This window comes from Hylemonella sp. P2_B10 (assembly GCF_056404875.1).
In genome coordinates, this window is sequence record NZ_JBFUDE010000004.1 from 166,851 (window position 1) to 614,590 (window position 447,740).

Annotated in this window: 413 protein-coding genes, 2 tRNA genes, 3 pseudogenes and 1 riboswitch (2 of these 419 cut by a window edge); of the genes and pseudogenes, 179 read left to right on the forward strand and 239 right to left on the reverse strand. The window is 65.9% G+C overall.

What is annotated here, in order from left to right; all coding sequences use genetic code 11:
* From AC1DX2_RS18570 to AC1DX2_RS18595, 6 genes are all read right to left on the reverse strand, one after another.
* Positions 1–1,216 carry the 5' portion of a TonB-dependent receptor gene (locus tag AC1DX2_RS18570; protein ID WP_477197880.1) on the reverse strand. 1,142 nt of this gene lie to the left of the window's left edge, so 1,216 of the gene's 2,358 nt are visible here — the first part of the coding sequence; the start codon lies at positions 1,214–1,216; its stop codon lies off the left edge, out of view.
* A gap of 83 nt (positions 1,217–1,299) precedes the next feature.
* A complete protein-coding gene (locus tag AC1DX2_RS18575) occupies positions 1,300–1,659 on the reverse strand; it encodes a hypothetical protein (protein WP_477197881.1) in 360 nt (119 codons plus the stop codon).
* A gap of 123 nt (positions 1,660–1,782) precedes the next feature.
* Positions 1,783–2,247 (reverse strand): hypothetical protein, encoded by a 465-nt coding sequence (locus tag AC1DX2_RS18580; RefSeq protein WP_477197882.1) that lies wholly within the window; start codon positions 2,245–2,247, stop codon positions 1,783–1,785.
* Between the two features lie 97 nt (positions 2,248–2,344).
* On the reverse strand, positions 2,345–4,300 hold the full coding sequence (locus AC1DX2_RS18585; RefSeq protein ID WP_477197883.1) for a PhoX family protein: 1,956 nt from the start codon (positions 4,298–4,300) through the stop codon (positions 2,345–2,347).
* 164 nt (positions 4,301–4,464) lie between these two features.
* Entirely contained in the window at positions 4,465–4,692 is a 228-nt protein-coding gene (locus AC1DX2_RS18590) for a type II toxin-antitoxin system antitoxin (RefSeq protein WP_477197884.1), read from the reverse strand.
* Positions 4,693–4,739: 47 nt separating this feature from the next.
* Positions 4,740–5,675, reverse strand: a complete 936-nt coding sequence (locus AC1DX2_RS18595) for an SPFH domain-containing protein (RefSeq protein ID WP_477197885.1) — start codon at positions 5,673–5,675, stop codon at positions 4,740–4,742.
* Positions 5,676–5,881: 206 nt separating this feature from the next.
* Here AC1DX2_RS18595 and AC1DX2_RS18600 point away from each other — a divergent pair, with 206 nt between their 5' ends.
* The 6 genes from AC1DX2_RS18600 (at position 5,882) to AC1DX2_RS18625 (ending at position 10,925) form a co-directional block, all read left to right on the forward strand.
* A complete protein-coding gene (locus tag AC1DX2_RS18600) occupies positions 5,882–6,289 on the forward strand; it encodes a surface-adhesin E family protein (protein WP_477197886.1) in 408 nt (135 codons plus the stop codon).
* Between the two features lie 5 nt (positions 6,290–6,294).
* Complete coding sequence (locus tag AC1DX2_RS18605; protein ID WP_477197887.1) at positions 6,295–6,918, forward strand: hemerythrin domain-containing protein; 624 nt, start codon at positions 6,295–6,297, stop codon at positions 6,916–6,918.
* Between the two features lie 68 nt (positions 6,919–6,986).
* Entirely contained in the window at positions 6,987–8,198 is a 1,212-nt protein-coding gene (locus AC1DX2_RS18610) for a GGDEF domain-containing protein (RefSeq protein WP_477197888.1), read from the forward strand.
* A riboswitch (yybP-ykoY riboswitch) is annotated at positions 8,178–8,346 on the forward strand. It overlaps the preceding gene by 21 nt.
* Positions 8,347–8,366: 20 nt before the next feature.
* Positions 8,367–8,948 (forward strand): TMEM165/GDT1 family protein, encoded by a 582-nt coding sequence (locus AC1DX2_RS18615; RefSeq protein ID WP_477197889.1) that lies wholly within the window; start codon positions 8,367–8,369, stop codon positions 8,946–8,948.
* 155 nt (positions 8,949–9,103) lie between these two features.
* The gene (locus AC1DX2_RS18620; protein WP_477197890.1) at positions 9,104–10,396 is read left to right on the forward strand and encodes an acyl-CoA dehydrogenase family protein; all 1,293 of its coding nucleotides are present in this window, start codon (positions 9,104–9,106) and stop codon (positions 10,394–10,396) included.
* A 139-nt stretch (positions 10,397–10,535) separates the two neighbouring features.
* Positions 10,536–10,925, forward strand: coding sequence for a hypothetical protein (locus AC1DX2_RS18625; protein ID WP_477197891.1), 390 nt, complete (start codon positions 10,536–10,538; stop codon positions 10,923–10,925).
* A 38-nt stretch (positions 10,926–10,963) separates the two neighbouring features.
* Here AC1DX2_RS18625 and AC1DX2_RS18630 read toward each other — a convergent pair whose 3' ends face one another.
* Both AC1DX2_RS18630 and AC1DX2_RS18635 read right to left on the reverse strand, forming a co-directional pair.
* Entirely contained in the window at positions 10,964–11,578 is a 615-nt protein-coding gene (locus tag AC1DX2_RS18630; RefSeq protein WP_477197892.1) for a hypothetical protein, read from the reverse strand.
* Between the two features lie 88 nt (positions 11,579–11,666).
* Positions 11,667–12,509, reverse strand: coding sequence for a class I SAM-dependent methyltransferase (locus AC1DX2_RS18635; RefSeq protein ID WP_477197893.1), 843 nt, complete (start codon positions 12,507–12,509; stop codon positions 11,667–11,669).
* Between the two features lie 199 nt (positions 12,510–12,708).
* On the opposite strand from AC1DX2_RS18635, the gene AC1DX2_RS18640 reads away from it, so the two are divergent.
* Positions 12,709–14,454 carry an Ig-like domain-containing protein gene (locus AC1DX2_RS18640; RefSeq protein WP_477197894.1) on the forward strand — a complete coding sequence of 582 codons (1,746 nt, stop codon included), beginning with the start codon at positions 12,709–12,711 and terminating at the stop codon, positions 14,452–14,454.
* A 28-nt stretch (positions 14,455–14,482) separates the two neighbouring features.
* Positions 14,483–15,382: a c-type cytochrome gene (locus AC1DX2_RS18645; protein WP_477197895.1), complete on the forward strand. Its 900-nt coding sequence runs from the start codon at positions 14,483–14,485 to the stop codon at positions 15,380–15,382.
* 3 nt (positions 15,383–15,385) lie between these two features.
* Here AC1DX2_RS18645 and yidD read toward each other — a convergent pair whose 3' ends face one another.
* The gene (gene yidD, locus AC1DX2_RS18650; RefSeq protein ID WP_477197896.1) at positions 15,386–15,871 is read right to left on the reverse strand and encodes a membrane protein insertion efficiency factor YidD; all 486 of its coding nucleotides are present in this window, start codon (positions 15,869–15,871) and stop codon (positions 15,386–15,388) included.
* Between the two features lie 128 nt (positions 15,872–15,999).
* Positions 16,000–17,709 (reverse strand): phospholipase D family protein, encoded by a 1,710-nt coding sequence (locus AC1DX2_RS18655; RefSeq protein ID WP_477197897.1) that lies wholly within the window; start codon positions 17,707–17,709, stop codon positions 16,000–16,002.
* Here AC1DX2_RS18655 and mdtD point away from each other — a divergent pair.
* A complete protein-coding gene (gene mdtD / locus AC1DX2_RS18660; protein WP_477197898.1) occupies positions 17,708–19,150 on the forward strand; it encodes a multidrug transporter subunit MdtD in 1,443 nt (480 codons plus the stop codon). The two genes, AC1DX2_RS18655 and mdtD, sit on opposite strands and share 2 nt — an antisense overlap.
* 87 nt (positions 19,151–19,237) lie before the next feature.
* Positions 19,238–19,717: a hypothetical protein gene (locus tag AC1DX2_RS18665; protein ID WP_477197899.1), complete on the forward strand. Its 480-nt coding sequence runs from the start codon at positions 19,238–19,240 to the stop codon at positions 19,715–19,717.
* Here the strand turns inward: AC1DX2_RS18665 and AC1DX2_RS18670 are convergent.
* Together AC1DX2_RS18670 and AC1DX2_RS18675 are read right to left on the reverse strand one after the other, a co-directional pair.
* Positions 19,714–20,652, reverse strand: coding sequence for a YihY/virulence factor BrkB family protein (locus AC1DX2_RS18670; RefSeq protein WP_477197900.1), 939 nt, complete (start codon positions 20,650–20,652; stop codon positions 19,714–19,716). The genes AC1DX2_RS18665 and AC1DX2_RS18670 overlap by 4 nt on opposite strands.
* 87 nt (positions 20,653–20,739) lie before the next feature.
* Complete coding sequence (locus AC1DX2_RS18675; RefSeq protein WP_477197901.1) at positions 20,740–21,456, reverse strand: TetR/AcrR family transcriptional regulator; 717 nt, start codon at positions 21,454–21,456, stop codon at positions 20,740–20,742.
* Between the two features lie 107 nt (positions 21,457–21,563).
* Between AC1DX2_RS18675 and AC1DX2_RS18680 the strand changes: the two genes are divergently transcribed.
* Complete coding sequence (locus tag AC1DX2_RS18680; protein ID WP_477197902.1) at positions 21,564–22,235, forward strand: hypothetical protein; 672 nt, start codon at positions 21,564–21,566, stop codon at positions 22,233–22,235.
* Here AC1DX2_RS18680 and AC1DX2_RS18685 read toward each other — a convergent pair.
* The gene (locus AC1DX2_RS18685; protein ID WP_477197903.1) at positions 22,127–22,639 is read right to left on the reverse strand and encodes a hypothetical protein; all 513 of its coding nucleotides are present in this window, start codon (positions 22,637–22,639) and stop codon (positions 22,127–22,129) included. The two genes, AC1DX2_RS18680 and AC1DX2_RS18685, sit on opposite strands and share 109 nt — an antisense overlap.
* A gap of 11 nt (positions 22,640–22,650) precedes the next feature.
* Entirely contained in the window at positions 22,651–24,699 is a 2,049-nt protein-coding gene (locus AC1DX2_RS18690) for a PepSY domain-containing protein (protein WP_477197904.1), read from the reverse strand.
* Positions 24,700–24,934: 235 nt separating this feature from the next.
* On the opposite strand from AC1DX2_RS18690, the gene AC1DX2_RS18695 reads away from it, so the two are divergent.
* Complete coding sequence (locus tag AC1DX2_RS18695) at positions 24,935–25,957, forward strand: hypothetical protein (RefSeq protein ID WP_477197905.1); 1,023 nt, start codon at positions 24,935–24,937, stop codon at positions 25,955–25,957.
* Here the strand turns inward: AC1DX2_RS18695 and AC1DX2_RS18700 are convergent.
* Together AC1DX2_RS18700 and AC1DX2_RS18705 are read right to left on the reverse strand one after the other, a co-directional pair.
* Positions 25,929–27,296: a sensor histidine kinase gene (locus tag AC1DX2_RS18700; protein ID WP_477197906.1), complete on the reverse strand. Its 1,368-nt coding sequence runs from the start codon at positions 27,294–27,296 to the stop codon at positions 25,929–25,931. The two genes, AC1DX2_RS18695 and AC1DX2_RS18700, sit on opposite strands and share 29 nt — an antisense overlap.
* Complete coding sequence (locus tag AC1DX2_RS18705; protein ID WP_477197907.1) at positions 27,293–27,955, reverse strand: response regulator transcription factor; 663 nt, start codon at positions 27,953–27,955, stop codon at positions 27,293–27,295. The genes AC1DX2_RS18700 and AC1DX2_RS18705 overlap by 4 nt, the downstream gene beginning before the upstream one ends.
* A gap of 180 nt (positions 27,956–28,135) precedes the next feature.
* On the opposite strand from AC1DX2_RS18705, the gene AC1DX2_RS18710 reads away from it, so the two are divergent.
* From AC1DX2_RS18710 to AC1DX2_RS18730, 5 genes are all read left to right on the forward strand, one after another.
* Complete coding sequence (locus AC1DX2_RS18710; RefSeq protein ID WP_477197908.1) at positions 28,136–28,945, forward strand: hypothetical protein; 810 nt, start codon at positions 28,136–28,138, stop codon at positions 28,943–28,945.
* A gap of 11 nt (positions 28,946–28,956) precedes the next feature.
* Positions 28,957–29,748, forward strand: a complete 792-nt coding sequence (locus tag AC1DX2_RS18715; protein ID WP_477197909.1) for a hypothetical protein — start codon at positions 28,957–28,959, stop codon at positions 29,746–29,748.
* 182 nt (positions 29,749–29,930) lie between these two features.
* Positions 29,931–32,159 (forward strand): TonB-dependent receptor, encoded by a 2,229-nt coding sequence (locus AC1DX2_RS18720; protein WP_477197910.1) that lies wholly within the window; start codon positions 29,931–29,933, stop codon positions 32,157–32,159.
* A gap of 24 nt (positions 32,160–32,183) precedes the next feature.
* Positions 32,184–33,209 carry an ABC transporter substrate-binding protein gene (locus AC1DX2_RS18725; RefSeq protein ID WP_477197911.1) on the forward strand — a complete coding sequence of 342 codons (1,026 nt, stop codon included), beginning with the start codon at positions 32,184–32,186 and terminating at the stop codon, positions 33,207–33,209.
* Positions 33,210–33,370: 161 nt separating this feature from the next.
* The gene (locus AC1DX2_RS18730; RefSeq protein ID WP_477197912.1) at positions 33,371–33,931 is read left to right on the forward strand and encodes a hypothetical protein; all 561 of its coding nucleotides are present in this window, start codon (positions 33,371–33,373) and stop codon (positions 33,929–33,931) included.
* Positions 33,932–33,952: 21 nt separating this feature from the next.
* Here the strand turns inward: AC1DX2_RS18730 and AC1DX2_RS18735 are convergent, their stop codons facing one another.
* The 5 genes from AC1DX2_RS18735 to AC1DX2_RS18755 all read right to left on the reverse strand — a co-directional run bounded on the left by AC1DX2_RS18735 (position 33,953) and on the right by AC1DX2_RS18755 (position 40,344).
* Positions 33,953–35,227, reverse strand: coding sequence for a ComEC/Rec2 family competence protein (locus tag AC1DX2_RS18735; protein ID WP_477197913.1), 1,275 nt, complete (start codon positions 35,225–35,227; stop codon positions 33,953–33,955).
* A 2-nt stretch (positions 35,228–35,229) separates the two neighbouring features.
* Positions 35,230–37,785 (reverse strand): TonB-dependent receptor, encoded by a 2,556-nt coding sequence (locus tag AC1DX2_RS18740; protein WP_477197914.1) that lies wholly within the window; start codon positions 37,783–37,785, stop codon positions 35,230–35,232.
* A 143-nt stretch (positions 37,786–37,928) separates the two neighbouring features.
* The gene (locus AC1DX2_RS18745) at positions 37,929–38,915 is read right to left on the reverse strand and encodes a FecR family protein (protein WP_477197915.1); all 987 of its coding nucleotides are present in this window, start codon (positions 38,913–38,915) and stop codon (positions 37,929–37,931) included.
* 3 nt (positions 38,916–38,918) lie between these two features.
* Positions 38,919–39,518, reverse strand: coding sequence for an RNA polymerase sigma factor (locus tag AC1DX2_RS18750; protein ID WP_477197916.1), 600 nt, complete (start codon positions 39,516–39,518; stop codon positions 38,919–38,921).
* A 133-nt stretch (positions 39,519–39,651) separates the two neighbouring features.
* Complete coding sequence (locus AC1DX2_RS18755) at positions 39,652–40,344, reverse strand: histidine phosphatase family protein (protein ID WP_477197917.1); 693 nt, start codon at positions 40,342–40,344, stop codon at positions 39,652–39,654.
* Between the two features lie 48 nt (positions 40,345–40,392).
* Here AC1DX2_RS18755 and AC1DX2_RS18760 point away from each other — a divergent pair, with 48 nt between their 5' ends.
* A complete protein-coding gene (locus AC1DX2_RS18760; RefSeq protein WP_477197918.1) occupies positions 40,393–41,541 on the forward strand; it encodes a diguanylate cyclase domain-containing protein in 1,149 nt (382 codons plus the stop codon).
* 167 nt (positions 41,542–41,708) lie between these two features.
* Here AC1DX2_RS18760 and AC1DX2_RS18765 read toward each other — a convergent pair whose 3' ends face one another.
* The gene (locus tag AC1DX2_RS18765; protein ID WP_477197919.1) at positions 41,709–42,248 is read right to left on the reverse strand and encodes a gluconokinase; all 540 of its coding nucleotides are present in this window, start codon (positions 42,246–42,248) and stop codon (positions 41,709–41,711) included.
* Between the two features lie 141 nt (positions 42,249–42,389).
* On the opposite strand from AC1DX2_RS18765, the gene AC1DX2_RS18770 reads away from it, so the two are divergent.
* Complete coding sequence (locus tag AC1DX2_RS18770; protein ID WP_477197920.1) at positions 42,390–42,644, forward strand: hypothetical protein; 255 nt, start codon at positions 42,390–42,392, stop codon at positions 42,642–42,644.
* 8 nt (positions 42,645–42,652) lie between these two features.
* Here AC1DX2_RS18770 and AC1DX2_RS18775 read toward each other — a convergent pair whose 3' ends face one another.
* Entirely contained in the window at positions 42,653–44,461 is a 1,809-nt protein-coding gene (locus tag AC1DX2_RS18775) for a methyl-accepting chemotaxis protein (RefSeq protein ID WP_477197921.1), read from the reverse strand.
* A 129-nt stretch (positions 44,462–44,590) separates the two neighbouring features.
* Positions 44,591–45,067 (reverse strand): bacterioferritin, encoded by a 477-nt coding sequence (gene bfr / locus AC1DX2_RS18780; RefSeq protein WP_477197922.1) that lies wholly within the window; start codon positions 45,065–45,067, stop codon positions 44,591–44,593.
* Positions 45,068–45,314: 247 nt separating this feature from the next.
* On the opposite strand from bfr, the gene AC1DX2_RS18785 reads away from it, so the two are divergent.
* Together AC1DX2_RS18785 and AC1DX2_RS18790 are read left to right on the forward strand one after the other, a co-directional pair.
* The gene (locus tag AC1DX2_RS18785) at positions 45,315–46,109 is read left to right on the forward strand and encodes a creatininase family protein (RefSeq protein WP_477197923.1); all 795 of its coding nucleotides are present in this window, start codon (positions 45,315–45,317) and stop codon (positions 46,107–46,109) included.
* Positions 46,110–46,259: 150 nt separating this feature from the next.
* Positions 46,260–47,576: a YVTN family beta-propeller repeat protein gene (locus AC1DX2_RS18790; RefSeq protein ID WP_477197924.1), complete on the forward strand. Its 1,317-nt coding sequence runs from the start codon at positions 46,260–46,262 to the stop codon at positions 47,574–47,576.
* A gap of 20 nt (positions 47,577–47,596) precedes the next feature.
* Here AC1DX2_RS18790 and AC1DX2_RS18795 read toward each other — a convergent pair whose 3' ends face one another.
* Positions 47,597–48,637 carry a Gfo/Idh/MocA family protein gene (locus tag AC1DX2_RS18795; RefSeq protein WP_477197925.1) on the reverse strand — a complete coding sequence of 347 codons (1,041 nt, stop codon included), beginning with the start codon at positions 48,635–48,637 and terminating at the stop codon, positions 47,597–47,599.
* 32 nt (positions 48,638–48,669) lie between these two features.
* A complete protein-coding gene (locus AC1DX2_RS18800; protein ID WP_477197926.1) occupies positions 48,670–49,479 on the reverse strand; it encodes a substrate-binding periplasmic protein in 810 nt (269 codons plus the stop codon).
* Positions 49,480–49,658: 179 nt separating this feature from the next.
* Between AC1DX2_RS18800 and AC1DX2_RS18805 the strand changes: the two genes are divergently transcribed.
* The 3 genes from AC1DX2_RS18805 to AC1DX2_RS18815 all read left to right on the forward strand — a co-directional run bounded on the left by AC1DX2_RS18805 (position 49,659) and on the right by AC1DX2_RS18815 (position 52,814).
* A complete protein-coding gene (locus AC1DX2_RS18805; protein WP_477197927.1) occupies positions 49,659–50,603 on the forward strand; it encodes a hypothetical protein in 945 nt (314 codons plus the stop codon).
* 14 nt (positions 50,604–50,617) lie between these two features.
* Entirely contained in the window at positions 50,618–52,474 is a 1,857-nt protein-coding gene (locus tag AC1DX2_RS18810) for an amidohydrolase (RefSeq protein WP_477197928.1), read from the forward strand.
* A 79-nt stretch (positions 52,475–52,553) separates the two neighbouring features.
* Positions 52,554–52,814 (forward strand): hypothetical protein, encoded by a 261-nt coding sequence (locus AC1DX2_RS18815; RefSeq protein WP_477197929.1) that lies wholly within the window; start codon positions 52,554–52,556, stop codon positions 52,812–52,814.
* 12 nt (positions 52,815–52,826) lie between these two features.
* Here AC1DX2_RS18815 and AC1DX2_RS18820 read toward each other — a convergent pair whose 3' ends face one another.
* Positions 52,827–53,540: a Crp/Fnr family transcriptional regulator gene (locus AC1DX2_RS18820; RefSeq protein WP_477198377.1), complete on the reverse strand. Its 714-nt coding sequence runs from the start codon at positions 53,538–53,540 to the stop codon at positions 52,827–52,829.
* Positions 53,541–53,901: 361 nt separating this feature from the next.
* Between AC1DX2_RS18820 and AC1DX2_RS18825 the strand changes: the two genes are divergently transcribed.
* On the forward strand, positions 53,902–54,615 hold the full coding sequence (locus tag AC1DX2_RS18825) for a Crp/Fnr family transcriptional regulator (protein ID WP_477197930.1): 714 nt from the start codon (positions 53,902–53,904) through the stop codon (positions 54,613–54,615).
* Positions 54,616–54,635: 20 nt separating this feature from the next.
* Complete coding sequence (locus tag AC1DX2_RS18830) at positions 54,636–55,202, forward strand: sterol desaturase family protein (protein ID WP_477197931.1); 567 nt, start codon at positions 54,636–54,638, stop codon at positions 55,200–55,202.
* A gap of 10 nt (positions 55,203–55,212) precedes the next feature.
* On the opposite strand, the gene AC1DX2_RS18835 is transcribed toward AC1DX2_RS18830, so the two are convergent.
* From AC1DX2_RS18835 to AC1DX2_RS18860, 6 genes are all read right to left on the reverse strand, one after another.
* Complete coding sequence (locus AC1DX2_RS18835; protein WP_477197932.1) at positions 55,213–55,782, reverse strand: diguanylate cyclase domain-containing protein; 570 nt, start codon at positions 55,780–55,782, stop codon at positions 55,213–55,215.
* Between the two features lie 386 nt (positions 55,783–56,168).
* Entirely contained in the window at positions 56,169–58,268 is a 2,100-nt protein-coding gene (locus AC1DX2_RS18840; protein ID WP_477197933.1) for a putative bifunctional diguanylate cyclase/phosphodiesterase, read from the reverse strand.
* Between the two features lie 52 nt (positions 58,269–58,320).
* Entirely contained in the window at positions 58,321–58,491 is a 171-nt protein-coding gene (locus AC1DX2_RS18845) for a hypothetical protein (RefSeq protein WP_477197934.1), read from the reverse strand.
* A 167-nt stretch (positions 58,492–58,658) separates the two neighbouring features.
* Positions 58,659–58,940, reverse strand: coding sequence for a hypothetical protein (locus AC1DX2_RS18850; protein ID WP_477197935.1), 282 nt, complete (start codon positions 58,938–58,940; stop codon positions 58,659–58,661).
* A gap of 7 nt (positions 58,941–58,947) precedes the next feature.
* A complete protein-coding gene (locus AC1DX2_RS18855) occupies positions 58,948–59,487 on the reverse strand; it encodes a hypothetical protein (protein WP_477197936.1) in 540 nt (179 codons plus the stop codon).
* A gap of 32 nt (positions 59,488–59,519) precedes the next feature.
* On the reverse strand, positions 59,520–59,960 hold the full coding sequence (locus AC1DX2_RS18860) for a hypothetical protein (protein ID WP_477197937.1): 441 nt from the start codon (positions 59,958–59,960) through the stop codon (positions 59,520–59,522).
* A 317-nt stretch (positions 59,961–60,277) separates the two neighbouring features.
* On the opposite strand from AC1DX2_RS18860, the gene AC1DX2_RS18865 reads away from it, so the two are divergent.
* Both AC1DX2_RS18865 and AC1DX2_RS18870 read left to right on the forward strand, forming a co-directional pair.
* Positions 60,278–60,583 (forward strand): hypothetical protein, encoded by a 306-nt coding sequence (locus tag AC1DX2_RS18865; protein WP_477197938.1) that lies wholly within the window; start codon positions 60,278–60,280, stop codon positions 60,581–60,583.
* A 9-nt stretch (positions 60,584–60,592) separates the two neighbouring features.
* Positions 60,593–60,793 carry a hypothetical protein gene (locus tag AC1DX2_RS18870; protein ID WP_477197939.1) on the forward strand — a complete coding sequence of 67 codons (201 nt, stop codon included), beginning with the start codon at positions 60,593–60,595 and terminating at the stop codon, positions 60,791–60,793.
* 70 nt (positions 60,794–60,863) lie between these two features.
* Here the strand turns inward: AC1DX2_RS18870 and AC1DX2_RS18875 are convergent, their stop codons facing one another.
* The 4 genes from AC1DX2_RS18875 to mutM all read right to left on the reverse strand — a co-directional run bounded on the left by AC1DX2_RS18875 (position 60,864) and on the right by mutM (position 65,451).
* Complete coding sequence (locus AC1DX2_RS18875) at positions 60,864–61,226, reverse strand: collagen-like protein (RefSeq protein ID WP_477197940.1); 363 nt, start codon at positions 61,224–61,226, stop codon at positions 60,864–60,866.
* Between the two features lie 272 nt (positions 61,227–61,498).
* The gene (gene mutY / locus AC1DX2_RS18880) at positions 61,499–62,524 is read right to left on the reverse strand and encodes an A/G-specific adenine glycosylase (RefSeq protein WP_477197941.1); all 1,026 of its coding nucleotides are present in this window, start codon (positions 62,522–62,524) and stop codon (positions 61,499–61,501) included.
* Positions 62,525–62,531: 7 nt separating this feature from the next.
* A complete protein-coding gene (locus tag AC1DX2_RS18885) occupies positions 62,532–64,514 on the reverse strand; it encodes a dynamin family protein (protein WP_477197942.1) in 1,983 nt (660 codons plus the stop codon).
* Positions 64,515–64,626: 112 nt separating this feature from the next.
* The gene (gene mutM / locus AC1DX2_RS18890) at positions 64,627–65,451 is read right to left on the reverse strand and encodes a bifunctional DNA-formamidopyrimidine glycosylase/DNA-(apurinic or apyrimidinic site) lyase (RefSeq protein ID WP_477197943.1); all 825 of its coding nucleotides are present in this window, start codon (positions 65,449–65,451) and stop codon (positions 64,627–64,629) included.
* A gap of 242 nt (positions 65,452–65,693) precedes the next feature.
* Here mutM and AC1DX2_RS18895 point away from each other — a divergent pair, with 242 nt between their 5' ends.
* On the forward strand, positions 65,694–67,577 hold the full coding sequence (locus AC1DX2_RS18895; RefSeq protein ID WP_477197944.1) for a methyl-accepting chemotaxis protein: 1,884 nt from the start codon (positions 65,694–65,696) through the stop codon (positions 67,575–67,577).
* Positions 67,562–68,041 carry a GNAT family N-acetyltransferase gene (locus tag AC1DX2_RS18900; RefSeq protein WP_477197945.1) on the forward strand — a complete coding sequence of 160 codons (480 nt, stop codon included), beginning with the start codon at positions 67,562–67,564 and terminating at the stop codon, positions 68,039–68,041. The genes AC1DX2_RS18895 and AC1DX2_RS18900 overlap by 16 nt, the downstream gene beginning before the upstream one ends.
* 30 nt (positions 68,042–68,071) lie before the next feature.
* Here the strand turns inward: AC1DX2_RS18900 and AC1DX2_RS18905 are convergent, their stop codons facing one another.
* The 3 genes from AC1DX2_RS18905 to AC1DX2_RS18915 all read right to left on the reverse strand — a co-directional run bounded on the left by AC1DX2_RS18905 (position 68,072) and on the right by AC1DX2_RS18915 (position 70,615).
* A complete protein-coding gene (locus AC1DX2_RS18905) occupies positions 68,072–68,608 on the reverse strand; it encodes a DUF4442 domain-containing protein (RefSeq protein ID WP_477197946.1) in 537 nt (178 codons plus the stop codon).
* A 14-nt stretch (positions 68,609–68,622) separates the two neighbouring features.
* On the reverse strand, positions 68,623–69,249 hold the full coding sequence (locus AC1DX2_RS18910; RefSeq protein ID WP_477197947.1) for a TetR/AcrR family transcriptional regulator: 627 nt from the start codon (positions 69,247–69,249) through the stop codon (positions 68,623–68,625).
* Positions 69,250–69,409: 160 nt separating this feature from the next.
* Complete coding sequence (locus tag AC1DX2_RS18915; protein WP_477197948.1) at positions 69,410–70,615, reverse strand: dioxygenase family protein; 1,206 nt, start codon at positions 70,613–70,615, stop codon at positions 69,410–69,412.
* Between the two features lie 269 nt (positions 70,616–70,884).
* On the opposite strand from AC1DX2_RS18915, the gene AC1DX2_RS18920 reads away from it, so the two are divergent.
* The 10 genes from AC1DX2_RS18920 (at position 70,885) to AC1DX2_RS18965 (ending at position 81,358) form a co-directional block, all read left to right on the forward strand.
* On the forward strand, positions 70,885–71,451 hold the full coding sequence (locus AC1DX2_RS18920) for a lipid-binding SYLF domain-containing protein (RefSeq protein WP_477197949.1): 567 nt from the start codon (positions 70,885–70,887) through the stop codon (positions 71,449–71,451).
* A 117-nt stretch (positions 71,452–71,568) separates the two neighbouring features.
* On the forward strand, positions 71,569–73,374 hold the full coding sequence (locus AC1DX2_RS18925) for a tetratricopeptide repeat protein (RefSeq protein ID WP_477197950.1): 1,806 nt from the start codon (positions 71,569–71,571) through the stop codon (positions 73,372–73,374).
* Positions 73,374–73,919: a lipoprotein insertase outer membrane protein LolB gene (locus tag AC1DX2_RS18930; RefSeq protein WP_477197951.1), complete on the forward strand. Its 546-nt coding sequence runs from the start codon at positions 73,374–73,376 to the stop codon at positions 73,917–73,919. Before AC1DX2_RS18925 ends, AC1DX2_RS18930 begins: the two co-directional genes overlap by 1 nt.
* A gap of 11 nt (positions 73,920–73,930) precedes the next feature.
* Positions 73,931–74,773 (forward strand): 4-(cytidine 5'-diphospho)-2-C-methyl-D-erythritol kinase, encoded by an 843-nt coding sequence (gene ispE / locus AC1DX2_RS18935; protein WP_477197952.1) that lies wholly within the window; start codon positions 73,931–73,933, stop codon positions 74,771–74,773.
* A gap of 40 nt (positions 74,774–74,813) precedes the next feature.
* Positions 74,814–74,890, forward strand: a tRNA-Gln gene (locus AC1DX2_RS18940).
* A 150-nt stretch (positions 74,891–75,040) separates the two neighbouring features.
* Complete coding sequence (locus tag AC1DX2_RS18945) at positions 75,041–76,018, forward strand: ribose-phosphate pyrophosphokinase (protein WP_477197953.1); 978 nt, start codon at positions 75,041–75,043, stop codon at positions 76,016–76,018.
* 118 nt (positions 76,019–76,136) lie between these two features.
* Entirely contained in the window at positions 76,137–76,814 is a 678-nt protein-coding gene (locus tag AC1DX2_RS18950) for a 50S ribosomal protein L25/general stress protein Ctc (protein WP_477197954.1), read from the forward strand.
* A gap of 79 nt (positions 76,815–76,893) precedes the next feature.
* Positions 76,894–77,562 carry an aminoacyl-tRNA hydrolase gene (pth, locus tag AC1DX2_RS18955; protein ID WP_477197955.1) on the forward strand — a complete coding sequence of 223 codons (669 nt, stop codon included), beginning with the start codon at positions 76,894–76,896 and terminating at the stop codon, positions 77,560–77,562.
* 2 nt (positions 77,563–77,564) lie between these two features.
* Entirely contained in the window at positions 77,565–78,293 is a 729-nt protein-coding gene (locus tag AC1DX2_RS18960) for a hypothetical protein (RefSeq protein ID WP_477197956.1), read from the forward strand.
* 161 nt (positions 78,294–78,454) lie between these two features.
* Positions 78,455–81,358 carry a M16 family metallopeptidase gene (locus AC1DX2_RS18965; protein WP_477197957.1) on the forward strand — a complete coding sequence of 968 codons (2,904 nt, stop codon included), beginning with the start codon at positions 78,455–78,457 and terminating at the stop codon, positions 81,356–81,358.
* 591 nt (positions 81,359–81,949) lie between these two features.
* Here AC1DX2_RS18965 and AC1DX2_RS18970 read toward each other — a convergent pair.
* A complete protein-coding gene (locus tag AC1DX2_RS18970; protein WP_477197958.1) occupies positions 81,950–82,234 on the reverse strand; it encodes a YfhL family 4Fe-4S dicluster ferredoxin in 285 nt (94 codons plus the stop codon).
* Positions 82,235–82,298: 64 nt separating this feature from the next.
* Here AC1DX2_RS18970 and AC1DX2_RS18975 point away from each other — a divergent pair, with 64 nt between their 5' ends.
* The 4 genes from AC1DX2_RS18975 to AC1DX2_RS18990 are packed head-to-tail and all read left to right on the forward strand — an operon-like array spanning position 82,299 to position 86,087.
* Positions 82,299–83,252 (forward strand): ABC transporter permease, encoded by a 954-nt coding sequence (locus AC1DX2_RS18975; RefSeq protein WP_477197959.1) that lies wholly within the window; start codon positions 82,299–82,301, stop codon positions 83,250–83,252.
* The gene (locus AC1DX2_RS18980) at positions 83,249–84,118 is read left to right on the forward strand and encodes an ABC transporter permease (RefSeq protein ID WP_477197960.1); all 870 of its coding nucleotides are present in this window, start codon (positions 83,249–83,251) and stop codon (positions 84,116–84,118) included. The genes AC1DX2_RS18975 and AC1DX2_RS18980 overlap by 4 nt, the downstream gene beginning before the upstream one ends.
* A 35-nt stretch (positions 84,119–84,153) precedes the next feature.
* The gene (locus AC1DX2_RS18985) at positions 84,154–85,224 is read left to right on the forward strand and encodes an ABC transporter ATP-binding protein (protein WP_477197961.1); all 1,071 of its coding nucleotides are present in this window, start codon (positions 84,154–84,156) and stop codon (positions 85,222–85,224) included.
* Positions 85,221–86,087: an ATP-binding cassette domain-containing protein gene (locus AC1DX2_RS18990; protein ID WP_477197962.1), complete on the forward strand. Its 867-nt coding sequence runs from the start codon at positions 85,221–85,223 to the stop codon at positions 86,085–86,087. Before AC1DX2_RS18985 ends, AC1DX2_RS18990 begins: the two co-directional genes overlap by 4 nt.
* A 49-nt stretch (positions 86,088–86,136) precedes the next feature.
* On the opposite strand, the gene AC1DX2_RS18995 is transcribed toward AC1DX2_RS18990, so the two are convergent.
* Positions 86,137–86,337 (reverse strand): heavy-metal-associated domain-containing protein, encoded by a 201-nt coding sequence (locus tag AC1DX2_RS18995; RefSeq protein ID WP_477197963.1) that lies wholly within the window; start codon positions 86,335–86,337, stop codon positions 86,137–86,139.
* Positions 86,338–86,515: 178 nt separating this feature from the next.
* On the opposite strand from AC1DX2_RS18995, the gene AC1DX2_RS19000 reads away from it, so the two are divergent.
* From AC1DX2_RS19000 to AC1DX2_RS19020, 5 genes are all read left to right on the forward strand, one after another.
* Positions 86,516–88,786, forward strand: coding sequence for a heavy metal translocating P-type ATPase (locus AC1DX2_RS19000; protein WP_477197964.1), 2,271 nt, complete (start codon positions 86,516–86,518; stop codon positions 88,784–88,786).
* Positions 88,783–89,187 (forward strand): Cu(I)-responsive transcriptional regulator, encoded by a 405-nt coding sequence (cueR, locus tag AC1DX2_RS19005; protein ID WP_477197965.1) that lies wholly within the window; start codon positions 88,783–88,785, stop codon positions 89,185–89,187. Before AC1DX2_RS19000 ends, cueR begins: the two co-directional genes overlap by 4 nt.
* A gap of 109 nt (positions 89,188–89,296) precedes the next feature.
* Positions 89,297–90,139, forward strand: a complete 843-nt coding sequence (locus AC1DX2_RS19010; protein ID WP_477197966.1) for an HDOD domain-containing protein — start codon at positions 89,297–89,299, stop codon at positions 90,137–90,139.
* Between the two features lie 125 nt (positions 90,140–90,264).
* Positions 90,265–91,758, forward strand: a complete 1,494-nt coding sequence (locus AC1DX2_RS19015) for an ABC transporter substrate-binding protein (RefSeq protein ID WP_477197967.1) — start codon at positions 90,265–90,267, stop codon at positions 91,756–91,758.
* 23 nt (positions 91,759–91,781) lie between these two features.
* Positions 91,782–93,218: an amidase gene (locus tag AC1DX2_RS19020; protein WP_477197968.1), complete on the forward strand. Its 1,437-nt coding sequence runs from the start codon at positions 91,782–91,784 to the stop codon at positions 93,216–93,218.
* A 35-nt stretch (positions 93,219–93,253) separates the two neighbouring features.
* On the opposite strand, the gene AC1DX2_RS19025 is transcribed toward AC1DX2_RS19020, so the two are convergent.
* From AC1DX2_RS19025 to AC1DX2_RS19050, 6 genes are all read right to left on the reverse strand, one after another.
* The gene (locus AC1DX2_RS19025) at positions 93,254–93,931 is read right to left on the reverse strand and encodes a histidine phosphatase family protein (protein WP_477197969.1); all 678 of its coding nucleotides are present in this window, start codon (positions 93,929–93,931) and stop codon (positions 93,254–93,256) included.
* A gap of 35 nt (positions 93,932–93,966) precedes the next feature.
* Complete coding sequence (locus AC1DX2_RS19030) at positions 93,967–94,413, reverse strand: universal stress protein (RefSeq protein ID WP_477197970.1); 447 nt, start codon at positions 94,411–94,413, stop codon at positions 93,967–93,969.
* Between the two features lie 78 nt (positions 94,414–94,491).
* On the reverse strand, positions 94,492–94,995 hold the full coding sequence (gene coaD / locus AC1DX2_RS19035; protein ID WP_477197971.1) for a pantetheine-phosphate adenylyltransferase: 504 nt from the start codon (positions 94,993–94,995) through the stop codon (positions 94,492–94,494).
* Positions 94,996–95,041: 46 nt separating this feature from the next.
* Positions 95,042–95,719 (reverse strand): 16S rRNA (guanine(966)-N(2))-methyltransferase RsmD, encoded by a 678-nt coding sequence (gene rsmD, locus AC1DX2_RS19040; protein ID WP_477197972.1) that lies wholly within the window; start codon positions 95,717–95,719, stop codon positions 95,042–95,044.
* Positions 95,719–97,047, reverse strand: coding sequence for a M16 family metallopeptidase (locus AC1DX2_RS19045; RefSeq protein ID WP_477197973.1), 1,329 nt, complete (start codon positions 97,045–97,047; stop codon positions 95,719–95,721). The genes rsmD and AC1DX2_RS19045 overlap by 1 nt, the downstream gene beginning before the upstream one ends.
* Positions 97,044–98,495 carry a M16 family metallopeptidase gene (locus AC1DX2_RS19050; RefSeq protein WP_477197974.1) on the reverse strand — a complete coding sequence of 484 codons (1,452 nt, stop codon included), beginning with the start codon at positions 98,493–98,495 and terminating at the stop codon, positions 97,044–97,046. Before AC1DX2_RS19050 ends, AC1DX2_RS19045 begins: the two co-directional genes overlap by 4 nt.
* Positions 98,496–98,526: 31 nt before the next feature.
* On the opposite strand from AC1DX2_RS19050, the gene ftsY reads away from it, so the two are divergent.
* The 6 genes from ftsY to AC1DX2_RS19080 are packed head-to-tail and all read left to right on the forward strand — an operon-like array spanning position 98,527 to position 104,096.
* Positions 98,527–99,582, forward strand: a complete 1,056-nt coding sequence (ftsY, locus tag AC1DX2_RS19055; protein ID WP_477197975.1) for a signal recognition particle-docking protein FtsY — start codon at positions 98,527–98,529, stop codon at positions 99,580–99,582.
* 33 nt (positions 99,583–99,615) lie between these two features.
* On the forward strand, positions 99,616–100,296 hold the full coding sequence (locus AC1DX2_RS19060; RefSeq protein ID WP_477197976.1) for an alpha/beta hydrolase: 681 nt from the start codon (positions 99,616–99,618) through the stop codon (positions 100,294–100,296).
* A 6-nt stretch (positions 100,297–100,302) separates the two neighbouring features.
* Positions 100,303–101,568, forward strand: a complete 1,266-nt coding sequence (locus AC1DX2_RS19065) for an Hsp70 family protein (protein WP_477197977.1) — start codon at positions 100,303–100,305, stop codon at positions 101,566–101,568.
* 22 nt (positions 101,569–101,590) lie between these two features.
* Positions 101,591–102,379 (forward strand): DUF3047 domain-containing protein, encoded by a 789-nt coding sequence (locus AC1DX2_RS19070; RefSeq protein ID WP_477197978.1) that lies wholly within the window; start codon positions 101,591–101,593, stop codon positions 102,377–102,379.
* Positions 102,376–103,464: an NAD(P)/FAD-dependent oxidoreductase gene (locus AC1DX2_RS19075; protein ID WP_477197979.1), complete on the forward strand. Its 1,089-nt coding sequence runs from the start codon at positions 102,376–102,378 to the stop codon at positions 103,462–103,464. The genes AC1DX2_RS19070 and AC1DX2_RS19075 overlap by 4 nt, the downstream gene beginning before the upstream one ends.
* Positions 103,437–104,096, forward strand: coding sequence for a DNA alkylation repair protein (locus AC1DX2_RS19080; RefSeq protein ID WP_477197980.1), 660 nt, complete (start codon positions 103,437–103,439; stop codon positions 104,094–104,096). The genes AC1DX2_RS19075 and AC1DX2_RS19080 overlap by 28 nt, the downstream gene beginning before the upstream one ends.
* Positions 104,097–104,144: 48 nt before the next feature.
* On the opposite strand, the gene secA is transcribed toward AC1DX2_RS19080, so the two are convergent.
* Positions 104,145–106,913 carry a preprotein translocase subunit SecA gene (secA, locus tag AC1DX2_RS19085; protein ID WP_477197981.1) on the reverse strand — a complete coding sequence of 923 codons (2,769 nt, stop codon included), beginning with the start codon at positions 106,911–106,913 and terminating at the stop codon, positions 104,145–104,147.
* Positions 106,914–107,316: 403 nt separating this feature from the next.
* Positions 107,317–108,270: pseudogene (locus AC1DX2_RS19090) on the reverse strand (M23 family metallopeptidase); the annotation flags it as partial.
* A 45-nt stretch (positions 108,271–108,315) separates the two neighbouring features.
* Between AC1DX2_RS19090 and AC1DX2_RS19095 the strand changes: the two are divergent.
* Positions 108,316–108,639, forward strand: coding sequence for a hypothetical protein (locus AC1DX2_RS19095; RefSeq protein ID WP_477197982.1), 324 nt, complete (start codon positions 108,316–108,318; stop codon positions 108,637–108,639).
* Positions 108,640–108,796: 157 nt separating this feature from the next.
* On the opposite strand, the gene AC1DX2_RS19100 is transcribed toward AC1DX2_RS19095, so the two are convergent.
* The 7 genes from AC1DX2_RS19100 to petA form a co-directional block, all read right to left on the reverse strand.
* On the reverse strand, positions 108,797–110,071 hold the full coding sequence (locus AC1DX2_RS19100; RefSeq protein ID WP_477197983.1) for an NF038122 family metalloprotease: 1,275 nt from the start codon (positions 110,069–110,071) through the stop codon (positions 108,797–108,799).
* Between the two features lie 282 nt (positions 110,072–110,353).
* Positions 110,354–110,429: transfer RNA gene (locus tag AC1DX2_RS19105), tRNA-Thr, on the reverse strand.
* Between the two features lie 12 nt (positions 110,430–110,441).
* Positions 110,442–110,981 (reverse strand): ClpXP protease specificity-enhancing factor, encoded by a 540-nt coding sequence (locus AC1DX2_RS19110; protein ID WP_477197984.1) that lies wholly within the window; start codon positions 110,979–110,981, stop codon positions 110,442–110,444.
* A gap of 87 nt (positions 110,982–111,068) precedes the next feature.
* The gene (locus AC1DX2_RS19115) at positions 111,069–111,680 is read right to left on the reverse strand and encodes a glutathione S-transferase N-terminal domain-containing protein (RefSeq protein WP_477197985.1); all 612 of its coding nucleotides are present in this window, start codon (positions 111,678–111,680) and stop codon (positions 111,069–111,071) included.
* Between the two features lie 109 nt (positions 111,681–111,789).
* Positions 111,790–112,548, reverse strand: a complete 759-nt coding sequence (locus AC1DX2_RS19120; RefSeq protein WP_477197986.1) for a cytochrome c1 — start codon at positions 112,546–112,548, stop codon at positions 111,790–111,792.
* 21 nt (positions 112,549–112,569) lie between these two features.
* Complete coding sequence (locus AC1DX2_RS19125) at positions 112,570–113,970, reverse strand: cytochrome b (RefSeq protein ID WP_477197987.1); 1,401 nt, start codon at positions 113,968–113,970, stop codon at positions 112,570–112,572.
* Positions 113,971–113,997: 27 nt separating this feature from the next.
* Positions 113,998–114,624 carry a ubiquinol-cytochrome c reductase iron-sulfur subunit gene (gene petA / locus AC1DX2_RS19130; protein WP_477197988.1) on the reverse strand — a complete coding sequence of 209 codons (627 nt, stop codon included), beginning with the start codon at positions 114,622–114,624 and terminating at the stop codon, positions 113,998–114,000.
* A gap of 192 nt (positions 114,625–114,816) precedes the next feature.
* Here petA and mscL point away from each other — a divergent pair, with 192 nt between their 5' ends.
* Positions 114,817–115,245 carry a large conductance mechanosensitive channel protein MscL gene (mscL, locus tag AC1DX2_RS19135; protein WP_477197989.1) on the forward strand — a complete coding sequence of 143 codons (429 nt, stop codon included), beginning with the start codon at positions 114,817–114,819 and terminating at the stop codon, positions 115,243–115,245.
* A 13-nt stretch (positions 115,246–115,258) separates the two neighbouring features.
* On the opposite strand, the gene pdxA is transcribed toward mscL, so the two are convergent.
* Genes pdxA through AC1DX2_RS19150 form a run of 3 tightly spaced genes read right to left on the reverse strand, consistent with a single transcriptional unit; the run spans position 115,259 to position 117,449 of the window.
* A complete protein-coding gene (gene pdxA / locus AC1DX2_RS19140) occupies positions 115,259–116,290 on the reverse strand; it encodes a 4-hydroxythreonine-4-phosphate dehydrogenase PdxA (protein ID WP_477197990.1) in 1,032 nt (343 codons plus the stop codon).
* A 4-nt stretch (positions 116,291–116,294) separates the two neighbouring features.
* Positions 116,295–117,065, reverse strand: a complete 771-nt coding sequence (locus tag AC1DX2_RS19145; RefSeq protein ID WP_477197991.1) for a Nif3-like dinuclear metal center hexameric protein — start codon at positions 117,063–117,065, stop codon at positions 116,295–116,297.
* 15 nt (positions 117,066–117,080) lie between these two features.
* A complete protein-coding gene (locus tag AC1DX2_RS19150; RefSeq protein ID WP_477197992.1) occupies positions 117,081–117,449 on the reverse strand; it encodes a hypothetical protein in 369 nt (122 codons plus the stop codon).
* A gap of 433 nt (positions 117,450–117,882) precedes the next feature.
* Here AC1DX2_RS19150 and AC1DX2_RS19155 point away from each other — a divergent pair, with 433 nt between their 5' ends.
* On the forward strand, positions 117,883–119,052 hold the full coding sequence (locus AC1DX2_RS19155; protein WP_477197993.1) for a trypsin-like peptidase domain-containing protein: 1,170 nt from the start codon (positions 117,883–117,885) through the stop codon (positions 119,050–119,052).
* Here AC1DX2_RS19155 and tatC read toward each other — a convergent pair.
* The 39 genes from tatC to AC1DX2_RS19350 all read right to left on the reverse strand — a co-directional run bounded on the left by tatC (position 119,049) and on the right by AC1DX2_RS19350 (position 155,422).
* On the reverse strand, positions 119,049–119,855 hold the full coding sequence (gene tatC / locus AC1DX2_RS19160; RefSeq protein WP_477197994.1) for a twin-arginine translocase subunit TatC: 807 nt from the start codon (positions 119,853–119,855) through the stop codon (positions 119,049–119,051). The genes AC1DX2_RS19155 and tatC overlap by 4 nt on opposite strands.
* A gap of 50 nt (positions 119,856–119,905) precedes the next feature.
* Positions 119,906–120,364: a Sec-independent protein translocase subunit TatA/TatB gene (locus AC1DX2_RS19165; protein WP_477197995.1), complete on the reverse strand. Its 459-nt coding sequence runs from the start codon at positions 120,362–120,364 to the stop codon at positions 119,906–119,908.
* A gap of 39 nt (positions 120,365–120,403) precedes the next feature.
* On the reverse strand, positions 120,404–120,655 hold the full coding sequence (gene tatA, locus AC1DX2_RS19170; RefSeq protein WP_477197996.1) for a Sec-independent protein translocase subunit TatA: 252 nt from the start codon (positions 120,653–120,655) through the stop codon (positions 120,404–120,406).
* Positions 120,656–120,749: 94 nt separating this feature from the next.
* On the reverse strand, positions 120,750–121,136 hold the full coding sequence (locus AC1DX2_RS19175; protein WP_477197997.1) for a histidine triad nucleotide-binding protein: 387 nt from the start codon (positions 121,134–121,136) through the stop codon (positions 120,750–120,752).
* Positions 121,133–121,528 (reverse strand): DUF4870 family protein, encoded by a 396-nt coding sequence (locus AC1DX2_RS19180; RefSeq protein ID WP_477197998.1) that lies wholly within the window; start codon positions 121,526–121,528, stop codon positions 121,133–121,135. Before AC1DX2_RS19180 ends, AC1DX2_RS19175 begins: the two co-directional genes overlap by 4 nt.
* Positions 121,525–121,908, reverse strand: coding sequence for a phosphoribosyl-ATP diphosphatase (locus AC1DX2_RS19185; protein WP_477197999.1), 384 nt, complete (start codon positions 121,906–121,908; stop codon positions 121,525–121,527). Before AC1DX2_RS19185 ends, AC1DX2_RS19180 begins: the two co-directional genes overlap by 4 nt.
* Positions 121,909–121,919: 11 nt before the next feature.
* Positions 121,920–122,327 (reverse strand): phosphoribosyl-AMP cyclohydrolase, encoded by a 408-nt coding sequence (hisI, locus tag AC1DX2_RS19190; RefSeq protein ID WP_477198000.1) that lies wholly within the window; start codon positions 122,325–122,327, stop codon positions 121,920–121,922.
* Positions 122,328–122,398: 71 nt separating this feature from the next.
* Positions 122,399–123,199: an imidazole glycerol phosphate synthase subunit HisF gene (gene hisF, locus AC1DX2_RS19195; protein WP_477198001.1), complete on the reverse strand. Its 801-nt coding sequence runs from the start codon at positions 123,197–123,199 to the stop codon at positions 122,399–122,401.
* Positions 123,189–123,932, reverse strand: coding sequence for a 1-(5-phosphoribosyl)-5-[(5-phosphoribosylamino)methylideneamino]imidazole-4-carboxamide isomerase (gene hisA, locus AC1DX2_RS19200; protein WP_477198002.1), 744 nt, complete (start codon positions 123,930–123,932; stop codon positions 123,189–123,191). Before hisA ends, hisF begins: the two co-directional genes overlap by 11 nt.
* A gap of 86 nt (positions 123,933–124,018) precedes the next feature.
* Complete coding sequence (hisH, locus tag AC1DX2_RS19205; protein ID WP_477198003.1) at positions 124,019–124,675, reverse strand: imidazole glycerol phosphate synthase subunit HisH; 657 nt, start codon at positions 124,673–124,675, stop codon at positions 124,019–124,021.
* Positions 124,676–124,742: 67 nt separating this feature from the next.
* A complete protein-coding gene (gene hisB, locus AC1DX2_RS19210; RefSeq protein WP_477198004.1) occupies positions 124,743–125,357 on the reverse strand; it encodes an imidazoleglycerol-phosphate dehydratase HisB in 615 nt (204 codons plus the stop codon).
* Positions 125,358–125,396: 39 nt separating this feature from the next.
* Positions 125,397–126,527 carry a histidinol-phosphate transaminase gene (gene hisC / locus AC1DX2_RS19215; RefSeq protein WP_477198005.1) on the reverse strand — a complete coding sequence of 377 codons (1,131 nt, stop codon included), beginning with the start codon at positions 126,525–126,527 and terminating at the stop codon, positions 125,397–125,399.
* Between the two features lie 23 nt (positions 126,528–126,550).
* Positions 126,551–127,876, reverse strand: coding sequence for a histidinol dehydrogenase (hisD, locus tag AC1DX2_RS19220; RefSeq protein ID WP_477198006.1), 1,326 nt, complete (start codon positions 127,874–127,876; stop codon positions 126,551–126,553).
* A gap of 10 nt (positions 127,877–127,886) precedes the next feature.
* Complete coding sequence (gene hisG / locus AC1DX2_RS19225) at positions 127,887–128,525, reverse strand: ATP phosphoribosyltransferase (RefSeq protein WP_477198007.1); 639 nt, start codon at positions 128,523–128,525, stop codon at positions 127,887–127,889.
* Positions 128,522–128,770, reverse strand: coding sequence for a BolA family protein (locus AC1DX2_RS19230; protein ID WP_477198008.1), 249 nt, complete (start codon positions 128,768–128,770; stop codon positions 128,522–128,524). Before AC1DX2_RS19230 ends, hisG begins: the two co-directional genes overlap by 4 nt.
* Before the next feature lie 18 nt (positions 128,771–128,788).
* Complete coding sequence (locus tag AC1DX2_RS19235; RefSeq protein WP_477198378.1) at positions 128,789–129,544, reverse strand: ABC transporter permease; 756 nt, start codon at positions 129,542–129,544, stop codon at positions 128,789–128,791.
* Positions 129,544–130,482: an ABC transporter ATP-binding protein gene (locus AC1DX2_RS19240; RefSeq protein WP_477198009.1), complete on the reverse strand. Its 939-nt coding sequence runs from the start codon at positions 130,480–130,482 to the stop codon at positions 129,544–129,546. The genes AC1DX2_RS19235 and AC1DX2_RS19240 overlap by 1 nt, the downstream gene beginning before the upstream one ends.
* A gap of 78 nt (positions 130,483–130,560) precedes the next feature.
* Positions 130,561–130,830, reverse strand: coding sequence for an STAS domain-containing protein (locus tag AC1DX2_RS19245; protein ID WP_477198010.1), 270 nt, complete (start codon positions 130,828–130,830; stop codon positions 130,561–130,563).
* Entirely contained in the window at positions 130,830–131,477 is a 648-nt protein-coding gene (locus tag AC1DX2_RS19250) for an MlaC/ttg2D family ABC transporter substrate-binding protein (RefSeq protein ID WP_477198011.1), read from the reverse strand. The genes AC1DX2_RS19245 and AC1DX2_RS19250 overlap by 1 nt, the downstream gene beginning before the upstream one ends.
* Positions 131,478–131,600: 123 nt before the next feature.
* Entirely contained in the window at positions 131,601–132,488 is an 888-nt protein-coding gene (locus tag AC1DX2_RS19255; RefSeq protein ID WP_477198012.1) for an MlaA family lipoprotein, read from the reverse strand.
* Complete coding sequence (mlaD, locus tag AC1DX2_RS19260) at positions 132,488–132,991, reverse strand: outer membrane lipid asymmetry maintenance protein MlaD (protein ID WP_477198013.1); 504 nt, start codon at positions 132,989–132,991, stop codon at positions 132,488–132,490. The genes AC1DX2_RS19255 and mlaD overlap by 1 nt, the downstream gene beginning before the upstream one ends.
* Positions 132,992–133,000: 9 nt before the next feature.
* Positions 133,001–133,783, reverse strand: a complete 783-nt coding sequence (gene mlaE, locus AC1DX2_RS19265; RefSeq protein ID WP_477198014.1) for a lipid asymmetry maintenance ABC transporter permease subunit MlaE — start codon at positions 133,781–133,783, stop codon at positions 133,001–133,003.
* Entirely contained in the window at positions 133,780–134,655 is an 876-nt protein-coding gene (locus AC1DX2_RS19270; protein ID WP_477198015.1) for an ABC transporter ATP-binding protein, read from the reverse strand. Before AC1DX2_RS19270 ends, mlaE begins: the two co-directional genes overlap by 4 nt.
* A 223-nt stretch (positions 134,656–134,878) precedes the next feature.
* Positions 134,879–136,357 carry a glutamate synthase subunit beta gene (locus tag AC1DX2_RS19275; protein ID WP_477198016.1) on the reverse strand — a complete coding sequence of 493 codons (1,479 nt, stop codon included), beginning with the start codon at positions 136,355–136,357 and terminating at the stop codon, positions 134,879–134,881.
* Between the two features lie 48 nt (positions 136,358–136,405).
* Positions 136,406–141,151, reverse strand: coding sequence for a glutamate synthase-related protein (locus AC1DX2_RS19280; protein WP_477198017.1), 4,746 nt, complete (start codon positions 141,149–141,151; stop codon positions 136,406–136,408).
* A gap of 193 nt (positions 141,152–141,344) precedes the next feature.
* Positions 141,345–142,040, reverse strand: a complete 696-nt coding sequence (locus AC1DX2_RS19285; RefSeq protein ID WP_477198018.1) for a transposase — start codon at positions 142,038–142,040, stop codon at positions 141,345–141,347.
* A 7-nt stretch (positions 142,041–142,047) separates the two neighbouring features.
* A complete protein-coding gene (locus AC1DX2_RS19290) occupies positions 142,048–142,806 on the reverse strand; it encodes a glycosyltransferase family 2 protein (protein WP_477198019.1) in 759 nt (252 codons plus the stop codon).
* On the reverse strand, positions 142,803–143,567 hold the full coding sequence (locus AC1DX2_RS19295) for a glycosyltransferase family 2 protein (RefSeq protein WP_477198020.1): 765 nt from the start codon (positions 143,565–143,567) through the stop codon (positions 142,803–142,805). The genes AC1DX2_RS19290 and AC1DX2_RS19295 overlap by 4 nt, the downstream gene beginning before the upstream one ends.
* A complete protein-coding gene (locus AC1DX2_RS19300) occupies positions 143,561–144,448 on the reverse strand; it encodes a class I SAM-dependent methyltransferase (RefSeq protein ID WP_477198021.1) in 888 nt (295 codons plus the stop codon). Before AC1DX2_RS19300 ends, AC1DX2_RS19295 begins: the two co-directional genes overlap by 7 nt.
* The gene (locus AC1DX2_RS19305) at positions 144,445–144,996 is read right to left on the reverse strand and encodes a DUF1415 domain-containing protein (protein WP_477198022.1); all 552 of its coding nucleotides are present in this window, start codon (positions 144,994–144,996) and stop codon (positions 144,445–144,447) included. Before AC1DX2_RS19305 ends, AC1DX2_RS19300 begins: the two co-directional genes overlap by 4 nt.
* A 148-nt stretch (positions 144,997–145,144) precedes the next feature.
* Complete coding sequence (locus AC1DX2_RS19310; RefSeq protein ID WP_477198023.1) at positions 145,145–146,308, reverse strand: deoxyguanosinetriphosphate triphosphohydrolase; 1,164 nt, start codon at positions 146,306–146,308, stop codon at positions 145,145–145,147.
* A gap of 4 nt (positions 146,309–146,312) precedes the next feature.
* Positions 146,313–147,422 carry a 3-dehydroquinate synthase gene (aroB, locus tag AC1DX2_RS19315; RefSeq protein WP_477198024.1) on the reverse strand — a complete coding sequence of 370 codons (1,110 nt, stop codon included), beginning with the start codon at positions 147,420–147,422 and terminating at the stop codon, positions 146,313–146,315.
* Between the two features lie 88 nt (positions 147,423–147,510).
* Positions 147,511–148,032, reverse strand: a complete 522-nt coding sequence (locus tag AC1DX2_RS19320; RefSeq protein ID WP_477198025.1) for a shikimate kinase — start codon at positions 148,030–148,032, stop codon at positions 147,511–147,513.
* Positions 148,033–148,035: 3 nt separating this feature from the next.
* Positions 148,036–150,303, reverse strand: coding sequence for an Ig-like domain-containing protein (locus tag AC1DX2_RS19325; protein WP_477198026.1), 2,268 nt, complete (start codon positions 150,301–150,303; stop codon positions 148,036–148,038).
* Positions 150,304–150,338: 35 nt separating this feature from the next.
* Positions 150,339–152,483 carry a type IV pilus secretin PilQ gene (locus tag AC1DX2_RS19330; RefSeq protein WP_477198027.1) on the reverse strand — a complete coding sequence of 715 codons (2,145 nt, stop codon included), beginning with the start codon at positions 152,481–152,483 and terminating at the stop codon, positions 150,339–150,341.
* The gene (locus AC1DX2_RS19335) at positions 152,480–153,025 is read right to left on the reverse strand and encodes a pilus assembly protein PilP (RefSeq protein ID WP_477198028.1); all 546 of its coding nucleotides are present in this window, start codon (positions 153,023–153,025) and stop codon (positions 152,480–152,482) included. Before AC1DX2_RS19335 ends, AC1DX2_RS19330 begins: the two co-directional genes overlap by 4 nt.
* Positions 153,022–153,693: a type IV pilus inner membrane component PilO gene (locus tag AC1DX2_RS19340; protein WP_477198029.1), complete on the reverse strand. Its 672-nt coding sequence runs from the start codon at positions 153,691–153,693 to the stop codon at positions 153,022–153,024. The genes AC1DX2_RS19335 and AC1DX2_RS19340 overlap by 4 nt, the downstream gene beginning before the upstream one ends.
* Positions 153,694–153,707: 14 nt before the next feature.
* Complete coding sequence (locus AC1DX2_RS19345) at positions 153,708–154,346, reverse strand: PilN domain-containing protein (protein WP_477198030.1); 639 nt, start codon at positions 154,344–154,346, stop codon at positions 153,708–153,710.
* Positions 154,343–155,422 (reverse strand): pilus assembly protein PilM, encoded by a 1,080-nt coding sequence (locus AC1DX2_RS19350; RefSeq protein ID WP_477198031.1) that lies wholly within the window; start codon positions 155,420–155,422, stop codon positions 154,343–154,345. The genes AC1DX2_RS19345 and AC1DX2_RS19350 overlap by 4 nt, the downstream gene beginning before the upstream one ends.
* 271 nt (positions 155,423–155,693) lie before the next feature.
* Here AC1DX2_RS19350 and AC1DX2_RS19355 point away from each other — a divergent pair, with 271 nt between their 5' ends.
* Positions 155,694–158,120 (forward strand): penicillin-binding protein 1A, encoded by a 2,427-nt coding sequence (locus AC1DX2_RS19355; RefSeq protein WP_477198032.1) that lies wholly within the window; start codon positions 155,694–155,696, stop codon positions 158,118–158,120.
* A 343-nt stretch (positions 158,121–158,463) separates the two neighbouring features.
* Here AC1DX2_RS19355 and cyaY read toward each other — a convergent pair whose 3' ends face one another.
* Positions 158,464–158,793: an iron donor protein CyaY gene (gene cyaY / locus AC1DX2_RS19360; protein ID WP_477198033.1), complete on the reverse strand. Its 330-nt coding sequence runs from the start codon at positions 158,791–158,793 to the stop codon at positions 158,464–158,466.
* A gap of 60 nt (positions 158,794–158,853) precedes the next feature.
* Between cyaY and lptM the strand changes: the two genes are divergently transcribed.
* Both lptM and lysA read left to right on the forward strand, forming a co-directional pair.
* Entirely contained in the window at positions 158,854–159,036 is a 183-nt protein-coding gene (gene lptM, locus AC1DX2_RS19365) for an LPS translocon maturation chaperone LptM (protein WP_477198034.1), read from the forward strand.
* Between the two features lie 31 nt (positions 159,037–159,067).
* A complete protein-coding gene (lysA, locus tag AC1DX2_RS19370) occupies positions 159,068–160,366 on the forward strand; it encodes a diaminopimelate decarboxylase (protein WP_477198035.1) in 1,299 nt (432 codons plus the stop codon).
* Positions 160,367–160,387: 21 nt separating this feature from the next.
* Here lysA and AC1DX2_RS19375 read toward each other — a convergent pair whose 3' ends face one another.
* The 5 genes from AC1DX2_RS19375 to AC1DX2_RS19395 all read right to left on the reverse strand — a co-directional run bounded on the left by AC1DX2_RS19375 (position 160,388) and on the right by AC1DX2_RS19395 (position 166,409).
* Complete coding sequence (locus AC1DX2_RS19375; protein ID WP_477198036.1) at positions 160,388–161,029, reverse strand: protein-methionine-sulfoxide reductase heme-binding subunit MsrQ; 642 nt, start codon at positions 161,027–161,029, stop codon at positions 160,388–160,390.
* A gap of 34 nt (positions 161,030–161,063) precedes the next feature.
* Positions 161,064–162,059 (reverse strand): protein-methionine-sulfoxide reductase catalytic subunit MsrP, encoded by a 996-nt coding sequence (gene msrP, locus AC1DX2_RS19380; protein WP_477198037.1) that lies wholly within the window; start codon positions 162,057–162,059, stop codon positions 161,064–161,066.
* A 75-nt stretch (positions 162,060–162,134) separates the two neighbouring features.
* Positions 162,135–163,451 carry a c-type cytochrome biogenesis protein CcsB gene (gene ccsB, locus AC1DX2_RS19385; RefSeq protein ID WP_477198038.1) on the reverse strand — a complete coding sequence of 439 codons (1,317 nt, stop codon included), beginning with the start codon at positions 163,449–163,451 and terminating at the stop codon, positions 162,135–162,137.
* On the reverse strand, positions 163,451–165,595 hold the full coding sequence (locus tag AC1DX2_RS19390) for a cytochrome c biogenesis protein ResB (RefSeq protein WP_477198039.1): 2,145 nt from the start codon (positions 165,593–165,595) through the stop codon (positions 163,451–163,453). Before AC1DX2_RS19390 ends, ccsB begins: the two co-directional genes overlap by 1 nt.
* A 136-nt stretch (positions 165,596–165,731) precedes the next feature.
* The gene (locus AC1DX2_RS19395; protein WP_477198040.1) at positions 165,732–166,409 is read right to left on the reverse strand and encodes a c-type cytochrome; all 678 of its coding nucleotides are present in this window, start codon (positions 166,407–166,409) and stop codon (positions 165,732–165,734) included.
* An 80-nt stretch (positions 166,410–166,489) separates the two neighbouring features.
* On the opposite strand from AC1DX2_RS19395, the gene yihA reads away from it, so the two are divergent.
* Both yihA and AC1DX2_RS19405 read left to right on the forward strand, forming a co-directional pair.
* Positions 166,490–167,233, forward strand: coding sequence for a ribosome biogenesis GTP-binding protein YihA/YsxC (gene yihA / locus AC1DX2_RS19400; RefSeq protein ID WP_477198041.1), 744 nt, complete (start codon positions 166,490–166,492; stop codon positions 167,231–167,233).
* Positions 167,234–167,238: 5 nt separating this feature from the next.
* Positions 167,239–168,159 (forward strand): alpha/beta fold hydrolase, encoded by a 921-nt coding sequence (locus tag AC1DX2_RS19405; RefSeq protein ID WP_477198042.1) that lies wholly within the window; start codon positions 167,239–167,241, stop codon positions 168,157–168,159.
* Between the two features lie 36 nt (positions 168,160–168,195).
* Here AC1DX2_RS19405 and AC1DX2_RS19410 read toward each other — a convergent pair whose 3' ends face one another.
* Entirely contained in the window at positions 168,196–169,062 is an 867-nt protein-coding gene (locus AC1DX2_RS19410; protein WP_477198043.1) for a lysophospholipid acyltransferase family protein, read from the reverse strand.
* A gap of 37 nt (positions 169,063–169,099) precedes the next feature.
* On the reverse strand, positions 169,100–169,924 hold the full coding sequence (locus AC1DX2_RS19415) for a lysophospholipid acyltransferase family protein (RefSeq protein WP_477198044.1): 825 nt from the start codon (positions 169,922–169,924) through the stop codon (positions 169,100–169,102).
* Between the two features lie 194 nt (positions 169,925–170,118).
* On the opposite strand from AC1DX2_RS19415, the gene metK reads away from it, so the two are divergent.
* The 4 genes from metK to AC1DX2_RS19435 all read left to right on the forward strand — a co-directional run bounded on the left by metK (position 170,119) and on the right by AC1DX2_RS19435 (position 174,954).
* Positions 170,119–171,300 (forward strand): methionine adenosyltransferase, encoded by a 1,182-nt coding sequence (gene metK / locus AC1DX2_RS19420; RefSeq protein WP_477198045.1) that lies wholly within the window; start codon positions 170,119–170,121, stop codon positions 171,298–171,300.
* 33 nt (positions 171,301–171,333) lie between these two features.
* Positions 171,334–172,575 carry a glycosyltransferase family 9 protein gene (locus tag AC1DX2_RS19425; RefSeq protein WP_477198046.1) on the forward strand — a complete coding sequence of 414 codons (1,242 nt, stop codon included), beginning with the start codon at positions 171,334–171,336 and terminating at the stop codon, positions 172,573–172,575.
* Between the two features lie 122 nt (positions 172,576–172,697).
* On the forward strand, positions 172,698–173,177 hold the full coding sequence (locus AC1DX2_RS19430; protein WP_477198047.1) for a GtrA family protein: 480 nt from the start codon (positions 172,698–172,700) through the stop codon (positions 173,175–173,177).
* Positions 173,178–173,184: 7 nt separating this feature from the next.
* Entirely contained in the window at positions 173,185–174,954 is a 1,770-nt protein-coding gene (locus AC1DX2_RS19435; protein WP_477198048.1) for an ArnT family glycosyltransferase, read from the forward strand.
* On the opposite strand, the gene AC1DX2_RS19440 is transcribed toward AC1DX2_RS19435, so the two are convergent.
* On the reverse strand, positions 174,917–175,645 hold the full coding sequence (locus AC1DX2_RS19440) for a hypothetical protein (protein WP_477198049.1): 729 nt from the start codon (positions 175,643–175,645) through the stop codon (positions 174,917–174,919). The genes AC1DX2_RS19435 and AC1DX2_RS19440 overlap by 38 nt on opposite strands.
* An 8-nt stretch (positions 175,646–175,653) precedes the next feature.
* Positions 175,654–176,895: an exo-alpha-sialidase gene (locus AC1DX2_RS19445; RefSeq protein ID WP_477198050.1), complete on the reverse strand. Its 1,242-nt coding sequence runs from the start codon at positions 176,893–176,895 to the stop codon at positions 175,654–175,656.
* Positions 176,896–177,110: 215 nt separating this feature from the next.
* Here AC1DX2_RS19445 and AC1DX2_RS19450 point away from each other — a divergent pair, with 215 nt between their 5' ends.
* Both AC1DX2_RS19450 and AC1DX2_RS19455 read left to right on the forward strand, forming a co-directional pair.
* A complete protein-coding gene (locus AC1DX2_RS19450) occupies positions 177,111–179,156 on the forward strand; it encodes a tetratricopeptide repeat-containing diguanylate cyclase (RefSeq protein ID WP_477198051.1) in 2,046 nt (681 codons plus the stop codon).
* Between the two features lie 31 nt (positions 179,157–179,187).
* Complete coding sequence (locus AC1DX2_RS19455; protein WP_477198052.1) at positions 179,188–180,069, forward strand: LysM peptidoglycan-binding domain-containing protein; 882 nt, start codon at positions 179,188–179,190, stop codon at positions 180,067–180,069.
* A 50-nt stretch (positions 180,070–180,119) separates the two neighbouring features.
* Here the strand turns inward: AC1DX2_RS19455 and AC1DX2_RS19460 are convergent, their stop codons facing one another.
* The 3 genes from AC1DX2_RS19460 to AC1DX2_RS19470 form a co-directional block, all read right to left on the reverse strand.
* The gene (locus AC1DX2_RS19460) at positions 180,120–180,884 is read right to left on the reverse strand and encodes a tetratricopeptide repeat protein (RefSeq protein WP_477198053.1); all 765 of its coding nucleotides are present in this window, start codon (positions 180,882–180,884) and stop codon (positions 180,120–180,122) included.
* 4 nt (positions 180,885–180,888) lie between these two features.
* Positions 180,889–181,902, reverse strand: a complete 1,014-nt coding sequence (locus tag AC1DX2_RS19465; protein WP_477198054.1) for a polysaccharide deacetylase family protein — start codon at positions 181,900–181,902, stop codon at positions 180,889–180,891.
* A gap of 71 nt (positions 181,903–181,973) precedes the next feature.
* Positions 181,974–183,884 (reverse strand): protein kinase domain-containing protein, encoded by a 1,911-nt coding sequence (locus AC1DX2_RS19470; RefSeq protein ID WP_477198055.1) that lies wholly within the window; start codon positions 183,882–183,884, stop codon positions 181,974–181,976.
* 161 nt (positions 183,885–184,045) lie between these two features.
* Here AC1DX2_RS19470 and AC1DX2_RS19475 point away from each other — a divergent pair, with 161 nt between their 5' ends.
* Genes AC1DX2_RS19475 through AC1DX2_RS19485 form a run of 3 tightly spaced genes read left to right on the forward strand, consistent with a single transcriptional unit; the run spans position 184,046 to position 187,541 of the window.
* Positions 184,046–184,393 carry an STAS domain-containing protein gene (locus AC1DX2_RS19475; RefSeq protein ID WP_477198056.1) on the forward strand — a complete coding sequence of 116 codons (348 nt, stop codon included), beginning with the start codon at positions 184,046–184,048 and terminating at the stop codon, positions 184,391–184,393.
* Entirely contained in the window at positions 184,390–185,346 is a 957-nt protein-coding gene (locus tag AC1DX2_RS19480) for an MBL fold metallo-hydrolase (RefSeq protein ID WP_477198057.1), read from the forward strand. Before AC1DX2_RS19475 ends, AC1DX2_RS19480 begins: the two co-directional genes overlap by 4 nt.
* A complete protein-coding gene (locus tag AC1DX2_RS19485; protein ID WP_477198058.1) occupies positions 185,343–187,541 on the forward strand; it encodes a CHASE2 domain-containing protein in 2,199 nt (732 codons plus the stop codon). The genes AC1DX2_RS19480 and AC1DX2_RS19485 overlap by 4 nt, the downstream gene beginning before the upstream one ends.
* Here the strand turns inward: AC1DX2_RS19485 and AC1DX2_RS19490 are convergent.
* Together AC1DX2_RS19490 and AC1DX2_RS19495 are read right to left on the reverse strand one after the other, a co-directional pair.
* Positions 187,538–188,926, reverse strand: a complete 1,389-nt coding sequence (locus tag AC1DX2_RS19490) for a GGDEF domain-containing protein (RefSeq protein WP_477198059.1) — start codon at positions 188,924–188,926, stop codon at positions 187,538–187,540. The two genes, AC1DX2_RS19485 and AC1DX2_RS19490, sit on opposite strands and share 4 nt — an antisense overlap.
* Positions 188,927–189,044: 118 nt before the next feature.
* Complete coding sequence (locus tag AC1DX2_RS19495; RefSeq protein ID WP_477198060.1) at positions 189,045–189,482, reverse strand: ATP-binding protein; 438 nt, start codon at positions 189,480–189,482, stop codon at positions 189,045–189,047.
* A gap of 42 nt (positions 189,483–189,524) precedes the next feature.
* Between AC1DX2_RS19495 and AC1DX2_RS19500 the strand changes: the two genes are divergently transcribed.
* Together AC1DX2_RS19500 and AC1DX2_RS19505 are read left to right on the forward strand one after the other, a co-directional pair.
* Positions 189,525–189,986: a FecR family protein gene (locus AC1DX2_RS19500; protein ID WP_477198061.1), complete on the forward strand. Its 462-nt coding sequence runs from the start codon at positions 189,525–189,527 to the stop codon at positions 189,984–189,986.
* Position 189,987: 1 nt separating this feature from the next.
* Positions 189,988–190,581 carry an OmpA family protein gene (locus AC1DX2_RS19505; RefSeq protein WP_477198062.1) on the forward strand — a complete coding sequence of 198 codons (594 nt, stop codon included), beginning with the start codon at positions 189,988–189,990 and terminating at the stop codon, positions 190,579–190,581.
* A 131-nt stretch (positions 190,582–190,712) separates the two neighbouring features.
* On the opposite strand, the gene AC1DX2_RS19510 is transcribed toward AC1DX2_RS19505, so the two are convergent.
* From AC1DX2_RS19510 to AC1DX2_RS19525, 4 genes are read right to left on the reverse strand one after another with little or no spacing between them, the layout of a single operon-like run.
* Positions 190,713–194,054 (reverse strand): error-prone DNA polymerase, encoded by a 3,342-nt coding sequence (locus tag AC1DX2_RS19510; RefSeq protein ID WP_477198063.1) that lies wholly within the window; start codon positions 194,052–194,054, stop codon positions 190,713–190,715.
* 57 nt (positions 194,055–194,111) lie between these two features.
* Positions 194,112–195,314 carry a sensor histidine kinase gene (locus AC1DX2_RS19515; RefSeq protein ID WP_477198064.1) on the reverse strand — a complete coding sequence of 401 codons (1,203 nt, stop codon included), beginning with the start codon at positions 195,312–195,314 and terminating at the stop codon, positions 194,112–194,114.
* 10 nt (positions 195,315–195,324) lie between these two features.
* Positions 195,325–196,197: an alpha/beta hydrolase family protein gene (locus AC1DX2_RS19520; RefSeq protein WP_477198065.1), complete on the reverse strand. Its 873-nt coding sequence runs from the start codon at positions 196,195–196,197 to the stop codon at positions 195,325–195,327.
* A gap of 56 nt (positions 196,198–196,253) precedes the next feature.
* Complete coding sequence (locus AC1DX2_RS19525) at positions 196,254–197,633, reverse strand: Y-family DNA polymerase (protein WP_477198066.1); 1,380 nt, start codon at positions 197,631–197,633, stop codon at positions 196,254–196,256.
* A 168-nt stretch (positions 197,634–197,801) separates the two neighbouring features.
* On the opposite strand from AC1DX2_RS19525, the gene AC1DX2_RS19530 reads away from it, so the two are divergent.
* Complete coding sequence (locus AC1DX2_RS19530) at positions 197,802–199,205, forward strand: MATE family efflux transporter (protein ID WP_477198067.1); 1,404 nt, start codon at positions 197,802–197,804, stop codon at positions 199,203–199,205.
* A 151-nt stretch (positions 199,206–199,356) separates the two neighbouring features.
* Here the strand turns inward: AC1DX2_RS19530 and imuA are convergent.
* Positions 199,357–199,923 (reverse strand): annotated as a pseudogene (gene imuA, locus AC1DX2_RS19535) (translesion DNA synthesis-associated protein ImuA); the annotation flags it as partial.
* Positions 199,924–200,038: 115 nt separating this feature from the next.
* Here imuA and AC1DX2_RS19540 point away from each other — a divergent pair.
* The 7 genes from AC1DX2_RS19540 to AC1DX2_RS19570 all read left to right on the forward strand — a co-directional run bounded on the left by AC1DX2_RS19540 (position 200,039) and on the right by AC1DX2_RS19570 (position 207,857).
* On the forward strand, positions 200,039–200,668 hold the full coding sequence (locus tag AC1DX2_RS19540; protein ID WP_477198068.1) for a dihydrofolate reductase family protein: 630 nt from the start codon (positions 200,039–200,041) through the stop codon (positions 200,666–200,668).
* Positions 200,669–200,691: 23 nt separating this feature from the next.
* Positions 200,692–201,129: a VOC family protein gene (locus AC1DX2_RS19545; protein WP_477198069.1), complete on the forward strand. Its 438-nt coding sequence runs from the start codon at positions 200,692–200,694 to the stop codon at positions 201,127–201,129.
* A complete protein-coding gene (locus AC1DX2_RS19550) occupies positions 201,129–201,482 on the forward strand; it encodes an ArsR/SmtB family transcription factor (protein WP_477198070.1) in 354 nt (117 codons plus the stop codon). Before AC1DX2_RS19545 ends, AC1DX2_RS19550 begins: the two co-directional genes overlap by 1 nt.
* A 4-nt stretch (positions 201,483–201,486) precedes the next feature.
* The gene (locus AC1DX2_RS19555) at positions 201,487–202,449 is read left to right on the forward strand and encodes an SRPBCC family protein (RefSeq protein ID WP_477198071.1); all 963 of its coding nucleotides are present in this window, start codon (positions 201,487–201,489) and stop codon (positions 202,447–202,449) included.
* A 90-nt stretch (positions 202,450–202,539) separates the two neighbouring features.
* Positions 202,540–203,439, forward strand: coding sequence for a class I SAM-dependent methyltransferase (locus tag AC1DX2_RS19560; RefSeq protein WP_477198072.1), 900 nt, complete (start codon positions 202,540–202,542; stop codon positions 203,437–203,439).
* Positions 203,440–203,511: 72 nt separating this feature from the next.
* Entirely contained in the window at positions 203,512–206,448 is a 2,937-nt protein-coding gene (locus tag AC1DX2_RS19565) for a DUF2339 domain-containing protein (RefSeq protein ID WP_477198073.1), read from the forward strand.
* Positions 206,445–207,857 (forward strand): DUF3999 family protein, encoded by a 1,413-nt coding sequence (locus tag AC1DX2_RS19570; RefSeq protein ID WP_477198074.1) that lies wholly within the window; start codon positions 206,445–206,447, stop codon positions 207,855–207,857. The genes AC1DX2_RS19565 and AC1DX2_RS19570 overlap by 4 nt, the downstream gene beginning before the upstream one ends.
* A gap of 320 nt (positions 207,858–208,177) precedes the next feature.
* On the opposite strand, the gene AC1DX2_RS19575 is transcribed toward AC1DX2_RS19570, so the two are convergent.
* From AC1DX2_RS19575 to AC1DX2_RS19590, 4 genes are read right to left on the reverse strand one after another with little or no spacing between them, the layout of a single operon-like run.
* Positions 208,178–208,582, reverse strand: coding sequence for a VOC family protein (locus AC1DX2_RS19575; RefSeq protein WP_477198075.1), 405 nt, complete (start codon positions 208,580–208,582; stop codon positions 208,178–208,180).
* Positions 208,583–208,601: 19 nt separating this feature from the next.
* Entirely contained in the window at positions 208,602–209,834 is a 1,233-nt protein-coding gene (locus AC1DX2_RS19580; protein ID WP_477198076.1) for a multidrug effflux MFS transporter, read from the reverse strand.
* The gene (locus tag AC1DX2_RS19585; RefSeq protein ID WP_477198077.1) at positions 209,831–210,136 is read right to left on the reverse strand and encodes a YciI family protein; all 306 of its coding nucleotides are present in this window, start codon (positions 210,134–210,136) and stop codon (positions 209,831–209,833) included. The genes AC1DX2_RS19580 and AC1DX2_RS19585 overlap by 4 nt, the downstream gene beginning before the upstream one ends.
* Positions 210,137–210,139: 3 nt before the next feature.
* Positions 210,140–211,111, reverse strand: coding sequence for an MBL fold metallo-hydrolase (locus tag AC1DX2_RS19590; protein WP_477198379.1), 972 nt, complete (start codon positions 211,109–211,111; stop codon positions 210,140–210,142).
* Between the two features lie 105 nt (positions 211,112–211,216).
* Here AC1DX2_RS19590 and AC1DX2_RS19595 point away from each other — a divergent pair, with 105 nt between their 5' ends.
* From AC1DX2_RS19595 to queC, 3 genes are all read left to right on the forward strand, one after another.
* A complete protein-coding gene (locus AC1DX2_RS19595; RefSeq protein WP_477198078.1) occupies positions 211,217–213,208 on the forward strand; it encodes a site-specific recombinase in 1,992 nt (663 codons plus the stop codon).
* Positions 213,209–213,438: 230 nt separating this feature from the next.
* Positions 213,439–213,930: a hypothetical protein gene (locus AC1DX2_RS19600; RefSeq protein WP_477198079.1), complete on the forward strand. Its 492-nt coding sequence runs from the start codon at positions 213,439–213,441 to the stop codon at positions 213,928–213,930.
* A 67-nt stretch (positions 213,931–213,997) separates the two neighbouring features.
* Complete coding sequence (queC, locus tag AC1DX2_RS19605) at positions 213,998–214,708, forward strand: 7-cyano-7-deazaguanine synthase QueC (RefSeq protein ID WP_477198080.1); 711 nt, start codon at positions 213,998–214,000, stop codon at positions 214,706–214,708.
* A gap of 30 nt (positions 214,709–214,738) precedes the next feature.
* Here the strand turns inward: queC and AC1DX2_RS19610 are convergent, their stop codons facing one another.
* Both AC1DX2_RS19610 and AC1DX2_RS19615 read right to left on the reverse strand, forming a co-directional pair.
* On the reverse strand, positions 214,739–215,635 hold the full coding sequence (locus tag AC1DX2_RS19610) for a 5'-nucleotidase (protein ID WP_477198081.1): 897 nt from the start codon (positions 215,633–215,635) through the stop codon (positions 214,739–214,741).
* Between the two features lie 5 nt (positions 215,636–215,640).
* The gene (locus AC1DX2_RS19615; RefSeq protein WP_477198082.1) at positions 215,641–216,867 is read right to left on the reverse strand and encodes a type II secretion system F family protein; all 1,227 of its coding nucleotides are present in this window, start codon (positions 216,865–216,867) and stop codon (positions 215,641–215,643) included.
* 103 nt (positions 216,868–216,970) lie between these two features.
* Between AC1DX2_RS19615 and AC1DX2_RS19620 the strand changes: the two genes are divergently transcribed.
* Positions 216,971–217,468 carry a hypothetical protein gene (locus AC1DX2_RS19620; RefSeq protein ID WP_477198083.1) on the forward strand — a complete coding sequence of 166 codons (498 nt, stop codon included), beginning with the start codon at positions 216,971–216,973 and terminating at the stop codon, positions 217,466–217,468.
* A 22-nt stretch (positions 217,469–217,490) separates the two neighbouring features.
* On the opposite strand, the gene AC1DX2_RS19625 is transcribed toward AC1DX2_RS19620, so the two are convergent.
* The 10 genes from AC1DX2_RS19625 to gspG all read right to left on the reverse strand — a co-directional run bounded on the left by AC1DX2_RS19625 (position 217,491) and on the right by gspG (position 226,878).
* Positions 217,491–218,879, reverse strand: coding sequence for a GspE/PulE family protein (locus AC1DX2_RS19625; protein ID WP_477198084.1), 1,389 nt, complete (start codon positions 218,877–218,879; stop codon positions 217,491–217,493).
* Between the two features lie 8 nt (positions 218,880–218,887).
* A complete protein-coding gene (gspD, locus tag AC1DX2_RS19630) occupies positions 218,888–221,158 on the reverse strand; it encodes a type II secretion system secretin GspD (RefSeq protein ID WP_477198085.1) in 2,271 nt (756 codons plus the stop codon).
* A 6-nt stretch (positions 221,159–221,164) separates the two neighbouring features.
* The gene (gene gspN, locus AC1DX2_RS19635) at positions 221,165–221,977 is read right to left on the reverse strand and encodes a type II secretion system protein N (protein ID WP_477198086.1); all 813 of its coding nucleotides are present in this window, start codon (positions 221,975–221,977) and stop codon (positions 221,165–221,167) included.
* Between the two features lie 19 nt (positions 221,978–221,996).
* A complete protein-coding gene (gene gspM / locus AC1DX2_RS19640; RefSeq protein WP_477198087.1) occupies positions 221,997–222,497 on the reverse strand; it encodes a type II secretion system protein GspM in 501 nt (166 codons plus the stop codon).
* Positions 222,494–223,735 (reverse strand): type II secretion system protein GspL, encoded by a 1,242-nt coding sequence (gene gspL, locus AC1DX2_RS19645; protein ID WP_477198088.1) that lies wholly within the window; start codon positions 223,733–223,735, stop codon positions 222,494–222,496. Before gspL ends, gspM begins: the two co-directional genes overlap by 4 nt.
* 91 nt (positions 223,736–223,826) lie before the next feature.
* Positions 223,827–224,891, reverse strand: a complete 1,065-nt coding sequence (gene gspK, locus AC1DX2_RS19650) for a type II secretion system minor pseudopilin GspK (RefSeq protein ID WP_477198089.1) — start codon at positions 224,889–224,891, stop codon at positions 223,827–223,829.
* Positions 224,888–225,574 carry a PulJ/GspJ family protein gene (locus AC1DX2_RS19655; RefSeq protein WP_477198090.1) on the reverse strand — a complete coding sequence of 229 codons (687 nt, stop codon included), beginning with the start codon at positions 225,572–225,574 and terminating at the stop codon, positions 224,888–224,890. Before AC1DX2_RS19655 ends, gspK begins: the two co-directional genes overlap by 4 nt.
* A complete protein-coding gene (gspI, locus tag AC1DX2_RS19660) occupies positions 225,574–225,954 on the reverse strand; it encodes a type II secretion system minor pseudopilin GspI (RefSeq protein WP_477198091.1) in 381 nt (126 codons plus the stop codon). Before gspI ends, AC1DX2_RS19655 begins: the two co-directional genes overlap by 1 nt.
* Positions 225,951–226,460: a prepilin-type N-terminal cleavage/methylation domain-containing protein gene (locus AC1DX2_RS19665; protein WP_477198092.1), complete on the reverse strand. Its 510-nt coding sequence runs from the start codon at positions 226,458–226,460 to the stop codon at positions 225,951–225,953. The genes gspI and AC1DX2_RS19665 overlap by 4 nt, the downstream gene beginning before the upstream one ends.
* Complete coding sequence (gene gspG / locus AC1DX2_RS19670; protein WP_477198093.1) at positions 226,435–226,878, reverse strand: type II secretion system major pseudopilin GspG; 444 nt, start codon at positions 226,876–226,878, stop codon at positions 226,435–226,437. The genes AC1DX2_RS19665 and gspG overlap by 26 nt, the downstream gene beginning before the upstream one ends.
* A gap of 57 nt (positions 226,879–226,935) precedes the next feature.
* On the opposite strand from gspG, the gene AC1DX2_RS19675 reads away from it, so the two are divergent.
* Entirely contained in the window at positions 226,936–227,379 is a 444-nt protein-coding gene (locus tag AC1DX2_RS19675; protein WP_477198094.1) for a type II secretion system protein N, read from the forward strand.
* Between the two features lie 22 nt (positions 227,380–227,401).
* Here AC1DX2_RS19675 and ilvA read toward each other — a convergent pair whose 3' ends face one another.
* Positions 227,402–228,967: a threonine ammonia-lyase, biosynthetic gene (gene ilvA / locus AC1DX2_RS19680; RefSeq protein WP_477198095.1), complete on the reverse strand. Its 1,566-nt coding sequence runs from the start codon at positions 228,965–228,967 to the stop codon at positions 227,402–227,404.
* A 125-nt stretch (positions 228,968–229,092) separates the two neighbouring features.
* On the opposite strand from ilvA, the gene AC1DX2_RS19685 reads away from it, so the two are divergent.
* Positions 229,093–229,545 (forward strand): OsmC family protein, encoded by a 453-nt coding sequence (locus AC1DX2_RS19685; RefSeq protein WP_477198096.1) that lies wholly within the window; start codon positions 229,093–229,095, stop codon positions 229,543–229,545.
* A 2-nt stretch (positions 229,546–229,547) separates the two neighbouring features.
* Here AC1DX2_RS19685 and coq7 read toward each other — a convergent pair whose 3' ends face one another.
* Positions 229,548–230,165: a 2-polyprenyl-3-methyl-6-methoxy-1,4-benzoquinone monooxygenase gene (gene coq7, locus AC1DX2_RS19690; RefSeq protein ID WP_477198097.1), complete on the reverse strand. Its 618-nt coding sequence runs from the start codon at positions 230,163–230,165 to the stop codon at positions 229,548–229,550.
* Between the two features lie 338 nt (positions 230,166–230,503).
* Here coq7 and AC1DX2_RS19695 point away from each other — a divergent pair, with 338 nt between their 5' ends.
* A complete protein-coding gene (locus AC1DX2_RS19695; RefSeq protein ID WP_477198098.1) occupies positions 230,504–231,823 on the forward strand; it encodes a porin in 1,320 nt (439 codons plus the stop codon).
* A 127-nt stretch (positions 231,824–231,950) separates the two neighbouring features.
* Positions 231,951–233,192 carry a M20 aminoacylase family protein gene (locus tag AC1DX2_RS19700; protein WP_477198099.1) on the forward strand — a complete coding sequence of 414 codons (1,242 nt, stop codon included), beginning with the start codon at positions 231,951–231,953 and terminating at the stop codon, positions 233,190–233,192.
* 6 nt (positions 233,193–233,198) lie between these two features.
* On the opposite strand, the gene AC1DX2_RS19705 is transcribed toward AC1DX2_RS19700, so the two are convergent.
* Both AC1DX2_RS19705 and AC1DX2_RS19710 read right to left on the reverse strand, forming a co-directional pair.
* Positions 233,199–236,213 carry an FAD-binding and (Fe-S)-binding domain-containing protein gene (locus AC1DX2_RS19705; RefSeq protein ID WP_477198100.1) on the reverse strand — a complete coding sequence of 1,005 codons (3,015 nt, stop codon included), beginning with the start codon at positions 236,211–236,213 and terminating at the stop codon, positions 233,199–233,201.
* Positions 236,210–236,902: a GntR family transcriptional regulator gene (locus AC1DX2_RS19710; protein ID WP_477198101.1), complete on the reverse strand. Its 693-nt coding sequence runs from the start codon at positions 236,900–236,902 to the stop codon at positions 236,210–236,212. The genes AC1DX2_RS19705 and AC1DX2_RS19710 overlap by 4 nt, the downstream gene beginning before the upstream one ends.
* 124 nt (positions 236,903–237,026) lie before the next feature.
* On the opposite strand from AC1DX2_RS19710, the gene AC1DX2_RS19715 reads away from it, so the two are divergent.
* From AC1DX2_RS19715 to udk, 4 genes are all read left to right on the forward strand, one after another.
* The gene (locus AC1DX2_RS19715) at positions 237,027–238,271 is read left to right on the forward strand and encodes a pyridoxal-phosphate-dependent aminotransferase family protein (protein WP_477198102.1); all 1,245 of its coding nucleotides are present in this window, start codon (positions 237,027–237,029) and stop codon (positions 238,269–238,271) included.
* Between the two features lie 28 nt (positions 238,272–238,299).
* Positions 238,300–239,268 carry a Bug family tripartite tricarboxylate transporter substrate binding protein gene (locus AC1DX2_RS19720; protein ID WP_477198380.1) on the forward strand — a complete coding sequence of 323 codons (969 nt, stop codon included), beginning with the start codon at positions 238,300–238,302 and terminating at the stop codon, positions 239,266–239,268.
* Positions 239,261–240,028, forward strand: coding sequence for a fumarylacetoacetate hydrolase family protein (locus AC1DX2_RS19725; protein ID WP_477198103.1), 768 nt, complete (start codon positions 239,261–239,263; stop codon positions 240,026–240,028). The genes AC1DX2_RS19720 and AC1DX2_RS19725 overlap by 8 nt, the downstream gene beginning before the upstream one ends.
* A 785-nt stretch (positions 240,029–240,813) precedes the next feature.
* Positions 240,814–241,455, forward strand: a complete 642-nt coding sequence (gene udk / locus AC1DX2_RS19730) for a uridine kinase (protein WP_477198104.1) — start codon at positions 240,814–240,816, stop codon at positions 241,453–241,455.
* A 38-nt stretch (positions 241,456–241,493) separates the two neighbouring features.
* On the opposite strand, the gene AC1DX2_RS19735 is transcribed toward udk, so the two are convergent.
* Positions 241,494–242,342: a MurR/RpiR family transcriptional regulator gene (locus AC1DX2_RS19735; RefSeq protein ID WP_477198105.1), complete on the reverse strand. Its 849-nt coding sequence runs from the start codon at positions 242,340–242,342 to the stop codon at positions 241,494–241,496.
* Between the two features lie 13 nt (positions 242,343–242,355).
* Positions 242,356–243,822, reverse strand: a complete 1,467-nt coding sequence (zwf, locus tag AC1DX2_RS19740) for a glucose-6-phosphate dehydrogenase (RefSeq protein ID WP_477198106.1) — start codon at positions 243,820–243,822, stop codon at positions 242,356–242,358.
* A 120-nt stretch (positions 243,823–243,942) separates the two neighbouring features.
* Here zwf and tal point away from each other — a divergent pair, with 120 nt between their 5' ends.
* The 4 genes from tal to AC1DX2_RS19760 are packed head-to-tail and all read left to right on the forward strand — an operon-like array spanning position 243,943 to position 248,469.
* A complete protein-coding gene (gene tal, locus AC1DX2_RS19745) occupies positions 243,943–244,890 on the forward strand; it encodes a transaldolase (protein WP_477198107.1) in 948 nt (315 codons plus the stop codon).
* Positions 244,891–244,950: 60 nt separating this feature from the next.
* Positions 244,951–246,519 carry a glucose-6-phosphate isomerase gene (gene pgi, locus AC1DX2_RS19750; RefSeq protein WP_477198108.1) on the forward strand — a complete coding sequence of 523 codons (1,569 nt, stop codon included), beginning with the start codon at positions 244,951–244,953 and terminating at the stop codon, positions 246,517–246,519.
* A 37-nt stretch (positions 246,520–246,556) separates the two neighbouring features.
* Positions 246,557–247,813, forward strand: a complete 1,257-nt coding sequence (locus AC1DX2_RS19755) for a winged helix-turn-helix domain-containing protein (RefSeq protein ID WP_477198109.1) — start codon at positions 246,557–246,559, stop codon at positions 247,811–247,813.
* Positions 247,810–248,469 (forward strand): HAD family hydrolase, encoded by a 660-nt coding sequence (locus tag AC1DX2_RS19760; RefSeq protein WP_477198110.1) that lies wholly within the window; start codon positions 247,810–247,812, stop codon positions 248,467–248,469. Before AC1DX2_RS19755 ends, AC1DX2_RS19760 begins: the two co-directional genes overlap by 4 nt.
* Here the strand turns inward: AC1DX2_RS19760 and AC1DX2_RS19765 are convergent.
* On the reverse strand, positions 248,466–250,040 hold the full coding sequence (locus AC1DX2_RS19765; RefSeq protein WP_477198111.1) for a tetratricopeptide repeat protein: 1,575 nt from the start codon (positions 250,038–250,040) through the stop codon (positions 248,466–248,468). The two genes, AC1DX2_RS19760 and AC1DX2_RS19765, sit on opposite strands and share 4 nt — an antisense overlap.
* Positions 250,041–250,088: 48 nt before the next feature.
* A complete protein-coding gene (locus tag AC1DX2_RS19770) occupies positions 250,089–251,213 on the reverse strand; it encodes a helix-turn-helix transcriptional regulator (protein ID WP_477198112.1) in 1,125 nt (374 codons plus the stop codon).
* A gap of 116 nt (positions 251,214–251,329) precedes the next feature.
* Between AC1DX2_RS19770 and AC1DX2_RS19775 the strand changes: the two genes are divergently transcribed.
* A complete protein-coding gene (locus tag AC1DX2_RS19775) occupies positions 251,330–251,557 on the forward strand; it encodes a hypothetical protein (protein ID WP_477198113.1) in 228 nt (75 codons plus the stop codon).
* Positions 251,558–251,581: 24 nt separating this feature from the next.
* Here the strand turns inward: AC1DX2_RS19775 and AC1DX2_RS19780 are convergent, their stop codons facing one another.
* The 4 genes from AC1DX2_RS19780 to AC1DX2_RS19795 all read right to left on the reverse strand — a co-directional run bounded on the left by AC1DX2_RS19780 (position 251,582) and on the right by AC1DX2_RS19795 (position 255,583).
* Positions 251,582–252,295 (reverse strand): DUF899 family protein, encoded by a 714-nt coding sequence (locus tag AC1DX2_RS19780; RefSeq protein ID WP_477198114.1) that lies wholly within the window; start codon positions 252,293–252,295, stop codon positions 251,582–251,584.
* 190 nt (positions 252,296–252,485) lie between these two features.
* Positions 252,486–254,147, reverse strand: a complete 1,662-nt coding sequence (gene groL, locus AC1DX2_RS19785) for a chaperonin GroEL (RefSeq protein ID WP_477198115.1) — start codon at positions 254,145–254,147, stop codon at positions 252,486–252,488.
* Positions 254,148–254,208: 61 nt separating this feature from the next.
* On the reverse strand, positions 254,209–254,499 hold the full coding sequence (gene groES, locus AC1DX2_RS19790) for a co-chaperone GroES (RefSeq protein ID WP_477198116.1): 291 nt from the start codon (positions 254,497–254,499) through the stop codon (positions 254,209–254,211).
* A 163-nt stretch (positions 254,500–254,662) separates the two neighbouring features.
* On the reverse strand, positions 254,663–255,583 hold the full coding sequence (locus AC1DX2_RS19795) for a LysR family transcriptional regulator (RefSeq protein WP_477198381.1): 921 nt from the start codon (positions 255,581–255,583) through the stop codon (positions 254,663–254,665).
* A 109-nt stretch (positions 255,584–255,692) separates the two neighbouring features.
* Here AC1DX2_RS19795 and AC1DX2_RS19800 point away from each other — a divergent pair, with 109 nt between their 5' ends.
* The gene (locus AC1DX2_RS19800) at positions 255,693–256,724 is read left to right on the forward strand and encodes a zinc-binding alcohol dehydrogenase family protein (RefSeq protein ID WP_477198382.1); all 1,032 of its coding nucleotides are present in this window, start codon (positions 255,693–255,695) and stop codon (positions 256,722–256,724) included.
* A gap of 63 nt (positions 256,725–256,787) precedes the next feature.
* Positions 256,788–257,750 (forward strand): peptidylprolyl isomerase, encoded by a 963-nt coding sequence (locus tag AC1DX2_RS19805; protein WP_477198117.1) that lies wholly within the window; start codon positions 256,788–256,790, stop codon positions 257,748–257,750.
* Positions 257,751–257,798: 48 nt separating this feature from the next.
* Here AC1DX2_RS19805 and AC1DX2_RS19810 read toward each other — a convergent pair whose 3' ends face one another.
* From AC1DX2_RS19810 to AC1DX2_RS19840, 7 genes are all read right to left on the reverse strand, one after another.
* Positions 257,799–258,302: a hypothetical protein gene (locus tag AC1DX2_RS19810; protein WP_477198118.1), complete on the reverse strand. Its 504-nt coding sequence runs from the start codon at positions 258,300–258,302 to the stop codon at positions 257,799–257,801.
* A gap of 132 nt (positions 258,303–258,434) precedes the next feature.
* Positions 258,435–260,810 carry an Ig-like domain-containing protein gene (locus AC1DX2_RS19815; protein WP_477198119.1) on the reverse strand — a complete coding sequence of 792 codons (2,376 nt, stop codon included), beginning with the start codon at positions 260,808–260,810 and terminating at the stop codon, positions 258,435–258,437.
* Between the two features lie 112 nt (positions 260,811–260,922).
* Complete coding sequence (locus tag AC1DX2_RS19820) at positions 260,923–261,672, reverse strand: hypothetical protein (RefSeq protein ID WP_477198120.1); 750 nt, start codon at positions 261,670–261,672, stop codon at positions 260,923–260,925.
* Positions 261,673–261,919: 247 nt separating this feature from the next.
* Positions 261,920–262,738, reverse strand: coding sequence for an HvfC/BufC family peptide modification chaperone (locus AC1DX2_RS19825; RefSeq protein WP_477198121.1), 819 nt, complete (start codon positions 262,736–262,738; stop codon positions 261,920–261,922).
* A gap of 61 nt (positions 262,739–262,799) precedes the next feature.
* Positions 262,800–263,642: an MNIO family bufferin maturase gene (gene bufB, locus AC1DX2_RS19830; RefSeq protein ID WP_477198122.1), complete on the reverse strand. Its 843-nt coding sequence runs from the start codon at positions 263,640–263,642 to the stop codon at positions 262,800–262,802.
* A gap of 107 nt (positions 263,643–263,749) precedes the next feature.
* The gene (gene bufA2 / locus AC1DX2_RS19835; protein ID WP_477198123.1) at positions 263,750–264,013 is read right to left on the reverse strand and encodes a BufA2 family periplasmic bufferin-type metallophore; all 264 of its coding nucleotides are present in this window, start codon (positions 264,011–264,013) and stop codon (positions 263,750–263,752) included.
* Between the two features lie 154 nt (positions 264,014–264,167).
* Complete coding sequence (locus AC1DX2_RS19840; protein WP_477198124.1) at positions 264,168–264,695, reverse strand: DoxX family protein; 528 nt, start codon at positions 264,693–264,695, stop codon at positions 264,168–264,170.
* A gap of 146 nt (positions 264,696–264,841) precedes the next feature.
* Here AC1DX2_RS19840 and AC1DX2_RS19845 point away from each other — a divergent pair, with 146 nt between their 5' ends.
* Positions 264,842–269,656 (forward strand): NAD-glutamate dehydrogenase, encoded by a 4,815-nt coding sequence (locus AC1DX2_RS19845; RefSeq protein WP_477198125.1) that lies wholly within the window; start codon positions 264,842–264,844, stop codon positions 269,654–269,656.
* Between the two features lie 319 nt (positions 269,657–269,975).
* Here the strand turns inward: AC1DX2_RS19845 and AC1DX2_RS19850 are convergent, their stop codons facing one another.
* Positions 269,976–270,716 carry a TetR/AcrR family transcriptional regulator gene (locus tag AC1DX2_RS19850; RefSeq protein ID WP_477198126.1) on the reverse strand — a complete coding sequence of 247 codons (741 nt, stop codon included), beginning with the start codon at positions 270,714–270,716 and terminating at the stop codon, positions 269,976–269,978.
* A 33-nt stretch (positions 270,717–270,749) separates the two neighbouring features.
* Between AC1DX2_RS19850 and AC1DX2_RS19855 the strand changes: the two genes are divergently transcribed.
* Both AC1DX2_RS19855 and AC1DX2_RS19860 read left to right on the forward strand, forming a co-directional pair.
* Positions 270,750–271,874, forward strand: coding sequence for a DUF2855 family protein (locus AC1DX2_RS19855; RefSeq protein WP_477198127.1), 1,125 nt, complete (start codon positions 270,750–270,752; stop codon positions 271,872–271,874).
* Between the two features lie 31 nt (positions 271,875–271,905).
* On the forward strand, positions 271,906–272,430 hold the full coding sequence (locus tag AC1DX2_RS19860; RefSeq protein ID WP_477198128.1) for a cupin domain-containing protein: 525 nt from the start codon (positions 271,906–271,908) through the stop codon (positions 272,428–272,430).
* Positions 272,431–272,469: 39 nt separating this feature from the next.
* Here AC1DX2_RS19860 and AC1DX2_RS19865 read toward each other — a convergent pair whose 3' ends face one another.
* From AC1DX2_RS19865 to AC1DX2_RS19875, 3 genes are all read right to left on the reverse strand, one after another.
* Positions 272,470–272,685, reverse strand: coding sequence for a hypothetical protein (locus AC1DX2_RS19865; protein ID WP_477198129.1), 216 nt, complete (start codon positions 272,683–272,685; stop codon positions 272,470–272,472).
* A 24-nt stretch (positions 272,686–272,709) separates the two neighbouring features.
* Positions 272,710–273,015 carry a flagellar basal body protein gene (locus AC1DX2_RS19870; protein ID WP_477198130.1) on the reverse strand — a complete coding sequence of 102 codons (306 nt, stop codon included), beginning with the start codon at positions 273,013–273,015 and terminating at the stop codon, positions 272,710–272,712.
* Positions 273,016–273,112: 97 nt separating this feature from the next.
* Positions 273,113–273,904, reverse strand: a complete 792-nt coding sequence (locus tag AC1DX2_RS19875) for a substrate-binding periplasmic protein (RefSeq protein ID WP_477198131.1) — start codon at positions 273,902–273,904, stop codon at positions 273,113–273,115.
* A 226-nt stretch (positions 273,905–274,130) separates the two neighbouring features.
* Between AC1DX2_RS19875 and AC1DX2_RS19880 the strand changes: the two genes are divergently transcribed.
* The 5 genes from AC1DX2_RS19880 (at position 274,131) to AC1DX2_RS19900 (ending at position 281,669) form a co-directional block, all read left to right on the forward strand.
* Positions 274,131–275,789: an alkaline phosphatase family protein gene (locus tag AC1DX2_RS19880; RefSeq protein WP_477198132.1), complete on the forward strand. Its 1,659-nt coding sequence runs from the start codon at positions 274,131–274,133 to the stop codon at positions 275,787–275,789.
* 160 nt (positions 275,790–275,949) lie between these two features.
* Entirely contained in the window at positions 275,950–277,191 is a 1,242-nt protein-coding gene (locus AC1DX2_RS19885) for an SPOR domain-containing protein (protein WP_477198133.1), read from the forward strand.
* Positions 277,192–277,219: 28 nt separating this feature from the next.
* Positions 277,220–278,731, forward strand: coding sequence for a M14 family metallopeptidase (locus AC1DX2_RS19890; protein ID WP_477198134.1), 1,512 nt, complete (start codon positions 277,220–277,222; stop codon positions 278,729–278,731).
* A gap of 190 nt (positions 278,732–278,921) precedes the next feature.
* A complete protein-coding gene (locus AC1DX2_RS19895) occupies positions 278,922–280,106 on the forward strand; it encodes a glycosyltransferase family 9 protein (protein WP_477198135.1) in 1,185 nt (394 codons plus the stop codon).
* A 93-nt stretch (positions 280,107–280,199) separates the two neighbouring features.
* The gene (locus AC1DX2_RS19900) at positions 280,200–281,669 is read left to right on the forward strand and encodes a right-handed parallel beta-helix repeat-containing protein (protein ID WP_477198136.1); all 1,470 of its coding nucleotides are present in this window, start codon (positions 280,200–280,202) and stop codon (positions 281,667–281,669) included.
* 24 nt (positions 281,670–281,693) lie between these two features.
* On the opposite strand, the gene AC1DX2_RS19905 is transcribed toward AC1DX2_RS19900, so the two are convergent.
* On the reverse strand, positions 281,694–282,596 hold the full coding sequence (locus tag AC1DX2_RS19905; protein WP_477198137.1) for an SDR family oxidoreductase: 903 nt from the start codon (positions 282,594–282,596) through the stop codon (positions 281,694–281,696).
* Positions 282,597–282,998: 402 nt separating this feature from the next.
* Here AC1DX2_RS19905 and AC1DX2_RS19910 point away from each other — a divergent pair, with 402 nt between their 5' ends.
* Positions 282,999–284,174 (forward strand): saccharopine dehydrogenase family protein, encoded by a 1,176-nt coding sequence (locus AC1DX2_RS19910; protein ID WP_477198138.1) that lies wholly within the window; start codon positions 282,999–283,001, stop codon positions 284,172–284,174.
* 13 nt (positions 284,175–284,187) lie between these two features.
* Here AC1DX2_RS19910 and AC1DX2_RS19915 read toward each other — a convergent pair whose 3' ends face one another.
* Positions 284,188–284,934: a substrate-binding periplasmic protein gene (locus AC1DX2_RS19915; protein WP_477198139.1), complete on the reverse strand. Its 747-nt coding sequence runs from the start codon at positions 284,932–284,934 to the stop codon at positions 284,188–284,190.
* 141 nt (positions 284,935–285,075) lie between these two features.
* Between AC1DX2_RS19915 and AC1DX2_RS19920 the strand changes: the two genes are divergently transcribed.
* The gene (locus tag AC1DX2_RS19920; RefSeq protein WP_477198140.1) at positions 285,076–286,845 is read left to right on the forward strand and encodes an MFS transporter; all 1,770 of its coding nucleotides are present in this window, start codon (positions 285,076–285,078) and stop codon (positions 286,843–286,845) included.
* Between the two features lie 37 nt (positions 286,846–286,882).
* Here AC1DX2_RS19920 and AC1DX2_RS19925 read toward each other — a convergent pair whose 3' ends face one another.
* On the reverse strand, positions 286,883–287,740 hold the full coding sequence (locus AC1DX2_RS19925; protein WP_477198141.1) for a hypothetical protein: 858 nt from the start codon (positions 287,738–287,740) through the stop codon (positions 286,883–286,885).
* Between the two features lie 167 nt (positions 287,741–287,907).
* Between AC1DX2_RS19925 and AC1DX2_RS19930 the strand changes: the two genes are divergently transcribed.
* Complete coding sequence (locus tag AC1DX2_RS19930; protein ID WP_477198142.1) at positions 287,908–288,837, forward strand: DUF3034 family protein; 930 nt, start codon at positions 287,908–287,910, stop codon at positions 288,835–288,837.
* An 87-nt stretch (positions 288,838–288,924) separates the two neighbouring features.
* On the opposite strand, the gene AC1DX2_RS19935 is transcribed toward AC1DX2_RS19930, so the two are convergent.
* The 7 genes from AC1DX2_RS19935 to AC1DX2_RS19965 form a co-directional block, all read right to left on the reverse strand.
* Entirely contained in the window at positions 288,925–290,166 is a 1,242-nt protein-coding gene (locus AC1DX2_RS19935) for a glycerate kinase type-2 family protein (protein ID WP_477198383.1), read from the reverse strand.
* A 50-nt stretch (positions 290,167–290,216) separates the two neighbouring features.
* Entirely contained in the window at positions 290,217–291,098 is an 882-nt protein-coding gene (locus AC1DX2_RS19940) for a 2-hydroxy-3-oxopropionate reductase (protein WP_477198143.1), read from the reverse strand.
* Between the two features lie 27 nt (positions 291,099–291,125).
* Positions 291,126–291,914, reverse strand: coding sequence for an HpcH/HpaI aldolase family protein (locus AC1DX2_RS19945; protein ID WP_477198144.1), 789 nt, complete (start codon positions 291,912–291,914; stop codon positions 291,126–291,128).
* 35 nt (positions 291,915–291,949) lie between these two features.
* On the reverse strand, positions 291,950–293,284 hold the full coding sequence (gudD, locus tag AC1DX2_RS19950; RefSeq protein ID WP_477198145.1) for a glucarate dehydratase: 1,335 nt from the start codon (positions 293,282–293,284) through the stop codon (positions 291,950–291,952).
* Between the two features lie 76 nt (positions 293,285–293,360).
* A complete protein-coding gene (locus AC1DX2_RS19955; protein ID WP_477198146.1) occupies positions 293,361–294,398 on the reverse strand; it encodes a LacI family DNA-binding transcriptional regulator in 1,038 nt (345 codons plus the stop codon).
* A gap of 58 nt (positions 294,399–294,456) precedes the next feature.
* The gene (locus AC1DX2_RS19960) at positions 294,457–296,202 is read right to left on the reverse strand and encodes a cytochrome c biogenesis protein DipZ (RefSeq protein WP_477198384.1); all 1,746 of its coding nucleotides are present in this window, start codon (positions 296,200–296,202) and stop codon (positions 294,457–294,459) included.
* An 11-nt stretch (positions 296,203–296,213) separates the two neighbouring features.
* A complete protein-coding gene (locus AC1DX2_RS19965) occupies positions 296,214–297,233 on the reverse strand; it encodes an alpha/beta fold hydrolase (RefSeq protein WP_477198147.1) in 1,020 nt (339 codons plus the stop codon).
* 123 nt (positions 297,234–297,356) lie between these two features.
* On the opposite strand from AC1DX2_RS19965, the gene AC1DX2_RS19970 reads away from it, so the two are divergent.
* Entirely contained in the window at positions 297,357–297,968 is a 612-nt protein-coding gene (locus tag AC1DX2_RS19970) for a TetR/AcrR family transcriptional regulator (protein ID WP_477198148.1), read from the forward strand.
* A 26-nt stretch (positions 297,969–297,994) separates the two neighbouring features.
* The gene (locus tag AC1DX2_RS19975; RefSeq protein WP_477198149.1) at positions 297,995–298,417 is read left to right on the forward strand and encodes an organic hydroperoxide resistance protein; all 423 of its coding nucleotides are present in this window, start codon (positions 297,995–297,997) and stop codon (positions 298,415–298,417) included.
* Between the two features lie 18 nt (positions 298,418–298,435).
* On the opposite strand, the gene AC1DX2_RS19980 is transcribed toward AC1DX2_RS19975, so the two are convergent.
* Entirely contained in the window at positions 298,436–299,377 is a 942-nt protein-coding gene (locus tag AC1DX2_RS19980) for a substrate binding domain-containing protein (RefSeq protein WP_477198150.1), read from the reverse strand.
* A 142-nt stretch (positions 299,378–299,519) separates the two neighbouring features.
* On the opposite strand from AC1DX2_RS19980, the gene AC1DX2_RS19985 reads away from it, so the two are divergent.
* The 3 genes from AC1DX2_RS19985 to AC1DX2_RS19995 are packed head-to-tail and all read left to right on the forward strand — an operon-like array spanning position 299,520 to position 300,898.
* Positions 299,520–300,260 carry an SDR family NAD(P)-dependent oxidoreductase gene (locus tag AC1DX2_RS19985; protein WP_477198151.1) on the forward strand — a complete coding sequence of 247 codons (741 nt, stop codon included), beginning with the start codon at positions 299,520–299,522 and terminating at the stop codon, positions 300,258–300,260.
* 14 nt (positions 300,261–300,274) lie between these two features.
* Complete coding sequence (locus AC1DX2_RS19990; protein ID WP_477198152.1) at positions 300,275–300,643, forward strand: nuclear transport factor 2 family protein; 369 nt, start codon at positions 300,275–300,277, stop codon at positions 300,641–300,643.
* A 33-nt stretch (positions 300,644–300,676) separates the two neighbouring features.
* The gene (locus tag AC1DX2_RS19995) at positions 300,677–300,898 is read left to right on the forward strand and encodes a tautomerase family protein (protein ID WP_477198153.1); all 222 of its coding nucleotides are present in this window, start codon (positions 300,677–300,679) and stop codon (positions 300,896–300,898) included.
* On the opposite strand, the gene AC1DX2_RS20000 is transcribed toward AC1DX2_RS19995, so the two are convergent.
* Genes AC1DX2_RS20000 through AC1DX2_RS20015 form a run of 4 tightly spaced genes read right to left on the reverse strand, consistent with a single transcriptional unit; the run spans position 300,852 to position 303,936 of the window.
* A complete protein-coding gene (locus AC1DX2_RS20000) occupies positions 300,852–301,406 on the reverse strand; it encodes a hypothetical protein (protein ID WP_477198154.1) in 555 nt (184 codons plus the stop codon). The two genes, AC1DX2_RS19995 and AC1DX2_RS20000, sit on opposite strands and share 47 nt — an antisense overlap.
* Complete coding sequence (locus tag AC1DX2_RS20005) at positions 301,403–301,882, reverse strand: acyl-CoA thioesterase (protein ID WP_477198155.1); 480 nt, start codon at positions 301,880–301,882, stop codon at positions 301,403–301,405. The genes AC1DX2_RS20000 and AC1DX2_RS20005 overlap by 4 nt, the downstream gene beginning before the upstream one ends.
* Positions 301,879–302,538, reverse strand: coding sequence for a DsbA family protein (locus AC1DX2_RS20010; RefSeq protein WP_477198156.1), 660 nt, complete (start codon positions 302,536–302,538; stop codon positions 301,879–301,881). Before AC1DX2_RS20010 ends, AC1DX2_RS20005 begins: the two co-directional genes overlap by 4 nt.
* 54 nt (positions 302,539–302,592) lie before the next feature.
* A complete protein-coding gene (locus AC1DX2_RS20015; RefSeq protein ID WP_477198157.1) occupies positions 302,593–303,936 on the reverse strand; it encodes an ABC transporter substrate-binding protein in 1,344 nt (447 codons plus the stop codon).
* A 287-nt stretch (positions 303,937–304,223) separates the two neighbouring features.
* On the opposite strand from AC1DX2_RS20015, the gene AC1DX2_RS20020 reads away from it, so the two are divergent.
* Positions 304,224–304,871 carry a TetR/AcrR family transcriptional regulator gene (locus tag AC1DX2_RS20020; RefSeq protein WP_477198158.1) on the forward strand — a complete coding sequence of 216 codons (648 nt, stop codon included), beginning with the start codon at positions 304,224–304,226 and terminating at the stop codon, positions 304,869–304,871.
* Positions 304,872–304,904: 33 nt separating this feature from the next.
* Here the strand turns inward: AC1DX2_RS20020 and AC1DX2_RS20025 are convergent, their stop codons facing one another.
* A complete protein-coding gene (locus AC1DX2_RS20025; RefSeq protein ID WP_477198159.1) occupies positions 304,905–306,029 on the reverse strand; it encodes a hypothetical protein in 1,125 nt (374 codons plus the stop codon).
* Positions 306,030–306,150: 121 nt separating this feature from the next.
* On the opposite strand from AC1DX2_RS20025, the gene pdxR reads away from it, so the two are divergent.
* On the forward strand, positions 306,151–307,668 hold the full coding sequence (gene pdxR, locus AC1DX2_RS20030) for a MocR-like pyridoxine biosynthesis transcription factor PdxR (RefSeq protein ID WP_477198160.1): 1,518 nt from the start codon (positions 306,151–306,153) through the stop codon (positions 307,666–307,668).
* 24 nt (positions 307,669–307,692) lie between these two features.
* Here pdxR and AC1DX2_RS20035 read toward each other — a convergent pair whose 3' ends face one another.
* Both AC1DX2_RS20035 and glmS read right to left on the reverse strand, forming a co-directional pair.
* Positions 307,693–308,664, reverse strand: coding sequence for an alpha/beta hydrolase family protein (locus AC1DX2_RS20035; protein ID WP_477198161.1), 972 nt, complete (start codon positions 308,662–308,664; stop codon positions 307,693–307,695).
* 48 nt (positions 308,665–308,712) lie between these two features.
* On the reverse strand, positions 308,713–310,581 hold the full coding sequence (gene glmS / locus AC1DX2_RS20040; protein ID WP_477198162.1) for a glutamine--fructose-6-phosphate transaminase (isomerizing): 1,869 nt from the start codon (positions 310,579–310,581) through the stop codon (positions 308,713–308,715).
* 141 nt (positions 310,582–310,722) lie between these two features.
* Between glmS and AC1DX2_RS20045 the strand changes: the two genes are divergently transcribed.
* Positions 310,723–311,232 carry an Lrp/AsnC family transcriptional regulator gene (locus AC1DX2_RS20045; RefSeq protein ID WP_477198163.1) on the forward strand — a complete coding sequence of 170 codons (510 nt, stop codon included), beginning with the start codon at positions 310,723–310,725 and terminating at the stop codon, positions 311,230–311,232.
* Here AC1DX2_RS20045 and AC1DX2_RS20050 read toward each other — a convergent pair.
* Positions 311,229–311,969 (reverse strand): sensor histidine kinase, encoded by a 741-nt coding sequence (locus AC1DX2_RS20050; RefSeq protein ID WP_477198164.1) that lies wholly within the window; start codon positions 311,967–311,969, stop codon positions 311,229–311,231. The genes AC1DX2_RS20045 and AC1DX2_RS20050 overlap by 4 nt on opposite strands.
* A gap of 16 nt (positions 311,970–311,985) precedes the next feature.
* Positions 311,986–313,425 carry a bifunctional UDP-N-acetylglucosamine diphosphorylase/glucosamine-1-phosphate N-acetyltransferase GlmU gene (glmU, locus tag AC1DX2_RS20055; protein WP_477198165.1) on the reverse strand — a complete coding sequence of 480 codons (1,440 nt, stop codon included), beginning with the start codon at positions 313,423–313,425 and terminating at the stop codon, positions 311,986–311,988.
* 128 nt (positions 313,426–313,553) lie between these two features.
* Here glmU and AC1DX2_RS20060 point away from each other — a divergent pair, with 128 nt between their 5' ends.
* On the forward strand, positions 313,554–314,195 hold the full coding sequence (locus AC1DX2_RS20060) for a response regulator (RefSeq protein WP_477198166.1): 642 nt from the start codon (positions 313,554–313,556) through the stop codon (positions 314,193–314,195).
* A gap of 41 nt (positions 314,196–314,236) precedes the next feature.
* On the opposite strand, the gene AC1DX2_RS20065 is transcribed toward AC1DX2_RS20060, so the two are convergent.
* On the reverse strand, positions 314,237–316,027 hold the full coding sequence (locus AC1DX2_RS20065; protein ID WP_477198167.1) for a hybrid sensor histidine kinase/response regulator: 1,791 nt from the start codon (positions 316,025–316,027) through the stop codon (positions 314,237–314,239).
* A gap of 37 nt (positions 316,028–316,064) precedes the next feature.
* Positions 316,065–317,024, reverse strand: a complete 960-nt coding sequence (locus AC1DX2_RS20070; RefSeq protein ID WP_477198168.1) for an MBL fold metallo-hydrolase — start codon at positions 317,022–317,024, stop codon at positions 316,065–316,067.
* Positions 317,025–317,173: 149 nt separating this feature from the next.
* Between AC1DX2_RS20070 and AC1DX2_RS20075 the strand changes: the two genes are divergently transcribed.
* Positions 317,174–318,550, forward strand: a complete 1,377-nt coding sequence (locus AC1DX2_RS20075) for an L-serine ammonia-lyase (protein WP_477198169.1) — start codon at positions 317,174–317,176, stop codon at positions 318,548–318,550.
* Between the two features lie 112 nt (positions 318,551–318,662).
* On the opposite strand, the gene AC1DX2_RS20080 is transcribed toward AC1DX2_RS20075, so the two are convergent.
* Both AC1DX2_RS20080 and AC1DX2_RS20085 read right to left on the reverse strand, forming a co-directional pair.
* Positions 318,663–319,058 (reverse strand): hypothetical protein, encoded by a 396-nt coding sequence (locus AC1DX2_RS20080; protein WP_477198170.1) that lies wholly within the window; start codon positions 319,056–319,058, stop codon positions 318,663–318,665.
* A gap of 218 nt (positions 319,059–319,276) precedes the next feature.
* Positions 319,277–319,873 (reverse strand): TetR/AcrR family transcriptional regulator, encoded by a 597-nt coding sequence (locus tag AC1DX2_RS20085; RefSeq protein WP_477198171.1) that lies wholly within the window; start codon positions 319,871–319,873, stop codon positions 319,277–319,279.
* Positions 319,874–319,960: 87 nt separating this feature from the next.
* Between AC1DX2_RS20085 and AC1DX2_RS20090 the strand changes: the two genes are divergently transcribed.
* Complete coding sequence (locus tag AC1DX2_RS20090) at positions 319,961–320,485, forward strand: TfoX/Sxy family protein (protein ID WP_477198172.1); 525 nt, start codon at positions 319,961–319,963, stop codon at positions 320,483–320,485.
* A 404-nt stretch (positions 320,486–320,889) separates the two neighbouring features.
* On the opposite strand, the gene AC1DX2_RS20095 is transcribed toward AC1DX2_RS20090, so the two are convergent.
* On the reverse strand, positions 320,890–321,489 hold the full coding sequence (locus AC1DX2_RS20095) for a 5-formyltetrahydrofolate cyclo-ligase (RefSeq protein ID WP_477198173.1): 600 nt from the start codon (positions 321,487–321,489) through the stop codon (positions 320,890–320,892).
* 9 nt (positions 321,490–321,498) lie between these two features.
* Here AC1DX2_RS20095 and AC1DX2_RS20100 point away from each other — a divergent pair, with 9 nt between their 5' ends.
* The 3 genes from AC1DX2_RS20100 to AC1DX2_RS20110 are packed head-to-tail and all read left to right on the forward strand — an operon-like array spanning position 321,499 to position 325,609.
* The gene (locus tag AC1DX2_RS20100; protein WP_477198174.1) at positions 321,499–323,586 is read left to right on the forward strand and encodes a lytic transglycosylase domain-containing protein; all 2,088 of its coding nucleotides are present in this window, start codon (positions 321,499–321,501) and stop codon (positions 323,584–323,586) included.
* Positions 323,587–323,645: 59 nt separating this feature from the next.
* Positions 323,646–324,335, forward strand: a complete 690-nt coding sequence (locus AC1DX2_RS20105) for a glutathione S-transferase family protein (RefSeq protein ID WP_477198175.1) — start codon at positions 323,646–323,648, stop codon at positions 324,333–324,335.
* Between the two features lie 20 nt (positions 324,336–324,355).
* Positions 324,356–325,609, forward strand: a complete 1,254-nt coding sequence (locus AC1DX2_RS20110; RefSeq protein WP_477198385.1) for a multifunctional CCA addition/repair protein — start codon at positions 324,356–324,358, stop codon at positions 325,607–325,609.
* A gap of 27 nt (positions 325,610–325,636) precedes the next feature.
* Here the strand turns inward: AC1DX2_RS20110 and glk (AC1DX2_RS20115) are convergent, their stop codons facing one another.
* On the reverse strand, positions 325,637–327,559 hold the full coding sequence (gene glk, locus AC1DX2_RS20115) for a glucokinase (RefSeq protein WP_477198176.1): 1,923 nt from the start codon (positions 327,557–327,559) through the stop codon (positions 325,637–325,639).
* 93 nt (positions 327,560–327,652) lie between these two features.
* A complete protein-coding gene (gene glk / locus AC1DX2_RS20120; RefSeq protein ID WP_477198177.1) occupies positions 327,653–328,621 on the reverse strand; it encodes a glucokinase in 969 nt (322 codons plus the stop codon).
* Between the two features lie 285 nt (positions 328,622–328,906).
* Here glk (AC1DX2_RS20120) and AC1DX2_RS20125 point away from each other — a divergent pair, with 285 nt between their 5' ends.
* The 5 genes from AC1DX2_RS20125 (at position 328,907) to AC1DX2_RS20145 (ending at position 333,973) form a co-directional block, all read left to right on the forward strand.
* Positions 328,907–330,247 (forward strand): MATE family efflux transporter, encoded by a 1,341-nt coding sequence (locus AC1DX2_RS20125; protein WP_477198178.1) that lies wholly within the window; start codon positions 328,907–328,909, stop codon positions 330,245–330,247.
* Positions 330,248–330,348: 101 nt separating this feature from the next.
* Positions 330,349–331,503, forward strand: a complete 1,155-nt coding sequence (locus tag AC1DX2_RS20130; protein ID WP_477198179.1) for a GGDEF domain-containing protein — start codon at positions 330,349–330,351, stop codon at positions 331,501–331,503.
* Between the two features lie 84 nt (positions 331,504–331,587).
* Entirely contained in the window at positions 331,588–332,226 is a 639-nt protein-coding gene (gene trhA, locus AC1DX2_RS20135; RefSeq protein WP_477198180.1) for a PAQR family membrane homeostasis protein TrhA, read from the forward strand.
* A gap of 52 nt (positions 332,227–332,278) precedes the next feature.
* A complete protein-coding gene (locus tag AC1DX2_RS20140) occupies positions 332,279–333,406 on the forward strand; it encodes a PQQ-dependent sugar dehydrogenase (RefSeq protein ID WP_477198181.1) in 1,128 nt (375 codons plus the stop codon).
* Between the two features lie 111 nt (positions 333,407–333,517).
* On the forward strand, positions 333,518–333,973 hold the full coding sequence (locus AC1DX2_RS20145; protein WP_477198182.1) for a hypothetical protein: 456 nt from the start codon (positions 333,518–333,520) through the stop codon (positions 333,971–333,973).
* Positions 333,974–334,078: 105 nt separating this feature from the next.
* Here AC1DX2_RS20145 and AC1DX2_RS20150 read toward each other — a convergent pair whose 3' ends face one another.
* From AC1DX2_RS20150 to AC1DX2_RS20160, 3 genes are all read right to left on the reverse strand, one after another.
* Positions 334,079–334,612: a GlcG/HbpS family heme-binding protein gene (locus AC1DX2_RS20150; protein WP_477198183.1), complete on the reverse strand. Its 534-nt coding sequence runs from the start codon at positions 334,610–334,612 to the stop codon at positions 334,079–334,081.
* 9 nt (positions 334,613–334,621) lie between these two features.
* Positions 334,622–335,185, reverse strand: coding sequence for a protein tyrosine phosphatase family protein (locus AC1DX2_RS20155; protein WP_477198184.1), 564 nt, complete (start codon positions 335,183–335,185; stop codon positions 334,622–334,624).
* 82 nt (positions 335,186–335,267) lie between these two features.
* Entirely contained in the window at positions 335,268–336,383 is a 1,116-nt protein-coding gene (locus AC1DX2_RS20160; protein ID WP_477198185.1) for a class I SAM-dependent methyltransferase, read from the reverse strand.
* A gap of 74 nt (positions 336,384–336,457) precedes the next feature.
* Between AC1DX2_RS20160 and AC1DX2_RS20165 the strand changes: the two genes are divergently transcribed.
* Positions 336,458–337,261: an SDR family oxidoreductase gene (locus AC1DX2_RS20165; protein ID WP_477198186.1), complete on the forward strand. Its 804-nt coding sequence runs from the start codon at positions 336,458–336,460 to the stop codon at positions 337,259–337,261.
* Positions 337,262–337,302: 41 nt separating this feature from the next.
* Positions 337,303–337,680 (forward strand): dihydroneopterin aldolase, encoded by a 378-nt coding sequence (locus AC1DX2_RS20170; RefSeq protein ID WP_477198187.1) that lies wholly within the window; start codon positions 337,303–337,305, stop codon positions 337,678–337,680.
* Between the two features lie 36 nt (positions 337,681–337,716).
* On the opposite strand, the gene AC1DX2_RS20175 is transcribed toward AC1DX2_RS20170, so the two are convergent.
* On the reverse strand, positions 337,717–338,307 hold the full coding sequence (locus AC1DX2_RS20175; RefSeq protein WP_477198188.1) for a 3'-5' exonuclease family protein: 591 nt from the start codon (positions 338,305–338,307) through the stop codon (positions 337,717–337,719).
* 188 nt (positions 338,308–338,495) lie between these two features.
* On the opposite strand from AC1DX2_RS20175, the gene ttcA reads away from it, so the two are divergent.
* The 3 genes and pseudogenes from ttcA to AC1DX2_RS20190 all read left to right on the forward strand — a co-directional run.
* Positions 338,496–339,425 (forward strand): tRNA 2-thiocytidine(32) synthetase TtcA, encoded by a 930-nt coding sequence (gene ttcA, locus AC1DX2_RS20180; RefSeq protein ID WP_477198189.1) that lies wholly within the window; start codon positions 338,496–338,498, stop codon positions 339,423–339,425.
* An 89-nt stretch (positions 339,426–339,514) separates the two neighbouring features.
* On the forward strand, positions 339,515–340,141 hold the full coding sequence (locus AC1DX2_RS20185) for a DUF4136 domain-containing protein (RefSeq protein WP_477198190.1): 627 nt from the start codon (positions 339,515–339,517) through the stop codon (positions 340,139–340,141).
* Between the two features lie 256 nt (positions 340,142–340,397).
* A pseudogene (locus AC1DX2_RS20190) lies at positions 340,398–341,543 on the forward strand (sterol desaturase family protein); the annotation flags it as partial.
* Positions 341,544–341,564: 21 nt separating this feature from the next.
* Here AC1DX2_RS20190 and AC1DX2_RS20195 read toward each other — a convergent pair.
* Positions 341,565–342,227: a dUTP diphosphatase gene (locus AC1DX2_RS20195; protein ID WP_477198191.1), complete on the reverse strand. Its 663-nt coding sequence runs from the start codon at positions 342,225–342,227 to the stop codon at positions 341,565–341,567.
* A 104-nt stretch (positions 342,228–342,331) separates the two neighbouring features.
* Here AC1DX2_RS20195 and AC1DX2_RS20200 point away from each other — a divergent pair, with 104 nt between their 5' ends.
* The 3 genes from AC1DX2_RS20200 (at position 342,332) to AC1DX2_RS20210 (ending at position 343,625) form a co-directional block, all read left to right on the forward strand.
* Positions 342,332–342,769: a DUF1810 domain-containing protein gene (locus AC1DX2_RS20200; RefSeq protein WP_477198192.1), complete on the forward strand. Its 438-nt coding sequence runs from the start codon at positions 342,332–342,334 to the stop codon at positions 342,767–342,769.
* Positions 342,770–342,841: 72 nt separating this feature from the next.
* Complete coding sequence (locus AC1DX2_RS20205; protein ID WP_477198193.1) at positions 342,842–343,303, forward strand: SRPBCC family protein; 462 nt, start codon at positions 342,842–342,844, stop codon at positions 343,301–343,303.
* Positions 343,290–343,625: an ArsR/SmtB family transcription factor gene (locus AC1DX2_RS20210; protein ID WP_477198194.1), complete on the forward strand. Its 336-nt coding sequence runs from the start codon at positions 343,290–343,292 to the stop codon at positions 343,623–343,625. The genes AC1DX2_RS20205 and AC1DX2_RS20210 overlap by 14 nt, the downstream gene beginning before the upstream one ends.
* Here the strand turns inward: AC1DX2_RS20210 and ruvB are convergent.
* Positions 343,622–344,680 carry a Holliday junction branch migration DNA helicase RuvB gene (ruvB, locus tag AC1DX2_RS20215; protein ID WP_477198195.1) on the reverse strand — a complete coding sequence of 353 codons (1,059 nt, stop codon included), beginning with the start codon at positions 344,678–344,680 and terminating at the stop codon, positions 343,622–343,624. The two genes, AC1DX2_RS20210 and ruvB, sit on opposite strands and share 4 nt — an antisense overlap.
* A 183-nt stretch (positions 344,681–344,863) precedes the next feature.
* Here ruvB and AC1DX2_RS20220 point away from each other — a divergent pair, with 183 nt between their 5' ends.
* Positions 344,864–346,018: a carbonic anhydrase gene (locus AC1DX2_RS20220; RefSeq protein ID WP_477198196.1), complete on the forward strand. Its 1,155-nt coding sequence runs from the start codon at positions 344,864–344,866 to the stop codon at positions 346,016–346,018.
* 103 nt (positions 346,019–346,121) lie between these two features.
* Here the strand turns inward: AC1DX2_RS20220 and AC1DX2_RS20225 are convergent, their stop codons facing one another.
* Together AC1DX2_RS20225 and ruvA are read right to left on the reverse strand one after the other, a co-directional pair.
* On the reverse strand, positions 346,122–346,946 hold the full coding sequence (locus AC1DX2_RS20225) for a Yip1 family protein (protein WP_477198197.1): 825 nt from the start codon (positions 346,944–346,946) through the stop codon (positions 346,122–346,124).
* Positions 346,947–347,049: 103 nt separating this feature from the next.
* Positions 347,050–347,622 (reverse strand): Holliday junction branch migration protein RuvA, encoded by a 573-nt coding sequence (ruvA, locus tag AC1DX2_RS20230; protein ID WP_477198198.1) that lies wholly within the window; start codon positions 347,620–347,622, stop codon positions 347,050–347,052.
* 71 nt (positions 347,623–347,693) lie between these two features.
* Here ruvA and AC1DX2_RS20235 point away from each other — a divergent pair, with 71 nt between their 5' ends.
* From AC1DX2_RS20235 to AC1DX2_RS20250, 4 genes are all read left to right on the forward strand, one after another.
* Positions 347,694–348,683 (forward strand): PhoH family protein, encoded by a 990-nt coding sequence (locus AC1DX2_RS20235; RefSeq protein ID WP_477198199.1) that lies wholly within the window; start codon positions 347,694–347,696, stop codon positions 348,681–348,683.
* A gap of 4 nt (positions 348,684–348,687) precedes the next feature.
* The gene (gene ybeY / locus AC1DX2_RS20240) at positions 348,688–349,137 is read left to right on the forward strand and encodes an rRNA maturation RNase YbeY (protein ID WP_477198200.1); all 450 of its coding nucleotides are present in this window, start codon (positions 348,688–348,690) and stop codon (positions 349,135–349,137) included.
* Positions 349,138–349,308: 171 nt separating this feature from the next.
* Entirely contained in the window at positions 349,309–350,328 is a 1,020-nt protein-coding gene (locus AC1DX2_RS20245) for a lactonase family protein (protein ID WP_477198201.1), read from the forward strand.
* A 15-nt stretch (positions 350,329–350,343) separates the two neighbouring features.
* Positions 350,344–351,627, forward strand: coding sequence for a glycosyltransferase (locus AC1DX2_RS20250; protein WP_477198202.1), 1,284 nt, complete (start codon positions 350,344–350,346; stop codon positions 351,625–351,627).
* A gap of 48 nt (positions 351,628–351,675) precedes the next feature.
* On the opposite strand, the gene dtd is transcribed toward AC1DX2_RS20250, so the two are convergent.
* The 3 genes from dtd to tyrS all read right to left on the reverse strand — a co-directional run bounded on the left by dtd (position 351,676) and on the right by tyrS (position 354,334).
* Positions 351,676–352,122 (reverse strand): D-aminoacyl-tRNA deacylase, encoded by a 447-nt coding sequence (dtd, locus tag AC1DX2_RS20255; protein ID WP_477198203.1) that lies wholly within the window; start codon positions 352,120–352,122, stop codon positions 351,676–351,678.
* Entirely contained in the window at positions 352,123–352,995 is an 873-nt protein-coding gene (locus AC1DX2_RS20260) for a cation diffusion facilitator family transporter (protein ID WP_477198386.1), read from the reverse strand.
* 94 nt (positions 352,996–353,089) lie between these two features.
* A complete protein-coding gene (tyrS, locus tag AC1DX2_RS20265; RefSeq protein WP_477198204.1) occupies positions 353,090–354,334 on the reverse strand; it encodes a tyrosine--tRNA ligase in 1,245 nt (414 codons plus the stop codon).
* A gap of 138 nt (positions 354,335–354,472) precedes the next feature.
* Between tyrS and AC1DX2_RS20270 the strand changes: the two genes are divergently transcribed.
* On the forward strand, positions 354,473–355,846 hold the full coding sequence (locus AC1DX2_RS20270; protein WP_477198205.1) for a peptidoglycan DD-metalloendopeptidase family protein: 1,374 nt from the start codon (positions 354,473–354,475) through the stop codon (positions 355,844–355,846).
* A gap of 22 nt (positions 355,847–355,868) precedes the next feature.
* Complete coding sequence (locus AC1DX2_RS20275) at positions 355,869–356,987, forward strand: anhydro-N-acetylmuramic acid kinase (RefSeq protein ID WP_477198206.1); 1,119 nt, start codon at positions 355,869–355,871, stop codon at positions 356,985–356,987.
* Here AC1DX2_RS20275 and erpA read toward each other — a convergent pair whose 3' ends face one another.
* The 5 genes from erpA to rplM all read right to left on the reverse strand — a co-directional run bounded on the left by erpA (position 356,988) and on the right by rplM (position 359,565).
* A complete protein-coding gene (erpA, locus tag AC1DX2_RS20280) occupies positions 356,988–357,353 on the reverse strand; it encodes an iron-sulfur cluster insertion protein ErpA (protein ID WP_477198207.1) in 366 nt (121 codons plus the stop codon).
* Positions 357,354–357,457: 104 nt separating this feature from the next.
* On the reverse strand, positions 357,458–357,853 hold the full coding sequence (locus AC1DX2_RS20285) for a bactofilin family protein (protein ID WP_477198208.1): 396 nt from the start codon (positions 357,851–357,853) through the stop codon (positions 357,458–357,460).
* Between the two features lie 31 nt (positions 357,854–357,884).
* Positions 357,885–358,613, reverse strand: a complete 729-nt coding sequence (locus AC1DX2_RS20290; protein WP_477198209.1) for a DUF6776 family protein — start codon at positions 358,611–358,613, stop codon at positions 357,885–357,887.
* Positions 358,614–358,731: 118 nt separating this feature from the next.
* A complete protein-coding gene (gene rpsI, locus AC1DX2_RS20295) occupies positions 358,732–359,124 on the reverse strand; it encodes a 30S ribosomal protein S9 (protein ID WP_477198210.1) in 393 nt (130 codons plus the stop codon).
* A gap of 9 nt (positions 359,125–359,133) precedes the next feature.
* A complete protein-coding gene (rplM, locus tag AC1DX2_RS20300) occupies positions 359,134–359,565 on the reverse strand; it encodes a 50S ribosomal protein L13 (protein WP_477198211.1) in 432 nt (143 codons plus the stop codon).
* A 229-nt stretch (positions 359,566–359,794) separates the two neighbouring features.
* Here rplM and AC1DX2_RS20305 point away from each other — a divergent pair, with 229 nt between their 5' ends.
* From AC1DX2_RS20305 to xdp1, 15 genes are all read left to right on the forward strand, one after another.
* The gene (locus AC1DX2_RS20305; protein ID WP_477198212.1) at positions 359,795–360,691 is read left to right on the forward strand and encodes a 23S rRNA (adenine(2030)-N(6))-methyltransferase RlmJ; all 897 of its coding nucleotides are present in this window, start codon (positions 359,795–359,797) and stop codon (positions 360,689–360,691) included.
* Between the two features lie 111 nt (positions 360,692–360,802).
* Complete coding sequence (gene paaA / locus AC1DX2_RS20310) at positions 360,803–361,828, forward strand: 1,2-phenylacetyl-CoA epoxidase subunit PaaA (RefSeq protein ID WP_477198213.1); 1,026 nt, start codon at positions 360,803–360,805, stop codon at positions 361,826–361,828.
* Complete coding sequence (gene paaB, locus AC1DX2_RS20315; RefSeq protein WP_477198214.1) at positions 361,825–362,124, forward strand: 1,2-phenylacetyl-CoA epoxidase subunit PaaB; 300 nt, start codon at positions 361,825–361,827, stop codon at positions 362,122–362,124. The genes paaA and paaB overlap by 4 nt, the downstream gene beginning before the upstream one ends.
* A complete protein-coding gene (gene paaC / locus AC1DX2_RS20320) occupies positions 362,124–362,924 on the forward strand; it encodes a 1,2-phenylacetyl-CoA epoxidase subunit PaaC (protein WP_477198215.1) in 801 nt (266 codons plus the stop codon). The genes paaB and paaC overlap by 1 nt, the downstream gene beginning before the upstream one ends.
* Positions 362,924–363,493 carry a 1,2-phenylacetyl-CoA epoxidase subunit PaaD gene (paaD, locus tag AC1DX2_RS20325; RefSeq protein WP_477198387.1) on the forward strand — a complete coding sequence of 190 codons (570 nt, stop codon included), beginning with the start codon at positions 362,924–362,926 and terminating at the stop codon, positions 363,491–363,493. The genes paaC and paaD overlap by 1 nt, the downstream gene beginning before the upstream one ends.
* 29 nt (positions 363,494–363,522) lie before the next feature.
* Positions 363,523–364,632 (forward strand): 2Fe-2S iron-sulfur cluster-binding protein, encoded by a 1,110-nt coding sequence (locus AC1DX2_RS20330; RefSeq protein WP_477198216.1) that lies wholly within the window; start codon positions 363,523–363,525, stop codon positions 364,630–364,632.
* Positions 364,633–364,764: 132 nt separating this feature from the next.
* Positions 364,765–365,784: a UDP-glucose 4-epimerase GalE gene (gene galE / locus AC1DX2_RS20335; RefSeq protein WP_477198217.1), complete on the forward strand. Its 1,020-nt coding sequence runs from the start codon at positions 364,765–364,767 to the stop codon at positions 365,782–365,784.
* 24 nt (positions 365,785–365,808) lie between these two features.
* Positions 365,809–366,912 carry a nucleotidyltransferase family protein gene (locus AC1DX2_RS20340; protein WP_477198218.1) on the forward strand — a complete coding sequence of 368 codons (1,104 nt, stop codon included), beginning with the start codon at positions 365,809–365,811 and terminating at the stop codon, positions 366,910–366,912.
* 30 nt (positions 366,913–366,942) lie between these two features.
* On the forward strand, positions 366,943–368,379 hold the full coding sequence (locus tag AC1DX2_RS20345; protein ID WP_477198219.1) for a mannose-1-phosphate guanylyltransferase/mannose-6-phosphate isomerase: 1,437 nt from the start codon (positions 366,943–366,945) through the stop codon (positions 368,377–368,379).
* Between the two features lie 110 nt (positions 368,380–368,489).
* On the forward strand, positions 368,490–369,803 hold the full coding sequence (locus AC1DX2_RS20350; RefSeq protein ID WP_477198220.1) for an N-acyl amino acid synthase FeeM domain-containing protein: 1,314 nt from the start codon (positions 368,490–368,492) through the stop codon (positions 369,801–369,803).
* Positions 369,804–369,842: 39 nt separating this feature from the next.
* Positions 369,843–371,630, forward strand: a complete 1,788-nt coding sequence (locus AC1DX2_RS20355; protein WP_477198221.1) for a cyclic nucleotide-binding and patatin-like phospholipase domain-containing protein — start codon at positions 369,843–369,845, stop codon at positions 371,628–371,630.
* The gene (locus tag AC1DX2_RS20360) at positions 371,603–375,439 is read left to right on the forward strand and encodes a non-ribosomal peptide synthetase (protein ID WP_477198222.1); all 3,837 of its coding nucleotides are present in this window, start codon (positions 371,603–371,605) and stop codon (positions 375,437–375,439) included. Before AC1DX2_RS20355 ends, AC1DX2_RS20360 begins: the two co-directional genes overlap by 28 nt.
* A gap of 20 nt (positions 375,440–375,459) precedes the next feature.
* Positions 375,460–376,146, forward strand: a complete 687-nt coding sequence (locus tag AC1DX2_RS20365; RefSeq protein ID WP_477198223.1) for a TVP38/TMEM64 family protein — start codon at positions 375,460–375,462, stop codon at positions 376,144–376,146.
* A gap of 32 nt (positions 376,147–376,178) precedes the next feature.
* Entirely contained in the window at positions 376,179–379,007 is a 2,829-nt protein-coding gene (gene prsT, locus AC1DX2_RS20370; protein WP_477198224.1) for an XrtA/PEP-CTERM system TPR-repeat protein PrsT, read from the forward strand.
* Between the two features lie 205 nt (positions 379,008–379,212).
* The gene (xdp1, locus tag AC1DX2_RS20375) at positions 379,213–380,073 is read left to right on the forward strand and encodes an exosortase-dependent surface protein XDP1 (RefSeq protein ID WP_477198225.1); all 861 of its coding nucleotides are present in this window, start codon (positions 379,213–379,215) and stop codon (positions 380,071–380,073) included.
* A gap of 69 nt (positions 380,074–380,142) precedes the next feature.
* Here the strand turns inward: xdp1 and AC1DX2_RS20380 are convergent, their stop codons facing one another.
* From AC1DX2_RS20380 to AC1DX2_RS20445, 14 genes are all read right to left on the reverse strand, one after another.
* A complete protein-coding gene (locus tag AC1DX2_RS20380; RefSeq protein ID WP_477198226.1) occupies positions 380,143–380,907 on the reverse strand; it encodes a S1C family serine protease in 765 nt (254 codons plus the stop codon).
* The gene (locus tag AC1DX2_RS20385) at positions 380,904–381,986 is read right to left on the reverse strand and encodes a nucleotidyltransferase family protein (RefSeq protein ID WP_477198227.1); all 1,083 of its coding nucleotides are present in this window, start codon (positions 381,984–381,986) and stop codon (positions 380,904–380,906) included. The genes AC1DX2_RS20380 and AC1DX2_RS20385 overlap by 4 nt, the downstream gene beginning before the upstream one ends.
* On the reverse strand, positions 381,911–382,756 hold the full coding sequence (locus tag AC1DX2_RS20390; RefSeq protein WP_477198228.1) for an HprK-related kinase A: 846 nt from the start codon (positions 382,754–382,756) through the stop codon (positions 381,911–381,913). Before AC1DX2_RS20390 ends, AC1DX2_RS20385 begins: the two co-directional genes overlap by 76 nt.
* 120 nt (positions 382,757–382,876) lie before the next feature.
* Positions 382,877–383,179, reverse strand: coding sequence for a hypothetical protein (locus AC1DX2_RS20395; RefSeq protein WP_477198229.1), 303 nt, complete (start codon positions 383,177–383,179; stop codon positions 382,877–382,879).
* Positions 383,176–383,856 (reverse strand): hypothetical protein, encoded by a 681-nt coding sequence (locus AC1DX2_RS20400; protein ID WP_477198230.1) that lies wholly within the window; start codon positions 383,854–383,856, stop codon positions 383,176–383,178. Before AC1DX2_RS20400 ends, AC1DX2_RS20395 begins: the two co-directional genes overlap by 4 nt.
* A 181-nt stretch (positions 383,857–384,037) precedes the next feature.
* Positions 384,038–386,815, reverse strand: coding sequence for an XrtA/PEP-CTERM system TPR-repeat protein PrsT (gene prsT, locus AC1DX2_RS20405; protein ID WP_477198231.1), 2,778 nt, complete (start codon positions 386,813–386,815; stop codon positions 384,038–384,040).
* A 37-nt stretch (positions 386,816–386,852) separates the two neighbouring features.
* Positions 386,853–388,214, reverse strand: a complete 1,362-nt coding sequence (prsR, locus tag AC1DX2_RS20410) for a PEP-CTERM-box response regulator transcription factor (RefSeq protein WP_477198232.1) — start codon at positions 388,212–388,214, stop codon at positions 386,853–386,855.
* Positions 388,211–390,328: an XrtA/PEP-CTERM system histidine kinase PrsK gene (gene prsK, locus AC1DX2_RS20415; protein ID WP_477198233.1), complete on the reverse strand. Its 2,118-nt coding sequence runs from the start codon at positions 390,326–390,328 to the stop codon at positions 388,211–388,213. The genes prsR and prsK overlap by 4 nt, the downstream gene beginning before the upstream one ends.
* Before the next feature lie 56 nt (positions 390,329–390,384).
* A complete protein-coding gene (locus tag AC1DX2_RS20420) occupies positions 390,385–391,671 on the reverse strand; it encodes a TIGR03013 family XrtA/PEP-CTERM system glycosyltransferase (RefSeq protein ID WP_477198234.1) in 1,287 nt (428 codons plus the stop codon).
* Between the two features lie 336 nt (positions 391,672–392,007).
* Positions 392,008–393,213, reverse strand: coding sequence for a pyridoxal-dependent decarboxylase, exosortase A system-associated (locus AC1DX2_RS20425; protein WP_477198235.1), 1,206 nt, complete (start codon positions 393,211–393,213; stop codon positions 392,008–392,010).
* Positions 393,214–393,238: 25 nt separating this feature from the next.
* Positions 393,239–394,876, reverse strand: coding sequence for an acyl-CoA ligase (AMP-forming), exosortase A system-associated (locus tag AC1DX2_RS20430; RefSeq protein ID WP_477198236.1), 1,638 nt, complete (start codon positions 394,874–394,876; stop codon positions 393,239–393,241).
* Positions 394,873–395,739 (reverse strand): hydrolase 1, exosortase A system-associated, encoded by an 867-nt coding sequence (locus AC1DX2_RS20435; RefSeq protein ID WP_477198237.1) that lies wholly within the window; start codon positions 395,737–395,739, stop codon positions 394,873–394,875. The genes AC1DX2_RS20430 and AC1DX2_RS20435 overlap by 4 nt, the downstream gene beginning before the upstream one ends.
* Complete coding sequence (locus AC1DX2_RS20440) at positions 395,736–396,560, reverse strand: hydrolase 2, exosortase A system-associated (protein ID WP_477198238.1); 825 nt, start codon at positions 396,558–396,560, stop codon at positions 395,736–395,738. Before AC1DX2_RS20440 ends, AC1DX2_RS20435 begins: the two co-directional genes overlap by 4 nt.
* Positions 396,561–396,564: 4 nt before the next feature.
* On the reverse strand, positions 396,565–396,819 hold the full coding sequence (locus tag AC1DX2_RS20445; protein WP_477198239.1) for an acyl carrier protein: 255 nt from the start codon (positions 396,817–396,819) through the stop codon (positions 396,565–396,567).
* 92 nt (positions 396,820–396,911) lie between these two features.
* On the opposite strand from AC1DX2_RS20445, the gene AC1DX2_RS20450 reads away from it, so the two are divergent.
* From AC1DX2_RS20450 to AC1DX2_RS20475, 6 genes are all read left to right on the forward strand, one after another.
* Positions 396,912–398,234 carry a UDP-glucose dehydrogenase family protein gene (locus AC1DX2_RS20450; RefSeq protein ID WP_477198240.1) on the forward strand — a complete coding sequence of 441 codons (1,323 nt, stop codon included), beginning with the start codon at positions 396,912–396,914 and terminating at the stop codon, positions 398,232–398,234.
* Positions 398,235–398,255: 21 nt separating this feature from the next.
* Positions 398,256–399,377: a GNAT family N-acetyltransferase gene (locus tag AC1DX2_RS20455; protein WP_477198241.1), complete on the forward strand. Its 1,122-nt coding sequence runs from the start codon at positions 398,256–398,258 to the stop codon at positions 399,375–399,377.
* A gap of 44 nt (positions 399,378–399,421) precedes the next feature.
* Positions 399,422–402,292, forward strand: coding sequence for an RIFT barrel domain-containing protein (locus AC1DX2_RS20460; protein ID WP_477198242.1), 2,871 nt, complete (start codon positions 399,422–399,424; stop codon positions 402,290–402,292).
* 153 nt (positions 402,293–402,445) lie between these two features.
* Entirely contained in the window at positions 402,446–405,142 is a 2,697-nt protein-coding gene (locus AC1DX2_RS20465) for an oligosaccharide flippase family protein (RefSeq protein WP_477198243.1), read from the forward strand.
* Between the two features lie 33 nt (positions 405,143–405,175).
* On the forward strand, positions 405,176–406,156 hold the full coding sequence (locus AC1DX2_RS20470) for a glycosyltransferase (RefSeq protein WP_477198244.1): 981 nt from the start codon (positions 405,176–405,178) through the stop codon (positions 406,154–406,156).
* Positions 406,157–406,284: 128 nt separating this feature from the next.
* Positions 406,285–407,622, forward strand: a complete 1,338-nt coding sequence (locus AC1DX2_RS20475) for a Coenzyme F420 hydrogenase/dehydrogenase, beta subunit C-terminal domain (RefSeq protein WP_477198245.1) — start codon at positions 406,285–406,287, stop codon at positions 407,620–407,622.
* A gap of 51 nt (positions 407,623–407,673) precedes the next feature.
* Here AC1DX2_RS20475 and AC1DX2_RS20480 read toward each other — a convergent pair whose 3' ends face one another.
* Genes AC1DX2_RS20480 through AC1DX2_RS20510 form a run of 7 tightly spaced genes read right to left on the reverse strand, consistent with a single transcriptional unit; the run spans position 407,674 to position 414,607 of the window.
* The gene (locus AC1DX2_RS20480; RefSeq protein WP_477198246.1) at positions 407,674–408,738 is read right to left on the reverse strand and encodes a GNAT family N-acetyltransferase; all 1,065 of its coding nucleotides are present in this window, start codon (positions 408,736–408,738) and stop codon (positions 407,674–407,676) included.
* On the reverse strand, positions 408,738–409,760 hold the full coding sequence (locus tag AC1DX2_RS20485) for a polysaccharide deacetylase family protein (RefSeq protein ID WP_477198247.1): 1,023 nt from the start codon (positions 409,758–409,760) through the stop codon (positions 408,738–408,740). Before AC1DX2_RS20485 ends, AC1DX2_RS20480 begins: the two co-directional genes overlap by 1 nt.
* Before the next feature lie 13 nt (positions 409,761–409,773).
* Positions 409,774–410,733, reverse strand: a complete 960-nt coding sequence (locus tag AC1DX2_RS20490; protein WP_477198248.1) for a polysaccharide deacetylase family protein — start codon at positions 410,731–410,733, stop codon at positions 409,774–409,776.
* Complete coding sequence (locus AC1DX2_RS20495) at positions 410,730–412,052, reverse strand: putative O-glycosylation ligase, exosortase A system-associated (protein ID WP_477198249.1); 1,323 nt, start codon at positions 412,050–412,052, stop codon at positions 410,730–410,732. The genes AC1DX2_RS20490 and AC1DX2_RS20495 overlap by 4 nt, the downstream gene beginning before the upstream one ends.
* 3 nt (positions 412,053–412,055) lie before the next feature.
* Positions 412,056–412,220: a hypothetical protein gene (locus AC1DX2_RS20500; RefSeq protein WP_477198250.1), complete on the reverse strand. Its 165-nt coding sequence runs from the start codon at positions 412,218–412,220 to the stop codon at positions 412,056–412,058.
* A 9-nt stretch (positions 412,221–412,229) separates the two neighbouring features.
* A complete protein-coding gene (locus AC1DX2_RS20505) occupies positions 412,230–413,417 on the reverse strand; it encodes a glycosyltransferase family 4 protein (RefSeq protein ID WP_477198388.1) in 1,188 nt (395 codons plus the stop codon).
* A gap of 8 nt (positions 413,418–413,425) precedes the next feature.
* Positions 413,426–414,607 (reverse strand): glycosyltransferase family 4 protein, encoded by a 1,182-nt coding sequence (locus AC1DX2_RS20510; RefSeq protein WP_477198251.1) that lies wholly within the window; start codon positions 414,605–414,607, stop codon positions 413,426–413,428.
* A gap of 36 nt (positions 414,608–414,643) precedes the next feature.
* On the opposite strand from AC1DX2_RS20510, the gene AC1DX2_RS20515 reads away from it, so the two are divergent.
* Entirely contained in the window at positions 414,644–415,405 is a 762-nt protein-coding gene (locus AC1DX2_RS20515) for a GDSL-type esterase/lipase family protein (protein ID WP_477198252.1), read from the forward strand.
* On the forward strand, positions 415,402–416,457 hold the full coding sequence (locus AC1DX2_RS20520) for an acyltransferase family protein (RefSeq protein WP_477198253.1): 1,056 nt from the start codon (positions 415,402–415,404) through the stop codon (positions 416,455–416,457). The genes AC1DX2_RS20515 and AC1DX2_RS20520 overlap by 4 nt, the downstream gene beginning before the upstream one ends.
* Before the next feature lie 7 nt (positions 416,458–416,464).
* Here the strand turns inward: AC1DX2_RS20520 and AC1DX2_RS20525 are convergent, their stop codons facing one another.
* Positions 416,465–418,090: a glycosyltransferase family 39 protein gene (locus AC1DX2_RS20525; RefSeq protein WP_477198254.1), complete on the reverse strand. Its 1,626-nt coding sequence runs from the start codon at positions 418,088–418,090 to the stop codon at positions 416,465–416,467.
* A gap of 179 nt (positions 418,091–418,269) precedes the next feature.
* Between AC1DX2_RS20525 and AC1DX2_RS20530 the strand changes: the two genes are divergently transcribed.
* The 4 genes from AC1DX2_RS20530 to AC1DX2_RS20545 all read left to right on the forward strand — a co-directional run bounded on the left by AC1DX2_RS20530 (position 418,270) and on the right by AC1DX2_RS20545 (position 422,840).
* Entirely contained in the window at positions 418,270–419,745 is a 1,476-nt protein-coding gene (locus tag AC1DX2_RS20530) for a UbiA family prenyltransferase (protein ID WP_477198255.1), read from the forward strand.
* 137 nt (positions 419,746–419,882) lie between these two features.
* Entirely contained in the window at positions 419,883–420,233 is a 351-nt protein-coding gene (locus AC1DX2_RS20535; RefSeq protein WP_477198256.1) for an EamA family transporter, read from the forward strand.
* 67 nt (positions 420,234–420,300) lie between these two features.
* The gene (locus AC1DX2_RS20540; RefSeq protein ID WP_477198257.1) at positions 420,301–421,542 is read left to right on the forward strand and encodes a VanZ family protein; all 1,242 of its coding nucleotides are present in this window, start codon (positions 420,301–420,303) and stop codon (positions 421,540–421,542) included.
* A 29-nt stretch (positions 421,543–421,571) separates the two neighbouring features.
* On the forward strand, positions 421,572–422,840 hold the full coding sequence (locus AC1DX2_RS20545) for a CehA/McbA family metallohydrolase (protein ID WP_477198258.1): 1,269 nt from the start codon (positions 421,572–421,574) through the stop codon (positions 422,838–422,840).
* Positions 422,841–422,904: 64 nt separating this feature from the next.
* On the opposite strand, the gene AC1DX2_RS20550 is transcribed toward AC1DX2_RS20545, so the two are convergent.
* The 12 genes from AC1DX2_RS20550 to AC1DX2_RS20605 form a co-directional block, all read right to left on the reverse strand.
* Positions 422,905–423,849 (reverse strand): hypothetical protein, encoded by a 945-nt coding sequence (locus AC1DX2_RS20550; RefSeq protein ID WP_477198259.1) that lies wholly within the window; start codon positions 423,847–423,849, stop codon positions 422,905–422,907.
* Entirely contained in the window at positions 423,846–424,991 is a 1,146-nt protein-coding gene (locus AC1DX2_RS20555) for a TIGR03088 family PEP-CTERM/XrtA system glycosyltransferase (protein WP_477198260.1), read from the reverse strand. The genes AC1DX2_RS20550 and AC1DX2_RS20555 overlap by 4 nt, the downstream gene beginning before the upstream one ends.
* Positions 424,988–426,934, reverse strand: a complete 1,947-nt coding sequence (locus AC1DX2_RS20560) for an XrtA/PEP-CTERM system amidotransferase (protein WP_477198261.1) — start codon at positions 426,932–426,934, stop codon at positions 424,988–424,990. Before AC1DX2_RS20560 ends, AC1DX2_RS20555 begins: the two co-directional genes overlap by 4 nt.
* Before the next feature lie 46 nt (positions 426,935–426,980).
* Positions 426,981–428,549 carry an exosortase A gene (gene xrtA, locus AC1DX2_RS20565; protein WP_477198262.1) on the reverse strand — a complete coding sequence of 523 codons (1,569 nt, stop codon included), beginning with the start codon at positions 428,547–428,549 and terminating at the stop codon, positions 426,981–426,983.
* Positions 428,550–428,566: 17 nt separating this feature from the next.
* A complete protein-coding gene (locus AC1DX2_RS20570) occupies positions 428,567–429,793 on the reverse strand; it encodes a TIGR03087 family PEP-CTERM/XrtA system glycosyltransferase (protein WP_477198263.1) in 1,227 nt (408 codons plus the stop codon).
* A gap of 7 nt (positions 429,794–429,800) precedes the next feature.
* Positions 429,801–430,838 carry a FemAB family XrtA/PEP-CTERM system-associated protein gene (locus AC1DX2_RS20575; RefSeq protein ID WP_477198264.1) on the reverse strand — a complete coding sequence of 346 codons (1,038 nt, stop codon included), beginning with the start codon at positions 430,836–430,838 and terminating at the stop codon, positions 429,801–429,803.
* An 11-nt stretch (positions 430,839–430,849) separates the two neighbouring features.
* Positions 430,850–431,713 carry an XrtA system polysaccharide deacetylase gene (locus AC1DX2_RS20580; protein ID WP_477198265.1) on the reverse strand — a complete coding sequence of 288 codons (864 nt, stop codon included), beginning with the start codon at positions 431,711–431,713 and terminating at the stop codon, positions 430,850–430,852.
* Between the two features lie 19 nt (positions 431,714–431,732).
* Positions 431,733–432,863, reverse strand: a complete 1,131-nt coding sequence (locus AC1DX2_RS20585) for an XrtA/PEP-CTERM system-associated ATPase (RefSeq protein ID WP_477198266.1) — start codon at positions 432,861–432,863, stop codon at positions 431,733–431,735.
* A gap of 5 nt (positions 432,864–432,868) precedes the next feature.
* Positions 432,869–434,491, reverse strand: coding sequence for a TIGR03016 family PEP-CTERM system-associated outer membrane protein (locus tag AC1DX2_RS20590; protein ID WP_477198267.1), 1,623 nt, complete (start codon positions 434,489–434,491; stop codon positions 432,869–432,871).
* A gap of 6 nt (positions 434,492–434,497) precedes the next feature.
* Positions 434,498–435,433 carry an XrtA-associated tyrosine autokinase gene (locus tag AC1DX2_RS20595; protein ID WP_477198268.1) on the reverse strand — a complete coding sequence of 312 codons (936 nt, stop codon included), beginning with the start codon at positions 435,431–435,433 and terminating at the stop codon, positions 434,498–434,500.
* 7 nt (positions 435,434–435,440) lie between these two features.
* Complete coding sequence (locus AC1DX2_RS20600) at positions 435,441–437,006, reverse strand: XrtA system polysaccharide chain length determinant (protein WP_477198269.1); 1,566 nt, start codon at positions 437,004–437,006, stop codon at positions 435,441–435,443.
* An 80-nt stretch (positions 437,007–437,086) separates the two neighbouring features.
* Complete coding sequence (locus tag AC1DX2_RS20605) at positions 437,087–437,686, reverse strand: XrtA/PEP-CTERM system exopolysaccharide export protein (RefSeq protein WP_477198389.1); 600 nt, start codon at positions 437,684–437,686, stop codon at positions 437,087–437,089.
* A gap of 222 nt (positions 437,687–437,908) precedes the next feature.
* On the opposite strand from AC1DX2_RS20605, the gene AC1DX2_RS20610 reads away from it, so the two are divergent.
* The 4 genes from AC1DX2_RS20610 to AC1DX2_RS20625 all read left to right on the forward strand — a co-directional run bounded on the left by AC1DX2_RS20610 (position 437,909) and on the right by AC1DX2_RS20625 (position 441,676).
* Positions 437,909–439,504: an FAD-binding oxidoreductase gene (locus AC1DX2_RS20610; protein ID WP_477198270.1), complete on the forward strand. Its 1,596-nt coding sequence runs from the start codon at positions 437,909–437,911 to the stop codon at positions 439,502–439,504.
* A 239-nt stretch (positions 439,505–439,743) separates the two neighbouring features.
* Positions 439,744–440,406 (forward strand): PEP-CTERM sorting domain-containing protein, encoded by a 663-nt coding sequence (locus AC1DX2_RS20615; protein ID WP_477198271.1) that lies wholly within the window; start codon positions 439,744–439,746, stop codon positions 440,404–440,406.
* Between the two features lie 136 nt (positions 440,407–440,542).
* Positions 440,543–441,049, forward strand: a complete 507-nt coding sequence (locus AC1DX2_RS20620) for a low molecular weight protein-tyrosine-phosphatase (protein ID WP_477198272.1) — start codon at positions 440,543–440,545, stop codon at positions 441,047–441,049.
* Positions 441,050–441,064: 15 nt separating this feature from the next.
* On the forward strand, positions 441,065–441,676 hold the full coding sequence (locus tag AC1DX2_RS20625) for a hypothetical protein (RefSeq protein WP_477198273.1): 612 nt from the start codon (positions 441,065–441,067) through the stop codon (positions 441,674–441,676).
* A 67-nt stretch (positions 441,677–441,743) separates the two neighbouring features.
* On the opposite strand, the gene AC1DX2_RS20630 is transcribed toward AC1DX2_RS20625, so the two are convergent.
* Positions 441,744–442,760, reverse strand: a complete 1,017-nt coding sequence (locus AC1DX2_RS20630; RefSeq protein ID WP_477198274.1) for an NAD-dependent epimerase — start codon at positions 442,758–442,760, stop codon at positions 441,744–441,746.
* Between the two features lie 122 nt (positions 442,761–442,882).
* On the opposite strand from AC1DX2_RS20630, the gene gmd reads away from it, so the two are divergent.
* Positions 442,883–443,968, forward strand: a complete 1,086-nt coding sequence (gene gmd, locus AC1DX2_RS20635; protein ID WP_477198275.1) for a GDP-mannose 4,6-dehydratase — start codon at positions 442,883–442,885, stop codon at positions 443,966–443,968.
* Between the two features lie 10 nt (positions 443,969–443,978).
* Entirely contained in the window at positions 443,979–444,965 is a 987-nt protein-coding gene (locus AC1DX2_RS20640; RefSeq protein ID WP_477198390.1) for a GDP-L-fucose synthase family protein, read from the forward strand.
* Positions 444,966–444,972: 7 nt separating this feature from the next.
* Here the strand turns inward: AC1DX2_RS20640 and metF are convergent, their stop codons facing one another.
* From metF to ahcY, 3 genes are all read right to left on the reverse strand, one after another.
* A complete protein-coding gene (metF, locus tag AC1DX2_RS20645; protein WP_477198276.1) occupies positions 444,973–445,815 on the reverse strand; it encodes a methylenetetrahydrofolate reductase [NAD(P)H] in 843 nt (280 codons plus the stop codon).
* Between the two features lie 21 nt (positions 445,816–445,836).
* Entirely contained in the window at positions 445,837–446,631 is a 795-nt protein-coding gene (locus AC1DX2_RS20650) for a TlyA family RNA methyltransferase (protein WP_477198277.1), read from the reverse strand.
* A gap of 82 nt (positions 446,632–446,713) precedes the next feature.
* A protein-coding gene (ahcY, locus tag AC1DX2_RS20655; RefSeq protein ID WP_477198278.1) for an adenosylhomocysteinase crosses the window boundary here: on the reverse strand, positions 446,714–447,740 show its 3' portion. It continues 407 nt past the right edge of the window; the window shows 1,027 of its 1,434 coding nt (coding positions 408–1,434); the start codon falls outside the window, past its right edge; it ends in the stop codon at positions 446,714–446,716.

Below are 447,740 nucleotides of genomic sequence, written 5' to 3' on the forward strand. Positions count from 1 at the left end.
CGGCGCCGCCGTTGCTGGCGGCGGGCAACGGGTTGGCAGCGGCATTCTGGCGCTTGCTGTCCTGCTGGTAGTCGTAGCGGCTGGCGGCCACTTCCCAATCCAATTCACCCTGGTTCGGGCCTTGGGTATGGCGCTTCAAGGACAGGCCTTGCATCTGGTGGCGCAGGGTTTCGCGCGTCATGGCGAAGTCGGCGCCAGTCAACGCCTGCGCGCCGCTGAAGGCCAGGCCGTTGACGCTGACGGCGCCGCTGTACACAGGGTTGCCCGCGCCATCGCGCAAATAGCTGACCGGGTTGCCCTCTGACGCGTTGTGCCAACTGCCCAACACGTAGCTGGCCCGCAGCGCGGGTGTCACGTCATAGGCCAGCTTCAGCTTGGCATGGTCCTGCACGGTGCTGTATTGGGTGCCGGTGCCCAGCACATACCAAGGCTGGTTGGCGTTGTTGCGCTCGGCCACCGCGCCGCTCACCACCGTGCCGGCGCCACCGGCCACACCGGCGCTGAGCAGCCGGGTGGCAAAGGTCAGCGGCTGGCCCTGGCTGTCGGTGCGGTTGACGTTGACATACCACGACCAGTCGCCGCTCTTGCTGCCCAAAGCGGCGCTGGCGGTCCAGGCACGGTAGGTGCTGTGCGTGTTGTACAGGTCGAACGGCTGGCTGACGTAGCCGACTTGCGCATGGGCCTCGAAGCGGGTGGGCATGCGTGTCACATAGTCCACCACCGCGCCCACGGAATTGCCGGCGTAGGCGGCGGAGAACGGGCCGTACATCACGTCCACCCGTTCGATCTCTTCCGGCGTTACCAGCCCCCAGCGCGGCGGAAAGCTCAAGCCCCCCACGCCGTTGCCCAGGTAGTTGGACAGCAGGATGCCATCGGCATATACGGCCGAGCGGGCGCTGTTGCCGGTGCCGGATGCCCGGCTGGACAGGATGGCGTGGTTGTAGTCCCCGATGTAGCGCTTGCGCACCAGCAGGCTGGGCAGGTATTTCAGCGCGTCCTCGCTGTCGCTGGCGTTGATGGCCTGGGCCATCAGGCCGGCGCTGATGCCTTCCATGGTGGCGGGGATCTGGGTCGGCAGCGAACTGGGGCGGCCACCGTCTACGGTGACCACGCCCAGCGACTTCACGGGCGCGACGGCGGCCTGGCTCTCTTCGGCCAGCGCGCCACAGAATGGGAACACGGCGGCCAGGGCGGCCGCCAGACAATGCAGGCGCATGGTGAGCGCACTCCTGAAACAAAAGCGATGCAAAGGCACGGGCGCGACCCGTCAACGGGTGCGACGCGCAAGGCGTGGGGGCTTCAGGAACGCGTGGGCGGCCCGCGCGCGGGCAGCGGCGCGGCGGTGCACACCGCAATGGGGGCCGAGGGGATGCTCTGCAGCGCATAGGCCAGCGGCTGCGCCGGTGCCACCTGCAGCACCAGCACCGGTGGCGGCGCGCCCAATGTGGCGCAGGCCGGGCAGTCCAGCATGGGCTTGGACACTTCGGTGGCAGTGCCGTCGGCGGCTCGCACCAGGATCTTCATCACGCCGGAGCCGGAGCAGATGACTTCCAGGCCCTGGGGCGCCACGATGGGCGAGGCCACTGCCGCGCCCAGCGACATGGCAAACCACACCAGCACCAGCCGGGCGATGGATTTGCATTGGCGCGAGAAGAACATGGGTGAGATTATCGCCCAGGCAATCAGCTAAACCAGTTGACGGCCATCAAGCGGCGGCCAACCACCAAGCCGCCGTTGAGCGACTGTCAGGGAGTCGCCATTCGGCAATTCCAGGCCGACCGTTCAGGCGGCCTTGGCTACCGCAGCGTGGCGCCAGTAGCCGCCACGTGTCTTGCCTTCGCCGTCGCGTGCGGGCACGCCATTGACCAGCGGCGCATCCCCCACCGGCACCGGGCTCAACACCACAGGCTGGAAGGCGGCACGCATCTTCTGTTCCAACTTGCGCTGGCGGCATTCGCGGGCAATCTGCGCCTTGGTCTTCTTGCGCCGGGGTGCGTCCTGCCCCGCGCCCAGGCGGTAAATGCGTATGGTGTCGCGGCCCAGGGCGTCTTTTTCCCACGAGCCTATGTGCGCCAGCTTTTCCTTGCGCAGCGCGCGCATCAGGTTGTGCAGCGTTTCCAGCGACAGGCCGGTCGCCTCCTGCATCTCCTGCGCGGAACTGGGCCCATCGGTCAGCGCCCGCAATACCTTGGCGAAGCTCATGGCGCCCAGTTTGACCTGCCTTTTCAAATCGTCTGTGGGTTGCATGGTGGGGTCAGTTCAAGGGCCTATGCTCTTTACATCGGCAAGTCCCGACCTTTCTTGAGCCTGCCCGAGGGCTGGCCCAACCCTCCATGCCGTCCCCTCAGACTTTGCCCAGTTTCATGCTGACGGCGTCGGCCGTCAGGTAGCCCACAGCGGCGCCGTAACGGTCCTTGTAATTGGCACGCACCAGCGGGTCCAGCGTGGCCTGCACCTTGGCGTGCAAGCTGCTGCTCCAGTCACCGGCGTGCTGGAAGTTGCTCATGATGTAGGTCCAGCCGTTGATCTCGTCCACCGCGTGCAGGCCAGTGGACTCGCCGCCGGCGGGGATGGACATCAGCCGCGACAACACCTTGGTGTCCACGTTGTAGGCCCACAGGAAGTTGTTGACGTGGGTGCCGCTGTCCTCGCCGATGAACAGCGTGCGCATCTTCTCGGAGAACTTCAGATTGTCCGGGTTGCCGATCTTGTCGGGGTTGGAGGTGTTGCCCAGCGCATCAGCGACGATGTCCTCGCCCATCAGCAGCGCCTTGGTCTGCACCGGCACCCACTCGCTGGTGATGGCGGCACCAGCGGTGTCCTTCTGGCTGCCCGCCAGCGTGTGGGCCAGCACGCCGCCGGCCACCAGCGCCTTCTCCACGGTGATGTTGACCGATTCGCGCCAGGCCGCGTTACCGCGCACCATGGAGCCCTGGATGTTCTGCAGCGCTGAGTAGGCGATCTTGTCCTTGATGTTGACCGTCGTGCCTTCCAGCTTGGTGAAACCCATGCTGGCACCAACCAGGTTGGCGTAGCGGTGGGTCTCCAGGAAGGCTGCGGCCTTCTCCATGCCGGGATTGAGCTTGACCCAGTTGGCCTTGCCGTCCATGAAAATCTTGGTGAAGCTGGTGTCACCCGGGTCGGTGGTGGCCACCTGCATGATGTCGGTGGGCTTGAGCGTGTTGGCCAGCGCCTCGATCTCGGCACTGGTCGCGCTGCCCAGCTTGATCCAGCTCAGCGGCGCGCCGGCCGCCGCCGGGTCGATGGAGAAGCCCGCACCCACCTTGGCCACGTACAGCGTGCCGGAAGACAAATCCTTCTCGCGGTCGGCCACGAACATGAACAGGCCGCCATTGGTGTAGTCGTCACCCATCAGCACGGTGCGGTTGTCCGGCATCACCTGCACCAGCTCGTGCGAGATGCGGCCCATGCAGTAGTGCTTCTTGCAGCTGCCGGTGCCGTCGGGGTTGACGGTAACCTCCGGCAGGTGGCCGTAGTGGTAGGGGTTGGCGGCGCTGGTGCTGCCGTAGACGTTGGTGCTGAAGCGCTGGAACTGCGCCGTCGTGGCCGCCGTGAATGCGTCGGGCTCGTACTCCTCGCTGGACAGGTGCGTGCCCCAGGGCGACAGGCTGGCGCCGCAGGTGATCCACAGGCCGTGCGCGGCCGAGGTGTCCACGTTGTGGTACTTCACCAGCGTCAGCTTGCCGGTGGCTTGGTCCTGGTCCAGCGTCAGCACGGCGATAGGCGAGGGCAACGTGCCGTAGGTGTCGTTGCCAGACTGGTCGCGCGTGGTGTATTCAAACTGCACCACCGCGAACACCGCCTTGCCCTTGATACCGGTGACGGTGGGGTTGGGCAGCGCCAGCAGCGAGGTGCCATCCGGCGCGTCTGAGAAAAACTGGCGCTCCTTGCCCGCCACCGAGCGGTCGATGATGGGCTGGTTCCTGATGTCCACGTAGCCCCCGGCCAGGATGGTGCCGCCCGCGCCGTTGGGCACCATGTCGCCGGTGACGAAGAATGGCTGGTAAGCCAGCTTGTAGCTGACCGAGGTGCCGTCACTCAGCGCCACGTTCAGCGTCGAGCCCACGGTGGTGGTGGCCATGGCCGCCGGAGCGGCCAGCGTGGGCGCGGCCATGGGGGCGAAGCTGGCGGAGACAAAGGTAGGCGCTGGCGCAGCGCTGCCGCTGCCGCAGGCAGACAGCAACACCGAGCTGGAGGCCATGGTGCTCAGCGGCAGCAGGGGAACGCCAGCGAGGAATTTGAGGACTTGCCGGCGACCGGCCTGCAGTTGTTCTGACATCGGGGAGACTTTCAATGATGGGTTGGGAGTGATGCGTGGTCCGCGTGCAAGGGCGCTGATGCCCTGACAAGTGGCGCAGTATCCCGATGTCGCGTGACGGCGTTGTGACATGCCGCCGCGGCGCTGTCTTCACAGTCCAGCAGTGCGTGACCAGCCGCTATGCGTCAGGCGCCCGGCCCGCCGCCATCTTCAGCGTTTCCCGCGCTGTCGGACGCGGCATTGCCTGCCGCATCCTTCTTCGGCAAGCGACCACGCCGCGCCAGCGCCTCGCGCAGCAGGAATTCCACCTGCGCATTGGCGCTGCGCAGCTCCTGCGCGGCCAGGCGCTCGATCTCGGCCCACAGCGCCGGGTCCACGCGCAGCGGATAGGCTTTCTTACCTGGGCTGGCCATGGATGCGGCGTGCAAAAAGAACCATCACCACCATTCTCGCCGCGCCGTCAAGCGTACAGCGTGCCGGTGTTGACGATGGGCTGCGTGTCCTTGTCCGAGCACAGCACCACCAGCAGGTTGCTCACCATGGCGGCCTTGCGCTCGTCGTCCAGCACCACCAGGTTGCGCTCGGACAGGCCCTTGAGCGCTGCCTCCACCATGCCCACCGCGCCGGCCACGATCTGGTGCCGTGCGCTGACGATGGCCACCGCCTGCTGGCGGCGCAACATCACCTGCGCGATCTCAGGCGCGTAGGCCAGGTGCGTCAGCTTGGCGTCCAGCACCTCGACGCCAGCGCGCTCGAAGCGCTGGTTCAGCTCGGCCTTCAGCGCGTTGGCCACCACCTCCAGGCCGGCGCGCAGCGTGGTCTCGTCGGGGTGCAGGTCGTCGCCGTTGTCGTAGGCGTACATGGTGGCCAGGTGGCGAATCGCCGCCTCGGCCTGGATCTCGACGAAGCGCACGTAGTCGTCGATCTCGAACACCGCCTGCGCGGTGTCGCGCACGCACCAGACCACCGCCGCGCCGATCTCCACCGGGTTGCCGCGCTTGTCGTTGACCTTCAGCTTGGCGGTGTTCAGGTTGCGCGCGCGCAAAGACACATGCTGCTTGGCCTGCAACGGGTTGGCCCAGCGCAGCCCTTCCGCGCGGTCGGTGCCCGAGTAGCGGCCAAACAGCGTCAGGATCACGCTGTCATTGGGCTGCAGCATGTAGAAGCCCGGCGCCAGCAATGCCGCCAGCACAATGAAGCCGATGCCGAAATACCAAGGCATGAAAGTGACCACGCCGGCCAGCAGTGGCGTGCGCGACAGCACCAGCAGCATGCCAACGATGAACAGCACGGCGATCAGCGCCACCACCCCATAGCCGCTGAACGATTGGTACGGCCCCTCATTGCGCACGGGACCGGCCTGTGGGGTGGCTGAAGATTTGGTTTGTTGCGACATGACGCCTCCTTGACGCATTGGCAATAGACTTCAGGAATATTCCCAAAGTGATATCACTTTAATATTTATTTGCCATCGTGTCAACGCCCCGGGGACAGGCCGCTTTTCAGCCGTCGCGACGACCGCGCGCGCGCCCGACGGCGCCGCTTTCAGCGGGCTTGACCAGCGTCAAGCCCAGGCGAAGCAGCGCACGTTAGGCTGTGTCCATGTCCTTGTGCCACCCCCATCCCCTTGCGCGGCTGCTGCTCGCCGGTGCCCTGCTGGCCCCCGGCCTGGCATGCGCCGATTGGGTGCGGGTATCGGCGAGCGGGCAATCGGTCTACTACGTGGACCCGGCGATCTCCAAGAAGGTGGGCGACAACGTGATGGTGTGGGTACTGCGCGACCACAGAGGCCCGCAATTCGCCCCGCACGGCGCTTACCTGTCGTCCAAGGACCAAATCGAGGTCGACTGCCGGGGCAGGCGCGTGCGCCGCGCCTACTCGTCAGACCATCCGCAGCCCATGGGCCAAGGCGCGCTACTGCATTTCGAGTACGGCCCCCTGAGCTGGAACGACGCCCTGCCCGGCAGCATCCTGGGCCGGGTGGCGGACATCGTCTGCGCGCACGGCTGAGCACCATGCCCCATCCCGCCCTTCAGATCCTGCACCACGAGCACGCCGCCATCGCGGCGGTGCTGCGCTCGCTGGAACTGCTGGTGCTGCGCGGCCCGGACGATGAGCCCGAGCGCTTCTTCGACGTGCTGCGCGCCATGCTGTTCTACATGGACGAGTACCCCGAGCGGCTGCACCACCCCAAGGAAAGCCGGCTGTTGTTCCCGCTGCTGCTGCGCGCCGCCCCCGAACTGGCGCCGGTGATAGAGCGGCTCAACACCGACCACCAGCAGGGCGAGGCCCAGGTGCGCGAGTTGCAGCACCTGTTGCTGGGCTGGGAACTGCTGGGCGAGGCGCGCCGACCAGCCTTCGAGCAAGCCGTCACCCGCTATGTGAAGTCGCAAACCCGGCACATGCAGGAAGAAGAAACCCGCCTGCTCCCCACCGCGCTGAAGGTGCTCAGCCAGGCCGACTGGGCCGAATTGGACACTGCCTTCAAGGCACAGCGCCTGCCCCTGGGCGACGAGGTGGACGCGCCCGGCACCGATCCCAACTACGACCGCCTGTTCACCCGCATCGTCATGACCACGCCGGCTCCGCTGGGCCTGGGGAGCGCCTCCGGGACCGGCCCGCGCACTGACGACGGGTAGATCGCCGGCAGCGCGCCTGAGCTTGCGCCCGCCGGCAGAAACACCTGCCAACCGACTCTGACACAACAATGAAAACTGCCCATCGTTGGGGCCACCGCCTGATCACCTGGCTGGGAATGGACGCAGCTGGCGAGCTGGGCCAACTGCTCCATGCCGGCCGCCACTCGCTGCTGCTAAGCCGGCGCCGCGCCGCCACGCTGGTGATGCGCACGCGCGCGGCCGCGTTGCTGTTGGCGTTGACGACGCTGGCCTTCATGGGACTGGACGCTGTGGTGTTCCCCCGCGAACTGTTCGCCAGCCTGGCGGCGGCACGCCTGGTGGCCGCAGCCGCCCTGGTGCTGCTGGCCGTGTGGTTGCGCGACGGGCGCCGGCTGTCAGGCGCGCACACAGGCCTGCTGTTGCTGTTTGGCATTCCCACGGCGCTGCTGTTCGTCGCCAACAACCTGCTGGCGCAGCAACCGCTGGTCGGCGCGGCTGCCTCGGTCAGCGGCGTGTATTCGCTGATGCCCTTTGTCATGGCGGCCGCCATCAGCATCTTCCCGCTGGCCTGGTTCGAGGCGCTGGCGCTGGGCCTGATGGTGATGGCGGTGGAGCTGGCCACGGTGGCGGCGCAGAGCCCTCACGGCGGCCTGCTCAATGGCAGCGGCGCGCTGTGGTCGGCCCTGCTGGTGACGCTGATGTCAGCGCTGGCCGGCATGAACCAGGTGGGGCTGATGGCCGCCATCATCGCCCAGGCCACGCACGATCCGCTGACTGGTGGCTATGTGCGACGCAACGGTGAGGAATTGCTGGGCATGTACTACAGCCTGGCACTGCGCCGCCAGCAACCGCTGTCGGTGCTGTTCATGGACCTGGACCGCTTCAAGGCCATCAACGACAGCTTTGGTCATGAGGCCGGCGACGCCATCCTGGCGCAGGCTGGTGCCGCCTTCAAGGCCGCGCTGCGCGACTCCGACCTGCTGTTGCGCTGGGGCGGCGAGGAATTCGTCATCGTGCTGCCCGACACCGACACCGCGCAGGCCCAGGCCTTCGTCGAGCGCCTGGTGGCCGTCGGCTTGGGACAGCGCCCGGACGGCACGCCATTGACCGCCAGCATGGGGCTGGCCAGCTTCCCGCACGACGGTGTGGCCAGCTGGCCGGCACTCGTACAGCTGGCCGACGCACGCATGTACCAGGCCAAGCAGGCCGGGCGCAACCGCTGGGTAGGGCCAACGCCCGCGCCCCATGCGGGCGCCGGCCAGGGTGCCGGCGCTACAATCACCAACGTCATTGGGGAGTAGCCGCTCTTCCTCACACGCAGAGGCTTGCGTCAACACACTTGGCCCCACGGCCATGGCGCAAGCAGCCTCACAGCCTGGCAAGACCTTTGACCACACGCTTTCGCATAAGCCGGGAAAGCGTCGTGGTCAATCGTCCATCGATCCGGCTGTGGAATCCCTCAAAACATCATGGAAGCCCTGCTCGTCTCCATCGGCGTCGTCGCCCTGGCTGAAATCGGCGACAAGACGCAATTGCTGGCCTTCTTGCTGGCCGCGCGCTTCAAGAAACCCCTGCCCATCATTGCCGGCATCCTGTGCGCCACGCTGGTCAACCACGGCCTGGCCGGCGCGCTCGGTGCGTGGATCACCGCTTCACTGTCGCCCAGCGTGATGCGCTGGGTGTTGGGTGTCTCCTTCATCGCCATGGCGGTGTGGACGCTGGTGCCCGACAAGATCGAGGAAGAAGAGACCCGGCTTGCCACCCACTTCGGCGTCTTCGGCGCCACGCTGGTCACTTTCTTCCTGGCCGAGATGGGCGACAAAACGCAGATCGCCACCATCGCCATGGCCGCGCACTATGCCGACCCGCTGCGCGTGGTGCTGGGCACCACCGTGGGCATGCTGATCGCCGATGTGCCAGCCGTCTTCCTGGGCGGCAAGCTGGCCCAGCGCATCCCCATGCGGCTGGTGCACGGCGTGGCCGCCGCCATCTTCGCCGCCTTGGGTGTGGCCACGCTGCTGGGCCTGGGAGCCAGGCTGTTGCCGGGCTGAAACCAGGCCGGTACCACCCGCCGTTGTCACCCACGGCACAGCGCCACACCCGGCGGCTTGACCTGGCGCAAAACGCGCGCGCCCTGGCACGGCTACGCTGGCCCCAGCCGCTGGCCGCAGGTGCGCGCCGGCGTTTCGCCTAACGGACCCACCCCATGGACTTCGCACCCTCGCCCACCGCACAGCTGTGGCTGCAACGCCTGAACGACTTCATCGCGCGCTACCTGTTGCCCCACAACGCCGCCTGGCACCAGGCAGCGCGCTCGGGCCACTGGCCACCGCCCTTCATGGAAGACCTGAAGGAGCTGGCGCGCGAGCAGGGGCTGTGGAACCTGTTCCTGCCGCAACTGCGCGACGACGAGCCCGGCACCCGGCTGAGCAACCTGGACTACGCACCGCTGGCCGAGGCCATGGGCCCGCTGCCCTGGGCTGCCGAGGTGTTCAACTGCAGCGCGCCCGACACCGGCAACATGGAGCTGCTGCACCGCTTTGCCACCCCGGCGCAGCGCCAGCGCTGGCTGCTGCCGCTGCTGGCCGGAAGCATGCGCTCGGCCTTTGCCATGTCCGAACCGGACGTCGCCTCCAGCGACCCCACCAACCTGCGCACCACCCTGCGGCGCGACGGTGCGCATTGGGTGGTGAACGGCCGCAAGTGGTTCATCACCGGCGCCGCACACCCGGCCTGCCAGCTGCTGATCGTGATGTGCCGCAACGAGGACGATGGACCGGACGGCGGCGACAGCGCCACCGCGCACGCGCGCCACAGCATGCTGCTGCTGCCCATGGACACACCGGGCGTGGAAGTGCTGCGCAACATCAGCGTGCTGCAACACCACGCGCCGGAGGGCCATTGCGAGATACGCCTGCGCGACGTGCGCGTACCGCTGGACCACCTGCTGGGCGAGCCCGGCCAGGGCTTCACGATGGCCCAGGCCCGACTGGGTCCGGGCCGTGTGCACCACTGCATGCGCAGCATAGGCCAGTGCGAACTGGCGCTGGCACTGATGTGCGAGCGCGCGCTGGAGCGCCATGCCTTCGGCAAGTACCTGGCTGGCCACGCCAACGTGCAGGACTGGATCGCTGAGTCACGGCTGGAAATCGACCAGGCGCGGCTGCTGGTGCTGCGCGCCGCCTGGTTGCTGGACCAGGGCGATGCGTCCCACGCGCGCGTGGATGTGGCGGCCATCAAGCTGGTGGCCGCGCGGCTGCAGACCCGGGTGCTGGACCGGGCCATCCAGGTGTTCGGCGCCATGGGCCTGTCACCCGACACTCCACTGGCCTACCTGTGGACCTGGGGCCGCGCCATGCAGTTGCTCGACGGCCCCGATCAGGTACACCTGCGCACCATCGCCCGCCACGAGCTGGACCGCGCACGAGAACACCTGGGCGCCAGCGCCGCCTACTTCACCACGCCGGAGCAGATGGCGGCACCGGTACGCCTGCGCTGACCGGCAGGCATGGCGCCATCGGGCTGCTGTTTGGCCCTGCCCGCACGTGAAATGCCCCGTCCCGGCCCAGCATTTCGCGCTTTTGCCATCACCCACAGCCGGTATCGTGTGGCGGGGTGCTTGTCACCCCCAACACACCATGCACTGGCCCAAAAAGCTCGACATGCGCAACACCTGGCACAGCCTGTGGAAGCCACAGCCGGGGATGCCGCCCACCACCACGCCCGCCGAAGGCGGGCACGAGCCGGCACGCCCGCATCCGCGGCTGGAGGAGTTGCGGCTGCACATGCTGGATGCGGTGGCACCCCCCACCCAGCTGCTGCGCCATGCCGTGCTGGTGCGCAAGCTGCTGCTGGCACCCAGCATAGAAGCGCTGTGGTACCTGCGCAGCGAGGTGATGGCCGCACTGGCTGGCGACCACGGCGAAGCCGTGGCCCGTCGCATGCTGGACACGCTGACCGCCCAATTCACCGGTCTGCTGCCCGAAGCCGCCGCGGCGCGGGCCTCCGGCACGCGCCGCTTGGACTGACGACCCCCGCGGTAAAACCTCGCACCTCTCCACGGCGACTAAAACAGCAGTCCTGGCGCGCCGCCCTGGCACTTCGGGCATTTGCGCTGAAACACGTCGCTGCCGTTGGCGCCGTACACATGGTCGCAGCCGGCGCGGCCGCACTCCATGCGGTAGACCTTCTGCTGGTGGTCATTGCCGGGCACACCACGGTGGCCGGCGCAGCGCTGGCCATTGGGGTTGACATAGCCTATGCGCGTGGTGGCGGTGCCACCGGCCAGGTAGTTGTCAGCCGTGGGCGCCAGCAGCGGCCACAGGCGGCGCACATCGTCCACGCTGCACAGCCGCACGGTGAGCTCACCCTTGCCGTTCTCAGTCAGCGTGTCGAACTGCGCGGCCAGCTCCTCTTCGGACCAGTGCTGGCGCAGGAAGGCCGGCTTGCGAAAGCAAAACAACAGCGCCTCGCGGTGCACCTCGCAGGCAAACGGCTGCACGCCTTGCGCGTCCTCGAAGCGCAACTCCAGCAGTGCGCCTTTCTTGTGCGGGCAGCAGCTGTGGTGCGGGTCTTCGGCGGCCAGGCCCACCAGGTGGCGCCAGGCATCGCGCACCTGCGCCTCGGTGATGCGCTGGGCACACTCGCGGTACAGCATGGCATGGCGGGCCTGGGCAAGCACGGCATTCTCCTTCAGGCCGCACTTTACACAGGCGGCGCGAGAACGGCCAGCAGAACCGCCAGCCAAGCGGCCGGCGGCCGCCACGGCACTAGCCGGCGAAGCGGTGCGCCCGCGAACGCGCGGCCATGCCTTCCCAGCTGGCGGCGCACAGGCTGGCATCGTCGCAACGGCGCAACGCGACGAAGAACTCCTGCTGGTTCACCTCGGTGTCGTGAAAGTGCTCGCAGGCAAAAGCCACCAGGCGCTGGCGCGCAAGCTCGGCCAGCAGCCGGGCCAGCGCGGCGGGGGTGAATGCCCAGCAGCGTACCGGCTCGTGACCATCCGGCGCCGGGCCATCGTGTTCGGCGCGCTCGGCCAGCGCCAGCGCGCCGGCCAGGTCATGGCGGCGGCGCAGCAACGCCGGCTCCAGCGGGCCGCGCCATGCAGCTTGCGTGTCCACCTCGGCCAAGTGCAGGTAGTGCTCCAGCGCGCACTGCGTGCCAGGCGCCTGCGCGCGGCGCTGCCAGGCATGCAGCACGTCGGCCAGGCCGCTGGTGCGGCGCAAGTGGTCGGCGCCGAAGCGCTTGTCCGGCACCGCCAGGCGCAACTGGCCACCCGGCTTGAGCAGCAGTTGCAGCTCACGCAGCCAACCGATCAGGTCTGGCGCCTGCGCCACCCCGTGAGGGGCCAGCACAAAGTCCAGCCCGAAAAAGGGCTCGGCAGTGACAGCGCGGCGCAACTGCTGCACGCTGTGTGCCTGGTGCACCCAGCCTTCTTGCGGCAACAGCACCAGGCCGTCCGGCGCAAGCAGCTCGGCACCCAGCCCACGCGATGTGTCCAGCCCCTGCAGCAGCTTGTCGCGCCGCCAGGACGCCGGACGCAACCAGCGCACCAGCCCTGCGCCGCGCGCGCGAACCACCGGCAGGGACAAGGCGAGCAGATGGGCAGACATGGTCGTTGTTATGAGTTTGGGTTCTGGACCCTTCACCTGTTGGATGAAGGCGTGCGCGGATTCTAGGAACGGCGTGCGCACACCGCCATCCCCCGAAAGAGGGTTTCTTGGCCTGCGCGCGCAGCCAGGCCGTCGACTGATACATGCCTGACACGGATTAACACAGTTGTTACGTCAAATCACTGACAATGGCCATGCCATGGCTACTGCACCCCCACCCGTCCTGTCTTACAGCATCAACAGCACCTACGTGAGCGAGGGCGCGGGGACCGTCACCTTTTTCATCAACCGCACATCCACCGGCGCTTTCCCGGCGGCGACGTTTTACGTCAAAACGGCTACAAGCGAAGGTTTCGCCAATGGCGCCGACTACGTCGACATCAGCTTCGGTTACCTGTCCTTCAGCGCCGGACAGACCCAGGCCACGGTCACCGTCACCATCAACGACGACAAGACCATCGAGCCCAACGAGACCTTTGCACTGCTGGTGCAGGCCAGCCCCTACGACCCGAACACGACCTATGTGGTCAAAGGCCTGTTCACCATCCTGGACAACGATGGCGCGCCGCAGCCCAGTGACCTTATCGGGCCTTCAGTCTATGACTACAGCCCCGCCAACGGTGACCCCGCCGTACCGGTGAACAGCAACATCATCGTCACCTTCACCGAGAACATCCGGCTGGGCAACAGCGGCTTCATCTACCTGCGCGACAGCACCGGCACCATCGTCGAGACCTTCAATGTGCGCACCAGCGCCGGCCTGAGCGTCAAGGGCAACGTGCTGACCATAGACCCGGCCGCACCACTGGCCACCAAGACCGGCTACACGGTGGAGATCACCGCCGGCGCGGTGGCCGACCTGTCAGGCAACCCGTTTGCCGGCAACGGCAACTACCAGTTCGCCACTGCCGACAACCCCGGCATCGTCGTCACGGGCACCGACGGCAACGACGTCATCCAGGGCACCAGTGGCGACGACGTCCTGAACGGCGGCGCCGGCAACGACGCCATCGACGGCGGCGCCGGCAACGACATGCTGGACGGCGGCACCGGCGCCGACACCATGAGCGGTGGCGACGGCAACGACACCTACTACGTCGACAACGTGGGCGACAAGGTGGTCGAGACCAACAACAACGCGGCCCAGTTGGTGACCGGTCCACGCGGTGCCGACGTCGGCCGCGCGGTGGACAAGGTCATCGCCAGCATCAACTACACGCTGACCAATTTCGTCGAGAACCTGACGCTGTCCAACGCCGCCGGCAACATCAACGGCGGCGGCAACGCGCTGAACAACGTGCTGCTGGGCAATGAGGGCAACAATGTCTTCAAGGGCGACGCCGGCAACGACTCCATCGACGGCAGCGCCGGCTCCGACACAGCCGTCTACAACGGCAAGATGGCCGACTACATCATCACCCGGGGCGCCACCACGGCCGACAACGCCACGCTGACCGACAAGCGCGGCATCGAGTTCAACGACGCCACCGACACCATCGTCAACATCGAGCGGCTGCAGTTCGCCGACAAGAGCATCGCCGTCGACATGACGCTGGGGCAGGCCGGCGGCAAGGCCGCGCTGACCATGGGTGCGCTGCTGGGCCCGGGCTTCCTGCAGGACAAGACCTGGGCCGGCATCTTCATGAAGTATTTCGACGGCGGCGCCAGCCTGCTGGACGGCGCCACGCTGCTGGTCGTCGCCGGCATACTGCCCGCCCTTGCCGGCAGCGACAGCAACGCCGCGCTGGTGAAATGGGTCTATGGCAATGTGGTGGGCAGCGCCCCCGATGCCGCCACGCTGGCCGCCCAGGTGGCACCGCTGGACAACCACAGCGTCAGCCAGGCCGAGTGGTTTGCCACCGTGGTGGCCAGCGAGCAGAACCAGACCCACGTGCAGTTGACGGGCCTGGCCACCACCGGCTGGGAATTCGTGCCATCGGTCTGACCGCAAAAAAACAGGGAGTTAGCAAATCATGAACCACAGCATTCGCATGCTGGCCAGCGCGGCGCTGGCTATTCTGGCCGCGGCACTGATCGCCGCATTTCCGGTCGGCGCCTTGGCTGCCGAGCCCGCCACCGCGGCCCAACTGGCAAGAGGCAAGTACCTGATGGAAGGCCCCGTGGCCTGCGCCAACTGCCACATCGCGCGCGACGACAAGGGCCAGCCCCTGTTTGCCAAAGGCATGTCCGGCGGCATGGTGTTCGACGAAAAACCCTTCACCGCGCGCGCGCCCAACATCACGCCCGACGCCAAGACCGGCATCGGCCAATGGACCGACGCCCAACTGGCCCGGGCCATACGCGAAGGTGTGCGGCCGGACAAGAGCGTCATCGGCCCGCCGATGCCGGTGGAGTTCTACCGTCACATCGCCGACGATGACCTGGCCGCCATCATCGCCTACCTGCGCGCGCAGCCGGCAGTGGCCAATGCGGTGCCCAAGTCCGACTACCGCATCCCGCTGCCACCCAGCTATGGCCCCGCCGTGCAGGCCGTGAAGGCGCCACCGCCCAGCGACAAGCTCAAGTACGGCGAGTACCTGGCCAACATCGCGCATTGCATGGAATGCCACACGCCGCGCGACAAGGGGCAACTGGTGCGCGCCAGCTGGGGAGCCGGCGGCATGGTGTTCACCGGCCCCTGGGGCCAGAGCGTGGCGCGCAACCTGACGCCCCACGAGACCGGCCTGAAGAACTGGAGCGACGCTGAGATCGCCAAGGCGATCCGTGAAGGCGTCAGCAGGAACGGCCAGCCGCTCAAACCCCCCATGGGCTTTGGCTTCTACAAGAACATCAACGACGCCGACATGGCTGCGCTGATCGCCTACCTGCGCTCGCTGAAAGCCGTCAGCGTGGGCGGCGCGGCGAAGTCCTGAGGCTCAAAAGCCCACCTCTTCCCCGGGGCGCGGGCCGGGGCGCCCGGGCAGCTTGACCTGCGGCGGAATGTAGACGTATTTCTCCTGTTGCGACGAACGCCGGCTGCGCCTGCTGCTGTCGCAACCGCCGGGGTTGCAACTGCTGAACACGTCGCTCAGGCAATGCAGGTCGGAAGGGCAGGCCGAGCCCGCGTCGCAGCTTGGCGCACAGCCGAGGTCGAAACCAAAGTCGCAATACCCACGCTGCCTGGCCAGCATGGCCACGGGCGGGGGCAGCCCATAGCGCCGGTGGGCCACGCCGCACAGCATGGTGCGCTGGCGTATCAGCGCCAAGCCGCGCAGCGCGCCATAGCGCCGCACTGCCCGGTAGCCCAGCGTGGAACAGCTGGCGCGGCCTGTGTGCGCGCGGTAGGCGCAGCAAAAGCCCTTGTAGGGCGACACGTAGCGCTGGTAGACGCGGATCGCCGCCAGCATCAACTCCCTGGTCATGCACCACACTCTACCGCCGGTCGCGCGCTTGAACCATCCCCCATCCGGGGGGATCGCTATTTGAAGCTGTCCGGCTCGCTGGTCCTGGCGCGCCGCTTGTAAAACGTTCGCGCATGCCGGCCGCACACTTACAGCTCACGCTCCGGAATGAAGGGCGACAGCAGCCACAGCTTGAAGCGCAGCCAGGCGGTGGTCTCGGGCGGTGTGTCGTGCACGATGACGCGGCCGTCGTCATCGCGCTCCAGCCATTGCACGCGGTTGCCGTCCGGCGCCAGGCGCAGCAGGTAGGCGCTGCCGGGGTCGGAGAAGTTTTCCAGCTGACGCGCCAGCTCCGCGCTGTCGATGATGATCCCCAGCTCCGTGTTGAGAAGGGCCGAGCGCGGGTCCAGATTCATGGAGCCCATGAACACCTGCGCGTGGTCCACGATGGCGCTTTTCATGTGCAGCGCGCCGGTGGCGTTGCCGCTGCGGCTGCCACGGAAGATGCCGGCCTTGCTGCGCTTGATGGACAGCGTGGGGCTGAGCTCGTGGATCTGCACCCCCATGGCCAACAGCTCCTTCAGGTGCCGGGTGTAGCCCACGTAGACCCAGGGCTCGTCGGTGGCGGCCAGTGAGTTGGTGATCACGAGCACCCCCACGCCGTACTTGCGCGCAACCCCCATTGCGGCCACCGCACCTTCCGACGGCACGAAATACGGCGACACCAGGCGCACCTGCTGGCGCGCCGTCGAGAACCACTGCATGGCCTCTTCCATCACAGTGCCACTGAGGGAATTGGCGCGCTCGTTGTCGCCAGCCGTCTTGCTCAAGCGGTCGTACAGCACACGGGCGCGGGCCGGCACCAACGGGCTGATGCGCCCGCGCGCCAGGTCAAACGGCAGGTCCAGCATGGGCTTGATACCCTCGGGCAGCTGGTCGCGGCTGGGGTAGCCGTCGGGCGCCTGGGTTTCCACGCCGAAGAGGTCCACCGCCGGCGTCAGATCGGTGACGGCGGTCGCGGCCTCAAAACGCTGGCGCAACTGCTCCGGGCTCAGCCCGCCGGCGTTGGCGATGGCCTGCACCGGGTACACCACCTCGCTGTTCCAGTAGTGGTCAAACGCCTTCGACAAGTCGTGCACCACCGGCCCGGCGACGAAGATGTCCATGTCGATGAAGTTGGGCAGGCCCGGCTTGTTGAACACATACTCGTCAGCGATGTTGCGGCCACCGGCCAGCGCGGCGGTGTTGTCGGCCACGAACAGCTTGTTGTGCATGCGCCGGTTCACCCGGCCGAGGTCGCCCAGCGCGGCCAAGAGCCGCGTGGTGTAGCTGCCGCGCCCGCCCACAAAGGGGTTGAACAGCCGCAGCTGCACGTTGGGGTGGGCGGCCAGGCCCAGCAGCATTTCGTCCTCGCCCACGGTGTACAGGTCGTCGATCAGCACGCGCACGCGCACGCCGCGCGCGGCAGCGTCGCGCAGCTCGCGCATCAGCGCACGGCCGGCGTTGTCGCCCTGCAGCAGGTAGTACTGCACGTCCAGGCTGCGCGTGGCCAGGCGCGCCAGCGCCAGCCGGGTGGCCAGTGCGTTGGGGCCAAAAGGCTGCAACTGAAAGCCCGAGCGGCCATCGGCCGGCATGGCGGCGGCGGTGATGCGTGCCAGCGGCGTGTCCGCGGTGTTGGTGAAGGCGGTGCTGGGCACCACACCGGGGTGCGGCGGCAGGCTGGCGCAACCGGTCAGCGCGGCCACGCCCAAGCCCGCCAACGCCAACAGCAGCACGCGCAGCACCCCCCACCCCCCGCGCCGCAGGGTGGCCACTGGTGCAAACAATGCGTTGACGTTCATCAAGTAGCATGTTGCCATGAAAATCACCGCCGTCAGCGCAGCGGAGCAGCGCGAGCTCAACGCGTTGTTGTGGCTGGTGGCCTGCGGGTTTTTCATGCAGACGCTGGACGCCACCATCGTCAATACGGCGTTACCGGCCATGGCCCGCTCGCTCAACGCCAGCCCGCTGCGCATGCAGTCGGTGGTGGTGGCCTACTCGCTGACCATGGCCATGCTGATCCCGGCCTCGGGCTGGGTGGCCGATCGCTTTGGCCTGAAGCGTGTCTACCTGGGCGCCATCGCGCTGTTTGTGCTGGGGTCGCTGGCCTGCGCCGCTTCCAGCTCGCTGGACATGCTGGTGGCCGCGCGCGTGCTGCAGGGGGCGGGCGGCGCGCTGCTGCTGCCGGTGGGCAGGCTGTCCATCCTGCGCGCCTTTCCGCGCAGCAGCTTTCTGGCCGCCATGAGCTTCGTCGCCATCCCGGGCCTGATTGGCCCGCTGATCGGCCCCACGCTGGGCGGCTGGCTGGTGGAGGTGGCTTCCTGGCACTGGATCTTCTTGATCAACCTGCCGGTGGGCCTGGTGGGTGGCCTGGCCACGCTGCGCTACATGCGCGGCGACATGGCGACTGCCGTGGCCCGCTTTGACGTCACCGGCTACCTGCTGCTGGCCTTTGGCATGGCCTGCATCTCGCTGTCGCTGGACGGCCTGTCCAGCCTGGGCCTGCACCAGGCCGGCGTGCTGGTGCTGCTGGTGTTCGGCCTGGCGGCCTTGAGCGCCTACTGGCTGCATGCGGCGCGCAGCGAGCAGCCGCTGTATTCCACCAAGCTGTTTGGCATCCCCACCCTCAGCATCGGCCTGCTGGGCAACCTGTTTTCGCGCCTTGGCAGCTCCTGCATGCCGCTGTTGATCCCGCTGATGCTGCAGGTGGCCATGGGCTACCCACCGTCGCAGGCCGGCATGATGCTGCTGCCGGTGGCGATTGCTGGCATGGGCATGAAGCGCCTGACCACCACGCTGCTGACGCGCCACGGCTACCGCACGGTGCTGGTGGCCAACACCACACTGTTGGGCCTGCTGATCGCCAGCTTCGCACTCACCCCCGCCACATGGCCCTGGTGGCTGCTGGCCTTGCAGCTGGCGTGCTTCGGTGCCGTGAACTCGCTGCAGTTCACCGCCATGAACACGCTGACGCTGAAAGACCTGGACCCGGCCCACGCCAGCAGCGGCAACGGCCTGCTGTCCATGACGCAGATGCTGGCTCTGGGCATGGGCGTGGCAGCCGGCGGCGCTGTGCTGGGCGCCTTCACCGCGCTGTTTGGCAGTGGTACACCGGCGCAGGCGCTGCAGTCGCTGCACGCCACCTACATCTGCATGGGGCTGATCACCCTGGCCTCGGCCGGCATCTTCGCGCAGCTGAAACCCTCGGAAAGCGCCGTGCCGCAGGCCGAAGCGGTGGAGTCCACCCTGGGCGAGGGCTGACCCGATCGCCATTGGCCTACACTGTCCCGCGCGGGCCTGTGCGCCCCGCTTGCCATTTGTAGCCTGACTTTTTCGGAGAACCCCGCCATGCACCGCCGCCACTTGCTGGGCCTTGCCGCCGCCTCACTGCTCACCCTCTCTGGGTGTTCTTACCTCGGCATGGGCAGCAGCAGCACACCCAGCGCCCCAGCGCCCATGCCGGCGCCCAACCTCACCGGCACCTGGGTGCCGCGCCAGGCCGAGCTGGGTGGGCGCGACTACGCCTTGGGCAACTTCCGCAACGCCATGTTGACGGTCAGCGCCCAGGGTGACTACGAGTTCGGCACCGACAAGGGCCGCATCACGCTGCTACCCGGCCAGCTGCCACCCTACAAGATGGACATCCAGGGCAAGCAAGGCCCCAACGCGGGGCGCACCATCCTGGCGGCCTATGCGATGGAAAACGAAGAACTGATCGTGTGCTACCAGCTGGCGCGCGACGGCGAACGCCCAGGCAGCCTGATTTCGCCGGATGGCTCGGCTGTGCTGCTGGTGCGCTACAGGCGCCTGGCGCCGGCGGTCGGCTAGCCGCCGCCCGGGGCAGGGGAAGCGGGCTTGGCGGCTTCAGCAGCGGCCAGCTCGTTCTCCAGCCGTTCGTATTCCGAGATCACCTGTGCGCCCAGCAGCAACAGCGCGGCCAATATTTCCATGCACAGCAGCGCCACCACCGCCGTGGTCAGCGAGCCGTAGACCACGCTGGCCTTGGACAGCTTGGTGAAGTAGAGCACCAACAGGTGGCGCAACAACTCCCACGCCAGCGTGGCCGCCACGCCGCCCACCAGCGCGTGGCGCAGCGGCATGCGGCCAACCGGCAGCACCAGGTACAGCGTGGCCAGCAGCAGCGCCTCCACCGCCAGGCCCAGCAGGTACAGCATCAATCCCGAAAGGCCTTGCAACGACCACTCCACCCCGAGCAGGTGCACGCTGTGTTCGCCCATCGTCTGCAAACCGGTGGAGAGGATGGTCATGGCCAGTAACGCGCAACTGAGTGCCAGCACAAAGGCATAGGGCAACAGCATGGACACGCCCCAATGCCGCTTGGCCACCATGCCGCGGTGCGGAAAGATCAGCCCCATGGACTTCTCCAGAATGGAAAACGCCAGCGAGCTGAAGAACAGCATGGTAACCACCAGCACGGCGCCGATGTAGGCGCGGTTGTCCAGGAAACCCGCCACATCACTCAGCAGCGAACGGGATTGACTGGGCACCAGCCACTCCAGATAGCGCCCCAAGGCGGCCAGCAGTTCCTGCTGCGGCACCCAGTGCGAAAGCGCGATGACCACCAGAATCAGCATCGGCAACAGCGACAGCAGCGCGTAATAGGCAATGGCCCCGGCCAGCAGCAAGCCCTGGTTGGCCAGGAACCCGCGCAGCGTGCGCAACGTGAAATCCAGCGGGTGCGCCAGGATGTGCACATAGGTCTGGTTCAGGATCGGGGGCAGCTTCAGTTTCGGCAACGGCATGCGGGGGGTTCTCCTGGTGCTCACGCTCCACGGCGGCGCGTCAACTGCTTTGTAGCAGGGGTGCGGCGCAAGGGTAGAGTCCACACCCTATGCGCCAATGGTCGCTTCACTGCGCGGGCCTGTCTGCATCAGGTCCACCAGCAAATCCAGCGTGGCCTGCATGGTCGCTTCTTCCTTCTCCGGTGCCACGCCCCATTGCGGCAGATGGCCATCCAGGTGCATGCGCACCAACCCGTAGGCACAGGCACGTGCCAGCAGGGCCAATGCGTCCACGTCGTGCGCCGCGCTCACCTGTCCCTGATCTTGCGCCATCTGCAGCGCCCGCACTGTCTGCTGGCGCACATCGTCAATGCTTTGGCGCAGGCCGGGCGAGCCCGCCAGATCGATCTGCTCGCGCGCCGAGATGATGCGCAGGTGCGCCGGGTGGCGCAGCGCCCACTGCAGGTAGCCCCGCCCGACAGTGCGCAGCCGGCCCAGCCCACCGCCCCGTGCGGCGCCGCCCCGCGGGGCGCCACCCACTGCCTTGCCGACCTCAATGGCCAGGCGCACGGCAGCCTCCTGGGCCACCGCCGTCATCAGCGCGCGCCGGTTCGGGAAATGGCGAAACGGCGCTGCGGGTGACACCCCAAGCAACCGCGCCGCTTCGCGCACGCTGACGCCCTCGGGCCCCTTCTGCTCGGCCAGTTGCAGGGCCGCCTGCACCAGCGCCTGGCGCAGGTTGCCGTGGTGGTAGGCATGAGCCTTGGCGGGCCTACCAGCTTTGGCGGCCCGGGTGGGTAGGGTGGACTTGGCAGCGGTGGTCAATGTAAGCACCTCGCATCAGCGCTGGACAGGGTGGGCATGTCGCCAATGTAATCTGTGCTTACATCAATTGCCAAGCCCTTTGCTCACCCACCGCTGAAAGAACCGCCATGACCTCACCCACCCCGCTCCCACCTGCCCCCGCCACAGGGCGGCCCAATGCCTCCCACCCGCACGGCGGCTGGCCACTGCTGGGCGCCATCGGTGCGACGCTGTTGCTGATGGCCGCTGCTGTGCTGTGGATGCAGCCCGATGTACAGGGCCTGCGCATGCTGATACGGTTGACGGCGCGCACCTCGCTGGTGTTGTTCCTGCTGGCCTTCACCGCGTCAAGCGCCGCGCGCCTGTGGCCCAACGCCTGGACGCGTTGGCAGTTGCGTCAGCGGCGCTACTTCGGCCTCGGCTTTGCGCTGTCGCACGCCATCCACGGGGCGGCCATCGTCAGCTTCGCGCAACTCGACAGCGTGGGCTTCCACCAAGCCAGCAACCTGGGCAACATCATCAGCGGCGGCATCGCCTACGTGTTCATCGCGCTGATGGCCGCCACCTCGTTCGATGGCGCCCGCCGCTGGCTGGGCGCGCGCGCCTGGGGTTGGCTGCACACGCTGGGCGCGCACTACATCTGGATCAGCTTCATGGTGACGTTTGGCAAGCGCATTCCGATGTCGCCGTATTACGCGCTGCCGGTGCTGGTGCTACTGGCGGCAATGGGGCTGCGCTTGAGAAGCAAGCCGGCCAGCAGCGCCAGCAAGCCCAACAACAGACCCCCCATGGACACATAGGTGATGGTCTGCACCAGCCAATGGTGGCGCGCCGCCCCCCGGCCCAGCGCGGGCGCAAGCAGGAACATGCTGAGCCAGGCCAGCGGGTACAGCGCTCCAAGACCCAGCAGCGCGGCAGTGACCTGCTTGCGCGCCGCGCTCAGCTCGGTCAGCGTCACCAGCAGCACCAGCCCCAGCAGGAAGCCCCCAATGCCGGCGGCGTGAAAATGCGCGCGCAGCGCCCAACGCCAGATGGCGTTCTGGCTGGCTGCGTCGTGCAGTTGCGGGTGGGCAGCAATGCCGGCGGCGACATAGCCCTGGTACATCTCCTCGTTGGCGCCGAAGGACACGCCCATGGCGATGCCCAGCAGCAGACAGGCGATGGACATGGCCAGGCCCCATTTGACCGGCGACAGCTTGTGCATGCGCGCCGCCCTCAGATGTCCAACACCAGCAGCGGCCCGCGGGCACGCGAACAGCAAGGTGTGAAGCAGTCCTGCGCGGCGCGTTCGCGCGCGGTCAGGAAGCGGTCGCGGTGCTCGGGCTCGCCATGCAGGACCTTGGTCAGGCAGGTGCCGCACACCCCTTCGGCGCAGGAGGTGGGTACCTCCACCCCGTTGGCGGCCAGCGCCGCCGTCACCGTCTGCGTGCTGGCCACGTGGATGACACGGCCCGAGCTGGCCAGGCGCACGTCGAACCCGGTGTTGTGCTCAGCATCGAACTGCTCGCCCGAAAAGAATTCGCGGTGCAGGTTGTCGGCCTGCCAACCCAAACGCTGGGCGGCGGCCATCACCTCGTCCATGAAGCGCACCGGCCCGCACACATACAGGTGAGTATCTGGATCAGGCGCGCCCAGCACGCGCTCGGCGTCAAAGCGCTGCTCTGCCGGGCCGTCGGAGAAGTGGAACTGCGCACGACCGGCAAAGCTGGCGCTCTGGACGCGCTCCAAAAAGGCGGCTCGCTGGCGCGAACGGGCGCAGTAGTGCAGCGTGAACGCATCGCCGGCGTGTGCCAGCCGCTCGGCCATGCACAGAATAGGGGTGATGCCAATGCCGCCGGCCAGCAGCAGCGAGCGGCGCGCGCCGTGCGCCAGGGAAAAATGGTTGCGCGGCAACCCCAGGCGCACCAGGTCGCCCTCCTGCAGCGCGTGCATGGCCAGCGAGCCACCGCGCGAGAATTCGTGTCGCAGCACGGCAACCTGGTAGCGGTGGGTTTCGCGCGGGTCGTTGCACAGCGAGTACTGGCGCACCAGGCCGTGCGGCAAAAACACATCCACATGCGCGCCGGCGCTGAAAGGCGGCAACGACCGGCCTTGCGGGTCGGTGAACTCAAAGCTGCAGATGCCTTCAGCCTCCACCGTCTTCTTCACCAGCTTCAGCGTCTGCTGCGACTGCACCGGCTTGCGCAGCTTGCGCCGCAGGTAAGGGCTGAAGCCCGAATAGGCCTGTACGCCCACACCCAGCACAGCCACCAGAAGCAGCAGTTGGTAGGGCAAGCCCCAGATCATGCCGGCATGCAGCGCGATGCAATAGAGGTAGATCTTGCGGCCCAGTTGCTGGTCGACCAGGTAGTTGTCCAGGCGCAACGTCTCACCGCTGAAGGCGTCCATGTAGTGGTAGCCCTTGGCCAGCTCGTGTGGCCTGTCCTTCAGCAGAATCTCGGCCTCAAAAGACGCCCCGGGCTTGGCCGGGTAGCGCAGCGACACCCATTCCAGGTCGGGCGCCAATTGGCGCGTTTTCTGCCAGAAAGCCTCTATGGGCAGGCGCTTGGTGCCCTCGGGCACGGGCTTGGACAGCGGTTTTTGCGGCGGCACATAGCCGGTGGCGCTGTAGATGGCATCCTTCACCGGCTCAAAGCCAATCGGCAGGCCGGTGACAGTGATCAGCAGCAGCACCAGCGCGCTGTACACCCCCACCACCTTGTGCAGGCTCAGCGTGCGCGCGCTGCCGGGTGCCTTGGTGTTGAATTTCAGTGCGGCCTTCAGAGCCTGGCGGTTACGCGGCCACCACAGCGCGATGCCACCACCGATCAGCAGCACCAGGAAGACGGTGCTGGCCCAGCCGGCCACCGTGCGGCCCAGCTTGAGGTCGCTGAAAAAGCGGAACCGGTGCAGCCAGTCCATCACGCCAAAGAAGCCACCATACTGGTTTTGCACGCCCAGCACCTTGCCCCGGCAGGGGTCCACATACACATAGTCCTTGTCGGTGAACATCACCGCCACCGACGCCGTGTCCTCGGTGGTCAACTCCACGCTGTGCAACTTGCCCTCGGGATGTGCTGCCTTGGCGATAGCAGCCAGCTTGTCCAGTGCCATCGGTGCCTCGCATTTGGGCACCACGTGCAGCTTGCCATAGAGCAGGTCGTCCAGCTGCGGGCGCAGCACGAAACCGGCGCCGGTCAGCGCCAGGAAAACCACCACCAGGCCGACGGTCAAGCCCGACCAGGTATGCAGCCACAATAGTTTCTTTCGGAAGTTGGGATTCATAAGTCGGTGTCCTCGGGCGCGTTCGTTGTTCATGGGGCCGGCTTGGGGCCAGTTGCCGTGCATGGTGCCCGCGCAACCTAGAATCAGCCTGAAGAATTCCTGAAATCGCGTTCATGTTCCGCCACCGCCGGTGCCCTGCGCGGCGCGGCGCGGTTTCAGGTTGCGTTCAGGTGCCATCGCTATGCTGCTGCGCAAGCTGCCGCCGTGGCGGCCTTCAGGGAAGACACGAACCGCCATGCGAGCCCTCACCACCTTGTGCGCCCTTGTGCTGGTCGGCAGCGCCTGCGCGGCACCGGGTACGCCGCGCGAAGTCAATGGCAACCCGGCCGCCGACGCCGAGCAGGCCAGCGCCGCCTTCAAGGCCGAGGACTACCGTCTGGCCATCACTTGGGCGCAGCGCCATTTCAGCGACGGTGGCAATGACACTGCCGTACGCGCACTGCTCAGCCGCGCCCACTACGCGCTGGCCGACTTCGAAAACGCCGCCCGTTCGTTGCACCAGGAAATCGACCGCGCTGAAAAGGCCGCCCGCTCCCCCAGTGAGGACAGCCTGAAGCTGCTGGTGCAGTGCTATATGCGGCTCAACGACATCTCAGGCCAAACCTGGGCGCTGGAGCGCCTGGTCACCTACTACCCACGGCGCGAACACTGGGCCGACGCCATTGCGGCGATCCAGAAGAAACCCGAATTTGGCCACGGACTGATGATCGACGTATGGCGGCTGAAATTGGCCACCGGCGCCATCAGCGGAAGTGGCGAATACCTGGCCGCCGCCGCCGTGGCCCAACAGTTGGGCTTCCTGGCCGAGGCCAAGGCAGCGTTGGAACGCGGCTTTGCCGATGGCACCCTGGGCAGTGGACCGGACGCCGAGAGCCACCGCAAACTGCGCGCACAGCTCAACCAGCAGGCGGCGCAAGAAAAGGCCCGGGTGGCCGCTGGCGGCATGCCGGTGCCGGCCACGCTGGACCGTTGGGGCAATGCGCTGGTCAACGCCGGCCTGGCCTGCGTGACGCTGGGCGAAATCGAGCGCGGCTTCACGCTGATCAACCTGGGCCTGTCGCCGCCCACGCGTGACCGCCCTCAATACGACAAGCTGCACCTGGGCATCGCCCGGCTGCGGGCTGGACAAATGGCGGAAGCCGCCGCCGTGTTCAAGACCGTCACCGGCCGCCAGGGCGCCGCCGACCTGGGCCGGCTGTGGTACCTGCACACACTGCAGCTGCGCGAGACTAAGCCGGCAGCGCGGGCAGCTCAATGACCACGCACAAGCCGCGTTGCGATTCGCCCAAACGGGCATGGATGCGGCCCTTGTGCAGACCCACAATGCTGCGGCAGATCGCCAGGCCCAGGCCGCTGCCGGGGTAGTCCGCGCCCGGCCCACCGGCGCGCACGAAGCGCTCGAACATGCGCTCCAGCATGTCGGCATTCAGGCCAGGCCCCTGGTCGCGCACCTCCAACCGCCACAGGCCATCGGCCAGCACGGAGCGCACGGCCACCTCGCCGCCCGGTGGCGAGACGTGGATGGCATTGGTCAGCAGGTTCAGCAACACCTGGCGCATCCACTTCTGCTCAAAGGCCACCAGGCCTTCGCCACTGTGCACCAGGTGGAACAGCAGGCCGTGGTGCTCGGCCAGCACCTGAGCGTCCTGCGCCCAGGCCTGCAGGAAGGCAGCGGGTGGCTGCGGCGTCAGCTTCAGTTCGATGGCATTGGCGTCGGCGCGCGACAGCAGCAGCAACTCCTCGATGATGCGATTCAATTGCGCAATCTCCTCCAATTGCACGTGCACAGACTCGCGCTGCGCCGCCGTCAGGCCCTCGGCCGTCAGCAGCCTCTCGCTGTGCAGGCGTATCAGCGACAGCGGGGTCTTCAGCTCATGCGAGGCGTCGGAGGTGAAGCGGCGTATCTGGCCGAAAGATGCTTCCAACCGGTCGAACATCTGGTTCAGCAGCCGCGCCAGGTCGTCCATCTCGTCGCGCGCGCTACCCACCGGAATGCGCTCGCTCAGATTGTCTGAGCGTATGCGGTTGGCGGTGTCGCGTATCACACGCACCGGCCCCAGCAACACGCGGCTGAACAGCAGCCCTATGCCCAGGCTGACGAACAGCATAACGCCCAGCAGCGCCAGCGCCACGCGGATATAGCTGTTCAGGATTTCGCGCACCGGCGCCAACGGGGTGGCCACGGTGACCTCGAACGGCGGCAGTTTGAACTCCTCGGCACGCACCTCGCCCACCTCCTCGATCACGGTGTTGTAGCGCGGCTGTCCGTGCACATCTGGGATGCTGTGGCCCTTGAGGTTGCTGGACTGGAACACCGAGCCCTTGCGCGGCACGTGGATCTCCACATAGAACAGTGCGTAGGCGAAGTCGGCGATATCGCGCACCCGGGTCTCCATGAAAGGCGCGCTGACGGTGGCGTAGTCCGGCCCCAAGTGGGCCTCGATCTGGTGGAACTCCGCCTCGTTCATCAGGTCCAGTCCATGGACCAGGTGTGACTTCAGAAACTGGTACCCGGCGGCGAACAGACAAGCCAGCGTGGCTGTGGCCGCGCAGGCATACCACAGCGCCATGCGCGTGCCTATGGAACTCCAGTTCATAGCATCTGGTAGCCCACCCCCCGCACGGTCTTGAACAGCACCTTGCCGGGCGTCTCCAGCTTGCCGCGCAGACGGCTCATGTAGACGTCCAGCAGGTTGGTGTCCACATCGTAGTTGGATGACCAGATTTTTTCAGCGATCAGCGTGCGCGGCAGCACGCGTCCGTGGTTCTGCATGAAGATTTCCAGCAGCGCGTACTCGCGGCTGGTGAGGTCACGCGGCTGGCCATCCACCTTCACCGTGTGGCCCAGCAGGTCCAGCTGTATGCCGCTGTGGTCCAGCACGGTCTGCTTCATGGTGGACTGGCGGCGCACCAGCGAGCGTATGCGTGCCAGTAGTTCGTCCAGGCTGAAGGGCTTTTGCAGATAGTCATCGGCGCCATGGTCCAGGCCACGCACGCGGTCGGCCACGGTGTCACGCGCGCTCAGGATCAGCACCGGTTCGTTGAAGCCGCTGGCGCGCCACTGGTGCAGCAACTCCAGGCCATCACCATCAGGCAGGCCCAGGTCCAGCACGATGACGTCGTAGGTGGACTCGGCCAATGCATTGGAGGCATCGGCGCAACCGCGCACCCAGTCCACGGTGTAGCGGCACTCGCCCAAACCCTGCTTCAGGAATTGCCCCAAGCGTATCTGGTCCTCAACGACCAACACCTTCATTTGTCGTGTCTCCTGCGGCGCCGGCCTTCACGCGCCTCCTGCCGCCATTGTGCGCCCGCACGGGCCGCCAGGGCCATCGGTGACAACCATGAGCCCAACCTGAACAGTCTTTCAGGAAGGCGACAGGTTTGCTTCATTCGCCGGCCCTAGGCTTGGCCGCGTTTCAACCCCACTGCTTTCATGATCACCACCACCGCTATCTTTCCGCACGGCCCGCGCGCATTGCCGGCCCTGGCAACCTTGTGCGCGCTGCTGGCCGCCGCGCCTTCTGCACAGGCGGCGCTCAGCGACGAAATCCAGGTCTATGCCGACGACATCAATGCGCCCAAGGAATTCGGTCTGGAACTGCACACCAACTACACCATTTCCGGCCGTCGGGCTGCCGACTACCCCGGCGAGGCGGTGCCGCACCACGGCCTGCGCATCACACCTGAGTTTTCCTACGGCCTAACACCCACGCTGGAAGCCGGCCTGTACCTGCCGATGAACCACGGCGCCAACGGCAACACCGAGGCCGCCGGTCTGAAGCTGCGGCTGAAGTGGCTGCCCATCCGGGGCGACGAGGAAAGCGGCGGCTGGTTCCTGGGCGTCAATGGCGAACTCTCCCGGCTGCGCCAAGCCTATTCCGAATCGCGCAACAGCTTCGAGCTGCGCGTGATGGCCGGCTACCGCAGCCCGCAGTGGCTGGTGGCAGTGAACCCGGTGTTCGGCTGGAACCTGAGTGACGGCTACCGCGGCCAGTCGCCCGACTTTTCGCTCGCCACCAAGGTAGCGCGGACCATCGCCTCCGGCGTACAACTGGGCGCCGAGCTGTACATGGACATGGGCACCACCGCCAACATCCTGCCGCTGGCGCAGCAAGGCAACACGCTGTACGCGACGCTGGACTTCAAGGTCAAGGGCTGGGACGTCAACCTGGGCCTGGGCAAGGCCCTGACCTCCAGCGCCGACAACTACACCGTCAAGGCCATCTTCGGCATCCCCTTCTAAGCGAGCACACCATGCACCACAACCCTGCCAGCCCCCTTTCATGCCAACTGTTCTGGCGCCTGCTGCGCGCCCTGGGCCTGGCGCTGACGCTGCTGTGCACCGGCGCCGCCTGGGCGGCCGACACCGCGCCGGCCCTGGTCATCAGTTACCACGTGGCACCGGCCCAACGGCCGGCCCTGCGCACCGCGCTGCAAAGGGATGCGCTGCGCCAGTTCCAGCAGTGGCAGGCGCAGGGCCTGATCAAGGGCTATACGCTGCTGTTCAACCGCTACGCGGACTCCGACAACTGGGACGCGCTGGCACTGCTGCGCTTTGACGATGCCGCTGAGCTGAGCCGCTGGCAACAGGTAGAGCACGCCCACCCGGGTGGCCTGCCTGCATCCGCGCTGGCACTGACCACGGCCATCCACACCACGCCGGTGGAGGTTCCTCGCACCGGCGGTGCCGAGGTGCCTGGCCAAGGGGTGTACGTGGTGATTCCCTACACCGTGCTGATACCGGCCGGCGACTACCTGAAGTATGCCGACGGCTATGTGCTGCCGCAGTTCGATGGCTGGATGCAGGAGGGCGTGCTGTCTCGCTACGACATGTTCACCGCCCAATTCGGCGCCAGCCGGCCCTGGAGCACACTGATCGTGCTGGCCTACAAGGACGACACCGCGCTGGCCGCGCGCAACGCGGTGGTGGCCAAGGTGCGCGCCCGTTTGGCCGGCGACCCGCAATGGAAAGCCATCAGTGACGGCAAGGCCCGTGTGCGTGAGGAACGCCAGGTGGTGGTGGCCGACGCCTTGCTGCTGCGCTGAGGCCTACCGTGGGCACCGCCGCCGCAAGCCGCCTGAACAACCATTCAGGAAATCTACAGCTTGCCTTCAGCAGCGGCTCCTACAGTTCGCCCGGCTGAGTGTGTGTCCATTTCTCCCTTTGAGCGCACCCCGGCTTCCTCGCCAATCAAGACGTCCTATAACACTACACTGGAGACAACGAGATGAGACCCACCGGCCCCCTGGCGCTCCCCCACCGCGCCGCCCACGCCCAAGGTGCCCAGCCCGCCCGCAAGGCACGCAATGCCCACGGCACCCGGCTGCACGCGCTGGCCCGAGCGCTGCTGGGCACCATCGAATTGGCCGCGCTGGCGGCGCAGCCGCTGCTGGCACAGCAGGCTGCGCAACCTGTTGCGGCCAGCGCCAGCAGCCCCACGCAAGCGCCAGCCACCGCCGAAGCCGGCAACGACACACCGCGCGACGACTCCGGCCTGCCGCTGACCAAGGTCACGGTGTCGCGCCAGCAGATCGAGTCCGGCGCCGAGCAGGAGGGTTATGGCGAAGCCGTCAAGAGCGTGCCCGGCAGCATGAGCAACAACGGCAAAGGCAGCGCCAACGACGCCATACGTTTTCGCGGCCTGCAGTTGGGCCTGTACTCCAACTACCGCATCAACGGCGGCCTGGCTATTACCAACGTCATCACCATCCCCACTGAGGACAAGCAGAAGGTGGAGGCGCTCAAGGGCGCCAACGTGCTGATGTTCGGCCTGGCCAGCCCGGCCGGCATTCTGAACATGGTGACCAAGCGCGCCACCGACAAGGACGTGACCACGCTCACCCTATCGGGCAACACCTTTGGCCAGTTCGGCCCCTCTGTCGACATTGGCCGCAAGTTTGGCGACGACAAGCAGTTCGGTGTGCGGGTCAACATGTCGCAGACCCACATCGAAACCGGCACCCATGGCATAGGCGGCACCGGCAACTTCTTCAGCTTCGCCGGCGACTGGGCCATCAGCCCCAAATTCGTATTGAAGCTCGACTACGAGACCTACCGCAAGGACGTGGTGGAACAGGCCGGCATCGTGCCGCCCACGGCGGTCAAGGGCGTGATCACCGTGCCCGCGCCACCAGACCCACGCCAGCTGCTCTCCGGCCCCTGGGACGTGTACACCCCGCGCACCGAAAACACCATCGTGCGCGCCGAATACCGCCCCAGCCCCGACACCTTTGTGGTGGCCGAGGCCGGCACCTCCAACTCGGAGCGCTCGCGCACCCAGGCCCGCATCACGCTGAAGAACGTACTGACCGGCGACGGCAACGAGAACATCACCTTCATCAAGAACCAACAGTACGAGAACACCTACCGCAAGCTGGAGTTGCAGCAGAAGTTCCACACGGGGTCGCTGAGCCACGAGCTGACGGTGGGCTACTCCTCGGCCGAGCGGGACTCCAACATCCCCTCCACCTACAGCCCCACCGCCGCCAACAACAACAAGGCGCAAAACATCTACAACCCGGTGGAGATCGCCGCGCCGATCGACCCGATGACGCCGCAGACCTTCAAACCCAACCAGTCGAAGGACGCGGGCGTGTACGTCTACGACAACCTGGACCTGGGCGGCGGCTTCAAGCTGCTGGCCGGTCTGCGCCAGACCGACTACCAGTTCAGCCAGGCCATCGTGGCCAATGGCCCGCTGGCCACCACCACCTACAAGCCACTGAACAAGGGCCTTGGCCTGCTGTGGGAATTCGCCCCGCGCACCACCGCCTACGCCAGCTACATGCAGTCGCTGGAGGATGGTCCGATCGCCCCTTCGGGCCCCATCCAAGGGCTGAACGTGACCAACGCCTTCGCCGTGCTGGAGCCGGCGCCGGCCACGCAGCGCGAGATCGGCGTGCGCACCAGCTACTGGAACGCGTTGTACCTGAACGTGGATTACTTTCGCATCGAGAAGGCCAACACCAACCTGATCCAGGACTCGGCCACCAGCACCAAGTTCGTCTACGACGGCGACCTGCTGCTGCAGGGCTGGGAAGTCGCCGCCAACCTGCAGCTGGACCGCCACTGGGCGGTGAACGGCTCGGCCCAACTGATGAAGTCGCGCCAGATGGGCGGCGCGAATGACGGCATGTCCACCGAGAACACGCCTGACCGCATCATCACCGGCAACGTGGAATACAAGCCCGGCTGGACGCCAGGCCTGACCTTGAAGGCCGGCATGTCCTACGTCAGCGAGCGCTACATCGGCAATGCGCAGCAGGGGCAGATTCCTTCCGTCACGCTGTATTCGGTGGGCGCCTCTTACCAGACCCGCATCGCAGGCAAGCGCACCTCATTCCAGCTGGGCGTGGACAACCTCACCAATGTGCGCTACTGGTCATCGGCCACCAGCAGCGCCTTTGGCGCCGGTATGGACCGCGCGGTGCGCTTCAGCGCCAAGACGGACTTCTGACATCTGCGCACCGGGAGCCCGGCCATGAAACGCCTCGCACACATCCTGGTAGCCGCGCTGGCCCTGCTGGCCGGCCAGAACGCGCTACCGCAGGCCGAGCGGCCGGTGGCCGTGGCCGACCGCGTGCTGCTGCTGGTGGACGAGATCCATGCACTGCGCAATTTCCCGGTGGTGCTGGCCGACAGGCTGGGCTACCTGAAAAGCGGCACCATGGCGGTCACGGTGATGAACGTGCGCTACGACGTGGGCCATGCCGACATGCTGGCCGACGGCCGGGTGGATGCGGTGATGGCCTACTACCACCACAACGTGGTCAACCACGCCCAGGGCCGGCCCAGCCAAGCCGTGGTGACGCTGGGCGTCACGCCCGGCATGAAGGTGTTGGTGACCAACACCGCGCACACGCGCTACAAGACGTTCGCCGATCTAAAGGGTGCGCGCATCATCAGCGGTGGCGCCGGCTCGGCCAAGACCACGCTGGCCAATGGCCTGGTGCTGGCCGGCGGCCATGCGCTGGCCGACTACAACCGCCTGGGCTCGGAGAGCAAGGACGCCAACGCGGAGGCGTTGCGTAGCGGTGGCGCCGACCTGGTGGTGGCGCCCATCCCCGACGATGGCTTTTACGAGTCGCGCGGGGTGGCCGGCCTGTTCGCCGATCTGACCGGGCTGGAGGCCACCCGCAAGGCGCTGGGCGCGCCCTTCCCCTCCAGCACCATCTTCATGGCCAACGAACGGGTAGCCGCACACCCGGAGATGGCGCAGCACCTGGCCGATGCCTTTGTGCGCACGCTGAAGTTCATCAACAGCCACAGTGCCGAGGAGATCGCTGCGTTGATCCCCCCCGAGATCAAGGGCAAGGACCCGGCCGCCTACCTGCACGCGCTCAAGGAGCAGATGCGCATGTTCGCCAACGATGGCCTGATGCCCGCCGACGGCGCGCGCAAGGAAGTCCAACTGCTGGCCGAGGCCAACCCCAAGTACCGCGGCGTGGTGCTGGAGCAGACCTACACCAACCGCTTTGTCACCGAGGCATTGAAGAAGTACCGCTGAGACCGGCCGGGACTGGGTTTTCCTCGCACCGCCCTTCTACTCAATGTGCAACCAATCGAGCGTGCGCCCGCCCACATGAAGAAGCCGATCGGGCCTGGCACCATGCGCTACAGTAGAGGGTAGACAAGCCGACAACACGGCTGCATCCAGGGAGGACGCTGATGGTGACACGATTTCTGTGCTTACTGAGCATGCTGCTGGCGCTGTGCGCCGGCGAGGGCCACGCGGCCGGCGCGCAGCAGCAAGAACCTGGGGCAACGCCCCGCGCGCTCGAAGGCATGTCGGTGGCCTGGGAGCCAGTCGCTTTCGATATCCACTTTCACGGCTACGGCGGCTTGCTGCAGCCGAAGCTGCCTTCCACTGAAATCCGTCAAAGAGCGGATGCCACCCTGGATGAACTGCTGCAGATGTTCGGTCGCCGTATTTCCGCCGACATGGACACGGCACTGAACCGCGTCGGCATCGCCCGCCGGCCGGCCGAGACAGCCCGCTGGCGCATCACGCTGCAGCCCTCCGAGGGCTACTACGCCCCGGATACCCGCTTGAAAGGCGTCAACCGCTCGCTGACGATACAGGCCAGCCTCTACGACGTCACGCAGGCCAAGGTGATCTGGACCGACACCCAGAAATTTTGGGGCGTCACCTCTACCCAGGAAGGCGACGCCACCGTGCTGGAGTTCGCCGACAAACTGGTTGACGTGATGCGGCGCTACTTGCCCTGAGCCCGGCCGCTGCACCACTGCTCAGCCGGCATTGCGCCCCGACGCATACGGCCCGGTGGCCAGCTTCACACGGTCCTGCTCATCGGCGTTGTCGGTCACCAGCACCTGGAAGCTGGCGCCGCCCGGCGCCACCCGCACCACCACATGGCCTTCGGTGCTGCGCATGCGGCTGACCAGCCGGCGGTTGGCCAGGTAGTTCTCGCGCGTGAGGCCGGTGGAGAAGATGTCGCGCGCGCCGTGGTACAGCCGTTCGCTCAGCATGCGCTCCATCTGCAGCATGTCGGGGTGCGAGATGTGCCAGGCCTGGATCAGCCAGGCCTGCGGGCGCAGCACGCGCACGGCCGGTGCGCTCAGACCATCGAACATGCCGTGGTGGTCCGCGGTGGCCACGTCCACCGGACCGCACACGCGGGCGGCGGCGGTCAGCACATCGCGCCAGGGCTGGTCGCCGTCGAAGCTGTAGCTGGTCAGGTCACCGGCGGTGAAGTAACCAAAGCGGCCTGAGGCGATGCGCACGGCGGTGGAGCACATGTTCTCGTTCGGGTAGTCCTTGGTCGCCAGGCTGTACAGCGGCGGAAACATGGCGCGCGCCTGCTCGCCCTCGCCCGTCCACACCTCGCCATTGACGGCCAGGTTGCGCACGCCGAAGGCCGGCGTGCCGGCGGGCAGCGCCACATGGCCCTTGGGCGCGATCTGCGTGCCGCGGCCGGCCACAAAGCGCTGGACCGCCAGCCCCTGCTTTTGCCGTGCGCGCACAAAAGCGAGGTAGTTGTCAGCAAAGCGCGCCTTGATCACCATGGGGTCGTCGTAGCCAGGGAAAGCGCGGTCCAGCAGCGTGCCCACCGGCAGCAACTCGGCCACGTCCATCACGCCGGTCAGGCGGTAGTCGCCCTGCGTGGAACGCGGAGAATCATTCGTCACGTCGCCCAGGTGGTCCGGATGCAGGTGCGTGACCAGCAGGTAATCCAAGGCACTGCGCCCCGTGGCGCGCAGGTGCCGTTGCACATAGCGGCCCACCCATTCGCCAGGGCGGCGCTGCGCGCTGGGGCGTGGTGGCGTGGAGGTTTCGGGCGCGTCGGCACTGGCGCCGGCATCGATCAGCAGGCTGGTGCCATCCGGCATCACCACCAGCGTGGCATTGCCGCGCCCGGTGGCGATGTGGTGAATGTCCAGCGTGCCGGGCGTCCACGGCGCCAGCGGCTGGCCCACGGCGGGGTGGGCGATAGGCGCGGCGTCTGCGGCCCACAGCGGCAGCGGTGCAGCCAGCAGGCCGCTCAAGAAGTGTCGACGGTCCATGCCTAGAATTTTGCGCTCAACGACAGCCCATAGGTGCGCGGCTCGGCCAAATATTCCGCCCGCACCACCTGGGTGGAGCGGGTCAGTATCAGCGGCGTATTGGCCGCGTTGCCCACCCAGGCGATCAGCTTCCACACCCGGTCGGCCGACTCGTAACCCAGGTTGAAGCTGGTCAGCCCGTAGCTGGGGATCTGCAGGTTGGGGTCGTTGGCGGCACCGGTGTTGTAGGTGTCGCGCCACGAATAATTCAACGCCCCCACCAGGAAGCCGCTGGCCAGCGGCAGGTTCAGGTTGGCGCCCAGGCTGTACTGGTTGCGCGGCGCAGAAGACAGCGGGTTACCGCTGTTGTTCACCGTGCCCACCACAAAGCTGTCGTAGCGGCCGTTGATGCGGCTGTAGCCACCTGTCAGGTCCAGCCAGGCCACCGGCCTGTAGGCCAAATCCAGTTCGCCGCCGCTGACGGTGGCGCGGCTGGCATTGACGATGGTCAGCACGCCGGTGACCGAGTTGTTCACCAGCTCCTGCTTGTCGGTGTAGTCCATCTGGTACAGCGAGGCGTTGACGCGCAGGCGGTTGCCCAACCACTGGCTCTTGAAGCCCAGCTCGTGGTTGGTCACGTACTCGGGGTTGAAAGGCGTCCTGAAGATGGCGGCGGTGCTGGCGTCGCCATTGAAGCCGCCGGCGGTGAAGCCGCGCGTGGCGCTGGCATAGGCCATCAGGTGGCGCTCTGGGCTCCAGCTCAGCACCACGCGCGGCGTCACCTCGCTCCAGCTGGCGTTCGCCCCGCTGACGCTGAAGTTGTTGGTGGGCCGCGCCAGGTCGGAGCGCGTCAGGTTGGCGGTCTTCTCGTCGCGGGTGTAACGCAGGCCGGCCGTCAGGTCCAGCGTGGGCAACAGGTGCACGGTGCCGTCGGCGAACAGCGCCGCACTGGTGGTGTCCACCTGCTGCTCGGCCAAGGTGGAGCTGGCCAGCGCACCGGTCCTGGCCGTCAGGCCGCGCACGGCCAGTTGACGGGAGCCGTTCTCGCGCATGTAATACAAACCGGTGACGAAGTCGCCCCAACCCCACTTGGGGCTGGCGTAGCGCAATTCTTGCGAAAAGGTGCCGATCTGGTCCGCATCGCGCGTGACGCTCTGGCTGCCGGTGGTGAGAAAGACGTAGTTGGCGCCGACGCCGGAATAGTCTTCGGTGGACTGCGACTTGCGGTAGGCGGTGACGGAGGTGACCTCGCCCGCGTCCAGCTTCCAGTTCAGCCTGGCCGACAAGCCCGAGATGCCGCGGTTGAAGCCCTGGTCCACGCCCACTTCGGACGTGCGCCGGTCACCATCGTCGCCCAGCGTGTTGGACGACAGCGTGCGCCCACCGTTCCAGTCGTCGCTGTGGTCCAGCGTCAGCATGGCCTCCAGGCCATTTGCGGGCTTGAGCAGCAGTTGCGCGCGGTAATTGCGGCTGTGGATGTCGTCCTCCATCTTGCCGGTCAGCCGGTCCACGCCGTAGCCGTCGCGGTCGCGCACCGAGGTGGTCAGCTTCAGCGCAGCCGTGTCAGACAGCGGCAGGTTCACCAGGCCGGAGAACTTGCGCTCATTGAAGCTGCCCAGCGTGCCCTGCACCTCGAACTCGCGCTCCTCCGTGCTGGGCTGGCGCGTGGCCAGCACGATGGCGCCGCCGGTGACGTTGCGGCCAAACAGCGTGCCCTGCGGCCCTTTCAGCACCGCCAGCGACTCCAGGTCGAACAGCTCGAAGCTGGCGGCACTGTTGCGCGGGATGAAGACGTCGTCCACCACCACCGCCACCGGCTTGCTGACACCGATTTGCGAAAACGTGTTGTTGATGCCGCGTATCGCCAGCGTGGGGCTGTTCTGGCTGAAGGCCGACACCAGCAGGCCCGGCGTCATGCGCGCCACGTCGGCCAGATTCTGCACGCGGCTGGCCTCCAGCGCCTTGGCCGACAGTGTGCTGATGGCGATGGGCACGCTTTGCGCCGCCTGCGGGCGCTTTTGCGCCGTCACCGTCACCGAGCTCAGCGAGACCTCGGCGGTGCGCCGCAGCGTCACGGTGCCGCCGTCATCGCCGCCCAGCTCCAGCCCGGTGTTGGCGATCAGCTGGCGCAACGCTTCGCGCGCCTCGTAGGCGCCCTTCAGCGCATTGCTGCGCAGGCCCTTGGCCTCGGGCGGCACCACGATGCGCAGGCCGGTCTTGGCAGCCAGCGCGGCCAGTGCCTCGGCCAGATCCTGCGCCGGCAAGTCCAGCCAGATGCCCTTGAAAACGACAAAGGCACCACCCGGCTCGCGCCGCACCAGCAGACCGCTGTCGCCCAGCAGGGCCTTGAGTGCCTGCTCCTGCGACAGCGCGCCGCGTGCGCCTGCGGTGGCCACGCCTTTCACATCAGCCGCGTTGTACAACAACTGCGCGCCGGACTGCGCCGCATACGCGTCCAGCGCCGCCTTCAACTCGCCGGCGGGGATGTTGACATCCGCCCCCTGCGCAAACGCCGCGCCGGCCGCGCCCCAGACCACCAGCGCGCACAGCGCGCTCACCCAACGACGTCGAAACCGCATGTGAAACCCCGTTTTGAAGAATTTTGAAATCGACAAGCCCCGGATGGCAACACGGTTGCGTTGCCGCCTCCTGTGCTGAGACGAGCCGCCAGCACAAATCCGGTATGCCGGCGCACATTTGTTCGCGGCGCTGCCGCGCCCGCTCAGCGGTGCACGCGAATTTCTTCCTTCTCTACCTCCACCTTCAAGCCAAAACCCTGCTGCAACAAGCGCGCAAAGCCCTGCACGTTGTCGACGTTGAAGCTGCCGCCTATCCGCAGCTCGGCGGCGGTGGCGTCGGTGATGACCAGCTTCACGCTGTTGTAGCGGTTGAACTCGGCCGCCGCCTGCGCCAGCGTCATATCGTCCAGCACCAGCCGGCCCTGGCGCCAGACGAGCTGGTTGGCCACCTGCTCGGCGCTGCCGTGCGTCACCGCTGCCTGGCCGTGCGCCAGCACCAGCGCGTCGTTGCGGGTGATCACGGTGGCCGCCGCCGAATCAGGCCCTGCGCCCCCTGTGGCACCCACGGCCGCCACCTGCACCCGGCCCTCGGCCACCACCACCTTCAGCTGTTCGCCGTCGCGTCGCACCGAAAAGCGCGTGCCCAGCACCGTCACCCGGCTGCTGCCCGCTTCCACCACGAAGGGGCGCTGGGCGTCGTGCGTCACCTCAAAATAAGCTTCACCGCGCTCCAGCCACACGGTGCGCTGACCATCGGCCATGCGGGCACGCAGCCGGGTGTCGGTGTTCAGCGCCACGCGCGAGCCGTCTGCCAGCGCCACCGATTTGGTTTCGCCCAAAGCGGTGCTGTAGCCGGTGCCCGGGCGCAGCAGACCGCTGGCCGCCAGCACGCCACCCAGGGCCGCCGCCAGCAGCAAGCCAGCCGCCATGCGACGGCTGGAAAAGCGCGACCAGACTAGGCCCCAGCCTGGCGCCGCCACGCTGGGGCGGCACGGGTCGCGCAACAGCGTCAGCCGGTCCGCGCGCTGCCACGCATGGGCCAGGCGCAGGTAGGCCACGCGGTGGGCGGTGGCGGCCTGCAGCCAGGCATCCAGTTCAGCCTGTTGCGGCTGCGTCCATCCACCGGCGTCGCGCCGGGCCAGCCAATTGGCCGCCTGCTCCTCTATCTGTGATGCATTGCTCGTAGCCATGTCTCAAGTCCCGCCCATCTCGTGGTTGTCGTTGTTGTTCTTCTTCGGCCTGAAACGCAGCGCGGCCCTGGTGGCGCCCACCACCACGCCACAGGCCAGCAGCGCATCAGTCAGCGCGCGCATGCCTTTGGCCACTTGCCGCTCCACCGTGTCCTCGGTGATGCCCATGTGGGCGGCCACCTCGCGCTGCGACAGGTCGTCGATCTTGCGCAGTTGCACCACCTCACGGCAGCGCGGCGGCAGCTCGTCCAGCGCCAGCTGCAGCAGGCGCAGCTCCTGCCGGCCCGAGGCGTGGCGCTCGGGCGTCAGTTCGTCACCGGGCAGCTCCAACGTCTCCAGCTCGGCATAGGTGTCGATGGACACCACGTGCGCGCGCCGCGCCAGGTCGATCAGCAGGTTGCGCGCGATGGCGAACACAAACGGCTTGACCAGGGCCGGCGCGCCCTGCCGGGCGGCGGCTTCGTAGGCCCGCACATAGACCTCTTGCCGCAGGTCCACCACGTCATCGACCTCGCGCCGGTTGCGGCGCAAAAAGCGCAGCAAGGCCGCCTCCAGCGGCAGCACTTCGCTGACAAACCAGTGATCGAGGTCGGCGGGGGCCATGCAAACCCTGTGCGTTGCGGTGAAAAGTCCAGGCGAAAAAGCGCGGGCGCAGCCCGCCACCTCAGCTTAGACGAAGCACACGGCAAATTCCGGTACGCAACCGGCGAAATATTTTCAGCCGCCGGTCAGCAGCTCACCAGCGGGGTTCGCCATCCAGGTGCGCGGTGTCGTTGAAGCGGCGCAGCTGCCAATCCGGGCCCAGCACCACGATGCTGTGCAGCGAGCAGTTGTCCGCGCCGTCGAACACACCGGGCCGGGCATCGGCCGCATGGGCCGTCAGCACGCCAATGACACCGCCATGCACCACGCACACCACGCGCTGGTCGCGGTGGCGCGCATGCAGCGCCTGCAAGGCGGCCACGCAGCGCGTGCGCAACTGCGCAGTGGTTTCGGCGCCGGGAATGTGCCCCCACTCGCCCTCGGCCACCACGCGGGCCCACACGGGGTCGCGCCGGGCGGCGAACTCGCGAAAGCGCCCGCCTTCCCACTCGCCCAGGTAGACCTCGCGCAGCTCAGGCACCACGCCGGCCTGCAGGCCATGGGCAGCCAGCAGGGGCGCAGCCGTCTGCGCGGTGCGGCGCAGGCTGGTCACATACACCGCGTCCACCCGCTCCTGCGCCAGCCGGCGGCCCACGCGCTCGGCCTGGGCCACGCCCTCTTCGGACAGCGCCGGATCGCCATGGCCGTCCTTCAACGGGAACAACTGGCCCGGCACATAAGGCTGCGAGGCGCCGTGGCGCACCAACACGAACTCGGTGGCGCCAGCCGGCGGCACATAACGGGTCTGGCGGTGGGCGGTTTCGGAGGTGACGGGGACTTGGCTCATGCCCGCATTGTCGCAAAGCAGCATGGTCAGTTGGTTAAGATGGCAGCAATGCTTGACCCCCGCCCCGCCGCTCCCGCGCGCCCGCTGACATTCACCGCCGACACCCGGCTGCAGCAGATGCGCCAGGATTTCGTCAACACCGGCTGGACCGGGCTGGCGTTGCTGGTGGCGGTGATCCTGGGCATCACGCTGTGGCGCGTGTCCGATTTCCCGTCAGACAAGAACTGGCAAGGGCCCCTGGCCAGCGTGACGCTGCTGGCGCTGGTGTTCTACACGCTGTACCTGTTCCGCCGCCGGCTGCCCTACACGCTGAAGGCCAGCGTGCTGGTGGGCATCTTCCTGCTGGGCGGCGCCACCTCACTGCCGGTGTTCGGCTATGCCGGTGGCGGCAGCACGGCCTGGATGGTGACCGGCTGCATCATCGCCGCGCTGCTGTTTTCCAAGCGCGTGGCCATGGGTGCCATCGGATTTGCCACGCTGGTGCTGGGGTTGGCCGGCTGGGCCTTTGTCAGCGGCTGGCACAAGCTGCCGGTGAACCTGAACATCATGCTGACGCAATGGCCCTCCTGGGCCAATGTGATGGTGTCCGTGGCGGCCACCACCGGCATCATCACGCTGGCGCTGGCGGCCTACAGCCGCGGGCTGCTGCAGGCGCTGAAGGAGCTGGAGAACCAGCGCGACCAGATCGAGCACATGGCCAGCCACGACAACCTCACCGGCCTGCCCATGCTGCGCCTGGCGGTGGACCGCTGCGACATGGCGATACGCCACGCCCAGCGCGCGCAGCAGAAGGTGGCACTGTTGTTCATCGACCTGGACGGCTTCAAGGCCGTCAATGACACCTTCGGCCATGAGGCCGGCGACCACGTGCTGCGCGAAGTGGCCAAGCGGCTCAAGAGCAGCGTGCGCGCGGCCGACACGGCGGCCCGCATAGGCGGCGACGAGTTCGTCATCCTGCTCACCGGGCTGGAGAACGCCGATTTCGCCGGTGACGTGGCCGCCAAGCTGATACGTGTGGTGGGCCAGCCCATTGCCTACGAAGGCCAGGAACTGGAAGTGGGTGCCAGCGTGGGCATCAGCATCTTCCCCGACCATGCGACCGACACGCTGGCGCTGCGCAAGGCCGCCGACGAGGCCATGTACAGCGCCAAGAAGGCCGGCAAGAACAGGCACCAGCTGGCGCAAGTGCAGGCCTGAGCCGCTAGTGTGCTGTCGCGCAAATACCTGCGCAAAAGGAAATCGATGAATTTGGGGCCAGGGCAAGGCGCAAACCGCATCGATACCTATAGGTATCGAGAGGATTTGCAACGCCGCCATGGCCCCAAAGGCGCGATTTCATGCGCAGGTATTTGCGCGACAGCACACTAGCTGCGGCCCAGCCAGTCCAGCGCGGCGGCGCACATCTGTTCAGCCGGCAAGGCAGCATCCAGTTGCAGCACGCCGGCCTCGCCGGCCGGGTCTTCCAAGGTGGCAAACTGGCTGGCCACCAGGCTGGCCGGGAACAGGTGAGCCGCCGCCCGCGCGGCCACACGGGCATTGGCGTCCTGCTGCTGGATGCGGATGTGCACAAAACGCAGGCCCGGCACAGCCGCGCGCAGCCGCTCACGGTAAGCCCGCTTCAGCGCCGAACAGGCCAGCACTGCGCCGCCGGCCTGGGCCTCCATGGCCTGGCCCAGGCTGCCCAGCCAGCCAGCGCGGTCGGCATCGGTCAGTGGCACGCCCTGGGTCATCTTGCGCACGTTGTCCGGCGGGTGGTACTGATCGCCCTCGATGAAGGGCAGTTGCCTGGCGTCGGCCAACAGCCGCGCCAGCGTGGACTTGCCACAGCCGGCCACCCCCATCACCACCAGCCACAGCGGGGCCGCTGCGGCGGTGGCGGGGTCAACGGGCGGGGTTTCAGACATGGGCGCGACGGGTGCTTTGGCGGTTGGCGTCATGGTATCGCCATCAAGTCCGCTGGCCACGTGCCGATGAAAGGACTACAGTAACGTAAAGCATCGGACCGCCATCGGCGGCCCGGGCCACACCCCTTCGGGACCCGATCCATGCCTTTTGCAAACCGGCAGCCCTCAGAGCCCTACGAGCCGCCCATGGTGCACCGCATGCCCCTGTTCCGCAGTGGCGTGACGGTGTACCTGAACAACACCGAGGCCGTCGTCAGCCACGTGGTGCTGCGCCGCGGCCAGTTGCTGGTGCAGTTGAAGGAGCATCCGGCACCGATCGACGCCGACCTGTTAATGTTAGCGCCCACTGCCGTTTCACTTCAGCGCCAGCCTGATGCGCCGCTGACGCTGCACTAGCAGTCCCCTTAAAAAGTCGTCCAATCGCCGTCGTTGCCAGCGGCGGGGGCCACCGGCGTGGGCGCGGGCGCTGCCAAACGCTGTGCGGTTGGGGTGGCTGCGGGCTTGGGGGTCACCGTGGCAGCCCGGGCGGCGGTTTTGGCCGCCGGCTTGACAAACTTCTTGGCCGGAGCCGCCAGGCCGCGGCGCTCGCCGCCGGCCGGCGGTGCGCCGACGGAATGGGCGGCACGCACCGCTGTGCGCGGCGCCGCCATGTTGGCACTGGCGCCTGGCGCCAGCTGGAACACCGCCACCGCCTGCACCAGCTCCTCGGCCTGGCCCTTCAGGCTGCTGGCGGCCGCTGCCATTTCCTCCACCAACGCGGCGTTTTGCTGCGTGGTCTGGTCCATCTGCGTCACGGCCTCGCCCACCTGGGCCACGCCCTGGGCCTGCTCGCTGCTGGCGGCGCTGATCTCACCCATCAGGTCGGTGGCGCGTTGGATGGCGGCCACCACCTCTGTCATGGTGGTGCCGGCACGGTCCACCAGGGCACTGCCCTGGTCCACCCGCTCCACGCTGGCGGTGATCAGCGTCTTGATTTCCTTCGCCGCCTCGGCACTGCGCCCGGCCAGTGCGCGCACCTCGCTGGCCACCACGGCAAAGCCGCGGCCCTGTTCGCCGGCACGGGCGGCTTCCACGGCGGCGTTCAATGCCAGGATGTTGGTCTGGAAGGCGATGCCATCGATCACCGAGATGATGTCGGCGATCCTGCGGCTGGCCTCGTTGATGCCCTTCATGGTCTCCACCACCTGGCCCACCACCTCGCCACCCTGCACCGCCACGGTGGAGGCCTTCATGGCCAGCTGGTTGGCCGCGCGGGCCGACTCCGCGTTCTGCTTCACGGTGGCGCCCAGTTGTTCCATGCTGGCCGCAGTTTCCTCCAGCGCGCTAGCCTGGCTTTCGGTGCGTGCCGACAGGTCGTGGTTGCCCTGGGCGATTTCGGCGCTGGCAGTGGCCACGCCCTCGGAGCCCTGGCGCACATTGGCCACCACCTGCGTCAGGCTGCCCTGCATGTCCTTCAGGCTGCTCAGCAACTGGCCCAACTCGTCGCGCGAGTTCACGTGCACCTCGGCGCTCAGGTCGCCCTGGGCCACGCGGCGGGCGATCTGGTTGGCCTGGCGCAGCGGCCCGGTGATGGCGCCGGTCAGCAGCCAGGCAATCAGCACGCTCAGGCCCACGCTCAACGCGCCCAGCACCGCCAACAGCGTGCGGCTTGTGACGGTCATGTCGTCAATGGACTTGGCGGTGGTGTCGATTTCGCGCCGCTGCATGTTCAGCAGCTCTTCCATCTTCGCCAGGTAAGCGGTGGCGCTGGGCGTGAACTTGTCGTCCAGCATCTTGCCGGCTTCTTCCACCTTGCCTTCCTTCTTCAGCGCCACGATGGCGTCGCGGGTGGACAGGTAGCCCTTGCGCAGCTCGCCGATCTCCGCGTACACCTTCTTCTCGGCGTCGGTGGTCATCAGCGGTTCGATCGCCTTTTGCAGCTCGCTGGAGGTCTTTGTGGACTGGGCCGCGTCGTTGGCGAAATAGCCCGCCAGCGAATCGTCGCTGCTCTTGGCGATGGCTTGCGTGCGGCGCACACCGGTGTACAGGTTGCGATACCAGTCGCTGATCAACCGCTCGGTCTTGACCGAGTTGTCCACCATGTCGCGCGTGGCGGTGGTGACGGCGTTGAGGCGGCTGATGCCCACCAGCGTGACGAAGATGGACAGCGCCAGGATAACGGCAAAACCCAGGCCCAGGCGCTTGGCCACGGAAAGATTGGAGAGGAATGGCATGGCGAGAGACTCCGCGAGGATCGTTGTGCGGCCGGAATAAATGGCCGCAGCCAGTGTACTGCGGCCCCAAGGTAAAACGCGGCCCCCTCTGGGGTACAGGGAGCTACGCGCAGTGAGCGACCGTGGGGGTCAACTCACCTCGCCCATCTGGCTCTGCAGGTAGTTCTGCAAGCCCACCTTGGCCAGCAACTCGATCTGCGTCTCCAGGAAGTCGATGTGCTCCTCGGTGTCGTCCAGGATGCCCTGCAACAGGTCGCGCGACACGTAGTCGCGCACCGTCTCGCAGTGGGCGATGCCGTCCTTGATGGTGGCCTGGGCGCCCTGCTCGCTCTTGAGGTCGCAGGCCAGGATCTCAGGCACGTCCTCGCCCACCAACAGCTTGGCCAGGTCCTGCAGGTTGGGCAGCCCGTCGAGCGTGAAGATGCGGTCCATCAGCTTGTCGGCGTGCTTCATCTCGCCCATGGACTCCTCGTATTCCTTCTTCGCCAGTTTGTCCAGGCCCCAGTGCTTGAGCATGCGGTAGTGCAGGAAATACTGGTTGATCGCGGTCAGCTCGTTCTTCAGCTGGGCCTGCAGGTGCTGGATGACTTGAGGATCGCCCTTCATGGTGTTCTTCTCCGGTGACTGTGGTGTTGTGTTGCACCGCATTGTCCACGCCAGCGCGCGCATCGCCAAGCCGACACCTGCAATACCCACCTGCCGATGCTTTTGTTGCGCATGAGGCTGAGAGCCATTCTCATTTCAGCGCTTGTTGGATAATTCCTCAACCACCCTCTCTCAGCAACCCGCGATTGCCCGCCCCTTGCCTTCTGGTCTCCTTTTGCCTGCCGTTGTGCGTACCCCCTGCCGCCTGATGTCCGCCGTCCTGGCCGGCGCACTGCTGGCCTGCGCCAGCGCCGCCCAGGCACAGCCGACCGCCAGCGCCAGCGTGTACCTGGAGCAGCTCACCTGGACCGAGGTGCGCGACGCGCTGCGCGCCGGCCAGACCACCGCCATCATCCCGGTGGGCGGCACCGAGCAAAGCGGACCGCACATCGCCCTGGGCAAGCACAATGCGCGCGCCCAGGCGCTGGCCGGGCTGATCGCCAGCAAACTGGGCCACACGCTGGTGGCACCGGTGCTGGCCTATGTGCCCGAAGGCGCCGTGAAGCCGCCGCAAGGCCATATGCGCTATGCCGGCACGATCTCGGTGCCGGAAGACGCTTTCAAAAGCCTGCTGGCCGGCAGCGCGCGCAGCCTGCGGGCACACGGTTTCACCGATGTGGTGCTGCTGGGCGACCACGGCGGCTACCAGGCCGCGCTGAAAGGCGTGGCTGACCAACTGAACAAGGAATGGGCCGGCTCAAACGCACGCGCCCACTACGTGCCTGAGTACTACCAGGCAGCCGACAGCGGTTTTGCCACCGAATTGCGCGCCAAGGGCTACAGCCCGGCCCAGATCGGCAGCCACGCCGGCCTGGCCGACACCAGCCTGACGCTGGCCCTGGCCCCCGGCCTGGTGCGCCCGCTGCCCACCGAAGCGCTGGACAAGGCCGCCAGCGGCGTGGCCGGCGACCCGCGCGGCGCCACCGTCGCCCTGGGCCAACTGGGGGTGGATATGATTGTGGCGCGCACCGTTGCTGCGCTGCGCGCGGCGCTGAAACGGTAAAAAAGCGTAAGACCTCTCTAAAACCAACCCGATGGCCCCACAGTTTTGACGTTCATCAACGCCACTGCACGCTGAAGCTGACAGAATCCCCAGACCCCTGGAAGACCCCCTCCTCCTCCTAACCCGCCCGTTTGTGCCCCGACCGTGACCATGCGCAGTACCCGTCCCGTCTCCCTGACCCTGTTGACCGCCGCCCTGGCTGGCACCGCCTGGTGGGCCATGGCCCAGACCGGTGACGCCGGCAAGCCCGCCGGTCCCGCCTCCGCCACGGCAGCCAGCAGCGGCCCCATCGTCACCGTGCCCGGCATGCCACCGGTGCCCCAGCGCAACAACCTGTACAGCGAGATCGGCAGCGCCAACATCAGCCCCAACACCGCTGGCGCGCTGGAGCGGGTGTATGTGCCCAACCGCAGCGCCAACACCGTCTCTGTCGTCGACCCGGCGACGATGAAGGTGGTGGACACCTTCAAGGTTGGCATCAACCCGCAGCACGTGGTGCCCAGCTGGGACCTGAAAACGCTGTGGGTGGCCAACAATGCCGAAGGCCGCAAGGACGGCAGCCTGACCCCGGTGGACCCCAAGACCGGCAAGCCGGGCAAGTCCATCCCGGTAGAAGACCCCTACAACCTGTACTGGTCGCCCGACGGCAAATACGCCATCGTGGTGGCCGAAGAGTTCCGCCGGCTCGATTTCCGCGACCCGCAGACCATGAAGCTGGCCTTCAGCATCGCGGTGCCCGCCTGCGCCGGCATCAACCACGCCGACTTTTCCATTGACGGCAAGACCGCCTTCTTCACCTGCGAGTTCAACGGCAGCCTGAGCAAGGTGGACATGGTCAACCGCAGCGTGATCGGCACCATCAAGCTCAGCCAGTACTTCAATCGCCCGCAGGTGCTGGACCTGCTGGCCAAAGGCAGCAAGAAGCAGCCGCGCAAGATCCCCGACCCGTTCGAGGCCGGTGGCGAAATCTGCACCACCCCCGGCATGCCGCAGGACGTGCGCTTCTCGCCCGACGGCAAGACGCTGTTCGTCGCCGACATGATGGCCGACGGCGTGCACCTGGTGGACGCCGAGTCGTTCAAGCAGGTGGGCTTCATCCCCACCGGCGTGGGCGCGCACGGCCTGTACCCCAGCCGCGACGGCAAGAGCCTGTACGTGGCCAACCGCGGTGGCAACAAGATACGCGGCACGCCCAAGGGCAAGGGCAGCGTGTCGGTGATCGATTTCGCCACCAAGACGGTGACCAAGACCTGGCCCGTCCCCGGCGGCGGCAGCCCGGACATGGGCAACGTCAGCGCCGACGGCAAGCACCTGTGGCTGTCCGGCCGCTATGACAACGTGGTGTACCGCTTTGACACGTCAAGCGGCGCGGTGGACCAGGTCAAGGTGGGCATAGAGCCGCACGGGCTGACGGTGTGGCCGCAGCCGGGGCGCTATTCGCTGGGACACACCGGCAACCTGCGCTAAAGCTTTGCTGACCGGTGGCGCTACTCGAACGGGTAGCGCACCCCCACCTGCCGCCGCAATTCGTCCATCCAGCGCAGCAGCGCCAGGCTCTCGGCGTGCGGCATGTGCGTGCTCTCCAGCCGGCCAGCGCGTAGGCAACGCAAGGCCTCTTCGACCTCGTATTCGAAGCCGTTGACGCGAAACGGCGCCGCCACCACCTGCGGGCTCTGGCCGGCCTGTGTCAACACAACTTCGGTGGCGTAGGAGAAGCCGCGCCGGAACACAATGCTGCCGCGCTCGCCCAGGATGTGCATGGCGTTGTCGCTGCTGGCGTCGAAACCGCAGACAAACTGCGAGGTGACGCCATGCTCAAACACCAACGTGGCCGACAGCCGCTGGTCCACCCCGGTGGGCGCCAGCACGGCCTGGGCCTGCATGCGCACGGGCTCGGGGCAGTTGCCCGGCGCGCTCTCCAACGCCCAGCGGGTGATGGCCAGGTTGTACACGCCCAGGTCCAGCAGTGCGCCGCCGGCCAGCGCGGGATCGAAATTGCGGCTCGCCGGGTCATACGGCGCGTTGAAGCAAAAGCTGCTCTGGATGGCGCGCACCGGGCCTATCGCCCCTTCGCGCAGCCAGCGGCCGGCCACCTCGTAGGCGGGCAGAAAGCGCGTCCACAGCGCCTCCATCAGGAATACGCCGCGCTCACGCGCCAGTGCCACCAGGTGCTCCCCCTCGGCCAGGTGCGCCACCAGCGGCTTTTCGCACAGCACGGCCTTGCCGGCCAGCAGCGCGGCGCGCACCGCCTCGCCATGCTGGGCGTGCGGCGTGGCCACATAGACACCGTGCACGCCGGGGTCGGCCAGCAGGTCGTCCAGGCTGGCGGCCACGCGCGGCACGCCGCCCCCCGCTGTGTCCTGGCGGGGCCAGCGCTCGGCAAAGGCCTGGGCATTGGCGCGGTTGCGGCCATAGACACTGCGCACGTGCGTGGCGGGCAATGTGGCCACGGCGCCGGCGAACTGGTGGGCGATCCTGCCCGGGCCGACGATGGCCCAGGCGAATTCCTGTTGAGCGGGATGCTGCACGGGTCGTTCCCTGTTCTGGTGTTGTCGGGTGCCTACTTGTCCGGCGCGCCCATGGCTCCCCAGCGGCTGGCGATGCGCGCGTATTCGCCGTTTTGTTTGATGCGAGTCAGCCCGTCGTCAAACAGCGCAATGTAGCGCACCACGTCGGGGTAGGCAGGTGCAAAAGAGAGATATATATCCGGCTCAATCAGCGTGCCCACCACCTTCACGCGGCCGCGCAACTCGGCATGCTCAGCCAGCAACACGTCCACAATGCGGTCATACACCAGTGCAAAGTCCACCCTGCCCCGCACCAACTTCTGCAGGGCAAAGAGGTCCGACGTGCCGACGTCACGGCGCATCGTGGTGTCGCCGTCAAAAGCCTCGCCGTACTCGTAGCCGTTGGTCACCGCCACCAGTTTGCCGCGCAGGTCGGCCAGTTGCACCTCGCGGCGCACCTCCGGCCCCGCGTCCTTGCCCTGCGGCGAGCCGGCCAGTGCGTAGATGTTAAGGCGGGCGCGCAGCAGCGGCTGCTTGGCCCAGCGGTACTGGTTCTCCACCATGCGGTTGCGTAGCGTGTCAAAGCAGCCCAACAGGTGGCTGGTGGCGGCCAATTTCATGCAGCGCGCATAGGGCAACGAAACCAGTTCCACCTTCACCCCCACAGCCGCATACGCAGCCAGCACGAGTTCAGGCACCATGCCTACAGCCTTGCCCTGGCGGGCACCGGAATAGGGGTACCAGTCGTCTTCTGCGCCTATGCGCACGATGGCCTGGCCGGCCTGCGGCGGCGAGACCTGTGCCCAGGCCGGTGCCTGGCACTGCGCCAGCCACACCAGTGTCAGCAGACCGCCAGCGGTCATGCGCACAAGCTTTTTTATCACCCGCTGAACCCCCAACTGCACAGCTCCAGCCAATCAGCGCATCACGCCTTGGAACAGTATAGGAGGCATCCGCATGGCCGCGCTCTGGCCGCCCTTGACAAATGTCAAGCTTTAAAGCTACACCCGGTGCAACAAGCACGTTCTTCACTGCCAACGCCATGCGTATCGCCAGACCTGACGCCAGACGCCTGCCATGCTTTGTCCACTGGCGCGCCCGCCTTCTGCACGCCACCCTGTGCATGAGCGTGGGCTTGGCGTTGGCGCTGGGGACCCATCTTCGCGCCACCGCCGCCGATCGCGCGGCCTCGGCCCCGCCCACCGTGCTGCGCTGCTTTCCCTCCGGCCCGATCTACGACTTTCGCTGGAAGCTGCTGGAACTGGCCCTGCACCACAGCGCCAAGCCGGGCGAAGCGGTGCCCCGCCTGGAGCCCGTCGGCGACAACAACTCGCAGAGCCGCGCCGTCATGCAACTGGAGACGGGCGCGCTGGACGTGGTGGCGCTGGGCGTCAATGACGAGCGCACGGCCAAGCTGCTGCCGGTGAAGGTGGACATCCTCAAGGGCATCATCGGCTACCGCCTGTTCATCATCCGTGCCGACCACCAGCCGCGCTTTGACAAGCTCAGCGACGCCGAGCTGCGCAACGACATCCGCTTCGGCCTGAACGGCCAGTGGGCCGACCTGCCGGTGATGCGGGCCAACGGCCTGAAGGTGGAAACCGGCACCGGCTACGACAGCCTGTTTGCCATGCTGGACGCCGGCCGCTTTGACGCCTTTCCGCGCGGGCTCAATGAGGCCTACCGCGAGATCGCGCTGCAGCACCAAGCCCACCCCGGCCTGGTGGTGGAGCGCACCCGGGCGCTGTACTTCCCCTACCCGGTGTATTTCTGGGTCAACCCGCGCAACACCGCGCTGGCGCAGCGCATAGAGCGCGGCCTGAAAGCCGCGCTGGCCGACGGCTCATTCCGCGCGCTGTTCGAGAGCCACCATGCGATGGAGATCGCCCAGCTCGCGCGCGAGCCACGCAACGTGCTGCGGCTGCGCAACCCGTTCCTGAAATCCGCGCGCGAGTATCCCGACACCTCCTGGTGGTGGCGCCCCTGATCCCCCTTGTCGCCATGCACCCCGACCTGATACTCACCAACGCACGCTTCACCACGCTGGACCGCAGCCAGCCCAACCCCGAGGCGGTGGCGGTGCGCGGCGGCTACTTCAGCGCACTGGGCTCGGCGCGCGACATCCTGGCCACGCGCGGCCCCGCCACCCGCGTGCTGGACTTGCGCGGCCGCCGCGCCATCCCCGGCCTGATCGACAGCCACACCCATCTGATACGCGGCGGCCTGAACTACAACCTGGAACTGCGCTGGGACGGCGTGCCCTCGCTGGCCGACGCCATGGCCATGCTGAAGGCGCAGGCGCAGGTGACGCCGCCACCGCAGTGGGTGCGGGTGGTGGGCGGCTTCACCGAGCACCAGTTCGCCGAGAAGCGCCTGCCCACGCTGGACGAGCTGAATGCCGCCGCGCCGGACACGCCGGTGTTCATCCTGCACCTGTATGACCGCGCGCTGCTGAACCGCGCCGCGCTGCGCGCCGTGGGCTACACGCGCGATTCGGTCAACCCGCCCGGCGGCGAGATCGTGCGCGATGCCGCGGGCGACCCCTCCGGCCTGCTGCTGGCCAAACCCAATGCCAGCCTGCTGTACGCCACGCTGGCCAAGGGCCCCCGGCTGCCGCCCGAGCAGCAACTCAATTCCACCCGCCACTTCATGCGCGAGCTGAACCGGCTGGGCATCACCAGCGTCATCGACGCCGGTGGCGGTTTCCAGAACTACCCCGACGACTACGCCATCGTCGACAAGCTGCACAGCGACGGCCAGCTGACGGTGCGCATCGCCTACAACCTGTTCACGCAAAAGCCCGGCGGTGAACTGGACGACTTCACCCGCTGGACCGGCATGGTGAAACCCGGCCAGGGCGACGAACACTACCGGGCCAACGGCGCCGGTGAGATGCTGGTGTTTTCGGCCGCCGACTTTGAAGACTTCCGCGAACCCCGGCCCGAGCTGCCCGCCGGCATGGAAGACCAGCTGGAGCGCGTGGTGCGCCTGCTGGTGCAGCAGCGCTGGCCGTGGCGGCTGCATGCCACCTATGACGAATCCATCAGCCGTGCGCTGGATGTGTTCGAGCGCGTGAACCGCGACATGCCGTTTGACGGCCTGCACTGGTTCATCGACCACGCCGAAACCATCAGCCCGCGCAACATCGACCGCATTGCCGCACTGCAAGGCGGCATCGCCATCCAGCACCGCATGGCCTACCAGGGCGAGTACTTCACCGAGCGCTACGGTGCGCGCCAGGCCGAGCAGTCGCCACCGATTGCCCGCATGCTGGCCGCCGGCCTGCCGGTGGGCGCCGGCACCGACGCCACCCGCGTGGCCAGCTACAACCCCTGGGTGTCGCTGGCCTGGCTGGTCACTGGCAAGACGGTGGGCGGCGCCACGCTGTACCCACCGGCCAACCGGCTGACGCGCGAGCAGGCGCTGCGCCTGTGGACCGAGGCCAACGCCTGGTTCTCCAACGAGCAAGAGCAAAAGGGCCGCATTGCGGTGGGCCAGATGGCCGACCTGGCGCTGCTGTCGGACGACTACTTCGGCGTGCCCGAAAGCGACATCCCCCACCTGCATGCCGTGCTGACCCTGCTGGGTGGCGACGTGGTGCATGCCGAAGGCGACTTTGCCGACCTGGCGCCGCCGCTGCCCCCGGTGCTGCCCGAGTGGTCGCCAGTGAAGCGCTTTGGCGGCTACCAGCACCGCCTGGGGCACCCCGGCGCCGCGCGCATGCGGGCCATGTGCGGCTGCGCCGCGCCTTGCGGCGTGCATGGCCATGCACATGCGGCCGCCAGCGCGCGCCAGGTGCCCACAGCCGATGCAGATGGCTTCTGGGGTGCCTTGGGGTGCGGCTGCTGGGCGGTGTGACAATCCCGCGCCCACGCGGGCCAACCGAGTACGCCAACGCACAGACGCCGCACCGGCATGGCATCACCATGGTGCCACCATGGTTCCTGCTCACGTTTTAACTTTTCTGACGAATTGGCTGCGCTATTTCAAGACGCCGGAGGCCAGCATTGCCCAGTACAACCAGCGCTGCCGGCAACTGCGTCCGAATGAGCGCCTGCCCTGCCCCAAGTGCTTCGTCAACCCGGCCGACCCGCAGCGCGAGCACCCGCTGACCGAGCAAATGGGGGCCAATGGGTTTGAGCGGCTGACCTGCGCGCATTGCAAGACCAATTTCGAGGTGGCCGAAAAGCAGCTTTGAGGCGGCAACGCCTCAAATCGCCTGCAGCACCGGCAGCAGCCGGTCGTACTCCTGTTTCACCACGCGATAGCACTCGCACACCCGCGTCTCCAGGCCGGGGCGGTCCAGCACGGTGATGCGGCCGCGCGCGTACTTGATCAGCCCGGCCTTTTGCAGCCGCATGGCGCCTGACGTCACGCCCTCGCGGCGCACGCCCAGCATGCTGGCAATCAGCTCCTGCGTCATCACCAGCTCACAGCCGGGCAGGCGGTCCAGGCTGAGCAGCAACCAGCGGCACAACTGCTTGTCCAGCGTGTGGTGGCGGTTGCACACCGCGGTTTGCGCCATCTGGGTGATCAAGGCCTGGGTGTAGCGCAGCAGCAGGTGCGACACCGGGCCGAAGTGCTCGAACTCGGTCCTGAAGATCTCCGCCGGCACGCGCACGCCCCGCCCTGCGCTTTGCACCACCGCGCGGCTGGGCGTGGTGTTGCCACCCATGAACAGCGAAATGCCCACCATGCCTTCATGGCCCACCACGGCGATCTCCGCCGAATCGCCATTGGCCATCACATACAGCAACGAGACGATGGAGGTGGTGGGGAAGCAGGCATGCGTGGACGCATGGCCCGACTCGTACACCACCTGGCCCAGCGGCATGTCCACCAGCTCGAAGTGCGGCAGCCAGCGCTCCAGGTTCTCTTGCGGCAGCCGGGCCAGCAACTGGTTGTGCCTGATTTGCTGCAGCATCAGCAGCGGCGGCACGCCCTGCGCAACGGTGGTTGCGTGGGATTTTCTGCCTAGCGAGGTCGCCATCTTCTACTTTCACATGTCAGCCCGTAACAGGCAATGCAACATGGTGTTGCCCATCGGGCTGGCAGTCGTTCAATGTACGCTACCGAACTGTACTCCCTTTGTTCGCTAGCGAACACTTTGCTCCTGTCACAGGGCCGGCGGCCCCCCAATGTGTGCTGACCAACACAGCGTCGCAGAAATACAGGGGAGGCAGGTGTCACAGGCCTATACTGCTTGCAGTTAGACGCGGTAACTGACAGGCACGTCACACCCACCCAGCCGCGCGCATGCCGCGCGGTGCCCCGGAGACATTGCCATGCCTGCCACCGCAGACCGACCGCTGTCGGACAACCACCTGTTGGCCGCGCTGCCGCGACCCGCCTACCGCCGCTTGCTGCCGCACCTGCAACCGGTGCAACTGGCCTACGGCCAGATCTTGTACGAACCCCTGGGCGTCATCACCCATGTGTACTTCCCGCTCAACAGCCTGGTGTCGCTGCTGACGGCGGTGGATGCCCAGCGCAGCCTGGAGGTGGGCATGGTGGGCAACGAGGGCATGGTGGGCATGCCCATGGCGCTGGGCATTGGCGTCTCAGACGTGCGCACGCTGGTGCAGGGCAGCGGCACCGCGCTGAAGATGAGCGCCGCGCACTTTCGCGCCGAGTTCAAGGCCAGTCCGCCGCTGCAAAAGGCGCTGTTTCGCTACAACCACCTGCTGATGGCGCAAATCTCGCAGACCGCCGCCTGCAACCGCTTCCACGACACGCCGGCCCGCCTGGCGCGCTGGCTGCTGATGACGGCCGACCGCCTGCACAGCGACGAGTTCCTGCTCACCCACGAATTCCTGGCCCACATGCTGGGCATGCGCCGCGTCGGCGTCACCGAAGCCGCCAGCACCCTGCACAAGGCCGACCTCATCACCTACCACCGCGGCAACATCGTCATCCTGGATCACAAGGGCCTGGAGGACGCGGCCTGCAGCTGCTACCGCATCATCAGGGACCTGCAGGCGGTGGCGCAGTCACGCTGACGCGCGTGAAAGGCAGGCCGATGGGGATTTTTTCACTGGAGCACAGCAAGGCGGCCTATGCGGCTGACTTCGTGTTGTATGGCTGTGCGGTGCTGGGGCTGGCCGGGGCCTTGGCGCTGGCTGGCCCCGCTGATCAGCGCACGGCCATGCTGGCGCTCGCCGCGGCAGGCCTGCTGGCCTGGAGTCTGGTGGAGTACCTGCTGCACCGCTTTGTGCTGCATGGCCTGGCGCCCTTCAAGGGCTGGCACGCGCAGCACCACCAGCGCCCCGGCGCGCTGCTGGGTGCGCCGCTGGTGCTGAGCGTCAGCCTGATCGCCACCCTGGTGTGGCTGCCGGCCTGGCTGCTGGCTGGCCCCTGGCGCGCCAGCGCGCTCACGCTGGGCCTGGCCGCCGGGTACCTGGCGTATGGCCTGATGCACCACTTCACCCACCACGGACGCTTCAACAGCACCTGGCTGACGCGCAAGCGGCGCTGGCATGCCCAGCACCACGCGCGCCAGCTGCCGCCGGGCTGCTATGGCGTCACCAGCACGCTGTGGGACCACCTGTTTGGCACCGCGCCGCCGGCTTCCGCGCGGGTGAAGTGATCAGCCACAGTCAGCCGGCAAACGCATAGCCCGCCGGATTGCCCTTGGCCAACTGCATGGCCTGGTCAGCCCGTTCGATCAGGTCGTGCACCGAATCCCCATGGTTGGGAAAGATCGCGATGCCAACGCTGGCCCGGATGTGCACAGGCCCCACGGTCAGCAGGCAAGGCACGCGCAAAGCCTGGGTGATCTTTTCGGCAATCATCGTGACGTCCTTCAGGTCGCCAAATTCCGCCACCAGGTACAGAAACCCATCTCCGTTGGCGCGGCTGACGGTGTCTTCCTGGCGGGTATTCTCCTTCAGGCGGTCAGCCACGGTGGTCAGCACGGCGTCTCCCACGCTCTGGCCATGCCGCGCGTTGATCTGCTTGAACTCATCCAGGTCCAGGGACATCACCGCCAGCGTGCGGCCGTGCCGCCTGGCCTGTGCCAGGCCGTGCGCCAACCGGTCCTCAAACAGCAGCCGATTGGGCAGGCCGGTCAGGGCGTCATGCAGCGCCGCATAACGCGCCGCCGCCGCATCTTCGGGCAGGCCAATCAATGGTTCATCGGGTGACAGATGAAGCTGGAGTTTGCGCATGGTGAAATCTTGAAAGACCGGCGGCAATGCGTCTGTTCGAGAGGACACATACGGGACCAGCCGCAGGCGCCGTCAACTGCCTTGCCCTGGCCGCAGACGTTAATTCAGGCACATGTACACCAGCGCACAGAAGGCGGCGGCATACCTGTTTAGCATCAGCAGCTACAGCCGCAACCATCGGCTGACACCCCCACCCTCAGACCCTGAAAGCGCGCCCATCATGAACAAAGTACAGCTGCGAGGCGCCCTGAGCAGCCTGGCCGGCCACGGCCCGGAGTACGCAGACGATCTGGCTGGCCAACCATGACGCTGCTTTTCACCCTGCTGGTCGTCGCCCTGACCTTGGGGCTGGTGCTGGTGGTGGCGGCCAGCGCTGGCTGATCAGGTCAGCGCGCCACCGCGAGCGGCGGCCTGCCCTCGGCCAACATCGCCGAGAACCTCTCCGCGCTGACCGGGCGGCTGAAAAGATAGCCCTGGGCCTCGTCGCAATGGCGGGTGGTCAGGAAGTCCAGTTGCACCTGGTTCTCAACCCCTTCGGCAACCACCTGCAGCTTCAGGCTGTTGCCCATGCCGATGACCGCACTGACGATGACCGCGCTGTCTTCTGCTGAAGCAATGCCCTGCACAAACGACTGGTCAATCTTCAGGATGTCGATGGGGAATTGCTCCAGGTAGCTCAGGCTGGAGTAGCCTGTACCGAAGTCGTCCACCGCCAGTTGCACCCCCATGCGCTTCAGGTCGTGCAGGATGGTCGCACTGGCTTTGGCGTCGCGCATCAGGCCGCTCTCGGTGATCTCCAGTTGCAGCGCCCGCGCCGGCAGGCCGGTTTCGCGCAGCGTGGCGGCGACACCGGCCACGAACTGCGGCTGGTGGAACTCCAGTGCCGAGATGTTGACGGCGATGGACTGCAGCGCCGAGCCGCGGCGCAGCCAGCGCTGCGCCTGCGTGCAGGCCTCCCTCAGCACCCACTGGCCTATGGGCACGATCAAACCGCTGTCCTCCGCCACGACCACAAATTGGTCCGGCAGCAGCAGGCCGCGCTTCGGGTGCAGCCAGCGCAGCAGCCCTTCAGCGCCGGTGACGCGGCCGCTGCGCAGGTTGACCTTCGGTTGGTAGTACAGCAGGAATTCCCGCCCCTGCAGCGCGCGCCGCAAGTCCGCCTCAACCGCCTGGCGCTCCACCGCGCGGCGGTTCATGTCGCTGGTGAAGAACTTGTAGTTGTTGCGCCCGTGAGCCTTGGCGTGGTACATGGCGGTGTCGGCGCTCTTGATCAGGGCTTGCGCGTCTTCCCCATCGGCCGGGTACAGGCTGATGCCCATGCTCATGGTGATGTGCAATTCGGTGCCGCTGATGCTGTGCGGCAGGGCCATGGAAGCCAGCACCTTTTTGGCGGTTGACGCGGCAGTGCCCTCGTTGCCACCTTCGGCGAGCAGGATGACAAATTCGTCACCCCCCTGTCGGCTGACCGTGTCGGAACTGCGCACGCAGCCGTTCAGCCGCTGCGTGACCGACTGCAACAGCTTGTCGCCGGTGGCGTGGCCCAGTGAGTCGTTGATGTTCTTGAAGTTGTCCAGGTCCAGAAACAGCACCGCCAATTGCTTGTCGTGACGCTTGGCCAGTGCGATGGCCTGGTCGATGCGGTCATTGAGCAGCATGCGGTTGGGCAGGCTGGTGAGGAAGTCGTGCTGGGCCAGGTAGGCCATCTTCTGCGTCATGGCCTTGGCGGCCGTGATGTCGTGGAACACGATGACGGCACCAGTGATGCGCCCATCCCAGTCATGGATGGGCGAGGCCGAGTCTTCGATCGCCGCCTCGCTGCCATCGCGCCGCAGCAGCACGGTGTCGGCGTTCAGGGTCATCACCTCGTTGCGCTCAAGCACCTGCGCCACCGGACCGGCATCGGGCTGGCGCGTCAGGCCGTTGATGATGTGAAACACCTCGGCCACAGGGTGACCACGGGCCTCGTCGCGCGACCAGCCCGTCATGGCCTCGGCAGCGATGTTCAGGTAGTTCACATTGCCGGCCAAGTCGGTGCAGATCACCGCGTCGCTGATGGAGTTGAGCGCGATCTCGGCGCGCGCGCGCTCGTTGTAGAAGGCTTGCTCCACGCTCTTGCGCTGGATGATGTTGCGCAGCGTCTGGGGCACCAGGCTGCTGACGAAGTGGCCACGCGACAGGTAGCCCTGGGCGCCGCGCTGCACGGCCTCGATCGCCAGCGCTTCATCTTCCAGCGCGCTGAGCGTCAGGATGGGGACGTGCCTGGCCACCGCAAACAGCTCATCGAAGGTGGCGATGCCATGGCTGTCCGGCAGCATCAGGTCAACGACGACGGCATCAATGCCACCAGTCTTCAGGCGCTCCATGCCGGCGCCCAATTGGCGCAGCCATTCAATCTGCAGCGGCTCGCCGGGGCTTTTCTCCAGCACGTCCTTCAACGCGTTGGCATCGCTGGGGTCGTCCGTCAAGACCAGTATGCGGCTTGTCATGGCGCCCCTCTTGTGCTCGGGCTACTGCTGGGCAACTGCACCCGCACCCGGCTTACAGAAGCACCGAAGCCAGCGCGACGGCCAGCACCACCACCACCACCGTGGTGACCAGCCGCGCAGCCAGGAAGGCATGCACGGTCTCCACGGCGCAGCGCAACGCAAACCAGCGCCCGCTGCCACCTCGGCACAGGCTCAGGTGGTCGCCCAGGTCCAACAGTTCCATCGGTGAAGTGTCCGCCGCCCCGCCAAAGGATGCCGTGCTCCAGCACGGGTTGAGGTGCAGGCCAATTTTCATGAGAATTCCGCTGTGTTGCGGGCCGCCGCCTCCGGCTGGCCCATGTCATGCGTTGCCGGTTGGCAACCTGTGAAGAAATGCTGGTGAACCCGCGCTCAGCGCGTGACGTTCACGTCGAGGTCCGCGCGACGATCGGCCCGCAGGAAAGTCGCCAGCCACACCGTGCCTGGCGAGGGCGAATCGACCTCACCTCGCGGTGTCTGCAGGGGACTGAGTTGGTGTTGAAGGCCCAGGCCGACCCATGGACGTGTTCCGTGGTCGCTGGGGTTGGCGTGGCGCACCGTGACGGCACCAGGGGTGCTGGAACTGTCGTCGGCGTAGACCCATTGTGCGCCTATTCGCGCCGGGCCGTTCAAATGGTGCGTGAAAGACCTCATAGTTGCCCTAGGGCTTGATGCTGGCCAACTTTTGCTTCATGGCCTGGCGGAACTCTTCGTTGCCGTTTACGGCATCCGTTGGTAGTTGCGCGGCTGCGGGCGCCGGGGCCACGGATGCGGCCGCAACCAGGCGACTGCTGGCGGATGGCGCCACGGGTTCGCCATCTTGCGTCCGCACGCGCATGACTTTTGTGCCGTGTGAGTAAGCCATCCAGTCTCCACCAATCGCCTGCACCGTGGAGGCACTGCTCAAGGGGTCACCAATGCGCACCAGCACAGGAGGCTCGTTGTTGACCGAAACCAGCGCGGCGCGGGCCTCTCCCTGCCCCAGGACCACGCCTGTCAGGCGGACCAGCGGCGGTGGGCCATCAGAAAAGGCCGGGGTGACTGGCGCCACCACGCGTGTCGGCATGGCGTCTGGCGCCGGCTGCGCAGCAGCGGACTCGCTCTGCACATGCGGCGGCGCGCTGATCTCCAGCGCGGCCACCACCGACAGCACCATGCCCATGGCCAGCAAGCCGTAGGTGGCGAACTTGGGCACGCTCATGGTGTGTCTGATGCGTTACAGGGTGCCGGCGTTCAGATCAGCGTCAGCTGCACGGTACCCGTGACGGCGCCTGCGCTGTCGGTGATCTGGCAGGTGCCGCTCAGGCTGCCCCACTTCAGGCACTGCAAGGCCGTGCCGTTGCCAAAGATCAGCGTCATGTTGAACTGGCCGTCCGGGCTGAAGTAGCCACTGCCGCTGGCGCCCATGGTGCGTGCCGCCGTGTTGGCGTTGGCGGTGCAGCTGAAGGAGCCGTACACCGACAGCGTGCTGGAATTGGTCATGTCGCCGGTGGTGTCCACACGCAGTTGCGTGCAGGTGGCAAAGGGCGAAGTTGCAGGCGCCCAGGCGGCACCCCACACCACGTTGCTGATGGTGCTGGGAGTGCCACGGGTGCTGGCACCGGCGACCGATGCGAGGGAGGCAAGGGATGCCGCCGCCAAGGCTGTGCACAGCCATAAAGCGCGCTTGTTCATGTTGAACTCCTGGGAATGGTGAAAGAACCAAAGAAACGTGGAAACGTGGCAATTCGGTTCACCAGGTCACCCGCTGCCATGGTCCGCCCCCAGGACTGCATGGTCTGTGCGTTGGCGAACAAAATGGAGCAGCGAACTGGCTGGCCATGCGCGTTGCTCTTGTTTTTAGTACAACCTTTGCGCCAGGGTACGCCAGCGCACCGACCCGCTGGCCTGTGGCGCGCACCCTGCCAAGCATCGGCAACTCTTGAACCGATTCAGCTGCCGCAAGGCGGCACGGCAATGATCTTTTGCCATCCAACCACGAAGGACTCCCCATGAACCGTTCCCTGTTGATGATCCCCGCGATGCTGTTGATGCTCACCTTGAGCGCCTGCGACCGCCCCACCACCGTGGTGGCCGTGCCCGTCGCGCCGGCACCTGAAGTGGTGGCGGTGCCCGTGCCGGTGCCCGGACCGGCGGGCCCCACCGGCGCAACCGGCAACACGGGTGCCACCGGCAACACGGGTGCCACCGGCAACACGGGTGCAACCGGTAACACAGGCGATACCGGCGCCGTCGGCAGGACCGGCTCCGGCACCACCGTGGTGGTGATGCCCGCAGCCTCGGCGCCCCGCAATTGAGGGAACGCCATGATCGAACTCGCCAACGCCCCCAAGCCCAAACCCAAGGAGCTGGAGCAGCAGAAGGCTGATTTCACCGCCGAGGGCGCACCACCCCATGGCCCGGGGCCAGCCGGCCCGGCTGACAAGCCGCAGCCGGAAAAGAGTGAGCTTGCCAACACCTCCAGCTCACCCGAGAACGGCCACCAGGGCCACCCCGAGCCCAGTTGAAAAAAAACTGCCGGGCAGTTGCGCAACCCAATGGGTCACGCAACTGCCCGGCAGCGTCTGAGCGTCAAGCTCAACGGGCGGGAATGACCACCACGGTGTCGCCGGTGCCCTTGGCGCCGGTGTTGCCCTTGGCACCGGTGCTGCCGGTATTGCCGGTGGCACCCATGTCACCTGTGGCGCCGGTCGCACCGGTTGCGCCCGTGCCCCCGGTGGCGCCAGTGCCGCCGGATGCACCGGTGGCGCCGGTATTGCCGGTAGCGCCCGTGTAACCGGTGTTGCCCGTATTGCCCGTGCTGCCGGTAGCGCCCGTGTAGCCGGTGTTGCCGCGGGCGCCGGTTTCACCCGTGAAGCCCTGCGGTCCGGCAGGGCCGGTGCAGGCTGCGAAGCTCAGTGTCACCAAGCTTGCGGCAATGGTTTTGGTCAGGTTGTTCATGATGTATGGTTCCTTCAATGGGAAGTAGGGAACACTCACGTCATGACGAGCAATCCCCCAGACTTGATCAGCGTCTGGCGTAGGCAAATCGGCGACAGCAGATCAGAACATCACCGTTGGTGGCGCGGGTCGGCAACCCAGGTGGGTCGCGTTTCCGTCCTTCTGCAGACTACGCCCAGCGCCACCACACTTCCGTGCGTTAGCGATCACAAATTGATTTTGAGGCGTGCGTTCACACGCCGCGTTGGGCCATGGGGCCACAAGGCGGATGTTCAGCCTTGCAACAGCTTGCGCACCGGCGCCGGCAAGCCCAGCGCGGACCACTCGCCTGCTGCGACCCACTGGCCTGGGCGGCCCCGCATGGCGCCCGCAGGCAACTGCACGCGCACCGGGTGCAAGTGCAGGTCCTTGTGCGTGAGCACATGCTTGAACCCCGGCAGGTCATCCAGCACCGCAGAAGCCGGCAGCGCGGCCGCCAGCGCCTCGCGGCTGTCAAACAACTCAAAGCAGTACAGCCCCGCCCACACCCCGGGCGTGGGCCGCTGGGTCAGCCAGACCGCGCCCGCCCGGGTCTGCGCCCACAACAGCCACAGCGACTGCGCGCTGCGCTTGAGCTTGCGTGTCTTCACCGGGTAGGCGGTTTGCCGGCCCTGCTGCCGCGCCACGCAGATGGCTGTCAGCGGGCAGAGCTCACACTGCGGCTTGCGTGCATTGCACAGGCTGGCGCCCAGGTCCATCACGGCCTGGGTGTAACGCGGCATGGTGGTGTGCAGGTCCTGGGTGGGCAGCAGCGTCTGCGCTCGCTCCCACAGCGCGCGCTCATTCGCGCTTTGCGCCAGATCAGCGTCGAAACCCAGCGCGCGCGTCAGCACCCGCTTCACATTGCCATCCAGGATGGCGATGCGCTCGCCATAGCAGATGGCGGCCACGGCGGCGGCGGTGGAGCGGCCTATGCCGGGCAGGGTCTGCAACAGTTCGGCATTGTGCGGAAACGCGCCACCATGCTGCGCCACCACCGCCTGCGCGCAGGCATGCAGGTTGCGCGCGCGGCTGTAGTAGCCCAGGCCGCTCCACAGGCCCAGCACGTCGTCCAGGTGGGCCGCAGCCAGGGCTTGGACATCCGGAAAGCGTTGCAGAAAGCGCTGGTAGTAGCCCAACACCGTGGCCACCTGGGTCTGCTGCAGCATGATCTCGGACAGCCACACGCGGTAGGGGTCGCGCGTGTTTTGCCAAGGCAGGTCGTGGCGCCCGTGGGTGGCTTGCCAGCGCACCAGGCGGCTGGCGAGGTCTGCAGCCATTGACCGGTTAGGCAGCCAGTGCGGGCGCAGCGCTTTGCTGCACCTCGGCGGCAGTGGGCTTGACTGGCGCCGGGTCGCGTATCAAGTAGGCCGTCAACTCCTGCAGCTTGCCGTCCAACTGCGTCAGCGCGTCGTCCTGGCCCTGGATTTCGTTGATGCGGTCGGCCAGGCCGCCGGCCGCCTGCTGGATGCGGTCTATGGCCTCGATGCGGCGCACGAAGTTGCGACGGCGTTCGCGCAGCTGCGCGTCCAGCTGCGCGGCGGCTGATTTGCTCCACAGTTCCACATCGCCCTGGGCCACGTCATGGATCACCCGCAGCCGGGTTGACAGTGCGCGCACCAAGCGGTCGGCAAACTCGGGCTGGGCCAGGCGGAAGGTGTTGCCTATGCCCAGGTACTGCAGGTGGCTCTTTTCCACCATGTCGAGGTCGCGCACGAAGCGGGCCATTTGCGGCTCGGGCGGTGCCTGCAGCGAAAAGCCGTGCTCGGCGTTCAGCTGGCGGAAGGTGGCGGCCAGCATGGCGTGGATTTCGCCGGACAGCGTCTGCACGCGCTGGAAATTGGCGCGCAGGCGGTCAAAGGTTTCGCCATAGGGGCGCTTCACGCCCAGCTTCAGGCCGGTCTTGCTCAAAGCCTCGGTCAGCTGCGCCATCTCCTTCTTCAGCGAAGAAGCCCCCAGGACGCCGAAGATCTCGCGCAGCAGCTTCAAATGCACCGAGCGCACCGCGTGTATCTTGGCGCCGCCCAGGTCAAACTCGGCCTGCTCCTGCGAGATGCGGGCGCGCATGTGCTTGATGACGGAAGCGTTCTTGCCCTGCAGGCCCTTCAGCTCCTGCTGCTGCTCGGCCAGGTCGCGCCGGCGGATGTTGATCACGCGCCCGGTCTCTGAGCGCAATTCGGAAATGCCCGTGGACACCGCCGTGCCCAGGATGCGCTGACGCTGGCCCATCAGCCCGTTGCCCAGCGCCTGTTCCAACGCCGGCAAATTGCTGCGCTGCAGCAACTCGGCATCGTTGTTGACCTTGGCCACCAGGCCCTTTTGCGCCGACACAGCAATCACCTGGCCGGCCGGCACGCCCAGCGTCTCGGCGGTGGTGGCGCATTGGCGGTCAATCTGCGCCTGGATCTGCGCCGGCGAGCTCAATTCGTCCCACAGCGTGTCTATCTTGTTCAGCACGATCAGCCGGGTGTCGGCCACGTCAGCGGTCTCGCTCAACAGGTGCTCACGCCAGATCGCCAGGTCCGACTTGGTGACACCGGTGTCGGCGCCCAGGATGAACACCGCCGCGTGCGCCTGCGGGATCAGGCTCACCGTCAACTCAGGCTCGGCACCTATGGCGTTCAGGCCCGGCGTGTCCAGGATCACCAGCCCCTGCTTGAGCAGCGGGTGGGCGATGTTGATCAGCGCGTGGCGCCACTTGGGCACCTCCACCATGCCCTGGCGGTCGACGGGCGGGTTGTCTTCAGGCGTGTCGGGGTGCCACAAGCCCAAGGCGCGGGCCTCGTCCTGCGTCACGCGGCGGGTTTCAGAGACCTTCTCCAGCGCGGCGGCCAGTTGCTGCGGGTCGTTCACATCCAGGTCAATGCGCGTCCACTTCTCGGGCACCATGCGCCATTCCATCAGGGCCTGGTGCTGCAAGCGCGTCTCTATGGGCAGCAGGCGCAGGCAGGGCGGCACGTCGGCGTCGTAGCCCATTTCGGTCGGGCACATGGTGGTGCGCCCGGCACTGGCGGGCATGATGCGCCGGCCGTAGCCGGCGAAGAACACCGCGTTGATCAATTCGGATTTGCCGCGCGAGAATTCAGCCACGAAGGCCACCATCACCTTGTCGGCGCGCACGTGGGATTCGAGGCGGCGCAGGCGCTCTTCGACAGCGGCGTCCAGCAGGTCGTGGTCGCGCATCCATTCGGCCAGCAGCTTCAAACGCAAGGCGAACTCGCGCCGCCACGTGCCGTGCTGGTCAAACTGTTCGTTGAAGGACGTGCTCAAGCCGGGTTTCTCCTGGAGCGGACATTGAATATATCACCGCACCCCCTGCCCGGTGTAACCACTTGTCCGCCCGGCCAGCACCGCTCGTCCCGGCGCCTGGGGTCACCGGGACTCAGTATTTCTGGCAGTTGGGGCAGTAAAAAGTGGAGCGTTGGCCCTGGCGCAGCGCCTTGATGGGGCTGGCGCAGACCCTGCACGGCTGACCCTCGCGGCCATACACCATGGCTTCGAGCTGGAAATAGCCGCTTTCGCCCTGGGCGTTGGAGAAGTCGCGCAGCGTGCTGCCGCCCTTTTGCACCGCCCGGCCCAGCACGTCGCGTATGGCCGCGTGCAGCCTGGCCGCACGCGGCCGGCTGATGGTGCTGGCCCTGAGGGTGGGCCGCAGCCCGGCCAGGAACAGCGCCTCGGAGGCGTAGATATTGCCCACACCCACCACCACGTCGCCGGCCAGCAGCACCTGCTTGATGGGCGCGCGGCGCGCGCGCAGGCCAGCGTGGAAGGCGGCGGCGTCGAACAGCTCCGTCAGCGGCTCCATGCCCAGGCCACCCAGCAGCTTGGCCGCGATGGGGTCCGCCTCGCCACCAGGTGCAAACACCACGGCGCCAAAGCGGCGCGGGTCGTTCAGCCGCAGCAGGCCGCGGCTGGTCAGCATGTCAAAGTGGTCGTGCTTGCCTGCTGGCGCCACGCTGCTGCCGGGATGAAAAGCCAGGCTACCTGACATGCCCAGGTGCAGCAGCAACAGGCCGCGGTCGAGGTCAAACAGCAGGTATTTGCCGCGCCGGCGCACACCGGCCACTGTGGCACCCACCAGCGCCTGCGGCGCGCAGCCCAGCGGCCAGCGCAGCGGCTGGCCCAGGCGCACGGCGCGCACAGTGGCGCCGCTAATCAGGTCCACCACGCTCAGGCGGGTGACTTCGACTTCTGGCAGTTCGGGCATGGCTGAGCTGACTAGTAAGGTAAAAAACAAGAAGAGAGCAGCCCTCACCCGTCACGACCTCGGTATGACCAGCCGCCGCCACTGCATACTAATGCACACCCGTGTTGACCCAGGGCAAACCGGCCACAAAGTCCACTTGACCCGGGCCCATATTGGATTCAATATCAAAAGCATGGCTTTCGCCTGACTTTGACGATCGTTGCGGCATAGAAAAAATTTCCCGTCCACAGGAGACTCGCACCATGGAACAGCGCCTCAGCTTCCAAGCCAAAATCCGTCTGCTCATCACCGTGGCCATCATCGGCCTGGTGGTGTTGGCCGCCTATGCGGTGATGCAGATACGCAAAGAGATCATGGATGGTCGGCGGGCGGAGCTGATTTCTGCCGTGCAGACGCAGTACAACATCGTCACCGGTTTCCAGGCGGCGGCGGCGGCCGGCAAGATGAGCGTGGAAGACGCCAAGAAAGCTGCCAAGGAGGCTGTCTTCCATTCCCGCTACGGCGGCGAGGACGGCAAGGCCAATTACTTCTACATACTCACCACCGATGGCTTCGGTGTCATGCATCCGTTCCTGAAGACCTGGTCGGAGCCCAAGACACTGCTGGGCACCATCAACAAGCAAACCGGCGTGGACACCGTCAAGACCTACATTGACGGCGTACGCGACGGCAAGAACGGCACCACGTTCGTCGAGTCTTTCGTGGCCCGTCCGGGCGATACCTCACCCGACGCCAAGGTGTACCCCAAACTGGCCTACCTGAAGCGCGTGCCCGGCTGGGAATGGATAGTCGGCTCGGGCCTGTACACCGACGACGCCGAGGCTCAGGCGCGCAGCGCCATGTTCAGCGCGCTGGCCATCGTACTGGTGGTGCTGGTCATCATCGCAGTCGCCGGCTCGTTGATCGCGCGCAACGTCATCAAGCAACTGGGTGGCGACCCGGACGAGGCCATACGCGCGATGAACCAGGTGGCCAGCGGCAACCTGTCCGTGAACATCAAGGCGTCGGACAAAGGCAGCCTGCTGGCCTCGCTGGCCAACGTGATGAATTCCTTCCGCAACACGGTGGTGCAGGTGCGCCGCTCGGCCGAAAGCATTCAGGTGGCCAGCAGCGAGGTGGCCATGGGCAACCAGGATTTGTCGAACCGCACCGAGCAACAGGCCAGCGCGCTGGAGCAGACCGCCTCCAGCATGGAAGAGCTGAGCGCGACAGTGAAGCAAAACGCCGACAGCGCCCGCCAGGCCAACCAGCTGGCCATGAGCGCCTCTAGCGTCGCCGTGCAGGGCGGCGAGGTGGTGGGCCAGGTGGTGGAGACCATGAAGGGCATCAACGAGGCCAGCCGCAAGATCTCCGACATCATCAGCGTCATCGACGGCATCGCCTTCCAGACCAACATCCTGGCGCTGAACGCGGCCGTGGAAGCCGCCCGGGCCGGTGAACAGGGCCGGGGCTTTGCCGTGGTGGCCAGCGAGGTGCGCTCCCTGGCCGGGCGCAGCGCTGAAGCCGCCAAGGAAATCAAGAACCTGATCAACACCAGCGTAGAGCGGGTGGAACAGGGCAGCGCGCTGGTGGATCAGGCCGGCACCACCATGGGCGAGGTGGTGGCCTCGATCCGGCGGGTGACCGACATCATGGGCGAGATCAGTGCTGCCAGCACCGAGCAAGCCCAAGGCGTGGCGCAAGTGGGTGAGGCGGTGACCAAGATGGACCAGACCACGCAGCAAAATGCTGCGCTGGTGGAGCAGATGGCCGCCGCCGCCGGCAGCCTCAGAACCCAGGCGCAGGACCTGGTGCAGGTGGTGGCCATTTTCCAGTTGCAAGAGCAAGGCCCGGGCGCCAGCCCCATGGGCATGGCAGCGCCTGCCCACACACCGGCCCCGCCGGCCCCCAAGCCCGCACCCGCAGCACCCCGCGCCATGGCGCACAGCACCAGCACGGCCAAGGCAACACCACCCAAGCTGGGCGCGGCCGCCAGCAAGCCCGGCGCGCCGAAGCTGAAACTGGCCGCCGTCAAGCCCGCGGCTGCAGCCAAACCGGTCGCCAGCCCGGCCGCAGCGCCCCGCGCACCGGTGGCGCCGGCAGTGGCCGCCGCGGGTGGCGATGACGGCGAATGGACCAGCTTTTAGCCAGCCAGCTGCGCGTCACGCTGCCCCACCTCAGCCTGGCCAGCGTGTCGCTGGCCGATGGCGAGGCGCTGGCCGACATCCGCGTGGCAGCCATGCGAGAAAGCCTGGAGGCCGTGGGTCACTTTGACCCGCAGCGCGCGCGCAGGCGTTTTCTGGACAACTTTGATCCTGCCTGCACGTGGTCTCTGCTGTGGCAAGGCGAGCGCGTGGGCTTCACGGTGGTGCGCAAGCTGGCCGACCACATCCACCTGAACCACCTGTATCTGCTGCCGCAGGCGCAAGGCCATGGCATAGGCGCCGACGTGCTGCGCGCATTGTTCGCCGTGGCTGACGGCGCAGGCCTGCCGGTGCGCGTGGCCGCGTTGACGCAGAGCCGCTCCAACGCCTTCTACCAGCGCAACGGTTTTCGCCTGGTGGACACCGCCGAATGGGACAACTACTACGTCAGGGCGCCCGGCAGCTGAAACTTGGGCACGGCACAGGCGCAGCGCCGCTCAGGCCGGCAGACGGCCCGGCCCGGTCTTCCAGCGCTGGCTGGCCGTCATCACCACCTCGTTGCTGGCGTCGCGCAGCGTCACGCGGCCGGTCAGCTCGCGCGGCATCGACCAGTCCACAGGCGGCAACACGGTCTCGGCCGTGATGGGGCCGCGCGCCTTTTTCAGGTAAGCGGTTTCCATGCCGGTGACGATCCAGCGGCTGCCGCCACCGGGCAGCTCGCGCGACATCAGCGCCAGGTTGGCCGACAACTCCGCCAGGTTGGTCAGCGCCACGGCGTGGATGGACTTCAGATGGTTGCGCACCGCGCGGCGGTCGCGCAGGGTGACGCGGGCCAGGCCCACATCGAGCTGCTGCACGCGCGCGTCTATGCTGGCCGCATAGGGCACCACGGTACCCATCAGCTTGCTGAACAGCCAGCGGCCGAACGGCAGACGGCTCAGTGAACGCCAGCGCGCCAGCACGCTGGGGGCTTGTGCTTGCCGTTGCATTTGCGTTGCGGGCGCAGCGTGGTGGGCCATGTCATCGTTGGGCATCGTGTTCTTTCGGTTCATGTTGTCGAATCGCCCGCAGCGCCGTCGGCTGCCAGGCAGCGCCAGGCCGCATCGCTGAGCGCGGGCACAAAGGGGTACGGGTCGCCACGCAGCCGGCCATCCAGCCACTGCCGCGCCAGGTCCTGCGCCGGGCCCATCAGCAGCGGGCCATACAACTCGGCCGGCAGGCGACGTAACTGGCCGTCTTCCAGCCAGGGCTTGACCAACGCCAGCAGGGCCTTGAAATGCCCGGCCGTGCGCTTGCGGACTGCCTGCTCATGCTCGGGCTTCAGCACCTGCATGCGCGCGAATAGAAAGCGCGCCATGTCCGGCTTGGTGACGATCCAGCTGATGTGCGTGGCCACCAGTGCGTGAATGGCCGCGCGCGGCGTGGCGGCTCCGCCCGCCCCGGCCAGCAGCCGCGCCCAGTAGTCGTCCAGCGCATCGCTGTACAAGGCGGCGGCAATGCCCTCCTTGGTGCCGAAGTGGTGGTAGATGCTGCCCACCGACGCCTTGGCGCGCAAGCGGATGTCGTCAATGGTGGCGGCCTCTATGCCCTTGTCGGTGAACACGCGCAGCGCTGCGGCCAGGATGGCGGATTTGCGGTCCGGGGTTGCGGGTGGCGGGGCGATGTCCAGGGGCATGAATGGAATAATATTCTAGAATTTCATTCTAGTCAAGATCGACGCACCAGATGCGTGGTCGGCGCGCGTGGCGCAACTGTTGATCAAGGAGGAAACGCCAACCGGGTTAGCGATGGCCGGTCAGCCTGGAGACAGGTGGCGTCCCCGACTCAGCAGCCTCTTACTGGCACAGCGTGTACACCAGCTTGTACTGCCCCTTGCTGACCATATCGGCCGCGCTGGCGCCATAGCCTATGAAGATGGGCAGGCCGCAGATGCTGCTGATGTTGGTGGCGCTCAGCACCGCCATGCTGTGCGTGGCCGCCAGCGTGCCGGTGTAATAGGCTGGGAAGCCATTGGCGCTATTCGCCGCCAGCCAGGTGCTGCCGTTGTGGAAGTACAGCGTGCTGCCGGCCAGCAGCGCCACGAAGACGGACCCGTTTGTGCCCACATCTGCACTGGCCACGGTGAGCTTGCCGGTCAGCGTCAGGCTGGTGTTGGCGCCGCTGGCCGTCATGCTGGCGGCAAAGGCGGTGCTGGTGACCTGTGCGTTCACGGCCACCTGGAGGTTGGCGGTGTAGCCGGCACTGTTGCTGCCGCTGGTGGTGGCCATTTGCAGCGAGTAGCCGTCGCTGAATACGTTGTCGGTGGCGTAACTGATCTGCTTCAGATTGGTCACGCTGGCGCTGTAGCCGCTGGCGGTGTAGACCGTGTTCAGCGTGTCCATGGGGAAGGTGAACTGCGAGGTGCGCACGATGTTGGCCGAGCTGGTGGCCTTGGCCAGGCTGGGGTAGACCTCGAAGTGCACGTGCGGCACGCGCCCCGAGTAACAGCCGGGGAAGATGGTGGTGAACGTCACCTGCCCATTGGCATCGGTCTGCTGCACACCGCGCAAATAGTTCTGACCGGTGACGCCGCTGGAGTACAACGAGTAGTTGCCATCCTGCGTGCAGTGCCACAGGTACACCGCGTAGCCGGCCAGCGGCACGCAGTCGGCGTTCACCAGCGTCAGCGTGATGGTCAACGGCACGCCGCTTGCCGTGCCACTGGCGCTGGCAATGCTGGTGCGTATGTCGCTGCGCACAATGCCAGACAACAGCAACGCGTTGACCACGCTGCCGTTGACCGTGTTGGAGCCGTCGCCCGGGTAGGGGCCACCGGTCTCGGACGGAACGATGGCGCAAACACTGGCGGCATGGGCGGCCGGCGTCAGCGCTGCCACCCCTACGCTGCTTGCCAGCCAGCCCAGCAGCTTGCGCCGGCCGCGCCGCTTGGCCGCACGCTGCTGCTGCTCGGCCAGTGCCTGCAGGTCATGGGCCAGGCCATGCAGGTGGTCTTCGGCGGTGTGGTCATCAGGGCTATGGCTGTTGTGTGCGACGGCTTGCATGGGTTGCTCTCCAGGTTCCAACGATGGGCGGTGACTACGGGGGTGAATGGCCGCAGCTTAAGGTTTGACTTGGGAGGAAATTGGTAAAGCCTGGAACAGTTTGTTGCAATTCCCAGATGCCGGGGCGCAACAATGTGTGTTTGCGTACAGAGCACTGTCCTACAGTGGGTGTACAAACCGGTTCACGGCTGCGCCATCCGCGTTTTTCGCTCTCGCCGGCGCCGCCACAAGAAGCTTCAAGAGCAAAACACTACCGAAACGGAGTCCACATGTTTTCCACCCGACGCAATCTGTTGAAAGTCTCGCTCGCCGCCGCCACCGTCTGCGCGCTGGCCGCGCCCATGGGCGCCGCGATGGCCGCTGGCGCCGATGACCTGCGCACCGACGCCAACCAGACCCTGGCCACGCTGTACAAGACGCACCCGGGTGCCGAGCGCCTGGGCAAGTCGGCCAAGGCCATCCTGATCTTCCCCAAGATCATCAAGGCCGGCCTGGTGTTCGGCGGCAGTTATGGTGAAGGTGTGCTGCTGAAGGACGGCAATTTCGACGGCTTCTACAACTCCGTCTCCGCCTCCTGGGGTTGGCAGGCCGGCGCCGAGTCTTACGGCTACGTGGTGTTCCTGATGAACAACAAGGCCACCAGCTACCTGAGCAAGATGAAGGGCTGGGAGTTCGGCGTTGGCCCGCACGTGACGCTGGTCAACGAGGGCGTGGCCAAGAACCTGTCGACCGTGACGCTGAAGGACGACGCCTATGCCTTCGTGCTGGATCAGCAGGGCCTGATGGCCAGCCTGAGCATCGAAGGCACCAAGGTCACCCGCATCAACAAGAAGTGAACCGGCTGAGCGGGCCCTGACAGCTGGGGCAGCAGCCTGTAACGCACAGGCTGTTGCCCACGCTGTTTAAAGGGCTCTCTCCAAGCTGCGTTCACGTGCTTGGATTATTATGGGTTGATGTTCCCGATTTCCCGTTTCACCGCGCTGGCTGCAGCCCTGTTGCTGGGCTTTGGCACGGCCTGGGCCGAGCAGCCCAAGACACTGGCCGACGCCCTGGTCGAGGAAGGGCGGCCGCAGTCGGCCCTGACGGCCGAACTGCTGTATGAGTTGCTGGTGGGCGAGATCAGCCTGGCCGATGGCGACGTGCGCGCCGGCTATGAATTGCTGCTGGACGCCGCCCGCAAGAGCGACGACCCGGCGCTGTACCGGCGCGCGGTGGAGATTGCCCGCGCCACACGCGATGGCCAGGGCGCGCTGCGCGCTGCCATGGCCTGGGTGCAAGCCCACCCCGATTCACGCGACGCCAACAGCTACCTGCTGCAGGTGCTGATAGGCCTGAACCGCCTGACCGAGGCCACCGGACCGCTGACACGCGAGCTGGCGTTGGTCTCGGCGGAAGAGCGGCCACTGGCGATACTGACCATCCCTCGTTACTTTGCCCGTGCCGGCGACCGCAAGACCGCCGCCGCGCTGGTGGAGCAGGTGCTCAAGCCCTACCTGGACAAGGCCGACACCGGCGTGCCGGCCTGGGTGGTGATAGGCCGCATGCGCACCGGCAACAGCGACACCGACGGCGCGCTGCAGGCCGCCCGCGCCGCCCAGGCGCTGGACGCTCATGCGGAGGGCCCGGCGCTGCTGGCGCTGACGCTGATGCAGGCCAAGCAACCGCAGGCTGAAGCTGTGGTGCAGACCTATCTGCAAGGCCCGCAGCCGCTGCCCGAAATCCGCCTGGACTATGCCCGGCTGCTGCTGGACGCCCAGCGCTACACCGAGGCCGCCAGCCAGTTGCGCCAGGTGGTGACGCTGCGGCCCAACTTTGCCCAGGCCTGGCTGATCCTGGGCACGCTGGAGTTGCAGGACAACCGCCTGGAAGGCGCCCAGGAGGCGCTGCAGCGCTATGTGGCGCTGGCCACCGCCGAGGCCAAGGACGATGGCGGCAAGCCCGCTGCCAAGCCTGACAGTGAAGGCGAAGAGGCGCACGCCGCCGCTGCCACCCGCGGGCTGACCCAGGCCTACCTGTACCTGGCGCAAATCGCCGAGAAGCGCAAGGACTACCGCCTGGCCAACGACTGGCTGAGCCGCGTCACCAGCCCCGAGGAACAGCTGAGCGCGCAGATCCGGCGTGCCTCGCTGCTGGCGCGCCAGGGCAAGCTGAAAGACGCACGGGAGCTGTTGCATGCACAGCCCGCAGCCGATGCCCCCGCCCAACGCCTGAAGCTGCTGGCGGACGTGCAGATGCTGCGCGATGCCAAGCAGTTCAAGACCGCCTACGACGTGCTGGGCCGCGCCAATGGCACCGAGCCCAAGGACGTGGACCTGCTGTACGACCAGGCCATGCTGGCCGACAAGCTCAGCCGCCCGCAGGAGATGGAGCGGCTGCTGCGCCAGATCATGACCATCAAGCCCGACTACCACCACGCCTACAACGCGCTGGGCTACTCGCTGGCCGAGCGCAATGTGCGCTTGCCCGAGGCCAAGCAGCTGATAGAAAAGGCACTGGAATACGCGCCGGACGATCCCTTCATACGGGACAGCCTGGGCTGGGTCGAGTTCCGCAGCGGCAACGCCCGGCAGGCCGAGGAAATATTGCGCAAGGCCTACAGCGTGAAACCCGACACCGAAATCGCCGCCCACCTGGGCGAAGTGCTGTGGAGCATGGGCAAGCGCGACCAGGCCCAGGCCATCTGGCGCGAAGGGAAAAACATGAACGCCGACAATGAAACCCTGCGCGACACGCTCAAGCGCCTGCGGGTCAAGCCCTGATGACGGCGACCCCCTTCCTCATCACCAAGCCCGCCGCCACGCGCCGTCGCGCCTGCCTGTCCGTGCTGCTGGCCGGCGCGCTGGTGCTGGCCGGCTGCGCCACGCCGCGCAAACCGGTGCCGCCGGACAGCAACTACTGGCGCGGCCGGGTAGCGCTGAAGGTGGAGGGCACTCCGCCGCAGGCGCTGAACGCCAGCTTCGAGTTGAGCGGCACCGCCGAGGCCGGTGAGCTGAGCCTGTTCACCCCGCTGGGCACCACCGTGGCGGTGCTGAACTGGAAACCCGGCGAGGTGCTGCTGCAAAGCAATGGCCGCGACCAGCATTTCGATTCGCTGGACCAACTGGCACGCGAAGCCACGGGCACCGCTTTTCCGGTGGCGCAGCTGTTCATGTGGCTCAAGCGCGGCAAGGTGGACCCGGCCAATGCCATCAGCGTTGGCGGCGGCTGGGAGGCGGACCTGTCGCAGCTGGAGCAAGGGCGCTTGAGCGCCCGGCGGCTGGCGGGCGGCCCGCCGGCCGATCTGAAGCTGGTGATAGAGAAGTAAGCTCTTGCGTCATGCAAGCCTTGTACGACGTGCCGGCCCCGGCCAAGCTGAACCTGTTCCTGCACATCACCGGCCGGCGCGCCGACGGCTACCACCTGCTGCAATCGGTCTTCATGCTGGTGGATTGGCACGACACCCTGCACTTCGAGGTGCGCACCGACGGCCAGCTCAGCCGCGAAGACCTGGGCGCCCCGCTGCCGGCTGACGACCTGGTGCTGCGCGCCGCCCGCGCGCTGCAGGCCGCCAGCAGCTGCGCACTGGGTGCACACATCGCCATCGACAAGCGCCTGCCGGCCCAGGCCGGCATGGGCGGCGGCTCCTCGGATGCCGCCAGCACGCTGCTGGCACTGAACCGGCTGTGGCGTTTGAACCTGTCACGGCCCCAACTGGCGGCCATTGGACTGCAGCTGGGCGCCGACGTGCCCTTCTTCCTGCACGGCCACAACGCCTGGGTGGAGGGCATTGGCGAGCACATCACCCCGGTGGAGGTGCCAGCGGCCCGTTTCGTGGTGCTCAAGCCGCAGGCAGGGCTGGACACCTCGCTGATCTTCCGCGACCCGGCTTTGAAAAGGGACACAAAAACTGCTATACTCGCAGGCTTTGCTGCAGACCCCTTCGGTTTCGGAGGGAACGACTTGCAACCTGTTGCCCAGCGGCTGTGCCCTGGGGTGACGCAGGGCCTGGAATGGCTGGCGTCCAAAGGCCTGAAAGGCCGCATGACAGGCTCTGGAAGCGCGGTGTTTGCGCAAATGTTGCAGGATAATGTGGATCTGCTTGATGCCCCTGGCGGCTTTGGCGTCAAGACCTGCGGCAATCTGGCGGCGCATCCCCTGGTGGGTTGGGCCAACGGATAAGGCAAATTTTCGGTTGGCAGCGTAAGCTGCCAACCCGTGTAGGGGAGTCGCCAAGCTGGTTAAGGCACCGGATTTTGATTCCGGCATGCGAAGGTTCGAATCCTTCTTCCCCTGCCAAATCCCTGTTGGGATGGGCATTTTCCTGTTTTGTTGCGGTTTGGTGCAGGCAAAACGTCATCGCGGCGCCACAGTGGACGCCACGACACGCGTGTTTTGCACCCGGTCTCAGTTAAATTCAAAGCTCAATTTATCGCTGGGACAGCAGTCATGCAGGCAGCCTCCACCTCCGAGTTCATGGTCTTTACCGGCAATGCCAATCCGGGCATGGCTGACGAAATCGCCAAGCACCTGGGCATACGGCTGGGCGCGGCGACGGTGGGCCGGTTCTCCGACGGTGAAGTCACCGTCGAGATCAACCAGAACGTGCGCGGGCGCGATGTGTTTGTGGTGCAAAGCACCTGCGCGCCCACCAACGAAAATTTGATGGAGTTGCTGATCATGGTGGACGCGCTCAAGCGCGCCTCCGCCGAGCGCATTTGCGCAGTGATCCCCTACTTCGGCTATGCCCGCCAGGACCGCCGCCCGCGCTCTGCCCGCGTGCCCATCACCGCCAAGGTGGTGGCCAACATGCTGCAGGCGGTGGGCGTGGCCAGCGTGCTGACAATGGACCTGCACGCCGACCAGATCCAGGGATTCTTTGATATCCCGGTGGACAATATTTACGCCTCGCCGGTGTTGCTGGGCGATGTGCGGCAGAAGAATTACGACGACCTGATCGTCGTCTCGCCCGACGTGGGCGGTGTGGTGCGGGCACGCGCGCTGGCCAAGCAGCTCAATTGCGACCTGGCCATCATCGACAAGCGCCGCCCGCGCGCCAACGTCAGCGAGGTGATGCACGTGATCGGCGAAATCGACGGCCGCAACTGCGTCATCATGGACGACATGATCGACACCGCCGGCACGCTGGTGAAGGCCGCCGAGGTGTTGAAGGAGCGTGGTGCCAAGAATGTGTATGCGTATTGCACGCACTCCATCTTCTCGGGGCCGGCCATAGAGCGCATCGCCAAGGGCGGCGCGCTCGACGAGGTGGTGGTGACCAACACCATCCCGCTGAGCCCGCTTGCGGGTGAGTGCAAGAAGATTCGCCAGCTGTCCGTGGCGCCGCTGTTCGCCGAGACGATACAGCGCATTGCCAAGGGCGAATCGGTGATGAGTTTGTTCTCGGACCAGGACGGTCTGTTCTAAAAGAACACGGCCGCCCGGTCTGGGCAAAAAGCCGGCCCGCACAGCGACATGTGTCGCAAGCGGGCCTTTTTAAAACCGGAGTCACACTGGTCGCGGTGGACTCTTGATTGGAGTAGTTATGAAATTCGTCGCTTTTCCGCGCGCAAAGCAGGGTACGGGTGCGAGCCGCCGTCTCCGCATTACTGGCCGCACGCCCGGCATCGTCTATGGTGGCTCCGGCGAGCCGCTGCTGATCGAGCTGGACCACAATGCCCTGTGGCACGCCATCAAGAAGGAAGCTTTCCACTCGTCCATCCTGGACATGGAAGTGGACGGCAAGCCCGCCAAGGTGCTGCTGCGTGACCTGCAGATGCACCCCTACAAGCAGCTGATCCTGCACATCGACTTCCAGCGCGTGGACGCCAACACCAAGCTGCACATGAAGGTGCCGTTCCACTTCCACGGCGAAGAAGAATCGCAAGCCGTCAAGCTGGAGCACTGCCTGGTGAACCACGTCGTGACCGAGCTGGAAATCTCCTGCCTGCCGGCCGACCTGCCCGAGTTCATCAACATCGACCTGAGCGGCCTGAAGAAGGGCGCCTCGCTGCACCTGAACGACATCAAGCTGCCCAAGGGCATCACCGCTGTTACCCGCGGCAAGGTGAACCCGGTGCTGGTGTCCGTGGTGGCCCCGGTTGAAGAAGCCCCCGAAGCCCCGGCCGAAGCCGCTGCTGCTGCCCCGGCCGCCGCTGCTGGCAAGGCACCGGCCAAGGCCGCTGCCGCTCCGGCCGCCGCCAAGCCGGCTGCCAAGAAGTAATCAGGTCTTACCTGCTTACGCTGCAAACGGCCCTTCGGGGCCGTTTTCTTTTGTGGGCTCCCTGATAATCACCGCCATCATGATCAAACTGCTGGTGGGCCTGAACAACCCAGGCCCCGAATACGAAGCCACCCGCCACAACGCCGGCCTGTGGTGGCTGGAGGCGGCCGCGCGCGCGCTCAAGGTGAACCTGAGCATGGACAAGGCCTACCACGGCCTGGCCGCGCGCACCAGTGTCAACGGCCAGACCGTGTGGCTGCTGGCGCCGCAGACCTACATGAACCTGTCGGGCAAATCGGTGGCGGCGCTGGCGCGCTTCTTCAAGATCACGCCGCAGGAAATGCTGGTGGCGCATGACGAGCTGGACATCCCCCCCGGCGAGGCCAAGCTGAAGCTGGGCGGCAGCCACGCCGGCCACAACGGCCTGCGCGACATCCACGCCCAGCTGGGCACCGACGACTACTGGCGCCTGCGCATAGGCGTAGGCCACCCCGGCGACAAGAACGAAGTGGTCAATTGGGTGCTGAAAAAGCCGTCGCAAGACCACCGCATCGCCATCGAGCAGGCGGTGGACCGCAGCATCAAGGCCCTGCCCGAGCTGCTGGCCGGCGACATGACCAAGGCCATGCAGCAAATCCATACCAGCAAGCCGCCCCGGCCGAAGCCGCCCAGGCCGGTGGCGCCTGTGGAGGGTGCGGCCGCAGTCCCAACACCACCCGTCGGCGAAAAACCGGTACAGGGCGGCTGAACATGCAAGCCGGCACGCAGTTGCGCCTGTCCGCCAGCTTCCTGGCCGCCTTCGCCGCGCTGCGCTACCTGCTGCACGAGCTGCACGAGTTCGGCCACATGGGCGTGGCGCGCGCGCTGTGCGGCGACTGGGGCACGCGCGATTTCAACAATGTGCACCCCATCGCCGACAGCTGCATGAAGACCGCTGCCACCGACCCGCTGGTGGCGCTGGCCGGCCCAGCCACCAACTACCTGACGCTGTGGCTGGCCGCGCTGCTGCTGTTGCCCCGCGCAGGCGGGCCTGAGCGCTCGCCAACCCGCCTGGCCTGGGGGCTGGCGCTGGTGTTCGCCGCACTGCCCTTCGCGCGGCTGTTCACCGCCGTGATGGGCGGCGGCGATGAGCTGGGTATGGCCCGCGCCTGGCTGGACAACCCGCTGGCTGCACGGCTGCTGACGGTGCTGCTGATCGCCGCCATCATGGCCTGGCCGCTGTGGCTGGCGTTCAAAACGCTGCGCGCCACCGGGCGCAACTGGGGGTTTTTCGTGTTGGCGCTGGTGCTGCCCATGCTGGTGGAGGGCGCACTGGTACAGGGCCTGCTGAACCGGCTGCTGGCGCAAGGCACCTTGGGCAGCCTGGACAGCGTGGCCTGGGGCGCGCCGGCGGCAGTGCTGGGGCTGCTGCTGGCGGCCGCGCTGCTGTTCGCGGCGCTGGCCAGGCGCATCGCCAGCCTGACAGCGCCGCGCGGCTGACGGCGCTCCCACGCAAACAGCCCCTGGTCAAGCGGCGACGGCTTTTGGTAAAGCCCGCCGGGGCGGGAACTCTGGCCCGCAAACAGCACCTTAGAATGGTCCGCACACGCGCCGCAAAGGCGCCGGCAACCGACCGCACGACTGTCTTCCCGGGAGTCCACTTGAAGCCAATCCACACCTTCTCCATCTCAGAGCGCCGCCCGTTGTGGCATGTGCTGGGCGCCGGCCTGCTGGCGCTGGTGGCGCTGGGCGCCACCGCGCAACAGCCACAGCCCGGCGCGGCCGCCCCCGCGCTCACCGACCCGCTGCCGATTGGCCCGCAGGTGCAGATGGGCAAGCTGGCCAACGGCCTGACCTACTACATCAAGAAGAACAGCCGCCCCGAGAAGAAGCTGGAGCTGCGCCTGGTGGTCAAGGCCGGCTCCATCCTGGAAGATGAAGACCAACTGGGCCTGGCCCACCTGATGGAGCACATGGCTTTCAACGGCTCCACGCATTTCAAGAAGCACGAGCTGATCTCTTACCTGCAGTCCATCGGTGTGCAGTTTGGCGCCGACCTGAACGCCTACACCAGCTTCGACGAGACGGTGTACATCCTGCCGGTGCCCACCGCAAAGCCGGGCAACGTGGACAAGGCCTTCACCATCCTGCAGGACTGGGCCCAGGGCGTGCTGCTGGACGACGACGCCATCAACGCCGAGCGCAACATCGTGATGGAAGAGCTGCGCCTGGGCAAGGGCGCGCAGGACCGCATGAACAAGCAGTACTACCCCAAGCTGTTTGCCGGTTCGCGCTATGCCCAGCGGCTGCCCATAGGCACCGAGGAAAGCCTGAAAAACTTCAAGCCCGAGGCGGTGAAGCGCTTTTACAAGGACTGGTACCGCCCCGACCTGATGGCCGTGGTGGTGGTGGGCGACATCGAACCTGCCGCTGCCAGACAGTTGATCGAAAAACACTTCGCCGGCCTGACCAACCCGGCCAACGAGCGGCCACGCCCCTACGAACGCATGCCGGCGCGCGCCACCTCCGAGTCGCTGGTGGTGACCGACAAGGAAGCCACCAACAACATCGTGCAGATCATCGCGCCCTTCAGCGTGCGCAAACCCGAAACCACAGTGGGCGACTACCGCCAGCAGATGGTGGAAAACCTGTTCAACGCCATGCTGTCGGTGCGCAACCAGGAGCTGACGCAAAAGGCCAACCCGCCCTTCGTCGCCGGCGGCTCCAGCATGGGCCGCATGCTGCGCGACCACTTCATGTTCTCCAGCTTCGCCGTGCTGGGCCAGGCCGGCATCAACACGGCGGTGGACGCGCTGCTGCAAGAGGCCAACCGCGCCCGCCTGTACGGCTTCACGCAGGATGAACTGGAGCGCGCCAAGAAGGACCAGCTGCGCGCCATGGAGCGCGCCTTCGAGGAGCGCGACAAGAGCGAATCCAGCCAGTTCGCTGCCGAGTACATACGCAACTTCCTGGTGCAGGAGTCGCTGCCCGGCATCGACAACGAGGTGCGCTACCAGCGCACGCTGCTGCCCACCATCACGCTGGCCGATGTCAACAACCATGCCCGCGCCGTGATTCCCGACAAGGCCGCGCTGCTGGCGGTCTACATGGGCAGCAGCAAGGACGCCACGCTGACCCCCGCCGAGCCGCAGTTGCTGGCCAGCGTGCTGGCCGCGCGCGAGAAGACGGTGGCCGCGCACGAGGAAAAGAAACTGCCCACCAGTCTGATGCCCTTGCCGCCCAAGGCCGGCAGCATCGTGGCCGAGAAGCAATTGCCCGCGCTGGGCGTGACGCAACTGACGCTGTCCAACGGCCTCCAGGTCTGGCTCAAGCCCACCGACTTCAAGGCCGACCAGGTGCTGATGAGCGCCACCCGCCACGGCGGCCAGTCGCTGGCCGGCGCCGACGACATGTTCAACGCCCGCTATGCCAATGGCATCGTCACCGCCATGGGCCTGGGACAGTACTCGCCCACCGATGTCAGCAAGATCCTGGCCGGCAAGACCGCCAGCGCCAGCGTCGGCAGCGGCACCTACACCGATGGCGCCAACGGCAGCTCTGGCCACGAAGACATCGAAACCATGCTGCAGCGCCTGTACCTGAACTTCGGCCCGGCGCGGCGCGATGCCGACCTGTACCAGTCCTTCGTCAGCCGGGTACGCGACACGGTGAAGAACATGCTGGAACGCCCCGAGGCGGTGTTTGCCGACAAGGTGCAGACCACGGTGTACGCCAACCACCCGCGCCTGGCGCTGATGCCGCGCCCATCGGACTTCGACAAGGTGCAACTGGACCGCGTGCTGGCCCTGCACCAGCAGCGCTTTGGCAGTGCCAAGGGCTTCACCTTCGTGTTCGTCGGTGCCTTCGAGGTGGACAAGATCAAGCCACTGATCGCCACCTACATCGCCAGCCTGCCCACCGGCGACCTGCCCACCACCTACAAGGACCTGGGCATTCGCCCGGTCACCGGCGTGGTGAAGCAGGCGGTGTATGCCGGCAAGGAGGCCAAGAGCCAGGTCTCGCTGACCTTCAGCGGCCCGGCCACGTGGTCGCGCGAAGAGAGCATGCGCGTGGCTGCGCTGATCGAGGTGCTCAACATCCGCCTGGTGGACGAGTTGCGCGAGAAGCAGACGCTGATCTACAGCGGCCGCATGGGCGGCGCACTGAACCGCCTGCCTTACGAGTACTACAACATCAGCGCCAGCTTCCCCTGCGCACCGGAGAACGTGGACAAGGTGGTGGCTGCCACCTTCGCCGAGTTCCAGAAGATCAAGGACAAGGGCGCCGATCAGGCCGACCTGGACAAGGTGAAGGAAAACTGGCTGATCAACCACCGCCGCGTGCTGCGCGAAAACGGCTACTGGATGGGCCAGTTCACCAACGCCATCACCAACGGCACCGACCCCGCCGAGCTGCTGACCTACGAGCAGCGCGTGGCCGCCGTCACCGCCGCCGAACTGAAGGACACCGCCCGCAAATACCTGCGCGACGACAACTTCGTGCAGGTGGTGCTGTACCCCGAGAAGAACGACAAGGTGGTAGCGGAGAAGGCGGCGGGGAACTGATTCGCGCTTCTTCACGCCTCTCACAAAAAGCGCCATCGTGGCGCTTTTTCTTTTGGCGTGGCTCCGCAGCGCACCAGCCTGAAAATTGGCCTTCCCAGGTTGCACATGGGGCCCTTTGCCAATTTTCAGGCTGGCACGCTGCTTCCTTGGTCAACGAGGAAACAGTCGAGCGACACCTCTCTCACCGGCAAGCCAGTCGCTCAACGCTGCAATGTCCGCGCGCAACATTCTCCTCCCCCAAAAGGGTCAGCAGCCCGCTCCCCGCGTACCCACAACCCCTGGGCTCTCCTGGGCGCGGCCACCGCAATTCAGTTCGCGTGAGACATCACGCCAGCCAACAGCGCTGGGTGTGCGGTGCGGGGCTGGCGATCCCTTGGATGAAGCTGAGGAGCGCAGCGGCATGCGGAAAAAGAAGCACGCATGTTTGAGCGAAGCGAGTTTGCGTGCTTCCCGCATGACGCGAGCACCGCAAGGAAGTCGCGAAGCGACCTTCATCGTAGGGTCGACAGAACCGCACCGCATACCCAGCGCTCTCCACCGGAGCAAAGACCAAGCTGGAACGGAATTTCGGCAGGACGAGTGCCAGAAAACCTACGACTTAGGAGACAGAGGCATAGGGCTGCTGACCCCCACCCCCTGCAAACGGTGGTATTTCTGCCACAGGGTTTCCTGGCCTTCCACCCGCCGCGGGTCCACCGGGATGCAGGCCACGGGGCACACCTGCACGCACTGCGGCTCGTTGAAATGGCCTACGCACTCGGTGCATTTGTCAGGGTCGATCTGGTAGATTTCCGGCCCGAGGTAGATCGCCTGGTTCGGGCACTCGGGCTCACACACATCGCAGTTGATGCATTCGTCGGTAATCATCAGGGCCATGGTCGCTCGATTATCCTCCGCCCAAGGCTAGCGGGCCAAGACGTTCATCTAATACCATTGCCGCATGCGTCTTTTTCTGCTGAAACGCGCCGCGCTGCTGCTGGCCACACTGCTGGCGGCCTCCGCCGTGGTGTTTGGCGTGCTGGAGGTGCTGCCCGGCAACGCGGCCCAGATGCTGCTGGGGCCCGAGGCCACGCCCGAGGCGGTGCGCGTGCTGGGCCACAAGCTGGGGCTGGACCAGCCGGTGGCGCAACGCTACGCGGACTGGCTCACCGGCATGCTGCACGGGCAACTGGGCAACAGCTATGTCTACGGCACCCCGGTGGCCGACATGGTGGGCCAGCGGCTGGCGCTGACCGTGCCGCTGGCGCTGCTGGCCATGGCGCTGGCCAGCGTGCTGGCGCTGGTGGCTGGCGTGTTTGCCGCCAGCCGCCATGGCCGCGCTGGCGACTGGGGGGTGATGGCCGTGTCGCAGGTGGGCATGGCCGTGCCCAGCTTCTGGTTCGCCATCCTGCTGATCCTGCTGTTCTCCGTGCAACTGCGCTGGTTTGCCGCCGGCGGCTTTCCCGGCTGGGAGGCCGGCACCGGAGCGGCGCTGAAGGCGCTGGTGCTGCCGGCCCTCGCCCTGGCGTTGGTGCAGGCGGCCGTGCTGGCGCGCATCACCCGCTCGGCGGTGCTGGATGTGGCGCAGGAAGACTTCGTGCGCACCGCCCGCGCCAAGGGGCTGACGCGCCGCGCCGCGCTGTGGCGCCATGTGCTGCGCAACGCGCTGGTGCCCATCGTCACGGTGATGGGCATGCAGTTTGCCAACCTGCTGGCCGGCACCATCGTGGTGGAAACCGTGTTCTACCTGCCGGGCCTGGGCCGGCTGATCTTCCAGTCCATCGCCAACCGCGACCTCATCGTGGTGCGCAACTGCGTGATGCTGCTGGTGGCACTGGTGGTGCTGGTCAGCTTTGCGGTGGACCTGCTGTGCGCCGCCATTGACCCGCGCCTGCGCGAACGCCTGACCGCATGAGTTCACCGGCCACTTCCACCGCTACCGTCGTCACCGCCCCCGCCCCAGCGGGCCGCCGCCACCGCAGCCTGGTCGCCGGCGGCCTGCTGACGCTGCTGGTGCTGGCCTGCGCCGGCCTGTCGGCACTGTGGACGCCCTGGCCGCCCTTTGAAGTGGACCTGGACCACAAGCTGCTGCAGCCCAGCCTGGAGCACTGGCTGGGCACCGACGCGCTGGGCCGCGATGTGCTGACATTGTTGCTGCTGGGCGCGCAAAGCGCCATCGCCGTCGGGCTGGTGGCGGTGGGCCTGGGCCTGAGCGCCGGCACGGCGCTGGGCCTGCTGGCTGCCGCGCACAAGGGTTGGCTGGACCAGCTCATCATGCGCGCGGCCGATTTTGGCCAGGCCTTTCCGGCCATCCTCACCGCCATCATGATCACCACCGTCGATGGCCCTGGCATGGCCAATGCCATGCTGGCCATAGGCATCTACAACATCCCGGTGTTTGCCCGCGTGGCGCGTGCCAGCGCCCAGGGCATCTGGACGCGCGACTACGTGCTGGCCGCACGCGCCAACGGTTACGGGCCGTGGCGCATCACCTGGTCGCATGTGCTGCCCAACATCGCACCGGTGCTGGTGGTGCAGGGCACGGTGCAGTTCGCTCTGGCCATCCTGGCCGAGGCGGCGCTGGCCTACCTGGGCCTGGGCACGCAGCCGCCCGAGGCCTCCTGGGGCCGCATGCTGAACGACGCGCAGACGCTGCTGTTCCAGGCCCCGCTGCTGGCCATCTACCCCGGTGTTGCCATCGCAGTGGCGGTGCTGGGGCTGAACCTGCTGGGCGATGGCCTGCGCGACCTGCTGGACCCGCGGCAGAGCACCACCCGCTGAATACTTGCGCTGAACCCCACGCTGACGCACACGCCATGAACGCGCCGCATTTCCCCTCCACCGCCCCCAGCCCGCTGCTGCCGCTGGGCACGCCTGCGCCCGCGCCCCTGCTGGATGTGCGTGGCCTGCATGTGGAACTGGCCACCCGCCACGGCCCGGCACTGGCACTGCGCGACGTCAGCTTCACGCTGGCACGCGGCGAATCCCTGGGCCTGGTGGGCGAATCCGGCAGCGGCAAGACCATGACCGCGCTGGCCATCATGGGCCTGCTGCCGCCGGGTGCGCGCGTCTGGGGCAGTGTGCGCTGGCAGGGCCGCGACTTGCTGCAGATGGGCGAGGCCGAGCTGTGCGCGCTGCGCGGCAACCGCCTGGCCATGGTGTTCCAGGAGCCGCTGACGGCGCTCAACCCGGTGCAGGCGGTGGGCGAGCAGGTGGCCGAGCCGCTGCGCCTGCACCAGCGTTTGGGCCGCCGCCAGGCCGCAAGCCAGGCCACCGAGCTGCTGGCGCGCGTGGGCATAGAGCAGGCGGGCAAACGCTTCCACGACGCGCCGCACCGTTTCTCCGGTGGCCAGCGCCAGCGCATCCTGATTGCCATGGCCTTGGCCTGCGGCCCCGAGCTGCTGCTGGCCGACGAGCCCACCAGTGCGCTGGACACCTTGGTGCAGCAGCAGATCCTCACGCTGCTGGAGAGCCTGGCGCGCGAGGCCGACATGGCGCTGTTGTTGATCTCGCACGATCTGGGCGTGGTGGCGCACCACACCCGGCGCATGCTGGTGATGTATGGCGGCACCGCGGTGGAGAGCGGCGACAGCGCCACGCTGCTGGCCCAGTCCTCCCACCCCTACACGCTGGGCCTGCTGGCCGCCCGCCCGCGCCTGGACGGTGCGCCCGGCGCACCGCTCACCGCCATTGCCGGCCAGGTGCCCGAGTTGGGGGCGCTGCCTGCCGGCTGCCGCTTCGCTGGCCGCTGCCCGGTGGCGCTGCCACAGTGTGGCGACACGCTGCCGCCTGCGGTCACGCTGGCCGGCACGCACCATGCGCATTGCCTGCTGCTGGCGCGTCAGCAGGCCCTGCAACAGGCACAGTCAACAAGGGCAACGGCATGAGCGACTTCAGGGACAGCGACGGCCCCGACTTCGCCGACAGCAGCGGTGGCCCCAGCACGCAACCGCAAGCGCGCGAGCGCAGCGAACTGCTGCGCATCAGCGGCTTGAGCCACCACTACCTGCAGCCCCGGCGCAGCCTGTGGCGCACCACGCCGCCGTTGGCGGCCCTGCAGGATGTCAACCTGACGATACGGCGCGGCCACAGCCTGGGGCTGGTGGGCGCCTCGGGTTCGGGCAAGTCCACGCTGGCGCGGCTGGTGCTGGCGCTGGACAAACCGACCACCGGCAGCGTGCAGCTGCTGGGCCAGGACCTGCATGCAATGGGCCGCAGCGAGCTGCGCCAGGCGCGCAAGAACGTGCAGATGGTGTTCCAGGACCCCTACAGCGCGCTGGACCCGCGCCAGACCGTGGAGCGCAGCGTGGGCGACGCGCTGGCCGCACACACGCCGCTGAGCCGGGTTGCGCTGCGCCAGCAGGTGCGCCAGGTGGTGGAGGCAGTGGGTCTGCGCGACACCGACATGCACAAGTACCCGCATGAGTTCTCCGGTGGCCAGCGACAGCGCATCGGGCTGGCGCGGGCGCTGATCAGCCGGCCCAAGCTGATCGTGGCCGACGAGCCGGTCAGCGCGCTGGATGTGTCGGTGCAGGCCCAGGTGCTGAACCTGATGCAGCACCTGCAAAAGCGCTACGGCGTCACCTACCTGCTGATCAGCCACGACCTGGCCGTGGTGCGCCACCTGTGCACCGAAGTGGCCGTGTTGCACCAGGGCCGCATCGTCGAGCAGGGCGCGCCCGATGCGTTGCTGAAGCGTCCGCAGCACCCGTACACCCAGGCGCTGGTGGCGGCCATGCCGCGGCTCTGACGGCCGGCACCCACCTGCCCAACCGACACCCGGCAGGCCTGGCGAGCGCTCAGGCCGGCTGGGGGGTGTAACCCGCCTCGGCAATCACCTCGCGCAGGTGCAGCGCATCGCACTGCGTCGATGTCACCTCCACGCGGTGGCGCGCCAGGTCGATCTGCACCTGGGCGCCGGGGTCTGCCTCCTTCAGCGCCTTGGTGATGGTGCTGACGCAGTGGCCGCAACTCATGTCCTGAACTTCAAACGCAACCATGTCTTCTGCTCCTTGATGTGGGTCAATGGCGGTCAGTGTGAACCCTGCCACAGTGGCAAGGTCAAGCCCCTGCGTCCCATACCCTCTCTTTCATGGGGAGATTATCCGCACCCCGTTGACATTACCATCATGGGAAGCTTGATGATGCCCACACCCACCCACTGAAGCACCCGCCATCATGAGCACCACCACCACCGCCCCCAGCCTGACGCTGCAAGTCAGCGGCATGACCTGCGCCTCTTGCGTGACGCGGGTAGAGAAGGCATTGTTGAAAGTGCCTGGCGTCAGCGCCGCCTCGGTCAACCTGGCAACCGAAAAGGCCAGCGTGCAGCTGGCCGCCGGCGTAGCGCCTGCAGCCTTGCAAGCCGCGGTGGAGAAGGCCGGCTACAGCGCCCAGGTGGTGGACGAAACCAGGCCACACACCGAGCCCACTGCCCCCGCGCTGCCTGGCTGGCTGCCAGCCGCACTGGGCGCCGTGCTGACCCTGCCGCTGATGCTGCCCATGCTGGCCGCACCACTGGGACAGGACTGGATGTTGCCAGCCTGGCTGCAATGGCTGCTGGCCACGCCGGTGCAGTTTGCGCTGGGCGCGCGCTTCTACCGCGCCGGCTGGAAGGCGCTGCGCGCGCGGGCCGGCAACATGGATTTGCTGGTGGCGCTGGGCACCTCGGCGGCCTATGGGTTGTCGGTGTACCAGTGGCTGGGTCACAGCGGGCATGCCGGATCTGGCGGTGGCATGGCGCATCTGTATTTCGAGGCCTCCAGCGCCGTCATCACGCTGGTGCTGTTGGGCAAATGGCTGGAGGCACGCGCCAAGCGCCAGACCACCGATGCCATACGCGCGCTCAACGCGCTGCGCCCCGGCACCGCGCGCGTGCTGCGCGGCGACCGTGAAGTGGAACTGCCCATAGACCAGGTGGTGCTGGGCGACCTGGTGCGTGTGCGCCCGGGTGACCGCGTGGCGGTGGACGGCGAGGTGGTGGAAGGCCGCAGCCATGTGGACGAATCGCTGATCACCGGCGAAAGCCTGCCGGTGGCCAAGGAGCCGGGCCAGCGCGTCACCGGCGGCGCCATCAACGCCGAGGGCCTGCTCACCGTGCGCACTTCGGCCATAGGCGCCGAGACCACGCTGGCGCGCATCATCCGACTGGTCGAGTCAGCCCAGGCGGCCAAGGCACCGGTGCAGCGCATGGTGGATCAGGTCAGCGAGGTGTTTGTGCCGGTGGTACTGGGCCTGGCGGCACTGACGTTCGCCGGCTGGCTGCTCTACAACGGGCAAGCGGAGGGCGCGCTGATCAACGCTGTGGCGGTGCTGGTCATCGCCTGCCCCTGTGCGCTGGGGCTGGCCACCCCCACCGCCATCATGGCCGGCACCGGCGTGGCCGCGCGCCACGGCATCCTGATCAAGGACGCCGAGGCGCTGGAAGTGGCCCACGCCGTCACGCTGGTGGCCTTTGACAAGACCGGCACGCTGACCCAGGGCAAACCGCAGCTCACCGCTGTGCTGCCGACCGAGGGACACGACCGTGACGAAGTGCTGCAACTGGCCGCCGCCCTGCAAGCCGGCAGCTCGCACCCGCTGGCCGTGGCGGTGATGGATGCGGTGCGTGCCCAGCGGCTGACCTTGCCACCGGCACGCGACGCCCAGGCCCTGCCCGGACGCGGCGTGCAGGCCCTGGTGCGCGGTCAACGTCTGGCGCTGGGCAGCAGCCGGCTGCTGAACGAAGCGGGTCTGGCCGCCGTTGGCGCCTTGCAGGCACAGGCGCGGCAGTTGCAGGAGCAGGGCAACAGCCTGTCGTGGCTGATGCGGCTGGGTGGCGACGGTGAACCCGGAAGTGCCCAACTGCTGGGGCTGCTGGCCTTCGGCGACCGCATCAAGCCCGAGGCCGCCGCCGCCGTGGCACGCCTGCATGCCCAGGGCCTGCGCACAGTGATGCTGACCGGTGACAACCCCGGCAGTGCCCACGCGGTGGCACAGGCGCTGGGCATACAGGAAGTGCATGCCGAGGTGCTGCCGGCGGACAAGGCCGCCCACGTGCAGGCACTGCGTGCTCAAGGCCAGGTGGTGGCCTTTGTCGGCGACGGCCTGAACGACGGCCCCGCGCTGGCCGCCGCCTCGGTGGGCATGGCGATGGCCAGCGGCGCCGACGTGGCCACAGAAACCGCCGGCATCACGTTGATGCGCGGTGACCCCCGCCTGGTGGCTGACGCACTGGACATCTCGCGCCGCACCTACCGCAAGATCAAGCAAGGCCTGTTCTGGGCCTTTGCCTACAACGTGCTGGGCATCCCGTTGGCCGCCTTGGGCCTGCTCAGCCCGGTGGTGGCCGGCGCCGCCATGGCGCTGAGCAGCGTCAGCGTGGTGACCAATGCACTGCTGCTGCGGCGCTGGCAGGCCCGGCAAGACACCGCAGCGCCCACTGCGCACAACACTGGAGACCCCACATGAGCACTCCCATGAACATCGGCCAGGCGGCCCAGGGCAGCGGCGTGTCGGCCAAGATGATCCGCCACTACGAGAGCCTGGGCCTGTTCCCTGAAGCACCGCGAACCGAAGCCGGCTACCGCCAGTATGGCGCGGCGGAATTGCACACGCTGCGCTTCATACGCCACGCGCGCGACCTGGGCTTTTCCTTGGAACAGATACGCGAACTGCTGGGCCTGTGGCAAAACCGCAGGCGCCCCAGCCGCCAGGTGAAGGCGCTGGCCCAGGCCCACATCGCCGAGCTGGACCAGAAGCTCAAAGACCTGCAAACCATGCGCGCCACCTTGGCCCATCTGGTGCATTGCTGCCATGGCGACGAGCGGCCGGATTGCCCCATCATCGACGCGCTGGCACAGCCGGCCTAGGGCGGCGCAAAGGTGGCCGAAACGGCGCGCAGCCACCGGTCTGGAATGTCCCAGGCGCATTTTTTGCATAATGAGGGCAGCTCTCTCCACCAACCTGCCGTCACCACCCATGGACATCAGCGCCGCCCTCGCCTCCTCGCTGGACCGCATGCCGCACTTTCCGGAGACTTTCCACCGGCTGGCGGCCATACCGCGCCACGGCGCCACGGAGAGCAAGGACATGGTGGCCGTGCTGTCCAAGGACCCGGTGGTCACCTTCCGCATCCTGCGGGTGGTCAACTCGGCCTATTTCGGCATGGCGCGCGAGATCGGCTCGCTGGACCACGCCATGCTGGTGCTGGGGCCCAACAGCATCCGCAACATGGTGCTGACCTTTGCCGCCGTCGGCGCGCTGCCGCCCAAGCTGGCCGACAGCTTCGACGTCGACCGCTTCCTGCTGCATTCACTGACCACCGCCGCCGTGGCCGAAGAGCTGGCCAAGCACTTCAACGACACCGGTACGCCCGAGGCCTACACCGCCGGGCTGCTGCATGATTTCGGCAAGGTCCTGCTGGCCTGGACGTTCCCCAAGGAGTTCGCCGAGGCGACGGCGCATGCGCTGCAGGCGCAGACACCGCTGCTGGAAGCCGAGAAACGACTCTTTGGCACCGACCACGCGGCGCTGGGCGCCTCTCTGGCGCGGATGTGGAACTTCCCCACGCCGCTGGCCGAGTCCATCGCTGCCCACCATGAGGCGCCGCCGGCAGAGGGCCTGGGCCGCTGCCTGTTCCTGGCCAACCAGTTGCCCAAGCTGTTCGACATGGACACCGGTGCCGACGAGCTGCCAGACCCGCTGCCGCAGCAATTGGCGCCGTCGCTGGGCGACACCTACGAAGAAATCCTGGCTGCCATGCCGATGCTGAACCGGTCGGCTTCACGTGCGGCCAGCATGCTGGCGGCGATTCGACACTAGAGCCACCACTCTCTCTGGGTTGGCAGTCTGCCGACGCCGCTGGGGCGCGTTGCGCCGGCCACAGCGGGGACCTCCGCGCTTGCGTATCATGGGCAGCGCACGACTCCTCCAACGACACGATGAGCATGATGAACCGACGCCACGCGCTGGCGGCCACCACCGCCCTGGCGCTGATGCCAGGGCCCTGGGGCAGCGCGCTGGCGCAAACCAGGAAAGACAGCGTGGTGCTGGGCATGACGCTGGAGCCGCCGGGGCTGGACCCGACAGCGGGCGCGGCCTCGGCCATTGCCGAGGTGACGCTGTACAACCTGTTCGAAACGCTGACGCGCATCAACCCCGACGGCACGGTGAGCCCGCTGCTGGCCGAGCGCTGGGAGGTGTCGCCGGACCTGAAGACCACCACCTTCTGGTTGCGCAAGGGCGTGACTTTCCATAACGGCGAGCCCTGCACCGCCGCCACGGTGAAATTCGCCTTTGAGCGCGCCGCTGGCGCCAACAGCACCAACAAGGACAAGCGCGCCTTCGCCAGCATCCAGACCATCAGCGTGCAGGACCCGCACACGCTGGTCATCGTCAACCGCGAGCCGGATCCGGACTTCCTGTTCCTGCTGGGCGAGGCCAGCGCCGTCATCGTCGAGCCCAAGAGCGCGGCCAGCAACAACACCCAGCCGGTGGGCACCGGCCCCTACAGGTTGCACGGCTGGATCAAGGGCTCGTCGCTGACGCTGGAGGCGTTCGCCCAGCACCGCGATGCGCCGCGGCTGCGCATCAAGCGGGCGCAGTTCCGTTTCATCAGCGACCCGGCGGCGCAAGTAGCTGCCCTGCTGGCTGGCGATGTGGACGCCTTCCCCCGCGTGACGGCGCGCGGCGTGGCGCAGTTCCGCGCCCACTCGGGCTTCCAGGTGCTGACCGGTGGCTCTCGCGCCAAGACCATCCTGGCCATCAACAACGGGCGCAAGCCGCTGGACGACGTGCGCGTGCGCCGCGCCATTGCCGCCGCGCTGGACCGCAAAGCCATCATCGCCGGTGCCGGCGACGGCTATGGCGTGCCCATAGGCAGCCACTACACGCCTGGTGCACCCGGCTACGTGGACACCACCGCCCTCAATCCCCACGACCCGGCCAAGGCCAGGGCGCTGCTGAAGGAAGCCGGCATCAAGCTGCCACTGGAATTGACGCTGAAGCTGCCGCCCACCCCCTATGCGCGCCAGGGGGGCGAGGTGGTGGCGGCGCAACTGGCCAAGGTGGGCATCCACGCGCGCCAGGAAAACGTGGAATGGGCGCAGTGGCTGAGCGCCGTCTACACCAACCGCAATTACGACATCACGCTGATCTCGCATGTGGAACCGTTGGACCTGGGCAACTACGCCAAGCCCGGCTACTACTGGGGCTACAACTCGCCCGCCTTCAACGCGCTGTACGACAAGCTGCGCAACAGCGCCAGCGCCGACGAACGCCGCCGCCTGCTGGGCGACGCGCAGCGCATGCTGGCCACAGACGCCGTCAACGCCTACCTGTACCAACCGCTGTGGGTGACCGTGGCCAACCGCAAGCTGCAAGGCCTGTGGAAGGACATGCCCATTTTCGCCAACGACCTGTCGGCGCTGTCGTGGACATGAGCCACGGCTGAACAAGGACCCCCATGGACCTGAGCACCCGACCCAGCACCGCCACCCATGCAGCTACAGCGCTGCACGACTGGCCCGCGCATGCGCTATCGGCCGCCTATGCCGCCGGCACCTTGTCGCCGGTGGAGGTGGCGCGCGCGCTGCTGGCCCACATTGCGCGCTGGGAGCCGCACATCCACGCCAGCTACCTGCTGCGCCCGGAGCTGACGCTGGCCCAGGCCGCCGCCAGCGAGGCACGCTGGCGCAATGGCACACCGCTCAGCCCTTTGGACGGCGTGCCGGTGACGCTGAAAGACAACATCGCCACCCAGGGCGACCCCATGCCGCTGGGCACCGCCGCCAGCGCACCTGCCACCATGGCGGCCGATGCACCCCCAGCCGCACGCCTGCGCGAGGCTGGCGCGGTGCTGCTGTGCAAGACCACCATGCCCGACTACGGCATGCTGTCATCGGGCCTGTCCACTTTCCATGCACTGGCGCGCAACCCGTGGGATGTCAGCAAGACCCCGGGCGGCTCCAGCGCCGGCGCCGGCGCGGCCGCTGCTGCGGGCTACGGCCCGCTGCATGTGGGCACCGACATTGGTGGCTCCATTCGCCTGCCAGCGGGTTGGTGCGGCGTGTTCGGCCTCAAGCCCAGCCTGGGTCGCGTGCCCATCGACCCACCATACACAGGCCGCGCCGCCGGCCCCATCACCCGCCATGTGCTGGACGCCGCCCTGCTGATGCAGGTGCTGGCTCTGCCGGATGCGCGCGATAGCATGAGCTTGCCCCCACAAGCCCTGGACTGGGCGGCCGCCGACGCCAGCACCGGGGTGCTGCGCGGCAAGCGCGTAGGCCTGCTGCTGGACGCCGGCTGCGGGCTGGCCGTGCAGCCCGAGGTGCGCAACGCCATTCAGCGCGCCGCCCAGCTTTTTGAAGCGGCAGGTGCCATCGTGCAGCCCATGGCGCCCTTCCTGACGGCGGACATGCTGATGGGCATGGACCACGCCTGGCGCATGCGCTCGCATGTGGAGCTGGGCCGGCTGCCGGCCGACCAGCGCGCGCGGGTGCTGCCCTACATCGCGCAATGGGCCGATTCGGCGCGCGCCTTTGACGGCCCGCACACCTTCAACGCCTTCCATCAGTTCCACACCACCCGGGTGGCCACCGTGCAGGCCTGCGCGGGGTTGGACTACGTGCTGTCACCCACCGCGCCCATTCCCGCCTTCGCCGCCGAGCTGCCCACGCCCACCGACGACCCACTGCGCGGCCTGGAGCACATCGCCTTCACCGTGCCCTACAACATGTCGGAACAGCCGGCCGCCAGCATCAACTGCGGCTACACCCGCGATGGCCTGCCCATAGGCCTGCAGATTGCCGGCCAGCGCTTTGACGACCTGGGGGTGTTGCAGGTGGCGCGTGCCTATGAACTGCTGCGCGGGCCGCAGCGGGAGTGGCCCTCGGCGCCTTAGCGCCGATGTCGCAGACCGCGCCTTAGCGCGGCACCCTAGCGCGGTGGCTGCCCCGCCACCCGCGCCTGGTCGTAGCGCGGCTGCGCCGGCATGTCGGCCAGGTGCTCGGCGTCGCCCCAGCGCGCAATCTCCAGGTGCAGTGCGCCCGTGCGGTCCAGCGCGGCATGCACCTGGTTGATGCCGCCGTTGGGGATTTCGCACTGGCGCGGGCCGTTCAGCGGCATGCCCTTCGCACTGCGGTAAATCATGTCCAGCACACCGCCATGGGTCACCACGATCAGGCGCCGCCCCACGTGCTGCTGCGCCAAGCGCTGCATGGCGCCTAGGACGCGGGCGGAAAACTGGCGCACGCTCTCGCCGTGGGGAATCTGGTAGTCGGCGTCAAAGCGTGCCCAGTGCGCCAACACCTCGGGGTGCTGGGCGCGGATCTCGTGGGCCGTCAGCCCTTCCAGCAGGCCGAAACTCTGCTCGCGCAAGCCCGGCTCCAGCACCAGGGTCAGGGCCTTGACGTCACCGGTGGGCTGGGCGGTTTCACGCGCGCGCAGCAGGTCGCTGCTGAGCAGCACATCGGCCGCTTCGCCACCCAGGCGCGCGGCCACCCGGCGCGCCTGCTCCCAGCCCATGTCGTTCAACGGGATATCGCGCTGGCCCTGGAAACGCAGCTCGCGGTTCCAGGCCGTCTCACCGTGGCGTACCAACAGGAATTCAGTCATCGGTGCGTCAGCGCAAGCGCTTGCCAGTCACCCACTCAGGCATCGTCGGTCGGCGCCGGCTTGACAATCACCACCGGCACCGGACAAGCATGCAGCACCTCGTTAGACACCGAACCCAGCAGCGTGCTGCGCAGGCTGCTGTTGCCGCGCGCGCCCATCACCACCAGGTCGCAGCCAAAGCGCTCCACCATGTCCACCAGCATGTGGGCGGCGTCGCCCGAGGCAATTTCGGTTTCGAACGCAATGCCGTGCGCCGTCAGCATCTGCGCGGCGGCCTGCAGCGCGTGCTCGCCGGCCTCGGTGCTGACCTTGGCCAGCACATCGGCATCGTGCGCCACCAGCAACTCGTACAGGCTAGCGGGTTCCTGCACATTGGCCAGCACCACGCGGGCCTGCAAGCCCTCGCGCACCAACCGGGCCGCATAGGCCACGGCCTCCAATGACAGCGGTGAGCCGTCCACGGGCAGCAGGATTTTGATCATCGTGTTTCCTCCAAAGCGCTACTTTAGCAACAAGCGCGCCCCAGGCCCGTGAAAACGATGTAACCCACACGCTCTAACTCAGCTCTTGCCCAGACTCTGCACCTTCTCCAGCAAGCGCTGCGCCACCATGGGCTCGACGAACTTGTCCACCTCGCCGCCCAGCATGGCGATCTCGCGCACGAAGGTGCTGCTGATGAACTGGTACTTGTCGCTGGGCGTCAGGAACACGGTTTCCACATCCGGCATCAGGCTGCGGTTCATGCCGGCGAGCTGGAATTCGTAGTCGAAATCGGTCACCGCGCGCAGGCCGCGCATCACCGCCTTGGCGCCGCGTGCCACCACGAAGTCACGCAGCAGGCCGGCAAAGCTTTCCACCTTCACCTGCGGGTAGGGCTTGACGATCTCCACCGCCATGTCGATGCGTTCGCTCAAGGTGAACAGCGTCTTCTTGTGGTGGCCGGCCGCCACCGCGACGATCACGCCGTCAAACAACTGGCAGGCGCGGCGTATCACGTCCTCGTGGCCCAGCGTCATGGGGTCGAAGGTGCCGGGGTAGACGGCGATCACTTGGCGGTCGGGCATGGGCATCTACTCCTGGTCTGGCGGGCAAAGGGGCTTGTGCGCCGCATTATGGGCCAGCCGATGCCGGGCCTGCCGCCAGCACCAGCAAATGGGCATGCACGGTGCCGGCCTTCAGGTACCGGTGGGGCGCCAGGCCGAAGCTGGCCAGCGCGGCTGCGTCCTGCCAGGGCTGGGGGGCTTCCAGGTACACATAGCCACCCGGCGCCAATGCGCGGGCGGCCGCCAGCAAGGCGGGGGCGAACAAGGCGGTCTGATCAAACGGCGGGTCCAGAAACACCAGGTCCAGGCTGGCCAGCGCGCAGCGCTGCAGCATCAGCAGGCCGTCACCGCGCTGCACCCGCGCTACCTGTGCGCCCAGGCGTTCCTGCGTGGCGCGCAGCTGCGCGGCCAGCGCGGCATCGCTTTCCACCAGCGTCACCGCCTTGGCGCCGCGCGAGGCGGCCTCAAAGCCCAGGGCGCCGGTGCCGGCGAAGGCGTCCAGGCAGCGCCAGCCGCCCAGGTCCTGGCCCAGCCAGTTGAACAGCGTCTCACGCACCCGGTCGGGCGTGGGGCGCAGGCCCGGCTTGTCGGCCACTGGCAGCTTGCTGCGCTTCCATTGGCCACCGATGATGCGCACCTCACGCGGCACAGCGACCAGGTTGCCGGCCGGCTTGCTGCCGGCCGCGTTGTTCTTCCCGGCTGGCGGGCGGGCACGGGTGGTGACGGGTTTGCGTGGGCCAGCCATCACTTGCCCCCCAACACCACGGTGACCATGCGACTGGGGTCCAGTTTGCGCGCCATGGCGCCCCGCACGTCATCCACCGTCAGCTTGGCGACGCTCTCGGCCCAGTGGTCCAGGTAGTCCAGCGGCAGCTTGTTCCAGGCGATGTTGCTCAGGTTGTCCAACAGCTTCTGGTTGCTGTCTATGCGCAGCGCAAAGCCGCCCACCAGGTGGTCCTTGGCCTCGGCCAACTGGGCCGGTGTGGGGCCGTCGCGCACAAACTGCGCCAGCACCTCGCGCGTCACCTGCAAGGCTTGGGCCGCCTGGTCGGGCCGGGTCTGCAGCGCGATGGTGAAGGCGCCGGCGTGCAGGCCGGCATCAAAACTGCTGTCCACGCTGTAGGTCAGGCCGCGTTTTTCGCGCACCTCATCGGTCAGTCGCGAGCTGAAGCCGCCGCCACCCAGCATGTGGTTGCCCACCAGCAGGGCCATGAAATCCGGGTCGTCGCGCTTGAAGCCGGGCTGGCCCAGCAGGATCTGCGCCTGCACGGCGTCGAACGGCAGGCGCTTGTCCACCGCCTGGGCCAGCGGCTTGATCTCGCTCACGGCGGGCAGCGGCTGGCTGCAGTTGCTGGCCGGAAAGCGCGCCAGCAGCGTCTGAACCGCTGCATCGGCCTGTGCGCGGCTGATCGCGCCCACAATGCTGACGCGCGCCGCGCAGGGCCGCACCATGCGCTGGTACATGGCACGCATGTCGGCCACGCTGATGCGGCTCAAGGTTTCGCGCGTGGGCTGGTAGCCATAGGGGTGGCTGCCGTAGACGGCGGCGCTGAACAACCGCTGCGCCTGCGTCTCGGCATGGGTGTTGGCCTCGTCCAGCGAGGCGGCCAGACGGGCCCGCTCGCGCACCCAGATGTCCTGCGGAAAGGCCGGCTGGCCCAGTTGCAGCGCGGCCAGTTGCAGCGCGCGCTGCAGCACCGGGGGCTCGGTCAGCGAGCGCAGTGACACACTCAGCCGGTCACTGGAGGCCTGCACATCAAACTGCGCGCCCAGGTCGGCCCAGGCCTCGGCCAGCGCCTGCTCGCCCATGGCCGGCATGCCGTGGCCGGCGTGCGTGCCCTTCAGCAGCACATCGGCGGTGGCTTCGGCCAGGCCAGCCTTGGCCAGCGGGTCGCGGCGCGAGCCGGCGTCGAAATCCAGCTGAAAGTCCACCATGGGCAGCGAGGGGCTCTCGATCAGGTACACCTGCGCACCCGAAGGCTGGGTCCAATATTGTATGGGCAGGCCGGCGGCAGCGGGCACTGCCACCAGGGCCACAACCAGGCTGGTCAGCATCACCATCAACTGCTTCATCGCAAAGCCCCCGTCACCGGCGCGCGCAGCGCGCGCTTTTTGTCGGTGGGCTGCGGGCGCAGCACCGCCACCGTCAACTGGTCATCGCCAAAGTATTTGGCCGCCACCGCCTGCACCCGCTGCGACGTCACGTTGCGCAGCAATGCGATCAACTGCTCGTCGGTATCGGGCGGCATGTCCAGCACCCAGTCGTTGCCCAGCTCGCGTGCCTGGTCCAGCAGCGAGTCGCGCTTGTACACCTGGCCAGCCACCCACTGGATCTTCACCCGGTTCAGCTCGGCGGCCTGCACCCCCTCGCGCGCCACCTTGGCCACCTGCTCGCGCAAGCCCGCCTCCACCTGCTCGGTAGTGCGCCCGGTGGCCGGCACGCCATCCAGCATGAACAGCTGCGGCCCCCGGCCCAGCAAACCGTGGGAAGCGGTGGCGCTGTCGGCCAGCGGGTGCTCGCCGCGCGTCAGGTGGCGCTCGAGCCGCGAACCGCCATAGCCATCCAGCACGGCAGCCAGCATGGTCAGCGCCAGCGCATCCTGCGCCTCCGGCTTGGCCACCTCTTCAGGTGCCAGCGACTTCAGCCCCGGCACCTTGAAGGCCAGCGCCACATAGGCCTGCTCGGCCGGCACCTTGTATTCGATGCGGCGCACGCCCATCTGCGGCGGCTCCAACCGCGGTTTGCGCTCAGGCACCGGCCGCGCCGGCAGGCTGCCGTAATACTGCAGCGCCAGGCGGTGCACCTGGGCCACGTCCACGTCGCCCACCACCACCACGGCGGCGTTGGCCGGCACATACCAGCGCTGGTAAAACTGGCGGGCATCGTCCGGCGTCAACGCGTCCAAGTCGCTCATCCAGCCCACCACCGGACGGCGGTAGGGCGCGGCCATGTAGATGGCGGCGTTCATCGCCTCCATCAGCTGGGCGCGCGGGTTGTCGTCGGTGCGCAGGCGGCGCTCTTCCTTCACCACCTGCAGCTCCTTGCGGAATTCTTCGTCGGACCAGGCATTGTTGGCAAAGCGGTCGGCCTCCAGCGCCATCACCGCCTCCAGCTTCGCCGCGGGAATTTCCTGGAAGAAGCCGGTGAAATCCTGGTCGGTGAAGGCGTTTTCCTGCCCGCCAATGGCGGCCACCTGGCGCGAGAAGTCGCCCGGCTTGATGCTGCGGGTGCCCTTGAACATCATGTGCTCCAGCACATGGGCCACGCCGGTGGTGCCGTCCACTTCGTCCATGGCACCCACGCGCACCCACAGCATCTGCACGGCGGTGGGCGAGCGCGGCTCGGGCTTGACGATCAACGTCATGCCATTGGGCAGCGTGAATTGCGCCACTTTCGGCGCCGTTTGGGCCGGCGACGCCTGTGGTTGAAGCTGGGTCTGCGCTGGCAGCGAAGTCTGCGCCAACACCGGCGTCGCCGCCGCGGCCAAAGCCAGCGCCATCAGGGGTAAGCAAGGTTTCATAGAATGGGACCCATTCTAAGAACGACGGCCGATGTTCAGCTTTTTCAAAAAGAAACCCCCCGCCCCCCCGCCCGCGCAAGCTGCTGAGCCCACCGCTGTTGCACCCGTGCCTGCCACGGCACCGGTGGCGAGCCCCGCTGCCGCAGCACCCGTTGCGATTCCCCAACCAACCGCCGAGCCCACCAAGCGCGCCAGCTGGATGGAGCGGCTGAAGGCCGGCCTGCGCAAGACCGGCTCCAGCATTGCCGGCGTGTTCACCGGCACCACGGTGGACGAGGCCCTTTATGAAGAGCTGGAGTCCGCGCTGCTGATGGCCGACACCGGCGTCAAGGCGACCGAATTCCTGCTCACCGACCTGAAGCAACGCGTCAAGGAAACCAAGGCCGCCGACCCCACCGCCGTCAAGGCGCTGTTGGTGGACGCGCTGGCCACGCTGCTGGCGCCGCTGGAAAAGCGGCTGGAGATCGGCAAGGTGAGCACGCCCACGGTCATCATGGTGGCCGGCGTCAACGGGGCCGGCAAGACCACATCGATTGGCAAGCTGACGCGCCACCTGTCGGTGCACGGCGCCACGGTGCTGCTGGCGGCGGCCGACACCTTCCGCGCCGCCGCGCGCGAGCAGCTGGCCATCTGGGCCGACCGCAACACGGTGGAGATCATCAGCCAGGAGGGCGGCGACCCAGCCGCCGTCAGCTTCGACGCCGTGGCCGCCGGCAAGGCGCGCGGCAAGGACGTGGTTCTGGTGGACACCGCCGGGCGCCTGCCCACCCAGCTGCACCTGATGGAAGAGCTGAAAAAAATCAAGCGCGTGGTGGCCAAGGCCGACGCCACCGCACCGCACGAGGTGCTGCTGGTGATCGACGGCAACACCGGCCAGAACGCATTGGCCCAGGTGAAGGCCTTCGACGAGGCGCTGGGCCTGACGGGCCTGATCGTCACCAAGCTGGACGGCACTGCCAAGGGCGGCGTGTTGGCGGCGATTGCGCGCGAGCGGCCTATACCGGTGTACTTCATCGGCGTGGGCGAGAAGCTGGAGGAGCTGGAGACCTTCAGTGCGCGGGAGTTTGCGCAGGCGTTGCTGTCCTGATCCTCTTCATCACCATTTCCTGCCTATCTCGACATGACCAACACCCTCCTCCCCCGCCTGCAAATCGAAACCGCCCCCAACCCCACCGCTGCAGTCATCTGGATGCACGGCCTGGGAGCCGATGGCAATGACTTTGCGCCCATCGTGCCGGAGTTGAACCTGGCCGGTTGCGACCCCATCCGCTTCATCTTTCCGCACGCGCCCAGCATCCCGGTCACCCTCAATGGCGGCTATGTGATGCCGGCGTGGTACGACATCCTGGGCACGGAGCTGGTGCGGCAGGAGGACGGTGGCGGCATACGCCAATCGTCCAAGCAGATCGAGGTGCTGATCGCCGCCGAGGTGGCGCGCGGCATTCCCGTCTCACGCATCGTGCTGGCCGGCTTCTCGCAGGGCTGCGCTATGGCCTTGCACACCGGGCTGCGGCATGCCGACAAACTGGCCGGCATCATGGCCTTGTCGGGGTACCTGCCGCTGGCTGACAGCGTGGCGGCCGAGCGCAGCGCCGCCAACCAGGCCACGCCCATCTTCATGGCCCATGGCCAGATGGACCCGGTGGTGCCGCTGATGCGCGCCGAGGCCTCGCGCAATGCGTTGACCGCTCTGGGCTACAGCGTGCAATGGCACACCTACCCCATGCCACACAGCGTGCACCCGCAGGAGATCGCCGACATCAGCCGCTTTTTGCAGCATGTGCTGCGCAGTGGGGCCTGATTCACCGTGCCGGGTCCGGTACTGGGCATAGACTTCGGCACCTCCAACTCGGCGGTGGCGGTGTGCCGGGCGGATGGCAGCCTGTGGCATTTGCCACTGGATGATGGCAACGCGGCCATGCCCACGGCGCTGTTCTTCCCAAATGAGGCCGGTCCCATCCTGTTTGGCGCTGCCGCCGTCACCGCCTACCGCAACGGCGCCGAAGGGCGCTTGATGCGTTCCATCAAGAGCCTGCTGGGCAGCAGGCTGATGGACGACAAGACACTGGTCAACGGCCACCTGGTGAGCTTCTTCGACATCGTCACGCTGTTCTTCAAGGAATTGAAGCGCCGGGCTGAAGCGCACCTGGGGCAGAGCGTGAAAACCGCCATGCTGGGCCGGCCGGTGCACTTTGTGGACGACCAGCCCGAGCGCGACGCATTGGCCCAGGTCACGCTGGGCCGGGCCGCCAAGGCGGCGGGTTTCACGAAGGTGGGCTTCCAGCTGGAACCCATTGCGGCCGCCTTCGACTACGAGCAACGCATAGACAAGGCCACCACGGCGCTGATCGTGGACATTGGCGGCGGCACGTCGGATTTCACCGTCATGCGGCTGGACCCGGTGCGACGCGGCCAGGCCCAGCGCGCCCAGGACATCCTGGCCACCAGCGGTGTGCACCTGGGCGGCACTGACTTTGACCAGCTGCTGAACCTGAAGCTGGCCATGCCGGCGCTGGGCCTGGGCCACGTCGGCCCCAGCGGGCGCGAGGTGCCCTCCAGCATCTTCTTCGACCTCTCCACCTGGCACCTGATCCACCAGGCCTATTCGCGCAAGAGTTTGAACCACACAAAGGAGTTGCGGCCTTTCTACAGCGACCTGATGCTGTTCGAACGCTTGATGCACGTGTTGCAGCAGCGTCTGGGCCACCGCATCCTGGCCAATGCGGAGGCGGCCAAGATCGCCTGCTCGGTCAGCGGCGCGGACGCGCTGCTGGCGCTGGACTGCATAGAACCTGATCTGAACGCGCTGCTGACCCCGGATGGGCTGGACCGCGTGCTGGCCGCGCAGCTGGGCCGCATTGTTGACTGCGCGCGCAGTTGCCTGCAGCGTGCCGGCGTGGCGGGTGTGGACGTGGTGTACCTGACTGGTGGCTCCTCGGCGCTGCTGCCGCTGGTGGCACTGCTGCAAGCCGCCTTCCCGCAGGCCCGCATGGTGCATGGCGACCGCTTCGGCGGCGTGGCCGCCGGGCTGGCCCATGCCGGGGCGGTGGCGGCCCCGGTGGCGGGGAAGTAGCCGTTCTGCGATCATTGCCGCCATGGTCGCCGCCGTCCCCCTGATCCGCCACCTGGCCCGCAAGGTCCTGCTGCCGGGCATCGCGTTGGCCGTGATGGCGTGGCTGGCTGGCCCTGCCCAGGCCCAGCAAGCGCCAAACCTGCATCCTTATTCCGCCATGCCCGAGGGTGCGCCGCAGCCGCCCTGGCGGGTGGTGGAGTTTCCCACCGGCAAGAAGCCGGTGACGCAATTCAGCATCGTCAATCTGGATGGCCAGCATGTGCTGCGCGTGCACACCGACAAGTCCTACGGCACGCTGGTGCATGACCTGGCGCCCATCACGCTCACCGGCCCCACGATGCTGCGCTTTCGCTGGCGGCTGGACGAGCCGCTGCTGCAAGCCGACTTGACCAAGAAGAGCGGCGACGATTCGCCCGTCAAGGTGTGCGCGCTGTTCGATCTGCCCTTGGAGGCCCTGGGCTTTTACGAGCGCAACGTGTGGCGGCTGATGCGCAACGCCGCGCATGACCCGAAGCTGCCGGCCGACACGCTGTGCTACGTGTGGGACCACCTGCTGCCCACCGGCACCATCCTGCCCAGCGCCTTCACCAAGCGGCTGCGCATGATCGTGCTCAACAGCGGCGAGAAGCAGTTGAAGCAGTGGGTGACCCACGAGCGTGACCTGGCTGCCGACTTTCGTGCCGCCTTTGGTGCCGAGACGCCCACCATCCCGCCGCTGGTGGGCTTGGCCGTGGAGGCCGATGCCGACAACACCGCCGGCACCAGCACCGCCTATGTGGGCGACCTGGTGCTGAGCCTGCCTGCGCCATGAACCTGGTGCTGCTGGGCACCTCGCGCGCGCACCTGCGCTTTCTGGCCGCGCTGGCCCAGCACCCACTGCCGGGCGCCACCGTCACGCTGGTCACCACCCACACCCAGCATGTGGCGCCGCAACGCCTGGCCGACATCGCCGCCGGACAAACCACACTGGAACAATGCGCGGTGCCCCTGGCGCCGCTGCTGCAGCACAGCGGTGTGCGCTGGATCACGCAACCGGTGACCGAGCTTGACGTCCAGCAGAATGCGCTGCGCCTGCACGATGGCAGCACCCTGCACTTCGACTGGCTGTCCATCGCCGAGCCGCGCGTGCAGGACCGTGCCAGCGTGGAGGCGCGCCTGCCCGGCGCGCGCAACCATGGCCTGTTCGTGCATCCGAACGACATGTTTGCCGAGCTGTGGCCGCGCGTGGTGGACCTGGGCGAGCGCCGCAAGCTGCGGGTGGCGGTGCTGGGCGCCAACAAGCTGGGTGTGGAGCTGGCGCTGGCGCTGCCCGCCAGCCTGCCCGGTGCGGCCGTCACCCTGATTGTTGGCGACGAGCCTTTTGGTGCCGAATTTCCCACGGCGCTGGGCACCCGGCTGCTGGCGCTGCTCAGGGCGCGCAACATCACCTTGCTGCGCGAACCCGCCACCGCGCTGCGCGCCGACGAGGTGCAACTGGCCAGCGGCGCCCGCCTGGCCTGCGACGTGCCGCTGTTGGCCGGCCCGGTGCAGCCAGCGCCCTGGCTGCAGCACAGCACGCTGACGCTGGACGAAACCGGCCACGTGCCGGTGGACGCACAGCAGCGCGCCGCCAGCCACCCGCAGGTGTTTGTGCAAAGCGATCTGGACGAACCCGGCCCCGCCGCCGTGCAGTCACTGGCTGCCAACCTGCGCGCCGTGGTGGAGGGCGCACCCCTGCAGGCCGCGCCACTGGCGCCGCCCGCGCTGCACTTTGCCACCACCGGGCTGCGTCAGGCCGCTGTGAGCTGGCGCGACTGGTCAGCTGAGGGCCGCTGGGTATGGGGCTGGCACCATCGCCGCCAGCGCAAGCAGCAAAGGGCAGACACCACATGGCAACCACCCCTTCCAAAGAAATAGACAGCGTGCTGGCCGCGCTGCGCGCAAACGCCGACCCGGCCACGCTGGCCGGCATGGCGCGCTACGCGCTGCCCTCCGAACACGCGCTGGGCGTGCCCATGAGGGACATCAAGGCACTGGGCAAACAACTGGGCCGCCAGCATGCGCTGGCGCAGCCGTTGTGGGCCACCGGCGTCTATGAGGCGCGCATCCTGGTGGCTTTTGTGGCCGACCCGGCCAAGCTCACGGTGGCCGAGATGGACCGCTGGTGCCGCGAGTTTGACAACTGGGGTTACTGCGACACGCTGAGTTTCAGCCTGTTCGACCAGAGCCCGCATGCCTGGGGCCGGGTGGCGGCCTGGGCCAAGGCGAAACCGGAATTCGTCAAGCGCACCGCGTTTGCATTGCTGTGGGCGCTGGCGCTGCACGACAAGAAGGCCACAGATGCACAATTCGTCCAATGCCTGCCGCTGGTACGTACCGCCGCCAGTGATGAGCGCAACTTCGTCAAGAAGGCGGTGGCCATGGCGCTGCGGGCCATCATCGTCAAGCGGCCGGGCGTGAAGGCGCAGGCCACGGCGCTGGCGCGTGAGTTGGCGCAGTCCGACGACGCCACCGAGCGCTGGGTGGGCAAGGATGTGCTGAAGAAATGAAAAGGGCGGCACCAAGGCCGCCCTGAGGCTAACGCACGACAGCAGAGCTCACGCCAGCTTGCCGTGGCACTGCTTGTACTTCTTGCCGCTGCCGCACGGGCAGGGGTCGTTGCGCCCCACGCGCGGGCCCTCGCGCACAGCCAGGCGGGGTTGCCCGTCGCGCAGCGTCTCCTCGTCCACCGTCGTTTCCACTTCGCCGGTTTCGGTGGGTGCGCTGTAGGTCACGTTGGAAATGCTCTCGGCGCGGTCTTCCATGTCCTCGGCGGCCTGCTCCAGCTGTTCACCAGACTGGATGCGCACCGTCATCAGCACCTTGGTCACCTCGTTCTTCACCGAGTCCAGCAACTGGCCGAACAGCTCGAACGCCTCGCGCTTGTACTCCTGCTTGGGCTGCTTCTGCGCGTAGCCGCGCAGGTGGATGCCCTGGCGCAGGTAGTCCAGCGAGCTCAGGTGCTCGCGCCACTGCGTGTCTATGCTTTGCAGCAGCACCATGCGCTCGAAATGCGTGAAGTTGTCGCTGCCCACCTGCGCCACCTTGGCGTCGAAAGAGGCATTCGCCGCTTCCAGCACCTTGGCCACGATTTCGTCCACGGTGACCGATTCGGCCTGGTCGACCCAGGTTCTCAGGTCCAGCTCCAGCTGCCAGTCGTCGGCCAGGGTCTTCTCCAGGCCGGCCAGGTCCCACTGCTCTTCCACCGACTCCTCGGGCACATACTGGTGCACCAGGTCGGTGAAGCAGCCTTCGCGCAGCGAGGCGATCTGCGCCCCCAGCTCAGTGGCGTCCAGAATCTCGTTGCGCTGCTGGTAGATCACCTTGCGCTGGTCGTTGGAAACGTCGTCGTACTCCAGCAGCTGCTTGCGCATGTCGAAGTTGCGCGCTTCCACCTTGCGCTGTGCGCTCTCGATGGAACGGGTGACGATGCCGGCCTCGATGGCCTCGCCTTCGGGCATCTTCAGGCGGTCCATGATGGCCTTGACGCGGTCGCCGGCAAAAATGCGCATCAGCTGGTCGTCCAGGCTGAGGTAAAAGCGCGACGAGCCCGGGTCACCCTGGCGGCCGGAACGGCCGCGCAGCTGGTTGTCGATGCGGCGGGATTCATGCCGCTCGGTGGCGATGATGCGCAGGCCACCCAGCCCGGTGACCTTCTCGTGGTCCAGCTTCCACTGTGCGCGCAACTCGGCGATGCGCGGCTCCTTGGCGGCGGCATCCATCGTCTCGTCCTGCTCCACCGCCTCGATCGCCTTTTCCACATTGCCGCCCAGCACGATGTCGGTGCCGCGGCCCGCCATGTTGGTGGCGATGGTGATCATCTTGGGCCGGCCGGCCTGGGCCACGATGTCGGCCTCGCGCGCGTGCTGCTTGGCGTTGAGCACCTGGTGCGGCAGCTTTTCCTTCTCCAGCAACTGGGCGATGATCTCCGAATTCTCGATCGAGGTCGTGCCCACCAGCACCGGCTGGCCGCGCTCGTAGCACTCGCGAATGTCCTGGATGGCGGCCACGTACTTCTCGTTGGTGGTCTTGTACACGCGGTCCAGCTGGTCGTCGCGCCGGCTGGGCCGGTTGGGCGGGATCACCGTGGTTTCCAGGCCATAGATTTCCTGGAACTCATAGGCCTCGGTGTCGGCCGTGCCGGTCATGCCGGCCAGCTTGCCGTACAGGCGGAAATAGTTCTGGAAGGTGATGGAGGCCAGTGTCTGGTTCTCGGCCTGGATGTCCACGCCTTCCTTCGCCTCCACCGCCTGGTGCAGGCCGTCGCTCCAGCGGCGGCCCGTCATCAGGCGGCCGGTGAACTCGTCGACGATCACCACCTCGCCGTCCTGCACCACGTAATGCTGGTCGCGCAGGTACAGGTGGGCGGCACGCAGCGCCGCGTTCAGGTGGTGCATCAGCGTGATGTTGGCCGGGTCGTACAGGCTGGCGCCCTCGGCGATCAACCCGGCCTGGGCCAGGATGCGCTCGGCGTTCTCGTGGCCTTGCTCGGTCAGGAACACCTGGCGGCTCTTCTCGTCCAGCGTGAAGTCGCCCGGCTTGGTCACGCCCTCGCCGGTGCGCGGGTCGGCCTCGCCCTCTTGGCGGGTCAGCACCGGCACCACGCGGTTGATGGCCACGTACAGCGCGGTGTGGTCCTCGGCCTGGCCGCTGATGATCAGCGGCGTGCGCGCCTCGTCGATCAGGATGGAGTCCACCTCGTCGACGATGGCGTAGTTCAGCCCGCGCTGCACGCGGTCGGCCACCTCGTAGACCATGTTGTCACGCAGGTAGTCGAAGCCGAATTCGTTGTTGGTGCCGTAGGTGATGTCGGCGCGGTAGGCGGCCTGCTTCTCCTCGCGCGGCATCTGCGGCAGGTTGATGCCCACCGACAGGCCCAGGAAGTTGTACAGCCGGCCCATCCACTTGGCGTCGCGGCTGGCCAGGTAGTCGTTCACCGTCACCACGTGCACGCCCTTGCCGGTCAGCGCGTTCAGGTAGACCGGCAGCGTGGCGGTCAGCGTCTTGCCCTCGCCGGTGCGCATTTCCGAGATCTTGCCCTGGTGCAGGGACATGCCGCCCAGCATCTGGACGTCGAAGTGGCGCATCTTCATCACCCGCTTGGAACCCTCACGCACCACCGCGAAGGCCTCGGGCAGCAGCGCGTCCAGCGTCTCGCCGTTGGCAACGCGCTCCTTGAACTCGGCCGTCTTGGCGCGCAGGTCATCGTCGCTGAGTTGCTCAAACTGCCCCTCCAGGGCGTTGATGCGTGTCACCACGGACCGGTACTGCTTGAGCAGGCGCTCATTGCGACTGCCGAAAATTTTGGTCAGGATATTGAATGCCATGAATGCACGACCGCCTTAGTTGTCAGCCCGGGCAGGGCCTGGATGGGACCGCAAGGCGGCGCAATCCTATTGTTTGTTTCAGGAACGAAATGGGGCCGGCACCGGTGAATGCAACGCCAAAGAAGGCATTTGCACCCGGAACTCGGCCAAACTTTTGATTTTACCTGCGGATGAGCGTTTGCTGCGCCGCACCGGAGGCTGGCCCCAGAGCCGGGGTGGCCGGCGGGGCCTGGGCCAGCGCCGTGCCCGGCCGGGCCGGGCCCACCGGGTTGGTGGCCGGTGCGGTCGTTCCGCCCAGGCGCGTCACGGTCTGCAGCGCCACTTGCGGACCCGGTTGCGGGCCAACTTGCGGACCGCCCATGGCCAGCGGCTTGCTGGCGGCCTGCTGCGCCGGCTTGGCAGCCTGCGGCGGCACAGCCGGTTTGGCTTGCTGCTGCGCAAATGCGGGCAGCTTCAGGCCGGCGTTGAGGAATTTCTGCGGGTCCTGGGGCACGTTTTGCACCAGCACCTCGAAATGCAGGTGCGAGCCGGTGGAGCGGCCGGTGGTACCCACTTCGGCGATCTTCTGGCCGCGCTTGATCAGGTCGCCCTTCTTGACGAACACCTTGGAGGTGTGGGCGTAACGGGTGATCAGGTCATTGCCGTGGTCCACCTCGATCATGTTGCCGTAGGCCGGGTGGTATTCCTGCGTCACCACCACACCGCCAGCGGCGGCAAAGATGGGGGTGCCGGTGTCGGCCTGGAAATCCAGCCCGGTGTGCAGCGCTGAGCCGCCGGTGAAAGGGTCGATGCGCCAGCCGAAGGACGAGCCCAGCACGGCGGTGGGGATGGGCAACTGCGTCGGCACCATCATGCTCTTGATCTTCTGCTCGAACAGGCGCGACTCGATCACAGTCAGGTAGTCGGTGCGCTGGTCGCTGAGCTTGTCCAGGTCGGCCAGGGTGATGTTGAGCTCTTCCAGCGTCAGTGGCCGGCCCGAGACCAGGGCACCGCCCTGGCCGGGCTTGGCCTTGATATCGGCCGGGTTGACACCGGCCAGGCCCGACACCCGCTCGCCCAGTGATTCCAGCTGCGCCATCTTGGCCTGCATCTCGCCCAGCTTGCGCGCCATCATGTCCAGGTTCTCGCGCATGTAGCGGTCGCGCTGCTCGAACTCGTCGCGCACCACCAGCTTGACCAGTGAGCCGATCACCGGCCAGCCCTCGCGCGCGCCCTTCAGGAACACCCAGTGGTACAGGCCGGCGGCCACCAGCATCAGGCAAAACGCCGCCAACAGGCCGGAGAAGACCAGCCTGGTGCCGCTGAGATGAACAGCCCGGCTCTTGGCGAGCCAGGCATCCGTGATAATCAAATGCATTACTACTACCGCTTCCTCTGACCCGCGCCACGGCGCAAACCCGCCATGACCCCTCGCCGCCACCAAGCCGTCAGCCTGCAACAGGCCACGCAGGATTCGCCCTCGCTGGCCCGGCTGACCGAGCTGGTGCGGGACTCCAGCGCGCGGCTGCAGGCCATACAGCCGCTGATACCGGCCGGCCTGCGCGCCAGCGTCAAGGCCGGTCCCATCGACGAGGGCGGCTGGTGCCTGCTGTTGGACAACACCGCCGCTGCCGCCAAGTTGCGGCAATTGCTGCCATCGCTGGAGGCGCATTTGCGCAGCAAGGGCTGGCAGGTTAACTCAATTCGGCTGAAGGTACAAATTCCGCAGGCCCGAAATCAGGTGTAACCTCTGATGCCAGGTTGCCGCCGATCACGTTGGCGCGGCTGCCCTATTGTATTCGGTAGCCATTCGGCCATGAAAAACGGCACCCGAAGGTGCCGCCTGGCTGGCTGAGGTGCAGCCAGCTTGGTCCGGAATCGCAATACCGGTGAGTCTGGGCCTGTTACTGCTGCTCGGCGCCGGCGTTTTTGCGGCGGCGGCTTGCGGCCAATCCAGCCAGAGCAACACCGAACAGGGCCAGGCCAACGGGTTCAGGCACGTCCGTGGGGTCAACAAAGAGGCTTGCAGTGCTCAGGAAGATATCCGGCCTGTCAAACACGTCCACAGCGAGGTTCCAACCCATGGCGTCGTACGCGGCCAAATCCATGGCCGTGATGCCCAATGACTCACAACGGCCGGCGGTCGGGTCCAGGATGCCGATGGGCGTCTTGGTCGGGTTGGAGCAGTTCACGCCACCCGCATAGGTGTTGTCCTTCCAGTGAGAGGCCTGGCGGCCGTCACCGCTGTACTGACCGGTGGAGTAATTGCCGGTCAGGCCGCCCAAAGACACAGCCGTCGCACCCTTGTCCAGCGAGAAGTAGGTCGGGGTACCGCCCGCCGACCAGTCCAGATAGGCGCCACCGGGGGCCAGGTTGGTTGAGTCAGCGCTGTAGCGGAACAAGTCGAGCGCCGAGTTGATGACGAAGTTGTTGAGATTGCTGGTATTTGCTGCATTGGGGCCACCGGGGCCAAACGAGTCATAGGTGTCAACGCCAGAAACGAAGCCCAGTGCATGCCCGATCTCGTGGATCGCGATGCCCAGGAAATCGTAGCTGTTGTTGGCTATGCCGTTGGTCGGGTCGAAGTCAAAGGAAAAGCTGCTGGAAAAAGTGATGGTCGCGTCGGCGCCGGTCAGGCCGGTGAATCCCAGCGCCTTGGCGTTTGCACGGGTGAGGGCAAGACCGTAGTTGTTTGCGCTGCCGTCAGCATCCAACAGCTTGGTCGTGGTGTCCACCCCTTGTTTGGCTGCATTCTTGTAGCCACTCGTGATCACGGACAGCGCACCGTTGGCGTCCAGCGTGGGCATGTTGGCGACGGCCTGGACGTCCAGCGCGGACTTGTTCGCGTTGGCGGCCAAAAGGGCTTCGACATCCTCCGTGAAAACCCCGACTCGCGGGGACGAAGTGGAACCCAGGATGCCAGCGCCCAGGGGACCGTACCCGACATTGAGGTTGATGGTCACATTGTTGGTCAACATGTGGCTCCAGAAAGCAGCAGCCTTGCTGAAGCCTATGGCGGCATCCGAACCGGGCGTAACGCCGCCCACATTGTTGAGAACAATGTTCGCAGCGTTTGCCGAAGAAGTGGCGCCCAAGCTCAGCGCCACAGCTGCAGCCGCAGCAAGCCGCCGAAAGGAGGGGCGCTTCAACAGACTCTTTTTTGCACCAATGTATGCCATGTAACAGACTCCAAAAGGAAAATGGGCTCTGACACACACGAGTCAGATACCGTAGGCACACGAGAGCAAGTTATGAGCCATGTCCGATAGGCTATAGAAATAGCCTTACGAATCAGAGGTTTACAAAAACTTTTCACAAATGCGTGAATTTTTTCACACAGAGAGTGTTAAGTTTTTCGACAATCACTGTCTGCCAGTGACGAAAGCCTGAGCCAAGAAAAACCCGCTGCGCTGGGAAGCGAGCGGGTTTTGAGGGTTCTTGCCACTGCGTGAACAGTGAGGTGGTGCCGATTGTCGGACTCGAACTGACGACCTACCGCTTACAAGGCGGGTGCTCTACCAACTGAGCTAAACCGGCACGGGGTGGATTTTACTTGATGCGTGTCAGCGTGGGCCGCTGGGTGGGGGCAGACGGTGGCCGGGGCGGCTCGGGCGTGTCGTCGCCAGCGCTGGCGCCCGGCTCGCCGCCGTCCACCGGGGCCAGCTGGATGTGCTTGGGCGAAGCGCCTGAGTCAGCGGCTGCGTCCTTGGCCGGCGCGCCGGCGCGGGCCGCGGGTGCGCTCTCGCCCACCGGGCGCATGCCCGGCTCGACCAGCGGGAAGGCCATGCCCTGCCCGGTTTCGCGCGCATACACAGCGATGACGCGGTCCACCGGCACCATGATCTCGCGCGCCACGCCGGCAAAGCGGGCCTTGAACTCGATGAACTCGTTGCCCAGCTTCAGCGAGCTGGTGGCGTCAAAGCTGATGTTGAGGACGATCTCGCCGTCCTTCACGTACTCGCGCGGCACCTGCACGCTGTCGTCCACCATCACCGCCACATACGGGGTGAAGCCATTGTCGGTGCACCACTCGTACAGCGCCCGAATCAGGTAGGGGCGGGTGGAGGTGGCGCTTTGGGCATCGATCATGAAAAAAGGCGGCGAAGTGAGGATCTGCGAACGGGTGGCCGCTAGCTTACCTCACTTGCCGCCCCTGTCTGGCTGGCTTACCAACGCTTACTTGCGCATCACCTTTTCCGACGGCGTCAGCGCCTCGATATAGGCCGGGCGCGAGAAGATGCGCTCGGCATACTTCAGCAGCGGCGCGGCGTTCTTGCTCAGGTCGATGCCGTAGTAGTCCAGGCGCCACAGCAGCGGCGCGATGGCCACGTCCAGCATGGAGAAGTTGTCACCCAGCATGTACTTGTTCTTCAGGAACACCGGTGCCAGCTGCGTCAGGCGGTCGCGGATGTGTGCGCGCGCCTTCTCCAGCACCTTCTCGTTGCCCTTGGCCACGCGGGATTCGAGCGTGGAGACGTGCACGAACAGCTCCTTCTCGAAGTTCAGCAGGAACAGGCGCACGCGGGCACGGTCCACCGGGTCGCCGGGCATCAGCTGCGGGTGGGGGAAGCGCTCGTCGATGTACTCGTTGATGATGTTGGACTCATACAGGATGAGGTCTCGCTCGACCAGGATAGGCACCTGGCCGTACGGATTCATCACGCTGATGTCCTCGGGCTTGTTGTACAAGTCAACGTCGCGGATCTCGAAATCCATGCCTTTTTCGAACAGCACAAACCGGCAACGGTGGGAAAAGGGGCAGGTGGTTCCTGAATACAGCACCATCATGGCAACGGACTCCTAAAAAGTAAAAAAGAGCGGGTTGCCGCGGCAACCCACCCTGGGGACTGGGGCGGTGCCGCATTCGTGACGCGGCACCGGCTGGGGAACGGACGACTTACTTGACGTTCTTCCAGTAGGACGCATTCAGGCGCCAGGTCATGAAGGTCAGCACCAGCAGGAACAGCAGCACCCACACGCCCACGCGCACACGGGTGTTGGCGGCCGGCTCACCCATCCATTGCAGGTAGTTCACCAGGTCGCCCACGGCCTGGTCGTATTGCAGCGGCGTCAGCGTGCCGGGGGTGACTTGCTCCCAACCCTTCAGCACTTCTTCCTGGTGGCCGTGCACTTCCTTGACCTCGTAAATGGGCTTGCGCACGCCCTGCAGCTCCCACAGCACATGGGGCATGCCGACGCTGGGGAACACCAGGTTGTTCCAGCCGGTGGCCTTGGTGTCGTCGGCGTAGTAGGTGCGCAGGTAGGTGTATAGGTAGTCGGCACCGGAGCCCTTGCCGCCGGCCGAACGCGAGCGCGCGATCACGCTCAGGTCGGGCGGGTTGGCGCCAAACCAGGCCTTGGCCTGTTTGGGGTCGATGGCCGCCTTCATGGTGTCGCCCACCTTGTCGGTGGCGAACAGCAGGTTGTCCTTGATCTGCTGCTCGGTCAGGCCGATGTCGGTCATGCGGTTGTAGCGCATGAAAGCGGCCGAGTGGCAGTTCAGGCAGTAGTTGACGAACAGCTTGGCGCCGTGCTGCAGCGAGACCAGGTCGTTGGTGGCGTTGGGTGCCTTGTCCCAAGCCGGGCCGCCTTCATTGGCTTGCGCGCCGGTCACCAGGCCGGCCGCCATCAGCAAAGCGAGTATGAGCTTCTTCATTTTGTTGTTTTCTCCAGCGACTTAGTGGGCGGCGAAGGTGACACGGCTGGGCACCGGCTTGGGCGTTCCCAGGCGGCTCCACCACGGCATCAGGATGAAGAAACCGAAATAGAACATCGTGCCCACTTGCGACACCCGCTCGCCGATGGGCGACGGCGGTTGCACGCCCAGGTACGCCAGCACGACAAAGTTGACGACGAACACGGCATACACCCACTTGTGCCAGCTCGGGCGGTAGCGGATCGACAGCACCGGGCTGTTGTCCAGCCAGGGCAGGCCGAACAGGATGACGACGGCACCACCCATGATCACCACGCCCCAGAACTTGGCGTCGGTGCTCAGCATCATGGCCACCACCACGGCGGCCACCGCCAGGATGGCAGCCTTGATGAAGCTGGGCAGCTTGAACTTGACGACGCTGAAAATCGCGCCGCCAGCCACGCAGGCAATCAGCACATACACCATTTCGGTGGTGATGGCGCGCAGCATGGAATAGTAAGGCGTGAAGTACCACACCGGCGCGATGTGCGGCGGCGTCTTCAGCGGGTCCGCCGGGATGAAGTTGTTGTACTCCAGGAAATAGCCGCCAACTTCAGGCGCGAAGAACACGATGGCCGTGAACACCATCAGGAACATGCAGACGGCAAAGATGTCGTGCACGGTGTAGTACGGGTGGAAGGGGATGCCGTCCAGCGGGATGCCGTTCTTGTCCTTGGTGGCCTTGATCTCCACGCCGTCGGGGTTGTTGGAACCCACTTCGTGCAGCGCGATGATGTGCGCCACCACCAGGCCCAGCAGCACCAGCGGCACCGCGATGACGTGGAAGCTGAAGAAGCGGTTCAGCGTGGCGTCGCCCACCACGTAGTCGCCGCGGATCAGCAGCGCCAGGTCGGGGCCGACGAAGGGGATGGCGGCAAACAGGTTGACGATCACCTGGGCGCCCCAGTAGCTCATCTGGCCCCAGGGCAGCAGGTAGCCCATGAAGGCCTCGGCCATCAGGCACAGGAAGATGGCGCAGCCGAAGACCCAGATCAGCTCACGGGGCTTGCGGTAACTGCCATACATCAGGCCGCGGAACATGTGCAGGTAGACCACGACGAAGAAGGCCGAGGCGCCGGTGGAGTGCATGTAGCGCACCAGCCAGCCCCAGGGCACGTCGCGCATGATGTACTCGACCGAGCCGAACGCCAGCGCGGCGTCGGGCTTGTAGTTCATGGTCAGGAAGATGCCGGTGACGATCTGTATCACCAGCACCAGCATGGCCAGCGAGCCAAACATGTACCAGAAGTTGAAGTTCTTCGGCGCGTAGTACTCACTCATGTGCTCCTTGAAGAGCGTGGTGAGCGGGAAGCGGTTGTCGACCCAGTTCAGCAGCTTTTCAGCCGCCGGCGCGTTGGGGGAGATTTCTTTCATTTCAGCCATCGTGTGCTCCGGTGCAGCTTCTTCTTATCAGGCCTTCTTGTCCTCACCGATCAGCAGGCGGCTGTCGGAGAGGTACATGTGCGGAGGCACTTCCAGGTTGTCGGGCGCGGGCTTGTTCTTGTAGACGCGGCCCGACATGTCGAAGGTGGAGCCGTGGCAGGGGCACAGGAAACCGCCGGCCCAGTTGTCGGGCAGCGAGGGCTGCGGGCCGGGCGTGAACTTGTCGGAGGGCGAGCAGCCCAGGTGCGAGCAGATGCCCACCACCACCAGGATTTCGGGCTTGATGGAGCGGTAGTCGGGGTTGTCCTTGAGCGCATAGGCGGGGGTCAGCTCGCTGGGCTTGCGCTCGGATTTCGGATCGGCCAGCAGGCCGTCCACGGTTTTCAGCGCGGCCAGCTGCTCAGGCGTGCGCTTGACGATCCACACCGGCTTGCCGCGCCATTCGACGGTCAGTTTTTCGCCGGCTTTCAGCCCAGAGATGTCCACTTCCACGGCCGCGCCGGCGGCCTTGGCGCGCTCGGAAGGCTGGAAAGTGCTGACAAAAGGCACGGCAGCGGCAATGCCGCCCACCACACCAGCGCAGCTCGACGTGATCAACCAGGTTCTTTTGCTCGGGTCGATCTTATCGCTACCGGCGGCAAGAGATTCACTCATGAGTATCCTCAGGGAACATGACTACAAGGGTAACGTGGGATTGTAGCTGACCGCCTGTTGCAAATTCAATGCCGGGTTTTGTGTTGACGCCGCGTAAAAAGCAGGCAAAAAGGCGTCAAACTAGGGTGGCTGATCCAAAAACTGTGTTAGCCGGAAAACAGCGCGTCCACCAACAACAAAGGAGTACTCAGCATGGGCATGGTGCAGGAATTCAAGGAATTCGCCGTCAAGGGCAATGTGGTCGACCTCGCGGTGGGTGTGATCATCGGCGGCGCCTTCGGCAAGATCGTCGATTCGGTGGTGGGCGACCTCATCATGCCAGTGATAGGCGCGATCGTCGGCAAGCTGGACTTTTCCAACATGTTCGTGGTGCTGGGCAGCGTGCCCGCGGGCAACGCCGGCACGCTGGAGGCGCTGAAAAAGGCTGGTGTGCCGGTGTTCGCCTATGGCAACTTCATCACCGTGGCGGTCAACTTCGTGATTCTGGCCTTCATCATCTTCCTGATGGTCAAGCAGATCAACAAGCTGAAAAAAGAGGCACCGGCGCCGGAGCCGGCACCTGTCGTCACACCAGAAGACGTGCTGCTGCTGCGCGAAATCCGCGACAGCCTGAAAAAGTAAAGTTGGCCGGTACCTAGCGGCTGAGCTGGCGCGCCATGCGGATGGCGGCCAGCAGGCTGGCCGCATCGGCCCGGCCGCTGCCGGCAATGTCAAAGGCGGTGCCGTGGTCCGGGCTGGTGCGCACCAGCGGCAGGCCCAGCGTCACATTGACGCCCTGCTCCACCCCCAGGTACTTGACCGGGATCAGCCCCTGGTCGTGGTACATGGCGACCACGGCGTCGAATTCGCCCTGGCGCGCGCGCATGAACACCGTGTCCGGCGCATAAGGCCCCAGCGCATCCACGCCCTGCGAGCGCGCCTGCGCCATGGCCGGCTGCAGCACCTCGATCTCCTCGCGGCCGAACAGCCCGCCCTCGCCCGCGTGCGGGTTCAGCCCGGCCACCGCCAGCCTGGGCGCGCGGCCCAGTTGCCGGCGCAGCGCCGCATCGGCCACCCGCAGCGTCTGCAACACGTTGTCGTGGGTGACGGCCGCCAGCGCGTCGCGCAAGGCCATGTGGATACTGACCAGCACCACCCGCAGCTCGTCATTGGCCAGCATCATGCGCACCGGCACATCGGCCAACGGGCGCTGCAGGAATGCCGCCGCCTGGGCCTGCAGGATTTCGGTGTGGCCGGGGTAGCCGGCGTAAAGGGCACCGGCCGCCGCCAAGGCCTCCTTGTGCAGCGGCGCCGTCACCAGCGCGGCCACCTCGCCGCGCAAGGCGGCCTGGGCCGCCCACACCAGGCAGCGTCCAGACATTTCACCGGCCTGCGCGCTGACCTGGCCCGGCGGCACCGCGTCCAACGCCAGCGGCGCCCCAACCTGCAACACCGGGATGCACTGTGGCGGCACGGCCCAAGCGTCCTCGGCGATGGCGATGCGCGCCACCGGCAGCGGCACGCCGCCCAGCCAGCCGGCGGCACGGCGCATGGCGCCCACATCACCAGCCACAAAGCAGCCCTGCAGCAGTTCCGGCGCGTCGCGAAACGCCTTGGCGATGATCTCCGGGCCGATGCCGGCAGCATCGCCCAGCGTGATGGCCATGGGTTGAGGTACAGCGGCCATGGCTTCAGGCCGGGTTGTCCATGTCGATGAACTGGTGGCGCAGCCCCAGTGCAGCGGCCACATGGCCGGCCACGGCGGGCGCGCCATAGCGCTCGCTGGCGTGGTGGCCGCAGGCCAGGAAGGCCACGCCGCACTCGCGCGCATAGTGCGCCTGCGGCTCGGAAATCTCGCCGGTGATGAAGGCGTCGGCCCCGGCGGCAATCGCGGCCTCGAAATAGCCCTGGGCGCCGCCAGTGCACCAGGCGATGCGGCGCAGGGGTTTGCCGTCACCGCCGCCAACACAAGTCACGCTGCGGCCCAGCACCTGTGCCACATGGCCGGCCAGCGCGGCGGCGCCGGCAAATTCGCCGGCCACCGGCGCACCCAGAAAACCCAGCTCCTGCTCGCCAAAGCGGCCGTCTGCCACCAGGCCCAGTTGCAAGCCCAGCTGCGCGTTGTTGCCCAGCTCGGGGTGGGCGTCCAGCGGCAGGTGGTAGGCGAACAGGTTGATGTCGTGGCGCAGCAGCAGCGCCAGGCGCTGCTTCATCCAGCCGGTCACGCGGCCGTCCTGCCCACGCCAGAACAGGCCGTGGTGCACGAACAGGCTGTCGGCACCGGCGGCGATGGCGGCCTCGATCAGCGCCAGGCTGGCGGTGACGCCAGAGACGATGTGCCGCACCTCGCGCGCGCCCTCCACCTGCAGGCCATTGGGCCCGTAATCGCGAAAACGCCCGGGTTGCAGCAGGTCATCGAAAGCTTGCAGGACGGTGGCGCGGTCGGTCGTGCGGTCGGTCATGCGCGTGATTGTCGGTCAATCCGCCCCGGCTTCGGGCGGGCGGGCCACCTCCAGGCTGCTGTCGCAGCCGCTGCCAGCGGCAATCCAGCGCGGCGCCCAGCGGCGCAGACCGGCGGCAAGCGGCCGGGCCAGGGGTTGCAGCCAGGCTGGCAGCGCGGCCCGTGCCACCTCGCCCGGCACGCTCAGGCTGCCGCAAACGTAGCGCCGGCCGTCACCGTCCCAGCGCACCGCCATGCACGCGCCCTGGCGGCGACGCGACAGCAGCACACCCAACGGGCAGGGTTCCAGCAGGCAGCAGACACCGCAGCCGTTGCACGCCTGGCCCAGCGCGGGCTTGGGCGGCGCTTCGGGCTGGATGTGGATGAGGGTGTGCTGGATGCTCATTTGGGCTTGGACCAATTGTGCGCGTGACCGGCCTGTTGTTGCCGACGCGCTGGAAGCCTGATTCGCTGGCTGCCGACGCCGCTGGGGCGCGTGGCTACGCGGATGTCCTCCGGGCCTACGGCCCTCCCCCTTGATTCCGCTCCGCCACACGCCCCAGCGACTTCGGGTCCATTGGCACGCTGAGCGCTAGAAAACCGGCACGCCCACCACCCCAGCAAGATCAGGTCGATGCGGCATTCGGCGCAGCGGCATCAAGGAGGAGGGCCGAAGGCCCGGGGGACAGCCGCGGAGCCGAGTGCCGTGTCGGCCTGATCCCGCCAACCAGGGCGGGGAACCGGCAATCCCCGAACGCCAGCATTTGCGCGGCTTTGAGCGGTTTTTTCTTTTGTTGGGCGAAGCTTGCCTTTGGCGCAGGCGCCCTACAATTTGACGCATGAAGCGCTTGTGGTTGCTCTTTTCCCAAACCGTGACGGTGCTGCTGGCCGCCTACTTTGTCGTCGCGACGCTGAAGCCCGACTGGGTCGCACGGCGCGGCCTGGCCAATGCCGCGTTTTCGCTGGTTGAGGCGCCGGCGACCAATCCGGGCGCAGTGCCCTTCGGCAGCTTCCGGCAAGCGGCGCAGAAGGCATCGGCCGCCGTGGTCAGCATCAACACCAGCAAGACGGCGCGCCGCAACGACAAGAGCGGCGACCCCTGGTTCCGCTTCTTCTTCGGCGACCAGGGCAACGAGCCGCAAATGGGGCTGGGCAGCGGCGTCATCGTCAGCACCAGCGGCTACGTGCTGACCAACAACCATGTGATCGAAGGCGCCGACGAGATCGAGGTCATCCTCAACGACGCCCGCCACGCGCACGGCAAGGTGATAGGCACCGATCCCGAGACCGACCTGGCGATCCTGAAGATCGACCTGGACCGCCTGCCGGTGATCGTGCTGGGCAATTCAGACAGCCTGCAGGTGGGCGACCAGGTGCTGGCCATCGGCAACCCCTTCGGTGTCGGGCAGACGGTGACTGGCGGCATCGTCAGCGCGCTGGGGCGCAACCAGTTGGGCATCAACACGTTTGAGAACTTCATCCAGACCGACGCTGCCATCAACCCCGGCAACTCCGGTGGCGCGCTGGTGGACACCAACGGCAACCTGCTGGGCATCAACACCGCCATCTACTCGCGCTCGGGCGGCAGCATGGGCATAGGCTTTGCCATCCCCGTCTCCACCGCCAAGCTGGTGCTGGAAGGCATCGTCAAGGACGGCCTGGTGACGCGCGGCTGGATAGGCGTGGAGCCGCAGGACCTGACGCCCGAGCTGGCCGAGACCTTCGGCGTGAAACCGCCGAAAAACACCAACGGCGAAGGCTACCAGGGCGTGATCATGGCCGGCGTGCTGCAAAACGGCCCAGCCGCGCAGGCCGGCATCCACCCCGGCGATGTGATCCTGGACATTGCCGAGAAGCCGGTCAACAGTGTGTCGGAGTTGCTGTCGGTGGTGGCGGCGCTGAAACCCGGCAAACCGGTACCCGTCACGCTGGTGCGCGCCGCCGGCAAGCTCAGTGTCACCGTGACGCCGGGCCAGCGCCAGCGCGCCAAGGCGCCCGCGCCCCGCTAGCCCTGACCGGGTGCGTCGGCTTCGCTGGGCGTTTCGGGCGCCTGCGTGTGCTTGATGAAGATCTGCGCCGCCCAGATGCCCATCTCGTACAGCAGGCACATGGGCACCAGCAGCGCGATCATGGACACCGGATCGGGTGGCGTCACCAGGCCGGCTGCTGCCGCCGCGCCAACGATGAAATACGCGCGCCAGGCCTTCAGCTGCTTGACGGTCACCAAACCCATGCGCGCCAGGATGACTACGGCGATGGGCACCTCAAAGGCGACGCCAAAGGCCAGGAACATGGTGATGACGAAGTCCAGGTAGGCTTCGATGTCGGGGCTGACAGCGACCGAGATCGGCGCCATCTTCTGGATCGCCGGAAAGGCCTGGCCAAAGACGAAGAAATAGCAGAACGCCGCCCCGGTGTAGAACAGGATCGTGCTGGCCGCAACGAGTGGCACCACCAACCGACGCTCGTGCTGGTACAGCCCCGGCGCCACGAAGGCCCAGACCTGGTACAGGATCCACGGCAGCGACAGGCCAATCGACGCCATCACCGTCACTTTGATGGGCACCAGGAAGGGCGAGACCACGCCCACCGCGATCATCTTCGAGCCGTCGGGCAGCGATTTGACCAGCGGCAGCGCCATCAGGTCGTACAGGTGCGACGGCCCGGGAAAGAAGCACAGCACCGCGAAGATGGCGCCGACGCCATAGATTGCGTACAGCAACCGGTCACGCAACTCCACCAGGTGGGCGATGAAGGGCTGCTCGGTGCCCGCGAGCTCGTCTTCTTTGTCTTTGTTGGAAGGGTCAGTCATGCCGGGTGAATTCGGTGTTCAGGGGCGGCGTGCGCCCGGGGCGGCGCGGCTCACGCCGTCTTCTTGGGCCGGAAGCGGGCCACCCGCGCGGCGCCCGACAAGGCCTTGGAGCGGACACCGTTGCGGACCTTGTACCACTGGGGCGTGGCGCCCTGCTTGAGCCGCCAGTTCTTTTTAGGGTGTTTGTAGCTGGGGTAGGCCGCTGGCGGCTCGGCCAGCGCCGTGTTGCCGTTGGTGGCATCGGCCCAGCTGTGCTCGAAGTCGCGCGCGGTGGACTGGATGGAGCTTTCCACCTCCTGGGCGGCGCCCACCACCACGTCCTTCATCTTTTTCAGCTCGTCAAGCTCCATGGAGCGGCTGACCTCGGACTTCACATCGGCCACATAGCGGCGTGCCCGACCCAGCAGCGCGCCCAACGTGCGCGCCACGCCCGGCAACTTTTCCGGGCCGATGACCACGAGCGCAATCCCGCCAATGATGGCGAGCTTGGTAACGCCTATGTCCAGCATGGGCAGTCAGTCCAGGGGCAAGCGTGCGCTGACCGCAGATCAGGTCTTGGTCTTGGCTTCAACGTCGATCGCATCCTTGTTGGCGGCGACCGGCGCGGTGCTGGTGACCTGCTGCGCGGGGGGCACAACCGCGGGCTGGCCCTCGGCCGGCTTGTCGCCATCCTTCATGCCGTCCTTGAAGCCCTTGACGGCCCCACCCAGGTCGGAGCCGATGTTGCGCAGCTTCTTGGTGCCAAAAATGACGATGATGATGACCAGGAAGATCAGCAAGTGTGTGGTGGAAAAACCCATGACGCGCTCCTATGCATTCAGTCTGATTTTAGTCCTCGCGGGGAGGCCGCGCCCTGATACCTGACTCGCCGGCCCGGCCGGCCCCAAAACCGTGTCAACCCCGCAACCACGGGCGTGGCCCGCCCAAMACGTGGAAATGCAGGTGGTGCACCTCCTGGCCACCCTCGGCCCCGGTGTTGCTGACCAGCCGGAAGCCCCCTTCCGGATACGGCCCGCAGCCCTCCTGCGCGGCCAGCCTGGGCACCAGGGCCATCATGCGCCCCATCAGCGCCGCGTGCCCGTCGTCCAACTGCGCCATGGAGGCGATGTGCTGCTTGGGAATCAGCAGGAAATGCACCGGCGCCCATGGGTTGATGTCGTGAAAGGCGTAGACCTCGTCGTCCTGGTACACCAGCTTGGACGGGATCTTGCCGGCCACGATCTTGCAAAAGATGCAATTTGGATCGGTGCCTGCGGCATTGGTTCCAGCGCTGTCGCTCATGCGGGGGTCTCCATGGGCAAGCCCTTGTTCATGGCCACCATGCCGCTGATGATGCGGTACAAGAACCACAGGGAGATGACAATCCAGGCGACCCAGCCCGGGAACAGGAACAGCAGCCACAAGGGCAGCGTCACGATGTACAGCAGGCCGGCAATCAGCACCGAGCGTATGCGCCAGCGGAAATGCGAAGCATGCCAGGTGCCTTCGGCGTCCGACCGTTTCACCAGGTCAAGCACCAGCGCCACCAGCAGCAGCAGCGCGCCGAACTGCCCGCCGGGCACCAGCGCGCTGACCGCCACGACCAAGTGCAGGATGTAGCTGATCATGCCCACCGTGTTCAGCGACTGCAGGCGCTGCACGCTCGCCGCGTTGTCTATCGTGTCAGGGATCATGCCGGGTCTCCATCGCGCAACACCGCCTTGCGCAAGGCTTTTTCCTCAATGCCGCTGGTGCCGGCGCGCCGGTCCAGCTCGGCCACCACATCGGCGGGCTTCAGGCCATAGTGTGCCAGCGCCACCATGCAGTGGAACCACAGGTCGGCCATTTCACTGACCACCTTGGCGGTGTCGCCGCCGTGGTCGGCGTCCTTGGCGGCCAGCACCACCTCGGTAGCCTCTTCACCAATCTTCTTCAGGAAGGCGTCCGGCCCCTTGTGCAGCAGCCGCGCCACATAGCTGGCTTCGGGGTCGCCGCCGCGCGCGGGCAGGCGGCTTTCTATCACCGCCGCCAGCCTGGCCAGCGAATCCGCCGTGGAAAAGCTTGCTTCAGCCATGTTCATTCGACTCACTTGTAGATGCTTGCCGGGTCTTTCAAGACCGGCTCGGTGGTTTCCCATTGACGCTGGCCGGTGCTTGCGCCATCTTTCAGCAACTGGAAGAAACAGCTGTGACGGCCGGTGTGGCAGGCAATGCCGGGCTCATGGCCCAGCTGGGTCACCTTCAGCAGCAGCACGTCGTTGTCGCAGTCCATGCGGATCTCATGGACCGTCTGCACATGGCCGGATTCCTCGCCCTTGGCCCACAGTTTGGCGCGCGAGCGGCTGAAATACACGGCACGGCCGGTCTCGGCCGTCTGCTGCAGCGCGGCGCGGTTCATCCAGGCGAACATCAGCACATCGCCGCTGCCCTGCTCCTGCGCAATCACGGGAATCAGCCCCTGGGCGTCCCATTTCACATCGTCTAGCCAGTCCATGGAGCCATTGTCGGTGAAATTGCCCCCACGTCCGGCCGCAAGTCCCCTTGGAGCAGCCCGGCGGCAAAACCTCAAATCCTCACCGGGATGCCGCGCGCAGCCATGTGCGCCTTGGCCTGGCCCACGGTGTATTCGCCGTAGTGGAAGATGCTGGCCGCCAGCACCGCATCGGCGCGGCCCAGTTGGATGCCATCGGCCAGGTGGTCCAGGTTGCCCACACCACCGGAGGCGATCACCGGCACGCTGACGGCGTCGCTGACGGCACGCGTCAGCGTCAGATCGAAGCCGGACTTGGTGCCGTCGCGGTCCATGCTGGTCAGCAAAATCTCGCCAGCACCACGGCGCGCCATCTCGCTGGCCCAGGCGACAGCGTCCAGGCCCGTGTTCTTGCGTCCACCGTGGCTGTAGACGTCCCAGCCGGAGCCTACGGGCTGGCCGTTGGCGTCCAGGCGCTGGGCGTCGGCTTCGCTGCGGCGCTTGGCGTCAATGGCCACCACGATGCACTGAGCGCCGTACTTGGCCGAGGCGTCTTCAATCACCTTCGGGTTGGCGATGGCTGCGGAGTTGAAACTGGTCTTGTCGGCGCCGGCGTTCAGCAGCCGACGCACATCGTCCACCGTGCGCACGCCACCACCCACCGTCAGCGGGATGAACACCTGCGAAGCCACCGCCTCGATCATGTGCAGGATCAGCCCACGGTCGTCGCTGGTGGCGGTGATATCCAGAAAGGTCAGCTCATCTGCGCCCTGCTCGTTGTAGCGCGCAGCGATCTCCACCGGGTCACCGGCATCGCGCAGCTCAACGAAGTTGACGCCCTTGACGACCCGCCCGCCCGTCACGTCCAGGCAGGGGATGATGCGTTTAGCGAGCATTCAACTCATCTGCACGGGTTTGGGCAGCGGCGAAATCGAGGTCGCCGCTGTAGATTGCACGGCCACAGATCACACCCTCCACCCCTTCACTCTGCACTGCGCACAGCGCCTCGATGTCGGCGATGTTGCTCAGGCCCCCGGAGGCGATCACCGGAATGCTCAGTGCCTGCGCCAGCTTGACGGTGGCTTCGATGTTGATGCCCGACAGCATGCCGTCGCGCCCGATGTCGGTGTAGATGATGGACTCGACGCCGTAGTCCTCGAATTTCTTGCCCAGATCGACGACCTCATGGCGCGTCAGCTTGCTCCAGCCGTCGGTGGCCACCTTGCCGTCCTTGGCGTCCAGGCCGACGATGATGTGGCCGCCAAAGGCGGTGCAGGCGTCCTGCAGGAAACCAGGGTTTTTCACCGCCGCCGTGCCGACGATGACGTAGCGCAGGCCGGCGTCCAGGTAGCGCTCAATGGTGTCCAGGTCGCGGATGCCGCCGCCCAGCTGCACATCGATCTCGCCGCCCACTTCCTTCAGGATCTTGCGGATGGCGGCCTCGTTTTTCGGGTGGCCGGCGAAGGCGCCGTTCAAGTCCACCAGGTGCAGGCGGCGCGCACCCTTGCTCACCCAGCTGCGCGCCATCGCGGCCGGGTCCTCGCCAAAGGTGGTGGATTGGTCCATGTCGCCTTGTTTCAGGCGTACGCAATGGCCATCCTTCAGGTCAATCGCGGGAATGAGAAGCATCTTGTGGTCAGGCGGGTCGGAGCAACAAGCCCGGCGAGCATGAATGGGTGAAAAAAAGCGTTCCTGCGGCCCTTCAGAACCAGGTCTCAGGGCTTCCAGTGCAGGAAGTTGCGGTACAGGGCAAGTCCGTGTTCGGCACTTTTTTCAGGGTGGAATTGGGTGGCAAAAATATTATCGCGTGCAATGGCGGCCGTAAAGCGCCCGCCGTACTCGGTCTCGCCAGCGCTGTGGCGCGCATCAGACGGTTGGGCATAAAAGCTGTGCACGAAATAGAACCAGGCGGCATCGGGCACTCCGCCCCAGATCGGGTGCGGCTGCGCCTGGAACACCTGGTTCCAGCCCATTTGCGGCACCTTGTAGCGGCTGCCGTCGGCCTGCAGACGGCCACCGAGCTCGAACTTCACCACCTCGCCGGGGATCAGGCCCAGGCCAGGCGTGCCGCCGTTGGGGCCTTCGGCGCTGTGGTCCAGCAGCATCTGCATGCCCACGCAGACGCCAAACAGCGGCTTGCTGGCGGCGGCTTCCAGCACGCTGTCTTGCAGGCCGGATTCGCGCAGTTCGCGCATGCAGTCGCGCATGGCGCCCTGCCCCGGCAGCACCACGCGCTCGGCCGCGCGCACCTCTTCGGGGCGCGAGGTGATGACCACGTGGTAACCCGTGTCCAGCGCCACCGCCTGCACCGCCTGCGACACCGAGCGCAGGTTGCCCATGCCGTAATCCACCACGGCCACGGTCTTGTTCATGACGGCCTCATATCGGTTGAGGACAGAGCTTGTCTGCTACGCAGCCTGCGGTCTGTCCCGCAAAGTCTCACAAAGAACCTTTGGTGGACGGAATCACACCGGCCGAGCGCGGGTCCAGCTCGGTGGCGGCGCGCAGCGCGCGCGCAAAGGCCTTGAACACGGTTTCCGCCTGGTGGTGGGCGTTGTCGCCGCGCAGGTTGTCGATGTGCAGCGTCACCAGCGCGTGGTTGACGAAGCCCTGGAAGAACTCGTGCGTCAACTGGGTGTCGAAGCCACCCACCATGCCACTCTTGAAGGGCACATTCAGCGTCAGCCCGGGGCGGCCGGAGAAGTCGACCACCACGCGGCTCAGCGCCTCGTCCAGCGGCACATAGGCGTGGCCGTAGCGGCGTATGCCCTTTTTGTCACCAATCGCCTTGGCCACGGCCTGGCCCAGGGTGATGCCCACGTCTTCCACGGTGTGGTGGCCGTCGATGTGCAAATCGCCCTTGGCGTCAATGTCCAGGTCGATCAGCCCGTGGCGGGCGATCTGGTCCAGCATGTGGTCGAAAAAGCCGATGCCGGTGGAAAGCCGGGCCTGGCCGGTGCCGTCCAGGTTCACTTTGACGGTGATCTGGGTCTCGGCGGTGTTGCGCGTGACCTGCGCGCTGCGCGGCTGGGAGGATGGAGAATCCGTGCTCATGCCACTATTGTCCCCGAAAGCGGCGTCACCGCGCCTCCTTCAGGGCAATGCGGCGCGCAGCGCGTCCAGCAGCAGCGTGTTCTCGTCTTCGGTACCCACCGTCAAACGCAGGCAGTTGGCCAGCAGCGGGTGCATTTTGGAGACATTCTTCACCAGCAGCTTGCGCGCTTTCAGCGTTTCAAACACCGCCTGCGCATCCGGCACGCGCACCAGCACCATGTTGGCTTCGCTGGGCCAGACCTTCAGGCCCTGCAACTGTTGCAGGCCCTGCAGCAGCCGCGCGCGCTGGGCACGCAGCTCGGCCGCCTGCTGGGCGAACACCTGCGCATGCTCCAGCGCAAACAGGCCGCACTCGTAGTTCAACACGCTGATGTTGTAGGGCGGACGCAGCTTGTCGATCTCTTGCACCAGCGCGGCCGGGCCCATCATGTAGCCCAGGCGCACGCCGGCCAGGCCGAACTTGCTCATGGTGCGCATCAGCAGCACGTGGCTGTGGCGTGCCGGGTCGCGACGTATCGCGTCCAGCCAGGTGCGGGATGAAAACGGCTGGTAGGCCTCGTCCATCACCACCAGGCCACCCAGCTCGGCCTGCAAGGCGATGATGTGGCTGATGGCCGCTTCGTCCCACAGGTTGGCGGTGGGGTTGTTGGGGTAGGCCAGGTAGACGATGGCGGGGCGGTGCTCACGCATCGCGGCCAGCATGGCGGCTTCGTCCAGCTCGAAGTCCGCCGTCAGCGGCACGCCAACGAAGCGCAGGCCCTGCAACTGGGCACTCATCGCGTACATCACGAAGCCGGGCAGCGGCGCCAGGATGGTGGCTGGGGCGCCATCGGCTGCGGGCACGTCGCAAGCCATGGCGATCAGCGAGATCAGCTCGTCCGAGCCGTTGCCCAGCATCAACGCGTGGCCTTCGGGCATTCCTGCATGGGTGGCCAGCGCGCGGCGCAGGTCGTTGACGCGGCCGTCTGGATAGCGGTTCAGCGCCAGCGCGCCCAGGCGGCGGCCCAGCTCGGCCTGCAGCTCAGGCGGCAGACGGTGCGGGTTCTCCATGGCATCCAGCTTGACCATGCCGGCCGAATCCTGGATGGCATAGGCGTGCATGGACACCACGTCCTGGCGGATGCGGGTCTGGATGATGCGGGACAAAAGATCGGTGCTCTCGGTGCTCATGTGGCGGTGCCCAGGCGGGCGGCTCAGGGGGATGTCTTGAGGCGCATCTCGGCCGCGCGCGCGTGCGCCTGCAGCCCTTCGCCGTGGGCCAGCTCGGAAGCGATCAGCCCCAGCGCCTGCGCGCCGGCCTCGCTGACCTCGATGATGCTGGAGCGCTTCTGGAAGTCGTACACGCCCAGCGGGCTGGAAAAACGCGCCGTGCCGCTGGTGGGCAACACGTGGTTGGGGCCGGCGCAGTAATCCCCCAGCGATTCGCTGGTGAAGGCGCCCAGGAAGATGGCGCCGGCATGCTTGAGCAGCGGCTCCCAGCGGTGCGGTTCGCTGCTGCTGATCTCCAGGTGCTCAGGCGCGATGCGGTTGCTGATGGCGCAGGCCTCTTCCATGTCGCGCGTCAGGATCAGCGCACCGCGGTCGTTCAGCGACTTGGCGATGATGGCCGCGCGCGGCATCTCGGGCAGCAGGCGGTCAATCGCGGCCTGCACCTGCGCGATGTAGCCCGGGTCGGGGCACAGCAGGATGCTTTGCGCCAGCTCGTCGTGCTCGGCCTGGCTGAACAGGTCCATCGCCACCCAGTCCGCGGGCGTGCTGCCGTCGGCCAGCACCAGGATCTCGCTCGGGCCGGCGATCATGTCTATGCCCACGGTGCCGAACACCCGGCGCTTGGCCGAGGCCACGTAGGCATTCCCCGGGCCGGTGATCTTGTCCACCTTCGGGATGGTGGCGGTGCCATGGGCCAGCGCCGCCACCGCCTGGGCGCCGCCCACGGTAAAGGCCCGGTGCACACCGGCCACATAGGCGGCAGCCAGCACCATCAGGTTCTTCTCGCCGCGCGGCGTTGGCACCACCATGATGATCTCGCCCACGCCGGCCACCTGGGCCGGAATGGCGTTCATCAGCACCGAGGACGGGTAGGTGGCCTTGCCGCCGGGCACGTAGATGCCCACGCGGTCCAGCGGCGTGACCTTCTGGCCCAGCAGGCTGCCCTGGTCGTCCTTGTAGCTCCAGCTTTCACCGCTGGCACGTTTTTGCGCCTGGTGGTAGGTGCGCACGCGCTGGGCGGCGGCCTGCAAGGCGTCGCGCTGGCGCGCGGGAATGGCGTCGAAGGCGGCCTTCAGCTCAGCCTGGCTGAGTTCCAGCTCGGCCAGGCTGGCAGCGGCCACGCCGTCAAAGCGCTGCGTGTACTCGAGCACGGCGGCGTCGCCACGGCGGCGCACATCGTCCACGATGGCGGCCACGGTGCCCTCGATGGCCGAATCGGTCTCGCTGGACCAGTGCAGGCGCTGCTGGAAGCGGGCTTCGAAATCGGCCTCGGTGGTGGCCAGCTGCAAGGGGGCGGCGGTGAGCGTCACGGCAAGCCCCTCACTGGCCCACCGCAGCCGAGAAGGCGTCGATGATGCGGCGCAGCGGTTCGGGCTTGAGCTTCAGCGCCGCCTGGTTGACCACCAGCAGCGAGCTGATGTCCATGATGCGCTCCACCTCCACCAACTGGTTGGCCTTCAAGGTGTTGCCGGTGGACACCAGGTCCACGATGGCGTCGGCCAGGCCGGTCAGTGGCGCCAGCTCCATGCTGCCGTACAGCTTGATCAGGTCCACGTGCACGCCCTTGGCGGCGAAGAATTCGCGCGCGATGGTGAGGTACTTGGTGGCCACCCGCAGGCGCGAACCCTGGCGCACCGCCTGCGCATAGTCAAAATCAGCGCGCACCGCCACGCTGATGCGGCACTTGGCGATGCGCAGATCCAGCGGCTGGTACAGGCCCTGGCCGCCATGCTCCAGCAGCGTGTCCTTGCCGACGATGCCGATGTCGGCGCCGCCGTACTGCACGTAGGTGGGCACGTCGCTGGCGCGCACCAGCACCACGCGCACGTCGTCGCGGCTGGTCTGCAGGATCAGCTTGCGGGATTTTTCCGGATCGTCCAGCACCTCAATGCCGGCGGCCCGCAGCAGCGGCAGCGTCTCGTCAAAAATGCGGCCCTTGGACAGTGCCAGCGTGATCATGGCTGCGGCCCCTGCGCGGCCCACTCTGCCGGCGTGTAGGTTTTCATCGACAGCGCGTGCACCTCGTCGGTGTGCATGCGCGCGCCCAGCGTGGCATAGACACGCTGGTGGCGCTGTATCGCACGCTTGCCCTCGAATTCGCTGGACACGATGGTGGCGTACCAATGGCGGCCGTCACCTTCCAGTTCGCACAGCTGGCACGGCAGCGAGGCTTCAATCAAATGCTTCAGTTCGTCGGCGGTCATGGTGAAGGGGGCAGCAGGTCAGCCGCGGATCTTGTAGCCGGTGCGCAGCAGGTGCACCGCAACGCAGCTGATCACGGCCAGCGCCAACGTCACGATACCAAAACTCAGCCATGGCGACACGTCGCTGACGCCAAAAAAGCCGTAGCGGAAGCCGTCAACCATGTAGAAAAACGGGTTGATGTGGCTGACACCCTGCCAGAAGGCCGGCAGCGAATGGATGGAGTAGAAAACGCCGCTGAGGAAGGTCAGCGGCATGATGACGAAATTCTGGAAGGCCGCAATCTGGTCGAACTTCTCGGCCCACAGGCCGGCGATCAGCCCCAAGGTGCCCATCAGCGCCGCACCCAGCACCAGGAACACCAGCACCCACAGCGGCGCCACCAGGCTGGGCATGGCAAACCAGGCGGTGACGGCGAACACGCCCACGCCCACCACGACACCGCGCGCAATCGATGAGCCGACATAGGCGCAAAACCAGGCCCAGTGCGACAAGGGGGTGAGCAGCAGGAACACCAGGTTGCCCATGATCTTGCTCTGTATCAAGGACGACGAACTGTTGGCAAAGGCGTTTTGCAGCACGCTCATCATCACCAGGCCGGGGATCAGGAAGGCGGTGTAGCTGACGGTGCCGTACACCTTCACATGGTTTTCCAGCGCATGGCCGAAGATCAGCAGGTACAGCACGGCGGTCAGCACCGGTGCGGCCACGGTCTGGAAGCTGACCTTCCAGAAGCGCAGCACTTCCTTGTACAGCAGGGTTTGCCAGCCGGCCATCATGCTGCCACCTGCTTTTCAGCGGTCTTGTCACGCATGACGTCGATGAACACGTCTTCCAGATCGGCGGCGCGGATTTCCACGTCCTGGGCCACCAGGCCGGCCTCGCGCACGGCCGCCAGGTAGCGCTCGATCTCCAGCGCATCATGGGCCGGAAACTGCACGATGCGTCCGGTGATGCGCGCGCGCTCGGCCAGCTCACGGGGCAACTCGGCATCGATCTTGAAGCGCAGCACATTGCTGGAGGCCGCCTTCAGCAGCTCGCTGGTGGTGGCCAGCGCCACCACCTTGCCGGACTTCAGCATGGCGATGCGGTTGCACAGCGCCTCGGCCTCTTCCAGGTAATGGGTGGTCAGCAGCACGGTGTGACCCTGCTTGTTCAGCTTGGCGATGAACTGCCACAGCGTCTGGCGCAGCTCCACGTCCACCCCGGCGGTGGGCTCGTCCAAGACGATGACCGGCGGCTTGTGCACCAAGGCCTGGGCCACCAGCACGCGGCGCTTCATGCCGCCGGAGAGCTGGCGCATGTTGGCACTGGCCTTGTCGGTCAAGCCCAGGCTGTCCAGCAATTCGTCGATCCAGGCGTCGTTGTTCTTGACGCCGAAATAGCCGGACTGGATGCGCAGGGCCTCGCGCACATTGAAGAAGGGGTCGAACACCAGCTCCTGCGGCACCACACCCAGCTTGCGCCGGGCCTGCGCATAGTCGGCCTGCACGTCGTGGCCGAGCACCGAGACCTTGCCCTGGCTGGCGCGCGCCAGCCCGGCCAGGATGCTGATCATGGTCGTCTTGCCGGCGCCATTRGGGCCCAAGAGGCCGAAGAACTCTCCCTCTTCAATGTCCAGGCTGACCTGGTCCAGCGCCAGGAAGGTGCTGCCTTTGGGGCCGCGCGGCGAGGGGTAGGATTTGGAAACCGATTGAAAGGAAATGGCTGGCATGGAAGACGCCGCGGCTTTCTTCTTGGGCGAAAAGCGCCTATTGTCGCAGGCGGGCGCGCCGGCCGCTGTCAGAGGGACTCAGGCCGGGGCCAGCAGCTCCGTGATGCCATACAGCTGGGCCAGACTGGCCAGCCGCTCCGGCAGGGCCTGGATGGACAAGGCCTTGCCCTGGGCCAGGCAGGCGCGGCGGAATTCCAGCAGCACCGCCAGCGCCGATGAGTCGAACCGGTGGAGCGCCGAGGCGTCCACCACCACGGCAGCGCCCGTCACCGAACGCATGCCCTGCACCAGCATGCCCAGGCAGGCGTTGGCCTGGGTCTGCGTCAACTCCTCTGGCAAGACCAGCATCAGCTCTTTTTACCGGCGTTGGACTTGTTGCGCGCGGAGAGCGAGGCGATCAGGCCGTCAATGCCCTTGCTGTTGATTTCCTGCGCGAACTGGCTGCGGTAGGTTTCCACCAACCACACGCCTTCGACGTTCAGGTTGTAGATCTTCCAGCCTGCGCCCTCGCCCGGGGTCTTTTCCAGGCGGTAGTCCAGTTGGATCGGGTTGCCATGGCCGCGCACCTCGCTCTTGACCACCACTTCCTTGTCATCGGCGGCGGCGCGCAAAGGCTTCACGGAAATGCTCTGGTCCTGCACCTGGGCCAGCGCGCCGGAATAGGTGCGCACCAGCAGGATCTTGAACTCGTCCTGCAACTTCTTTTGCTGCTCCGGCGTGGCCTGGCGCCACTGCGGGCCGACGGCCGAAGCGGTCATGCGCTGGAAGTTGACGTTGGGGATGATCTTGCTGTCCACCAGCGCCACGATTTTCGAGATGTCGCCGGCCTTGACGCCCTTGTCGGCCTTGATGCTGTCCAGCACATCGGTGGACAGGCGGGTGATCAACGCATCGGGCGCCTCGTCGGCGGCAGAAGCCGGGGCGCTGATGAACACGGCGGCGGCGCAACTCAATGCTGCTGCCCACAGGTAGCTCCAGAAACGTTTTTTGTTCATGACAGGTCTCTTTGAGGGAATGGGGTTATGTGCTTAACGCGGCACGGCATCTGCCGGCGCACGCCAACGGGGTGACCCATTGTCACCCAGCCGGCAAGACCCTGGCCGCGATGTTGCAAAACGTTACGGCTTGGCCTGGGTGGCCGGTTTCGCGTTTGCATCCGGTATACCTTTGGGCTGCGAAGCCGCGCCGGCGGGTGCCGGTGCGGCGCCTGCGGACGCGGGCTTGGTGTCCGGCTTGGAATAGTCGGGGCCCGTGGTGTCGGGCTGCTCGTCCGGCTGGTTGGACGGCTGCTCTTCCGGCGGGTTGCCGTCAAAGATGTCGCTGCGTCGCTTTTGCAGGTAGACATCGCGCAGGAAGGTGTATTTGTCCAGCGCCGCCTCGTCCAACACATTGCCGGCCCGCAACAGGTTGGCGCGGGTGTTCAGCGTGCGCAACACGACCAGCGAATTGCGCGTTGGCACGTCCTTGACGTTGTAGACGATGTCCCAATTCGTCTCCACGCCGAAGGCGGCGGCATCGCGCACCGTCGACGGGCCAAAGAACGGCAGCACCAGGTAGGGGCCGGCGGGCACGCCCCAACGGCCCAGCGTCTGGCCGAAGTCCTCGGGATGGCGCTCGATGTTCAAGTCGCTGGCCACATCCACCACGCCCAGCAGGCCCACGGTGGTGTTGACCGCCACCCGCAGCGCGTTGTCCAATGCTTCGCGCGGTTTCAGCTGCGCCACGGTATTGAGCAGCGACCAGACATCCGAGATGTTGTTGAAGAAATTGCTGACACCCGTGCGCACCAGCGGCGGCGCCACCGTCTGGTAGGCGGTGGCGGCGGGCTTGAGCACGGCGGCGTCCAGCACGTCGTTGAACTTCGTGGTGGCGCGGTTCATGGGCTCGAAGGGGTCGCGCGCGGTGGCGCCCGGCCCCGTGGCGCAGCCTTGCAACAGCAGGCTGAAGGCCACGCCGGCCAACAGCATCCACCAGGTACCGCGGCGAGACGCGGATGGCGATTTCATTATTTCTTTGCTCCCGGCGCGGGTGCGGCCGGCGCGGTCGAGCCGCCGGAGTCCGCTGCCTTGTTGTAGAGGAACTGGCCGATCAGGTTTTCCAGCACCACGGCCGACTGCGTGTTGGCGGTGCTGTCGCCAGCGGCCAGGTTCTTGTCGTCCGAGCCGGGCTCCACGCCCACATACTGTTCGCCCAGCAGGCCGCTGGTCAGGATCTTCAGCGTGCTGTCCTTGGGGAACACATAGCGGTTCTCCAGCGCCAGCGTCACCCGCGCCTGGAAGGACTTGCCGTCAAACGCGATCGATTCCACCCGGCCCACCACCACGCCGGCGCTGCGCACCGCCGCCTTGGGCTTCAGGCCGCCCACATTGTCGAACTTGGCCGTCAACCGGTAGGTGGACTGGAAGCTCAAGTTCAGCAGGTTGGCCGCCTGCAGCGCCAGGAACAGGATGGCCGCGGCCCCCACCAGCACGAACAAGCCCACCCACACATCATTTTTCGAGCGTTGCACCACGCACTCCTATAAGCTGAACATCATGGCCGTCAGGATGAAATCCAGGGCCAGCACTGACAGAGACGCCACCACCACGGTCCGCGTGGTGGCGCGTGACACGCCCTCGGGCGTGGGCTTGGCCTCGAAGCCTTGCAGCAACGCGATGAAGGTCACCGCCACACCAAACACCAGGCTCTTGAGCACACCGTTGCCGACATCGGCCCACACGTCCACACCGCCCTGCACCTGGCTCCAGAAGGAGCCGCCGTCAATCCCAATCAACACCACGCCGACCACCCAGCCGCCGAAGATGCCCATGGCGCTGAACACCGCAGCCAGCACCGGCATGGCCACCACACCGGCCCAGAAGCGCGGCGCCAACACCCGGCGCACCGGGTCCACCGCCATCATTTCCATCGCGCTCAACTGCTCGCCTGCCTTCATCAGGCCGATCTCGGCCGTCAGCGAGGTGCCGGCCCGGCCGGCAAACAACAGCGCGGTGATCACCGGCCCCAATTCGCGCACCAGGCTCAGCGTGACCAGCAGACCCAGCGCCTCGGAGGACCCGTAGCGCTGCAAGGTGTAGTACCCCTGCAAGCCCAGCACGAAACCCACGAACAGCCCCGACACCGCGATGATCAGCAGCGAGTAATTGCCCAGAAAGTGGATCTGGTCACGCACCAGCCCAAAGCGGCGCAGACAGGAGCCCGCCATGCCGACCAGCTGGGTGAACAGGCGCGCGCCGTAGCCCAGGTCGGCCAGGTAGCCCCGGGTGGCGTAACCCACATCCGCGGGCTTGTACCAGCTCATTGAACGTTCTCCGCTTTCTTTTCTGTTGTCGCTGTCGTTGTCGTCAGGGTGGCCACGGCGGCCAGACCTTGTCCAAAATCTTCTTCCACGCTGGGGCCCGGGTAGTGGAAACGCACCGGGCCGTCCGGCAAGGCGTGCACGTACTGGTACACCAGCGGATCGGTGCTGGCACGAACCTCTTGCGGCGTGCCCTGGACCGCAATCTTGCCATTGGCCAAAATGACCACATGGTCAGCAATGGCAAAAGTCTGTTCAATGTCGTGCGAAACCACCAGGCTGGTCAGGCCCATGGAATCGTTCAATTCGCGTATCAGCCGGGCCGCCGTGCCGAGTGAAATCGGGTCCAGCCCGGAGAAGGGCTCGTCGTACATCACCAGTTCCGGGTCCAGCGCGATGGCACGCGCCAGCGCCACCCGGCGCGCCATGCCGCCGGAAATTTCGCTCGGCATCAAGTCGCGGGCACCGCGCAGGCCCACGGCGTTGAGCTTCATCAGCACGATGTCGCGCACCAGCGTCTCTGACAGCGGGGTGTGCTCGCGCAGTGGAAAGGCCACGTTGTCGTACACGTCCATGTCGGCGAACAGCGCGCCAAACTGGAACAGCATGCCCATGCGCCGGCGTATCGCGTACAGGCCAGCCTGGTCCAGCGGCCCGACCTCCTGACCGTCGAACAGCGTGCTGCCTTGCTGGCCGACGATCTGGCCGCCAATCAGGCGCAGGATGGTGGTCTTGCCGCCACCGGATGCGCCCATCAGGGCCGTGACTTTGCCGCGCGGCACCTTCAGCGACACGCCATCAAGGATCACGCGCTCGCCATACCCGAAGGTCAGGTTGCGCAGTTCAACCAGGGAATCTGATTTATTGGGGGCCATAAAAAGCAAAAACCGGGGGGTGTCCGGCAACCGCAATGATAAGGGAATACACCTATCCACGCTGGTGGGCCATCCCCGCGCTCGGTCAGTGGCCCTTTTTTGTCGGTAAACAACGCGCGGCAAGCCTGGGCAAGCAGAGCCTGGCCAGACTGTACATATACGGAAAGATAAGTGCCCGCCGGGCGGCGGGAGCTACACGCAGTGAGCGACCGTGGGGGTCAACTCAACGTGGCAGGTCGGAAAACCCCATCAGGAACTCGTCCACAGCGCGAGCCGCCTGGCGGCCTTCGCGTATGGCCCACACCACCAGCGACTGGCCACGGCGGATGTCGCCGGCCGCGAACACCTTGGGCTTGTTGGTGGCATAGCCGCCAATGAAGTCAGTGCTTGCTTTGGCATTACCGCGCGCGTCCTTGTCAACGCCAAAGGCGTCCAGCACGGCGGCCACCGGGCTGACGAAGCCCATGGCCAGCAGCACCAGGTCGGCCTTCAGCACCTGCTCGCTGCCGGGCACTTCCTGCATCTTGCCGTCTTTCCAGGCCACGCGCACCGTCTTCAGGCCGGTGAGCTTGCCGCCCTCGCCCAGGAACTCCTTGGTGGAGATGGCGAATTCACGCTCGCAGCCCTCTTCATGGCTGGAGCTGGTGCGCAGCTTGATGGGCCAGTAGGGCCAGGTCAGCGGCCGGTTTTCCTCTTCCGGCGGCTGCGGCATCAGCTCGAACTGGGTGACGCTGGTGGCGCCATGGCGGTTGCTGGTGCCCACGCAGTCTGAACCGGTGTCGCCGCCGCCGATGACGATCACGTGCTTGCCATCAGCGCGCAACTGGCCTTTGACCTTGTCGCCGGCGTTGAGCTTGTTCTGCTGCGGCAGGAACTCCATCGCGAAGTGGATGCCGTCCAGGTCGCGCCCCGGCACCGGCAGGTCGCGCGACTGCTCGGCGCCACCGGTCAGCAGCACGGCGTCGAACTCCTTGTCCAGTTGCTCTGGCGTCACCGTCTCCTTGGCCCAGTTGGTGACCTTGGAACCCTTGCCCAGGCCGTCCTTGGCCGCGCCGACGAAGACGCCGGTGCGGAACGTGACGCCCTCGGCCTGCATCTGCGCCACGCGGCGGTCGATGTGGCCCTTTTCCATCTTGAAGTCGGGGATGCCGTAGCGCAGCAGGCCGCCGATGCGGTCGTTCTTTTCGAACAGCGTCACGTCATGGCCCGCGCGCGCCAGTTGCTGGGCGGCGGCCATGCCGGCCGGGCCGGAGCCCACCACAGCCACTTTTTTCCCGGTCTTGTGCTTGGGCGGCAGCGGCTTGACCCAGCCTTCATGCCAGGCGCGGTCGATGATGGCGTGCTCGATGGACTTGATGCCCACCGCATCGTCATTGACGTTCAGTGTGCAGGCGGCCTCGCAGGGTGCGGGGCAGATGCGGCCGGTGAACTCGGGGAAGTTGTTGGTGCTGTGCAGCACCGCGATGGCGGTCTTCCAGTCCTGTTGGTAGACCAGGTCGTTGAAGTCGGGGATGATGTTGTTGACCGGGCAGCCGTTGTTGCAGAACGGCGTGCCGCAGTCCATGCAGCGCGCGGCCTGCTTGTTGGCCTGGGCGTCGTCCAGGCCGACGACGAACTCCTTGTAGTGCTTGACGCGCTCGACGACCGGGGCGTAGCCCTCCTCGATGCGCTGGTATTCCATGAAACCGGTGACTTTTCCCATGATGCTGTGTTCCGTAGGCTGTTCGGTTGGCGTGCGGCGATCAGGCCGTCACTTGGCGGCCACAGAGGCCGCCTCCTTCTTGGAAGCGGGGGTCTGAGCGCGCTGGGTGAGCGCCAGGGCTTCCTTCCTGGCGTGGATCTCGGCCAGCGCGCGCTTGTACTCGGTGGGGAACACCTTGACGAACTTCAGGCGCGAGCTGTCCCAGTTGTCCAGCAGTTCGCGCGCGCGCTTGCTGCCGGTCCAGCGGTTGTGCTCGGACAGCAACTCCCTCAGCTGTGCCTCGTCGGTCTTGCCGTGGTGCCAGATGGCCTTGTCCATGCCGGCTTCCTGCTCGGCGGCGGTCAGCACCTTGTCCAGGGTCACCATGGCGGTGTTGCAGCGCTTGGCGAACTGGCCGTCCTCGTCATACACGTAGGCCACGCCGCCACTCATGCCGGCGGCAAAGTTGCGGCCGGTCTTGCCCAGCACCGCCACGGTGCCGCCGGTCATGTACTCGCAGCCGTGGTCGCCGGTGCCTTCGACCACCGCGGTGGCGCCCGAAAGCCGCACCGCGAAGCGCTCGCCGGCCACACCGCTGAAGAAGGCCTCGCCACTGGTGGCGCCGTACATCACGGTGTTGCCGACGATGATGTTGTTGGTGGCCACACCGCGGAAGTCGATGCTGGGGCGCACCACCACGCGGCCGCCGCTCAGGCCCTTGCCGGTGTAGTCGTTGGCGTCGCCAATCAGGTACAGCGTGATGCCGCTGGTCAGGAAGGCGCCGAAGGACTGGCCGCCGGTGCCTTCCAGCTGGATGCGGATGGCGTCGTCCGGCAGTCCCTGGGGGTGCACCTGCGTGACCGCGCCCGACAGCATGGCGCCGACGGAGCGGTTGACGTTGCGCGTCACCTCGATGAAGTGCACCTTCTCGCCCTTGTCGATGGCGGCGCGGGCCTTGGCGATCAGCACATTGTCCAGCGCCTTGTGCAGGCCGTGGTCTTGCTGGTCCACCTGGTAGCGCGGCACGTCGGCCGGCACCGCCGGCAGCGCGAACAGGCGGCTGAAGTCCAGGCCGCTGGCCTTCCAGTGGGTCAGCCCCTTGCGCGTGTCCAGCAGGTCGGCGCGGCCGATCAGGTCGTCAAACTTGCGTATGCCCAGCTGCGCCATGATCTGGCGCACTTCCTCGGCGACGAAGAAGAAATAGTTGACCACATGCTCGGGCTTGCCGCTGAATTTCTTGCGCAGCACCGGGTCTTGCGTGGCCACGCCCACCGGGCAGGTGTTCAGGTGGCATTTGCGCATCATGATGCAGCCCTCCACCACCAGCGGCGCGGTGGCGAAGCCGAACTCATCCGCACCCAGCAGCGCGCCAATGGCGACGTCGCGGCCGGTCTTCATCTGGCCGTCGGCCTGCACACGGATGCGGCCGCGCAGGCGGTTCAGCACCAGCGTCTGCTGCGTCTCGGCCAGGCCGATCTCCCACGGGCTGCCGGCATGCTTGATGGACGACCAGGGCGAAGCGCCCGTGCCGCCGTCGTGCCCGGCGATCACCACATGGTCGGCCTTGCACTTGGCCACGCCGGCGGCGATGGTGCCGACACCAATCTCGCTGACCAGCTTGACGCTGATGCTGGACTTGGGCGCCACGTTCTTCAGGTCGTGGATCAACTGCGCCAGGTCTTCGATGGAGTAGATGTCATGGTGCGGCGGCGGCGAGATCAGGCCCACGCCGGGCACCGAGTGGCGCAGCCGGCCGATGTAGTCGGACACCTTGCCACCAGGCAACTGGCCGCCTTCGCCGGGCTTGGCGCCCTGGGCCATCTTGATCTGGATCTGGTCAGCGCTGTTCAGGTACTCGGCGGTGACGCCAAAACGCCCCGAGGCCACCTGCTTGATGCGCGAGCGCAGCGAGTCGCCGGCCTGCAGCGGCACGTTGGCCACCACCACGTCGCTGCCGACGATGTCGGCCAGCGTCTGGCCCTGGGTGATGGGGATGCCCTTCAATTCCTGGCGGTAGCGCGCCGGGTCTTCCCCGCCTTCGCCGGTGTTGCTCTTGCCGCCGATGCGGTTCATGGCCACGGCCAGCGTGGCGTGCGCCTCGGTGGAAATGGAGCCCAGCGACATGGCGCCGGTGGCAAAACGCTTGACGATCTCGGACGCCGGCTCCACCTCGTCCACGGGGATGGCCTTGGCCGGGTCGATCTTGAACTCGAACAGGCCGCGCAGTGTCATGTGGCGCTTGTTCTGGTCGTTGACCAGTTGCGCGTATTCCTTGTAGGTGGACCAGCTGTTGGCGCGCGTGCTGTGCTGCAGCTTGGCGATGGTGTCGGGCGTCCACATGTGGTCCTCGCCGCGCACGCGCCAGGCGTATTCGCCGCCGGCGTCCAGCGCGTCGGCCAGCACCGGGTCGTCGCTGAAGGCGGCGCGGTGCATGCGGATGGCCTCTTCGGCAATCTCGAACACGCCTATGCCTTCGACCTTGCTGGGCGTGCCGCTGAAATACTTGGCCACGGTGCCGCTGTCCAGGCCGATGGCCTCGAACAACTGGGCGCCGCAGTAGCTCATGTACGTGGACACACCCATCTTGGACATGATCTTGGACAGGCCCTTGCCAACCGCCTTGACGTAGTTGTAGATGGCCTTGTCGGCGTCCATGTCGCCGGGCAGGTCCTTGTGCAGGGCCACCAGGGTTTCCATTGCCAGGTAGGGGTGCACGGCCTCGGCGCCGTAGCCGGCCAGCACGGCGAAGTGGTGCACCTCGCGCGCGGTGCCGGTCTCCACCACCAGGCCGGCGGAGGTGCGCAGCCCGGCCTGCACCAGGTGCTGGTGGATGGCGCTCAGTGCCAGCAGCGCGGGAATGGCCACCTGCGTGGCGTTGACGGCGCGGTCGCTGATGATGAGGATGTTCTTGCCGCCCTTGATGGCGTCCACCGCTTCGGCGCACAGCGAGGCCAGCTTGGCCTCCACGCCCTCATGGCCCCAGGCCAGCGGGTAGGTGATGTCCAGCGTGTAGCTGCGGAACTTGCCGTGCGTGTAGGCCTCGATGCGGCGCAGCTTGGCCATGTCGGCGAAGTCCAGCACCGGCTGGTCCACCTCCAGGCGCATGGGCGGGTTGACCTGGTTGATGTCCAGCAGGTTGGGCTTGGGGCCGACGAAAGACACCAGCGACATCACGATGGCTTCGCGGATCGGGTCGATTGGCGGGTTGGTCACCTGCGCGAACAGCTGCTTGAAGTAGTTGTACAGCGGCTTGTTCTTGTCCGACAGCACCGCCAGCGGGCTGTCGTTGCCCATGGAGCCTATGGCCTCTTCGCCGGCGGCGGCCATGGGGGCGATCAGGAACTTCAGGTCTTCCTGCGTGAAGCCGAAGGCCTGCTGGCGGTCCAGCAGCGCCACCTCGCTGGCCGGCACCACCGGTTGGGCGGGGTCGGCCATCTCGACGTCGTCGAGCTTGATGCGCAGGTTGTCGATCCACTGCTTGTAGGGCTTGCTGTTGGCCAGGCTGGCCTTCAGTTCCTCGTCGTCGATCATGCGGCCCTGTTCCAGGTCGATCAGGAACATCTTGCCGGGCTGCAGGCGCCACTTGCGCACGATCTTGTTCTCGGGCACCGGCAGCACGCCGGATTCGGAACCCATGATGACCAGGTCGTCATCGGTGATGCAGTAGCGCGACGGGCGCAGGCCGTTGCGGTCCAGCGTGGCGCCGATCTGGCGGCCGTCGGTGAAGACGATGGAGGCCGGGCCGTCCCAGGGCTCCAGCATGGCGGCGTGGTATTCGTAGAACGCCTTGCGCCGCTCGTCCATGGTGGTGTGCTGCTCCCACGGTTCGGGGATCATCATCATCACCGCCTGGCTGATGGGGTAGCCGGCCATGGTCAGCAGTTCCAGGCAGTTGTCGAACGTGGCGGTGTCGGACTGGCTGGCGAAGCTGATGGGGTAGAGCTTTTGCAGGTCGGCGCCCAGCACCGGCGAGGACATCACGCCCTCGCGTGCCTTCATCCAGTTGTAGTTGCCCTTGACGGTGTTGATCTCGCCGTTGTGCGCCACATAGCGGTAAGGGTGGGCCAGCGGCCACTCGGGGAAGGTGTTGGTAGAGAAGCGCTGGTGCACCAGCGCCAGCGCGGAGACGCAGCGGGCGTCCTTCAGGTCCAGGTAATAGGTGCCCACCTGGTCGGCCAGCAGCAGGCCCTTGTAGACCACGGTGCGGCTGGACATGCTGGGCACGTAATATTCTTTGCTGTGCTTGAGCTGCAGGTTCTGGATCGCGGCGCTGGCGGTCTTGCGGATCACGTACAGCTTGCGCTCCAGCGCGTCCTGCACGATGACGTCGTTGCCACGGCCGATGAAGATCTGCTGCAGCACCGGCTCCTTGGCGCGTACGGTGGGCGACATCGGCATGTCGCGGTCCACCGGCACATCGCGCCAGCCCAGCAGCACCTGGCCCTCGGCCTTGACCGCGCGCTCCAGCTCCTGCACGCAGGCCAGCCGTGAGGCGTGCTCCTTGGGCAGGAAGATCATGCCAACGCCGTATTCCCCCGGCGGCGGCAGCGCCACGCCCTGCTTGGCCATTTCCTCGCGGTACAGCGCGTCAGGCAGCTGGATCAGGATGCCGGCGCCGTCGCCCATCAGCTTGTCCGCGCCCACCGCACCACGATGGTCCAGGTTTTCCAGGATCTTCAGCCCCTGCTGCACGATAGCGTGCGACTTCTCGCCCCGAATATGGGCAACAAACCCCACGCCGCAAGCGTCATGCTCCTGCTGCGCGGAATACAGCCCATGCTGTTGCAGGTGTTCAATCTCTTGGGCGGTGGTCATGGCTTTCCTCACACTCGTCAATGGCAATGGATGGGGGAAACAGAGCATAGTGCACCGCAACAAATATGCCAACAACTTTAATTGGGGTCAGATTCCAATTTAATTTTTCACTTTGACGATTATTAATATTAGGGACACATCAAATTGGATAGCAAAAGAACCACAAATTGCAATGACTGCCACAGCCTCAAGCTTACTTTTGAACTACTTTTCGCGGCCTGCCAGGCGTCGCCTTGCTGACGCGCCGCGTGGTCTTTTTTTGCAGATCAGCAACAAACCCCTGCTCCCCCAGCGCCCAACCCTGCAATGTGGCTTGGGTCAACGCCTGCTGCTGGCTGCTGCTGATGCCCGCCTGCACCAGCTCCTGATAAGCCGCCTCGCGGGCAAATGGCGTGTTGCCCAGCGCCCAGAAGACAGCGTGCGGGGTGATCAGCCGGTCGTTGTGTCGTCCGGTGTTGTGGCCGTGGCTGGACCAGGGATAGTCTGCCGCCTGCGCTGAAAGACCGGCGCGCACCGGGTTCAGGTCCATGTAGACCATGCAGGCCAGCAGGTAGCGCTCGGTCTGTATGAGCGCGGATTTGTAGCGCCCCTCCCACAGCGTGCCGGTGCGCCCATGCTGCTGGTTGAACTGGCGCACGTAGCTGCGACCTACCGCCTGCATCAGCTTGGGCAGCCCCTGGGGGGTGGACGGCGTCAGCAGCAGATGCACATGGTTGGTCATCAGCACATAGGCGTGCACCGCCACGGCAAACTGGGCGGCGTGCTGGGCCAGCAGGTCGAGGAACAGCGTGTAGTCCTCGGTGGCGGCGAAGATGTCCTGGCGGTTGTTGCCGCGCTGGATGACGTGGTGCGGGTAACCGGGCAGCGTCAGGCGGGGAAGGCGGGCCATGGCGCCATCATAATTGGAATCTGACCCCAATAAATTGCGGGATTTTCCGCAGGTTTTTGCACACCAGTGTGAGCAGGCCGCCAGCGTCGTTCTGGCGCAGCGCGCGCAGATCTTCGCGGGATTTCAGCAGCACGCTGCGCAGCGAGCGGTTGCTGACGCCACCCAGGCGCATCTTCACCAGCACGCGCGGCAGGTAGGCCACGCGCAGGCCGGGCTGGCGCAGCAGGCGCAGCATGTAATCGTAGTCGGCGGCAATGCGGAAGGACGTGTCGTACTCGCCCACGGTGCTCAGCAGGCTGCGGCGAAAGTACAGCGTGGGGTGTGGCGGCATCCAGCCAAAGCTCAGCCGGGAGGGCTGAAACGCGCCACTGCGCCAATAGCGCACCACCTGCTCCAGCCGGTCCTGGCGCACATAGACCAGATCGCCATACACCGCCTGGGCGTCGTCCCGCTGCGCCAGCGCAGCCACATCGGCGACCACCTGCGCACCGGCGAACACGTCATCGGCGTTCAGGCAGCCGATCAGCTCGCCGGTGGCCAGGCGCAGTCCCTTGTTCATGGCGTCATAGATGCCGTTGTCCGGCTCGGAGACCAGCACCGTGCTCGGTCGGGCATGGGCCCTGACCAGCGCCACGGTGTCGTCGGTGGAGCCGCCATCGACCACGATGTGTTCGATGTCCGCATGCGTCTGCGCACGTACCGACACCAGCGTGTCGACAATGGTGGCCGCACTGTTGTACGCCACGGTGATGATGCTGACCTTCACGCCGGCCGCCCTGCAAACAGCATGCGCCGCGCCAATGCGCCGGCCAGGCGCACCCGTAACGCCAACCTGGCCGGCCACGACAGCACGCTGGGCGAGCCGGTGGTGGTGGCCACGCGCACATGCCGGCGGTACAGCAGCAACGGCTGCGGCAGGAAGCCCACGCTGCCTTGACACTGCGCCACCAGGCCCAGCCACATGTCGTGCATGGGCACGCCCGGTGGTATGGGCAAGGCCCAGGCCAGCAGCTCGCGCCTGAAGGCCATGCAGCAGCCCAGGTAGCTGTTGCGCCACAGGTTCTTCAAGACGCCGGGGCCGGAGCCAAATTGCTGAAAAAAAGAGTCCGCCAAGGGCTTCAGGTCGCCATCCACCAGCCGGCAGTCCGTCACCACCAGCAGGTGTTGCCGCAAGGCCTGCACGCATTGCTGCACCTTACCGTCCAGCCATACGTCGTCCTGGTCGCACAGGAAGACGATTTCGTGGCGCGCCGCCGCCAAGGCGCGCTCGAAATTGCGCACCACACCCAGCCGCACGCCCGCATCGCCGGCCAGCGGCAGCACGCGCACCCGCGCATCGTTGAAGGCCTGAACAACGGCCAGCGTGCCGTCGGTGGACTGGTCATCGGCCACCACCACCTCATCCCCTGGCCCCAACTGGGCCAGCACCGAGGCCAATTGCGCCTGCAGGTAGCGCTCGCCGTTGCAGGTGGCCATGCACACCGACACGGTGGGCCGGCCCATGGCGGGTGCCACAGCAGTCACCATGCCGGCTTGAAGCGCGTCTGCGCCAGCTCGTCCAGGCCAAACTGCGCCAGGATGTCCTGCAGGCGCTGGGCCGCAGCGCGCTTCTTCTGGCCGGTATGGCGGGCAATGATCAGCTCGTTCTTCATGCTGTGCTCCCAGCCCACCAGCTCGGTCACGGTGACCTGGTAGCCATGCGCTTCCAGGTGCAGGCAGCGCAGCACATTGGTCAGCTGGCTGCCCATCTCGCGGGTGTGCAGCGGGTGCCGCCACAACTCGGCCAGCGAGGTGCGGGACAGCGACAAGGCCTTGTGCTGGTTCAACGAACGCGCCACCTCGGCCTGGCAGCAGGGCACCAGCACCATGGCCTGGGCGTGCTTGTGCAGGCCGAAGGCAATGGCGTCGTCAGTGGCGGTGTCACAGGCATGCAAGGCGGTGACCACGTCCACCCGCTGGGGCAACTGGTCGGACTGCGTGGACTCGGCCACCGTCAGGTCCAGGAAGGACATGCGCGCAAAACCCAGGCGTTGCGCCAATTCGCGCGACTTCGCCACAAGCTCCTGGCGCGTCTCTATGCCGTACACATGGCCGCTGCCCTGCCCTTTGAAGAACAGGTCGTACAGGATGAAGCCCAGGTAGGATTTGCCAGCGCCATGGTCGGCCAGCGTCAGCTCCTGCGGGTTGGCGGCCTGGCCCTGCAGCTCCAACAACGGCTTCTCGATGAACTGGAACAGGTGGTAGACCTGCTTGAGCTTGCGGCGTGAATCCTGGTTCAGCTTGCCGTCGCGCGTCAGGATGTGCAGCTCTTTCAGCAATTCCACCGACTGCTCGGGCCGCACCTCCGGCGGCAACGCAACTGGCCCCTGGCCCTGGCCGATCCTGGCTGCTGTGGACTTGGACTTCATGGCTGCTGCCAACCCGCAGCCAGCCGCGCCCAGCCCGCAGACCCCAGCGCCTGCAGTGTCTGCATGTTCTTCTCGTAGATCGCCTCGGCTTCGGGGAAGGCTTGCACTGCCTTGTCTATGCTCTCCTCGCGCAGCAGGTGCAGGGTGGGGAAAGGGGCGCGGTTGCTGCAATTGGTGACGTCGTCCGCCGCCGTGCCGGCGAACTGGTAGTGCGGATGAAAACTGGCAATCTGCAGCACACCGGCCAGGTCCAGGTCGTCCAGCAGCTGGTCGGCCTGGTGCAGGAAATCGTTGAAATCCAGAAAATCGGCCAGGCAGGCCGGGACCATTAGCAGCGTGGTGTCGCGCTGCGCGGCGTCGGTCGCCACCAGTGCCAGCAACTCGGCGCGCAAGTCGGCCAGCAGCGCCTCGGGTTCAGTGGCGCCGCTGCACACGTAGTGCACCTGTTGTTTCACATGTACTGCCTTGGCAAATGGACACAGGTTCAGGCCGATCACGGCCTGTTCCAGCCAGCGGCGTGTGGCATCCGCCACGTGCTCTGCGGTCACCGGTGGGAATGTGCGGGCTTCAGACAAAACGGCTGGATGACTTGAGTGGGTTGAGAAAGCTCACGGCTGTTCCCTGAAACACGGCTGGAGATAGCTCTGATTTTAGCCAGCGCGGGCGGCCATGCCACCCGGCCGGGCGGGACGCTGCCTAGGGCAGCGCCTTCAAGCCGGTCAAGCGCTCGTGCTCGCGCAACGCAAAGCGGTCGGTCATGCCGGCGATGTAGTCCGCCACCACGCGTGGCAGATCCGTGCCGTGCGCACCGGCTGGCACATGGCCAGGCCGGCTCGCGGCCATCTCACCCGACTTGTCCACGTAGATGCGAAACAGGTCGCGCACCACGTCGCGCGCGGCGGCGGTGGTTTTGGTGACCTGTGGATGCCGGTACAGGTTCTGGAACAGAAAGCGCTTCAGTTGCGTGGACTGCGCGTGCATGGTCTCGCTGAAGCGCAGCAGCGGCGGCAGCGCGCGCACGGCATCGACGCTGGCCGGCTGGGCCTGCACCAACGCGGCGCGCGTGGCATCGATCAGGTCATGCACCTGGGCGCTGAGCATGCGCCTTATGGTCTCGTACAACAGCCGCCGGCCCATGTGTTCCGGCTGCTGACCCGGATGCTGGGCCAGCACCTGCTGACGAAACTGCTCGAACAAGGGCACCTCGGCCAATTGCGCCAGCGTCAGCAGGCCGGAACGCACGCCGTCGTCGATGTCGTGCGCGTTGTAGGCAATGGCATCGGCCAGGTTGCACAACTGGGCCTCCAGGCTGGGCTGGGTCTTGTCCAGGAAGCGCCGGCCCACGCCATCGGGCTCCAGCGCTTCCAGCGCCTCGGCATGGGCGCGCGAGCAGTGCTTCAGGATGCCCTCGCGGGCCTCGAAGGTCAGGTTCAGCCCGTCAAAGTCCAGGTAGCGCTCTTCCAGCACATCGACCACGCGCAGGCTTTGCAGGTTGTGCTCGAAACCGCCGTGCTGGGCCATGCACGCGTTCAGCGCATCCTGGCCGGCATGCCCAAAAGGCGTGTGACCCAGGTCGTGCGCCAGGGCGATGGCTTCCACCAGGTCCTCGTTCAGGCCCAGGCTGCGGGCGATGGTGCGGCCCAGTTGGGCCACCTCCAGCGAGTGGGTCAACCGGGTGCGGAACAGGTCGCCCTCATGGTTCAGGAACACCTGGGTCTTGTAGACCAGCCGGCGAAACGCGCTGCAGTGCACGATGCGGTCGCGGTCGCGCTGGAAGTCGTCACGGTCGAAGGCCGGCTCCTGCATGTGCCGCCTGCCGCGCGTGTGACGCGGGTCGCAGGCATAGGCAGCCAGGCTCATGGCGTCAGCCGGCACAGCAGGTGTCGATGACCTCGCGCACCAGCGCGTCAGGTGCAGCCTGCACCACGGCCGTGCCGTCACGCCGCGCCAGCACGAACTTGATGGCGCCGGCCTCGGCCTTCTTGTCCACCCGCATCAGCGCCAGGTAGCGACCAGCGTTGTCGGCCACATCCAGCATCGCCCCTTTGACGGGCAGGCCGGCGGCATCGATCAAGCGGGTCAGGCGTGCCACCTGCGCCTCATCCAGCAGGCCCAGGCGCTGCGACAGCGTGGCGGCCATCACCATGCCAGCACCCACTGCCTCGCCATGCAGCCACTGCCCATAGCCCAGGCCGGCCTCGATGGCATGGCCGAAGGTGTGACCGAAGTTCAGGATGGCGCGCAGGCCGCTCTCGCGCTCGTCCTGCGACACCACCCAGGCCTTGATCTCGCAGCTGCGGCGCACCGCGTGGGCCAGCGCCTGAGGCTGGCGCGCCAGCAGCGCGGGCATGTTCGCCTCTATCCAGTCCAGGAACGCCAGGTCGGCAATGGGCCCGTACTTGATGACCTCGGCCAGGCCGGCGCTCAATTCTCGCGCCGGCAACGTGGCCAGGCTATCCAGGTCACACACCACCCGCAGGGGTTGGTAGAACGCGCCGACCATGTTCTTGCCCAGCGGGTGGTTGATGGCGGTCTTGCCTCCCACGGACGAGTCCACCTGCGCCAACAGCGTGGTGGGCACCTGCACGAAGGGCACGCCACGCATGTAGCAGGCGGCGGCAAAGCCAGCCATGTCGCCCACCACGCCGCCGCCGAGCGCGAACAGCACGGTCTTGCGGTCACAGGCGTTTTGCAGCAAGGCGTCGAACACCTGGTTCAGCGTCTCCCAGGTCTTGTACTGTTCGCCGTCGGGCAGCACCGCGGTGTGCACCTGCGGGTAGTGGGTGGCCAGCGCGGATCGCAGTCGCGCCAGGTACAGCGGAGCCACGGTGGCGTTGGTCACCACCAGCGCGGCGCTGGCCGAAGGCAGGCCCGCATAAGTGGCCGCATCGCCCAGCAGGCCCTGGCCGATGGCTATCGGGTAGCTGCGCTCGCCCAGCGCGATGGACACCGTCTGGCGTATGGATGAACTCATAGCCCACAAGTGTAGGCGCTGCGCGGCGGCTGCCGCGACCTGCCAGCGGATAACCCGGCCGGGCCACTGCCGGCGGGCCGCGCCAGGCCTAGGACGCCGGCTTGTTCTGCATCAGCTCCATCTGCATGGCCATCATGTTGACCAGCGTGGGGACCGAGATGCGGGCGGTGTCCAGCACATAGTGGGCGGCCTCGCGGTACAGCGGGTCACGCGCCGCGTGCAGCTCGCGCAGCCGCTCCAGCGGATCGGCCACCTGCAGCAGCGGACGGATGGTGTCGTGGCGCAGGCGCCGGCCCAGGTCCTCGGGCGTGGCGTTCAGGTAAAACACCGTGGTGCGCTGGCGCAGGTGCTCGCGGTTGGCTGGCCGCAGCACCACGCCACCGCCGGTGGCCAGCACGCCCTGGCGCTCGCGCGTCAGCCGCTCGATCACCGCCTCTTCGACCTCGCGGAAAGCTGGCTCGCCCTCGCGCTCGAAAAATTCGCGTATCGAACAACCCAGCCTGGCCTCGATCTCGTGATCGGAGTCCAGGAAGGGCAGTTGCAGCCTGCGGGCCAGGTGCCGGCCGACGGTGGATTTACCAGAGCCGGGCAGGCCGACGAGGCTGATCACCGGTCACGGAACGGCAACGTCGAAGGTGGTGGGCGTGCCATTGGGGGATGTCACGCGCACGGTCACCACCGTGCCCGAGCAGCCGGTCAAACCAATGCTTGTGGTCGTGCCCAGATCCTCACCGGGCGAACCGGGTTGCGGCGGGACGTTGGGCACCACCGGCTGGGTATTGGAACCCACCGTGCAGGTGCTGGCCTGGGCGGTCGCGGTCACCGAGGTGCCCGAGGGCATGGGCAGCAAGGGGTTGTCGAAGCTGTTCAACTTCACCGTGAACGAGGTCACAGCCGAGTTGGTGGGCGCCTTGACCAAGCTGACGAGGGCTCTGCTGGAGGAGAACAGGATCACCGCCTGCTGGCGCACCGTGGTCGCCAGCGAGCTGCCGGTGCAGGTGTTGGTCCGGCTGGGGAAGGTACCCCCCGCACCCGCGCAGGACACGTTACCACCCTTGGGGATGACGAACTCGCCGACATCGTAACTGCCGTTCTCGTTGTCGTCGCGGTAAGCGTCGCCCTGGTCGAGGATGGCGTCGGTGCCGGGGTCATAGGCGTTGTTGCCATTGGCGTCGGTGAACTGCTTCAGTCCTTCGGCAAAGGCCAGCACAGAGACGCGGCCACCCACCGGACGCGGGTTTTGCGAAATGAAGGGCACCGTGCACTGGGCGACACCACCCACCCGCGCGGTGGCGCAGCTGGGCGCCACCTGGCCGCCCTCGGTGGTGAAGTTGATCACCGTGCCATCGGGCACCGGGTTGCCCTGGCGGTCAGCCACGCGCACGGTCAGGCTGGTGCTGGAGCCATCAATGCCCCAGCCCTCGATGTTGAATACCGACACTGACAGGCTGAAAGCGTTCTGCGACGGTGGGCCGGAGGCCACTGTCAGGTTCTTCGAGGTGGTGAACACGCTGGGAGAACCGACCAAGGAAGCCTTGACTTCCACTGGGCCGGGGATGGTGCCGGAGAACACGTTGATGGTGGCCACACCACCGACGTCCGTGATGACGGTGGTGGGCAGGGTCGAACCGCTGGCGCCCAGGCCCACGCCGCCGGGGTTGATGGTCAGCGAAATGTTGACGTCCACGTTGGGCATGGGCGTGCCGGTGGAGTCCAACACCAGGAACTTCACCAGCGAGTTCTCGGTCGCGCCCGAGCCCTTGACGAAGATCTGCGAAGGCGTGGCGCTGACGAAGTTGATGGCGTTGGCCACCGGCGCGGCCACCGTCAGGCTGGCCTTCTGGATCGGCGTGCCGACGGCGGACGCGCTCAGCGTCACCACGCCGCTGCACGAGCCGCCGCCCACCTTCACCGCCGAGTAGGTGGTGCTGGCCAGACCGTTGCCGTCGGTGGTGACCAGGTTGGGAATGGTGCCGCAATCGGCGGAGAACGACACGTTGACGCCAGAGGCCGCGACGCCGTTGGAGGTAGCGTTCACCACCACCGAGGTGTTGCCGCCCTGGTTCAGGTTCTTGCTGCCCAGTGTGATTGTGCTCAGGCTGATGTTGGCGGCAGCGACGGCGAAATCCGAGGAAGCGCTGAAGCTGAGTGTTCCATCCGCAGCCTGGGCGGACACGGTGGCCGCCCCTACGGTCGACACCGTGGCCGGACTGATGGACACCTGCGCCTGTCCCTGCGCGTTGGTCAGGGCCGTGGGCGAAGACAGCACCGCCAGCGCACTGCTCAGCGTGAAATTGACCAGCCGATTGGCGATGGGCGTGCCGTTGCCATCCTTGAACGTGGCTTTGACATAGTTGCCATCACCAAACTTCACGTTCGACACCACGACATTGGCCGAGTTGAAGATCTGCACCGACATCACGGGCGCTGCCGACTGGCCGCTGGCGGCCACGGCAAAGTCCAGGGAACCAGTGACGGCGTTAGTGCCATCGGACGTCGTGGCGGTCAACGTGCCCGCTGCGGCACCGGTGCCCGCCGTGGGGGCGACATTGACCTGCGCTTCACCGGCGGCGTTGGTCAACGCTGTGGTCGACGTCAGGGCCACAAAGGAAGGCGCCACAAAAGTCACCACCCGGCCGGCGATCGGCAAGCCGGCCGCGTCCTTGAAGGTGGCCTTGAAATAGTTGCCACCGGTGGCTGTCACCGTGGTCACCACCGTGTTGGTGGCATTGAACAATTGCAAAGTCAGCGTGGGGCTCGGCTTGACGGTGCCGGTGCCGCTGCTGGACGTACCCGCGCTGCCACCACCGCCGCCGCAGGCGCTGAGGATGGCAAACGCCAACAGCGCCGCCAGTGACTTGCAAACTTGTAAATACTTCATACCTTGCTTCCCGAAGTTTCCGTGTCTGGTGTGTTTCAGCGCGCGATGCTGCGATCTGAAATCATCTTGGGCGTGATGAACACCAGCATTTCCTGCTTGTTGGTGCTGCGCGATGTGGTCTTGAACAGGTTCCCCAGGCCGGGTATATCACCCAACAACGGCACCTTGGTGACACTGTCGCTCTCATTCAACTCGAAAATCCCGCCGATCACCACGGTGCCGCCGTTGTCCACCAGCACCTGGGTCTTGATGTGCTTGGTGTTGATGGCAAAGCCGGCGGCGGTGGACTGGCCCACGCTGTCCTTGGTCACGTCCAGGTCCAGGATGATGTTGCCCTCGGGCGTGATCTGCGGTGTCACTTCCAGCTTCAGGTTGGCTTTGCGGAAGGCGATGGCGGTGGCACCGCTGGAAGAGGCCTGCTGGTAGGGCAGCTCGGTACCCTGCTCGATCAAGGCCTTGACCTGGTCGGCGGTGACCACACGTGGGCTGGACACCACCTTGCCCTTGCCGTCGGCCTCCAGCGCGGAAATCTCCAGGTTCAAGAAGCGGTTGGCCGCCGAGCTGAACAGCGAAATCGCCAGCGAAGCCGGGTTGTAACCGTTTTGGCCCACGGCTGGCAGCGTAACAAACTGCGTGTTGGTCGTGTCCAGAACGTTGTTCGCCTCGCCGGTGGTGGACGCCACAGCGTTGTAGCTGCCGCCGAAGGCAATGCGGCCGGTGCCGCCGGCCAGCGCGTAGCCGGAGTCGCCACCGCGCACGGTGCGCAGATCACTGCCACCCAGCTTCACCCCCAGCGACTTGCCGAACGTGTCGGAAGCCTCGACGATGCGCGCCTCGATCAACACCTGACGCACCGCGATGTCCAGTTTGGAGATCAGCGCCTGCACCTGCTCCAGCTTGCTGCCGATGTCGGTGACAAACAACTGGTTGGTCCGCGGCTCGGCGATCACACTGCCGCGCGGGCTCAGCAAGCGCGCGCTGGCCGCGCCACTGCCGCCGCCGCTGGCGGTCAATTGCACGGCCACGTCAGCGGCCTTGGTGTAATTCAGCTGGAACGACTGCGTGCGCACCGGCTCAAGGCCCTCCAGCGCGACGTTGGATTCGCGCTCCTGCTTCTCCTTGGCGATGATCTCGTCCTTGGGTGCGATCCAGATCACGTTGCCCGACTTGCGCATGCCCAGACCCTTGGCCTGCAAGATGATGTCCAACGCCTGGTCCCAGGGCACGTCCTGCAGGCGCAGGGTCACGGCGCCGGAAACCGAATCCGAAGTGATGATGTTGAAATTGGTGAAGTCAGCGATCACCTGCAGCAGTGAGCGCACCTCGATGTTCTGGAAGTTCAACGACAGCTTCTGGCCGTTGTAGCCCGGGCCTTGCGTCAGCTTGCCCGGATCAACCTTGGGCGTCTTCAACTCGACGACGAACTGGTCATCACTCTGGTAGGCGGAATGCTCCCAGTTGCCACGCGGCTCAATCACCATGCGCACGCGATCGCCCACCTGGGTGACCTTGAACGATTGCACTGGCGTACCAAAGTCGGAGACATCGTACTCCCGCCGCTGGCCCTCGGACAACGAGGACTTCATGAATTCCACCACCAGGTTTTTGCCCTGCTGGCGTATGTCCACGCCCACCTGGCTGTTGGACAGCGACACCACCACCCGACCCGAATCAGCCACACCGCGACGGAAGTCGATGTCCTTGATGGGCAGGGAATCGCGGTTGCGGCTTTCGGCGAACACCGGTGTCGTAACAGCCACGGGCGCGCCACCGGCCACCGGCGACAGCATTACATACAGAGACTTGCCCTGGATCTCTGCCTTGTACGTGGTGGCCTGCTTCAGGTTCAACACCACGCGGGTACGGTCACCGGCCTGCACCACGCTGGCCGAGCGCAGGTTGCCCTGGTTGATTTCAATCGTGGAGCGCCCCATGGTGTTGGCCACGCCGGGGAAATCCAGCGCGATGCGCGCGGGCGACTGCACCGCGAAACCCGTGGGCAGGGCCGTCAGCGGCTGCGACAAATCAATGCGGACGACCTCGCTGCCACCCTGGATGGAGCCGGAAACCGCCTCGATGGCCGATTGGGCGTGAGCCGCGGTGGCAGCGACCAGCAGGGAAAGCACGGTACACGCATGCTGCCACGCCTTCTTCTCAGACCACCAGTTCCGTTTGCTCATTTCGACCTCTCTTGCAGCTGCAATGTGGCTGTGCGTTCTGTCCACTCGCCCACAGCGTCTTGCACAATTTCACGCAGGGTGATTTCGGTTTCGTTGATCTTGGTGACCTTGCCGTAGTTCTGGCCAAGGTAGTTGCCCAGGCGCACCTGGTACAACAGGCTGTCCACCCGCACCAGCGCCACCGGCTGGCCCTCCTTGATGATGTTGCCCACCAGCGCCATGGAGTCCAGCGGAAAGGCTTCCAGCGGCTCCTTGCGGCGCGCCAATTCCGGTGCCACCAAGGCAGCGTTCGACGCCGCCTGCGCGGAATCGCGCATCAGCGCCTGGGTCAGCTTGTTGCGGCTGAACGGCTCGACAGCGTTTTCCTGTTTATAGGATTCAGGCTTGAACTGCTTGGGCTCAGGTATCGGTTTGACCCGGGGGCGGGTCTGCGCTCTTTGCTCGGCCATCCACGCGCGCAGCTCGTCCTCGCCGGACATGCCACAGCCCACCAGCACCAGCACAGACACGGCCAGCACGGCCAAACCAGAAAGTTTGGTCATTTCTTGCCTCCCGCGCTCTTGCGTTGCGCCGACACTTCATCGTTGTCCAGGTAGCGGAAAGTCTTGGCGGTGGCCTCCATCGACAGCGAGCCCTCTCGCAGCGGTGTGATGGACAGGTTGTTCAAGGTGACGATGCGCGACAGATTGGCAATATCCGAGGCAAAGGCGCCCACATCGTGGTAACGCCCCGTCACCCTCACCGAGATGGGAAGCTCGGCGTAGTAATCCTTGACCGCCACCAGACCCGGCTTGAAGAGGTCAAACTGCAGGCTGCGGCCCAGGCCCGCCTGGTTGATGTCCGACAGCAGGGCATCCATTTCTGCCTTGCTGGGCAGTTGCTTTTCCAGCTGGGTCACATACTGCTGCACCTGCTCGCGCTGCTTTTTCAGCACATCCAGGTTGACGGCCTTGCCCAGCTTGGTGGTGTAGTCCTCGCGCAGCTTGACTTCCTTGGCTTGCTCGCTCTCCAGCTCGACCTGCGAGCCGTCCAGCCAGGCGAACCACAGGCCCACCACCACCGCTATGGCCACCACCACGAACAACCCGTAGCGCGGCGCGGCCGGCCAGGACGACGGATCCTTCGGGTCCAGGTTGCGGAACTGCGACACCAGGCGCTCCTGCAGAGCCTGGAAATCGATCTGGGGCAGGGATTTGCTTTTTGTGGCCATGCTCTGCGCCCCTTTTATTTCTTGGCCGCAGGCGCGGAGGCCGGCGAGCTCGCGGCAGAGGCAGCGCGCGCAGCAGCCAGGGCCTTCTCGGCCTCGCTGGAACGCAACAGGCGCACACGCAGGGTGAAATTGGCCACGCGCTTGCTGTCGCGCCCCAGCGCCATATTGGCGCCGACAATCTCGATGAGCTCCGGCTTGGTGAACCAGGGCGTGCCAGACGCCAGGTTGCGCAGCAGCTCGGAAATGCGCTCATTGGATTGCGCCACACCCACCAGCGAGACCAACTGGCCATCCTGCTTCATGCTGGTGATGTAGACGCCATCGGGCAACTGCTTGACCAGCTCGGTCAGCAGGTACACCGGCATGTTGCGGTCGGCCTGCAAATCCTCCACCGCCTGCTGGCGCGCGCTCAGGGCGCTGATCTCGGCCTCCAGGCCGGCGATCTCCTTGATCTGCGCTTCCAGCTTTTTGATCTCGGTTTCCAGCACGCCATTCTTGCCCTGCTGCACCGAGATCTGGGCCTGGAACCACAGGAAGATGGCGACGGCGATCAGGCCGCCGGCGAGCGCCGAGGCGCCCAATGACACGTTGAAGATGTCGCGCCTGAGCTTGCGCGCGGCCTCGCGGTGCGGCAGCAGGTTGATCAATATCACTGTGCAAACCTCCGCAAGGCCAGACCGCAGGACGTCAGGTAGGACGACGCCTCGCGGGTCATCTTCTTCAGGCGCACCGCATTGCCGATCTCCATGCCTTCGAACGGGTTGACCAGCGTGCAGGGGAAATTGGTGTGCAGGGTGACGGCTGCCGTCAGGCCCGGCAGTGCGGCCGAGCCGCCGGCCAGCATCACGTAATCCACCTTGTTGTGCGGGGTGCTGGTGAAGAAGAACTGCAGCGCGCGGCCGATTTCCTGCACCATGCTTTCCACGAAGGGCTTGAGCACGGAGGCGTCATAGTCCTCGGGCAACTCGCCACTGCGCTTCTTGGTTTCGGCCTCTTCCATCGAAAAACCGTACTGGCGCACAATCAGTTGCGTCAACTGCGCGCCGCCAAAGGCCTGGTCGCGGTCGTACAGCACGTCGTCATCGCGTATCACCTGCATGCTAGTGGTCAGTGCACCGACCTCGAACAGCGCCACGATGGCGCCCTTGCCCGCTTCCGGCAGGTTGGCGATCAACCGGCCGGTGGCCAGGCGCGAAGCATAGGATTCGACATCGACGATGACCGGCTTCAGCCCGGCGGCCTCGGCCAGGCCCTGGATGTCCTGTACTTTCTCGCGGCGGGAGGCGGCGATCAGCACCTCGATGTCGCCCACCGAGGCGGCGCTGGGGCCGACCACGCAGAAGTCCAGGCTGACCTCGTCCAGCGGAAAGGGGATGTACTGGTTGGCTTCGGTCTCGACCTGCAGCTCCAGGTCCTGGTCGCTCATGCCACCCGGCAGGATGATCTTCTTGGTGATCACGGCCGAAGGCGGCAGCGCCATGGCGGCATTGCGCGTCTTGGTCCCACTTTTCTTCACCAGGCGGCGCAACGCCTCGGCCACTTCGTCGAATTTTTCAATATTGCCGTCGGTGATCCAGCCGCGCTCCAGCGGCTCGATGGCGCAGCGCTCCAGCACCAGGTTTCCGGTCTTGTCCTTGTCCAACTCGACCAGCTTGACGCTGGACGAACTGATGTCCAGACCCAACAAAGGCGCTGGCTGTCGGCTAAACAACGACCGAAAATCGATCAAGACTGTCCCCTGATAGAAGCCGGAAAAGCACCGGCGGAACTTAAGAAATCACTTGAATGCTATCAGTAAGCTCCTTGTCCGGCAAAGGTTTTTTCGAATTTTGAAAGTTACAACCGTTGTCAAAAGCAGACGCTTGGAAGCTCTATGATAGGGGACTGAGGTGTCTTTGCAATGCGGCGCATGGCCCAGCGCAGACCCGCCCAACGAGTGCCCGCCCATGCCCCGCAACCGCGCATTTTTATAATGATGGCGCGACCTTACGAAGATTTTTATGCCCACAGAGCCCAGCAGCAAGGACCCCGGTGAGGGCAAGCCCGGCAGCCCCGCCCCGGCTGCCAAATCCGCCGCCGGCGCCAAGCCGCTGCCGTTGCCACTGAAAATCCTGGCTTGGGTGGCTGGGGTGTTGGCCGCCGGTGTGCTGTCGGTCTTCATCCTGTTTGGCATCGTGCTGGCAGTGGCCTACCCCAGCCTGCCCGATGTGTCCGACCTGTCGGACTACCGGCCCAAACTGCCGCTGCGGGTGTTTTCCGCTGAAGGCGTGCTGCTGGGCGAATTCGGCGAGGAACACCGCAACCTGACGCCCATCGCGCAGATTCCGCAGGTCATGAAAAACGCTGTGCTGGCCATCGAAGATGCGCGCTTCTACCAGCACGGCGGCGTGGACGTCCGCGGCGTGGCGCGCTCTGTGTTGGCCAACATGGGCAAGGCCAAGAGCCAAGGCGCCTCCACCATCACCATGCAGGTGGCGCGCAACATCTACCTGTCCAAGCAGAAATTCTGGTCGCGCAAGGTCTACGAGGTGCTGCTGACCTTCAAGCTGGAGCATCTGCTGACCAAGGACCAGATCCTCGAGATCTACATGAACCAGATCCCGTTGGGCCGTCGCGCCTTCGGCTTCGCGGCGGCGTCGGACGCCTATTTCGGCAAACCGCTGAAGGACATCACCATCGCCGAGGCGGCCATGCTGGCCGGCATCCCGAAGGCGCCCGAGGCCGGCAACCCGATCAGCAACTTCAAGCGCGCCCGGGTGCGGCAACTGCACATCATCGACCGCATGGCGGAAAACCGCTTCATCACCCCGGAACAGGCCGAAGAGGCCAAGAAGCAGGAGCTGCGGCTGCGCTCCGGCAGCGACACCAATGGCGTGCACGCCGAGTATGTGGCCGAAACCGTGCGCCAGCTGATGTTCACGCAATACGGCGAGGAAACCTACACGCGCGGCCTGAATGTGTACACCACCATCAAGGCCGGCGACCAGGAAGTGGCCTACAAGGCGCTGCGCAAGGGCCTGATGGACTACGAGAAGCGCCAGATCTACCGCGGACCCGAGCAGTTCTACGAGTTGCCGAAGAATGCCCAGGAGCTGGAAGAGGCCATCGACGACGCGCTGGACGAGCACCCTGACAACGGCGACGTGATGGCCGCCGTGGTGCTGGAAGCCAACCCCAAGATGATCAAGGCGGTGCGCCAGAACGGCGAGGCGGTGGAGATCGTCGCCGAAGGCCTGCGCCCGGCCACCTCCGGCCTGTCCGACAAGGCGCCGCCCAACATCAAGATACGGCGCGGCGCGCTGATACGCGTGATGAAGACGCCCAAAAACACCTGGGAGATCACCCAGCTGCCCGAAGTGGAAGGCGCTTTTGTCTCGCTGGACCCGCGCGACGGCGCCATCAAGGCCATGGTGGGGGGCTTTGATTTCGAGAAGAACAAGTTCAACCACGCCACCCAGGCCTGGCGCCAGCCGGGCTCCAGTTTCAAGCCCTTCATCTACTCCGCCGCGCTGGAAAAGGGCTTCACCCCGGCCACCGTGATCAACGACGCGCCGCTGTTCTTCGACGCCGCCTTCACCGGCAGCCAGCCCTGGGAGCCGAAGAACTATGACGGCACCTTCGACGGCCCCATGACGCTGCGCCGCGCGCTGGCCAAGTCCAAGAACATGGTGTCCATACGCATCCTGCAGTCCATTGGCACGCGCTACGCGCAAGAGTGGATCACCCACTTCGGCTTCGAGGCCGAAAAACACCCGGCGGTGCTGCCGCTGGCGCTGGGCATAGGCTCGGTGACGCCGATCCAGATGGCCACCGCCTACTCGGTGTTCGCCAACGGCGGCTACCGCGTCAACCCCTGGCTGGTTGCCAAGGTCACCGAGCAGAAGGGGCGCGTGCTGGCCCAGTTCACGCCGCCGCCGCTGGCGGAGTCTGCACGCGCCATCGAGCCGCGCAACGCCTACATGATGACCAGCCTGCTGCAGGAAGTGGCGCGCAGCGGCACGGCGGCGCAGTCGCAGGCGCAGTTGAAGCGCCCCGACCTGTACGGCAAGACCGGCACCACCAACGACTCCATCGACGCCTGGTTCTGCGGCTTCCAGCCGACGCTGATGGCGGTGAGCTGGATTGGCTATGACAACCCACGCAAGTTGGGCGACCGCGAAACCGGCGGCGGCTTGAGCCTGCCGGTATGGATCAGCTACATGCAATACGCCTTGAAGGGCGTGCCGGTGCAGGAGTTCACACCGCCCGAGGGCGTGGTGCGCGTCAACGGCGAGTGGTTCTACGACGAATACACCAAAGGCAGCGCCGTCACCAGCCTGGGTATGGACGACAAACCGGCCGGCGACCCGGCGACCGCCAATCCGGCAACGCCGACGCCGCCCAGCGCGGAAGAGAAGAAGAATATTCTGGACCTGTTCCGCAACTGAACGGGGGCTGCTGCCCTCGGTTGGCCCTGCTCTGGCGTTTTCGTTGGTGTTTGCGTTGGCGTTGCCCCGCAGCGTGCCAGCCTGAAAATTGGCCTTCCCAGGTTGCACATGGGGCCCTTTGCCAATTTTCAGGCTGGCACCTGTGAGCAGCCGAGGAGCGCAGAGCTGGGCGGAACAAGAAGCGTGCATGTTTGAGCGAAGCGAGTTTGCACGCTTCCCGCCCAGATCGAGCACCGGAGGGAAGTCCGCGCAGCGGACCTGCTCACCGGGGAAGGAGCCAAACAACCGCCGCCGCGCCACATGCCCAGTGCCGCAGCCGGAGACAACAAAACCAGGCGCGAAATCAGGCCTGGAAAGCCAGCGCCACACCCGCTTGCTCGCTGGCGTAACGCGTCAGGTTGGCGAAGAACTCGCCCTGGCCTTTGGTGTCCTGCCAACGGTCGCCATCGAACTTGAAGTGGTAGCCGCCCGAGCGGGCCGCCAGCCACACCTCATGCAGCGGCTTTTGCAGGTTGACCACGATCTGGCTGCCGTTGGGGAACGCCAGCGTCACCATGCCGCCCACGCGCTGGTTGTCGATGTCGGCGTCGGTCCGCTCGTTCAGCGCGTCACAGCAGCGCTCCACGCTGCTCAGCAGGGCCTCGGCCCGGTCCATGAATTCGTTGTCGGTCATAATTTCGGCATGTTGCGCATTGCTCAAATTCTAGTCAGTCGCCTTGTCCTTGCGGGCAGCATGGCGGTGCCGACCCTCTTGCTGTTGACCGCCTGCGGCCAGCAAGGCCCGCTGTACCTGCCCACTGAGCCTGCCGCCGCCGGTCGGGCCACGTTGCCCGAGACACTGCGCCCCAGCGGCATCCTGAGCCCGGCCCCAGCGGCCGCGCCCGGTGTCACACCACCCGCCAGCGCGGCCCGCTGAGCGCCCTCTCTTTTTTTCACCGAGTCTTTCCTTGTCCACCACCCCTGCCTTCCTGCCCGGCCAGCCGCACATCGCCTACCGGGGCGCGCAACTGCACATCGAACAATTGGCCGCCGCCGACCTGGCGCGTGAGCACGGCACGCCGCTGTTCGTCTATTCCAAGGCCGCCATGCTGGCCGCGCTGCAAGCCTACCAGCGCGGCTTTGGCGACCACCAGGTGCAAATTTGCTACGCGATGAAGGCCAACTCCTCGCTGGGCGTGCTGCAAGTGTTTGCGCAGGCGGGCTGCGGCTTTGACATCGTCTCCGGTGGCGAACTGGAGCGCGTGCTGGCCGCCGGTGGCGACCCGGCCAAGATCATCTTCTCAGGCGTCGGCAAGACGCGCGCCGAGATGCGCCGCGCGTTGCAAGTGGGCATAGGCTGCTTCAACGTCGAGAGCGAGGCCGAACTGCTGGTGCTCAACGAGGTGGCGCTGGCCGAAGGCCAACGCGCCCGCGTCAGCGTGCGCGTCAACCCCAATGTGGACCCCAAGACTCATCCCTACATCTCCACCGGGCTGAAGGGCAACAAGTTCGGCGTCGCGCACGACCGCGTGCTGCCCACTTACAAGACCGCCGCCAGCCTGCCCGGGCTGGAGGTGGCCGGCATTGACTGCCACATCGGCTCGCAGATCACCCAGGAGGCGCCCTATCTGGACGCCATGGACCGCATCCTGGACCTGGTGCAGGCGGTGGAGGCCGAGGGGATACGCCTGCACCACATCGACTTCGGCGGCGGCCTGGGCATCAACTACAGCGGTCAGGCCGGTGAAATGCCGCCCAAGGCCGACGAGCTGTGGCCCAAGCTGCTGGCCAAGGTGGACGCGCGCGGCTTTGGCCAGCGCCAGCTGATGATAGAGCCCGGCCGCTCGCTGGTGGGCAATGCCGGCGTCTGCCTGACCGAGGTGCTGTACCTGAAGCCCGGCGAGCAGAAGAACTTCTGCATCATCGACGCCGCCATGAACGATCTGCCGCGCCCGGCCATGTACCAGGCCTTCCATGCCATCGTGCCGGTGGCGCCACGCCCGGCGGCGCCGGAAAGCACCTGGGAAGTGGTGGGCCCGATCTGCGAAAGCGGCGACTGGATAGGCCACGACCGCCCGTTGGCCATTCAGCAGGGCGACCTGCTGGCGGTGCTGTCGGCCGGCGCCTACTGCGTCAGCATGGCCAGCAACTACAACTCGCGCGGGCGCGCCGCAGAGCTGCTGGTGGACGGCGACAAGGCGCACCTGATACGCGCGCGCGAGAGCATAGAAGACCAGTTGCGCGGCGAGAAGCTGGTGGGCGGCTGAGCACCGCTCGGGCCAGTCGCACTATCTTTTTTGCAGCACTGCCGCAGCTGCGCCGTCAGCGGCCAGCTTCCTGCCCGCGAACTGCCACAGCCGCCAGCCCAGCAGCACGCCCAGAATGGCGGCGTACACCGCCACTTCGGCAAAGTTGTGCTTGGCTGCGCGCATCCAGAAGAAATGCAGGATGGCCAGCCCCGCCACCCCATACACCAGCTTGTGCAGCCGCTGCCAGCGCCTGGCCCCCAGCGCCTTGATGGCGCGGTTGAACGAGGTGGCGGCCAGCGGCGTCAGCAGCACAATGGCCGTGAAGCCCACCAGGATGAAGGGGCGCTTGGCGATGTCCCGGGCGATGTCGCTCAGCTCAAAACCCATGTCGAACCAGCTGTAGGCCAGCAGGTGCAGCACGGCATAGAAATACATGAACAGGCCCAGCATGCGGCGAAAGCGCGCCAGCGCCGGCGTGTGGGTGATCACGCGCAAGGGTGTCACCGCCAGCACGATACAAAGGAAGCGCAACGCCCAGTCGCCGCTGGCGCGTATCAGCGCCTCGGCCGGATTGGCACCCAGGTCATTGGTGGCGGCGCGGTAGAACAGCCAGGCAAACGGCAACAGCGCCAGCAGGAACACCACCACCTTGGCCCAGGGGCTGAGCAGCAACTTCTTCATGGCACGGAATGCGAGGGCGTAGAAGCAGGCCGCTTCAGTAGTACTTCTTCAGGTCCATGCCGGCGTACAGCTGACCGACCTGGGCCTCGTAGCCGTTGAACATCAGCGTCTTGCGCTTCTTGGCAAACAGGCCGTCCTCGCCGATGCGGCGCTCCATCGCCTGGCTCCAGCGTGGGTGGTCCACATTGGGGTTGACGTTGGAGTAGAAGCCGTACTCGTTGGCGGCGGCCTTGTTCCAGGCGGTGCCGGGTTCCTTGTCGGTGAAGCGAATCTTGACGATGCTCTTGCCGCTCTTGAAGCCATATTTCCAAGGCACCACCAGGCGCACCGGCGCGCCGTTCTGGTTGGGCAGCACCTCGCCGTACATGCCGAAGCTCAGCAAGGTCAGCGGGTGCATGGCCTCGTCCATGCGCAGGCCTTCCGCATACGGCCAGTCCAGCACGCGCGAGCCGACAAAGGGCATGGTCTTGGGATCGGCCAGGGTGACAAACTCCACGTACTTGGCATTGCCCAGCGGCTCCACCTTTTTGATCAGCTCGGCCAGCGAATAGCCCACCCACGGGATCACCATGGACCAGCCCTCGACGCAGCGCAGGCGGTAGATGCGCTCTTCCTGCGCGGACAGCTTCAGCAGGTCTTCCAGCGTGTATTTGGCGGGCTTCTTCACCAGGCCCTCGACGCTGACCGTCCACGGCGTGGTCTTCAGCGTGTGGGCATTGACGGCCGGGTCGGCCTTGTCGGTGCCGAACTCGTAGAAATTGTTGTAGCTGGTGGCGTCCTTGTAGTCGGTCAGCTTGTCCATCGTGGTGGCACCGGCCACGGTGGATTTCGCACCCGGCAACGCCGCCAGCTTGCCTGGCCGCGCCACCTGGGCGTGGGCGTCGCGCGTGGCCCAGCCGGCCATGGCCGCGCCGGCCACGCCGCCGGCCATCAGCTTGATCAGCTCACGCCGGTTCTGCTGGATGTGCTGCGGCGTGATCTCGCTGGGCACGCCGTGGTCAAAGCCGGGGTCTTGGCTGCGGATAAGCATGGTGCGGTTTTTCCTGTGGTTGTGCATCAGTCGCCGCTGGCGGCGCTTTCTTACACCGGTTGACCCGCGTGCCGCCTACAAGGTTCCGTAACTGTGCAGGCCGCTGAGGAACATGTTGACCCCCAGGAAGGCGAAGCTGGTCACCGCCAGCCCTGCCAGTGCCCACCAGGCCGCCACGGTGCCGCGCAGGCCCTTCATCAGCCGCATGTGCAGCCAGGCGGCGTAGTTCAGCCAGACGATCAGCGCCCAGGTTTCCTTCGGGTCCCAGCTCCAGTAGCCACCCCAGGCCTCGGCCGCCCAGAGCGCCCCCAGCACGGTAGCGATGGTGAAGAAGGCAAAGCCGACGGCAATGGCCTTGTACATCAGGTCGTCCAGCAGTTCCGGCGCCGGCAGCTTTTCGGCAATGCGCTTGCGGCCAAACAGGATGGCACCCATGATGGCGGCGGAAATCAGCGCGTACACCAGCCAGTAGCTGCCGCCGGCCTCTGGCGTGGTCTTGCGGAACACGATGGGCACGAAACACAGCACGATGCCCAGCAGCCACAGCGGCGTCAGCTTGTACCAGCGGGTCTCCAGGGCCTGCTGCTTGATCAGGTAGGCAAAGGCCACCATGGCCGACAGCGCGAAGGTGCCGTAGCCGATGAAGTTGGCCGGCACGTGCAGCTTCATCCACCAGCTTTTCAGTGCCGGCACCAGCGGCTGGATTTCATGCGCCTCGCGCACCACCGTGTACCACAGCAGGAAACCCACCGCGGCGCTGACCACCAGCATCACGAACGCCCCCAGCGAGCGGGTCTTGTACTGGGCTTCAAAGTACAGGTAGAAGGCGGTGGTGATCCAGCAGAACAGCACGAACACCTCGTACAGGTTGCTGACCGGGATGTGGCCGACGTCGGCGCCCACCAGGTAGCTTTCATACCAGCGCACCATGGTGCCCGTCAGCGCCATGGTCACGGCCACCCAGGCCAGGCGCGAGCCTATGGCCTCCATGGCGGCGCTCTGGCCACGCGCCACCACGCCCAGCCAGTAAAACGCCGTGCTCATGAAGAACAGCACGCTCATCCACAGGATGGCCGACTGGCTGGAGAGGAAATACTTCAAGCCGAACACTGTCTCGGCGCGCGCCAGGTCGCCGTGGTACAGGCCTATGCTGGAGAGCGCCAGCACCACCACCACCGCCATCAGCGCCTGCAGCGGCCGCCAGAACCAGCCCAGCCAGGCGAAGAACGGCACCGCCGCCAGCAGGATGCCCTGCTCGTAACCATCCATGTAGGCCGCATAGCGGCTGTAGGCGAAGACGGCACCGCCAGCCAGCAGCGTGGCAAACACCCAGTCCAGCCAGTTGCGGCGCGACAGGAAGGAAGGGTTCAGGGTCAGCGTGGCGGTGTTCATCAAGGGACTCCCAGCAGCTTGGCTTTCAGCTGCACAAATTCGTGGTCGGCATCCAGCGTCTTGCGGTTGCTGGACAAGGCCATGGTGGCGCTGGCCTGGGCGCTCTCGCCCGGCACGGCGGCCAGCCACACCCACAGGCGGCGCTCGCGCACATAGAGCATCGCAAAAACGCCCAGTATCAGCAAGGCGCAACCCAGATAGACCACATTCTTGCCCGGGGCGCGCGCCACCTGGAACACGCTGGCCTGCACCTGGGTGAAGCTGTCCAGCTGGAAGATCATGGGCGCCGGGTACAGCATGGCGTCGCCCAGCGACAGCACCGCCTGCGTCATCCAGCCCTGGGTCTTGTCACCCGGCTCCAGCGGCGCCAGGCCGGCACGCTCGCGGCTCAGTTGAGCCAGTTCGAACAGCACGCCGTTCAGGATGCGTATCAGCACCTCGCCGGCACGGCTACGCTCGGCCTGCGGCACATTGGCCTCCAGAAAGTCGGACACCGCCTGCAGCCCGCCCACGGCCTTGCTGCCGTTGACCGTCTCCGCACCGGCAAACAGCGCCAGCATGCGCGATGCCGAATCGCTCAGTTGCCGGGCCAACTCGGGCTTGGCCGGGTCCACGGCCTTGACCACGTAGCGGCGCACGGCGGCTTCGCGGCTGGCGGCGTCGCTCAGCGCGCCACGCAGGCGCATGAAGCCCTGCATGCTGTTGGCCTCGTCGGCCGGCAGGCGCAGGTAGCGGAAGTTGTCGGCTGGCGTGTCGCGCACGCCCAGCAGGAACACCGGCACGCCGTCACCCGTGTCCACCGGCACCATGTAGTTGTTGAACTCGCGGGCCTGGCCGGCTGCGTCGCGCAGCTTGTAGTTGATGCTGGGGCCGACGTTGCGCAGGTCCTTGCGCGTGCTGGTCTTGTTGGCCGCGCCCAGGCGCGAGTCGATGGAGGCGCGCAGGTCGACCTTGCGCACGTCCACCCCATCGCCCTCACCGGCGCCATCCCTGGCGCTCTTGCCGCTGGCAAAATTCTCCACGTTGATGACGCGCAGGCCGGTGTACTCCAGCGTCATCTTCTCGTCGCCGTTGACCAGTTGCGAGGTGCCGCCTATGGTGCCGTCAATGTCAAAGCTCTTGCCGGCCGGGTTCACCGGGATGGCCTTGAGCTTGACGGCCGAGCCACCGTCGTCGAAGCTGGACTGGTAGATCTCCACCCCCTTGTAGCTGGCCGGGTGGTTCACCTCCACGCGGGCCGGCACCTTCTCGCCGGTGGCCAGGTCGTGGATCACGATGTCGCTGGCGAACAGCTTGGGCATGCCGGTGGAGTAGTACTCGACGATGAATTTCTTCAGCTCCACCGCAAACGGCAGTTCCTGCAGCACGATGCCGTCAGGCTGGTTCAGCACCGCGGTGCTGGCCTGGGTGCCCTCGGCCACCATCAGGTTGGCGCGGAAGGTGGGATTGCCGGTGCCCAGCCGGTACTGCGCCGGCACGTCGGCGATGGTGCCGCCGCCGGTGTAGGCCTGTTTGCCCTGCAGCAGCATTTGGGCGCGCACCACCAGGTCGCCGTCCAGCAGGCCGCCCAGGCACACCAGCACGATGGCACTGTGCGCCGCCAGGTAGCCCAGCTTGTTGGCTGCACCCATCTTGGCAGCCACCATCCAACCGGTGCCCTCCGCCGACTCGCGCTGCTGCAGCTTGACCTTCCAGCCGGCACCCACCAGCTGCTGGCCGATCTGCTGCGCCGCCTCCTGCGGGCTTTGCGCCAACGGCCCTTCGGCCCGCAGGTGGAAGGCGCGCAGGCTCTGGACGCGTATGCCTTCCTTGAAGGTCTTCAGGTCCTGGAAGATCTTGGGCGTGTTGCGGGCAATGCACAGCGAGGTGCTCATGACCAGAAAGGCCAGGATCAGCAGGAACCACCAGGCGCTGTAGACCGTGTACAGGCTGGCCTTGTCGAACACCTGGGCCCAGAACGGGCCGAACTGGTTGACGTAATTGCCCTGCGGCTCATGCTGCTTCAGCACCGTGCCGATCACCGAGGCGATGCAGATCACCGTCAGCAGCGAGATGGAAAAGCGCATCGACGACACCATTTCCACCAGCGCGCGCCAGGTGCGCGAGCCGCTGCGGATGTCCATGCCTTGGGTGGAAACAGTCATGCGAGTGAGGGAACAGACATCAAATTGCCAGCGTGATAAAGCTCAAAAGGGCGGGCCCACCCAGTAGATGGAGCCGCCCTCGTCAGAGAAGAACCCGGCCGCTTGGTTCAATGCATCGGCCGGCAGCCCTCCGGGATCAGTGCAAACCAGCGATGTAGTCGGCCACCGCCTTGATTTCGCGGTCGTTCAGCTTGGCGGCCACATCGGTCATTTGCGGGCTGTTCTTGCGGCCACCATCGCGGAAGGCCTTCAATTGGGTCTCGGTGTAGTCGGCATGCTGGCCGCCCAGACGCGGGTACTGGGCCGGGATGCCGGCGCCGTTGGGGCTGTGGCAGCCGGCGCAGGCGGCGATGGAGCGGTCGGCAATGCCGCCGCGGTAGATGCGCTCGCCCAGGGCGACCAGCTCCTTGTCCTTGGCAAAGCCGGCCTTGGCCTTCTTGCTGGCGACCCAGAACGCGATGTTCTTCATGTCGTCGTCCGACAGCGTGGCGGCAAAGCCGGACATGATGGGGTTGGCGCGCTTGCCGGACTTGAAGTCCTGCAGTTCCTTGATCAGGTACTGCGGGTGCTGCTGCGACAGCTTGGGGTTGACCGGCGTGCCAGAGTTGCCATCGGCACCGTGGCAGGCGGCGCACACGGCGGTGAAGCTGGCCTCGCCCTTGGCCAGATCAGGCTTGGCGACCTTGGCCGGGGCCGCAGCGCCTTCGGCCTTGGCGGGCGCGGAAGCAGCTGGCTTGTGCTCATCGGCGGCGAGGCTGGAGAAGGCGGAGCCTGCCAAAGCGGCGGCCATGAACAGAGAGGCAATCAGCTTCATAGGAGTTGTTGTGTCAGATGGGCGTCACTACGCAAAACGGTGTAATTCTACAATGCCGCTTTGAGACACCCATTCCCCCCATGACAACCCCCTCTAAGCCGCCCCCCCGGGTTGGCAAGGCCACGGCCACGCCGCCGGCCGCAAAATCGCAGGCCACCATCGCCGCCGGCTGGCTGCACACCGCCCGTTTCCTGACCACCGCGCCAGACCTGCAATGGCTGCCGCCGATGGAGGTGCCCGAAATCGCTTTTGTCGGCCGCTCCAACGCCGGCAAGTCCACCTGCATCAACACGCTGACGCAGCAAAAGCAGTTGGCCTTTGCCTCCAAGAAGCCAGGCCGCACCCAGCACATCAACCTGTTTTCGCTGGGCAAACAGGGGGTGACCGACGCTGTGCTGGCCGACCTGCCCGGCTATGGCTATGCTGCTGTGCCCAAACAGGACAAGCTGCGCTGGCAGCAGGTGATGGCCAATTATCTGGTGACACGCGAAAACCTCAAAGCCATCGTGCTGATGTGCGACCCGCGCCACGGCCTGACCGAGCTGGACGAAATCCTGCTCGACGTGGTGCGGCCCCGGGTGGCAGAGGGCCTGAAATTCCTGGTCATCCTGACCAAGGCGGACAAGCTGACCCGCGCCGAGGCCACGAAGGCGCTGTCCATCGCCAAGCTGCAAGCCGGTGGCGGCGAGGTGCGGCTCTTTTCCGCCACCAAGCGCACCGGCATTGACGAGGTGTCGCAGTTGCTGTGGCAGTGGGCGCATCCTGAAGTTGACGCCGTGGCGACAGACGAAACCCCCAAGGCGAGCGAGGCTGCACCAGAATAGGCCGCATGGCCATCGCAACCTATTCCCGCACCCTCCCCCACGGCATCAGCTTGAGCTGCCGTGCCGCCGGCCAGCCCGGCCGTCCCGTGCTGATGTTCGTGCACGGCTTCCCCGAGGCCGCTTTCGTCTGGGACGAGCTGATGCTTCATTTCGCCCAGGAAACGCATGGCGGCTACCACTGTATCGCGCCCAACCTGCGCGGTTTCGAGAACTCCAGTGCGCCCACCGAAGTCAGCGCCTACAAGCCCAGGCATTTGGCGCAAGACCTGGCGGCGCTGATCGCGATGGAAACCGAAGGCCAGGGCGGCAAACTGGCCTGCCTGGTGGCTCACGACTGGGGCGGCGGCATCGCCTGGAACCTGGCCAACCAGCAGCCGCAACTGATGCACCGCCTGGCCATCATCAACTCGCCGCATCCCGGCACCTTCCTGCGCGAACTGAAGAGCAACCCGAAGCAGCAAGCCGCCAGCGCCTACATGAACGAGTTGATCCGGCCCGATGCCGAGGCGAACCTGGTGGCCAACGACTTCCAGCAGCTGTTCCACGCCTTGAGCAAGGGCTGGGGCGGCGATCACCACCCGGCCTGGCTGACCGATGCGGTGAAAGACCAGTACCGCGCCGTCTGGTCGCTGGGCATGAGCGGTGGCTGCAACCTCTACCGCGCCTCCCCTTTGCGCCCACCGCGCAACGAAGACGCTGCAGCCGCCGCCATCGAGCTGCCCCACAGCATGCTGGCCATCCAGGTGCCCACGTTGGTGATCTGGGGCATGCGCGACGCCGCGTTGTGCCCTGAGCTGACCCATGGCCTGGAAGCCTACATCCCGGACCTGACGCTGCACCCTGTAGCCGACGCCTCGCACTGGATCGCGCACGAGCAGCCACAACTGGTGGCGCGGCGGCTGGGTAATTTCCTGCACGCGGCGTAACGCATTCCGATTCGCTACGGTCTGTCCCGCAAAGTCTCAGTAGACAGGCGGTTGCCCCGGCGGCCGGTCCTTGAAGCGTTTGTGCACCCAGTAATACTGGGCCGGCATGGTGTCGATGTAGCCCTGTAGCCGGCGGTTCATCAGCTTGGTGTCCGCCTCGGCGTCGCCGGTGGGGAAGTCGCTCCAGGCCGGCAGCACCTGCACTTGGTAGCCCTGTGGCGTCATGCGCGTCACCACCGGCACCACCTTGGCCCGGCCCAGCCGCGAAAACCGTGACAGCGACGGCACCGTGGCAGCCGTCACGCCATAGAACGGCACCCACACCGACTCTTCGGGGCCAAAATTCATGTCCGGCAACAGGTACAGCGGCTGACCCTCGCGCAGCGCCGCCACGATGGCCTTGACGCCGTCCACGCGGCCAAACAGCCGGCCCTGGCCAAAGCGCCGGCGCCCTTGCAATATCCATTCATCGGCCGCCTGGTTGGCCTGGTTGGTGTAGATGGTGGTGAAGGCGCGCGGCAACTGCTGCGTCAACGCCGTCCAGCCGGCGTCCAGGCCAACGAAGTGCGGCGCGAAGATCACCACCGGCTCGCTGCCGCTCAACTCCTGCAAGGCGCCCACCAGTTGCAGGCGCCGGCGTGTCCAGGCGGCCGGACCATGCCACAGCCAGCTGCGGTCCACCCAGGCCTGGGCGAAATAGGTGAAGGTCTCGCGCACCAGATCGCGGATCTGGTGCTCATCCAGGTGCGGGAAGCACAGGCGCAGGTTGACCGTGGCCACATGCCGGCGCCCCGGCACCAGCCGGTACAACGCCCAGCCCAGCAACCAGCCGAAAAACCGCAGCCAGCTCAGCGGCAACACGCTGGCCAGGCGCAGCAGCAGGATGCTCAGGCGGCTCAGCATCGCTGGTCACCGCACTGCGCCAGAACGTCGGGCAAGCTCATCCCCGGGGTTCCTTGTAGCGGGCATAGCCCCACAGGTACTGGCCGGGGCACTGGGCGATCAGCCCTTCCATGGCCTGGTTGATCTGCGCCACCGCCTGCGCCATGTCGGCCGACAAGGGCTGCGCCAGCGCGCTCAGGTGCAGCCGGTAACCGCGGCCCACCGGCAGGCGCTCGCCCCAGGCCAGCAGAAGCTGCGCACCGGTCTGCTGCACCAGCCGGGCAGCCAATGTCATGGTGTAGGCCGGCTGGCCGAAGAAGGGGGACCACAGCCCCATGCCCTGCGGCGGCACCTGGTCAGGCAACAGGCCTATGGCCTGGCCGGTCTTCAAGGCTTTGAGCATCTGCTTGACGCCGGACAGCGTGGTGGGCGCGGTGGCCAAGCCAGGGCGCTGACGTGCATGCTCCACCACCGCACGCAACCAGGGCTGGCGCGCCGGACGAAACAACACGGTGATAGGCCCGTGCGCGGCGCCAAATTCGCGCGCATAGCCCTGGGCCGTGACCTCGAAACACCCCATGTGCGGCGTCAGGAACACGATGCCGCGTCCCCGCGTCAGCGCTTCGTCGATCAGCGGCTTGCCGTGCCATTCAATCGGCAACGGCGCGCCAAACCACAGCCGGGGCAGCTCGGCCACCAGCTTGCCCGCCTCGCCCACCGCCCCACGGCTGGCCTGCCAGGGGAAGCCGGCCTGGCGCGCATTGGCCAGGAAGCGGCGGCGGTAAATGCCCGAGCACAAAAAAACCAGCCACCCCAGGGTCCATCCCAAGCCATGCAGCAGCCCCAGGGGCAGGCGTGACAGGGTTTGAAACAAAAGGGTCATGAGTCGGATAAAATACGCGAGTCGCTGAGTTACGGAACTACTTGCAGGGCGACACCACAGCGGTGGCAACAAAAATTGCCGCCATTGTGCCTTGTCAGCGTTGCTGACACCGCTGCTAAAGCGTTCGCCCAAGCTCCCCAGCCCAGGCAACGCGAATCCCCTGGTGTTTGTACGTGTTTGTGGAGTTTATTCAAATGGCGAACGACTTTCTCTTTACCTCCGAGTCCGTCTCTGAGGGCCATCCCGACAAGGTGGCCGATCAGGTGTCGGATGCAATCCTGGACGCGATCTTCAAGCAGGACCCCAAATCCCGCGTCGCTGCCGAAACCCTGTGCAACACCGGTCTGGTGGTGCTGGCGGGTGAAATCACCACCAACGCGCATGTGGACTACATCCAGGTGGCGCGCGACACCATCAAGCGCATCGGCTACGACAACACCGAGTACGGCATCGACTACAAGGGCTGCGCGGTGCTGGTGGCCTATGACAAGCAGAGCAACGACATCGCCCAGGGCGTGGACCACGCGTCGGACGACCACCTGAACACCGGCGCTGGCGACCAGGGCCTGATGTTCGGCTATGCCTGCGACGAGACGCCCGAGCTGATGCCCGCGCCGATCTACTACGCGCACCGCCTGGTGGAGCGTCAGGCCCAGTTGCGCAAGGACGGCCGCCTGCCCTTCCTGCGGCCCGACGCCAAGAGCCAGGTGACGATGCGCTATGTGGACGGCAAGCCGCACAGCATTGACACCGTGGTGCTGTCGACCCAGCACGCGCCGGACCAGAGCGATGGCGCGAAGATGAAGGCGTCCTTCAACGAAGCCATCATCGAGGAAATCATCAAGCCGGTGCTGCCGAAAGAGTGGCTGAAGGACACCAAGTACCTGGTCAACCCCACCGGCCGCTTCGTCATCGGCGGCCCGCAAGGCGACTGCGGCCTGACCGGCCGCAAGATCATCGTCGACACCTACGGCGGCGCCTGCCCGCACGGCGGCGGCGCCTTCTCCGGCAAGGACCCGACAAAGGTCGACCGCTCGGCCGCCTACGCCGCCCGCTACGTGGCCAAGAACATCGTCGCCGCCGGCATTGCGCGCCAGTGCCAGATCCAGGTGGCCTACGCCATCGGCGTGGCCCGGCCGATGAACGTGACGGTGTACACCGAAGGCACCGGCGTGATCCCCGACGAGCAAATCGCAGCGCTCGTTAACCAGCACTTCGACCTGCGGCCCAAGGGCATCATCCAGATGCTGGACCTGCTGCGCCCGATCTACGAGAAAACCGCTGCCTACGGCCACTTCGGCCGCGAAGAGCCGGAATTTTCGTGGGAGCGCACCGACAAGGCCCAGGCCCTGCGCGCTGCCGCCGGCCTGAAGTAAGCACCCCGGCACGCCCGCCAGTCTCAGGCCCGGATGAAAGTACAGACGCAGCGCTGGATAGACCGCTGGATAGGCCAGGTTCTGTGCAGCGCGGTGTCGGCCTGGGTCCGGCTGACCTTGCTCGGGCGCGCGCCGCCGCGGCTGGCGGCGCAGCCCCGACACATCCTGGTCATCCTGCTGTCCGAAATGGGCAGCATCGTGCTGGCCGGCCCGATGTTCGCAGCGCTGCGCCAGCGCTACCCCGGCGCCACACTGCACATCCTGCAACTGAAGAAGAACCAGGAAGTCTCGGTGATGCTGGGCCTGGCCCGGCGCGAGCACCTGCACGCGCTGGACGACAGCTCAGGTCTGAAGCTGCTGCGCGACATCCTGCGGGTCAGCTGGCAGCTGCGCGGCCTGCCGCTGGACGCGGTGATCGACTGCGAGCTGTTCTCACGCATCAGCAGCCTGATGAGCTACTTCGTCGGCGCCCCGGTGCGGGTGGGCTTCACGCCGCACACGCAAGAGGGCCTGTACCGCGGCAGCTACATCAACCACGCCATTCCCTACAACCCGTACCAGCACATCAGCAAGCAGTTCCTCTCTTTGGTGGACGCATTGCAAGGCGACAGCCAGCCGCGCAACAAAGCGGCCCCGATACGCGCGCTGCCCGCCGACACACAGTTGCGCGTGGATTTCGCGCCGGATGAGCTGGCCCGGTACAAAGCCAAATTGCTGGCCGATCACCCGCAGGTGCAGGGGCGCCAGCTGGTGCTGATGTACGCCGGCGGCGGCATCCTGCCCGAGCGCGCCTGGCCGGCCGACCACTATGCCCGCGTAGCGCGCGGCCTGACCAGCGCCGGCCACGCCGTAGGCTTGATTGGCCTGCGTGACGACGCCATGCTGGCGCAGGAGCTGAAGACCAAAACGAGCAACGAGCTGTGCCTGGACCTGACCGGCTACACCAAGAGCATCCGCGAGCTGCTGATGCTGTTCCACGCCGCCGACCTGCTGATCACCAACGATGGCGGCCCCGGCCACTTCGCCAGCCTGACCCCGGTGCGCACCATGGTGTTTTTTGGCCCCGAGACCGGCAAGCTGTACGGCCCGCTGGGCCCGCGCGCGCGCATTTATGAGTCGGGCATCGCCTGCTCGCCCTGCCTGAGCGCCTACAACCACCGCAACACGTTTTGCGATGGCGACAACCAGTGCCTGAAACGCATCGCGCCCGATCCTGTGCTGCAGGATGCATTGGACGTGCTGGCGACCCCGCCTGCCGAGGCGGTCGCCGCATGACTCCGGTGCCGCAGAACAAGGTGAGCACCGCCGGGCCGCCCCAAGGTGCGAAGGCCCCCTCGGGGGGCAGTGAGCCACACGCAGTGGGCGAGCGTGGGGGCCACATTTGGCTCTTCAGGACAGTGCAGTGGCTCAAGGGCCTGCGCTACGTCAAGTTCGGCATCGTCGGCGCCAGCGGCACGGTGGTCAACCTGGTGGTGCTGTACCTGGCACATCATTTCCTGTTCAACAACGTCGAGGCGCCGGGCAGCAGGCCCTACTTCTCGCTGGCGCTGGCGATCGCGATTGCCACCGTCAACAACTTCACCTGGAACCGGCTGTGGACCTGGGCCGACCGCGTGCAGGCCAACGCGCACAACCCGCAAGCCGTCCACCCCGGCTTGCTGGGCCAGTTCGTGCGCTACACCGCCGCGTCCTGGTTCGGCATCGCGCTGCAGTACGGGCTGACGCTGTGGTTCACCGACGCGCTGCGCGACTGGGTACCGCTGCTGCCGGCCGGCCTGCGCCCGCTGGTGGCCAATGTGGTGGCCATCGTCATCGCCAGCGTGGCCAACTTCCTGGCCAACGACTGGTGGACCTTCCGCCGCGTCAAGGCGCAGTGAGCCCCAGATGAACTTCACCAGCAAGCCCGCCCTTCCCTGGCTGGTGCTGCTGTTGCTGGCACTGGCCACCTACATCACCGGCCTGGGCGGGCAGAACATCCCCAGCAATGGCGATGAGATGGTGTATGCCCACATCGCCCACCAGACCGCGCTGAGCGGGCACTGGCTGCCGCTGGCCTCCGAGCTGGAGAACATGCGCAACACCAAGCCGCCGCTGCTGTTCTGGCAGGCCATGGTGGCCGGCGACTGGGGCCGGCATTGGACGCTGGCGGCGCTGCGCGCACCCAGCCTGCTGTACACCTTCGCGGTGTGCGGCCTGGTGGTCGCGCTGATGCGGCGCTGGAGTGGCAGCGCCACGCAGGGGCTGCTGGCCGGCTGCGTGTACCTGGCGTTTTTCTGCACTTTCCGTTACGGCCGGCCTTACCTGACCAGCGCGGCCGAGAGCCTCTGGTTTGGCCTGCCGATGTTCTGGCTGCTGGCGCTGCGGTTGAGTCGCGAGTCCCTGGCGCGCCTGGGCACCGGCCGCGCGCTGGCCCTGCACCTGCTGATGGGCTTGGTCTGGGGCCTGGGCGCGGCGTACAAATCCTTCGCGCTGATCGCACCGGCCGCGGCAGCCTGGTGGTGCGCGGCCTTGGTCAGCGAGCCCCAGCTGAACTGGCGCCTGACCCTCAGGACGACCGTGCTGTGCGCCTTCAGCGTGGCTTTGGGTGTGGCCATCTTCGCGCTGTGGTTCGTGTTGGACCCAGACCCGGTCGCCGTGTGGCGCGAGTTCATCGTCGGCGAAAACGCCGGCAAGCTGGCCAGCGGCGAAGGTTATTGGCACACCGCGCTGCATGGCGGCTCCAGCATCTGGGCGCAGTTGCTGGCCTATGTGCAAAATGCCGGGCTGCTGGCCCTGCCGGTGCTGGGGCTGATGTTGCTGGGTGCCTGGGCTTTGTACAAGCGCGTGCGGCCCGATGTCACCGTGGCGCCGGTGCTGTGGCTGCTGCTGGCCTGGTTGGTCGTGTGGCTGCTGACCTTCACCGTGCCCAGCCAGCGCTCGGCCCGCTATGTGATCCCCGCCATGCCGGCGCTGGCCTTGCTGGTGACTTGGTACTGGCCACGCATCCCGCGCATCTGGTTCTGGTTGACGTTGCCGCTGTGCGGCATGGCGCTGCTGGTGTTGGGCCGTATCGCCTGGGTGGCGCATGGCCTGCAGCTGGGGACTGGCCTGGGCTTCGCGCTGACGATGGGGGTGTGCGCCGCCGGCGCCGTGGCCATCGTTGGCGGGCTGCTCAAGGCCCGTTGGACGCGCACCAGCGCCCTGGTGGCCAGCCTGGCCGTGCTGGCCTGCCTGGACGGCGCGCTGGCCCCGTTGGATGGGCCCGATGGCCGCTATGACAGCGTCAGCCCGCAACAACTGCACGGCGAGCGCGTGGCCATTCCCAACGGCTTCAACGGCTCGTTCGAGCGCTACCAGTTCCTGCTGCCCGCCGGCAACCGCTTTGTGCCCTATGACGTGGGCGCACGCGCCGCCAGCCGCAACACCGGGCCGGCCACCGGCACCAGCGCCAACGATGAACTGGCGGCTCTGCTGGCCAGTCACGGCGCGGTGGCCTGGGAGCAGTCCAACGCGCTGGAGCCGCAGCCCCCCTGCCTGCCGCAATGCCGCGTGCTGGGCACGCGCTGGTACTTCAAGGGCCGGCACGCGTCCGGCGAAATCACCCTGACCAACCTGTGGTACCCCGAGCAGTGGTTGTTCAGGCGCGAATGGCTGCTGGCACCGGCCGCGCGTTGAACACGTAGGCGCGCAACAGCAGCCACAGGCCGCGCACCTGCAGACAGAGCCACAGCAGCGGGTCCAGCAGCGCGTCCCACAGGTTGCCGCTGGGCCAACGCCACAGCGCGAACAGCAGCAAGGCCAGCAACAGGCCAGCGCCCAGGCCGGGCGTCTGCGCACCGCGCAACACCCACAGCCCACCCACCACCACCAGCACAGCCAACAGGCTGGCCCGGCCGAAGCCTGCGGCATACAGCTGAACCGGCAGCAGCGCAAAACTGTCCAGCAGCAAGGCCCACCCCAGCAGCACCGCGCACAGGCTCCACGCAACGCCCAACGGCGTGGGCCCAGCCGGAGCCGCTGCTGCGGGTGCCGGCGTCAAGCCGTGCGGCGCTGCACCAAGCAAGCCCGTCCACAGCATGCGCAAGCACAACAGCACCGTCACCAGGCTGGGCCCCTGGAACACCAGGCCGAGCGCAAACGCCGGTGACCACGGACCAGGCAGCAGCGTCCACAGCAGCACCGCAGCACCCAGCAGCGCGCGCACGCCACGCGGCAGCCTGGCCGCCAGCACCACCACCATCCCTGCCAACACCAGGGCCCACGCGGCATGCCAGGCCCAGGGCATGCCAGCCGGTGCCGGCAGCACTGGCGCCTGCGTGGAGAACCAGGCCGTCCACGTGGCGGGCATCTCCAGGGGTTGCATCACCTCCACCCTCATCGCGGCACCTGCTCAAACCCAAAACGCTTCCAGCTGATGCGCTGGCGCTGGTCGGTGTAGCTGACCCACAGCGCCTGGTCGGCCCAGGCCATGGCGGGGTAGGAAAACTCGTCCGGCCGCTGGCCCGCAGCGGCAGGCTGCATGGTCAGACCACCCGGAGGCTGCCCGGTCACGCCAGCCAACGGCTGCACCGGCGTCCAATCCAGGCCATTGGCCGAGCGGCTCAGCGTCAGCACCGAACGCGAATGCGGAGAGCTGTTGTGGGCCAGGAACTGGCTGCCCGGCCCCAATGCCAGGCCGGCCACCGACGAATCGTCATTGCGCAGCGCCAGGCCGGGCAGGTCTTGCCAGCTGGCGCCACCGTCTTGCGTCTGCACCACGCCCACGCGGGCCTGCGCGCTCTGGTCGCGCATCAGCGCCAGCCAATGGCCGCCGTCCAAGGCCAGCAGCGTGGGCTGCAGCAGGTGGCGCTGGCGCGACATGCGCACCATGCCGCGGAAGTCGCCTTGCGCATCAAAGCGCAAGGCCACCGGGTACTTGACGCCCAACTCAAAGTACACCGGCAGCAGCATGCCGCCGTCCTGCAAGGGCAGCGGCGCCGCGCGCACCAGGTGGCTGGTGTTCCACAGCCACGACAAGGGCAGCGCGCGCAACGGCTCAAAACGCAACACGCCCAGCGCATGCCCGGTGTTGGCCTGTCGCAGGTGCAGGATGCGGCTGGCTGCCCAGCCGCCCAGACCAGTGGCCACCACGAACAGGTGGATGCGGCCGTCGCCGTCCAGCCAAGCCACGGGGTTGCCCAGGCGGCGCAGGCCAAAGCCCAGGGCGGCACCCGCCTCGTGCCGGTCCACCACAAAACGCGCGGGCAGCCACTGCTGGCTGCGCCGATCGAAGGCACTGGCGGCGATGCGCACATCCGGCGCGCTCTCCTGCTGGCCGGCAAACCAGAAGGCCAGCAGCGCAGCGGCGTCGCCCGCCGGCAAGGCCAGCAGGCTGCTGGCATGCGCGGCCGGCGTGCCTGCCGGCATGGGGATGCTGCCGCGCCCGCTTTCCACCAGGGTCAGCGCTTGGCCCGCCAGCGGCACCGGTGCGCCGGGCGGGGTTTGCGCCAATGGCATGGGCAAGGCTGGCGGCCGCTGCCAGCCGTCCAGCGTGAGCAGCACCACGGCTGCCAGCAGCAGGCCGGCCAGACGCCCGCCCGCGCTGCGGGTGGAGAAGGAGATGAGAGAGTTCAGCACCGCCGCGAATCATATAGAGTCCTGCTAAGGAGGCTCTGATTAAGTCCTCGCCATGCGCGGCGAAGACTTCATCAGAGCCTCCCTTTGACACATCTGCAACAACGCCTTGCCGTTAAGATGGGGCGATACCAACCTAGACACGCGTGGGGATGTTCAGCCGCTCAAGCCATGGCCTTTGGCCGCAGACTGCCTGTCTGGCATTGCGACGCCGCGCCATGCAGGTCTGCGCGCTGGCCGGTCTGCTGGCGTTGGCCCTGACGCTGCCCGGGCCGGCCCAGGCCACCGAGCAGGACGATCTGGCCAAGCTGGAGAGCGTGGTCGCGCTGGGTGAAAAAGACGGCAACGCCGCCCTCAAGGCCTTGACGGCCTGGCATGCGCAATGGCCCGCGCCGCCCAGCTACCCGGTGCAGCGCGGCTACCTGAAGACGTTGATCACCCTGCTGGTCGAGTCCGGCCAGTTGCCGGCCACCACCGGGCCGATTGCCGAGCTGGCCAAGCTTGCCAAGGCCAACAATGACCCGGCCGCCAGCGCCCAGGCCACGGTATTCGAGGCCGCCAACCTGACCGAGGCCGGCAAGCCGGAAGCGGCCATCGCCAAGCTGGGCCAGGTGGCGGAACTGGCCGAGCAAAGCCGGGACGCCGAAACACTGCGCAAGTTCCACGCCGCCTATGGCGCCGCCCTGCTGGCATTGGGCAAGTTCGAGACGGCGTTGCAGCATTGCCTGCAGGCGCTGCAGTTCGCTGACCAGCAAACCACACACGCCAAAAGCGCGCGCCTGCGCGAACTGCGAGGCTTGAGCAACCTGTACCTGGCGATGAAGAACCCCGAGAAGGGGCTGTCGGTGATCAAGGAAGGACTGGCGCTGGCCGAGCAGTTGGGTGCCAAGAAGATGCTGGCCGCCCTGTACCTCAGCGAAGGCTATGTGCTGGTGGACCTGAACCGCCCGCAGGAAGCCGAATTGGCCAACGACTACGCGTTGCGCTTCAGCCGCGAAGCCGGGCTGACGCGCATCGAGGCCACGGCGCTGATCAACATGGCCGACCGCTACCTGGTGACGCACGACTACGCCAAGGCGGCCAGTACCGCCCGGCAGGCCATGGCCAAGGCCCAGGAGGCTGGCAGCCAGAGCGGCCATGCCGCCGCCCAGGCCAACCTGGGGTTCGCGCTGATCGGGCTCAAACAGATCAACGACGGCATGGCCGAAGTCAAGAGTTCACTGAAAGCCAACCGCGACGCCGGCAACGTGGCCAACGTGGAGGGCATCCTGGGCGAGCTGAGCCGCATGCTGGAAGAGGCTGGTCTGCACAAGGATGCGCTGGCCGCGCTGCGCGAGCAGCAAAAGCTCAGCGAGGAGCTGTTCCGCTCGGACCGCGCCAAGGCGGTGGCGTCGCTGCAAGAGCAGTTCGACACCGCGCAGCGCACCAAGCAGATCGAATTGCTGGCGCGCGAAAACAGCCTGAAGGACGCCGAGCTGAGCAACCGCCGGCTGCAGCAGATCGTCACGCTGCTGGGCGCGGTGGTGACGGTGATGGCCGCGGTGTTCGTGTTCCTGCTGTACCGGCGGGTGCGGCGCACCAACCTGAAGTTGCGCGAGGCCAACAAGCAGCTCGAATTCCATTCGGTGCGCGACCCGTTGACCGGCCTGTTCAACCGGCGCTCGTTCCTGGACCTGATGAAGCGCCGCGCCCAGGATCATGTGGACGGTGGCCGCCGCGAAGACTCGGCCGGCAATCCGGACGGCCTGATGATCATGGACATCGACCACTTCAAGCAGATCAACGACACCTACGGCCATGCCGTGGGTGACGTGGTGCTGGTGGAGGTGGCCAAGCGTTTGCGCGCCACCGTGCGCGACTCCGACATGGTGATGCGCTGGGGCGGTGAAGAGTTTCTGGTGTACTCGCCGCGTGCCAACGCCGCCCAACTGCAACGCCTGGCAGAGCGCCTGCTGCACGCGATAGGCGACACACCGGTGGCCAGTGGCGAGCAGTCGGTGCCGGTGACGGTCAGCGCGGGCTTTGTCACCTTGCCCTTTTCTGGCCTGCCCGAAGGTCGCTGCAACTGGGAAAAGGCCATGCAGATCGCCGACATGGCGCTGTATGTGGGCAAGCTCAAGGGCCGCAACCGCGCCTATGGCGTCAGCCGGCTGCTGGTGCCCAGCGAGCAGGCCATGCCGGTGCTGGAGACTGACCTGTCCGCCGCGTTGCGCGCCGGCATGGTGGAATTGATTGAAGTCCTGGGCCCGGCCAAGGCACAATAGGGCAGGCTTCCGCCATGCCCATGCACCGTTTATGACCGCGAACACGCCCCTCCTGCGCCACGCCCTGCCGGGCGTGCTGGCGCTGTTGCTGGCGGCTTGTGCCCAGCAACCTCCTGCCGGTGCACCGGCAGCCACGGCCACCCCAGCGGCCACGGCCGCCAGCGCGCCTGATGCGGCAACCAAACCCGCGCCAGCGGCGGCTGAGCGCGACCCCAACCCAGCCGCCACCGCCGCCAAGCTCAGCCTGAATGCCGTGGACCTGCTGGAAGCGGGCAACGAGGAGCAGGCCGCCGCCGAATTGAAACGCGCCCTGGTCCTGGACCCCGGTAACAAGCTGGCGCAAAGCCTGACCCGGCAGATGACGGAAGACCCGGTGGCGCGCTTTGGCCGCGAATCCTTCCCCTATGTGGTGAAGGCGGGCGACACCCTGTCACGGATCGCCGGTCGCTTCCTGGGTGACATCTACCTGTTCCATGCGCTGGCGCGCTACAACGGCATCAAGGTGCCGCGCCAGGTGGGTGGTGGCCAGACGCTGCGCATCCCCGGCAAGGCGCCGCCACCAGAAGCCAAGACTGCGCCCAGCGCCGCCGAGCCGGCCGAAGCCAGCCCGGCGCAGCTGGCCTTTCGCAGCGCGCAAGCGGCTGAAAAGGCCGGCGACCTGGACAAGGCCCTGGCCGACTACAAGACCGCCGCCGGCATGAACTACCCCGGTGCCGGTGTCGCCCTGGTGAATGCGCGCAAGAAGCTGGTGGACAAGCACTCCAAGGCCGCCCGCGCGGCGCTGGCGCGGCAGAACCTGGACGCCGCCATCGAGTCCTGGGACCAGGTGCTGCTGCTGAAACCCGACGACAGCACCGCCCAGCTGGAGCGCCAGAAGGCGCTGCGGCTGAAAGAAGCCTTGTCGAAGAAGTAGGCCCAGGCCTGCTGGAAATACCGGCGTTCAGCAGCCGGCCGGCAGCGCGTTCACGGCAGGGTCTTCATCACCGCCAGCGCACCGGCATGCTCCGGCACCACCTGCAAGGCCCGGGTAAGCCAGGCCCGGGCGCCCTTGGCATCCTGCGGCAACAGGCCTTGCGCCTTTTTCAAGCACACCTCGGCCATCTGGGCGCGCGCCTGCGCGTCGCCGGGGGCGGCAACCAACCGGGTCTGCAGCAGCACAAACGCCTCGTCGAATTCACCCTGGCTGATCAAGGCGGCCACCTGCTCGCGCTCCAGCGCGGCGTCAAACTGGCCGGCGACCTGCGCCTTGCCGACGGTCAGGCGCGAGGCCTGGCCCAGAAAATCCCGCTTGTTGCGTGCACGGTCCACCGCGCGCAGCGCGTTGGCCGCCTCCGGCTCGCGCGGGCGCAACGCCAGTGCCCCCAGGTAGGCCTGCTCGGCGCGCTCCAGGTTGCCGCGCTTCCATTCCTGCTCGCCGCGCTGCATGCGTTCGGCATAGGCGCTGGCCACGCGGCCGCGCGCCACCGCCAGCTGGGCATCAAAACGCCCGGGGCGCAGCAGCGCCAACACCTCCCAGGCCAGCACGGCATCGGCCAACCGGGCCTGGCGCTCGGCCGCCAGTGCACGCTCGCGCCAGCGCGCCTCAAACTGCACCAGCGGCTCACCGCCCGTGCCTGCCGAGGCGCCCAGCGGTGGGTCCGGCATGGCCGGCCCGGGCGGCGCCGAGGCGCAGCCGGCCAGCACGGCAACCGAGCACACACCCATCCATGCAAGCGGGCTGCTGCTCATGGCCTCATCGCTGCAACGGCCGGCTGGTTTGCAGCCTGGCCTTGAAGGCGTCCAGGTCGTAGTTGCCAAAGATCATGGTGCGCCTGAGCATCAGCGGCTGGGCATAGAACGGGTTGCCGCCGGGGTTGACGGTGACCGCCAGCCGGTAGTGGTTGCGGCCCATCGCCTCCAGCACGGTGTCGTTGGCGTCGCCAAAGGGGTAGGCATAGTCCAGCACCGGGTGCTGCGGCAAGCGCCGCTCTATGGCCTCGCGCGGCGCGCGCGCCTCCAGGTCGATGCGCTGGCGGTAGCGCGCCTCGGTTTCGTCCGGCAGGCGTTCCAGCAGATTGGCATGGGTCTTGGAATGCGCCTGGATGTCCACCAGGCCGGACTTGCTCATCTCCTGGATCTGGCTCCAGTTCAGCGCTTCACCGGCACCGACGAAATCGGTGTAGACGAAGAGGGTGGCGGCAAAACCGTGGCGTTTGAGCACCGGGAAGGCATGGCGGTAGACCGACTCATAGCCGTCGTCAAAGGTCAGCACCACCGTCTTCGGTGGCAGCGCACGCTCGCCCTGCAAAAAGGCCGGCAAGTCCTTCAGCGCCAGCACCCGGTAGCCGTTGGCGGCCAGCCAGTCCATCTGCTGCGCGAAGCTGGCCGGCGGCACGATCATGCGGTTGCTGCCGGTACCCAACCGGTGGTAGCACAGGATGGGGATGGTCTGGTAGCGATCGGCGCGCATGCCGCCCGGATTGGGTGCCTGCAGCGGCAGCACCAGCGGCTCGCCGGCACGCGCGAGCGCCACGCCATTGAGTTCGGCAATCTCCCAGGCACGCGTGACGTCACCCAGCTGGCTGGCGGCCACGGCTTCGAGCGTTTCGCCCGCTGCCGGCAGGTAGATGGCCAGGCGGCCATTGCCAGCCAGGGTGCCGCCGACGGCTGGGGCACGCTGCGTCGTCGCCGGCTCGGCAACCGGGGTGCCTGGCCCACCGGCGCAAGCCGCCAAAGCAGCGGGCAGCACCACAGCCAGCAGGCGCATGCCCAGCCGGCACCAACCCGGCCAGCCCGAACCAGGCTGGCGCGGGCCGGAAAGGCACGGCAGCGGCGGCATCAGCGCCTGGCCACAGGTGCAGCCCCCTTGGCCAGCACCTGGGTCTTGGAAAAATCGTCGGCCTGGGCGGATGTGGGGGGCTGGGTCTCGTCGGATTGCAGTTCGGCCGGGACAGTCGGTCCGGCGTCGGGTGTGTCGGCCGGCGTCACCGGGGTCAGGGTCGACGACAGCTCGACCGGGCTTTCGGCGCTGTTGGTCACCTGCGTGGTGCTGGTCGCCACCCGGTCATGCAGTGCCTGGGCCATGTGGTTGAAGGCGGTGTACAGCGCGCCGTATTCATCGCGCCGCTGCTCGGTGATGCGCAACTCGTAGTGGCCGCGCGCCACATCCGCCATGGCGCGGCGCAGCACCTTGATGGGCCGGGCAAACCAGTTGGCCACGAAGTACATGGCCACGCCCACGGCCAGCACCGTCACCACCACCAGCACGGCCATCAGCATCAGGCTCAGGCGCGCCACGCTGACCAGCGGCTGCTCGGCAATGCCCAGGTCCACCAGGCCGACGGTCTTGCCCTGGAAGGTGATGGGGGCCTGAAAGCCCAGCACGTTGTCGTCGCCCACCAGGTAGCGCCGTATCTTGACGCCGCCCTTGGCCGTGCCCAAAGGCTCGCCAGCGCGCGGCACGTAGCGCTTGTCCACCTGCGCCGGATCGCTGGAGACCTTGACCACGCCAGCGGAATCCATCACCTGGATGCTGGCAAAGTCGCCGGTCTTCATGATCTCCTGCACCGACACCTCCACCGCGTCCCACTCGTCGCCCAAGGCCGACACCGCGCTTTGCGCGGCGATGAAACGGCCCAGCGAGGCGCCGTAGTCGGTCACCTGGGCAATCAGGGCAGCGCTTTGCTGGTGGTGGATGATGGAGCCGGTGACACCCATCACCGCCAGCACGATGCCGCCCATCCACAGCGCCCACTTCATGCGCAGCGGCAAGGCCGGCTCGCGCTCGCGCTCGCGCGCCGCGTCGTCCATTTCGCGCAGCAGTTCGCGTATCGCCTGCGCCAGCTCGGCGCCGGTCTGGAAACGCTGCTGCGGCTGCTTGGCCAGGCAACGCTCAACGATGCGGCGCAACGCCGGCGGCACGTCGGGGCGCAGGCGCTCCAGCGGCAGCGGGTCCTCGTTGACGATCTTCATCGCCAGCGCCACCAGGCTGTCACCCTGGAACGGCACCTGGCCGCCCAGCATCAGGTACAGCATGATGCCGGCCGAGAACAGGTCCGAGCGCCCGTCCACCTTGGACCCCTGCGTCTGCTCGGGCGACATGTACTGAGGCGTGCCCAGCACGTCGCCAGCGCGGGTGGTGTGCATGTCCTTGTTGCTGACCATGTGGGCGATGCCGAAGTCCATCACCTTCAAGGTGTGGCCGTCGGCCAGCAGCATCATGTTGGCCGGCTTGATGTCGCGGTGCACCAGGCCCTTGCCGTGCGCATAGTCCAGCGCCATGGCCAGTTGCAGGCCGATTTCCAGCACCTGGCGCACCGGCATGGGCCCTACCCGGCCTATCAGGTCGTTCAGCGCCTCGCCCTCGATCAGCTCCATGGCCATGTAAGGCCGGCCCTGGATCTCGCCCACGTCGTAGACGGTGACGATGTTGGGGTGCGACAGCATGCCGGCGGCGCGCGCCTCGCGCAGGAAGCGGGCGCGGTAGCCCTCGTCCTCGCAATAGGCGGTGTGCAGGAACTTGATGGCCAGCACCCGGTCAATGCCCGGGTCATAGGCGCGGAACACGCTGGCCATGCCGCCGCGCCCTATGCGTTCGCTGACCTGGTAGCGCCCCACCTGCTGCGGCTCCGCCGCGCTGGCCTTGGCGCCTATGGGCAAGGTGTCGGAGTCGCCGGGCATCGTGACATCGATCATCACGTAGGTACTGCCATCGTCAGACTTCACGACCTTGGTATCTTCTTCCGACATGAGCTTGCCAAACAGGGATTGAGCCGGCACGGCGTGCCGGGGCGGGCTTGATCACATTATCAGTGATGGCTGTGGTGAATGCCGTAACCTCCTGTCAAGGCCGTCCCGATGCCAGCGTCCTGGGTATACTGCCGCGTATTCCCTCATTGCAACCAGCGGCTGTGCAAATCACCTCACAAACCTTGGGCTCGGTGCGCGTCCTGGCGATTTCCGGTCGCGTGGACCAGGCGCATGCCAAACCGCTGGAAGAGGCGCTGGCACCCCATCTGGCCCAGTGCACGGGCGACGCCGGGCCGCTGGTGCTGGACTTTTCCGGCGTCGACTACATCAGCAGCGTGGGCCTGCGTGTGCTGCTGCTGGCCGCCAAGCAGGCCAAGACCCAGGGCGGGCGCATCGCCGTGGCGGCGCTGTCACCCATGGTGGCCGAGGTGTTCCGGGTCAGCCGCTTTGACCTCGTGCTCAGCGTGCACGCCACGGTGGAGGCGGCGGCGGCCGCGCTGACACCATGAAAATCAGGTTCTGGGGGACACGAGGCTCCATTCCGGTGTCTCTGACCGCCCGGGACGTACGCGCCAAATTGGGCACCGCGCTGCAGGGCGCGCAAGGCAAGGACCTGTCGCCGCCGGGCGCGCTGGACGCCTACCTGGACAGCCTGGGCTTCGAGACCACCGGCACCTTTGGCGGCCATTCCAGCTGTGTGCAGCTGGACAACGGTGGCCCCGAGCATGTGATCCTGGACATGGGCAGCGGCCTGCGCCCACTGGGCCAGGCCATGCTGGAAAAGCACGGCCAGGGCAAGCCGCAGAGTTACCACATCTTCATGTCCCACCTGCACTGGGACCACATCATGGGGTTCCCGTTTTTCACGCCGGCCTACATCCCCGGCAACCGCATCACCATCCACGCCTGCCACCCGGAGGTGGAGTTCGCGCTGCGCCGCCAGCAGGACAACCCGTCGTTCCCGGTCGGCTTCAACATCATGGGCGCGGACATCCGCTTTGATGTGCTGCAGCCGGGCCAGACCTATGAGATCGCCGGTATGGCGGTCACCGCGCACAAGCAGCGCCATGCCGGCGACTCCTATGGCTGGCGCTTCGAGCACGCGGGCAAGCGCGTGATCTACACCACCGATTCCGAGCACCACGTGGACGACGAGGCCGAGCGCGACGCCTTCATCCGCTTCTTCGACAGCGCCGACACCGTGATCTTCGACGCCATGTACTCGCTGGCCGACACCTTCTCGGTGAAGGAGGACTGGGGCCATTCCAGCAACATCGTGGGCGTGGAACTGTGCCAGGCCGCCCGGGTGCGCCGGCTGGTGATGTTCCACCACGAACCGGCCTATGACGACCTGCAGATCGCCCAGGTACTGCGCGAGACCCGCCGCTTCGAGGAAATCACCCGGGACGACCATGCCCTTGAAGTCCTCTCGGCATGGGACGGCCTGGAGCTGGAGCTGTGAGCGCCCTGCGCGCGCTGTTGCACCGCATCTTCCTGTTCCAGCGCGGGCGCGCGGTGGCGCTGGCCATTCTGCTGGCGCTGTGCTGCGCCAACTGGCTCAGCGACAGCGAACCAGCGCGCAGGCGCAGCGGCTTTGCAGCCGCCGTCTCGGCCCCCTTCGCGGCCATGCACCAGTTGCTGTTCGACAGCTACCTGCGCACCTTCCCGCGCCAACCCGGCGAGCAACCGGTCACCGTCATCCGCATTGACGAGAAAAGCCTGCGGACCTTGGGCCAGTGGCCCTGGCCGCGCGACCGCATGGCCGACCTGATCGACGCGGTGGCCAAGCGCAAGCCGGCCGCCATCGGCCTGGACGTGTACATGCCCGAAGCCGACCAGACCTCGCCCACCCAGGTGGCCAAGGGGCTGCCGCCGGGCAATGAGGCGCTGGCCCAGGCCCTGGGTGGATTGCCCTCCCACGACGACCGGCTGGCCCAGGCATTGCACGCCGCGCCCACGGTGCTGGGCGTGGCCGGCTTCGACTTTGAGACGCTGACCACCCGGGCCGGCCTGCGCACCGTGCCCGTGCAGACCAGCGGTGCCGACCCCCTGCCTTTTGTGCGCCGCTACCCGCAGGTGCTGGCCAGCCTGCCGCAGTTGCAGGCCGCCGCGCAAGGCCAGGGCGTGACCTCGTTCGAGGCCGATGAATCGGTGGTGCGGCGCGTACCGGTGGTGGTGGCGGTGGGCAGCCAGCTGGTGCCTTCGCTGGCCATGGAAATGCTGCGCCTGGCCACCGGCAGCTCGGCCGTGGAGGTCAGCGCCAGCGCGCATGGCGTGCAGAAAGTGGCCACCGCCGACCTCATCGTGCCGACGCAACCGCAGGGTGATGTGTGGCTGCATTTCGCACCCTTCAGCCAGGGCAAGGACCGCTGGGTGTCGGCCGCCGACGTGCTGGCCGGCAAGGTGGCCGACGAGGACATCGCCAGCAAGCTGGTGCTGATCGGCCTGACCGGCTCCGGGCTGAACGACATGCGCTTGACCGCCCTGCGCGAGATCGTGCCGGGCGTGGAGATCCAGGCGCAGATCCTGGAAGCCTTCTACAACCGCCACTTCCTGTTGCGCCCCTGGTGGATGAAGTGGGCCGAGGCGGCCTTGTTCCTGGGCCTGGGCCTGCTCATCATCTGGCTGGTGCCTAAGGCGCGGGCGCGCTTCACGCGCCAGGGCGGGCGCGAGCCCAATGGCGCCGGCTGGCTGGTGCTGGGCGCCAATGTGGCGGTGTTGGCCGCCGGCTACCTGCTGTTCTGGAAATGGGGCCTGCTGTTTGACAGCACCGGCATGCTGGTGGGCTGCGCCTTCCTGATGGTCAACCTGGTGTTCAGCTCGCTGCTGGAGATCGAGACCGAAAACCGCGACCTGGCGGAAGAGCAACAGCACCTGCTGGAAGAAGCCGCCCGCGTGTCCGGCGAGCTGGCCGCCGCCCGGCGCATCCAGCTGGCTTCGCTGCCCGATGGTGCCAACGCCTTCCCAGGCGAGCAGCGCTTCCAGCTCGCCGCCATGCTGGAGCCGGCGCGCGAATCAGGCGGTGATTTGTACGATTTTTTCCTGCTGGGCCCGCGCCAGTTGTGCTTCGTCATCGGCGATGTGTCCGGCAAGGGCATGGCGGCGGCAGTGTTCATGGCCATGGCCAAGACGCTAACCAAGAGCCTGGCGCTGCGCACGGCCGAAGGCCCGGCGGCGGTGGTGACCGCCGCCAACACCGACCTGGCGCGCGACAACTCCGAGATGCTGTTCGTCACCCTGCTGCTGGGCGTGCTGGACCTGGACAGCGGCCGCCTGCAACTGGTCAACGCCGGCCACGAGATGCCCTGGCGCCGCCTGGTCGGCGAAGCCGTCACCCAGGTGCCCACCGGCCCCGAGGAAAGCGGCCCGCCGCTGTGCGTGGTGGAAGGCTTCGTCTACCCCAGCGTGGAGGTGCAACTGCGCCCCGGCGAGCTGCTGTGCATGGTGACCGACGGCATCACCGAGGCGATGAACAAGGGTGGCGAGCTGTATGGCACGGCCAGACTCGGCGCGGTGCTGGAGCAAGTAGGCCCGGTGGACAGCGCCAACATGGTGGTGCACCGGCTGCGCCAGGATGTGGCGGGCTTCGTCAAGGATGCAGAGCCCTCGGACGACTTGACGGTGCTGGTGCTGCGCTGGAACGGGCCCGCCCACTAAGCAAAACACACCCGGTTGCGCCCGCTCTCCTTGGCCTGGTAGAGCAGCACATCGGCCTTGGACAGCATGGCTTGCACGGTGCCGGCGGCGAGGTCGGCACACAGGCCCATGCTCATGGTCACCTTCAGATCGGGGTGGAACTGCTGCCAGGGGAAGTTCTGCACCATGTCGCGCAGCTTGTCGCACAGCGCAGCGGCCTGGGGCAGCGGCGTTTCCGGCAACACGATGACGAATTCCTCGCCGCCGTAGCGCGCCACCAGGTCCGAGATGCGCATGTGCGTGCGCAGGATGGCGCCGATCTGGCGCAGCACCGCGTCGCCGGTGGCGTGCGAGAACTGGTCGTTGATGCGTTTGAAGAAATCGATGTCGCCCAGCACCACCGTCATCGGACGGCCATGCCGCAATGACTGCTGGAACAGCATGGAAGCCTGTTCATCGAAATGGCGCCGGTTGTACAGCTCGGTCAGCGCATCGCGAATGCTCATTTCCTTCAACTCGTTGGCCTGCTGCTGGATGGTCTGGTGCGAGGCCTTCAGCGATTCATGGCTCTGGGCCAGCTCCTCGCTCATCTGGTTGAAGGCCTGGCCCAGCAGCGCCACCTCGTCGCGCCCCTGCACCGCCACGCGCTGGCGCAGGGCGCCGGCCTGCATGGCTTGCACAGCGGCGGTCAGGCGGCGCAGCGTGCCACTCAGGCCATTGCCCAGCAGCAGCCCCAGGCCCAGCGCCAGCGCGCAGGCAGCGGCCACGCCATACAGCAGTGCCTCACGCATGGCCGCCAGATATTCGCGCTCCTGCTTGCTGGGAGTGAGCACACCTTGCGGTGAGATATAGGCTTGCGCCTGCCCGTTCACCAGCACCGGCAGCAGGTCGCCGCGTGCGTTCTCAGGCAGCAGTTCGCCAGGCCTGTAGACACCTGCGCCCAGCAACACCTGAAACCGGCCATCAGCCAGAATGAAGCGGTACTGCGGCTCCTCACCCGGGGGTGGGGGCTCCGGGCGCTGGCCAGGCGGCGGCGGCCGTGGGTTTGCCGCGCCCAGGGGCGGTGGTCCGGGTTCGCGGCCCGGTTCAAATCCGCCATCGCGCCCACCCTGCCTTGGGGGGCCTTCGCGCGGGCCATCCCGTTCCGCCGGCGGGGCGTCGTCGGGTCGTTGTCGCCGACGCTGCTCCATGAAACTGCGAAACGGTTGCGCCGCCTGGCCCGCTTCCCACGAGCCATAGCGCTCCAGGTAGGTCTCCACACCGGTCTGGAAATCGGCTGCGGCGTGCTGGCGGCGCATCGTGTCCACCTTGCTGGTCACCCGGTTGTAGGTCAGGGCCCCCACGAGGGCCACAGCGGCCAGGCTGCTGAACAACAGGGCCAGCACGAATTTGAAACGCAGGGACATCGATCAGGGAATTTTCAACAAAGTTGCGCTGAATTGTAGGCAGGTCGTGGCAGCCTCCCTGGCCGCTCACCACGTCTTGCGTGGCGTCGGCATGCCGAACGTGTCGGGCGGTGGTGGTTCAGCCCGCCGCACGCGGCGCGAACAGCAACTGGATGCAGTTGCGCTCATCCAGCCGCTCGTAGTGCGCATGGTCAGCCAGCTGGTAGACCAGCAACCGTCCCACGCCGCCTATGGCGCGCTCATCCATTGGCAACTCGGTGGCCTTGACCACGTTTTCCAGGTCATGGAAGGGGTCGAAGGCGGCAAAGGCGTCTTCATAGCGCAGGTGCAGGCGGCCGTTGCGCGGCTCCACCGCCAGCCAGACGGCGGCTTGCTCGTCATTGCCGGCGTTGCCGTACAGCACACTGTTGGCGAACAGCTCCTCGATCGCGGTCTGCGCACGCAGCACGGTGCCGCGGTCGGTGCCGGCGGCTGCCTTTTCGACATGTGAAAGCAGGGCCTCCAGCGATTCCATTCTGGCGGGAAAGCGGTATAGTGATCCGTCTGTCGTCATCATGCGTTTGACCGCATTAGAACAGCCATTGAGGAGCGAATCAAATTGAAAAAACTGAAATTCCTGCGATGGGGCCTGTTTTTGACCGTGGCCTGGGGCACCATGGCGACGGCCTGGGCCGCCGATGAGGCCGGCACGGTCAAGGTCAGCAAGGGCAGCGCCTATGTGGATCGCGCCGGGCAAAAGACGCCGGTGACCGTGGGCATGCACATCCTGGTCAGCGACCGGGTGGTGACCGGCGCCGACGGTGCCATCGGCATCACGCTGCGCGACAACACGCTGCTGTCGGCCGGGCCCAATTCGGTGCTGGACATCAACAAGTTCGCCTTCGACAGCACCACCCACGCCGGCGTCATTGACGCCTCGGTGCGCCGTGGCACGCTGTCGGTGATTTCCGGCAAGATTTCCAAGTCCTCGCCCGACAAGGTGGTGTTCTCCGCCCCAGGCATGACGCTGGCGGTGCGCGGCACCGAGTTCGTCATCGACGCCGGCCAAAAGGAGCTGTGACGTGGGTTTCGTCCTGGTTGCCGTGATCGCCGCGGCCATCTGGCTGACGCCGTCCCCACCGCAGAGCAAGGTGGTGCTGCTGCCGGGCGCCGACGGCAAGGTGGGCGCGCTGGTGGTCAAGTCCACCGGCAACGAGGTGCTGCTGGACACCGCCTATGCCGGTGCCACCGTGGACGCCAAGGGCAACACCGTGGCGCAGGCGCAAAAGGCCGACGAGACCCGCGCTGCCTACGCGCAGGTGCTGGCGGCCATGCCGGCCAAGCCGCGTTCCTTTGTCATCTATTTCGAATTCGGCCCCAAGGTGGAATTCGTCGCCGCCGCCGGCCCGGCGCTGAAGGAGCTGCGCGATTACGTGGCCACGCTGGCGGCGCCCGAGATCACCGTCATCGGTCACACCGACACCATGGGCCCGTCAGACGCCAACGACCTGCTGTCCATCAAGCGCGCCACCGCGGTGCGCGACTTCTTGCTGGACGAGGGCATCAAGGCCGCGCGCATGGAGGTGTCGGGGCGAGGCGAACGCGAGTTGGCGGTGCCTACCGCTGATGAGGTGCCAGAGCCGAAGAACCGGCGGGTTGAGATAAGCGTCAGGTAATTTTTTCCCCACTCACTCCCCCAGCCCCATCTCCCGCCCCGCCGGGCGGAAGAGGGGAGCCTCATTTGGCTTTAGCGCTTCGGCTAGTCATTTACGGAACGAAGCCCGGAGCGGTTGGTGCACTGCGCTGTTCAGTGGAAGTCCCGGCTGGCGGTGGCCAATCTTCCCATCAGCGGTGTCAAGTCCTGCAAGTGCTTGGCGATCAGGTGGCGCACCTGGCCGTCGTTTTCGTCGTCGCGCTGCCATTCGCCATACACCGCCAGCAGGCGTGAATGCAGCAGCTGCGCGCGCTGCTTCTCGCGCACCGCCGGCCAGACGATGACGTTGACCGAGCCGGTCTCGTCCTCCAGCGTGACAAACACCACCCCCTTGGCCGTGCCTGGGCGCTGGCGCACGGTGACGATGCCGCAGGCCCGCACCTCCTGGCCGCTGGGCAGGTCGCGCAACTGGGCGGCTGTCTGCAAGCGCCAGCGCGCCAGCCGGGGGCGCAACAAGGCCAACGGGTGCTGGCGCAGCGTCAGGCCCACCGAGGCGTAGTCGAACAGCACCTCCTCGCCCTCGTGCGCGGCCGGCAAGTCCAGCGTGGGCTCGCCCACCGGCACCGCTTTCAACAACGCCGGTGCGGGCTTCAGCGCTGAGGCATCCCACACCTGCTGGCGGCGGTGGCCCGACAGCGCGCGCAATGCATCGGCTGCGGCCAGTGCCTTCAGGTCACCCTGGTCCAGCGCTGCGCGCAGGGCCAGGTCTTCCACGCTGCTGAAGGGGGCTTGTTGGCGGGCGGCTACCAGACGCTTGACGGATTCTTCACCCAATCCGCCGACCATGCGCAGGCCCAGGCGCACGGCCAGGCGGGGCTCTTGGCGGACGTACCAGGTCTCTTTGTTTTTTTCATCGACTTCATTCAACACACGCTCGGCAGGTTTGTGCGGGTCGGATGGTGGCTGTACCCCTTGCATGGGTGCAGCGGCGAATCCGGACAACGACGCCGGCGTGTCCAGCGGCTCCAGATGGCTGTCCCAGTTGCTGACCATCACGTCCACCGCGCGCACCTCGACAGCATGGCGGCGCGCATCTTGCACCAACTGCGGCGGCGGGTAGAAGCCCAGCGGCTGGCTGTTGAGCAGCGCGGTCAGGAAGCACTCCGGGTAATGCCATTTCATCCAGCAACTGATGTAGACCAACAGCGCGAAGCTGGCCGCGTGACTTTCCGGGAAGCCGTAATCACCAAAGCCTTCGATCTGGCTGTACAGGCGCTCGGCGAAGTCGCGCGGATAGTCGTTTTTCACCATGCGGTCGATCAGCATGTCACGGTACTTGTCCAGGCCGCCCTTGCGTTTCCAGGCCGCCATTGCGCGACGCAGGCCATCGGCTTCGGCAGGCGTGAAGTCCGCCGCTGCCATGGCAATCTGCATCACCTGCTCTTGAAAGATCGGCACACCGAAGGTGCGACGCAGCACCTCATCGAGTTTCGGAAATTCCGTCTTCACCGCCTCGGGCACCTTGTACTGCTTGCGGTTCTTCAGGTAGGGATGGACCATGCCGCCCTGAATTGGCCCGGGCCGCACGATGGCCACTTCCACCACCAGGTCGTAGTAGTTGCGCGGCTTCAGGCGCGGCAGCATGGACATCTGCGCCCGGCTTTCAATCTGGAACACGCCAATGGTGTCAGCCTGGCAAATCATGTCGTAGGTCGGTTGGTCGCCCTGCGCGATATCGGCCATTTCCAGCTTACGGCCCTGCAAATGGCCCACCATGTCCAGGCCACGACGTATCGCACTCAACATGCCTAAAGCCAGGATGTCCACCTTCATCAGGCCCACCGCCTCCAGATCCTCCTTTTCCCACTGGATGATGAAGCGCTTGTCCATCGCCGCCTTCTCCACCGGCACGATGCGGATCAGCGGCCCCTGGGTCAGCACAAAGCCGCCCACGTGCTGGCTCAGGTGGCGCGGAAAGCCCAGCAGCTTCTTGGTCAACACCAACCATTGGCGCATGCACGGGTCATGCTCGTCCAGGCCAGCCATGCGCAGGCACTCGTCCACGCCGGTGCCGCCGTCAAACCAGTGGTGCTCCTTGGCGAAGCGGGCTATGGTGGCCACATCCACACCCAGCGCCTTGCCGACGTCGCGTATCGCGCTGCGCGGCTGGTAGCGAATGACGGTGGCGGCAATGGCGGCGCGGTTGTAACCGTACTTTTTGTACATGTACTGAATGACTTCTTCGCGCCGCTCGTGCTCAAAGTCAACGTCGATATCGGGCGGCTCATCGCGGTTCATGCTGAGGAAACGTTCGAACAGCAGGCCCACGCAGTTGGGGTCCACTGCGGTGATGTGCAGGCAATAGCACACCGCTGAATTGGCCGCCGAGCCACGGCCCTGGCACAGGATGTGGATGGAACGTGCGAAGCGCACCACGTCATGCACGGTTAGGAAGTACATCTCGTAGCGCTTCAGGCTGATCAATGCCAGCTCTTTCTCGATCTGCACGCGCACCTTGTCCGGTATGCCTTGCGGGTAACGCACGGCCGCCCCTTCGTAGGTGTAGCGACGCAAAGTCTCGGCCGGTGTCAGCCCCTCAGGCACCGTCTCCAACGGGTATTGGTATTGCAGTTCCTTCAAACTGAACGTGCAACGGCCCGCCACGGTCAGCGTGGCTTGCAACAGCTCCGGCTGATGCAGTTCCTGCAAATCCCCACGCTCACGCAAGTAAGCCTCACCGCTGGCATGCAGCTCAAAGCCGCATTCGGCCACTGGCCGGCCCAGGCGTATCGCCGTCATCACGTCCTGCAAGGGTTTGCGCCGCCGCTCATGCATGTGCACGTTGCCGCCCGCCACCAGCGGCAGGCCACTCAGGCGCGCTGCCTGTTGCAGCTTGTGCAGCCAGAGGTCATCGTCCATGCGTCGACTTCGCTCCACCAGCAGCCACGCGTTGTCTCCCCAAAGCTGTTTGGCGCGGCGACACAGCAGCACCAGGCTTTCCAGCGCCATGCCGCGCGGCGGCAGCAGCAGCAGTTCACAGTGACGCAGCGTGTGCATCGCGCTGTCCTGCCAGCTGACGTGGTAGTCGCCTTTTTTGATCTTTTTTTCGCGTCGCGCTTCCGAGATGAAGGCGCACAAGTTGCCCCAGCCCTGCAGGTTGTGCGCCAGCGCCACCAGCCGCAGGCCTTCGCGTGGCGCCACGTCCCGCACCAGGAACTCGGCGCCCAGCAACAGCTTGAGCTCCGGCTCTGGCTGTTTCTTTTCCTTGGCTTCTTGCTTCAGCTCCTTCAATGCCTTGTGCGCGCGCACCACGCCCGCCATCGAGCACTCATCGGTGATGGCCAGCGCGATGTAGCCCAGTTCATGGGCGCGCTGCACCAGTTCCTCGGGCTGCGAGGCGCCGCGCTGGAAGCTGAAGCTGGACAAGCAGTGCAACTCGGCATACGCGGGCAGCTGGGCGGCCGGTGGCGCGGACATAGGGACATCGGCAGACATGGCAATAACTGTATAAATATACAGTTTAATGGCGACCTACGATCCCGTCCAGCGCCGTTACAAACCCGTACTGTTGGCCGCCAGGCGCACCGTGAAGCAACTCCCCTGCCCCAGCACACTGTCCACCGTGATGCTCCCCTGGTGAAGCTCCACCGAACTCTTGACGATGGCCAGGCCCAGGCCGGTGCCGCTGATCTGGCCCACGTTGCCGGCACGACGGAAGGGCTCGAACAAGTCTTTCAGCGCATCCGGCGGAATGCCTATGCCCTGGTCCATCACCTGGAACACCCATGACGCGCTGCCGTCGCCCTCCTCGCGGAACACCTTGAAGCGCACCTCGCCACCCTGCGGCGAGTACTTGATGGCGTTGGACAGCAGGTTTTCGAAAATGTGGCGCAGCACCTTTTCGTCCAGCAGCGCCATCTGCTGCGGATCCATGGTGAAGTCGGCCACCAGCGTGCAGGGGCTGTCCGGGTGCTGGGTGCGCACGCCGGTCAGCAGGCTGCCGCACAGCGCGCGCAGCTGCAGCGGCCGCGGGCTGAATTCCAGCAGGCCGGCGTCCAGCTGGCCGATGCGCAGCACGCGGTCCAGCATCTGCGCCATGCGACGCACGCCGGCTTCAATGCTGCGCGTCAGTTCTTCCTTTTCCGGCGCCGACAAGCGCTCGCCATAGTCGCGCAGCAACTCGGTGGACGACAGGATGGTGGCCAGCGGCGTGCGGAATTCGTGCGAACTCATGGCCACGAAGTTGGTCTTCAGCGCCACCAGTTCACGCTGGCGCGCCAAGGCCTGCTCGATGTCCTGGCGCGCCGCCAGCACCGCCTTGTCGCGTGCCTGCTGCAAGGCCGCCTCGTTGGTCTTCAATGACGTGATGTCGGCCAGCGTGATGAACACCCAGCCGGCGGCGTCCACCGTCTCGCGCACGCGCATCCAGCGGCCATCGACAAAGTCCGAATCGAAACTGCGCACCGGCACCTGGCGGTAGTGCTGGCGCACGCGCGCCACCCAGGCGTCCATGTCGGACGTGGCGATCAGCAGGCCCACGCGGTCGCGCTGGCAGCGCCGCATCATCTGCTCCCAGGTGGGGGCCGGGTCCAGCGTGGTGGCGAAGGCGTCCAGAAAGAAGGGGTTGGCATAACGCAGCCGGTCTTCGGCGTCGAACAGGCCCACGCCCATGCCGGCCCCAGCCAGGTTGGCCAGCAGCGCGCGGTAGACCTCGGGCGGCAGCTCAGCGGGTGAGGGGCTGGAGGCGGCAGTCATGGTGTGCGTGTCAGGCAGAGGCCCGCTTCAGTTGACCATCCAGCCAGCGAAGGATGCTGGGCACCACCACCTCGGGCTGCTTGACCCAGGTGAAGTGGTTCAGCCCCGGGCCAGGCAGGCGCACGCGCGTCAACTTGGCGCTGGGCAGCTTGCTCACCAGGTGTTCGGCCGCGCTGGCAGGCGCCAGCGTGTCGCTGTCCAAGGTGAGGCACAGCACGGGCAGCGTCACTTGCTGCATGCCACCTTCCCAGTCCAGCGGGCTGCCCTGCACGCTGTAGCTGCCATTGCGCGCCTGCGCCGCCCAGTCGCTGATCAGCCGCTGCGCGCTGCGGCCGCCAAAGCGCAGCTTGTCGCCGGGGAAATGGCCCAGCACGGCCGAAACCAGCGCCGCCATCTGGGTCAACGCCAGCAGCCGCAGGCAGGCCAGCGGTGTGCTGCCCCAGGCCTTGTAGTACACGGTGCCGCTGGCGCACAGGATCAAGCCCGCCACCGGCGGCGGGCGCTGCTGGCCCAGGTACAGGCAGGACAGCTGGCCGCCCAGGCTGTGGCCCATCAGGAACAGCGGCGCGCCGGGCCTCAACGCCTGGCGAGCAGCGTCCACGGCGGCCGGCCAGTCCTCATGCAGCAGCTCGCGGTAACCGTAGTTGTCCTGCGCGCGCCGGCTGGCACGCACCGAACTGGCGCCCTGGCCTTGCAGGTCCAGCACAGCGGCGTCCACGCCCTGCGCGGCCAGATGCCGCAGCAGCGGTTCGTAGTATTTGGCCGCCACGCCCAGCGCCGGCATCAGCACAATGGCCGCGCGTGCCGTGCTGGCCGCCCGGGCGTAGCGCAGCACACTGGTCTTGCCGAGGGCCACGTCCACGGTGAGGGTCTGGATGTCCATGCGCGGGTTGAATATGCACAAGCAGAGTGTGCATTGTGCATTGGCCGGCGTCGCGCTCAGGCAAACAGGCCGTGCAGGTACCAGTCTACCGCCTCACCCTGCGCGGGCGCACCCAGCGGCCGGCGGCGGTAAACCCACAGCAGGCCGGCCTGCGCGCTGTGGGCGATGAAGTAATCGCGCAGCACCGACGTGGGGCCGCAGGCACCCGAGGTGCCGGAGCCCACATCCCACCAGCCAGCCTCCAACCGCTGCGGGCCGGCCAGCAGGCGCAGCGGGTCGCCCTGGTAATGCGGCATGGCTTCCTCACCGCTGCCACGCGGCACATCCAACTTCAACGGTGGCTCCAACAGCCAGCTGGGGTACAGGGCATCCAACGGGCTGGCAGGGATGTTGGCCGAGGGGGTGGCCCTGGCAGCACCCGGCGCGACTGCGCTGCGCCACTGCTGCATGCGCTCGGGCCGGTGGTCGGCGCAGGCCTGCGCCTGCAACACCTGCTGCGGCCCCAGCCGGGCCACCAGACGCTCGAGCATCTGCGGCCAATCATCCCCCTTGCGCTGCTCATCGGGCAACAGGCTGGCACTGGTGCCGGCCAGCGGCGCCGTCTCTTGCGTGCGCAGGCGCAAGCTCACAGCCGGTGCCGGCAGGCTGAGGCGGGCCAGGTGCTCACTGAGCAAACGCTGCAAATGCGCCACATCCAACGTAGGGGTGGCGGTGCTGATGCGCACGCTGCCCTCGCTCTGCTGTACATGGCGGCGCGCATCCAGCTGCCAGACCACATCGAAAACCAGCACGCCGCGCTGGCGCGCGCGCAGCCACACCTGCAACTGCGCCAGCAGGCGGTGGGCGGCAAACATCAGCGCCGGGGCCGACTCCACATGCATGGGCAGCTCAAGCCGCAGGTCAAACGCCTCGGGCCACACCAGCCAGGGGTACACCTCGGGCTGCTGGCCATAGGCACGGTCCAGCGCAGCCACCAGCGCGGCGTCGAAGCGGCGCACCAGGCCGGCACGCGGCAACGCGCGCAACTGCCCCCAACAGCGGCAGCCCAGGCGCTCCAGCGTGGGCAGGTGCGGCACGGCAGCGGCCAGCGTGTGCAGCGGCAACTGGTCAGGCAGTTGCTTGTTGTCCTCCACCTGCAGCCGCGCCAATGCCACCAGCGACGTGGGGCCTTGCGCGCACACCACCGGCGCCAGCGCCTGCACCGCCTCGCCCATGCGCCGCAGCAACGCGGGCCGGCCGCCAAACAGCCGCTCGCTGCCGCTGACTTCCAGCACCAGCGCCGGCCCCACCTGCGCCACCCGGGGGGTGAATTGCAGCAGGCACCAGGCCAGTGCGCTCAGCACATCGGCCAGCGCAGGCACAGGCGCGCTGGACGCGCCGCGTTCATCGGGCGCGCCAGGCTCTTCAGGCAGGGGTTGCAGGGCAAGCCAGTGCATGGTGAAACAGCGAAACCTTAAACTGTATAAAATAACAGTATAAACAGGCTTGCGGCACAATAGCGCCCATCCCCTTGGAACCCCTGTGCTCCACCTTGCCGTCCGGCGGGTCAGGCCTGGGTTTTCCCCGCTCCAAAGCGCCGGGCACCCTCCGTTGTCATCAAAACCATGTCTTCGCCCACATTTCTCGCCCCGCACACACGCACTGAGCTGCGCGCGCTGTGGCAATTGGCCTGGCCCATGCTGATTGGGCAACTGGCCACGGTGGGCATGTCGGTGGCCGACGTGGCCATGGCCGGCCATGCGTCGGCGCAAGATCTCGCCGGCGTGGCGCTGGGCTCGTCCATCTGGGGCATGGTCATCGTCACCCTCATGGGCGTGGTGATGTCGGTCAACCCCATCGTGTCGCACCACGTGGGCGCGCAAGAGTTTGCGCAGATTCCGCACGTGGTGCGTCAGGCACTGTGGAAGGCGCTGGGCGTGGGTGTGGTGGGCCTGCTGGTGATGAATGCCACCGTGCTGGTGTTCGACCGCATGACGCTGGAGCCGCAGGTGCGCGACGTGGCCAAGGGCTTTGTGCAGGTGATCAGCCTGGCGCTTCCAGCTTTTACCTGCTACCGCGTGCTGTACGGCTACAGCACCAGCCTGAACCAGACCCGCCCGATGATGGTCATCGCGCTGTTGGCGCTGCTGCTGAACATCGCGCTGAACTGGGTGCTGATCTACGGCAAGCTGGGCTTTCCCAAGCTGGGCGGCGTGGGCTGCTCCTGGGCCACGCTGGTGTGCGTGTGGTTCAACCTCGGCGCGTTGGTGTGGTGGATGCACCGCGCGCCCAGCTACCACGCCACCTGGCCGTTTGACCGCTATGAAGGCCCGCACTGGCCCGAGATCCGCAGGCTGCTGAAGCTGGGCCTGCCCATAGGCGTGACCTACTTTGCCGAGGCCAGCGCCTTCAGCCTGGTGGCGCTGCTGGTGGCCGACTACGGCTCGGCCCAGGTGTCGGCGCACCAGATCGCGCTGAACTTCACCTCGCTGGTGTTCATGGTGCCCTTGAGCCTGAGCATCTCGCTGCTGACCCGGGTGGGCCAGGCGCTGGGCGCTGGCGACCCGGTGGAGGCGCGCTTTCGCGCCTGGACCGGCGTGGGCGCGGCGCTGGCGTTCGCCGTGCTGTCGGCAGCCTGCATCGCGCTGCTGAACAAGCAGATCGCCAACGCCTACACCAATGACGCGCTGATCGCCGCATTGGCCGCGCAGCTGCTGGTGCTGGCGGCGGTGTTCCAGCTGTCCGACGCCACCCAGGTGGCCACCAGTTGCGCGATACGCGCCTACAAGGTGACGCGCCCGCCCATGGTCATCCACCTGGCCGCATTCTGGGGCCTGGCATTGCCACTTGGCTGCGTGCTGGGACGCGCACCAGCCTGGGCACCTTGGAAACCAGACCATGCGATGGCCGCCCAGGGCTTCTGGATCGCACTGGTGGTGGGCCTGACAGCCGCCGCGCTGGGCCTGAGCTGGCTGCTGCACCGCTTGTCGCAACAGCGGGCACTGGCGGGGGCGGCGCAGCCGGCTTGAGGTCCACCGCTGCCGGCGCGGCCAGCGGCAATTCGGGTTGCGGCTTGGCCATGAACAGCTTGGGCGGCTCAGCCACCGCCAGCAGCGCCCCCAGCGCCGCAGCGCGCGCCGGCAGCGTCAACGGCTGCATATGCGGTGGCCCGCGCCGCTTGACGATGCGCAGTTGCAAGGCACCACCGTCCGCCTCCAGCGCCAGCGCCACCCGAAGCACCGCCGGTGATGACTCCTGCTGCGCCTGCACCGGCCGCATCACGAACAGCAGCTTGCCGTGCTCGGCAGCGGCCATCTGCAGACGGCGCAATTGCTCGGGCCGGGCCTGCGACAGCCAGGCCAGCACGGCGGTGACATCGGCACAGCGCAGCGCCTGCTCGCAGGCCCACAGGCGACCGGCCGCGGTGGACGCCTGCACGCACAGCAAGCGGCTGGGCGCCAGCCCCTGCGCCGCCAACGCCGGGCCGAAGGGCTGGTAGGGCGCACCCACCAACACCACCGGCCCCTGGGTGCGGGCCAACGCCGGCAACAGCAGCCGCCACTCGGCCATGCCGGCCTGGGCTTGCAGGATTTCACTCAGGGCACCCACTGGCCAGCCGCCGCCGGGCAGTTGCGCGTCCAGCGCGGCGTCCCCGGTGGCCACGGTGCGGTCCACCGGCTGCGCCAGCGCATCGGCCTGCCATACAGAGGCATTGGCGGCAATGGCGAGGGCAAGCTTGGACATCATCAAAAACAAACTGTAATTAAATACAGTATACAAACGCCGCGACACCGCTTGACAAGTCTTTTTGCATGGCAATAATTCACCATTAGGTTAATTAACTAAATGGCTAACTAAAATCATGAGCAAAGTCTTCGTCAACATCGGACTCAGCCTCGACGGCTACATGGCGCCGGAAGGCATGACCATGGAGAACCCCGGCTACAAGAACTGGGGCGCCAAGTGGGGCGCGCTGATGGCCTGGATCATCAACCAGCAGCACTTCCGCGAGACCCTCAAGTTCGGACCCGGCGGAGAAACCGGCCCGGTCAATGACCTGGTGCGCAGCACCATGGAGCGCATCGGGGCCAACATCATGGGCAAGCGCATGTTCGACCAGGGCGAAGTCGCCTGGCCCGAGGAGGCGCCGTTCCACACCCCGGTCTACGTGCTGACCAATGAGAAACGCGAACCCTGGGTGCGCCCCGGCGGAACGACCTTTCACTTCATCAACGATGGGCCCGAGCATGCGCTGGCGCTGGCCCGGGAAGCCGCAGGCAGCCGTGACATCCGCATTGCGGGTGGCGCGGATGTGATCCAGCAGTATCTGAACCTGGGTGCCGTTGACGAGCTGGAAATCGCCTTGGCACCCGTGTTCTTCGGCAGCGGGCGGCGTCTGTTCGAGAACCTGCGCGACCCCGGACCGCAGTTTCGCATCGACAGTGTGCTGAATGGTCCGGCCGCCACACACCTGCGCTACGTGCGTCAATAACACCCACCACTGGGAGAGCCGTCATGGCCCGTGTCAACACCTACCTCAACTTCCCCCGCGCCACCGAACAGGCCTTCCTGTTTTACAAGACCGTGTTCGCCAGCGAATTCAGCCGCCCCATCGTGCGCTTTGGCGACGTGCCGGCCCAACCCGGCCAGCCGCCCCTGCCCGAACCCGAAAAACAGTTGGTGATGCACGTAGCGCTGCCCATTTTGGGTGGCCACATGCTGATGGGCACGGACACGCCCGAGTCCATGGGCTTCACCCCGAACGCCGGCAACAACATGCACATCAGCCTGGATCCGGACAACCGCGCCGACACCGAGCGGCTGTTCAAGGCGTTGTCGGAGGGCGGCAAGGTGGACACGCCGCTGCAGGACATGTTCTGGGGTGACTACTTCGGCAGCCTGACGGACCGCTTTGGCATCCAATGGATGTTCAACTGCACCAGCAAGACCTGATGAACACCGCACCCACCGATACCCTCAGCGCCACCTTCGCCGCCCTGGCCGATCCCACCCGACGCGCCATCCTGGCCCGGCTGAGCCACGGTGAAAGCTCGGTGGCCGATCTGGCCAAGCCGTTCCAGATCAGTGCACCGGCCGTGAGCAAGCACCTGAAGGTGCTGCAGCGCGCCGGCTTGATCACCCAGGGCCGCCAGGCCCAGTGGCGGCCCTGCCGCCTGGCCGCCAAGCCCATGCAAGAGGTGGCCGACTACGTGGAGCCCTACCGCCGCTTCTGGGAACAGAACCTGGACCGGCTGGAGGACTATCTGCACGAACTGCAAAGCAAGCAAGCAACGCCGAAGGAGTAACACCATGACCCCCACCACCCTGAACCCGGCCAAGGCCGTGGTGCACAACATCTTCACCGTGCGCCGCCACCTGCCATTCGCCCCCGCCACCGTGTTCGCCGCCTGGGCCAGCCCCGAGGCCAAATCACGCTGGTTTGCCGGTGGCGGTGGCTGGACGCAGAAGCTGCGCGAGATGGATTTCCGCGTCGGCGGGCGCGAGCGGGTCATCGGCCAATGGGCCGTGGGCAGCAACCATTCCAGCTCGGACTTCCAGGCCATCTACCACGACATCATCACCAACCAGCGCATCGTCTACAGCTACGACATGTTCGTGGGCGAGACCAAGCTGTCGGTGTCGCTGGCCACCATCGAGTTCCAGTCTGACGGCGCCGACGGCACGCAACTGGTGCTGACCGAGCAGGGCGCCTACTTCGACGACAAGGACCCGCCCATGCGCGAGCACGGCACCAACTACCTGATGGACCAGTTGACCTCGTCGGTCTACGGCGTGCCGCCGGTGGGGCCGGACGTGGACCAGCGCGAGATCATCATCACCCGGCTGATGAACGCGCCGCGTGAGCTGGTGTATGCCGCCTGGACCGACCCTGAGCATGTGGGCAAGTGGTGGGGGCCGACCGGCTTCACCACCACGACGAAGGACAGGGACGTGCGCCCCGGCGGCGTGTGGCGCTTCACCATGCACGGTCCGGACGGCACCGACTACCCCAACGTGGTGCACTACCTGCAGGTGCAAAAGCCCGAGCGGCTGGTGTACATGCATGGCGACGGCAAGACCGGCCCGGACGCCCACATCTTCCACGTCACCGTCAGCTTTGAAGCCGCCGAGGGCAACAAGACGCAGCTGACCCTGCGCAGCCTGTTCCCCAGCGTCGCCGCACGCAAGCACGTGGTGGAGAAATACCACGCCATCGAAGGCGGCAACCAGACACTGGACCGGCTGCAGGCCTTCCTGGCCACCCAGGGCTGAACAACACCCCACCGCCAGAGCGGTCAGGCGGACGGGCACACATTTTGCGGTATCGTCCCTGCATCCGGCGCACGCGCCGCAGGGAACCTCATGGACCGCAAAGAATTACTGTTGTCGATGTTCGACACCCAGGGCCTGGGGCTGGAAATCGGCCCCGGCTTCAACCCGCTACTGCCCAAACGCGAGGGCTACCAGGTGGAAACGCTGGACCACCAGAGCGCCGAGGCGCTGCGCGACAAATACAAGAACGCCAGCGTGGACCTGACGCTGATCGAAGAGGTGGACCACGTGTCCGATGGCGGCTCCATCCTGGCGCTGGTGGGCAAGCCGGGGCACTTCGACTACATCGTGGCCTCGCACGTGATCGAGCACACCACCGACCTGCTGGGCTTCCTGAAGGACTGCCAGGCATTGCTCAAGCCGTCGGGCCGGCTGGTGCTGGCCGTGCCGGACAAGCGCTTTTCGTTTGACTGCCTACGCCCCTGCGCCAGCACCGGCCAGATATTGCAGGCGCACCTGGACAAGCGCCGCCGCCACTCGCCCGGCCAGGTGTTCGACGAAATCGCCTACAACTGCACGCGCGAAGGCGCCATCGCCTGGGGGCCCCAGACCGGCGGCGAACTGGCCTACTTCCGTCCGCTGGAAGATGCCAAAAAATTCCTGCAGCACTACTTGCAAAGCGGTGACTACGTGGACATCCACGGCTGGCAGTTCACGCCATCGAGCTTTCGGCTGATCGTCAACGACCTGGCGCAGATTGACGCCATGACCCTGCGTGAGCAGGCGTTCCATGAAGGCCAGGGCATGGAGTTCTTCATTGCCTTGTCCACCGACGCGCCGGGCTGTCCGGTGGACAGGCTGGAACTGGCCCGGCAGGCCATCGAAGAGCTGCAAGCCATGCGCATGCGGCCCGCACCGCCACCGGAACCGCCACCGGAGCAACCCACAGACGCAGTACAAGCAAACGATGCCGGCGGCATCGCCGCATAAGACCGACTGCCATCAACGCCGTGAGCCTCCACGGTCCGGGTTAGACTCGCCCGACAACCAGGGGGTACAACCATGGTGATCTGGGGTGTGATCTGGGGGCTGATACTCGGCAGCCTATGGCCTGACGGCGGCGGCGAGGTCGGTGCCATCCTGGGCGCGATCGTGGGCGCCCTCGCTGGGTGGACGCTGCGCGCCGCCGTGCGCCGCGAGGTCAGGACGCAGCAGGCGAAGTGGGCAGCGCAAGCTGGTACCACCACAGCCGTCGCAGCCGCTGCGGCTGCCGCTGCAGCGACAGTGCCAACAGCGGCAACACATGCGGCGACGGCCGAAGACGCCTCGCCAGCGTCACCGGCGCCAGCCATGGCGGTCAACGCGGAAAGCGCAGCAACCGCCCCCTTGATCAACCAAACCGTGGCCAGCGAAAGCGCGGCGGAGCCACCAACCCTGGCACCCGCACAAACCATCCTGCAGGAGCCACTGCCCGCCGGCCCCGACCCCGTCACCGCCCTGGTGCAGCGCGTCCGCAACTGGCTGTTCGGCGGCAACACCATCGTGCGCATGGGCGTGCTGATCCTGTTCGTGGGCCTGGCCTTCCTGGCCAAGTACGCGGTCGACAACGCGCTGCTGCCGCCCGAGCTGCGCCTGGCCGGCATCGCGGCAGCAGGCATTGCATTGTTCGTCGCTGGCGTGCGGCTGCGTCGCAAGGGCGCCGACAAGCTGGCTTTTGCGCTGACGCTGCAAGGCGCTGGCGTGGCGGTGCTGTACCTGACGGTATTTGCCGCCTTCCGGCTGTACCAGTTCCTGCCACCCACGGCGGCCTTCGCGATGCTGGCGCTGGTGTGCGCGTTTTCCACCGTCATCGCGCTGGCGCAAAACGCCATGCCCATGGCATTCATCGGCTTTGCCGGTGCCTTCGCCGCACCGCTGTTGGTCAGCACCGGGTCGGACAACGCCACCGGCCTGTTCAGCTACTACCTGCTGCTGGGCGTGGCGATTGCGGCCATCGCCTGGCTGCGCGCCTGGCGGGCGCTGAACCTGTTGGGCTTCTTCGCCACCTTCGGCGTCGCCACGCTGTGGGGCGTGCTGAAGTACCAGCCCGAGGCCTTCGCCAGCACCGAGCCCTTTCTGATCGCCTTCTTCGCCGTCTACCTGGTGGCCAGCCTGCTGTACGCCCTGCGCCATTCGCTGGCGGCCAAACAGGCGGTAGACGCCACGCTGATCTTCGGCACACCGCTGGTGGCCTTTGGCCTGCAGATGGGTCTGGTGCGCGACATGCCCTATGCCGGCGCTTTCTCCGCATTGGCGTTGGGCGGCTTGTACCTGCTGCTGGCCAGCTGGCTGATCAAGCGCAGCAGCGCACAGCCCGAGGTGGCGCGCTGGCTGGCCGAGTGCTTCCTGGCGCTGGGCCTGGGCTTCATCACGCTGGCGGTGCCGCTGGCGCTGGACGCGCGCTGGACGTCCGCGGTGTGGGCCGCCGAGGGCGCCGGCGTGTACTGGATGGGCCGCCGGCAAGACCGCACGCTGGCGCGCCTGGCCGGCCTGGCGCTGCAAGGCATTGCCGCCATCGCCTACCTGGGCGATCTGGGCCGGGGGCCTGACGCACCCTTGCCCTTCGCCAACCCAGCGTTCCTGGGCGCGCTGCTGCTGGCCGGCTCAGCGCTGGCCATCGCGCGCTGGTCGCGACCGGCCGCACAGGTTGAAGGCGACGCGGCACCGCAAGGCTTCAAGCTGCTGGAGCAGCAGCTGTCGCCGCTGTTGTTCTGGGTCGCCTTCCTGTGGTGGCAACTGGCGCTGGGCCAGGAGATCACCCGCGCGCCACTGGACGGCGAAGGCGCACCGCACCATGTGGTGGAAGGCGCACTGCGGCTGCACCTGACGCTGCTGGCCTGGCTGGGCAGCGCCTTCGCCGCCTACCACCTGCTGGCCGCGCCACAACGCGCGCGGCCGTGGCCCATAGCCGCCACACCCGCCTGGTTCAACCTGCCATTGATGCTGGTCGCCGCACTGATGGGCATGGACGCCCTGCGCCATGTGTTCGAGCAAGGCGGCTGGCTGTGCTGGCCCATTGCCTTGCTGCTGCATGGCCTGCTGCTGAGCAAGCTGGATGCCGGGCTGCCGCAGCGCTGGTGGCCCTGGGTGCATGCCGGCGGCGTGTGGCTGCTGGTGCTGCTGAGCGGCAACCTGCTGGTGTTCGCCGTCGGCCGGGCCGAGCTGTGGCACACCGCGTGGGCCTCGGTGATCTTGCTGGTGTCGGGCATTGCGGTGCTGCTGCTGCTGTCGCGCCGCAAGTGGTACCCCACTGCAGACCATGAAGGCACCGCGCGCTGGCCGGTGAACCCCTTCGCCCGTGCCTACCTGTGGACGGCCGCCTTTCCGCTGGCTGTGGTCGTCGGGCTGGGCTGCCTGGTGGTGGCGGTGCATTCGGACGGCAACGCCCGCCCCCTGCCCTATGTGCCGCTGCTGAACCCCACCGACCTCACCGTGGCCCTGGGGTTGGTGGCCTGCGCCCAGTGGCTGCAACGGGTGCGCGCCAGCAACATGGCGCTGCCGGCCTGGGTGCACGGCACCAAGGCCTTCGTGCCACTGGCCGCCATCTCCTTCATCGCCATCAATTCGGTGTGGCTGCGGGTGGCGCACCACCTGGCCGGCGTACCGTGGGCCGCAGACCAGTTGTTCGATTCCTTCCTGGTGCAGGCCGGCTACTCCATCCTGTGGACACTGCTGGCGCTGGGCCTGATGGTGCTGGCGCACCGCCGGATGCAGCGCGGCCTGTGGATGCTGGGCGCCGGCCTGCTGGGCGCCACGGTGCTGAAGCTGCTGCTGATCGACCTGTCCAACCGGGGCGGCGGCGAGCGCATCGTGGTCTTCATTGCCGTCGGTGTGCTGATGCTGGTGGTGGGCTACTTCGCGCCCATGCCGCCAGCGGCCAAGGCGCTGGCTCAAGACACCCCCTTGCCCGACACCCTCCCCGATACGCCCGCGCCCGCAACCGATGGAAAGCAGCCATGAGCCACCCCCGCCTGCGCACGCTGGCCAGCTTGGTCACCTGGGCCGCGCTGCTGTTGACCTGCACCCTGGCACAGGCCGCCGACGCGCCCAAGCGCGAGGAGTTCGCCTGGCGCGCCACGCTGTCACTGCCCGCTGGCGCCAGCTTGGCCCGTGTCACGCTGCCGGCCGAAGCCCTGGGCCGGTTGCAAACGGCCGATGGCCGGGATGTGCGCGTGTTCAACGCCGATGGCGAAGCGGTGGCCTTCCACCTGGGCGCGCTGAACGCCAGCCCGGCGCAGTTGGCGCCGGTGCTGACGCCCAGCTACAAGTCCTATCCGCTGCAAGCCGCCCAGCAAGGCAAGCCACTGCCCAAGGGCGCCGTGCAGGTGCGCGTGGCCACCGGCAACGCACCGGCAGTGTGGGTGCAATTGAATGACACCACCACCACGGCGGGCAACAACAACGCGCTGAAATCCGCGCTGTTCACCACCCGCGAGGAGAAGCAACTCATCACCGCGCTGGTGGTGCAGGCCGAGCTGCCGGCCAATGTGCCGGTGCAGGTGACGGCCTCCGCGAGCACTGACTTGGCGCAGTGGCAGCCGGTGGCGCTGCGCGGCCGCCTGTACCGCTTCGACGGCGACGGTGCGCCGGCCAACACCACGCTGGAACTGGAGCAGCCACTGAGCCTGGAAGGCCGCTACCTGCGGCTGGACTGGGAGGGCTATGACGGCGTGCGCATCACCAGCCTGGCCGGCCAGGTGGCCCAGGACACACCGCGCCTGACCCGCCCCAGCCTGCCCTTGGCCAACGCCACCGCCCAAGGCAAGACCGCGCTGGAGTGGTCGCTGGACTTCGCCACACCCATCGCCGCGCTGGCCATCAGCACCACCCGCGCCAACACACTGGTGCCGGTACGCGTGCTGGGCCGCAACGACGCCGCCACACCCTGGCGGCAATTGGGCCAGGGCGTGGTCTACCGGCTGGGCGCCGAAGGCAGCGCGCAGGCGGTCAGCCCGGCCATCCTCTTGAACTACAGCCAGGTGCGCTGGCTGCGGGTCGAAGCCACAAATGGCATGGAACTGCCCGCCAACGGTCTGCAGGTCAGCGCCGAATTCCACCCGGCGCAAGCGGTGTTCCTGGCCTCAGGCAGTGGCCCGTTCGAACTGGCGGTGGGCCGGGCCAACACACCGGTCGCCGGCGTGCCGCTGGCCATGCTGACCGCCACCGTGGGCGGCAAGCTGGACAACGTGGCGCCAGCCAGTATTGCCAGTGTGTTGCCGGTCAACCCCGCAGGCACCGGAGTATCGTCAAGTGGGTGGATGTCACGCGGCACGATACTGTGGGGCGTGCTGCTGGTGGGCGTGCTGGTGCTGGGCGCCGTGGCCTTCAGCCTGCTGAAGCAACTCAAGTCGACCCCTGGGAATCAATAGCCCGCAAGCCCTTCACGCGAACCAGTTTGGGAAGGACCAGGCCGACACGGCACTCGGCTCCGCGGCTGTCCCCCCGGGCCTGCGGCCCTCCTCCTTGATGCCGCTGCGCCGAATGCCGCATCGACCTGATCCTGCGAACGTGGCTGGCGTTCAGGCTTTCTGGCGTGGCGTGCGCCAAGTGACCCGATGTCGCTGGGGCGTGTGGCGGAGCGAAATCAAGGAGGAGGGCCGCAGGCCCGGGGGACATTCGCGTAGCCACGCGCACCAGCGGCGTCGGCAGCAAACAAGCCAACCAGTCCTGCGTCGGCAACCGACAACAACTAGGACGTGGCAGCAGGCTGCAACAAGTCCCACTTGTTGCCATACAGGTCGGCAAACACGGCAACGGTAGCATAGGATTCCACACGCGGCTCTCCGAGAAACTGCACGCCGCGCTCACGCATGGCCGCATGGTCGCGCCAGAAGTCATCGGTCTGCAGGAACAGGCCCACGCGGCCACCGGTCTGGTCACCCACACGCGCCGTCTGCGCATCACCCTTGGCCTTGGCCAGCAGGATGGCGGTGCCCTGCGAACCGGGCGGCGCCACCCGCACCCAGCGCTGACCGCTGTTGCCCAAGGCGGTGTCTTCCAGCAGCGTGAAGCCCAAGGCGCCGGTGTACCAGGCGATGGCCTCGTCGTAGTCACGCACCAGCAGCGAGACGGCGGTGATGGTCTGTTGTGTCATGCGGAAATCAAAAGCGGCCTCAATGGTGGCCAATGGTGGCGCCAATGTCCGGCCAGCGCTTGTGCACGTACAGCCAGGCGAACAGGCCGATGAACATCATCAGCAACGAGGTGGCGGCCAGCGCCACGGTGGAGTGCATCACCAGCGGCGCCACCACGCCGGCCACGATGCCGTTGGCGGTGGAGGCCACGAAGGCTTGCAAGGAAGAGGCCATGCCGCGCCGCTCGGGGTACAGGTCCAGTACCAGCAGCGTCACCACCGGCACCATCATGGCCCAGCCAAAGGCGAAGATGGCGATGGGGAACAGTGCCCACCACACGTGCGCGGCAAACAGCACATTGGCCACCAGGTTGGCCAGCGCCACCAGCAGCATGATGACGAAGCCGTCGCGTATCTGGCGCTTGGGCGTCAACAGGCCGGCCTTGCGGCCGCTGATCCAGGCGCCGCTCATGATGCCGCTGATGGTCAGCACAAAGAACCAGAAGAACTGCGTGGGTTCCAGCCCCAGCAGCTCACCCAGGAACACCGGCGCCGACAGCACATACAAGAACATGCCGTTGAACGGGATGCCGCTGGCCAACGCCAGCAGCACGAAGCGCGGGTTGCGCCCCAGCGCCCAATAGCCGGCCAGCAGGTTGCGCACGCTGAACTCCTGCCGCTGGTCCACATGCAGCGTCTCGGGCAGGAAACGGTAGTTGGCGAGCCACAACACCACGCCCACGCCGGCCAGGAACCAGAAGATGCTGTGCCAGCCCATGTGTACGAACAGCCAGCCACCCACGATGGGCGCGATGGCCGGCGCGACACCGAAATAGATGGTGACCTGGCTCATCACCTTCTGCGCCTGCGACGGCGGGAACATGTCGCGTATCACCGCGCGCGACACCACGATGCCGGCGCCAGTGGACAGGCCCTGCATGGCGCGAAAGAAAATCAGCTGCCCCACCGACTGCGCCAGCGCGCAGCCCACCGAGGCTAGCGTGAAGGCCGTCAGCCCCCACAACACCACCGGCCGACGGCCCAGGCTGTCCGAGATGGCGCCGTGGAACAGGCTCATGAAGGCAAAGCCGAACAGGTAGGCCGACAGCGTCTGCTGCATCTCCACCGGCGAGGCCCCCAACGAGCGGGCAATGCCGGAGAAGGCCGGGATGTAGGTGTCTATGGAGAACGGCCCCAACATGCCCAACACGGCCAGCAGCACCGACAGCGCCCACATGGGCGCGCGCCAGACCTTGTGGGCGTCCGGGTTCATCCGGCGGCTGCCTTCATGCCCAGCAGCCAGGGACGCACCTGCACTGCCAGCAGGCCGAACTGCACGGCCGGGTCGGCCAGGGCAAAGGCAGTGATCTCGGCCTCCGTCAGGCCTGGCTGCGGCAGCATCATGCCGCCGCTGGCTTCATCCAAGAAAGGGCCCCCCATCAGCAGCCGGCCATCGGCCAGCAGCTGACGGAAGTGCGCGACGTGCTGGTCCAGCCCCGGATGCTCGAAGACGGGCACGCCCGGCTTCCAGTTTGGTCCGGGACTGTGCACCACCACGTAGCGCACATCCTGCATGGCTTACTTCACCGGGGCGTAATTGACCGGCACCCACACATAGCCGGTGCCCTCAGCGCGCAGACGGCCCAGGCCAGGGAAGGAGATGTGCGCCGCACCGGCAATGTAGCCGTCCTTGGCCACCATGGCGAAGATCTTGGCACGCTGCTCAGCGGCCACCTTGGAGTCGGTGTCAAAGGCAATGGTCACCGACGGGGTGGGGAACTGCACCACCGCCACGTGCATCAGGTCGCCCCACAGCACCAGCTTCTGGCCCTTGCTCTCCACCAGGTACACGCTGTGGCCAGCCGTGTGGCCATGGGTGACCGACGAACGCACGCCAGGCACCAGCTCGGTGTCGCCGCTGAAGGGCTTGAACTTGCCGGCCTGCACATACGGGTTCAGCGACGCCATGGCGCCGCGGAAGGCGCCCTTGAACTGGTCTGGCGCCTTGTCCATCACCGCCTGGCTGAGCCAGAAGTCGGCTTCCTTCTGCTCGGCGCGCACCACGGCGTTGGGGTAGGCCAGCTTTCCGTCCGCCATCAGGCCACCGACGTGGTCGCCGTGCATGTGGCTGATGTAGATCTCGTCCACCTGCTCGGGCTGGTAGCCCGAGGCCTTCAGGCTGGCCAGCACACGGCCGGCGGTGGGGCCGTTCAGGACACCCGAGCCGGCGTCCACCATCACCAGCTTGGTGCCGGTGTTGATCAGGAAGGCGTTGACCGAGGTCTGGGTGGGGATGGGCAGGAAGTTGCGCGCCATCGTGGCCTGCACCTGCTCGGGTGTGGTGTTGGTCAGCAGCTTGTCCACCGGCAGGCTCAAGGTGCCGTCGGACAGCGCGGTGACTTCAAAGTCACCCAACATCATGCGGTAGTAACCCGGTGCGGCCGTGGTCTGCATGGGGCCGGCGGCCAGGGCCGGCGCGGCGGCAAAACCCGCAGACAGGGCAAGGGCCAGCGACAGGCCGGCGCGAGACAGCAATCGTTTTGTCATCATCATGGGAGCTCTCCTGGTTGGGGCACAAAGTGTAGCCGGGCATGGCACACCGCGCTGGCGTCGTGGCTTACATCCGGTGACAGGGCGCTGTGGTAACTTGGCGCCATGCCTTTTTCGACCCAGGATGCACTGACCCCCGTATTGACGCAGCTGCGCGAAGGCCAGTTGCCGCCGCTGGCCGCCTTGACAGCGCTGGTGGACACCGTACGCCCCAACCACCCCGGCAACCGCCTGATGGCCGACGCCCGCGTCAACCAGCTGTGCCATGCGCTGGAGCAGGATGTCGTGCTGCGCGACGCCCTGCGCGCGCACCTGCTGGCGCTGCTGCGCGAGCGCAAGCTGACCAGCTTCTTCTGCGACAGCGGCATCCTGCCCAACACGGGCTTTTTCACCGAGCTGTGGCGCCGCCTGGTGCACAAGGTGCTGCCGCCGGTCTCAGACCAGGCCTATCTGCGGGACTGCGTGCGCGAGGTGTTCCACAAGCACGGCGACCACCTCTGGCTCAGCGCGCTGGACGACGACCTGAAGCGCCGCCTGCTGCAGGCCCTGAGCGTGGACGCCCAGCAGCCTGCCCTGCCCGAGCTGGCCGACATGCACGCGCAGATGCTGGACGCCGTCGACATCCTGGCCGCGCGCATCGCGGCCATGGGGCTGGAGCCGGAGCTGGTGCGGGTGTACCCGCGCATCGAAGAGCGCGACTCGCCCTTCCTGGCATTGGCACGCGAGGTGCACCAGCTGTCCACCGACTGGCGCGCGCAGCTGATGCAAGGCGGCCGGCCCGATGCCGCCAGCCACGCGCATTGGGGCGTGCTGGTGGCCCAGTGCCGCGACACCATGGCGCGGGTGGAGCGGCGCGCCGCGAGCATAGGCACCAGCCTGCCGCTGGCTTACCTGCTGCGCCGGCTGACGCAAAGCCTGCGCCGGTTGGAGTTGATCGTTCAACTGCTGCAAGGCGATACCGAGCGCCAGGCGCTGTGGCTGGAACTGCTGGACGAGGCCATTTCCGGCGAGGGCAGGCGCCAGAGCGTGCGCGTGCACCTGGAGCGCAGCACCGCCCTGCTGTCGCAGCGGGTGACCGAAAACGCCAGCCGCACCGGCGAGCACTACATCACCACCACGCGCGACGAGTACTTCGCCATGTGGCGCGCCGCCGCCGGCGCCGGCTTCATCGTCGGCTTCATGGCGCTGGTCAAGCTGTACCTGGGAAAACTGGCACTGGCGCCGCTGGGCTTCGCGCTGGCGTACAGCCTGAACTACGCCGGTGGCTTCCTGCTGATCTACGTGCTGCACTTCACCATCGCCACCAAGCAGCCGGCCATGACGGCGGCCACCATGGCGGCAGCCTTGAGCGACCTGAAGGGCAGCGCGCGCGACCTGGACAAGCTGGCCACGCTGGTGGTGGACACGCTGCGCACCCAGTTGGCGGCCGTTGCCGGCAATGTGGGCATCGCCCTGCCCACCGCGATGCTGATCGCTGCGCTGCTGGGCTGGGCCATGGGCCATCCTTTCATCGATGCGGCCAAGGCCCAGCACCTGCTGCAAGACATCTCGCCGGTGGACAGCCTGGCGCTGTTCCATGCGGCCATCGCCGGGGTGTGGCTGTTCATGGCCGGCCTGGTGTCGGGCTACTTTGACAACCTGGCGGCCTATGAGCGCGTGGGCGAGCGCATCCTGCATGCCCGCTGGCTGCGCGCCTGGCTGGGCGAAGCGCGCCAGCAGCGCTTTGCCGCCTACGCGCACGACAACCTGGGCGCACTGGCTGGCAACATCTTCTTCGGCTTCTGCCTAGGCTGCACCGGCCTGGTGGGCATGCTGACTGGCCTGCCGCTGGACATACGCCATGTCACCTTCGCCTCGGCCAACTTCGGCTTTGCGCTGGTGGCGCTGGATTTCTCGGTCAGCGGCTGGGTGGTGCTGAAGGCGCTGGCCGGCATCGGCCTGGTGGGGATGGTGAACCTCACCGTCAGCTTCACGCTGGCGCTGTGGCTGGCCTTGCGCGCCCGCGGCGCCGGTTTCAGCCAGACCGGCGCCCTGGCCGGCCTGCTGCGCCAGCGCTGGCGCGACAACCGGCGGCAGTTTTTTTGGCCACGCGGCTGAATTTTGGCCGTTTGGTTAAAAACGGCCGAAATACCTGCAACAGGTCAACAAAATGTCCTAGGCGCCTTGATTTGTCGGTCTTTTGGCTTTGGGACTACATTTGAGTCGCGAAATTTTGAAAAAAACAGGGCTAGGCCTGAAAAAAAGCCTTAATTACCCGCTAAATCTGCCGTTATGAAACCTACGTAACCGGGAAAAACCCACCCGAATCTTTGCCGCAGGTCGAACAAATGCAACTACCGTCCATCGCAACAACAAGTGTGCGCCCCTCCGGCGCAGACTTGGCGCTGCCTGCGGTGGCGGCGCCCACGATACCTGTGGCACCGGTGAACCCGGTCAATTCCGGCCCCGGCGTGGTCAGCCAGATCAGCCAGGACGGCAAGGCGATGGCCGCCAAAGCGGCCGAAGCCATCCATTCCAGCGTGTCCGACCCGGCGCAAAAGGGCTCCGAGGCGAACACGGCGCAAAAAGACTGGACCATCCACCGCCCGGTGGTGGAAAAGCAGGAAGTGCCGCCGCCCGAGCCCATCTCCAAGATGCTGCTGGAGTTCCTGCAAAGCATGTGGCGCGCCAGCGGCAGTGCGGTGGAAGCCTCGCTGGCCGAAAACCGGCTGCAGGCCCAGACGCAGAACGCCGCCAACCCGGTGACGTCGCCCGGTGACGTGGCCAAGGCCAACATCACCTACTCGCCGACCAAGATCACCAAGACCGAGGACATCTGAGTCCTGGGCTTTGGCGGCACCGCCGCCGAGCAGCTTTCCTTCCAATCTGCCCTACCATTAGCGCTGTATGCACACCAGCGCTCTCGTCCTGTTTTCCGGCGGTCAAGATTCCACCACCTGTCTGGCCAAGGCTTTGGCCCATTACCAGCGGGTGGAGACCATCGCCTTCGACTACCGCCAGCGCCATGTGGTGGAACTGCAGTCCCGCCTGTCGGTGCTGACCGAAATCCGCCGCCAATTCCCCGCCTGGGGCGCCAAGCTGGGTGAAGACCACCTGCTGGATCTGGCCGTGCTGGGCGAGGTGAGCGAAACCTCACTGACGCGCGACACCGCCTTCAAAATGGAGCAAAGCGGCCTGCCCAACACCTTCGTGCCCGGCCGCAACCTGCTGTTCCTGACACTGGCCGCCGCCCTGGCCTACCGGCGTGGGCTGGAAGTGATCGTCACCGGTGTCTGCGAAACCGATTTTTCCGGCTACCCCGACTGCCGCGACGACACCATGAAGGCCATGCAGTTGGCGCTGTCCCTGGGCATGGACAAGCGCTTCCTGATCGAGACGCCGCTGATGTGGATAGACAAGGCCCAGACCTGGCAGATGGCCCACGACCTGGGCGGCCAGCCGCTGGTGGACCTGATCGTGGAGCACACCCACACGTGCTACCTGGGTGACCGCGAGCACCGGCATGCCTGGGGCTATGGATGCGGCAGCTGCCCGGCGTGCGAGTTGCGGGCGCGGGGGTTTGAGCGGTACCGGGAGTCAGTGGGCGCGACGCGCTGAACGTTTGCGGTTGCCGATGCCGCTGCGGCATCAAGGGTTGGAGATGCCGCTCGCCACATGCCCCGACGGCACATGCTGCGCCGCCGACTCGATGTGCCCGGTCTGGTCGTCAAAGAAAAAGTCCGGCTCGAACTCGCGCAGAAACTCGCCCTTGGCCAGGCCACCCAGGAACATCGCCTCGTCCACTTCGATGTTCCAGTCCATCAGCGTGCGTATCGCGCGCTCATGCGCTGGCGCGCTGCGCGCCGTCACCAGCGCGGTGCGTATGCGCATGCGCGGCGTGCCCTCTTGCTGCAGCCGGTGCAGCGCCGCCAGCAGCGGCTTGAACGGGCCGGCCAACAGCGGCTGCGCCACGTGCTCGATCTCGTGTTTTTGAAAGGCGCGCAGGCCCTCGGCCTGGTACACGCGCTCGGCCTCGTCGCTGAACAGCACGGCGTCGCCGTCGAAGGCGATGCGCACCTCGGTGGGGTTGGCCTCGCTGGCGTGGGCCGAATGGGGGTAGACCTGGGCAGCGGGCACGCCGGCGTCCAGCGCCGCGCGCACGTCGCTCAGGTGTGTCGACAAGAACAGGTTGGCATGCAGCGGCTTCAGATAGCGCCATGGGGGCTGGCCGCGCGTGAAGCTGCCGCGCTGGATGTCCAGCCCGTAGTGCTTGGCCGAGCGGAACACCCGCATGCCCGACACCGGATCATTGCGCGACAGAATCACCACCTCGACCCGGCGCGTGGCCTCGTCGTTGAAAGCCAACAGCTTTTGCACCAGCGAAAAGGCCACGCCCGGCTTGGCGGGGATGTCCAGCCGCTGCAGCTGCAGTTCCATGTAGGCGCGGTCGTCGCTGCGCTCGAAGACCTGGTTTTCTTCCTCGAAGTCGAACAAGGCGCGCGACGAGATCGCGACCACCAGCTTGCCATCCAGTGTCAATGCCATGGTGTTTACCGGGCCAAATCGTTCAATTGGATGATGGGCAACAAGACAGCCAGCACGATCATCATCACCACCAGCCCCATCACCACGATCAGCAGCGGCTCTAGCACCGTGGCCAGTTGCACGGCGCGGCGCTGCACCTCACTGCTGAGCTGGCGCGCGGCGCGCTGCAGCATCAGCGGCAGTTGGCCAGTCTGCTCGCCCAGGCGGGCAAACATGCTGACCAGACCGGGAAAGCGTTTCTTCTGCGCCAGCGCAGAGGCCAGCGGCGCGCCCTCGCGCACCAGCACCAGCGCGTCCAGCGCGTCGTAGCGCATGGCGCGGTTGGACAGCGTGTCAGCCGCCGCCTGCAAGGCGCGCAATATTGGCACACCGGCGGCCGCCAGCATGGCCAGCGTGCTGGTGAAGCGGGCCGCGTTGTAGCCCCGGGCCAGCTTGCCCAACACCGGCAGGGTCAGGAACAGCGCATCAAAGCGGTCGCGGAAGGCGTCGCGCGTCCAGGCCAGGCGAAAGGTGACGCCAGCGGCCAGCAGCACCAGCAGCATCAGCCAGCCGTAGTTCTTCACCAGCGCACCCAATCCCAGCAGCAGCACGGTCAGCAGCGGCAGCGCGCGCTTGCTGCCGGCAAACACGGCGGCCATCTGCGGCACCACGTAGCCGACCAAAAAACCCACGATGGCAATGGCCACCAGGGTGACGATGGCGGGGTACAACGCGGCGCCTATCAGCTTGGCCTTCAGCGCCTGTTGCTCCTCCAGGTCGTCGGCCAGCCGCTCCAGCACCAGGCCCAGGTTGCCGCTTTGCTCGCCGGCGCCGATTACGGCGGCGAAGATGGCGGTGAACTCGCGCGGGTGCTGCCCCAGTGCCTTGGCGAAGCTGGCACCGGCGTTGACTTCGGCGCGCAGGCTGGCCACCAGGTTGCGCTGGGCTTCGTTCTGCGCGTCCTCGGTCAAGGCGGTGAGCGCTCGTTCCAGCGGCAGGCCGGAACCCACCAGGCCGGCCAGCTGGCGCGTCCAGATGGCCAGCTCGGCGGTGTTGAACACACGGCGCTTGAACACCGGCGTGTTCAGCGACAGGCCGCCGCCCTCGCCTTCGGCGTTCACCGCCACCACTTTCAGTGGCACCAAGGCCTGGGCACGCAGCATGCCGCGCGCGGACTTGGCGGTGTCGGCCTCCATCACGCCTTTTTGCGTGGCACCGTCGGCGGTCAGGGCTTCAAAAGAGTACGCGGGCATGGGCCAATGGTAACCGCTGGGGTATGTCATGCCGGGCCATCGGCTTTGCAAACACTGGCCTTGCTGCTAGCATGGCCCAACCCCATTTCCCGAGGCGACAACCATGGCTTTGAACGAGGAACGCAGCTGGCCCAATGTGCATCCGGAAAGCATTTCCGAGACCGCCAAGGTGAACCAGGCCTACCTGGGCTGCAAGGCAGAAAAAAAGCTGCTGAAGGCCGGCTTGCAGCTGTACAAGTTCAACACCAAGGGCCGCACGCTGATCTTCAACGGCGCCGCGTCGCCCTGGTGGTTCCCGGTCGAGCCCTTGGGCAACTTTGATGTCGGCCTGGAGAACGTGCTGAAGTTCGCCGCCACCGTGGGTGTGTCCAGCACCGAGTACGCGCGCCTGATCGCCGCCGTGACGGAAGAATGGAACGCCATGGACATCATCATGAAGATAGAGCTGAAGACCAACGTCTATGGCTTCTTCGGCCAATGCACCATGCAGGCGAAAAAGACCGGCTCCAAGATCAACCTGACCGGTCGCGCCTGGCAGCTGTACATTCCCGGCCTGACCGGCGACCACGTGCGCGAGGTGTCGGTGATCGCCGCCCCCTGAGGGGCGGAGCGCAAAACCCTGGTCAGTCGCGCGTCACGCGCACCAGCTCCTCGCGCGTGGTGATGCCATTGGCCACCAGCCGCTCACCGTCGTCCCGCATCAGCGTCATGCCGGTGGCCAGCGCGTTGGCGCGCAACTCGGCTTCGGACGCGCGGTTGTGGATCAGCGCGCGCATGGCATCGTCCACCGTCAGCAACTCGAACACGCCGGTGCGGCCCTGGTAGCCTGTATGGGCGCACACCGCGCAGCCCTTGCCCTGGCAGTGCGTGCACACCTTGCGCACCAGGCGCTGCGCCACCACGCCCAGCAGCGACGAGCTCAGCAAGAAGGGCTCTATGCCCATGTCGGTCATGCGGGTGACGGCGCTGGCGGCGTCGTTGGTGTGCAGCGTGGCCAGCACCAGGTGGCCGGTGAGGGACGCCTGGATGGCGATCTGCGCCGTCTCCAGGTCGCGGATTTCGCCGATCATGATGATGTCCGGGTCCTGGCGCAGGATGGCGCGCAACGCCTTGGCAAACGTCAGATCGATCTTGGCGTTGACCTGGGTCTGGCCGACGCCGGGCAGCTCGTACTCGATCGGGTCTTCCACCGTCATGATGTTGCCCTGCCGGGCGTCCAGCCGGCCCAGGGCGGCATACAGCGTGGTGGTCTTTCCCGAGCCGGTGGGGCCGGTGACCAGCACGATGCCGTGCGGCTGCGCGATCAGCTGCTCAAAGCGGCGCAACGCGTCGCCCTGCATGCCCACGGCTTCCAGGTCGATGCGGTTCTCGCTCTTGTCCAGCAGGCGCAGCACGGCGCGCTCACCATGCGCGCTGGGGATGGTGCTGACGCGCACGTCCACCGCGCGGGTGCCTATGCGCAGGCTGATGCGGCCGTCCTGCGGCAGGCGCTTCTCGGCAATGTCCAGCTCGGCCATGATCTTCAAGCGCGAGATCAGCGCCGCGTGCAGCGCCCGGTTGGGCTGCACCACCTCGCGCAGGTTGCCGTCGACGCGAAAACGCACGCTGGAATGGCGCTCATACGGCTCGATGTGGATGTCGCTGGCGCCGTCGCGCGCGGCCTGCGTCAGCAGCGCGTTGAGCATGCGGATGATGGGCGCGTCGTCGGACGTCTCCAGCAAATCCTCAATGGCCGGCAACTCCTGCATCATGCGCGACAGATCAGCGTCGCTCTCCACCTCGCTGACCACCGCCGCCGCGTTCGATTCGCCCTGCGCGTAGGCAGCGCTGATGCGCTGCACCAGTGTGTCGGCGGCCTGCGCCTGCACCTGGCGCACCGGGTACTTGCGCATCACCTCGCTGATGCCACCGGCATGCGAAGCGGCGTGCAGGCTCAGCGTGTAGGCGCCGCCCTCCTCCTCCAGCAGCAGCTGGTGGGTGCGGGCAAAGGCATAGGGCAAGGGGTAGCGCATGGCGGGCTTCAGCGCTGAACGGGGGCGGGTACGGAGGAACCGGCTGGCGCCGCGGGCACCGTGCCCGGCAACACCGGCAGCACCGGCGCGCTGTTGATGGGGATCATCACGCTGGATTCCGGCTGGCGCGCCATTTGTGATTCGCGCATCTGCTCGTAGCGCTCGCGCGCCACCGATTCGTTGTCACGTGCGTCGCGCAGCACCACCGGGCGCAGGAACACCATCAGGTTGGTCTTGTTGCGCGAACGCGCCTCGCTCTTGAACAGGTTGCCCAGCAGCGGGATGTCGCCCAGCAGCGGCACCTTGTCGGAGTTGCCGGCATAGGTGTCCTGCATCAGGCCGCCCAGCACGACGATGGTGCTGTCGTCCACCACCACGGTGGACTCGAACGAGCGCTTGTTGGTGGTGGGGCCGGTGGCGGCAGCCTCGGTGCCGGCCTTGACCGCCGAAGTCTCCAGGAACACCACCAGCTTGACGGTGCCGTTCTCGTTGATCTGCGGCTTGACCTTCAACGTCAGGCCGACGTCCTTGCGCTCAATGGTCTGGAACGGGTTGACGGTGCCGGTGGTGGCGCCGGTGTTGGTGAACTGGCCGGTGACGAAGGGCACGTTCTCGCCCACCACGCTCTTGGCCTCTTCGTTGTCCACCGTCAGCAAGGTGGGCATGGACAGCACGTTGCCGTCGCCGTTGGTCTGCAGGAAGTTGGCCAGCAGGCCCAGCACATAGGTGCCGCCGGTGTTGTGGAAGATGCCGATGTTGCCGCCGGCAGACGGCTTGACGGCGCTGGTGCCGGCGGCGCCGGCAGCCGTCAGCGCCTGGGTGATGATGTTGGTGGTGTTGGCGGTGGAGAAGTTGGTGCCCAGCAGGCCGATGTTGGCATTGCCGTTCTGCCCCAGCGCGCCCTGCCACTGCACGCCGAACTGCGCCGCCTTGTCGGCATTGACCTCCACGATCAAGCTTTCCACCAGCACCTGGGCGCGACGCTTGTCCAGCAGGTCGATGACGGCGCGGATCTGCCGGTACTGCGGCTCCGGCGCGGTGATGACCAGCGAGTTGGTCGACACGTCGGCCTGGATCTGCCCGCCGGTGGACGGCATGCTGCTGGCCGCACTGGCCAACGAGCTGGCGGCCCCAGCGCCGCCGGGCGGCGTGACGGTGGCGGCCACGGCCGCCGAGGGTGCGCTGCTGCCACCCGACAACGCCGCGCGCAACGTGGCGGCCAGCTTGGTGGCGTCGGCGTTCTTCAGCGGCACCACATAAATGTTGCCGGCCGCGCCATTGGGGCTGGGCGGCGCCGGCTGGTCCAGCTTGTCCACCAGCGCGCGCACCGTGGCCAGGCGGGCCCCATTGGCGGCGCGCACGATCAGCGCGTTGCTGCGCGGCTCGGCCACCACGGTGGTCTTGAACGAGGTGTCAGTCTGGCCGGGCGCAGCGCTGCCGCCGCCGGACTCCAGCATGCGGGTCACCAGCAGCACCATGTCAGCGGCGATGGCGTGCTTCAGCGGCAGCACCTCGACGTCGGTGGCGCTGGAGACATCCAGCGCGGCGATGATCTGGCCCAGGCGGCGCAGGTTGTCGGCGTAGTCGGTGATCACCAGCGAGTTGTTGCCGGGGTTGACGTTGACGGTGTTGTTCGGGCTGATCAGCGGGCGCAGCACCGTCAGCAGGTTGTTGGCGTTCTCATGGCTGAGCTTGAACACCTGCGTCTGTATCTGCCCGCCGGCAGCGCTCCTGCCGGCGCTCTCCACCGTCACCGAGCCGCCCTGCAGCTTGGCGTCGGCCTCGGGCACCACCTTGTCCAGGCCGGACACCGTGACCACGGTGAAGCCCTGCAGGCGCAGCGTGGCCAGGAACAGCTCGTAGGCCTGGGCCGGTGTGACCGGCTTGTCCGGCACCAGGCTGATGGTGCCCTTGACGCGCGGGTCCACCACCACATTGCGCCCGGTGATGACGGACATCAGCCGCGCCGCCTGCTCGATGTCGGTGTTGGGGAAGTTCACCGTCACCGGTTCGCCGGAGCGGCCCGAGCGGCCGGCCGGCTGTACCGAGCCCGGCTGGGCGGGTGCGGTTGAGGTGTTGGCGGGCAAGGCGGCGGGCGGCGCAACCGCCGCAGGCTGCGGCTGCGGCACCGCAAACGGCGGCACGCCGGGGCCGGGAGGTGGCGGCACCTGTGCCAGTGCCGCGCCCGCAGCCATGGCCAACAGCGCTGACAGCAGGGCCGGACGGCCCCGGGTGATGGCAACACGGCGGGCGCGGCGGTGAAGTTCAGGACGTTTCATGCGGATTCAACCCAGTTTGATGATGGAGCGCTCACCCTGGCGACGCCCAATGATATTGAGAAGATTGGACAGGGCGTCCAGCCGTTGCGGCGCCGCGCTGGCCTCGCCCTCGAAATGCAGGCGTGCGCCCACCCACTGGCCCTCGCCGCTGAGCAGCAGGCTGCCCTCCAGCGTCTCCAGGTGCACCCGGGCGACATCGCCGCCGCTGAGCACGAAGCGGTAGCTGCCCATGGGCTTCAAGGTCGACAGGCGCGAGGACATCTGCAGTGCATCCACCTGCGCGCGACCCACCACCGCCACGCGACCGGCGTCCCATTCCACGGACAGGCCCTGCGTGCCCACCGCCAGCTGGCCCTGCGGCTGCAGCGTGTTCCACGGCGTGCCCAGGCCCTTGAGCAGATCGGCCGGCCACTGTGAGCGGCTGTCGTCCACGCGCAGGCTCATGCCGCCCCAGCGCGCCAGCAACGCCACCTGGGTGGGCTGGGCCATGCAGCAGGCGGTCTGCACCTGCAGCGCCGCGCCCGGCCAGCGCGGGCGCAAGCGCCAGGTGACACGGCTGGGCAGCGCGGTGGCGTCGGTGCTGTCGGCACCACCGGACAGCACCAGCTGTGCCGAGCCGTCCCACACGGTGCCGCGCGCGTCCAGCAGGTTCAGCCGCCCCTGGGTGGCGCCGGCCAGGGCCGAGGCCAGCCAGTGGGCCGGGGCAAACGCCAGCAGCGCCAGCAAGGCGCCACAGACCATGCCACCCCCGGCCCACGCCCAGGGCGTGGCCGGTACGGCCACGGGCCGGCGGGAAGTGGTGAAGCGCAATGCAGCCATGTGGATGAAGAAATGCCGCTCAACGCTGCGGCAGGCTGAGCACCAGGCTGCCGTCCCACAGCACGCCGGCCTTGCCGCCGCTGCCGGGGTTGCGTACCAGCTTGGCTTCGCTGGGCACCGCGCGTGCATTGACGCGCGCCTGTGTCAGCCACTGCGCCAGCGCGTCGGCACTGACACCCTTCAGATTGACGGTGACGCGGTCACCCACCACGCTGAGCTGGGCCGCGCCGCCCAGGCGCTCCTTGACGGCGGCGTCCAGCGCGCGCAGCGCCTCGTCGCCACCCATCTTGGGCTGGTCCTGCAAGGCCTTGGCCTGCGCTTGCAAGCTCAGCATGCTGGAGAGCTGCGCGTCCAGCGCGGCATGGCGGGCCGGTGCCGCGCGCAGCACCGCCAGTGCCGGCGCCAGCGCCACCCACCACAGCAACGCCACCCCCACCACGACCGCAGCCAGCAGCAGCAGGCGGCGCTCGCGCTCGCCCAGCGCCTGCCAGCGCGCTGCCAGGTCATCACGGGTCTTCATGGCGCACCCCCGGGTTTGAGCACCAGGCCATCGGCCTCCACCTGGGCGGACATGCCGCGCTGCTGCAACTTGCTGACCAACGCCATGCCGTCGCCGCCGCTCACCGGCAGGCCGCGCACGCGCGCCTCGCCGCTGATGTATTCCACCGCCGTGGCGGCCTGGCCGGGCGGCACGGCCGCGCCCACCGCGCCCAGCATGCTCTCCAGGTCCTGGCCGGAAACGGCGCCGGTGGCCTGGCGCAGCCGGGCCACCTCGCGGGCCATCTGCAGCGGCGCATCCACCACCACCTTGACCTGCGGAAAGGCCTGCGTCAGCACCTGGCTGACCGCCGCCTGCTTGGCCTTCAGGCTGGCCTGCTGTTGCCAGGCCCAGGCGTTCAAGCCCAGCAGGTTGGCGCCCAGCAGCAAGCACACAGCCCAGCGGGCGGCGCGCCAGCGCGGCGCACGCCACAGGTCTTGCACCAGCGCGTTGGCTTTCTTCCAGAAACGGGTCTGGCCGGTGGCGATGAAATCCAGCTGCGCCAAGTCCCACGGTGTTTGCGCCGACTGCAGCCAGCGCTGGGCGGCCTGCTGCACGGCCACGGGGCGCTGCAGCAGTTGCTCGGCCAGCGCCGCCACGGCGGGCTCGGCCTGCACGGCGCCATCCGCCGGCCAGGCCAGCAGGGCCAATGCCGTGCCTGACAACGGCAGCCGCGTGATGCCCTGCGTGACGCCATCGCGCCCACTGGCCACCATCTGGGCGGATTCGGCATCTTCGCCCATCACATACAGGCAGGGCGGCTGGGCCTCGGGCGTGAACTCGGGCACGATGCGGGTGACGGGCCGGCCGGCGGCCTCCAGCGTCTGCAGCATGCCGCGCAGCCAGTCGCGCTCGCACACCGCCACCCACAGCGGGGCGTCGGCTCGCGCCTGCGGCGCCAGCGCGAAATGCAGCTGCGCGGTTTCGTCCAACAAGCGCTCTTCCAGCAGGCCTTCCAGCACCGCGCGCAGGCGCGGCACGGCGGCTTCGCCCAGCAGGCGCTTGTCCAGCGTGTTCTTGGGCAGCGTGACCTGGTGCCACGACAGCCTGGCCGCCGGCACCAGCGCCACCACCTCACCGCCGGTGCCGGCGGCGGGCAACAACGCAGCGGCGCAGCGCGAATGGCTGGTGACGTGCTGGCGGTCAGCCGACAGCACATGCTCAAAGGCTGTGGTCGGGCCGGCGGGGCCCGGCGGCAGGATGACGATCAGGATGCTCATGCGTGCGGTGAAGGGCGCTCGGGTAGGAAACACGCGCGGTGGCGCGGTTTCAGCGGTGAATCGTGGGCCATTGTAGAGAGGTGGTGTGAACTCATTTGGGCTGAGCCGCCAGGCCCAGCGCGCTGGGCAGATCGAACACGCCGCGTTCGCGCCACAGCACCTCGACCTTGGCCGGTTTGGTGCGCAACAACACCGAGCGCTCCTGCACCAGGTTTTGCTCCAGGCGCAGACGGCCCAGCACTTCGAACACCTGCGATTCGACGCTGAAGCGCGTGGTCACCGCCAGCTTGTCCTTCTGTGCCGGCACCACATCGCCGGCAGCACCCAGGTTCTTGAAGAAGCCCTGCTCGCGCGCCGTCACGAGCTTCTTGGCACCGGCCTTGTCCAGGCCATCCAGGGTAGCGTAAAGCACTTCTTCGGGTGCGGTGTTGATGTTGATCTTGGTGAAGCCCCCGGTGCCCACCGCAACCGTGCCTATCTTGTCCGGCGGCAGCACGCTGACAAAGGGCTCCAGCGCGGCAATGCTGACCGGCGACAACCCATACCAGGCCAGGTGGGCCAGCCGCCGGGGCAGCAGCGGCGCCTTGCCGGCGGACCGGTTGTCGGGGCTGTTGTCGGAAGCGAAGCGCAGGTTCTCGGTCAGCGCCGCCAGCTCGGCCTGCGGCAAGCCCAACAGGTCAAACAGCTTGGCGAAAGCCTTGTAGGCGGCCACCGTGTCTTCTGCCTTGGCCAGTGGCCGCAGGTCGTAGATGTTCATGCGCGACTGCAGGTCGGTGACGCGGCCCGACAGAAAGGCCTGCAAGGGGCGGTCGTCCGGATCGGCCACGCCGTCCTTGTCGGCCGACAGGAAGGTGGACAGGCGCGCCTCTTCCATAGGCACCGCCCAGGGCTCGGCCAGGTGGTCGGCCGAGCCGGCCAGCATGTCTTCGCGCAGTATCAGCCTCGCCCAGTCCAGCGCGCCGGTCAGCATCCAGGCGGATTGCACGCGCGCGCGCTCGGCGGTCTCCACCTGCACGCTGCGCCACTGCTGCCACAAGGCGGCCACCGCGAAAGCCGCCACCAGCGTGACGACCAGCATGGCCATCAGGATGGCGGCGCCGCGCTGCCGTGCCAGCCGCACAGCCGGTACACCCTGACGTATTGGCCGCCGCGTCATGACTTGTTGCCCGCCACATTGGGCCGCACCCAGTCGCGCACGATGCTGCCCGACAGCGTTTGCCCGGGTGGCAGCGTCAGCACCAGGCGTATGCCTTCGGGCACGGCATTGCCGGTCAGCACCGCGCCGACCTTGCCGGAGCCGCCGTCCGACAGCGGGTTGGTCCAGGCGTCGTTGCGGAAGTAGAAGATCTGCCACTGCGTCAGCGGCAGCACCGTGACCTCTTGCGGCCGGTCGGCCACGGCAGCGTTGCGGGCCCAGTTCTGCGCCTGCGTCCAGGCCAGGTCCAGCTCGCCACGGCTGCGCACCGGGGCCGATTGCCAGCGCTGCCATTGGCCCACCTCCTGGCCAATGCCGGCGCGCCGTGTCCAAGCCACCACCAGCACGCCGGCAGCGTCGTTGGCGCTGTTGCGCCGGGTCATGCGCAGCACCACACCGTCCCAGTCCATTTCCGGCACGCTGCTGAACTGGGTGATGGCGTCCAGGTCGGCGCCCCATTGGCCCAAGCCCGCCTGCAGGGCCGTCACCTGGTCGTCACGCGTGCGCATCTGCTCCTGCGTGCGCGCCATGCCGTCCAGGCCGCGCCAGCTCAGCAAGGCCATCAGGGCCAGGATGCCCAGCGCCACCAGCAACTCCACCAGCGTGAAGCCAGCATGGCGGGCGGGCGCGGTGCGGCGCCGCATCAGTAGCGCCCCACCACGGTGGACAAGCGCAGCACCGCCGCATCGGCGCGCAGCACCTGGGCATCCACGCGCAGGAAATTCGGATTGGGTGTGGGCAGCACCGACAGCGCCACGATGAAGCTCTGCCCGGCCTGCTCGCACGCCACGCTGCTGGTGCCCACGCCGGGCATCTGCCGGGCCAGGCGGATCTTGATCAGCTCGTTCTCAGCACACACGTGGGCCAGCAATGCATCACTCTGGCGCTGGGCGTCGCGCGTCAGCGTGCCGGTGGCCCGCAGGCCGGCCAGCAGCGCGATGCCCACGATGGCCAGCGCCACCAGCACCTCGATCAGCGTGAAGCCGCGCGCTAGAGCGCGCCGCACGGCAGGCCGCATGTTCATGGCGCCGCCACGTCCAACGGCCGCACCGCGAACGGCCGCACGCCATCGCTGACCACGCGCAAGCGCGCGCCGCCATCCTGGCCTAGGCTGGCCAATTCCACCGACTGCGCTCCGATGATGGGCTCAGGCCCCAACAGCAGCGGCCGGGCCGACACCGCCTGGGTGTCCGGGTTCAGCCAGCGCTCCGGCAGGCTGTCGGGTGAGTTGTCGGCGGGCAGACCTTCAAAGACAAAGCCCTCAGCCGTGGGACGCCAGCGCACCGGCACGCCCGAGGTGCGGGAGCGCGCGCGCGCTGCCTCCAGCAACGCCGCCAGGCGCTGGCCCTCGCGCTCCAGCCGGGTCTGCGACGAGTCGCGCAGCGCCAGGCTGACGGCGGCCGTGGCCATGGCCATGATGAACAGCACCACCATGATCTCCAGCAGCGTGAAGCCGGCAACGCGGCGCGCCGCGCCGGCCGGCCAGCGGGGATGTGAAGGCCGGTTACTGCCAGCTGCCGATGTCGGCATCTTTGCCTTCACCGCCCGGCTGGCCATCGGCGCCCAGCGACATCACATCCACCTCACCCTTGACGCCCGGGTTCACATACACATAGGGGCGGCCCCAGGGGTCGTTGGGCAGCTTGTCCAGGTAGGGCTTCCAGTTGATGGGGGCCGGGGCGGCGGTGGGCTTGGCCACCAGGGCCTGCAGGCCCTGCTCGGCGTTGGGGAAGCGCTGGTTGTCCAGCTTGTAAAGCTTCAGCGCCTGCATCAGGTTGTTGACGTCGGTGCGCGCGGCAGTGACGCGCGCGTCATCGGCGCGGCCCAGCACATTGGGGACGATGATGGCCATCAGCACGCCGATGATGACCACCACCACCATCACCTCCAACAGGGTGAAGCCAGACTGGTGCGCGCGCGGTTTGCGTGGGTGAGCGGATTGCGCCATGGGGTAGCCTGTGGTCAAAAGGGAAAGTTGGTAAGTCTTCAATGATAATCGCCTGGTATGTACGCCCATGCGCAAAGCATCTGGTGGCCGCGACTGGCCACCTTCGTCCTGTCCCTGCTGGCAGCGGGCAGCGTGGTCTATTGGGGCCTGAAACTGTCGGCAAGTTCCCGCCCGGTCAGCGTACAGCCGGCGCAGGCAGCTGGACCCATGCCGGTGGATGCCGGCGCGCTGGCGCGCCTGCTGGGTGGCGGGGCGCTGCCGACGACCGCCCCGGCACCCAGCGCGTCCAGCCGTTTCACGCTGGCTGGCATCGTCACCGAGGGTGCGCATGCCGGTGCCGCGCTGATCGCAGTGGACGGCAGGCCGGCCAAGCCATTTCGTGTCGGCGCCAGGGTGGACGACAACCTGGTGCTGCAAAGCGTGGCGCCGCGCAGCGTGAACCTGGGTGCAAGCACCGACGCGCCGGCCAGCATCACCTTGGAACTCCCGTTACGCAGATAACGGCTACTTCGGCCTGAACGCGTCAGGCCTGCAAAAACATCCGGTACACCGGGTTGTCGGTTTCCTCCACATACGGATACGCCAGCGTCGCCAAAAAGCGATCAAAGGCCTTCGCATCAGCCTTGGGCACCTGCAGGCCGACCAGGATGCGGCCGTAGTCGGCGCCCTGGTTGCGGTAGTGGAACAGGCTGATGTTCCAATTGGGCTGCATCAGGCTAAGGAACTTCAGCAAGGCGCCCGGCCGCTCGGGGAACACAAAGCGCAACAAGCGTTCGTCTTTCGCCAGCGCCGAGGCGCCGCCCACCATGTGGCGGATGTGTTCCTTGGCCAGTTCGTCGTGCGTCAGGTCCAGCGCCTTGAAGCCATGCTTGCCGAAATTGGCGGCGATGCGCGCGCTTTCGCCCTTGCCGTGCGCGGTCAGGCCCACGAACACGTGCGCCTGCGCGGCACTGCTGATGCGGTAGTTGAACTCGGTAACGTTGCGCGGCCCGCCGGGCAGGCTGCCAATCAGCTCGCAGAAGCGCCGGAAACTGCCGCGCTCCTCGGGGATGGTCACGGCCAACAGCGCTTCGCGCTCCTCACCCACCTCGGCACGCTCGGCGACGAAGCGCAGGCGGTCAAAATTCATGTTGGCGCCGCACAGGATGGCGCAATAGGTCTCGCCCTTGGTCTTCTCCGTCGCCACGTACTGCTTGATGGCCGCCACCGCCAGCGCGCCGGCCGGCTCGACGATGGAGCGGGTGTCGACAAAGATGTCCTTGATGGCGGCGCACACCGCGTCAGTGTCCACCGTCATGTACTCGTCCACCAGCTCGCGCGCCACGCGGAAGGTCTCCTCGCCCACCAGCTTGACGGCGGTGCCGTCGGAGAACAGGCCGACGTCGGACAGCGTCACACGCTTCTTCGCCGCCACGGACTGCATCATCGCGTCCGAGTCGTTCATTTGCACACCGATCACCTTGATCTCCGGGCGCACCGCCTTGATGTAATTGGCCACACCGGAAATCAGCCCGCCACCGCCAATGGCGACGAACACCGCGTCCAGCCGGCTGTTGCCCAGGGCCTGCAGCTGGCGCAGCACCTCCATGGCGATGGTGCCCTGGCCGGCGATGACGTCCGGGTCGTCAAACGGGTGCACGAAGGTGTAGCCGTGCTGCTTTTCCAGCGTGACGGCGTGCTGGTAGGCGTCGGAATAGCTGTCGCCATGCAGCACCACGTCGCCGCCCAGCGCTTTGACCGCGTCCACCTTCAGCTGCGGTGTGGTGGTGGGCATCACCACCACCGCGCGCGTGCCCAGCTTGTGCGCGGACAGCGCCACGCCTTGCGCATGGTTGCCGGCGGAGGCGCAGATCACGCCCTTCTTCAACTGCCCGGGGGTCAGATGGGCCATCTTGTTGTAGGCGCCGCGCAGCTTGAAGCTGAACACCGGCTGCTGGTCCTCGCGTTTAAGCAGCACCTTGTTGTGCAGGCGCTTGCTCAGTGCCTTGGCGGGCTCCAGCGCCGACTCCACCGCGACGTCGTAGACGCGGGCGGTGAGTATCTTTTTCAGGTAATCGGCGGGCTTCAGGGGCTTGGCGGGTTTCATCATCGGCGTGCGGTGGACGGAGCCAAGCATGATAAGCGGCGTCGGGCGCGATGCCCTTGCGCCGGCCAATTGATTCGCCGCCATGGCATCATTGCCAGCAAGCCAAACTCACTCGCGGAAGAACAAACATGGAATGCACAGTCAGCTGGACCGGCAACACCGGTGCGCGCTCGGGCATGGGCTTTGTCGCCGAAACCGGCAGCGGCCACGTGCTGATGATGGACGGCGCCCCCGACGCCGCCAAGCCCGAGCTGGGTGGACAGAACCTGGCCCCCCGGCCGATGGAAACGGTGCTGGCCGGCACCGGCGGCTGCACCGCCTATGACGTGGTGCTGATCCTCAAGCGCGGCCGCCACGATGTGCGCGGCTGTTCGGTCAAGCTGACGGCCGAGCGCGCCGCCACCGACCCCAAGGTGTTCACCGGCATCAACATGCATTTCACCGTCACCGGCAAGGGTGTGCCCGCCGAAGCGGTGGAGCGCGCCATCGCGCTGAGCCACGACAAGTACTGCTCAGCCAGCATCATGCTGGCCAAAACGGCGGAGATCACGACAAGTTTCGAGCTGATCGAGGCAGATTGACGCTAAATCCGGTGCGCCACGGTGGTCATCACCTTGGCCGCCGCGCGCATCAGGCCCTTCACCGGCACGCCCAGGTCCTGGGCGCCGGCCTGGGCCGCCTCGTCGGCATGCCGGGCCTCATCCTCACGCATTTGCGCCACGATGGCGCGTGAGGCGTGGTCGCCCTCGGGCAGGCGCTGCAAATGTCCGTCCAGATGGGCCTGCACCTGGCGTTCAGTCTCTTCCACAAAGCCCAGGCTGATGCGGTCACCCATTCGTCCGGCCAGCAGCCCCAGGCCAAAGGCACCGGCATACCACAGCGGGTTCAACAGCGAGGGGCGCGCGCCCAACTGGTCCAGGCGTTGGCGCGTCCAAGCCAGGTGGTCGGTCTCTTCCTCACTGGCGCGCTGGAAATGCTGGCGCAGCCCCTCGTCGCGGGTGGCCAGGGCCTGGGCGGTGTACAACGCCTGGGCACACACCTCACCCACGTGGTTGACCCGCATCAGCGCGCCAGACAAGGCTTTATCCCCGGCCGACAGCTCGGTGGGCCGGTCCGCCACCGTGGGGCAGGCGCGGCTGGGCTGCGCGGCCACGAACAGGGTGCGCAAGGCCTGGTCGGCCGCACTCAGCAGAGCATCCATCCCACGAGGTTCGGTAGAAGACACGGCCAGCAGTGTAAGCGGATGGCCCCAGCCGCTGCCTCAGCCGCAAATCCACAAGAGCCCAAATAGGGTTTTTCCCAGTCGCTACAAGGCATTGCAGGGGGTTTGGGAGTTGTTGCAGTGTTGCAACGGAACCGGGACTTTCTACACGTTTTGCCACCTATGTCTTTGCCAAAGGGGGCGGCATCTGATGCAATAGCCCCAACTTCCGGAAAAAGGAGGTTGGCCCGGGTATCCGGTGGGTGCATGGTCGTCCTTAATAAATGCCAGCATCCCAACGCTCCGAAGCCCCATGTTTAACCTTGGAGAACCTTGAAATGAAAAAAACCCTCGTTGCTTTGGCAGCCCTGGCCGTAGCCGGTGTTGCATCTGCACAGTCTTCGGTCACCCTGTTCGGTATTGCTGACGTCTCCTACACCAACCTGAATGCCAACGGCGCGGGCTCGGTGGGTCTTCTGACTGGTCAGGGCCGGAATGCCTCCAGCCGCCTCGGCTTTCGTGGCACGGAAGATCTGGGTGGCGGTCTGTCTGCCAGCTTCTGGCTGGAAGCCGGTGTGAACGTTGACAGCGGCTCCGGTGCCGCTACCACCACGATCAACACGGTGCAGGGCGACCGCGTGATTGTGGGTGGCGCCATCCCCGCTGGCACGTCGCTGAACGGCGCGCAAGGCCTGACCTTCAATCGCCGCTCCACCCTGAGCATCGCAGGCACCTGGGGCGAAATTCGCCTGGGCCGTGACTACACCCCGACTTTCTGGAACATGACCACCAAGGACCCGTTCGGTACCGTGGGCGTGGGCTCCTCCACCGTGGTGCAGCTGGGTACCCTGAATCCGTTCGGCACCGGCGCCGCCGCCGCCCAAGTCCGCACCTCCAACTCCATCCAGTACCTGGGCAACTTCGGTGCAGTCTACGTGCAAGTGATGGCTGGCCTGTCCGAAGTCCCGTCGGTTTGCGGTGCAGCTGGTGTGGCTGTGCAAGGCAATGCCTGCTTGGGCACCGACGGCGACGGCGAAGTGTGGAGCGGCCGTATTGGCTACGCCAGCGGTCCGTTCGACATCTCGTTTGCCTACACGCAAACCAAGTTCAACGACACGGCTGCCAATTCTGCTAACACCCCCAACCTGGGCCTGATCACCGGTGGCGTGGCTTCTGCTACCGGCACGGGTGCCACCAACCCCTTCAAGGGCACTTACTCTGTAACCCACCTGGCCGCCACCTACAACGCTGGCTTTGCCAAGTTCTGGGGTCAACTGGGTACGCAGGAAGTTGACCAGACCGGCGGCAGCAATGCCCAGGGCGGCAAGCTGACCCACTACATGCTGGCGGCCACCGTGCCGTTCGGCGCCACCGAGTTCAAGGCTGCTTACTCCTGGGGTGACTACAGCCGCAACGGCGTAGCCGCTCCGGCCGCTGGCGCCTGGGAAGATGGTTCCACCACCAAGCACCTGTCGCTGGGTCTGGTGTACAACTTCTCCAAGCGCACTGCTGTCTACGGCACCATCTCCACGCTGGACACCACCGGTCAGAACACCCGTGCCAACCTGCTGAGCGGCCTTTCGTCTGCTGCTGCCGTCGCCAAGGGTGACAGCAACAACTCGACCGGTATCGACATCGGTCTGCGTCACGCCTTCTAAGCAGGTGCTGGCCTAGCGCCAGTCTGCTGACAAAGCAAAAGCCGCCAGATGCGAATCTGGCGGCTTTTTTTATTATGCTTAAGGCACCCGCCGTTTGATTCGTGTTCCGCACCGGAGTCCCCATCGCATGCCCAGCCCCAGCCTGAAAGTCCATGGCCGCGCCTTTGCGCAGATCGCGCAGTTCCACCCCGAGTTGACCGCGCTGCGGCGCGACCTGCATGCCCACCCGGAGCTGGGTTTTGAAGAGTTCTACACGGCCAAGCGCGTCACCGAAGCGCTGAAAGTCTGCGGTGTCGACGAGCTGCACACCGGCATAGGCAAGACCGGCGTGGTGGCCGTAATCCAGGGCAAGGGCAAGTCAACCCACCGCCCGGATGGCGAGGTGGCCGCCGTGGGCCTGCGCGCTGACATGGACGCACTGCCCCTGACCGAGCACACCGAGGTTCCCTGGCGCTCCACCCAGCCTGGGCGCATGCACGGCTGCGGCCACGACGGCCACACCGCCATGCTGGTGGGCGCGGCGCGCTACCTGTGCGAGACGCGCAACTTCGACGGACGGGCGGTGCTGATCTTCCAACCCGGCGAAGAGGGCCACAACGGCGCCAAGGCGATGATCGACGACGGCCTGTTCGAGCGCTTCCCGCTGCGCTCGGTGTACGCCATGCACAACTGGCCGGCCATGCGCCCCGGCACCGTGGGCATCAACCCCGGGCCGATGATGGCCGCCTCCGACCGCCTGACCATCACCATCACCGGCCGTGGCGGCCACGGCGCCCACCCCTACAACGCGGTGGACCCGGTGCTGGTGGCCGGCCACATCATCACCGCGGTGCAGAGCATCGTCTCGCGCAACATCAAGGCGGTGGAGTCGGCGGTCATCAGCCTGTGCGCCATGCAGGCCGGCGACATGGGCGCGATGAGCGTGATCCCCGACACCGCCACGCTGGTGGGCACGGTGCGCAGCTTCAGCCCCGCCGTGCAGGACTTCGTGGAGCGCCGCCTGAACGAGCTGTGCCCGGCCATTGCCGTGGCCTTTGGCGCCACCGCCCAGGTGACCTACCAGCGCAGCTACCCGGCCACCGTCAACACGCCCAAAGAGGCGCATTTCGTCGCCGACGTGGCACAGGCGCTGCTGGGCAAGGAACGTGTGGTGCGCGACCTGGAGCCCAGCATGGGCTCGGAAGATTTCTCACACATGCTGATGGTCAAGCCCGGCGCCTACCTGCGCCTGGGCCAGGGCGAGGAGAACGGCGTTGGCAGCTGCTTCCTGCACAACAGCCGCTATGACTTCAATGACGATGTGCTGCCGCTGGGCGCGGCCTTGCATGCCAGCATTGTCGAGCACGCCTTGCCACTGGCGGCCGCCTGACAGCGCTCAGGCCAGCAGGCGGTCCAGCAGCGCCGCCACGTGCACCGCTTCGCGCTGCGCGCCGTCCTTGATCTGGTGGCGGCAGCTGGTGCCGTCGGCCACCACGATGGCCTGCGGCTGCTTGCGCACAGCGGGCAGCAGACTCAGCTCGGCCATCTGCAGGGATGTCGCGTGGTGCTCGGCTTCGTAGCCAAAGCTGCCGGCCATGCCGCAACACGAGCTGTCGATCAGCGCCGGCTCGGCGCCGGGAATCAGGCGCAGCACGTCCAGCACCGGCGGCATCAGCCCCATGGCCTTCTGATGGCAGTGGCCGTGCAACAGGATAGGGGCATCCGCACTTTTCAGCGCCAGCTTCAACCGGCCGGCACGCTGCTCGCGTGCCAGCAGCTCTTCGAACAGCAGCGCCTGGTCTGCCACGGTGCGCGCATCATCGCCCAGGCGCATCACCAGCGCCTCGTCGCGCAACGTCAGCAGGCAAGAGGGCTCCAAGCCCACGATGGGCACGCCGGCCTGTGCAAACGGCAGCAGCGCACGCACCAGCGCGCCGGCCTTGGCGCGCGCCTGCGCCACCATGCCGGTGGCCAGATACGTGCGGCCGCAGCAGTGGTGGCCACCGTCCTTCTGCACAGCATGCAGCGTGTAGCCGGCAGCCTTCAGCACACGCGCGGCGGCCCAGGCGTTGTCGGCCTCGAAGGTGCCGGTGAAGGTGTCGACGAACAACACCGCCGCCGGCTGGCCTGCGGCAGCAGCGGCCAGCACGGCGTCTTGCGGAGCGAACAAACCACTCGCGGCCTGGCCACGCCAGAAGGTGTCGCTGCGCCAGCGCGGCAGGCTGCGTTTGGCCGACAGGCCGAACAACTTTTCGCTCAGCCAGGCGGCGCCGGGCAGAGCATCGCGCAGGTTCAGCAGCCACGGCAGGCGGCTGGCATGGCGGGCGTAGTCGGGCAGGTGCGCCACCAGCCGGTCGCGCAGCGTGTGGCCGCGCTCGGCCTTGTAGTGGGCGGTGGCCTCCAGCTTGATGCGCGCCATGTCCACGCCGGTGGGGCAGTCACGCTTGCAGCCCTTGCAGCCCACGCACAGGTCCAGCGCCTCACGCACCTCGGCGCCGGCGAAGGCGCCCTCGCCCAGCTGGCCGCTCAGCGCCAGGCGCAGCGTGTTGGCGCGGCCACGCGTGACATGCTGCTCGTCACGCGTGACGCGGTAGCTGGGGCACATGGTGCCGGCGTCGAACTTGCGGCAGTGGCCGTTGTTGTTGCACATCTCCACCGCCTTGGCCAGGCCGTGGGTGCTGTCGCCACCGGTACCGGGTGCCGTGGTGACCTCGGTCACCGGGTCGGCCTGCACGTCCCAGGCCGACCAGTCCAGCACCGGCTTCAACACGATGCGCTTGTAGGGGTGCGGTGCCGATGGCGGCGGGAAGCGGAACAGCGCGCCCTCGTCCATGCGCGGCGGGTCGATGATCTTGCCGGGGTTGAACAAGCCGATCGGGTCCAGCTGCAGCTTGATGGCGCGCAGCGCCTCGTTCAGCACCGGGCCAAACTGCCAGGCCACCCACTCGCCGCGGCACAGGCCGTCGCCATGCTCGCCGCTGTAGGCGCCCTTGTACTTGCGCACCAGCACGGCGGCTTCTTCGGCAATGGCGCGCATCTTGCCCGCGCCGTCGGTGCGCATGTCCAGGATGGGCCGCACATGCAACGTGCCCACTGAGGCGTGCGCATACCAGGTGCCGCGCGTGCCGTGGCGGGCAAACACCTCGGTCAGCGCGTCGGTGTAGTCGGCCAGGTGCTCCAAGGGCACCGCGCAGTCCTCGATGAAGCTGACCGGCTTGCCGTCGCCCTTCAGGCTCATCATGATGTTCAGGCCGGCCTTGCGCACCTCCCAAAGGTTCTTTTGCGGCGCGTCCTCGGTCATCTGCACCACGCTGTCGGGCAAGCCCAGGTCGCCCATCAGCGCCACCAGGTCGCGCAGGCGGGTCAGCAGCGGTGTCTTGTCGCTGCCCGAGAACTCGACCAGCAAAATCGCCTCGGGCTTGCCCAGCAGCGCGCTGGCCATGGTGGGCTTGAAGGCCGGGTTGGCCAGCGCCAGCTCGACCATTGTGCGGTCCACCAGCTCCACCGCCGTGGGGCCCAGCTTGACGATGTGCTGCGCCGCTTCCATGGCGGCGCGAAAGGTCGGAAAGTTCACCACCCCCAGCACCTTGGCGCGCGGCAGCTCGGCCAGTTGCAAGGTCAGCTCGCGCGTGTACGCCAGCGTGCCCTCGGCGCCCACCAGCAGATGCGCCAGGTTGACGCTGCCGTCCGTGGTGTACGGGCGCTCGTTCTGGTTGTGGAAGATGTCCAGGTTGTAGCCGGCCACGCGGCGCAGCACCTTGGGCCAGTGCTGCTCGATCTGCGCACGGTGCTGCTCGGCCAGGCCGCGCACGAAGGCAGCGATCTGCGCCGCCCGCCCCGTGGCCCGCGCCTCGGGGCCAAAGTCCACCAGTTCGCCATTGGACAACCAGGCCTGCATGCCCAGCACGTTGTGCACCATGTTGCCATAGGCGATGGAACGCGACCCGCAGGAGTTGTTGCCGGCCATGCCACCCAGCGTGGCCTGGGCGCTGGTGGACACATCCACCGGGTACCACAGGCCCGAGGGCTTCAGGTGCGCGTTCAAATGGTCCAGCACCATGCCGGGCTCGACGCGGGCGGTGCGGTTGTCCACGTCCACCTGCAGCAGGCGACGCAGGTATTTGCTGTTGTCGATCACCAGCGCCGCGCCCGTGGTCTGGCCGCACTGGCTGGTGCCGGCGCCGCGCGGCAGCACCGGCACTTTCAACTCGCGCGCGATGTCCAGCGCGGTGGCCACATCCTCAGGGCTGCGCGGCACCAGCACGCCCACCGGCATGATCTGGTAGATGGAGGCGTCGGTGGCGTAGCGGCCGCGCGAGGGGGCGTCGAACAGCACCTCGCCATCGGTCTCGGCGCGCAGCGCACGCTCCAGCGCCAGGCTGACGTCGTTGTGCTGGGCCAGCGCGCTCATGGCTGCATGGAGCGCACAGGCCCCTGCCCGTCGCGCAGCAGCTCCATCACCGCGTCGCACTTGTGCTGCAGGTGCTGCACCAGCAGCGCGCGCAGGCCGGCACCGTCGCGCGCATCCAGCGCGGCCACCATGGCCTCGTGCTCCTTCACTGCACGCAGCCACTTGGTGGCGTTCTGGTTGGTGGAAAAGCGCAGCGACTGCACGCGCGCATTGATCTGCCGGTAGCTGCGCGTCAAGACCGGATTGCGCGCAGCGGCGTTGATGGCGTTGTGGATGGCGGCGTTGAGCCGGTAGTAGCCCGACAGGTCGCCACGCGCGTGGCAGGCCAGCATCTCGTAGTGCAGCGCACGCAGCTCGGCACGCTCAGGCTCGGTGATGCGCTGCGCCGCCAGCTCGCCGGACTGGCCCTCCAACCCGGCCAGCACCTCGAAGGTGTTGAGCACGTCGGCCTCGGTCAGCTGCACCGCCACCGCGCCGCGGTTGGGCAGCAGGTCCACCAAGCCTTCGGCGGCCAGCATCTTGATGGCCTCGCGCAGCGGCGTGCGCGACAGGCGCAACTGCTCGCTCAACTCGCGCTCATTGAGCTTGGCGCCGGGGCGAATCTGCCCTTCCACCAGCATGGTGCGCAGCCGCGCGGCGGCCTGCTCATGCAGAGAGGTGGCGCCGGCGAGGGGGATGACTTGGGCCATGACAAGCCGCAGTTTAAACACTTTGCATGCAAAAACCCAAGGGCTTTACCCCTTGCTACGTGATTTCCCTAGTGCATTTGCAGGGTTTGCATGCAAAATTGCCAGCAGCCACCGAAAGCCCGTCATGCTCAGCCTGGACCACCACCCCACCGGCCGCCACTTCCTGCAGATCCCCGGCCCCAGCCCGGTACCCGACCGCGTGCTGCGTGCCATGAGCCTGCCCACCATCGACCACCGGGGGCCAGAGTTCGGCGTGCTGGGCCGCCAGGTGCTGGCCGGCATGGCGCAGATCTTCCAGACGAAACACCCGGTGGTGATCTACCCCGCCTCGGGCACCGGTGCCTGGGAGGCCGCATTGAGCAACACGCTGAGCCCGGGCGACCACGTGCTGATGTTTGAGACCGGCCACTTCGCCGCGCTGTGGGCCAAGATGGCCACCCGCCTGGGCCTGCAGCCCGAGGTGTTGCGCTACGAAGGCACCGACCCGCTGCTGCCCGAGGCCCCTGGCTGGCGCCAGGGCGTGCAGGCCGACATCATCGCTGCGCGCTTGCGCCAGGACAGCGCCCACACCATCAAGGCGGTGTGCGTGGTGCACAACGAAACCTCCACCGGCGCCACCTCCGACATCGCCGCCGTGCGCCGCGCCATCGATTCCGAGAAGCACCCCGCGCTGCTGCTGGTGGACAGCATCTCCGGCCTGGCCTGCGCCGACTACCGGCATGACGACTGGGGCGTGGACGTGACGGTCAGCGGCTCGCAAAAGGGGCTGATGCTGCCGCCCGGCATCAGCTTCAATGCGCTGTCACCGCGCGCACTGGAAGTGGCCAAGACCGCCAAGCTGCCCAAGGCCTTCTGGGCCTGGGACGAGATCGTCGCGATGGGCAAGGACGGCTACTGGCCCTACACACCCAACACCAACCTGCTGTACGGTCTGTCCGAGGCGCTGGACATGCTGCTGCTTGAGGGCCTGCCCAACGTGTTTGCCCGGCACCAGCGCTGGGCCGCTGGCGTGCGTGCGGCGGTGAACGCCTGGGGCTTGCCCATCCAGTGCGCCGACCCGGCTGTGTATTCGCCGGTGCTGACCGGCGTCATCACCCCACCCGGCGTGGACGCTGACGCGCTGCGCAAGCTGATCCACACCCGCTTCGACCTGTCGCTGGGCACCGGCCTGGGCAAGGTCAAGGGCCGCATGTTCCGCATGGGCCATCTGGGCGACAGCAATGATTTGACGCTGCTGGCCATGCTCAGCGGCGTGGAGATGGGCCTGAAGCTGACCGGCATACCGATTGCCAGCAGCGGCGTGCAGGCCGCGATGGACCATTTCAGCAGCCAGCTGGCGCCAGCCCAGGCAGCAGCCAAACCGCTATAACCCCGAGACACCAGGAGACAAACCCATGATGCAACGCAGAACCTTTTGCACCGGCGTGGCCGCCACGCTGGCCGCACCACTGGTGCGCGCGCAAAACCTGCCCAGTGGCACGATACGCATCATTGTGGGTTTCCCGCCGGGTGGCGGCACCGACGCGCTGGCGCGCGTGGTGGGCCAGAAGCTGACCACCATGTGGAACCAGACCGTGCTGGTGGAAAGCAAGGCCGGCGCAGCCGGCGTGATTGCCGCCGACTACGTGGCCCACCAGCCGGGCGACGGCAACACCCTGCTGATGGCGCACATCAACAGCCATGCCATCGCCCCGGCACTGAACCCGAAGCTGAACTACAACGTGGACCACGACTTCGTGCCCATCATGCTGGTGGGCGTGACGCCCAACCTGCTGATCAGCAACCAGGACCAGCCCGCCAAGACAGTGAAGGACATTGTGGCGCTGTGCAAGAAAAACCCCGGCAAGATCAGCTTCGCCTCGGCCGGCGGCGGCTCGGCTCAGCACCTGGCGCTGGAGATGTTCAAGCTGCGTGCCGGCATTGACGCGCTGCACGTGCCCTACAAGGGCTCGGCACCGGCCATCACCGACCTGCTGGGCGGCCAGGTGAACTATTGCTTCGAGACCATGACGGCCGCCACCCCGCACGTGAAGGGTGGCAAGGCGCTGGCCATTGCGCAGACGCGGCCCACGCGCTCCAGGGCCTACCCCAATGTGCCCACCATGGCCGAAGAGGGCTTTGCCGATTTCGACGCCACCACCTGGTACGGCCTGGTCGGCCCCGGCACGATGCCGCTGGCCATGGCCAAGCGCATCAACGAGGACGCCAACAAGGTGATGGCCATGCCCGACGTGATTGAGCGCCTGGCGCAGTACGGCGCCGAGGACGGCGGCGGCAGCCAGGAAAAATTCAAGAACTTCATGCAAAGCGAGCGCGTCAAGTGGGCCAAGGTGGTGAAAGACGCTAAAGTATCGGCCGATGCATGAAACACTGACCCAAGCCCTGGTGCGCGCACGGCGCACCCACACGCTGCTGAACGCGCCCGACTGGGTGGGCTCAGTCACCAGCGCCGAAGAAGCCTACGTTGTCCAGGACCAGGTGGCGCAAGCCATGGGCTGGTTTGGCGGCGCCATGCCGAAGCACTGGAAATCCGGCGGCAATTCGCGCGAGGTGACGCTGACGCACGCCGGCCTGCCGCCCGAGGGCGTGCGCGCCTCACCGGCGGACTTCCGCGATTTCCCCTTCTTTGCCTATGCCTACGAGGGCGAAATCGCGCTGCGCCTGGGCCAGGACGTGACACCCGCGCAAGCCGCCAAGCTGACGCAGGCCGACGTCAACGGCCTGGTGGACGCGCTGTGCGTGTCCATCGAGCTGGTGGACTGGCGATGGAAAGAGCAGGTGCAAGCGCCTGCCTTGCTGCGGCTGGCCGACGTGCAGTCCAACGGTGGCCTGGTGCTGGGCGAATGGTTGCCCTATGCCCCCTTCGCCGCGCACGACTGGGCGCAACAAAAGTGCGACGCCTACGTCAACGGTGAGCCAGTGCGCACAGGCACCGGCACCCACCCGCTGGGTACGCCCCAATGGCTGCTGCCGTGCTGGTTGCGGCACTGCACACGGCGCGGCGCCACAGTCCCGGCTGGCACTGTGGTGACAACTGGGACCTGGGTTGGCTTGCTGTCTGCCAAGGCTGGTGACCTTGTGCGCGTGAGCTTTGATGGCATCGGTTCCGCTGAGGTGCAGCTCTAACAGCCGGCACTTGGCGGGCTGCCGACGCCACTGGGGCGCGTGGCTACGCGGATGTCCCCCGGGCCTGCGGCCCTCCTCCTTGATTCCGCTCCGCCACGCGCCCCAGCGGCATCGGACTCGTTGGCTTTCGCGGCGCCAATACGCCAGCTAAGCTGTGGCAATCAAACCGTTTCGTCAAACATCCTCGGCTTGCGATGGATACACATGATTGCAAAACCGCCACTCGTGCACTGGCTGATCATCGATGTAAGTCGTCGGTTTCGGCAAGAAGCCTTCGAAGCAATCAACAATGCCGAGCTCAGCTGCTGTTGTCTTGCAGTATTCAGCACCGCCAGAGGTACAAAGCAGCTCCCTCTGACTTCAACCGCTTCACCTGTGCAATGACGTTGGGCATTGGGATGCGCTTGACACCGACGGATCGAACCATCGTGTCATCGATATCTACAAAGATGATTTGTTGGGACATGGATGCTTTTCCTACGCTCATCAGTCTAAGCGGTACCGCTGCATTCACCAATCCCACAAATGGAGGGGATGCCATGTGACGACGTAAACGCGGGCGCGCCAGCAACAACGGCAAGATCAGGTCGTCATGGCACTCTGCGCAGCGGCATCAAGGAGGAGGGCCGAAGGCCCGGGGGACAGCCGCGGAGCGGAGTGCCGTGGCGGCCTGATCACACCAGAAGCATTGGCACGACATAGCACCGCGCGCACGAGCGTAGCCTTTGCGCAGCGTTATCGACTTGTAGAATGACAGCCTTCTCCAGCTCTAAGACAGACCTCACGTGACCAAGCCCGCCTACAAACCCTTCGTGATCGGCGTGGCAGGCGGCAGCGGCAGTGGCAAGTCCACGGTTACGCGCCAGGTGCTAGCCTCCATCGGGCCGCAGATGGCGGCGGTGGTGATGCAGGACGACTACTACCGCGACCAGACCCACCTGTCGCCCGACGAGCGGCGCGAGGAAAACTACGACCACCCCGATGCGTTTGACTGGCCGCTGCTGGTGCAGCATGTGCGCGCACTGCGCCGAGGCGAGCCGATTGAGATGCCGGTGTATGACTTCACCGAATACAACCGCTCCAGCAAGACCATCGCGGTGCAACCGGCGCCGGTGATCGTGATCGAGGGCCTGTTTGCGCTGTACGACGCCAAGCTGCGCGACATGATGTCGCTGAAGGTGTATGTGGACACGGCGTCCGATGTGCGTTTCATCCGCCGCCTGCAGCGCGACATCAGCGAACGCGGGCGCAGCACCGACAACGTGATCAAGCAGTACATGGACACCGTGCGCCCCATGCACAAGCAGTTCATCGAGCCGACCAAACGCAATGCCGATGTGATCCTTCCGCACGGCGCCAACGGCCCGGCCGTCGACATCATCACCACCAAGGTGGTCAGCCTGGTGAGCGAACTGGAACGGCGCTGATCTACAGGGCCGGCTTGCCCGGCCCGTACACCACCAACTCACGCGTAGCGCTTGCTGCGCAGGTTGTTCTTCATTTCCTTCAGCAACGGCAGCAGCTTGTCTGAGCCTATGCGCAGCGCCACGCAGGTGGTCAGGACGTCGATCACCATCAGGTGCAGCAGGCGCGACACCATGGGGCTGTAACGGTCATAGCCTTCGGGGTGGTCGGCCGCCAGATGGATGTGGCCGGCAGCGGCCAGGGGTGAGCCACTGGCCGTGATGACGATGGTCGTCGCGCCACGGCGCCGCGCGATGTCGCAGGCATCCATCAAGTCTCTTGTGCGGCCCGAGTTGGAGACGATCACCACGCAGTCACCCGGCCCCAGCACCGAGGCGCTCATCACCTGCATGTGGCCATCGCTGTACGAGATGGTGTTCATGCCCAGGCGGAAGAACTTGTGCTGCGCGTCCTGCGCCACCACGCCCGAGTTGCCAACGCCAAAAAACTCCAGCCGCTTGCCCGCCTTGTAGGTGTCGACGATGGCGTTGGCGGCGCGGTCGATCAGCGCGGCGCTGGCGTCGTTACGGTATTTCAGAAAGGCCGCCACCGTGTTGTCGATCACCTTGACCATCACATCGGCGGTCTTGTCGTCGGCGTCCACGCTGCGGTGGATGAAGGGCACGCCCTCGCTGACGCTGCCCGCCAGCTTCAGCTTGAAGTCGGCCAGGCCGTCGTAGCCCATGCTGCGGCAAAAGCGCACCACGGTGGGCTTGCTGACGTGCGAGCGGTCGGCCAGCTCGCTGATGGGCAGGGAGGCAAAGGCGCGCGGGTCGGCCAGCACCAGCTTGCCTACCCGCTGTTCGGCGGGTGCGAGCGAACTCAGCGAAGCCTTTATTCGGTCTAGCATGGCGTACTTGAGGTCACGCCTCTTCAGCCCAGCAATAGCCGTCGCGCGCGATCATGGCGCTCGACGCGCTGGGGCCCCAGGTGCCGGCGTTGTACAAACGCGGCCCCTGGGCGTCGGCCTTCCAGTGCTGCAAGATGGGTTCCACCCAGCGCCAGGCTTCTTCCTGCTCGTCGCTGCGCACGAACAGGTTCAAGCGCCCGTCGATCACGTCCAACAGCAGCCGCTCGTAGGCGCCCACGCGCTCGGAGCCGAAGCGCTTGTCAAAGTCCAGGTCCAGCTGCACCGGCACCAGCGACTGCGCGGCCGACTTGCTGCTGGCGCGGTTGGCCGCGCCCTGGGCCAGCAGGTGCAGCTCCAGCCCGTCCTTGGGCTGCAGGTTGATCACCAGGCGGTTGGCCTGGTCCACCGGTGAATTGAAGATGGGGTGCGGCGTGGGCCGGAAGTTGACCACAATGCGCGCGTCCCGCCCCGCCAGCCGCTTGCCGGTGCGCAGGTAGAAGGGCACGCCGGCCCAACGCCAGTTGGAGATCTCTGTGCGCAGCGCCACAAAGGTCTCGGTGTGGCTTTGCGGGTTGACGCCCGTTTCTTCCCGGTAGGCGGGCACCTGCGCGCCACCTACGTTGCCAGCGGCGTATTGGCCGCGAATCACATCGTGCATCAGCGTGTCACCGGCCCAGGGTTTCAGCGAACGCAACACCTTCAACTTCTCGTCGCGTATGGCGTCGGCATGGGCGTTGATGGGCGGCTCCATGGCGATGGCGCACAGCAGCTGCAGCGCGTGGTTCTGCACCATGTCTCGCAAGGCGCCGGTGTTCTCGTAGAACGCACCGCGCTTTTCCACACCCAGCTCTTCGGCAATGGTGATCTGGATGTTGGCGATGTGCTCGCGCCGCCACAACGGCTCGAACAGCGAATTGCCAAAGCGCATGGCAAACAGGTTTTGCACCGCCGGCTTGCCCAGGTAGTGGTCGATGCGGAACACCTGCTTTTCGGCGAAGTGCTGGCGCACCGTGTGGTTGATGCTGCGGTTGCTGGCCAGGTCATGGCCCAGCGGTTTTTCCAGCACCACGCGGGTGTGTGGCGTGTTCAGGCCCACCACCGCCAACTGCTCGCACACGGTGGTGAACAAGGCCGGCGCGGTGGCCAGGTACATCACCACGGTGTCCGCGCTGCGCGCCTTCAGCACCTCGGCCAGGCGCACGTAGTCGGCCGGTTTGGACAAGTCCATGCGGACGAAATTCAGCAGAGCGGCGAAGCGGGTGAACTCCTCGTCGCTGGGGCGCTTGGCCAGCTCCACACCGTCAAAGCGCGACTTGATCAGCGCGCGGTAGGCGTCGTCGCTCAGGTCATCCCGGCCCACGCCGATGATGCGCCCGTCCTGCGGCAGCGTGCCGTGGCGGAAGGCCTGGAACAGGGCCGGCATCAGCTTGCGCCAGGCCAGATCACCGGTGCCGCCAAACAAGACAAGGTCGAAAGACATATAGTTGCGAGTTACATGAAAAAGAACTCGTAATGTAACTTTGTTTCATCGATAATTCAAGCGACAGCGGCTGCCCCGCTCTGGCGGAAGCCCTTTGGCTGCCTTTTTCGGACCTTTGTGATGAACCAACTCGACGCCCTCAAACAGTACACCACCGTGGTTGCCGACACCGGCGACTTCAAGCAACTGGCGGGTTTCCGCCCCACCGACGCCACCACCAACCCGTCGCTGATCCTGAAGGCGGTGCAAAAGGCCGACTACACGCCGCTGCTGAAAGACACGGTGGCCAAATTCCGCGGCAAACCGCTGGACGAGGTGATGGACCGGCTGCTGGTGCGCTTTGGCTGCGAAATCCTCAGCCTGATCCCCGGTCGCGTCTCCACCGAGGTGGACGCACGCCTGAGCTTCGACACCAACGCCACCTTCACGCGCGGCGAGCGCATTGTGGAGCTGTACCAGGCCGAGGGCATCCATGTGGACCGCATCCTGATCAAGGTGGCCTCCACCTGGGAGGGCATTCAGGCCGCCGAGAAGCTGGAACAGCGCGGCATCCACACCAACCTGACGCTGCTGTTCTCCTTCGCGCAGGCGGTGGCCTGCGGCCAGGCCAAGGTGCAGTTGATCTCGCCCTTCGTGGGCCGCATCTACGACTGGTACAAGAAGAACGCCGGTGCCGCCTGGGATGAGGCCGCCAGCGCGGGCGCCAACGACCCCGGCGTGAAATCGGTCAAGCAGATCTACAACCACTACAAGAAGTTCGGCATCCAAACCGAGGTGATGGGTGCGAGCTTTCGCAACGTGGGCCAGATCACCGCGCTGGCCGGCTGCGACCTGCTGACCATCTCACCCGAACTGCTGGCCACACTGGCCGCCACCGAAGCACCGCTGACCAAGGCGCTGGACGCCGAGGCTGCGCACGCATTGGACCTGCCCGCCGTCAACTACGACGAAGCCCAGTTCCGTTTTGCGCTGAACGAAGACGCCATGGCCACCGAAAAACTGGCCGAAGGCATACGCGCCTTCTGCGCCGACGCCGTAAAGCTTGAACAGTTGATGAAGACTTCGTGAGACTTTGCGGGACAGACCGCAGCGAAGCGGCGCTCTGTCCTCAACATTTTTGGGAATTTCATGACCCGTATTCGCTGCGACCGCGCGCCCGCCTGGGGCCAACTGCAAGCCGCCTACGACACGCAGGGCAAGGCCTTCGACCTGCGCACCGCCTTTGCGCAGGACGGCGAAGCGCGCTTTGCGCATTTCAGCCAACAAGCACCCCATGTGTTCGCCGACCTGTCGAAGAACCTGTGGGACGCCAACACCGAGGCGCTGCTGCTGACGCTGGCCCGCGAATGCGGCCTGGAGGCCCACCGCGACGCCATGTTTGCCGGCGAGGCCATCAACACCACCGAGCAACGCGCCGTGCTGCACACGCTGTTGCGCTGCCCGGCCGACTACACACCGCCATCCGGCGCGCAACCGGTGGTGGCTGAAGGTTTGAAAGACGTGCACACCACGCTGGCTGCCATGCTGGCCTATGCGGAACAGGTACGCGGGGATGACGCCATCACTGACGTGGTCAACATCGGCATCGGCGGCTCCGACCTGGGGCCGCAGATGGCGGTGCTGGCGCTGCAGGCGTTTGCCGCGCCGGGCAAGCAGTTGCATTTCGTCTCCAATGTGGACGGCCACGAGCTGGCCGCCGTGCTGCAGCGCGTGAAGCCCGCCAGCACGCTGTTCCTGATCGCGTCGAAAACCTTCACCACGGTGGAGACCATGACCAACGCACGGTCCGCCAAGCAGTGGTTCGAGGCCCAGGGCGGCACCGACATTGCGCGCCACTTTGCCGCGCTGACCACCAACGTGGCGGCGGCCAAGGCCTTTGGCATTGACACCACCTTCGGCTTCTGGGACTGGGTGGGCGGGCGCTATTCCATGTGGTCGGCCATCGGCCTGCCGATCGCCATCGCCATCGGTGCACAGGGCTTTCGCGAATTTCTGGCCGGCGCGCACGCGATGGACGAGCACTTCCGCAGCGCGCCGCTGGCGCAGAACCTGCCGGTGCGCCTGGGCCTGCTGGATGTGTGGTACCGCAACTTCCATGGCTTCAGCAGCCGCTCCATCGCGCCCTACCATGCGGCGCTGAAGCGCCTGCCCGCCTACTTGCAACAGCTGGAGATGGAGAGCAACGGCAAGCAGGTGGACATGGCAGGCCAGCCGCTGGCCTATGGCACCTCGCCCGTGCTGTGGGGCGAGCCCGGCACCAATGGCCAGCATGCCTACTTTCAGATGCTGCACCAGGGCACGGACGTGGTGCCGGTGGAGTTCATCGCGGTCAAGAAAGCGCGTCACAACCTGAGCGGCCACCAGGACATGCTGCTGGCCAACGTGCTGGCGCAGGCGCAGGCGCTGATGCAAGGCAAAGCCGATGCAGGCGGCCACAAGAATTTCCCCGGCAACCGGCCCAGCACGTTCCTGCTGCTGGAGGACCTGGCACCGGCCACGCTGGGCGCGCTGGTTGCGCTGCAGGAGCACCGCGTGTTCACCAGCGGCGCGCTGTGGGGCATCAACAGCTTTGACCAGTGGGGCGTGGAGCTGGGCAAGGTGCTGGCCAAGGACATCGAGTCACGCCTGCGCAGCGGCCACGCCAGCGGGCTGGACGCCTCCACCACGGGCTTGTTGAAAAAGCTGCAAAACGGCTGACCGGCAACCCACCGGGCGTGCCGCTAACATGGCGGCCATGCCGCGCAAAGCCCACACCGACCTGAGCCTGACCCAGGCCCGCAACCTGCACCTGGCCGCGCAAGGCCTGCTGACCGCGCCCACGCGCCCCGCCACGCCGCTGGCGCTGCGCCGCTGCATAGAGCGCATGCAGTTGCTGCAGATCGACACCATCCACGTGGTGGCGCGCAGCCCCTACCTGGTGCTGCATTCGCGCCTGGGGCACTATCCCATGCACTGGCTGGAGCAGACGCTGGCCAAGACACACATCTTCGAGAGCTGGGCGCACGAGGCCTGCTTTGTGCCGCTGCAGGACTGGCATCTGCACCGTGCCTACAACCAGGAACTGCGCCGCCACTGGGGCATAGAGCGCGGCAAGAACGACCATGCGCAGCAGCGCAAGCACCTGGATAAGCTGTTGGCCCACATCCGCGACGCAGGCCCGGTGAAGTCGTCTGACTTCGAGCGGCCAGACGAGCACAAAGGCAAGGGCGGCGGCTGGTGGGGCTGGAAAGAAGAGAAGCGCTGGCTGGAGGCGCTGTTCGCACGCGGCGAGCTGATGGTGGCGCGGCGGGAAAATTTCCACCGCGTCTACGACCTGCCCGAACGCGTGGTGCCGCACCTGATGGAAGCCACGCTGCCCGCGGCCGAGGCCGTGCACCAGGCCTTCATCGAGAAAGCCATTCTGGCGCTGGGCATCACCCAGGCGCGCTGGGTGCATGACTACTTCCGCATCAAGCCCCGGCTGAAGGACGCCGATCTGGACGATCTGGTGGCCCAGGGCCGCGTGCTGCGCGTGCCGGTGGACGGCTGGGACCAGGCGGGCTATGTGCATGTCGACAACGCCAAGTTGCTGCGTCAGGCGCTGGCCGGCCAGTTGCAAGCCACGCACAGCGCCTTGCTGTCCCCCTTTGACCCGGTGGTGTGGGACCGCGAACGCGCCAGCGCGATGTTCGACTTCGACTACACGATAGAGTGCTACACCCCCGAGCACAAACGCCAGTATGGCTATTTCGTGCTGCCCATCCTGCGCCGGGGCGAGCTGGTGGGCCGGCTGGACGCCAAGGCGCACCGCGCCGACGGTGTGTTCGAGGTCAAGGCGCTGTACCTGCAAGACGGTGTGCGGCTGGACGATGCCGGCCTGCACGATGTGGCGCACGCCGTGCAAACCAGCGCCAGCTGGCACGGCACACCGCAGGTGCAACTGACGCGCAGCAGCCCGGCCAAACTTCGCGTGCCGCTGAACAAGGCGCTGCGCGCGCTGCAACACGCATGAACAACCCCACATCACCCCCGATCGCCAACATCGTCTTTGACTTTGGTGCCGTGCTGTTCAAGTGGGAACCCGCGCGCCTGGTGGCCAGCCACTTCCCCGAGCAAGCCAGCTCGGCCCAGAGTGCGCTGCAACTGGCGCATGCCATGTTCCACCACGCCGACTGGCTGGCCTTCGACAGCGGCACGATGGCCCAGGACGATGTCGCCACGCGCATGGCCGAGCGCCTGGCGCTCCCACTGGCCACGGTGCGGCAGATGGTGTCATCCATAGCCGACCACCTGACGCCCCTGCCCGGCACGCTGGCCGTGCTGACCAGGCTGCACCAGGCCCGCTCAGCGGGCGGCGAAGGACCGCGTCTCTATTACCTGTCCAACATGTCGCAGCCTTTTGCGCGCATGCTGGAGAGCCGTTATGAATTCCTGAGCTGGTTTGACGGCGGCGTGTTCTCCGGCGATGTGCAACTGATCAAGCCAGAGCCAGCGATCTACGCACACCTGGAAAATCAATACGGGCTCCAGCCAGCGCAGACACTGTTCATCGATGACCTGGCGGGCAATATCGAAGCCGCGCGGGCGCGCGGCTGGCAAGGCGTGCGCTTCGAATCAGCAACTCAACTGGTGAAGGACTTGCAGGCCAGGGGCATCCGCGCCGGCTAGCGGCGCCGCCACAGCGCAATGTGGCCCGGCACCGGGCGACCGCGGTCCAGCCGGAGGGGGGTGGCCTGCGTCTGCAGCACCTCGAAACCATGCCGCTGCGCCAACAGGTCCATGTAAGCCAGGCTGTGCGCGTACCGGCCCGAGGCGCACAACACGTAACCCGGAGGTTCTGCACCTGGCGCACCGGGCTGCGCCGCCACCTCCTGCGATTCCAGTGAAAAGCTGAACAAGCCGCCGGGCCGCACCACCCTGCCAACCTGCGGCACCAGATCGTCGAGCTTGCCGACGTAGATGAAGACATCGGCCGCCGTCACCACGTCAAAGCTGTCGTCCGCCTCGGCCACAAGCGCCGCATGCACGTCCATGTGCTGCAGGCGGTGGTACAGGTTCAAGTCCCTGGCCTTGGCCAGCATACCGGTGGACAGGTCCACACCCACCAGCTGCGACGCCCATGGCTGCAATGCCTTGCCCACCAGACCCGTGCCGCAACCCAGGTCCAGCACGCGCCAGGGTGGCGGCACAGCCACCGCCTGCGCCTGCAGCAGCGCAGCCAACTTGGTCGGGATGTCGTAGCGCAGCGATGCCACCAGATGGGCCTCGAAGCCCTCGGCATAGCCGTCAAACAGCTGCGCCACATAGTCGCTGGGCGGGTGGTCCGGCGCCTGCCCCGACAGCGCCGCCACCAGGTGGCTGACCGGGTTGTCCGGCTGCAGGCGGACCACCTGTTTGAAGCTCTCCAGCGCATCGTCAGCCGCGCCCAGGCGCAGCAGGGTGTTGCCCACATGCTGGTGCGCGGCGGCATCTTGTGGCGACAGCACCGTGATGCGCCGGAAGCAAACCAGCGCGTCCGCAAACCGGCCCAGCTTTTGCAGCACCAGCCCCAGACGGAGCTGCACAGTCGGGTTGTCGGGCGCCAATTGCGCCGCCTGCCGATAAGTGTCGCGGGCCTGCTTCAGCTGTCCGGTCCTCTCCAGCAACTCGCCCAGGGCGCTGTGTGCCACCACGGCATCAGGCTGCAGCTGCAGCGCCTGCTGGTAACAGGCGATGGCCTGTTCATAGGCCTGTTCCTGTGCCAACGCGGTGGCAAAGTAGAACTGGAATTCCGCGGCTTGAGGAAACGCGGCCACGGCCCGCTGCGCGGCCAGTTTGGCTTGTGCGGTATCGCCCGCCTGGAACAGCAGGTCAATCAGGTCCCGGTGGGCAAACTCCAGTTCGGGCTTGGCCACCAATGCGCGCTCAAGGTGCTCCATGGCGGCCCGCCGGTCACCTTGCCGCGTCGCAAGGGTTGCCAGGATGTAGTGCGCGTCCGCCATACCAGGGGCGGCCGACAGTGCCAGCAGCAGTTGCGTCTGGGCCTCGGCGTGCTGACCCAGTTCCGCCAGCGCAAACCCGAGGGCCACCTGGGTGTCGACATGCCCAGGCTCAAGCACCAGGGCCTGCTTGTAGAAGCTGGCAGCCTCATCCAGCCTGCCTTGTCGCAGGCATTCGTCCCCGCGCTGCTTCAGGTGCACAGGCTGCTCCACCGGCGCGGCCGCCTTGGCTTTCAGCAGCGACCTCAGTCTGGCAAACATGGCATGCGTCGGTACCCGGCGAGATGGTGTGCGTGTTCCCGGTCCCGCTCAATGGACCCCGGGCTGGGAGGTGTTCGGGCCGAAGGCGATCCCCGTCAGCAAGGCCGTGACCTCCGACTGCCGGGTGCAGCCCATTTTCTCCAGCACCTGCTGCAATTGGGTGCGCACGGTGTTGCGGCTGACGTCGCCGGCGGTGGCGATCTCGTCCAGGGTGGCGCCACCCGCCAGGCCGCGCGCCACGCGGGCTTCTGACGGGGTGAGGTCGAACAAGGAGCGCAGCAGTTCCACCGGCGGCGCCTTGCGCGCCGTCAGCGGCGTGACGATCAGCAGCGCATACGAGCGGCCAAAGATGTCCTGCGCCGCCCGCTTGAGCGGCACCAGGTGCGCCACCATCTCAGCCAGCCCGGTGGCGCCACGCAACGCGAACGAATGCACGGGCAGCTCCGCCACGCCGGCGCTGGCCCCCATGGCAGGCAGCGACGCCAGCAGCAAGGCGTTGGCACGCTGGTCCGCCAAAGCGATGCGTCGCTGGACTTGCCACTGCACCTGGCCGGGCAAGCTGTCCATCAGCGCATTGGCCTCGATGACCACGCCGCTCTCGTCCAGCACCAGTGCCGGCAGACCCAGCGCGGCCAGCACGTCGCCGGCGCCCTTGGCGTTTTTCAGGTTCAGGCGTGAGGAGATCAGCGCCGCCCGCGCCAGGTGCGGCCGCAGGCCGTTGAGCATGTCGACCTGCGCCCTCTCCACCGGCCCCTGGTCGAATGCCCGCTCCACGCTGAAAACGATGTTGTCCCCCGTGGGCATCATCAAACCGGTGCCGGCCGACCAGCCCAGCCCCTTGGGGCGAAAAAAATCGCGGTAAATGGGGTTCTCATCCAATTGGGCAGGGGTCCAGAAATCGTGCTCCACCAGAAAACTCGGCGTGTTCTGGCTGAACAGGCAGTCCCGGCGCGAGCAGCGGGCAAACCAGCCGTCCTGCACATAGGTTTGGAAAACCTCGCTCAGCACGCCCGAGGAGGTCCAGTTCAGCACCTTGTCGCGCACCGCGAACAACAGGCCGCCGCTGGCGCCGGCCAGGCCGGCCAGCTCATCCAGCACGTCGGGCCACAGCTCGGGCAGCACGGCGCACTCGTAAATGCGGTCTATCAGATCGGCTTGCGTGGCAGCGGTCATCGTGTACGGCGTGGCAACAGGGGGTGAATTGATTATGACCCGGCTTCATGCGTTTGCATGATGCGCCAGCAAGCGCAGCACGACACCATGCTCAGCAGTTCACCAAAAGCTGTTTCATGTTCGCTGCCATCCACCGCAAATTCCTCGTTCCCCGCGCCCGCCTCAGGGCTGTGGCAGGCCTGGCCCTGTTGAGCCTGGTTACCCTGCCAGCGAGGCCGCTGGAGTTGCAACCGCATGACCCGCCGCAGGCCGCGGCTGGCAACAGCGTGCCATCAGATCGAATGGCCTCGCAGCAGACATGGCGGCACAGCGTGGCGGCGCTGGATGCGTCCGATGCACTGTGAACGGCCGACCAGCCGATCAGACCATCAGCCTTTGTCGCTGTATGACAGTTTGGGGTACCAGTCCGTGCCCCGCCCGCCCGGCGTCAGGTCCAGGATATTCCACAGCGGCGTGGGGTCGGGCGCACCGCGCGCGTCCTGACCCGGGTCTTCGGTGCCGCCCATTTCGCCGGCCCAGAAGTGGTGCACCTTGCCGTCGCGCTTGACCCACACGTCCAGCGCCGGCCATTCGTCCACACCGTTGGGTGCCAGGCCGCGGTAATCGCGCGCGAAGTCATCGCCCACCGTCATGTAGAACTTCAGGTTGCGCCAGCCACGCTCTCGCGCGAAGGCCAGTTGGCGCGCCACCGGCGAACGCCCCAGCACCGCGAAGGCCACGCGCTGCGTGATGTCCGCCACCGGGATGTCCAGCGCACCCAGCAGTGCCGTGCACATGGGGCAGGGCCGCGGGCGCTTGGGGCCATACATCCAGAAATAGGTGACCAGCGTGTCGTGCGGGCCAAACATGTCCGCCAGCCGCACCGTCTTGCCGTCCTCGTCTTCGAAGGCGTAATCGCCCGCTTCGCCGCCCAGCGGCAAGGCCCGGCGCTGGGCCGCCACACGCTCGATGTGGCGGCGCAGTTCGATCTCTTCGGCCAGCAGCGCCGTGCGTGCCTGGTGGTAGTCGGCGCTGTCGTTGGGGTAGGGTTTGCGAAACTTGGCGGCCAGTTCGGGGGCGGCCGTCAGGGGGTTGTCTGCCATGGCGTTCTCCTTGGCGCGCTGAGGTAGCGCGGCTCAGGCAAGGCACTGTACGCCGATGAGGCCAGGCGCTACGTGCGCTGGCTCACGCAAGCAAAGAAAAACCCGCAGGGCTCGCGCACTGCGGGTTTTTGTGTCGTCGGCCAATCGCGCTGCTACAAGCTCAGCGCGAACGGTGGTGACGGAAGGACAATTACATGTCCATGCCACCCATGCCGCCCATGCCACCCATGCCACCCATGCCGCCGCCGCCCATGCCGCCAGCGCCGGACTCTTCCTTGGGAGCCTCGGCCACCATGGCTTCGGTCGTCAGCATCAGCGAGGCCACGGAGGCTGCGTTTTGCAGCGCGGTGCGGGTCACCTTGGTCGGGTCCAGGATACCCATGTCGATCATGTCGCCATAGGTGTCGTTGGCGGCGTTGAAGCCGTAGTTGCCCTTGCCGGCCAGCACGGCGTTCACCACCACAGAGGCTTCGCCGCCTGCGTTGTAAACGATTTCGCGCAGGGGGGCTTCGATGGCGCGCAGCACCAGCTTGATGCCAGCTTCCTGGTCGGCATTGTCACCCTTGATGGTGCCAGCCGCTTGCTTGGCGCGCAGCAGGGCCACGCCGCCGCCGGCCACGATGCCTTCTTCCACGGCAGCGCGGGTGGCGTGCAGCGCGTCTTCCACGCGGGCCTTCTTTTCCTTCATTTCGACTTCGGTGGCAGCGCCAACCTTGATCACGGCCACACCGCCGGCCAGCTTGGCCACGCGTTCTTGCAGCTTTTCGCGGTCGTAGTCGGACGTGGCTTCTTCGATCTGCACGCGCACTTGCTTGACGCGGGCTTCGATGTCAGCAGCGGCGCCGGCGCCGTCGATGATGATGGTGTTTTCCTTGCCCACTTCGATGCGCTTGGCTTGGCCCAGATCGGCCAGCGTGACCTTCTCCAGCGTCAGGCCGACTTCTTCAGCGATGACCTTGCCGCCCGTCAGGATGGCGATGTCTTCCAGCATGGCCTTGCGGCGATCGCCGAAGCCAGGCGCCTTGACAGCCACCACCTTCAGGATGCCGCGGATGGTGTTGACCACCAGCGTCGCCAGGGCTTCGCCCTCGACTTCTTCGGCAATGATCAGCAGCGGACGGCCGGCCTTGGCCACTTGCTCCAGCGTGGGCAGCAGGTCGCGGATGTTGCTGATCTTCTTGTCGAACAGCAGCACGAAGGGGTTGTCCAGCAAAGCGGATTGCTTTTCCGGGTTGTTGATGAAGTAGGGCGACAGGTAGCCGCGGTCGAACTGCATGCCTTCGACGACGTCCAGTTCGCTTTCCAGCGACTTGCCGTCTTCCACGGTGATCACGCCTTCCTTGCCGACCTTGTCCATCGCGTCAGCAATGATCTTGCCGATGGTTTCATCGGAGTTGGCGGAAATGGAGCCGACTTGGGCGATTTCCTTCGACGTGGTGGTGGGCTTGGAAGCCTTCTTCAGCTCTTCCACCAGGGCCGACACGGCCTTGTCGATGCCGCGTTTCAGGTCCATCGGGTTCATGCCGGCGGCCACGTACTTCATGCCTTCGCGCACGATGGCTTGGGCCAGCACGGTGGCGGTGGTGGTGCCGTCGCCAGCGATGTCAGAGGTCTTGGAAGCAACTTCCTTGACCATCTGCGCGCCCATGTTCTGGAGCTTGTCCTTCAGTTCGATTTCCTTGGCCACGGACACACCGTCCTTGGTCACGGTGGGGGCGCCGAAGGAGCGCTCCAGCACCACGTTGCGGCCCTTGGGGCCCAGGGTCACCTTGACCGCATTGGCCAGGATGTTCACGCCTTCAACCATGCGTGCGCGGGCTTCGCCGCCGAAAATGACGTCTTTAGCTGCCATGTGTATTCTCCGGATTCAGTAAATTGAGTAAATGAAAGAGCGTGTTTGTGCGGGAGAAGAATTACTTCTCAACCACTGCAAACAGGTCGTCTTCCTTCATGACCAGCAGTTCGTCGCCATCGACCTTGACGGTCTGGCCGCTGTACTTGCCGAACAACACGCGGTCGCCGACCTTGACGGACATGGGGCTCAGGTCACCCTTGTCGGTCTTCTTGCCGGGGCCCACGGCCAGCACTTCGCCCTGATCGGGCTTCTCTGCGGCGTTGTCCGGGATCACGATGCCGGAGGCGGTCTTGGTTTCGCTTTCAACGCGCTTGACGATCACGCGATCGTGCAGGGGACGAAGTTTCATTGGATCTCCTTGGGGATGAATCAATTGGGGTTGGGATTGGAGTAAGGCTTCACTTATGAAAGTGAGCACTCATTCACTTTGAAGAGAGGCATTGTTAGCACTCGTCTCCAATGAGTGCTAATGATAAGGCCTTTTTGGCTGAAATCAAGCGCTACGGGGTTTATCAACCCACAGATTTGATGGTGCTGGGCATGTTCAGCGCCTCAATGCGTTGACGCACGTGCGCCGTCAGCGCGCGGGCGGTGGCTGAAATGCTGGAGCGGTGCGGGTAGACCACACGCGGCACCCATTCCTCACCCAGCAGTTGAGGCAGCAGCTGCACCAGCCGGCCAGCGCGCAGGTCCGCATGCACGTCGAGCGCCGACTTGTAGGCAATGCCCTGGCCCCCCAGCGCCCAGGCGTGGACGATCGCGCCGTCATCGCTCATATGGTCACCAAACACCTTCAGCGAGACGGCCTTGCGACCCTGCTTGAAGCGCCACACGTTGAAGGCGATGGATTCGAGGCTGTGGATCAGGCAGTTGTGCGACGCCAGGTCCTCCAGCGTCCTGGGCGTGCCATGGCGCGCCAGGTAGGCGGGCGAGGCCACCACAATACGGCGGTTGGGGCCCAGGCTTTGCGTCACATACGACGAATCGGCCAGGCGCCCATGGCGGAACATCATGTCAAACGGGTCCTGGAACACGTCCACAAAGTGGTCCGAGCACTGCAGGTTGATCTTCAGGCCCGGGTGCAATGACTGGAACTCGCTGACCCACGGCAACAGCACATTGCGCCCCAGATCCGATGGCGCGGAGATGCGCAGCAGGCCAGCCATCTTGCCGCTGTTGTCCGCCACGGCCGCCACCCCCTGGTCCAGCAGTGCCAGCCCCTCCTGGCAATAGCGCAAGAAGCGTTCGCCCTGCGGCGTCAGCCGCATGCTGCGGGGTGAACGCTCGAACATGCGCGCGCCCAGCACGCCCTCCAGCCGCTTCAGGCTGGCGCTGGCGGTGGCCGTCAGCAATCCCAGGCTGTGCGCCGCCCTGGTGAGCCCTCCCAACTGGGCGGTGTGGACAAAGATGCGCAGTTCCTGGTCGGTGAACATCGTCAAACAGCTTTTGATAAAGAATCAAATGTGACAGGGTTTTTCTTTGACGGCAAGTTCAGCACAATTGGCACCTTTCAAGACTTCCCGCTGGAGAACTGCTGTGTTGATGCAAGCCGTTGGGCTGACCCACTACCCCGCCATGGACAACCCCGACTCACTGGCGGATTTCCAATTGCCGGTGCCGCAAGCCACCGGGCATGACATCCGGGTCGCCGTCAAAGCCGTGGCCGTCAACCCGGTGGACAACCGGGTCCGCACACCCAAGAACCGGGTGGAGCCCACGCCGCGCGTGCTCGGCTGGGACGCGGCGGGCGTGGTCGATGCGGTAGGCCCCGGTGTGACGCTGTTCAAGCCCGGCGACAAGGTTTACTATGCCGGCGAAATCGGCCGGCCGGGCAGCTACAGCGAATACCACCTGGTGGACGAGCGCCTGGTCGGCGCCATGCCGGCGTCGCTGGCTTTCGAGGCCGCTGCCAGCCTGCCGTTTGCCAGCATCACCGCCTGGGAGGCGCTATTTCACCGCATGCGCCTGCCGATGGACGGGCAGGCTACCGGCCAGTCCCTGTTGATCATCGGCGCGGCCGGCGGCGTGGGCTCCATGGCCGTGCAGCTGGCGGCCCGGCTGGCCGGGCTGGAGGTGATTGCCACCGCCTCGCGTCCCGAATCGCAGGCCTGGGTGCTGCAACTGGGCGCCCGCCACGCCATCAACCACCACCAGGACATTGCCGCCCAGTTACGCGCGCTGGGCTACCCGCAGGTGGACCATGTGCTGATCATGAGCGACCTGGACCGCTACTTCCCGGTGGCCGCCGAGGTGGTAGCCCCACAGGGCACGGTGGGCTCCATCGTGCCCTCCAGCGCGCCGGTGGATCTGAACCTGCTGTGGGACAAGAGCGCCCATTTCGCCTGGGAGATGATCTTTACCCGCACCGACTTCCGCACCGCGGATATGGCGCAGCACGGGCAGTTGCTGAACGCGCTGGCCGCACACATCGACAGGGGTGCAATCGTCGCGCCGGTCAATGAGATACTGTCGCCCATCAACAAGGCCAACATCCACGCGGCGCTGACCAGGCTGCACAGGGGGCACACACTGGGCAAGATCGTGCTGCAGGGTTTCAGGCCCCGCCCGGCCTGAATGGTGCGGACCATGAGTGGACTTCCGTTATCCTACGTCGGTCCCTTGTTGTCCCCGCCACCCATGACCTCTACTCTCTCCTCCCTGCGCGCCAAGCTCGCCCTGCTGCTGGCCCTGTGCGCCTTCAGCACCCCGTTGCTGGCCAAGCCCTATGCCTGCCTGCAAACCAATGTGGGTGAGTTCTGCATGGAGCTGTTCCCCGACAAAGCGCCCGTCACCGTGGCCAACTTCCTCAGCTACATTGCCGACGGCACGTTCACTGACAGCATGGTCCACCGCAGCGTGCCGGGCTTCGTCGTCCAGGGTGGCGGCTACCGCGTGTACAGCAACCTGCTGGCCACACTGGCGGTGCACGCACCCATCGTCAACGAATACAACCAGTCCAACCTGCGCGGCACCGTGGCCATGGCGCGCATCGGCGGCCAGCCCAACAGCGCCACCAGCCAGTGGTTCGTCAACCTGGCCGACAACACCTCGCTGAACACCGTGGACGGCGGCTTCACCGTGTTCGGCAAGATCGTCAAGGGCATGGACGTGGTGGACAGCATCGCCGCGCTGAACCGGCTGGACCTGAGCACGACCTACGGCGGCGCCTTCAGCACTGTGCCCAGTACCGTGCCCGCTGGCGGCAGCCTGACGGACAACACGCAGCTGATCCGCGTGGTGCGCGCCTACCGCAGCGACACGCTGCCCGGCCTGCTGCCCTACCAGTGCTCACTGACCAGCCCGGGCGACACGCTGACCGAGTTCTGCGGCAGCAGCATGAGCTTCCCGGTGGCGGTGGGCGGCACACTGTTCGAGGTGACGCTGAACTACGTGCCCGGCAAGGCCGGCTTCGTGTTCGCACTGGACCCGACGCTGCTGAAGGTGCTGACCGACAGCGGTCAGGCGCGCGCCACGTTTGACGGCGCGGGGGTCAACATCCCGTCGGTGCGCGTGGCCACCAGCGCGTTTGCCAATGTGCACCTGAAGCTGACCAACCCCGCCACGTTCGAATTCACGCTGGACGGCGCCACGCCGCGCTAGGGGAATCGCCCGCAGAGAGCGCAATGACCCGACCGGTCCTGGACCTTGTCAGGCGCTGCCCGCGTCGTCCCAGCCGGGCCAGCACGACAGGTCCACGCTGAGGCAGCGCGAGCGCTGCACCATGCGCGAGCACCAGTGGGTCAGCTCCTCCATCTGCTGCGGCGACAGCGACTGCAGCTTGCGCCGTGCATAGGTATTGCGCGGCGGCATCACCAGGCTTTGGCCGGTGACGTTGCCCGCGCGGTCATGCTGGCGCATCAGGAAGGCGGCCATGCCGCGCTCGGTGTGCGACCGCTTGCGCTCGGCAGTCTCGTTCGGCTGCCAGGATGTGGCAAACACGCCCAGCAACTGCAGCAGCAGGCTGAGGAGCAGCTGGTCGGCCATGGCCGCAGCGGCGCCGCCCAGCCAGCCCAGCAAGCCCAGCGCGATCAGGCCCTTGTGGCGTTGGCCGGACCAGAACAGCAGCGCCCAGGCGCCCAGCAGGTCGACCAGCACATTCACCAGCGTGACCAGGGTCAGCGTGTCAAATTGGAAATCCGTGATCCAGTTCATCGTTGTCGCGGCGCAAAAAAGTCAACTTCTCACGCTGGCGAGAATAGCCGCCGGCGACAGGCCGCGAAGCCGGAAGAGCGCCGGGAAATCGTCGCTTTTCCGGCGTTCAGTCAGCAGCGGCTCAAGCGCCGGTCAGACGAACTGCCAGCCGCTCTGGGCGTAGCCCGCCAGGTTCACGTGCGCCTGGTTGGTGGTGGAAGCGGCCAGCTCGGCCATCCACTGCGCCTGGGTGGTGGTTTGGTTGTTCAACGGCGCCAACAGGCTGGCCAGCGTGGCGGCGTCCGGCGCCTGGCCGTAGACATTGGCGTAGACGAACTTGACGAAGCTGGTGTTGTCCCCACCGCCGGCAAAGGCCGCCATGATGCCCGAATCGACCAGCAGGTTGGTGCCATCCATTAGGCTGGCGCCGCTGTCGAAGTAGCTGAGGAAGATGCCGGCCCAATCTGTGCGGGTGGGGAAGGCACTGCCCAGCGTGGCCGCCATGGCCAGCACCGCCTTGCCGGCTGCCTGGGTGGGGCCCAGGTCCAGCGCCAGCTTGACGTCCGAAAACTGCAGGCGTTCCACATTGCTCAGGCTGTCGCTGCCCTCGCCACCCGCACCCGCTGCGCGGTTGTCAACGACCGTGGGGGTGCTGCCCAGCGTCAGTTTGTAGTCCGTCAGCTTGCCACTGTACTGGGCGGTGTCGGTGCCGGCACCCCCATCCAGCGTGTCGTTGCCAGCCTTGCCGCTCAGCAGGTTGTTGCCCTCGTTGCCGGTCAGCACGTTGTTCAGCTCGTTGCCGGTGCCGATCAGGTTTCCGGAGCCACCGGACAACGCGAGGTTTTCCACGAAGCTGGTCAGCGTGTAGTTGATAGAAGCGATCACCTTGTCCACCGTGCGGCCCACGTCGGGCTGCGGGCCACCGGCTGCCAGTTGCGCCGCGTTGGCCTGCAATTCCTGCACCTGGTCGCCGGCGTCGTCGACGTAATACAGGTCGCCGCCGTCGCCACCCAGCAGGGTGTCGGCGCCCGCGCCGCCGATCAGGATGTCGCTGCCAGCACCGCCCACGAGCTTGTCGTTGCCGGTGCCGCCATCCAGCACGTCGTCGCCAGCGCCGCCATTCAGCGTGTCGTTGCCGGCCAGGCCCTGCAACGTGTCGCCATTGGGTGACGCAGTGAGCACGTTGTCGGTGTTGTCCCCGACCTGCACGCCGCCGTTGCCCACCGTGGTGAAGTCGTAGCTGCCGTTGGCCGCCAGGTAGTTGCCGGCCAGGTCGCGCACCGCGTCGCCAGCAATGTAGATGCTGTAACTGCTGCTGGGCGACAGCGTGCTGCCGAAGCGCACGGTCAACTGGCTGCCGCTGACCGTCAGGTTGGCTGTGTTGGCCACCGTGTAGCTGGCCAGCACCGTGCCGTCGGAGTTGCGCAGCTGCACGCTGCCGCTGCCCAGCGCAATGGCCTCGCTGAACGTGAAGGTGACGGCGCTGGTCAACGCCACGCCGGTGCTGCCGTCAAGCGGGCTAACGCTGGCGATGGTCGGCGCCGTGGTGTCGATCACCACCACTTCGCGCAACTGCGCGGCGCTGAAGGTACCGTCGGCAAACTTGAAGTTCTCCACGTTGACCACCTGGTCGGCGCCGTCGCGGTTGGCTGTCTTGTCGGTGATGGTGAAGGTGGACGTGCTGCTGTTGTAGGCCACCACATAGTCGGCGCGGTTGCCGGTGTAGTTCATGGTGTCGATGCCGGCGCCGCCGTCGATGACGTCGTTGCCGCCATAGGCGACAAAGTTGTTGCCCTTGTCATCGCCCAGCAGCGAGTCGTTGTACTGCGAGGCGTAGATGTCGCGGATGTTGACCAGCACGTCGAAACCGTCGCCACCGCTGGACTTGCCGGTGACCAGGTTGACGGTGACAGCGCCAGGGGAATGGTAGTAGCTGACGGCGTCAAAGCCGCCGCCGCCGTCCAGCGTGTCGTCACCGGCCATGCCTTCCAGGATGTTGTAACCGCTGTCGCCGGTGAGGCTGTCGTTATAGACCGAGCCGCCGACGTTCTCGAAGTTGTGGAAGTCGTCGTTGCCGGCGCCGCCGCTGGACTTGCCGGTGGCCATGTTGACGGTGACGGCCGAGGGCGCGGCGAGGTAGCCGAGGTAGTCGACGCCGCCGCCACCGTCCAGCTCGTCGCTGCCGCCGCCGCCTTCGATGAAGTCGTTGGCGTTGCCGCCCACCAGCGTGTCACCGGCGGCCGAGCCCACCACGCCCTCGAAGTTGCTGAACTGGTCGAGGCCATCCGGCCCATTGGCCTGGCCGGTGCCCAGGTTCACATAGACGCCGGAGCCGGTGGCCTGGTCGTAGCGCACGTAATCCAGCGTGCCGGCGCCACCGTCCATGGTGTCGTTGCCAGGGCCACCGAAAATCTGGTCATTGCCGTCGCCGCCCGACAAGGAATCGTTGCCGGCCAGGCCGTAGAGGGCGTCGTCACCGGCGGTGCCGGTCAGGGTGTCGTTGCCGGTGGTGCCGTTGTAGGTGGGCATGAGGGGTATCCTTTCTAGCGGGTCTTGGCACATTCTTGCGCAAGTCCGGCCGCCCAAAGAGCTCATTTGCACAACGCCTGTCGCGTTGTGGGGGGATCACCCGAGGTTGCCCCTAGGGTTTCGTGTAGGACACCAGCGTGCGGCCGGCACCGTTTCCGGGCGCCGCGCGCAACTGGCCCATGGCCGCCCAAACAGCCTCCACATAGGCCGCCTCGCGGCGCTGGAAATCACGGTTGAAGCCCAGGAAGCTGGGCGAAGACAGCAGCGGCTGCGGCAGCACCTCCACCGCATCGCGGAATTCGGGCAAGGCCAGCTCCTGCTGCACGAAGCCGGCCGGCAGCACCGCCACCTCAGCGCGCCCCGCCACCAGCTTGCGCAGGATGGACTGTGCATGGGGCGTGGTGGCATCTTCCGCAGCGCCCAGCACACGCAGCTTGTCGCGCGCAATGGCCTGGCCGGGCAACGCCATCACGGGGGTGCGCAAGTTGGCAAAGGCCACGCCGTCCCAGCGCACCGGTGTGCCGGTGCGGCGCAGCACCCGCACGGTGAAGTCGCCCACACCGCGTCCGGCATCCAGCGCGCCGGTCTTGACCGGAAAGGCGAAGTCTTCCAGGTTCTGGATGGCGGGTGCCAAAGGCAGGGCGCCATCGTAGTCGCCATTCTTCAGCCCCATGCGGCAGCGCATCCAGGGCGCGGTGACGAACTGCACACTGTCACCCTGCAGCGCCACGGCGCGGCGCACCAGCGTCTGGGCCGTGCCGTCGCGGTCCGGGTAGGTCAGCGGCGGCACGGGGTTCTGCGACACACAGACCGTCAGAGTGCGCGCCTGCACCAGCGCAGCGCCCAGCAGAGCTGTGCCCATCGCGAAGTGGCGCACCCAGCGCAGCCAGCGAAGTGATCGCCGAGCGACGGGCAAACATTCCTGCAGGCGTGGGGCGTGTTGTGTATTCATGGCGAGTGGGAGAACATAGCATGAGGGTTAACCCTTAGTAGATCAAGGGCTGTTCATGCAATACATCCTTTCGTCAAGCGAAAGGATGGACGGTCAGACCGCTTGCGCGCGGTCAGGCCACAGGGGCGATGCGCGCCGACCAGCCCGGCACAACACCTCAGCTTTGCAGACGGTAGCCTTGCAACAGGCCATCGGCCAGCCAGCCCTGCAGCTGGGCGATCACCGCGGCGGCGACCTGTGCCTCCCCCAACTCACCCTGCGCGGCTGCGCACAGGTCGGCAAAAGCCGCGCCTTGCAGCATGCCCTGCAGCAGCAGCAGCGGCAAGCCTTCCAGCGCGCGCCAACGCGTCTCCAGCCCCTGGCGCCAAACCTGCAGGCCATGGTCCACAGGCTGCGGCTCGGGCAGCTGCGGCTCTTCGTCGGTCTGTGGGTCAAATTGCTTGAAGGCGCGCCACGCCGGCTCCACGTTCCATTGCAGGGCCAGCAACAGCAGGCTGGGCACGGGCGTGAACACCAGACGCGGCCACTGCTCGGGCGCCACCTGGGCCAGCGCCTGCGCGGGCATGGGCTCGGCATCGGCGGCGTCGAAGGCCGCGCGCAAGCCCCACTCCATGCGCGCCAGATCGACGAAGGCCGGGTGCGGCACCAGGTCAGCGCGCAGCGTCATGAATTCCGGCAAGCGGTCGCCAAACCAACGTATCGACGGCTGGCGCGACGGACAGGCCTGGATGTAGGCCTGCGCCAGCGCATCGAAGGCCTCGTCGCCCATGATCTGCGGCAGCACGCCGTAGTTGTCGCGCAAGGCTTCGGCCAGGCGGCTGGCATAGGCGTGCTGGTAGATGCGCAGCAGCGGCGCGCCATCGGCGCGCCCTCTCAACAGGCCGCCAACCAGGTCGCTGCCGGGCGGGTCGGCCGCCTGGCCCTGCACGATGGCCTGGCGCAAGGCGCTTTGCTGTTGGGCCAACGCCACGTTCACCGGGCTACCCTCCGCCCTGCGGGCTGCGGGTGCGAGCGTCTTGGGAACGACCCGGCGACGCTCATACCGCTTGCTCCTCACGGCGCGGCGCCAGCGCGGCGGCTGCCACCGCACGCGCCACGTCCAGCTCGGCCACCAGGTCTGGCAGCGGCGGGATGTGGTCGTCGCGCTCGATCATCGTCGGCACCTCGCCCAGGCGATTCATCGTGTGGTGGTACAGGTCCCACACCGGCTGGCTCACCGGGTGGTCGTGGGTGTCTATCTTGTAGTGGCCATGGTCCTCATGGCCGGCCAGGTGGATCTGCCGCACGCGGGCTGCGGGCATCGCGTCGATGAACACGCGCGCGTCGAAACCGTGGTTGACGCTGCTGACATAGACATTGTTGACGTCCAGCAGCAGTTCGCAGTCGGCGCGCTGCGCCAGCTCGGCAATGAACTGCCACTCGCTCATCTCGTCGGCCTCGAAGGCCACGTAGCTGGACACGTTCTCCAGCAGCAGGCGCCGCCCCAGCACATCCTGCACCTGCGACACGCGGGCGGTCAGGTGGCGCAGCGCCGCTTCGGTGTAAGGCATAGGCAGGAGGTCGTGCAGGTTGTGGTGGTCCACGCCGGTCCAGCACAGGTGGTCGGACACCCAGGCCGGCTGCACACGGTCGATCAAGGCCTTCAGATCGCCCAGGTAGTCCAGGTTCAGCGGGTCGCTGCTGCCTATGGACAATGACACGCCATGCATCACCATGGGGTAGTCCCGTCGGATGCGGTCCAGGAAGTGCAGCGGCTTGCCGCCGGGCACCATGTAGTTCTCGGAGACCACCTCCAGCCAGTCCACCGCCTGCGGCGCAGCGACGAAGTCCGCATAGTGCTCGGTGCGCAGGCCCAGGCCGAAGCCCTTGACGGTGCTCATGGGTGTATTGTGGTCAACGGTGCGCGCATGTCAAAAAACAGACTGGGCGGTAACCCGCCCAGTCTGAAACTTCCCTCATCGCTGCAAGAGAAGACAGGAGTCCCTGCTTATTTGGTCACGACCTTGCCGCCGGCGGTGGTGCACTCGGCGGCGTCTTTCTTGGTGACCCAGCCCTGGCCCTTGCAGCCGTTGTGGCCCTTGCAATCGGACTTGGCGGTCTTGCACTCGGACGTGCCCTTGCAGGTGTTGACGCCGGCGCACTTGACGCCGCCATCGGCAGCCTGGGCCGGCACGGTCACCGCGGTACCCAGTGCGAACAGCGCGGCGGCAGCGGAAGCAACGGCTACGCCGGATTTGAAGTTGTTGAACATGTTGGACTCCTGAGGATGGTTGGGTTGACGAAGGGTGTGCAGGCCGGGCCGCGCGACGCGCAAACCCTGTGCTTGCCTTGTTGAGTCGGCCGGCACGATGACTTCTTACACGCCGGCGCAAAATTTTTCAAGAAATTTGGGACGAACCCACCGTTCAGTGCCGCGCCACGCGAGCCATCACCTGGCCACCGCCAGCCTGTTCGTGACCCAACAGCTGGCGCCGCAGCATGGGCGCCAGGAAATGGTCCACCGACCAAGCCCCCGGTCCCCACAACAGCAAAGCTGCCAGCAAGCTGCCCCAGAACTGATGCTGCTGCAACGCAGCATCGGCCACGTCCATCAAGCTCAGTACCGCCACCCCGTTCAGGACGAACAGGCCGGCCGCCGCAAATCGCCCGGCCAGCCCAAACAGCAGCAATGCCGGCAACACGAGTTCGGCGCCGGTGCCCATCCACGCGGCCAGCACCGGGTTCAACACCGGCACATGGTATTCATTGGCAAACAGGGCCAGCGTGCTGTCCCAGTCGTGGATTTTGGTCAGGCCGGAGCGGAAAAACACACCGGCCAGGTACCAGCGCGCGCCCAACTGGGCCGCCGGCTGCAGCCGTTCCAGCAGGGCGATGCCGCCCTCGGCCAGACGCCACAGCCTGGCCAGGAGTGTGTTGGTGGATTTCATGCGCATGGTTGTCGACTCCGGTTCTTGAATGGGCATCAGTCGCGCTGTGGGCTCCTTTCTTACACATATTTTTGAAAAATGAAAGCCTACAATCGCCGCACCGTGCCGCTGGCGCCACCGCGAAACCAGCGCAGGAGACAGGAGACTGAGCCATGGACACTTCCATAGAGGCCCTTCGCAGCGAGCGAATCAACGCGGTACTGGCCCTGGCGGCCAGCCGCGTGCCCGAAGAGCAGCGCGCGCTGCTGGACACCTTCGGTCGCGAGCACCTGCGTCAACTCGACGCCGACGATCTGGAAACCCGTTCCCCCGAAGACCTGCTGGGCGCCTTGCTGTCGAACTGGCAGGCGGGTGCCAGACGCGAGCCCGGCAAGGTCACGGTGCGCGTCATCAGCCCCAATGTGGCCGACCACGGCTGGGCCTCGCGCCACTCGGTGATCGACATCGTCAACGACGACATGCCCTTCCTGGTGGACAGCGTCACCATGGAGATCAACCGCCAGGGCCTGACGCTGCACCTGATCACCCACCCCATCTTCGCCGTCAAGCGTGACGCGAACAGCCAACTGCAGGCGCTGCGCCTGCGCGCCGACGCACCGGACGCACCACGCGAATCGTGGATGCACATCGAGGTGGACCGGCTGGTGGACCCGCAGCAGCGCGCCGAGCTGGCCGCCGGGCTGGAGCGTGTGCTGGGCGACGTGCGCGCCGCGGTGGAAGACTGGAAACCCATGGTGGCCTACCTGCACGAGGCCATCCATGAACTCGGCCGGGTGCCTGGCACCGTGCCGGACGCGGTGCGCGATGAGAGCCGTGCCTTTGTGCAATGGTTGGCCGACGACCACATCACGCTGCTGGGCTACCGCCAGCATGACCTGGTGACCGAGCAAGGCCAGGACGCGCTGCGCCTGGTGCCCGGCACCGGTCTGGGCATACTGCGCGAACGTGCGGAAGAAAAACTCTCGGCCAGCTTCTCGGCGCTGCCCGAGCAGGCGCGCGCGCTGGCGCATGCGCCATCGCCGCCGCTGGTGGTGACCAAAGCCAACACCCGTGCCACCGTGCACCGCAGCGGCTATTCCGACTACGTCGGCGTGAAGCGCTACAACGCTGCCGGCGAAGTGATCGGCGAGCACCGTTTCATCGGCCTGTTCACCTCCAGCGCCTACGCCGCCCGCGTGGCCGAGACGCCACTGCTGCGCGGCAAGGTGGAGGCCATCATCAGCCGCGCCGGCCTGCCGGCCGGCGGGCACCGGGCCAAGTCGCTGGTGCACATCCTGGAGACCTACCCGCGCGACGACCTGTTCCAGATCTCCGACGACGAGCTGTACGACACGGCCCTGGGCATCCTGGCGCTGGGCGAGCGCCAGCGGTTGCGCCTGTTCACGCGCAAGGACCCGTTCGACAGGTATTTCTCCTGCCTGGTGTACGTGCCGCGCGAGACCTATTCCACCGACCTGCGCATCAAGTTCCAGCGCATCCTGATGGCGGTCTTCGATGGCCAGAGCGCCGAGTTCGACGTCACGCTGTCGGACGCGGTGCTGGCACGCATCCACTTCACGATACGCACCACGCCGGGCCAGGTGCCGGCCATTGACCGCCGCGAACTGGAAGCCAAGCTGGCCGCTGCCGCCCGCCGCTGGGAAGACGACTTGCGCGACACGCTGATCGACGCCGAGGGCGAGGCGCGCGGCATGGCGCTGTACAAGCAATGGGGCGGCGCACTGCCGCTGGCCTACCGCGAGCGCATGAGCGCGCGCGCGGCGGTGCCCGATGTGCGCAAACTGGCCGCGCTGACCACCGAGACGCCGCTGGCGCTGGCCTTGTACCGGCCGCTGGGCGCGGGGCCGGGCACGCTGGGCTTCAAGGTCTACCGGCTGGGCGACCCCATCGTGCTGTCCGACAGCCTGCCCATGCTGGAACACATGGGCGTGCGGGTGTTTGGCGAATCCAGCTACCGGCTGAATGCCGAGCAGGCTGGCCTGGGCCTGTCGCTGCACGACTTCGAGTTGCAGGCCCAGGTGGCCGAAGACATAGAGCCCGAGACGCTGGCGCGGCTCTTCGAGGACTGCTTCGCCAAGGTCTTCACCGGCGAGGTGGAAAACGACGACTTCAACCGCCTGGTGCTGCTGGCCGGCCTGTCAGCGCAAGAGATTGTGGTGCTGCGCGCCTACGCCAAGTATTTGAAGCAGATCGGCTTTGCGCTGTCGCAGCAGACCATAGAGACCACGTTGACGCGCCACCCGCGCATCGCACGCATGCTGGTGGGCCTGTTCAAGCTGCGCTTCGACCCTGTTGCGCACGATGCCGAGGGGGCCACGGCACAGGTCAACGGCATCGAGCAGGCGCTGGAGAAGGTCAGCAACCTGTCGGAAGACCGGGTGCTGCGCCAGCTGCTGGCGCTGATACAGGCCACGCTGCGCACCAACTTCTGGCGCACCGGTGTCGGTCATTCCGGCGCCGAAGGACCGCGCCGCAGTTTCCTGAGCTTCAAGTTCGATTCGGCCAAGGTGCCAGGCCTGCCCGAGCCGCGGCCGTTGTATGAGATTTCGGTCTATGCACCGCGCTTCGAAGGCATCCACCTGCGCGGTGGCCGGGTGGCGCGTGGCGGCCTGCGCTGGTCAGACCGGCCGGAAGACTTCCGCACCGAGGTGCTGGGCCTGGTGAAGGCGCAGATGGTGAAGAACACGGTGATCGTGCCGGTGGGCTCCAAGGGTGGCTTTGTGCTGAAGAAGGCCCCGCCGAGCAGCGATCGCGAGGCCTTCATGAAGGAGGGCGTGGCCTGCTACCAAAACTACCTGCGTGGCCTGCTGGACCTGACCGACAACCTGGTGGCCGGCAAGGTGGTGCCCCCGCCGCAGGTGGTGCGCATGGATGGCGACGACACCTACCTGGTGGTGGCGGCCGACAAGGGCACTGCCACCTTCTCCGACTACGCCAACGCCATCAGCGCCGAGTACGGCCATTGGCTGGGCGACGCCTTTGCCTCCGGCGGCAGCGTGGGCTATGACCACAAGGGCATGGGCATCACCGCGCGCGGCGCCTGGGAGAGCGTGAAGCGCCACTTCCGCGAAATGGGTGTGGACACGCAGAACACCGACTTCACCGTGGTGGGCGTGGGCGACATGTCGGGCGACGTGTTCGGCAACGGCATGCTGTTGTCGCACCACATCAAGCTGCTGGCAGCGTTCGACCACCGCCACATCTTCATCGACCCCAGCCCAGACCCGGCAACCTCGTTTGCCGAACGCGAACGCCTGTTCAAGCTGCCGCGCTCCTCCTGGGTGGACTACGACGCCAAGCTGATCTCCGAGGGCGGCGGTGTGTGGGCACGCTCGGAAAAGAGCATCCCGCTGTCGCCGCAGACGCGTGCCGCGCTGGGCATTGAAGCCGACAAGCTGACCCCCACCGAGCTGCTCTCGGCCATTTTGAAGGCGCCGGTGGACCTGCTGTACAACGGCGGCATTGGCACCTACATCAAGGCCAGCAGCGAGACGCATGCCGACGTGGGGGACCGCGCCAACGACGCGTTGCGCATCAACGGTGGCGAGCTGCGCTGCAAGGTGGTGGCCGAAGGCGGCAACCTAGGGGCAACCCAGCGCGGGCGCATCGAGGCGGCACTGGCCGGCGTGCGGCTGAACACCGACGCCATCGACAACTCGGCCGGCGTGGACACCTCGGACCACGAGGTCAACATCAAGATCTTGCTCGGCCTGGCCATCAGCGACGGCGAGATGACGGAAAAGCAGCGCAACACGCTGCTGCCGCAGATGACCGACGACGTGGCCGCGCTGGTGCTGCGCGACAACTACTTCCAGACCCAGTCCCTGTCCATCGCCGGCCGGCAGTCGCTGCGGCTGGTGGACCAGCAGGCCCGCTTCATCCGCTACCTGGAAAAGCGCGGCCAATTGAACCGCGCCATCGAGTTCCTGCCCAGCGACGACGCGTTGGCTGAGCGCAAGGCCAAGGGCCTGGGCCTGACCACACCGGAGCGGGCGGTGCTGCTGGCCTATAGCAAGATGTGGCTGTCCGACGAGCTGCTGGCCTCCGACCTGCCGGAAGACCCGTGGGTGGGCACGGCGCTGGCGCGCTATTTCCCGGCGCTGCTGCGCGAGCAGTTCGCCGCCTACATTCCGCGCCATCCCTTGCGCCGCGAGATCATCGTCACGCATGTGCTCAACAGCATGGTGAACCGGGTCGGCGCCACCTTTGTGCACCGGCTGACCGAGACCACCGGCGCCACGGCGCCGCAGATCGTGCGCGCCTACCTCGCCACGCGCGAGGTGTTCGGCTACGTGCCGCTGTGGCAGCGCATCGAAGCGCTGGACAGCCAGGTCAGCGATCAGGTGCAGGCCGAGATGGTGATGGACCTGGGCCGGCTGATCACCCGCGCCACCACCTGGTTCCTGCGCTCCAAGCGGCTGGAGGAACCGATGGAGCAACTGGTGAACCGTTTCATCCCTGCGGTGGACGTGCTGTGCAAGCGCTTGGTGCCCGAAGCGCGCGCCTCCGAGCGCGTGGCCGGCTGGACACGTGCCGGCGTGCCGGCCGAACTGGCGCAGCGCGTGGGCATTTCCGATGGCCTGTTCACCGCACTGGACGTGGCCGAAATTGCCGAGACCGCCAAGCGCGCGCTGGAAGAAACCGCCGAGGTGCATTTCGAGCTGGGCAACCGCCTGTCGTTAGCCAAGCTGCGCCAGCAGATCAATGCCCTGACCACCGACAGCTACTGGCAAAGCATGGCCAAGGTGGCCCTGGCCGACGACCTGGCCGGGCTGCAGCGCAGCATCACGCTGGACGTGATGAACCGCGGCAGCGGCGAACCCGCCCAACGCCTGGCCGCCTGGGAAACCCGCAACCGCGTTGAGCTGGAACGGGCGCAGCGGCTGTTGTCGGAACTGGCTGACGCGAAGAGTGCGGACTTGGCGATGCTGTCGGTGGCGCTGCGGGAGCTGCGCAACCTGGTTTGAGTCCGTTCGGGCTGAGCCTGTCGAAGCCCTTCACTCGCAGATGGTTTGCCGAGATCAGGCCGCCACGGCACTCCGCTCCGCGGCTGTCCCCCGGGCCTTCGGCCCTCCTCCTTGATGCCGCTGCGCAGCGTGCCATGACGTCCTGATCCTGCCTACGCGGCTGGCATGCGGCTGTTGGCATGCCAGCGTCACGCATGTCAATTGACCCGACGTCGCTGGGGCGTGTGGCGGAGCGAAATCAAGGAGGAGGGCCGCAGGCCCGGGGGACATTCGCGTAGCCACGCGCACCAGCGGCGTCGGCAGCCGCAAATCTGCAGCCTCAGCTATCCACAGCCAACAAACAAACCCGCTCCATCTGCGAAGCCCACGCCCGGCTCTGAGCAGCATCCAGCCCAAGCAGCAGTCCATAGCGCCGAGCACCCCACACGGCCAGATGCAGCGACAGCACGGTATCCGGTGAGGGACGTCGCGGCAAATCTTTGCAGGCCTCGAACACGCGTTGCCACACCGCCAGCAATTCGTCGTGCACGCGCCGGTGATGCTTGGGCTCGGCGATGCGGTCTTCCAGTGACAGCATGCCGGGGGCGAACCAGGGCAACTCGGGGGTGTCCACGCCGCAGTTCAGACGCACCAAATGGTGCAGGCGCTGCCGCCAGGGCAGGTCTTTCGGTTGCACGGCCTGCTGGTCTATGGCTTGCAGCAGTGCTTCCATGCAATGACGCACATAGCCGGATAGCAGGGCCTCCTTGCTGGGGAAATAGTCATACAGCGTGCCCACCGACACGCCGGCCTCCAGCGCCACGGCGCGGGTGGAGACGCCGGCCCAGCCCTTTTTGCCGGCTTCTTCGCGCTGCCAAATCCGAACAAAGGCGTCGAAGATGGCCTGCACGGTGAAGCGGGCACGGGCTTGTGAGGGGCGCTTCAGCGGCTTGGCGATGGGTGTGCTGGCGGCTGGCACAGCGCGCTTGGCCGTTTTCCTGGCCGACGGCGTGGTGGCCTTGTCGGCGGCCTGCGGTTTTCCGAACCCACTGGGCCCATCGCGCCGGTACAGTGCTTGCATCACCATTGCAATGCCGTTGCACGAAAGCCTGCCATGACCACTTCCACCTCCACGCTGACGCGGCTGCTGACCCGCAAAAATGCATTGGACCACAGCCGCATTGACGCCCAGCCGCTGGCGCCGCTGGCCGATGGCGAGGCGCTGCTGAAGATCAACAAGGTGGCACTGACCACCAACAACATCACCTACGCGGCCTTTGGCGACGCGATGAACTATTGGGGCTTCTTCCCCACCGGAGACGCCGACTACGGCCACATGCCGGTGTGGGGCTTTGCCGATGTGCTGGCCTCCACCGTGGAAGGGGTGGCAGCCGGCGAGCGCTTCTATGGCTACTTTCCCATCGCCAGCCACCTGCGTGTGCAGGCAGAGCGGGTGACGCCGCGCGGCTTTTACGACGGCACGCCGCACCGCCAGGCGCTGACCTCGGCCTACAACCAGTACACCCGCTGCAGCCAGGACCCGGCCTACCGCGCCGCGCAGGAAGACCTGCAGATGCTGCTGCGCCCGCTGTTCATCACCTCGTTCATGCTGGCGGACTTTTTGCAGGACAACAACTTCTTCGGTGCGCAACAGCTGGTGGTCTCCAGCGCCTCCAGCAAGACTGCGTTTGGCACCGCCTTTGCGCTGGAGGAATACGCCGGCCGGGGCGTGAAGACGGTGGCACTGACCTCGCAGCGCCATGTGGATTTCGTGGAGGGCTTGGGCTGCTACGAGCAGGTGCTGGCCTATGGCGAACTGGGCGCAGCCGACGCCTCGGTGCCCACGCTGTACGTGGATTTCTCCGGCAGCGAGGAACTGCGGGTGGACGTGCATAGGCACTTCGGCAACCGGTTGGTGTACGACTGCTACGCCGGCTCGGCGCAGAACACCGATTTCTTGCGCGCCGATGCCAGCCTGCCCGGGCCGGCGCCACAGTTTTACTTTGCGCCGGTGCAGATCAAGAAGCGCAATGCCGACTGGGGCCATGCGGTGGTGAACCAGCGCTTCAATGCAGCGCAGCTGGCCTTCATGGACCGCGTCAGCGACGCGGAGCAGCCGTGGCTGCGCGTGCAGCGGCACGCCGGCATGGCCAGTGCACAGGGCTTGATTGCCGACCTGTTCCACGGCCGCGCCGACCCGCTGGCCGGTCATGTGGTGGAGATGGACAGTGGTGCTTGACTGAGGCGGTGCTTGGTGTAGGCTTGTGCGCATGAGCACCGGCCACTCCCATCCCCACGATCATCCGCACGACCACGATCACGACCACCCGCACGCCACCGACTGGAAGCACGACGGCGTGCGCGTGGTCCCCGGCAACCAGCTGGACGGCAACACCGCGCAGACGCCGGGCATGGACCGCAAGGCGGCCATCAACTTCGCCCGCGTGGGGGCGCAAAAACTGTGGGCCGGCACGGTGACCATCCATGCCAATGCCAAGACCGGCGCGCACCACCATGGCCATCTGGAAAGCGTGATCTACGTGGTGCGTGGGCGCGCCCGCATGCGCTGGGGCGAACAGCTGGAGTTCTGCGCCGAGGCCGGACCAGGCGACTTCATCTACGTGCCGCCTTATGTGCCGCACCAGGAGATCAACGCCAGCCCCACCGAAGCGCTGGAATGCGTGCTGTGCCGCAGCGACGGCCAGGCCGTGGCCATCAACCTCGATATTGCACCAGTGGAAAAACCGGAAACCGTGCTGTGGGTGGACCCCACGCACCCCAACGGGGGCGTCTGAACGCTGCCCCGTGCGGCGGGGTTCTGGAAAGGGATACGGTCAGGCCGTTGGCGCCGAGCCGGCACCCGCCTTCACCATGTCGCGCAGCAGATTCATCGCCAGCACCTCGGCGGACACGCCGCCCAGTTGGCGCGAGCATTCCATGCCGCCATAGACGACGGTGACGATGCGGCTCTGGATGCTGTAGCTGGCGCTGTAGTCCTTGCCGTCCACCTCCACGCGAACGGGGTAGCTGCGCTGTGGGGCGGAGGACATGGCAATGCGCCTGACTGAAAAAGCCTAGGCCGCCACGTCCAGCAGCTGGCCCTTCATCTTGTTGTCGGTCTTGAACACGGCCAGGTTGGCCAGGAAGGCATTTTTGCCCTGCAGCTGTGCCACCACATCGCTTTCCAGGTCGGAGCCAGCTTGCGCGGCACGCTTCACCTGCGCGGTCACGCCGCCTTGCGGCTGCTCGGTCTGCGCCACCTCTTGACGGTGGTAGCCCTCGGTGTTGACGTTGGCAATGTTGTTGGCTGACGCGTCCAGTTGGGTGCGCGCGGCCTGCATGCCTGACAAGGCGACGGAAGACAAGGAATTGATGGCCATGGTGGATTGCTGCTCTGTCCTTCATTGAAGCACAAAGCCGCGCTGCTTTCAATTGGACGGCGCCGCCAGCCGGCCCGGATCATCGCCAAACCGTGAACTATTGCCGCGCCTTGATGCTGCCGGCCAGTGCGTTGGCCGGATAGTGGCGCTGAAAGGCCTTCCACACGGTGCCGGAACTGGCCGCGCGCTCCAGCAGCTCGCGCAGCGCGTCGCGGTCCGCTGCGCTGAGGCTGGACTTGACCGATATGTAGGCGCCACTGTCGCCCCAGGGCAGCTCATCGATGGGCTCGTAACGCAGCCGGTCGACCAGGCCCGCTGTCTTGGGCTCGCCCTGCAACGCGCCCAACAGAATGGAGGGCGCCATGATGGTCATGTCCGCCGAGCCGGCCTGCAACAGCCGCGCCACCGAGGGCACATCCGTATCCAACACCACGCGGCCCTGCTGCGTCAGCGCTTTCACCAGCCGCATGTAGGCCGGGCCAAAGTCAAAGCCGCGCACCAGCGCCAGGCGGATGTCCTTGCGCTCCAGCAATTCCTGGGCGCTGCGCACCGGCGGCCGGTCCGAGGCCAGTGAAATCAGCATGCTGCGGCTGTACACCAGCGGCACGAACAGGCCGTGCTGGTCGCGCCGCGGCGAGCGCGAGGCGGGGATCAGCAGGTCGGCCCTGCCAGCCTCGTACATCACGTCCAACCGGGCGCGCGGCACCGCCGAAAACTCAAAGGTGCACCCGTCCTTGCTGGCCAGGCCACGCAACACCTCGGGGTAGACGCCCAGCACCGCGTTGTCGGCACTGACCACCACGCTCTGCCCTACGGGAGCGATGGGCACCTGGATGACGCGCGAACAACCGGCACGGGCCGGGCTGCTGGCCAGGCCCAAACACGCCATGACCACGGCCCCAACCCAGAACCACATCGTGCCAAATCGCCAGTGTTGCATGTTTTATGTCGGGCAAAAGCGCCTCGTTGCGCCCTGACCTTACCAGCGCTACATTGTGGCAGCTTTACACACGCCGAGCCGGCTGGGGTATGCCCGGACGTGACAATACCGCCCATTCCTGAACACAATCGAGCTTCAGCCCGTCCGCCTGCCGGCGCCATTCACACTTACCGCCATGAGATCTTTCAGCAAGCTCCTTTTCTCCCTGTGCGCACTGGCCACCGCCGCGCTGGTGAGCAGTTGCAGCAGCCCGCCGCCCACCGCAGCCGTGTCGGCGGCGGGCCCCAAACTGCTGGTCTTCATGGTGGTGGATGGCCTGCCGCAGCGCCAGGTGGTGGACTACCGCGACCAATTGGCCCCGGATGGCCTGGCGCGCTTTCTGGACCGTGGCGCCTGGTTCTCCAACGCGCACTACGGCCACGCCTACACCGTCACCGCCGCCGGCCATGCCACCATGCTGACCGGCGCCTACCCGCACCGCAGCGGCATCATCGGCAACGAGTGGTACGACCCCGCCACCGGCAAGCCCATGTACAACACCGGCGACACCTCGGCCACCTATCTGGGCGGCAACACCACCGAGCCGCTGGACGGCACCAGCCCGAAGAACCTGCTGGCGCCCACCGTGGGCGACATGTTGCGCGCGCAGAGTCCGGCCTCGAAGGTGATAGGCATCTCGGGCAAGGACCGCGGCGCCATCCTGCCGGCCGGCAAGACCGGCACCGCCTACATGTACATGCGTGACAACGGCGGCTTCGCCTCCAGCAGCTTCTACATGAAGGAGCACCCGGCCTGGGTCAACGCCTTCAACGCCGAGAAGCGCGCCGACCGCTACTTCAAGAAGGCTTGGGAGCCGCTGCTGGCCGACGCCGCCTATGCGCGTTCGGTGCCGGACAACCAGCCCTGGTACAACGCCGGCGGCAAACTACCCATGGTGATGGGCGAGAAGGAAGACAAGCCCAACCGCAAGTTCTACGAAGACGGCCTGTTGCGCAGCCCTTTCGCCGACACGCTGGCACTGGAATTTGCCCGCGCGGCCATCGATGGCGAAGGCCTGGGCCAGGGCGAGCGCACCGACATCCTGACCATCAGCCTGTCGGGCCACGACTACGTGAACCACGCCTTCGGCGCCGAGTCGCGCCTGTCACACGACCACCTGCTGCAGCTGGACCGCTTGTTCCAGGCCTTCTTCCGCGACCTGGATGCCAAGGTGGGCAAGGACAACTACATCGTCACCCTCACCGCCGACCACGGCTTCATGCCGGCGCCCGAATACAGCAAGACCTTGGGGCGTGACGCCGGCCGCATCGCCAGCGCCGCGCTGCTGGCCACCGTGAACCAGGGGCTGGAGCAGCGTTTTGGCGCCGGGAAGTGGGCCACCCGCGTGTCATCCTCGGCGGTGCTGCTGGACCGCGCGCTGATGGCGCAAAAACAGGTGGACGTGGTGGCCATGCGCGAGGAGGCGCGCCGCCTGGTGCTGACCGTGCCCGGCATCGCCGTGGCCTACACCTGGAACGAGCTGGACAGCGGCAGCCGCGCCGACGCGCCGTTCTTCGGCGCTATGCAGAACTCGTTCAACAAGCTGTGGTCGGGCGACGTGCAGTTTGCCGTCAAACCCTACTGGATGCTGAGCAACAGCAAGACGGGCACCACCCATGGTTCACCCTACGAGTACGACACCAACATCCCCATGATGTTATACGGCCCGCGCTGGATCAAGCCCGGCCGGGTGGATGCCCGGGTCGAGGAAGCCGATTTCGCACCCACGCTGGCCGCGCTGCTGCGCGTGCCCCGGCCCACGCTGGCTGAGGGCAAACCTTTGCCCCTGCCTTGATACCGGTGGGCCGGCCTTGATGGCAAACCGTGGGGTGGCCGCGACGGATTGCGCGCCAACGCCGCAGAGCAGCTGGCGCGGCTTGTCACCAGCAGGGGCTTGGGCTACCATTTTCCGGCGCATCCCCGCCGGGGCGCAAACCGACCCGCACTGAAGGCGCATGCCCTCCCTCCCACAGAACAACCCGCCGCCCGCCAACAGCATCACCGCGCTGTACCAGGCGTTGGTGGGCCCCTTGAGCCAGCCCTACTACCTGGCGCGCTTCACCCGTTTTGACGACATCGGCCGCAGCTTTCCAACCTGGAACTGGGCCGGTGGCATGCTGACGCTGAACTGGCTGCTGTTTCGCGGCCTGTGGGGCTGGGCGCTGGCCTATGCCGGCGCGGCGCTGGGCGCGGCGCTGGCGGTGTTCGGTGTGGGCAAGCTGGTGCTGGGCTTCACCGACGATACGCTGCATGCGCTATTAGGCGTGTGCCTGGCGGCGGCTTTCCTGGTGCCTGGCATGTATGCCAATGCCTGGTACCACCAGCGCAGCAAGCGCCAGCTGGCCGAAGCGATACTCGCCACCAACGACAACCAGCAGGCCGCGCAGCGGCTGGCCAGCCTGGCCCCCTCGCCCAAGCGCCTGGGCCTGCTGGCGCTGGGCAATGCCGTGGTGCTGGCGCCGCTGGTGGCGCTGTTCACCCTGTCCTGGCAACTGCCGCACGACGGCAAGCTGCCGGCCTTTGCCACGCCCACCGTCGCCGCCAAGGCATCAGCCCCGGCCGCGCCAGCCAGCATGGCCTTGCGACCTGCTTCAGCCACCTTGGCGGCAACAGCCGCCGCCGTCGCCTCGGCCCCTTTGGCTGCTCCTTCGGCGCCGGCCAGTGCCACCGCCACTGGCACCACGGGCCGCAGCGATGGTGGCAGCATTGCGTTGGCGCCTGAACCAGCGGCTTCGACGGCCCCACATTCCGCCCCAAATCCGGCCCCGGCCGCCTCCAAGGCGCTGGCCAGCACAGCAGCACCGCTGGCCATGCCGGCAGTGGCGCCCGCCGCGCGGGCCAGCTTGCCGGCCGTTGCGCCAACCCCTGCCGCAGTCAATTCCGGCAAAGCATCCCCTGCGCCGGTACCCGCAACGGCAACGCCACGCCCGCGGCCGGCCGAAAAAGCCCGCGCACAGCAGTTCTTCGTTGATGCCGGCATCTATGCGCAAGCCGGCAATGCCAAGCGGGCCATCGACAGCCTGCGCGAAGCACAATTGCCGGTGCTGGCGGACGAGCTGGACATGGTCCGTGGCGTGCGCACGCGTGTGCGCGTCGGGCCCTACACCAACCGCGCCGACGCCGAGCAGGCGGCACAGAAGGTCAAAGGCCTGGGGCTGCCGGCGCTGGTGGAAGCACGAGCCAGCAACGCGCCCTGATCTGTCCCCTGACCCCTTTGCAAGCACCATGGCCCTCCCTACCGCCTCCCAGCCCCTGACCGTGGCCGAAAGCAGCGGCTACAGCCGCACCTCGCTGCATGCGGACGTGCTACATTTCATCGACGCGCTGCGCGCACTGGGCGACCCGCGCCTGCATGTGGGCAGCTTTGGTGCCACGCCCGAGGGGCGCGCGCTGCCGCTGCTGGTGCTGTCCGAGCAGCAGCACTTCACGCCCGAGGCCGCCGCAGCCAGCGGCCTGCCGGTGGTGCTGGTGATCTGCGGCATCCATGCCGGCGAGGTGGAGGGCAAGGAAGCCGGCCTGATGCTGGCGCGCGACCTTCTGGCCGGCCACCATGGCGACCTGTTGAGCCAGCTGACGCTGGTGCTGGTGCCGCTGTTCAACGCCGACGGCAACGACCGCATTAGCACCGCCAACCGCCAGCTGAACCTGGCCAAGTTCGAAGGCCAGATCGGCCCCGAGGGCGGCGTGGGCACGCGCAACAACGCCGCCGGCATCAACCTGAACCGCGACTACATGCGCCAGCAGGCCGCCGAGATGCGCCTGTTGCAAACCCGCGTGTGCCAGCCCTGGAACGCCCATCTGGTGATCGACTGCCACGCCACCAACGGCTCCATCCACCGCTTCGCGCTCAGCTACGACATTCCGCACACGGTGCAAAGCGGACGGCGCGAGCCGATCGACTACATGCGCCAGCAGATGATGCCGGCGGTGCAGGCTGCAGTGAAGGCCAGCGAGGGGCTGGACACCTTCTGGTACGGCAACTTCCTGCGCGACGAGGGCGGCGAGGGCAGCGGCTGGATGACCTACACCCACCACCCGCGTTTTGGCGGCAACTACCGTGGCCTGACCAACCGGCTGGACCTGCTGCTGGAGACCTACGCCTACCAGCCGTTTGAAGCCCGTGTCCTGGCCACCTATGTGTTTGTGCGCGAGGCGCTGCGCTACGTGGCCGCCCACGGCGCCGACATCCAGCAATTGTTGGCGGCCTGCCAATTGCCACCGGATCAGGTGGCGGTGCGCTATGCGTTGCAGGCATTCCCTGACACCCAGGTGGACATCCTGACCCGCGCGCCCTACACGCTGCAAGGCCAGCCCATCGTTGCCCGCGTGCCGCACTTTGCCCATTTCGTGGCCGAAGAGCTGGTGCGCCGTCCACCGGCCTACGCCGTGCCGCCCGAGGTGGCCGAGCGCCTGCAAGGCCATGGCCTGAAGCTGCTGCAGGCCGCCCCTGGCACTCTGTTGCAAGTCGAGGTGGCCCGTGTGGGCGCCTTGATCTCCACCGCCGGGCGCGAAATCCTGGAGGCCAATGCCTCGTCCTACCTGCAGGCCAGCTACCAGGCTGAAACGCGGACCGTACCCTCGGGCTGGTGCCTGGTGCCCACGGAACAACAGCACGGCGCCATCGCCGTCTACCTGTGCGAGGCCGGCAGCGATGACGGCCTGGTCGCCTGCGGATGGGTGCCGCAACCCGCCCCGGGCGAGGAATTCCCGGCCTGGCGGGTCTGGTCACCGGTCTGACAACGGGGGCTGTTGGCCCACTTACAGCCGGTTACATCTGAAATCTGGCATACATACCTGTGGGTAGTCGCCGATGGCATCATGCCTCGGTCACACATGCTTTACAGAATTTTTACGAGGTCTAGACTGACCTGAAACATCGCCCACCCGGGTGTAGGCGATGCTTGAAGCTGAATTCGATCTGACCCCTATGGATATCCGCTCAGCCCACCAGATACCCACCTCCATCCCGCTGGGGACGCAACCCCGCTCGGTGTTGGACGGTTTTCTGCTGCGCATGGCAAACCGGGCCATCGTGCCTCACCTGAAGCAAGCCGTGGGCACCACCCCTGTGCCAGAGTATGTCGCGCGCAAGGGCACGGTGCGCTTGAGCTGGCGGGCGTTGCGGCGCGAACTGATCTACCGCCTGTCGGGCCAGACCACACTGCAAAGCCAGGCCGTTGCACCGCACTGGAAACGCGGCCTGTTCCTCTACTTCGGCGCCGAACAAATCGGCGACGCGTTGATGGACCTGGCGCCGCGCAGCCTGTTGCAGCAGGCCGGCCTGCGCATGGACCTGCTGACCAGCCCTGGCATTGCCAGCCTGTTCCAGGGCGACCCCTGGTTTGAACAGGTGGCCAGCGACCCCAGGGCGTTGGCGGACAGTGGTGACTATGACTTCGTCATCACCCTGAGCAACAAACGCCGCGCGCTGTTGCCCAAGCGCCGCCACTTCACCCATCTGCCCTGGTTGTCGCTGCACGAAAGTTTCTGCGGCCCCGACTTCGACCGTGGCGGTTTCGCCGCCCAGCGTCTGGCTGATGTGCTGGGCCTGCAATTGAGCCGCAACGCCTTTGATTTCCATGCTCGGCAAAAACTCCTGCCCCTGGAGGCGCCAGTCATCCAGGCCACGGCAGCGGCCCCGGTGGCCATCTGCGTCGGCGGCGTAGACCCCAGGCGCACCTACCAGCAGTGGCAGGCCGTGGTCGCACGCCTGGTCGCACAGGGCGTGCGCGATTTCCTGCTGGTGGGCAGCAACAACGGCGTGGCCAGCGCCCAGCAGTTGGCGGACCAATTCGCAGGCAGCGCCAGCATCAACAACCAGGTGGGGGCCACCACACTGGCCCAGACACGCGCGCTGCTGCAGCATGCCTCGGTGCTGGCCTGCACCGACGGTGGCCTGATGCACGTGGCCGCCGCCGATGACCAGGTCCCCATGGTGGCGCTGTTTTGCAGCACCATACGGCCGGAGTGGCGGCTGCGCCCGCAGGCCAGAGCGCTGGCCACGTTGAGTTCCGACACGGCGGACGTCAACGCCATCACGCCGGATCTGGTGGCCGACCATGTCTTGTCGCTGCACGCCTCGCGCACCACCATCGCCGCACTGCACGGTTGATGCTCCAGGGCGCCCCGCGTCGCCCGACAATTGGTTACACCGCCGCGGGGTACGGCCACTACACTGGCTGCCACCGTCCGCACGGATCACCTCATGAAGTCACGACATTCCCGGCCTCATCCAGGCCAAGCCCGGCACCGGTGTGCGCGCCTGCTGCAGGCCGGCACCGTGCTGCTGGCCCTGGCAAGCGGCCTGCCCACCGCGGCGGCCACGTTGAGCGTGGGGCCAGGAAAGCCCTATGCGGCGCCTTGCGGGGCATTGAAGGTGGCGGCCCATGGCGACACAGTGGAAATTGATGGCAGCAAGACCTACAGCGGTGACGTCTGCACCATCAGCGCCAGCAATCTGACCATACGCGGTGTCAACGGCCGCCCGAAGATCGACGCCGCCGGCCAGTACGCTGCCGGCAAGGGCATCTGGGTGGTGGCCGGCAACAACACCACGATAGAGAACGTGGAGATGTACAACGCCAAGGTGCCCGACCGCAATGGCGCCGCGCTGCGCGTGGACGGCCAGCACCTGACACTGCGCAACAGCTACCTGCACGACAACGAGAACGGCATACTGACCAGCAACGACGGCGTGTCCAATATCGTCATTGAAGGCTGCGAATTCGCGCACAACGGCTATGGCGACGGCTTCTCGCACAACCTGTACGTGGGCAAGGTGGCCAGCCTGGTGTTCCGCTACAACTACACGCACGACGCCGTGGTGGGTCACAACCTGAAGTCGCGCGCCGCCACCAACACCATCCTGTACAACCGTTTCTCCAGCTCACCCGCCGGCAGCGCCGGCGCCGGCCAGCCCAGCTATGAGATCGACCTGCCCAACGCCGGCACGTCCTACATCATCGGCAACGTGATCCAGCAACCGGCCAACAATGGCAACCCCGGCATGGTGACTTTCGGCGTCGAGGGTGCGACCAACCCCGGCAAGGATTTGTACGTGGTGAACAACACCTTCATCAATGACGACCCGTCGCGTGGCACATTCCTGTTCATAGGTGGCGACGTGACCACGCCGGTGCTGGCGCAGAACAACATTTTCGTCGGCTTGGGCACGGTGTCCACACAAGCAGGCACGCTGGACAGGAACAACCTGAAGGTCTCCGGCACGCAATCCCCGATGTTTGTGGACCGCGCCAACTACGACCTGCGCCCCGCCCCTGGCTCGCCGGCCATCGACGCCGGTGCCGACGCCGGCAGTGCCGCCAGCGGCATGGCACTGGCTGCCACCGAGGAGTACGTGCACACAGGGCGGCACCGCAGCCGAAGCGTCAGCGGCAAGTTGGACATAGGCGCCTACGAGGCCGCCAGCAACCAGGCTGTGGCCGACAACCGCATCGACTGCCTGTTCAACTGGGCCGAGAGCACACTCACCGCGCTGCTGACGCCCACCACCCCATCACAGATCGCAGCACCGTTCCGCTTCCGCTACTACGCCCAGGCCAACACCTACCTGGCAGCGTCCACGCTGGACAGCCATGTCTATGCCCTGGTCAATGGCCAGTTGACGGACCTTGGCCCGCAGCAGCCACTGCTGGCGGCCAGCGGTTGTGCCTGAGCGCAACGGCGGCGCCTTGCCCGCCTAACGCTGCGTCTTGTCCTTGGCGTTCTGCGCCTCGATGCGCTCGCGCGCCATTTGCCAGTCGGCGTCGCTCCACTCGCGCAGCTCGTAAAAATTGCCGCCCGTGGCCAGCGCGTTGCCACCGTCCATCATGATGGCCTGGCCGGTCAGCCAGTCGCACTGGCCCGGCGACATCAGGAAGCTGGCCAGGTTCTGCAACTCGCTCATCTGGCCGGTGCGCGCCATCGGGTTGTGGCGGCGGCTGCGCTCGCCGGGCTGTTCGCCCGGGTTCAGCCGCTTGCTCATGCCCTCGGTGGGGATCTCGCCCGGCCCCACCGCATTCAGCCGCACGCCATAGCGCGCCCACTCGATGGCCAGCGACTTCGTCATCACCTCGATGCCGGCCTTGCTCATGGCCGACGGCACCACGTAAGGCGAGCCGTTGTCCACCCAGGTGACGATGATGCTCATCACGTTGCGAAACGGCTGGCCGGCCTGCCAGCGCCCGTCCTTGGCCTCGGCCACCCAATGCTTGCCGACCGCCTGCGTGACGTAGAAGGTACCGTGGAACACGATGTTGGCAATGGCATCGAAGCCCCGCGGCGACAGCGCCTCGGTGGGCGAGACGAAATTGCCCGCCGCGTTGTTGACCAGCCCGGTCAGCCCGCCGCCGGCCCAGATTTCGTCCACCATCTCCTGCACCGCCGGTGCCACGCGGATGTCAACGCCAAAGGTGTCGATGCGCCGACCAGGAAATTTCTCACGCCAGACGGCGGCCGTGTCGTCGCACACGCTCTTGCGCCGGCCGCAGATGGCAATGTCCGCGCCCAGGCTCAGGAAGCGCTCCGCCATGGCCTGGCCCAGTCCGGTGCCACCGCCGGTGACCAGGATGCGTTGGCCTTGCATCAAATTGCTTGTGTACATGGTGTGTCTCCTTGTGGTCTGTCTATGTGATCGCTCAGGGCATTCTAGGCAGGCCCGTCACCATGCGTTGGGCTCTCTGTCTTCTGCGTGACCGTTTGGTATCCAAAGCCATGGTGCTTGGTTTGAGGATCAGGCCAGCTTGTTTGGCGTCCAGCATTCAACGTCGCGCAAGACAATGGACCCGATGTCGCTGGGGCGCGTGGCGGAGCGGAATCAAGGAGGAGGCCCGCAGGGCCGGGGGACATCCGCGTAGCCACGCGCACCAGCGGCGTCGGCAGCCAGCAGCTTTCTCCCCTCAAAGAGGACATATGGTCGCGCACAAGACAGCCCAGCACCCCGCAAACAGCAGCCCGTGCCTAAAATTCCCGCGAGTCCCGAACACAACCCAACAGGAGTGCAGCCATGGCCGCCCAAAAAGAATTCGACATCGTCGTGCACGGCGCCACCGGTTTCACCGGCCGGCTGGTGGTGGAGTACCTGATGGCGCGCTACCCCGCTGGCAGCGGCTTGCGCTGGGCCATGGGCGGGCGCAGCGCAGAGAAACTCGCCGCAGTGCGTGACGAGATCGGCGCACCGGCCAACACGCCGCTGGTGGTGACCGAAGGCACCGACCCGGCCAGCCTGAAGGCGTTGACCGACCGCACCCGCCTGGTGCTGACCACGGTCGGCCCCTACCAGCTGTATGGCAACGAGCTGGTGGCCGCCTGCGCGGCCAGTGGCACCGACTACGTGGACCTGTGTGGCGAGCCGGCCTGGATGCGCAAGATGATTGACGCGCATGAAGCACAGGCCAAGGCCAGCGGCGCGCGCATCGTGTTCTCCTGCGGCTTTGACTCCATCCCGTTTGATCTGGGCGTGTTCATGCTGCAAAACGAGATGAAGGCGAAATTTGGCCACCCGGCCAGCCGGGTGCGCGGCCGCGTGCGCCGCATGAAAGGCACCTTCTCCGGCGGCACCGCCGCCAGCCTGAAGGCCACCATGGCCGCCGCGATGAAAGACCCCGCAGTGCTGGAGCTGTTGCGCAGCCCGTTTTCGCTGACGCCCGGCTTCACGGGTCCGAAACAACCGTCAGGCAGCAAGCCAATGCTGGAGGAAGACCTGGGCACCTGGTCGGCACCATTCGTGATGGCGGCCATCAACACGCGCAACGTGCACCGCTCCAACTTGCTGCTCGGCCATGCCTACGGCACCGACTTCGTCTACGACGAGATGCTGTTCACCGGCCCCGGTGAAAAGGGCGAAGCCCTGGCCAATGCCGTGGCCAACGACAAGTCGATGAACTCAGACACCGGCCCCAAGCCCGGCGAGGGCCCGTCGAAGGAAGAGCGCGAGACCGGCTACTACGACGCGCTGTTCATCGGCCAGGACGCGCAGGGCAACATGGCGCGCGTCAGCGTGGCCGGTGACCGCGACCCCGGCTACGGCTCCACCTCCAAGATGATCGCCGAGTCCGCCGCCTGCCTGCTGCAGGATGTTGCCGGTGCAAAAGGGGGCATCTGGACACCTGGGGCCGTGATGGGCGATGCGCTGATCAAGCGGCTGGCCGCCAATGCCGGGCTGACCTTCAAGGTGGAATAGGCGGGCGCCGGCCTCATTCCCATTTCTTGAGAATGCGCGTCAGCTCGCCGCTGGCCTCCAGCTGCGCCAGCGCATGCCGCAGCTGGGCCTGGGTCGTGGGCTGGACATGTTGGCCCACCACCAGGTAGAGCCGCGAGCTGTACAAGCTGACCGGCAGGACCTTGAGCTTGTCCTGCAAGCCGGCAGCACGAATCACTGCCTGCAGCCCGAGCGCGCGGGTGAAGTAAAAGCGCCCGCGCCCCGCAGCCAGCTTGATCAGGTTGGCTTCGGGCGTGCTGGCGCCAGCGTCCATGCGCATGCCGCCACGCGCTTCCAGCACCTTGATGGTGGGAAATCCCTGGTTCACCAGTACCGTGTTGTCGGGTGCCAGCTGGCGCACGTCCTCCCAACTGCGAATGACCGCCGTGTCGTCATGGCGCGCCACCAGCACGAAGTTGATGGCCAGCATGGGCGGCTCGATGAAGATGAATCGTGCATCCCGCTCCTTGGTGTGCGACAGCGCGCAGGCGGCATCCTGCAGACCGGCGGCCAGTTCGGCCTCGACCCGGGCCAGCGGCACCCAGCGCTGATCGCCCACAAACCGCAACTCCGGCGCCAGCCGCTCAATGGCCCGCAACATGTCTATGCACAAGCCAACAATGGCCGCCGGCTGGCCTGCCGAAGCGCTGACAAACTTGGGTTCGGTCCCCTTCTGGGCCGCCACCTTGATCTCAGTCACCGCCTGTGCCGGCACCGCCACGCTGCACAACGCCGCGGCCACGGCGATGCGCCAACGGCTGACAAGCCAACGACCCCATGGCGACATCCCGGCTCCCAGGTTTACTGAACAGAAATTCAGACGCTGAACGACACAGTAACATCCCTTGGCCGGCACCGCAGCCCGTCACCGGAGTTTTCATCCATGCGCCTTCCCAGCCTGTTCAATTCGTCACGCGGCCGCATGGCCGCGTTCTTCCTGCTGTACATGACCGAGGGCATCCCTTTGGGCTTTGCCGCCACGGCGGTGGCCACCCAGTTGCGCCGCCAGGGCGTGGGGCCGGCGGAAATCGGCGCCTTCGTGGGCTCGTTCTACCTGCCCTGGGCTTTCAAATGGGCGGCCGGGCCGTTCGTGGATTCGATCTACTCACGCCGCCTGGGCCGGCGGCGCGGCTGGATACTGGTGATGCAGGTGCTGATGGCCGCCACGCTGCTGTCCACCATGGCGCTGTCGCTGCCGCAGCAGCTGGGCCTGTTCACCATCATCCTGCTGGTGCACAACAGCTTTGCCGCCATGCAGGACGTGGCCATCGACGCGCTGGCCGTCAACACCTTGGCCGAGAACGAGCGCGCCACCGCCAACGGCTTCATGTTCGCCGGTGCCAACATCGGCCAGATGGTGGGCGGCGCCGGCTCGCTGTTCCTGGCCGGCTACCTGGGCTTCCAGTCCACCTTCGTGTTCGTGGCGGCGTCCATCCTGGCCGTCACGGTGTTCGTGGTGCTGCCTCTGAAGGAGCCCGCCAGCCTGGTGCCTGAGGCGCCGCCGCAGGATTCGGCCATTCGCACCGCGTTGCGCGATATGCGCCAGTTCGCCCTCACAGCCTTCCGTTCCTTCGTCGGCACGCGCGGCGCCTTCGCCGCCCTGTTCATGGCCATGCTGCCGCCCGGTGCCATGTGTCTGGGCCTGGCGCTGCAAAGCAATCTGGCGGTGGAGCTGGGCATGAACGACGACCAGGTGGCCTGGCTCAGCCTGGGCAGCTCGGTGCTGGGCGCTTTAGGCTGCGTGGTGGGCGGACGCATTGCCGACCGCATCGACCGCCGCAAGGCGCTGAACGTCTACATCGGCCTGATGACGCTGCCGGTGCTGGCCATGGCCGCGGTGCTGTGGCAATACCACTGGATCATGCCGGTGGCCGAAGGCGCCAAGCGCCCCGACGTGGCGCCGCTGCTGCTGGCAGCGTTCTGGGTCGCCACCATGTTCTACGGCTTTGCCCAGGGCCTGATGTACAGCGCCGCCAACGCCAACCTGATGGATGTGACCAACCCGGTGGTGGCGGCCACCCAGTTCACCGCCTACATGGCGCTGGCCAACCTGGCCATCTCATACAGCGCCACCTGGCAGGGCATCGCCATCGAAGCCTGGGGCTACCCCGGCACCATGGTGCTGGACGCCCTGCTCGGCCTGGCCTACCTGCTGGTGCTGCCGCTGACACGGCGCCGGCAGGCCGACCCGCCGGGTTTCAACGACACGCGCGGTGCCGACCGGGCGCGCGCGTTTGCCCGTGCATTGGCGCTGCTGTGCCTGGCCTGGCTGCCGGTGTATGCGGTGCAGGACAGCCTGGGCAGCGCGCAGCCTATCGCCCACACGCTGTTCTCGCTGGTGTTCATTGCCAGCGCCCTGTTCCTGCTGGCCGGTGGCATGGTGCTGGGCGATACGGCGGCCAGCCCCATCGCCACCTGGGCCAAGCGGTTCGCACCGTTGCTGCTGCTGATGCTGGCCCGCACACACCTGGAAGGCCTGGCCCATCTGCTGTCGCCGCTGGTCACACTGCAGCAGTTGCAGAGCATCGGCCCGTGGCTGTTCTGCAGCCTGCCGGTGCTTGCCGCCGTGCTGCTGTGGCAGATGGCCGGTCAGCCCTGGCGGGGCCTGCACCAGCAGACCGCCGAGCCGCAGGCCGAAGGCACAGCGGCCTGACAGGTTGGCTCGCGCCCGCCCCGCCGCTCTTTCTCGCTCAACTCGGGTCCGGCACGAAACCGGGGAAGGGCTCGGGCGCGCCGCGCCGCCACGGCAGCGGTTGCGGGCGCGCAATGACGCCGCTGGCCAGCAGGTTCGGGTAGCTGTCGTAACGCAGCTTCACCACCTCGGCCGGCGTGTCGCTGGCGCGCTCGAACTCCGTGCGCGTCACCGGTGCGTATTCGCGCTCACCATGGCCCGTACCCAAGCGATCCAGCCGTTCCTGGCGCATCAGCGGCGCCGCCGCCATGCCCTTGGCGGCCGGTGCCGCCGGCGCGGCCTCGGCAGGGGCAGCATTGCTGGCCCCGCCGGCGCTTCTTGCGCTGTCGGCCGGGCTGTCCGCCCGGCGCGACGACAGCTCTGCCTCGCCCCAAACCGGCTGCGGGTAGCGTACGCGTTCGCGAAACACCGCTGCGCCGATCACGCCCACGTTGTCCGGCCGGCCGGTGCGCGCGGCGTACGAATCCGGCAGCGCGGTGAAGTAGAAGGCGGCGGCCTCCTGCCAGCTCTTGCGCCAGCCGGTGATCTCGGCGCTGGCATACGGTGCCAGCACGTAGCCCTGTTGCCCGGTGGCAGCGGTTTCGCCGCTGACGGCATTGACACCGTCCACCGACAACACCACCAGCACGCGCCCACCGCTGCGGTTGGTCAGGCGCACCGCATAGCGGTTGCCGGGGCGCCCGGCGATGTAGGACGCGCCCCGATGCTGATAGGCTGGCAGGGTCTCACCCTGGCTGCGGTCCACCACCGCCATGTCCACCAGCGCGCCCAGGCTCCAGGCCGGTGTGGCCAGGGTGGTGCACGCGGCAGCAGCGGCGGCCAGCAGCAGGAAACGGCGGCGGGAGGGTGTGGGCATGGTGTTTCTCCATCAAAAAGTTGCGATGGAGACTTGCACGGCGGAACACCGGCGGCGGGGTTAAGCCCATGAAAAGAAATTTGCCAAGCCGCAAAACCCCTGGCTTTGCCAACACCGCCTTCCCATCGATACTCGACCCAGAGCCGCGCGCAACCACAAGGAGAACCATGCCCTTCGAGCGATCCCCCATATTCCGGCACGCGATGGTTGCCGCGCTGCTGGCCTGCGCCGCCGCCGCCCAGGCCGACACCGGCAAACTGCTGCTGACCGGTGGCGTCAGCACCATCGATGGCGCCGCCGGTGGCGGCCTGACGCCTTGGGCGGTGATTGGCAGCAATGCCACCGATGGCGAAATCGGCTTCTCCGCCAACCTGACGCGCGTCAACACCACCGACTATGGGCTGACCACCTACGGCGCCGCCCTGGGCTTTTACAACCGCTTTGAGTTGTCGCTGGCGCACCAGGACATAGACACCGGCATCACCGGCGTGGGCCTGGGCGTGCCGGGTCTGCACCTGAAGCAGAGCATCCTGGGCCTGAAGGTGCGCGTGGCGGGCGAAGCCATCCTGGCCAGCGACAGCGCCATGCCGCAGATCGCCATCGGGCTGGAATTCAAGCAGCTGGCGTCCAGCGGCCTGGACGGCACGCTGAAGGCGCTGGGCGCCGACAAGACCGGCACGGATTTCTACGTCAGCGCCACCAAGCTGCTGCTGGCCCAGGGCATCTTGCTGAACGGCACGCTGCGCGCCACCAAGGCCAACCAGAACGGCCTGCTGGGCTTTGGCGGCACGCTGGGCTCGCCGCACGACAGCTACCAGCTGCGCCCGGAGTTCTCGGTGGCCTGGCTGCCGAACCGCCACATCGCCATCGGCGCTGAGTACCGCGCGATGACCAATAACCTGCAGGACGCCGGCCGCGCCGCCGGCCTGGGCGAAGGCCTGCGGGCTAGCGACTGGAAAGACCTGTTTATCGCCTGGGCACCGAACAAAAACTTCTCGCTCACGCTGGCCTATGTCGACCTGGGGCTGATTGCGCCGGCCACCACCGGTAACCGCCGGCAGACTGGTGGCTACCTGTCGGGGCAGTTCGCTTTTTAGTTCGCTCGCGGCTCCTGCTGGGTTGAAGTCAGCCGCGGAGCAGAGTGCCGTGGCGGCCTGATCCTCGCTACAAACGTTGGCGCGGATTCAGTTCTGCGGCGCGTCGACCAAGATGGCCCGGAAGTCGTTGACGTTGGTCAGCGTCGGCCCGGTGACGACCGAGTCGCCCAGCGCCTGGAAAAAGCCGTGGCCGTCGTTGTTGTCCAGGCTGGCGCGCGGATTGATGCCTTGCGCCCAGGCTCGGGCCAGGGTATCGGGGCCGGCCATGGCGCCGGCTATCTCTTCGGCGCCGTCCACGCCGTCGGTGTCGCCCGCCATCGCGTAGACGCCGGGCAGGCCATCCAGACCTACGGCCAGCGACAGCAGGAATTCCACGTTGCGTCCGCCTCGGCCTCTACCTTTCAGCGTCACGGTGGTTTCGCCGCCGGACAGCAGCACGCAGGGCGTGGTGAACGGCTGACCCTTGGTGGCCACTTGGCGTGCGATGCCGGCCAGGGTCTTGCCCAGATCCTTGGCTTCACCTTCCAGGCTGTCGCCCAGGATGTAGGGCGTGTAGCCGGCGCGGCGTGCCACCTCGGCGGCTGCCTCCAGCGCGATCTGCGGCGCGGTGGTCATGCGGGTTTCGGCACGGATCAGCCGCGCGTCGCCGGGCTTCACGGTCTCACCCCGGCCGCTTTGCAGCAGTGTGCGCACAGCTTCGGGCACGGTGATGCGGTAGCGGTCGATCACCGCCAGCGCATCGGCGCAGCTGGTGCTGTCGCCCACCGTGGGGCCAGAGGCAATGTCCATCGGTGAATCGCCCGGCACGTCTGAGATCAGCAGCGTCACCAACTGTGCCGGGTGGCAGGCGGCGGCCAGGCGCCCGCCCTTGATACCCGACAGGTGCCGGCGCACACAGTTCATCTCGCTGATGGTGGCGCCGCTGGCCAGCAGAGCGCTGTTGACGGCTTGCTTGTCGGCCAGCGTCAGGCCCTCGCCCGGTTCGATCAGCAAGGCCGAGCCACCGCCGGAGATCAGCGCGATCACCAAGTCGTCCTGCGTCAAGCCGTTGACCATGGCGCGTATGCGCTGCGCCGCCAGCTGGCTGTTGGCGTCGGGCACCGGGTGCGCCGCCTGCATGATCTCAATGCGCTGGCAGGGCACCTCGTAACCGTAGCGGGTGACCACCAGGCCCTCCAGCGGGCCAGGCCAATGGTCTTCCAGCGCACGCGCCATCGCGGCCGACGCTTTGCCGGCGCCGATGACGATGGTGCGGCCCTTGGGCGGCGGCGGCAGGTGCGGTGGCAGGCACAGCTGCGGCTGCGCGGCGGCCACGGCGGCATCGAACATGCCGCGCAGCAGTTGCTGCTTGTCGTCGGGAATCACGTTGCGCTGTTGTTTTATGCGGCCTTGGCCACCTCGTGGCCGGCCATCAGTTCCAGCGCCTTGACCAGCGCTGAATGGTCCTGCTCCGCCAAGCCGTTGGCCGCGCACACCTGCATCAGCTGCGCTGCATTAGCAGTCTGCGGCAGCGCCACGCCCAGTTCGCGCGCACCGGCCAGCGCCAGGCCCAGGTCCTTCTGGTGCAGCTTGATGCGAAAGCCCGGGTTGAAGGTGCGCTTGATCATGCGCTCGCCATGCACTTCCAGGATGCGGCTGGCCGCAAAGCCGCCCATCAGCGCCTGGCGCACCTTGGCCGGGTCGGCACCAGCCTTGCTGGCAAACACCAGTGCCTCGCTAACAGCAGCAATGTTCAGCGCCACGATGATCTGGTTCGCCACCTTGGTGGTCTGGCCGTCGCCGTTGCCACCCACCAGCGTGATGTTCTTGCCCATCTTTTCGAACAGCGGCTTGACCTTCTCGAAGGCCGCTTCCGGCCCGCCGACCATGATGGTGAGGCTGGCGGCCTTGGCGCCCACCTCGCCACCGGAGACCGGGGCGTCCAGGTAATCGGCACCCAGCGCGTTGACCTTGGCGGCAAAGCGCTTGGTCTCCATCGGCGAGATGGAGCTCATGTCCACCACCGTCTTGCCCTTGGACAGGCCCTCGGCCACGCCGTCCTTGCCAAACAGCACGGCTTCGACGTCGGGCGTGTCGGGCAGCATCAGGAACACCACGTCGGCGGCACGCGCCACGTCAGCGGGAGAGGCGCAGGCGGTGGCGGCGGCCAGCGCCTCAGGCACCTTGCTGCGGGTGCGCACGAACAACTCGTTGCCGGCGGCCAGCAAATGGCCAGCCATCGGGGCACCCATGATGCCCAAGCCTATGAAACCAATCTTCATGATGTCTTCGTCCTCGTTCAAAAAATGTCAGTAGGTGCCGCCGTCGGCCTTGGGCGCGGCGGCGCGCATCTTCGCTATCACCTGCTGGGCGCCAGCCGCCATCAGGCGCGCGTCGGAGCTGATGGTGGTGAACTGGAAGCCCTTGGCGATGCGCTTCAGCGCCGCCTCCGGCGTGCCGTTGTGGATGCCGGCCACCACGCCGTGCGCCTTGGCGCGCGCCAGGATGTGGTCCACCGCCTCGGCGGCTTTCGGGTCCAGGTCATCAAAGGTGGGGTTGCAGCCCAGCGCCAGAGACAGGTCCGAGGGGCCGATGTAGATCGCGTCCAGCCCCTCCACGCTCAAGATGCTGTCCAGGTTGTCCAGTGCTTTCGCCGTCTCGATCATCGCGAAGGTGACGATGGTCTCATTGGCGTGCTTCGGGTAATCGGCACCGCCATACAGCAGCGCGCGTATCGGGCCAAAGCTGCGTGTGCCCATGGGCGCGTAGTGGGTGTATGCCACCAGGTTCTGCGCGTCCTCGCGGGTGTTCACCATCGGGCAGATGACGCCATAGGCGCCGGCGTCCAGCGTCTTCATCAGGATGCCGGGCTCCAGCCAGGGCACGCGCACCACCGGCACGGTGTTGGTGGTGGAGATGGCTTGCAGCATGGGCACCATGGCCTGGTAGTCCACCACGCCGTGCTGCAGGTCGATGGTCAGCGAGTCCCAGCCCTGGTGGGCCATGGTCTCGGCGGAAAAGCTGCTGGGCACGGCCAACCAGCCGTTGACGACGGCGCCACCGGCCTTCCAGATGCTGCGCAAGCGGTTTTCTCTCATGAGTTGCTCCTGTTGGTGAGGGATGCCTGGCGCCTTCAGCGCACCAGGCAGGGTTTCTTGGGGTCGAACTTCCAATTCGGGATCAGGTACTGCATGGCCACCGCGTCGTCGCGCGCACCCAGGCCGTGCTGCAGGTACAGCTGGTGGGCTTGCTCCACCTTCGCCATGTCCAGCGTCACGCCCAGGCCCGGGGTCTTGGGCACCTGCACATGGCCGTTGATGATCTGCGGCGGCTGTTGCGTCAGCCCATGGCCGTCCTGCCAGATCCAGTGGGTGTCTATGGCCGTCACCTTGCCGGGTGCGGCGGCGGCCACCTGCGTGAACATGGCCAGCGACACATCGAAATGGTTGTTGGAATGCGAGCCCCAGGTCAGCCCCCAGTCGCGGCAGGTCTGGGCTACACGCACCGAGCCGGCCATGGTCCAGAAATGCGGGTCGGCCAGCGGAATATCCACGCTTTGCAAGGAGAGCGCATGCACCAGCTGGCGCCAGTCGGTGGCCACCATGTTGGTGGCGGTGGGCAGACCGGTGGCGCGGCGGAACTCGGCCATCACCTCGCGGCCGGAGTAACCATTCTCGGCGCCGCAAGGGTCTTCGGCATAGGCCATCACGCCATGCAGGTCGCGCGTCAGGCGCACCGCCTCATTCAACGACCAGGCGCCATTCGGGTCCAGCGTGACGCGGGCCTGCGGAAAGCGCGCATGCAGCGCGCGTATGGCTTCCACCTCGGCCTCACCGGCCAGCGCGCCGCCCTTCAGCTTGAAGTCGTTGAAGCCATAGCGGGCGTGTGCGGCCTCGGCCAGGCGCACCACCGCTTCGGGTGTCAGTGCCACCTCATTGCGCAGGCGGAACCAGTCGTTGTCCGCACCGGGCTCTGTCCGGTAACCAAGGTCGGTTTTGGTGCGGTCGCCGATGTAGAACAAATAGCCCAGCATCTCCACCGCATCGCGCTGCTGCCCCTCGCCCAGCAGTGCTGCCACCGGCACACCCAGGTGCTGGCCCAGCAGGTCCAGCAGCGCCGACTCGACGGCGGTGACGGCGTGGATGGTGGTGCGCAAATCAAAGGTCTGCAGGCCGCGCCCGCCGCTGTCGCGGTCGGCAAAGCGCTGGCGCATCGTGGCCAGCAGCGCATGCATGTTGGCGATGGGCTGGCCCACCACGATGGCGGCGGCGTCTTCCAACGTGGTGCGTATCTTTTCACCGCCGGGCACCTCACCGATGCCGGTGTGGCCGGCACTGTCGGTCAGCATCAGCAGGTTGCGCGTGAAGTACGGGCCATGCGCACCGGACAGGTTCAGCAGCATGCTGTCCTGCCCGGCCACCGGAATGGCGCGCAGCGACGTGATGGTGGGGGTGCTGGATGGGTTCATGTCAGTAGCGAATCATAGCATGGTAGCGGTACCAAGTTGCATCAATTTGGCGGCTGGCGGCCGCTTGTCCCCAGTATCACGCACTGCCCCGCTCCACGATGGCAAAGCCCACGTCCACGATGCGCTCTTGCACCGCATGGCCTTCGGCGCGGGCAATCAGGTATTGCGCGGCCTTGAGGCCGATCTCTGGGCCGTTGATGCGCACGGTGGTCAGGGCAGGCAGCGCGTCGGCTGCCAGCGGCATGTCGCCAAAGCCGACGATGGACAGGCGCCCGGGCACCGCCATGCCCCGCGCGCCGGCCTCGGTCATCACCCCCAGCGCCAGCAGGTCGGAGCTGCAGAACACCGCATCCACCTGGGGCAACTGGGCCAGCATCTGCCCCAGTGCCTCGCGCCCGCTGCCCAGCGAGCGCGACGCGCCCACGTTGATCACCAGCGCCGGTGCCAGCTTGTGGCGCGCCAGCTCGTCCTGGAAGGCCTGGGCGCGGCGCACGGCGCGCTCGTCGTCGGCACGCACCAGCGCAAAGCGCTTGCGGCCTTTCTTGATCAGGTACTGCGCCACCTCGCGGCCAATGTCGGCGTGCGAAAAGCCCACCAGCATGTCGATCGGGGTGGGCGTCAAATCCCAGGTCTCCACCACCGGGATGCCCGAGGCCAGCAGCCGCGTGCGCCCCTTTTGTGACAGCATGATGCCGGTGAGGAAGATGCCGTCGGGCCGGCGGCCGATGATGGCCTCCAACAGCGCCTCCTCGCGCTGCTGCGAATAGCCGCTCTGGCCCAGCATCAGCTGATAGCCGGCCTCAAACAGGTGGTTGTTCAGCGACTCGATGGTCTCCAGGAACACCGACATCACCATGCTGGGCACGACCGCCGCGATCAATCGGCTGCGCGATGAGGCCAGGCCGCCGGCCATGCGGTTGGGCACGTAGCCGGTGCGCTCTATCGCCTCCAGCACGCGCTGGCGTATCTCGGGCGACACCTGCGCCGGCGTGTTGATGGTGCGCGAGGCGGTGATGGGCGCCACGCCGGCCAGCTTGGCGACGTCGCGCAGCGTGATGGCGCCGCTGCCGCGGCGGCTGCGCTTGGCCGTGCTGGGGGGGTCCTTGTCAGGCATGGCGGCATGATAACTCGGGTACCGCTACCAAACAACATCATCGCCCGCAGCATCGGCCTCAGCCAAACGTGAACGCAAACACCCTCGCCCCCGGCGCCAGGAAGCGGATTTCAACCGTGCGGTCTTTCACCGCGCCCTGCTGGCGCACCAGCTGGTACAGCCGTTCGCCGCTCACTTGGCCACGGCCGCTGGCATCCACATCCACCCCCTTGTCGACACCCGGCGGCTGGCCATCCAGCGTCAGCACGAAGGGCACCGGCTTGCCGTCCGCTGACGGCCCCATCACCAGGTGCAGGTCGCGCGCGTGAAAGCGCAGCACCAGCGCACCGTTGCCACCGGCCAGCTCGGTGTGTTCGGGCTTGGCCAGCCAGTCACCCGACAGGCCCCAGGCATTGAGCCGCAGGTCTTTGCCCATGCGGTAATCGTGGCGGCGCTCCGGCACGAAGCCGCCCACCGGCGAGGCACCGGCCTTGCGGTAGCCCAGGTAGGTTTCCGGCGTGCGCAGGTTGTCCGGGTCCGGCGCCAGGCCCACGCCCATCTGCTGAACTGGCAGCACAGGTGCATGCACGGTCGCACCAGGCACCGCCGCGCCGGCCTCGGCCAGCAGTTGCTGAAGGGCCCGCTCGGACTGCTCGTGCCCGCCCTCGCCGAACTGGCGGTGCCGCAGCCGGCCCTGCGCGTCGATGAAGTACAGCGCCGGCCAGTACTGGTTGTCAAAGCCGCGCCAGATGGCGAAGTCATTGTCCAGTGCGACGGGGTAACCCAACTGCAAATCCATCACCGCGCGCCGCACGTTGGCGGGAATCTTCTCGAACGCAAACTCTGGTGCGTGCACGCCCACAACGACCAGGCCCTGGCTGGCGTAGCGCTCGTTCCATGCCCGCAGGTAGGGCAAGGTGCGCAGGCAGTTGATGCAGGAATAGGTCCAGAAATTCACCAGCACGACCTTGCCGCGCAGCGCGGCCATGTCCAGTGGCGGACTGTTCAGCCACTGCGTGGCGCCATCCAGCCGCGGCTGCAGGGGCAACACAGGCAAGCGGGGAAGTTGCAGGCCGGCGGCCGCGGGCCTGCCGGCGACAGAGGGCGGCTGCACGCGGTCCAGCAAGCGTTGCTCCAACGCCGTGGTGTTGTCGGCGGACAGCTGCGCCAACGCGCCGGTGTCCACGCCCAAGGCCATGGCCGCGACGCTGACCAGCGCCACGCCACCGGCAAACTTCCTGAACCACTCACCCAGCGGCAGCGCACCCTTCAACCAGGCCAGCAAGCGCCTGCCCGCCAGCAGCGCGACCGCCAATGAGGTTGCGGCACCCGCCGCATAGGCCAGCAACAACGCGCCGCGCGTGCCGGGCCCACCCAGCGCCGCGCCCGTCAGCACCAGGCCCAGCACGGGGCCGGCGCAGGGCGTCCACAGCAGGCCGGTGGCCATGCCCACGACCAGTGACGACTGCAGAGAGGAAGCCTGCTGCATGCCTGCCTTACGCGCCAGCAGCCTGTCGCCCACCGACACCAGGGGTTGCATCAGCGCTTGCGCCAGACCCGGCAACAGCAGGCTCAACGCGAACACCGCCAGCAGCGCCAATGCCGCCGCACGGCCATATTGGCTGACCTGCACCAGCCAGCCACCACTCAGGCTTGTCAGCGCGGCAGCGACGGCGAAACTCAGCGCCAACCCGACCAGCAGCGGCAGGCCGCTGCGTAGAAAAGGTCTGTCCGCACGCGCAAGCACGAACGGCAGCACCGGCAGTATGCAGGGGCTGATGATGGTCAGCACCCCGGCCAGAAAGGCGATGATCACCAGCGTCATGGCGGCGTCCATCACCATTGCGCCACGTCCAGCACCGCCTGGGCGAAAGCGGTGGGCGCCTCTTGCGGCAGGTTGTGGCCGATGCCACCGCCCAACTGGCGGTGCTGGTACTTGCCGGTGAAGCGCTTCGCATACGCGGCGGCCGGCGGGTGCGGCGCGGCATTGGCGTCGCCCTCCAGCGTGATGCTGGGCAGGACCAGGCTCTGCACACCTGCCAGCCGGTTTTCCAGTTCCGCGTAGTCGGTTTGGCCATCGGCCAGGCCCAGGCGCCAGCGGTAGTTGTGCACCACGATGGCCACGTGGTCCGGGTTGTCCAGCGCCAGCGCGCTGCGCTCGAAAGTGGCGTCGTCGAAGCGCCATTGCGGCGAGGCCTGGTTCCAGATCAGACGGGCGAAGTCCTTGCGGTTCTTGTCATAGCCCAGACGGCCGCGCTCGGTGGTGAGGTAAAACTGGTACCACCAGGCCAGTTCGTCGCTTGGGGCCAGCGGCTGGCCACCGGCAGCGCGGTTGGTCACCAGGTAGCCGCTGACTGACACCAGCGCTTTCACGCGCTGCGGCCACAGCGCCGCCATCACGCAGGCGGTGCGCGCGCCCCAGTCGCAGCCGGCCACCACCGCCTGCTCTATGCCCAGTGCGTCCAGCAGCGCGATGGCGTCGGCGGCGAAGGCTGTCTGCTGTGCGTTGCGCACGGCGCCCTGTTGCAGGAAGCGCGTGCTGCCATAGCCGCGCAGATGGGGCACCAGCACGCGAAAGCCAGCGTTCGCCAGCTGCGGTGCCACGTCCACATACGTATGGATGTCATAGGGCCAGCCGTGCAGCAGCAGCACGGCCGGGCCGTTGGCCGGGCCCAGCTCGGCGTAGCCGATGTTCAACGGGCCGGCGTTGATCTGGCGCAGCTTGCCGGCAAAGCTGTTGGCAGCGGCAGGCTGCGCCGGCAACGCGGCCGCCACCGATGGGCGGGCCAGCGCCAGTTGCGCGCCGGTCAGGGCGGCGAGAGAGAGAAAACTTCTGCGGCTGGAGTGGTTGGTCATGGCAAGTCTATGGATCCGAAGTGGAAGAAATGAAAAAGAAAAAGAAGGAAGAGCAACTGGTGAATTCGTTGCCGCAAATTATATTTGACCGATCAGTCAAAAATCAACTAGAATTTGCTCACCATGCCAAGACCCTCTGAATTTGACCGTGACGAAGTCCTCCACCGCGCGATGGAGGTGTTCTGGTGCCAGGGCTATGAAGCCACCGGCCTGCCCGACCTGGTGGAAGCCATGGGCATAGGCCGGCAAAGCCTGTACAACACCTTCGAGAGCAAGCGCGGCCTGTTCCTGCAGGCGCTGCAGGTCTACCAGGCTGAGCGTGCTGAGTCGCTGATGAAGACTGTTCACGAAGCGCCATCCCCCCTGCGCGGCATCGAAGCGCTGCTGCTGTCCATCGCCTGCCAGACCGGCGTGGCGCGCACGCGTGGCTGCCTGTCGGTGAACACCGCCTCCGAAATCGGCGTCAGCGATGCCGAGGTGGCCGAGCTGCTGCGCCAGGGCGGCAACCGCTCCAAGACTGACCTGGCTGCGGCGCTGAAGCAGGCCAAGGTGCTGGGCGAACTACCGACTGAACTGGACGAGAAAGCCGGCGCCGAATTCATCCTCACCGTGATGCGCGGCCTGCGCGTCACCGGCAAAGCCGGCGCCCCCGTGGCCGAATCGCGCAACGTGGTGCGCATGGCCATGACCGCACTGACTCATTTCCGCCCTGCCGAAGAAGACGGCGCGGCCTGACCCACACCACCAACGGAGAACACACCATGTTGCGCACGATAGAAAAACCGCTGTACACCGCCCACACCCACACCACCGGCGGGCGCGACGGCACCGGCAAATCCAGCGACGGTCAACTCAACGTCAAGCTCAGCCCACCCGGCCTGGGCAAGCCCGGCACCAACCCCGAGCAACTGCTGGCGGTGGGCTGGTCGGCCTGCTTCATGGGCGCGATGCGCCGCGCCGGCGCACCGCTGGGCCTGCGCCTGCCCGACGATGCGTCCATAGACGCCGAAGTCATGCTGGGCAACACCGCTGACCAGGGCTTTGCGCTGGCGATGAAGATGACAGTGCACCTGCCGGGCCTGGCGCCCGAGCAAAAGCGCCAGTTGGTGGACGGCGCCCACCAGTTGTGCCCTTACTCGCTGGCCACGCGCGGCAACATCGCGGTGGAGTTCGTGATTCCCTGACGCGCGTGGCCGCGCGCGTCACACCTTGACGCGCTTGGCCGCTCGGGCTGGCCCGGTCTTGTGGCCCAGCAAGAATTCCACAAACGTGCGCACCCGCAGCGGCACGTAGCGCAGGTGCGGGTACAGCAGGTTGTAGGGGCGCGAGCGGCCGCCCAGCGGCTTCAGCAATTCCATCAGCCGGCCCTGGCGCAGGTCTTCCTCCACCACGAACCTGTAGGCCTGAAAGATGCCCGCGCCATGCCGCGCCAGCGTCACGCCGGCCAGCACATCGTCTGAGCAGGCGTAGCCGCCCGTGGTCAGCAACTCCACGTCCTTGCTGTCCTGGCGGAACAGCCACGGGATGGTACGGCCACTGCTGGGCAGCTCAAACTGGATGCAGTCATGCCGCTGCAAATCGCCCAGCGTCTTGGGCTCACCACGGCGGCGCAGGTAGTCCGGCGCGGCCACCAGCACCAGTTCCGCATCTTCCAGGTGACGCGCGATCAGCGTGGAGTCGCCCGGGTCACGCACGCGCACGGCCAGGTCATAGCCTTCGGCAGCGAAATCGATGTTGCGGTTGCTGACGTGCACCTCCACGCGGATGTCGGGGTAGCTTGCGCGGAACGCCGGCAACAGCGGCAGCAAACGGTAGTGCCCGTAGGTGGTGGGCACGCTGATGCGCAGCAACCCGCTGGGCGTGGCTTGGCGGCCGCTGACATCACGCTCGGCCTCCAGCAACTGGTTCAGCGCGTGGCGACATTGCTCGTAATACGCCTGGCCGGCTTCGGTCAGGCGTATCTGCCGCGTGGTGCGCACGAACAGCCGCACACCAAAGCGTTCTTCCAGCCGGGCCACCGTGCGGCTGACGGCAGCCGGCGTCACGCCGGTGGCCGTGGCGGCGGCCGTGAAGCCGTGCAGCTCGGCCGCCGCACAAAACAGCTCCAGGCTGCCCAACATCAAATCATCGAACTGGCGGTTCATGGATTAATTACATGGTGTAAGCAGTGAAGTGATTTATAGCCTATTTATTTATGCCGGTGGAATAAATAGATTACGTCTTACGGGCTGCGGCATGGCTGCCAAGCCCGGCAAACACTGCAACAACCCTTGAAAGGACCTGATCATGAGCAACAACACACCCAAGACCGTCGTCATCACCGGCGCCTCCAGCGGCATCGGCCTGGCACTGGCCCGCGCCTTCCTGCAACGCGGCGACAACGTGGTCGGCAATGCCCGCACCGAGGAACGCTTGAAACAGGCAGCCACCAGCCTGGGGAACCCCGACAACTTCCTGGCCGTGGCCGGCGACGTGGCGGACCCGAGCGTGGGCACCCAGCTGATCGCGCGCGCTGTGCAGCGCTTCGGCCAGGTCGACGTGCTGGTCAACAACGCCGGTGTCTTCATCGCCAAGCCGCTGACCGACTACACGCCGGACGATCTGGAGGCGATGGTCAACACCAACCTGAAGGGCTTCGTCTACCCGTCGCAAGCCGCCGCCCGCCACATGGTGCCGCGCAAGGCCGGGCGCATCATCAACATCACCGCCAGCCTGGGCTCGCAACCGATGCAGGCCGTGCCGGCACTGCTGCCGGTGCTGATCAAAGGCGGCATCAACCAGGCCACCAAGGCGCTGGCGCTGGAACTCGCGCCGCACAACATCCAGGTCAACGCGGTGGCGCCTGGCATCGTGGACACGCCCATGCACCCCGCCGTCAACCATGGCTTCCTGAGCGGGCTGTCGCCGGCCAACCGCATCGCCAGCACGCAGGAGATCGCCGACGCCGTGCTGTACCTGGCCGATGCCGGCTTCACCAGCGGCGTGGTGCTGCCGGTGGATGGCGGCGCAAACGCGGGCAAGTGGTGATGGAAGCGCCGCTGATGAACAGCGACCGCGAAACCCTGATGGCCCTGGTGCAGCGCTATTTTGACGCCCTGCACCAGGGCGATGCCGAGGCGCTGCGCGCCGTGTTCCACCCGCAGGCCCGCCTGTTTGGCGAGGTCAAGGGCGAGATCGTGTTGCGCGAGCTGGAGCCCTACCTGCGCCTGGTGGCCGGTCGCACCAGCCCGCAACAAAAGGGCGAGTCGCAGCAGATGAAGCTGCTGGCGCTGCAGATCCACGGCGCCACTGCCGTGGCCACCACGCAGTGCCCGATGCTGGGCCTGAACTACCTGGACCAGCTCAGCCTGCTGAAGCAGGACGGCCAGTGGCGTATCGTCAACAAGCTGTACACCCACCTGGACAACTGACCGCCCGCCCTCTTCAACACCCCGGAGAACACCATGCCCTACATCCGCATAGAAATCACCCGCGAAGGCGTCACGCTGGCGCAGAAGCAGCAACTAATCACCGAGGCCACCAACATGATGGTGCGCGTGCTCAACAAGGACCCGGCCGCCACCTTCGTCGTCATCGACGAGGTGGACACCGACAACTGGGGCTGGAAGGGCCGCACCGTCACCGAGCTGCGGCGCGAAGAGGCGGCGGCCAAGGCTGGCCGCTGAGCTTGCCGCCCGGTCGCTCGTCGTCCCAAGCCATGGCGCTGATGCGCCAACCCTGCGGCCCGTGTACGAACTGCGTGCTGATGACACCGTGCTCCACAAAGCCCCGGCCCCGGTAGACGCCGCTCTTGCGGTAGCGGCTGAAGCGCTGCGCCACGTGGCCGAACACCTGCGTGTGTTCGCTGAGCTCCCATTCGTGAAACTGGGTCAGCGTGCCAGCCTCCACCTCGGCATGCCGCCCTTTGGCGAACTGCTCCACGGTCTGCACGTGCGGCACCACCTCGGTGCCGCGCACCAGCAGGCCGCCGGGAACGAACAGCGCGCGCACTTGCCCATAACGCGGGTAAGTGCCGGCGGCGAACGACACCAGGTAGAAGAAATCCGCCATCAGCGCGGCCAGTGCGCGGCGGGTGGCGGCTTCGCCCTCCGGCAGCTGGTGGGGTGAACCATCCGGCGGGTCGGCCGTGCCGGCGGGCGGCTCGGCCAGGTGCAGCTCGGCGCAGCCCATCATGCGGCCTCCGCCAGCGGCTCAGGCTGCGGGTTCAGGTCGTCCCAGGGCAGCACCATGCGCGTCAGCGCGGCGCGGGCACGCTCGGCAAAGGCCTGCGGCAGCACGGCCGAGCGGCGGAGCTCGCGGTCGAAGTGCACGGCCACAAAGTGGGCAATGGCGCAGACCTCACCGGTGCTGGCGTCCACCAGCTCATGGGCAAAGCGCAGCGCCTTGGCACGCACCTCCAGCACGCCGCTGCGCACATACACCACGTCGCCGGCATGCAGCTCGCGCTGGTAGCTGGTGCGCTGGTCCATGGACACCATGCCGAGGCCGGTATCGCGCATCCAGCCCGGTGTGATGCCCAGCGTGGCCAGCAATTGCCACGAAGCCTGCTCGAACATGCTGGTGTAGAACATCACATTCATGTGACCCATGTGGTCGCAATGCCACTGGGGCACCACGCCGCGGTAGGTTTCGGTCAGGGGCCGCGTCATGCCAGTGCCCCTTCCCGTGCGGCCAACCGCGGCGCGGCAATTGCCCGGCGCTGCAGCCTGGCCTGCCGCAGCCGCGCGCGCAAGTGGTCGAGCCGGTCAGGCCCCCAGAACAATTCGCCGCCGAAAATGAACGACGGCACGCCAAACACGCCTTCGCATTCGGCCTGCTCGCGCACCTCGGCCAGTTCCTGCGGCCCCAGCACGGCGGCATAGCCCCGAAAACCGGCCACGTCCAGCCCGGCGGCCTGCAGACAGCGCTCCACCTGTTCCGCGTTGTCGATTTCCATGTGGTGGCTCCAGAACTGGTCCAGCAGCGGATCCTGGAAGGCGCGCAGCGCGCCACAGCGCTTGGCGTACAGCATGGCCAGGCTGACCAGCGTGGGGTCGTAGATCTTGCGCGTGCCCTTGACCAGCATGCCGCGCTCGGTGGCCTGGCGGCGCACGTCGCCATACAGGTAGCGCAGCTTGCGCCATTCGCGCTCATTGCGCGTGGCCACCGCGCCGTAGACGCCCTCCAGGTCCACCGCGTAGGGGTACCAGTCGAGCAGCACGTGAAAGTCGTGCTCCAGCTGGTAGGCGCCGGCCATGGCCAGGTAGGCATAGGGGCTGCGGCAATCGGTGTAGACGCGCACCCGGGTAGGGATGGTGGTGTTCATGATGTTTCCTCCTTGAAAGATGGCTGTGGGCATGGCTGTGGGTGTGGGCCGGCCTCAGCTCTGGCAGTCCGCCGGCGCGCGTGGCGCCAGCTTCTTGTCGCCGGCGTATTTGGCGGCTGCCGCCTTCACCAGCGGTTTGATGATTTGCTCGTCGGCCTGTAGCCAATCGCTGGTGAACTGCCATCGGCGGCCATCCCAGCTGGTCATGCGCGTCCAGGCGGCGCCCATGTGGTCGGCGCACGAGGTGGAGATGGGGCGCAGCACGCCGGAGAAGCCCAGTGCGTCCAGCTTGGCCTGCGTCAGGTTCAGGTTCTCCAGGCCCCAGCGCACCTGCTCGCCGCTGACCACCCGGCCCCTGCCGAAGCGCTCCTGCGCGGCGCGCACGCCCTCCACGCCCAGCATGGCGCTCATGGCGCCGCGCATGTACAGCACCTGCCCCACCTCGTCGCGCGCTCCGGTGCCCTGGCCCTTGTCGTGCACCAGCGCCAGCATGTCCTTGACCAGGCGCGACTGCGGCTCGGCGCCATGCTGCAGGGCCACGGCGTTGTAGCCCTTGGCCCCCTCGGCCACGTCCTTCACATCGGGCTCGGCACCGGCCCACCACACGCCATACATCTTCTCGCGCGGGTAGCCGGTGGCCTGGGCCTCCTTGATGGCGGTGGAATTCATCACGCCCCAGCCCCACAGCAGCACGTAGTCCGGCCTGGCCTGGCGGATCTGCAACCAGATGGATTTCTGCTCCAGCCCGGGCGCCGCCACCGGCAGCAGTTGCAACGCAAAGCCGTTCAGGTGGGCGCGCTCCTGCAGCAGCGCAATCGGCTCCTTGCCATAAGGACTGTCGTGATAGACCAGCGTGATCTTCTTGCCCTTGAGCTTGTCAAAGCCGCCTTCCTTCCTGGCGATGACCTGCAGCATGGTGTCGGCCGCCACCCAGTAGGTGCCGGCGATGGGGAAATTCCACTTGAACACCATGCCGTCAGCGCTCTCGCTGCGGCCATAGCCCAGCGTCAGCAGCGGGATCTTGTCCACCGGCGCCTTTTCAGAAATGGCGAAGGTGGCACCGGTGGACAGCGGCTGCACCACCGTGCCGCCACCGTGCCTGGCCTTCAGGCGCTCATAGCACTCCACGCTGCGCGCGGTGTCGTAGCCGGTCTCGCATTCCTCGAAGGATATCTTGACGCCGTTGATGCCGCCACGCGCGTTGACCAGCTTCAGGTAGTCCACGTAGCCATTGGCCCAGGGTGTGCCGTTGGGCGCGTAAGGCCCGGTGCGGTACGACAGCACGGGGAAGAACTGGGTCTTGGCCGCCTCCGTGGCGCTGGGCGCCGTGGCGGCCAGGCTGGCGCAGGACAGCGCGCCGGACAAAACCAGACAAAGGGGAGTGAGTGCTTTCAGCATGGTGGTTCCTGACATGAGGTGTGCGGGCGTGAGCAGCGTGGTCGCCCGCAGAAAAGTGGTTTTTTCTGCTCCCTGTGAGAATGAAATGAATCCATGTTCACAATGAAATGAATTCTAGTTCACACCTACGAAATCAGGCCAGCGCAGCGCTGTATCAGATGTGTCGTGCCGGCAGCAGTTTGTATCGTTTGTATTGGCGTTGGCGCTTGCGGCATCAATGTTATGAACCTGTGTTCATAACTTCATGACACAATGGCATCGAAGACTGCCGTCCATCCCCACACACCATGGTCTACCACCGCACCGAGAACGTCGAAAACCAATTGGCGCAAAACCGCGCCCGCATCCTGGAGGCCGCCCACCGGCTGATCAGCGAAGGCGGTTGGCAGGAGGGCCAGGTGGCCAACATCGCCGCCGCGGCCGGCCTGGCCACCGGCACCGTGTACCGCTATTTCCCGTCCAAGGTGGAGCTGTTCACCGAGGTGCTGGAGCTGGTCAGCCACCACGAGCAGGTGGTGATGGGCGAGGTGATAGACGGCGACGGCACGCCGGCCGAGCGCCTGCACGACGTGGTGCGCACCTTCGTGATGCGCGCCATGCGCAACCGCCGCATGGCCTATGCGTTGATCGCCGAACCCTGCGACCGCGAGATCGACGAGGCGCGGCTCAAATCCCGCTACGCCATTGGCCAGCAGATCGTGCGCCTGCTGAAGGAAGGCCAGAAGAGCGGCGAATTCCGCAAGGACTTGCGGGCCGACCTAGCCGCCGCCATCATCGTCGGCGGCTTCATGGAGGCGCTGGTGGGGCCGCTGTCACCGCTGGCGGCCAACCTGAAGGCCGAGTCGGCGGCGGCGGCGGAAGTGGCAGAAGAGATTGCGGGGCTTTGCTGTGCGGCGGTGCTGGCGGCGCCAACACCCAAGGCCGCGCGACGCTGAAGCTGCGGCTGCGGCAGCTGGCCTGGAGCCAACTCACTCCCGCAAACGCGTGTAACGGCTGAGCCAATTCACCTCCCAGGTCTGGCCGCCATCCACCGAGAAGGCCCGCTCCGACTGCGCCGTGTCGGCACCGGTGGGCCAGATGGCAAAGCGCACCAGCACGGCGCGACCGTTGATGGTCTCCTGGTCATAGAACACGCCACGGCCATTGCTGAACCCGCCGACACTGGGTACCCCCAGCGTGCCCACGCCGGGGTTGGCGACATTCAGGTTCCACTGGCCGCTGGAAGGGTTGTACAAGCGCAGCGACAGCAGTTCCACCGCGCCCGCCGGGCCCATGGCCTTGAACTCGGCCAAGTTGGCGCGGCCACCCCAGATGGGCTTGACCACGGTGACGCCCGCCATCTCCGCCCAAGTGGTGGAACCGGTCAACGGCTTGAGCAGGCGGGAAGACTGCGTGCGCCAGGTGCCGATGTTGAAATCAAAGTCATGCGCACCATCACGCACCGCGGCCGCTTGCTTGGCTGGTGCATCTGGCGGCGCTGGTTGGATCTGCGCCGTGGGGCCAAGGCGGGTGTCGTCGGCAATCCAGTTCAGCTCCCAGGTCTTGCCGCCATCGTCCGAAAAGGCCTGCTCGAAATGCACCGAGTCCGGCGTGACCTCGGAGATCACAAAACGCACCCACACCATGCGGCCGTTGAACTCCTCAAAATTGTAGAACTCGCCGCGTCCGTTGCGAAAGGCGCCGACGGTCGGTGGCAGCGACACCTCGCCCACCCGGCGGTTGGCAAAGTTCAGGCTCCATTGCCTTGCCGCCGGGTTGTACAACCGCAAGGAGAGAGCGCCGATGTGGCCGGCGGGGCCGTCCACCTCCAGCTCCACCAGATTGGCGGCGCCGTTCCATACCTTGCGGACCACGGTGGTGCCCTGGTAATCGGCCCATTCCTGGCTGCCTGACAGCGGACGCAGCAGGCGCTTGAGCCGGGTCTGCCAGGCGCCGATTTCGAAGTCGAAATCGTGGGTGCCATCGCGCGGCGCTGCAGCCGGCGTGGGCGCGGCGGCCTGTGCAGGCACGGTGACCGTTTGCGCCGCTGCGGGCACGGTCAGGCAGGCCAGCGCCAGCGCGGCGCCAAAACCCCGGAAAAACTTCATCTGCATGGCGCTCCACAACCGGTTGGGATGGCTGCGAATACTATGTGCGCTGGGCGCTACGCAAAAGGGCCATTTGGGCGAAAAACAGCTGGGCCACTTACCGCCCGGCAGGCTGAACAGAGGCGGCATGGACACCTTGTTTGAAATCGGCTTGGATTTGGCGGCAATGGGGTCGCGCGTTTCCGCGCGCAGCCTGCACCAGCAACTGAAGGCGGCCATCCTGGACGGCCGCCTGGCGCCGGACAGCCAGTTGCCGCCCACACGCACGGCAGGCGCGGTGTTCCGGGTGTCGCGCAACACCGTGGCCGAGGTGTATGAGCGGCTGCTGCACGAAGGGCTGGTGCGCACCCGCCAGGGCGCAGGCACCTACGTGGCGGCCAAAGAAGCGGTCAAGCGCCCACGGGTGGGCCCAAGCGCCGGCGCGGCCAAGCCACGGCTGCCCGACCCGCGCCTGAACCCCTTCTGGTTGCGCCTCGATGTCACCCGTGCCATGGGCTTCTGGCATGCGCAAGATCCGGTGGCGCAGCCTCAGCCCGACCCCCAAGCCCCGGTGATCGACTTCCGCCCCGCGCTGGTGGACGCCACGCTCTTCCCGCACGACGTGTTCCGCCGTGTCAGCGCCGGACAATTGCGCGCTCTGGAGCGCCAGCCCGCCAACCTGAAAAGCCCGCAAGGCAACCAGGGCAACCCCGCTTTGCGCGACGCCGTCAGCCGGCACATCGCGCTGACGCGCGCGGTGGTGTGCGCCGCGGACGACATCATCGTCACCTCGGGCGCACAACAGGCGTTCGACCTGCTGGCGCGCGTGCTGGTCAGGCCTGATGAGACCGTGGTGGCGGTAGAAGACCCCGGTTACCCGCCGTTGCGCGTGGCCTTCGCGGCGGCAGGCGCCCGGTTGGTACCGGTGCCGGTGGACAACGAAGGCCTGATGGTGGCGCAGTTGCCACCGGGCGTGGGCGTGATCTGCGTGACGCCGTCACACCAATTTCCGCTGGGTGTGGCCATGTCGACGCGAAGGCGCAAGGAATTGCTGGCCTACGCGCGCCGCCAAGGCGCCGTCATCGTGGAAGACGACTACGACGGCGAGTACCGCTTTGACGGCGGCCCGTTGGAGGCCCTGCGCCCCCGTGAATCTGCCGACACCGTGTTCTATGTCGGCACCTTCTCCAAATGCATGCTGCCGGCCCTGCGCCTGGGCTTCGTGGTCGCCCCGGCTTGGGCCATGCCCACGCTGATCACCGCCAAGAACGCGCTGGACTGGCACTGCCCCACGCCGCTGCAACTGGGCGTGGCCGCTTTCATCGAGGCCGGCCACCTGACGCAGCACGTGCGCAAGATGCGCCAGGCCTACCAGCGGCGCCGCCAGCTGCTGATGGAACTGCTACACAAGGAGCTGGGCCAATGGCTGCATGTGCTGCCATCGAGCTACGGCATGCACATGACCGCCGTGGCGCGCGACGACGTCACGGTCGACCTGGACGCGGCGGCGCAGGCGCTGCTGGCGCACAACGTGAAGCTGCATTCGCTGCGGCGGTATGACCTGGGGCCGGCTGCGCGGCAAGGGCTGGTGTTGGGTTACGGCGCGGTGGACCTGCCGGAGATTCGCCGCGGCGTGGCGCTGCTGCGTGGGGTGTTGCAAGGATGAGCCGCCCGTGTGGCCGCCCCCGGCTCAGGCACCGACCGCCGAAAAGCGCGCCAGGATGCCTGCGTGGCGCTGTGGCCAGTCGGACAGCGCATGCGCGTCACCACCCAGCACGGCGCTGACAAAGGCCGTTGCCAAAGCCCGCGTGGCCTCTTTCACCTGCGGGTTGAGGGCGGCGCCGCCGCTGCCACCCCGGTCTGTGAACACGCTGTGCGAGCCGCCGTCAAACACCGCCAGCCATTTGCGCGCGCTGCCAGTGGCGTCAAACACTGCCAGACGATCCTCGGCACCACTGTAGTAGCCGGGGACGCGGATGACGTCCTCGGTGCAAGTGACGTGCAGGCTGGGCACGGCCACGGCCTGCAGGATCTTGCGCGGCTCGGCTTCGCCATAAAAGGGCGGCGCCGAGATGACGATGGCAGCGCGCACCCGGTCGTCACGCAGCTCAAGGGCGCGGCCTTCGCGTTCGACATGGGCGCCGCTGACCAGCAGCGTGGTGTTGGCGCCGTAGCTGTGGCCGGCAGCAACGATGCGGCTGGCGTCAAGGCGCGGCGCCAGCTCGCCCATCAGCAGCGTGTCGAGCGCAAAGCGCACGTCCTGCGTGCGGGCAATGGCCTCGCTGGCCTGCGCCGCGGCCTGCAGGCGCCCAGGCAGGCCGAAGATACTGCCCGCCCACAATTGGTTGTCGCTGCCCACGTGCTGCAGATGCAGGCTGGCGATGCCGTGGCGCGCAAAGTGCTGGCCCAGCCAGCTGTAACCCCGGCGCGAGCCCCCGATGCCGTGCGAAAACACCACCACCGGCACCGGCTGCGGGGCCTGCGGCAGGTACAGCCGAACCGGCACCCCGCGCTGGCGGCGGGCGTCGGCCCATTCCAGTTCCAGCGTGTCGAAAGGCGTGGCTTCGTCGGTGGCGGCGGCACCAAACGCGCGCAATGGCAAGGCACCCGCCAGGGCCAATGCAGCGCCCATGCGCAGCCAGCTGCGGCGTTGTTGGTTCATGCAATGCCCCTTCAAAAGCGCAACAGCGAGTTTGCCACCAAGCCTACCTTACTCCACCGTCACACTCTTGGCCAGATTGCGCGGCTTGTCCACATCCGTCCCCCGCGCGCACGCCGTGTGGTAGGCCAGCAACTGCAGCGGCACCACATGCAATAGCGGTGACAGCGGGCCGTAATGCTCGGGCATTCGTATCACCTGCACGCCCTCGTCGCTCTCAATGCGGGTGTCGGTGTCGGCCAACACGTACAGGCGCCCGCCGCGGGCGCGCACCTCTTGCATGTTGCTCTTCAGCTTTTCCAGCAGCTGGTCGTTGGGCGCCACGGTGACCACCGGCATGGCGCTGGTCACCAGGGCCAGTGGGCCATGCTTCAACTCGCCGGCCGGGTAGGCCTCGGCATGGATGTAGCTGATTTCCTTCAATTTGAGCGCGCCTTCCAGCGCGATGGGGTAGTGCAGACCCCGACCCAGGAACAGCGCATTTTCCATCTTGGCAAAGTCTTCCGACCAGCTGATCAGCTGTGGCTCCAGCGCCAGCACCGCCTGCAGGGCGGACGGCAGGTGGCGCAGCGCCTTCAGGTGCGTGGCCTCTGCTTCGTCGCTCAGCCGCCCCTTGGCCTGGGCCAACGCCAGTGTCAGCAAAAACAGGCCGGCCAGCTGGGTGGTGAAGGCCTTGGTGGACGCCACGCCCACTTCCACGCCGGCACGGGTGATGTAGGCCAGTTTGCATTCCCGCACCATGGCGCTGGTGGCGACGTTGCAGATGGTCAGCGTGTTCGTCATGCCCAAGGACTGCGCGTGGCGCAGCGCCGCCAGCGTGTCGGCCGTCTCGCCGGACTGCGTGATGGTGACAATCAGCGTGCGCGGGTTGGGCACCGAATCGCGGTAGCGGTATTCGCTGGCCACTTCCACCTGGGTCGGCATCTTGGCGATGCTCTCCAGCCAATACTTGGCGGTGCAGCCGCTGTAGTAGCTGGTGCCGCAGGCCAGGATCAGCACATTGTCAATCTCCTGAAACACGCGGTGTGCGCCATCGCCAAACAGCTCGGGCACGATGCCCGCCACGCCTTCCAGCGTGTCGGACAGCGCACGCGGCTGCTCGAAAATTTCCTTTTGCATGTAGTGGCGGTAAGGCCCCAGTTCGGCCGCGCCACTATGCGCCTGCACCGTCTTCACCGGGCGCTGCACCGGCTGCAAGGGCTTGTGCTGCTTGTCCACCACCCAGTACTTGCCGAGCTGGATGTCCACCACGTCGCCCTCGTCCAGGTAGACGATCTGGTCTGTCACGCCGGCCAGGGCCATGGCGTCGCTGGCCAGGAAGTGTTCGCTGCCGTCCTTACCCACGCCCAGGATCAGCGGCGAGCCGGCGCGCGCGCCGATCAGCCGGTGCGGCTCGTCCTTGCAGAACACCGCAATGGCATAGGCGCCGTGCAGGTGACCCACGGCGGCCTTCACGGCGTCGAACAGGTCACCCTCGTACAGGCTGTCCACCAGGTGGGCAATGACCTCGGTGTCGGTCTGGCTGGCAAACACATAGCCCTTGGCCTTCAGGCTGGCACGCAGCTCGTCGTGGTTTTCGATGATGCCGTTGTGCACCAGTGCCACGCGGCCGGGGCGGGCACCGTCCGCGCCGGCCTCGGCGCCGGGGCCGTGGCTGAAGTGCGGGTGGGCGTTGTGCACCGCCGGCACGCCATGGGTGGCCCAACGGGTGTGGGCGATTCCGGTGGCGCCGGTGATGTGGCCGCTGGCCACCTGCTCGGCCAGCTCGGCCACCCGTGAGGTGCTGCGCGCACGCTGCAGGCCGTCGGCATACACCGCCACGCCGCAGGAGTCATATCCCCGGTATTCCAGCCGTTGCAGGCCCTGGACCAGGATGGGGACGATGTTGCGGGTGGAAACTGAGCCGACGATGCCACACATGGGATTTGCTCCGTGTTTTGTTGCGAGGTGATGGGATGCTATGGCAAGCCGAATGAAATAAGCAGTCTTTTTTTCTCGATTTGTTTCGTTTTATTTCCTGATTTCCAAAACTATTATTTTTATTCCATAATCCATTCAATCATGGAAGAAATGACGCTCGACGCGGTAGATCACAGGCTGCTGGAGTTGCTGCAAAGAGACAGCAGCCTGAGCAACCAGGCGCTGTCCGAACGCATCGCCACCTCGCCGCCCACCTGCCTGCGCCGGGTCAAGCGGCTGCGCGAGCTCGGGCTGATCGAGCGCGAGATCGCCGTGCTCAGCCCGGACAAGCTGGCCCAGGCCTATGGCCATGGGTTGTGCGCCATCGTGGAGATCACGCTGGACCGGCAGGGCAACGAGGCGCAAGAGACCTTTGAGCAGCGCGTGGCCGGCATGGACGCGGTGCAACAGTGCTACCGCGTGTCGCCGGGGCCGGACTTCGTGCTGGTGGTGCACGCGCGCGACATGCCGGACTATCTGGCGCTGGCGCAGCAGCTGTTTACGGCGGATGCCAATGTGCGCAATGTGAAGGCCTTCTTCAGCATCAAGCGCAGCAAGTTCGGCGCCCGCCTGCCGCTGCCCGCGCCGGGTACCGCCGGCATGTTGGCCTAGGGCAGCACCCAGCTGACACGGCAGCCGGCGTCCACGCCGTCACTGTGCACCACCATGCTGCCGCCATGGCGCGCAACGATGCGCCGCACCAGTGCAAGCCCCAGGCCAAGCCCCTCGTAATCACTGGCACTGTGCAGCCGGGCAAACACCTGGCCCAGCTTGCCAGCGTGCTGCGGGTTGAAGCCACAGCCGTTGTCCTGCACATGCCATTGCACCCGACCACCAGGCAGCGTGGTGGCCCCCACTTCCACCACAGCGGCTTCGCGCCGCGCGGTGAATTTGACCGCGTTGGCCAACACCTGGCGCCACAGCTCGCGCGCCAGTTGCGGGTCCGCCTGCATGGGGGGCAAGGCTTCGGCCACGCGCCATTCCACATGGCGCCCCTGCCACTGCGGCGCCAGGCTGGCGCGCACTTCGGCGACCAGCGCTGCGGTGTCAAGCGCCGCCGGTTGCAAGGCCACCCGACCCAGCCGCGACAGCTCCATCAACCCGTCCACCATCTGCCCCATGCGCTGGGCCGACCCGGTGATGGTGCCCAGGTAGCCAGCGGCGTCGGTGTTCAGCGTGTCGCCCAGCTCCTCGTGCAACAGCGCGGCATAGGCGGTGATGTGGCGCAGCGGCGCGCGCAGGTCGTGGCCTATGCAGTGGGCCACGTCGTCCAGCTCACGTTTGAGCGCAGCCAGCTCCTGCTGAAGCTGCGCTATCTGCGCTTGCGGCGAAGACGGCTCCTGGGTCATCGTGGCCTGTCGCTGGCTACTTGTTCTTCTTCGGCCGCGTCCAGCCGGTGATGGTGGCCTGCTTGCCGCGCGCCACCGTCAGCACACCGGCTGGCGTGTCCTTGGTGACGGTGGAGCCACCCCCCACGGTGCCGCCGGCACCCAGTGTGATGGGTGCCACCAGCACGCAGTTGCTGCCCACATGCACATCGGCCTCGATCACCGTGCGGTGCTTGTTGGCGCCATCGTAGTTGGCGGTGATGCTACCGGCGCCATAGTTGACGCGCTCGCCCACCGTGGCGTCGCCCAGGTAGGCCAGGTGGTTGGCCTTGGCCCCCTTGGCCAGGCTGGAATTCTTGACTTCGACGAAGTTGCCGATGTGCACCTCTTCGCCCAGTTGCGCGCCGGGACGCAGGCGGGCAAATGGGCCGATCAGCGCGCCGGCGCCCACGCGCACCGCGTCCTTGGGCGAAGCGCCGCCTTCGATGTGGGTGAACGGGTGGATGACGGCGCCAGCGTCAACGACCACATTGCTGATGACGCAGTTGGCGCCGATGCGCACGCCATCGCCAAGGCTGACCTGGCCGGCGAACACACAGTTGACGTCGATCTCCACGTCCTGCCCGCACTGCAGCGTGCCGCGCACGTCAAAGCGCGCCGGGTCGGCCAGGCGCACGCCGGCCTCCATCAGCTGCCGCGCCAGCCGCTGCTGGTAGGAGCGCTCCAGCTCGGCCAATTGCACCGGGCTGTTGACGCCCGCCACCTGCGGGGCATCGTCAATCAGCTGGCCCACCACCGGCACGCCATCGGCGACGGCGAACTTGACGATGTCGGTCAGGTAGTACTCGCCCTGGGCGTTCTTGTTGTCCAGGCGCGCCAGCCAGGCCTTCAACTGCCTGGCGGGCACGGCCATGATGCCGCTGTAAATCTCGCGTATCTGCCGCTGCTCGGGCGAGGCATCCTTGTGCTCCACGATGGCCTGCACGCTGCCGCCCGCGCTGTTGCGCACGATGCGGCCGTAGCCCGTGGGGTCGGCAAACTCAATCGTCAGCAGCGCCAGTTTGTCGCCGCCACTGGCCGCGATCAGTTTGGCCAGTGTGTCGGCTTGCGTCAGCGGCACATCGCCCGACAGCACCACCACGATGCCATCGTCCGGCAACTGCGGCACCGCCTGCTGCACCGCGTGGCCGGTGCCCAGCTGGGGCTCCTGGCGCACGAATTTCATGTCCAGCCGGGCGCTCTCGGGTGCCTTGCCCAGCGCCGCCTCCACCTGCTCGGCGCCGTGGCCGGTGATGACCACCGCGCGGCGCGCGTGCAACTGCGCCGCCGTGTCCACCACATGCACCAACAGGGCGCGCCCGCCAATCTGGTGCAGCACCTTGGGCAATGCGCTTTTCATGCGCGTGCCCTTGCCGGCGGCCATGATGACCACGTCCACCGCCGGGCCGCCTGCTGCTGTCTTTGCGTCTGCGCTCATGTCTGAAGTCCGCCATGCCTGAGGTTGCTATGGATAACCATTATCAACGCTAGAGCCAGCCCCCTAAGCCTGCGCTGAAAGAATGGCCAGGATGCAGGATACTGTGGGGAAGACTCATTTCTCACCGCATGCGCATTCTGCTGGTCGACGACCACCAACTGTTTGTCCAGGGCCTGAAGTTCCTGCTGACCGAGCTGGACGAACGGCTGGAATGCATTTCCGCCGCCAGCCTGGAGCAGGCCGAGCAGCAACCCGGCCCGTTTGACCTCGTGCTGCTGGACCTGCGCATGCCCGGCATCGGCGGCGGCGCCGGGCTGGCGCGCATCAAGCAGACCTTCGAAGGCGTGCCGGTGGTCATCGTATCCGGCGAGGAGCAGCCGCACCTCATCCACCACCTGATCAACGATGGCGCCGCCGGCTTCATCCCCAAGTCGTCCTCGCCCAACCTGCTGGTGGCGGCACTGCGCCTGGTGCTGCATGGCGGCATCTACCTGCCGCCGCAGGCGCTGGTGGGCATCAACGTGGAATTGCCCGCGCCAGAGGCCACCAACCCCATCGAATCCCTGGGTCTGACACTGCGCCAGACCGAGGTGATGCTGAAAATGGTGCAGGGCAAGACCAACAAGATGATTGCCCGCGAACTGGAGCTGTCCGAAGCCACGGTCAAGCAACACGTGGCTACCGCGTTTCGCGCGCTGAAGGTCAACAGCCGGGTAGAAGCCCTGTACAAGGCCGCCCGCCTGGGGTTGACGCAAGACCCGGCTGAGTAATTTGCGTCCTTGAGAGTCCGCAGGCCAATCGGTTGGCAAGATCAGGCCGGCGTCACCAACGGGGCCGGGCTGGTCACCGCCTGGGCCGCATCACGCACCGCCTGGGCCGCCATCAGCTCGCGCCGCAATTGCTCCAGCCGCACGGGTTTGTGCAGCAGGTTGATGCCGGCGGCCTGGGCCTCGCGCAGCCGGTCGGGCGCGGTGTCACCGCTGACCAGCACCGCGCTGACACCGGGCCAGCGGCTCTGCACCGCGCGTATGGTGGCAATGCCGTTGTCACCCTCGCGCAGGCGGAAATCGGCCAGCACCAGGTCGGGCCGGGTCTGCTGCACCATACGCATGGCCTCCAGGGTGTCGGCCGCTTCCAGGCAACTGCAGCCCAACTCCTCCAGCAGCAGGCGCACGCTGACCCGCACCGAGGGCTCGTCATCCACCAGCAGCACCTGCAAGGCATAGCGCTGGTCGCCATCGGGCGCGCGGGCGGGGCCATCGTGTGCCATGGCGGGCGCAGGCACCACCGGCAACAGCAGCTCGAAGCAGGTGCCCTGCCCCGGCTGCGAGCGCATGCGCATGCGCAGGTCCAGCAGGCTCACCAGCCGCTGCACGATGGCCAGGCCCAGCCCCAGACCCTTGGAGCGGTCGCGCTGGGTGTTGCCCACCTGGTAGAACTCCTGGAACACCTTCTGCTGCTCGGCCTGCGCAATGCCCACGCCGGTGTCGCTGACGCGTATGCAGGCCATGCCCTCCAGGCGCCCCACCTCCACCGCGATGTGGCCGCCGGGCGTGAACTTCAGCGCGTTGCCCGTCAGGTTGCCCAGCACGCGCAGCAGCAGGTTGACGTCGCTGCGCACCCAATCGTCGCCCTCGAAGCTGAAGCGCGCCGCCAGCCCCTTTTGCTGGATCGCGGCCTCAATCTCCTGGCAGTGCTGGCGCACCACCTGATTCAACTGGAAGGTCTGCCAATTGGGGGCAACGATGCCGGCGTCCAGCTTGGAGACGTCCAGCAGGCCGTCAAGCTGGCTGGCCAAGGCTTCGGTGGACTGGCGCAGCAACTCCACGATCTGCGCGCTGCGCTTGTCCAGCGGACGCATGGACAGCGTGGTGGCCAGCAAGGAGAGCGAGTGCAGCGGCTGGCGCAGGTCATGGCTGGCGGCGGCCAGAAAGCGCGTCTTGGCCGAGCTGGCCTCGCGCGCCTGCACCAGCGCGTGGTGCAGCTTCTCGTTCATCTCGTGCTCATGCAGCCGTATGCGCCAGGAGTCGATGAAGGTCTTCTCGGTTTCCTGGGCAAAGCGCAGCAGCAGCCAGGCATAGATGGCGATGATCAGCGCCAGTGAACGTTCCGTCCACGACGGAGTTTCCACCCACGGCACCAGCGCCCACACCGCCACCAGCGTGCCCATCAACGGCAGCAGATGGGCCAGCAGCGTGGGCCGGTCGCCGCCCAGGAAACCCACCGCCGCCGTGCCCAGGCCCAGCAGCATCAGCGTGAACAGGAAGCGCTCGGGCTCGGACAGCACCGGAAAGAACGTCAGGCTGAGCGCATGCACCACGCCGCTGATGCCCGACAGCCACATCACCACCCGCAGCTTGCCCGCCACGTCCAGGTCGGCCCGTGCCGGCAGGCGGCTCAGCGCCCGATAGCGGAAGAACAGCACCGCAAACTCCAGCAGCACCCAGCCGGCCACCTGCCAAGCCGGTGCCCGGTTGGCCGCCACCACCGCCATGAAGACCACCACCGAGGCCAGCGGTATCGGCATCGACAACGCGTGGTTGGCGATGAACTCCACCAGGCGCTCGCCCGATTGCAGCCGTTGCGCGTCTACCGTCTTCATGCTGCCAGCCCGTGGGTGTGAAGGGTGCGGTGCGCGGTCAGGCCTGCAGCATCTGCCACATTTCCTGGTCGCGCTGCGCGGTCCAGATACGCGGGTGCTTGATGCCCTTGGCCTCGTCAAACGCGCGGCTGACGTCAAACGGCAGGCAGTGCTCGTAAATGAACACATGGCCGAAGAGGGGGTCCATGCTGGCGCGGGTGTGGGCCATGGCGGCCTTCAGGTCCATGCCCTTGGCGGCGGCTTCACGGCCGCAGCGGTACAGCGTTTCCACCCAGCGCTTGGTGTAATCCAGCGCCTTGTTGACGTTGTCATTGCCGCGCATGGCCTCGCCGCGCCCTGGCACCAGTGCCTCGGCCTTCAGCGCGCGCAGCGCCTCCAAAGTCGCGGGCCACTCTTCCAGCTGCGCGTCACCGGTGTAGACGCCCGCTTCAAACTCCACCAGGTCGCCAGAGAACAGCACCTTCTCCTGCGGCACCCAGGCGATGGTGTCACCCTTGGTGTGGCCGGGGCCGGGGTGCCAGATGTGCACCTGCACGCCACCCAGGTCCAACGCCAACCGGCCCTCCACCGCCAGCGTGGGCCAGGTCAGGCCGGGCACCGATTCTGCGTTGCGAAACAACCGGGGAAAGCGCTCCATCTCGCTGCGCATGTCCTGCGCGCCGCGCTCGGCGATCAGCTCCAGCGTGCCGCGGCTGGCGATGACTTCGGTGGCGCCCTCGGCCGCAAAGGCGCTGGCACCCAGCACGCGCACCGCGTGGTAGTGCGTCAGCAACACGTACTTGATGGGTTTGTCACTGACCTGGCGTATGCGCGCAATCAGGTCTTGCGCCATGGCTGGCGTGGCAGTGGCGTCGCTGACCAGGATGGCCTTGTCGCCAATGATGACGCCCGAATTCGGGTCGCCCTCGGTGGTGTAGGCCCAGCAATGCGCGCTGAGTTGTTCGAACGTGATCTTTTTCTCTTCCAGATCAGCCTGGCTGGCGAAGGCTTTGGACATGCCGGTGGTCTCCTGAGGGGAGGTCAAGTTTACGGCAAGGGCGCTGGCCGCGCGCGCCTGTTTTCTCCACCGGCCCGTCCACGGTGCTAGACTGCCGCCGCGTGGATCCGCCACAAGTGGGCCCCGCTCTTCACACGGGTCCTACATCCATGGCCATCAGCGTCTTCGATTTGTTCAAGGTGGGCATTGGCCCCAGCAGCTCACATACCGTGGGGCCGATGCGCGCGGCGCGCATGTTCGCCCAGGCCCTGCAGCGCGACGGCCTGCTGGAGACCACCGCCGGCGTCAAAGCCGAGCTGTATGGCTCGCTGGGCGCCACCGGCAAGGGCCACGGCTCCGACATCGCGGTGATGCTGGGCCTGATGGGCCACACGCCCGATGGCGTGGACGTGGACGCGGTGCCCGCCCTGGTGGAGGAAGCCCGCACCAGCAAGACAGTGCGCTTGCTGGGCACACACCCGGTGGCCTTCCGCGAAAAAGAGCATCTGCTGATGTACCAGCGCCAGGCCATGGCGGAGCACCCCAACGGCATGAAGTTCAGCGCCTATGGCGCCGACGAGCAACTGCTGAAAGAGAGCAAATACCTCAGCGTGGGCGGCGGCTTTGTGGTGACGGCCGGTGCGCCCAACCAGCAGGTGCTGACCGCTTACCAAAGCGTGCCCCACCCCTTCAAGTCCGGCGACGAATTGCTGGCGCTGTGCAAGCAGCACTCCTTAAGCATTGCGCAGCTGATGTGGGTCAACGAGCGCACGTGGCGCAGCGACGAAGAGATACGCCAGGGCCTGGCCACCATCTGGCGCACCATGCGCGAGTGCGTGCAGCGGGGCCTGAGCCGCAGCGGCACGCTGCCCGGCCCGTTCAAGGTGCAGCGGCGCGCGCCGGTGCTGGCGGCACAACTGCGCGAGCGCGCCGAGCGCGCGCTGGCCGATCCGCTGTCGGTGCTGGATTGGGTCAACGTCTACGCCTTCGCCGTCAACGAGGAAAACGCCTCCGGCGGCCGGGTGGTGACAGCCCCCACCAACGGCGCGGCCGGCGTGATACCGGCGGTGCTGCACTACTACGACCGCTTTGTGGCCAGCGCCAGCGAGGACGGCATCAACGATTTCCTGATGACGGCGGCGGCCATCGGCATCCTGTACAAGATCAACGCCTCCATCAGCGGCGCCGAGGTGGGCTGCCAGGGCGAGGTGGGCGTGGCCTGCTCGATGGCGGCGGCCGGCCTGGCGGCGGTGCAGGGCGGCACGCCCGAGCAGATTGAGAACGCCGCCGAGATCGGCATGGAACACAACCTGGGCCTGACCTGCGACCCCATAGGCGGCCTGGTGCAGGTGCCGTGCATAGAGCGCAACGCCATGGGCGCGGTGAAGGCCCTGAACGCCGCCCGCATGGCGCTGCAGGGCGATGGCCAACACGTGGTGTCGCTGGACAATGTGATCAAGACCATGTGGGAGACGGGCGCGGACATGAAGACGAAGTACAAGGAGACTTCGCGCGGGGGCTTGGCGGTCAATATCGTGGAGTGCTGAAACTTCCTCGCGATCTGTCGACGCCGCTGGGGCGCGTGGCTACGCGGATGTCCCCCGGGCCTACGGCCCTCCTCCTTGATTCCGCTCCGCCACACGCCCCAGCGACATCGGGTCAATTGGCAAACGTGACGCCATACAGCAGCAAGGCGCCAAATGCGAATGCACCCGCGCCGTACAGCCTGAGGCGGCGCACCACCACGGGCAGCATGTGCTGTCCCAACCGGTGATGCCACTGCCAAGGAAGGCAGATCAACACCGCTGAGCTGACGACGATCGCCCAACCGATAAGCCAGAACAGGCTCGGTTGCCACATGACCGGCGAGCGCACAATCAGCGCCGCTCCGACCAGCAACCGACATGCCTGCTCTGTGTAATGCGTTCGCGCAGAACTCGCGAAACGCAGCAAGAAACGTTTGGCTCCCTCAGGCTTCGCGAAAGCCATCGCCGCGAAGACGATGAAAAGAACGCCACAGGCGATGACCACGAATGCGGCCAAAAAGACTGGCATTGAACTGAGCGTAAGTTAGTCGATAGATTCCAAGCTGGCCGCGTAATACCGGAGCGCATAGGGTTTTTCTTCTGGCTTGCCAGCAGGGAAAGCGTCGCCAAAGAATGCCACGTAGGTGTCGGCATCGCCAACATCGTCCGGCCACACCCACACGACCACACCAACCTCACCGGTGTGTCTCAGTCTTACCCGCTGACCAATATACAACGGCATCTGTGTCAAGCCAGCCCACGCTCCAGCATGGCAACCACCTCTTCAGCAAAAGCCGCGTAGCTGATCGGCCCATCCGGCCGCAGCCAGGTGAAGGTCCAGTTGATCATGCCGAACAGCATCATGGTGACGGCGGTCTGGTTGGCGGCGTTCAGGCGCTTGGGGTAAGCCCGGCTCAAGAAGCGGGTGACCACCGCCACCAGGTCACGCTGCCGGTCCAGGATCAGTTCGCGCTGCGTCTCGCCCAGAAACTTGGTGTCGCCCAGCAGCGCCACATGCCGCGTGGCCGAGGTTTCGTACTCCGCAAGGAACTGGCGCACCAGCTCATGCAGCGCCGCGCGGTCGTCCAACGCGCGGCGTTGGGCTGTCGCCTCCACCTGGCCGACGATCAGCAGCAGGCGCTGGGTGTAGCGGTCCAGCAGGTCGAACAGGATGGCTTCCTTGGCGTCGTAGTAGTGGTACAGCCGCGCCTTGGACGTGCCCAACGCCGCCGCGATGTCGTTCATGCTGGTGGCCGGGTAGCTCTGCGCCGCGAAGCAACGGGCGGCGGTGTCCAGGATTTCTTCGCGCTTGAGGTCGTGCGCGGCGGATTTGGGGCGGGCCATGGATGGGCATTATTGACCAGCGCAGGATGGACGCCGGTGCGATACTGCCGCCAGCTTCACACCCTGCACCACCCAAGGAGCACCACCATGCCCTCCTCCAACCAGGACTTCGCCCTGTACTGCTGCGACCTGCTGGCCAGCGTGGGCCGCTGCGTGGCCAAACGCATGTTCGGCGGCTGGGGTATCAGCAGCGACGGCCTCACCTTCGCGCTGATGACGGACCTGGGCAAGGGCGACACGCTGTGGCTGAAGGCCGACGAGGACACCAAGACCCAGTTCCAGCAAGCGGGCTGCGAGCAGTTCATGTACCCGGTCAAGGGCGAGCTCAAAGGCATGAACTACTTTGCGCCGCCCGCCGACGCCATGGAGTCCCCCGCGCTGATGGCGCCGTGGGCGCGCATGGCCTTCCAGTCCGCGCTGAAGGCGCAAAACGCCAAGCTGGCCAAGGCGCCGAAGCGGGCCGCGAAAAAGACGCCGGCGGCCAAGAAGAAGGTTGCTGCTCCTGTGGCTGCCAAGAAGCCTGCTGCGAAGAAGGCCGCGGTGAAAGCGGTCGTGGCGAAAAAAGTGCCGGCAAAAAAGGCAGCAGCCAAGAAAGCCGCCAAGGCCAAGTAAGCCGCGTTGATGATGTGTCTGGGCGCGCCAGCTTCCCTGTTGATCAAGGAAGAAGCGCAGGCGTGAGGCCACTCCCTCCCCCACCGGTTTGGCGGTCGTTGCTCCCTCCGCGCGAAAGCTTTCGAATGCTGCAAGCGCTGGGCGTGCGGCGCGGCGGCGGGTGRTYGGCKGAAGGGYCCCCTGTGAGCAGYYGAGGAGCGCAGCCCCAGACGGATCAGAAAGCGTGCTGTTTGAGCGACCGAAGGGAGCGAGTTTGCACGCTTTCCCGGCTGGGGCGAGCACCGCAAGGCAGTCCGCGCAGCGGACCTGCTCACCGGGGAAGGAGCCAAACACCCGCCACCGCGCCGCACGCCCAGCGCGTCTCAGCCGAAGAAAGTCCTACAGAACGACCGAAGAAAAGACCGCTAAACCGGCCACACCACCCCGTTGTCGTTGAGGATGGCGTCCAACGCCTCGTCATGCGGCTCCGGCTCAAAGTCCGGCAAGAAACCGTCGGTAAAGCCGAGTCCTACAGTGAACGGTTTCGGCTGCAGCGTGGCCAGCGTGCGGTCATAAAACCCGCCGCCATACCCCAGGCGATAGCCCCCCGGCCCGTAGCCCACGCAGGGCACGAACAGCAGCGTGGGCACGATCACTTCGGTGTCCTTGGGCTTGGGGATGTGGTAGGCGTCCTCTTCCATCGGGCAGCCGGGGTACCAGGCGTGAAAGACCAGGGTTTTATGCACCTTGTCCACCACCGGCAGGCCGATGCGGCGCAACTGCGGCTGGTCCAGCAGCTCGCCGTCCTCTTTCCAGCGGTGCAGAGCCGGCAGTGGGTCGAATTCGCGCTTGATGGGCCAATAGGCGCCTATCACCGCGTCGGGCCGGCCCACCAGCCAGATGCGCATCACCTGTTGTAACAGTTCAGCCTTCTGTCGCCAATCCGGCATGCTGAAACGTTGTTCCACCAACGCTTTGCGCAGGATCTTCTTTTCCTGGTGCCGCCTGTCCTCTGAATTGTCCATAATGCCCACATGCAGTTTTCCTCTGCCATTCTGACACTGTTCCTGGTGTTGTGCGGCGTGCTCAGCCCCAGCGCCGATGCCGCGCCCAAGACCCCGAAGAAGGCCCCCAAGGCCGTCAAACCCGCCAAACCGGCCAGCGCCGCCGACGCCCCGGCCACCAGTAAGGCCGACGGCGTCATCCTGGACATGGCCCAGGCCTTCAAGGCTGGCGACCGCAAGCGCCTCACCGCGCTGCTGCCCCAGGCCAAGGGCCATCTGCTGGAGCCCTGGGCCGCCTACTGGGAGCTGCGCGCCCGCCTGGGCGACAGCGCCGGCCCCAGTGAGGTGCAGGAGTTTTTCCGCCGCTACGCCGGTACCTACCAGGAAGACCGGCTTCGTAACGACTGGCTGCAGGTGCTGGGCCAGCGGCGTGACTGGGCCGGTTTCAACGCCGAGCACGCCCACTACCGCATGGCTGACGACCGCGAAGTGGCCTGCTACGCCATGGCGGCCAACAGCACCACGCTGCAGTTGGCCACTTTCAAGCAGACCTGGTACAGCCAACGCGAAGCCGATGACGGCTGCTACTACCTGGCCACCCAGTTGTTCGAGTCCAAGAAGCTGACCGAGCTGGACGTCTGGCGCAAGGCCCGGCTGGCGATGGAGGCCAACAAGCCGCGCATGACCCGCATGGCGGCCGAGATCATCTCCGGCAAGGCGGCCACCCAGGTGGACGAGATCAACACCAGCGTGGGCAAGTACTTGGCTGGCCGTCAACAGGCCGGTTCCCATGCCAGCAAGGAATACATCGTGCTGGCCTTGCTGAAGCTGGCCTCCACCGACCCGGAGCAAACCGCCGCGGCCATGACCAAGACCTGGGACGCTCAACTCACTTCCGAGCAGCGCTCCTGGGTCTGGGGTGCCGTCGGCAAGTTTGCCGGCCAGCGCTTCACCGGCACGCCCATGGCCTACTTCGCCAACGCCAAGGATGACGAGATGACCGACGAGCACTTGGCCTGGAAGGTGCGCGCGGCGCTGAAGGCCGGCAAGTGGAAGGACGTGCTGGCCGCCATCAAGGCCATGAGCCCGGAGGCCCAGCAAGACCCGTCCTGGATTTATTGGCGCGCGCGCGGCCTGCTGGCGTTGGCGCAGCCGCCCAAGCCGAGCGCCAGCGGTCCGGCAGGCCAGGGCGAGATCGACCGCGCCGAGGGCGTGCGCCTGTTGGAGAGCATCGCCAGCCCGCGTGGTTTCTACGAACAACTGGCCATGGAAGAGCTGGGCCAGCGCATCCCGCCGGCGCAGGCGATTGAACCGGCGTTGACCGAGACCGAGAAACAGGAAGCGCGCAAGAACCCCGGCCTGCAGCGCGCGCTGTATGCCATCAACCTGGGGCTGCGGTCCGAGGGCGTGCGCGAGTGGAACTACACCACCAACCTGCACACCAAAGGCGGCATGGACGACCGCACGTTGCTGGCCGCCGCCGCCTACGCCTGCGAGCGCGAGGTGTGGGACCGCTGCATCAACACCAGCGAGCGCACCCGCACGTTGCTGGACATGGGCCAGCGCTACCCCATGCCATTCAAGACCGCCGTGGTGGCGCAGGCGAAGCAGATCGGCCTGGATGCCGCCTACGCCTATGGCGTGATGCGCCAGGAAAGCCGCTTCATCATGGACGCGCGCTCAGGCGTGGGCGCCAGCGGCCTGATGCAGGTGATGCCGGCCACCGCCAAGTGGACAGCCAAGAAGATCGGCCTGAATGACTTTCAGCCGGCGCAGTTGAAGGAGATGTCGGTCAACATCGTGCTGGGCACCAACTACCTGAAGATGGTGCTGGACAACTTCGGCGGCTCCATGCCGCTGGCCGCCGCCGCCTACAACGCCGGGCCGGGCCGGCCGCGCAACTGGCGCGGCCAGGCCGGCGCGCCGACCATGGAGGCGGCCATTTGGGCCGAATCCGTGCCTTTCACCGAGACGCGCGACTACGTGAAGAAGGTGCTGGCCAACACCACGGTGTACGCGGCGCTGCTGTCGGGCCAGTCGCAGTCGCTGAAGGCGCGGCTGGGCACGGTGGGGCCGCTGGGCGCCGGCAAGACCGACGTCGACCCTGAGTTGCCCTGAGCAGACCGCAGCCGCTTGACGCACAATCGGGGGCCAAATTCCCCCGCGGAGGCGCTCAAGTGGCATTGCAACTCTACATTGGCAACAAGAATTACTCGTCCTGGTCCATGCGGCCCTGGGTGCTGCTGAAGCAGGCCGGCATCCCGTTTGAAGAGGTCAAGGTGCGCTTTGACTCGTTCGAGGCCAATTCGACCTTCAAGGCAACCGTCGGCGCACTGTCCCCCGCCGGCAAGGTGCCTATCCTGAAAGACGGCGAGCTGGTGGTGTGGGACACACTGGCCATCGCCGAATACATCGCCGAGCAATACCCGGACCGGCAGCTGTGGCCGGCAGACAAGGCACAGCGCGCCCGCGCGCGCAGCATCTGCGCCGAAATGCATTCCGGCTTCACCGCCCTGCGCGGCAACTGCCCGATGAACATCGAGGCCGACCTGGCCGCCACCGGCGCACTGATCTGGCGCGACAAGCCGGCCGTGCGTACCGACGTGGCCCGCATCAGCGCCATGTGGACCGAACTGCTGCAAGCAAACAGCGCGGACAAGTTCCTGTTTGGCAGCTTCGGCGTCGCCGACGCCTACTTTGCGCCGGTGTGCATGCGCCTGAAAACCTATGCATTGCCTGTGCCGCCCGTCGTGGCCGCCTATGTGCAGCGCATCTGCGCAGCCCCGGGCATTCAGGCCTGGATGGTTGAAGCGCTGGCGGAACAGGATTTCCTCGACTTCGAAGAGCCCTATCGCCTGGGGCGCTGAGCGGAGCCGCTGTTGTGGTGATGCAAACCTACCTGGTCGGCGGCGCGGTGCGCGACGCGTTGCTGGCGCTGCCGGTGAAGGACCACGACTGGGTGGTGGTGGGCGCCAGCCCCGACGACATGCTGCGCCAGGGCTATGTCAGCGTGGGCAAGGATTTCCCGGTGTTCCTGCACCCGCAGACCAAAGAGGAATACGCGCTGGCCCGCACCGAGCGCAAGACCGGCCCCGGCTACAAGGGCTTTGCCGTGCATGCGGCGCCCGACGTGACGTTGGAGCAGGACCTGGCACGGCGTGACCTGACGATCAACGCCATGGCGGTGCCAGCGGCAGACCTGCACGCCGACGGCAGTTTCGACGCAGCCACGGTGGTCGACCCGTACCACGGCCAGCAAGACCTGCAAGGCAAAGTGCTGCGCCACGTGACCGACGCCTTCCGCGAAGACCCGGTGCGCATCCTGCGCGTGGCGCGCTTTGCGGCCCGCTTCTCGGACTTTTCGGTAGCCACTGAGACCAACGCGTTGATGCGCGCCATGGTGGACGCCGGCGAGGCCGACGCGCTGGTCAGCGAACGCGTGTGGCAGGAACTGAGCCGCGGGCTGATGGAAGCGCGCCCCTCACGCATGCTGGAGGTACTGCGCGGCGCTAACGCGCTGGCCAGGTTGCTGCCCGAGGTGGAGGCCCTGTACGGCGTGCCACAGCCCGCCGCCCACCACCCCGAGGTGGACACCGGTGTGCACCTGCAGATGGTGCTGGACATGGCGGCGCGACTGAATGCACCCCTGGCAGTGCGCACCGCCTGCCTGATGCACGACCTGGGCAAGGCCACCACACCGGCCGATGCGCTGCCGCGCCACCTGGGCCACGAGGCTCGCAGCGCCAGGCTGCTGAAACAGGTGTGCGAGCGCCTGCGCGTGCCGGTGGACTGCCGCGAACTGGCCGACGTGGTGGCACGCGAGCACGGCAACATCCACCGCAGTGGCGACCTGGGCGCCGCCGCGCTGGTGCGGCTGCTGGAGCGCTGCGACGCCTTTCGCAAGCCGCAGCGCTTTGACGACATCCTGCTGGCCTGCGAATGCGACGCCCGGGGGCGCGGGGGCCTGAGCGAATCGCCTTACCCGCAGCGCGCGCGCTTGCGCGCTGCCTTGGAAACGGCTCAGCAGGTGGCCACCGACCAGGTGGCGGCCCAGGCGCAGGCGCGCGGCGCCAGCGGCAAAGCCATTGGCGACGCGATACAGCAGGCGCGCGTGGCGCAGCTGGTGGCCGCCGGGCTGTGACTGCGGCTTGGCTGGCTGCTCTGCTGGCTACTGGCTGTGTGACGTCATCGGCAGCAGCGCCGCCGCCGTGCTGACACCGGGCGCGGCACGCCGGGCGCTGGGTGAGGGCGGCGGCCGTGCCTCTTCGTCCAAGGCCACGCTGGCTTCCTTGCCCAATTGCGGCAGGCTGTGCTCGCCGCGCCGCATGGTCACGCCCACCACCAGGATGTCCACCATCAGCAGGTGCAGGATGCGGCTGATCATAGGCACGTGGGTGGCCACGTCCTCCACATGGTCCACGATCAGCGCCAGGTCGGCCTTGCGCGCCAGCGGCGACTGGCTGGCGGTGATGGCGACCACCGCCGCGCCACGCTCGCGCGCCTTGTCGGCCACCTGCAGCAATTCGGCGATGCACCCGCTGCTGCTGATCAGCACCGCCACCGCCTGCGGATTCAGCAGGTTGGCCGCCAGCAGTTGCAGGCGCGGGTCGGTGTAGGCCGCCGAGGCCACGCCCACGCGCAGGAACTTGAACTGTGCGTCGTCGGCCACCACGCCGTAGTGGCCCACGGCATAGAACTCCACCCGCTGGGCCTGGGTGATCAGGCGCACCGCGCGGTCTATGCTGTCGCGGTTCAACCGGTCGCGCACCTGCAGAATCGCCGAAGCGGTGTTGCCCAACACCTTGGCGCCCAGCTCCACCATGGAGTCGGCGCGCGTCACCTGCGTGTGGGTGATGGGGATGGTGCCAGTCAGGCCCGAGGCCAGGCGCAGCTTGAAGTCCGACAGGCCTTCGCAGCCCAGCGAGCGGCAAAAGCGTATCACCGTGGGCTGGCTGACGTCGGCGGCGCGGGCGATCTGCGCGATGGGGTCGTTCAGCACCGTGCGCGGCTGCGCCAGCACGTGGTCGGCGACGCGCTGCTCGGCCGGCGACAGGCCGGTGCGGGCGCGGCGCACCTGCTCCAGGATGGCCAGGTTGCCGGTGGCCTCGTGCTCGCGCAGTTGCGCCGCCAAAACCAGCGAGGTGCCCACCAGCGTGCTGTCAGTGGCGGTGATGACGAAAGTGGGGATGCCCCGCATGTAGTCACTCAACCGCCCCTTGTCCTCGAAGCGTTGGCGAAACGGTGACTGGTCGAAATAGGCGCCCAACCGGGGCACGATGGCGCCGCCGATGTAAACGCCGCCCAGGGCGCCTTGTGTCACCGCCAGGTTGGCGGCGGCGGTGCCGAGGATGGCGCAGAAGGCATCCAGCGTCTGCACGCACAGCACGTCCTGGGCCGCCAGCGCCCGGCGGATGATCTCGGCGGCGTCCAGCGGCTGCACCGTCTCACCGGCCAGCTCGCCCAGCGCACGGTGCATCAGCACCAGGCCGGGCGCCGACAGCAGGCGCTCGAACGACACATGGCCCAGCTCCCGCCGGGCCAGTTGCAAAATGGCCACCTCGCGCTCGTCGCAGGGCGAGAAACTGGCGTGGCCGCCCTCGGTGCCCAGCGCAATCCAGCCGCTGCCGGCCGGAATCAGCCCCGACACGCCCAGCCCATTGCCCGCGCCTATCAGCCCCACCACGCTGCGCGGCACCGCGGTGCCGCCGCCAACCTGGCGGCGCTGGTTGGGCAGCAGGCCGGGCAGGGCCATGGCCAGCGCGGTGAAGTCGTTGACCACCACCAGCTTGTCCAGGCCCAGGCGCTCGCGCATCTGCTCGATGGAGAAATGCCAGTGGTAGTTGGTCATGCGCACGTCGTCGCCCGCCACCGGGTTGGCGATGGCCACGGCGGCATGCCGTATGCCGCTGACCGCCACCCCTTTCAGCCCAGCCAGGTAGGCACTCACAGCGGCATGAAAATCCGCATACTCGGCGCAGCGCAGCGCCGTGGTGTGGGCAAACTCGCCCGGCGCCACTTCCAGCGTGAAGCGCGCATGCGCGCCGTCGATGTCGGCCAGCAGGCGTGGCGGGTCGAAGATGTCAAATGGCATGCAACAGGGCTCCAGGGTCAAACAGCTTGCCGGCGGTGGCAGGCCAGGGCGCCGCCGGGGGGACGAAGCTTACATGAAGTGCAGCGCCGCACTTCAGGCCTCCAGCACGTCCAGCGCGCGCGAGGCACCCAGCAGCGCCGGCGCGGGTGCGGTGATCAGCCAGCTGGGGATGGCCGCCAGGTAGCCGCGGTAGCGGCCCTTGTCCTCAAAGCGCTGGCGAAACAGTGCAGTGTCAAATGCATCGCCCAGCCGCGGCACGATGCCACCGCCCAGGTACAGGCCACCGAAAGCGCCCAGCGTCAGCGCCAGGTTGCCCGCCACCGTGCCCAGGAAGGCGGTGAACAACCGCAGCGTCTCCACGCACAGCGCATCGCTGCCGGCCAGCGCGGCGTCGGTGATCTGCGCCGGCGTCAGCTCCGGCGCAGCCGCACCGCGCACCTGGCACAGCGCGCGGTGCAGGTTTTGCAGGCCCGGGCCAGATACCACCCGCTCGGCGCTGACGTGGCCAAAGCGCTGGCGCAGCGCATCCAGCACGGCGGCCTCCGGCGCGTCGTAGGCGGCCAGCGTCACATGGCCGCCCTCGCCGCCCAGCGCCACCCAGCGGTCGCCGCCGGCCGGCAGCAGGCCCGACACGCCCAACCCGGTACCCGGCCCCAGCAAGGCCAGCGGCTTGCCCGCCTGGGCCACGCCCGCGCCGAAGCGGCGCAGGTCACTGGGTCCCAGCGAAGGCAGGCTGTAGGCCAGGGCGGTGAAGTCATTGATGACCAGGCAGCGCGCCACGCCCAGCTGCCGCTTCAGAGCGCTGATGGAAAAAACCCAGCTGTGGTTGGTCATGCGCACCTCGTCGCCGGTCAGCGGGGTGGCGATGCCCATGCCAGCCCAGGCCGGCTGCCCATGGCCGCTGGCGGCCAGGTAGGCCGCGGCCGACTCGGCCGGCGACGCGTGGTCGCGGCACGACAGCACCACCACGTCCTGGGGCGGCGCACCTGCGGCCGGCTGCCAGGCCCAGCGGGCGTTGGTGCCGCCGATGTCACCCAGCAAGCGGGGGTAGCCCTGCTCCATGCTCCGTCTCCTTCTCTGTCGCGCATGTAGTCAAACAACGCGGCCAAGTCTATACGAGGGTTTATGGCGCCATGCCCGCGCATCATGGTTTTGAAACAGAACTGTTGTAAATCTGAAAAACTGTCGGCGAGGCGTCATTTGCGGCCACCTCTGTGGCATGGCAGGCTCCGTCCCGACGGCCTCAACGCGCTAGCCAAAGCCTGGCGCGCAGCCTCGCCAAACTGCGTATCAAAACTACCTACAATTCCGACCGCACCCATGCAAGCGCCAGCGCCCCGCCCCCGTTTGATCGCCCTCACCTGGCCGCTGCTGGCGGAGCTGGTGCTGGGCCTGGGCGTGGGTTTCCTGGGGCTGTGGCTGGCCTCGCGGGAGTCCGACACGGCCTCGGCCGCCTTTGCGCTGGCCAACCATGTGCAAGTCGCCTTCTTCCTGCTGTTTCGCATCATCAGCATGGGGGTGAGCGTGGTCATCACCCACAACCTGGGTGCCGGCAACCGCGACGCCGCCGACCACACCGCCCGCGCCGCTTTAGGCGCCAGCACCTGGATAGGCCTGGCCACCGCGCTGGTGGTGTTGCTGGGCGCACCCATGCTGCTGGCGCTGCTGAACGCACCAGCGCCCGTCGAGACACTGGCCACGCCCTACCTGCGCGCGCTGTCGCTGGCGCTGCTGCTGGACGCCTACAACGCCAGCATGGCCGCCGTGGTGCGCGCCCACATGCGCACGCGCGAGATCATGTACAACGTGCTGGCCATGCACAGCCTGCACCTGCTGCTGTGCCTGCCGCTGATGCTGGGCTGGGGCCCGCTGCCGGCGCTGGGCCTGCCCGGCTTCGCACTGGCCATGGCGCTGAGCCGCGCCTTCGGGCTGGGGGTGCACCTGCTGCTGTGGCACTGGGTGCTGCGCCTGCGCCCGCTGTTGCGCGACTGGTGGGCGCTGCCCATGGCACGGCTGCGCCCGGTGCTGCACATCGGCCTGCCGGGCGCGGCCGAGAACATTGCCTACCGGCTGGCCATGCTGGCCTCGGTCAGCGTGGTGGCCACGCTGGGCGCCGGCGAGATCGCCGTCCAGAGCTATGTGATGCAGATCATGAACGTCACCGTGCTGTTCAGCCTGGCCATCAGCTTCGGCTGCGAAATCCTGGTCGGCCACATGGTGGGCGCCGGCCACCTGCACCAGGCCAACCGGCTGCTGCGCAAATGCCTGTTCTGGGGCCTGGGTGTGTCGCTGGCGGTGGCGCTGCTGGCAGCCATCACGGCGCCGTGGACGCTCAAGCTGTTCACGCAGGACGCGGGCATCATCGCCAGCGCCACCACGCTGCTGTGGATCACCGTGCTGCTGGAGCCGGGGCGCACCTGCAATGTGGTCATCATCAATGCACTGCGCGCCACCGGCGACGCCCGCTTTCCGGTGCTGGCCGGCGCGGCCTCCATGCTGTTCGTCATGGCCGGCGGCGCCTGGCTGCTGGGGCTGCATTTCAAGCTCGGGCTGGTGGGCGTGTGGATCGCCTACACCGCCGACGAATGGCTGCGCGGCCTGACCATGGCGGCACGCTGGTTCCGCCACGGCTGGCTGCCCTCGGCCAAGGCCACGCGCAAACGCGTATTGCGGCTGCGCCGGGCCTGACGCAGGGACCTGACGCGCAGGCCCGAACCACGGCCTGGGCGCCCATTGTGGAGATGGCCTTCACAAAGCCGCCAGACCACCGGCCTAGAATCCCGCTCAACATGGAACTGCTGCTGTACCAATGGAGCACCAGCGCGCAGATCACCTCCGACCTGCTGGTGGCGATCTTTTTCGTGGTGCTGACACGCACCACGAAGCGGCTGGAGTTGCGCCCCTGGCTGTATGCCTGGCTGGCCAACCTGGGAGCCTTGGCGGTGACGGTGGCGTATTGGCTGCTGCAGCCCGAATCGCCCTGGGCGTTTCTCGCCATCCGCACCGCCTACAGCTTCCTGAAGACGCTGTTCGTGCTGCAGCTGATCGTCGGCGCCTGGAGCTTTGCCGCCGGGCCGGCGCCGCTGGCCGTGCGCCGCCGCGCCATGGTGGGTGCCACGGCGGTGGCCTTGGCCGTGGCGCTGCTGGCCACTTCCATCAACCGACTGGGCTTCATCCAGTCCAGCGTCATCTGCCTGTGTTTCACCGCCGGCGCCCTGTTGGCGGCACGCTGGCAGGGACCGGCCTGGGCCTGGCTGGCAGCGGCCTTTGGCCTGCGCGCTGCCTTCGCGGCCGTGGAGAGCCTGGCCTACGGCTCGCAACTGACCCAGCTGCCCTGGTCGAGTTCGCCCTCGGTGGCGCTGTTCCTGGCCGCACACTCGTCGTTCGACATGGGGGTGGAGTGGATGATTGCGCTGGGTTGCGTGCTGACCCTGCACCGCACCGTGGCCAAGGAGCTGATGCACGCCAACGCCGAACTGATCGCCGCCAAGGAAAGCCTGCAGACGCTGGTGGACCGCGACGCGCTGACCGGCCTGTCCAACCGGCGCTCACTGCGCGCCATCATGGAGCAGGCACGCGCCGGCGGCGCCACCATCCTGTTCTTTGACCTGAACGATTTCAAGCGCATCAATGACCGTTATGGCCACCAGGCCGGCGACGACTGCCTGAAACGCTTTGCCCGCGTGTTGCAGACCAGCTTTCGCCCCAGCGACCACGTGGTGCGCTATGCGGGGGATGAGTTCGTGGTGGTGGTGCAGGGGCTGACACCCGAGCACGTGGCCGAGCGCATCGCCGCCGCCCGGCACCAACTGGCGCACGAGATGGAAACCGGCCCAACCATACGCTTCTCGGTCGGCCAGTCCTACCTGGCGCCGGGCGGCGAGCCGGACCAGGCGCTGCATGCGGCCGATGCGGCCATGTACGCAGAAAAAGAGGCGTTGTAACCGCTGCGCGGCAATACAACGCTGTGCGCAGGGAGGATGATGCAGCGCAACACACGGCCTGGCGACCCTGCGACAATGCACCCCATGGCCGAAGAAAGACCGCAAACCCTGGGCGAGGAAATCGCCAACAGCGTCAGCCACGGCGTGGCGCTGCTGGCCGCGCTGGCGGCCGTGCCCTTCCTGCTGACATCGGCCTGGCAGCTGAACCTGGCCAGCTTCGTCGGCGCCACCGTGTTCGGCGCCACCATGGTGCTGCTGTACCTGGCCTCCACGCTGTACCACGCGCTGCCGCCCGGCCGCGCCAAGCGCGTGTTCCTGAAGCTGGACCACGGCGCCATCTACCTGTTCATTGCCGGCAGCTACACGCCCTTCGCGCTGGGCGCTTTGGGCGGCCCCTGGGGCTGGACGCTGTTCGGCCTGGTCTGGTCCATGGCGGCTTTAGGCATCACGCTGAAGATGTTCGACCGGCTGACCCACCCCTGGCTGTCCACCGGCCTGTACCTGGCCATGGGCTGGCTGGTGCTGATCGCCGTGGTGCCGCTGGTGCGCCATGTGCCGACGGCCGGCGTGGCGCTGCTGGTGGCCGGCGGCCTGGCCTACACCGCCGGTGTGGCGTTCTTCCTGCTGGACTCGCGCTGGCGCTATGCGCACGCGGTGTGGCACGGTTTCGTGGTGGCCGGCACCGCCTGCCACTTCTTCGCGGTGATGGATTACGCTGCTTAGCGTCAAGCTCGCGGACCCCGAACCGCATCCCTCTGGTCAAGGAGTACGCAGGATGCACAACACCCTCACCCGAATGGCCGCCTGGCTGGCCGCCGGCTGCGCCGGCATGGCCATGGCCAGCGCCCATGCCGCCGAGCCGCAACTCGACAAGATCAAGCTGCCGCCGGGCTTCAGCATCGAGCTGTGGGCCAAGGTGGAGAACGCGCGCCAGATGGCGCTGGGCCAGGCGGACGCCAAGGGCGGCACGCTGTTTGTCGGCTCGATGAAGGCCGGCAAGGTGCACGCAGTGAAATTCGACGCCGCCTACAAAGCCCAGGCGGCCACAGTGCTGGCCAGCGGCCTGCAGTTGCCGGTGGGCGTGGCCTACAAGGACGGCAAGCTGTACGTGTCGGCCGTCAGCCGCATCCTGCGCATCGACAATGTGGACCAGCAGCCCAGTGGCACCTCGGCCACGCCGGTGGTGGTGACCGACAAGCTGCCCACCGAGACGCACCATGGCTGGAAATTCATCGCCTTCGGGCCGGACGGCAAGCTGTACGTGCCGGTGGGTGCGCCCTGCAACATCTGCGAGCCCGACGCCCAGCGCTACGCCAACATCCTGCGCATGAACGCTGATGGCAGCGGCGTGGAGACCTTCGCCAAGGGCGTGCGCAACACCGTGGGCTTTGACTGGCAGCCGGGTACCCGCGAGCTGTGGTTTACCGACAATGGCCGCGACATGCTGGGCGACGACAGCCCGCCCGATGAGCTGAACCACGCGCCGCGCGCGGGCATGCACTTCGGCTACCCGTACTGCCACGGCGGCGACATCGCCGACCCGGAATTCGGCGCCAAACAAGCCTGCAAGGACTTCACGCCGCCGGTGCAAAAGCTCGGGCCCCATGTGGCCTCGCTGGGCATGCGGTTCTACACCGGCAGCATGTTCCCGCCAGCCTACCGCAACCAGGTTTTCATCGCCGAGCACGGCTCGTGGAACCGCTCGAAAAAGATCGGCTACCGCATCAGCCTGGTGCGGCTGCAGGGCGGCAAGGCGGTGGCTTACGAGACCTTTGCCAGCGGCTGGCTGCAGGGCGAAACCGCCTGGGGCCGCCCGGCCGACGTGCTGGTGCTGCCCGACGGCTCGCTGCTGGTGGCCGACGACGCGGGCGACGCCATCTACCGCATCACCTACAAGGGCTGAACCGGCACTGGAGCGTCTCTGATTGACACGGTTTTGACGGCCGTGTGACCGGCCGCTTGACAGGCGGCGGCCAGCCCGCGACAGTTCACTCCTGCAAAGGAGGGACACACCATGAGCATGACTTTCACCCCGGGCTGGAACGCGCCCAAACTCAATCCCGTGCCGGTGCTGGGGCCCAACCCCAGCAACAAGCAGGTCAAGAACAAGACCTACATCGAGAACAACAACCAGAAGCGCCTGGACGGCGCGATCTTCCTGACGTTGTTCAACGAGACCGATGTGCGCAGCGCGGTGCAGAAGGCCAGCACCCGCTTCAAGAAAGAGCCGGCCATCAACACCCTGCTCAACGACATGATTGGCGTGCCGGTGGCCATCGTGGTGGACCAGGGCACGCACCAGGAAGAAGACCGCAGCACGGGCGGCTTCATGCTGCACTTTGACGCCCGCCGCCCCGACAACAAGTGCTTCCACCTGTACGTGGGGCAGGACAACAGCGGCGCGCTGGACATCATCGAGATCTCCTACATGGACCCGGCCAAGGGACGGGTGGAGGAGTTTCCCGCCTGAGGCGTGCTGGCGCGCGCTAGGTTTTGCCGCCGGGCCGCCCCAAGGCAAAACGCGTCCCCCTCGGGGGGCAGGGAGCTACACGAAGTGAGCGACCGTGGGGGCGCTTCAAAACTCCAGCGCGTCCACGATGGCCTTCAGGCCCGCCACGGCGCAGGCATCGTCAGCCTCGCCACCAGGCGCGCCAGACACCCCCAGACCGCCCAGCACGCTGCCGCCGGCTTCCACTGGCCGGCCACCCGCCACCGCCAGCACATGCGGCAACTTGCGCAGGCCGCTCATGGGTTTGCCAGCCTGGGTTTCTTGCCCCAGCGTGCCACTGTCGATGCGGAAGCTTGCCGCCGTCCAGGCCTTGTTGGTGGCCGCGTCCACCGTGTGCGGGCCGGCGAAGCGGTCGCGCAGCAGCACCTGCAGCACGCCCGAGCGGTCCACCACCGCCACGCTGACCTGAAAGCCGGCCTTGCGGCAATGCGCCAGCGCCGCCTGCGCCGCGGCCAGTGCGGTCTCGGGGGTCAGCAGCTTGACGCTGTGGCTGCCTGCTGCCGGTTGCGCCTGCTGCGCCTGTGCGGCTTGCATGGCCAGCAACAAGGCTGGGCCGCACAGGGCAGCCATCCTCCAGGTTTTGCGCACTGTGTTGGTCATGGCTGCTCCTCAATAGGGCTCGAACTGGATGTTGTTCTTGCTCAGCATGCTGCTGATGTAGGCCTTCCAGGTGCCGCGTGGCGACCACACCTTGGCCACCGCCTCATACGCCTGGGCCGGGTCCACATGCTGCGTGATGGCGCGGTGCAGAAACACCATACTGGAGCCGCGCATGTTGACCTGGCAGTGCACCAGCACCTTGCGGTTGGCCAGGCCGACCAAGGCCGCGCTGAACACCTTGAAATCCTGTTCGGTGGGATGGTCCCACTGCATGGGCACGTTGACGAACACCAGGCCCTGGCGGGCCACGATGAAGGCCTCGTCCTTCACTGCGTCGTCCACCGTGGGCGGCGCCAGGTAGACCACCGCCTCGAAGCCCTGCGCGCCCAAGCCCGCCAAGGCCTGGGCCGTGGGCTGGCCCGATGTGAACAACAGCGGCGTGATCTGCACGATGTTGGGCGCCGCGCCCGGCGCCATTTGCGCCGCCAGCGGCAGCGCCACGCACAGCGCAGCCAGGGCCAAGCCCGCGCAGGCCAGCCAGCGCGCTGCCGCGCGCCCTGTTGAACAAGCCATACCGTCTCCTCGCTGTACGCCGCCACCGCAGCCTCGCAAGCATTATGTCCTTCGCCACCGCCGGGTGAGGTGGCCGGGGACCTCACAGCGTGTGCGAGCGATCCCCTTGGGCGAAACCCATGGGCAACCACGGTTCACCAGCGCCCACGGCGATGACCTTGAACAGCTCGCCCATCTCATGCTCCATCAGCAGCTTTTGCGCATGCACGCGCTCGCGCAGCCCGGCACTCTCCAACAGCGGCAGCAAACCGCTGTTCAGCAGGAAACGCGCCTGCGTGGTGTAGCCCAGCACGTTCAGGCCCGCCTCTTGCGCCGCCAGCGCGATGCCGGTGAAGTTCACGTGCGCGGTGATGTCTTTCAAGCCCACGGCGGCCAGCGGGTCGCCATCGGCCTGGTGGCCCTGGTGGCACATCACCGTGCCCATGTGGCGCTGCGGGTGGTAGTACTCTGCTTCAGGAAAGCCATAGTCGATCAGCAAGGCCGCGCCACGCGCCAGCCGCTGCGCCAGCGTGCGCATGAAGCCCTCGGCCTGCGGGTGGATCTCGGTCACATAGTCGTGCTCGCCGGCAATCTCCAGCGGCGGGCGCAATTCTGTGGGCCGGTCTGCCCAGCCCAGGCCATCAGCGGTCACCACCACACCGCGCTCGTGCCAGGTGCCGCCGATGCGTGCCAGCAGCTTCACCGGCATGGCGTCCAGCACCTCGTTGCCGACCACCACGCCTTCTATCTTGTCTGGCAACGTGTCCACCCATTGCACCTTGCCAGCGAAGGCCTGCAGGCGCTGCTGCTGACGCTCGCGCAGGCTGCTGGACAGGTCCACGATGGTGTAGCGGCGCACCTGGTCACCGAGTGCTTGCAACAACTGCTCGGCCAGCGCACCGGAGCCGGCGCCGAACTCCCACACCTCCGTGGTCCCCGTGGCCTGCAGCGCCTGCGCCACCTGGCGCGCCAGCGTCTGGCCAAACAAGGGGGTCATCTCCGGCGCGGTGACAAAGTCGCTGCCTGCCTGGCGCTGGCCGCCCCGCACCACATAGGGCAGGGGACCGAACTTGGCGCTGTCGTTGGCGTAGTAGCCCAGGCCGGGCGTGTACAGCGCCAGCGCCATGAAGGCGTCAAAGCCCAGCCAGCCACCGGCCGCACCGATGGCGGCCTGAATGTGGTCCAGCAGGGGGCTGGGCGAGTTCTGCCGGGCTTCCATGGGTAAACTGTGGTCTGCGCTTGTCGCGGGTGGTGTGATCATGCTCATCGCCGTCAAGCCAATATTGTCCCGCAATGCCACGCAAGCCAACCAATCCCCCCGCTTCCCCAGTGCCCCCCACCGTGCTGGTCACCGGTGCGGCCAAACGCCTGGGCCGTGAAATCGCACTGGCACTGGCCGCTGCCGGCTGGCGCGTGGCTGTGCACTACCGCAACTCGGCCGAGGAAGCCCGCCAGACCGTGGCCGACTGCGCCCGCCTGGGCCAAGACAGCGCCGCCTTCCGCGCCAACCTGGGTAGCGAGGCCGCGGTGCGCAAGCTGCTGCCCGCCGTGGTGCGCCGCTTTGGCCAGGTGGATGCGGTGGTCAACAGCGCCTCCACCTTCGAGCATGACGACGCCACCAGCTTCTGCTTCGCCGCCATGGACAAGCACCTGCACAGCAACACCGGTGCCGCCATCGTGCTGGCCCAGGCGCTGCACGATCACCTGAGCCAGCGCGCCAAAGGCAAACAGCCGGCGCGCGGCGTGGTGGTCAATCTGCTGGACCAGAAGCTGTGGAACCAGAACCCCGATTTCCTCAGCTACACCTTGTCCAAGGCTGCGCTGGAAGCCGCCAACACCATGCTGGCGCTGGCGCTGGCGCCGCAGGTGCGCGTGGTGGGTGTGGCCCCGGGGCTGACACTGACCAGCCACCTGCTGGACAACGCCAAGTTCAAGCGCCTGCACAAGCTGTCACCGCTGGGCCGCTCGTCGGCGCCGGCCGATGTGGCTGCTGCCGTGCGCTTTGCAGTGGAAAACCCATCCATCACCGGCACCACGCTGTTGGTGGACGGCGGCCAGCACCTGATGAAATTCGAGCGCGATTTTTCGCTGATGTAAGCACCCGCCCACACCCTGCGGCCCAACTGACGGAAAACACCATGTCCCAGCAGCCCACCACCGGCAACCAGACCCTGACCCTCACCGGCCTGCGCTTTGACGCCAACCTGGGCATCCTGGCCTCCGAGATCGGCAACCCGCAGCCCATCCAGGTGGACGCCGAACTGCGCCTGGGCGCGCAGCCGCTGCTGCCGCGCGACGACGACATCACCCATGTGCTGGACTACCGCAAGGTGCGCCAGATCATCATCAACGAATGCACCGCCGAGCATGTGAACCTGCTGGAAAGCCTGATCGGCAAGCTGGCTCACCGGCTGATGCAACTGCCCGGCGTGCTGGGCGTGCGGGTGAAGATCGCCAAGCTGGAAATCTTCGAGGACTGCGAGGTGGCGATACGGGTGGAGACGGGGCAGTGGTGAGGCTCTTTGACGATGGATGTCACCTGGCCACCGATGTCAGGACAGCAACCCCTCGGACTTCAGAAAATTGGATGGCATCGAAGGCAGCAAGTGTTCCACCAGATCAACGGTCATCATCACATCAGCCATGGCGCGGTGGCCCTTTCTGACCTTGTCGGGCAGCAAGTCTTCGACCAGTGACCCCAGCCCCCCTTGCTTGCGGCCGGTCACCTGCCTGGCAAGCGTCATGGCGTCGAGCTGCCAGGTGAACTCGGGGCGTTTCAAACCGAAACGCTGGTGCTCGTACTGGATGATGGGAATGTCGTTTTGACGGCTGCTGAAACCTATCCAGACGCAATCTTGCCTGTCCAGGACGAAGTCAGCGGCCTCATCGTGCCAGGCCGGTGCGTTGGCCACGGTCTTTTGCGTGATCCCCGTCTTCCTGCTGGCAAACGGATTGAAATAGACACCCCGCCCGGGATTGATGTATGAATTCAATCCTGGGTAGGCGCATGAATCCGCAATCACCAGGCAGGCGAACTCCGTGATGCCCCGTTCCTCCGCTTTGCTGCCCGTGTGCTCAATGTCGAAAACAACGAGGGGGCGCGCCAGTTGCCGCGACAGATTGAAAAGGTGTGGGGTGTGCATGGCGCCTTGTGCGCCTGGAAAGCGTGTTGCTCTGCCGGGCGGGTGGTGCTGCATTTTAGGGGCCACGCCACATGGCGGGCAGAAGAGTCCCTCCCCCACCCAAAACCCCAATCTGGCGGGACAATAGGGGGTTAGCCGGAAAATCCGGCCCCGAAACCCCCTGGCAGAAGCTGCCACCGGAGAGAGCAATGAGCGCAGTGTGGATAGACGACGAGGTGGTACCCCTCCAAAAGGACCAGCAGCTGAAGATAGAGCGCGAAACCCACAAGCTGGAAAAGCGCCTGTGCCGTCAGGTTGGCCAGGCCATCATGGACTTCAACATGATTGAGGAGGGCGACAAGGTGATGGTGTGTGTGTCCGGCGGCAAGGACAGCTATGCCATGCTGGACATCCTGTTGAAGATGCAACAACGCGCACCCATCAGCTTCGAATTGGTGGCAGTGAACCTCGACCAGAAGCAACCCGGCTTTCCGGACCACATCCTGCCCGAGTACCTGAAGCAGATTGGTGTGCCCTTTCACATCGAGACGCAGGATACCTACAGCATCGTCAAAAAAGTCATCCCCGAGGGCAAGACCATGTGCAGCCTGTGCAGCCGGCTGCGCCGCGGCATTTTGTACAAGGTGGCGGGCGAACTGGGCTGCAACAAGCTGGCGCTGGGTCACCACCGCGACGACATGCTGCAAACCTTCTTCCTGAACATGTTCTTTGGCGGCAAGCTCAAAGGCATGCCGCCCAAGCTGATCAGCGACAACGGCGACTACGTGGTGATTCGCCCGCTGGCCTATGTGGCCGAAAAAGACCTGGTGCGCTGGGCCGCACACCGACAGTTCCCCATCATCCCCTGCACGCTGTGCGGCAGCCAGGAGAACCTGCAACGCAAGCAGGTCGGCAACATGCTGCGCGAATGGGAGAAGCAACACCCGGGCCGCATCGAGAGCATGTTCACCGCGCTGCAAAACGTGGTGCCTTCGCACCTGATGGACGGAACTCGGCACGACTTCAAGGGTCTGAAAGCCACCGGCGTGCCTGATGCCGATGGTGACGTGGCGTTTGACGAGGTGGAACTGCCCGGCCCCGTCACCACGCTGCCTGGTTTGCAGGTGGTGCAACTGTAAAGTTGCCCGCTGCACAGATGGCACCGCGCCACCGATGGTAAGGTGGCGCAACCGGCAGAACAACCGGAGCGCCACGAGGAGACCGCACCATGAACCACATCGCATTGACACGCACTTTCGCCCTCGGCGCGGCGCTGACCGCCACGCTGCTGGCCGGCTGTTCCACCATCGTGCCGGTGGACAGCGAAGTGAAGAGCTACCTGGGCCAGGCCGGCGCACCGGTCAAGGGCGGCAGCTTCCGGTTTGAGCGCCTGCCCTCGCAGCAGGTGGACGCGGCGCAGGCCAACAAGATGGAAGCCATGGCCCAGCCGGCGCTGGAGAAGGCGGGCTTCCGCCGTGACGACGCCAACGCCCAGTACAGCGTGCAGCTGGGCGCGTATTCGGCGCAGCAGATCGACCTGCCGGCCTCTTTCAACGGACCCTGGCCGCGCTATGTCTACCCGGCCTACTATGGCCGCTTCTTCTACTACCACCGCCCGTTGGGCTACCGCACGACGGTGCCGCTGGACCCGATGTATGTGTCGGCCGTCACCGTGGTGGTGCGCGAAATGGGCACCGGCCGCGTGGTGTACGAGACCAACGCCACCAACGAGCAGCGCTGGTTCGACCCCGACAAGGTGTTCCCGCCCATGTTCGAGGCGGCGATGAAGGACTACCCCAACGCGCCGACAGCCCCGCGCACCATCACCATCAGCGTCGACACCGCAAAGAAGTAAGGCCCCCACGGCCGCTCACTTCGTGTAGCTCCCTGCCCCCCAAGGGGGCCGCAAATTCCCTTGGGGCGGCCCGGCGGGAATTTAGCCCCCACGGTCGCTCACTTCGTGTAGCTCCCTGCCCCCCAAGGGGGCCGCAAATTCCCTTGGGGCGGCCCGGCGGGAATTTGGCCTTCACATCGCCACAGGGTCGCCTCCCTAAAACGCATCAGGGTTGATGCCGTGGCCTGGCGGCCGGGCCATGTCAGACAATGCCGCCATGAGTCCGTTCCAAGTCATCGTCCTGGCGACGCCGGTGTTTTTCCTGGCGATGGGCATCGAGTTCATCTATGGCTACGTGCGCCAGCGCCGGGGCACCGGCCGCAACACCTACCGGCTGAACGACGCCCTCAACAGCGTCAGCCTGGGCGTGCTCAGCCAGTTGAGCGAGGTGTTCAGCAAGGTGCTGTTCGTCGCCGCCTATGCCGCCATCTACAACCATATGGCGCTGTTCCCCAATGAGGCGTTCTGGCTCACCTGGTACGGCGCACTGCTGGCGCTGCTGCTGTACGACTTCTGCTATTACTGGCTGCACCGCGCCGGCCACGAAGTGGCGGTGATGTGGGCCGCCCACGTGGTGCACCACCAGAGCCAGGACTACAACCTCAGCACCGCGCTGCGCCAAACCAGCAGCGGTGTGTTCCTGAGCTGGATCTTCTACGCGCCGCTGGCCATCCTGGGCGTGCCGCCGCTGATCCTGGGCATCGTGGCACTGGTGGACCTGCTGTACCAGTTCTGGGTGCACACCGAGCACGTGCCCAAGCTGGGCTGGTTCGACCGGGTGTTCGTGTCGCCCAGCAACCACCGCGTGCACCACGCCGTCAACGACCGCTACCTGGACCGCAACTACGGCGGCATCCTGATCCTGTGGGACCGGCTGTTTGGCAGCTTCAAGGAGGAAGACGAAAAGTGCGTCTACGGCACGCGCGGCCAGCTCAACAGTTGGGACCCGCTGTGGGCCAACCTGGAGGTGTACGCTGACCTGGCAAGAACCAGCTGGCGCGCCCGCAACTGGGGCGACAAGCTCAAGGTGTGGTTCAAGCCGCCCGGCTGGCTGCCGGCCGACGTGGCGGCGCGCTACCCCAAGCCGGCGTTTGAGCTGGCCACGGTGCAGGTGTTCAACCCGCCCATGAGCCGCGCCACGCAATGGTTTGTGGGCCTGCAGTTCCTGTTGCTGCTGCAGGGCGTCACCGCCATCCTGTGGAACGCGCACCGCATGCCGGTGCTGGACTGCGCGCTGTGGAGCGCCGCACTGGTCATCGCCTACTGGACGATGGGCGCGGTGGCGCAGGGGCGCCTGTCGATACCGCGCGCGCTGGCGGTGGAGTTCGCCGCACTCGCGCTCGCTGGTGGCACCTTAGGCCTGCACGCGCTGTAAAAGCTGCTGTCAGCCCGCGGCGCTGGCGTAGCGCGCGGCCAGACCGGCATACAGCTGGTCGCGGAAGTTCGGCGCGGCCGGGTCCACGGCAGCCAGCACCTCCACCAGGTGCTCGTTGTCCTCGCGGCCTTGCCACAGCTTCAGATACGTCCCTTGCTTGTAGCCGTGGTCCTGGCGAAAGAAGTTCAGCACGTTCTTGCCCACGTACTGCTTATACAGGTCATCCCAGCTCAGCTTGCAATCGGCCAGCAGCGCTGCAAACAGCGGCACGGCAAAGCGACGCGCCGCCGCCAGGCCCACCAGCAACTCAATCTTTTCCAGCGTGTCCAGTTTCTCGATCAGGTAGGTTTCGCCGTCGAACACCACCTTGTCCTCGGCTTCGACAAGGAGTTGGGCCAGCTGATGCGCCGCCAACGGGATGTCGCCCTGGGCGGCGATGATCAGGTCCGACAACGCGAAGTGCCAGATGTCCACCAGCTCCATCTGCAGTTGGGGCAGATCCAGCTGCTGCGCCTTCCACCATTTCCAGCCGTGGTGCTCCATGGCCTCGGCGCCTTCAATCACGGCGGCGCGCAAAAAGGGGTAGCCCGCGCCCAGCCACTGCGGATTGACCTTGGCGTTCATGCCCGCCTGCAGGTTGAGCATGGATTCGATCTGGGCGGTGCTGAGCATGGGGCGTGTGTCGATAAAAGGAGGTTCAAGAAAAGTCCCCCATGATAGTGGGACTGCCGCAGCGCAGCATGACCATCCTCGCGCGAACGAACTAGCATGGTGCCATGCTGACGCCCACCGACCCGTTCGACCTGCAGCGCTTCATCGACGCCCAAACGCCGGTGTATGCGCGGGTGTGTGCGGAGCTGGCCGCCGGCCGCAAGGCCAGCCACTGGATGTGGTTCATCTTTCCGCAGCTGCGCGGCCTGGGGCGCAGCAACACGGCGCGGCACTACGGCATCAGCGGCCTGGCGGAGGCCCAGGCCTATTGGCGCCACCCACTGCTGGGCGCGCGCCTGCGCGAGTGTGTGGCGCTGTTGCAGGCGGTCAACGGCAAGACGGCGCTGCAGATCATGGGGCAGCCGGACGACCTGAAGCTGCGCTCCTGCCTGAGCCTGTTCAGCATGGCGACCCCTGAAGAACCCCTGTTTCGCCAGGCACTGGCCAAGTATTTTGCCGGCGAACCGGACGCGCAAACGTTGGCCTTGTTGGCCTCGCCTTGAAACATTGATTTGCAACTTTTTGGTTGCGTATTTCGACTCACCTGGACATAATGCAATCAGGAGGTTGCATTTATGTCATCCACGGACCGCATCGAGAAACAGATTCTGCTGAAGGCAACGCGGCAGCGCGTGTGGCAGGCGCTGGCCAATGCCGAGGAGTTCGGCAACTGGTTCGGCGTCAAGCTGCAGGGCAAGACCTTTGTGGTGGGCGCGCACACCAGCGGCTACATCACCTACCCTGGTTACGAACACGTGCTGTTCGATGTGCTGGTGGTCGCGCTGACCCCGCCGCAGGCAATGTCGCTGCGCTGGCACCCTTATGCGGTGGACCCGGCCAAGGATTATTCCGGCGAGCCCACCACACTGATCGAGTTCACGCTGACCGAGGTGCAAGGCGGCACACTGCTGAAGGTGGTGGAATCGGGCTTTGACGCTATTCCCCAGGAACGCCGCCTGGAAGCCTTGCGCATGAACACCGGCGGTTGGGAAGGTCAGATGGCCAACATCGAAAAACATCTCAATGCCAACGCCTGACGCCCCAGTGCTGGCCGGCCACGCGCCGGTCTTCGCCGCGCTGGGCGATGCCACGCGGCTGCGACTGGTGGCGGTGCTGTGCGCCGGTGGCATGTTGTCCATCGCGCAGTTGACCGCCGGCACCGCCATCACCCGCCAGGCCGTGACCAAGCACTTGCAGGTGCTGGCCCATGCCGGCCTGGTGCACGACACCAAGGTGGGCCGCGAACGCCTGTGGGCGCTGAACCCCGAACCGCTGAAGCAGGCGCGCAGCTCGCTGGACCACATGGCCCAGCATTGGGACAGCGCGTTACAACGGCTGAAGCTGGCGGTGGAGGGCTAGCCCTCAAACAACGGGGCGTTGTCCTTTGGCGGCACCACACCCAGGTGGCGATAAGCTGCCAGCGTGGCAATGCGCCCGCGCGGCGTGCGCTGCAAGAAGCCCTGCTGTATCAGGTAGGGCTCGATCACGTCCTCGATGGTGTCGCGCTCCTCGCCTATGCTGGCGGCGATGTTGTCCAGCCCCACCGGGCCACCGTCGAAACGGTGGATCACCGCTTCCAGCAGCTTGCGGTCCATGATGTCAAAGCCCTGCGGGTCCACGTCCAGCATGGCCAGCGCCTTGTTGGCAATGTCCAGCGTGATGGCGCCGCTGCCCTTGACCTCGGCATAGTCGCGCACCCGGCGCAGCAGCCGGTTGGCGATACGCGGCGTGCCGCGCGAACGGCGCGCAATCTCAAAACCGCCCTGCTCGTCCATCGGCACCTTCAACAGGCCGGCGCTGCGGCGCACAATGCGCGCCAGCTCTTCCGAGGTGTAAAACTCCAGCCGCGAGACGATGCCAAAGCGGTCGCGCAACGGGTTGGTCAGCATGCCGGCGCGGGTGGTGGCGCCCACCAGCGTGAAGGGTTGCAACTCCAGCTTGATGGAGCGCGCCGCCGGGCCTTCGCCGATCATGATGTCGATCTGGTAGTCCTCCAGCGCCGGGTAGAGAATTTCCTCCACCACCGGCGACAGGCGGTGGATCTCGTCGATGAACAGCACGTCGTTCTTTTCCAGCCCGGTCAGCAACGCGGCGAGGTCCTTGGGCTTTTCCAGCACCGGCCCGCTGGTCTGGCGCAGGTTGACGCCCAGCTCGTGCGCGATGATGTGCGACAGCGTGGTCTTGCCCAGCCCCGGCGGGCCGAACAACAGCACATGGTCCATCGCCTCGGCCCGCTTTTTGGCCGCACCAATGAAAATCTCCAACTGCTCGCGCACCTTGACCTGACCCACGTACTCGTCCAGCAGCTTGGGACGCAACGCGCGCTCTATCGCCTCCTCATTGGGCGAAACGGGTGCGGCAGACACCACCCGGCGGGCTGGTGGGGCGGCAAAATCGTCGGTTTGTATGCTCACAGGACAGTTTTCAGCGGCAGCGCCCACGCGCGCTCTGACCCGGACTATAGCCCTTGCAGGCAGGCCTTAGCAGCCCCGCCGGCTCAAGACAGGCCCGGCAACTGCCGATACCATCCATAAACCGCCGAAAATTGTTGGTCCCGGCGGCCCTGTTGCCGTGCCCGCTCCGAACATCGCCCGCCCATGACCTTGCCCACCCGTTCTCGCCGCCTCCCTTTCCGCCCACTGGCATGGCTGGCCATGATGGCGCTGGGCCAGGGCGGTGCCGTGATGGCAGCCGACCCGCACGACACCGCGCCAACCAAGAAGATCACCGAGGCCGCGCCGGCTCCCGCATCAGCCCCCACCCCCGTCACGGCGAAGGAAGTGGGTGCCCAGGTGCGCGAATCGCTGGCGGCCGGGGACGCGAAGAAAAAGAACCTGACGCTGATGGTCGGCGTCAAGGACAAGCAACTCAGCATGCCAGTGCCAGCCGCAGCCGGCGGCCATGGCGCGGCAGAGGCCGACAAGCCAACCGCCACCAAGGCCACGGCCCGCGCAGCCGCACCCCGAGTGGCCGCGCACAGTCAGTACGAGCGTGCCCGCGCGATCGCCCATGGTGTGGCGGTGCCTGCGGACAAGAAAGGCATGGCTGCTGCCGCAGCGCATGGCGGCGAAGTGCACTGGGACTACGAGGGCGACAACGGCCCGCAAAACTGGGGCACGCTGAAGCCCGAGTTTGCCACCTGCGCCACCGGCAAGCGACAGTCGCCCATCAACATCGAGAGCAATGCCACGCTGCAAGGCCCGGCCGAGCCGCTGCAATTGAATTACCAACCCAGTTCCGGTTCGGTGGTCAACAACGGCCACACCATCCAGGTGGACGTGAACGGCGACAACACCATGACGGTGCGCGGCTCCACTTACAAGCTGCTGCAGTTCCACTTCCACAACCCGTCGGAAGAGCGCGTCAACTACAAGTCCTATGCCATGGTGGCGCACCTGGTGCACCGCAACAACGAAGGCCAGCTGGCGGTGCTGGGCGTGCTATTGGACCCGGGCGCTGCCAACACGCTGATCAACAAGGTGTGGACCTACATGCCGCTGGACAGCGGGGACCGCGTGCGCATGCCCGACGGCATCCTGAACCTGAACGAATTGCTGCCCAAAGACCAGCGCTATTACCAGTTCATGGGTTCGCTGACCACGCCGCCGTGCAGCGAAGGCGTGCTGTGGATGGTGTTGAAGCAGCCGGTGCCGGTCAGCAAGGAGCAGCTGAAGCTGTTCGGCCAGTTGTTCCCCAACAATGCCCGGCCGGTGCAGCCGCTCAACGGCCGCGCCGTGCGCGACGCGCAGTAGTTAGCCCCCACGGTCGCTCACTTCGTGTAGCTCCCTGCCCCCCGGGGGGGCCGCAAATTCCCTTGGGGCGGCCCGGCGGGAATTTGATAGCCTCTGCAGTCGCTTACTGTGTTTTGCTCTTCTCGGCGGCCGCTGCAGCGGCCGACGCCATGGCTTCCATGCGCTTGGCGAACTCTTCCATGTTCTTGGCGTCCAGCTTCACTTCGCCGTCGGGTGTCTTGATGGTGACCGCCGCGTTGCCGGATTGCGCCGTGGCGGCACCCGGCGTGGCCGACAGCTTCACCTCGCCCTGGGGCGTGCTGATGCTGATGCCGTTCGACGCATCGCCCACCATGCTGCCCATGCGACCCACCGGCGACGGCGTGAAGATGGCGCCGATGGCACTGATCACCACCATGCAGACGATGCCCACCACCACCACCACCGCCATGTAGGGGACGGATTTCTCCGGTGGGTTCTTCATCAGCACCGGCAGGCCGAGGTAGATCACGTACAGCCCGTACAGCGAGCCCACCAGGGCCAGGATGCTCAATGTGCCCGGCAGCACATGGAACACGCCCGCGACCATGCCGGGCGTGCTGCCGTAGATGGTGAGCTTCAGTGCATTCAGCAGGTTGGCCTGCCCGCCGAAGGTGCCGGCCAGCGCGTTGACCAGCCAGGCCCAGACGAAGACCATCACCAGCGTCAGCACGTACTGCGTGATCATCATGCCCAGACCGCTGATGATGGGCAGGCGGATGGAAAAGCCGAAGCCACCCATGCCGACCAGGCTCATGCCGATGAAGGTGGCCACCGCGGGGATGGCTGCCAGGATCACCATGTAAGGCACATACAGCGCCTGCGGATTGGCCACCGGCTCCTGCTCAATGACCTGCCAGGTAGGCCCCGGGTTGATGATGATGCTGCGCGCGCGTTCCACGATATCCATGACAAACACCCTTTCGCGGTTGTAGTTGACCTGGCCGAGCCCGGCGAGGCACAGTCTACTGGAATTGGGCTGTTTGCCCTAATTGGGTGGTGCCTGCCCGCGTCTACTTGGCCAACGCCTTCAAGGCCTGCTTGATGCCCTCGCTGACGCCGATGTCGGCCGGCAGGGCCTTCAGCGCGGCGGCGGCCTCCTTGTCGCTGTAACCCAGGGCCAGCAGCGCCTGCAGGATGTCGGCCTGGGCATCGTTGGCCACGGCCGCGTGGGCGCCCAGCTCGGCGCCCAGCTTGCCCTTGAGTTCCAGCAACAGCCGCTCGGCCGTCTTCTTGCCAATACCGGGCACCTTGACCAGGCGGCCGGCCTCCTGCAGCGACACCGCCTGCGACAGCTCGGTCACGCTCATGCCCGACAACACCGACAACGCGGTGCGCGGGCCCACGCCCGAGATCTTGATCAACTGGCGAAATGCCTCGCGTTCCATGGGGGTGGCAAAGCCGTACAACAGCTGCGCATCCTCACGCACCACGAAATGCGTCAGCAGGCTGACCTGAGAACCGCTGGCCGGCAGGTTGTAGTAGGTGCTCATAGGCACCTGCACCTCGTAGCCCACGCCGTGGCAGTCCAGCAGCACCTGGGGGGGGTTCTTGTCGCTCAGCGTGCCCGTCAATTTGCCTATCATCGCCAGCCTGTGGTTTGTTGCCTATCATGGAGGGCCGCGCCCGCAGCCCACCCTTTGACGGAATTATCAGCTTGATTGTCAGACACCTCTTTACGCCGCCCAACAACAACCGCCTGTCTCACCTGTGCGGCCCGCTGGACGAGCACCTGCGCGCCATCGAGGTGGCGCTGAACGTCAAGATCGCGCACCGGCACGAGCAGTTCAAGGTGGACGGCCCCAAAGTCCAGGCCAAGCGGGCCATGGAGGTGCTGCAGGCGCTGTACGAGCAGGCCGCCCGGCCGATCGACAAGCGCACCGTGCAGCTGATGCTGGCTGGCGACTCGGCCCACGGCGAGGGCGACGCCGAGGTGCTGCAGACCAAGCGCAGCGACCTGCGCGCACGCACGCTGAACCAGGCCAACTACCTGGACAGCATTGCCAGCCACGACATCACCTTCGGCATCGGCCCGGCCGGCACCGGCAAGACCTACCTGGCGGTAGCCAGCGCGGTGGATGCGCTGGAGCGCAGCGCTGTGCAACGCATCATCCTGACCCGCCCGGCGGTCGAGGCCGGCGAGCGCCTGGGCTTTCTGCCCGGCGACCTGACACAGAAGATCGACCCCTACCTGCGCCCGCTGTACGACGCGCTGTATGACCTGATGGGCGTGGAGCGGGTGCTGAAGGCGTTCGAACGCCAGGCGATAGAAATCGCGCCGCTGGCCTTCATGCGCGGGCGCACGCTGAACAGCTCCTTCGTCATTCTGGACGAGGCCCAGAACACCACCTCCGAGCAGATGAAGATGTTCCTGACGCGCATAGGCTTTGCCTCCAAGGCGGTGATCAACGGCGACATCAGCCAGATCGACCTGCCCCAGCACGAGCTCAGCGGCCTGGTGGAGGCCGAACAGGTGCTCAAAGGCGTGCCAGGCATCGCCACCTGCCATTTCAACAGCGGCGATGTGGTGCGCCACCCGCTGGTGGCGCGCATCGTGGACGCCTATGACGCCAAGGGCAAAGTGCGCAAAACACAGGTGGGCCAACCCAGCCCGCCGCCGGCGCGCAGCCGGAAGAAGGCGGCGTGACGCCATGCTGAAGGATTTGTCGCTGTCATTGCAATTCGGCAAGCTCGCCGACGCCGCCAGACACCGCGCCGCACTGCCGCGCCACAAGGTGGCGCGCTGGATACGCCATGCACTGGACACGGATGCCGAAATTACCGTGCGCATCGTTGACACCGAGGAAGGCCGCGCGCTGAACCGCGAGTACCGCAAAAAGGACTACGCCACCAATGTGCTGACTTTTGACTACACACAGCAGCCGGTGGTGACCGCCGATCTGGTGCTGTGTGCACCCGTGATCGCCAAGGAAGCCAAGGCGCAGCGCAAGACCTTGCAGGCCCACTACACCCACCTGCTGGTGCACGGCGCGCTGCACGCCCAGGGTTGGGACCACGAGACCAGCGAGGCGGACGCCCAGGCCATGGAGGCGCGCGAGATCGCCATCCTGGCGGGGCTGGGGGTCAAGAACCCGTACTGATTTGGATGTATCCTGTGGCCTGTCGGCCGCGCTGCGCCCCACGACCGCATGAAGCGTGAACGCTGAGCAAGGAGGAAGCAACGGCATAGGCGGTGCATCGCCAACCCCGGGTCACCCATGAAACATGCATACTTGGCTACGGACTGCATAGCGAATTCAAGCACTTACAGCTTGATCAACAGTGTCGCCTTTCATCCGTCCGAGAATGTTTTTTGCGCCACGTTTTCGACCCGGTCCATGCTCATTGTCTATGCCATCGACGATGAGGGTCGCGCAAAAGCCCTTCAGAAAATCTCCGGCTCGAAAGCAGGATTGTCAAATCCGCAGCATGCCATTTTTTCACGGGATGGCGAGAGGATCATCACTTCCGATTGGAGTGAAGAAACTTTCACCATCCATGCGCGCCTGCACGACGGATCGTATGAGCCCATCCCGGCCAACATCATTCCTTTCCCCGAACGATTGGCCGGCTACAAACCCCACGGCATGGAGATGTCCCCATCGGGGCAGTTCATCGCTGCGGCGTTTGGCGCTTCTGCCAAGAGACCGCAAGCGATTGCCAGTTTCCGCTACGAGCAGTCCTCCAACAGCATGACACTCATCACGGTCGTGGAAGGAGCCGGCCTCGCGGGGATTCCGAAAGGAATTTGCTTTTCACCGGACGGGACGCATCTGCTGGTGACGTTTTCAGATGCGCATTCGAACTGCATCAGTCTCTACAGCTTTGGGGCCGTTGACGGAAGCATCAGCGAAAGCCCATGCCAATCGGTTCAGGGCTCACTGTCAAGTTTGAGCAGGCCTGAAGACATCAAGGTTTCTCACGAAGGCAATCAGCTGATTGTCAGCAACAGCGGTACCAACGCCATCGCCTTCTATCGATTCAGTGGGCTTGAGAATCGAATTGTCCAGCCGGTTCCCGAAGCGGTCATGGATAAAAATTCATCCGGCCTTGAGTTTCCGCACGGCCTCGCTGTTTCGCCCTGCGGCAGTTACTTGGTCGCTTCCCAGTTTGGACCTCTTGAAGTCACTGCGGATGAAGACATTCTCTTTGGAGGGAGGACGCCCACGCGGCAAGCCAAGATTTGGGTTTTCAGACGATCTGACAACGGGCTTCAGCAACGGCCGCGCACCCACTGGCCATGGACCCCATGGCTCTGGCAACTGCGCGACCGGCTGGAAAAGCGGTCTTAGAGAATGTGGTCCGTCTTGCAATTTGCACTTTTACGAATTCTTGTCTTTCTGCGCGGCTTGACAGTCCGTTGGCGTGGTCTTTCAAAAGCCGGGGGGACGCCGGTATTGAAAATTTTGGATTTTGGGTACAAATCCGCCCGCGGCCACCATCATGCGTTGAACCAACTGATCGTGCGCGCGGTGACCGCGCGCGGCTATTCCGTCCATGTGCTCGCGTCCAGGTATCTGGATCCCGCACTCAGGACGGAGATCACCATACCGACCTTTCGTTCGTTGGTTTATGAGCCTGCCAATGATGCCGAATCGCTTCAGCGCAAGGCCAGTCAAACCCTGATCAAAACCGCTCAGGATTTATTGCTTCAACGGCTTGGATTCCTGCGCAACCCACGCGCTTGCATCCTTGTTCACACCGCAACACCTTGGCATATCCAGTCACTTCTGCAAGTCATGGCAGCCTGCCGGTGCAACTGTCTGGTGAATATTTTCCTGATGCTGCCCCCAGACTTTGAGGTAACTCCGGAGTTGGAAGCCGAGCAGGTTGCGGCCTATGTGCAAGCTTGGCATTTGGCAAGGCGCGCCAACATGCGCGTGTGCTTTTGGGCGGAAAACCGGTTGCTTGCTGAAAGATACAGAAAAATTGGCTTTGATGACCTGAAGCTCCTTTGGTTACCCATGGCTCTTCCGGTGTCTGCATTGCGCCCGAAGCCAGTGCCTTCTGAAGGCACGCGGCTCAGATTTCTTTTCATCGGTGGGCCGAGGTCCGACAAGGGTTTTCGGCTCGTGCTTGAAGCGCTTGAACTGGCACATGCAAGCTCACTGAATTTCGAGTTTTGCCTTCGCTTGACATTCATGGATGAAACACAACGAAGCGTGCTTGAGCGGTTCCGCGGACCACTGCTTGATCTTCTCGTGCAGCCTTTTTATTCGGATGAAGCCTATTTTGGTGAGTTGGCAACGGCCCACGCCGTGCTGCTGCCCTATGACCCGGATGCTTATCGCATCAAGAATTCCAATATCGTTTCGGAATCACTGGCTTGCGGCACCCCAGTGATTGTGTCGAATGGGGCCAATAGCTTGCATGAGTTTGTGGAAAGCTTCTCCGCACCCTGCTATGTGGCCATGCCTTCCTACACAGCGCAAGGCCTGCTGGAAGCCATGAATTTGTGCGCCGCGAATTTTGGAACTCTGGCGGCGGCAGCGAAAACAGTGGCGCCCCAGGTCAGGAAATTGCGCGCACCCGAAGTCTTTGTCGACCAACTCTTTTCACAATCCGAAGCCGAACCCGGCAGCGCGGTGTGAAATCCAACCGTTTTGGGTTTTCCAGCCATTGGCGCCCAGGAACCCCTCTCACATGGCGGACGTCTGCATGGGTATGGTGACCGGCCCATCGTTGACCAGGTGCACCTGCATGTCGGCGGCGAACTGGCCGTTCGCCACCGTAGCGTGCTGAGCGCGCGCCTGGCTGACGAAGTACTCGTACAGACGCCGGCCCTCGTCGGGTGGGGCGGCGTTGGTGAAGCTGGGACGGTTGCCGCCGGCGGTGTCGGCCGCCAGCGTGAACTGGCTGACCACCAGCAGGCCACCGGCCACGTCCTGCACGCTCAGGTTCATCTTGCCGGCCTCGTCGCTGAAGATGCGCAGTTTCAGGATCTTGGCCAGCAGCTTGTCGGCCACGGCGTCGCTGTCGCCCCGCTCGGCGCACAGCAGCACCAACAGGCCCTGGCCGATGGCGCCCACGGTCTGACCGGCGATGTCCACCCGGGCTTCGCTGACCCGCTGCAACACGACTTTCATCTAGATCAGGTCTTTCTCGTCGTCGAAATGCGCTTCCACATCGGTGGGCAGCAACTGGATGGTGGCGCGCAGCCCCGGCACGGCGCTCATCAGCGCCTGCTCCACGCTGGCGCGCACGGCAGCGGCGCGACCCAGCGACCATGAGGCGGGCATGTGCATGTGCATGTCCACAAAGCGGCGCTGGCCGGAGCGGCGAGTGGACACATGGTCAAAGCGTATCGTCGGGTGGGCAAACTCGGCCAGCGTGCGCTGGATCTGGGCCACCACCTCGGGCTCCAGCGCCTCGTCCATCAAGCCCTGCGACGAACGCCACATCAGGTGGCCGCCCTCCCACAGGATGTTGAGGGCCACGCCAATCGCCACCACCGCGTCCAGCCACAGCCAGCCGGTCAGCACCACCGCGCCGAGGCCCACCACCACACCCACCGAGGTCCACACATCGGTGACCAGGTGCTTGGCGTCGGCCTCCAGTGCGATGGATCGGTAGGCCTTGGCCGAGCGGAACATCACCCAGGCCAGCCCGCCATTGAGCACCGAACTGACCACCGACAAGGCCAGGCCCCAACCCACCGCCTGCAAGGGTTGCGGGTCCATCCAGCGGTGCACGGCGGCCCAGATGATGCCCGCCGCGGCGCCAAAGATCAGCAAGCCTTCAAAACCGGACGAAAAATATTCCGCCTTGTGGTGACCATAAGGGTGGTCCTCGTCCGCCGGACGCTGTGCAATGGTCACCATCATCAAGCCAAACATGGCGCTGGCCAGGTTGACGAAGGATTCCATGGCGTCCGACAGCAGGCCCACGGAGTCCGTGATGTACCAGGCAGCCGTCTTCATCACGATGGTGATGATGGCCACGCCTATGGACACCCACATCAGCGCGTGCGCCGACGGCAGGCGCGCGGCGGCGGCGGGCTTGTGCGCGGCGCCGGTCATGCGTTCTCCATGGCGTGCTGCGGCCAGTACACGATCACTCCAGGGTGACACGCGCAAACTTGCGCTTGCCCACCTGCAACACATAGGTGCCGGCGCCCAGCTTCAGGCCCTTGTCGCTGACCACGGCGGAATCCACCCGCACGCCGCCGCCGTCGATCAGCCGGTTGCCCTCGCCGCCGGAGGCGGCGAGGCCAGCCTGCTTCAGCAGCGCGGCAATACCCAACGGCGCTCCGCCCTCGCCCAGCGGCAGCGACAGCTCGGTGATCTCGTCGGGCACGCCACCCTTGCTGCGGTTGATGAAATCCTGCTCGGCGGCCTCGGCGGCGGCCGCACTGTGGAAACGCGCGGTGATCTCCTTGGCCAGCGCCACCTTGGCGTCCTTCGGGTTACGCCCACCGTCCACCTCGGCCTTCAGCGCGGCAATGTAGTCCAGGCTCTTGAAGCTCAGCAAGGTGTACCAGCGCCACATCAGCTCATCGGAAATGCTCAGCACCTTGGCAAACATGGTGTTGGCGTCTTCCGAGATGCCGATGTAGTTGTTCTTGCTCTTGGACATCTTGTCCACGCCGTCCAGGCCCTCCAGCAGCGGCATGGTCAGGATGCACTGCGGCTCCTGGCCGTATTCCACCTGCAGGTGGCGGCCCACCAGCAGGTTGAACTTCTGGTCGGTGCCGCCCAGCTCCAGGTCGCTCTTCAGCGCCACCGAGTCATAGCCCTGCATCAGCGGGTAGAGGAACTCATGCACGCTGATGGACTGGCCGGCCTTGAAGCGGTCATGAAAATCATTGCGCTCCATCATGCGCGCCACCGTGTAGCGCGACGCCAGCTGGATCATGCCGCGCGCGCCCAGCGGGTCACTCCACTCGCTGTTGTAGCGGATCTCGGTCTTGTCCGGATCCAGCACCAGGCTGGCCTGCTTGTAATAGGTCTGGGCGTTGGTGTCGATCTGCTCTTTGGTCAGCGGCGGGCGGGTGCTGTTGCGGCCGGACGGGTCGCCGATCATGCTGGTGAAGTCGCCAATCAGGAAGATCACCCGGTGACCCAGGTCCTGCAACTGGCGCATCTTGTTCAGCACCACGGTGTGGCCCAGGTGGATGTCTGGCGCGGTCGGGTCCAACCCCAGTTTGATGCGCAGCGGCTGGCCGGTGTTTTCAGCCCGTACCAGTTTTTTTATCCAGTCTTCCTGCGGAATCAGCTCCTCGCAACCCCGCAAGGTGACCGCCAAAGCCTCCGAAACACGGTCCGACACGGGTAAAGTTGATGCTGAGGCTTGATTCATAAGGGTTTTTAGGGGTATTTTGGCACTCACCCAGGCTATACTTGGCCGCTTTCATGGCTGTGCCGCCGGTTGATTTTAAGTGGCGCAGACCAGGGGCATCAGACCCCATCGTTTCGCTTCTGCTCATTTGGGATTCCATTGATGAACGGTTTGATTGCCGGCGGAAAAGAGTTGCTTGCTTTTCTGCAGCACGCGGTGGAACATCACCCGAAGCGCGTGATGGCCGCCGTGGCGGCCCTGACCCTGACGGCCGGTGGCGGCGCCTATGCGGTGGCCTCACTGGCCCCCGACGCCGCCAACCTGCCGGTGCGCCAGATCATCCAGGACGTGCAACCCCTGCCGCTCATGTCTCAGCAAGAGCTGCTGGACGTGCACGACTTCAACCTGTTTCGCTCCGACGTCACCCGCAGCAATGACACCGCCGAGGCGCTGCTGCGCCGACTGGGCGTGGACGACGCCGCAGCCGCCGCATTCCTGCGCAGCGACACCAACAGCCGCCAGGTGTTGCTGGGCCGTGCTAACCGCAATGTGACGGCCGAAGCCAGCGATGGCAATTCGCTGCTGAAGCTGGTGGCACGCTGGAGCCCGGACGATGACGGCAGCTTCAAGCGCCTGGTGGTGGAAAAGACCGCCAAGGGCTTTGCCTCCCGCGTGGAGGTTGCCCCCATGACCGCTTCGGTGCGGCTGGCCAGCGGCACCATTCGCAGTTCGCTGTTCGCCGCCACCGACGAGGCCAAGCTGCCCGACGCCATCGCGATCCAGATCGCCGAAATCTTCTCCGGCGACATCGACTTCCACCGTGCGCTGCGCAAGGGTGACCGTTTCTCCATCGTCTACGAAACGCTGGAAGGCGACGGCGAACCGATGCGCGTGGGCCGGGTGCTGAGCGCCGAATTCGTCAATGCCGGCAAGACCTTCCAGGCCATGTGGTTCGGCGAGGGCAGCCAGGCCGAAGGGCAGGCCAGCGGCAAGGGCGGCTACTACACCATGGACGGCCAGAGCCTGCGCCACGCCTTCCTGGCCTCGCCGCTGGAATTCTCGCGCGTGACCAGCGGTTTCAAGATGCGCTTCCACCCCATCCTGCAGACCTGGCGCGCCCACCTGGGCGTGGACTATGGCGCGCCCACCGGCACGGCAGTGCGCAGCGTGGGTGACGGCGTGGTGGACTTTGCCGGCGTGCAAAACGGCTTCGGCAATGTGGTGATGGTGAAGCACCGCAACAACAGCACCACCGTCTACGCCCACTTGAGCAAGATCAACGTCAAGAAGGGCCAGTCCGTGAACCAGGGCCAGAACGTCGGCGCCGTGGGTTCCACCGGCTGGGCCACCGGGCCGCACCTGCACTTCGAGTTCCGCGTCAACGGCCAGCAGCAAGACCCCGTGATGGTGGCGCGCCAGAGCGAGTCCATCCCCATCACCGCCGCCGCCAAGCCGGCCTTCATGCGCACCGCTGCGGCCACCCGCACGCAGCTGGCCGCAGCGGCCACCATGATGCAGATCGGCGCGCAGTAAGCGCTGCCCAAAGCGCCACACCGTGGCTGAACACTACATTGGCCTGATGTCCGGCACCTCGCTGGACGGGGTGGACGGGGTGCTGGTGGATGCCGGCGAGGGCCGCTTCCAGGTCACCCACCACGCCTACGCACCCTTCGAGCCGGCCTTTGCCGCCGAATTGCTGGCGCTGAACACGCCGCAGGGCACCGACGAACTGCACCGCGCCGCGCTGGCGGCCAACCAGCTGGTGCACACCTATGCCGGCGTGGTGCGCCAACTGCTGGCCGACTCGGGCCGGTCAGCCGCCCAGGTAATGGCCCTGGGCGCACATGGCCAAACCGTGCGCCACCGGCCGCAGGAATTCGACGCCACCGGCTACACGCTGCAATTGAACAACCCGGCTCTGCTGGCCGAGTTGACAGGGATCTCCGTGGTGGCGGACTTCCGCAGCCGCGACGTCGCCGCCGGCGGCCAGGGTGCGCCACTGGCCTCGGGCTTCCACCAGGGCGTGTTCAGCCAGCCAGGCGCCCAGACGGGCGTGCTGAACCTGGGTGGCATTTCCAACCTCACGGTGTTGCCGGCAGACGGCGGTCCGGATGTGATCGGCTTTGACTGTGGCCCCGCCAATGCGTTGATGGACGGCTGGTGTCTTCGCCATATCGGACAGCCGTATGACAAAGACGGCGCCTGGGCCGCCAGCGGCCAGGTGCATGCCACGTTGCTGCAGGCCCTGCTGGCCGAGCCCTACTTTGCCAAACCGGTGCCCAAAAGCACCGGGCGGGACTTGTTCCATACCGAGTGGCTTGCCAGCAGGTTGGCCGCGTTCCCGGGTCTGCCGCCGGTGGCGGTGCAGGCCACGCTGGCCGAACTGACGGCCGCCAGTTGCGCCGCCGAGGTGCGCCGCTACGCGCCCGAAGCGCGCCGGCTGGTGGTGTGCGGCGGTGGCGCGCTGAACGGCCACCTGATGACCCGGCTGCAAGCGCTGTTGCCGGGGGTGCAGGTGGTGTCTTCGCAGGTGCTGGGCCTGCCACCTCTGCAGGTGGAGGCCGCCGCCTTTGCCTGGCTGGCGCGGCGCACACTGCGCGGTGAGCCGGGCAACCTGCAAAAAGTAACGGGCGCCCAAGGCGCCCGCGTGCTGGGGGCAATTTACCCCGTTTGATCAGGTCGAGAAGGAAGAACCGCAGCCGCAAGTAGAAGTGGCGTTGGGGTTCTTGATGACGAACTGCGCGCCCTGCAGGTCTTCCTTGTAGTCGATCTCGGCGCCCACCAGGTACTGATAGCTCATGGCGTCGATCAGCAGCGACACGCCATTCTTGGTCATGGTGGTGTCGTCTTCGTTGGTGATTTCGTCGAAGGTGAAACCGTACTGGAAGCCGGAACAGCCGCCGCCCTGCACGAACACGCGCAGCTTCAGGTCGGGGTTGCCTTCCTCGGCAATCAGATCGGCCACCTTGGCCGCAGCACTGTCGGTGAACAGGATGGGCTCAGGCATCTGGGTCTGGATGTTTTCGGCAACGGCGCTCATGGGATTCCTTTACATGCGGTCTGGGCAGGCAGCTAATTTGCAAGTGCGCCCATCAGCCCGGATTTCAATGGAACAATACTACAGTAATTCGCTCAGGCTTTCAGTCAGCCGTTGTTTGCCGCCAGTTTCAGTGTGGGCTTTTCCTCGCCGTCCAGCAGCGGGCGCAGTTGGCCGGCGATCAGCGCGCCCTGGTGCATTTCCAGCGCCTTGTACTGCACGTCACCGTCGATGCGGGCCTTGGGCTGCAGCTCCAGCATGCGGGTGGCGTACACCGGGCCGCGCACGCGGCCGTTGATGATGATGTGGTCGGCATGGATCTCGCCGGTCACGCTGGCAGTCTCGGAAATCACCAGGATGCTGGGCTGGTCGTCATGGGCGCGCACGTCGCCCACCACGGTGCCGTCCACGCGCAGGCCATCGGTGAACACATAGTTGCCGGTGATCTGGCTGCCGTCGGCGATCAGGCTCTTGATCGGAGGCTGTTTTTGCTTGTTGAACATCTGCGCGAATCCCCACGAATAAGAAGAATTATTACAACTTGATGGACTGCTGGGCCCGGGTACTGGTTCCATCCAGCACCTTGGCCGTGACACCTTTCAACACGGTTTGCGGTGGCAGGTCCATCATGCCCTCCACACGCCCATACTGCCTCAGGCGGATCGGCTGCGCGCCCTCCGGCAACGCCGCTGTCCAAGGCTTGCCGGCCTGCAAGCCGGTAAAACTCAACTCCACCCGGCCATTGAACTCGGCCGCGTTCTTCTGCGGCTGAATGACCAGAACCTGCCATTTTACCTGACGGCCATTGACGATATCGGCCTGCAAACCGCGTATGGCAATGCCTTCCGCGCCACTGGCCGGTATCAGCTTTTCAAAGAATCCCAGGTCGTCGCGCAGGCTGCGGTTGTCGGCGTCCAGCTGCTTGTTCTGCGCCATCAGGCGCTCCTGTGCCACCCGCTCGGTGGTCAGTTGGGTGCCCGCCGTGTTGGCGATCAGCTGGGCCTTGTCGCGCTCGTCCTTCACCCGGGCCAGCTCGGTCTTCAGCGCCGACACCTCGTTGCGCAAGGTCAGGAAGTCTTCCTTGGAGTATTGCTCCAGGCCTGCGATTTCCTTGCCAAACTCAAAGGCCCACAAGCCGATGGCGGCACAGAAACCTGCCACGATGGCCAGCACCGCCCAGCGAAACGGCCACGGCAGCGCGCTGCGAACCGCCATGCGCGGTGCGCTGATGGTGAGGCGGCGGCGTAGCAGTTTGAAACGCATGGAGGGGCGAGTTTAGGGCCAGTTGGCCCCATGTCAAACCCAATAAAGGTAAAGCCTGGAAACAAAAAACCGCCCAAACCAGAGGTCGGGGCGGTTCTTTGCGGAGCGGTACCCTTGCTTAACGCTTGGAGAACTGCTTGCGGCGGCGTGCGGAATGCAGGCCGACCTTCTTACGTTCCACTTCGCGGGCATCGCGGGTCACGAAACCGGCCTTGCTCAGCTCGGGCTTCAGCGACGCGTCGTAGTCGATCAGCGCGCGGGTGATGCCGTGGCGCACAGCGCCAGCCTGGCCGGACTCACCGCCACCGGCCACGTTGACCATGATGTCAAACGTTTCGGCGTGGTTGGTCAGCAGCAGGGGCTGCTTGCAGATCATGATGGAGGTCTGGCGGCCGAAGAACTTTTCAATGTCCTTGCCGTTGACGACGATCTGACCGGAGCCTTTTTTCAGAAACACGCGGGCGACGCTGGATTTGCGACGGCCGGTGCCATTGTTCCATTCACCAATCATAGAAGCTCCTTACAGTTCCAAGACTTTGGGTTGCTGGGCAGTGTGCGGGTGCTCAGCACCACCGTACACCTTGAGCTTCTTGATCATGGCGTAGCCCAGGGGACCCTTGGGCAGCATGCCCTTGACGGCCTTTTCCAAGGCGCGGCCGGGGTGCTTGGCTTGCATGTCGCGGAAGTTGGTCGCAGAGATACCGCCCGGATAACCGGAATGGCGGTAGTAAATCTTGTCCAGCGGCTTGGCGCCGGTGACACGAAGTTGTGCTGCGTTGATGATGACGATGAAATCACCGGTATCGACGTGAGGCGTGTAAATGGCCTTGTGTTTGCCGCGCAAACGGAGAGCAACTTCGCTGGCTACTCGTCCGAGGACCTTGTCGGTCGCGTCAATCACAAACCACTCGTGCGTCACGTCAGCGGGTTTGGCGCTGAACGTTTTGGTCATGAGTTTCTCTTTGAAAGAAGGTTTGGCGGGCCCTTTTCCACGGTCGGCGTTCCTCTAATGGGAATCTCTTAGGTGGGATTAGCCACAGCGCCGAAACGCTGCAAGCTGCTTCGCCGCGGGACCACAAAATCGCTGCGAAGCCTTCGATTATACAAAAAATGACCTGTTGGGTGGTGAATTTTGGCAGCTCAGCCCATATCGGGGCGACGGGCGGCCCGATAATGGGGCCATGTTCAGCTACCGCCACGCCTTCCATGCGGGCAACCATGCCGATGTGCTGAAGCACACCACGCTGGTTGCCATCCTCAAGCACCTGATTGAAAAGGACACGGTGCTGACGGTGCTGGACACCCATGCCGGTGCCGGCCTGTACCGGCTGGACGGCGATTACGCCGAAACCAGCGGCGAGGCGGCCAACGGCTTCGTGCGCCTGTTGGCGGCGGGCGATACGCTGGAAGGCGGCCTGGCGCCGGCGCTGCAGGACTATGTGGACCTGGTGGCCAGCTTCAACAACAAGGGCAGCCACCGCGTCTACCCCGGCTCGCCCTTCATCACGCAGCGCCTGCTGCGTGAGCGGGACAAGCTCAAACTGTTCGAACTGCACCCCACCGATGCCAAGACGCTGGCCGCCAACATCGCCCAACTGGACGCCGGCCGTCAGGTGGCGGTGCTGCGCGAGGATGGCTTTGAGGGGGTGAAAAAGTTCTTGCCGCCACCGGTGCGCCGGGCGCTGCTGCTGTGCGACCCCAGTTTTGAGATCAAGAGCGACTACCCCCGCGTGGTGGAGATGGTGACCGATGCGCTGAAGCGCTTTGCCACCGGCACTTACGTGGTCTGGTACCCCATCATCCCGCGTCCGGAAGCGCACGACCTGCCACGCAAACTGAAAACCCTGGCCGTCAAAAGCGGCAAGAAGTGGCTGAATGCGCAGCTGACCGTCAAGTCCAGCAAACTCACCACCGACACCCAGGGCGAGACCGTGCGCCCCGGCCTGCCCGCCAGCGGCATGTTTGTCGTCAACCCGCCGCACACGTTGAAGGCTGCCCTGCAGGCTGCCCTGCCACAGATGGTGCAAGTCTTGGCGCAGGACAAGCATGGTAGCTTTTCGTTGGAAGCAGGCGGATAGAATAAAAGTCAGCGTTCACTTCCAAGCGCTAAACAATTAACCAACCGATCGGTCGGTTAATTCGCTATACTTGCCATCCTGGCCCTGCCGATCGGGCCGTAAGGGAATGGCATGTACACCCAGGCACTCGATCTACCTGCGTCCAAAACCGGCGAAGCCGCTGCGTCCACCGTCGCCGTGGTGCTGAACGCTGCGCAAGCGCACGCCCAGCAAGGCTTTGAGGCCAAGATGGACGCAGACGCCAAGATCGAGCCGCAGGACTGGATGCCCGAGGCCTACCGCAAGACGCTGGTGCGCCAGATCAGCCAGCACGCGCACAGCGAGATCGTGGGCATGCTGCCCGAGGGCAACTGGATTTCCCGCGCCCCTTCGTTGAAACGCAAGGCCATCCTGCTGGCCAAGGTGCAGGACGAGGGCGGCCATGGCCTGTACCTGTACAGCGCGGCCGAGACGCTGGGCACCTCGCGCGACCAGATGCTGGATGCGCTGCACAGCGGCCGCGCCAAATACAGCTCCATCTTCAACTACCCCACGCTGACCTGGGCCGATGTGGGCGTGATCGGCTGGCTGGTGGATGGCGCCGCCATCATGAACCAGATCCCGCTGTGCCGCTGCTCCTATGGCCCCTATGCGCGGGCCATGATTCGCATCTGCAAGGAAGAGTCCTTCCATCAACGCCAGGGCTATGAGAGCCTGCTGACCATGGTGCAGGGTACTGACGCCCAGCGCGCCATGGTGCAGGACGCGGTGAACCGCTGGTGGTGGCCGGTGCTGGCCATGTTCGGCCCGCCAGATGCCGACAGCCCCAACAGCGCCCAGGGCATGCGCTGGGGCATCAAGCGCATCAGCAACGACGAACTGCGCCAGCGTTTTGTGGACGCCACCGTGCCGCAGGCCAAGGTGCTGGGCGTGACGCTGCCTGACCCCGACCTGAAATGGAACGATGCGCGGCAGCAGCACGACTACGGCGCCATCGACTGGGACGAATTCTGGGCCACCGTCAATGGCAACGGCCCCTGCAACAAGGAACGCCTGGCCACCCGTGTGAAGGCGCACGAGGACGGCAAATGGGTGCGTGACGCCGCCGTGGCGCACGCACGCAAGCAACAAGCCCGCGCACTGAAGGAGGCCGCATGAGCACCACAGACCACAGCCAGGCATGGCCACTTTGGGAAGTCTTTGTGCGCTCCAAGCAAGGCCTGGAACACAAGCACTGCGGCAGCCTGCACGCGACCGACGCCGCCCAGGCGCTGCAGATGGCGCGCGATGTGTACACGCGCCGGCAAGAGGGCGTCAGCATCTGGGTGGTGCCGTCCAGCCAGATCACCGCCAGCGCGCCGCAGGACAAGGGCGAGCTGTTCGACCCGGCGGCAGACAAGATTTACCGCCACCCCACCTTCTACAGCATCCCCGACGAAGTGGGCCACATGTGATGGCGGCCGCCGACACCACCGTCCCGCAACTCGACTACCTGCTGCACCTGGCCGACAACGCGCTGGTGCTGGGCCAGCGCAACGCCGAATGGTGCGGCCACGGCCCGGTACTGGAGGAGGACATCGCGATGGCCAACATCAGCCTGGACCTGATAGGCCAGGCGCGGCTGTTGTACCAGCACGCAGCGGCCCTGCAAGGCGACGGCGCCAGCGAGGACGCCCTGGCCTATTTCCGCGACCCCGGCCAGTTTCGCAACTACACGCTGCTGGAGTTACCGCACCATGGCCCGCTGGCTGGCACGGCAGCGGCCGAGCGTGACTACGCCACCACCATCGCCCGCAATTTCCTCTACAGCGCCTGGATGGTGCTGGTGTGGGAGGCGCTGCACGCCTCCAGCGACGCCCAACTGGCCGGCATCGCCCAGCGGGCATTGAAAGAGACGCGGTACCACCTGCGGCACAGCCGCGACTGGCTGGTGCGTCTGGGCGACGGCACTGACGCGTCGCACCAGCGCATGCAATCCGCCGTGGAGCACCTGCTGCCCTACACCCAGGAGTTCTGGCTGGACAGCGCGATGGAGGCGGCGGCTGGGGCCGCCGGCGTCACGGTGCCGGCCGCGTCGCTGAAAGCGCCCTGGGAAGCCCTGGTGGCCGACGCGTTGCAGGAAGCCACGCTGGCGCCGCCCGCTAATGGCGGCCATGTGCCGCGCGGCAAACTGGGCCTGCATTCAGAGCACCTGGGCTTCTTGCTGGCGGAGATGCAAAGCCTGGCGCGCCAGCACCCAGGGGCCACATGGTGATGCTGGGCGCGCAGGTGCTTGCGGCCACCGTGCCAACGCCCCCGGGCGGCTGGCAGGCCGACCAGGTGCGCGAACTGCTGTGCACCGTTCCCGACCCGGAAATCCCGGTGGTGGGCATCGGTGAACTGGGCATCCTGCGCGAGGTGCGCGCCATCGGGCTGGACGGCTTTGAGGTGGTCATCACCCCCACCTACAGCGGCTGCCCGGCGATGGAGCAGATCGCCGACGACCTGCGCGCCGTGCTGGCGCAGCACCACATCAACGGCCGCATCACCACCCGGCTGGCGCCGGCCTGGTCCACCGACTGGCTGACCCCAGACGCGCGGGACAAGTTGCGCGCCTACGGCATCGCTGCGCCGGGTGCCTGCGCGCCACCGGCACAGCAGGTCGCCCGGGGCCAGGTGATCCAGTTCGCGGCCAAGGCAGGCCAGGCGCACGACGACGTGCCCTGCCCGCGCTGCGGCAGCGCCAACACCACGCAGACCTCGCATTTCGGCTCCACCGCCTGCAAGGCGCTGTACCGCTGCCTGGACTGCCTGGAACCGTTCGATTACTTCAAGCCTTATTGAGGCCGCCCCGGCCAACCCGCTCCCCGACCATGACCAGCGCGCACTTCCACGACCTCCGCATCCAGCACGTCACGCCCGAGGCCGCCGGCGCTGTCGCCATCACGCTGCAGGTGGACGAAGCGCTGGCACCGCTGTTCGCCTTCCGGCCCGGGCAGTTCCTGACTGTGAAGGCCGATGTCAACGGCCAGGCGCTGCGGCGCAATTACTCGATCTGCAGCAGCGTGGGCCGCTACGCGGGCGCGCGCGAGATCACCATCGGCATCAAGCCGGTGGCCGGCGGGCAGTTTTCCAACTGGGCGGCCAGCCAATTGAAGGCCGGCGACCTGCTGGCCTGCATGCCGCCGGACGGCCGTTTCACACCGCGTGCCGCCGCCGCGCCCGGCGCCGCCGTGCACCGGGTGGGCTTTGCCGCCGGCTCGGGCATCACGCCGCTGCTGTCCATCATCACCAGCACGCTGGAGGGTGAGGCCGATTCGCGCTTCACGCTGGTCTACGGCAACCAGCGCGTGGGCAGCATCCTGTTCAACGAGCAATTGCAGGACCTGAAGGACCGCTACCCCACGCGCCTGAGCCTGGTGCACGTGCTGTCGCGCCAGGCCCAGGAAACGGCGCTGCACAACGGCCGGCTGGACGCCGCCAAGCTGCGCGAGTTGCTGGCCAGCCTGATCCCGGCCGAACACATCAGCGAGGCCTTCATCTGCGGCCCCTCGGCCATGATGGACGCGGTGGAGCAGGCCCTGCTGCAAGCTGGCTTGCCCGCCGAGCGGGTGCACACCGAGCGCTTTTTCGCCGGCGACACCGCCGCGCCGCCCTCCCCCTCCGCCACCCGGACGGCCAGCGGCGCCGAGCCTGCGGCCGGCACCATCCCACTGCAGGTGGTGCTGGATGGCAAGACCCACAGCATGTTCATGGCCCCAGGGGACAAGGTGCTGGACGTGGCGCTGGCCGCCGGCCTGGACCTGCCCTATGCCTGCCGCGGTGGCGTGTGCTGCACCTGCCGCGCCCGCGTGCTGGACGGCCAGGTGGCGATGGACAAGAATTTCACGCTGGAACGCTGGGAAATGGACAAGGGCTTCGTGCTGACCTGCCAGGCCCGGCCGTTGACCGACCGCCTGGTGATCAGTTACGACGAACGCTGAGCGCCAAACCGGCCCCGCCAGTCCCCCGCGGGCTGGCAGCGTGCGGCAAAGGCGACAAACCGCCGCTCGACCGGGCCGATCGCGCCATGGTCCGCGCTACACTGCGACATCGTCAACGCGTGATCGCACTCCATGATTTTCGTCACTGGCGGAGCCGGCTACATCGGCTCGCACACCTGCGTGGAATTGCTCAATGCCGGACAGGATGTCACGGTGTACGACAACTTCTGCAACAGCCAGCCGGAAGCGCTGGCGCGGGTGCAGCGCATCACCGGGCGCACGCTGACGCTGGTGGAAGGCGACATCCGCGACGGTGACCGCCTGCACGCCGCCTTGCGCGACAGCGGCGCCGACGCCGTGATCCACTTCGCCGGCCTGAAGGCGGTGGGCGAATCGGTGCAGGAGCCGCTGGCTTACTATGACAACAACGTGGTGGGCACATTGCGGCTGCTCGAGGCCATGGGCCGCTGCGGCGTCAAGGCGCTGGTGTTCAGCTCCTCGGCCACCGTCTATGGCGAGCCGCAGCGCCTGCCGCTGACTGAGGACCACCCGCTGTCAGCCACCAACCCCTATGGCCGCAGCAAGCTGATCATCGAGGACATGCTGCGCGACCTGTACGCCAGTGACGCGGACTGGCGGCTGGCCATCCTGCGCTACTTCAACCCGGTGGGCGCGCATGCCAGCGGGCTGATTGGCGAGGACCCACGCGACGTGCCCAACAACCTGCTGCCCTATGTGGCCCAGGTGGCCGTGGGGCGGCGTGAGTTCCTCAACGTCTGGGGCGGTGACTACGACACGCCCGATGGCACCGGCGTGCGCGACTACATCCACGTGGTGGACCTGGCGCTGGGCCACCTGAAGGCGCTGCAGCGGCTGCGCCAGGGGCCGCAGTGCACGGTGGTCAACCTGGGCACCGGCACCGGCTACAGCGTGCTGGACATGGTGCACGCCTTCGAGCAGGCCAGCGGCCGGCCTGTGCCCTACAAGGTCGCCCCGCGCCGCAGCGGCGACGTCGCTTCCTGTTACGCTGACCCGGCCCAGGCATTGGCCCTGCTGGGCTGGCAAGCGCAAAAAAATCTCACCGACATGTGCCAGGACGCCTGGCGCTGGCAAAGCAGCAACCCAGCCGGCTATGGCCCGGCTGCGACCTGACACAAAAAAGGGAAAGGCAAAACGATGACCAAGGGAATGATTCTGGCCGCCGGCCAGGGAACACGTGTGCGGCCGCTGACGCGCGACCTGCCCAAGCCCATGATCCCCATCCTGGGCAAGCCGGTGATGGAATACCTGATCGAACACCTGGCGCGCCACGGTGTCACCGAGATCATGGTCAACGTGGCCTACCACCACCACAAGATCGAAGAGTATTTTGGCGATGGCCACCGCTGGGGCGTGCAGATCGGTTACGCCTACGAGGGCGTGCGCGACCATGGCGACATCCTGCCGCGTCCCATGGGTTCGGCCGGTGGCATGCGGCGCATCCAGGACTTCAGCGGCTTTTTTGACGAAACCACGCTGGTGCTGTGCGGCGACGCCATCATTGACCTGGATATCACGGCCGCCGTGGCCGAACACAAGGCCAAAGGGGCCATGGCCAGCCTGGCGGCCCTGGAAGTGCCCATGTCCGAGGTACAGAACTACGGCATCGTGGTGACCGAATCGGACGGTCGTATCGCCTCCTTCCAGGAGAAGCCCAAGCCGGCAGATGCCAAATCCACCATGGCCAATACCGGTATCTACATTTTTGAGCCCGAGGTCATCAACCGCATTCCGCCCGGCAAGGTCTATGACATCGGTTCGCAGCTGTTTCCCGGCCTGGTGGAAGAAAAACTGCCCTTCTATGCGCAGAACCGGCCGTTCAAATGGCTGGACATCGGCCGCGTCAGCGACTATTGGTCGGTGCTGCAGCAGGTGCTGCGCGGCGACGTGGCTGAGATGAAGATGCCCGGGCGCGAGGTCAAGCCCGGCATCTGGGTGGGGCTGAACACCAAGGTGGATTGGGACGGGGTCAACATCACCGGCCCGGTCTACATCGGTTCCAGCGCGCGGGTGGAGGCCGGCGCCACCATCACCGGGCCGGCCTGGATAGGGCACGGCAGCCACATACGCACTGGCGCCAAGGTGGTGCGCAGCATCCTGTTTGAATACACGCGCATCGCAGCGGACATGAAATTCAGCGAGATGATCGTGTCACCCGAATACTGCGTGGACCGCCATGGTGATACGCTGTACCGCGGCGACGACACCTCCCAGCTGCGCTGGGGCGATGCACGCGCTTAAGCTGTCCTGCTAGACCCGAAATTGACCACCATGCTGATACAACCAGTTGTCCTGTCCGGCGGTTCCGGCACCCGCCTGTGGCCGCTGTCGCGAGAAAAATACCCCAAGCAATTGCTGCCATTGGTCGGTGAGGACTCGCTGCTGCAAGCGACCGTGCGCCGGGTGGAGGGCCTGGCTGGCGCCAGCCTGGCCGCGCCCATGGTGGTGTGCAATGAGGAATACCGCTTCGTCATCGCCGAGCAGCTGCGCCTGATGGGCAAGCCCGGCCTGCTGGTGCTGGAGCCGGCAGGCCGCAACACTGCGCCTGCCCTCACCCTGGCCGCGCTGGCGGCCAGCCGGGAGCAAGCTGACCCGGTGCTGCTGGTGATGCCAGCCGACCACGTGATCCTGGACACGGCACAGTTCCAGTCCGCGGTGCGCCAGGGGGCTGAACTGGCGCAGGGCGGCGCGGTGGTGACCTTCGGCATCTCGCCCGACACGCCAGAAACCGGCTATGGCTATATCCAGGCCGGCGCGGATTTTGCCGGCAGTGCCCGGCTGATCTCCCGTTTCGTGGAAAAACCCGATCTGGCCACCGCCCAAGCCTACCTGGCCGAGGGTAGCTACCTGTGGAACAGCGGCATCTTCATGATGCGGGCATCCAGCTGGCTGGCCGCCATTGGCCAGTGCCGCGCCGACATCCTGGCCGCCTGCCAGGCAGCCTGGGCCAAAGGCAGCACCGACGGCGAGTTCTTCCGCGTGGGCAAGGCCGAATTTGCCCAGTGCCCCAGCGACTCCATCGACTACGCGGTGATGGAGCGGCTGACTTCCGTCGGCGCCAGCGGACTGCCCAAGGGCGTGGTGATCCCCTTGAGCGCGGGCTGGTCCGACGTCGGTGCCTGGGATGCGCTGTGGAAGGTATTGCCCAAGGACACGCAGGGCAACGTGTCCCAGGGCGACGTGTTGTTGCACGACAGCCAAGGCACGCTGGCGTTGTCCGAGGGTCGGTTGATCGCCTGCGTGGGCGTGCGCGACCTGGTGGTCGTGGAAACCCCCGACGCCGTGCTGGTGGCACACAAGGACCGTACCCAGGACGTGAAGAAGATCGTCGACCAGCTCAAGGCCTCCGGCCGCGCCGAGGGCCAGATCCACCGCAAGGTGTTCCGCCCCTGGGGCTGGTACGACAGCATAGACGCTGGCGCCCGCTTCCAGGTCAAGCGCATCGTGGTCAAGCCCGGCGGCACGCTGTCGCTGCAGATGCACCACCACCGTGCGGAGCATTGGATCGTGGTCAGCGGCACCGCCAAGGTCACCAAAGGTGAGGATACTTTCCTGGTGTCGGAGAATGAATCCACCTATATTCCCCTGGGCACCACACACCGGCTGGAAAACCCGGGGCGGGTGCCGCTGGAGATGATTGAGGTGCAGTCTGGCGCCTACCTGGGTGAGGACGACATTGTGCGTTTTGAGGACGTCTATGGCAGGTGACCTCAGACGGCACGGCTAGGACACTTGCGCGCACTGCTTTGGCGGGTGCAAGGAGGCCCCCAAACCAGCCCACCGTCGGCGGTGCCTGACCAAACCGGTACCTGAATCACGTGAGAAACCCGTTTGTCGCCAACCTCCGAAAGTTCTGGCACCTGAGCGTGCGCAAGCTTTTCTCGGTGCTGCCCAAATCGGCCCGTTTCGCCGTCTACCGGTCGTTTGCGCAATGCGACCCCCGGCCCGATCAGCGGATGGTGTTCAAGATCGCCGAGACCCGGGAAGAACTGGAAGCCTGCTTCAAACTGCTGCACGATGCCTACGTCAGCAGCGGTTTCATGAAGCCCGACCCCTCGGGCATGCGCGTCACCACCTACCACGCGCTGCCGACCACCACCACGCTGTGCGCCAAGTTCGACGGTGAGGTGGTCGGCACCATGTCGCTGATACGCGAGAGCGTGTTCGGCTTCCCGCTGCAAGCCATCTTCGACCTCGAGCCGGTGCGCCAGAAAGCGGGCAAGATCGCCGAGGTGTCGGCGCTGGCGGTGCATCCGAAGTTCCGCAAGACCGGCGGGGCCATCCTGTTCCCGCTGATGAAGTTCATGTACGAGTACTGCACCACGTTCTTCGACACCCGGCATCTGGTGATCGCGGTGCACCCGACACGCATTGAAATGTACGAGTCCCTGCTGTTTTTCGAGCGGCTGCAGGAAAAACCGGTGAAAGGCTACGATTTCGCCAACGGCGCGCCCGCCGTGGGCGCCACACTGGACCTGCGCGTCGCGCCCGAACTGCTCAAGCAGGCCTATGGCGGCAGAAAGCGCTCACGCAACATGTACGACTACTTCGTCAAGCTGCGGATGGCCAACATCCAGATGCCCAGCCGGCGCTACTACACCACCAACGACCCGGTGCTGACACCGCCGTTGATGGATTACTTCTTCAACCAGCGCACCCAGGGCTTCCAGAACCTGGATGAACGCGAGCGCGTGCTGTTGCACGGCATCTACGATCTGCCGCAGTACAAGGCCGTGCTGCCCCCGCTGTTTTCCGACTCGGGCTATGAGCAGGCGGTGCGCCAGCACCAGCGCTACTCCACCAAGGTGCCGGCCAGCTTCGAGATCAACACGGTGGGCGAGCCCGAAATTCACGAGTTGCGCGTCATTCAGTTTTCCAGCCACGGCTTTCTGGCCCACTCCAGGGGCTTGCTGCCCACCAATGTCTGGGGCAAAGTGGTGGTGCAGCTGGGCAACGAAGAGCAATCGACACTGAAGGCGATGGCCCTGCGTGGCAAGAACACCGGCAACCGCGGCTTCTACGTGTTCAAGGTTGAGGAGCCGGATCTGGCCTGGCGCAAGTTCGTGGGCGCGCTGACCTCGGGCAGCACCCACGAGGACATGAAAAACGCCACCAAGTTCCTGCGCGATTGAAAGCAGCCAAACTGCTTTAGACTCCAGACCATGCCCAATATGGCCCAACTTCGCGAGCGCGTGATCGAGGTGCTGCACACCAGCCCGGTGTTTGGCCGGCTGGACACCCACGTGCTGCACGAAATGGCCGACGTGATGGAAATGCAAAGCGCCTCCGGCGGCAACATGGTGCTGCGCGAGGGCGATCCATCTGACAGCATGCTGTTCCTGATCAGCGGGCGGCTGCGGGTGTCGCGCCGCGACCGCGACGGCAGCCTGCTGCTCTACAACGAAATCCTGCCGGGTGAGAGCATCGGCGAAGTCGGCATGATCCTGCAGCAGTCGCGCACGGCTGACGTGACGGCGGTGCGCGACTCGGTGTTTGCGGTGCTGAACCGTGCCCACTTCGAAATCCTGCTGCAGCGCCATCCGCTGGCGCTGAATCGGGTGTTCGTGCAAGCCATCTACAACCACCTGCGCCATACCGCCAAGGTGACCGAGCGGCACCACGCGCAGTCCTTCGTGGTGGTTCCCCTGCAGGGCGCCGCCGGTGCCACCGAGGTGGCGCGCGGCTTGGCCGAGTCCTTTGCCAAGTTTGGCAAAGTGCGCCACCTGGCACTGGGACAAGGCGCCGAGGAAGTCATGGCGCAGGGCAACCACGACGAGCTGGAAGCCCAGTTCGACTTTCTGGTCTATGAGGCCGAGCCCAGCGCGTCCGACTGGACGCGCCAAGCCTTCCGCCAGGCGGACCAGGTGGTGTTCGTCTCTGCCGCTGGCGCGGACACCGTGCTCAACGAGCTGGAGCAACAGCTCAGCCGCGAGCCGGGCTTTCCCATGAAGCGCAAGCACCTGGTGGTGCTGCACGATGGCCAGGCCAAGAAACCCGAGATCACCGGCCCCTGGAAGACCGGACGTGAGCTGGAGCGTGTCTATCCGGTGCGCAGGGGCTACGATGCCGACTTCGCCCGCGTGGCCCGTTTCCTGACCGGCAACGCCGTGGGCGTGGTATTGGGCGGCGGAGGCGCGCGCGGGTTTGCCCATCTGGGCGTGCTGCGGGCACTGCATGAGTGTGGCATCCCGGTGGACCTGGTGGGCGGCAACAGCATGGGCGCGTTGATTGGCGCCCAATACTGCTACGGCCTGTCGCTGCAAGAAATCCGCGAACAGACGCAGCGTTTCGCTGCTGGCGGCGAGCGGCCCACGCTGCCGCTGATCTCGCTGGTGTCGGGCCGCCGGGTGGAGCGCGACCTGCGCCGCATGTTCGGCGACGTGGCCGTGGACGGCATGTGGCTGCCCTACTTCGCCGCTGCCTGCAACCTCACCAAGGGCTGCACCACGGTGCAAGACGCCGGCCCGCTGTGGCGCGCTGTGCTGGCCAGCAACTCGCCGGCCGGCCTGTTTCCGCCGGTACTGCAGCAGGGCGAGTTGCTGGTGGATGGCGCCATATTGGAAAACGTGCCGGTGGACGCGATGCGCATGCGCCTGGGCACGCCCCTGGAAAAGCGCCGCGGCAACGGCACCATCATCGCCATCGACGTCGACGTGCGCGAGGACCTGGGAGCCGATCCCAGCCTGACGCGGCTGTCGGTGTGGAGCACCATCAAGGGCTATTTTTCGCCGGATTCGCACCCTTCACCCGGCATTGGCGACATCCTGTACCGCGCCGGCCACATCGGTGGTCTGAACCAGCGCGGGCGCACCATCGCGCAAGCTGACCATTACCTGGAGCCGCCGGTGGGTGAGTTCTCACTGATGGGCTACCGCCATGCGACGGACATCGCCGAGGTCGGCTACCGCTACGCGATGGAAAAAATCCGCCAATGGGATCCGCAGACACTGCCGCGCTAAGCCAGCGCAGTCTGCCACTGTCCCTGAGTCAGCGCGAGGTATGGCTGGACCAGCGGGCCTGGCCGGGCAGCCCGCATCTGAACATCGGCGGCGGCGCCTTTCTGGAAGGCCCGCTCGACTTGCCGCTGTTTCGCGAGGCGCTGCGCCATCTGGTGGCGCAAAGCGAGGCGCTGCGGCTGGCACCCTTGGCCGACGGCACCCAATACCTGTTGCCCACTGTGGAGCCTGCGCTTGAACTGGTGGACCTGAGCGCCACGCCCGACCCGCGCCAGGCCATGCGCGACTGGTGGCACGCACGCATTCGCGAACCCTTCACGCTCAACGGCCAGCCGTTGTGGCGCTTCACCCTGCTGCGCGCCAGCGACACGCTGCACGGGCTGACCATCCAGTTTCACCACCTGGTGATGGACGGCTGGGGCACCTCGCGCGTGATGCAGCGCTGGAGCGACATCTACAACCAATTGCGCCAGGGCCAGCAACCGGTACCGCTGGCCGACCCCGGCTACCTGCAGTTCGTGGAAGAGTCCCGCGCCTACCGCGATTCGGAAGCCTTCGAGCGCGACGCCGCGTTCTGGCGCGCACAGCTGCCCGAGTTGCCAGTCCCGTTGTTTGACCGCCGCTACGCCGCCGTCAAGCCGCAAACCCTGCCGGCCGCGCGCATGGCGTTGCACCGCATCCTGCGCGCCGACTATGACGCGTTGAGCCAGCATGCCACCGGCCAAGGTACCTCGCCCTTCAATTATTTCCTGGCGGCGATCGCGGTCTATTTCGCCCGCACCTGCAACCGCCAGGACATCGTGGTGGGGGTGCCCAGCCTGAACCGGGGCGGGCGGCGCTACAAGGAAACCCTGGGCATGTTCGTGGGCGTCATTCCCATCCATGTGAGGCTGCCGGCGAAGATGAACGTGACCGAGCTGCTGGGCACCGTCGCGGTGGCGATGCGCGGCGCGCTGCGTCACCCGCGCTACCCCTTGAGCGAACTCGGCCGCGACCTGCAGATGATCCGCCACAGCCGCGACGGATTATTCGACGTGCTGCTGTCCTTCGAGCGGCAGGATTACGCCGTGTCGTTCGGCGATGCCCACCTGATGGACTCGCGCCAGCTGTTCTCCGGCACTTCGCGCTTCCCACTGGGGGTTACGGTGTGCGAATTCCACCCGCAGCAAGACCTGGAGCTGGCGCTGGAAGGCAGCAGCGCCTGCTTCGCCGCCGAAGAGGTGGACCTGCTGGGCCGCCGCCTGTGGCATCTGGTGCAGACCATGATGCACCAGCCCGATGCCCGCGTGGCCGACCTGCCTATCGTGCCGCCAGAAGAACACTGGGCACTGACCCAAGGCCTGCACAAGGACGTGGCGCGCCACGACGTCACCCGGCCCTTCATTTCGCTGTTCGAGCACCAGGCAGCCTTGCGCCCCGAAGCGGTGGCGCTGGTGTGGGACGGCGGCAGCGCGGACTACGCCGAGTTGGACGCCCGCGCCAACCACCTGGCACACCGCCTGGTGGCGCTGGGCGCCGGCACCGACCGCGTGGTGGCGGTGGCGATGTCACGCTCGCCCGAAATGGTGCTGGCGCTGCTGGCGGCCAACAAGGCCGGCGCCGCCTTCCTGCCGCTGGACATTGACGCCCCGCTGCCCCGGCTGGCCGACGTGTTGGCGCAAAGCGGCGCCATGGCCCTGCTGGTGCAGCCTGAGCAGCACGAGCGGCTGGGTGCGCTGCACAAGCAGGTGCTGGTGCTGGGATGGGAAGACAGCCATTCAGCACCCCGGCAGTTCGCGCCGCCGACGGCACCGTCACCCCAAGACCTGGCCTATGTGCTGTTCACCTCCGGGTCTACCGGACGGCCTAAAGGCGTGCAGGTGGAGCATGCCGCGCTGGCCCGTCGCCTGGCCTGGCTGTCGCGCGCCTATGCGGCCGACTGGCGCGACCGCTCGGCCCAGGCCACGCAACTGACCTTCGACCCCTCGCTGATCGAGTTGTGCCTGCCGCTGATCCACGGTGGCAGCGTGGCGCTGGCGCCGCCCGGGCGGCTGCTACCGGAGTCGCTGGCCGACTTCGCGCTGCGCCACGGCGTCACCATCATGGCCTTCGTGCCCTCCACCCTCAGCCGTTTCCTGGATGCCGCCGCCGGCATGCCGGGGTTGAAGCTGCGCGTGGCCTGCTGCGGCGGCGAGGTGCTGGCGCCCGAATTGGCCAACCGTTTCCTGCGCGAGACCGGTGCGCGGCTGTTCAATGTCTATGGCCCCACCGAGGCCACCATCTTTGCCACCGCCTGGGAGTGCGAACACAGCCCGGCCGACGTTGCCTTGCCGCTGGGCCGGCCAGTAGACGACACCCGCATCTACGTGCTGGACGAGCAGCGCCAGTTGCTGCCCTTCGGCGTCGCCGGCGACATCTACATCGGTGGCGATGCGCTGGCGCGCGGCTACCTGGGTCGCCCCGAACTGGACGCCCAGGTTTTCGTGGAAGACCCGTTCCGACCGGGTGACCGCGTGTACAGCACGGGCGACCGCGGCTGGCTGGGCAGCGAGGGCAACCTGTATTTCGTTGGCCGCTCGGACCGCCAGATCAAACTGCGCGGCTACCGCATCGAGCTGGGCGAGATCGAGAGCGCGCTGCTGGCGGTGGAGGGCGTCAGCGCCGCCGCCGCCAAGCTGGTGGAACGCAACGGCAAGGCACAGATCCACGCCTGGGCCAGCGTGGTCGGCGGCCACAATGCCGACAGCCTGCAGCGCGTCCTGCGCGCGCGCCTGCCTGACTACATGATCCCAGCGGCCATCTCGGTGCTGCCCAACCTGCCGGCCACCGCCGTGGGGAAGATCGATTACGACGCGCTGGTGCAGATTGACGCTGCCGGCGCCGCCGCCCATGCGCGCGGACCGAGCACGCCATTGGAAGCCGACCTGCTGGCGTTGTGGCGCGAGGCACTGGAAGGCCAAGAGCTGACCGTGCTGGACAATTTCTTTGACCTGGGCGGCGATTCGCTGGCGGCCGTCGGTATCCTGACCGGCATTGAAAAGCTGCTGGGCCGCAAGGTGCCCATGTACCTGATCGCCGAGCACCCCACGGTGGAGCGGCTGGCACTGGCGCTGGGCGAAGCGCAACCCCAGATCCCCGGCCTGATGCTGGAACTCAGCCAGGACAGCGGCCGTATCCCGCTGTACCTGGCCGCCTCCGGCCATGGCGATCTGCTGCGCTTCCAGAACCTGGCGCGCGTGCTGGGCCCGGCCTGCGACGTGCACATGCTGCAGCCGCCCACCGACACCACCATGCGGTCCATCACCGAACTGGCCGCACGCTATGCCGACTGCATCGCGGCGCATGGCCGGGTGGCTGGCTATGTGGCCGGTTTCTCGGTCGGCGGCATCGCCGCCCTGGAGACTGCACGGGTGCTGCAGCAGCGCGGCGTGCCCTTGCGCGGCCTGGTGCTGGTGGACACCATCTACCCCAAGGCGGTGCTGGGCGGCACCACCTCCTGGCGCGTGCTGGGCTGGCTGGTGCGCAAGCTGCGCGTGCAGGACCTGAGCATGAACGGGCGCCGCCTGGGCGCCATGTTCAACGACCCCGGCCTGGTCGGGCAGGTGATGGCGCTGTCAGGCTACCGCCCGGCCGAATACGCCGGCGCCACGCTGCTGATCAAGTCTTCCGGGTTGACCACCTGGGACCGCTGGTTCTTCCGTCCATGGCGGCGATTGATGGGCGCCAGCCTGAGCGAGGCGCAGGTGCCAGGCCTGCATGGTTCCATCTTTGAGCCCAGCAATGTCGGCGCGCTGGCGCAGACACTGACGCAGCGCTTCGAAGTGCTGCCTTGACGCACCTGGCCAGCACAGCCATGGCTTCCAGCAACGAACACCACAGCCTGCGCTGGCGACTGGCGATCCTGGCGCTGCTGGTGCTGGCCTTGCTGGCGTTGGCGGTGGCCTGGAGCGCCACGCCCCTGCGCGCCTGGCTGGACATCGACTTCATCGTCTCCAGGCTGCAACAGTTGGGCCAGGCGTTCGGGCCGGTGGCTGCCGTTGCCGGTTTCACCGTCGCCGTGGCGCTGGCCGTGCCGCTGGTGTTTCTGACACTGGTGACTATGGTCGCCTTTGGCCCCTGGGCCGGTTTTACCTACACCCTCATTGGCGCGCTGCTGGGCGCCACCATCAGCTACACCGTGGGCATGACGCTGGGCCGGGTGGCGGTGCAGCGCTTGGGCGGCGAACGCGTGCAGGCGGTGAACCGCGCGCTGGCGCGGCACGGGCTGCTGGCGGTGGTGGCCGTGCGCCTGGTACCGGTGGCGCCGTTTGCCATCGTCAACATGGTGGCAGGGGCCTCGCACATCCGCCTGCGCGACCTGCTGCTGGGCAGCGCCATCGGCATCATGCCGTTCACGGTGGCCGCCATGGTGTTCATGCCGCAGATGATCGCGGCGCTGAAACAGCCCAGTTCCACCACCTTCCTGTTCCTCGCCATCACGGTGGCGCTGATTGTGCTGGGCTCCTGGGGTCTGCGCCGCTGGCTGCGCAACATGCGCTAATATCAAAAACCACTGTCATGCTCAGGCCTTCCATGCCCCACCACAAGACCCTACCGGCACCGGCTTCCAACGTCCTGCGCGCCCTGGCGCTGGGATTGGGCGTGCTGCTGGCGCCGCTGGTGGCGCAGGCGGCGGACCCCAAGGCGGCCAAGTACTACGAAGACGCGCTAATACGCTACGAGAAAAAGGATCTGGACGGCGCCATCATCCAGCTGAAGAACGCGCTGCAGATTGACAAGGACATGCTGCCGGTGCAGATGCTGCTGGGCAGGGCCCTGCTGCAGAACGGCGATGTGCTGTCTGCCGAGGTGGCCTTGCAGGAGGCCTTGCGTCTGGGGGTCAACCGCGCCGAGGTCGTTATCCTGCTGGGCCAGGCCTACATCGCCCAAGGCAAGCACAAACTGATTTTCGAGCAGCAGCAGTTCACCCTGGTGGGTTTGCCGCCGGCCACTCAGGTGCAATTGCTGTGCCTGCGCTCGGCCGCCAGTTCGGACCTGGGCGATCTGCGCGGTGCCATGAAGGCGGTCAACGACGCGCGAGCCATAGATCCCAAGGCGCCGATCGTGTGGCTGGCCGAAGTGCCCATACGCATCCGCGAACGCCAGTTCAAGGAAGCCTTGGATGCAGCCGAACAGGCCATCACGTTGGCGCCTGACGCCGCCGAAGGCTGGTACCAGAAGGGCTCCGTCTTTCATGCCTCGGGCAATCTGCCCAACGCCATGGCGGCCTATGAGCGCGCGATCAAGCTCGATGGCAACCACCTGGAGGCCCGGGTCGCGCGCGCCGGCCTGCTGATTGATCTGGGCCGGCCTGCCGACGCCGTGAAAGACCTTGACGAGTTGTCGCGCATCGCGCCCAACGAGCCGCGCGCCGCCTATCTGCGCGCCTTGCTGGCCGAGCGCGACAACAAAAACGAAGTGGCGCGCGCTGCGCTGAGGGATGTGACCGGCCTGCTGGACCCGGTGCCGCAGGACTTCATTCGCTACCGTCCGCAACTGCTGATGCTCAACGGCCTGGCGCACTTCGGCCTGGGCGAACGGGAAAAGGCCAAGCAATACCTGGAGGCATTCCAGAAAAACCAGGCCAATACCCCTGCCTCCAAGCTGCTGGCGCAGATCTACCTGGGTGAGAGGAACGTGGACCGGGCCATTGAAGTGCTGGATGCTTACCTGCGGGCCCAGCCGGCGGATGGCCAGGCCATGACGCTGCTGGGCAATGCCCTGATCTCCAAAGGCCAAAACGCCAAGGCCGCCGCCCTGATGCAGCGGGCATTGCAAACCAGGGACCTGCCGCAATACCGCACTGTGTTGGGCATGAGCCTGTTGCGCAGCGGACAGACCAGCAGCGCCATTGCCGAGCTGGAGGCGGCGATCAAGGGCGACCCGAGCCAGACCCGGGCAGCGACCTCGTTGATCGCGCTCTACATTGACAGTGGCCAGTCCGCCAAGGCCATCCCACTGGCTGAGAACCTGGTCAAGCAGCAGCCGTCCAACCCCGAATTTCAGAACTACCTGGGCATGGCCAGGGGACGCGCTGGCAATGTCGCCGGCGCCACCGCGGCATTCAACGAGGCCACCAGGCTCAACCCCGCCTGGTCAGTGCCCAAGCTCAACCTGGCCCGGCTGGAAATCGCCACCAGGGCCTACGACGCGGCGGCCACGCGGCTGGACGCCATCCTGAAAGCCGACGACAAGAATGCCGAGGCCATGTTCGAGTTGGCCTCCCTGGCCGAACGCAAAGGCCAGTTGGCCGATGCGCAGCGCTGGCTGGAAAAAGCCAATGACCAGTCTGGCTCAAAAGAGATCCGTTGGGGGTTGGCGCTGTCGGATTTCCACCTGCGCTATGGCCGCCCGGCGCAGGCGCTGGAAGCCGCCAAGCGGGTGGCCGGCAAGGCACCTGAGGATTTGTCAGTGTTGATGGCCTATGCCCGCGCGCAATTGGCCAATGGCGACGTCATAGGTGCCAAGAGCAACCTCACCACGGCGACCAAGGTGGCAGACTACCAACCGCAGGCCCAGGTGCAGATTGCGCTGTTGCAGATGCGGGCCAACAACCCGGCCGGGGCCGCCTACAGCCTGGACAAGGCATTGTCCACCCAGGCCGACTACCTGCCCGCACAGGCGCTGATGACCGAGGTGGAATTGCGCCAGGGCGAGACGGAAAAAGCCGACAAACGGGCACGCGACATCGTCGCCAAGAACCCGGCCCGGGCCATAGGCTACACCCTGTTGGGCGACATCGCGCAGGCCAAAGGGCAATCGGCCGGCACCATCGACGCCTACCGCAAGGCTCACCAAGCCGAGCCGTCTACCGACACGTTTATCCGCCTGTTTCGCGCGCTGTCGCGCCAGGAAAGCGGCAAGGGCGCAGCGGCGCTGGCCGAACAGTGGTTGAAGAGCCACCCCAAGGATTTGGTCGGACAAAAGGCGCTGGCGGACCATTACGCCAGGAGCGGCAATTTCGGCCAGGCCAAGGCCGCCTACGAAGCGGTCGTGAAAATCGCCCCGGACGACGGCGAGGCGCTGAACAACCTCGCCAACACCTTGATTCGCCTGAAAAGCCCGGATGCCAGCAAAGTCGCTGAGCAGGCGGTGGCCAAGAGCCCCGGCAATGCCAATTTCATCGACACCTACGGATGGGCGCTGTATTTGGCTGGTCAAAACGACAGGGCTTTGCAATTGCTGCGCGACGCACGCCTGCGTGAGCCCGGCAACCCCGATATCCGCTACCATTTGGCGGTCCTGCTGGCGAAGTCCGGTCGAAAAACCGAGGCCAAGGAAGAGCTGGAGGCCGCGCTGAAGGCAGGAACCGGCTTTGAGAGCGCCGCAGAGGCCACGGCCTTGCTCAAATCGCTGAAATAACTTGTTCGCCATTTCAAAAGCCACCCGCCATAGAGGTTTGTCGGGTTTTCTTACAAATACCGCAATTCATTGAGGGGTCATCCGCCTAACCTGTTGATTAAAAAGGGAATGGTGTTGGTGGCATGAAAATCGCTTATTTGGTTTACATCGGTACAATTCAACCCTCTGGGTTAGATTGAGCCACCGCAAATTGAGGACAATGACCATGAAAACCACTCGCGCACTCCGAATCAGCCAAACACTGGCAGGTCTTGCATTGGCGGCACTGGGATCTTCGGCATTTGCCACCTCCACCTGGGATCTGGCCACTGCATGCGTGGGCTCGGCTGTTTCCGGCACCAACCTCGGCACCTCGGCGGCTTGCAGCAACACGACGTCCGGCGTCAGCACCAGCATCTATGGCTACTCGACGGGCACCATCGCCAGCCCGACCACCACCACCACTTTCGCCGCCTCGTCCATTTACACCTGGGGCAGCGCTGGTCTGGGCATTGTGGCTGCCAATGAAAACGCCGGCGACACCGGCCCGCACGCCGCCGACAATGCCAAAGGCACCGACGCGATGATGATCAAGTTCACCGGTGGTCCGGTCAGCTTGACGGGCGTCACCATTGGCTGGAACGGCACCGACAACAATACCACCAACAACAGCATCGTCTACAACGACTCCGACATCTCGGTGTTGGCCTATGTTGGTGGCGGCGCCAATCCGGCCACCCCCAGTGTGACCAGCGCCAGCCTGTCCACCCTGTTGGCCAACGGCTGGGCCCTGGTTTCCAACCTGACCAATGTCGGCTCCGCGAACCCCAACACGGGTGCTCTGAGCAGCACGGTGTATTCCAGCTACTGGCTGATCAGCGCCTACAGCAGTTCTTATGGCGGCGCCACCATCGACAGCAACATTGATGCCTTCAAGCTGCTGAGCGTGGCAGGTTGCACCAATGGCGACACCACCGCTGCCTGCAAGGCAACCCACGTGCCGGAGCCGGGCTCCCTGGCGTTGCTGGGTGCCGGCCTGTTTGGCATCGCGGCGATCCGCCGCCGCCGCAGCGCACAAGGCCTCTAAGACATTCGGTTGCTTCCACATCGGGAAGCACGACACTGAAAAAAAGCACCGGCAGCCCCGGTGCTTTTTTCATGGTGCCTTCGGTTGGCGCTGCAGCAGTTGCACGACAAATTTGGCGGGGATCGCGTAGCTGATGCCTGAAGGGTTGGTCAGCGCCGACTCCTTGGTCGATTTGACCAACACGGAATTGATCACTCCCAGCACCTCCCCCGTATCGGCATTCAGCATGGGTCCGCCGCTGTTGCCGGGATATGCGGTGGCATCGAGCTGAAAAATATCAAAGCTGCCGCCGCGCAGGCTGAGTATGGTCTTGGCGTCCAGCGACTGCGAAGTCGGCTTTGGGGGTGCGATGGCGGTGATGGACGAGATCATGCCCCGATGGGTGACCATGGAATAGCCCAGCACCCCGCCTATGGGGAAACCCATGAACAGCACCGACTGCCCCTCCCTGGCGGCGGCAGAATCCGCCAAAGGCAATGGCCGCGCGGGCGGACCGCTTATTTTCAGCAGCGCCAGGTCATGCGCCTTGTCAATGTCCTGCACCTGCGCTTGCCGGGTTTCCAGCTCGTTGTCTGGCCGGCGCACTTGCACCACCACGGACAGGTCCGGTGTGGCTTCGCTCGCGTCTGGCAACACATGGGCATTGGTGATCACCCAGCTGCCGTCCGCGACAACAAAGCCGGTGCCACGCAGCTTGAAACGCGGGCTGTCGGTGACCCTGAAAGTACCTACGATGACCACCGAGGGCTTGGCACGGGCGATGATGTCCGGCATGTCCGCTCTGCAAGCCAGCGGCAATGCCAGCAGGCCCAAGGCCCACACGCCGGTTTTCATGTGTCTTTTCCTCTCAGTCCCAACCATGCCTTGCGCAGCAAATGGGGCACCAGCAGACGCGCGGGCATCTTGATCCAGTGCGAATAGGCCAGCAAGACGACCACTGGCCATTGAGCAATCCATGAAGCGCCCTCGGACAAGGAGTCGATGGCTGCACGCCTCAGGCAAGCGCTCAACCAGCCACCAACGGCGGGCTCTGACGTGAACACGCCGCGTGCCGCCTCAACCGCGGCGCGTACCTGTGGCGCCACGCCCAACTCTGCGGCGCGGACCAGCAAGTGCTCTTTTGCAGCGGCGCCGCCGCAATGCTGCTCCGACAGCAGATACAGGTCGTACAGGTCGCGCAGCAGCTTGGTGGCGTCGCCTTCCTGCACCAGGTGAATGGCACAGTGGATGACGCGGTCCAGCGGGGCGAGCGAAAAAATGCCGGCCCTGATTTCCACCAGGCCGGGAAGCAGCAATTCCGTGCGCACGTGACAGCGCGATACGGGCGGATTGATGGCGTGGTGCAGGTCTACCGTGGTGTTGCGCCGAACATGCGTCATCGGCGGCAGCTCATGCATCCAGTTGCGGTAGTAGGCGACGTCATAGGCGCTCAGTTCGCTCGGCTTCCACCCGACCGCGATCAGGGAAACTTCCACGCTGGCCAACGCCGCCTTGGGAACCAGCACGTCCACGTCGGAGAAATTGCGGCCGGGGGCATTCGCGTCACCGCACAAGGCGTACGCGCAGCCCTTGAGCAGCACCAGCGGCACGCCAGGCTCCACCACCCGGCGCAGGCCCTGCACTTCCCACTGGGCCGCCTGCGCACGTCGTTCCGAGTTCAGCATCGCCAGCGCCAGGTGGCGCTGCGCCGCCGCTGGCACAACGTCGCCCTGGCCGGCACGCGCCAACCGCTCGGCCAACTGGCCCAACATCTGCAAGCGGCGGCCCTGCGCCATGACGGCGCTCCATTCCGCGCCGGACAAGCCAGACGCGCCGGTGGGCGTGCGCAGCAGCGCGATCAGTCCAGCGGCCGGCACGTCTCGTCTATCCACTGGGTGATGGAAGCCAGGTCGCCGTACTCCACGGCATAGCATTGGGCGTGCTCCATGGCCCGGGCCAAGGCCTCGAAACCGGCGGCACCCAGCAAGCCCACGTTGAAAGTGTTGCTCATCAGTTCGGACAAGGCAGCCCCACGGGACAAGGGCTCGTAGCCCAACTCCACGCCCTGCACAAAGCGGGGAAAAACCACGTAGCCGATTGGCGCCGGCACCAGCGGCGCGCACACAGCCGAGTGGGGGGGCCGAACGTAGGCGATGGCGCCCTTGTGCGTATCGTCCACCGGTTCGGTGAGATCGGCGCCTGGAAAGGCCTGGCTGATCACCTCAATGGAGCGCCCCTTCAGGCTGATGGGCCTGGGCACGGGTTGCACGCAGCCATCTGCCTGCGAGACGATGGTCAGCTCATCGGAAAACAGCCGCCAATCGCTCAGGGACAATGCCGCGCACAGAGTGCTCTTGCCAGAGCCTGGCGCGCCCGGCAGCACCAGGGCCCGCCCATTGCGCTCCACCACGGCGGAGTGGATGACGGTGTGCATGCCGCTGGCGCTGGCCACACACCAGTTCAGGCCCCATTCGAACAGCGGGTGCGCCTGGGCCAGGGGAAGCGCGGGGTAGGGCTGGTTGCCGTCCCAATCAAACTCCACTTGCCAGGACTTCCATGGCCAATCCCGCTGCTTCACCAGCCGGATCTGCATGTCGTGAAAGCCTTCCGGGTGAAGGCTGGCATCGTAGTCCTGGTAAAGCAGCCGCAGGGGCTTGGCCAGCACGCCGGTGTCTGAGCGCACCAGGCAGCGAAAGGAACTCACCGCCAGACTCAGGCCGTCACCGCGCAGCGCCTCCTCGATCTCCGCCTGGGAGAACCTGGCAAGCCTGCTGGAGTGCGCTGCGCCATGAGTCCGGTCCGATGTCATTGACCGGATTGTCGCTCAAGCCACCGATGCGCCCAGCTTGGCCAGCATGGTGGTCAACTCAGAAGCCGACGCATCAACCACGGACTCAGCAACCACCGCAGATGGGGAACCGTTGAACGCGTCAGCAGACTCGCTGGCTGGGACTTGCAGATCAGTCCATTGTTCGGCGCGGCAAAGCAGCATGTCCCCAGATGCGGGAACGAACAGCACGGACAATTCTTCCCCGGGGAAGGTCACACCCACCACATCGCCACGGCGCACGGCCACCAGCGATGGTGATTGGCCAGGCATGGACGGCAGCGGCGCCGCAGGCATCAAGCCCAGGTCTGGTTCAGGAAGGTCTTGATCTGCGAAGCAGTTAGAACCGGGCCGCCCACCACCAATTGGCCGGTCTGCCACAGGCGGATAACGTCTGCGGTGGTCAGCGCATAGTTGCCACCCATGCTCGCGGCGTTCAGATAGGCGGCGCACAGGTGCCACTTGGCATCGGTGTTGACATTGCCGGCCAGCAGCACCTGGCTGAAGGTGCGGGTATCGGTGCCGCCGAGGACGGCGTTGCATTTGGTGCCCGAGCCCCAGCCGGTGGCTGTGGAAGGGATACCCTTGAACGTGCTCCAGCCCGACGACCAGTAACGTTTGACGTTGTTGTAATCGAAAATGCTGTAGAAGGGCTTGACGCTGGTCGGCCAATTCCATTGGAAGACATTGGCGCTCGGACCGCAATTGGGCGTCCACCCGCCGGGCGAATAGCCCAGGGGATGGGAATTGACGGTGTGCGACGTGCCCACACAGGTGCCATTGGGCGCCATGGAGGCCCATGCCAAGGGAGACAAGCCGCTGCAAGTCGTGGTGGCCATGGCCGACCGCCCGGTGACAGCCAGCACCACCGGGGCGCTTGCCAGGCCAGCACGCAACAAACGGCGGCGCCCCAGCTTGACCTGAGGCAAAACGTCCTGCGGGGTGGACGGGGTGTCGGAGTTTGATCGATTGGTCATGGGTTTCACCGTTTAAGGTCAACTGCAGTCAATTCATGCAAGAATTGGACCAAGTTCAATACTGGCTATAAGCTTTTGATTTCAAATCAAATATTCAGCCAGGCGACAAGTCGACCGAGAAATTCACCTTCATTTGTAAATTTTCCCGACACTTCAACCGAGCCTGGGGCCACCAGGGATTTTAGAGGCTCTTGCGCAAGTTTTCCACTTCCGCCTGCGCCGGAAACTTATCGCCCAACTTGGCCAGGTCGTCCAACTCCTTGCGCGCCAGGTCCTTTTTGCCGCCCTTGATATGGATTCTGGCCAGGTTCAGCTTGAAAAGCGTGTTCTGGGGTTGGGCGGCAACGGCCTTTTGTTGCCACTCCAAAGCTTTGGCGTAGTCGTTCTTGTCAGAGTACAGCATGGCCATGGTGTCCATGAATGCCGGCTCGGCGGGCACCAGCAAAAGGGCCGTCTCCGCATAGCCCACGGCGGCTTCCTTGTTCAGCTTGCCGGCGACCCAGGCCAGGTTGTTGAAGGCCATGGCGTTGGTAGGCTGCATCTTGGTGACCGCCAGGTAGTATTTTTCGGCGCCGGCGTAGTCCTTGCGCGCCACGGCCAAATCACCCAGGTAAAACTTGAGCGTGGCATCGTTGGGGTGGTCTTTCACCTGGGTGGCCAGAAACTTGTCGGCCTCGGCGGTCTTGCCAGAAGCCATCAGCGCCCCATGCAGCTTGGGGACAAGCACCGGCATGTCCGCTTCCTTCAAGCCCGCCCGGTACGCGGTAATCGCGTCATCCCATTTGCGCTGGGCCATTGCAATTTCGCCTTCCAGCGCGTAGCCCACGGGTTCCTTGGGCCGTTGCTTCTGCACGGCACGGGCCACCGCCACGGCCTCTGGGTACTTCTTGGCCTCCACGCTGAGCATGATCAGGCCGCGCTGGGCTTCCAGCAGATCGGCCTTGACCTCCAGGGCCTTGCGCAGGCTTTGTGCGGCCTTGTCCGGGCTCTTGAGTTGCATGTAGACGTCAGCCAGACGCAGATACGGCTTGGGCGACGAAGGCTGCAAGGCGGCCACCTTGTTGAAGGTGGTGATCGCCTGATTGGAGTCCCCAGACAGCAACTGCACCCTGCCCAGGGCATCCAGCACATCGGCATTTTCGGGCAAGGCAGCAGCCGCGTTCTGCGCCGTCGACAGTGCCTGGCGGGTATCCTTGTTGCCCAGATAGAAGTCGATCAGCAGCAGGCGCGGCGCCGCATCGCCCGGATTGGCGTTGACGGCGTTGTTGAGCAGCGTGGCCACCTCTTCCTTGGGGGCGCCGCTGCGCAACGCCAATTCAGCCAGGGCCAGCAGTGCCTGGCCATTCTTGGGGTTCTTGGCCAGCACGGCCTCAAAGCGCTTCTTGGCCTCGGCTGGCTTCTTGTCGGCCATGTCCAACGCGGCGAGGCTGGCAACAGCGGGGAAATAGGTGGGGTCAATCACCAGCGCCTGCTCAAAGCTCTTGCGGGCGCCGGCAATATCTCCCTTGGCCAGCAAGGTCTTGCCGCGCAAATTGGCGGCCGCCGGCTTGCCAGGTTGCTTCTTCTCCAGGCCATCGATGGCCTTCAGTGCCTTGTCATACTCCTTGCGGCGCAGGTGCGCGCTGATCAGGGCCAGGTCTGCCGTGGTGCCGGTGTCGGCAGCCGCAATGTCCTGCAGCTCGCCGAAAGCCGTGTCTGAATTGCCCCCCATCAAGTGAACCAGCGCCAACGATGTGCGCTTCCTGCTGTCCTTGGGATCGAGTTTAGCGGCCTTGGCAAAGAATTCCTCGGCCTTTTTGGCGTCGCCATTTTGCAGATAGACCTCACCGGCAACCGAATAGATCTCGGGGTCCGGCACTTCCCGGCTCAAGGCTGGCGTCAGCGCCGTCATGGCCTTGGCCGGCTGCCCGGAGCGCAGGTAGGTCAAGATCAGCAGCCGGCGTGCCAGGTACAGGTCGGGAGCAGCCTGCACCGCCTTGCTCAGCAAGGTTTCGGCCTGCACCATCGAATTGAGCTGGAATTCAATGGCACCAGCGAGTTGCAATGCGCGCGGCTCATTGGGCACCACTTTCAGCAATTGCTGGGCCAGATCGCGCGCCAGCTTGAAGTCACGCCTCTGGTAGGCCAGCTGGGTCATGAAAAAGCGGGTCCGCGGATGGTTTGGAGCCACTTTTTTCAGCGCATCCAGCTGCTTGGCGGCATCGTCAAGTTTGTTTTGCGCCAACAGAATGGACAGGATGCCGGCATGGGCGGGCAGGTGGTCCGGCCGGATTTCCAGCACCTTGCGGTAGGCTGCCAAGGCATCCTCGGGCTGGCCCTTGGCGAAGTAAAGGATGTCGCCCTTGAGCTTCCAAGCCTCATAGTCATTGGGGGCTTTGGCGATGATGCCTTCTGCAGCAGCCATCGCGCTGTCAAAATCCTTGGCTGCAGCCTTGTGCCTGGCCTGCGCCAGCACCGCCGGCGGGAAGCCGGGCTGCGCCGCCAGAGCAGCCTCTATGGCGCTGTTGAACAAATCCACCTTGCCCTGGGCGGCATATGCGGCGGCCAGGCTGGTCTGCAGCTCAGCCTTGGCCATTGGCGAGGTCAACTCGGTCTTGCCAAACTCTTCGATCAATTTGGGGAGCTGGCCTTGTGCGACCAAGGCCCTGGCCAACAAGGGAACGACCGCATCGGCAGGGTGCTTCAATGCCAGCGCCTTGCGCAACTCCACTTCAGCGGCGCCGACATCGCCCATGTCCAGCAATGTCTTGCCGAGCAGGAAGCGACCCTCGGCGGAGTCGGGGTTCTTCTGCAGCGCATTCTTGATCTGGATGACCGCGGCCTTGTTGTCCTTCTTGGCCAGGTATTCCTTGGCAGAAGCCAGCATGGAGTCCGCCCCGCCGCCTGAGCAAGCCGCGAGAATCAGCGACAGGCACAGGCCGGACACGGTGAGGCCAAGGCCACGGGTGGTGTTTTTCATAGTGGTGCTGTCGTTTAGGTGATGGTGAGAGGCGTGCCTATTTGAGGCCCAGCCTGTGCATGAGATCGTACAGTGTGGGGCGGCTTACCCCCAGCAGTTCAGCCGCCTTCACGATGTTGCCGTTGACACGACCCAGCGCCGCGATGATGGCGTTTTTCTCGGCGGTGTCGCGAATGGTGCGCAAGTCAAGCGATTGGTCCAACTCCTGCGCCGCCTCGCTTTTCATGCCCAGATCCTGGGCCGTGATCTGGTTGCCATCGGCCATGATGACGGCACGCTTGATGCTGTTCTCAAGCTCCCGGATGTTGCCTGGCCAGAGATGCGCCTCGACAGCCCGCACCGCGTCCTCGCCCAGCGTCATGGCGCCGCGGTTCTGCTCCTGCGCGAAACGGCGCACGAACGCATGGGCCAGCAGCGCGGGGTCGCCCACGCGCGCGCGCAAGGGCGGAATGTTCACCACGATCTCGGCCAGGCGGTAATACAAATCCTCGCGGAATTTGCTGGCCTTGCTCAGCGCATCCAGGTCCTGGTGGGTGGCGCAAACAATGCGCACGTCCACCGGGATTTCCTGGCGCCCGCCTATGCGCTCAATGGTGCGCTCCTGCAGGAAGCGCAAGAGCTTGGCTTGCAGCGAAAACGGCAGGTCACCGATTTCGTCCAGCATCAGCGTGCCACCATTGGCGGTTTCTATCTTGCCCAGCGTGGTCTTGGCCGCGCCGGTGAAAGCGCCCTTTTCGTACCCGAACAGCTCGCTTTCCAGCAGATTTTCTGGAATGGCGGCGCAATTGATGGCGACGAACTTGCCGCCTTTGCGCGATGAAGCCTGGTGCAGGCCCCGCGCCAGCACCTCTTTGCCGGTGCCGCTTTCGCCCAGCAGCATCACGGTGGCACCGCTGCTGGCCACTTTCTCGATGGTGCGGCAGATGCGCAGCATCTCCGGGTCGCGCGTCATCAGGCCGGACAGGGCGTCGGGCTGGTAGAGCGACTGCAGCCGGCGGTTTTCGCGCTGCAGCTCCCACAGACGAAAGGCCCGCTCGACCGTCAGGTTCAACAACTCGGGCTCGAAGGGCTTGGCGAAGAAATCGTAGGCACCCAAGGCCACCGCGCGCAAGGCATTGGCCTGGTCGTTCTGGCCGGTCAACACAATAACCTTGGTGTCCGGGTCCACCGCTAGGATCTGCTCCAGCAGCTTGAAGCCCTCGGACACCGAGTCGGCGTCCGGCGGCAAGCCCAAATCCATGGTGACCACGGCCGGCACATGGCGGCGCAATTGCACCAGCGCGCTCTCACGGTCGTTGGCGGTGACGGAGTCGAACCGGTCGAGCGACCACTTGATCTGCTTTTGCAGCGCCAGATCGTCCTCGACGATCAGCAGTGAGCGGGGTTTCTCAGTGGTCATGCCGCGTGTGATACATGGATGTCAGATTCATTCTTTACTTCAAGCAGAGGCAGCAGTATTGTGACCGTGGTTCCCTTGTTCAGCTCGCTTTGCACCTCGATCTTGCCTCCCAATTCCTGCACATACTGGAAACTCTCGTAGGCGCCTATGCCCATGCCGGCCTGCTTGGTGGTCTGAAACGGCTTGAACAGTCGGTCACGGATGAACTCCTGGGACATGCCGTGTCCGGTGTCGCCCACCTCCACCCTGGCCCAACCGCTGGAGCGCTCCAGCTTCAACCAAACCCGGCCCGACGGATCAGTCGCATCAAACGCATTTTGCACGACATGGCCGACGATGCGCTCCAGCCGCTCCTCATGCCCGCGCGTGGTCACGCGCTCGCGCGCCCCCACCTCCAACACCCGGCCGCGCCCCTTGGCCACCGCCTCCACCCGGCCGACAATGGCGCTCAGGTCCACCCCCACCGCAGTGCCCGGCGGCGTGGCCCCCTCGCGCAATTGCAGCATCAGCTGGCGCATGCGCTCCAGGGAGTTCTCCACCGTCATCAGCATGTCCTGCTGGAATTCCGGGTTGTCGCGCAACCGTTGCGCATTCTTCATCATCAGCGACAGCTGTGTCACGATATTTTTAAGGTCGTGCACCACAAAGGCCGACATGCGGTTGAAGGCGTCGAACTTGCGCACTTCCAGCAGTTTTTCAGTGGCCTGCATCTGCGCCAGGTAGCTGGCGGCCTGGCGGCCGGCGGTCTTCAACAAGTCATTGACTTCCCAATTGACATCCATCTGCGTGCGCGCGCTGGCCAGCACCACGAAACCGATCAATTCGTCGCCGGCAATCAGTGGCAGCACCAGCCACGCCTGCTCCAGATCCTGCAACCACTGCGGCAATTGCAACTGACCATAGCGGCGACGAAAGGCGCGGTATTCCTCCAGGTTGATGACCCAGCCGCTGCTGGCCATGAACTGGCACAGAGGCGAATTGGCATCCTCCTTCGGGATCGTCTGCGCCATGTTCCAGCGCGCGGTCTGTGAAAACGCGGGCTCGTCGCGCATCTTCATCCATAAGGCACCGGCTGGGCTCTCCAGCATGTCGGCCAGGCCGCGCACGATCTGCAAGCCCATTTCCTGCGGCGTGGTGGTGGCCGTCGACAGGGTCTTGGTGAAGCGCAGCCACTCCTCCCGGTAGTCATAGCGGTAGCGGAAAAAATGCTTTCCCAGGAACACCCGCAACCTGGCGCGCACGGAGGCGGAGACCGCCAGCACCAGCGCCAGCACCAGCGCCAGGAACACCAGCCCCAGCTGCAGCGCGGGGCCCCACTCGCCACCGAAGATGCGCACGTAATAGCCCACCGCCGAGATGAACACCAGGTAGACGCCGGCGATCAGCAGTGTGGCGGAATGGAAAGCGGCCGTGCGCGACACCCTCACCCGGCCTATCCAGTCACGAGAGCCAGTGATGGACAGCAGCAGCAGCGGCACCATCAGCGCATGCACAGCGCCGCGTATGCCCAACGCGTCCGGGTCAAGCTTCTTGAACAGCACGGCCTGCGAATACAGATACAGGTCGAAAGCAAACGCGCCCAGCAGACCCAGGCAAAGCGGCTTGGCGTTCCAACGTGAATCTTCCTGCACATTGCGATAGACCTGCTCCAGCAACACCAAGGCAGCCAGCGGCAAGGCCATGGAACACAGCAGGGTCAGGCGCGCGGGGTTGCCCAACACATCGATCTGAAAATTGGCCAGGATCTGCGCGACCAGGCCCACCAGTACCAGCGAGCCCGCCACCGGCAGAAAGGCGGCCATGCTGGCCGGCAGATTGTGTTGACTGTTGTTGCTGCGAAACAACGTCAGCAGGAAGACAAACCATGCGCCATAGCGCAACAGGTCGGACAGCGCGCTCAGCGACAGTGCCATCTGGTCCGAGCGCAGCAGGTGGCCCAGGCCGAACCAGCCCCACAGCGCACTCAGGGCCACGGCGGCGAACACGGCGACAGAAGCCTCCTTGCGCGGTGCGCGCAGAAAGCCGAGCTGAAGCAGACGTAAGGCGAACAGGGAATACGCCAACCCGACCAGCCCGTAGCTCCAAGCCGTCAAAACCAGATTGCCGTTATTCATGGGTCAGCAGACGGGTTCGCACCACGGGGCCTGGCGCCGGGACGGCGCCTGTGCAGTCAGTGCGCCCCTTTGGCCATCAGCACCACGCCTATGGTCTCGAACAGCACCACCAAGTCCAGGAACAAGGTGTGGTTCTTGACGTAGTAGAGGTCGTACTGCAGCTTTTCGGCAGAATCCTCCACACTGGCGCCGTAGTGAAAGCGCACCTGCGCCCAACCGGTGACGCCCGGTTTGACGCTGTGGCGCACCGCGTAATAGGGGATCTCCTGCGTCAGCTTGTCGACGAAATAGGGTCGCTCAGGGCGCGGCCCCACCAGGCTCATGTCACCGGCCAACACAGAGAACAGCTGCGGCAACTCGTCGATGCGGGTCTTGCGGATGAAGCGGCCGACTTTGGTCACGCGGTCATCCTGGGCGGTAGCCCAACGCGGCTTGCCGTCGCGCTCGGCATCGGTGCGCATGCTGCGGAACTTGATGACATTGAACAGCCGTCCGCCGCGGCCTACCCTCTCCTGCAGGTACAAGATGGGGCCGCCGCTTTCCATCACGATCAGGACAGCGGTGATCAGGATGACCGGTGACGTCACCACCAGCAGCAGCGTGGCAAAGATGATGTCGAACAGGCGTTTCATCATCGTGCGCACGATGCCCTGGTTGAAGCCGTCGCCGAAGATCAGCCAGCCGGCCGACACCGAATCCAGCCGTATCTGGCCCAGTGTCTGCTCAAAATGGGTCGCGATGTCCACCACCCGCACGCCGTGCAGCTTGCAGTCCAGCAACTCACGCAGCGGCATGCTGCCGCCACGCCGCTCGGTCAGCGCCACCACGATCTCGTCCACCTGCAACTCGGCGACCAGGTCGGTCAACGGCTTGGTGGTGGACAACAGGCCCCAGCCGGAAACCTCGGTCTTCACCTCGTTGGGGCCGGCGTAGAAACCCACCAAATCCACATTGGGGTCCGAGCGCTTCAAAGACTTGCTGACCAGCTTGGCCCGCATGCCGGTGCCGAACACCAATACCCGGGTGCGTAGCTTGGACTGGGCCGTGGAGTGGGCCACCGAAATGCGGTGAAACAGCACGATGAACACGCCAACCGGCACGGCCACGGCGAGGAACTCCAGATCGGTCCGCTGCAGCGGCAGCACGCCCAGGATGCCGTAGGCCAGCCCCAGGGTCAGCAGCAACGACAAGGCGCCGCGGGCGCGGGACTGCATGATGGAACGGTTGTGCACGCGCTCGTACAGCCCCAGCGCGGAATTGATGGCCACCATGCCGGCTGCCAACAGGCAGGCGGAGGTGACCGCAATGGAAATCCCGGCGATGGGGTCGTGCGCCCGCCACATGACCGCCGCCACCACCAGGAGGACAGCAAAGCCAAAGTCCCAGAATATCTGAAGCAGCGTGCGCCGAGGGAAATAATGGTTGAATATCTTGATCACACTCAGGCTCTCAATTTCCGAGTCTCAGCCACTTGCTCCTGCATCAACACTGCCCCCTGTGAAAGTTCTGACGATCCACATTACAAGCAAATTTAGCATTTTGGACGCGGTCCCTGACCCCCAACCCGGCAATGCGGCCAGGCCGACGAGGGTAAGGGATGGATATTACACGGCAATTGGCCTGAAACGGCCGGCCAATATGGTGCGCCAACAACAGGCCATGCCACCGCCTGATCCCGATCAGACCAGCATCTCCACACAGGCCGGATGCCCCAGGAAACCCTGCGGGCTGGCGCTGGCGCCGTAGGCGCCGGACTGGAACACCACCACCCAGTCACCCGGTTGCGCCACCGCCAGCGGCATGCGGTCGGCCAGCAGGTCCAGCGGCGTGCACAGGGGCCCGGCCACGCTGGCTGTCTCGACGGCCAGGGCATGCATGCGGTTGCCTATGGCCACCGGATAATTCTTGCGCACCACCTGGCCAAAATTGCCGGATGCAGCCAAATGGTGATGCAGTCCGCCATCCACCACCAGGAACACCTGGCCGCGGGACATCTTGCGGTCCAGCACCTGCGCCACGTAGACACCTGCTTCGCCCACCAGATAACGCCCCAGCTCCAGCATCAACACGGCTTGCGGCAGCTGCTTGGCGGCCGCCTGCACCAATTGCTGCAGGTTGTCGGCAATGGGGCTGAGGTTCAGCCGGGTTTCACCGGGAAAGTAGGGGATGCCGAAACCACCGCCCAGGTTCAGCGAGCGCACGGGGGCCGGCGCCAGGGGCGCCAGGCGCAGCGCCAGCTCGAAAGCAGCGCGCTGGGCCTGGACGATGGCGTCGGCCTGCAGGTTCTGCGAGCCGGCAAAGATATGGAAGCCCTCAAACCGAAGTCCCGCCTGGCCAATGGCGTGCAGCAAATCCGGCACCTGCTCGGCATCGACGCCGAACGGCTTGGCGCCACCGCTCATCTTCATGCCCGCCGCCTTCAGTTCGAAATCCGGGTTGATGCGCACCGCCACGCGCGCCGGCAAGCCCAGTTGCTCACTGAGGGCCGCCAACAGGCCGACCTCACGGGCCGACTCGATGTTGACCAGCACGCCAGAAACCACGGCCTGGCGCAGCTCGACCTCGCGCTTGCCGGGGCCAGCAAAACTGACGTGCGCTGCAGGCGCACCGGCGTCCAGCGCCAGGCGCAACTCGCCGGCGGAGGCCACATCCAGGCCATCCACCAATCCGGCCAACAGGCGCACCACGGCCGGCATGGGGTTGGCCTTGATGGCGTAATGCAACTGCACCTGCGCCGGCAAAACGCTGCGCAGTTCCGCCACGCGCTGGCGTATCAGCGCGCTGTCATAGGCATAGAAAGGTGTCTGGCCGGCACGCGCCACCAGCGCCGACAGGCGCTCGCCACCCACCACCAATTCACCGTCCAAGACGGGGAACTGGTCCATGGGCGCGTGCCGGGGGGGTGAGCGGTCAGGGTTGGACATCGGAGCCAGCATAGTGCAAAGCCAGCGCCTTGCGGTCTATCTTGCCATTGGGGTTGCGCGGCAGGGCGCCCGTTGCCACATGCAACTTTGCGGGCACCATGTAGGCTGGCATGGTTTCGCGTGCCCGGGCCATCAGCATGGCGCTGTCGAACCCGTTTTGGCCGGCATCCTGCCCCGGCGCGGGAGTGACCACCGCGCAGACGACCTGGCCCAGTTCGGCATGCGCGGCACCAAAGACAGCGCACTCCCCCACCAGCCCGGTGGCGTACAGCGCCTCTTCCACCTCGGTGGGGCTGACCCGATAACCGGATGTTTTCAGCATCTCGTCATTGCGGGCGATGAAATAGAGAAAGCCCTCTTCGTCCCGGCGTACCACGTCGCCGGAAAACACCACATATTCGGGCAGCGGCTGCCCAGACTGCGCTGACGCGGTACCCAGTGCGGCCGCCGGCAGCGGCTTGAAACGCTGCGCGGTCTTCAGCGGGTCGTTCCAATAGCCCAGGGCCACCAAGGCGCCGCGGTGCACCAGCTCACCCGGCTCATCTGCGGCGCAAGGACTGCCGTCAGGCCGCAGCACCAGGATTTCGGCGTTCGGAATGGCCTTGCCTATGGAATCCGGCCGCCGGCCTGCTTCCTCGGGCGGCAAGTAAGTGGAGCGGAAGGCCTCGGTCAGCCCGTACATCAAGAACGGCTTGGCGCGCGGCACACGCTGACGCAGCAAGGCCAGCGTCTCACCCGGCATGTGCCCGCCGGTGTTGGCGAAGTAGCGCAAGTGCTCGCCAACTGCGGCTGGCCACGCCAACCGGGTCAACTGGATGAACAGCGGCGGCACAGCCGTCAAGCCGGTGATCTTTTCCTGCGCCATGGCTGTCAGCACATCGCGTGGCATCAGGTAGTTCAGCAGCACCGCGCGCGCGCCGCTGAGGAAGGCCGTGGTCAACTGGCTGAAGCCGGCATCAAAAGACAGCGGCAACACCGCCAGCAAACTGTCTTGCGGGCCGTTCTCCAGGTAACTGGCCACGCTCTTGGCGCCGCTGACCATGTTGCGATGGGACAGCATCACCCCCTTGGGGCCGCCAGTGCTGCCCGAGGTGTAGAAGATCGCGGCCAGGTCGGCATCCGTCACCCGATGGCCAACGCGCGGCCCAGCGGCCAACAAATCCGTCCAGGTGACGGGGGACCAGCCGGCCGCGCCAGCAGTCACCTCAACCACCTGCGCATCCGCGCTCACCAGGACCACATGGCGCAGGTCAGGGCAGTCCACCAAGGCCGTGGCGAGCGAGGCCAACCGCTCGGCAGAAGTCACCAGCACGCTCACCTGGCAATCGCGCAGGATATAGGCCACCTGGGCCGGCTTGAGCAGCGGGTTGATGGGCACAAACACGGCGCCGGCGGCAGGCGCGCCGAAACTGGCCACCACCGCTTCAATGCGCTTTTCCAGGTAAATGGCCACGCGCATGCCCCGCTGTATACCCAGCTGGCACAGGCCACCCGCGAATTGCCTCACGCGCGCATCCAGCTCGACAAAGCTGAACGACTGGCCCGCGCTGGTCAACGCCACGGCATGGGGACGCCGATGCGCTGAAAAAGCCAGCAACTCAGCCAGCAGCATGGGTTCGCTCATGCCCCGCCCTCCTTTTGCTCCAGGGCCGCCAGCCATGTCAAGGTGGCCTGCTCCACCGCCTGGCGCCAGGCGGCGCGAGAAAACGTGTGGTCGGCATCAGCGACATCCACCCGCTGCAACCCAGGCCGGGCCTGCCAACCGGCCCACGCGGAGTCGACCGAGGCATGCTCGATGAATTCTTTTGCCGTGTAGTCGTCGCCACTCAAGATCAGCAGTATTTTGCCGGGAAACCGCCGCCAAGCCGCAGCCATTTTGGTTTGGAACGGCATGGCTGCTGTGGCCGGGCTCCCCTGCCGGCGAGCCTGCATGAGGTTTTGCCAAACCGAGGTCAGCGATTGCCGCCAATCGAACTGCCCTGCCATCAGCTTGCGCCAGAAGGCCGCTTGCAGCAGCCGAGCACCGTAATAATGCTTGACGCGGGTCCGCGCCAGGCTGGCCTCTGACCGCACCCAGGGATTGAGCAGGCACAGGCCAGCCACCGGCAGTTGCCTATCGTCGCCCCCAAACATCAGCACCGCCGAAGCGCCGTCGCACAGGCCCCACAACGCGACCTTCTGCACTTCGGGGCAGGCCTGGCGCAGGGCACTTACCGCTGAAGTGATCTCTTCCCCAACCGACTCGAACCCGCGCGCACGGCCGCCACTGTCGCCCATGCCGCGAAAATCGAAGCGCAAAACAGGATAGCCGGCCTGAGCCAGGCAGCGGGCCAGCAGCAGGAATTGCCGGTGCGCCCCGACACGGTATTGCGGGCCCCCGACGGCAATGACCAGGCCAACGCTGCGCGGCTGCGCCGGCCGCGACAGCACGCCCAGCAAAACATCTTCTCCGCAGGCCAGCAATACAGCGCTGTCTTCGCAGGTCATGGCGTGCCTTTTGCCACGGCCTGGCTGCTGGCCGCCAGCAGCGCGGGACTGACTTCGACCTCAATGGACTGCCAAAAGGCTTCACCGGCCACCACCTGCCCAACCACCCCTTCATGGCCCTGCTGCCGCCAGCGCTGCAACAATGCGTCCAGGCCGGGCGACAGCGGCAGGTCTGCAGCAGCCTGGAGTTCGATGCAATCTGCACCGGCTGGCGGTTGGAGGCCATCGAAACTGGCCTGCTCCAGCCCCCGCGCCAGCGCGCTGGACAGCATGTAGCCCGCCACCTCAACAGCATCGCCAGCCGCCAACCGGGCCGCCAGGGCCTCGGTTGATTCGCCACGGCCGCCGCGCGCCACCTCGGCCGCCATCCGCAACCGTAAAAACTGCCGCAAGTGTTGCCGGCCCGACAGCACAGGTTGCCACAGCAAGAGGTTCGCCGGCCGACCAGCAATGCTGCTGGCCGCCTGCGCGGCCAGCAGACAGCCGCTGCGCAGGCCCCACAACCACAAGGGGCCGGGATACCGGTCGCTCAGCCATTGCGCAGCCAGACCCACATCTTCCAGCCACACATCCCAGCTGGCCTGTTCAAAATCGCCCGAACTGTCACCACAGCCAAACTGATCGATCAACAGCACGGCAAAGCCTGCCTCAGCGAAAGCGCTTGCTTGCAAGGCTGCCATGCGTCGGGCGCGATTCATCTCTTCGGCAAAAGGATGCACATAGACCACACAGCCCTTTGCCGGGCTGCCAGCGGGCGGTCGATGCAAAACGCAAAATCGCTGGCCCCGGGCGGCCGGAAGAAAAAATGCCTCGAACTGCAAGGGACTACCGGGCACCTAACTTGGCCTCTACAAAGTCCGTCAGGCTGCCCAAGGTGGCGAAATTGGCGCCCGCAATCTCATCATCGTGGATGACGAAGGCGTACTGCTCCTCCAGCGCGGTGATGATGCTCAACACAGCCATGGAGTCCAACTCAGGCAGCGCGCCCAGCAAGGGCGTGGCGCGCTCGAATGTGTTGCCACGCCCCTTGAGCGACAGCACCCTGTCCAGCACGGCAATGATCTGCTTCTCCTGCGTCACGTCAAAATCCTCCAAATGCACCGGCCCGGTCCCCAGCGCCTGGGTATGATACCTATTGCGTTATTTTCAATCACCTTCCCTGCGAGTTACTCATGAAAATCACCGTTGTTGGCACCGGCTATGTGGGCTTGGTCAGCGGCACCTGCCTGGCCGAAGTGGGCAATGATGTGCTGTGCCTGGATCTGGATGCGGAGAAAATTCGCATCCTGGAAGAGGGTGGCATACCGATCTACGAGCCGGGCCTGCAGGACATGGTCCGGCGCAACGTGGCCGCCGGACGCCTGCACTTCACCACCAACGTGGAAGCAGCGGTGCAGCACGGCACCATCCAATTCATCGCGGTGGGCACGCCGCCCGACGAGGATGGCTCGGCCGACCTGAAGTACGTGCTGGCCGCGGCACGCAGCATCGGCCGCCTGATGACGGACTACAAGGTCGTCGTCGACAAGAGCACGGTGCCGGTGGGCACTGCCGATCTGGTGCGCGAGGCGATCGCCGACGAGCTGAAGAAGCGCGGCCTGGACGTGCCGTACAACGTGGTATCCAACCCCGAGTTCCTGAAGGAAGGCGCCGCGGTGGAAGACTTCATGCGGCCCGACCGCATCGTGGTGGGCGCCGACAACGAGCAGGCCATCCACCTGATGCGCGCGCTGTACGCCCCCTTCCAGCGCAACCATGAGCGCTTGATCGTCACTGACGTGCGCAGCGCTGAGCTGACCAAGTACGCCGCCAACGCCATGCTGGCCACCCGCATCAGCTTCATGAATGAACTGGCGAACCTGGCCGAAAAGCTGGGCGCCGATATCGAAATGGTGCGCCAGGGCATTGGCTCGGACCCGCGCATCGGCTACCACTTCCTGTACCCAGGCTGCGGCTACGGCGGCTCCTGCTTCCCCAAGGATGTCAAGGCGCTGATCAAGACCGCCAGCGACACCGCCGGCATGGACCTGAAGGTGCTCGGCGCCGTGGAAGCCGCCAACGACGCACAAAAGCACGTGCTGGGCAAGAAGGTGCTGGCGCGCTTCGGCAACGACATCAAGGGCAAGCACTTCGCCGTCTGGGGCTTGGCCTTCAAGCCCAACACCGACGACATGCGGGACGCGCCCAGCCGCGAACTGTTGGCCGACCTGTTTGCCGCCGGCGCCACCGCCACGGCCTATGACCCGGTGGCCATGCACGAGGCGCAGCGCATCTTCAAGGGCGAGTCGCGGCTGAACTATTCCGCCAAGGCGATGGAGGCCCTTGAAGGCGCCGACGCGCTGATCATCGTCACCGAGTGGAAGGAATTCCGCAGCGCCGACCTCGACACCATCAAGACCAAGCTGAAGGCGCCGCTGGTGTTTGACGGCCGCAACCTGTACGACCCCAAGTTCATCCGCGCTCAGGGAATCGAGTATTTCCCGGTCGGCCGCTGACGCGCTACTGCCGCCCGGCGGATGAGCTCACCGCGCGTTCGCGTCCTGCACGGCTTCGACGAACTGCGCGCGGCGCTGGCAGGGCGTGGCCTGGACCCGCAACACGGCCAGGCTGACGCCGACGTTTTCCTCACCCTGCCCTGGTTCGAGAACCTGGTGGCCAACGGCCTGGCGGCAGACGCTGGCGCCTGCCAGCTGGTACTGGTCGAGGACGATGACGCCGCCGTCTGTCTGCCGCTGCTGGCGCGCCCCGGCGGCCCGGTCACGGCGCTGGCCAACTATTACAGCAGCCTGTATGGCCCGCTGGTCTGGCGGCAGTCGGCTGACGGCACTCCGCCGGCGCCGGTGCAACTGCAAACGCTGTTGGACGCCGCCTGCCGGCATTTGCGCACGCAGTTGCGTCCGGCGACGCTGACACTGGCGCCGTTGGACCCGCAAGCACCATGGTTTGACCCGCTGGCCGGCGCACTGCGCCGGGCCGGTTACTGGGTGGACCGCTACTTCTGCTTCGGCAACTGGCACCTGGAGGCGGCCGGCCAGTCGCATGCCGACTACCGCGCCCAGCGGCCGGCCACGCTGCGCCACACGCTGGAGCGAGGGCAGCGCCGGCTCGACCGCAACGGGCCGTGGCGCATCGCCATCTACCCCACCAGCCAGCCGCAATTGCAAATGGCGGTGGCGGCGTTTGTCAGCGTCTACGCCCAAAGCTGGAAGCAGCCCGAGCCGGCGACCGACTTCATGCCCGGCCTGGCACGCATGGCCGCCGGGCAGGGTTGGCTTCGACTGGGGGTGCTGAGCCTGAGCGACACCCCGGTGGCGGCACAGTTGTGGCTGGTCAAGGACGGCAAGGCCAGCATCTACAAGCTGGCCTACGTGCAGGGGCGCGAGCGCCTGTCGGTGGGCTCGCTGCTGACCGACGCCATGATGGCCCACGCGCTGGACGTGGACCGGGTGCGCGAAGTGGACTACCTGACAGGCGACGATGCCTATAAGCGTGACTGGACCCCCTCACGGCGTGAACGCTGGGGCCTGGCGGCGTTTGACCCGCGCACCGCGCAGGGCCTGTGGCAGGCTTTTCGGCACAATGCCGCCAAGCTGAAGCGTCGGGTTGCAAAGCTTGCAACCGAAAGTAAGTCTGTGTAAAAGCTTGCCAAAAAATACCCGTAGAGTTATCTTCTATCCGAAAATTGGCTGGCGTTCAGTGGCTTGAGTCCAGGGTCAAGCCAAGTCATCAATGCGTCACCAAACATCCTGTGGCGCCAACACAATCACCGGGTAGCTACATGTTCAGGTTCTTCACGGGCAGCTTGCTGGCTGCTCTTGTCTTGATGAGTGCGTCTTGCGGTGGCGCGAGCGAAGCCTCCATAGGCGACGGTACCCCCCTCGTTCAGGCCAGCCGATTGCGGCAGGACACTACACTGCTGGCCAATGCATCTGCAACGACCAGGCTGGTAACCGCCACGCGCAAGCAGACGCTGTCGGCAACTGGCGACGCCAGCATAGACGCGCTGCTGGATTGGGCTGAAGCGGCCCTGCCCCAACTTTTCCCAGGCTCAGCTTCAACCCAGCAAATCGCCAACTTCACTTTCCGCTACTACCCGCAAAGCCAGAACTATCTGGGTGTCTCCAATGGCAGCGTGTATGTGTTGGGTCCGGCGACCCGGCAGGACCTGCTGATGGTGGGCAGCCTGTCGGACCTCTGGTGCAAAGCCAGCGGCACCAATTGCTTTGGCCGACCTGCCGCTGGCGACATCGCGGCTGGCTGCGGGCCGCTGGCCATCACCTGTTTGCGTTTGGCGTCCACCGCCACCTTCACCCAGGCCAGCGTTCCGGTGACGTTCGGCCAGCCTTTCAAGGCGGGAGACCTGCCCGCCGGTGCCCATCTGGAAGCCCGAGAAAGCAACGGCGCGGTCATACCGCTTCAGATGGATGAAGTATCCACCCACGCGGACGGTTCGGTGCGATTCGCCGTGCTCAGCGTCCAGCTCAGCAACCTCCAGGCCGGGGAGCAACGGGTCGTCAACCTGTTCAAGACGTCGTCTTCGGTGCCCACGCCCGGTGGCAGCTCGGCCGGCAGCTATGACATGAAGCTGGCAGCCACGGTGTATTCGCCACAGGTTTCGCGCATCGCTTTCGGCAATCGCGTTGGCAACACGGCGGGTATCCCGTTCGTGGCCGGAGAGCAGATCACCCTGCAATTGGGCTCCGGCAGCATCGAGCAGTACACGCTGACTGTCAGCACTGATCAGGCAGGCGGGGGAACCTCAACGCTGACCAAGATCGCTGAAGCCTTCATGGCCCAGATCAATGCGAGCAGCAAGACCTATCGGGCCAGCAAGTATGGCGAGGGCGGCGGCTTCGAGTGGCTGTGGATTTCGCCCATCGCCAGTGACGGGCCGGCGTTCAACGTGAAATTCGTGTATGCCGGTACCGCCAAATTGGGGGTCACGTCATTGCAAACCTACCAGCCCCCCCGCCAGTACGTGGTGGATGCGCGAGCGGCGCTGGACAAGGCGATGGCATCCACACAGACGCCGCGACTTGATGGCACCATTGCCCGTGAATACGCTCTGGTGGCCCCCTTCACCGACGCCAGCACCGGCGCCAAGCATCCCCAGCTGATGGCACGGCTTTACACGCGGCTGTATGAAGCCGGCCGCCGCATACGCACCGACGTGACGCTGGAGAACAATTGGACCTACGAGCCCAGCCCGGGCAACCTGGTGTACGAGCTGAACATCACCCAGAACGGCCAGTCCGTGCTGCGCCAACCCGCGTTCACGCACAACCACCATGCCCGCTGGCACAAGGTACTATGGAGTGGGGACGAACCCCGAGTGGAGTTGCGCCATTACATGCCCTACTTCCTGGCCAGCCGCGCGACCTGGAACTATGACCTGACACTGGCCATACCCGAGTCCGTGGTGGCCGCCGAGGCCGCCAACCTGGCCAAGGCCGACACCAGACCGATGGGGCCAGCATTCATCCAGCCCTACTTTCCCACCACGGGTGGCCGCCAGGACATCGGCCCCCTGCCCCGTTGGACAGCACTGTTTCTGATCACTCAGGATGCGCGCGCCAAGGCGTCCATGCTGGCCAACGCTGATGCGGCTGCGGGCATACCTATCCACTACCGCGACGCCGCCACGGATCAACCGGTCAGCCTTGAAACACATCCGGGGTTGGCGCTGGTGATAGGCACGTCCTCCGCGCAAGATGCCTTGCCGACCATCGTCAACGACGCAACCATCTGGTCCCCCGATGTGTCCCATCAAGCCTCTTTCAGCTACATTCCCTACCTCATCACGGGTGACGCGTTTTACCTTGACGAAACGCTGTTCTGGGCCAACTGGAACATGGGCAAGATCAATCCAGCTTATCGTGGAGGTGGGCAAGGCCTGGTTCATGAGGAACAGATGCGCGGCCAAGCCTGGGCATTGCGCGCCCTGGGAGAAGCAACCCGGGCAATGCCCGACAAGCACGCGATGAAGGGCTATTTTCAGCGCAAGCTTGGCGACAACCTGGCCTATTATGTTCAACTGTACCCGCGCGACACCAAAGGCGCGGTGTCTCCCATGGGCATGATGGAAAAGGGCGATGCCATAGGGCAAACGGCCCCTTGGCAAAATGACTTCATGGCGTTGATCGTGGGTCAGCTGGCAGAGGCCAACGATCCTGCGGCAACGGAATACTTCAACTGGATAAGCCGCTTCACCGTGGGGCGCATGGCCAACGAAAGTGCTGGGTTTTGCCGCGCTCAGGCCCCGGGGTATTACATTGCCATTCGCGACGCTTCCAAGCGCTTCATCAGCGACTGGGGGCAGTTGTACAAAGCCAACTGGCCCAACGTTGCCAGCTGTGCCGCCAACGCAGCGGTGGACGGCGACCCGGCGTCGCCCGCAGGCTATGCGGCTTACATCCGTGCCATGCTAGGGACTTCCAGCAGCCTGGGCGTTACTGGCGCCGCGGATGCCCTGGTCTATTGGCGCTCGGTCACCAAACAGATGGACAAAGCCATGCTGACCGACCCAACCTGGGCCATCGTACCGAGGCATTGAACTGCGGGGCTTGTCCAGATTGTGCCGTCGGAACCGGCGTCACAAGCTCAAGCTTTGCTCAGTGAGGATGCACGCCGATGGGACGCCTTGAAAATTCATCCTAAAATCGCAGTGAGGCCCTAGAGACAGTCACCCACATCACTGAGACCAAAATTGGAATCCATCCGCAGCAAGATTGGCCTTCAGTTCATAGTGTCAAACGGGTCAATTGCCGCGCACTTTTGCCTCTCCATTGTTCTGGCTCGCTTGCTCACACCCAGTGAGATAGGCATTTTCTCCATCACTGCCGTGTTTGTCGGCTTTACCCAGGTTTTTCGCGATTTCGGCGTTGTCTCCTTCATCAAGCGGCAAAAGTCACTGACCCCTGAACTGCTGCGCTCCGCCACTGGCGTGCTCTTCACATCTTCGTGGATCATCGCGGGGCTGCTTTACCTGTCCACAGACTTGTGGGCCAATTTCTTCAAGCAACCGGGCATCCACGAAATCATGCCCGTGCTGGCCTTGGGCTTCGTGTTCATCCCATTTGGCTCGATTCCGCAAGCCGTGCTCGCGCGCGAAATGGATGTGCGCAAGACGACGGTGGTGACCGGCATCTCCACCCTGGTCTATATCAGCACTTGCATCACCCTGGCATCCATGGGTTTCAGCTACATGAGCATGGCATGGTCCAACTTGGCCAGCATTGTCGTCAGCGGCGTCACACTCAGCCTGATGATGCCCAGGGAACTGCGGGTCGGCCCTTCATTCCGTGGCTGGGGGCGCGTCGTCCAGTTTGGCGCCGGCGCCATGCTGACATCGTCCTTGAAGGCAGTGGACACGGCCTTGCCAGACACCCTGTTGGGCAAACTCAGCGGCCCCTACGATGTGGGCATATTCAGCCGGGCCAACTCGACCGTCAATATTCTGAACACGGTCACCGGTCCAACGGTCAATTACTTTGCACTGCCCTACCTGGCCAAGGTTCATCACGGCGGGCGCAAACTCAATGATGAACTCGCGCGCACGGTAGCCTACCTCACAGCCATCATGTGGCCCGCGCTGGTGGTCACTGGCGTGATGGCGAACGACATCATCCTGTTCCTGTACGGGGCAGCCTGGCGCGAAAGCGCGGCAGTCATCCCCTGGCTCTGCCTTGCCAGCGGCATACAGGTGACATTCGCCATCATGCAACCGGCCATGACCGCCATGGGCAGGCCCTACGTCAGCGCTGTGCCGCTTGCCTTGACCCTGTCGGCCAAGCTCCTCGCAGCGCTGTTTTTCTTCGATGGCACATTGGTGTCCTACGCCAGGGCCGTGGCCATTGCGGAGTGCGTGTCCATCCCTGCTTATCTGTGGCTCAGCAGGCGCTACATCGGCATGAAGGTTTCAGACTGGGTCAAGTCATTGCGCGCAAGTGTCGGCGTGACCGTGGTGATCCTGTTGCAAATCATGGTGTGCGACCGCATTTTCGACGTCGTCATTTCTCCATTTTGGAGCCTGGTGATAGCAGCCATCTGGCTGATCCCCGGATGGACGCTGACCATTCTCTACCTCAAGCACCCGTTGTCTCTGGAACTGAAGAAGGCCGCTGGCCAACTCTGGCGCAGAGGGATTGAGCCCGATCAAGGCGCAGTCCAAGCAACTGGCTCACGCGTCGTGGTGTATGGCGCGGTGGCTTGCGCGCCGCCCCCGCCCCCCGCGTTGCGGCAATTCAGGGACACCGTCAAGCATGCCGTTCGCATGCAGTATGACCTGCTGAAGTGGCGCTCGGGATCGCTGGCCAAACTGAACTACAGAAGCTATTTGACCCCCTGGGTGGTCAATCGTGGCGACGAGGCGATTGTGCAGGCCTCTTGCCAGACCATGGGGAAATTCCGTGATGATTTGGTCTTTGTGCGAGCCAATTGGGAAGACAGGCGCGGGTTCGGCTCAAGGCCAGGCGCTCAGGCACCAGACTTGATCGCGGTCTGCGGCAGCGGCTATATCGCCTTTGACCGCGCGGGTGTCATGGCCAAACGCATCAGCGAGGACCTGCGCGCCATGGACGCCACGTCAGTCCCTGTGGTGCTGTACGGCATAGGCGTCAATCGGCTGCTGAACGCCGAAGGGGGCAACGCACCGCCGGTCTCCCCAGAAGATGAGTCCACACTGCGCCGGTTGCTTGAGCGCGCCACAGCCATCAGCGTGAGAGACAAGGGCTCCCTGCAAGAGTTGTCACGCTATACAACCAAGCCGGTGCGCCTGGTCGGTGATCCCGCGTTCTTTTTGTGCGAGGCGAAGCCGTCGCCCCCTTTCAGCATCAACCGCAGAGCGCCCGGCAAGCCATTGGTGGGCGTCAATTTTCCTTTTCACGGCCCCGACGCCACGAACCGCATCCGCAAGGACCTGCCCGCCTATATTGACATGCTGAAGCAGATTCAGCAGTTGACCCAGTGCAACTTCAACTACATGATGCACTTTGAGGCTGAGCAAGTCGTTGTCAAAATGATCGCGGCCCGGGGTGTACAGATGGATGTGATCAGTGGCGATCCGGACACGCTGTGCCGCGGCTACGCCAACCTGAACGTTCACCTAGGAGGCATGCTCCATTCCTGCATACTGGCATCAAGTGCCGGGACGCCCAGCGTGGCGCTGGCGTACGATATCAAGCACTTTGGCTTTTTTGAACTGCTGGGGCTGGAGGACTATTGCCTGTCTGCTGTTCCATTTGACGGCGACAAAGTTATCGCTGCGGTTCAGCGGGCATTGGCCAACGAGGCCGCCTTGAGGGCCGTCATTCATGCGACCAGGTCCCGAATGGAGAAGGAAGCGGACGCATTTGTGGCAGATTGCCTGGCCTCCATGAACCACGGCGGCGAGCACGCGGCCTGATGCAGATTGGCATTTACGCACTACCAAAACGCCATGACATCCCAATTTGAGGTTGACCATCCGCGCGTGACCGTCATTATTCCGGTGCGCAACGGCAAGGACTATATCCAGGAGGCGCTGGACAGTGTGCTGTGCCAAGGCTTCCGCGCGTTTGAAGTCATCATCATCGACGATGGGTCGACTGACTTTGACTACAGCAGCCTGGAACAACAGGACAGCCGCATCCGGGTGGTCAAACTGACAGGGCGTGGCGTTTCGCATGCACGCAACGTGGGCATGCGCTTGGCTCGCGGCGAGTTCTTTGCCTTTCTTGACGCCGACGACGTCTGGTTTCCCGGCAAGCTGGAAGCGCAGATCCGGTATTTTGATGCTCATCCGGACGTGGGCGTCGTCTTCGGTCAGTTTCTTCGCTGGCCTCCAGATGCGGACGGCAAGTTTCCAACGGCAGCTTCTTTGAGCACGGACTGCAGCAATCTGGCAACCGCGGAACCAGAACGCTCCGGTTGGATTTACGGCCGCCTGCTGATGGGCCTGCTGGTCGGCATGAACACCGCGGTCATTCGCCGCAGCATCTACCGGCAAATTGGCGAATTCAATGAGTCCATGCGCATCGGCGAAGACTATGACTTCTGGCTGCGGGCATCCAGGATGGGAGAAATGCATTCGCTCAATGGGCGGGTTGCGCTCTACAGGATTCACTCCGCAAGCGCGATGCACAGAATTGCTGACGAGAATTACATGGCCCGCTTGTTGTCCTGTGCCGTTGAACGCTGGGGATTGGTCAATCCGGACAAGACCAACCTGAATGCGCAGGAATTCCGGGTCAGACTTGCCATGACCCACTTCGGGCACGGTTACATGCATTACTGGCACGGGAAGATGTCCATCGCGGCGCACTCCTTCCTGCTGGCGTTCCTGGGCGGTGGCAGAAGGTTCCGGTCGGGGATCTATCTGCTGCTTGCGTGCCTGTTCATGCTGGCGCCATGGGTTCGCCGCGGCGCCAGGGCAACCTGAACAGCCCCCTGTCCAAACAGCGCAGCCAGCCCATGAGTGCAAGTCAGTTCAGCATACAAAGAGTCGTTGCCGAGGGTTTTTGTGTCGGCTGCGGAGCCTGTCGCGCGAGCAGCCAGGGCGCCACGAACATGACGGAGAATGCCTATGGGCTCTTTGTCCCCGATCTCTCTCGGCTTTCCCAAAGTCAACTCGCTGATGCAGATTTGGTGTGCCCTTTCTCCAATGCAAGCGCCAATGAGGACGTGGTCGGCAAAGAGTTGTTCGAGGGCCAGGGTGGCCAGCACGACGTGCGCCTGGGGCACTACCAGTCCCTGCACGCTGGCAGAATCCTGGCCGAAGATCGGATAGAAAACTCAAGTTCCGGCGGGCTCACAACATGGCTGGCAGCTGAGCTCATTCGAACGGGTGAAGTTGACGGAGTCATCCATGTGGGGGAAAACCGCTCTTCCAGTTCCCGATTGTTCGACTACTCGTATTCCGAGAGTGTTGCCGAAATCTGGAGCAAGACCAAATCCAGGTATTACACGGTTGAGTTTTCCGAGGTTCTTCTGAAGATTCGTGGGAATGGCCGGCGCTATCTGTTCATTGGTCTACCTTGCTTTGTAAAAGCAATTCGTCTGCTATGCAGAACGGATGCCGAGATCAAGACGCAAATCCCCTACTGTTTTGCCCTGGTATGCGGACATTTGAAGACCCCCGCATTTGCCGAATTGTTGGCTTGGCAACTGGGAACCCCGCCAAATGCATTGCAGCGTTTCGACTTTCGCGTCAAGGACTCCAGCAAACCCGCAAGCAAGTATGCGGTGGGAGCATGGCAAGGGGCTCAGCCGTCACCCACGGTGAAATCTGCCCATGAGCTGTATGGGAGCAACTGGGGCCACGCATTTTTCCAGTTGAAAGCATGTGATGCCTGTGATGACGTCATGGGTGAGTTGGCGGACGCGACGCTGGGCGACGCGTGGCTCCCCCAGTATGAAGCCGAGTGGCGCGGCACCAATATCGTCATCAGCCGCTCACCCTTGTTGACCAAGCTCCTCCGTCAAGGACAGCAGAACGCAAGCATCTTCCTGGAAAACATCAGCGAGGCGGACGTCGTTGCCTCGCAGGACGGCAATTACCGGCACCGTTGGGATGGCCTATCCCTTCGCGCACTCGACGCCAAGAGAAAAGGTGTTTGGTTTCCCAACAAGAGAATTGCACCGGGGTCACGCCGCGTCGACTTCTTTCGCGCCCAGATCATTCGGCTGCGGCAAAAAATATCCAGCAAAAGTCATCTCGCGTTCCTGGAGGCCAAGCAGGGCGGCAATCTGGATGACTTTCTCAGGCAGCTCAGACCGCTAACGGACAAGATGCGGGAGATTCAAAACTGGGCCTATCGTCTCAACCGGGAAAGGTTGGTGAAGATTGTCACCCGGCCGGATCTTGTGCTGAAAAAGCTGATCACCCTGATATCCAGGGCTTTCTGAACGCACCGCCGATATCGGCAGACCCCTCGAAGCGAAGGAGCCGCACGCTCCCTAACGAGAGCCAGCCCAGTAACGGGACAACGCAAAACGCGCCACCAGACCACTAAGCGTTTTCGGGTGCCAGACCCCACCGTAAAAGACATGCTCCGCATTGGCGAAGTCCCGCTTCGCTGGCGTGTCGCCCTCTCCCCGGTCCAGAATCTGGATGCCCTGCATGCTGCCGTCGCGTATCACGTGCCGGTAGAGGATGCGCCCTGGTGAATAGGCCGAGAATTCCTTGGCGTAGGCAGGAAACCAGAAATGCAGCACTTCGAAGCAGCGCAATCCGAAGTGCGCCGCCACCAGCTTCCCGTTGACCCTCAACACGCTGAGCACGCCCGTACACTCTGGCGCCTGGCTCTGCAGCAACAGCCGCAGCAACCGCGTGTTCGCCTCGTCGAACAGCACGGCATCGTGTTTACCAGTGCGGTCGTATTGGGCCCGCTTGAGCGCAACCAGTTCGTCCAGATCATCACCGGGCCGGCTGGACTGCAGCTCAAAGCTCACCACGCCATGCTCGGCAGCCAGCTTGCGCTCGCGCCGTTCGGTGTCGCTCACCAGCTTCTTGTCCTGCCCGCGCAATTGCTCCCAATGCTGCTCGCCTTGGCCATTGATCAGCGTGCGCAGGCCAACGCGCGGCATGTCGGCTTGCAGGCCAAGCGCCCGTTGGCTTTCATCCAGATGCGAGAAAGTAATGGTGCCCAGGCCCGCGTCGGCCAAGATGGGGCCGATATCCAAAGTCAGACCCGGCTCCTGATGGATGACGCCAAAGTAGTCGCACATGGCGCCGCCCACCGGCTCCCACACACCGAACCGGCCCACCCAGTCGCGGTGCCTTTGCACAGGCAGCAAGGCCACCAACCGCTTGTCGCGATAGATCAACACCACGCGGACCCGGTGGCCCAGCGCGTCATCCACCGCCTGGCAAAACGTTGGCGTCATGAAGGCTTGACGCTGGGTCGGTTGCGATGCCAATGCCTGGCGCCAAAAATCCAGCGCCTCTGAAGGCAACTGGCCCATGCCTTTGAGCACAGCGGACCATTGATGGCGCGTAGCGTTCGGCGCGGTCATGGGCATCAGGCCACCGGCCGGAAAAACAGGTACGTGGCAAGCCGCGGAAACGACACCTTGCCATGCTGGCAAGTCCATTGGTTTTCTGGAATATGGATACGCCCGAGCGTCGCGGGTTTGGCAGCGGCGGGGCGCGTTGTGTTCAATGTGGGGTCACTGGTGAAAATCAACTCGAATCCCGCTTGTTGGGCCAACGCCACCAATGAGGCGTCGTAGGCCCCGTGAGGGAAAGACATGGAAGCCACGGCCCAAGGCCAATGCTCTGAAATCAATGCATAGGACTGCCCCAGTTCCTGATCAGGCTTCGCCACCAGCGTCAAGGGCGCATGGGAGTGACCGTGGGCCCCCATCTCGATGCAACCGCCCCGCGCCTGGTGGATATCCTGCAGGGTCAGCATTTGCCTCGCCATCTGCGGGGCCGGCGCGACGCCGGCAAACAGGTCAAAGCGGGCGGACTCCGGCAGCGCGGCAACGGCTGCCGACAACTGCCTGTCGCCTGGCGGCGCTTCGCCCCAGATCGCGCCATGCTTTTCGCGCAGCGCGATTTCCAGCTTGCGGCGCGCCGAGGGGTCTTGCTGGATACTGACCAACTGATCCTGCCACCAACGGTCGATGCCTGACAGCAGTACTTCAGAGGAGACAAACAGCGCCGCACTCAGCCCGCGCCGCGCCAACTCCGGGCTCGCATGCACCAGCGTGTCGCGCCAGCCATCATCGAAGGTGATCAGCGCAGCACGGTCGGGCAATTCTTTTCCACCTGCCTGCGCCTGCCGGATAGCCGACAGCCCCACCACGTTGTAATGCGCCTGAATGAAGTCAAGGCAGCGGGCAAAACCGTCCACCGTGAAGCTGAACTCGCGCTCGGCCAACGCCAGCTCGGCACTGCCGGCCGGCAGTACCCGATGAAACATGAACGTCGTCAGGGTCCGCCGATTGCGCAAGCGGTGGCACAGGCCGTAGGCGCCGCTGTGGTACAGCGCGCCGCGTGCCGCATGCTTCAATCCCGGCAGGAGCGACTTCAGTCCCATGACGTGTTACGCCTCACTCGTCCACACAGTCGGGGTTGGTCATCAGATTGCGCCCCAGCTGCAAGGCAATGCGCAACGGGTCCTTGCCCCAGGGTGTGAACCGCGGAATCTGGAATACCGAGGTGCCAGCCCCGCCCACGCCCCATTGGGTGGTCACCGCACTGGTGTAGCCAGCGCGCTTGACCATGTCCACATGCAATGAAGAGAAATCGGCAAACGGCCTGCCGTTGGGGTAGGCAAACGACTTGATGGGCGTGCCAACGTGGCCGGCCAGCACCTCTCTGACGGCGCCAATCTCATGCTTGGCCCGCTCTTCCGTGCAATACACCAGGATCGGGTGGTCATCGGTGTGCGCGCCAATTTCAAACCCCCGGGCATGGATGGCCTTCAAGTCCTCAATCGACATGCGGGGCACATCATCCACCTTGGCGCCAGCCAGACTCTCCAAACGCTGCAGCAGCTCCTCACGTGCGTCCAGGGTCAGGTACTTCAAGAACCTTTCGAGCTGAATCACGACTGCGGTGCGCTGGACAGGGGTGGTCAACGGCATGGCCGGGAAGGCCGGGTGGCCTATGTCCAGGCTGTCGGCGGTGCTATGGCGCACCACATTCGCGATGCGCTCATGCCACAGCGGCCGGCCGGAAAATTGGCCGGCGGTGATGTAGAACGTGGCATGCATGTTGCGCCGCTCCAGCGCGGGAATCACGCCGTTGCGCCAACCTGGATAGCCATCGTCAAAAGTGATGCAAGCCGCCCTGGGAGGCAGTTTGCCGCTGATCAACCCCGCCACGGCATCGCTGACCGGGATGACCTGGAACGACTGCATGACCGAGTCCAGCAATTTCTCGAAGGAAGCCAAGTCCATGTCCTGGGGCATCAGCGGATCCAGCTGACTCGGCACCTTGTGAAACAGGAACACCGACAACTTGTGGCTCGCCAACGCCCTGATGGGCAATTGCAATAGGGACTTCATGTTGTCGCGCTGCCCTGTTTAAGCTGGGTTCTGGCGTTATAGCCTGTTTCATGCCGCACCTGGATTTTCAACACTTCCAGCAGCATGAACAGCATGTACGGCATCTCGAAATAGGCCGCACTCAGCAGCGCGCCACCGCTGGCAAACGCCACCACCGACATCAGCAGCAATTCGGCCAAACTCCTGGCCCACTCCAGTTGCGGGCCAGCTTGCTGTGCTTCGCGCATGACGGTGCGCGCCGTGAAAAAAGCGTTCACCAGCGCAACCATGAAAATCAGCATGCCTGAGAAACCCAGGTCACCCATGGTTTCAAAATAGATGCTGTGCGCGGCATGCCTGTTGTTCATGTCCAGACCGGGGACAAAGCCCAGTAGGTTGGGCGAGTCCTTGAACCTGTCCCATACGGCGCGATTCTCCACGGCATGAAAGCCTCCGCCCGTCAACGGGTGGCCCAGCGCGATGGCAGAACTCACGCGCCAGGCTGTCACACGCCCCATGAACGAAGCGTCTTCGCCAGCCTCGGATATGGTGTTCATTCGACTCGTCCAGTCGCTCGGTGCCAACTGCACCACCATGAATGCTGCCAGGGCAATGAACACCAGCCCCATCAACTTGCGTTTGCTGGTCAGGATGAACCACACGGCAACCACGATCATGCAGGCCAGGCCGCCGCGCGAGCGGGTGGCGATCACTGCCAACACCGACAGTGCCGTTACGCCAACAAAACCAAGCCGAACCAGCTTGTTGGATGAATACCTGGCCAGATACAAGAGCAGAGGGATCGCCATCACCATCACAATAGCGTAGTGGTTGTTGTCACCAAACTTCTGAATGCCGCGGGCGAGATGGCTACCCCCACTGGACAGGAACTTCAGTCCGTCAACCAAGCCATGAAATCCGGTGGAAACACACATCATCAGCACAAACGCGTGGATGCGATAGCGGCTGGTAATAAGCATTGGCATGAGCGCGCAGAAGAGTAAGGTCTTCAGCATGTTCGTCGACAACTCCCAGTTGCGCGGCAAATTGTCGTAGGCAAACGTAGCGCTCAGCAAGCACTGGATTGCGAGCAAAATAAAAATCGTGGTGGTGGGATTGCGCTTGAATTTGCGCAGTTCCGGGTCCTTGGCCACCAAAAGCAGGATCAGGGAAATGATGGCGAACACCTGCACAAAGGGGATGGTCAGCAAGAACCCATACACATAGGAATTGATGGAAATCAAACCCGCCCACCCCCACAACAGGAAAGCGGAATAGGTGTTGCGCAAGGCCAAAGGGATCAGGAAGATCATCGCGGCCAGAACCATCAGGTCACGCATGATTCAGCCCCGATGGTCCTGCTTGCCGGGTGCGCCATCCTTGTCCAGCTCAGGGTAGGAAAAAATACCCAGTGTCTTGTGCGCTCCAGGCTTGGAAGATCGGTTGACCGCCCAAACGAGAAACACCATGCTGCCCATGGCAAGGGTGAGCAACGCTGCCTCAATCATGTCGGCCTCCTATGCGGGCGCGCGGCCACGCATGTCATTGAACACCCGCAATTGCGCTTCGGTCGTGGCGTCCCATGAGAACTGCTCCGCATGGCGCCGCGTCGCCTGACGCTCCGGGTACTGGGCAAACAACTCGCCAAATGCCTGGGCCAGCCCCTGCGCTGAACGCTGCGGCATCAGCACCCCGGCATCCGGCGAGCTAACCACCTCGGGTGTGCCCCAGATGTTGCTGGCCACCACCGGCGTGCCGCAGGCCATGGCCTCCAACAGCACGTTGGCCCAGCCTTCCCGGCTGGAGCACAGTGTCAAAGCATCAGCGGCGCTGTACCAGTTTTTCAGCTCGACCTGAGGGATGGTGCCGGCAAAATGCACCCGCTCCATCACGCCAAGCTGGCGCGCCTGCGCTTCCAGCTTCTGCCGCAGCGGCCCGGCGCCCACGATGGCCAGGCGCACGTCGGCCGGTAGCAGGGGCAGCGCCGCAATCGCGATGTCGTGCCCCTTGCGCTCGATCAAATGCCCCACGGAGAGCAAGAGGCGGCCCGCCGGCGCCAGCTTGAGCAGGGCCCGGGCCTGGGCGCGGTCCACGGGGCTGAAGCGCTGCAAATCCACGCCATTGCGCATCACATGCAGCTTGGACGAGTCGGCACCCAGCTCGGCCAGACGATCCATCAGCGCCTTGCACACGCCTATGGACGCGTGGGCCTGGGCTGCGGTCTGCAAGATAAGCCGCCGCGGACGGGCGAACTCGGGTATCTGGTTCAGGTCAGTGCCACGGGCCGTCACTGTGAAGGGCTTGCCCAGCGCGCGTGCCAGGGTGGCAGCCGCCACCCCATCGGGGTAGTAGTAATGCGCGTCAATGAGGTCAAAGTCAAACCCCTCTTCAATCAGCCGCCTGGCCACCGGCAACGCAGCCAGCGCCAAGGTGGTGGGCGCCAGGTTCATGCCAACTTTGGGCGGCAAAAAATAGCGCGGATGGTGAACCTGCAAGCCATTGCGCTCCTCAAAGCGCGGGGTGCTGGCGAACAGCGCATACTCACCAAAACGGCTGGATTTGAAAGGGAACCAGGGCACCGGCGCAATCACGCGCGCCTGCACTTGACCCGAGTTGACCAGCTCGCGCAAGCGGGTCTCCACAAAGATACCGTGTATGGGCCGCACCGCGCTGGGGTAAAGCGTGGAAAACAGCAGGATGCGCAAGGGTTTCGTCATACACCCTTGCCCTGGTTCAGCAAGCGGGAGGCCAGACCGATGACGCGGCGCGCATTGCCTTTCCAGGTCAGGTCCATGCGGCTGATGGTGGCACGCGCGCCAGCCCCCAGGTTGGCGCGCAGATCCGCATCCTGACCAAGACGCGACAGGGCCTGTTCCAGGCCTGCCGGGGCATTCCCATCAAACAGCAGCGCGTTGTCCCCATCGGTCAACACTTCCAGCAAATTGGGCTCGCGGGGTGCCACGATGGCCTTGCCCAGCACCAGGTACTCCATCAGCTTCAACGGCGAGGCGTAGGCTGTCACCGCCGGCTGCAGCGCGATGTCGAACGCGGCCACGTGCTGAGGCACCAGGTGCCGGTCTATCACGCCGGTGAAACGCACGCGCTGGGAAATCCCCAGGGATTGAGCCAAAGCCTCCAATTCGCCGCGCACCGGGCCGTCCCCCACCACCAGCAAAAAAGTGTTGTCGGCGGCTTCCGGCGTGGCCATCCAGCGTATCACCCGGTCCACGCCATGCCAGTCGCGCACGAACCCGGTGAAGCCGAGCACCAGTTTGTCGTCAAGGCCCAAGGCAGCCTTGGCCTGCGCCACGCCAGGCGCGTCGACAAAGTGGGCCTCGTTGATGCCATTGGGTATGACAGTGATGCGCGACGCAGGCACCTGGCAAGCCTTGATGTGCTCGGCCAACACCGCGGTGACCGGCAACACCTGGTCCGCGTGCCGCCAGGCCCAGCCCTCGGCCCACCGGGCCAGCCTGACCAATGCCAGGCCACCGCTGTGGGTGGAGCGCTCATACACCAGCGGCGAGTTGACCTCCAGCAGCAGGGGAATGCCCAGCTTGCGCCGCAGCATGCCACCCGACAGCAGGAACAGGTTGTAGCGCTCGTAAATGAAGTCCGGCTTGAAGTCGCGCGCGGCCGCCAGCAGTTGGCGATAGGCCAGCAGGGAGTAGCCCAACTCCAGCAACTCGTACACGGCCTTGGGCAGCGCCCCCTTGAGGCCATGCACCCAGCCCGCCTTGCGCCCCATTGCGGCGCCTTTTTCCGCTGGCGCTCCGATGGACGGCGCCACCACACGGACCTCATGCCCCAAGGAGCGGATTGCCTCTATCATCTCTTCAATATGAACAGCCTGCCCATCCTTGGAAGCGGTGCGGTGGTGATAGAGAATTTTCATTGAAACGGGAAATCGCAGCGAGTAGGCAATTTGCCAATGATGACACAAACTTGGCGTGACAAAGCCCGTGCCGCCCAGCCCTGGCTGGGCAGGGGACTGGCTGCCTATATCTGTCTGCTGCACCTCGCGCTCTTGATCCTGGTGTTGAAGACGAATTTCTTGACCCTGGCCGGAAAAACCCTGGGGATTATTCCGCCCGAGGAATGGAACGACAGCCTGTTTCTGCGCATGCTGGATGCGGCAAAACACGACAAGCAAAGTTCACCGGGTGCTGTGGTGTTGATTGGAGACAGCCTGGTTGCCAGTTTGGGGGAGGTGCACTCGCAAACATCCACAGTCAATCTGGCCATAGGCGGCGACACGGTTCGGACCCTCAAGCGCCGACTGCCCACGCTGCGCGCCGTTGATGCGGCCAGGGTGGTGGTGGTGGGCGTAGGCGTCAATGACCTGAAATACAGGCGGACAACCGAAATTGCACATGAGCATGCGGGCCTGCTGGCAGAACTGCCAGCAGGCATACCCGTCATCAGCCTGGCCGTGTTGCCGGTCGATGAACAAGGCACGGCGGCAAGGCAGCGCAATTACCTTCGCAACGACTTCATACGGGAATTGAACGGCAAATTGCGGCTATCCTGCAATGCCAGATCCAACTGCCGCTACCTGGATGTCGAGCCTGCCTTTTTCACCGAGGACGGCAAGACCAGACGGGACTTCTACGCCCAGGATGGCTGGCACTTGTCAAAAAAGGGGGCGCAAGCCGTGAGCGAGTTGATTTTTAAAACCGTTGGGCCGTCATGAAGGCCAGCGTGGACCACAACAGCCAACAGAAACTACTGGGAATCGAATTCGGACGAGGCATAGCTGCCACCATGGTGGTGCTCTACCACGCCAGCCGCCACATGGGCATCAATGGCCGGCACACGGTGTTTGAGAGCATCTTTCAATTCGGCCATACGGGTGTGGATTTTTTCTTTGTGCTCTCGGGCTTCATCATCTACTTCGTTCATTCGAAAGACTTTGACACCCCACAGAGCCTGGCAAGGTATGGCGAACGCCGCTTCACCCGCATCTTTCCGCTGTACTGGATAGTCACCCTGACCGTGCTCCTGTTGCAGATTGCCAACCGCGGGGAGAGCCCTGGCTGGCAATCCCTGGCCACCTCGGCCACCTTGCTACCCACCGGCAACCCCTTGGTGGTTGGCGTTGCATGGACGCTGCAGCATGAACTGCTCTTTTACCTGCTGTTTGCCACGCTGCTGGTGAGCCGGCGGATCGGCATGTTCGTCCTGGCCCTCTGGCTGGCCTTGATATTGGCCAATTGGCAGTTCGAGTTTTCCCGCCGGGGCGGCCCACTGGGTTACAAGATTTGCCATGTCTTCAATCTGCAGTTTTTCATGGGCATGGCTGCTGCCTGGCTGACGTTGACCGTCAAGCCCAAGGGCATGCCCTATCTGCTCGCAGGCGCCGGACTGTTCCTGTTCTTCGGCACGCTTGAAGACATGTCCATGCTGGACGAATACGGCTCGGATGCGCGCATCTTCTTCGGTGTGAGCTCCTTTTTACTGGTCTGCGGACTGGCCAACACGAAGGGGCTCGACAAGCACAAGGACGGCCTGTTGCGCACGCTGGGCAGTGCATCCTATGCCATCTACCTGACGCACCTGGCCTTCATTGGCATCGGCTACAAAGTCTGGGAGGCAACAGGCCTGCTGCGAGTCTTCCCCGCGTGGGCCACATTCCTGGTCTTGGTGGCTGCCGGCATTGGCGGGGGGGTGCTGGTGTCCCGTTTCGTGGAGTACCCAGCCATGCGCTGGGTGCAGCGGCACTGGCCGGGCAGGCTCCGATCTTGACGGCGAGCTATCGGCCAGGCGCCGATGCGGCGGGGATGGACCGGTTGACGATGGGCAATTCAATGTCCATCTTGCCTGCCCGCGGCGCCACCGGACCTAGATTACGGTACACCACCAGTTCCGTCTCGTGCGCCTTATAGTTCGCCGGCGTGGCAATCGTGGTCACGCGTTCAAATTGCCCAGAGGCCAGAACCCTCTCGAAGCGCTGCATCGCCGCCAGGTCATTCCAGAACCCTGGCTGCACGACAACGTAACGCGCCCCCAGGCGATTGAGCAAACCGGCAATTTCGTCTTCCTGCAATGCTCTCTGCTCAACGCCAAGTTCGCGCCGCACAGCCACCCGCAACAGCAGCTTGTCAGCCCGTATCACGGTCAAATCAGGTCTGTCCAACTGGGCCCGCATGTTGAAGATGAAAGAACCATCCCGGTAACCCGAGAACACCACTGCGCTGTCTTTGGGGGCCACCTGGGCGATGTAGCGCGCCGCCTGGGCATACCCTGCCACAAAGTGCACCGGGCGCCAAAAGATTGTCTGTGCACACACCGCCAGGGCCAAAACCATGCCAGCAAAGATACCCGCCCGGCCAGGCATCCGCGCGAACAGCAGGTAGGCGGCAAACACCAGCGGCACCAGCATGAAAACGCTGTGGCGTGCCTCTTTCAAATCGATCGCGGAAAAGAAAAGGTAACCCGCGACCAGCCAGGACAGCCAGAACACGGCGTCTCCCCGGCTCACGCCGCCCCAGGTCCGTCGCGCCAATGCCAGGGCAAACGCGGCCAGCGCGGCCAGCGTCAGCGGCCAGCCTAGCTGGTCGGGCACGCGCCGCGCGTACCACAGCCACCCACTGAGGGAGCGCCGCGACACCTCGGCGTCCGCGATGCCCGTCACCGACTGCACGTTGGCCTGGCCGAATTTCAGTGTCAGCAGCACCAAGGGCACCAGCGCCACCACCGCCAGCGCGGCGGCCATCCATGTCGTCTTACGGCGAAAGACCTGGGGATCGCCAAGCACCAGTGTGAACACCATGGCAGGGGCCATGAAACCGGCGCTGATTTTGGTGTACATGGCGGCCACCAGCAACAGCGCCGCTGCATACAAATGCAGCGGCCGGCCTGTCCGACGAAACAAGGTGAAGAAAACCGCGCTCCAGATCAGCGGCGCAAACGCCGGCACTTCCAACATGACCTGCCGACCCCAAAAACTGATCTCGGGCGACAACGCCAAGGCGGCTGCGGCACAACATGCCAAGCCTGGACTCAACCAGAACCGGAAGAGCTTGTAGGCACCCAGCGCGAACGCCACATACAGCACCCAGACAGCCAATAAGGCAGTTTCGTGCGAGACACCAAACAGCAGGTAGAACGGCGCACTGAACAGGTAAAACAGCGGCGGGTAGAACAGGATGGTGAGCGCGGGATATTGCGCGTAGTAGCCATAAGCGAATCCGGCAGGGTCACCGAACGGCATGGCGCGCAACAGGTCAGCCACAAAAACGCCGTTGAGCGCGTGCCGCGGCGAATCGCTCCAGTCGAACGCCCCGCCATGCGGCGCACCGATGAACAGCAGCGCCACCAGAACGACCAACGTAAGCGACAGAACCGCGTCAAGCCGCTGCGGGGAGAGGATCTTCATGGTCTGGGTACGAACGGTTTAGGCCTCGGCAGTATAGGCCTGGAGAGCAGCCGACAAGGTATCGCGAACCCCGTTGACGCTTTACACGGCTCGCGTGCGACGCTTATGATCGGCCGCCGTCCTATCATTGGCGGCAACCGCTGGCGAAGACTCAGCCACAGACAACTCAGCCAAGCCATATGCACAACACGCCTGAAGCACCGCAAACCGAATCGGGTAAGCCCTGGCCGCTGGTGGTCGACCTGGACGGTACGCTGACCCCCACGGACACGCTGGTCGAGTCGGTGATCCGTCTGGTCCGCCAGTCTCCGCTCAACCTGTTGCGTCTGCCCATATGGTTGTTTCAAGGACGCGCTGCCTTCAAGGAGCAAGTGGCCCGCCATGCCAAGCTGGCGACCGACATCCTGCCCTATCGCGAGCCATTGCTGGCCTATCTGCGCGCCGAGAAGGACAAGGGGCGGCGGATTGTGCTGGCTACGGCCGCGCACCATTCCATCGCGCAGGGGGTTGCCCGTCATCTGGGCCTGTTCGACACCGTGCTGGCGACCGACGCGCAGCACAATTTGAAGGGCCGCAACAAGCTGGCTGCCATCCAGAGCGAGGTAGGTCCCGACTTTGTCTACGCCGGAGACGCCAAGGCGGATCTTCCCATCTGGGAGAAGGCACGCGGTGCCGTTCTGGTGGGCGCCTCCCGTTCGGTGAGCGCCAGCGCCCGCCAATTGACCACCATTGAGCAGGAATTCCCGCGCGAACCTGCGGGTCTGCGGGTCTGGGCCAAGACCTTACGGGTTCACCAATGGCTGAAAAATGTGCTGCTGTTCGTTCCCCTGCTGACCGCCTTCCACTTCACCGACCCCGGAAAACTCGCGATCGCGGCGCTGGCCTTCGCCGCATTCTCCCTGGCAGCATCAGCCACCTACATCGTCAACGACCTGTGGGACCTGGAAAGCGACCGGGTGCACCAGCGCAAACGGGCACGCCCCTTTGCCAGCGCGAAGATTCCGATCTTTAATGGTTTGGTGGCGGCCGCGGTGCTGTTGGCGGTCGGCCTGGCTCTGGCCGCCACTCTGTCCCCGGCGTTCCTGCTGATGCTCATCCTCTACGTCTGCCTGACCAGCGCCTACAGCTGGGTACTCAAGGAGTATGTGCTTATTGACGTCATCATGCTGTCATTGCTCTACACGTTGCGCATTCTGGCTGGCGCTGTGGCCATTGATGTGCCGACCAGTTCCTGGCTGTTGGCGTTTTCAGTCTTCATGTTTCTCAGCCTCGCGTTGGTCAAACGCTGCTCTGAATTGGTCGCCTTGGACCAGATCGGGCAGCCGGCACCCCGTGGCAGAGACTACCGGGTAACCGATCTGGTCGTCCTGTGGCCACTGGGCATGGCGTCGGCCATGTCAGCGGTGGTGGTGTTTGGCCTGTTCATCAGCACGCCGGACACGCAGGCGCGCTATGCCACGCCCAATTTGCTGTGGATTGTGGCCCTGGGTTTGATCTATTGGCTGGCGCGGTTATGGGTGAAGACCGCACGCCAGGAAATGCACGACGACCCTGTGGTGTATGCCATCCGGGACAGAGGCAGTAGGGTAACGGTCATTGCCATGGGTCTGACACTGCTGGCCAGCCACTTCTTCACCATTCCCATCCTGAAGTGAGGCACGCTGGGATAAAGGCCACAGTGGCGCAGGCATGTATTATCAAGCCCACGAGAAAGCTCTCGCCGGCCTGAGCGGCGCTTGCAGCCAACACCCATCACACAAGGGGCCACAGAGTGTCACTGGCAAATTTTGTCTTGATTTTGATCGCCGTGCTGTTGAATACGGCTTCCCAACTGCTGCTCAAGGCCGGAACCAACGCCCTGGGGTCACTTGCCGTGACCGACGGCAACTACATCGGCATGGCCTGGCGCATTGGCACGGAGTTCTACATCATCGCCGGCCTGGCCTCCTGCGTTTTGAGTGTCCTTGTGTGGATTTTCACGCTGTCAAGGGTACCGGTCAGCCTGGCTTACCCCATGCTCTCCATTGGTTACGTGGTGGGGGCCTTTGCCGCATGGCACTTTTTCGGTGAGACCATCACTCCCCTGCGGATCGCGGGCATTGCCGTGATCATCGGTGGCGTGGCCATGGTCGCCCACAGCTGACATGAGCGGGCCAGATGCAGGCTCTGGCGCCATGACGAATAACGGTTCTTCGCGTCCCCGTTCGTCGATGTCCTCGAGCGAGCCCCGAAGTGGCTTCACCGCCTGGGCCAGCCTGGCCTACACGCTGCTCATCCTGTACGGCAGCCTCTTTCCCTTCACACACTGGACCGAGCCCAGCAAACCGCTGTTCACCTACCTGGTGACCCGGCCTTCCTACGACCGCGCGGACCTGGTGCAAAACGTGCTGGTGTACATGCCCTTGGGCGTGTTGATGACGGTTTGGCTGAACACACGCATGCGGTTCGTGCTGGCCGTCCTCTATGCCACCGTGGTGGGCACATTGCTGAGTTTCGCCGTGGAAAGCATCCAGCAGTACCTGCCGGACCGCGTGCCCTCCTTGTCGGACCTGGTGCTGAATTGCCTGGGCACCTTGTTTGGCGGTGTGCTGGCGATCTTCTTCAGCCGCGACACCCTGACCGGCACCAAGCTGGCAACTTACCGCGATCTGCTGTTCGTGGAAGGCAGGATGGCCAACATTGCCATTGGCATCCTGGGCCTGTGGACGCTGGCGCAGACCACGCCCCTGGTGCCCTCGCTGGACCCGGCCCATATCCGCCATGGGTTTGCCCTGCTCAAACAGGCCTACCTGCACCCGGAATCGTTTGACCTGGCCAAATTTGCCACCTATGCCTTGTACATCCTGGGCTTGGGCTTGCTGACGGTCAACACCGTGAAACCGGGCCGCTCCGCTGTCACCTGGTTTGCCGGACTGGTGATGTTTGTTTTGTTCTGCAAGATTCTGGTGGTGGGCCGGCAACTGGCTGCCGAGGCGCTGCTGGGCGCATTGACTGCCATTGCACTGCTGCTGGCCTTACGTCGCCTGCCGCACGGCTGGCGCGCATTCACGGGGTTTTGTGTGGTGGCCGCGGGGTTTGCGGTGTTCGAGTTGGCTCCGGCGGCTGGCGCGGGGCCCACAACCCCGGCCTATGCCTTCAACTGGATACCGTTTGCCGGGCAAATGCAGTCACTCTCCGGGCTGGAGAACATCCTGGAGCTGCTTTGGCCATTCATGGCCATGGCCTGTTTCTGCCGCGCCAACGTGCCATCCCACCGGCGCGCCGTGGCCTGCTTTTTCGGCAGTCTGGCCATGTTCGCCTACCTGTTTGGCCTGGAGTGGTGGCAGCAATACCTGCCCGGCCGGTATGGAGACGTCACGCAGGTAGCCTTGGGTTTTGCGGGTTGGCTGCTGCCCTGGTGGGTGGGCAGAGGCGGGCAACGCAGCCGCAGCCGCACGGCGCAGCGGGCTTAAACCAACCAGCAAAGGAAACAGGCAAAGCCATGGACTTGTACCAACGCGGATTGCGTCTATTGGCCATGACTGCCGTGCTGGGCATGGTGGGCTGCCAGAAAGCGCCCCCCGTACTGTCCACAGCCATCCCCTGGGCCCTGGCGGGCCAATGGATGGTGGTGGACCTGCATAGCCACACCAAGTATTCCGATGGCAGCCTGACAGTGCCGGAACTGGTGAAGCTGGCCCGAAGTTCTGGTTGCGACGGCCTGGCCATCACCGACCACAGTGACCGCGACCGCCAAGCTGCCACGCCCGATTATTTCAACGACATTGATCGGGCTCGCGATCTGTATCCCGATATGGTGTTGCTGGCGGGCCTGGAGTGGAACATGCCACCCTACGGCGGACGGGAACACGTGGGCGTTTTGCTGGACCGGTCATTGGAGCGCAAGCTGCTGCCAGAGTTCAAAGCCCAGTTTGACAGCCGCAAGGGCGATAGCGCAAAACCCGCCCTGGAATGGCTGGCCAAAAACCTGGGCAGCCACCCTGCGGTGCTTTGGTACAACCACCCCAGCCGCAAGGATACTGACCTGCAGGAAAACCAGCGCGACATGTCCGCATGGCGCAAGACCAATGCCTTGGTGGCTGGTTTTGAGGGCGGACCCGGCCACCAGCTCAACCGCATGCCAGGCTCCTATGGCGCCAATCCCCAAGGCATAGTGAGCCGTTGGGACTATGCAGTAGCCCATGTGGGCGGTCCCTGGGACAGCCTGCTGGCCAAGGGCGACAGCGTGTGGGGAGCGCTGGCCAATTCGGACTACCACGAACCCCAGAACGACGCCGCACCCTGTGCCTTCGCCAGAACCCATGTGTTGGTCCCCCGCAAGAGCGCCGACGGCTTGTTGCAAGCGCTGCGCGCCGGTGCGTTTTGGGCTGACCACGGCTTGCTGCTCGACGGGCTGTCATTCCAGATCAATGCGCCCGAGCTGGTCTCGCCCGCCATGGCCGGAGAGACTTTGGCCGCCGCGCAAAATACCCCACTGGACATCAGCGTGACTTTGCGCCGCGGGCCAGGTGCCACACAGGCCCCGCTGGTGGTCGAACTCATAGGCAACGGCAAGACCGGTAGAGCCGAGCTGATCGATCAGGCAACCCTGCCGAAAGACCAGGATAGCCACCGATTCAAACTCGCCGGATGGCACAAGGGAGACGATGGCGAGAGTGCCTACTTTCGCGTCCGCGTGCGCAAACCAGACAGCGGCGGCAACGAACTGCAGGCTTACACCAACCCGATTCGGTTACGTTTACCGAACTAGCCTGAACTTGCCCGGCCCACGCTGAAATACCTGGTGCACGGCAGCTGGTGCAGTGCCGGACAACTCAGGGATGTTCCATGGCAAGTTCTGGCTCAGTCGCAAGCTGCGGCAAGCTTGCTTCACGCCTGAGTTGGCGCATCGCCAACCAGGCCAAGGGGTTGCAATTCATTTGCGCGCGATAGTCATCCGGGCAGCGTTGAGCCCAGTCGAGTATCAACGCGTGGGCAGTCGGCAACAAGGTTTCCGGCCGCTGGCGCCGGAAGGTTAGGTGATCCCGGATGGCACGCTTCTCGATCTCCCCACGCGCCTGCCGGACCATGCGCTTGAAATGCGCCTTGACGTCGCGCCACCGCCACCAGTGCTTGTGCTCGGTCTGCCAGGTGACGTCGGTGTGGACCAGGATGCGGCCCTCATCCCACAGATTGATGGCCGGATCCAAATCGTAGCTCAGCACGGCGCCCATCAACGAATCCGTGCGGTACAGCCCACGGGGTATGGCAAATCCGCATGCGCGCATGCGCGCCAGGAAACTGCCTTTCATGCCACACAGATTACCGTGGAAACCTCCATCCTCGGCAAACTCCTTGCGCAAGGCCGCGGCGGAACGGCCCATGCTGGGAAGCCCCGTGCCGCCCTGCACCGTGTCGTCACGCATCATGGCGGTCCCCAGCAATTCGATGGCGTCCGCATTCGGCCGGGCATAGCCATCGACAAAAAAGGCCACGTCCTCTCCGGACCAGATGCGCTGCACATACTGACTCCATGCGTTGGCTTTGTCGCCCAGCGGGATGGACCAGATGCGCAGTGCGGCCTTCTCAAAGGCAGTTGGCCGGCTACCCAGGTAAGCCGTCAACTCGGCAACAAGCTGCGGGTTGCCATTGACCAGCACGTCGATACGGGCGCGACTGCCCGCAGCCAGCGCAGTGGCCTCCAGGGTCGCACAGATGGTGGAAAGAGACTCACGGTTGGCAAAAACGGCAATGCCCCACTCTCTGGTGCTGGTGCTCATGTAGAGGCACCGCCGAACAAACCTGCATAGCGCCGCACCATGGTGTCCAGGCCAAAGCCGGTCAATGCTCTTTCGCGTCCCTGGTGTCCCATGGCCAGGGCGTCGCCGGGGTGGGCAAAGCAATGCCAGACGGCTTGCGCCATGGCTGCCTCGTCCCCACTGGGTACCAGGTAACCCGTCTTGCCCTCTTGCACCAGATCCGGCGTACCGCCGACGGCGGTGGCCACAATCGGCAGCCCGCAAGCCATGGCCTCTTGCAACGTGCAAGAGGTGCCCTCTGCGGTGGAAGGCAGCACAAAGCAATCCAATGTGCGCATGATGTGCGCAACATCATTGCGCGCACCCGCCAGCCAGGCCAGATGCCGCAGACCGGCACTGGACAATACCGCCTCGACTTCCGCGCGCAATGGGCCATCGCCCACAAACACCACGCGCAGCCGCTCAGCAGCCTCTGGGTGGTCGCGCACCAGCCGTACAAAGGCCCGCGCCAGCAGCGGCTGGTTCTTCACCGTCTGCAAGCGCCCCACGGTGCCCACCAGCCAATGCTGGCGCGGCTGGAAAGGACAATCCACCGGCACGTCAGGTAAATCGGTTGAGGGCGAGAACAGGTTGGTGTCCACGCCATTGGCGATCAGGGAGCGCCGCTGCGACGGCACGCCGATGGCATGGCCGAGATAATCGTCCAGATCCTTCGAAACCGCCACATAGTGACTGACAAACGGTTTGTACAGCTTGCGTATGCGGCGGTAGCGCGGGTTGCTGCCGTTGAGGTCGTGCGCATCCCAACCATGCTCGGCATGCACGCGCACAGGCACGCCGGCCAACCAGGCCACCGGCACGATTTCCAGGGCAGCCAGGTTGCAGGTATGCAGTACGTCAGGTTTGAGTTCACGCAGCAGCCTGAAAATCCGCGGATACAGGCCGATGGCGTGGCCGGGTGGCTTGTTCAACGCGATGAATTGCACGTCCTGGCGCGCGACACGGTTCTTGAAGTCGCTGATGGTGGTCAGCGACAGCACCACATGCTCAAACTCGTCGGCCGGCAATTGGTTGATCAATTGCACGATCACGTTTTCCAGCCCGCCGATGGCGAAGCTGTAAACCACGTGAACGATGCGCCTGCGACGCACCGCACCGCTCATGCGGCCTGCTCGACCGGCTCCGCCGTCACCGGGGCGGTTGCGGAAGCGGGCGCCCCGGCGCGGCGCAGGAAGGCGTCAAACATCAGCAGCATCCACAACGGTGCCGAGTGGTCGCGCTGACCGCTCAGGTGCTGGTCCACCATGCTGCGCAGCGCGCCGGCGTCGAAATAGCCCGAAGCCTGCAATTCGCCGCCCAGCAACGACTGCTGCATGCGCTGGCGCAAGGGGCCGCGCAGCCAGCGCGCCATGGGCACCGAAAAGCCCATCTTGGGGCGATACAGCACGTCGTCGGACAAGCTGGGCTCAAACGCCTTCTTGAACAGCCACTTGCCTTCCTGGCCCTGGATCTTCAGCTTGCTGGGCAGGGTGGCCAGCCACTCGATCAACTGATGGTCCATCAGCGGCTCGCGCACCTCCAGCGAATGCGCCATGCTGGCGCGGTCCACCTTGGTGTTGATGTCGGCCACCAGCCAGGTCTTGTAGTCCAGGTACTGGATCAGCGCCAGCGGGTCGTCGGTGCCGGCGTTGGCGGCGTGCTCGTTGAACACCTCCTGCGCGCTGTAGCCAGCCAGGGTGCGCTTGAACTGCGCTGAATACAGGCGCGCGCGCTCGTCGGCACGCAGCACCGACATGCTGTGCATGTAGGCCTGGGCGGAGTCGAAGGCCAGCGCCTGGAAGGTGGTCTTGGCGCGGAACATGCGTGGCGCCCAGTCGGCCTTGGGGTAGATGCGCCCCAAGGCGCCGAACAGCGGCCGGCGCAACGCCATGGGCAGCGCCGAGCGCGCCTGCTCTTCCATCAGGTGCAGGCGGTAGCGGCGGTAGCCACCGAAGCTTTCGTCGCCGCCATCACCCGACAAGGCCACGGTGACATGCTTGCGCGCCAACTGGCACACGCGGTAGGTGGGGATGGCCGAGCTGTCGGCATAGGGCTCGTCGTACAGCCAGGCCAGCGTGTCGATGAGGTCAAAGTCGTCGCTGTTGACGATTTCCAGGTGGTGGTCGGTCTTGTAGCGCTCGGCCACCTGCTGGGCAAAGGCCGATTCGTTGAACTTCGGGTCGTCAAAGCCGATGGAGCAGGTGCGCACAGGCTTGTCGGACAGGCCGGCCATGGTGGCCACCACGGCGCTGGAATCCACGCCGCCGGACAGGAAGGCGCCCAGCGGCACGTCGGCGCGCATGCGCAGCCGCACCGATTCGTCCAGCCGCGTGCGCAGCTCGGCGACGGCGTCGGCCGCGCTGATGGGGTTGTCGAGCGTGAAGCGCACATCCCAATACGGCTTGGGGTCGGGCAGCCGGGCGTCGCCATGGCGCAGCAGCAGCGTGTGGGCGGCGGGCAGTTTGTGGGCGTTGCTGTAGATGCAGCGCGAATCGGGCACATAGCCGAGCGCGAAATAGTCCTCCACCGCCAACGGGTCGATGGTGCGCACGAAGGCCGGGTGGGCGGTGATGACCTTCAGCTCGGAGCCGAAGATGAACGTGCCATCGGGCAGCAGCGCGTAATGCATGGGCTTGACACCCATGCGGTCGCGCGCCATGAACATGACCTGTTTGTTGCGGTCCCACAGCGCGAAGGCGAACATGCCGCGCAGGTGGTCTACGCACTTCTCACCCCAGGTTTCCCAGGCGTGCACGATGACCTCGGTGTCGCTGCGGGTGCGGAAGCTGTGGCCCAGCGCCTGCAACTCCAGCGTCAGTTCCTTGTAGTTGTAGATCTCACCATTGAAGACGATGGCCACCGTATGGTCTTCGTTGAACTGCGGCTGCTGGCCGGTGGCCAGGTCGATGACGGACAGGCGGCGATGGCCGAAAGCCAGGCCAGGCTCCAGGTAGACGTCGTGCTCATCGGGTCCACGGTGCGCCTGCAGGTTGTTGATGCGCGCGATCAGGTCCGTGGGGTAGTCACGCTTGGCCCGTGTATCGAAAAGTCCGGCAATGCCACACATGGTTCAGTCCAGTCCGTTGTTTTCGCCAAGCTGTTCGCGCCACGCCCTAGCGTTGCGCCCGGGTACGCTGCAGCAGTGACTCTATGTCAGCCGCATTGGCCTGCATGAAAGCTTCCAGGGCTTTGTCACCCTCGCCGGCGCCACCCTTGGGCGCGTACACGATGATGACCGCAGAATCGTCCCCGCGCCCCGCCAGACGGTACAAGGCGCTGAAGAGTTTGGCACGCCAGTCGCTCGCCGTCAACGTGCCGTTGACCCAATAGATTTGCCACACCGTCAGCCGCTCCTCTTGCGCGCGCCCCAATTGCAGCAGGCCTCGCAATTCGGCAGCGCGCAGGATGACGCTTTGGCCATTCAGCGTCAAGGTCTTGCCACCACCGGCCACCTGTGCCCATTGCGTGTCCTTGGTGGTGACCAATACGTTTTCAGAGCTGACCAGCTTGCGGTCATAGCCTTGCCGGCGGTAGTAGCCCAGGTACAACCCCACGGCACGGTCGCCCTGCCGGTAACTGGTGTTGAACTGCGCGGAGGGATTCTGAAAAGCCGGTGTCCAATCCGCCGCAGGCTGTGGCGAAACCATCCAGCCCCCGGCCAGCCGCTCTGGCGCAGCCAACTGCGGCGCTGCCGCGCTGTCGGCGCTGGCGATGGCCAAGCCAGCCACCCTTGGCGCCGCCACCAGCAACGCTGCCAGCACGCCAACGGCCAGCATGTGCACTGGCTTGAAAGAGTGCGTCCGCACCGCTTCGGCGGCCGCACCGGTCAACGGCGTCACCGGGGGTGCGTCGGGCTCACTCCAGCGTGCGCCCACCATGAACATCAGCAAAATCACAATGCCGAAGAACAGCCAGCCGTAGATCAGGTGATCCACGCCGGTGGCCAGCTTGTTGCTCGACAGATGACCGAGCATGACGATCATGTAGGCGCGCAACCAGTTGGCCAAAATGGGCACGGCGATGGACACCAGTACGAAGATCACCCTGCGCTTGGTGGAGCGGTAATTCAGGTAAGCAAACAGGGCGCCCACCGTCAACGAAGCCAACAGGTAGCGTATGCCGCTGCAGGCTTCCACCACCGACCAATTGCCCGAGGGGATGATGAACTGCAAGCCTTCGCGGTACACCGGTACGCCGCTGAAGCGCAAAGCCAGGACGGTGAAATCGGCCGTCCAGACCATCAACTGCGGCATGAAGAATTCGCCAAAGGGCACCGCAAAAAACATGAAGACCAGCGGAAAGACGACGGCGCTGGTGACCGACAGCCCCAGCAGGGCCGGCACCAACAGCACCAACATGCTGACCAGGGCCAGTTGGGTCAGCGCATTCATGGCAACCAGGTCACCCAGCAGCCAGGCCAGCCCGGCACCGGCCAGCAGCAACAGGCCCCAGACACTGGGTTGAGGCAAGCGTTGCGCCAGGTCGGCACGGCGACGCCAGACCAGCCACAGCACGATGGGGGGCACGATGAACCCATGGGTGAAGGTTTCCGAGCGCATCCAAATGTGCACGATCGCAGCGCCGGTGTCCCAATACACCACCAGCACCCAGACCAGCAGTGCCAGCAGCAGCGGCAAGGCCAACCGCCAAGCCTTCGCAGGCGCGGGGACGGAATCAGACAAGCTCATAGGGTCAGGGTTCATGCACCAGCGGCCGTTGGGCCATCCGTCGCGTTCAGGAAAGCGTCCAGGCGCGCCAGGTGCGCCGACCAGCTGTAACTGCCCAGCACCCGCTGGCGGCCAGCCTGGCCCACAGCGCCGGCGCGCCGCGGGTCGCGCAGCAGGGCATTCACCAGCGCCACGTAGTCATCGACACCATCTGCAGCCAACAGTTCCTCACCGGCAGCGGCGTCTATCGCCTCCACACAGGAGCGCGCTGCCACCACCGGCCGCGCCATGGCCATGGCCTCGAGGATCTTGTTCTGGATGCCACGCGCCACCCGCAATGGTGCCACCACCACAGCGGCGTGTTGCAGGTAGGGCCGCACGTCGGGCACAGTGCCGGTCACCACCACGCCAGGACCCGCGAGCGCCTGCACCGCCGGCGGCGGGCTGCGGCCCACGATGTAGAAGCACAGTTGCGGCCAATCGCGCTGGAGCGCAGGCAGCATATCCTGCACGAACCAGGTGACGGCGTCGATGTTGGGCCAGTAGTCCATGGCACCGGTGAACACGACGGCTTGATGACCAGCATCCATTGGAAAAGGCGATGCCCGGCCCGCGTCCGGGGCAAAAAACTCGGCATCCACCCCATTGCTGACCGTATCCAGGGTGGCGGCACATTCCGGCGCCATACCGGCAAACAATGCCACCTCGTTGTCGGTGACGAAAAAGGAGCGTCGCGCCCGCTGGGCCAGCGCCCGCTCATAAGCCAGCAGGCGCCGCCCTTCGCGCCGGTACAGCCAGGACAGCGGCCAACGGTGGTTGGGCGCGTATTCGGTCCATTTGGCGGAGTCCACATCGACAAAATCCACCAACAGCGTGGCCCGCGTACCCTTGGGCACATACTGACCCATGGCTGAGGAGAACACCACCACCGCGTCAATGCTGTGCTGGCGCAACACTTCGGCCACCCAGGCGCTCAGGCCAGCGTCGCGGTAAAAGCGCAGCGTCAGCGCCTCACCGGTGAGCAGACCGGCCAGGCTGCGCAATTTGCCGAACAGGGGATTGATGCGGGCCACATGCAGGTCGGCGCAATAGCCGCGCACGGTCTCCACATACGCCTCATCCGCGGGGTCGTCGATGACCGTGCCCAGGAATACCCGGTGACTGGCTGCCAGATGCTTGAGCAAGTGGTAGGAGCGCACCTTGTCACCCTTGTTGGGCGGGTAGGGCAGCCGGTGCACCAGATAAAGCAGGTTGCCCATACAGCCGTCAGCCCAGGTTGCGCACGATGAACGGGCCCAGGAAGTTGGCCAGCGCGATGGGCATGCGCCGCCAGGTCTTGATCATCAACTGGTACTTGGGGTTGTTGGGGTTGTTCTGCGGAATGCCGTCACGCTTGTACAGGCAGTATTCGTAGTGCAGTGGTGCCGGCTCGAAGCCCCAGTTCTTCTTGAACGCGAAAGAACCCGTGCCCTGCTTGCTGCGCCCGTAGTCGAACACCTTCAAGCCACGGGCGCAGGCACGGCGCATCAGCTCCCAATACTTGAAGTCGTTGGCGGCCAGGTCGCGCGCCGCCTCGTCGTCGCCAGCATAGTAGGGCAGCACCTCGTCACGGAAGTAGAAGCTCAACACGCTGCTCAGCAGGCGGCCATCGGCGGTGGTGACGGTCAGCACCTCGCAGTCGGGACCGAACTCGGTCATCAAAGCCTTGAAATACTTCTTCGGCATGGCCGGCGTGCCGTGGCGGTGCACATTGTCGGCATAGAGCGCGAAGAACCGATCCACATCGGTGTCGATGTGGCTGACCAGGTTGTTCTTGATGCCCTTGCGCACGCTGGCCCGCGACTTGCGCGGGATGGCCAGCATATTGGCCTCCTCGTCGGCAAAGATTTCCCGGCGAAAGGTCACGTACAGATCCTGCAGGGGCCAGTCGTCATGCTGGCGCGTCACATTGCGCAACTCCAGGTGGTCCACGCCCAACTGTTTCGCAATGGCCTGCGCCTCTTGCTCCAGCGCCCGCGCCACCTCCGGTCGGCCAGTCGCCACGCCGCCATAGACTGCGAAGGGCAGACCGATCAGCGAGTTGCCAAACAACATGCTTTTCACATGGCCCAGCGGCAGCACGCCCTGTATGGCGCCGTCTTCCTCCGCATACAGGAAGTAGGTGTCATGGCCGAACACCTGCTCGACGATGCGCTGCCAGCCGGCGCGGTGGAAGAAACTGGCCTGCGGGCTGGCCAGCACGAAGCTGTCCCACTGCGCCGCAACAGCCTTCTCCCGCGGCAAAAGTCGCTTGATCGTCAACATGGCGGGGCGCCTCAGGCCGCGGCGGGCGCGGCGGCGGGCGGTTTCAGAAAGATCTGGTCCATGCGACCCCACTTGAAGTCGCCGATCAGTTGCTGCAGGCGGCCCTCCATGCGGCCGATGTTGACGTAGTGCCGAAAGCGCGTCTTGGCGTTGATGCCGGCCACACGCGGCTGGTCGACATCGATCTCCCAGGGATGGAAATAGAAGATGGCTGATTGCTGGTCGCTGCCATTGACGCGGTTGAGCAGCCAGCGCGACAACACATAGGGGAACAGGCGGAAATAGCCGCCGCCGCTGGAGGGCAGGTTGCGGCCGAACAGGCGCACCGTGGTGACCGGCACTTCCATCAGGGTGTCGCGCACCTGGTGGGCAAAACGCGGCGCGTCGGGCATGCCGTAGTGGTCGTGCTTGATGGGGTAGATGCTGGAGCTGTAGGTGTAGCCCTCGCGCGCCAAGCAGTCAAAAGCCCACAGGTTGCCGGTACCGATCGAAAAACTGGGTGCGCGATAGCCCTTGACCTCGACGCCAGACAAGTCTTCGAGCAGGATTTTGGACAGCCGGATATCGGCCAGGAAAGCCTCTTCGGACAGGTCACTGGCACGTTCATGGCCATAGCCGTGGCTGGCCAGTTCATGGCCCTCCTTGACGATGCGCCGCACCAGTTGGGGATAGCGCTCGGCGATCCACCCCAGCGTGAAGAAGGTGGCCTTGACGTCCTTGGCCGCCAGCATGTCCAGGATGCGGTTGACATTGCGCTCCACGCGGCACTCCCGGGAATTCCACTCCATGCGAGAGATGTAGGGCGCAAACGCCGAGACCTGGAAGTAATCTTCCACGTCGATGGTCAATGCGTTGGTATGCTGCTTGTCCGTCACACAAGGCCTCTTGTGGTGGTCAGTTGGTGGGGTTGATGTCGTCGCTGGGCCGCCTGGCTGACGTCACCAGCTTGTGCAGGATGGCCAGGATTTCCAGGTTCCGGCGCTCCAACCGCAGCAGACTGCGCTCCAGGCGCTGGAGCCGATCACCGTACTGCTCAGCACCCAGACGTTCTATTTTCTGCGAAATCCCATCCAGCATGCCCAAATCAAGGTCCAAACTGGATAAATCCAGACTATCACCGCCATTGAGTTGAACCGAACGCGAACCGCCAGCAGACCCATGCGCGCCGTCTGCACTCAGCGGCGCCGCCGCTGAAGGCCCAAACCCGGACACCCCCGCCTCTTCGCGGATTTCGCTGATGACCTCGTTGGCATCGTCGGCGGAAAAACTGCTCTTCTCGCCCAGGAAGCCCAGCAGCAGCAACCGGTCGCACACCGTGTTGATGCGCCGCGGAATGCCGCCGCTGGCGGAAAAAATGGCATCGCAGGCTTCGGGCTCGAAGGTGGGCCGCCCGCGCGCGCCGGCGCATTTCAGCCGGTGCTCGATGTAGCCACGCGTCTCCTCCCGGTCCAACGGGCCAATGTGGCAGGTGGCGGTCACGCGCTGGCGCAGCTGCTGCATGTTGGGGCTTTGCAGGATCTCGCGGAATTCCGGCTGTCCGACCAGGAATGTTTGCAACAACGCCTGCTTGCCGAACTGGAAGTTGGACAGCATGCGCAACTCTTCGACCGCGCGAGGCGTCAGGTTCTGCGCCTCGTCCACAATCAGCAGGCAGCGCTTGCCCTGCGTGGTCTGTGTCACCAGGAAAGCCTCCAGCGACATCAGCAACACAGACTTGGAGGCCTCTTTGACCGACACGCCAAAAGCCGCTCCCACCATGCGCAGGGTGTCCTCGGCATCCAGTTGAGTGCTCACCAGGTTGGCCGCCACCACCTTGTTGGGGTCCAGGCTGTCGAGCAGGCCGCGCACGATGGTGGTCTTGCCCGCCCCCACTTCGCCGGTGATGACGATGAAGCCCTCGTTGCGCTGCACGCCATACTCCAGGTAGGCCTTGGCCCGCCTGTGCTGCTTGCTGGCGAAGTAGAAACTGGGGTCGGGGTTGAGCTGGAAGGGCTTGCTCGTCAACCCATAAAAGGCTTCGTACATGGGCGTTAGAACTGAAGGTTCAAACTGCCCGTCAAGGCAGATTCCGAATAGGGCGACGTGCCACCGTCCGACATCACCCTGCGGGCTCCTACGGTCGCGGTGGACTGGCTGCCCAACTTGGTGGTGAAGTTGAGGTTGAGACTGCGCACATTGGTGTCGAACGCGGTGGTGGAGCTGGAAGACTCCGCTTGCGACGCCAGCAGATTGACGGACGACTGGGGCGTCAACCGGTGCGCATAGCTGACTGAAAATCCCCGCTGCTGGACGGTAGCGCCGTTCGCCAGGTCGTCTGTCACCGTGGACAGACTGTCCAGCCGCCGGGTCTGGCTCTGCGTGGCTATGAAAGTCACGGTGTCACGCACGCCCAGGATGGCGAACGACAGGTTTTTGGCACGTTGCAGCGATACAGCCGAGGCAAGAAACCCGCCGGTGGGCTTGCTGTTGGGACTCAAGCCATAGGTCTGCAAAAAGACATTGACCAGTTCGGCTCGCTTGATCGGATCAGGTTCCAGGCTGGCCAGTTGGGCAAAAATCAGGTCGTAGACGGAACCCGCACCGGCGGTGCTCTGATTCGGCGTGGCGGTGACGCCTCGGACGTCTGTATAGTGCCATTGGGTGCGCGGTGTCCGGTGATCGACACTGAGGTTGTGCGACTCGCCAAAGAAGCGGCTTTCCCGGGACAGCGCCAACTTGGTCGTGTTGGAAGGCGTCCAATTCAGGCTCCAACCGCTCAATCCGTGGGTTTCATCCGACAGACTGACAAAGTCGTTGGTCTCGCGACCGCCAATCAAGGACAGGTTGAATTGCGGGCTGAACGCATAGCCGAGCACCGCACGGAAATTGTCGTCGTGGGTGGTGCGCCCGGTGGCATAGGCATAACGCTGGCTGCCCAGGTTCGCGTTCCATATCAGCCGCGAGCCTCCGGTGTCACCGCGCAGGCTCAGCGTGGCTGCGTTGGTGGTGACGTCTGACGTGCTGTTGGACGGGCTGTGGTTGGTGGACCAGTTGTAGCGAGCCTCATAACTGACCGCCCCGCCGAGCCGACCGATGAGGTAGGGCGAGATCTGGGTGTTGAAGGTCTCGGCCAGGTTGGTGTTGGCCGGGCCGTTGTCTGTGCCCTGGGCACCGAAGGCTGAGATCGTCTGTTGCGATATGGAACTGCGAAAATCGACAAAAGCCCAGTTGTCGATGGCACGCAGGTTGCCAAAAGCATTCAATACATTTTGTGTGCTGGACTTGCTCGAAGTTTGCGCGTAGATGATTTCGCGCAGCGTGTAGTCCACAGAAGCCTTCAGGCGCGAGCCATCGGCCGCCAGGTGAAAACCGGGGTTGATCTCCGTGAACTGGTCGGCGCGTGCGTTCGGGCGCAATTCCACGTTGCTGGTGAAGGTCTGCTGGATGGTCAGCCTGGGGACAAAGGAAAACGTCCGTTTGCCGCCCTGCTCGGCGCCTTGCTGCGTGGCGCCGCTGACGGCTCCTGCCCCAGGATCAGCAGACGCCGGCGTTTCTGACTGCTGCGCCCAGGCACACATGACCGGCCCCCCGGTCAAGGCGATGAGCAGGCCATTGGCAATGACGGTACGGCGAAAGCTGGCGTGGACAGCCAATCTCATGATGCGCAGCGGCACAAGGCTTCAGGAAGCGGACGGCGCATCGCCATAGCCATAGCCATAACCATACCCGTAGGCACCACCGCCGAGGGAGGAAGTCCGTGCCTGGTTCAGCACCATCAGCTTGACCGGACAGGAAGCGATGGTCGACAAGGCGGCTTGCACGTCAGACTGCAAGGTGGCGCCAGCCTTCACCACCATCACGATTTGCCCCATGTGGGTGGCCAGCACCCGGGACTCGGTGGTCAGCAGCAGCGGCGGCGAATCGAAAATGATGATGCGGTCGGAATAGCGGCTGGCCATGTTTTCCAGCAGGCGCGTCATGGCGTCGCTGGCCAGCAATTCGGTGGCCCGGTCATGTGGCGTGCCGCTGGGCAACAATGTCAGCTTGTCGATGTTGGTCCGCAGCAGCACCTGCGACAGATCGGTGGACTCATCGCGCACCAGGTCCAGCAGGCCGGGGCTGGGCGGCAACCCCAGCACCCGCAGGATGGAAGGACGGGCAACATCGGCGTCCACCAACATCACGGTATTGTCCAGCTCGGTGGCGATGCTCATGGCCAGATTGATCGCGGTGAAGCTCTTGCCCTCGCCAGGCAGGGAACTGGTCACCATGATCAGGTTGCCATTGGGAATCATCGAGGCACCACGGCCCATGGCGTTGCGTATCAAGGGCCGCTTGATGACGCGGTACTGGTCGGCGATCTGCGAACGCGGCGCATTGGGGCTGACAATGCCGGCCGCGGCAATCGCCTCCAGATCGATCTCAATGCGCTTGGAGATCGGTGCCGCCTTGGCCTCGACGGCGGGAGGCGCCTTAGCTTTGAACGGCTCGCCCTCGCCCGCCTCCTCGGGGACCGGTGCGCCAGGCTGCACCAGCCCGGCACTGTCAGGCATCACCGCGCCGGCCTGCCGGAGTTGTTCCAGCCGCTGGGTTGCTTGCTCAATCAGGCTGCTCATAAACCGCCTATACCACTTTGGTGGACAAGATGTACAAAACCGTGATGCCCATGCCAAACAGCACCATCAGCCCGCTCGTCGCGCCAATAAAACGTCTCAAATCCTTGCGCTCCAGGCGCCGGGTCGAGTCGCCAACCACCAAGGTCACCACACCCAGCAGGGGCAGCCCGACAACACTGTGCAGCGAATGCGCGTCATGAAACACCGCCTTGATTTGGCTGCCCGCAAATGCGAGCCCGCAGCCCATGCCAATGGCGGCCAGCAGCACCAGCGGCAGCAACAGCAACCGATTGGGCGCCACCGGCTGTGGCAGCACGCGCGGCGGGTCGATCAGGCGGAAGTCGGCGATGCTGGAGGTGTTGTCCAGCTCGCCGGATATGTTGGCCGACTCACGGCGGGCCACCAGGTCTTCGTAGTTCTTCTTGTTGATGTTGTAGTCCCGGTTCAGCTGGGCCGCCTCGGCCTCGATCTGCGGCGCCGTCTTCAGCATGGCGCGCGCTTTGGCATAGCGCGACTCGTATTCGGCCACGCGCGCCTTCAGCGAAGCCACCTGGACCTCGGCGGAGGAATACATCTTGGTCAGTTCCTGCATGGCGGGATTGAGGGTGCTGGAGGCTGCCACCGGGTTGGCCTGGGCCGCCTTGCGTAATTCCTGGATTTCCTTGCGCTTGACCTCGTCCAGCTCCTTGAGCTGCTTGCGCGCATTGATCACGTCGGGATGCGCGTCGGTGAAACGCTGCAACAAGCCGTCCAGATTGCGCTTGACGGCCTCGATGCGGGCGTCGATTTCCGGCGTGGGCACGGCGGCCGGCGCGTCGGACATCAGGTTCTTGTTCGCATTGGCGCGCTCATTGTCCAGCTGCCGCTTGGCGGCCTCGCGCGCATTTTCGGCCTCGCGCAACTCCAGTTTCGCCTGATTCAATTGGTTGCCGATATCACCGATGCGGCTGGCCATGTCTTTGCCATCCTGCGTTTGCAGGTCGATGTTGCGCAGCTTGAATTCCTTCAGGCGGTTTTCAGCCTCTTCCAGCTTCGCCACCACCGTCTTGATCTGCTCGTCGATGAATTTTTTGGCGTCGTCCGAGCCCCTGCGCTGGTCGGTCATGCTGGACTCGATGAACAGCGACACCAACGACTGCACCACCCGCTTGGCCTTGTCGGGGTTGGTGTCGGTGTAGGCGATGAAATACAGGTTGTCGCGGCCGGAATTCTTGATCTGTATGCTGCCAGTCAGCTTCTGTATCAGACCTTCCTGCTGCTCCTTGCTGCTGTTGCCCAGGTCCAGGTCGGCCATGCGTATCAGCTTTTCCATGTTGGGTCGTGTGATCAGCATCTTGCTGAGCATCACCACCTGTTGCTCGACATTGGGCTGCACCGCCAAGCCGGACATCAACGGCTTCAGGATGGACTGCGTGTCCACGAAGATACGGGCATTGGCCTCATACCTGTCCGGAATGACAAAGATCGCCAGCGTGCCCACGGCCGCAGTGAGCCAGGCCGCCAGCATACCCAGCCAGCGGTACTTCCACATGCCGCGGGCAATCGAGATGATCTGATTCAGCAACTCAGCCATGCGACGCTAACTCCATGCATTCAGGCACTTGACGCCCCTCACGGACGCAAGGGACCAACGAAGGGGACGATAGGGGCAAATCAGAACCAGCCCTGCGGAATGATGAGCACGTCGCCCGGCTTCATTTCCACATTGGCAGTGATGTCGCCGCGCTTGACCAGGTCCTTGATGCGCACCGAGTAGCGCTTGTCGCCCTCGGAAGCGCGCACGAGGGACGCCGCATTGCCATCCGCGAAGTCGGTCAGCCCGCCAACGGCGATCATCACGTCCAGCAGCGTCATCTTCTGCTTGTAGGGCAAGAACTGGGGTTTGGCGGCCTCACCCACAACGCGAATCTGCTCGCTGTAAGGGCCGACGAAGCTGGTGACAATCACGGTCACCACCGGGTCGCGGACAAACTTGCCCAATGCCTTCTCCACGTCACGGGCCACCTGCAGCGTGGTTTTGCCCTGTACTACCAGCTCCTCCACCAGCGGCGTGGACATCTTGCCGTCCGGCCGCACCGGCACCGACATCGACAGCTCGGGATTGCGCCACACGATGATGTTCAACGCATCGCCTGGGCCAATCACATAGTTGTAATCAGGCGTGGCAGCAGCAGCGGGTGCGGCGGGGTACTGCGTGGCACAACCGGCAACCAGCGCCAACAGCCAACCCAGAACGACCCAGCGAGCAATCATCATGGGTGCGGCATTGGAATTTCTCATCTCTTATCCCTTATATACAAGCAGCTGACGACCATTGGGGCCAATGGCGAATATAACGCATTTGCCTGAGAAACCAGCGGAAAACGCGGCCCGGTCTGCACGCCTCCGCGTGAAGAAATTCACACCGTCTGCACACTGTCGTGTAAATTGGCGGATTCCGGCTGGCATGGCCATGTAGAAAAAGAGAGCACCACCATGAACCTGATTGCAGCCCTTGGCGAGTGGCAAACCCTGCTGGGTGAGGGGCAGGTCCTGCAGGGGGACGCGGTCCAGCGCGCCTATCATGTGGACACCGGCGGCGCAGAGCGCGAAATTCCCGCAGCGTTGCGAATAGTGGACAGTGCCTGCCTGCCTGAAGTCATGCGCATCGCCAGCCGGCATCAGGTGCCGGTCTATCCCATCAGCACCGGCCAGAACTGGGGCTACGGCACCTCGCTGCCGGCGCGGGATGGCTGCGTGATCGTTGATCTCGGCCAGTTGCGCAAGATCCTGCACTTCGACGCCGATCTGGGGGTTGTCACACTGGAGCCCGGCGTGACCCAGGGCATGCTGGCCGACTTCCTGGAGCGCGGCGGCCATCCGTTCCTGGTCCCCGTCACCGGCGCCGGCCCAACCTGCAGCCTGCTCAGCAATGCGCTGGAACGTGGCTACGGCGTCACCCCCCACGTGGACCATTTTGGCGCCGTGACCGACATTGAGGCCGTGCTGCCCGATGGATCGCTGTACCGCTCGGCGCTGAGCGAGGCCGGTGGCGAGGAACTGGCCCGCTTATTTAAATATGGCATAGGCCCGTACTTCACCGGCCTGTTCACCCAGAGCGGCTTTGGCATCGTGACCCGCATGTCCATCGCGCTGTCGCGCCGCCCGGAAAGCGTGAAGGTGTGCTTCTTCGGCCTGGACAGCGACGACTTGCTGGAACCGGCGGTGGAGCGCATACGCGCCATCATCACCAAGCTGCCCGGCACGCTGGGCGCCATCAACTTGATGAACCAGCACCGCGTGTTGAGCATGTCCGCCCCCTACCCCGGCGACCGGCTGGGGCCGGACGGCATGATCCCCAAGGAGGTGCTGGACGAGCTGGGGCGCCAGTACCAGATCAAGCCGTGGACCGGCTTCGCCACGCTGTACGGCACCCGGCGCCTGGTCAATGCCGCGCAACAGGAAATGAAAGCCACGCTGTCCGGCATGGCCAGCCGCATGATGTTCCTGACGCCAGGCCGTGCCCAGACCCTGTCCCAATTGGCCCGGTGGATACCCGGCGCCATGGGTCAGCGCCTGGGCAGCATGACCGGCACCCTGGCCCAGTCCCTGCAATTGGTGGCTGGCCGACCCAACGAGACCGCGCTGCCGCTGGCCTATTGGCGCAACCCCAACGGGCAGCAGGGCGACCTGAAAAACCCCGGCAAGGATGGCTGCGGCCTGACCTGGTACGCCCCGCTGGTGCCGATGCGGCCCAAGGACGTGCGCGCCTATGTCAATATGGTGAAGGAAATCACCCCCCGGCACGGCATCGAGCCGCTGATCACCTTCACCACGCTGAGCGACCGCCTGTTCGACAGCACCGTGCCGCTGGTGTTTGAGCGCCAACGCCCCGAGGCGGTAGCCGCCGCCGCCGCTTGTTATAAAGAGCTGTTCGAGACCGGCCGAGCCAAGGGCTGGTTCCCCTACCGGGTGGGCGTGAACACCATGAAGACGCTGGTCAGCCTGCAAAGCGACTCCAAGACCTTCCAGGACCGGCTGCGCAAGGACCTGGACCCGCACGACATCATGGCGCCTGGGCGTTACCGCTGAGACCCAAGCCTGTCGGACAAATTTACAGCCCCTTGCCGCCCCCATCCCATAAATTCTCGGCATTGAAAATAAATCGTTAAAAATCAACAGCTTACAGACCATCTCCAAACCTGGCACGGTCTCTGCTTATTGTCTTGCGTACGGGGCTAAACCAGTCCTTCTACAGTGTTCCAAACCTCAAGGAGTTCATCATGAAGTTGTTTAAGAAAGTGCTTGCCGGGGTTGCTGTAGCAGCGGCCATGGCCACCTCCGCTCACGCGGCTTTGAATAATGTCGGTGGCGTCATCTGGGATCCGAATTCGGCCAGCGACTTCACTGGCACCAGCGCCAACGTGACCCAAACCATGGCTGGCGACGGCTCGCTGTCCGGCTACGGCTACATCACCCAGCTGAACGGCCAGAACGTGGGCTTTTTCTGCCCCGGTTGCGAACTGACCATCAAGTACTACGGCTTCGCCCCCAACGGCGGCCTGAACTACACCAACGGCACCATTGAAGTCTACGTTGACTACTCGCCCGACACTGCAGCCGGCACCAACCTGACGAGCGCCAACACGCAAGACGGCTCGCTGTGGCTGGTCCTGAGTGGTCACAACCTGGCTGCTTTCGGTGGCTCGTCGCTGTTTGGCGCTTCTGCCCCCGGCAGCCTGACCGGTCAAGGTTATCTGGACGCGACCGGTGGCATGGCCCAAGCCGCTTTCAACACCGGCACCAAGTTCGATGGCGCTGACTTCGGTTTCACGACCGGTTTCTCGGCCTTCCTGAGCTTCCCGGACCAAGCCATCAACGGCACGGTGACCTTCAACGGTGACAGCGTCCAAGTTCCGGAACCCGAGTCGCTGGCTCTGGTCGGTCTGGGTCTGCTGGGTCTGGTCGGCATCCGCCGTCGCAAATCCGCGTAATCAGAACTGTCGGTTCTTTTTACAGACAAAAAGTCCGCTTCGGCGGACTTTTTTTTGGCGATCCCGAAATCACAAGGGGATTGCGAGGACGCATGAAGACCATGGCGGGCCTCTGCCACCGCATAAAATCACCCCCATGACCAAGGTATTGATGGTGTGCATGGGCAATATCTGCCGCTCGCCTATGGCGCAGATGGTCGCCCAGCACATGGCACGGTCGCTGCCAGCCGGGGGCGATGCGGGCTGGCGGCAACTGTCGTTCGATTCGGCCGGCACACATGCCCACCACATCGGCCAGGCCGCCGATCCGCGCGCCAAGGCCACCCTGGAACGCCACGGTTACAAGGTAGGCAAGGCCCGTTCACGGCGAATCACGGAAAAAGACTTCGCCCACTACGACCTGATCGTGGCCATGGACAGCGCCAATCTCAGCGCCTTGAAGCGCCTGTGTCCAACCGAGCATGCAGGCAAGCTGCACAAGCTGTTGGATTTTGCTGACGGTTTGTCAGAAACAGACGTGCCGGACCCATACTACGGCAATGAAGCAGGCTTTGAGCGTGTGCTGGATCTTTGCGAAGTGGGCGTGCGTGGCTTGCTCGGACGTCTGCAGCAGCAACGTCAAGCCCCGCAAGGCGCCGCCTGAGTGCAAGCACCGGGCATGCTGAAGCGCAGCACAATCCAGCGCACCATCGCCGTAGCGCGCCGGAAACTTGCCTGCGGCTTGGCCGTCATCCCGGCCATCTGCCTGGCTGTTATTTTCCTGCCGCTCCCGGTCATGGCCATTCCCGTGGACGAGCTGCCAGGCAATTTACCGGGCACCACGGCTGGCGAAATCACCCTGCATGTCAGTCCGGCGCAGGCAGATGCGTTGGCCATCATCGCGACCATGACCCCGGAAGACGCGCCACCAGGCGCCGATGCGCAGGAGCATGCAGCCTGGCTGGCCAACCATGAGCCTGATTTCCGCGCCATTGCAGGGATGACAAACTTGCCCAGCGACGAGGGTAGCAGCGCCGGGCTGGCCAAGAAAGTCGCCGCGATGGACCGTGGTGACACCAATGCCGCAGACAAATCCGAAAGTGACGACAACAATCTGGCCGACATTGTGGGTGTGGCGGCGTTGGCGGTGCTGGCGGTGGGTGTGATCATCCGGTACTCTGCCCGCCGTAGCCGCCGTCGGCGCAGTGGCGCCAAACCATCGGCCGCCCCTGTGGCAAGCGCAAGCAGCGGCAGACGGCGTGAGCGCGTGCGTATCCGCAAGCCCATTTGACGCCGGGCCTGCCAGTTGCCGGTTGTGGAGAACCGCCGCGCAACCAGCCCCGAAAACCAGTAACCCGTTACGCAGAGCCCTTGCCGTAATACTCACAGTACCAATGGACAAACCTGGCTACTCCGTCCTTCAGGGGCGTAGCGGGCACAAACTCAATCCATTCGCCCAGCGCCTCGGTGCTGGCATAAGTCGCCGGCACATCACCGTCCTGCATGGGCAGCAAACGCTTTTCAGCCGTCTTGCCGGTGGCCTCTTCGATACAGCCAATGAAGTCCAACAGCGGCACCGGCTGGTGGTTGCCGATATTGAACACCCGGTACGGCGCATTGCTGGTGGCCGGGTCTGCCAGCAGGGGGTCATAGCCGGGGTTTGCCGTTGCCGGCCGGTCCATCGCCCGCACCACCCCTTCAACGATGTCATCAATGTAGGTGAAATCGCGTTTCATGTCGCCGTGGTTGAACACGTCTATTGGCCGGCCTTCCAGAATAGCCTTGGTAAAGAGGAACAAGGCCATGTCCGGCCGACCCCACGGCCCGTACACCGTGAAGAAGCGCAACCCAGTGGTGGGCAAGCCGTACAAATGGCTGTAAGTGTGGGCCATCAGTTCATTGGCCTTCTTGGTCGCCGCATACAGACTGACCGGATGGTCCACGCTGTCATGCTCGGAAAATGGCATTTTCTTGTTGCCACCGTACACGCTGGAGCTGGATGCATACACCAAGTGCCGCACGCCATGGTGGCGGCAACCTTCCAGGATATTGACGAACCCCACCAGGTTGCTGTCCACGTAGGCATGCGGGTTCTTCAGCGAATACCGCACGCCGGCCTGCGCCGCCAGGTGGACCACGCGGTCAAAGCGCTCGACCTCGAACAGCTTGGCCATGCCATCCCGGTCAGCCACATCCAGCTTGGCGAAGCGAAAACCGGGCCGCGGTTGCAAGCGACGCAGGCGGCTGAGCTTGAGGTTAACGTCGTAATAGTCGTTCAGGTTATCCAGCCCCACCACCTCGTCACCGCGCTCCAACAGCCGCAGACTGGTGGCCGAGCCTATGAAACCGGCAGCGCCGGTCACCAATATTTTCATGAAGCATCTCTGTGTTGGGGACTGGCATCTATCTTACCTGCGAGGCCATCGGGCGAAGGCGGGGGTTTTGTCGTTACAGTAAGACCCCGGCGGCCAAAAACCCTGCATATCAAGAGCACACCATGAAGAAAGTCGCACTCATCACCGGCGTGACAGGCCAGGATGGCGCCTACCTGGCCGAATTCCTGCTCGCCAAGGGCTACGAGGTGCACGGCATCAAGCGCCGCGCCTCGCTGTTCAATACCGACCGCATCGACCACCTGTACCAGGACCCGCACGCGTCCAGCCGCAACTTCGTGCTGCATTACGGCGACCTGACCGACAGCAGCAACCTGATACGCATCGTGCAGCAGGTACAGCCCGACGAGATCTACAACCTGGCCGCCATGAGCCACGTGGCCGTCAGCTTTGAGACGCCAGAGTACACGGCCGACGCCGACGGTATTGGCACGCTGCGCCTGCTGGAAGCCATACGCATGCTGAAGCTGGAGAAAAAAACCCGCTTCTACCAGGCCAGCACCTCCGAGCTGTATGGCCTGGTGCAGGAAACCCCGCAAAAGGAAACCACGCCCTTCTACCCGCGCAGCCCCTACGCGGTGGCCAAGCTGTATGCCTACTGGATCACCGTCAACTACCGCGAGGCCTACGGCATCTACGCTTGCAACGGCATCCTGTTCAACCACGAAAGCCCGTTGCGCGGTGAAACCTTCGTGACGCGCAAGATCACCCAGGCGCTGGCACGCATCAAACTGGGCCTGCAGGACTGCCTGTACCTGGGCAACCTGGACGCCAAACGCGATTGGGGCCATGCCCGCGACTATGTGGAAATGCAGTGGCTGATGCTGCAACAGCCGCAGGCGGAGGACTTCGTCATCGCCACCGGCGTGCAGTACAGTGTGCGCGATTTTGTCAACGCCGCCGCCACTGAGCTGGGCATGCAGATCGGCTGGCAAGGCAGCGGTGTGGACGAGGCCGGCACAGACGCGCAGGGCCGCGCCATCGTCAAGGTCGACCCGCACTACTACCGCCCCACCGAGGTGGAATCCCTGCTGGGCGACGCCAGCAAGGCCAAGACCAAGCTGGGCTGGGTGCCCAAAACCTCCTTCAAGGAGCTGGTGGCCGAGATGGCGCGCGCCGATCTGCAAGCCGCCCAGCGCGACGCGCTGGTGAAACAGCACGGCTACGCCGCCTACAACGCCCAGGATTGATGCAGCGATGATGGAGCATGACGCCCGCATCTACGTGGCCGGCCACCGTGGCCTGGTGGGCTCGGCCATCGTGCGCGCATTGCAAGCAAGCGGCCATCACGAGTTGCTGACCCGTACGCACGCCGAGCTGGACCTGACCGACCAGGCTGCAACCCAAGCTTTCTTTGCGCAACACAGGCCTGACTATGTTTTCCTGGCCGCCGCCAAGGTGGGCGGCATCCTGGCCAACAACAGCTATCCCGCAGAATTCATCCGTGACAACCTGGCCATGCAGACGCACGTGCTGCACGCAGCCTGGCAAGCCGGTGTGAAACGGCTGGTGTTTCTGGGCTCCAGCTGCATCTACCCCAAGCTGGCGCCGCAGCCGCTGAAGGAGGAGTACCTGCTGACCGGCCCGCTGGAGCCCACCAACCGCCCCTATGCATTGGCCAAGATCGCCGGCATAGAAATGTGCTGGAGCTACAACCGCCAGTACGGCACGCGCTTTCTGGCCGCCATGCCCACCAACCTGTATGGCCCCGGCGACAACTACCACCCGGACAACAGCCACGTGATCCCGGCACTCTTGCGCAAATTCCACGAAGCCAAGCTGGCCCAAAGCCCTGAGGTGGTGGTGTGGGGCAGTGGCACGCCGCTGCGCGAGTTCATGTACAGCGACGACATGGCCCAGGCCTGCGTGTTCCTGATGAGCCTGCCGGATACGCAGTACGACCGGCTGCTGGGCAGCGACGAAACCAAAACCGGCCGGTTCGAGCCACCGCTGATCAACATCGGCGTCGGCCACGACCTCAGCATCGCCGACTTGGCGCGCACCGTGCAGGATGTGGTGGGCTACAGCGGGCAGATCGTGTTCGACCGCAGCAAGCCCGACGGCACGCCGCGCAAGCTGATGGACGTGTCGAAGTTGACAGGCCTGGGCTTCACGGCGACAACCGATCTGCGCCAGGGCTTGAAGCAAGCCTACGCTGAATTCCAGCGCCAGCAGACCGCTGGCTAAGCCGGCATCAGGCCGCTGACAAATTCAGGCGCTCGCAGATCGCCAGCGTGGCGGCAGCCTGGTTCATGGTGTAGAAGTGAAAGCCCGGTGCGCCACCGGCGCGCAGTTGTTCACACAGGCTGGTCACCACGTCCAGGCCAAAGGCCTTGATGGATTCGCTGTCGTCGCCATAGGCTTGCAGGCGCAGGCGTATCCAGCGCGGAATTTCGGCGCCGCAGGCGTCGCTGAAGCGCATCAGCTGCGTGGAACTGATGATCGGCATGATGCCCGGAACCACCGGCACATCCAACCCCAGCGCATCCACCTGCTCGACAAAATCAAAGTAGGCGTCGGCGTTGTAGAAGTACTGCGTGATGCCGCTGTTGGCGCCCGCTCTCACCTTGGTCGCAAAGGCCTGCAGGTCAGCCTGCGGCGACTTGGCCTGCGGGTGCACCTCGGGGTAGGCAGCCACCTCGATGTGGAAATCGCTGCCGGTCTCGGCGCGTATGAAGGCGACCAGGTCGCTGGCGTAGTGGAATTCACCACCGGCGCCGTAGCCACTGGGCAGGTCGCCGCGCAAGGCCACCAGCCGGCGCACGCCCATCGCCTTCAGCGTGGCCAATTGCTCGCGCAGGCTGGCCTGGGTGGCGCCTATGCAGGAAAAATGCGACGCCGCATCCACCCCCTCGGCCAGGATGTCGCGCACGGCGGTGAAGGTTCCACTCTGTGTGGAGCCGCCGGCGCCATAGGTCACCGAGCAAAAGTCCGGCTTCAGCACATACAGCTGCTGGCGCACCTTGGCCAGCTTGCCCACGCCCTCAGGCGTCTTTGGCGGAAAAAACTCAAAGCTCAAAGGCAGGGAGGAACTCATATCAACTCCAGCGCTTTCTATTCAGTGTCTTTTGACTGCATGGATGAAGAACTCGCGGTTGCCATCGCCACCCTCAATGGGTGAGTCGAACCAGTCCAACACCGTCAGCCCCAAATCGGCGCAGGCATCGCGCAGCCGTTGCTCCACCAGCGGGTACATGGCGACATCCTTGACGATGCCGCCCTTGCCCACCTGGCCGGGCTGCAGTTCGAACTGCGGCTTGACCAATGTCAGCAGATGACCGCCGATCTTCAAAAAGGGCACCACCGCCGGCAACACCAGCGTCTGCGAGATGAAGGACAAGTCGCCCACGACCAGATCGAACTCAGGGGACCAATCGACGTCCGCGTCGCCTTCAGCACCCTCAAAGTGTGCGTAAGCGGGCATCAGGTCATCGACCGTCAGGTTGCGGGCGTTGACGGCTTCCACCGCCACCACCCGCACGTCCTCACGCAATTGCGGGTGCAGTTGCGCGCTGCCCACGTCCACACCCACCACCAGGGCCGCGCCCTGTTGCAGCAAGCAGTCAGTGAAGCCGCCGGTGGACTGGCCCAGGTCCAGACACCGCCAGCCCTGCACATGCAGGCCAGCAGCCTTCAGCGCAGCTTCCAGTTTCAGCCCGCCGCGCGACACGTAACGCGCCTCGGCATCGTCCAGCAGTTGGATGTCGGCGTCGTCCGGCACCTCGTCGCCATTCTTGGCAACCTTCTTCCAGACGTCGCCGTTGCGCCACTGCACCCCACCCGCGATCAGGCGCTGGGCCTGGGAGCGGGTGCTGGCCAGTTGGCGCGCCACCAGCAGTTGGTCGATCCGCATCAGTCGCCGCCGGGCCGCCCCAAGGCGACTGCGGCCCCCTTTGGGGGCAGCGAGTACACGCAAGTGACGAGCGTGGGGGCCATCAATAGCGGTAGGTATCAGCCTTGTACGGGCCTTGTTTGGGCACGCCGATGTACTCGGCCTGCTCGTCGCTCAGTTCGGTCAGCATGGCGCCGACCTTCTTCAGGTGCAAGCGGGCCACTTTTTCATCCAGATGCTTGGGCAGCACATAGACCTTGCCCACGTCATAGGCGTCGCTGTGGCAGAACAACTCGATCTGCGCGATGGTCTGGTTGGCGAAGCTGGACGACATCACGAAACTGGGGTGACCGGTGCCGCAGCCCAGGTTCACCAGCCGGCCCTTGGCCAGCAGGATGATGCGCTTGCCGTCCGGGAAGATGATGTGGTCGACCTGCGGCTTGATTTCTTCCCACTCGTACTTTTCAACCGAGGCAATGTCGATCTCGTTGTCGAAGTGGCCGATGTTGCAGACGATGGCCTGGTTCTTCATCTTGACCATGTGGTCGTGCGTGATGACCGACTTGTTGCCGGTGCAGGTGACGAAGATGTCGGCCTTGTCGGCGGCGTAGTCCATGGTGACGACCTTGTAGCCTTCCATCGCGGCTTGCAGCGCGTTGATGGGGTCGATCTCGGTCACCCACACCTGGGCGCTCAGGGCGCGCAGGGCCTGGGCCGAGCCCTTGCCCACGTCGCCGTAGCCGGCCACCAGGGCCACCTTGCCGGCGATCATCACGTCGGTGGCGCGCTTGATGCCGTCCACCAGCGACTCGCGGCAACCGTACAGGTTGTCGAACTTGCTCTTGGTCACGCTGTCGTTGACGTTGATGGCGCGGAACAGCAGCGTGCCCTTGACGCTCATTTCGTTCAGGCGGTGCACGCCGGTGGTGGTTTCTTCCGTCACGCCGATGATCTGGGCGCTCTTGCGGCTGTACCAGGTCGGGTCCACCGCCAGCTTGGCCTTGATGGAGGCGTACAGGCAGGTTTCTTCCTCGCTGGTGGGGTTGTTCAGCAACGAGGCGTCTTTTTCAGCCCGCTTGCCCAGGTGCATCAGCAGCGTGGCGTCGCCACCATCGTCCAGGATCATGTTC

What these genes read in the sequence shown, in the direction of transcription:
- AC1DX2_RS19245 (WP_477198010.1), bottom strand. Translation starts at nt 130,830, where the DNA reads ATGCTGGTCTTGCCAGAGGAGTTGACGCAGACCCAGGCCAACGCCTGC.
- AC1DX2_RS18615 (WP_477197889.1), top strand. Translation starts at nt 8,367, where the DNA reads ATGGAAGCCCTGCTCGTCTCCATCGGCGTCGTCGCCCTGGCTGAAATC.
- AC1DX2_RS20170 (WP_477198187.1), top strand. Translation starts at nt 337,303, where the DNA reads ATGTCCCAGCAGCCCACCACCGGCAACCAGACCCTGACCCTCACCGGC.
- AC1DX2_RS18755 (WP_477197917.1), bottom strand. Translation starts at nt 40,344, where the DNA reads ATGAGCCAAGTCCCCGTCACCTCCGAAACCGCCCACCGCCAGACCCGT.
- AC1DX2_RS18700 (WP_477197906.1), bottom strand. Translation starts at nt 27,296, where the DNA reads ATGAACTGGAGTTCCATAGGCACGCGCATGGCGCTGTGGTATGCCTGC.
- AC1DX2_RS18810 (WP_477197928.1), top strand. Translation starts at nt 50,618, where the DNA reads ATGCACCCCGACCTGATACTCACCAACGCACGCTTCACCACGCTGGAC.
- AC1DX2_RS20075 (WP_477198169.1), top strand. Translation starts at nt 317,174, where the DNA reads ATGGCCATCAGCGTCTTCGATTTGTTCAAGGTGGGCATTGGCCCCAGC.
- AC1DX2_RS19230 (WP_477198008.1), bottom strand. Translation starts at nt 128,770, where the DNA reads ATGACCGCCGACGAACTGAAGCATTTGATTGAAGCCTCGCTGCCGTGC.
- AC1DX2_RS20330 (WP_477198216.1), top strand. Translation starts at nt 363,523, where the DNA reads ATGACCAGCGCGCACTTCCACGACCTCCGCATCCAGCACGTCACGCCC.
- gspG (WP_477198093.1), bottom strand. Translation starts at nt 226,878, where the DNA reads ATGGCGCAATCCGCTCACCCACGCAAACCGCGCGCGCACCAGTCTGGC.
- AC1DX2_RS20520 (WP_477198253.1), top strand. Translation starts at nt 415,402, where the DNA reads ATGAAGGCCAGCGTGGACCACAACAGCCAACAGAAACTACTGGGAATC.
- mscL (WP_477197989.1), top strand. Translation starts at nt 114,817, where the DNA reads ATGGGCATGGTGCAGGAATTCAAGGAATTCGCCGTCAAGGGCAATGTG.
- AC1DX2_RS20010 (WP_477198156.1), bottom strand. Translation starts at nt 302,538, where the DNA reads ATGAACACCACCATCCCTACCCGGGTGCGCGTCTACACCGATTGCCGC.
- gspL (WP_477198088.1), bottom strand. Translation starts at nt 223,735, where the DNA reads ATGAGCATCCTGATCGTCATCCTGCCGCCGGGCCCCGCCGGCCCGACC.
- AC1DX2_RS19960 (WP_477198384.1), bottom strand. Translation starts at nt 296,202, where the DNA reads ATGACGCTGGTGATCATCGCCTTTCTGGCCGGGGTGCTGACCATCATC.
- AC1DX2_RS19520 (WP_477198065.1), bottom strand. Translation starts at nt 196,197, where the DNA reads ATGGACATCCAGACCCTCACCGTGGACGTGGCCCTCGGCAAGACCAGT.
- AC1DX2_RS20435 (WP_477198237.1), bottom strand. Translation starts at nt 395,739, where the DNA reads ATGACCTGCGAAGACAGCGCTGTATTGCTGGCCTGCGGAGAAGATGTT.
- AC1DX2_RS19115 (WP_477197985.1), bottom strand. Translation starts at nt 111,680, where the DNA reads ATGATGGTGCTGTATTCAGGAACCACCTGCCCCTTTTCCCACCGTTGC.
- AC1DX2_RS19705 (WP_477198100.1), bottom strand. Translation starts at nt 236,213, where the DNA reads ATGAGCGCGCTGGCCCAGCACAACGACGTCAGCCTGGCGCTGGAGCGT.
- rpsI (WP_477198210.1), bottom strand. Translation starts at nt 359,124, where the DNA reads ATGATTGGTGAATGGAACAATGGCACCGGCCGTCGCAAATCCAGCGTC.
- AC1DX2_RS19850 (WP_477198126.1), bottom strand. Translation starts at nt 270,716, where the DNA reads ATGCAAGCACTGTACCGGCGCGATGGGCCCAGTGGGTTCGGAAAACCG.
- AC1DX2_RS18690 (WP_477197904.1), bottom strand. Translation starts at nt 24,699, where the DNA reads ATGAATCCCAACTTCCGAAAGAAACTATTGTGGCTGCATACCTGGTCG.
- AC1DX2_RS20290 (WP_477198209.1), bottom strand. Translation starts at nt 358,613, where the DNA reads ATGCGTTTCAAACTGCTACGCCGCCGCCTCACCATCAGCGCACCGCGC.
- AC1DX2_RS20430 (WP_477198236.1), bottom strand. Translation starts at nt 394,876, where the DNA reads ATGAGCGAACCCATGCTGCTGGCTGAGTTGCTGGCTTTTTCAGCGCAT.
- AC1DX2_RS19495 (WP_477198060.1), bottom strand. Translation starts at nt 189,482, where the DNA reads ATGATGACGACAGACGGATCACTATACCGCTTTCCCGCCAGAATGGAA.
- AC1DX2_RS20045 (WP_477198163.1), top strand. Translation starts at nt 310,723, where the DNA reads ATGGAAGAAATGACGCTCGACGCGGTAGATCACAGGCTGCTGGAGTTG.
- xdp1 (WP_477198225.1), top strand. Translation starts at nt 379,213, where the DNA reads ATGAAAACCACTCGCGCACTCCGAATCAGCCAAACACTGGCAGGTCTT.
- AC1DX2_RS20425 (WP_477198235.1), bottom strand. Translation starts at nt 393,213, where the DNA reads ATGGACCAGTTCCCCGTCTTGGACGGTGAATTGGTGGTGGGTGGCGAG.
- AC1DX2_RS19620 (WP_477198083.1), top strand. Translation starts at nt 216,971, where the DNA reads ATGGCTTTGAACGAGGAACGCAGCTGGCCCAATGTGCATCCGGAAAGC.
- AC1DX2_RS18595 (WP_477197885.1), bottom strand. Translation starts at nt 5,675, where the DNA reads ATGTCGCAACAAACCAAATCTTCAGCCACCCCACAGGCCGGTCCCGTG.
- AC1DX2_RS19185 (WP_477197999.1), bottom strand. Translation starts at nt 121,908, where the DNA reads ATGGCTGAAGCAAGCTTTTCCACGGCGGATTCGCTGGCCAGGCTGGCG.
- AC1DX2_RS20210 (WP_477198194.1), top strand. Translation starts at nt 343,290, where the DNA reads ATGCCAACGCCTGACGCCCCAGTGCTGGCCGGCCACGCGCCGGTCTTC.
- gspM (WP_477198087.1), bottom strand. Translation starts at nt 222,497, where the DNA reads ATGAAGACCCGTGATGACCTGGCAGCGCGCTGGCAGGCGCTGGGCGAG.
- AC1DX2_RS19510 (WP_477198063.1), bottom strand. Translation starts at nt 194,054, where the DNA reads ATGTCTGCCGATGTCCCTATGTCCGCGCCACCGGCCGCCCAGCTGCCC.
- AC1DX2_RS18665 (WP_477197899.1), top strand. Translation starts at nt 19,238, where the DNA reads ATGCACCGCCGCCACTTGCTGGGCCTTGCCGCCGCCTCACTGCTCACC.
- AC1DX2_RS19895 (WP_477198135.1), top strand. Translation starts at nt 278,922, where the DNA reads ATGGATATCCGCTCAGCCCACCAGATACCCACCTCCATCCCGCTGGGG.
- paaB (WP_477198214.1), top strand. Translation starts at nt 361,825, where the DNA reads ATGAGCACCACAGACCACAGCCAGGCATGGCCACTTTGGGAAGTCTTT.
- bufA2 (WP_477198123.1), bottom strand. Translation starts at nt 264,013, where the DNA reads ATGTTCAACAACTTCAAATCCGGCGTAGCCGTTGCTTCCGCTGCCGCC.
- AC1DX2_RS19805 (WP_477198117.1), top strand. Translation starts at nt 256,788, where the DNA reads ATGACCTCTACTCTCTCCTCCCTGCGCGCCAAGCTCGCCCTGCTGCTG.
- AC1DX2_RS18845 (WP_477197934.1), bottom strand. Translation starts at nt 58,491, where the DNA reads ATGGAACTGTTGGACCTGGGCGACCACCTGAGCCTGTGCCGAGGTGGC.
- AC1DX2_RS18855 (WP_477197936.1), bottom strand. Translation starts at nt 59,487, where the DNA reads ATGAGCGTGCCCAAGTTCGCCACCTACGGCTTGCTGGCCATGGGCATG.
- AC1DX2_RS18670 (WP_477197900.1), bottom strand. Translation starts at nt 20,652, where the DNA reads ATGCCGTTGCCGAAACTGAAGCTGCCCCCGATCCTGAACCAGACCTAT.
- AC1DX2_RS19655 (WP_477198090.1), bottom strand. Translation starts at nt 225,574, where the DNA reads ATGCGGCGCCGCACCGCGCCCGCCCGCCATGCTGGCTTCACGCTGGTG.
- AC1DX2_RS19555 (WP_477198071.1), top strand. Translation starts at nt 201,487, where the DNA reads ATGACCCCCACCACCCTGAACCCGGCCAAGGCCGTGGTGCACAACATC.
- AC1DX2_RS18860 (WP_477197937.1), bottom strand. Translation starts at nt 59,960, where the DNA reads ATGAACAAGCGCGCTTTATGGCTGTGCACAGCCTTGGCGGCGGCATCC.
- AC1DX2_RS19770 (WP_477198112.1), bottom strand. Translation starts at nt 251,213, where the DNA reads ATGACCGCTGCCACGCAAGCCGATCTGATAGACCGCATTTACGAGTGC.
- AC1DX2_RS20625 (WP_477198273.1), top strand. Translation starts at nt 441,065, where the DNA reads ATGCTGAAGCGCAGCACAATCCAGCGCACCATCGCCGTAGCGCGCCGG.
- AC1DX2_RS19550 (WP_477198070.1), top strand. Translation starts at nt 201,129, where the DNA reads ATGAACACCGCACCCACCGATACCCTCAGCGCCACCTTCGCCGCCCTG.
- glmU (WP_477198165.1), bottom strand. Translation starts at nt 313,425, where the DNA reads ATGAGCGCAGACGCAAAGACAGCAGCAGGCGGCCCGGCGGTGGACGTG.
- AC1DX2_RS18825 (WP_477197930.1), top strand. Translation starts at nt 53,902, where the DNA reads ATGCCTGCCACCGCAGACCGACCGCTGTCGGACAACCACCTGTTGGCC.
- AC1DX2_RS18575 (WP_477197881.1), bottom strand. Translation starts at nt 1,659, where the DNA reads ATGTTCTTCTCGCGCCAATGCAAATCCATCGCCCGGCTGGTGCTGGTG.
- AC1DX2_RS19935 (WP_477198383.1), bottom strand. Translation starts at nt 290,166, where the DNA reads ATGTTCGATGCCGCCGTGGCCGCCGCGCAGCCGCAGCTGTGCCTGCCA.
- AC1DX2_RS19295 (WP_477198020.1), bottom strand. Translation starts at nt 143,567, where the DNA reads ATGGTGACTGCTGTGGCACCCGCCATGGGCCGGCCCACCGTGTCGGTG.
- AC1DX2_RS19255 (WP_477198012.1), bottom strand. Translation starts at nt 132,488, where the DNA reads ATGAAATCGCCATCCGCGTCTCGCCGCGGTACCTGGTGGATGCTGTTG.
- AC1DX2_RS19795 (WP_477198381.1), bottom strand. Translation starts at nt 255,583, where the DNA reads ATGTTCACCGACCAGGAACTGCGCATCTTTGTCCACACCGCCCAGTTG.
- pgi (WP_477198108.1), top strand. Translation starts at nt 244,951, where the DNA reads ATGACCCGTATTCGCTGCGACCGCGCGCCCGCCTGGGGCCAACTGCAA.
- prsT (WP_477198224.1), top strand. Translation starts at nt 376,179, where the DNA reads ATGCCCCACCACAAGACCCTACCGGCACCGGCTTCCAACGTCCTGCGC.
- AC1DX2_RS18820 (WP_477198377.1), bottom strand. Translation starts at nt 53,540, where the DNA reads ATGCTGCAGCAAATCAGGCACAACCAGTTGCTGGCCCGGCTGCCGCAA.
- AC1DX2_RS19675 (WP_477198094.1), top strand. Translation starts at nt 226,936, where the DNA reads ATGTACGCCCATGCGCAAAGCATCTGGTGGCCGCGACTGGCCACCTTC.
- AC1DX2_RS18905 (WP_477197946.1), bottom strand. Translation starts at nt 68,608, where the DNA reads ATGCCCAACGATGACATGGCCCACCACGCTGCGCCCGCAACGCAAATG.
- lptM (WP_477198034.1), top strand. Translation starts at nt 158,854, where the DNA reads ATGGCGGTGCCGACCCTCTTGCTGTTGACCGCCTGCGGCCAGCAAGGC.
- hisH (WP_477198003.1), bottom strand. Translation starts at nt 124,675, where the DNA reads ATGAACAAGACCGTGGCCGTGGTGGATTACGGCATGGGCAACCTGCGC.
- AC1DX2_RS18975 (WP_477197959.1), top strand. Translation starts at nt 82,299, where the DNA reads ATGCGTCTTTTTCTGCTGAAACGCGCCGCGCTGCTGCTGGCCACACTG.
- metF (WP_477198276.1), bottom strand. Translation starts at nt 445,815, where the DNA reads ATGAGTTCCTCCCTGCCTTTGAGCTTTGAGTTTTTTCCGCCAAAGACG.
- AC1DX2_RS20140 (WP_477198181.1), top strand. Translation starts at nt 332,279, where the DNA reads ATGCACAACACCCTCACCCGAATGGCCGCCTGGCTGGCCGCCGGCTGC.
- AC1DX2_RS18730 (WP_477197912.1), top strand. Translation starts at nt 33,371, where the DNA reads ATGGTGACACGATTTCTGTGCTTACTGAGCATGCTGCTGGCGCTGTGC.
- ybeY (WP_477198200.1), top strand. Translation starts at nt 348,688, where the DNA reads ATGCTGAAGGATTTGTCGCTGTCATTGCAATTCGGCAAGCTCGCCGAC.
- gspI (WP_477198091.1), bottom strand. Translation starts at nt 225,954, where the DNA reads ATGAACATGCGGCCTGCCGTGCGGCGCGCTCTAGCGCGCGGCTTCACG.
- AC1DX2_RS20150 (WP_477198183.1), bottom strand. Translation starts at nt 334,612, where the DNA reads ATGACCAACACAGTGCGCAAAACCTGGAGGATGGCTGCCCTGTGCGGC.
- hisC (WP_477198005.1), bottom strand. Translation starts at nt 126,527, where the DNA reads ATGAGCACCGAGAGCACCGATCTTTTGTCCCGCATCATCCAGACCCGC.
- pth (WP_477197955.1), top strand. Translation starts at nt 76,894, where the DNA reads ATGATCAAACTGCTGGTGGGCCTGAACAACCCAGGCCCCGAATACGAA.
- AC1DX2_RS18805 (WP_477197927.1), top strand. Translation starts at nt 49,659, where the DNA reads ATGCGTATCGCCAGACCTGACGCCAGACGCCTGCCATGCTTTGTCCAC.
- AC1DX2_RS18945 (WP_477197953.1), top strand. Translation starts at nt 75,041, where the DNA reads ATGCAGGCAGCCTCCACCTCCGAGTTCATGGTCTTTACCGGCAATGCC.
- pdxA (WP_477197990.1), bottom strand. Translation starts at nt 116,290, where the DNA reads ATGGCCGCTGTACCTCAACCCATGGCCATCACGCTGGGCGATGCTGCC.
- AC1DX2_RS19860 (WP_477198128.1), top strand. Translation starts at nt 271,906, where the DNA reads ATGAGCACCGGCCACTCCCATCCCCACGATCATCCGCACGACCACGAT.
- AC1DX2_RS20225 (WP_477198197.1), bottom strand. Translation starts at nt 346,946, where the DNA reads ATGGATATCGTGGAACGCGCGCGCAGCATCATCATCAACCCGGGGCCT.
- AC1DX2_RS19905 (WP_477198137.1), bottom strand. Translation starts at nt 282,596, where the DNA reads ATGTACACAAGCAATTTGATGCAAGGCCAACGCATCCTGGTCACCGGC.
- AC1DX2_RS20560 (WP_477198261.1), bottom strand. Translation starts at nt 426,934, where the DNA reads ATGTGTGGCATTGCCGGACTTTTCGATACACGGGCCAAGCGTGACTAC.
- AC1DX2_RS18865 (WP_477197938.1), top strand. Translation starts at nt 60,278, where the DNA reads ATGAACCGTTCCCTGTTGATGATCCCCGCGATGCTGTTGATGCTCACC.
- AC1DX2_RS18985 (WP_477197961.1), top strand. Translation starts at nt 84,154, where the DNA reads ATGAACGCGCCGCATTTCCCCTCCACCGCCCCCAGCCCGCTGCTGCCG.
- AC1DX2_RS19390 (WP_477198039.1), bottom strand. Translation starts at nt 165,595, where the DNA reads ATGACTGTTTCCACCCAAGGCATGGACATCCGCAGCGGCTCGCGCACC.
- mdtD (WP_477197898.1), top strand. Translation starts at nt 17,708, where the DNA reads ATGAAAATCACCGCCGTCAGCGCAGCGGAGCAGCGCGAGCTCAACGCG.
- AC1DX2_RS20175 (WP_477198188.1), bottom strand. Translation starts at nt 338,307, where the DNA reads ATGCACACCCCACACCTTTTCAATCTGTCGCGGCAACTGGCGCGCCCC.
- AC1DX2_RS19015 (WP_477197967.1), top strand. Translation starts at nt 90,265, where the DNA reads ATGATGAACCGACGCCACGCGCTGGCGGCCACCACCGCCCTGGCGCTG.
- AC1DX2_RS19080 (WP_477197980.1), top strand. Translation starts at nt 103,437, where the DNA reads ATGGCAACCACCCCTTCCAAAGAAATAGACAGCGTGCTGGCCGCGCTG.
- AC1DX2_RS19755 (WP_477198109.1), top strand. Translation starts at nt 246,557, where the DNA reads ATGCCGCGCAAAGCCCACACCGACCTGAGCCTGACCCAGGCCCGCAAC.
- AC1DX2_RS20365 (WP_477198223.1), top strand. Translation starts at nt 375,460, where the DNA reads ATGGCTTCCAGCAACGAACACCACAGCCTGCGCTGGCGACTGGCGATC.
- AC1DX2_RS19695 (WP_477198098.1), top strand. Translation starts at nt 230,504, where the DNA reads ATGAAAAAAACCCTCGTTGCTTTGGCAGCCCTGGCCGTAGCCGGTGTT.
- AC1DX2_RS19325 (WP_477198026.1), bottom strand. Translation starts at nt 150,303, where the DNA reads ATGAAGTATTTACAAGTTTGCAAGTCACTGGCGGCGCTGTTGGCGTTT.
- ispE (WP_477197952.1), top strand. Translation starts at nt 73,931, where the DNA reads ATGCAAGCCTTGTACGACGTGCCGGCCCCGGCCAAGCTGAACCTGTTC.
- AC1DX2_RS20615 (WP_477198271.1), top strand. Translation starts at nt 439,744, where the DNA reads ATGGCCACCTCCGCTCACGCGGCTTTGAATAATGTCGGTGGCGTCATC.
- AC1DX2_RS18870 (WP_477197939.1), top strand. Translation starts at nt 60,593, where the DNA reads ATGATCGAACTCGCCAACGCCCCCAAGCCCAAACCCAAGGAGCTGGAG.
- gspN (WP_477198086.1), bottom strand. Translation starts at nt 221,977, where the DNA reads ATGGCTGCATTGCGCTTCACCACTTCCCGCCGGCCCGTGGCCGTACCG.
- AC1DX2_RS18990 (WP_477197962.1), top strand. Translation starts at nt 85,221, where the DNA reads ATGAGCGACTTCAGGGACAGCGACGGCCCCGACTTCGCCGACAGCAGC.
- AC1DX2_RS18970 (WP_477197958.1), bottom strand. Translation starts at nt 82,234, where the DNA reads ATGGCCCTGATGATTACCGACGAATGCATCAACTGCGATGTGTGTGAG.
- AC1DX2_RS20515 (WP_477198252.1), top strand. Translation starts at nt 414,644, where the DNA reads ATGATGACACAAACTTGGCGTGACAAAGCCCGTGCCGCCCAGCCCTGG.
- AC1DX2_RS20005 (WP_477198155.1), bottom strand. Translation starts at nt 301,882, where the DNA reads ATGACGCGGCCCCTGACCGAAACCTACCGCGGCGTGGTGCCCCAGTGG.
- AC1DX2_RS19995 (WP_477198153.1), top strand. Translation starts at nt 300,677, where the DNA reads ATGCCCTACATCCGCATAGAAATCACCCGCGAAGGCGTCACGCTGGCG.
- AC1DX2_RS19955 (WP_477198146.1), bottom strand. Translation starts at nt 294,398, where the DNA reads ATGCCTGACAAGGACCCCCCCAGCACGGCCAAGCGCAGCCGCCGCGGC.
- AC1DX2_RS19780 (WP_477198114.1), bottom strand. Translation starts at nt 252,295, where the DNA reads ATGGCAGACAACCCCCTGACGGCCGCCCCCGAACTGGCCGCCAAGTTT.
- yidD (WP_477197896.1), bottom strand. Translation starts at nt 15,871, where the DNA reads ATGACCAGGGAGTTGATGCTGGCGGCGATCCGCGTCTACCAGCGCTAC.
- AC1DX2_RS19490 (WP_477198059.1), bottom strand. Translation starts at nt 188,926, where the DNA reads ATGTCCCTGCGTTTCAAATTCGTGCTGGCCCTGTTGTTCAGCAGCCTG.
- AC1DX2_RS18710 (WP_477197908.1), top strand. Translation starts at nt 28,136, where the DNA reads ATGATCACCACCACCGCTATCTTTCCGCACGGCCCGCGCGCATTGCCG.
- AC1DX2_RS19280 (WP_477198017.1), bottom strand. Translation starts at nt 141,151, where the DNA reads ATGACCACCGCCCAAGAGATTGAACACCTGCAACAGCATGGGCTGTAT.
- AC1DX2_RS19575 (WP_477198075.1), bottom strand. Translation starts at nt 208,582, where the DNA reads ATGACACAACAGACCATCACCGCCGTCTCGCTGCTGGTGCGTGACTAC.
- AC1DX2_RS18850 (WP_477197935.1), bottom strand. Translation starts at nt 58,940, where the DNA reads ATGAGGTCTTTCACGCACCATTTGAACGGCCCGGCGCGAATAGGCGCA.
- AC1DX2_RS18600 (WP_477197886.1), top strand. Translation starts at nt 5,882, where the DNA reads ATGTCCTTGTGCCACCCCCATCCCCTTGCGCGGCTGCTGCTCGCCGGT.
- petA (WP_477197988.1), bottom strand. Translation starts at nt 114,624, where the DNA reads ATGAGTGAATCTCTTGCCGCCGGTAGCGATAAGATCGACCCGAGCAAA.
- AC1DX2_RS19335 (WP_477198028.1), bottom strand. Translation starts at nt 153,025, where the DNA reads ATGACCAAACTTTCTGGTTTGGCCGTGCTGGCCGTGTCTGTGCTGGTG.
- AC1DX2_RS20400 (WP_477198230.1), bottom strand. Translation starts at nt 383,856, where the DNA reads ATGACCAATCGATCAAACTCCGACACCCCGTCCACCCCGCAGGACGTT.
- AC1DX2_RS19855 (WP_477198127.1), top strand. Translation starts at nt 270,750, where the DNA reads ATGACCACTTCCACCTCCACGCTGACGCGGCTGCTGACCCGCAAAAAT.
- AC1DX2_RS18775 (WP_477197921.1), bottom strand. Translation starts at nt 44,461, where the DNA reads ATGCCATTCCTCTCCAATCTTTCCGTGGCCAAGCGCCTGGGCCTGGGT.
- AC1DX2_RS18655 (WP_477197897.1), bottom strand. Translation starts at nt 17,709, where the DNA reads ATGGCAACATGCTACTTGATGAACGTCAACGCATTGTTTGCACCAGTG.
- AC1DX2_RS20575 (WP_477198264.1), bottom strand. Translation starts at nt 430,838, where the DNA reads ATGTTGACGATCAAGCGACTTTTGCCGCGGGAGAAGGCTGTTGCGGCG.
- AC1DX2_RS19845 (WP_477198125.1), top strand. Translation starts at nt 264,842, where the DNA reads ATGGACACTTCCATAGAGGCCCTTCGCAGCGAGCGAATCAACGCGGTA.
- paaC (WP_477198215.1), top strand. Translation starts at nt 362,124, where the DNA reads ATGGCGGCCGCCGACACCACCGTCCCGCAACTCGACTACCTGCTGCAC.
- AC1DX2_RS19880 (WP_477198132.1), top strand. Translation starts at nt 274,131, where the DNA reads ATGAGATCTTTCAGCAAGCTCCTTTTCTCCCTGTGCGCACTGGCCACC.
- bufB (WP_477198122.1), bottom strand. Translation starts at nt 263,642, where the DNA reads ATGAGCACCGTCAAGGGCTTCGGCCTGGGCCTGCGCACCGAGCACTAT.
- AC1DX2_RS19025 (WP_477197969.1), bottom strand. Translation starts at nt 93,931, where the DNA reads ATGACTGAATTCCTGTTGGTACGCCACGGTGAGACGGCCTGGAACCGC.
- AC1DX2_RS19075 (WP_477197979.1), top strand. Translation starts at nt 102,376, where the DNA reads ATGAACCTGGTGCTGCTGGGCACCTCGCGCGCGCACCTGCGCTTTCTG.
- AC1DX2_RS18735 (WP_477197913.1), bottom strand. Translation starts at nt 35,227, where the DNA reads ATGGACCGTCGACACTTCTTGAGCGGCCTGCTGGCTGCACCGCTGCCG.
- AC1DX2_RS19480 (WP_477198057.1), top strand. Translation starts at nt 184,390, where the DNA reads ATGAAAATCAGGTTCTGGGGGACACGAGGCTCCATTCCGGTGTCTCTG.
- hisB (WP_477198004.1), bottom strand. Translation starts at nt 125,357, where the DNA reads ATGAGCACGGATTCTCCATCCTCCCAGCCGCGCAGCGCGCAGGTCACG.
- galE (WP_477198217.1), top strand. Translation starts at nt 364,765, where the DNA reads ATGATTTTCGTCACTGGCGGAGCCGGCTACATCGGCTCGCACACCTGC.
- ttcA (WP_477198189.1), top strand. Translation starts at nt 338,496, where the DNA reads ATGAGCGCAGTGTGGATAGACGACGAGGTGGTACCCCTCCAAAAGGAC.
- AC1DX2_RS20360 (WP_477198222.1), top strand. Translation starts at nt 371,603, where the DNA reads ATGGGATCCGCAGACACTGCCGCGCTAAGCCAGCGCAGTCTGCCACTG.
- paaD (WP_477198387.1), top strand. Translation starts at nt 362,924, where the DNA reads ATGCTGGGCGCGCAGGTGCTTGCGGCCACCGTGCCAACGCCCCCGGGC.
- mutY (WP_477197941.1), bottom strand. Translation starts at nt 62,524, where the DNA reads ATGGCTGCAGACCTCGCCAGCCGCCTGGTGCGCTGGCAAGCCACCCAC.
- aroB (WP_477198024.1), bottom strand. Translation starts at nt 147,422, where the DNA reads ATGAGTTCATCCATACGCCAGACGGTGTCCATCGCGCTGGGCGAGCGC.
- AC1DX2_RS18635 (WP_477197893.1), bottom strand. Translation starts at nt 12,509, where the DNA reads ATGTCTGCCCATCTGCTCGCCTTGTCCCTGCCGGTGGTTCGCGCGCGC.
- trhA (WP_477198180.1), top strand. Translation starts at nt 331,588, where the DNA reads ATGGCCGAAGAAAGACCGCAAACCCTGGGCGAGGAAATCGCCAACAGC.
- zwf (WP_477198106.1), bottom strand. Translation starts at nt 243,822, where the DNA reads ATGTCTTTCGACCTTGTCTTGTTTGGCGGCACCGGTGATCTGGCCTGG.
- AC1DX2_RS20510 (WP_477198251.1), bottom strand. Translation starts at nt 414,607, where the DNA reads ATGAAAATTCTCTATCACCACCGCACCGCTTCCAAGGATGGGCAGGCT.
- ruvA (WP_477198198.1), bottom strand. Translation starts at nt 347,622, where the DNA reads ATGATAGGCAAATTGACGGGCACGCTGAGCGACAAGAACCCCCCCCAG.
- pdxR (WP_477198160.1), top strand. Translation starts at nt 306,151, where the DNA reads ATGGACACCTTGTTTGAAATCGGCTTGGATTTGGCGGCAATGGGGTCG.
- AC1DX2_RS18610 (WP_477197888.1), top strand. Translation starts at nt 6,987, where the DNA reads ATGAAAACTGCCCATCGTTGGGGCCACCGCCTGATCACCTGGCTGGGA.
- AC1DX2_RS19250 (WP_477198011.1), bottom strand. Translation starts at nt 131,477, where the DNA reads ATGAACAAAAAACGTTTCTGGAGCTACCTGTGGGCAGCAGCATTGAGT.
- AC1DX2_RS20080 (WP_477198170.1), bottom strand. Translation starts at nt 319,058, where the DNA reads ATGCCAGTCTTTTTGGCCGCATTCGTGGTCATCGCCTGTGGCGTTCTT.
- AC1DX2_RS19165 (WP_477197995.1), bottom strand. Translation starts at nt 120,364, where the DNA reads ATGCTGGACATAGGCGTTACCAAGCTCGCCATCATTGGCGGGATTGCG.
- AC1DX2_RS20420 (WP_477198234.1), bottom strand. Translation starts at nt 391,671, where the DNA reads ATGTGGCGGGCGCACGACCCCATCGCCGGGATTTCCATTGCGGTCACC.
- AC1DX2_RS19525 (WP_477198066.1), bottom strand. Translation starts at nt 197,633, where the DNA reads ATGCACTGGCTTGCCCTGCAACCCCTGCCTGAAGAGCCTGGCGCGCCC.
- AC1DX2_RS19375 (WP_477198036.1), bottom strand. Translation starts at nt 161,029, where the DNA reads ATGAAGAAGTTGCTGCTCAGCCCCTGGGCCAAGGTGGTGGTGTTCCTG.
- AC1DX2_RS18950 (WP_477197954.1), top strand. Translation starts at nt 76,137, where the DNA reads ATGAAATTCGTCGCTTTTCCGCGCGCAAAGCAGGGTACGGGTGCGAGC.
- AC1DX2_RS19030 (WP_477197970.1), bottom strand. Translation starts at nt 94,413, where the DNA reads ATGATCAAAATCCTGCTGCCCGTGGACGGCTCACCGCTGTCATTGGAG.
- AC1DX2_RS19720 (WP_477198380.1), top strand. Translation starts at nt 238,300, where the DNA reads ATGCAACGCAGAACCTTTTGCACCGGCGTGGCCGCCACGCTGGCCGCA.
- AC1DX2_RS18835 (WP_477197932.1), bottom strand. Translation starts at nt 55,782, where the DNA reads ATGCGCAAACTCCAGCTTCATCTGTCACCCGATGAACCATTGATTGGC.
- AC1DX2_RS19610 (WP_477198081.1), bottom strand. Translation starts at nt 215,635, where the DNA reads ATGGCATTGACACTGGATGGCAAGCTGGTGGTCGCGATCTCGTCGCGC.
- gspD (WP_477198085.1), bottom strand. Translation starts at nt 221,158, where the DNA reads ATGAAACGTCCTGAACTTCACCGCCGCGCCCGCCGTGTTGCCATCACC.
- AC1DX2_RS19405 (WP_477198042.1), top strand. Translation starts at nt 167,239, where the DNA reads ATGGCCATCGCAACCTATTCCCGCACCCTCCCCCACGGCATCAGCTTG.
- hisG (WP_477198007.1), bottom strand. Translation starts at nt 128,525, where the DNA reads ATGATCACGCTGGCACTGTCCAAGGGCCGCATTTTTGACGAGACGCTG.
- AC1DX2_RS20355 (WP_477198221.1), top strand. Translation starts at nt 369,843, where the DNA reads ATGGCCCAACTTCGCGAGCGCGTGATCGAGGTGCTGCACACCAGCCCG.
- AC1DX2_RS18830 (WP_477197931.1), top strand. Translation starts at nt 54,636, where the DNA reads ATGGGGATTTTTTCACTGGAGCACAGCAAGGCGGCCTATGCGGCTGAC.
- coaD (WP_477197971.1), bottom strand. Translation starts at nt 94,995, where the DNA reads ATGCCCGACCGCCAAGTGATCGCCGTCTACCCCGGCACCTTCGACCCC.
- prsT (WP_477198231.1), bottom strand. Translation starts at nt 386,815, where the DNA reads ATGAAAAACACCACCCGTGGCCTTGGCCTCACCGTGTCCGGCCTGTGC.
- AC1DX2_RS20595 (WP_477198268.1), bottom strand. Translation starts at nt 435,433, where the DNA reads ATGAGCAGCCTGATTGAGCAAGCAACCCAGCGGCTGGAACAACTCCGG.
- AC1DX2_RS18705 (WP_477197907.1), bottom strand. Translation starts at nt 27,955, where the DNA reads ATGAAGGTGTTGGTCGTTGAGGACCAGATACGCTTGGGGCAATTCCTG.
- AC1DX2_RS19990 (WP_477198152.1), top strand. Translation starts at nt 300,275, where the DNA reads ATGAACAGCGACCGCGAAACCCTGATGGCCCTGGTGCAGCGCTATTTT.
- AC1DX2_RS19710 (WP_477198101.1), bottom strand. Translation starts at nt 236,902, where the DNA reads ATGGCCCAAGTCATCCCCCTCGCCGGCGCCACCTCTCTGCATGAGCAG.
- AC1DX2_RS19565 (WP_477198073.1), top strand. Translation starts at nt 203,512, where the DNA reads ATGGTGATCTGGGGTGTGATCTGGGGGCTGATACTCGGCAGCCTATGG.
- AC1DX2_RS18605 (WP_477197887.1), top strand. Translation starts at nt 6,295, where the DNA reads ATGCCCCATCCCGCCCTTCAGATCCTGCACCACGAGCACGCCGCCATC.
- AC1DX2_RS20110 (WP_477198385.1), top strand. Translation starts at nt 324,356, where the DNA reads ATGCAAACCTACCTGGTCGGCGGCGCGGTGCGCGACGCGTTGCTGGCG.
- tyrS (WP_477198204.1), bottom strand. Translation starts at nt 354,334, where the DNA reads ATGAATCAAGCCTCAGCATCAACTTTACCCGTGTCGGACCGTGTTTCG.
- AC1DX2_RS19010 (WP_477197966.1), top strand. Translation starts at nt 89,297, where the DNA reads ATGGACATCAGCGCCGCCCTCGCCTCCTCGCTGGACCGCATGCCGCAC.
- AC1DX2_RS20470 (WP_477198244.1), top strand. Translation starts at nt 405,176, where the DNA reads ATGACATCCCAATTTGAGGTTGACCATCCGCGCGTGACCGTCATTATT.
- AC1DX2_RS18760 (WP_477197918.1), top strand. Translation starts at nt 40,393, where the DNA reads ATGCTTGACCCCCGCCCCGCCGCTCCCGCGCGCCCGCTGACATTCACC.
- AC1DX2_RS20025 (WP_477198159.1), bottom strand. Translation starts at nt 306,029, where the DNA reads ATGCAGATGAAGTTTTTCCGGGGTTTTGGCGCCGCGCTGGCGCTGGCC.
- AC1DX2_RS19560 (WP_477198072.1), top strand. Translation starts at nt 202,540, where the DNA reads ATGGACCGCAAAGAATTACTGTTGTCGATGTTCGACACCCAGGGCCTG.
- AC1DX2_RS19715 (WP_477198102.1), top strand. Translation starts at nt 237,027, where the DNA reads ATGCTCAGCCTGGACCACCACCCCACCGGCCGCCACTTCCTGCAGATC.
- AC1DX2_RS19940 (WP_477198143.1), bottom strand. Translation starts at nt 291,098, where the DNA reads ATGAAGATTGGTTTCATAGGCTTGGGCATCATGGGTGCCCCGATGGCT.
- AC1DX2_RS18910 (WP_477197947.1), bottom strand. Translation starts at nt 69,249, where the DNA reads ATGCCCCTGGACATCGCCCCGCCACCCGCAACCCCGGACCGCAAATCC.
- AC1DX2_RS20490 (WP_477198248.1), bottom strand. Translation starts at nt 410,733, where the DNA reads ATGAAGTCCCTATTGCAATTGCCCATCAGGGCGTTGGCGAGCCACAAG.
- AC1DX2_RS18995 (WP_477197963.1), bottom strand. Translation starts at nt 86,337, where the DNA reads ATGGTTGCGTTTGAAGTTCAGGACATGAGTTGCGGCCACTGCGTCAGC.
- AC1DX2_RS20630 (WP_477198274.1), bottom strand. Translation starts at nt 442,760, where the DNA reads ATGAAAATATTGGTGACCGGCGCTGCCGGTTTCATAGGCTCGGCCACC.
- AC1DX2_RS20060 (WP_477198166.1), top strand. Translation starts at nt 313,554, where the DNA reads ATGCGCATTCTGCTGGTCGACGACCACCAACTGTTTGTCCAGGGCCTG.
- secA (WP_477197981.1), bottom strand. Translation starts at nt 106,913, where the DNA reads ATGGCATTCAATATCCTGACCAAAATTTTCGGCAGTCGCAATGAGCGC.
- tal (WP_477198107.1), top strand. Translation starts at nt 243,943, where the DNA reads ATGAACCAACTCGACGCCCTCAAACAGTACACCACCGTGGTTGCCGAC.
- AC1DX2_RS20065 (WP_477198167.1), bottom strand. Translation starts at nt 316,027, where the DNA reads ATGAAGACGGTAGACGCGCAACGGCTGCAATCGGGCGAGCGCCTGGTG.
- bfr (WP_477197922.1), bottom strand. Translation starts at nt 45,067, where the DNA reads ATGAAGGGCGATCCTCAAGTCATCCAGCACCTGCAGGCCCAGCTGAAG.
- AC1DX2_RS18960 (WP_477197956.1), top strand. Translation starts at nt 77,565, where the DNA reads ATGCAAGCCGGCACGCAGTTGCGCCTGTCCGCCAGCTTCCTGGCCGCC.
- AC1DX2_RS19890 (WP_477198134.1), top strand. Translation starts at nt 277,220, where the DNA reads ATGGCCCTCCCTACCGCCTCCCAGCCCCTGACCGTGGCCGAAAGCAGC.
- AC1DX2_RS19810 (WP_477198118.1), bottom strand. Translation starts at nt 258,302, where the DNA reads ATGAACTGGATCACGGATTTCCAATTTGACACGCTGACCCTGGTCACG.
- AC1DX2_RS19470 (WP_477198055.1), bottom strand. Translation starts at nt 183,884, where the DNA reads ATGTCGGAAGAAGATACCAAGGTCGTGAAGTCTGACGATGGCAGTACC.
- AC1DX2_RS18640 (WP_477197894.1), top strand. Translation starts at nt 12,709, where the DNA reads ATGGCTACTGCACCCCCACCCGTCCTGTCTTACAGCATCAACAGCACC.
- AC1DX2_RS20195 (WP_477198191.1), bottom strand. Translation starts at nt 342,227, where the DNA reads ATGCTCAGCACCGCCCAGATCGAATCCATGCTCAACCTGCAGGCGGGC.
- AC1DX2_RS19110 (WP_477197984.1), bottom strand. Translation starts at nt 110,981, where the DNA reads ATGATCGATGCCCAAAGCGCCACCTCCACCCGCCCCTACCTGATTCGG.
- AC1DX2_RS19145 (WP_477197991.1), bottom strand. Translation starts at nt 117,065, where the DNA reads ATGACCGACCGCACGACCGACCGCGCCACCGTCCTGCAAGCTTTCGAT.
- hisI (WP_477198000.1), bottom strand. Translation starts at nt 122,327, where the DNA reads ATGGACTGGCTAGACGATGTGAAATGGGACGCCCAGGGGCTGATTCCC.
- AC1DX2_RS19975 (WP_477198149.1), top strand. Translation starts at nt 297,995, where the DNA reads ATGTTGCGCACGATAGAAAAACCGCTGTACACCGCCCACACCCACACC.
- AC1DX2_RS18685 (WP_477197903.1), bottom strand. Translation starts at nt 22,639, where the DNA reads ATGCACAAGCTGTCGCCGGTCAAATGGGGCCTGGCCATGTCCATCGCC.
- AC1DX2_RS20585 (WP_477198266.1), bottom strand. Translation starts at nt 432,863, where the DNA reads ATGTACGAAGCCTTTTATGGGTTGACGAGCAAGCCCTTCCAGCTCAAC.
- AC1DX2_RS18930 (WP_477197951.1), top strand. Translation starts at nt 73,374, where the DNA reads ATGACGGCGACCCCCTTCCTCATCACCAAGCCCGCCGCCACGCGCCGT.
- AC1DX2_RS19150 (WP_477197992.1), bottom strand. Translation starts at nt 117,449, where the DNA reads ATGAGCATCCAGCACACCCTCATCCACATCCAGCCCGAAGCGCCGCCC.
- cueR (WP_477197965.1), top strand. Translation starts at nt 88,783, where the DNA reads ATGAGCACTCCCATGAACATCGGCCAGGCGGCCCAGGGCAGCGGCGTG.
- AC1DX2_RS19600 (WP_477198079.1), top strand. Translation starts at nt 213,439, where the DNA reads ATGCAACTACCGTCCATCGCAACAACAAGTGTGCGCCCCTCCGGCGCA.
- AC1DX2_RS18745 (WP_477197915.1), bottom strand. Translation starts at nt 38,915, where the DNA reads ATGGCTACGAGCAATGCATCACAGATAGAGGAGCAGGCGGCCAATTGG.
- AC1DX2_RS18785 (WP_477197923.1), top strand. Translation starts at nt 45,315, where the DNA reads ATGTCCGCCGTCCTGGCCGGCGCACTGCTGGCCTGCGCCAGCGCCGCC.
- AC1DX2_RS19985 (WP_477198151.1), top strand. Translation starts at nt 299,520, where the DNA reads ATGAGCAACAACACACCCAAGACCGTCGTCATCACCGGCGCCTCCAGC.
- AC1DX2_RS19920 (WP_477198140.1), top strand. Translation starts at nt 285,076, where the DNA reads ATGCGCCTTCCCAGCCTGTTCAATTCGTCACGCGGCCGCATGGCCGCG.
- prsK (WP_477198233.1), bottom strand. Translation starts at nt 390,328, where the DNA reads ATGAATAACGGCAATCTGGTTTTGACGGCTTGGAGCTACGGGCTGGTC.
- dtd (WP_477198203.1), bottom strand. Translation starts at nt 352,122, where the DNA reads ATGAAAGTCGTGTTGCAGCGGGTCAGCGAAGCCCGGGTGGACATCGCC.
- gspK (WP_477198089.1), bottom strand. Translation starts at nt 224,891, where the DNA reads ATGACGCGGCGGCCAATACGTCAGGGTGTACCGGCTGTGCGGCTGGCA.
- AC1DX2_RS19415 (WP_477198044.1), bottom strand. Translation starts at nt 169,924, where the DNA reads ATGACCCTTTTGTTTCAAACCCTGTCACGCCTGCCCCTGGGGCTGCTG.
- AC1DX2_RS20090 (WP_477198172.1), top strand. Translation starts at nt 319,961, where the DNA reads ATGCCCTCCTCCAACCAGGACTTCGCCCTGTACTGCTGCGACCTGCTG.
- AC1DX2_RS19180 (WP_477197998.1), bottom strand. Translation starts at nt 121,528, where the DNA reads ATGATCCCTGACACGATAGACAACGCGGCGAGCGTGCAGCGCCTGCAG.
- AC1DX2_RS19870 (WP_477198130.1), bottom strand. Translation starts at nt 273,015, where the DNA reads ATGGCCATCAATTCCTTGTCTTCCGTCGCCTTGTCAGGCATGCAGGCC.
- AC1DX2_RS19945 (WP_477198144.1), bottom strand. Translation starts at nt 291,914, where the DNA reads ATGAGAGAAAACCGCTTGCGCAGCATCTGGAAGGCCGGTGGCGCCGTC.
- AC1DX2_RS19070 (WP_477197978.1), top strand. Translation starts at nt 101,591, where the DNA reads ATGGTCGCCGCCGTCCCCCTGATCCGCCACCTGGCCCGCAAGGTCCTG.
- AC1DX2_RS18585 (WP_477197883.1), bottom strand. Translation starts at nt 4,300, where the DNA reads ATGTCAGAACAACTGCAGGCCGGTCGCCGGCAAGTCCTCAAATTCCTC.
- AC1DX2_RS19800 (WP_477198382.1), top strand. Translation starts at nt 255,693, where the DNA reads ATGCAAGCCGTTGGGCTGACCCACTACCCCGCCATGGACAACCCCGAC.
- AC1DX2_RS20500 (WP_477198250.1), bottom strand. Translation starts at nt 412,220, where the DNA reads ATGATTGAGGCAGCGTTGCTCACCCTTGCCATGGGCAGCATGGTGTTT.
- AC1DX2_RS19900 (WP_477198136.1), top strand. Translation starts at nt 280,200, where the DNA reads ATGAAGTCACGACATTCCCGGCCTCATCCAGGCCAAGCCCGGCACCGG.
- AC1DX2_RS20450 (WP_477198240.1), top strand. Translation starts at nt 396,912, where the DNA reads ATGAAAATCACCGTTGTTGGCACCGGCTATGTGGGCTTGGTCAGCGGC.
- AC1DX2_RS20540 (WP_477198257.1), top strand. Translation starts at nt 420,301, where the DNA reads ATGTCCTCGAGCGAGCCCCGAAGTGGCTTCACCGCCTGGGCCAGCCTG.
- AC1DX2_RS19910 (WP_477198138.1), top strand. Translation starts at nt 282,999, where the DNA reads ATGGCCGCCCAAAAAGAATTCGACATCGTCGTGCACGGCGCCACCGGT.
- AC1DX2_RS18790 (WP_477197924.1), top strand. Translation starts at nt 46,260, where the DNA reads ATGCGCAGTACCCGTCCCGTCTCCCTGACCCTGTTGACCGCCGCCCTG.
- AC1DX2_RS18725 (WP_477197911.1), top strand. Translation starts at nt 32,184, where the DNA reads ATGAAACGCCTCGCACACATCCTGGTAGCCGCGCTGGCCCTGCTGGCC.
- AC1DX2_RS20095 (WP_477198173.1), bottom strand. Translation starts at nt 321,489, where the DNA reads ATGGACAATTCAGAGGACAGGCGGCACCAGGAAAAGAAGATCCTGCGC.
- AC1DX2_RS18875 (WP_477197940.1), bottom strand. Translation starts at nt 61,226, where the DNA reads ATGAACAACCTGACCAAAACCATTGCCGCAAGCTTGGTGACACTGAGC.
- AC1DX2_RS19285 (WP_477198018.1), bottom strand. Translation starts at nt 142,040, where the DNA reads ATGGCCCGCCTTCCCCGCCTGACGCTGCCCGGTTACCCGCACCACGTC.
- AC1DX2_RS20340 (WP_477198218.1), top strand. Translation starts at nt 365,809, where the DNA reads ATGACCAAGGGAATGATTCTGGCCGCCGGCCAGGGAACACGTGTGCGG.
- AC1DX2_RS19765 (WP_477198111.1), bottom strand. Translation starts at nt 250,040, where the DNA reads ATGTTTGCCAGACTGAGGTCGCTGCTGAAAGCCAAGGCGGCCGCGCCG.
- AC1DX2_RS20165 (WP_477198186.1), top strand. Translation starts at nt 336,458, where the DNA reads ATGCCACGCAAGCCAACCAATCCCCCCGCTTCCCCAGTGCCCCCCACC.
- AC1DX2_RS19120 (WP_477197986.1), bottom strand. Translation starts at nt 112,548, where the DNA reads ATGAAGAAGCTCATACTCGCTTTGCTGATGGCGGCCGGCCTGGTGACC.
- AC1DX2_RS20530 (WP_477198255.1), top strand. Translation starts at nt 418,270, where the DNA reads ATGCACAACACGCCTGAAGCACCGCAAACCGAATCGGGTAAGCCCTGG.
- AC1DX2_RS20605 (WP_477198389.1), bottom strand. Translation starts at nt 437,686, where the DNA reads ATGATTGCTCGCTGGGTCGTTCTGGGTTGGCTGTTGGCGCTGGTTGCC.
- AC1DX2_RS20475 (WP_477198245.1), top strand. Translation starts at nt 406,285, where the DNA reads ATGACGGAGAATGCCTATGGGCTCTTTGTCCCCGATCTCTCTCGGCTT.
- AC1DX2_RS19965 (WP_477198147.1), bottom strand. Translation starts at nt 297,233, where the DNA reads ATGACCAACCACTCCAGCCGCAGAAGTTTTCTCTCTCTCGCCGCCCTG.
- AC1DX2_RS20020 (WP_477198158.1), top strand. Translation starts at nt 304,224, where the DNA reads ATGGTCTACCACCGCACCGAGAACGTCGAAAACCAATTGGCGCAAAAC.
- AC1DX2_RS19595 (WP_477198078.1), top strand. Translation starts at nt 211,217, where the DNA reads ATGCCTTTTTCGACCCAGGATGCACTGACCCCCGTATTGACGCAGCTG.
- AC1DX2_RS19410 (WP_477198043.1), bottom strand. Translation starts at nt 169,062, where the DNA reads ATGCTGAGCCGCCTGAGCATCCTGCTGCTGCGCCTGGCCAGCGTGTTG.
- groES (WP_477198116.1), bottom strand. Translation starts at nt 254,499, where the DNA reads ATGAAACTTCGTCCCCTGCACGATCGCGTGATCGTCAAGCGCGTTGAA.
- AC1DX2_RS20035 (WP_477198161.1), bottom strand. Translation starts at nt 308,664, where the DNA reads ATGAACCAACAACGCCGCAGCTGGCTGCGCATGGGCGCTGCATTGGCC.
- AC1DX2_RS19865 (WP_477198129.1), bottom strand. Translation starts at nt 272,685, where the DNA reads ATGTCCTCCGCCCCACAGCGCAGCTACCCCGTTCGCGTGGAGGTGGAC.
- AC1DX2_RS19970 (WP_477198148.1), top strand. Translation starts at nt 297,357, where the DNA reads ATGCCAAGACCCTCTGAATTTGACCGTGACGAAGTCCTCCACCGCGCG.
- paaA (WP_477198213.1), top strand. Translation starts at nt 360,803, where the DNA reads ATGTACACCCAGGCACTCGATCTACCTGCGTCCAAAACCGGCGAAGCC.
- mlaE (WP_477198014.1), bottom strand. Translation starts at nt 133,783, where the DNA reads ATGAGCTGGTACAAGCCCGCGGATGTGGGTTACGCCACCCGGGGCTAC.
- AC1DX2_RS19885 (WP_477198133.1), top strand. Translation starts at nt 275,950, where the DNA reads ATGCCCTCCCTCCCACAGAACAACCCGCCGCCCGCCAACAGCATCACC.
- AC1DX2_RS19700 (WP_477198099.1), top strand. Translation starts at nt 231,951, where the DNA reads ATGCCCAGCCCCAGCCTGAAAGTCCATGGCCGCGCCTTTGCGCAGATC.
- AC1DX2_RS18740 (WP_477197914.1), bottom strand. Translation starts at nt 37,785, where the DNA reads ATGCGGTTTCGACGTCGTTGGGTGAGCGCGCTGTGCGCGCTGGTGGTC.
- AC1DX2_RS18770 (WP_477197920.1), top strand. Translation starts at nt 42,390, where the DNA reads ATGCCTTTTGCAAACCGGCAGCCCTCAGAGCCCTACGAGCCGCCCATG.
- AC1DX2_RS18895 (WP_477197944.1), top strand. Translation starts at nt 65,694, where the DNA reads ATGGAACAGCGCCTCAGCTTCCAAGCCAAAATCCGTCTGCTCATCACC.
- glmS (WP_477198162.1), bottom strand. Translation starts at nt 310,581, where the DNA reads ATGTGTGGCATCGTCGGCTCAGTTTCCACCCGCAACATCGTCCCCATC.
- AC1DX2_RS18645 (WP_477197895.1), top strand. Translation starts at nt 14,483, where the DNA reads ATGAACCACAGCATTCGCATGCTGGCCAGCGCGGCGCTGGCTATTCTG.
- AC1DX2_RS18680 (WP_477197902.1), top strand. Translation starts at nt 21,564, where the DNA reads ATGACCTCACCCACCCCGCTCCCACCTGCCCCCGCCACAGGGCGGCCC.
- AC1DX2_RS20550 (WP_477198259.1), bottom strand. Translation starts at nt 423,849, where the DNA reads ATGAGCACCAGCACCAGAGAGTGGGGCATTGCCGTTTTTGCCAACCGT.
- AC1DX2_RS20085 (WP_477198171.1), bottom strand. Translation starts at nt 319,873, where the DNA reads ATGGCCCGCCCCAAATCCGCCGCGCACGACCTCAAGCGCGAAGAAATC.
- AC1DX2_RS19340 (WP_477198029.1), bottom strand. Translation starts at nt 153,693, where the DNA reads ATGGCCACAAAAAGCAAATCCCTGCCCCAGATCGATTTCCAGGCTCTG.
- AC1DX2_RS18980 (WP_477197960.1), top strand. Translation starts at nt 83,249, where the DNA reads ATGAGTTCACCGGCCACTTCCACCGCTACCGTCGTCACCGCCCCCGCC.
- AC1DX2_RS19330 (WP_477198027.1), bottom strand. Translation starts at nt 152,483, where the DNA reads ATGAGCAAACGGAACTGGTGGTCTGAGAAGAAGGCGTGGCAGCATGCG.
- AC1DX2_RS20070 (WP_477198168.1), bottom strand. Translation starts at nt 317,024, where the DNA reads ATGTCCAAAGCCTTCGCCAGCCAGGCTGATCTGGAAGAGAAAAAGATC.
- AC1DX2_RS20650 (WP_477198277.1), bottom strand. Translation starts at nt 446,631, where the DNA reads ATGCGGATCGACCAACTGCTGGTGGCGCGCCAACTGGCCAGCACCCGC.
- AC1DX2_RS19615 (WP_477198082.1), bottom strand. Translation starts at nt 216,867, where the DNA reads ATGCCCGCGTACTCTTTTGAAGCCCTGACCGCCGACGGTGCCACGCAA.
- hisF (WP_477198001.1), bottom strand. Translation starts at nt 123,199, where the DNA reads ATGCTCGCTAAACGCATCATCCCCTGCCTGGACGTGACGGGCGGGCGG.
- AC1DX2_RS19050 (WP_477197974.1), bottom strand. Translation starts at nt 98,495, where the DNA reads ATGAAACCTTGCTTACCCCTGATGGCGCTGGCTTTGGCCGCGGCGGCG.
- AC1DX2_RS20260 (WP_477198386.1), bottom strand. Translation starts at nt 352,995, where the DNA reads ATGTGGGTGTCCATAGGCGTGGCCATCATCACCATCGTGATGAAGACG.
- AC1DX2_RS18920 (WP_477197949.1), top strand. Translation starts at nt 70,885, where the DNA reads ATGTTTTCCACCCGACGCAATCTGTTGAAAGTCTCGCTCGCCGCCGCC.
- AC1DX2_RS19760 (WP_477198110.1), top strand. Translation starts at nt 247,810, where the DNA reads ATGAACAACCCCACATCACCCCCGATCGCCAACATCGTCTTTGACTTT.
- AC1DX2_RS19100 (WP_477197983.1), bottom strand. Translation starts at nt 110,071, where the DNA reads ATGGCATACATTGGTGCAAAAAAGAGTCTGTTGAAGCGCCCCTCCTTT.
- AC1DX2_RS19775 (WP_477198113.1), top strand. Translation starts at nt 251,330, where the DNA reads ATGTTCGCTGCCATCCACCGCAAATTCCTCGTTCCCCGCGCCCGCCTC.
- AC1DX2_RS19590 (WP_477198379.1), bottom strand. Translation starts at nt 211,111, where the DNA reads ATGATGACAAAACGATTGCTGTCTCGCGCCGGCCTGTCGCTGGCCCTT.
- msrP (WP_477198037.1), bottom strand. Translation starts at nt 162,059, where the DNA reads ATGCTTATCCGCAGCCAAGACCCCGGCTTTGACCACGGCGTGCCCAGC.
- AC1DX2_RS18750 (WP_477197916.1), bottom strand. Translation starts at nt 39,518, where the DNA reads ATGGCCCCCGCCGACCTCGATCACTGGTTTGTCAGCGAAGTGCTGCCG.
- AC1DX2_RS20610 (WP_477198270.1), top strand. Translation starts at nt 437,909, where the DNA reads ATGAACCTGATTGCAGCCCTTGGCGAGTGGCAAACCCTGCTGGGTGAG.
- AC1DX2_RS19235 (WP_477198378.1), bottom strand. Translation starts at nt 129,544, where the DNA reads ATGGCCGGCTGGCAAACCCTGCTGTACAAGGAAGTGCTGCGCTTCTGG.
- AC1DX2_RS19585 (WP_477198077.1), bottom strand. Translation starts at nt 210,136, where the DNA reads ATGCAGGATGTGCGCTACGTGGTGGTGCACAGTCCCGGACCAAACTGG.
- AC1DX2_RS20495 (WP_477198249.1), bottom strand. Translation starts at nt 412,052, where the DNA reads ATGCGTGACCTGATGGTTCTGGCCGCGATGATCTTCCTGATCCCTTTG.
- AC1DX2_RS18900 (WP_477197945.1), top strand. Translation starts at nt 67,562, where the DNA reads ATGGACCAGCTTTTAGCCAGCCAGCTGCGCGTCACGCTGCCCCACCTC.
- AC1DX2_RS18925 (WP_477197950.1), top strand. Translation starts at nt 71,569, where the DNA reads ATGTTCCCGATTTCCCGTTTCACCGCGCTGGCTGCAGCCCTGTTGCTG.
- AC1DX2_RS20380 (WP_477198226.1), bottom strand. Translation starts at nt 380,907, where the DNA reads ATGAAAACCGGCGTGTGGGCCTTGGGCCTGCTGGCATTGCCGCTGGCT.
- erpA (WP_477198207.1), bottom strand. Translation starts at nt 357,353, where the DNA reads ATGAGCGCCGTTGCCGAAAACATCCAGACCCAGATGCCTGAGCCCATC.
- AC1DX2_RS20620 (WP_477198272.1), top strand. Translation starts at nt 440,543, where the DNA reads ATGACCAAGGTATTGATGGTGTGCATGGGCAATATCTGCCGCTCGCCT.
- AC1DX2_RS19735 (WP_477198105.1), bottom strand. Translation starts at nt 242,342, where the DNA reads ATGCTAGACCGAATAAAGGCTTCGCTGAGTTCGCTCGCACCCGCCGAA.
- AC1DX2_RS18580 (WP_477197882.1), bottom strand. Translation starts at nt 2,247, where the DNA reads ATGCAACCCACAGACGATTTGAAAAGGCAGGTCAAACTGGGCGCCATG.
- AC1DX2_RS18815 (WP_477197929.1), top strand. Translation starts at nt 52,554, where the DNA reads ATGGTTCCTGCTCACGTTTTAACTTTTCTGACGAATTGGCTGCGCTAT.
- AC1DX2_RS19275 (WP_477198016.1), bottom strand. Translation starts at nt 136,357, where the DNA reads ATGGGAAAAGTCACCGGTTTCATGGAATACCAGCGCATCGAGGAGGGC.
- AC1DX2_RS19460 (WP_477198053.1), bottom strand. Translation starts at nt 180,884, where the DNA reads ATGAGCAGCAGCCCGCTTGCATGGATGGGTGTGTGCTCGGTTGCCGTG.
- AC1DX2_RS19045 (WP_477197973.1), bottom strand. Translation starts at nt 97,047, where the DNA reads ATGAAGCAGTTGATGGTGATGCTGACCAGCCTGGTTGTGGCCCTGGTG.
- AC1DX2_RS18765 (WP_477197919.1), bottom strand. Translation starts at nt 42,248, where the DNA reads ATGTCTGAAACCCCGCCCGTTGACCCCGCCACCGCCGCAGCGGCCCCG.
- cyaY (WP_477198033.1), bottom strand. Translation starts at nt 158,793, where the DNA reads ATGACCGACAACGAATTCATGGACCGGGCCGAGGCCCTGCTGAGCAGC.
- AC1DX2_RS19465 (WP_477198054.1), bottom strand. Translation starts at nt 181,902, where the DNA reads ATGCGCCTGCTGGCTGTGGTGCTGCCCGCTGCTTTGGCGGCTTGCGCC.
- AC1DX2_RS19435 (WP_477198048.1), top strand. Translation starts at nt 173,185, where the DNA reads ATGAACTTCACCAGCAAGCCCGCCCTTCCCTGGCTGGTGCTGCTGTTG.
- coq7 (WP_477198097.1), bottom strand. Translation starts at nt 230,165, where the DNA reads ATGGATGCTCTGCTGAGTGCGGCCGACCAGGCCTTGCGCACCCTGTTC.
- AC1DX2_RS19020 (WP_477197968.1), top strand. Translation starts at nt 91,782, where the DNA reads ATGGACCTGAGCACCCGACCCAGCACCGCCACCCATGCAGCTACAGCG.
- AC1DX2_RS19570 (WP_477198074.1), top strand. Translation starts at nt 206,445, where the DNA reads ATGAGCCACCCCCGCCTGCGCACGCTGGCCAGCTTGGTCACCTGGGCC.
- groL (WP_477198115.1), bottom strand. Translation starts at nt 254,147, where the DNA reads ATGGCAGCTAAAGACGTCATTTTCGGCGGCGAAGCCCGCGCACGCATG.
- AC1DX2_RS20385 (WP_477198227.1), bottom strand. Translation starts at nt 381,986, where the DNA reads ATGCTATGCCGTGGAGTACGGCGACCTGGCTTCCATCACCCAGTGGAT.
- gudD (WP_477198145.1), bottom strand. Translation starts at nt 293,284, where the DNA reads ATGAACCCATCCAGCACCCCCACCATCACGTCGCTGCGCGCCATTCCG.
- rsmD (WP_477197972.1), bottom strand. Translation starts at nt 95,719, where the DNA reads ATGGCTGGCCCACGCAAACCCGTCACCACCCGTGCCCGCCCGCCAGCC.
- AC1DX2_RS19310 (WP_477198023.1), bottom strand. Translation starts at nt 146,308, where the DNA reads ATGAGCCTGGCTGCCTATGCCTGCGACCCGCGTCACACGCGCGGCAGG.
- AC1DX2_RS20525 (WP_477198254.1), bottom strand. Translation starts at nt 418,090, where the DNA reads ATGAAGATCCTCTCCCCGCAGCGGCTTGACGCGGTTCTGTCGCTTACG.
- AC1DX2_RS19925 (WP_477198141.1), bottom strand. Translation starts at nt 287,740, where the DNA reads ATGCCCACACCCTCCCGCCGCCGTTTCCTGCTGCTGGCCGCCGCTGCT.
- ilvA (WP_477198095.1), bottom strand. Translation starts at nt 228,967, where the DNA reads ATGATGAAACCCGCCAAGCCCCTGAAGCCCGCCGATTACCTGAAAAAG.
- hisA (WP_477198002.1), bottom strand. Translation starts at nt 123,932, where the DNA reads ATGCTTCTCATTCCCGCGATTGACCTGAAGGATGGCCATTGCGTACGC.
- AC1DX2_RS20155 (WP_477198184.1), bottom strand. Translation starts at nt 335,185, where the DNA reads ATGGCTTGTTCAACAGGGCGCGCGGCAGCGCGCTGGCTGGCCTGCGCG.
- AC1DX2_RS19000 (WP_477197964.1), top strand. Translation starts at nt 86,516, where the DNA reads ATGAGCACCACCACCACCGCCCCCAGCCTGACGCTGCAAGTCAGCGGC.
- AC1DX2_RS20600 (WP_477198269.1), bottom strand. Translation starts at nt 437,006, where the DNA reads ATGGCTGAGTTGCTGAATCAGATCATCTCGATTGCCCGCGGCATGTGG.
- rplM (WP_477198211.1), bottom strand. Translation starts at nt 359,565, where the DNA reads ATGACCAAAACGTTCAGCGCCAAACCCGCTGACGTGACGCACGAGTGG.
- AC1DX2_RS20570 (WP_477198263.1), bottom strand. Translation starts at nt 429,793, where the DNA reads ATGGGCAACCTGCTTTATCTGGTGCACCGGCTGCCCTACCCGCCCAAC.
- AC1DX2_RS20200 (WP_477198192.1), top strand. Translation starts at nt 342,332, where the DNA reads ATGCTGACGCCCACCGACCCGTTCGACCTGCAGCGCTTCATCGACGCC.
- AC1DX2_RS19450 (WP_477198051.1), top strand. Translation starts at nt 177,111, where the DNA reads ATGCAGGTCTGCGCGCTGGCCGGTCTGCTGGCGTTGGCCCTGACGCTG.
- AC1DX2_RS18625 (WP_477197891.1), top strand. Translation starts at nt 10,536, where the DNA reads ATGCACTGGCCCAAAAAGCTCGACATGCGCAACACCTGGCACAGCCTG.
- AC1DX2_RS19125 (WP_477197987.1), bottom strand. Translation starts at nt 113,970, where the DNA reads ATGGCTGAAATGAAAGAAATCTCCCCCAACGCGCCGGCGGCTGAAAAG.
- AC1DX2_RS19875 (WP_477198131.1), bottom strand. Translation starts at nt 273,904, where the DNA reads ATGGCGTGTTTGGGCCTGGCCAGCAGCCCGGCCCGTGCCGGTTGTTCG.
- AC1DX2_RS18720 (WP_477197910.1), top strand. Translation starts at nt 29,931, where the DNA reads ATGAGACCCACCGGCCCCCTGGCGCTCCCCCACCGCGCCGCCCACGCC.
- AC1DX2_RS19530 (WP_477198067.1), top strand. Translation starts at nt 197,802, where the DNA reads ATGTCTTCGCCCACATTTCTCGCCCCGCACACACGCACTGAGCTGCGC.
- mutM (WP_477197943.1), bottom strand. Translation starts at nt 65,451, where the DNA reads ATGCCCGAACTGCCAGAAGTCGAAGTCACCCGCCTGAGCGTGGTGGAC.
- AC1DX2_RS19395 (WP_477198040.1), bottom strand. Translation starts at nt 166,409, where the DNA reads ATGAAGCTGATTGCCTCTCTGTTCATGGCCGCCGCTTTGGCAGGCTCC.
- tatC (WP_477197994.1), bottom strand. Translation starts at nt 119,855, where the DNA reads ATGACTGACCCTTCCAACAAAGACAAAGAAGACGAGCTCGCGGGCACC.
- AC1DX2_RS20485 (WP_477198247.1), bottom strand. Translation starts at nt 409,760, where the DNA reads ATGGGACTGAAGTCGCTCCTGCCGGGATTGAAGCATGCGGCACGCGGC.
- AC1DX2_RS20100 (WP_477198174.1), top strand. Translation starts at nt 321,499, where the DNA reads ATGCAGTTTTCCTCTGCCATTCTGACACTGTTCCTGGTGTTGTGCGGC.
- AC1DX2_RS19355 (WP_477198032.1), top strand. Translation starts at nt 155,694, where the DNA reads ATGCCCACAGAGCCCAGCAGCAAGGACCCCGGTGAGGGCAAGCCCGGC.
- metK (WP_477198045.1), top strand. Translation starts at nt 170,119, where the DNA reads ATGGCGAACGACTTTCTCTTTACCTCCGAGTCCGTCTCTGAGGGCCAT.
- AC1DX2_RS19060 (WP_477197976.1), top strand. Translation starts at nt 99,616, where the DNA reads ATGACCAACACCCTCCTCCCCCGCCTGCAAATCGAAACCGCCCCCAAC.
- AC1DX2_RS19930 (WP_477198142.1), top strand. Translation starts at nt 287,908, where the DNA reads ATGCCCTTCGAGCGATCCCCCATATTCCGGCACGCGATGGTTGCCGCG.
- queC (WP_477198080.1), top strand. Translation starts at nt 213,998, where the DNA reads ATGCACACCAGCGCTCTCGTCCTGTTTTCCGGCGGTCAAGATTCCACC.
- AC1DX2_RS20130 (WP_477198179.1), top strand. Translation starts at nt 330,349, where the DNA reads ATGGAACTGCTGCTGTACCAATGGAGCACCAGCGCGCAGATCACCTCC.
- ftsY (WP_477197975.1), top strand. Translation starts at nt 98,527, where the DNA reads ATGTTCAGCTTTTTCAAAAAGAAACCCCCCGCCCCCCCGCCCGCGCAA.
- AC1DX2_RS18715 (WP_477197909.1), top strand. Translation starts at nt 28,957, where the DNA reads ATGCACCACAACCCTGCCAGCCCCCTTTCATGCCAACTGTTCTGGCGC.
- AC1DX2_RS19425 (WP_477198046.1), top strand. Translation starts at nt 171,334, where the DNA reads ATGAAAGTACAGACGCAGCGCTGGATAGACCGCTGGATAGGCCAGGTT.
- AC1DX2_RS20305 (WP_477198212.1), top strand. Translation starts at nt 359,795, where the DNA reads ATGTTCAGCTACCGCCACGCCTTCCATGCGGGCAACCATGCCGATGTG.
- AC1DX2_RS19685 (WP_477198096.1), top strand. Translation starts at nt 229,093, where the DNA reads ATGGAATGCACAGTCAGCTGGACCGGCAACACCGGTGCGCGCTCGGGC.
- AC1DX2_RS20640 (WP_477198390.1), top strand. Translation starts at nt 443,979, where the DNA reads ATGGAGCATGACGCCCGCATCTACGTGGCCGGCCACCGTGGCCTGGTG.
- AC1DX2_RS20205 (WP_477198193.1), top strand. Translation starts at nt 342,842, where the DNA reads ATGTCATCCACGGACCGCATCGAGAAACAGATTCTGCTGAAGGCAACG.
- AC1DX2_RS20480 (WP_477198246.1), bottom strand. Translation starts at nt 408,738, where the DNA reads ATGCCCATGACCGCGCCGAACGCTACGCGCCATCAATGGTCCGCTGTG.
- AC1DX2_RS18590 (WP_477197884.1), bottom strand. Translation starts at nt 4,692, where the DNA reads ATGGCCAGCCCAGGTAAGAAAGCCTATCCGCTGCGCGTGGACCCGGCG.
- AC1DX2_RS19455 (WP_477198052.1), top strand. Translation starts at nt 179,188, where the DNA reads ATGACCGCGAACACGCCCCTCCTGCGCCACGCCCTGCCGGGCGTGCTG.
- AC1DX2_RS19725 (WP_477198103.1), top strand. Translation starts at nt 239,261, where the DNA reads ATGCATGAAACACTGACCCAAGCCCTGGTGCGCGCACGGCGCACCCAC.
- AC1DX2_RS20185 (WP_477198190.1), top strand. Translation starts at nt 339,515, where the DNA reads ATGAACCACATCGCATTGACACGCACTTTCGCCCTCGGCGCGGCGCTG.
- prsR (WP_477198232.1), bottom strand. Translation starts at nt 388,214, where the DNA reads ATGACCACTGAGAAACCCCGCTCACTGCTGATCGTCGAGGACGATCTG.
- glk (WP_477198177.1), bottom strand. Translation starts at nt 328,621, where the DNA reads ATGGAGCAGGGCTACCCCCGCTTGCTGGGTGACATCGGCGGCACCAAC.
- AC1DX2_RS19665 (WP_477198092.1), bottom strand. Translation starts at nt 226,460, where the DNA reads ATGCCGACATCGGCAGCTGGCAGTAACCGGCCTTCACATCCCCGCTGG.
- AC1DX2_RS19515 (WP_477198064.1), bottom strand. Translation starts at nt 195,314, where the DNA reads ATGACTGCCGCCTCCAGCCCCTCACCCGCTGAGCTGCCGCCCGAGGTC.
- AC1DX2_RS18695 (WP_477197905.1), top strand. Translation starts at nt 24,935, where the DNA reads ATGCGAGCCCTCACCACCTTGTGCGCCCTTGTGCTGGTCGGCAGCGCC.
- AC1DX2_RS19840 (WP_477198124.1), bottom strand. Translation starts at nt 264,695, where the DNA reads ATGCGCATGAAATCCACCAACACACTCCTGGCCAGGCTGTGGCGTCTG.
- AC1DX2_RS19270 (WP_477198015.1), bottom strand. Translation starts at nt 134,655, where the DNA reads ATGGCCCCCAATAAATCAGATTCCCTGGTTGAACTGCGCAACCTGACC.
- AC1DX2_RS19155 (WP_477197993.1), top strand. Translation starts at nt 117,883, where the DNA reads ATGAAGCGCTTGTGGTTGCTCTTTTCCCAAACCGTGACGGTGCTGCTG.
- AC1DX2_RS20050 (WP_477198164.1), bottom strand. Translation starts at nt 311,969, where the DNA reads ATGACCCAGGAGCCGTCTTCGCCGCAAGCGCAGATAGCGCAGCTTCAG.
- AC1DX2_RS20545 (WP_477198258.1), top strand. Translation starts at nt 421,572, where the DNA reads ATGGACTTGTACCAACGCGGATTGCGTCTATTGGCCATGACTGCCGTG.
- tatA (WP_477197996.1), bottom strand. Translation starts at nt 120,655, where the DNA reads ATGGGTTTTTCCACCACACACTTGCTGATCTTCCTGGTCATCATCATC.
- AC1DX2_RS18840 (WP_477197933.1), bottom strand. Translation starts at nt 58,268, where the DNA reads ATGACAAGCCGCATACTGGTCTTGACGGACGACCCCAGCGATGCCAAC.
- AC1DX2_RS20555 (WP_477198260.1), bottom strand. Translation starts at nt 424,991, where the DNA reads ATGAGCGGTGCGGTGCGTCGCAGGCGCATCGTTCACGTGGTTTACAGC.
- AC1DX2_RS18915 (WP_477197948.1), bottom strand. Translation starts at nt 70,615, where the DNA reads ATGCAAGCCGTCGCACACAACAGCCATAGCCCTGATGACCACACCGCC.
- AC1DX2_RS20000 (WP_477198154.1), bottom strand. Translation starts at nt 301,406, where the DNA reads ATGATGGGCTGCGCCGAGCTGCACCTGGCCGAGCCGCCCGCCGGCACG.
- AC1DX2_RS20345 (WP_477198219.1), top strand. Translation starts at nt 366,943, where the DNA reads ATGCTGATACAACCAGTTGTCCTGTCCGGCGGTTCCGGCACCCGCCTG.
- AC1DX2_RS20285 (WP_477198208.1), bottom strand. Translation starts at nt 357,853, where the DNA reads ATGTTCAACAAGCAAAAACAGCCTCCGATCAAGAGCCTGATCGCCGAC.
- AC1DX2_RS18620 (WP_477197890.1), top strand. Translation starts at nt 9,104, where the DNA reads ATGGACTTCGCACCCTCGCCCACCGCACAGCTGTGGCTGCAACGCCTG.
- AC1DX2_RS19580 (WP_477198076.1), bottom strand. Translation starts at nt 209,834, where the DNA reads ATGAACCCGGACGCCCACAAGGTCTGGCGCGCGCCCATGTGGGCGCTG.
- AC1DX2_RS20145 (WP_477198182.1), top strand. Translation starts at nt 333,518, where the DNA reads ATGAGCATGACTTTCACCCCGGGCTGGAACGCGCCCAAACTCAATCCC.
- AC1DX2_RS18800 (WP_477197926.1), bottom strand. Translation starts at nt 49,479, where the DNA reads ATGACCGCTGGCGGTCTGCTGACACTGGTGTGGCTGGCGCAGTGCCAG.
- glk (WP_477198176.1), bottom strand. Translation starts at nt 327,559, where the DNA reads ATGCCATTTGACATCTTCGACCCGCCACGCCTGCTGGCCGACATCGAC.
- AC1DX2_RS19300 (WP_477198021.1), bottom strand. Translation starts at nt 144,448, where the DNA reads ATGAAGTCCAAGTCCACAGCAGCCAGGATCGGCCAGGGCCAGGGGCCA.
- yihA (WP_477198041.1), top strand. Translation starts at nt 166,490, where the DNA reads ATGACAACCCCCTCTAAGCCGCCCCCCCGGGTTGGCAAGGCCACGGCC.
- AC1DX2_RS20015 (WP_477198157.1), bottom strand. Translation starts at nt 303,936, where the DNA reads ATGCTGAAAGCACTCACTCCCCTTTGTCTGGTTTTGTCCGGCGCGCTG.
- AC1DX2_RS19545 (WP_477198069.1), top strand. Translation starts at nt 200,692, where the DNA reads ATGGCCCGTGTCAACACCTACCTCAACTTCCCCCGCGCCACCGAACAG.
- ccsB (WP_477198038.1), bottom strand. Translation starts at nt 163,451, where the DNA reads ATGAACACCGCCACGCTGACCCTGAACCCTTCCTTCCTGTCGCGCCGC.
- gmd (WP_477198275.1), top strand. Translation starts at nt 442,883, where the DNA reads ATGAAGAAAGTCGCACTCATCACCGGCGTGACAGGCCAGGATGGCGCC.
- AC1DX2_RS19815 (WP_477198119.1), bottom strand. Translation starts at nt 260,810, where the DNA reads ATGCCCACCTACAACGGCACCACCGGCAACGACACCCTGACCGGCACC.
- AC1DX2_RS19095 (WP_477197982.1), top strand. Translation starts at nt 108,316, where the DNA reads ATGACCCCTCGCCGCCACCAAGCCGTCAGCCTGCAACAGGCCACGCAG.
- AC1DX2_RS19980 (WP_477198150.1), bottom strand. Translation starts at nt 299,377, where the DNA reads ATGAACCGCCAGTTCGATGATTTGATGTTGGGCAGCCTGGAGCTGTTT.
- AC1DX2_RS19820 (WP_477198120.1), bottom strand. Translation starts at nt 261,672, where the DNA reads ATGGGCACAGCTCTGCTGGGCGCTGCGCTGGTGCAGGCGCGCACTCTG.
- AC1DX2_RS20220 (WP_477198196.1), top strand. Translation starts at nt 344,864, where the DNA reads ATGACCTTGCCCACCCGTTCTCGCCGCCTCCCTTTCCGCCCACTGGCA.
- AC1DX2_RS20160 (WP_477198185.1), bottom strand. Translation starts at nt 336,383, where the DNA reads ATGGAAGCCCGGCAGAACTCGCCCAGCCCCCTGCTGGACCACATTCAG.
- AC1DX2_RS19625 (WP_477198084.1), bottom strand. Translation starts at nt 218,879, where the DNA reads ATGCGCTACCCCTTGCCCTATGCCTTTGCCCGCACCCACCAGCTGCTG.
- AC1DX2_RS19540 (WP_477198068.1), top strand. Translation starts at nt 200,039, where the DNA reads ATGAGCAAAGTCTTCGTCAACATCGGACTCAGCCTCGACGGCTACATG.
- AC1DX2_RS20455 (WP_477198241.1), top strand. Translation starts at nt 398,256, where the DNA reads ATGAGCTCACCGCGCGTTCGCGTCCTGCACGGCTTCGACGAACTGCGC.